Source organism: Cellulomonas sp. ES6 (genome assembly GCF_030053835.1).
In the GTDB taxonomy this organism is placed as follows: domain Bacteria; phylum Actinomycetota; class Actinomycetes; order Actinomycetales; family Cellulomonadaceae; genus Cellulomonas.
Genome location: NZ_CP125655.1, coordinates 2388823 through 2848682, shown reverse-complemented (window position 1 = coordinate 2848682; position 459860 = coordinate 2388823). Strand labels below are relative to the sequence as shown.

Genomic DNA, 459860 nt, shown 5'->3' with positions numbered 1-459860 from the left:
ACCGCCCGCCAGGTTGATGCTGATCGGTTCGACCGCCTGGACGGTGCCGAGCTCGACCTCCGTGGGCTCGGTCTCCGATGCTGCACCGGGCCGGAGCAGGAACCAGCCGGCCCCGGCCGCGACGACGAGTGCTGCGACGACCACCAGCCCGCGCCTGCCTCGCTTCTTCGGTGCAGGCGTGGGCTCCGGCTCTGTGTGGGTCGACGACGAGCGCTGGCCGCCGATCTTGCTGCTGGACCCGATGATCCGTTGTTCGGGCATCCGCCCCTCCTCGCTGCTTCGCACCTGGTGCTGTGCAGCGACTGGATCGTCCGGCGTGCGGCTCTCGGTGAGGGGCCGGCTGATGAAGATCCGGCTAAGCCGGGCTCGAGGTCACGGCTCGCGGTGCTCGTGCTGGTCGTTCGACGCCCCGAGGTTCCGCCGCCGCAGACGCAGAGCCACGACGACGAGCGCGCCGACCGCTGCGGCGATCGCGATGAGCACCCCGATCGACGTCGGTCCCCACTGCCACGTGACCTGCTCCTCCTGGGACTCGCCCGGCGCCGCGGCCGAGTCGACGGTCTCTTCGGTGCTCGGAGCGGTGGTCTCCTCGGTCGGCTCCGGCTCCGGGTGGGTCGACCCACCGGCCGACTCCGCCGTCCCGGTGTCGGACGCGGCCGTGAACGTGAGCTCGCCGGACAGCGGGTGGCCGTCCGCGGACGTCACCCGCCACTGGATGACGTAGGAGCCGGCCGGCCGTGTCGCGGCGAGGGGCTGGGTGACGGTGGTGTCGGCGACCGTCGTGGCCCCCTCGCTCACGGTCGTCCCGTCGGGGCCGACGACCGCGACCTCCGTGCCGAGTGCCTGCGGGGGCTCGTTGAAGGTCAGGGTGACCGTGTCGGGCGCGACGTCGACGGTGGCGCCGTCCGCGGGGTCCGACCCGGTCATGCCGGAGTGCGCCGAAGCCGGGGCCACGGACACGGCCAGCGCACCGACGGCCAGCAGGGGGACCAGGACCAGGCGGTGCAGCGGGGACCGGCGCCGGCTCGGCGCGGGCGTGGGGGCGTGGGGCATGTCGGACCTCTCGGGTGGTGCGGGTGCTGGTGGACGTGGTTCGGAACGGAGACCCGTCGGGACGGGTGGCGTCAGGTGGTGCGGCGGTCGCGGTCGGCGAGCCCGGCCAGGTAGGCGTTGTAGGCGTCGAGCTCGGCATCGCCGTCCCGGTCGGCGCGGCGGTCGCGCAGGGCGGTGCTGACCGTCTCCTCGCGGTGCCAGCGGGACAGCACGATCAGCAGCACGATGAGGGTCGGCAGCTCGCCGTAGGACCAGGCCAGGGCTCCGGCGGTCTGCTGGTCGCCGACCAGGTCGACCTCCCAGCCCGCGGGCGGATGCGCGAACGCGGACACGACGGGGGTGGTCGCCATCATGAGGACGACGCCGAAGAACGCGTGCAACGGCATCTCGACGGCCACATCCAGCGCGCGACCCGCGTGCCCCTGACGTCTCGGCAGCGGGTCGCGCGAGAGCACGGGTGCCGCGAACAGCACGCCCGCCACGAGCAGGGCGACCTCGATCGCGGTGTGCCCGGTCCACGAGGACAGGACCACCCCTGCGGCGTCGGTCAGGTACAGGCCGTAGAACGCGAGCAAGAACAGCGGCACAGTGACGGCCGGGTGCAGTGCTGCGGCCGCGACCGGTGACCGCAGCGCGTGGCGCGCCCCGACCAGGAGCACCCGCCCCGGTCCTCGGTGCGGGGCCGTGTGCAGCAACAGGGTGCCGGGGCGGCCGAGCACCAGCAGGGGAGCGACGAACATCATGAGCGTGAGCTGCTGGAACATGAACACGGAGAACATCTCGTAGCCGTACCCCTCGACTCCGGCCCCGGTGACGATCAGCAGCACGACGCATCCGCTCAGGAACGCCAGCGTCCGGCTGACCGGCCATCGCCGGCCCCGCCGGTGACGCCGGGCGACGCCCAGTAGATAGGTGGCGCCGAGCAGGACGGCGACCGTCGGAAGCACCGGGATCGGCTGGATCCACGGCGCGAGGTAGGTCGCCAGGCTCGGGGGCGCGGTCGGGATCAGGGCCGGGCCCGAGAAGTCCGCACCGAGCATCACGCGTCGCCTGTCGCGTTCACGGCCCACCGGCCTCGTCGAGGACGTCAGCGACCACGGCGTCGAGGGTGGAGTCCTCCGCGAGCCCGACGATGCGGGCGGCGACTCGTCCCTGGCGGTCGAGGACGACGGTGGTCGGGACGGCCTGCAAGGGGACAGTGCCCGACAGTGCGCTCACCGCCGTGCCGGCCGAGTCGTCGATCGAGGGGTATGGGATGTCGAAGGTGTGCTCGAACGCCAGTGCCGCTCCGGCGGCGTCTTCGACGTTGATCCCCAGCAGCCGTACTCCCTCGTCCGCCCGATCTCGAGCGAGCGCGGCGAGGGTGGGCGCCTCAGCGCGGCACGGGGGGCATGCGGCATACCAGGTGTTGAGCACGACGACGTCGCCGATCCAGTCCGCGGTGTCGACCGAGTCGCCTTGGTAGGTCGTGCCGGCGACGGACACGGGCTCGCCGCGCTCGTCGAGCTCCCACGTCTGGACGCTGCCGTCGCCGGAGACGTACCCCTGGTCGGGGACGCTCGCACCCGTGGTCGGCGACGGGCTGCAGGCGGCAAGGGTCAGCACCACCGTCGCGACGAGCCCCGCCGCACGCCAGGTGCCGCGCACGCCGTTCACCTGCCCAGCAACGGTGCCGGGTCGACGGTGGAGCCGTTGACGTAGACCTCGAAGTGCAGGTGGCACGCCCCCGAGAGGCCGGTGTTGCCGGAGTAGCCGATGAGGTCGCCCTGGCGGACCTGCTGGCCGGCCGACACGGTGGACCGGGTCATGTGGTTGGAGCTGCTCATCATGGGCTGCCCGTTCACGGTGCCGTAGTTGAGCATGACCTGGTTGCCGAACCCGTTGCGCCACTGGGCCCACTGCACGGTGGCGTCGCGGGGTGCGTAGAGCGGGGTGTTGCAGTACGTCCGCAGGTCGATCCCGGCGTGCAGGCGGGTGTACCCAAGGATCGGGTGCAGCCGCATGCCGTAGTTCGACGTGACGTACATCGGGTTGATCGAGGTGGGGTTGGCGAAGATCGCCCCGGAGCCTGTCGAGGGTGGCGGCGGAGCGGCGGGACCGGGCGCTGCGGGCTGGTTCGCCGCCGCGGCGGCCTCGGCCTGCCGGCGCTGCTCGGCGATGATCCCTGCGAGCTCGGTCTCGAGCGCGCCGCGTTCACGCTCCACCTGTGCCTGCTCGGCCTCGGCCTGGGACTTCATGCCGGCCAACCTCTGCTGGGACGCCCGCTGCTCGGTGATCAGCTGCTCGATCTCCTGCTCGCGGGTGGCCGCTGCTGCTCTGGCCTGATCCGCGACGGCGACCTCTTCGTCCGCCTCGACCTTCAGGTCAGCGATGCGGTCGGTGACCGCGACGAGCCGGGCCTCGGCCTGGCGGGATTCCGCCGCCAGTTGCGCGAGCTCGTCGACCATCTCCGACTGAGCCCGTTGAGCGGCGGTGGCGGCCTGGTAGCGGCGGTTGAAGTCTTCGAGGTCCTGGGCGTCCAGGACCACCGCGAGCGGGGACACCTCGCCGCCGTTCTGGTACGCCTGGCGTGCCAGCTGGCCGACGCTGGCCCGGACCTCCTCGCCGCGGGTGGCGGACTCGGTGACCTCGGCGGTGATGCGCTCCTGCTGATCGGTGGCGTCCGTGAGCCGGGCCTGGACCAGTGCCGCCCGGCGTTCGGCACCGGCCAGCTCGTCCTGCGCAGCCTTCAGCTCCGCCTGCGCGGCCGGAAGCCGGGCCTCGGTGGCCGCGAGGTCGCTGACTGCCTGCGCGAGCTCGGTGGAGAGCCCCTCGACCGAAGCCTGCAGGTCCTCGGAACGCTGCTGCGCAGCGTCTGCGCGTTCCTGCGCGGCCCTGCGGCGATCGTCGAGGTCGTCGGCGGACCCGGTGACAGGGGCGAGCGCGACCAGCACGGCGGCGGCGACCAGCGTGGCGGTCAGGCGGCGCCAGGCGCAGACGGGACGGGGGGCGGGACGCATGCGGGAGTTCCTGTCGTGGGGCTCGAGGGCGCCACCACGGTAGGTCGGGGTGCTGCCGAGCGACCGGGGCTCAGCCGCGCCTTCAGCGTTCCTTCATCTGGCGCCGACTGCGGCGCTCCGGCTCCGCCGGATCGGCAGGCGGAGCGTGAACGTCGCCCCCTGCCCGGCACCCGGGCTCACGGCGTCGAGCGACCCGTCGTGGGCCTCGGCGAACGCTCTGCTGACGGTCAGTCCGATCCCGGACCCGCCGTGATCGCGGTCGCGGGCGGTGTCGGCGCGGTAGAACCGGTCGAACACGTACGACAGGTGTTCCGGGGCGATGCCGTCCCCGGTGTCGTGCACCGCGATGGCCACGGCGTCGCGCTCGGTGCGTACGCGTACGACGACAGCGGCCCCGGCGTCGCTGTGCCGCAGCGCGTTGTCGAGCAGGTTGGCCAGAACCTGCCCGATCCGGTCGCGGTCGACGCTCACGGCCGGGGCGCGGACCGCGGCGTCGACCTGCAGGTAGACGCCCTTGGCCGCGAAGGCGGGGTTGGCCGCCGCGGCCGCGGCACGCACGAGGTCCTCCGGGGCGGCGTCGGCGAGCCGCAGAGGCAGGCGTCGCTCCTCGGCCAGGGAGACCGCCGAGACGTCCTCGGCGAGTCGACTCAGCCGGTCCACCTGGTCGCGCAGCACCTGCAACGTCTTGGCGTCGGGCTCGCGCAGCCCGTCCTCGATCGAGTCGACGTACACGGTCAGGGTCGCCAGGGGTGTGCGCATCTCGTGCGCCAGGTCCGCCAGGAGACGGCGGCGGGTGCCGTCGACGTGTTCGAGACGTTCGGACATCGCGTTCATCGCGGTCGCGACGTCGTCGAACTCGGCGCCCAGCCCTGGGACCGGGACCCGGCGGTCGTACACCCCGCGGGCGACACTCCCGGCCGCGGTGACGATCGGCTGCAGGGAGCGGGTCACCCGGCCGGCGATCCAGATGCTCAGGGCCGACGATACGAGCAGAGCGAGCAGCAGGGCCGCGGCGAGCGAGACGCTGCCGGCCGTGCCGAACGCGGCCTCGGCGTGCTCGGTCGCGTCGTCGGAGGCGTCCTCGTTGTGCTGGAGCAGGTTCTCGTGGAAGATCCCCGGCCCGATCACCCACGCGACAGCGCCGGCGGTCGCGACGGTGACCACGATGACCGCCCAGAGCGCGACGCTCAGCCGGAGGGCGACGCCCCACCGGTGCCAGGGCGGGCGGCTCACCCGTCGCCCAGCTGGTAGCCGATGCCGCGCACGGTCCGCACGAAGCGTTGGGTGGCGGCGTCGTCGCCGAGCTTGCGGCGCAGGTGCAGCACGTGCACGTCGATCAGGCTCTCGTCGCCGAACCAGTTCTCCCCGCGCAGCGCCTCGATCAGCGCGCGCCGAGTCATCGCGGTCCCGGTGTTCTCGAGCAGGCACGCCAGCAGGTCGAACTCGGTCGGCGTCAGGTCGACCGGTGAACCGTCGAGGGCGACCTCGCGACTGCGCAGGTCCACGGTCAGTGCGCCGACCTCGCGGGTGGGCGGCGCCAGCGGTCCGGGGGTGCGGGCGCGACGCAGCAGGGTGCGGACTCGCGCGAGGAGCTCGCGCGGCCGGAACGGCTTGGTCATGTAGTCGTCCGCGCCGGAACGCAGACCTTGCAGCACCTCGGCCTCGTCGGCGCGGGCGGTGAGCATCACGACGTAGGCGTCGGAGAACTCCCGCAACCGCCGGCAGACCTCGATGCCGTCGACCGTGGGCAGCCCGAGGTCGAGGACGACCACGTGCGGGGCGGTCGACCGGGCCGCCTCCAGCGCGTGGGCACCGTCCCCGACCACGGCCACGTCGTAACCGTCGGCGCGCAGGTAGTCGCCGATGACCGCGGCGAGCACGCTCTCGTCCTCGACGACCAGGACCCGCACGCGATCTGTCTCAGTGGGCACGGTCCACCGTCGCACGCGCCGGCGCCCGACCCGCGCCGAGGGAGGCGGGGTACGACGCCGCCTTCATCGGATCTTCATCGCGCGGGCGGCCGCGGCGACCCCGCGCACCGAGCGGGCGTCGACCCAGCGCGGCACCTCGGCGCGGTACCGCGCGTACGGCTCCCCGAACCGCGCGCCGAGCGCCTCCTCCTCCGCCGCGATCTGCCCGGCCGTCAGCACCCCGACGAACCCGGCGACCGGCACGAGCGCGACGGTCGACCGCCGGGCCACGGCGTGCGCGAGCAGCGCGGCGGCCATCCCGAGGTACATCGGGTTCCGGCTGACCCGGTTGGCGCCGGTGACCACGAGGGCGTCGGCGCGGGTCGGCGCTACCGGGTCGACGGTCGTCCCGGCGCGCCGGAACCGGACCAGCGCGTCGCCGAGCAGCCAGGCCGCCGCGGCAGCCGGGAGTGCGGCCGCGGCGAGCGAGGCGGACGTGGCCCGGGCGCGCCGGGTGACCGCCAGCTGGAGCGCGCCCGCGGCCGCGGCGACAGCCACTGGCGGGACGGCCGTAGCGGCGCGCCGGCTCATGCGTGCCCCAGGTGCTCGTGCGTGCGGTGAGAGGCGGGCTCGATCTGGAACGTCGAGTGCTCGACCGAGATCGGGAAGTGCGTGGCCAGGCACGACTGGAGCTGGTCGAGGATGCGGGCGGTGTGCCCGTCTGCGAAGCACTCGTCGTCGACCGTGATGTGCGCGGTGAGCACCGGCAGGCCGGTCGCGACGAGGGTCGCGTGCAGGTCGTGCACGGCGCGCACGTGCTCGACGCCGAGCAGGTGCTCGCGCACCGCGTCCAGGTCGAGGCCGGGCGGGGTGGACTCCAGCAGGACCGCGCTGGTCTCGCGCAGCAGCCGGATGGCGCGCGGGACGATCAGCGCGCCGATCAGGAGGCCGGCGACGGCGTCGGCCTGGTACCAGCCGGTGGTGGCGATGACGATCGCCGCGACGATCACGCCGACCGAGCCGAGCGCGTCGTTCAGCACCTCCAGGAACGCCGCGCGGAGGTTGAAGTTCGCCTTCCGCTCGCCCGCCAGCACCGCGATCGCGATTACGTTCGCCACCAGGCCGATGACGCCGAACACGATGAGCTCGGTCGACGGCACCTCCGGGGGCTCGAACAGCCGCCGGATCCCCTCGATCAGCACGTACCCGCCGACGGCCAGCAGCACCGCGGACTGCGCGAGCGCGCCGAGCACCTCGGCGCGCCGGTAGCCCCAGGTCCGCCGCGAGGTCGCCGGCTTCAGGGACAGGTGCGCGGCGCCCAGCGCCATCGCCAGGCCGGCGGCGTCGGTGAGCATGTGCGCGGTGTCCACGAGCAGCGCGAGGCTGCCGGTGAGCACCGCGCCGACCGCCTGGGCGAGCAGGACGGTGGACGTCAGGCCGAAGGCGATCGCGAGCCGCCGCCGGTGGTCGGCCGGCGCGCCGGCGCCCGCGGGCGCGTGGTCGTGGCCGTGGCTCACCGGTCGCCGCCCGTCAGGTGCGCGCACGCGTCGGGGCTCGAGCCGCCGTGCAGGAGGTCCTCCGCCGCGCCGACCAGCGTCGCAAGCCGGCCGGGGTCGGCGATCGCGTAGATCGAGGCCCGCCCCCGCTGCCGCACCGTGACCAGCCCGCAGTCCCGCAGACAGGCCAGGTGCACGCTCACCGTGCTCTGCGCCAGGCCAAGGTGGTCGGTCAGCTCCCGCACCGAGTGCTCGCCGGTGAACAGGTGCCGCAGCATCGTCAACCGCGCAGGCTCCCCCAGCGCCCGGAACAGCGCGGCGGTCGGCGCGGTGAGCGCGGCATCGTCGACGGAACGGACGTCGTTCTCATTATCGACCACGGAGGATGTCATCGTCACGCGACGATACTAAGCGTCCTCGGCGGTCGCTCACCAGGACCATCGGGAGTCTTCATCGAATCTCAATCTCCGTCGGCGAACGGGCCCTGCGGACTCGCTTAGCGTGCGATGCCATGAGGACCGACGCCGCCGCCGCGAACGCCCCGACACCGCTGAGCCCGCGCATGCGCAGCGCGCTGATCGCGGGCGCGCTGGTGGTGGTCGCGATCACCGGTGTGCTGATCTACGCGCTCGCCACCGGACCCCGCGGGCTGGCGCCGCAGCAGCAGGACGGCGCGCTGCCCGCGGCTCGCACCGACTCGCACGTCCTCGACAACGCCGGCCCGGACGCACCGACACTCGTCGAGTTCATGGACTTCGAGTGCGAGGCGTGCGGCGCCTTCTACCCCGTCGTGGAGCAGATCCGCGAGCAGTACGCCGGGCAGATCAACTACGTCATCCGCTACTTCCCGATCGCGAGCCACGCCAACGCGATGAACGCGGCACTGGCCGTCGAGGCAGCGGCGCAGCAGGGGCAGGTCGAGGACATGTACCACCGGATGTTCGAGACCCAGGCCGAGTGGGGCGAGCAGCAGACCTCGCAGGCCGACCTGTTCCGCTCGTTCGCCGAGGACCTCGGGCTCGACCTGGCTGCCTACGACGCCGCGGTCGCGGACCCCGCGACCCAGGAGCGCGTCCAGCAGGACCTCGACGACGGCCAGTCGCTCGGCGTGCAGGGCACCCCGACCTTCTTCCTCGACGGCGAGCGACTCGAGCTGCGCAGCGTCCAGGACCTGACCGACGCCCTGGACCGCGCCCTCGACGCGTCGGGCAGCGCGTGACCGCGGTCGCCGCGACGCCCGACACGGTGCTGTTCGAGCCCCGGACCGCCGAGCGCCGGCGGGCGGTCGCGCTGACCGCCCTGGCTGCCATCGGACTCGCCGCGGCGGTCGCGCTCCTCCTCGAGCGGTTCGCGATCCTCGAGGACCCCACCCACGTCCCGAGCTGCACGCTGAACCCGATCCTGTCCTGCACCTCGGTGATGGCATCGGACCAGGCGTCGGTGTTCGGGTTCCCCAACCCGCTGATCGGCGTCGTCGGCTTCACCGTGGTCTTGACCGCGGGCATGAGCATGCTCAGCGGCGCCCGGCTCGGCGAGTGGTTCTGGCTCAGCGTTCAGGCCGGCGTCACCTTCGGCGTGGTGTTCGTGCACTGGCTGGCGTTCCAGAGCCTGTACCGGATCGGCGCTCTCTGCCCGTACTGCCTGGTCGTGTGGGCCGTGATGATCCCGGTGTTCCTGTCGGTCACGCTGCGCAATCTCCAGCGCTGGCAGCTGTCCCTGCCGGGGCCGGCGCGCGCGGTGCTCGCCCGGGCGGTCGACTACCGCTCGACGATCCTTACCGTCTGGTACTTGGCCATCGCCCTGCTCGCGGTGCAGCGGTTCTGGTCGTACTGGTCGACCCTGCTGCCGTGACCGCGCCGGCCGCGCCTTCCTTCGATACAGCCGCAACTGTACTGTTCAGCCCATGCTGACCATTGCGACGCGCATCGACGCGCTCACCCGCCTCGGCCGCGCGATGGCCGATCCCAGCCGTGCGCGGATTCTCGCCGCCCTGACCGCCGGCCCGGTCTACCCCGCCGAGCTCGCGGACCGCCTGGGGATGACGCGGTCGAACGTCTCGAACCACCTGGCGTGCCTGCGGGGCTGTGGACTGGTGGTCGCCGGCGCGGAGGGGCGACGCACGCGGTACGCGATCACGGACCCGCACCTCGCACACGCGCTCAGCTCGCTCGTCGACGTCGTCCTCGCAGTGGACGAGGGCGAGCCGTGCACGAACGACACATGCGACGTCCCGGGGTGCTGCGCTGACTGCGACGCCGAGTCCCGCGCGCGTGTGTCCGACGGCGAGCGGGTCGAGGTGCTCGCATGAGCCGGGAGTGCTGCGGCCCGGAGGACGACGCGCCGCGCCCGACCCTGTCCATCGGTGTCCGCCCGGCGGGCAGCACCCCTCCGCGCCCCGAGCCGGACGACTGCTGCGACCATGACGCCCCGCCGCGCGATGCGGACGAGGACGCGTTCGTCGCCTGGTGGCGCGACCCCGCCCTGCGGCTGCCGGCTGCCTCCGGCGTGCTGCTGCTGATCGGGTACGCCCTCGACTGGTCGGGCGCCGACCCGGTGGCCAGCACCCTGGCGTTCGTGCTCGGTCTGGCCGCGGGTGCCTGGACGTTCGTGCCCGGCGCCCTGCGCCGGCTTCGGCGCCGGCGTCTCGGGGTCGGCCTGCTGATGACCATCGCCGCTGCGGGCGCCGTGGTCCTGGGGCACGTCGCCGAGGCGGCGGCACTGGCGTTCCTGTTCTCCATCGCCGAGGCCCTCGAGGACCGGGCCATGGACCGCGCCAAGCACGGCCTGCGGGCCCTGCTGACGCTCATGCCGGAGACCGCGCGCCTGTCCCGCCTGGCCGGCGAGGTCGTCGTCCCCGCCCGGGACGTCCGCGAGCTCGACGTGCTGGTGGTCCGCCCGGGCGAGCGGGTCGCGACCGACGCCGTGGTCGTGACCGGGCGCAGCTCCCTCGACGCCTCGGCCGTCACCGGCGAGTCCATCCCCGTGGAGGTCGGGCCCGGGGACGCCGTCCCGGCCGGCGCAGTCAACGGCACCGGAGCGCTGGAGCTCGAGGCGACCGCGGACGGCCGGGACAACTCGCTCACGACGATCGTGCGGCTGGTCGAGGAGGCGCACGCCAGGAAGGGCGAGCGGGCGCGGCTGGCGGACCGCATCGCTCGACCCCTCGTGCCGGCGGTCCTCGTGGTCGCCGCTGGCGTGGCGGTGCTCGGATCGCTTCTCGGTGACCCGTCGGTCTGGATCGACCGGGCGCTGGTCGTGCTCGTCGCGGCCTCTCCGTGTGCGCTGGCCATCGCCGTGCCCGTCACGGTCATCTCCGCGATCGGCTCGGCGAGCAGGTTCGGCGTCGCGATCAAGTCCGGCGAGGCGTTCGAGCGGCTGGGAACCCTGAAAAAGGTCGCGCTGGACAAGACCGGCACCCTGACCGTGAACCGCCCCGAGGTGGTGGACGCCCGGGCCGTCGAGGGCACCACTGCCGAGCAGGTGCTGGCCTGGGCGGCCGCAGTCGAGGCGCGCAGTGCGCACCCGCTGGCCCGTGCCCTGCTCACCTCCTCGCCCGGCGCAGGGACGGCCGAGGACGTGGTCGAGCACCCCGGGCACGGCGTTTCCGGGACGGTCGACGGCGTGCTTGTGGAGGTCGGCTCCACCCGCTGGCTCGACGCCGGGCCGCTCACCAGTGCGCTGGATGCCATGGAGTCCGCCGGCATGACCACCGTCGTGGTGCGCGCCGAGGGACGCACCGTCGGGGTCATCGGGATCCGCGACGAGCTGCGCCCCGAAGCGGCGGAGGCCGTCGCCGCGCTGCACGCCGCCGGGCTGCGCACGACCATGCTCACCGGCGACAACAGACGCACCGCGCACGCCCTCGCCGCAGCCGCGGGCATCTCCGACGTGCGCGCCGAGCAGCGACCCGAGGACAAGGCCACCGCGGTCGTCGACCTCGGCCCTGGCACGGCCATGGTCGGCGACGGCGTGAACGACGCCCCGGCGCTGGCCGCCGCAGACGTCGGCATCGCGATGGGCGCCACCGGAACCGCCGCCGCCGTCGAGTCTGCCGACGTCGCCTTCACGGGCAACGACCTGCGACTGCTGCCCCGCGCGATCGCTCACGCCCGCCGCGGGCGGCGCATCATGACCGGCAACATCGGCCTCGCGCTGCTCATCATCGTCGCGCTGTTCCCCTTGGCCCTCACCGGAACGCTGGGCCTGGCGGGAGTCGTCCTGGTGCACGAGGTCGCCGAGGTCGTGGTCATCCTCAACGGCATCCGGGCCGCTCGCGTCACCACCCCGGGGCCGCGCGCCGGCGTCGAGCGCTCGCCCGCCGCCCCAGCACCCACCCCGGCGGCCGCGTGACGACTCCCGCCACGGTGGCGGCCGCCGCCGACGTCGGGTCCGCGTTCGCGACCACCGCGTTCTCCGGCCCGCTGCTTCTCGCCCTGCTCGTCTCGCTGGTCGCCGGCGCGGTCTCGTTCGCCTCGCCGTGTGTCCTACCGCTCGTCCCCGGCTACCTCGGGTTCCTCAGCGGGCTGACCGCGCAGACGGTGCAGCCGGTCGGTGCGGTCGCGGTGCGGGACCCGGCTCCGGCGCCTCGGCGCGGCAGGCTCACCCTCGGGGTCGCGCTGTTCGTCCTCGGGTTCGCTCTGGTGTTCGTCGCACTGGGCGCCCTCGCGGGGTCGCTCGGCGCGGCGCTGCTGCGCTGGCAGGACCCGATGACCCGGGCGCTCGGCGTGGTCGTGATCGTCATGGGGGTTGCGTTCCTCGGTGGCGTGCCGTTCCTGCAGCGTGAGGTCCGGGTGCACCGCCGCCCTCCGGCGACGTTGTGGGGGGCTCCCGTGCTCGGCGTGACGTTCGGGCTCGGCTGGACCCCATGCATCGGCCCGACGCTGGCGGCGGTGATGGCGTTGTCCCTCGACGGCGGGTCGCCCACCCGGGGTGCCCTGCTGTCGACCGCCTACGCCGTGGGTCTGGGCCTTCCGTTCGTGCTGCTCGCGGTGGGCCTCCAGCACAGCACCCGGCTCCTGGCCGTGGTGCGGCGTAGGCGCCGCGTGATCTCCATCGTTGGTGGCAGCATGCTCGTCCTGATCGGGATCGCACTAGTCACCGGCTTGTGGGGGCGGTGGGCGCAGAGCCTGCAAGGGCTGATCCTGATCTTCCAGCCCGTCGTGTGATGGCGTGCGCCCGCGCGCGCGCCGGAGGCGGCCCGCCCGGCACCTCATGAGCAACCTTCAGCAGACCTTCATCGGCGAAAGGGTGCTTCGCGCGCCGATCTTCCCCGAGCGGCGGCGATGGTTCGAGGGCACTGCCGCGGCGAGCCTGGAAGCGCCTGGAGGTCGTGTGAGCTCGGTCATCTTCGCTGGCGCAGGTACCAGATCCGCGTCGCGGTGGAGCAGATGAACAGCACGACGACCCCGCCGGTCGTCGACGCGAGGCTGCCCGTCACGACGCCGGCCACCGTCAGGGCGCCGCCCACGACGATCGCTACGACGACCCAGATGATCGCGGGACGATCGTCCTGCCGCGGGCGGGCTTGATCAGGCACGGCAGGGGTCTACTTCCGGGCGCATGCGTCAGATGCCCGAGTACGAGTGCTTGCCGTTGATGAACAGGTTCACCACCGTGAAGTTTGCGATCACGACGGCATATCCGACGTACACCAGGTAGGCCGCGCGACGCCCCTGCCAGCCTCGCGTGGTGCGCGCATGCAGGTACGCCGCGTACACGACCCACGCGACAAAGGTCGCGACCTCCTTGGGGTCCCAGCCCCAGTACCGGCCCCACGCCTGCTCGGCCCAGATCGCCCCGCCGATCAGCGTGAGGGTCCACAGCACGAACGCGATCGCATTCAGCCGGAAGGACAGCGCCTCGAGCCTCACCGCGGTCGGCACGGTCCTCAGCCAGGACCACGTGGGACCGGTGATACGCCACCGCCGCAGCGAGCGGCGCAGCTCGTACCCTGCGCGCCATGGCTGGTCGAGTCGCGAGTGCCCGGACTCCCGGCCGTCCTGGAGGACCTGCAGCACCGACGTCGTGAAGGCGACCGTGAAGATTCCCGTGGCCACGATGGCGATGCTGACGTGGATGACCAGCCAGTAGCTCTGCAACGCGGGCTGCACAGCGTCCGCCCGCAGGTAGAACGAGTTCAGCGCCACGATCAGCGCCAGCACGGCGATGCCGGTCACCAGCACCCCAACGAAAGGCAGCATGCGGGTGCGTCGCATCCCCAGGAACACCAGCGCGGCGACGAGGATCCCGAAGATCGTAAACTCGTACATGTTGGCAGTCGGCCATCTGCCGGCTGCCACCCCGCGTAGCGCGACTCCGCCCAGCAGCAGCGCTGTCGCCACGGTGGCCGTCGACCGAGCGATGCCGGCCGCGCGCCCGACGGGCGCGAGCGGTGCCGAGTCCTGCGAGGCAGGCGCTTCGACGCCTGCGGGCCGGGCGCCGACCGCTGCGAGACGACGTTGCGGACGGGCCGAGGCGTCGGCGACGCGCGCGAGGTCAACGGAGTACGCCACCAATGCGATGGTGAACGCCGTCACCGCCCCCCATACGAGCAGTGTGCTGAGGTCACCGACGGACACGTCGGTCAGCCGATCCGGATGAACAACGGGTCCGACTGCCAGATCTCGCGGATCTGCACCGACTTGCCTGGGACCGGGGCGTCGACCTGAAAGTTCCCGCCGGCGTAGATCGCGATGTGGCCCGGCGACCAGATCAGGTCACCGGGCTGCGCCTGGTCCCGGGACACGACCGTGCCGGCGTCCCGCTGCGCGGTCGAGGTCCGCGGGATCGAGATCCCGACCTGGGCGTACGCGTACGACGTGAACCCAGAGCAGTCGAACCCGGCCGGGGTCGTCCCGCCGTACACGTACGGCACGCCGACCAGCGCGGACGCGACCTCGACGACGACGCTGCCGTTCGCGGACGCGGGGGGCGGTGCACCGATCGGCGCGGGCTCGTTCGGCTCGGCGGCCTCGGTGCGCGAGGTGCTGCGCGAGGCGACACCGTCGGGGGGCTGAGCGGGCGACTCCTCGACCACAAGCGGCGGAGGCGGAGGCGGGAGGATCGCGGTCGCGGCCGGGACGTCGAACGACCACGTGGCCGCCGCAGGTGCGACCGCTGACGGGGCGGCGGCGGCCAGGGCCCTCGCCTCATCCAGGACGCTTAAGTCGATCGTGCCGGTGGAGCCGTTCGACGAGGCCGCAGCCGAGGCGGGGTGAGCCGCGAGGGAGACCGCAAGTCCTGACGTGGCCACGACGGCACTAGCGCGCCGGCTGACCGCTGCAGCGCTCACCAGCGCGTTGGTGACGGCGTCGGTGAGCGGGGTGCGGACACGGCCGGGGTTGCGATGGCGCGAGGGGGCACGCAGGTGGGCAGGCATGGTGGCTCCTGGCGCTTGCGAGGTGAGCTGTCGGGTTCGGACGGAGCGTCCGGCCGGCCTCATGGACCGGCTTCACCCCGAGGGCGCCTGCGCTCCCGTGGAACCTCGGTCCCCCGCTCCTGCCATCCGACATCGAAGGGCCGGACGGTGGCAGGACTCGGCATCCGCGCGGCTCCCGGACGAGCGTCCGGATTCTCCGACCGTAGGCGTCGCGTCGCCCGATCGGAGCCGGTGCCGCCGCGTCTTCAGCGAACCTTCATCACCCGCGACAGCGGTCGCCTCGCGAGGTCGCACGGGCGCCGTCCGCGGACCCCGACACCGGTCCTGGGCCTCACGGGCCCGCGGGGGGGCAAGACCTGGTCCGCATGCATCTCTGGTCGAACACCTGGCGGCGTCCTGTATTCGCCACCGACGAAGTTCCCCGTGTGGTGGCACGCGAGGCGCCGGCAATCACATGGGCAGGCGGCCCGTGATCGCGGCTCCGGCGACGTCGACGAGGACGTCGCGACCTGCGGCGAGCAGACCGTCGCGTGCCGCCTTGAGCCGGCTCTGCTTCGGAGACCCGTCCGCGGTGGTGTCGATCAGGGCATCGAGCGCTGCGACGAGACGATCCGCGGCCGTGTCGGGGCTGGGCCACTGCCCGACGGCTTCCAGGCCGGCGGGCATGATGCCGACCACGTAGTTGTCGCGCACCGCCTCGCTGCTGGCGTCACGGACGTCGAGGTGACGATGGCCGAGGTTCGCGAGAGCCGCGACGACCTCCTGGTGCTCGAGGCCGGTGGCTTCGACGAGGTCCTGCGACATCAGCGGCCGCGGCCGCTCCCTGAGCCGGCGCGCGGCCGCCACGAGGACGGGGTAGTCCCGCGCGCTCCACAGGTCGTCCAGACGTTCCAGCGACTCCATGCCGCGAGGCTAGTCGGCCGGCCCGGCGAGGCGGTCGAGACGTCACGACGCTTCGCCTCTGCATCGAGATGTGTCAACATAGAGACATGTCGAATCAGACCACGCCGGTGACTGCCCCGGACGCGACGAGGGGGCGGTTGTCGACGCTCGACCGGTGGCTGCCGGCGTGGATCGGGCTGGCGATGGTCGCGGGCATCGGCCTCGGCCGGTTCGTCCCCGCTCTTGGGGACGCGCTGGCCGAGCTGGAGGTGGGCGGCATCTCGCTGCCGATCGCGCTGGGCCTGCTGGTGATGATGTACCCGGTGTTGGCGAAGGTCCGCTACGACCGGGTCGCTGCGGTGACCGGGGACAAGCGGCTGCTGGTGAGCTCCCTCGCGCTGAACTGGGTCGTGGGCCCGGCGCTGATGTTCGCCCTGGCGTGGGTGTTCCTGCCCGACCTGCCCGAGTACCGCACCGGCCTGATCATCGTCGGCTTGGCGCGGTGCATCGCGATGGTGGTGATCTGGAACGACCTCGCCTGCGGCGACCGTGAGGCGGCCGCGGTGCTGGTCGCGATCAACTCGGTGTTCCAGGTGGTGGCGTTCTCGCTGCTGGGCTGGTTCTACCTGTCCGTGCTGCCTGGATGGCTGGGCCTGGACTCGCAGGGCCTGGACGTGTCCGTCGGGCAGATCGCGGTCAACGTCCTGGTGTTCCTCGGCGTCCCGCTCGCCGCCGGGTTCGCCTCGCGGTGGATCGGTGAGCGCACGCGCGGTCGGGACTGGTACGAGGAGCGGCTCGTCCCGCGGGTGGGTCCGTGGGCGCTGTACGGGTTGCTGTTCACGATCGTGCTGCTGTTCGCGCTGCAGGGTGAGGCCGTGACGTCGCGGCCGCTGGACGTCGCGCGGATCGCACTGCCTCTGCTGGCGTACTTCGCGGTGATGTGGGCCGTGGGCCTGGCCACCGGGCGGGGCCTGGGGCTGGGGTACGCGCGGTCGACGACGCTGGCGTTCACCGCGGCAGGCAACAACTTCGAGCTGGCGATCGCGGTGGCGATCGGGACGTTCGGTGCGACCTCGGGGCAGGCGCTGGCCGGTGTGGTCGGCCCGCTCATCGAGGTCCCGGTCCTGGTCGCCCTGGTCTACGTCAGCCTCTGGGCCAGGGACCGCTGGTTCCGCACGTCTTCGACCTCCCCCGCCACCGCCGAGCTGCAGGAGGCACGCTCATGACCACCATCGCCCCCGACGCGACCACGACCGCCGCCGGCGGCTGCACCCCGCAGCCCTCGCCGGCGGACCACGCGATGGGCGCCGACGCCGCGGCGCACGTCGCCGGCACCCTGAAGGCCCTGGGTGACCCGCTGCGGCTGCGGATGCTGTCGCTGATCGCGACCTCTCCGACCGGCGAGGCGTGCGTGTGCGACCTGGCCACGGTCGCGGAGGTCTCCCAGCCCACCGTCTCGCACCACCTGAAGCTGCTCAAGGACGTCGGGCTGCTGACCTCCGAGCGGCGCGGGACCTGGGTCTACTACCGGGTGCAGCCGGCGCTGCGCGGCGCGGTCACCACCCTGCTGGACTCCTTCGCCCCCGCAGCCGCGGACGCCGCGAACGCGGTCCCGCTGGCCGGGCTCGTCGACGCCGAGGCCGCCCTGGCGCGGATCGCCGACCGGCTCGCCGCGGCGTTCCCCGACCGCGACCCCGGCGCGGTGCTCAGCGTCGTCCGGGAGTCCTACACCGGTCTGGCCCGGTCCTCGGCGATCCGCTCGCACCTGGTCGTCAACGCCGAGCGGTTCGCCCGCCAGCGCCTGACCGACACCGCCCGCGCGATGGACGCCGCGGACACCCGCCCGCAGGTGCTGTTCGTGTGCGTCGCGAACGCCGGCCGCTCCCAGCTCGCCGCCGCCCTGCTGCACCACTACGCCGGGGACGCGATCACCGTCCGGTCCGCGGGGTCCGCGCCGGCCGCGGACGTGCACGCCGCGGTCCGGCCGCTGCTCGCCGAGCTCGGCGCCGACGGCGAGGCGTTCCCCAAGCCGCTGACCGACGACGCGGTCCGCGCCGCGGACGTCGTCATCACGATGGGCTGCGGCGACACCTGCCCGATCCTGCCCGGCAAGCGGTACGAGGACTGGGTCGTCGGCGACCCGGCCCTGGCCTCCGACACCGGGGTGCGGGCGATCCGCGACGAGATCGACCGCCGCGTGCGCGCCCTGCTGACCGACCTCACCCTGCCGACCGCCTGACCCCCGTGGAGAACCTGATGACCGAGAACAAGCCGTCCGCCCTGTTCGTCTGCGTGCACAACGCCGGCCGCTCCCAGATGGCCGCCGGCTACCTGCGGCACCTGTCCGGCGGCGCCGTCGAGGTCCGCTCCGCCGGGTCGATGCCCGCCGAGCAGATCAACCCGGTCGCCGTCGAGGCGATGCTCGAAGAGGGCATCGACATCCGCGCCGAGCGCCCCAAGGTCCTGACCACCGACGCGGTCCAGGCCTCCGACGTGGTGATCACGATGGGCTGCGGCGACGCCTGCCCGATCTTCCCCGGCAAGCGGTACGAGGACTGGGCGCTGGACGACCCGGCCGGGCAGGGCATCGAGTCCGTCCGCCCGATCCGCGACGCGATCCGCGCCCGGGTAGTCGCCCTGCTCGCCGAGCTCGGGGTCGAGCCCGTCACCGCCTGAACCCGCGACACCACGAGGGCCGCACCCACGCACGCCTGAGATGCCGGCCACCCGCCGATCGGAGCGGTGGGCATTGAGGACCGGCGTGTTCAGGCGGTAGTCGGGGGTGGCGAGACCTCGTCTGGATGCATGTCAGGTCGTCCACCTGGCGCAGCCCCGTATTCGTCACCGACTAAGTTCCGCGCCGGGGCCCGCGGGCCCCGTCCGCTAGAGAGGCCACGGCTCCGGGCGTCCCATCGCCCGAGCACGGGTGTTGCCCGCACCGGCCGCGAGCTCGATCGCCACGGAGGGTGAACCTCAGACGGCGCCTTCGCACTTCACGATTCGCCTCGCCCATCCCTGGCGGCGGGGCCACGACCTCGTCGATGGGCCCGTCTGGACGGACACCTGGCGGCGCGCCGCATCGGTCATCGCCGAAGTTCCAGGTGGCGTGCGTGCGTGGCGGAAAGGGCGACCAGCGAACGCCACAGGGGGCGGCCGGCCCGTGCCGTCGGTCCCCGCGATGTCGGGCCCGACCGCCCCCTCAACCCTCCTCTTACGTTAGGGTTGAGACCAGACGGGTCCTGCTGCGCCCTGCGCGCGCGGACTCGCCGCCGACTTCGCGCATCGCTGCGCATGCCAGCGACCTCGCGCGGTCCCATCGATCGAGGTCACCCCTCAATCGGAACGGACTCCTCGTGACGTCACCCCACGCTGCCCCTGTCCACCCGACCGTGCCCGAGGCCGACGTGCAGCACTCGGTGCTGGCCGCGCTGCGGTCGCCGCGGCGTCTGCGGACCGAGGTCCTTGCCGGCCTGGTCGTTGCCCTGGCGCTGATCCCCGAGGCGATCTCGTTCTCGATCCTGGCCGGCGTCGACCCGCGGGTCGGACTGTTCAGCTCGTTCGTGATGGCGGTGTCGATCGCGTTCCTCGGCGGACGTCCGGCGATGATCTCAGCTGCGACCGGCGCGATCGCCCTCGTGATCGCCCCGGTCGCCCGAGACCACGGGCTCGACTACCTTCTGGCCACCGTGATCCTGGGCGGCCTGATCCAGGTGGTCCTCGGCGTCGTCGGTGTCGCGCGGCTGATGCGGTTCATCCCCCGGTCGGTCATGGTCGGATTCGTCAACGCCTTGGCGATCCTGATCTTCCTGGCGCAGGTCCCGCACCTGGTCGACGTGCCGTGGGTGGTCTACCCGCTCGTGGCTATCGGCATCGCGATCATCGTCCTGCTCCCTAAGGTCACCACCGTGGTGCCCGCTCCGCTCGTCGCGATCGTCGTCCTGACCGTGGTGACGGTCGCGTTCTCGGTGCAGGTGCCGCAGGTCCGCGACGAGGGCGCCTTGCCCGACAGCCTCCCGGCGCTGCTGTTCCCGGACGTGCCGCTGAACGTGGAGACGCTGCGCATCATCGCTCCCTATGCGCTGGCGATGGCGCTGGTCGGCCTGCTCGAATCGCTGATGACGGCCAAGCTCGTCGACGACGTGACCGACACCCACTCGAACAAGACCCGCGAGGCGTGGGGCCAGGGCACGGCGAACGTGCTGTCCGGGTTCTTCGGCGGCATGGGCGGCTGCGCGATGATCGGCCAGACGATGATCAACGTGAAGGCATCCGGGGCGCGCACTCGGATCTCCACGTTCCTGGCTGGGGTGTTCCTGCTGGTGCTGGTGGTCGGTCTCGGCGACGTAGTCGGGATCATCCCGATGGCGGCGCTGGTCGCGGTCATGGTCATCGTGTCGGTGGCAACCTTCGACTGGCACTCGATCAAGCCCGCCACCCTGCGGCGCATGCCGCTCAGCGAGACCGTCGTGATGGTGCTGACGGTGGCCGTAGTCGTCGCTACCCACAACCTCGCCTACGGCGTCGTCGTCGGCGTGGTCGCCGCGATGGTGCTGTTCGCCCGCCGCGTCGCGCACCTGACCACGGTGACGCGGCTGGACTCCTCGGACGACGACGGCGAGCGGGTCTACGCGGTTTCCGGCGAGCTGTTCTTCGCCTCGTCCAACGACCTCGTCTACCAGTTCGACTACACCGGCGACCCCGAGCGCGTGGTGATCGACCTGTCCGACGCGCACGTCTGGGACGCGTCCACCGTCGCGACGCTCGACGCGATCACGACCAAGTACGCCGCGAAGGGCAAGCAGGCCACGATCATCGGCTTGAACGAGGACAGCGCCCGCCGGCACGGCCGCCTCGCCGGTCAGCTCGGCGGCGGTCACTGACCGCTCGGCCGTCGCCGGCTGCGATCAGGCGCGGTCGGCGGCGGCCCGCCCGGACTGCTCGTACATGAAGCGACGGAAGTCCTCGGCGACGTCGAGCTTCTTGCGCAGCGCGCGGGCGCGTTCGTCGGCAGCCGCGCGGTAGGTGCGCAGCCGGTCGAGCAGGCTCTCGCGGGTCTCGCCGGCGACGCCGTCCGCCTGGAGCCCGTCGAGGATCTCAAGCAGGTCGCCCATCTCCTCCAGGGAGAAGTCCAGCGGCTTCATCCGCATGATGAGCTTCAGGCGCTCGACGTCCGGTTCGGTGTAGAGCCGGAAACCCCCCTGGCTGCGGGCCGACGGCTCCGCCAGCCCGACCTCGCCGTAATAGCGGATGGTGCGCAGCGACAGGCCCGTGCGCTCGGCCACCTCGCCGATCTGCATGTGCCGCGTGTCCACCACGCTCTCCCTTCCGCCAGCGACGCCCGAGCATAGCCACTCCGGGCCGGGCCGAAGCCCGCGCCAAGCTGCTTCGCGTCCCCAGTCAGGATGCGGAGATTCACCCGCCCGAGGGCACGGCCAACGGGTGACGGCGACGACACATACTCTCACCTCACGTTAGAGTCGAGTCGAGCGATTCGCCCGATTTGCCTGGTTTGGTGGCGCGCGCTGACGGCAACGCCAGGAGAGGCCCTCTGTGACCACACCGAGCACCAGCACCGCCCGCCGCACCAGCGGTGACGACCGCACACCCCCGACCCCCGGGCCCCGCACGCTGCGGGACTTCCTGTCCGCGGTCCGGGAGGACCACCGGATCAACTCCGAAGGCTTGTGGACCCCGGGGTTCTATGCCGCCGCCACGCACCGCTGGGGCACCTGGATCGACTCCCCGGGCTTCCCGCGCGCCCTACGTCCGGTCGCGTCCGCAGCCCAGCAGCTGGCGTACGTCGTGGTGCGCAACGTCGCCGGCATCCAGATCCCGCACACCGTGCAGCTGGGCAGGCGCGTGCGCATCGCGCACCAGCACGGCATCGTCATCCACCCGCACGCCGAGATCGGCGACGACTGCGTCATCCGCCAGGGCGTCACCCTCGGCGCCGGCTCGGGCGACCCCGCCACCTTCCACGCCCAGGCCCCCCGGATCGGGCGCGGCGTCTCGCTCGGCGCCGGGTGCGTCCTGGTGGGGCGGGTGGTCGTCGGTGACGGCGCCACCATCGGCCCCAACGCCGTGGTGATGACCCACGTGCCCGCCGGCGCCACGGTGCTCGCACCACCCCCGCGCGTCATCCCCGCCCGCCCCCGACCCGGAGACGCGTGATGAAGACGTACCTCGACCAGGCGCTCGCCCACCACACGACCGGCGACGCACCCGCAGCCCTGCACGCCCTCGCCCGCCTTGCCCGAACCGAGCCCGACTTCACCACCTGGGCGACCGCCGACCGGCTGCTCGGCCGGATGCGCGCCACCGACGCCCTGCACACGTGGGCCCGGCGCACCGTCCGGCTCGCCCTGGCATCCAGCCACACCAGCGGTCAGCTCGCCGCGGCGCTGCGCGTGGCGGCGCTGGCCCACGGCATCGCGCTGGAGACCTACGAGTCCGGCTACCGCGCCTACGAGCCGACGATCCTCGACCCGACCTCCGAGCTCTACGCCTTCGCGCCCGACGTCGTCCTGCTGGTCATCGACCAGCGCGACATGCGCCTGCCCGAGGTGTCCACCGACCCCGAGGGTGACGTCACCGCCGAGGCGGGGCGCTGGCGCGGGATGTGGGCCACGCTCGCCGAGCGCACCGGCGCCACGATCGTGCAGACGACGTTCGTGCCGACGCCCGATGACGCCCTCGGCGACCTCGGTGCCGTCCACCCCGGTGGCCGCCGCCGCCTGGTGCGTGCGGTCAACGACGCACTGGCCGACGCCCTGCCGGCCGATGTGTACCTGGTCGACGCCGAGTTGGTGGCCGCCGAGGTCGGTATCCCGGTCTGGTCCGACGAGCGCTTCTGGTTCGCGTCCAAGCACGCGGTCGGCCTCGGCGCCGTCGGGCCGCTCGCCGTGCGGGCGATGGACGCGGTGGCCGCCGCGCGCGGGTTGTCCCGCAAGGTCGTCGTGCTGGACCTGGACAACACCCTGTGGGGTGGCGTGATCGGCGAGGACGGCCTGGCCGGCATCGCCCTGGGCGGCGGGCCCGCCGGCGAGGCGTTCGTCGCGTTCCAGCGGTACGTCTCCTCGCTGCGCCGTCGCGGTCTGGTGCTGGCGGTCTCGTCCAAGAACAACCCCGACGACGCGCGGCTACCGTTCACCGAACACCCGGAGATGGTGCTCTCTTTGGAGGATTTCGTCGCGTTCGAGGCGTCGTGGGACGACAAGCCCTCGGCCCTGCGCGCGATCGCTGCCGACCTCGACCTGGGGATGGACGCCCTGGTGTTCGTCGACGACAACCCGCTCGAGCGCGAGCGCGTCCATCACGAACTGCCCGAGGTCGCGGTCGTCGACCTCCCCACCGACCCGTCCGGGTACGTGCGTGCCCTGCGCCGGTTCCCCGGGCTACAGACCGTCGCGCTCAGCGAGGAGGACTCCCGGCGCACCGAGCAGTACCGCGCCCGTCGGCGGGCGCGCGATCACGCCGCCGGCGCCGGCACCGCGGAGGAGTTCCTCGCCGGCCTCGAGATGACCGCGACGATCGAGACCCTCGCCGCCACCAACCTGGCCCGGATCGTGCAGCTGATCGGCAAGACCAACCAGCTCAACCTGACCGGCCGCCGACACACCACCGCCGCCGTCGAAGCACTCGCCGCCGCCCCGGGAGCGGTGGTCTGGGGCATGCGGGTCCGCGACCGGTTCGACGACCACGGCCTGGTCGCCGCCCTCATCGCCGTCCCAGACGGCGATGACCTCGTCATCGACACATTCGTCATGTCCTGCCGCGTCCTGGGCCGGACCGCTGAGAACGCCCTGCTCGCCGCACTGGCCGACCACGCACGCGACCGCGGTCACGCCCGGGTCGTCGCCCACTACGTCCCCTCGGGACGCAATGCCCCGGCCGCCCCGATCCTGCCCGGGACCGGGTTCTCCCCCGTGGACGACCCTGGCGCACGTGATGAGCACGGCCACGGGCCCACCCAGACCTGGGAGCTGACGGCGGGCCACGCCCCCCGCCGACCCGGCTACATCACCGTGGTCCTTCCCGACGCCGCTCCCCAGACCACCACAGCCTGACCGGAGGAACACGCACGTGCCCACCACCGAGGACCAGGTCCACGACGTCATCCGCGACGTCCTCCTCCAGCCCGACCTGCAGCTCACCGACACCACCACCGCCGGAGACGTGGAGGGCTGGGACTCCCTCGCGCACATCAGCATCCTGTTCTCCCTGGAGTCCGCGTTCGGGATCCGGTTCGCCGACGCCGAGATGGGCTCCATCCAGAACGTCGGCGAGCTGGTCACCCTGATCCAGGCCAAGACCGGGACCTGAGCCGCGCAGTCGACGGGAGGCCCGACATGCCGACGATGCGCCTGGACGTCTCCGTCGTGATCGCTGCTCGCGACGCGGCCGCCACCCTGCCCGCCCAGCTCAGGGCCCTCGCCCGCCAGGACTTCGCCGGCGACTGGGAGGTCCTGGTCGCCGACAACGGCTCGCGCGACGCCACTGCGCAGGTCGTCGGGCAGGCCCCGCGGCGGCTTCCGGCGCTCCGGGAGCTCAGGTACGTCGACGCCTCGGCGCAGCGCGGTGCCGGACCCGCGCGCAACGCTGCGGCCTCGGTCGCACGAGGCGACGTGCTCGCCTTCTGCGACGCGGACGACGTCGTCGCTGACGACTGGCTGCGCACCCTGCTGGCGGCCGTGCACCGCACCGACGCGCTCGTCGGTGGACGGCTGGAATGGCAGCGGCTGAACGCCGCATCGACCCTCAGCGCGCGTGCACTTCCCCAGACCGACGGACTGCAGCACAGCGGCCCGGTCTGGTGGCTACCCTCAGCCAGCTCCAGCAACCTCGCAGTGCCAGCGGATGCCTTCCGCCGCGTCGGTGGCTTCGACCCCGCTGCCCGCTACCTCGAAGACACCGACCTGTGCTGGCGCGCGCAGCTCGAGGGTGCGTCGCTGCACTACGAGCACGACGCCGTCGTCCACATGCGGCTACGAGAGAACGCACGAGGCGCCTTCGCCCAAGGCCGTGGGAACGCGTCGGGGCAACGCTGGCTGCAGAGCCGCTACGCACCCGTGGCGGGGCAGCACCGCTTGGCCGGCGGTCCGGACGAGTGCTCGGCCGCGCCTCGTCATGCGCCGGCGAGCAAAGCCGCCAGGCTGGTGCGTCGCGTGCGCGCGGAGGCCGCGGCGATCGCTCGGGTACGTGCACGCGGTGACGTGCACGCACTGGCATGGAACTGGGGGTTCGCCTACGGGTACCGGCTCCCCACGGGTCCCACGCCGAACCCCATCACCCCGGGCGGCGACCGCGACCTCATCGACCGAAGTGCTTGATCCGGCCTCTCAACTGGGCGCTCGGCCGCGCAACCCCAGCCGTGCCAGTGGCGTCCCGGACATGCCCAGCCCGTCGATGCGGCGGTGCTCAACCCCGAACAGGTCGCTGAACAACGACGCGGGGAGATCGCTGGCCATGGAGATCAGTGCAGCGTTGCGCGTGCGACGCACTGTCCAGCTGGGCGTCGGGGGGACGTTCAGCGCGACAGCGTCTGGTCGCGCCGACGGCCTCGCCCGACGCACGTTGCATCGACGTGTGCCAACATAGAGACATGTCGAACCAAGCCGCCCTCAGGGACATCGTCATCGTCGGTTCCGGACCCGCCGGGTACACCGCCGCGATCTACGCGGCGCGCGCGGGCCTGTCCCCCTACGTGGTGGCGGGCTCCGTCACCGCGGGCGGTGCGCTGATGAACACCACCGACGTCGAGAACTTCCCCGGCTTCCCCGACGGGATCCTGGGCCCGGACCTCATGGACAACCTGCAGAAGCAGGCCGAGCGGTTCGGCGCCGAGGTGCTGTGGGACGACGCCGTCTCCCTCGACCTGGCCGGCCCGGTCAAGACCGTCGTGACCGGCGGCGGCGAGACCATCCGCGCCCGCGCGGTGATCCTGTCCACCGGCTCCGCCTACCGCGAGCTGGGTCTGGAGGACGAGAAGCGGCTCTCGGGCCGGGGCGTGTCCTGGTGCGCGACCTGCGACGGCTTCTTCTTCAAGGACCAGGACATCATCGTGGTCGGCGGTGGCGACTCCGCGGTCGAGGAGGCCACGTTCCTGACCCGGTTCGGCAAGTCCGTGACGATGGTGCACCGCCGCGACGAGCTGCGGGCCTCGAAGATCATGGCGGACCGCGCCAAGAACGACCCGAAGATCCAGTTCGCCTGGAACTCCGAGGTCGTCGGCATCCACGGCCAGGACAAGGTCACCGGCGTGACGCTGCGCGACACGATCACCGGCGAGACCCGCGAGCACGACGCGACCGGCATCTTCGTGGCGATCGGCCACGTCCCGCGCACCGAGCTGCTGGTCGGGCAGGTCGACCTGGACGAGAACGGCTACATCGTCGTCGAGGGCCGGTCCACCCGGACCAACCTGCCGGGCGTGTTCGCGGCCGGGGACGCCGTCGACCACACCTACCGCCAGGCGATCACCGCGGCCGGCTCCGGCTGCGCCGCCGCGCTCGACGCCCAGCACTACCTCGCCGCGCTCGGCGACGTCGACCCCGCCTCCCCCGCGGAGATCCCCTCCGCCGTCGAGGCCGCCACCGTCGACGCCGCCGACGCCGTGAGCGCCCCGGGCGCCGACACGGCCGCCGCGGCGGTGGCCCGATGAGCGCGCAGACCCCCGACCTGACCGCGACGCGCGGTCGGCTGTCCACGCTCGACCGGTGGCTGCCGGTGTGGATCGGTCTCGCGATGGTCGCCGGCCTCGCGCTGGGCCGGTTCGTCCCCGTTCTGGGCGAGGCGCTGGCCGAGCTGGAGGTCGGCGGGATCTCCCTGCCGATCGCGCTCGGCCTGCTCGTGATGATGTACCCGGTGCTGGCCAAGGTGCGCTACGACCGGGTCGCCGCGGTGACCGGCGACAAGCGGCTGCTGGTCAGCTCCCTCGCGCTGAACTGGGTCGTCGGCCCCGCGCTGATGTTCGCGCTCGCCTGGGTGTTCCTGCCCGACCTGCCGGAGTACCGGACCGGGCTGATCATCGTCGGCCTGGCCCGGTGCATCGCGATGGTCGTCATCTGGAACGACCTCGCCTGCGGTGACCGCGAAGCGGCGGCCGTGCTGGTGGCGATCAACTCGGTATTCCAGGTCGTGGCGTTCTCGCTGCTCGGCTGGTTCTACCTCACCGTGCTGCCCGGCTGGCTGGGCCTGGACCCCGCGGGGCTCGACGTGTCGATCGGGCAGATCGCGGTCAACGTCCTGGTGTTCCTCGGCGTCCCGCTCGCCGCCGGGTTCGCGTCCCGGTGGATCGGCGAGCGCACCCGCGGACGCGACTGGTACGAGGAGCGGTTCATCCCGCGCATCGGCCCCTGGGCGCTGTACGGGCTGCTGTTCACCATCGTGCTCCTCTTCGCCCTGCAGGGCGACGCGGTCACCTCGCGCCCGCTCGACGTGGCGCGGATCGCACTGCCCCTGCTCGTCTACTTCGCGGTCATGTGGGGCGTCGGCATGCTGACCGGCCGGGGCCTCGGACTCGGGTACGCACGCTCCACCACGCTGGCGTTCACCGCCGCGGGCAACAACTTCGAGCTCGCCATCGCCGTCGCCATCGGCACGTTCGGCGCCACCTCCGGGCAGGCGCTCGCCGGCGTCGTCGGCCCGCTGATCGAGGTCCCGGTCCTCGTCGGGCTGGTCTACGTCTCGTTGTGGGCCGGCCGACGCTGGTTCACCGACACCGCTCCTCCCGTTCCCGCCGCCGCACCGCAGGAGGTCCGCTCATGACCGCCACGACTCCCACCGCCCCGCCCGTCGACGAGGCGTGCCAGCCCTCCCCCGCCGACCACGCGATGGGCCTGGACGCCGCCACCCAGGTTGCCGGCACGCTCAAGGCCCTGGGCGACCCGCTGCGGCTGCGGATGCTCTCGCTCATCGCGACGTCGCCGTCCGGCGAGGCGTGCGTGTGCGACCTGGCCACGGTCGCCGAGGTCTCCCAGCCGACGGTCTCCCACCACCTCAAGCTGCTCAAAGACGTCGGCCTGCTCACCTCCGAGCGGCGCGGCACCTGGGTCTACTACCGGGTGCAGCCCGCCCTGCGCGGCGCGGTCACGACCCTGCTGGACTCGTTCGCGCCGGTGGCGGCCGAGGCGGCGCACCTCTCACCCCTCACGGGCCTAACCGACGCCGAGACCGCCCTGGCACGGATCGCCGACCGACTGGCCGCCGCGTTCCCCGACCGCGACCCCGCGGCGGTCCTGACGGTCGTCCGCGAGTCCTACACCGGACTGGCCCGGTCCTCGGCCGTCCGCTCCCACCTCGTGGTGAACACCGAGCGGTTCGCCCGGCAGCGTCTCACGGACGCCGAGCGGGCGATCACGGCAGCCACCGCCCACCGCCCGCAGGTGCTGTTCGTCTGCGTCGCCAACGCCGGCCGCTCCCAGCTCGCCGCCGCCCTGCTGCACCACTACGCCGGCGACCAGGTCGTCGTGCGGTCCGCCGGTTCCGCGCCGGCCGGTGAGGTGCATCCCGGGGTCCGGCCGTTGCTCGAGGAGCTGTCCGCCGACGCCGAGGCGTTCCCCAAGCCCCTCACCGACGACGCCGTCCGCGCAGCGGACGTGGTCATCACCATGGGCTGCGGTGACACCTGCCCGATCCTGCCCGGCAAGCGCTACGAGGACTGGGTCGTCGGCGACCCCGCCCTGGCCTCCGACAGCGGGGTGCGATCGATCCGCGACGAGATCGACCGCCGCGTGCGCGCCCTGCTCGCCGACCTGCTGCCCGACCTGCCCGTCCCCGCCTGACCCCTGAGGAGACCCCGATGAGCGAGACCACGAAGCCCTCCGCCCTGTTCGTCTGCGTGCACAACGCCGGCCGTTCCCAGATGGCCGCCGGCTACCTGCGGCACCTGTCGGGCGGCGCGGTCGAGGTCCGGTCCGCCGGCTCGATGCCTGCGGACCAGATCAACCCGATCGCGGTCGAGGCGATGCTCGAGGAGGGCATCGACATCCGCGCCGAGCGCCCCAAGGTGCTCACCACCGACGCCGTGCAGGCCTCCGACGTGGTCATCACCATGGGCTGCGGCGACGTCTGCCCGATCTTCCCCGGCAAGCGGTACGAGGACTGGGCCCTGGCGGACCCCGCCGGCCAGGGCATCGAGTCCGTGCGCCCGATCCGCGACGAGATCCGCCGCCGCATCGAGGTGCTGCTGGACGAGCTCGGCGTCCAGCAGGTCGCCTGATCCTCAGGACCGGTCCAGAAGGCGCAGGTACGCTCCATGGGTGCCGACCTCCGCAGCAGACGAGCGGCGCACCGACTCCGGTGCGCCGCCGCTGCGCACTGTCCGGTTGGTGCTCGCCCGCGAGGAGGCCGAGCGGACCGCGAGCGTGCTGCGGGCGGTGTCCGACCCCACTCGCCTGCAGCTGCTGAGCATGGTGCACCACAGCCCCGACGGGCGCGCCCGGGTCAAGGACCTGGCGGCGGCGCTCGAGCTGCGGTCTCCGACGATCAGCCACCACGTGTCGATGCTGGTCGAGGCCGGCGTGCTCGCCCGGGAGCCGGTGGGACGCGAGGCGTGGTTCAGTATCGTCCCCGACCGTCTCGCCGCGATCGCGGACCTCTTGCGCTGACCATCGCTCCAACCGACCTCAGGTCGTGGTTGCGGTGACGACTGCCGCTGACCAGGCGCTCGTCCTGGGCGACCCTGACGCGCTCCAGGTCCTCACGCTGGTCATGACCGATGCGCGCGGTGGCGCCGGCCCTGGTGAGCTCGTCGGCCCCGGTGTCTCTTCCCGGACGGTGCAGGCGTGCCTGGACCGTCTGCTGACCGTCGGACTCGTCGAGCAGACCGGTACGGGTGCAGGCGGCCGGTACACCGCCACCGCTGATGCGTACATGCGATTCGGGTCCGTCGTAGAGCCCGCCGCACCGCCCGGGCTCGCGACAGTCCGCACGCACGCCGCGGCGCTCGACCGGGTCGCGGCCGACCTCGCCGGTACCTTCCGTGGGGTCTTCAGCGAGCAGACCGTGGCCCGGTACGTCCACGACAGCTACGACCTGCTCTCGCGCCGGGCGAGGGTGGCGCAGCACCTGCCTGTCCTGGCTGCGCGGTTCGCGAGCGACCGCCTGAGCTCGCTCGCCCGCGGCGAGGGCAGGGTTCCCCGTCGCGGTTCGGAGGTTCTGTTCGTGTGCATCCGCAATGCCGCCAGATCGCAGATCGCGGCGGCTGCGCTGCGCCACCACGCCGGTGAGACCGTCGCCGTGCGCACCGCCGGCTCGGCACCGGCGGCGGCGGTCGACCCGGCGGTCGTGGCGGCGATCACCCGCCGGGGCTGGTCGATGGCCCTGGAGTTCCCCAAGCCGCTGACGGACGACGTGGTGCGAGCGGCGGACTACGTCGTCAGCCTCGGGTGCGGTGACGCGTGCCCGGTCTACCCAGGACGGCACTACCTGGACTGGGACGTCCTCGACCCGGCCGTGGAGGGCGTCGACATCGAGGCGGTGGTGACCGACCTCGAGTGGCGCGTGCTGGGGCTGCTCACGCAGATCGACTCGCGGCCCCCGAGCTGCTGAGCGCGGTCACCTCCAGCCGGTACCCGAGTCCACGCACCGTTCCGATCGCTGCCGGGGCGCCTGCTCGGGCGAAGTGCCGGCGCAGGCGCGCGACCGCGGCTACCAGGTTGCCGTCCTGGTCGGAGGTGGACGGCCACAGGCGCCACAGCTGCTCGCGCGGTACCACCCGGCCCGGGCTCTGCACCAGGGCGAGCAGGAGGTTCATCTCACGGCGGGCCAGCCCCAAGGGGATCCCGCTCCAGGTCGCTTCGTACGCGCCGGGGTCGACGACCAGGTCACCTGCCGACAGTACGGACCCGCCGGGCGGCCGCGCCGGCCACACCTCGCCCAGGCGCGCCAGGACGTCGTCGAGCTCCAGCGGCAGGCGCAGCACGGGCAGCGCACCGGCGAGCACTGCGTCGGCCGGCGGGAGCCCGCCCGCCGGGTCCCACGCCAGCAGCACCGGCAGCGCCAGCTCGGCGCGTAACGCCTGGACCACCGGACCGACCCCCGGCTGGTCGTCGTCCGCGAGCAGCACGGCGACCTGCACCGGCCGCACGGCGAACCGCACGAGCGCGGCGATCGGGTCGGCGCACCGAAGGACCACCAGGTCGACCCCCGCGAGCTCGCGGGTGAGGCCGTCGTCCAGGGCGTGTCCCGGGTCGATCACGCCGACCGTCCCGGCCGCGCCCTCGCGCCGCCAGGCGCGCACGGCGCCCTCGGCTCGGCGGGACTGCGGCGTGCTGAGCCGCCGCGTCGTCGTGGCACTCATGGTCCCCTCCGGGGTCTCAGCCGAACCGGCCGCTGATGTAGTCCTCGGTGCGCTGGTCGGCTGGCTTCTCGAACAGCCGGGCTGTCGTGTCGAACTCGACCAGCACTCCGTGCCGCTCACCGGCATCGTCGACGTCGGCGGTGAAGAAGGCGGTCCGATCGGCGACGCGTGCTGCCTGCTGCATGTTGTGCGTGACGATGACGATCGTGTAGCGCTCGCGCAGCTCTGCCATCAGGGTCTCGATACGCAGCGTCGCGATGGGGTCGAGCGCGGAGCAGGGCTCGTCCATCAGGATCACGTCCGGCTCGACAGCGATCGTGCGGGCGATGCACAGCCGCTGCTGCTGCCCCCCGGACAGCCCGTAGGCGCTCTGCTTGAGCTTGTCCTTGACCTCGTCCCACAGCGCAGCCCGGGTCAGCGCCTCCTCGACGAGGTCGTCCATCGAGGACGGGCGCATTCCGGTGACTCGAGGCCCGTAGGCGACGTTGTCGTAGATGGACTTGGGGAACGGGTTCGGCTTCTGGAACACCATGCCGATGCGGCGACGGACCTCGATCGGGTCCACACCCTTGGCGTAGAGGTCCTGACCGTGGTACCTCACGGAGCCGGCCACTCGCGCGGAGTCGACCAGGTCGTTCATCCGGTTCAGGGACCGCAGGATGGTGGACTTGCCGCACCCGGAGGGGCCGATCAGCGCGGTGATCTCGTTGAGCCCGAACGTCAGGGAGACGTCCCGGACGGCCTGGTACGGGCCGTAGTACACGCTGACGTCCTCGCACTCGAGGACCGGGGAAGGGGTCTCGGGGATCTCCCGGTGCGCCCCGGCGCGCGGCCGGGCGTCCAGGGAGCCGGTGTCGTCCGGGTGCACGTCGCGCCCGGTCGTGGTGCTCGTCATGTCGCAGTCCTCGGGGAGCGGGGTCACCAGCGACGCTGGGACCGGTTGCGGATGATGATCGCCAGCGCGTTCATGGCGAGCAGGATCACCACGAGCAGCACCGACGCGGCGGCAGCCAGCTCGCGGAACCCGGCCTGGGGGCTGTTGGTCCACCCGAAGATCTGGATGGGCATGGTGGTGAAGCCGCTAAGAAGCCCGTTTGGGTCGAAGGAGATGAACACCAGCGCGCCGAGCAGTAGGAGCGGTGCGGCCTCGCCCAGGGCCCGCGACAGCGCCAGGATCGTCCCGGTGGAGATGCCCGGGACCGCGGCCGGCAGCGTCACGCGCCACGTCGTCTGCAGCTCGGTGGCGCCCAGCGCGAGTGACGCTTGGCGCTGTTCGCGGGGCACGGCACGCAGCGCCTCGCGGGTCGAGATGATGATGACCGGCAGGATCAGCAGGGCCAGCGCGAGCGCTCCGCCGATGACGATGTTCTTGTTCTGCACCCCGATCAGCGACAGGGTCCCGATCGCGAGCATCCCGTAGATGATCGAGGGGATCGCCGACAGGTTCTGGATGTTGAGCTCCAGCAGCCGGTTGAAGCGGCTGTGCCGGTCGGCGAACTCCTCCAGGTGCACGGCGGCGGCGATCCCGAGCGGGACCGCGAGGACCGCCGTGGTGCCGATCACCCACAGCGAGCCCAGGATGGCCGGCCGGGCACCGGCCTCCTCTGGGCGGGACGACGGGTACTCCGTGAGCAAGGTCGAGTCGAGGCGGTCGCCCGCTTCGATGATCGTGCTGACCAGAAGGGTCACCAGCGTCGCGAACGCGACGAGCAGGCTCGCCCAGAGCAGAACGAGGAAGAGAGTCGCGCCAGGGCTGCGTTCCCGGGAGTGCTGCCCGATCGGCAGTGCCTGGGCGCGGGAGGTGGTGGTGGCGGTCATCAGTACTCCTGCCGGAACCGGCGCACGAGGCGGATGCTGATCAGGTTCACGACGAACGTCAGCAGGAACAGCAGCAGCCCGACCGCGAACAAGGTGTCGTACTCGAGGGAACCGACCCGCGAGTCCCCGAGCGCCATGCGGGCGATGAACCCGGTCATGGTGGCGCCCTCCATGGTCGGGTCGGTGACCATCTGGGGCCGGGCGCCGGCGGCGATTGCGACGATCATCGTCTCGCCGATCGCCCGCGAGATGCCCAGGACCACTGCGGCGACGATCCCGGACAGCGCCGCCGGGAAGACGACCCGCAGCGTGGTCTGCATCCGGTTCGATCCCAGCGCCGCAGAGCCTTCACGCAGCGCGTGGGGCACCGCGCTCATCGCGTCCTCGGACAGCGAGGCGACGGTCGGGATGATCATCACCCCCATCACCAGCCCTGCGGCCAGGATGGAGAACGTCCCGACGTCGATGCCGAGCCAGTCGCGCAGCGCCGGGCCGACGAAGCTCAGCGCGAAGAACCCGAAGACGACCGTCGGGACACCTGCGAGGAGCTCAAGGATCGGCTTGAGGATCCGGCGGACCCGAGGGCGGGCGTACTCGGCGAGGTAGGCGGCCGCACCCAGGCCGCACGGGACCGCCACGGCGAGGGCGATCAGCGTGGTCCACGCGGTGGCGGTGATCAGCGGCAGCACTCCGAACGACGGGTCGGCGAACTGCGGGGCCCAGCGGGTCCCGGTCAGGAACTCGACAACCGATACCTGCTGGAAAAATCCGATCGCCGGGACCAGCAGGGAGACGACGATGCCGGCGGTGATGAGCACCGACAGCCCCGCCGCCGCCCGCAGCAGGAGGCGGATCACGGTCTCGCCGTGACGCGAACGCGTCCGGCCCAGGCCCCAGTCGGCGGGCAGGCCGGAACGGCCCTGCTCGGCAGGGCCGCTCCGGAGGTGCTGCGTGGCGGTCACGTCAGTCGACCAGCGCGGCCAGCTCGTCCTGGGCCGTCTGACGCTGCTCGTCGGTCAGCGGGACGAACAGGGCGTCGGTGGCCGCCTGCTCGCTGTTCGCGACGTAGAAGTCCACGAAGTTCCGCAGCGCCTCGTTGTCGGCGTACTTGGCGTTGTTCACGTAGATGAACAGCGGGCGGCCCAGCGGGACGTAGGTGCCGTCCTGCACGGTCTCGGTGGACGGGACCACGCAGCCCTCGCCGCCATCGACGCCGACCAGCTTGATCTGGTCGGCGTACTCCTCCGCGTAGGACAGGCCGAAGAAGCCCGTGCCGCCGGTCGCACCGGTCACGCCCTGCACCGTCAGGTTGTCGTCCTCCGACGGGGAGTAGTCGGCACGGATCGCGCCCTCCTCACCGTTGATCGCCTCAGTGAAGTAGTCGAAGGTGCCCGAGTCGGTCCCGGCGCCGTACAGCTCCAGCGGCTCGTCCGGGAAGGACGGGTCGACCTGCTGCCACGAGGTGACCTCGCCCTCGGACTCCGGGCCCCAGATCGTGGCGAGCTGCTCGACCGTGAGGCAGTCCACCCAGTCGTTCTCCGGGTTCACGACGACCGACAGGCCGTCGTTGGCCACCACGATCTCGGTGTACTCGATGCCGGCGTCGGCGCACGCCTGGACTTCCTCGTCCTTGATCGGGCGGGAGGCGTCGGAGATGTCGGTCTCGTCGGCGCAGAAGCGCTTGAAGCCACCGCCGGTGCCCGAGGTGGCGACCGTGACGTTCACGCCCGGCTGCTCGTCGCGGTACAGGGTGGCGGCGGCGGAGCTCAGCGGCTCGACCGTGGAGGACCCGTCGATGACGACCTCACCGCTCAGGCCGTTGCCGGAGCCGGAGGGCCCGGAGGCGGAACCGGACTGCTGGCCGCCGCACGCGGTCAGCGCGAGGACGAGGGCCGCTGCACCGGCAACGGCGGCAGGGAGCTGGCGCGGGAAGGACACGTCGGATCCTGTCTGATCGAGGGCATGGGTCCCGGGCGGGACGCGATCGATAGAAGACCGTCTACACGAACTCCAGGTGAACCCGAGATGAACGAACGCCGATGAGTAGACGTCTGTCTATCGTTGCGTGCGGACTCGCGCTCCGGCGGCCCGCCACCTGTGGTTCACCGACGTCGTGTTGACTGCCCGCAGGATCCTCAGCCCAGAAGGGAACGTCCATGCACCTGGTCGTCGTCGGCGGTTCGGACGCCGGGATCAGCGCCGCGCTGCGCGCCCGCGAGCTCGACCCGCAGGCCGAGGTGACCGTGGTGGTCGCCGACGCCTACCCGAACTACTCGATCTGCGGGATCCCGTACTACATCTCCGGTGACGTGCCGGACTGGCACGACCTCGCGCATCGCACTCGCGAGCAGCTCGACGCCGCGGGGATCCACTTGCTGCTCGAGACCGTCGCCACCCGGATCGACGCCGAGGGGCAGCGGCTGCAGGTGCGTCACGCCGACGACGGCGAGCGCTGGCTGCCGTACGACGCGCTCGTCGTGGGGACCGGCGCGGTCCCGGTGCGCCCGCCGATCCACGGCCTCGACGGGCTCCGCACCGCCGACGGGGTGCACCTGCTGCACACCATGGGCGACACCTTCGCACTCACCGACTCGCTGGATGAGCGCACCGTGCGCTCGGCGCTGATTGTCGGCGCCGGGTACGTGGGGGTGGAGATGGCCGAAGGGCTGACCGCTCGCGGCGTCCATGTCACGCAGGTCGAGGCGCTGCCCGAGGTGCTGCCGACGGTCGACCCCGAGCTCGGGGCACTGATCCGGGCCGAGCTGGTGCGCAACGGTGTCGACGTCCGCACCGCGACCACCGTCACCCACGTCGAGCGGGGGACGGGCACCGGCGCGCGGCTGCACGTGGCTGCGACCGGCTCGGACGGGGAGATGTCCTGGGACGTCGACCTGGTCCTCGTCGTCGTCGGGGTTCAACCCGACACCGGCCTGCTCGTCGGGGCCGGCGCGACGACCGGGCCGCGAGGTGCGGTGCTGGTCGAACCCGACATGTCCACCGGGCTGCCGCAGGTGTGGGCGGCCGGCGACTGCGTGGTCACCCACCACCGGATTCTCGGCACCAGCTACCTGCCGCTGGGCACCACCGCCCACAAGCAGGGGCGGGTCGCCGGAGAGAACGCCGTGGGCGGCCGGGCACGGTTCGCCGGCAGCGTCGGCACCCAGGTGGTCAAGGTCTTCGACCTCGTCGCCGCCCGCACCGGCTTGCGCGAGCACGAGGCCACCGCCGCCGGCTTCCACCCGGTGACGACCGCCAGCACGCCGGACGACCACAAGCGGTACTACCCCGGCGCGGCGCCGATCAGCATCCGCATCACCGGCGACGCCACCACGGGCCGCCTGCTCGGCGCCCAGCTGGTCGGGACCCGCACCACCCAGACCGCCAAGCGTGTGGACACGTTCGCCGCTGCGCTGTTCCACGAGATGGATGTCGCCAGCATGGCCGACCTGGACCTCGCTTATACCCCGCCGCTCGGGTCGCCCTGGGATGCGGTCCAGGTCGCCGCCCAGGCGTGGGTCGCCGGGCACCGGCTCGAGGCCGAGCGCGCCTCGCTGGGACGCGAGGCCGTCGAGCGGAAGCCCGCGGTGCTGTTCGTCTGCGTCCACAACGCCGGCCGGTCCCAGCTGGCCGCGGGACTGGCCGCGGCCTACGCCGGAGACCGCCTGACCGTGCTGTCGGCCGGCACCGAGCCGGACGACGCGGTGTCTTCAACTGTCCTGGCGTCCCTCGACGAGCTCGGGATCGACCGTCACGACGAGACGCCTCGCCTCATCACCGCCGAGATCGCCGCGCAGGCCGACGTGATCGTCGCGCTCAAGCCGGGGCTGGAACTGCCTGGACATCCGCACGTCGAGATTTGGGCGCTGCCCGACCCCGCCGGGTGGACCCTCGACGGCATCCGCGGTCTGCGAGACCACCTCGACCGGCGCGTCCGCGTCCTGGTCGACGAACTGCTCGCGCCCTGACGCCACAGACGCCCGAAGCGGGGCCATCCGGCCTGGGTGGCCCCGCTTTCCTGCGTGTCCGTTCAGCTCAGGACGGTCAGCCAGGCCACCAGGGCCAGAAGCGTCACAGCGAGGACGGGGAGGGTCAGGACGATCCCGATGCGGAAGTACTGCCCCCAACCGATGTGCATGCCCTTGCGATCGAGGACATGCAACCACAGCAAGGTCGCCAGCGACCCGATCGGCGTGATCTTGGGGCCTAGATCCGCGCCGATCACATTGGCGTAGACCATCGCTTCGTGCGGCACCCCGGTCACCCCTGCCGCGTCAATGCCGAGGGCGCCGACCAGCACCGTGGGCATGTTGTTCATCACGGAGGACAAACCGGCGACCAGAAAGCCGGTGCCGGTCCCGGCCGCGAGGGTGCCGTGACCGGCCATCGCCGCGAAGACCTCACCCAAGGCGTCGGTGAGCCCGGCGTTGCGCAATCCGTAGACCACGATGTACATCCCGAGCGAGAACAGCACAACCTGCCAGGGCGCAGCTCGGATCACCGACCACACCGCGATGGGCCGACTCTCGACGGCGCCGACGCCGGCGCCGCCGCCCGCCGCGTCGTCGACGCCGACATGGCCCGTGAAGGAGGCCATGTCTCCGCTGGTCTGGCGTGGCCCAGTCGCGCTCCCGCCAGTGGCCACGACCTGCTCGTGGGCACGCTCACGCCGTGCGGTCCTCTTGAACAGGAACGCTGGTCGCCTTGCGGCGACCGCGATGATGCTCAAGGCGGCCAGCGACGCCACCACCGAGAGCGGGACGTGGAGCGGTTCAGCGGCGAAGTATCCGATGAGCAGGACACCCAGGACGACCCAGCCCGCCCGGAAAGCCAGGGGGTCGCGGATCGCGTCCTGCGGCAGACCGAGATCCCCGACGTCGTAGCGGCCGGGGATCGACTTGCGGAAGAAGACGCGCAGCACCAGGAGGGTCGCGGCGAGCGAGACCAGCGAAACGGGCACCATCACCAGGGCGTACCGGGCGAACCCAATGCCGAAGAAGTCAGCCGAGACGATGTTCACGAGGTTGGAGACCACAAGGGGCAGGCTGGTGGTGTCGGCTACGAACCCCGTGGCCATGATGAACGCGAACGAGGCGACCGGGCTGAACCTCAGCGCGAGCAGCATCTGGAACACGATCGGCGTCAGGATCAGGGCCGCACCGTCGTTCGCGAACACAGCCGCGATAGCCGCACCCAGTACGACGATCAAGGTAAAGAGCCGGCGACCGTCACCCTTGCCCCAGCGGGCCACGTGCAGCGCCGACCACTCAAACGTGCCTGCCTCATCTAGGACCAGCGAGATGAGAATCACCGCGACGAACGTGAGTGTGGCGTTCCAGACCAGCGACCACACGTCGGGCACGTCGCTGAGGTGTACAGCCCCGGTCGCAAGGGCCGCGCCGGCGCCGGCTAGCGCGCTCCATCCGATTCCGAGGCCGCGCGGTTGCCAGATCACGAACGTGAGCGTGGCTAGGAAGATGATCAGGGCCAGCAGCATCAGGTCTCCAGAAGGACGAGCGGGCGCAGCCGTGGCGCCCGGCTCGGTCAGCCGGGCGCCACGACGGTGGCAAGGGGGCGTCGTTGAGGTCAGGTCAGGTCAGCAACACGGAAAGGCCCTCGACGCTCACCGGGGGCTTGGGAAGCCACGGAAGGACGGCCGGTGGGCGGGCAGAACTGTGCACCGCCACCTCGATCCACCGGTGCTCGGCGTCGGCGCGCCCGCGAAGCACCGGGTGGTGCGTCCCGGAAGCCGCCAAGGTGGCGTTGACCACCCAGGCCCACGGGTGCAGCCCGGCGCGCTGGAGATCCTGTTGCAGGGCGGTGGCCTCGTGCACGGGGACCGCCTCCGGGAGTGTGACCAGCACGATCCTGGTGTGATCGGGGTCAGCGAGCCGGCCCTGTAGCCGAACCGCAGCGTCGCCAACCGCGGCGCCGCCGGGACGCGTGACGGACGATTGCGCTCCGAACGCCTGGGCCGACTGCAGGAGCAGCAACGTGTGCCCCGTCGGTGCTGTGTCAACGACGACCCAGCGGTTTTCGGCCTCGGCGATCGTCTCCGCGAATGCGTGAAACACCGCGACCTCCTCGGTGCACGGAGAGCGCAGGTCCTCAGCCAGGAGGTCGAGACCGGCGTCATCCAGTCGGTCACGGGAAGCGGTCAAGACCCGGTCCTGGTAGGCGGCCGTCACAGCTCCCGGGTCGATCCGGGTGACCCGCAAGTTCGGCGGCGGATCCACCAGGACATCATCGACGTGCGCCGCGGGGTCGGTGGTGGTGAGGGTGACCGGCAGCCCCCGGGCCGCGAGACCGACCGCGACCGCAGCGGCGACGGTGGTCTTGCCCACGCCGCCCTTGCCCATCGTCATCACGATCCCCGGGCCAGCGGCAGCCGCGGACTCGACGAGCTCGGCGAGCGAGCGGAAATCGGTGCTGGCCGCGCCGCGAGCTGTGAGTGCCTCAGGCGCTTCGGCTATCGGTCCGAGCGCGGCCCGCAGCCCATCGATCCCCAGAGGGGCGCGAGTCAGGAGCGGCTGAACGTCGATGCTCCTGACGCTTTCCAGGCTGCGTGGCAAGTCGCTCAAGCTGTCAGCTTCACGGGCGTGGCGGGCGACGGCGACGGGATCGTCACCCGGATCGCCCAGCACGCCGTTCAAGACCAGCCGCTGGTGGGTCATGCCCAGCGCGGCGAGCTCGTGCGCGGCGCGCGCCGCTTCCTCGATCGCGGGCCTTTCAGGGCGTGCGACGAGCACGACAGTCGTCCGCGTGCCGTCGCGCAAGGCTGCCAGGCCGCTCGCGTAGGCGGCGCGAGCCTGGCCGAGCGACGACACCGGACCGACGCACGTGATACCGGTGGTGGTCGTAGTCAGGAACCCATCCCATGCGGCGGGCAGGCTCAGCAGGCGCAGCGTGTGACCGGTCGGCGCGGTGTCGAAGAGCACGTGGTCGTACGCGTCGAGCACATCCGGTCGGGTCAGCAGGGAAACGAACTCGTTGAACGCGGCCACCTCGACGGTGCACGGCCCTGCGAGCTCCTCCTCGATCTGCGCGACCACGTCGGGGGGCAGGACCCCTCGGTAGGGGGCGACGACTGTCTCTCGGTACGTCTCGGCCGCCGCCGTGGGGTCCAGGTCGAGCATGTCCAGACCCGGGACTCCTGCGACGCCGACCGCGGCGGTTGCGACGGCCTCGACGCCGAGGACCTCACGCAGATTGCTCGCGGGGTCGGTGGACACGATCAGGACCCGCCGCCCGGCATCCGCGAGGGCGACCGCGGTCGCGGACGCGGTCGATGTCTTGCCGACGCCGCCCTTGCCGGTGAAGAAGAGGAACGAGGTGGGTGAGGCGAGCAGGCCCCGTAGCGCAGTGGTCGCTCGCGTCTCAATCGTGGCGTTCGACATCGTCAGCAGCACCCGTCTCCAGGGGTGCATGCGCCACCGATCGGCAACACCGTCTGCTGCGCGGACGGAGCGGCGTGGATTCCGGTCCACTCGGCGAGCTCTTCACGCCGTGGGTAGCGGCCCGTCACCCGTACGGCCTGGTCGACGATCACCAGCGGGAGCCCCGCAGTTCCCTGCTCAGTCAGCACGCGGTTGGCGGCGGGGTTCTCGACGAACTTGCCGGGCTCCTGCGACAGGGTTGCTCGACTGACCTTGGCACCGTGGGCGGTGAGCCACTCGAGGTCGCGAGCGAACCGGCTCAGGGCTGGGTCGACATCGGACCCACACACGCCGCTCGAGCAGCACATCGGGGGGTCAAACACCTCGACGACAGGCACGACAACTCCTTGTATCGATGACAGCTGATGTAGCCACCATTGCATCAACTCATGTTGATATCAACTCAGGTTGATGTGTACTCTCGAGCCATGCCCACGACCGCCCACCTGACCGCGACCGAACTGGCAGCGGAGTTCGCGCTACTCAGCGACCCACTTCGCCTGCAGATCGTCCTCGCGCTCGCTCAGGAGCAGCTCTGCACCTGCCACCTGGTGGACATCACGGGCGCGAAGCAGACGACGATCAGCCACCACCTCAAGCAGTTGCGCACCGCAGGAGCGGTCGTCGGCGAGGCCGAAGGGCGATTCACCTGGTATCGACTCGCTCCCGGTGCGTTCGCCGCATCCTCGGGCGTCCTGCCGGGGCTTGCGGCGTTCGAGACGCCCCCCCGACTTCGGCTCGCGTGCAGCGACTGATCGGCACCACCTCACCGACCAAGGAGATCAACATGCAGTGCTTCGAGTGCGCCCGCGAGGGCGTCACGTCCACGTCCGTTGGCGTGTGCAGCCAGTGCGGCGCCGGCTTGTGTGCTCACCACGTCAATGTCTGCTCGGTGCCGGCACCGCGCACCGCGAGCCCGGGTCCAGCGCCGCGAGACCTGCCGCATGGACGATCGCTGTGCTGTTCCACGTGCGAAGCCGCAGGAAAGCGCCCGTCGCTGGTGTAGCGCCCGCCTGTCGCACTCGCGCAACTCCGTCCGGGTCGACGCTCAGCGCCTCGACCCGGACGGACCAGTCACCCCGGTCAGATCAGGCAGCAAATCGTCCAACCTGCGTGCCATTGTCCATCTGCCCACTTCCGGGACCCGCGTGCATGACGGGCTCTGCGCACGAGCACTCCCGGAGGGCAAGTGGTGGCCCTACGCAGCCTCAGAGAAGCGCCACTCGCGTTACCGGAACCGGGCCAGGCTCGGGTCGAGGCGCCTCAGTCCTCATCGGACTTCGGCTTGCGGGCGCGCACCACGGCGCCGTGCATGCCCTCGGCGACGGGGTGGGTGAACTCGATCTCGGCGTCGACGAACCCCGCCGCTGCGAGCCCGTGCAAGTACTCCGTCCGTGACAGCGCCCCGGCGATGCACCCGACGTAGGAGCCGCGCTCGGCGCGCTGCTCGGGGGTCAGGTGGTCCTCGGCGACCACGTCGGAGATCCCGAACCGGCCGCCGGGCACGAGCACCCGGAACGCCTCGGCCAGCACCGCCGGCTTGTCCGGGGACAGGTTCACCACGCAGTTGGAGATCACGACGTCGACCGCGGCGTCGTCCAGGGGCAGGTCCTCGATGGTGCCCTTGCGGAACTCCACGTTGCTCGCACCGGCCTTGGCCGCGTTGGCGCGGGCCAGGTCGAGCATCTCGTCGGTCATGTCGACCCCGTAGGCGAACCCGGACGCCCCGACCCGCCGCGCGGACAGCAGCACGTCGATCCCGCCGCCCGAGCCCAGGTCCAGCACCCGCTCGCCCTCGCGCAGCTCGGCGACCATCAGCGGGTTCCCGCACCCGAGCGAGGCCGCCAGCGCCTCGGCCGGCACCGCCGCCGCGTCGTCCGCCCCGTACAGCCCTGCGCCGAACCGCTCGTCGATCACCAGGTCCGTCGGCCCGCACCCACCGGCGGAGTCCCCGCCGCAACAACCCGCGTCCCCGGCGCCCTGCACGGCCGCCAGGGCGCAGCGGGCCCTCACCTGCTCTCGGATGTCCTGTGCCATCACTCCTCCTTCGCATCGATACCCGTCGATACTCACGAGCGTGGACCAAGACATCGATGGTTGTCAACATCGACATGCGTCAATGGCTGTTGCATGATGGAGGCATGGCTCTCGACTTGCTCCCGGTGACCTCGACGGCGTCGACGGGCTGCTGCAGCCCCGTGACCGGCTCGACGATGAGCGCCGAGGACGCCGAGCGCACCGCCCGCACCCTCAAGGCGCTTGCCGACCCCGCCCGTCTGCGGCTGCTGTCGATCATCGCCGCGCACGACGGCGGGGAGGCGTGCGTCTGCGACCTCACCGAGCCCGTCGGGCTCTCCCAGCCGACCGTGTCGCACCACCTCAAGGTGCTCACCGAGGCCGGCTTCGTCACCCGCGAGAAGCGCGGCGTGTGGGCGTACTACACGCTCGTCCCGGACGCGGTGCGGGCGCTGACCGCGCACCTCGGAGACCACCTCCTCGATCGGCCGGCCGCGTGACCACCGCGCTCACCGGGGTCGCCGTCGCCCCGATGCAGCCCGAGCACGCCCAGGCGGTGCTGGGGATCCACGCATCGGGGATCGCGACCGGCACGGCGACGTTCCAGTCCAACCCGCCGACGTGGGACGAGTTCGATGCCGGCCACCTGGCCGAGCACCGCTTCGTCGCCCTGGACGGCGACACCGTTCTCGGCTGGGTCGCCGTCTCCCCGGTCTCGGGGCGCTGCGTCTACGCCGGCGTCGTCGAGCACTCGGCCTACGTGGCACCCGAAGCCCGCGGCCGCGGCGTGGGCAGAGCGCTGCTCGACCACCTGCTCGAGTCCGCCGGCGCAGCCGGCATCTGGACCGTCCAGTCCGGTGTCTTCCCGCAGAACATCGCCAGCCTCGCCCTCCACGAGGCGGCCGGGTTCCGCGTCGTCGGCACGCGCGAGCGGCTCGGACTGATTTGTCGCGGACCTCACGCCGGCACCTGGCTCGACGTCGTGCTGCTGGAGAAGCGGCTGTAGGAGAACGCCGGCCAACGGCTTGAGCTCCGGCCGCCCGTTGCATCAAGTACAACATCGCTGCGCGCGCACCAAACGTGCTGGCCAACGGTCAATGGGAGCCGTGGCCGGCGCCGAGGACCGGCGTGTTCAGGCGGTAGTCGGCGGTGGCGAAACCTCGTCTGGATGCATATCGGGACGTACACTTGGCGGCGTCCCATATTGATGACCGTCGGTACTCCGGCACCGAGGGCGCCGACTTGGCTCGGCTCTTGTCAACGTGGCCGCAGATCCAGTCGACGCAGGAGCTGAGCGTTCAGGGCGACGACGATCGTGGACACGGACATGAGGATGGCCCCGACGGACATCGGCATGACGAAACCGATGGGTGCGAGCACGCCGGCGGCAAGCGGCACAGCGATGAGGTTGTAGCCAGCGGCCCACCACAGGTTCTGCTTCATCTTGCGGTAGCTGGCAGTGGACAGATCGATGACCGAGACGACGGATCGAGGGTCGTCGCTGGCGAGGATCACGCCGGCGGAGGCGATCGCGACATCGGTGCCGGCGCCGATGGCGATGCCGACATCGGCCTGCGCGAGGGCGGGGGCGTCGTTGACGCCGTCGCCGACCATCGCCACGGTGCCTCCCTCGCGCTGGAGCTCGGCGACCTTGGCGGACTTGTCCTCGGGCCGGACACCGGCGAAGACCCGGTCGATGCCGATCTCGGCGGCGACGGTGCGGGCGACGGCCTCCGCGTCGCCAGTGATCATCACGACGTCGACGTCGCGGTCGTGGAGCTGCCGGATCGCGGCCCGGGACTCCTCGCGGATCTCGTCGGCGAGCTTCAGAGCCCCGGCCGGGCGGCCGTCGACGAGCACATGCAGAATGATCGCTCCTTCGCTGCGCCATTGGTCGATGCCATCGAGCTCGTCGACACCGCTCTGGTGCAGCAGGCTGGGGCCTCCGACCTCGACGGTCCGGCCGCCGACGCGGGCGCGGACGCCGACCGCTGGGGACGAGGTGAACTCGGCGGCGGCCGGCACGTGCAGGTCGCTCGCGGCCGAGACGATCGCCTGCGCGAGCGGGTGCTCGCTGTCGGCCTCGGCGGCCGCGGCCAGCGCCAGAACCTCGTCGCGGTCGAAACCGGGGGTGGGCCGCACGTCGGTCACGGTCGGCTGGCCCTTGGTCAGGGTGCCGGTCTTGTCGAACACCACGGTGCTGACCGTGCGCATGCTCTCCAGGGCCAGGCGGTCCTTGACGAGGATGCCGCCGCGGGCGGCGCGCTCGGTGGCGATGGACACCACGAGGGGGATCGCCAGGCCGAGGGCGTGGGGGCAGGCGATCACCAGGACGGTGATGGTGCGGATCACGGCAGCGTCGGGCTGGCCGGCGATCGACCAGACGACGGCGGTGACGGCGGCCGCACCGAGGGCGAACCAGAACAGCAGCGCGGCTGCCGTGTCCGCCAGTCGCTGCGCGCGCGAGGTCGAGTTCTGCGCTTCGAGCACGAGCCTGCGGATGCCGGCCAGCGCGGTGTCGTCTCCGACGGCGGTCACCCGCAGCCGTAGGGCGGAGTCGGTGGCGACGGTGCCGGCGACAACCCGGTCCCCGGCGGAGCGCCGCACGGTGCGGGACTCACCGGTGACCATCGACTCGTCCATCTCGGCGGCGCCGTCGATGATCGCGCCGTCTGCGGGAACCCTGGCTCCGGGTCGCACGAGCACCACGTCGTCGACCGCGAGGTCGGACGGGGCGACCCGGACCACGTCGTTGCCCTCGACGCGCTCGGCCTCGTCGGGCAGCAGAGCGGCCAGGGAGTCGAGAGCGGAGGTCGTCTGAGCGAGCGAGCGCATCTCGATCCAGTGCCCGAGCAGCATGATCACGATGAGAAGCGCGAGCTCCCACCAGAAGTCGAGTCCGTGGGCGACGACACCCAGGGTCGCGAGCCACGACGCGACGAACGCCACGGTGATCGCCAACGCGACGAGCAGCATCATCCCGGGGCGCTTGGCGCGCAGCTCCTGGGCGGCACCGGTCAGGAACGGCGCGCCGCCCCAAGTGAACATGACCGTGCCGAGCACGGGCGAGACCCACGCCACCCAGGTTGCGTCGGGCAGCTCGTAGCCCAGGAGCATCGCGAACATGGCGCTGGCGGCGACGACCGGGACCGCGAGCACGAGCATGACCCAGAACAGGCGGCGGAACCGGTCGACGTGACCGGCATGGCTGCCGTGGCCTGTATGCCCCTCGTGGCCACCGTGCGCGTCCTGGTGGTCAGGCGGCACCGCTGCAGTCACGGTCGCGGGGTGCCCATGGTGCTCCTGCGTCGTCTGCCCGTCGGGCGTGTGCCCTCCATGTCCGTGGTGGGCCGTACTCGGTGCATCGACGGGCCCGTGCCCGGTGTGGTCCTCGAGGCTCATCGCGGTGGTCCTCTCTCGTGATCCGACCCGGAGTGGGGCTTCGCCCGCTCAAACGGCATACCCCCCGAGGGTATTCCGACTCCACGATGCATGTGTCTCGTCCTTGCGGTTCGCGGTCTGCGGTCTGCGGGATCGTCGGGTGACGAACCGCGCTCCAGGCACGCTCTCGGGTGTCAGGCGCGAAGCAGGCGGGCGATCGCCTGCGATACCTCGTCGACACGCTCGTCCTGCACGTCTGCGGACGCCTGCGCGGCTTGCGAGAGGCAGTGACGGATGTGGTCGTCGAGGAGTTGACGCGCGACTGCCTGGAGGGCACCGGATGCGGCGGCGATCTGCGTGAGCACGTCGATGCAGTACGAACCGCTCTCGATCATGGTCGCGACGCCGCGCACTTGCCCTTCAAGGCGGCGCAGGCGCCGGAGAACGGCCTCGTCTTCAGCCGTGGTCCTCATGGCGGCCTCCCGTCGGGGTATCGCCCGGCGCACACTGTGCGCCGGCGCGGGGGTCTCGTCCGCGCGTGTGCACGGCAACTCCTCCGCTGCGCGCGGGGGAACCGACTCGGCAGCAACGCTATGAGCTGGCCGTCGAGGCGCGCTCACGATGCGGTCAAGGTCTGATGAACGCGGTCGGGCGCGGGCTACCGCAGGAGCTCGACGTTGAGCTGCTGGCGGACCGCGAGCAAGGCGAGCAGCAGTGTCGTGATCAGCCCCGCAGCGGCACGCGCAGGCCGGCGGTCGGCGAGGTCGAGCCCGAGCCATCTGCTGGTCGCGGTGCCGGCGCACCACCGCAGCACAGCCAGCGCGGCCCCGGTCATCAGGATCGGGCCGAGCGGGTTGTATTTCCATGCTGCTGCGAGATCGCCCATCGCGGCGAGCCGCACGGACCGCGTTCCGCCGCACAGGGGGTCCATGACAGAAAACCAGCGGTGCAGCGGCCCGTGAAGGTCCACCGGCGGCAGGCCCAGCCAGGCCATCAGCCCTGCGGCCACTAGACCGAGCGCTGCGACGGGCGCGAGCGCCGGCCACCGGTCTCGCTCGTCGAGGCTGACGGTGATCCACGAGCGCGACGCCGGCGGGGTGGCGACGTGGGTCGGGCCGGGTGGCTGCCGCGGCGGGCGCCGGTCGCGCCGTCTCATGTCGCCGTGATGCTGGTCATCATCCCGGCGTCCTCGTGATCGAGGATGTGGCAGTGGACCATCCAGGTCCCGGGCTGCTCGAAGGTCACGGCGACGTCGACGTAGCTGTCCGGTGGCACCGCCACGGTGTCCTTCCACACTTCCCGCTCGAGGGCCTGGCCGTCGGTGGATAGCACCCGGAAGTGCGCGCCGTGCACGTGCATCGGGTGGTCCATTCGGTGCTGCCCGGCGTTGCGGAAACGCACGAGGTAGGTGCGCCCGACCTGCACGTCGAACGTCTCAGCGTCGGGGAAGACGTCGCCGTTGATCGTCCAGGCCATGCCCATGCCTGCGGACATCGTCATCGCGTCGGCGAGCACCATCTCGATGTCCGGTTCGCGGCTCAGCAGGTCGGGGTCGAGGTCGCTGGGTGCGGGCGGGATGAAGGGCGAGACGGCCGCGGGAGCGTCCGAGGCGGTGTAGTGGACGGGGATGGTCATTCCGTTGTCGCGCTCGTTGGTGATCGACAAGCCCGACCCCAGGTGGCCGACCGGGGCGACCTCGACGTCGTAGCGCTCGCCTGGGGCGATGCTGAGCCGGCGGGTGTTGTAGGGCTCGACGAGGGGTGCGCCGTCGGTGTGGGTGACGCGCACGTCGAGTGGGAACGTCAGGTCCTGGGTCTTGGCGGTCGAGGCGTTCACCAGCCGGAGCTTGGCGATCTGCCCGCCGGTGATGCTGATCGGCTCGATGTCCTGGCCGGTGCGGCCGTTGACGGTGTCGACGTCGCCGACGACCTCCATGTGACCGGTGGTGCGATCCACGACCCAGTCGTCGAGCACGAGGACCTGGTCGAGGTCGTAGCGCGCGTCCGCGGGTTCGCGGACGATGAACGGTGCATACATGCCGCGATCGACCTGGTCGCGCACCGGTCGTTCGTGTGAGTGGTACCAGTACGTTCCTGGGCGGGCAGCGGTGAACTCGTACCGGTGCTCTCGTCCGGGTTCGATCAGGATGCCTGGACCGTCCTGGTCGGCGGGCACGCTCATCCCGTGCCAGTGGATGTTGGTCGCGGTGTCGGTCGAGTTCGTGACGTCGATCTGCAGCCGCTGCCCTACGTCGACGACGATCGGCACCCCGGCCCCGTGGACGACTTCGCTTGCAGCGTCCGCGTAGAGATACCGTTCGACGGACCGACCACCCAGCGTCATCTCTGCGGTGGTGATGTCGAGGTCGACGACCCCCTGCGTGGTCGCTCCGGTGATGTCGTACCGGTCGACCGCGGGGAGATCGATGCTCTCCTGGACCGCGGTGTCTGCGGCGGGAGCCAGCGCACGGCTGACCGCGAACGCAGCACCGCCCGCGGCCAGGACGACGGCGGTCGTTGCGACGACGACAGGACGACGGCGGATCATGCTCGGGGTGCTCCTCAGGCGATCGATCCGGGGTCTGGGGACCCCTCGGCTCCCGTCTAGCGTCGCTTGTGTAGATCAAGCCGCTTCAGCGGCTTCCATGAAGTTTCGCTGAAGTTCCCGACGAGGCGGTGCGTGCGTCCACGACACACCGTGCGCGAGACGAACGCTCGCGACCAGCGACTTCGCCCGCCCTGCGGGGCGCCGTGCGGCGGTCTCGAGACCTGTTCGCACGCCAGGATTGCGCCGGTGGGCGATGACAGCACCGCATGGGCTGCCTAGCATCGTCGCGACCCAGGCGCCGACTGGGTGGGTCGAGCAGAACGCCGAGTCCTGCCGCTGCTCGACGACCCGCAGACCGCACGGGCAGGAGCGGGGGAACCAGGATGGACGGGCACGTCGTGCCCTTGGGGTGAAGCCGGTCTCGATGGACCGGCCGGGCTGCTCCGGCCCGAACCCGACAGCTCACCTCGCAGGCGGCAGGAGTCGTCGATGCCCGCACGCCCCTTCGCCCGAGCGCGCCACCGCGCGGCCGGGCGCAGCCGAACGCCCCTGACCGACGCACAGGCCGTGGCCGCCTCCGGTCTGTCTGCCGCCGGGCGCCGCACCGGAGCTGCCGTGGCGACGTCGGGCATGGTCGTCTCCCTGGTGGCAGCCCCGGCGTCCGCGGCGGTGCCCTCCCATCACGAGAGCCGGATCGCGCTGCTGGACACTGCACGACTCACGTCGGCGGCCAGAGCGGTGATCGAGTCCGGGCCGGTCGTCGCGACTCCGGCCGAGGCGACCTGGACGTTCGACAATCCCGTTGCTACGGCGGTAACGCCACCGCCGGCCCCCGAGCCGGAGCCGGAGCCGCAGCCCGAGCAGGCCCCGGCTGCGACTCGCAGCACGGCCCGGGACGAGACGCCTGCACCGTCGCCCGGGATCGGGGCGCCCGCGCCGGCCAGCGCGAACGGCAGCGCGATCGTCGAGGCAGCATCGAGCCTCGTGGGGGTGCCCTACGTGTGGGGCGGCACCACGCCCAGCGGCTTCGACTGCTCGGGGTTCACCTCGTACGTGTACGCGCAGGTCGGGGTGACGCTGCCGCGGACGTCCGCGCAGCAGCGGTACGCGGGGGTCGAGGTGCCGCGGGACCAGGCTCAGCCCGGCGACCTGATCTGGTCGCCGGGGCACATCTCGATCTACGCCGGCGGGAACCTGCAGGTCGATGCGCCGGTTCCGGGCAAGGCCGTGCAGATCCGCGAGATCTGGCAGACCTCGCCGGTGTTCATCCGGGTCGGCTGACGCCAGCGCTGTGCGGCGTCGCGGTCGCGCCGTACAGCGCTGTGCCGACGGGCGGCGTGGAGGTGCACCGTCGGGAGCTTCAGCTGTCGGCGGGATGGTGCCCTTCGTGCACGTCGCTGCTGGGGACCGTCGGCTCCTCACCGCTGATGAGCGGCCCGAGGACGAAGGTGGAGAACGCGAAGGCGATCGCGAAGAGCACGAGAGCGCCGGCTGGCAGCCAGAGCGACCCGCTGCGCCTGTGCAGCTTGACCAGCATGGGGACGGTGGCGGCCAGCCCGAGCACGCCGAAGAGGGCGGTCCCGCCGGAACCCGCGACAATCGCAGTACCGACCAACGGGCCGACGTGGTGCAGGACGTGCGGTGCCAGTCCCACCACCGCACCGAGCGCGCTGCTCGCTGCGGACCACAGCGCTCGGGTGCGGGATCGGGGGTTCGTCGCGTCCGCGAGCTGGGCAGGCGTGTCGACCGGTTCCGGTGGCATGGCCACCAGGCTCGACCCGGTGTGCTGAATGTTCCGTTCAGGGTTCATGAAGGTCCGACGAAGTCCCGGGCTGTGACTTTCTCCGGTACGTGGCGGCGATCTTCCGTCGCTCGGAGGCGGTGCCTAGTTGACGCCGATAACGAGGGTGCTGGCGGCCGCTTCAACGACGTCGCTAGTGATGGTCTGCAACTCGTTGATCTTCAGGACGCGTTCGATCTGGGGGAAGAGTCGCTCGAGGAGGCGGAAGTTGCCGCGGGTGATGCGGCTGATCGCGGCGATGGCCTGGGCGTCGGTGAAGTCGTCGGGGTTGACCGTCTTGCCGAGGGTGCGCCAGTGGCGTTGGAGGACGAAGAGCAGCTCGTCGTTGCTCAGGGGCCGGTACTGATGGGCGAAGCCGACGCGACTGTAGAACTGGGGGTAGTGGGTGAACTGCTTCTCGAGCCCAGGCATGCCGATGAGCATCAGGGCGATCTGGTCGCGGTCGTAGCGGTCCCGTAGGAGCTCGAGGGCGGTGGAGCTCAGGCGTTCGGACTCGTCGACGATGACGAGCTGGACGTAGTTGGTGGTGCGCCGGGTGCCCCACCGGTCCACGGGGATGCGGCCGGGGACCTCGAGGTGCTGCTGGATGCAGATGCTGGTGCGCGTGATGATCCGGTCCAGGTCTTCGCGCAGCAGCCGCGGGGTGGTCAGGACCCCGGGTGTGTACAGGGCGGTGCGATTCTTGGCCAGCGCAGCATAGATCTTGGCGTCGTCGTCGCTGCGTGGGCCCCAGTCGGTCAGCAGCTCGTGGGCTTGGTCCCAGTGGGCGTAGCGGCGTGCGGAGACGGTCTTACCGACCCCGGCCGGTCCGAAGCACATCCCGATGGTGCGCCCGCGCCGGACGGAGTCGGCGAACTCGGTGAACCGGCGGTGCTCCTTGGTCACGATGAAGCGTTCGCTCACCTGAGGTCCTCCCTGTAGACCTTGAGCCGCGCCACGCTCGGCATCCGCGGCGGCACTGGCCTGGCAGGGGCGTCGAGGGTGTGGGCGGCGACGACGGCGATCCGCTCATTGATGCCTCGGCGCACGGCGCGGCGACGGGCGTTGCGGGCGGCTTGGACGTCCTTGAGGCTGATCTGCTGCGCGTGGTGGTCCTGGTCGACGGCGGTGCACAGGAACTGGTCGTGGTCGAAGACGCGGATCTCGGTGATGTCTCTGGGGTCATAGCGGATGACCACGGGGCGCCCGACGAAGCCGGCGAGGGTCGGTGCCACGTAGCGCAGGCCCTGGAAGTGGATGCCGTCGCGACGCACCGTCCTGGATCGGGCTACGGTCAGCAGCAGCCCGTCCAGCGCCTGGAGGCTGTCGGGAAGGCGTGGCAGCCACCCGTCGGCGATCCACGCCGCCCGCGGCGAGACACCCAGTTCGCTGTGGGCCCGGTCGTTGTAGTCCAGGACGAACGCCCCGACCGCGGCGTCGAGGTCGGCCAAGGACAGGGCTGGCGCTGGCCAGCGCTCCGCGCCACTGCGGGGCAGGGTCGTGAGCAGCTCGGTGTTGACCGTGCCGAAGAAGCGTTCGACCTTGCCCCGGCCTTGGGGTCGCGCGACGGCGGAGTGGATCAGGCGGACGTGCAGGTCGACCGCGGTACGGGCCAGGTGGTCGCTGGTGAAGTCCCACCCGTGATCGACGTACAGCACCTCGGGGATACCGCACATCGGCCATCGCGGGTCGGTCTTGGGCCAGATCGCCTGCCGCCACGCCAGTGCGGTGTACATCGCCGACGGCGCACCGAAGAAGACCGTGTAGCCGCAGATCGCGCGGGAGCAGTCGTCCATCACCACGGTCAACCACGGCCGGGCCGGCTTGCCGTCCGTGCCGACGAGCACGATGTCCAGCAAAGTGTGGTCCGCCTGCCACATCGCGTTGGGCCGGTCCGCGGTCCGCCGTAGCGCGAGCTCGTACTTGTCCCGGTAGGAACTCGGTCCCTCGAGGGCGAGGGTGACCATGCCGGGGTCCAGGGCGGTGATGATCGATCGGACGACGCCGTAGGACGGGACCGGCCACCCGGTGCCGGCGCAGACCTTCACCACCGTTCGGTGGATTGCGGCGATTGGTGGGCGGGGTCGGGTCAGTCCGAGCCCTTCGATCAGGGCGATGAGTTCCGCCGGTAGGCGATGCCCCCCGGCGTCCGCCCGCGGCAGTCGTCCCAGGGCCGGCAGGCCGCCGGCGCGGTAGCGGGCATGCCAGCGTTCCAGCGTGCGCACGCCCAGGCCGTGGTGACGGGCCAGCGCGGCGAGCGGGACCTGGTCCTCGACATGTAGCCGCAGGATCCGCCACCGCCCGTCCGCGTCCACGACCGGCCTACACGGCGCTCGTGGCTCGTGACGGCGCCGCACCGGCGGGTGGGCGATTCAAGGCCCGGTAGATCGTGGTGCGGGAGACGCCGAGCACCTGACCGATCTGGGCGACGGTCATGTCCTTCTGCTCGTACATCCGCCGGGCAGCCCGGACCTGGTCCGCGGACAGCGCCGACGGCCGCCCACCGGTGCGGCCCCGTGCGCGAGCGGCCGCCAGGCCGGCGTTGGTCCGTTCTCGGATCAGGTCACGCTCGAACTCGGCCAGGGCCGCGAAGACGTGGAACACCAGCCGTCCGCCCGGGGAGGTGGTGTCGATCGTCTCCTGCAAGGACCGGAACCCCACGCCCCGGTCGGCCAGGACCCGCAGCTGGTCGATCAGGTGGCGTATCGACCGGCCGAGCCGGTCCAGCCGCCACACCACCAGCGTGTCCCCCGGGCGCAGCTGGTCCAGCAGCTTGTCCAGCTCGGGCCGGCGCTGCAGCGACCCGGAGCCGGTGTCCACGAACACCCGGTAACACCCGGCCTTCGTCAACGCGTCGATCTGGAGCGAGGCGTCCTGGTCGGTCGTCGACACGCGCGCGTAGCCCAAAATGTGGATCGCATCGCTTGGTGGCGTGCTTCTGGTAGCGGTCAGTGGCCGATGAGGAGGGCTTCTCTGGCGGCGTCGACGAGCTCTGGGGTGAGGATGTGGAGGTCGTTGATGGTCTGGACGCGTTCGATCTGGGTGATCAGGCGATCGAGGAGTCGGAAGTTGCCGGCGGTGATGCGGGCGATGGTGGCCAGGGCGGTGGCGTGGGCGATCGGGTCGTGGTCGGTGTGGTGCTGCGGGGGTAGGCGCGCTGTGAGGACAGCGGTGAGCTCGTCGGTGCCGAGGGGCCGGTACTCGTGGGCGAAGCCGATGCGGCTGTAGAGCTGGGGGTAGCGAGCGAGGCGCTTCTCGATGCCGGGCATGCCGATGAGAATGACGCCCATGTGGTGGCGGTCGTAGTAGTCGCGGACTTGCTCGAGGCCGGTGCTCTTGAGCCGGTCGGCTTCGTCGATGATCAGGAGCTCGGTGCGCCCGGAGGAGCGTGAGGCGTCGTAGAGGTAGGGGTCGACGAGGCCGAGCTCGGCGTAGTCGATGGCGTAGGAGATCGCTTGGCAGGCTCGGGGCAGGCCCTGGTCGATCTGCTTGATGGTCGCGGCCACCGTGGGGGTGTAGAACGCGGTGCGTGCTTCTAGGACGCGCGGCGGTACGGGTCCGACGGTGTCGGCGACCACGGACTGCCATTGCTCCCAGTCGTCGACGCCGGCGTATTTGCGGGCTGAGAGTGTCTTGCCTATCCCGGGTGGGCCCCAGCACAGTCCGATGTAGCGGTGGGTGCGCACGGTGTCGGCGAACTCGATGAACCGCCGGTGCTCGCGGGTGCTGTGGAAGGACGGGACGGGGTGAGGGTGCGGGGCGGCGGAGTTGACCTCGTCGAAGGTGCCGGTGAGGAACCGCCGGCCGTCGTCGTCTTTGCCGAGCACGGAGAGCTTCTTAGTCGGTGGCATACAGACGCAGTCCATGTCGTGGTCGGGGCTCAGGAGCCGGTGGCGGTGCTGTGTCGTCGGTGCTGCCTGCTGGTGGGATGTAGCGGGTGTCGCCGGGCAGGGCACTGGCGAGGGTGCGGTGTTGGCGGAGCTGGTCCTTGAGGTCGCGGCGGCGTTGGCGGCGGGCGGCTTGGAGCTGGTCGAGGGAGACTGACTCGGCGGACAGCTCGGGGGCGATCGCCCGGCACAAGAAATCGTCGTTGAAGTACACGCGGATCTCCCCGACGTCGCGCGGGTTGAAGCGAACGGTGACCTGCTCCCCGACGTAGGCGGCCAAGACTGTGGAGAGGTAGCGGGTCGAGGCGAACTGGATACCGTCGCGCTGGACCTTGCGGGTGGTGGCCGCAGTGAGCAGGAGCAGGTCGAGATCCTCGGGGTGGGCGGGGCTGCGCGGGATGAACCCACCCGCGCCCCACCGGACGGTCGGCCCCTGGTGGGTCTGCGAATGGGAGCGGGTGTTGTACTCGGCAACGACGTACTGCTCAAGGATGGCGTCGAGATCTTCGAGCGTCAGCGCCGGGGCCGTGACCGGGACGCCGTTCGTACCGTGCGGGATGTACCCGGGCAGATGCGGCAGGAGCTCAGTGGTGACGGTCCGGTAGAACCGTTCGATCTTCCCTCGACCCTGGGGCACCCCGACCCGGGAGTGGATCAGCCGGATGTGGGTGTCCAGGCAGACCTGCTCGAGGCGAGCGGAGGTGAAGTCCGAACCGTGGTCGCTGTAGAGGATCTCGGGCAGCCCGCAGACAGGCCAGCCCGGGTTCGCCTTGGCGTTGACGGCCTGGTGCAGGGCGAGCGCGGTCTGCTCGGCCGAAGGCGCTCCGAGGAAGAGGGTGTACCCGGCCACGGCACGGGAGTAGTCGTCTAGGACCACCGTCAGCCAGGGGCGCACCTGGGTTCCCTTGGCGTCGAGGATCGCCACGTCCAGGAGAGTGTGGTCGACCTGCCACTGCTCGTTGGGTCGCTCGGCCGAGCGCCGCAGCACCAGCTCGAACCTGTCCCGGTATCCCGCGTCCCCGTGCTCGGCCAGAGCGCGCAGCCCAGGATCGATCCCGGCGACCAGGCCCCGGACGCTGGAGTAGCTGGGGGCCGCCAAGCCGCGGTCGCGGGCGATGCCGGCCACGCGGCGGTGGATGAACGCCACTGTCGGAGCCGGCATTGCCAGGGCAAGAGCTTCGACTACCTCGATCAGCTCTGCCGGGATGCGACGCCGGCCATGATCGCTGCGTTGGCGCCGAGCGAGGCTGTGCGAGGTGGGGTCAGACCGGTAGGCGCGCGCCCAGCGCGAGAGGGTGCGCAGCGGGACACCCGCCTCGGCTGCCAGCCGCGTCCAAGGGACACCGTCGTCTTCGTGGCGACGCAGGAGAGCGATCTTGTCTGAGACCTCCCACCGCGCCGGCACGTCCCCTCACCTCACATCGGCAGTGCGTCTTGGGCGAGGTGGCGGTAGATCGTGCCGCGCGAGACGCCGAACGTCTCAGCGATCTGCTGGACCGTGTAGGACTTCTCGTCGTACATCGCCCGTGCCTGGCGCGCCTTGGTCGCCGTCATCTTGAACCGGCCCCCGCCCTTGCGACCTCGGGCCCGGGCGGCGGCAAGACCATCCTGGGTGCGCTCGACGATCAGGTCGTGCTCGAACTCGGCGATGGCGGCGAGCATGTGGAAGAACAGGCGGCCACCCGGTGTCGTGGTGTCGATGCCCTGAGACAGTGCCTTCAGACCGATGTCTCGCTGCTGGAGGCTCTCGACGACTTCCTTGAGGTTGCGCACCGACCGCCCGAGCCGGTCGAGCTTGGTCACCACGAGCGTGTCACCCGCGCGCAGGTAGTCCAAGGCATCGTCGAGCGCGGGCCGCTTGGCCAGCACACCCGAGGCGTGCTCGACGAACACCTTCTCGCACCCGGCTGCGGCGAGCAGGTCCGTCTGTCCGTCCGGATTCTGCTCCCGGGTCGAGACGCGCGCGTATCCGATCGAAGCCATGACCCGAATGTACCGCCAACGTTCCTCGCGGTACATAGGTCTCGGACACGGGCCGTGAGACACGACGCGCCGATCCCGAGCCCGGCCGGCCATGGTGTCTCATGGACGGTCGTTCCTGAGACGGCCGTGACATTCACTCAATTGTCGACGAGCGCGTGTTGGCCCGATGTGATCGATCAGTTGCCCTGCATGGCCGCACAGACGCTGCCGCGCGTCAGGCGCCGATGTGCGCTGTGCGCAGGGCGGAGACGGCCGCTTCGATCGCGTTGGGGTCATCGCCGATGTCGGGCGCGTGGGCGCGCGTGGAAGGGTCGAGTCGCCCTCCTAGGTGTGCGAGCTCGACCAGGAGCGGCATCGTCGCCAGTCCGAGTTCGGTGAGCGAGTACCTGCCCTGCTTGCCGCGGGCGGTCTCGGCCTTCGTCAGGAGGCGCTGGTCGACGAGGTCGGCCAGGCGGCGTGACAAGACAGGTGCGCTGATGCCCTCCTGACTGCCGGTGAGCAGCTCACGGAAGGACCGCCGGTCGTGCAAGGCGATGTCACGCAGGATCAGCAGGCGCGCTTCCCCTGGTACCTGAAGCTGTGGGGTGGGCACCAGGGCGCTCGTTCGCTGCACTTCATCGGCATGGTCCTGATGAGCATTTTCATCGTGATGCACATCGGTCTGGTGTTCTTGGTCCACCCCGAGTACAACCTGCCGCACATGGTCTTCGGTGTCACCGACACCGCCCGATACGCGCAGGCCTTCACCATCGCGATCGCCACGATCGTCGTCGTTATCGGCTTGTGGATCGCTCTGAGCTACCTCACGCTGGCCGACCGCCCGCGCTCCCAGCGCGTGCTCGTGGCGCTGACTGAGCCGATCCGCAAGGTCACCCTGAACTGGATGAAGCCCCGCATGGGACGCCAGAGTACTTACACCGAGAAGGACATCTCGGAGTTCCACTGGACCAACGGGCTCCCGCCGACCAAGGACGAGTCCACGGAGTGGCTCGCCCACCGGGACAGCGGCTTCCGTGACTGGCGCCTCGAGCACGGTGGTGAGCTGAGCGGTAAGACGCTGCAGCTGAGCCTGGGGGACTTGCGTCAGCTCCCGAAGACCGAGTACATCGCGGTCCACACCTGCATGCAGGGCTGGTCGGCCACCTCCAAATGGGCCGGCGTCCGGCTCCGTGACCTCCTCGAGGTCCTCGGACCTCCCCCGGAGGGTGCCAACTACGTGATGATCACCTCCCACGGCCTGGCCCAGGAGATGTGGGACCACCGGCCGCGGGAACCGTCCTACGCGGTGCTGGACCTCGACACGGTCGCCGAGGACGACACGATCCTGGCGTACGAGCGCAACGGGCACCCGTTGGAGGTGCATCTGGGCGCGCCGCTGCGGCTGCGGGTGGAGTCGAACCATGGGTACAAGATGGTCAAGTGGATCAAGTCCATCGAGTGGATCACCGACTACGCCGCGTACGGTGACGGTCGTGGCGGCACCCGTGAGGACGCCGCGATGCAGGCGTTCAACGGCCGGATCTGACAGGAGCAGGGCATGATCAGCACTATCTACACCGTCGCCGGCATGACCACAGCCGAGGATGCGCGGGCCATCAAGGACAGGCTCTATCTCGTGGCAGGTATCGGTGCCGTCGCCACCGAGATCATTCCCGACGGCGAAGCGCGCATCATCCTCAAGCACAAGGACGACGTCGAGCTGAACCGCTCGGCCATCGAGGCAGCCGTGCAGGAGGCGGGCGAATACACGCTCGCCTGACCATTACGGCTACCAATAATGAGACGAAGCACGTGCTTATTCGTCTCGGCGCATCTAGCATCACTTTCAGGAGGCAATCGTGAGCAGCGAACCCGGCTCCGCCGCATCGCACGGTGCATCCTCCCCGGTCAATTCGGCTACCGGCGCACCTGGCCGACGACGAGTCCCGCTGCGCTCAACCTGCGCCCAGCCCCATCACTGTCCATTGCCGGTACGCATGAAGGTTCTCGGCCAGGTGCCGCTCTTCGCCGGTCTGTCCCACGAGGATCTTGTCGGTATCGACCACCGCATGGTCTCGCTGTCCTGGGCTGAGGACGACCCGCTCTACACAGCCGGCGACGTGGCCGAACATCTCTACGTCATGGCAGCCGGGCGCGCCAAGGTCTCCCGCCCGACCCCGAACGGCCAGGACGTCGTCGTCGATCTCCTGGCCCCTGGCGACCTCTTCGGAGGCATGCACACCCTGGGCCAGCCCACCTACCCCGAAACCGTTCGCGCCCTGACCACCACCTGCGCGTTACGCATCGACACACGCGCTTTCCGCGATGTCATGACGCAACACCCCGAGGTCGCCCTACGGGTGGTGGACGACGTCACCGCGCTGCTAGCGCAAGCGCGTGCGGACGTCACCGCGCAATCCACCGCCACCGTCGCCCAGCGGGTAGCGACCACGCTGTTGCGCCTAGCCGAGAAGTTCGGCCAGGACAGCTCCTCCGGTGCCACATTGATCCAGTTGCCGCTGTCTCGCACTGACCTGGCCGGCATGACCGGCTCGACACCGGAGTCCGTCTCCCGGGTAATGAGCCAGCTCCGCAAGGACGGCATCATCGACTCCGGCCGCAGATGGACCGCCATCCTGGACGGCGACCGTCTGCTCGCCACCGTGGCCGCCAGTGCCTGAGGGGCGAGGACTCTCTCACGTCTGCTGCGGTTGATTGATGCACGTCATGGTTCGGTTCCTGGCCCGCTCGTAACGTCGTAGTCAGCACCCAAGAAGGGTGAGACCTCGTCAGAGAAGGAAGGAACACACCATGAGCACCACCGCTCCCGCCACCACCCACACGACCCTGCGCGCCGAAGGCTTCTCCTGCCCCTCCTGCGTGGCGAAGATCGAGAAGCGTGTCGGACGCCTGGACGGCGTCAGCGCCGTGAAGGTCCAGTTCGCCTCGGCACGCATCGAGGTCGACCACGACCCGGCCAAGGCCAGCGTCGAGGACCTGATCGCCGCTGTGGGCAGGGCCGGGTACGTCGCCAAGCCTGCCGCGTTCTGACGCCCGCCGCGCCAAGGAGAAGGACAGTGAGCGTCATGGCACAGGCGGCGCACCTGCAGCTGCGCCTGGGCGAGTTTTTCTGCCCCTCGTGCGCCACCGACATCAACCGGCACCTGAAGCGTCTTCCGGGGTGCAGGCCGTGCACATCGATCTGCACTCGCACCGGGTTGACGTCGACTACGACCCCCGACGCTTGGACGTCGAGGACATCCTGGTGACCGTCGGCGGTGCCGGCGTTACCGCAAGCGTTATCTCGGAGGACAGCTAGGACCCGCCTCCACTAGGGCGACCAGGGACGTCGACCGGTGCCCAGACCAAGCGCGAGCGCACTGCCCGGGCGTCATCCCGCCACCCATCAGGGCCGCACCGGGCCGCCGGGCCCGTCAATGATCAGCGGAAGCCTGCCCGCTGCATTCTCACGTGTGAACCGCTGGTAGACCCACGTCCCAAGAACTCAGGAGAGATTGCTATGAGCGTCAAGCTTCACCATGTCCCGCCGCGCCTGGCGAGCGGGGCCTTCATATTGAACACCGGAATCACTAAGCGGTCATTGCACGTCGACGGGGCAACGGGGCTGCGGGACCAGGCCGCCAACGCGTTCCCGTTCTTGAAGAAGATGGACCCGGTCCGCTTCGGGAAGGCGTTGTCGACCTTCGAGATCGCTCTGGGCACGGCGCTACTAGCCCCGATGGTACCCACCCGGGTGGCCGCGGCCGGCCTAAGTGGATTCTCGGCCGCATTGATGGCCGTGTACCTCAAGACGCCAGGGTTCACCCGTGATGACGGAATCCGTCCAGCGCCGGCTGGCATGGGGATCGCTCGGGACGTCTTCATGCTCGGTAGCGGTCTGGGCCTGATGGTGGAGGAACTGGCAACCAGGCGAACCTGACGGGGCCGTCCCGCCATGCGCGTGACACCCGGCCCCACGGGCCCCGCGGACTGGGGTGTGGTCATGGGCGCCCGCGGGCCGAGGCTACGTGGCTCGTCCGGTCGCATTCTGAGCCGGACCAGCTAAGCGTCACCGCCGATCAACTCGGCGGTGACGCTCTTCATTGCGCCAGCACGCTAGAGCAGCCCCGGCGGCGGTGCACGGATGGGTGTGCGGTTGATTGACGCCGGTCATGGTTGCCCGGTGCCGATCTTCATAACGTCGTTGTCAGCACCCCGAACTGGGGTTGGACAGCTACAGGAAGGTCGAACAGCTATGAACAAGCTGCAGCAGTGGTGGTACGGCAGGTGGGCGATCCCAGTGGTCTCCGGGGCGCTGATCCTCATCTCGTTCTTCGTGGCCCGCGGCCTCGGTTCCGATGCGTGGAGCAACGCCTTCATGGTGGCCGCCGCCGTGGTCGCGGGTACCCCGATCGTGACCAAGGCAGCCCGGGCGCTCATGGCCCGGGTCATCGGCATCGACCTGCTGGTCTCGGTGGCCGCGATCGGCGCGGTGATCATCGGGGAGTACTGGGAGGCCGCCGCGGTGACCTTCCTCTTCGCCATCGGGCACGCCCTGGAGTCCGCAACGCTGAACAAGACCCGCTCGGCACTGGCCGAGCTGGTGGCCGTGGCCCCAGACGTGGCCGTGGTCATGCGCGACGGCGTGCAGGTGGAGGTGCCCGCTGCGAGCGTGGCCATGGGCGAGATCGTCCTGGTCAAGAACGGCGCTAAGGTCCCGGTGGACGGCGAGGTCGTGGCCGGCACCGGCGCCCTGGACGAGGCCTCCATCACCGGGGAGTCCATCCCCGTGGAGAAGTCCAAGGGCGACCACGTCTTCGCCGGAACCGTCGCCAAGGGTGGGTTCCTCCAGGTGCTCGCCACCGGCATCGGCGCCGACACCACGCTGGCCCGCATCATCCACCGCGTCGAAGACGCCCAGGACGCCAAGGCCAAGACCGCCCAGTTCATGGACCGGTTCTCCGCCTGGTACACCCCGGCCATCATGGTCCTGGCCCTCGTGGTCGGACTCATCACCGGTGACGTCGTGCTCGGGCTGACCCTGCTGGTCATCGGCTGCCCCGGCGCGCTGGTCATCTCCATCCCGGTCTCCATCGTCGCCGGCATCGGCCGGGCCGCCAAGGACGGCATCCTCATCAAGGGTGGGGAGTACCTGGAGACCTCCGGCAAGATCACCGCCGTCGCGGTGGACAAGACCGGCACCCTGACCAAGGGCCGCCCGCACCTGACCGACGTCGTCGTCCTGGCCCCAGCCATGGATCGCGCCCAGGTGCTGACCTGGGCAGCCCGGGCCGAGGCCGGCTCCGAGCACCCGCTCGCCCGACCCATCCTGGAGGCAGCAGCCGCGGAGGGGCTGGCCACGTCGGGGCTGCCCGAGGTCACCGAGCCCGTGCCTGGCAAGGGCATCACTGCCACCATCGGCGGGCGCCGGGTCCTCATCGGCAACGTGGCGCTGCTGGAGCAGTACGGCGTCGCGGACACTGTTGGCGCCGGGCAGGCCGCTGAGGAGCTCGCCGCAGCGGGCAGGACGGCGATGATCGTGGCCGTGGAGGATGCGGTGGCTGGTGTGGTCGCGGTGGCTGATGAGGTCCGTCCCGACGCGGCGCAGATGGTCGCCCGTCTGCACGACGCCGGGGTGAAGAAGGTGGTCATGCTCACCGGTGACGCCCCGCTGGTGGCGAAGGCAGTTGGTGCGGCGACCGGGGTCGATGAGGTCCGCGCCGGCCTGCTGCCCGAGGACAAGCTCGACGCGGTCGCGGACCTGCAGCGTCAAGGTCACGTGGTGGCCATGGTCGGCGACGGCGTCAACGACGCCCCCGCCCTGGCAACGGCCAACATCGGCGTGGCCATGGGCGCCGCCGGCTCTGCCGTCGCCGTGGAGACTGCGGACATCGCCCTCATGGGCGACAACCTGCTCAAGCTCCCCGAGGCCGTCGGCCTGGCCCGGCGCACCGTGAACAACATGCGCCAGAACATCACCATCGCCCTGGTCACCGTGGCCGCCCTGCTGGCCGGCGTCCTCCTGGGCGGGGTGACTATGGCCATCGGGATGCTCGTCCACGAAGCTTCGGTCCTGGTCGTCATTATCAACGCCATGCGCCTGCTGCGCCGCCACCAGGACACCACCAGCGCCGTGGCGACAGCGCCGGCGCAGAGCACCACCACCGAGGCACAGGCAATGGCCCGCCGCCCGTAAGCAGCACCGGACCAGGACACCTCAACGCCAGCCGTCCCGGCCCGCCGCTGGAAATCAGCACTACCTCAGGAGGAAACACCAGGTGAGCACCGAAGAACACTTCACCATCGAAGGCAACATCGAGCACTTCACCATCGCCGACGTCGCCCAGGACAACCCCGACTTCCGCCGGGTGCTATGGACCGGTCAGCACGCCCAGATCGTCATCATGACCATTCCCCCGGGTAGTGAGATCGGTGATGAGGTCCACCAGAACACCGACCAGATCCTCACCTTCATCAGCGGAACCGGTCAGGCAGACCTCAACGGCCATACCCACCCGATCGAGGCCGGTGACCAGTGCGCCATCCCAGCCGGCACCCGGCACAACTTCCGCAACACCGGTGCTGAGCCGCTCGTGCTCTACACCGTTTATGCCCCGCCCGAGCACGCCGCCGACGGTGCCTACCCGACCAAGAACGAGGCCGACGCCGCCGAGGCAGCCGGGCAGGACGAGCCCCCCACCGCCTGACGAGCACACCAACCACCGGCTGAAGCGGCCGGCCAGGTCAGGGACCACACTCGGCTCGTTCAGCGACCAACAAGAAGGAAGAAGCAACCCCATGTCCAAGGTGTACGTATTCAATGACTTCGGTGGCCCGGAGAACCAGCAGCTGGTCGACCGCCCGGCCCCCCCGCCGGGCCCGGGCGAGCTGGCGGTCAAGGTCCGCGCCGCCGGCGTCAACCCAATCGACCACAAGATCCGCTCCGGAGTTCTGGGCACCGACCTACCGCTGCCGGCCCCCATGGGTCAGGAGGTCGCCGGCGTCGTCACCACCATCGGCGACGGCGTGGAAGGCTTCGCGGTGGGCGATGCGATCCTCGGTCCGGTCGCCCCCGGATACGGGGCCTTTGCCCAGGACACCATCGTGCGGGCCACCGAGGCGGTGGCCAAGCCCGAGGAGATCTCCTTCGCCGACGCCGCCACCATCCCCGTCGCAGCAGCCACCGCCTACGACGCCACCCACCAGATCGAGCTCGAAGCCGGCCAGACGCTCCTGATCCTCGGCGCCGGCGGCGGCGTCGGGCTCATGGCCGCCCAGATCGGCCGGGTCCACCAGTTCACCGTCATCGGCATCGCCTCGGAGACCAAGCGCCAAATCGTCGAGTCCACCGGGGCCACCTTCGTCCCCTCCGGGAAGGGCGTGGCCGACCGTGTGCGCGAGGTCGCCCCCGAGGGATTGGACCTTATCGTCGACCTGGTCGGCGGGGATGCCCTGCGCCAGGTCGCCGCACTGGCCACCAGCCCCTCGCGCATCATCTCCGCCGCCGACCCCGCGACGGCCACCGAGATCGGCGGCTCCGCCCTCGAGCGCACCAGCGAGGCCATGGCCAAGATCACCGGGGTCATCGAGTACGGCCTCGTCGACCCCCACGTCACCGCCCGCTACCCCCTCGAACAAGCCGGCGAGGCCATCGTCGCAGTCGAGACTGGCCACACCACCGGCAAGACCGTCATCGAGCCCTACAGCGCCTGACGCGGGCCGACCGGTAGCACCTGTGAAGCAGCCTTGCGCTACTGGCCCGTTGAAAGGTGTGCGCCTCGCCTCTACAGCCGCAACCCGCCTCGATATGGGTCACCAGGCTGCGGCGCGGCTGCTATTGACGGGAGAATCGCACCTACACGTCCCGCAGGACGGTGCGCCTGACGATGAAGGTTTGATGAGGTTTCTGTGGCGCGCCGCGTCAATGACTGAGCAGGTAAGGGACGCTACGGAAGGAAACTCGACCGCTGCGGTGGGGAGTTTCCGCATAGGGGTCGGGATGTACGGCGAGACAGGTATCTCTGAGGGGGTACAGGCGATCGGAGGAGACGGCGATGAGCACCATGCCGCATGGCGGGATGCACGGCCAGCACCACGAGGACACCCATACCGAACTGGGCCTGGATGCCCACACCGACGATCGCCTCGGCGGAGAAAGCCACACCCATGACCACGGCGCGGGCGGCTCTGATGGGCATCCCGGTCACGGCGCCGGCCACGATGTCCCCGGGGGCCACGGCGCCCACGGAGGGCACGGCGGTCATGGTGATCATGTGGCCCAGTTCCGTCGCCTGTTCTGGGTCATGCTCATCCTGGCCATCCCGACGGTGCTGCTCAGCGGATCCTTCGCCATGCTGCTGGGCTACCAGCTGCCTCAGGTTCCCGGCCTGGGCGCGGTTGCGCCGGTGCTCGGGACGGTCATCTACCTCTGGGGTGGTCGGCCGTTCCTGACCGGCGCCGTGGCGGACGTCCGCCGCCGCCAGCCCGGGATGATGTTACTGATCGGGCTGGCGATCACCGTCGCGTTCCTCGCCTCCTGGGGCGCCGCGCTGGGCGTGCTCGAGGCCGCGCTGGAGTTCTGGTGGGAGCTGGCGCTGCTGGTGGTGATCATGCTGCTGGGCCACTGGATCGAGATGCGCTCCCTGGCGCAGACCGCCTCCGCGCTGGACTTCCTGGCCGCGCTGCTGCCCGACGAGGCCGAACGGGTTCAGGACGGTGAAGTGGTGACCGTGGCACCGGCCGAGCTCGCCGTCGGTGACGTCGTCCTGGTCCGTCCCGGGGGTCGGGTGCCGGCGGATGGCGAGGTGATCGAGGGGTCCGCCGACGTCGATGAGTCGATGATCACCGGCGAGTCGGCTCCCGTTCGGCGGGGTGTGGGGGACCGGGTGGTTGCCGGCACAGTCGCGACGGACTCCGGTCTGCGGGTGCGGGTCAGCGCCGTGGGCCAGGACACCGCCCTGGCCGGGATCGAGCGGCTGGTTACCGAGGCCCAGGGCTCGGCCAGCCGGGCCCAGCGGCTCGCCGACCGGGCCGCGGGCTGGCTCTTTTGGTTCGCCGTCGGCGCCGCAGTCCTCACCGCGGTGGCTTGGACGGTGCTCGGCACCCCGGAGTTCGCCGTCGTGCGGGTGATCACCGTGCTGGTTATCGCCTGTCCGCACGCCCTGGGGCTGGCGATCCCGCTGGTCGTCTCGATCGCCACCGAACGCGCCGCCCGCGGCGGCGTGCTGATCAAGGACCGGCTGGCGCTGGAGCGGATGCGCACCGTGGACGCGGTCTTGTTCGACAAGACCGGCACCCTGACCAAGGGCGAGCCGGCGGTGGTCGCCGTCACCGCCGTCGACGGGCGCACCGAGGACGAGGTCCTTGCGCTGGCCGCGGCCGTGGAGGCCGACAGTGAGCACCCGCTGGCCCGGGCGATCGTCCGGGCCGCCCAGGAGCGCGGCTTGCACCTGCCCACGACCACCGGCTTCCAAGCAGCCACCGCGGTCGGGGTCAGCGCGGACGTCGACGGGGCTGCGGTCGCCGTCGGTGGCCCCGCGCTACTCGACGAACGCGGCGCCCAGCCGCTGGACGTGACCCACGACTGGTCGGAGCACGGCCGCACGGTCCTGCACCTCCTGGAGTACGACCGCATCATCGGAGCGATCGCCCTGGCCGATGAGATCCGCCCCGAATCCCGCCAGGCCGTTGACGCCCTGCACGAGCTGGGGATGACGGTGGTGATGATCACCGGGGACGCCGAGCCCGTGGCCCGCGCGGTGGCCACCGAGCTGGGCATCGACGACGTCTACGCCGGGGTGCGCCCGGAGCACAAGAACCACCAGGTGGCCCAGCTGCAGCAGCAGGGCCGCACCGTGGCCATGGTCGGAGACGGCGTCAACGACGCTCCCGCCCTGGCCCAGGCCGACGTCGGTATCGCCATCGGCGCCGGGACGGACGTGGCCATCGGCTCGGCCGGGGTCATCCTGGCCAGCGACGACCCCCGCTCGGTGCTCTCGGTGCTCCACCTGTCCCGGGCCAGCTACCGCAAGATGACCCAGAACCTGTGGTGGGCGGCCGGGTACAACCTCCTCGCCGTCCCCCTCGCCGCCGGCGTCCTGGCTTCGATCGGGTTCGTCATGCCCATGGCCGTCGGGGCCATCCTGATGTCACTGTCCACCGTCGTCGTCGCGCTCAACGCCCAGCTCCTGCGACGCCTCGACCTGGACCCCGGGGCTAGCATCGCCGCCCTGCACCCCAGCGACGAACCCGGGCCTACCCAGCAGCGAGAGCCCGAGCCAACGCGCCACTGAGCGCAACAGGCCTCGGGGTGATAGGCCTCGCCCCCGGTGGGGCCGAGGGCGCCCTCACTGTCGCATCACCCGCCGCTTTGTGGGAAGAAGCATGGCCGAGCCGTGCGGTCGGCGTAGGACAGTCGTACGTGCTCGGCCACGTACTCCGGCAGGGGTGCGGTGCGATTGCAGAGCCCCGGCGTGTGGGGGGATCGGACACCCTTGCTGTCGCTGAGCATCGCTACCAGGAGTCGGCGCAACTGTGGTCCGCTCCTCCGGCGGCGCGCCCGTCCCACACGCCCCCGCCAAGATTACCGGGCAGCTGCCTTCCACCGCTGCCCGACGCATCGAGCCGTGCTAACACCGTCCGGCTGGTAGCACCGCGAGCACCCTCGTCATCGGCGTCAGTTGATCCGGCCGCCACACAGCTCTGATAGAACCCCGCCACATAACGGCGCAACCCACACGTTCCTCTCGATAAGTAGCGGTGGTGTCCGGTGAGGGTTCCCCTTACGGGCATGCGATCTGGGCTGACGCCTGTGACCGAGTGTTCAGTGCGCGCTGTATAGTTCAGTCCATGCTGACTATTGCTTCGCGTCTCGACGTGATGAACCGCCTGGGTCGTGCACTGGCCGACCCCACTCGATCCCGGATCATCTTGACCCTGCTCGACCATCCCGCTTACCCGGCGGAACTGGCCCGAGATCTGGACCTGACACGCCCGAACGTGTCCAACCACCTGGCATGCCTGCGCGATTGCGGGATCGTCGTCTCCGAGCCCGAGGGTCGTCGGACACGATATGAGATCGCCGATTCGCACCTGGCGCAGGCGCTGACGGCACTGGTCGATGCCACCCTGGCAGTGGACGAAGACGCCCCGTGCATCGATCCCGCCTGCTCGCTTCCCGGATGCGACGCAGCTGGGGAGGGCGCATGATCCTCACCTCGGTCTTGCAGGCGATGGGCCTGTTCGCAGCGACCAACATCGACGACATCATCGTGCTCTCCCTCTTCTTCGCGCGAGGGGCAGGCCAGCGCGGCACTACCGCCCGCATTCTGGCCGGCCAGTACCTCGGATTCGCCGGCATCCTCGGTGCCGCGGTCCTGGTGACTATCGGTGCCGGAGCATTCCTGCCCTCGGCAGCCATCCCGTACTTCGGTCTCATCCCTCTGGGCCTCGGCCTCTGGGCCGCATGGCAGGCCTGGCGCGGAGACGATGACGACGATGACGACGAGGTCAAGGTTGCCGGCAAGAAGGTCGGCGTGTGGACAGTCGCAGGCGTCACCCTTGCCAACGGCGGCGACAACATCGGCGTCTACACCCCTGTCTTCCTCAGCGTGGAACCTCTCGCAGTAGTCGCCTACTGCATCATCTTCCTCGCGCTCGTCGCGGTCCTGGTGGCCCTGGCAAAGTTCGTCGCCACCCGCCCCCCGATCGCCGAAGTGCTCGAACGCTGGGAGCACATCCTCTTCCCCATCGTTCTCATCGGCCTCGGCATCGTGATCCTCGTCAGCGGCGGAGCCTTCGGACTCTGACGTAGCGGCAGCGATCCAAAGGGCCCCGACCGGGCGCACCCCTCTCGGTTCAGACCGCGACACCTACCTGCAGCCAGTCCTGCGTGATCGCGGCAACAAGACCGCCACGGAGCGCTGCAAAAACCCCGCCACCAAGCGAACGAAGCCACAGCCCGCGCCACTGAGCTCTGGCGGGTGTACCGGAAACGTTCGTATGCGGGATCCGCCGAGGAGCCGGCGACGCAAGGCGCTGTCCACGCTCTTGAACCTCCTTGCGTCGCCGGACGTCAGGCGCAGCAGCTGGTGGGCAGGTTCGAGCGAAACAGCCCGGCGGCGATGCGCAGTGCCTCGCTCATGGTGAGGTAGGGCGCCCAGGTGTCGGCGAGGTCGTCGACGGTAAGGCCGAACTTGATCGCGTACGTCGCGGCTAGCATCACGTCGCCGGCTCCGTCCAGGGCGGCGTGGACCCCGAGGACTTCGCGGGTCTTCGCGTCGATGACGAGCTTGAGGGTTCCGCGGGGATCCTGGTTGACCAGTGCTCGGGGAATGTCTTGGGCGCTTAGGACCCGACATTCGCAGGAGTGCCCCAGCTCCGTGGCGCGATGCTCGGTGAGTCCCGCGCTGGCGATCTGAGGGGTGGTGAAGGTGACACCGGGCAGGCCGCGGTAGTCCACCGTGGATGGCTCGCCCAGGGCGCCGGCGGCGGCGACGTGTCCGGTCTGCGCGGCCACGTAGACGTACTGCGGTCCGCCGGCGACGTCACCGGCGGCGAACACCCGCGGGTTGGTGGTGCGTTGGTTCTGGTCGACGACGATGAACCCGCGCTCGTCGGTCTGCACATCTGCGGCGTCCAGGCCCAGGTTGCGTGTGTCGGCGAAGCGGCCGGTCGCGACCAGGAGCCGCTGACCCTGCGCTCGGGTGCCGGCTGTCGTGGTGACCACGACCCCGTTCTCGGTGCGCGCGACCGTGACCGCGCGCTCCTCGACCACCGTGATGCCTTCGTCGTTGAACACGTCGCGGAGTACGTCAGCAACCTCGGGCTCTGTGTGCGGGGCGAAGCGCCCGACGAGGGTGACCTCTACGCCCAGGTGCGCCCACAGCTGGGCCTGCTCCAGCCCGACGTACCCGCCGCCGACCACGACCATGGATGCGGGCAGGTCTCGCTGCTCCATTGCGGTGGTGGAGGTGAGGTAGTCGACGTCGGCCATGCCAGGCAGGTCGGGGACGTGCGGCGCGGCCCCGGTGGCCACGACGTAGGCCCGGGCCCGTAGTTGGTGGTCGTCGACCTGCACGGTGTGCGCGTCGAGGAACCGGGCGTGCCCGTAGACGACGCGGAGGCCGTGGGCGGCCGCTACCTCGGCGTACTTGACCTCGCGAAGATGGTCGATGAGAGCTTGCTTCTGCGCGAGCAGCGCGTCCATGACGACCCCACCGGTGCTCGTTGCCACGCCGCGGAAACGGTTCACCGCGGCGCGGTGGCGCTGGTCTGCTGCGGCCAGCAGGTTCTTGCTCGGCACGCAGCCGATGTTCAGGCAGGTTCCGCCGAGGGCGTTGTGCTCGACGAGCAGGACGCTTGCCGCGCGGGAGCGGGCCTCGATCCCGGCGGCCATCGCTGCGCCTCCGGTGCCGATCACGATCAGGTCGTACTCGTCCACGGGTGCTCCTAGCGCGTCACCGACCGTGCCCACCTTCTAAGGGGGCCGACGGTAGACGTTCCACTGCGCGGGAAGGTCAAGGCGTAGGGTCAGCAGATGCGTATCGGTCAGCTGGCCGCAGCGAGCGGCGTGACGACCAAGGCCATCCGGTTCTACGAAAAGGCCGGAGTGCTGCCTGCGCCTGCGCGGCAAGCGTCGGGTTATCGGCAGTACGACCACGGCGCCATCGAGCGGCTCGCGTTCGTCAGGGCAGCGCAGGCGGCGGGCCTGACACTCCGGCAGATCACCGACGTCGTCTCTGCCCGGGAGAACAGCGGGCCGCCCTGTCAGCACGTCGTCGACCTGCTGGAGCAGCACGCCGGCAGTCTCGAGCGACGGATCGCCGAGCTGACCGCTCTCCTCGCACAGGTGCGGCGACTGGGCCACCGCGCGACCACCTTGGACCCTGCCCAGTGCCACCCGTCGCAGGTGTGTCACGTCATCCCGCTCTCCGATGGAGGAGCGCCGAGCTCCTGACCCGAGCAGGTCAGGCCCGACCCTCTCAGCCGCCCCTGGCCCGCATCCGGTGCGCTGCCCCAGCGCGTGGCATGGCAGCGGACGTACGGGCCCGGCCCCGCCGTTCCGGGATGGGTTCGGGCGGTGTCGGTCGAGGTACTCACTTTGGCGCCGGTCTCCCATCGCGCCGGGACAAGGGCGTCGAGGACCGCCGCGGTCGTGGGCTGCCAGAAGATCGAGGGTTGTGGCGGTCCGCGCTCCCGGAAACCGCGCCGGCGTTGATCGTCGACTCTGGGCGGAGATCGACCAGCGCGCAAGCCGGAAGGGCTAGAGCCCGAAGGCGCCGCCTTCGACGAGGATGACGATGCCCAGGCCGATAAGGACCAGCGGGAACAGCACGTGTTCCCAGCGCTCGAGGACCTCGGCGATGGGGCGTCGAGTTGCGACGTAGCGGGCGGCGAGGACGAGGACCGCGACAAGTGCGAGGAACACGACCGCGTAGGCCGCGATCGCGGCGGGGCCGACGGTGAGGAAGACGGGGACGTAGACGCCGATGTTGTCCCCGCCGTTGGCGAAGGTGACGGCGGCGACGGTCCAGACGGCGACGGCCTTGCCGGGGTCGTCGTCATCGTCGTCGCCCCGGTTGCGCCAGGCCTGCCAGGCGGCGTGGAGGCCGAGAAGCAGAGGGATGAGCCCGAAGTAGGGGATCGCGTCCTCAGGCAGGAAGGCGCTGGCGCCGATCGCGACGAGGACGGACGCGATGAGGATGCCGCCGAAGCCGATGTACTGCCCGGCAATGATCTTGGTGGTGGTGCCTGGAGCGCCGGCGCCGCGGGCGAAGAACAGCGACAAGACGATGATGTCGTCGATGTTGGTCACCAGGAACAACCCGACCGCTTGGAGGGCGGCAACTGCCAGGTCCATGGACACGCCTTTCGTTTACTGGGGTGGAGCAGCGCAGAGGTCGGTCTTGTCAGCGGCCGCTAGGGGCGCAGGCGTCCGATCCAGGGGAGGAACCGCCCCACGCGGGCGGCGTAGTGCGCATAGGCCTGCCCGTGCGCGGCGAGCAGGTGGGGTTCCTCGACGGCGCGGACCTGCATCTGGATGCCCGTGAAGACCACGACCAGGCCGGACAGGGCCACGACGTTCGCGGTGGTGAGGGCGAGCCCGTTGAAGGCGATGAGCGCTGCGGTGAAGATGGGGTTGCGCACGAGTGCGAACGGCCCCGAGGTGACCAGGTCGGTGCGTTCGGTCGGATCGACACCGATCCGCCAGGCGGTGCCCATGGCGAGCTGGGCCAGGTAGGTGGCCACGACGCCTGCGGCGGCCACGACGGCCGCTGCGCTCCGCAGGGACGGGGCGCTCAGGGCGGGGGCGACCTGGCCAAGGCCGAGGAGGTCGGCGACCGGTGCGGCGACGCCGACGAGGACCGACCCGGCGGCGCTGATCCGGTTGGCCCACCACTGCCGGCTGCCCACGGTGGCGGCGGCGAAGCGGAATCCGCTGTCCCCGGTGCGCCGGCGCTGCAGGGCCATGCGCCCGACCCCGGCGAGCAGAGCCCACGTGGCGAACAGGGCCAGGGCGACGATGGCGTAGCTGCTCACCGCGGCCCAGGCCCCGCGGTCGACGGTTTGACCGCGACGCCGGTGACGAAGTCGCCGAAGAACCGCGTGACGGCCGGTCGCGGCAGCGTGAAACCGATCCGTGCGAGCTCGGCGAGGAACCCCTCGGCGCTGAACCGGTCGTGCTCGGGGTGCTCGAGGAAGGTGCGGTAGGACCACCGCTGCAGTGCGTGGCGGGTCACCTCCTCGAAGACGAACTGGCCGCCCGGGCGCAGCACCCGCGCGACCTCGGCGACCGCGTCGCGCCAGGCCGGCACGTGGTGGATGACCCCGAAGTCGACCACCGCGTCGACAGCGGCGTCGGCGAGCGGGAGCTCGCACGCGTCGTCGAGCTGGACGTCGACCCGGGTCGCGTACCGGGCCAGGCGACGCTGGGCGCGCTGCACCATCGCCGGGGCCAGGTCCAGCGCGGTCACGTGTGCGGCACCCATCCGCCGCAGGAGCAGCTCGGTCCCGACCCCGCGCCCGCACCCGATCTCGACCACGTCGGCCCCATCGAGCCCGGCGCCGAGCCGCTGAAGGAGGGGAACCTCGTAGGCTCGCTGCAGCCAGGCCCGGGCCGGGTTGTTCATCAGCAGCGTCTCTGCCCGGTTCATCAGCACCGCACACCCTCCTCCCACGACATCGATCAGCGCGACGTTGTATCATCAGCACATGCAGATGATTGCCGCAAGTACTGATGTCGCGGGGCGCGCGGCGTTGGCGCCTGCCGTGGCGCTGTTCCGGGGCCTGAGCGACCCGACCCGGTTGGCGCTGGTGCGCCGGCTGGCTCTGGGCGAGGCGCGGGTGGTGGACCTGTGCGCCGCGCTCGGGCTTGGCCAGTCAACGGTCTCCAACCACCTCGCCTGCCTGCGCGAGTGCGGCCTGGTCGACTTCCGCCCGCAGGGCCGCGCGTCGGTGTACCACCTGACGCGCCCGGAGCTGATGGACCTGCTGGCCGCGGCCGAGGGGCTGCTGGCAGCCACAGGGAACGCCGTCGCGCTGTGCCCCACCTACGCAACCCTGCCGGTCGACGAGCACGACTCGACCCCGGCAACGAAGGAGAGGGCACGATGAGCGACGCGTGCGGCTGCAGCGACGACGAGACCACCCCCGCGGGCAAGGAGGCCGAGGAGCACGAGGCCGAGCGGCTGTGGGAGGTCAGCGAGCTGCGCTTCGCCGCGGTCGCCGGCGTCCTGCTCCTGGCAGCCCTGATCGTGGGGTCCGTGGAGCAGCCCACGGTCGCCCTCGCCTTGAACTGGGCCGCCCTGCTGGTCGGGGCGTGGACCTTCGTGCCGAGCACGCTGCGCCGGCTGGGCAAGGGCAAGATCGGCGTCGGGACGCTGATGACGATCGCCGCGATCGGCGCGGTCCTGCTGGGCGAGGTCGCGGAGGCGGCCGCGTTGGCGTTCTTGTTCTCGATCAGCGAGGGCCTGGAGGAGTACTCCCTGGCCCGCACCCGACGCGGCCTTCGGGCGCTGCTGAGCCTGGTGCCGGCGCAGGCCACCGTGCTGCGCGACGGCTCGCAGACGAGCGTGTCCCCCGGGGAGCTGCGGATCGGGGACGTGATGCTGGTCAAGCCCGGTGAGCGGGTCGCCACCGACGGGCTGATCCGCACGGGCCGGACCGCGCTGGACGTCTCGGCCATCACCGGTGAGTCCGTGCCGGTGGAGGCCGGGCCCGGGCAGACGGTGTACGCCGGGTCGATCAACGGCTCCGGTGCGCTGGAGGTGGAGGTCACCACCACGGCCGAGGACAACTCCCTGGCGCGGATCGTGCGCATCGTCGAGGCCGAGCAGTCCCGCAAGGGTCAGGCCCAGCGGCTCGCCGACCGCATCGCCAAGCCGCTGGTGCCCGGCGTGATGATCGCCGCCACCCTCATCGCCGTCGCCGGCAGCCTCCTGGGCGACCCCGGCACGTGGATCGAACGGGCGCTGGTCGTCCTGGTCGCGGCCTCACCGTGCGCCCTGGCGATCTCCGTGCCGGTGTCCGTCGTCGCCGCCGTCGGCGCCGCATCCAAGCAAGGCGTGCTGATCAAGGGCGGTGCGGCGCTCGAGGCCCTCGGCGCGATCCGCGGGGTCGCGCTGGACAAGACCGGGACCCTCACCCGCAACGCGCCCGCCGTGGTGGCCGTCGTCGCGGCCCCCGGACACACCGAGGACCGCGTGCTGGAGGTCGCTGCGGCCCTCGAGGCCCGCAGCGAGCACCCCCTGGCGCGCGCGATCCTGGCCGCCGTGCCGGCGCTCACCCCGGCGACCGACGTCGAAGCCGTGCCCGGCGCCGGCCTGACCGGCACCTTCGAGGGTCGACCGGTCCGGCTCGGCCGTCCCGGCTGGGTGCAGTCCGGCGTCCTGGCCGACGAGGTGGAGCGGATGCAGCAGGCCGGTGCCACCGCCGTCTTGATCGAGGAGGACGGGCAGCTGCTCGGCGCGGTGGCGGTGCGCGACGAGCTGCGGCCCGAGGCAGCGCGGGTCGTGGCCCAGCTGCGCCGCGACGGCTACCACGTCGCCATGCTCACCGGCGACAACACCCTGACCGCCACCGCCCTGGCCCGGGAGGTTGGCATCGACCAGGTGCACGCCGATCTGCGCCCGGAGGACAAGGCCGCACTGGTCGCCCAGCTGCGGACCCAGCGCCGCACCGCCATGGTCGGCGACGGCGTCAACGACGCCCCCGCCCTGGCGACCGCGGACCTGGGCATCGCGATGGGCGCCATGGGCACCGACGTCGCGATCGAGACCGCCGACGTCGCGCTGATGGGCGAGGACCTGCGCCACCTACCCCAGGCGTTCACCCACGCCCGCAGGGCCCGGCGCATCATGCTGCAGAACGTCGGCCTGTCCCTGGCGATCATCGTCGTGCTCATGCCCCTGGCCCTGACCGGGGCCCTGGGGCTGGCCGCGGTGGTGCTCGTCCACGAGGTCGCCGAGGTCGTCGTGATCGCCAACGGTGTCCGCGCCGGGCGCACCCGCCCCCTCCCGCACGCCACCGCGACCGGGTCGCCCGTGGCCCTCGAGCGTCCGGCACCGGTCGCCCGATGACCGCGACGACGACAAGCGCACGCCAGACCGGTGCGGGGGCCCCGGCGGGGCGCCGCGTCGCAGCAGGCCTGGGTGCCGCGCTGGTCGCCGCCGTCGACCTGAGCGCCAAGGCGTGGGCGGTGACAGCGCTGCAGGGCGACCGTGTCGTCCCGGCCGGCCCGGTCGATCTGCGGCTGGCCTACAACCCTGGGGTCGCCTTCTCCGTCGGGGCCGGCGCCCCGACCTGGCTCGTGCTCACCGTCACCGCCCTCGTCACGGCCGCGGTCGCCGTGGTCGCCTGGCGGACCGCCGCCGCCCCCACGCGAGGGCGACTGGCCGCCTTCGCCCTGGTCCTGGGCGGTGCCGTCGCGAACCTCGTGGACCGGGCCGGGGACGGCGTCGTCACGGACTACCTGCACAGCGGGTGGTTCCCGACCTTCAACCTCGCCGACACCGCCATCGTCACCGGCGCCGCCCTGCTGCTGCTGACCGCACTCCGCCGCCGTGCGCCCGACGATCGTGAGCCCAGTACAGCGGAACGCTCCCAAGAAGAGTGGTCAACATGAGAGTCGAGGAGGTGCCGGCGGGTCGGCGACACACGGTGCGCCCCACCCCCGGCAGGGCCCGCCGCACGGCGGTCCGGGGCCTGCTCTTCGGGACGATCGCCGCGATCTCCCTTGCCGGCTGCACGTCGGCGGTGACGGGGGGGTGGACGGAGGACGGCACCGAGGCCGGGTACGTCTCCGGGGATGGCACGGTGGCGATGTGGGATGCCGCGGATCGCGGGGAGCCCGTGCGCCTGGTCGGCACGGACTTCGCGGGCGCCGACGTGGACACCGGTGCATGGGCTGGTGACGTCGTGGTGATCAACACCTGGTACGCGGCCTGCCCACCGTGCCGGGCCGAGGCGCCCGACCTTGTCGCCGCCGCCACGGACTACGCCGACGAAGGAGTCCACTTCATCGGGATCAACGGGACCGACGACGCCGGCGCTGCGCAGCCGTTCGAACGCAACTTCCAGATCCCCTACCCCAGCATCCACGACGCCGACGGGACCGCGATCGCCGCGCTCCAGGGACGGGTGCCGGTCGAGGCCGTCCCGACGACCGTGGTGCTGGACCGGCAAGCCCGGGTAATGGGACGCATCATCGGGCGCCTGGACCCCACCACCCTGCGCGAGCTGATCGACACAGCACTGGCCGAGACGCCGTGAGCGGTGGGTTCTGGCAGGACCTGGCCAGCACGTTCCAGGAGACCGCCTTCTCCGGGCCGATGCTCTTGGCGGTCCCCGTGGCGACCATCGCCGGAGTCGTCTCGTTCGCCTCACCCTGCGTCATCCCGCTGCTGCCCGGGTACTTCGCCTTCGTCACCGGAATGAGCGGCGCCTCCACAGGCCAACGGTCCAGAGCCGTCCTACTGACCGGCGTCGCCCTGTTCGTCCTGGGCTTCTCCGCGGTCTTCGTCCTGCTCGGGGTCGCCTTCGGCTCCCTCGGCGTCGCGATACGGCCCTGGCTCTCGGTCGTCATGCCCGTCATGGGTGCCCTGGTCGTGCTCATGGGCCTGTCGTTCCTCGGGTGGATCCCCGGCCTACAACGCGAACGGCGCCTCCACCTCGCCCCCCGCCAGGGACTGCTCGGCGCACCCATCCTCGGCATCGTCTTCGGCCTCGGATGGGCGCCCTGCATCGGGCCCACCTTGGCCACCGTCCTGTCGTTGTCCCTGAACGAGGCCAGCGCCCTACGTGGCGCGCTCCTGGCCGCGGCCTACGCCGCCGGACTCGGCATCCCGTTCGTGTTGATCGCCCTAGGCGCGCACCGCTCCACCGCCGCGGTGACGTTCCTCCGTCACCACCGCGTCGCGATCATGCGGATCGGCGGGGGAATGCTGGTCCTGATCGGCGTCGCCCTGATGACCGGGCTGTGGACCGCATGGACCCAAAGCCTCCAAGGACTCATCGGAGGCTTCGTGACCGTCATCTGAGCTCTACCCCAGCTGCCAGCACCCGCCGAACGAACGGACACCTGCCATGCCCGCTGCCTGGAGGACGCGCCGAGCGCGCCCTACCACCCTCGCTGTCGCTGCCGTCGTGCTGGCCCTGGCCGGCTGCTCCACCCCCGCTACGGAGCAATCCGACAGCGCCGCACAACCTCCGAGCGTGCAGGGCCTGCCCAGCGACCATGTGCACGGTGTCGCGTTAAACCCGGCCGACGACAAGGTCTACCTGGCTACTCACGATGGCCTGTTCCGCTACGACGACACCGGTCCCGTCCGGGTCGGTCCGGTCATCGACCTGATGGGCTTCACCGTGGCCGGCCCCGACCACTTCTACGCCTCAGGGCACCCCGGGCCCGGCGTGGACATGCCCAACCCCGTCGGACTGATCGAATCCACCGACGCCGGCGAGACATGGTCGACCCTCTCGCGCGAAGGACAGACCGACTTCCACACCCTCACAGCCTCCGCGGCCGGGGTCACGGGCTTCGACGGAACCGCGGTCCTGAACACCACCGACGGACAGACCTGGACGACCCTGTCACCCCCCGTGTCCCCCTACTCCCTCGCAGCCTCGCCCGACGGGACCACCGTGCTCGCCACGAGCCAGTCCGGGCCCGCACGCTCCGCGGACGGCGGCCGAACCTGGCACGTGGTGCCCGAAGCGCCGCTGCTGCAGCTCACCTCCTTCGCCGACGACCAGACTGTCGCCGGAGTCGCACCCGACGGCAACGTCTTCCTCAGCACCGACGCGGGAGCGACCTGGGACTCAAGGGGGACAGTCGGCCAGGCACCAGAAGCAGTCACCGCACGCATCCAGCCGGACGGCCGGGCCGAGATCCTCGTCGTCAGCCAAGGTGCGCTGCTCCGCTCCCTCGACAGTGGGCAGACCTTCACGAACTGACGCTAACGCCGTGACGATGACCGACGACGAGCCGCCATCTAGGTCTAGAGAAGGACCGCCAGAAAAGTCGCAAAGCCACAGTCCCGGGCCGAGACGGGTGCACGGGAGGTCGGCGTCGGCGGCTGGTCACCACGCCCGAGCCGACGGCGATCAGTGCCGCGACCGTCGCCACCGCCACCGGGGCGTCCCGTGCGCGGTCCGCTGGTGACAGTGCGGTGCGTAAGGGGATCTGCGCAGTGAGGGTCTCCGCGGTGAACAGCGACGTCCGGAGGTTCATCGTGCCGTCGGGAGCGATCACGGCGCTCACCCCCACCGTGGACGCCTGGATGACGGCGCGCCCGTGCTCCACCGCCCGCAGGCGGGACATGGCGAGCTGCTGGGTCGACTGGGGGCTGCGTCCGAACGAGGCGTTGTTGGTGGGCACCGCGATGAACTGCCCACCTCGGACCACTGCATCACGCACGAGGTTGTCGTAGGCGACCTCGAAGCAGATCGCGGTGGCGGCCGGGATGTCGCGGTGGAGGCGGGGGGCCGGAACGGACAGGACCCCGGGCTTCGTCCCAGGGATCATGTCGATGCTGACGCGGTCCACTTCGGGGGAGAACACGCGGACCAACGCGCGCAGGGGGACGTACTCGCCGAACGCAGCCGGTTGCTGCTTGGAGTAGGACGTCAGGGGCCCCCGCCGGGGATCCCACACGACCATGTCGTTGTAGCGCCCTGCGGGGGTGTCGCGGTCTGTGCCGACCAGGATCGGGGCGTTGATCGCCGCGGCCCCCTCTTGCACCAGTGCTGCAGCCCGCGGGTCCTGACGCGGGTCGATGTCGGTGGCGTTCTCGGGCCAGATCACCAGGTCGACAGGCTCCGCTCCGGGCTGCGTGGCCAACGACTTGGTGCCCTCGACGTGGTTGGTGAGCACTCGCCAGGCCCGGGCGGCCCCGTCCGTGCCTGGTTCGGGCACGTTCCCCTGGACGACACCGACTCGCAGCGTCCCGGCTTGCGCACTCGTGTCCAGCGGCACGGCCGGTCCCACCAGCACCGCCGCCGCGGCCAGGGCCGTCAGCCAGACACCCGTGCGGACCTCGCCCCGGCGCCAGGCTGTCAGCGTCGCGGTCAGCAGGTACGCAATCAGCGCCACGGCGAAGGACACCAACGGCGCGCCGCCGAGCCACGCCAGACCCAGCAGCGGGCCATCGGTCTGCGAGAAGGCCAGCCTGCCCCAGGGGAAGCCGCCGAATGGCCAGACCGCGCGGAGCTGCTCCCCCGCCACCCAGACCGACGCAAAGACGACAGCCTGGACCGTCGTGCGGCTAGTCACCCAGCGCGCCCGCCTGGCCGCCGCCCAGGCTGCTCCCACCGCGGCGACGAGGATCGACTCGACAGTGGCCAGGGCGAACCATGCCACTGCGCCGGCGGCCTGCTGGGCCCAGGAGACGTGGACGAGGAAGAAGCTCAGGCCCCAGACGAACCACCTTGCGGTGACCGCGCGCACCGACTCCACCTCACGGTGCGCGGCAAGCAGCGCGACCCCGACGAGCGCTGCCGGCCACCAGCCAAGATCAGGGAAGGCCGCCGCGGTGATCAGCCCTCCGGCCGCGGCCGCCCCGAGCCAGCGCACTGAGCCTCCTGGACGCAGCGCGCGGGCTCGGGGCACCGGGGACGGGAGGACGGGCGCAGTCGCTGCGGGCATGTGGCGCGGCTGGTCAGGATGCGTAGGCGGCAGGCTCGCCGTCGAAGGTGGTTGCGCACTGCGTCGAGCAGAAGGAGAACGTCTGCTGCCGCCACTGCCGGGTGGCCGCCGCTTCCGCAGGATCGACGGTCATGCCGCACACCGGGTCGACCACGGGTGCCTGGGAGCTGGGGGTCATGGTGGTGTGCCCTTCGTGTTCGGCCGTCACGTGGACGGCTGGTTCGGCGTGCGGTGTGCTGGTGGTGCTGACGGCCAGGGCGCGCGGGGTGAACCGGCGCAGGCGGTTGGCGTTCGCGACGACGGACAGCGACGACAGCGCCATCGCGAGCGCTGCGAGCATGGGGCTCAGGAGCAGTCCGAACGCGGGGTAGAGCACGCCGGCGGCGATCGGGATGCCGATGGCGTTGTACCCGAACGCGAACACCAGGTTCTGGCGGATGTTTCGCATCGTCGCGCGCGACAGGTCGATCGCCGTGACGAGTCCCGTCAGCGATCCGGAGATCAGGGTGATGTCGGAGGACTCGATCGCCACGTCGGTGCCGGTGCCGATCGCGGATCCGACGTCGGCCTGGGCGAGCGCGGGCGCGTCGTTGATCCCGTCGCCGACCATGCCGACCACTCGCCCCTCGGCCTGGAGGCGTCGCACCTCGCTGGCCTTGTGCTCCGGCAGAACCTCCGCGACGACACGTGCGATGCCGACCTGGCGGGCGATGGCACCGGCCGTGACGCGGTTGTCGCCGGTCATCATCACCACGTCGATGCCGCGGGCGGTCAGGGCTGCGACCGCCTGGGCGGAGGTGTCCTTGACCGTGTCCGCGACGGCGATGACCCCGGCGGGCATCCGGTTGATCGCGACGAGCATCGCCGTCTTGCCTTCCGCGGCGAGCCGGCCGGCTTCGCGAAGCAGCGCACCCGCGGCCACCCCGTGGCCGCTGAGCAGACGCTCGTTGCCCACCAGGACCTGGGAGCCGTCGAGCGTGGCGATGATTCCCTGGCCTGTGACGGAGTCGAACTGCTGCGGGCGGCTCAGGCGCAGTCCACGCTCGAGAGCTGCCGCAACGATCGCGGACGCCAGGGGGTGCTCGGAAGCCTGTTCTGCGGAGGCCACACGTGCCAGGAGCTCGTCGGCCTGGAAGTCGGGAGTGGGCAGGACGTCGGTCAGCACGGGCGCGCCGTTGGTGATGGTGCCGGTCTTGTCCAGGACGATCGTGTCCAGCTTGTGCGCGGTCTCGAGGGCCTCGGCGGAGCGGATGAGGATGCCGTTCGTGGCGCCCTTGCCCGTGCCGACCGTGATCGACAGTGGTGTCGCGAGCCCGAGGGCGCACGGGCAGGCGATGATCAAGACGGACACCGCCGCGACGAGGGCGTAGACCACGGACGGCGGTGGCCCCACGAGGTACCAGGCGACGAACGTCCACACGGCTGCCGCCATGACCGCGGGCACGAAGTAGCTCGAGACCTTGTCCACCAGGCGCTGGATGGGTGCCTTCGAGCCCTGTGCCTCACGGACCAGGCGGATGATCTGGGCGAGCATCGTCTCGGCCCCGACCCGGGTCGCGACGTAGCGCAGGGAACCGGTCTGGTTGATCGTCGCGCCGATGACCGTGTCGCCCACCGACTTGGCCACGGGCATCGGCTCACCGGTGACCATGGACTCGTCGACGGCTGAGGCTCCCTCGAGCACCTCGCCGTCGACGGGCAGCTTCTCGCCGGGGCGGATGATCACCACGTCGCCGCGCTGCACGTCTTCGATCTCGACGTCGATCTGCGTCCCGCCGCGCTCGACGCGCGCGGTGCGCGGCTGGAGCCCGATCAGTGCCCGGATCGCCTCGCCGGTGCCCGCCTTCGCGCGTGTCTCCAGGAGCCGCCCGAGCAGGATGAGCGTGATGATCACGCCCACCGCCTCGTAGTAGACCTCCCGGGACTCCGCGGGTAGCAGACCCGGGGTGAAGGTCGCGATCAGGCTGAACCCGAACGCCGCGATGGTGCCCAGGGTGATCAGGGAGTTCATGTCGGCCGCGCGGTGGCGCAACGCGAGCCATCCGGTGCGGTGGATCGGCGCCCCGGTGTACACCATGACCGGCGCGATCAGCAGGAGCTGCACGAGCGGGTCGAGCAAGACCGGCGGCACCCAGGTAGCCCCGAGGAGCGTGGTCGCCATGACCGCGAGCAGGACGGGGGTGGTCAATGCCGTCCCGGCGAGCACGCGGTTGCGCAAGTCCTTGACCTCCGCGGCGCGTTCCCGGGCTTCGGTGTCGATGGCGCCCTGGACCAGGGGGTCGTGTTCGGGCTCCGAACTGCGGCCCGTGCGGTGGTCGGGCTCGACGAGGGTGCTCTCGGGGTCCGTCGGGTCGTCGACCACCCGCAGCGTGCCGTGCAGCATGTTCATCCCGCAGGCGAAGCCGAACTCACCGGACTGGGTCGGTATGAAGTCGATCTCGGTGACACGGTGCGCCGCGAGGGCGGCGTTCACTTTGAACTCGGGCAGGACCAGGCGCGAGGAGCAGTCGCCGGTCTCCTGGCGGTCGAAGCGCAACCGCACGGGCGTTCCGCGGACGACCTCGATGACGTCCGGTGAGTAGCCGCCCTTGACGACGATGGTGGCGACCTGTCTTCCGTCGCGGAGCTCGGCGCGGCTGCTGGTGCGCGGCCCGAAGAAGTACCACCCCAGTCCTGCTGTCAGAACGGCGGCTGTGAAAATCACGATCAACGCGACCATGGCTTGACCCCTTGGAAGATCCCGTAGCGGCCGGCCGCTCATTCCGCCGGCATCGGCCATACCCCCTGGGGGTATGAGTCGACACTAGATCGATGCTCCCTGCGATTCGGTGAGCCCCGGGTTGAGGTTGGGTCAAGAGCTCGCCCTCCCGGTGCCCCTGATCGAATCTTCACCGAGAGCCAACCGAGGCTTGGGCAGTTCTCTTCGACGCTGGTGCGGTGCGAGTTCCCCCCGATGCGGCGCCCTGCAGGTCCACCCGGTGACGGCTCGGCACGCCGGCATGGCGCGTCACCGCGCAGCTCCGCAGTCGGCGGCCGCGGAGGTCGATCCGGACACGCGTCCACAGGCTGCGGACCGCCCACCAGCTCGAGGGCGACACGCTCTGCCGAGCGATGCTGCCGACGACGCACTGAAGGCGGAGTCGTCAGCTCCTGGAGCGCCCGCGGCAGGGGTCCGCCGACCGCGGGACGTCGTATCGCGTTCCGCCCGCCGCGAGCAGGAGCGCGCCCGGCGCCGACGCGGAGCGGCCAAGGCCGCTGTCGCCGCCGCCGTCGCGCTCGGCGTGGCCGGGTTCGCCACCGCCTCCCTGGGTGGGGTGCAACAGGGCGTGGCCGGGACGATCGAGCCCATGCCCACACCGGCGGCCTCGGCGCCGGGCGGGCCGGGTTTCCCCCCGGCCCGCGTCGTAGAGGATCGGCAGGCGGCGGTGATCGAGGCCAGCGGCACGCTGCGCGCGGCGCAGGCCGTCAAGACGGCGGCCGTTGCGGCCTCGGTCCCCGCCGAGGCGACGTGGCAGCTCGACGAGGCGATCGGCGACCTGCGGGCCGCTATCACGGTGACTCAGGCGGCCCAACCCGCGGTCCTGGCGCTTCAGCCACCTGTGGCCCCCTCCCCGGTGCGGCCCCTGGATGCAGTGATCTCGACGCCCGGTGAGCAGGCAGAACCCGCGCCCACCACAACGGCGACCGCCCTGTCGCAGTCCCTGCCGGAGGCCTCCGACGCCGTGGTGGCCGCGCCTGTCCGCTCCGATGGTGGATCCGGGGCGAGCGTGGACGCAGCCGTGTCGCTGCTCCTGGCTCGGACCGACCGGGTCGCGGCGTTGACGGCCGAGCTCCAGGTCGTGACCGCGCAGGCGCAGGAGGCCGCGGTAGCGGCCGCTGCCGCGCGGGTGGCTGAGCAGGAGGCGGCAGCGCGCAAGCAGGCGCAGCGGACCTCGCTCGACCAGTACGCCAACGGCGAGATCCCGCTGAGCGCCTTGTGTGAGCTGGACTTCGCGCCCGGCCATCAGCAGCGTTGTGATGCCACGGAGGCGCTCGAGGGGCTGAACGCGGCGTTCGAGTGGGTGTTCTCGAGCGACCTGGTGGTGACCGACTCCTACCGGTCCTACGCGGCGCAGGTCGCCTGCCGGCGGAACAAGGGCAGTCTGTGCGCCACGCCCGGGACCTCGAACCACGGGACCGGGGTCGCGGTCGACTTCGGGGGCGGGGCGTCGTCGTTCGGGACGAGCGAGCACGAGTGGTTGCTCGAGCACGCCGGCGAGTACGGGTGGACCTTGCCGAGCTGGGCGCGCGCCTCGGGCTCGAAGCCGGAGCCGTGGCACTGGGAGTACGTCGGCTGAGCGCAGCCGGGGATACTGCCGGACGCGTCACTCAGGTGCCGAGCAGGACGAACGGCGCCGCGCGACCGTGGCGCGGCGCCGTTTTCCCTGCCGGCTGGGCGTCCTTCAGGGGATCCGCTCGTGGTCCTCGCGGGTCAGCCCACCGCCGGCGGGCGGCGTGGTTTCGTGGTCGTGGTCGTGGTCGTGGTCGTGGTCGTGGCTGGTGGGTCCGTCGTGCGGGCCGTGGACGTGCCCGTTGCCGCGGCCCATGAAGAACATCATCGCCACCATGCCCAGCGGGCACGCCAGCAGCAGCGCGTAGGGCAGTGCCCGGGACAGGTCCACTCCGAAGGCCAGGAGCAGCGCCAGGACGAGGGCCGCCCCGATCGCCATGTGCTTGAGGTGGTGCTTGATCACGTCGTGCTCCGATTCGCTCGCTGGTGCGGGACTGGGTCGTTCCCCATCGTGATCACCGGGGGTGAAGGTCAGGCCGCGGGTGCGGTCAAGGCTCGATCAAGGATCTGTCCCGGACGCAGAGACAGCGGCGCCACCGGCACGGGGGTGCACCGGTGGCGCCGCGATCGCGGGGCGGCTCACATGTCCGCGAGCAGTGCCTTCATCTCGGCGATCTCGGTGGTCTGGTCGGCGATGATCGTGTCGGCGAGCTCGAGGGCGTCCTCGTTCTGGCCGCGGTTGCGGTAGTCCTCGGACATGGTGATCGCGCCGGTGTGGTGGTCGATCATCATCTCCAGGAACATCCGGTCGAAGTCGGCGCCGGCGTCTTGGAGCTGCTGCATCTGGCCGTCGTCGGCCATGCCGGTGTGCTCACCGGAGTGGTCCATGCCACCCATGGAGTCGTCGGCCTCGGCCGGCTGCTCGCCCCAGGTCTGCAGCCAGGAGGTCATGAGGTCGATCTCGGGCTGCTGGGCGAACTGGATCCGCGCGGCGAGGTCCTGCACCGGTTCGCTCTGGGCGCGGCCCTCGGCGAGCACGGCCATGTCGAGTGCGCCCTGGTGGTGCAGGATCATCATCTGGGCGAACTCCACGTCGGCGTCGTTGTGCTCGACGGACGTTGCCGCCTTGCTGGTCGCGCCGGAGGGGCTCTGCTGGTCGGTCGAGGTCTGCTCGCCGGTCGAGCAGGCGCTGAGCAGGAGCCCGAGCGTGAGGGTCGCTGCCACGGCGGCGACGGCTCGGGGGATCTTCGGGGACATGAGGGTGCTCCTCGGTCGGCTGAGGGCTCGTCGCGTGCCGGGGGTCAGGCGACGGGCGTGGTCGTGCTGTTGGGCGTGGTGTGCTCGTCGGCGGTGGCGCCGCTGCAGCGGGTCCCCCCGCAGCACTCGTGGGTCGGTGCGGTCGTCTCGGCGGGGCTGGACTGGCAGCAGCTGTCGCTCATGAGGTCTCCTGTGGTCGGTGGGTGGTCAGCCAGGCAGCCGGGCCTGGACTTCCTTGAGCAGGTCCTGGGGCGCGAGCCACATGGACGGGTAGTTGCCGGACCACGCGCGTTCGCCGTCGGCGTCGACCAGGACGAAGCTGTGTCCGGGCAGCCCCTCGTGCATGCCGGTGCCGAGCGTCCCGTACTCCTCGGAGACGGTCCCGTCGTCCAGCAGGAACGGGGTGGTGACGCCGTAGGTGTCCATGTCGGCGCTGATCTGCTCGGCGGTGTTCATCACGATGGGCAGCACCGTGATGCCAGCCTCCGCGAAGGCGGGGTCCTTCTCGATCTCTCCCATCTGCTGCAGGCAGGACCCGCAGCCGGCGCCCTCGTTGAAGTACAGGACGACCGGCGAACCGCGGAACTCCGAGAGGGTGACACTCGACCCGTCGCTGGCCTGCAGCGTGAAGTCCGGTGCCGGCCCGAGGTCGCTGGAGGTCGTCTCACGTGCGCTGAGCAGGGCTGCGGTCACCACCGCGACCATCAGGACGACGATCAGCGCCGACGCGCCGGTCATGACGAGCTTGCGGCGCCGGTCGTGCCGGCGCTGGTCCTCGCGGACCTGCGCGAGTGCGACGGCCCGTCGTTCCCGGGCAACCTTGGCGGACGTCATCGTGCGGCTCCTTCGTGGTCGCCGTGGCAGCTGTTCTCGCCCGCGGCGTGCGGCTCGTGGGTGTCCTCGGGGGTGTTCTCGGCCGCGGGCGAGCTCGTGGTCCTGGAGCGTCGCCGCTCGGACAGGGTGCCCCAGACGAACAGCGCGGCCAGTGCCACCAGCCCGAGTCCGAGGACCGGCTCGGGAATGGGTGAGCTCCAGTCCTCGAACCGGGAGAACACCGTGGTCAGGCCCCGGCCGATCGCCGCCTGCGCCTCGGTCCCCCGGGTCATGTCGGGGCTGCCGGCGAGCAGGATGACGGCGACTCCCATGACGGTGAACCCGACCGCGACGGCGATGTTCAGCGAGTTCGTGACGAGGGTCCATCCGGCCAGACGCACACGCACGAGCTTGGGGCTCATCCACCGCCGGTCGCGCAGGCGGGCCTTGTCCCAGATCAACGCCATGACGAACAGCGGGAACACCATCCCGAACACGTACGCCAGCCCCAGGAGCAGCCCGCCGGCCGGCGACCCGGACAGGGCCGACAGCGTCATCACCCCGGCGAGGACCGGCGCGCAGCAGCTGGACGCGATGCCGGAGAACACCCCGAGCGCGTAGAAGCTGCCGGTGTCGCCGCGGCGCGTGTCCGGGGTGCGCAACGCGCTCGGCAGCGACCACATCCGCCCCGACAGGGCTAGGGCGGCCAGGGCGAGCATGAGGGCCCCGCCGGCGTAGTACAGGGGTGCGTGGTACTTGGCGATCGCCCCGGCGACCATGCTGACGCCGAGGGTGATGGGCAGCAGCACCGTGGCCAGCCCGGCCGCGAACACGAAGGTCAGGGGCAGCAGGCGCCAGCGACGGTTCTTCACCGCCCCGGCGAGGTAGCTGGGCGCCAGGAACACGATGCAGCAGGGAGCGAACAGGGCGACGCCGCCGGCGAAGAACGCGGCCAGGACGCTGCCCGTGGTCAGCAGCTGGGACCCCATCAGCGCACCGCCGCGAGGTGGACGTCGCTGCCGCGCTCGCGCAGCAGGTCCAGCAGGCGGCCAGAACGCAGCTTGCCCGAGCTCACGAACGCGCCGTCGAGGAGGACGAGCGGGCTCATCGCAGGCCGGTGCTGAGCGACGAGCCGCGCACCCTCCTCGGAATTGATCTCGAGGACCTCGAGGTCCAGGGGGACGACCTCGCGCAGCCGCCCGAGGGTCTGCAGCGCGGCGTCGCACAGGTGGCACGCGGGTGAACGGACCACCGTGACACGCGGGGTGGGCGCACCTGGGCAGGCCCCGGAGAACTCGAGCATGCCTCAACGGTGCCGTGCGGTTCTTGCGCGGCGGTCAGGGGTGCATTGATTTCCGATGAAGCCTCGAGGGTGCTGCTCACTAGGGGGTGGTGTTCCGGGGTGCGGCGGGAAGCCGGACGATGAACGTCGAGCCGTGGCCGGTGCCGTCGGATGTGGCGCGGATCGAGCCGTGGTGGGCGTGCACCAGCGCGCGGCAGATCGCCAGACCGACGCCGGATCCACCGCGGCCGCGATCGCGCGCGCTGTCCACCCGGTAGAACCGCTCGAAGACGTGCTCCAGGTGTTCGGCGGGGATCCCCTCTCCGGTGTCGGCGACCGTCAGCTCGACGGTGTCCGGCGCGCTCGGTGCGGCGCGCAAGGTGATCGTCCCGCCGGCTGGTGTGTGCCGCACCGCGTTGACGACCAGGTTGTCGAGGACCTGGGCGAGCCGGACCCGGTCGACCCGGACCGTCCCGGCGCCGGGGGCTGCCTGCACCTCGATGCTCACGCCGGCGGTGTCGGCGCGTTCGCGTCCGGCCAGCGCCGCGGCGTCAAGGAGGTCGGAGGCCGGGACGTCGGCCAGCTGCAGGTCCAGCTCGCCGCTCTCGGCGCGGGTCACCGCCGCGAGGTCGCGCGCCAGGCGGTTGAGCCGTTGAGCCTGGTCGTGCAGGACGGCGACGGTCTCGGTGTCGAGCACGCGCACCCCGTCCTCGATCGCCTCGATGTACGCGGCGATGGTCGCCGCCGGGGTCCGCAGCTCGTGCGCGACGTCGGCGATCAGCCGTTCGCGCAGTCGCGCGTCATCCTCTAGGTGCGCGGCCATGGTGTTGAACGCGGCGGCCAGCGTGTCGAACTCGGTGCCGATCCCGGGCAGCGGGACGCGCGCGTCGAAGCGTCCGGCACCAATCTGCGCGGCGGCGCGGGACATCTGCGCCACGGAGCGTCCGATGCGGCGGGTGAGCAGCACACTGACCGCCAGCGCGGTCACGCCGGCGACCACGATCGCCAGGGCGAGGGCGATGGTGCTGGCTGACTGGAACGCCTCCTCGATGTGCAGGTCGGCGAGCTCGTGGTCCTGGACGCCCGCTTGCAGCAGGTGCTCGTGGAACAGCGCGGGCCCGACGAGGGTCGCCACGATCCAGGCGGTGACCGCGGCAGCGAGGAGCACCAGGGCGATCGAGACCAAGAGGCGACGGCCGAGAGTGCCGGGGCCGATCGCGTCGCGGGTGTTCATCCGGGGCCCATCCTGTAGCCGACACCGCGCACGGTGCGCACGAACCGCTGTTCCTGTGCGGTGTCCCCGAGCTTGCGGCGCACGTGCAGGACGTGGACGTCGACCAGGTGCTCGTCGCCGACCCAGCCTTCACCCCAGACCGCACGGATCAGGGCAGGTCGCGAGAACACGATGCCCGGACGTGAGGCGAGGGCCGCGAGCACGTCGAACTCCAGGCGGGTGAGAAGGGCGCGTTCGCCGTCGACGTCGACCTCGCGGGCATCGAGGTTCAGCCGCAGTCCCCCGATCGAGATGACGCGCGCGTCCGAGGCGGGCACGGCGTCCGGTGCGGGTGGTGCCGGGTGCCGGGGTCGGCGCAGCATAACGCGGATCCGCGCGACCAGCTCGCGCGGGCTGAACGGCTTGCTCATGTAGTCGTCGGCGCCGACCGACAGACCAATGAGGGTGTCGACCTCCTCGCTACGCGCGGTCAGCATGACGACGTAGCAGTCGGAGAAGGTCCGCAGCTGCCTGCACACCTCGATACCGTCCAGGCCCGGGAGCCCGAGGTCGAGGACCACGACGTCCGGGTCAACCTCGCGCAGCAGGGCGACGGCCTCGGTCCCGTCATGGCAGAGCGTGACCTCGAAGCCCTCGCGCTCGAGGTAGCCGCCGATCACGGCGGCGAGCGGCTTCTCGTCATCGACGACCACGGCACGCAGGGCGACAGGAGGGTTCATGCGGGCCATTGTGTCGCCGGCTTCGAGCGAGAGCGTCGCACCGGTCGGTGGCTTCATCGAACCTTGATCGAACGTTCGAGCCGGTCACGGCCTGCTTGATCCAACGTCAACCGACTTCGCGGGGTGCTCTCAACCTGACCGCGAGACCGTGGCCGGGCCGGCTCCCCTGTCGGCGAATCCCGACGACAGGAAGACCCGACGTGCGCCCCGTCCTGTTCAGCATCTTCGGCCTCGACATCCAGACCTACGGCGTGAGCAAGGCCGCGGCCGCGCTGATCGCCGCCTATCTGCTGGGACGGGGGTTCACCCGGTTGGGGCTCAAGCGTGACAGCGCGCACTCCCTGGTGTTCTGGGCCACGATCTGGGGGTTCGTGGGCGCGAAGGTCTACTTCCTGCTGGAGAACGTCGACGACCTGAGCTGGCACCATCTGGGCGGCATGGGGTTCACCTGGTACGGGGGGCTCATCGCCGGCGTGGCGTCCGCGCTCGTCGTGATCCGCCGGCACCGTCTGCCGCTCGGGCAGGTCGCGGGGGCGGCGGCGATCCCGCTCACGGTCGCGTACGGCGTGGGTCGTCTGGGTTGCTTCCTCGCCGGTGACGGAACCTACGGCAGGCCGAGCGACCTGCCCTGGGCGATGGCCTTCCCGCACGGCGCGGTTCCCAGCACCGTGCCCGTCCACCCGACCCCGCTGTACGAGACGATCGCCGCCTTCGTGATCGCCGGGGTGCTGTGGTCGGCTCGCCGATGGCTCCCGGGTGCCGGGTTGTTCGGGGGGTACCTGGTGCTCAGCGGTCTGTCCCGGTTCGCCGTGGAGTACCTGCGGGTCAACACCCCCGTGGTCGCAGGGCTCACGCAGCCGCAGCTGTGGTCGGTGCTCAGCGTGGCAGCGGGCGCCGTGATCGTGCTGCTCTCGCGCCGCTCGAACCCGCCGCGGCCGATCGAGTCGAGCGACGACAGCGACGACGCGGCGCCTGCGGTCGTGCGCTAGTAGCGCAGCGGAAGCCCCGGTGCGCTGAGCCGCCCCACCGCTCTCACATCGCGTGGCTGTGGCCGTGGCTGAGGCTGTGTCGGGGAACGGTTGCGCCGGTCGCTGTCACGACCACGACGGCGATGGCCGTCGTGAGCGGGATCGCCAGGACGAGCCCGACGGAGGACACCGCGGTGCGCACGATCTCGGCGGCGAACTGCCCGCTGGTCAGGGTCGAGAGCAGCGGCAGCTGGTAGATGAGCAGCAGCAGCAGGACCGGCAGCGATGCGCCGGTGTACGCGAACGCGATGGTGTAGACCGTGGAGGCGATGTGGTCGCGCCCGATCCGCATCCCGCCGCGGAACAGCTCGAGCCGCGTGGCGTGCGGGGACGCGGCGCGCAGCTCCCAGACCGCCGAGGCCTGCGTGATGGTGACGTCGTTGAGCACGCCGAGGCCTGCGAGGACGAGCCCGGCGAGGAACAGGCTTCGCAGGGAGACAGCGCCGACGTCGCCGAGTAGCTGCGCCAGCCGGTAGTCGTCCTCGCTGGTCACCCCGGACAGGTGCGCCCATCGCGCCCCGAGGGCGCCGAGCCCTGTGGTCAGGGCCAGGCCGGCCAGCGTCCCGATCAGCGCGGTGGAGGTGCGCAGCGAGAGCCCGTGCGCCAGGTACAGCACGGCGGTCATGATGACGGTCGAGGCCGCCAGCGCCACGACGACCGCGTTCTCGCCGGCGAGCAGCGCTGGCAGGACGTAGACGCCGATCACGGCGAACGCGGCGATGAGGCCCAGCAGCGCCCTGGCTCCTCGGTAGCCGGCGACGAGCACGATGGAGATCGCGAAGAGAGCCAGGAGCGCACCGAGCGGCAGGCTGCGCTGGAAGTCGTGCCACGCCCACACCTCGTCGTCGGTCTGGGTCGCGGGATACCACTCCACCACGATGCGGGTGCCCGCGCCCACGTCGTCCGGGGTCAACGTGGCGGTGGCCCAGATCTGAATGCTCCGTCCGGCCTGCGGGCCGCTGGTCACGTCGGCACTGACGCGCAGGCAGGTGACCGTCTCCGGGATGCTGCCGTCCGGTCGCTGGTCCTCGACGGTCCCCTGGCAGCTCTCCTGGGCGGTCCCGGTGACCACGGCCGTCGGGTACTGCACCTCGACGGGCTCGATGACCCGCGCGGTCTGGCGTCGTTCACCGGGCCAGGTCGCGGCCATGGCTGCCACGGCCAGCACCAGCAGCGGGATGAGCACGGCGCTGACGACGACCGTCAGCCGGTTCCGAGGGCGACTCACAACTTGACCCCATCCAGCCCCGGGTCAGGCGCCCGGCGGCGGGCACACGGTAGGGAGCCGCACCCGGTCACCGGCCGTGCCGTTGGTCCCGGAACCGGCCATCTTGATCAGACCTTCATGCCGCGACCGCGAAGACTTGACCGCGCGCCGAGAGGCTTGAGGGCATGCGGAGCAGGAGTCGACCGGTGAGGAGCGCGGGGGGATGTGGTGGTGCCAGATGAGTGCCCTCGGATGGGTCGTCATGGGCTGCGTGTGGGTCGCGGTCGTCGCGTTGGCGGTGTGGGCTGTCTCGCGGTTGTTCCCGTCCCGCGCTGCGAGCACGCCGCGTGCCGCGCTCGATGAGTGGCTGGCTTCGAGTGAGATCGACATCGACCTGTACCGGCGCCTGCGGGCGGATCTCGACGCAGCCGCCTCGAATGCCCCGGTGAACCGATGGTGATGGTCGCTCGAGAGCCCACCTGCAGGGCAGCATCTGGCGCCCGGCGCACTCGCCAGCGCAGGTTCGCGCCCGCCGGGTTCGCCGCGGCCGCGGTGCTCACGCTCACCGCGGCTCTCGCGCCCGTCGACAGCGCGGCCGGGGACACCCTCGACGACAAGCAGCGCGCCGCTCAGCAGCGCGCCGACGCCGCAGAGCGCCAGTACGAGCTGCTGCAGGAGTCGGTCGAGGAGCTCTCGGCGGATCTCGCTCAGGCGGTGCTCACCCTTGAGGAGACGAAGGCGCGGCTTCCCGCCGCGCAGGCGGCACTCGACGCCGCGACCGTCCAGGCCGATTCCGCCCAACGCACGGCCACTCTCGCGCAGAGCAGACTCGAGGACACCGTGGGTCTGCGCGAGACGCTCCAGGACGAACTGGACACCGACGCCGCGCGCCGCGCGGAAGTCCGCTCGACGATCGCACAGCTCGCCAGGAGCGCCTACCAGGGCTCGGGATCGACCGCGGCGCTCGAGGTCGTCGTCGGCGCGGCGAGCCTGGAGGACTTCGTCGACCGCGCGGAGACGGTCGCGACCGCACAGCGACTGCAGAGTCGTGCGCTCGAGGAGCTCGTCGTGCTCGAAGCGAACGCCCGCACAGGTCAGGCCCGGCTGGCTGCCGTCGTCGGCACCCTGACCGAGATGGAGGCGGCGGCCGAGGCGCAGGCGGAGGCTGCTGAAGCTGCACGAGCCGAGCAGCAGACCCAGACCATCGCACTGCAGCAGGCGGTCGCAGACCAGAGTGCCGCAGCGCAACGCATCGAGGGCATGCGCGGCCAGGCGCAGGCGGAGCAGGCTGCGGCCGACTCGATCCGCGCGGCCGCCGAGGCCGAGATCGCGCAGATCGCCGCGCAGGAGGAGGCGGCGGCGCGGCAGCAAGCGCCCGCAGCACCGGTCCACCCCGCTCCGAATCCCGCCCCCGGGCAGGCGGCACAGCCGGTCGCACCGCCCGCGTCCAGCGGCGTCTTGTTCTCCAACCCGACCTCGATCGACCCTATGTACGTCACGTCGAACTACGGCATGCGCCTGCACCCGATCCTCGGGTACTACCGGCTGCACGCCGGCATCGACCTGCGCACCTACTGCAACACCCCGCTCTACGCCCCGCGCGACGGCACGGTCCAGTGGTCGGAATGGCGCAACGGCTTCGGGAACCAGGTCATGCTCAACTACGGCACCGTGAACGGGCAGTCGCTGATGAGCAGCTCGAACCACCTGACCCGATCTGTCGTGTCCTCGGGCCAGCAGGTTAGCCGGGGCCAGCTCATCGGCTACTCCGGGAACACCGGGCTGTCCGGGGCGTGTCATCTCCACTTCGAGGTGTACGTCGGCGGCAAGACCGTCGACCCCGCCCCGCTCCTGGGCCTGCGTTGACCACATGAACCGCCCGTCGATCCGACCCAGCCCGAGGAGTCCCGTGTCCACCACGCCGTCTGACCTGCCCGTCATCACCGTCGTGCAGGCCCCCGCGTGCCACTTCTGCGACGACGCGAAGCACGCCCTGACCGCCATGTCCCAGCAGACCCCGCTCGTGATCCGCGTCGTCGACATCGACAGTGACGAGGGGCGCGCACTCATCGCCGGGCACCGGCCGGCGATGAACCCGCTGGTCCTGCTCGACGGGCAGTACTTCTCCTCCGGCCGTCTGCCCCGCAAGAAGCTGGCGAAGGCGCTCCGGGACCGGACCGGGTCACCGACCGCCTGACGCGTTGAACGGACTCCTGACGGCCGGACCTCCTCGTTGGCTCTGGCTCTTCTTGACGATGCCCACATACCCGGTCCAGTCACGCCCGGCCCGGCGAGCCCATCTCACCGAGGCGGCGATGCTGAGTCCAAACAGGTCGTGGAGCACGGGTGCGGGCAGGTCGGCGGCGAGCCCGATGAGGGCTGCGTTGCGGGACTGTCGCACCGAGATCCCGTGGCGCCGCAGGCGCTCAGCGAGGCCTGTGTAGGTGACGTGGCCGCCGGCGCCCCTGCCGGGGAACAGCCACTCCGGACCGCCCGCCCTCGACTCGATCAGGGGTGTCCCCCTCGACGCCACGTCGGCAGGCAGCTGCGCGAGCATGCGCCCGAGCCTTGGCGGGACCTCGATCAGGTGGCCGCCCGCGGTCTGGCGGAACCCGTCGACGGAGCCCGTGCGGGGGTCGGAGTTGAGGTTCGACTTCGTGAGCTCGGCGATGCGGATGAGGGGCAGTCCGTAGAGGAGCAACATCGCGCCCGCCGTCGCGACGTCGACGGGGATCGTCCGGTCGGTGAGGCACCGTCGCAGTTCAGCCCATCGCTCGTCGTCGGTCAGCACGATGGTCGGCTCACGTGCCTCGGGATAGGTGACCGCCAGTTGGCGTGGGGCGAGGCGACGCCGGCCGGCCCAACGCAGGAAGTCCCCGGTCGCGCTGCGCTGGTCGCTCGTGACGTCGTCGAGCCAGCGGTCCAGCGTGGCTTGCTCCAGGGCGTCCAGCTCGGCGCCGTTCTCGTCGAGCCAGACGAGGAAGGCGGTCACCGCCATCAGGCGCGCCCAGACGTTCCGGAACTGGCTGTAGGTGAACCTGCCAGTCTGCTCGTAGCGCCGCCGCGCGCGTCGTAGGTGCCACCACGATGCGTACGCACGCACGAGCGCCCTGGTGCTCGGCGCGGACGTTGCCGTCACCTTCTCCAGCACGACGTCGAGCCGAGCGATGGGGTCGTGCCGTTCGGGAAGGACTTCGAGGTCAACGAGCATTCGACGCAGCGACCACACTTCGCGTTCGTCGAAGGTGTCGAGCGAGTCGTGACTGACCTCGATGCCCTCGTCGAGCAGGCTTCGCAGCACACGGGCGCCCCCGCGCGGGTTCGTGAGCCAGCGCATGACTGAGCGAGGTCGGCGGCACGCGCGAAGTGCGTGAGTGAGCGCCGCGACCGGCGTCCCGGGCGTCGCTGGTCCGAACATCGTCGTGAGCTGGTCGCTGACGGCGCAGCGCACGCAGAGCAGGTTCTTGTACGGCTCCTCGGAGCCACCACAGCGTGGGCATGCGTAGGAGTAGCGGGCGCTGCCCGAGCAGGGGCCACAGAGCGTGGGGCTCAGCAGGCTGACCGATGGGGCATCGGGGTGTCCGACGAGCACGCGGACCTGCGAGCAGGAGTCGCATGGAGCCGCGTTGCGGCGGGCGTGCGAGTAGCACGGGTGGCAGACGGGGCCGACGGGCCAGCGGGCTGCGGACAGGCGGAGTTGACCGCACACAGGACAGTGGACCGGCGTCCGCACGCATGGCTTCGTGGCTGCTGACGCGGAGCCCATCAGCCGAGGTCAGGTCGACGAATCCGTGTCCGTTGGACGGCGGGTCCCGGCCCGACCGGTCCCGACGACCGGGTGCCGGTCTTGGCGACCTGCTCGTCGACGGCCACCACCTTGATGAGGTCGTTGGGTTGACATCCGAGGATGTCGCAGAGCGCCGCCAGAACGTCCATGCTGAGTCGTTGCGGGGTCGACGTGACGAGCCGGTAGACCTGCTCGCGGGATAGATGGACACCGCGCTCGGCGAGCAGCGGAACGAGGTCCGTCGTCGCGAACAGTCCGCGCTCGGCCATGCGCAGCCGCAGCTCCCAGGCCACGCCCATCTTCTTGATCACGAGTTTCCTTCCTCGGGGTCGAGCCACAGGTCGGGCTGGTGGGCGTCGATCGCCCGGCGCAGCAGGGTGTTTCGGTAGGCGTCCGAGACGCCGGTGTAGATCGCCGTGGTGGCGGCGTACGCGTGGCCGACCTGCTCCTGGACGAAGCGCTCGGGGTAGTCGAACTCGACGAGGTGCGTGACGTACGAGTGCCGCAGGCAGTGAAGGTCGAGCTCCTTGTCCAACCCGGCGGCATCGCGGGCCTCGGCGAAGGCGTCGTTGATCCCTCGCCAGTCGAGGCGGCTGCGACGTTCGGTGGCCCACAGCGCCGCGTGCTGCCCGGGATCGAACCTCGGCCGCACCTCCTCCAGCCACTGGTCCAGGACTGGCACTATCCAGTCCATCTCGGGGACGAGCATCACGGTGCGCCGCCGCGGCGTGCCTCCGCGCTTCGCCTTGCCCCAGCGCACGTAGAGAGCTCCGAACTGGCCGAAGGCGGGCACCTTGGGGTTGCGTCGCAGGTCACTCAGATCCAGCCCCCACGCCTCACGGCGCCGGAGCCCGTAGGCGTAGACCGTCTTGAGGATCGCCGCGTCCCGTTGGGCTGCCAGCGCGCCCTTCCGCTTGCGTGCGCGGACTGCCTCGACGATGTCGTCGGCCGCGTCGAACAGGCGTTGGACCTCTTGGTACGTCAGGGGTCTGCGTCCCGGGGCGCCTTCGTACGCGCTGGTGTGGGTGACGGAGTTCCACTCGTCGATCACCTGCTGCGGGGCCTCACCGAAGCGCTCCAGGCAGACCGGCACCCACCCGTAGCGCGGGTCGGTCAGGTACTCGAGGAACATGCGCAGGTCCGCCGTGTACGCACGGATGGTCGAGGCCGCGGTGGCGCCGGACTGACCGACGACGAACGCTTCGACCTCGGGAGCGGTCCACTGCCAGGGGTACAGATTCGAGAATTCGATCATGCGCCGGACCATTCGGACTCGGTGCGAGACGGTGCTCGCTTTGAGGAACCGCACGCGCTGCTGTCGCGCCCAGCCGTCGAGCATCGCGTCGGTGACCGAGGTCTCGGGGTGAAGGAGGCCGACGCCTTCGACGAGCACGAGGCGCGCGGCGCCTGCGGGGGCTCCAGCAGTCGCGTCGCTCACGGTTGCATCTAACACAACATTGAGTCACCAACACAAGGGGCGCTTGTCACGGCGCCGGCCGCGGCTCAGACTGCGGAGCTGATCTACTGATCTACCCGTTGGCCGAGGGTGGGGAAACCTCACCCGGATGCAAGTCTGGACGTTCACGGACGTAGCGCAGCGGGTGACGAAAAGACCGCCCCGACCACGCGACGTCCGCGGAGACCTCGACGACGACGGGCTGCACGCGGGTGAGCGTGACGGGTTCCCGGTTGGCACCGAACCCGTTCACCGTGGCGGAGGACACCACCTCCGGCCACGGGTGGTCGTCCGGGTCGCCGGCGGTCAGCACGCGTGCGAGCTCGCGCGCGGCGAGCGGGGACAGCGGGACGGTGCGCCCCACGATCTTCAGGGCGCCGTCGATCGGTAGTCCGGCCACGACGACCGACGGCCGCGCGAGCGGGCCGACCACCGCGGCGCACACGACGTCCAGGACGCTGCGCTGCTTGACCTTGAGCCAGTCGCGCTGCCCGCCGCGGTAGAGCTGGTTCGCGCCCTTGGCGACCAGGCCCTCGATGCCGGCGACGGCCAGGTCCCGGAACCATGTCGCGGCGACCGCCTGGTCCTGGGTGATGGGCGACAGCGTGAGCGGCGGCCGCCAGGTGCTGCCGAGCTGCTCGAGGCGCGCCCGCCGCTGCGCGAACGGTTCGCCGCGCAGGTCGACGTCGCCGGCGGCGAGCACGTCGAAGGCGACGAGGTTGGCCGGCTGCTCGCGGGCGAGGCGGCCGGCCGCGCGTGGGCTGGCCACCCGGCGCTGCAGCGCGGCGAAGTGCAGCCGCTCCCCCGCCCACACGACCACCTCGCCGTCGAGGACGGTTCCGGCGGGGACCTGCTCGGCGACCGCCGCAGCGACGTCGGGGAACGCTGCGGTCAGGTCGGTTCCTCGGCGTGACCACAGCGTCGGGCCTCGGTCGGCATCGACCGCGGCCAGGATCCGGTACCCGTCCCACTTGGGTTCCCAGGACGTGCCGCCGGGCAGCGATGTGGTCTCGTCGAGCGACTCCACCGCGCGCGCCAGCACGACGTCGACGGGCGCTCGCACGGCGCCGCCTCGGCCTCGCGAGATGTCGGGTGTCATCCGGGCAGCATGCCCGCCGCGGGTCGTGAACGCACCGCAGCCGGGTAGCCCGATGGAGCCACCCGGCTGCGCCCGGCGATCGCTTCTACCGGCTGAGCGACTTGTCCTGCTGGCGGCCCTGCGGCCGCGCCCGCCGGGCCTTCGGAGCGCTCTTGCCGCGCACGACCGCCTCGTTCGCCGGCACCGCCTGGGAGGCGTCGGAGATCAGCCGGGCCTCCTTGGCCTCGGCGCCGACGCCGGCGGCGTCAAGCCGGGCGGCGAGCTGCTGGCGGCGCTCGGCGGAGTCGTACAGCACGTCTGCGTCACGCTCGAGCTCGACGCGGGCCGCGGCTCCCTCAAGCGGCTCGGCGAGCACTGCACCCGCCGTCAGCTCGTCGACGCGGGCGGCCGCCCGGGCCGCGTCGCCGTCTACCGTCGCGCCGGTGCGCGCACGCCAGGTCTCCACGAACCGCTCGCGCGTGCGAGCGTCTTCGCGCGCGTCGTCCGAACCCATCAGAGCCCGGTCGTGGCCGGCGAGCAGAGCAGGGTCGTGCTCCTGCGCCCACTCGCGCGCGCGGTCGTACTCGGACCGCCGCTCGGCCGCCGCGCGCACCTCGGAGACCCGGTCGGCGCGCACCTGCTCGGCGAGCTGTCCCGCGTCGACGCCGTGACGCTCTCGCACCTGGTGCTCGATGAGCTGCGCGGCTCGGTCGATGTCGGGATCCTGCTCGCGCCAGGCCTGCGCCGTCTCCCAGACCCGGGCGATCTTCTCCGGCGTGGCGGTCTCCCACCACTCCTGCCGGTCGACCACGGCGACGTGCGCGCGCGCCGCGGCGCGCTCGGCGTCGTACCGGGCCTGCAGCGCTCGCGCCTGCTCGTGGCTGGCGTGCGCAGACTCCTTCGCGCGGTCCGCGATCGCCTGCGCGATCTGCTGGCCGGCGTACCCGGCCGCGGTGATGGCGGTCCGCATGCTGCCGCGGATGGCCTCGTCGATCCCGTCGCTCTCGCTCATGTCCTTCTCCCTCGTGATGGCTCCTGGTCCCCCGACTGGTAGCCCTCGAGGCCGGCCGCGGCCGCCGGCGTGCGCCTACCCGCGCGTCACCGCTCGATCCCCTCGTCCCGCTGCGCGGCGGTGGTGCGAGGTCGCGGCTGCAGCGGGTTCGGCAGGGGCGAGCGCAGCCGCACCGCGGCGCCGCCGGTCGCCTGCTCGACCGACAGCGCGCCCGGGACCGCTCCGGGCCGCCCGCCCGCCGGCGACGCCACACGCGTGGCGACGACAGCGAGCCGCTGGCGCACCGCCCACTCGGTCGCCGCGGCGGCCTGGGCGTGGCGCATCGCCTGCTGCATCTGGAACAGCACGTGCAGCGTGTTCGCCAGCTGCCGGACCATGTACGCCTGCGAGGTGCGCGACTGGCCCCCGTCGGCGGCCACGAGCAGCACCCGCGACAGGCCGAGGATCGCCGGCGTGGTGACCTGCTTGCTCGCAGCCGCCCCCGCGCGGACCTGGGCGTAGCGCGCGAGCGCGTCGGACGCATCGGCCAGCGGCCCGGGCTCAGGCTCGGTGCGCAGCGACCAGGCCGCGAACGCCCCCGAGGTCTCCCGCGCCACCTGCGTCCACGTCGCCGTGTCGTCGGGCGCGACGCCGCGCAGTCGCTCGTTCAGCTCGCCGATCTGCTCGGCGTACTGCTCCCACAGCTGCGGGTCGGGCGCGTCGACCTCGACGCCGGGGCGCACCGGTCGCTGCCCGCGGCCGGCCGCGGTCCACTCGGCGACCGCGTCGGTGGCCGCCTGCGGACTGTCCGACCACGTCGACCGAAGGCGCGGCAGGGTGAGGTCCTTGGCCAGCGTGCCGCCGCCGAACCACACGGGGCTCTCCCCCGCCGGCGGTCGCAGCGCGACCGAGTACCCGAGCACGACGTCGTCCCGGCCCGCGGCGTACCGCGGCCGCGCGAGCAGCCCCTCACGCCGCAGCCGCCGCACGAACTCCGCCTCGTCCCGGCTCGCCGTCGCCGAGGCCCGAACGCGCCGCGCGACGGTCGTGCGCTGCGTGTCGCGGACGCTGCCGGACGCGGCGCGACCGAGCTCCGCCGGCCGCACGCCGCGGCTGCCGAGCCCGAGGTCGCGGGACTCGAGGACCTGCAGCCCGTACGCCTTCTCCAGCCGCCCGGAGATCTCCTGCGCGCGCCGGAAGTCGTTCCACGTCGGCGCCTTCGTGCCGTCCTCGCGGACCAGGTTGACCGCGATGTGCACGTGGTCGTTGCCCGCCTGCGAGACGCCGTGGCGGATCGCGACCCACCGGCACGGCGCCTTGCCCGAGGCGTCGGTGAACCCCATCTGGCGCACGAAGTCCTCGGCGATCTGCGACCAGGTGGTGTCGGGCAGCACGCCCTCCTCGGCGCGCAGCGACAGCGAGCAGTGCCACACGTGCGCATCGCCGTAGCCGACCTTCACGCGCTGCTGACGCTGCTCGCTCCACTCGTACAGCGGTGCGTTGACCTCGGTACCGAACACCCGGCTGGGCGCGTCGAGGTGCTTCGCGATCGCCAGCGCCGACGCGCGGTCCAGCTGCTCGTCGGCGTGCCACGCCATGAGCGCGGGATCACCCGCGACGACGTGCTGCTCCCGGTGCTCGTTGTGCCGGCCGTCCCCCGCCAGGTACACCAGCAGGCCGGGCATCCGCCCGCCCCGGGTGACGTTCGGCATCACTGCGCGACCACCTCGTCGACCGCGCGCTCGATGCGCGGGCCGAGGACCTCACGCACGTACCGCAGCGTCGCCTCGAGGTCCTCGTGCAGCTCGCCGGTCGCGTTCGTCGCCCGCGCCATCTGGTTGACGTTGTTCGCGACCGTGCCGAGCAGCCGGCTGATGCCGAACAGCTCCGCGGCAGCCTGCCGCCGCTCGGTGATCGTCAACGGCGCGTCGTCAGCCGGCCCGGCGTGCGCCGCCAGCGTCGACTCCACCAGCAGCCGCGGAACGCTCACCCCGTGCTGCGCCGCCAGCGTCCGAAGCCGCAGCTCCTCCTCCGGCGTCGACTTCACCACGAAGCGGCCGCGCCGGCCTCCCTCGACGTTCTCCCGACGCGCACGACCGAGCACGCGAGCACGCCCGACACCGCGGTGCTCCCCCTCGCTCATGCGTCCTCCCAAGCCAGCGCAGCGACCCCGCACCCGCGGGGACCACACGAAGTGTGCAGCCTCCGACCGCGAAAGGTCGAGAGGCCAAGCCACTTAGGGCACCTAAGTGTATAGCTTGCTCCGTCTGGGGCTCCGCTGGGTGGGTGACGCGCGGCTGCGCGGCACGGCCAGCAGAGTGACGCGAAGCGTCGCCGCCACCGCGCCCTGGCGGGCGCGGCTACGCTCGCCAGCATGGCGAGCCTCAGCACCGACACCCAGACCTACCGCGACAAGCTGCGCGCGTCGATCGACGCGCGCATGTCCCTCGTCGAGGGCCTCGCGGCCGCAGCCGCGAGCCGCGACGCCGCCCGCGTCGCACTTGACGCGGCCGAGGCGGACTACGCGCGCGAGTACCGCGGCGCGATCAGCGCCGGGTGGACCGAGCGCGAGCTGCGCGACGCCGGCCTCGCCGCGCCGACGGCCGCACGCGCCACCGGCACCCGCCGCGCCGGACGTTCGCGCGGCGCGAGCGCGACGCCGGCCGCCGTCCCGCAGGGCGGCACCGGCGAGGTGGGCGAGCCGCTCGCCTCCTGAGCCCCTCGCCCACCTGTGGACGGCCCGAGCTCCACCGCTTCGCGGCTCCGCCCGCCCACAGGTGGACGACGGGACCCACAGTGCGCCCGCACACAACCGCGACCGTCACCACGAGCTGAACGGTCACGCTCCGCAAGTCGCGGATGTGCACGGGCTTCCGGTCGCCGCACGCGGCGACCCGTTCGGACCAGTCGGGGGACCGGGAGCCGAACAACGAAAGGCAGCAGGAGGACCACCATGCCCATCAGCGACGAGGAGCGCGCGCAACGCGCCGCCGACGCCGCCCGCATCCGACACTCCAGCGAGATGGAGCGCGGCGGCACCGACCCCGCGGTCCGCGCCCTGCAGGACCGCTACGTCGCCGGCGAGATCACCGCCGACGAGCTCGCCTCGCTCACCCGCGACCTGGTCGTGCGGCAGGCCCACGAGTGACTCACCCGTGGCAGACCGGCGACGAGCGAGAGCGGTGGCACGGCTACCTCATGCCCGACGGCCGGACGCTGCGCAACCTCGTCGGTGCACGCACGCCGGCCGAGCTGCGCTACATCGAAAACGCTCTCGTCGAAGCCCGCGCGCTCGGGCTTCGCGAGCACGCGCTGCCGGCGACCTACGACCTCGACGGCCTGCGCTCGATCCACCGCCACCTGTTCCAGGACATCTACGCCTGGGCCGGCGACGTCCGCACCGTCGAGATCCGCAAGGGCGATGCGTTCTTCGCACGCGTGGACCGCATCGAGCCCGCGTTGCGCGACGTCGCTGACTTCCTCGCCGCCACCGACCACCTGCGCGACGTCGCGCCGGCCGACGTGCCCGGCACGCTCGCCGACGTCTACGCCGTCGTCAACCAGGCGCACCCGTTCCGCGAGGGCAACGGTCGCACCCAGCGCGAGTACCTGACCGCGCTCGCCCGCGAGTCCGGACACCACATCGACTGGCTCGCCGTCAGCGGCGACCAGAACGACTACGCCAGCCACGCCGCCCGCACCGGCGACCGCGCCCCGATGCGCGAGCTGTTCGAACGCGTCGTGTCACGCGCCGGCGCACGGGACTTCGACCCGCACGCCGCCGAGGCACTGCGCCTGGCGAACCTCAGCCGCATGCCGACTCAGCTCCGAGAGCGTCCGACGACCGTCGCGCGATCAGCGCCTTTGACACAGCCCGCGCCGGCGCTCGAGAGATGAGCGCGCTCACTCCGCCGGCAGAACGGTGTATCCGAAGTACACGTAGCCGTCGGACGCTCCGTCGAACCGATGGTGCGGGCGGTCCGCGTAGAGACGGATCGACACGTAGGTGGACTCGCCAACATCCTGCTCCGCCGCGGTCCAGGCGAATGTGACGTCCTCACCCTCGGACTCGTCCGAGAACGAGCGAGTGCCGAACGTCCAGCGGAGACGCGCGCCCTCAGGGTCGGTTGCTCGGCAGTTGAACGTCACCGTGTCTCCCACCCGGATCGTCGTTTCGGGCCCCGACCACTGCCCCGACCCCTGGCGCGTCGAACCGAATGAGTCGGTGACAGACTCCAGCGTCGGCCAGTACCGAGCGGCCTCGTTCATCTCGCTCCTGTAGATCGCGATCCGGTTCCTCAGGTACCCGCCGATCCCTGCAGCCAGGTGCTCCTCGAAGGGCAGCAGGGTTCGAGTGTGCGCGACAGCGTTCCGAATCGCGCCGAGTCGCTCCAGGTCACGCTCGAGGTGGCTGCGCTTGGGCCCGATCACTGCGCTGAACCCCTGATCCCAGTTGCGGTAGATCACCCGCGCCAGTTGGGTCAGCTCGGTGTAGTCGAGCAGGTCGCCCCCAGGCCTCACGCCTCGTCGACGGGCGCGGTCCTCGTCGCGTCGCTGCTCGATCCTCTGGACCGTCTCGGCGTCGAGCTGAGCCCCCCACCCGTCCCCAAGGATCAGGCGAACCAGGTCACGCAGCGCCACCTCAGTGCGTGCGATCTCGGTGTAGGCGTCGGGCATCTCAACGCTCCATCTCCGGTCGGCCCGGCGCGGCACCCGAACCGCGCCGGCCGCGCCCGCGGTCGGCAAGACGCGCCGCGTGCGCCGCGGCGACGTCCACCAGGGCGCCGTTGGACCCGCGCGCGAGCGCGGACTCCAGCTGCGGGGCCTGCGTGGGGTCGGCGACCCGGTACACCTCGAGCCGGCCCACCGCGGGGCACTGCTCGGCGAGAGCGCGAGCGACGCCCTCGCACACCGACTTGCCTGCGAGCTCGGGCGGGAACAGCGCGCGGGTGTACTCGCTGGGGACCCACCGGCCGCCGAGGCCGGTGGCGCGCTCGTCGGCGAGGAACTCGCGGGTGACGTTGCGCCACCGCTGCTCGACGCGGGCCGCGGAGATCTCGTAGGTCGTCTCGACGTCGACGACGCGCACGCGGTAGCCGGCCGCCTCGAGGTCGGCGGCGAGCGAGAGCGCCGCGCGCTCGCTCGACAGGACGGTGTCGACCACGATGTTCAGCCCGTCGGCGATCGCCTCCGCGCGCAGCTGGCGCGCCAGAAGCGAGGACTCCTCGTGCACGAGGGACGCCAGCTCGAGCGGCGCGAACCGTTCGCCGGCGGCCTCGAGCTCACGGACGCGGTCCGGGACGAGGAAGTCCCGGTACGACCCATCCTCGAGCGCGGTGCGCAGCAGCGCGTGCTTGAACTCGTCGGCGTCGACGACCAGCCACTCCCCCGACCGCTCACCCAGGATCGCCCGCTGCACGGTGGACTTGCCCGCCCCCGGTGGGCCGGCCAGCACGATGGCCTGCTTGTCGGCCAGCACGCCGGCGAAGCGTTCGCGGTGCGCGTCGACGAGGCGGTCGTGCAGCTCGCCGCGCGCACCGCGCGGCTGGTTCGGCGTCCGGAACCAGGCCGGGTTGTTCACCGTGGCGTTCGGCCCGTCAGCGGCCAGAGGCCCGCCCGGACGTGACAGCTCGCGGACCAGGTCGCGGTGCCGGGTGACGGTGAGGTCGTCGGGCCGGCTCAACGCTCCAGCTCGTCCTGACGGGCCAGCACCGCGTCGTAGGTCGCGGTGTCGAGCAGCCCGTCACGGCGCGCACGCACGACGTCCTCGAACGTGCCCGGGTCGTACGTCAGCCAGTCCACGCCGTCGCCGGCGTCGCGCGGCGTGTAGGGCCACCGGGCGAGCTCGTCGACGAGCACCTCGCGCGAGATCTCCCCCGCGGCGTACCGCTCGGCGATCTCGTACGGACTCCCGCCGTGGAACCCCTCGGGGACCGGCGGCGTCGAGGACGCCGCGCTCATCGACTTGCTGATGGCCGGCTGCGTGACACGCAGCTCGCGCGCGATCTCCGTCTGAGAGACCCCGAGCTCGCGAGCCTCGGCCAGGTCACGCAGGTAGTCCAGCTGCGCCAGGTGCACACGAAGCCGCGACCGGCGCGCCCGGTCGACCACCTCGCGGTGCGGAACCGTCGTGCTCATCTCGCCCACCTCCTATAACCAAGGTTATACCCGTTGGTCGTTGTCGCGCAGCGCTTCTCGTTCCCCCGTTCGCGACCCCCGCACATTTACCTGATGCGACGACTGACCCGCCGGAAGCGACCGGCACGGTGCGCCGCGATCGCCGATCGGCGGCGGTCAGAACTGGAGGAACGATGAGCACCCAGCGGCCGCGACGGAACCGGCACCACGACCACGACCTGATCCCCGACGGTCCCGAGCTGTGGTGGTGCGCCGACTGCTGGGTGCACGTGCGCCGGCCCCGGCCGATGTCGGCGCCGGCGCCTACGCTGCGCCGGTGATCATCCTCGAGGCCATGGCCGAGACACTCCCGCCGGACCACACCGGGGCCGACCCCGACCGGCGCACGCTCGAGCTCGAGGCACGGGGCGAGACGTACGAGGCCGCCCGGGCTGCGCTGGATGCGCAGGTCCCGGGCGGCCATCGTCTCGTGTGGCTGCGCAGCCGCTAGGCGGCCAGCCCTTGGGTCACCAGCGCACGGCGCCGCGGCGCCGGTCGCGGGTGCCGCGCGGGTGCGGCCGGACGGCCGGCACGCAGGCCGTCGCGGGGACGCGGACGACGCGCGCGCCGGACCGCTGAACCGGGCCGGCGGGCCGGCGGGTGGTGGTGGTTGTGGTCGACGTGTTCACAGGGCGTGCTCCTCGGGGTCGGCGGCGCGGTGATCGGTGACCTCGTGCCAGGGGGCGGTGTCGGTCCAGGCGCCGAGCTGGCTGGGGACGGTGACGGTCTTGGCGTTGGCGCGCACGACGGCGTACCAGCGGCCGCGGATCCGCACGCGGTCGCCTGGCGCGACGTTGTGCCGGCCGTAGTCGCGGGTGGCACCGACAGCGACCTGGTCGACGCGCACCGTGCGCCAGTGCTCGAGCTCCTGGGTCAGGACGGTGACCTGGTCGACGAGCGCGCGCCGCACGGCGCCCTGCGCAGGCGGGACGGCGGTCCCGTCGAGCGGGCTGGTGTGCCCGTCGAGCTCGCGCTGCAGGCGGCGCAGCTCGGCCTCCTGCCGGGCGATGCGCCGAGCGACCGTGCGCGGGCTGTACCTGCTGCCCGCGGCGGCCGCGGCGACGCCGGCGTGGGTGTTCGCCGCCGCGGCGGCCTGCTCGGCGGCGATCGCCGTGCGGGTCGCGGTCTCGGCCCGCTCGAGCGCGCGGCGGTGGCGACCCTCGGAGTGGTGCCCGACGAGGATCGGTTGCCCCAGAGGCGGCAGCTTCGCGTCCGCCTCGTCGCCGGCCGTCCACGCGGCCGCGGCGCGCACGTCGGCACGCTCGGCCCGCTCGGCGAGCGTGGCCGCGCGCTCCCCCATCCGTTCGAGCCGGTCGGCCTCCACGGTGGCGAACTCGCGGCGCCGGTCGTCGACGTCGACGTCGACCACGTGGCCGGCGCGCTCCAGGTCGACGCGGGTCGCCTCGATCAGCTCGCGGCGGGCATCCTTGTCCCGGGATCGGGGCACGTACCAGGTGCCCCGATCCCGCCACCAGCGCCAGCCGCGGGCCGTCAGGATGCCGGCCGTGCCGTCGCCCTTCGCGGTGCCGGCGATCAGGGTCCCGTCGGCGTGGCTGTGGGTGATGGTCAGCGCGCTCATGCCCGGACCTCCCCGCGGGCGTCCGCGACGATGACGTCCTGCCAGCACTGCCCGCATCCGACGCCGCCGACGACCTTGCGGGTGTCGCGGTGCGTGCAGGTCTCCCGCACGAGGCGGGCCATCGGGTGGGACTTCGTGAACCAGGCCGGGCGGGCCGGCGCCCTGGTGGCCACGGTTCCGGATCCGGTGGTGGCGGTCTGGCGTGCGAGCTCGACCGCCGCGGCGGCTGTCAGCGTGCCGCCTGCGACCATGTCCTGCACCTCGCTGGGCGTGTCCAGCAGCTGCAGCCGCTCGCGCACGGTGCTCAGCGACCGGCCGGTGCGCCGGGCGATGTCGGTGAACTTCACGCCGTCGGCACGCAGGTCGCGCATGACCTGGGCTTCCTCGAGCGGGGTGAGCCGCTCCCCCAGACCGGCGGCGAGGATCAGCAGCAGCTGGTCGGTGCGGGTGGCGGCCTTCGCGGCCACGCAGGGGACAGCCTGCCGGCCGGCGAGGTCGGCGGCCGCGTAGCGGCGCCGGCCGTCGATGATCGTGAGGCCGCCGCGCTGGCGAGGCGTGACGATCAGCGGCTGGAGGACCCCGTAGAGCTTGATCGACTCGGCGAGGTCCTCGATGCCGCGCAGCCGCGACGGCGGGTTGTCGGGGTTCGGGTACAGGGCGTTCATCGGCACCATGCGCGCGTTCATCGGATCACCTCGACCGCGCCGGTGCGGTGCAGCTGGCGGTGCCGAGCGGCGGCCTCCTCGACGTCGGTCTTCACGCTGTTCGCGTAGGTGTCGGTGCAGTGCGCGCACCACATCGCGTAGCGGCCCGCGTTGCCGGGGACGGGCTGGACGCGCACGCGCGGCCGCTCGACGATCCGCTCGAGGCGCGCCTTGGTCTCGACGTCCAGGTCCTCCCAGAGCGCGACACGCTCGACGTGCCACTCGGCTGCCTCGTGGCCTGAGGGGCGTAGGCACCTGCGCCGGGTGGAGCCGCAGGAGGGGCAGACCGGCCACGGGCCGGGTGCTGTGTGGGTGGTCATGGTGGTTCCCTTCATCGCAGTGCGGCGGCGAGGTTCGCCGCGCGCAGGTTGGTGAGCTGCTCGAGCAGCTGCTCGGTGGTGGCGGTGCTGTGCGCGTCGAGTGCGGCCAGGTGCGGCAGCACACCCAGGACGGCGCGGGCGTGGCGCAGCAGGCCCGGGTCCGGCAGGCCGGCACGCTGGGCCTGGTAGCTCTCGGCCGAGCTGCGGTACGGGTCGACGGGCTCGGGCCCCTTCCTCGCTCCGGAGCGCTCGGAGCGGATCCAGTCCTGGTGCGCGGCCTGTGCGGCGTCGACGTCGGCCGCGCGGTCCTGGATCCACTCCCAGATCGCCGTGAGGCGCTCGGGGCCGGCGACGGGGGCGCCGGGGCAGTTGAGGTCGTGGTCCCAGACGAGCGCCGCGAGGGCCGGCCTCAGGACGCGGCCGCCGAACGGCCACCACGGGGCGACCGTCCGCAGGGTCGCCGCATCCTGGGCCGACCACAGGGCCCGGTTGACGAGCAGGTCGACGACGTCGGCCTCGGCCGCCGCCTGCAGGTCGCTCATGCCCTGCTCGCGTTCGGCAGGTCGCGGGCGGCGGCAGCGATCCGGTCGGGCCGGTACCCGGACCAGTGCGTGTCGGCGTCGATCACGACGACCGGGGCCTGCAGGTGCCCGAGGCTCATCACGTAGTCGCGCGCGTCGGCGTCCTCGGTCAGGTCGACCAGCTCGTAGGTGACGCCGGCCTTGTCGAGCGCCCTGCAGGTCGCGGTGCACTGCGGGCAGCCCGGCTTGGAGTAGACGGTGGGCACCACGGTGGCCGGCTCGGCCTCAGCGAGGTGCGCGGTGTGCTGCGCGCCGATCTCGACGCGGCCGCTGTGGTCATACCGGTGGCCGCACCCGCACTCCCAGCGGTAGTCGGTGAAGGCGTTGAAGCGGCCCGTGCCGTCGACCTGGCCGCCGGCCCAGATCGGTTCGGGGCTGCACTGGCGGTTGGTGGTGGTGGTCATGGTGTCCTCCTGGTGTCTGCGAGCTGCGCGCCCGGTTGGTGATGGCTGGTGCTCGGTGCGGCTGGCCATCGCTTCGATAGCCGGAGGCCCATGTCGCAGAGCTGTGGGGGTCAAGGGCCCGTCAGACCAGGGCTTGGACCTTGGTGCGGAGCACCGTCCCCGACCGGCTACGTCAGGCGATCGGCCCTTGACGCCCGCGGCGGCGCGACAACGATCAACCGGCTCGGATCGATGGACCCCGCTGGTGACCCGCCCGCTGGCCGGACCACGGCCGGCCCTGATGCGTTCGTCGCCGGGGTGCGGGGCCGGGGCCCCGCGGTGGGGTGCGCCGCCCGCGGCGGCCGCCGGCCCACCGCACGCCCTGGGTGCTCTCGGTGAGCCCGTGCACGCCCTCGCCGGCGAGAAGGCGGGCCGCTGTGCTCGAGGTGAGGGGCGCGGGGGTGTGCGGGCGCCTGCTGGGTCCCGTCGTCCACCTGTGTGCGCCAGCGAGCCGCGCAGCGAGGGAGCTCGCGGCGTGCCCAGGTGGTCGAAGGGCCGCCCACACCCTGCCCAGTACGCGACCTACGGGCCGGGGTCCGGGGCGGGGCCCCGGGCGGGTGGCCGGCGCTCGATGCGCCCGGTCACCCGCGCACCGCCCGGAGACGGGCGGTGCACGGGCGCTGCGGTCAGTCCTCGCCGGGCAGCATGATGGTGAAGACTGGCTCGCCATGGTCGCCGGGGCCGATGTGCAGCACCAGGTCGGCGTGCCGCGGCTGCGTGGCGTGGGGCTGGTTCGGCACGCGCAGCACACGGAACGGCACGCGGTCGGTGTCGCTGGCCCGCTGGGCGTAGAAGCGGGCCATGGTGAGCACGTCCCAGAGGCGCCCGGACTCGTCTTGGTGGGCGCCGTGCTCGGCGTTCCATTCGACGGCGTCGCCCCAGGCGCCGGCGGTCAGCGCGACCGGGCAGCGGAAGCCGGCTTCGGCCGCGTCGGTGGTGACGTCGTGCAGGACGTCGTCGGCGATCGCCCGGGCGCGCGTGTAGACGTGGATCAGGGGGCCGAACAGGTCGGTCAGGTCGCACACCGGTGCGGCGCCGGGCGTGGCGCTGGTGAAGGTGCGCTGGGCGACCCATGCCGCGAGAGCGGTCACGTCGTCGGTGTCGAGCCGTTCGGCCGCGTCGCGGCCCTCGGCGTAGTCGCTCGGGTCGGTGTACCGGCACACGGTCCACTCGGCGTCGGCGAGACCGTCGGACACGACGATCAGGCCGGCGGCGGCCGGGACCTCGATGGCGAGGTACGTCGGCGTGTGCTGCACGCCTGCGGCGGTCAGCGCCCGGCATGCCCGGGTCAGCGGGTCGACGTCGATCTCGGCCGGGCCGGTGGGGTTCTGCATGGTGGGGCTCCTGTCTGTTCGGTGGCCCTGGGCGGGCCGGTGAGCGCCCCGTTCTTGGGGCCTCACCGGCGTCTGCTACCGGCCTGGGTGGGTCGCGATGGCCAGCAGCCCGGGCGCGAGCTCGCGCGCCTGGCCAGCACTGCGCGCCGTAGGCGCGGCCGGTCAGCGTCGCCGGGGTGCGGGGCCGGGGCCCCGTGGTGGTGTGCGGCGCTCGATGCGCCCGCACTCCGCCGGGGGGCTGGCCCCCTGGTGCCCGGCCGGGGGGAAGTCGGCCGGGCACGCGGGTGGTCAGGCGGCCGCGTCGACGTCGACGGGGCCGGTGGTGATGGCGTCGGCGATGGTGTGGGCGGCGCGCAGGACGTTCGCGGCGGTCGACCGGATGAGGTCGGTGTCGGCGTCAGCCCATCCGGCGACGTAGCCGATGGTGTAGGCGCCGGTGTCCAGGCCGAGCAGGCCGGCGACGACGTAGGCGACGGACTCGGCCTCGGTCTCGTAGGTGCCGCGGTGCTGCTGGTACTCCCCCGGCTCCAGGTCGCCGTGCAGGAGTGCGTGGGCCGCCTCGTGCAGGGCGGTCTTGGCGGCCTGCGCGGGCTCAAGGTCGGCGGCGATGACCACGCGCCGGCTCTCGTAGTGGGTGTACCCGCGCAGCCCGGTGGGCAGGGTCTCGTGCTCGACGGTCCAACCGTCGGCGGTGAGGTAGTCGCTCACGGCGGCGAAGACGCCGAGGTCGTCGGCACCGGTGAGGGTCTGGGTCAGGGCGGCGCCGTCGGCGGCGTCGGGGTCGACGGGGTCGGTCTGGGCGATGTCGAACACCGACAGGATGGGGAAGTAGACGCGGCGGCGCTGCCCGGTCTCGTCGGCCTCGGTGAGGTCCTCGGGGGCGTCGGTGTCGTCGGTGATCTTCTTGGTGGCGTACCCGAAGATCCGGATGGCCTTCTCTCCCTTGCGGACCTGGCGGCCGCGGGCCTGCCACTGGCGGAACCCGGCGACGCGGGTCGCGGCGGGGTACTGCGACCAGATGAGGATGAGGTTGTTCAGGGAGTAGCGGTGGAAGCCGCGGGTCAGGTCGAGGAACGCGCGCCACTGGTCGGTGTCGCGCAGGGTGTCGACCTTCTCGGCGATGCTGGCCTGCAGGGCGGCGGCCTGCTCGCGGCGCTGCTCGGCGGTCGTGGTGGTGGTGACCTTGCGGGTCATGGTCTGCCTCCCGGGGGTTCGAGTCGTTGGGCCGGTGAGCGCTGGGCTTGCCCGGCCTCACCGGCTCGCGCGAGGTGCCGCGCCGCCCGCGTCGGGGCCCCGCGCGGGGCCGGGCGGGTGTGTGGGATCGCATGCCGGCGCGCAGCGGCGGTGTGGGATCGCTCACGCCCGAACGGCATCGGGTGGGGTGCGGGCGGGGTGGTACCGGCCCTTGGTGAGCCGCGACGGCCACGAGCTCGCGCCGAGCTGCGCGCGGGTCGGGTGCTGCGCGCCGTAGGCGCGGCCGGTCAGCGTCGCCGGGGTGCGGGGCCGGGGCCCCGGGCGGGTGCCGGCGCTCGATGCGCCCGGCACCCGCGGCTGGCCCGGCCGGGACGGCCGGGCTGTGGTGGCCCGGCCGGGACGGCCGGGCTGTGGTGGCCCGGCCGTCGCGGTGGTGGTTACTCGTTCCAGCCGTCGTACAGCTCGCAGGCGCGGCCGTGGCGGCCGGCGCCGTCGGGCATGCACGTGCACTCCTGGTCGTCCTGGGTCGCGGCGACGGTCAGCGGGTCGTGGGCGGCCTGCATGAGGGCGGTGACGGCGTCGCTGAGGCCGTCCACGCGGTGCTCGGTGTACGGCTCGATGTGGTCTGCGTCGTCGTAGGCGCGCACGAGGAACGTCGGGGTGGGCCGCGGCGGCACGTCGACGGCGACGGTGTAGCGGGGGCGACCGGAAGGCCAGTTCCAGCGGGCCTGCGCCTGCTGCTCGGCGGTGGCGCGGACCTGCCCGCCGGCCAGACCCCGGGCGTCGGCGTTGCGGGCGATCTGGGAGCCCCACCACGCAGCGACGTTCTCCGCACAGCGGGCCTGGACCCAGTTCACCGCGGCGGCCAGCGAGACGAAGCGGTGCACCTGGGAGTCCTCGACGTCGACCGACCCGGCCCACTGGTCGGCGGTGTACTCCACGACCTGGGTCGTCTCGCCGTCCTGGGTCAGGCCCAGGACGCCGTCGCCGGGCAGGTGGACGGTGGCGACCATGGTCATGCCGCCGGTCTGCTCGATGGTGACCGCGATGCCGCGCACCGCGAGGGCGGTGGTGATGGCGGTGATGCCCTGGGTGTCGGCGGCCTGCTGGCAGTCGGTGTCGTAGGTGGTGGTCATGGTGTCCTCCTGGTTGGTCGGCCGGTGAGCGCCCGGTTCCTCCGGGCCTCACCGGTAGGCGCGAGGTATCGGGCCCCGGCCAGGGGTCCCCGCGCGGGGCCGGAGGGTTGTGACGTGGCGCATGCCGAGCGCAGCGAGGTGTGGGGCAGGTCAGGGCCCGCAGGCATCGGGTGGGGTGCCGGGGTCTGATACCGGCCGAGGCGGGCCGCGATGGCCACCAGCTCGAGCGCGAGCTCGCGCGCCCGATCAGCACTGCGCGCCGTAGGCGCGGCCGGTCAGCGTCGCCGGGGTGCGGGGCCGGGGCCCCGTGGCGGGTGCCGGCGCTCGATGCGCCCGGCACCCGCCGCACGCCGGCGCCGGTTCGGGCCTCGCGCCGGGGTCGTGGCCAGTAGGTTCGCGGGTGGGCCGCTTCACCCTGCGGTCGCGGTCCACCCCCTGGCCCCGGCCCTGGCTGCTTCGTTCAGCCAGGGCCGGGGTGGTGTGGGTGCTAGTCCTGGTCCTCGTACTCGGCCAGGTCGAGGGCGTCGGTCGCCCCGTCGGCGTCCTCGGTGTCGGGCTCGTCGTCGCTGCCCGGTTCGGCCTCGGCGGCGGGCTGGGTCTCGTCCGGCTCTCCGGTGGGGGCCTCGCCGGTGGGGGTCTCGTCGGTGGGGGTCTCGTCGGGCTGGGTGCGGCCGTGGATGGCCTCGCGCTCGACGTCGGCCAGGGTGTAGCCCCAGGACTCGATGGCGGTGAGGTACCGGGCGACGTGCGCGACCGGGGACCGCCACGTGTGGTCGTCGGTGGCGTCCTCGATGGCGGCCAGGGCCACGGTCAGGGCGATGATCTGCTGCCGCCCGGGGGCGGCGGCGTCGAGCGCGTCGCTGATGGACTGCCGCCCGCTGTAGTGGTCGGCGTGGATGCCGAGCAGGTCGCGGGCCATCTTGTGCCCCTCGCGGGCGGCTCGGACCAGGTCGTCGCCGCGGTGGGTGATGACGTACCCGAGCATCGCGGCCGCGCCCTTGGGGGCGGACTTGCGGGCGGCGAACGTGGCCAGCCACTCGCGCCGGACGGTGGTCGCGGACCGCCAGGCCTTGTTGCCGTCGATCACGCGGCGGCGCTCGGCCTTCTGCTCGGCGGTCATGCCGCCGTCGGTGGCGGCGACGGGCAGGTCGTAGGACGGCACCTTGTGGCCGTGGGCGGGGAAGTCGGTGCACACGTAGTAGGTCACCGGGTCATCGGACCAGCCCCGGGTGCCGACGTAGGCGGCGTGCCCGGGGCACGCGGTGTGCTCGGCCGGGGCGATCGGGGTGCGCCCGTCGTCCTGGCGGAGCCGGGACAACTCGCGGACCTGCGGGTCGTCGTAGCCGGGTGCGGCGTCCAGGACGGTGATGCCGGTGGCGGTCAGGTCCTCGATAATCCGGGCACGCTCGCGCGCGGTCGCGAGGTCGTCGCGCTCCGCCTGCGCCTCGTGGGCCAGGCCGTCGGGGTCGTTCAGCGCGACCTCGGTGAGGCGGGCGACGATCTCGGGGTGGTCCTCGAAGGCCGCGATGGTCGCAGCCTGGTCGATGGTGAGCCCGGCGGCCAGCACCTCGCGGGCGCGGTCGCTCTTCGCGACGCGCAGGGCGGTGGTGACCTCACGCTTGGTACGCCCGAGGCGTCCGGCGATCTGCCCGGCGCTCATGCCGAACTCGAGCGCCATCTGCTCGTAGCCCGCGACGCGCTCGGCCTCGGTGAAGTCCTTGCGCTGGTCGTTCTCGATGATCTGCTGGACCAGGCGCTCCGCGCCGGGTCCGGCGTCGATGATGCGAGCGGGGATGGTGGGCGCGTTGGCGGCGACCGCGCCGAGGGTGCGGCGCTTGCCCGCGCGCACGTGCAGCGCGCCGTCGCCGTGGCGGACCACGAGGATCGGCATGAGCACGCCGTGCTGGCGGATCGAGCCGACGAATCCGGGGGTCAGGTCCACGGACGCGTCGTCGCGGACGTTGGTCTCGATGATCAGGGCGCGCGGGTCGAGGTGCGCGAACTCGGTGCCCGGGGTGACGTCCTGGGTGAGGTCGTGGTGCTCGCTGTGGGCGATGACGGTGAGCGTGCCGTCGTGGTTGGTGGTGGCGATGGTGCTGCCCTTCGTCATGGTGTGCCTCTCGCTTGGTGGTGGCCGTGCCCGGTTGGGTCGGCCGGTGAGCGCCGGGCTTGCCCGGCCTCACCGGCAGGCGCGAGGTATCAGGCCGGGAGCTTCGGGGCCCCGCGCGAGGGTGGGCGGGTGTGACGTCGCGCATGCCCGAGCGCAGCGAGGGCGTGGGCTACGTCATGCCCGAGCGGCATCGGGTGGGGGGCGGAGGTCTGATACCGGCCGGGATGGGCCGCGTGGTCGACCGGGTGGGGGCCCTGCTGGGCGCTGGTGGGGGCAGTGCGCCGTAGGCGCTCGCCTGACACCGCGGCGCACGGAGTGCGCCGCGGTGGGCTGTGCGCACCCGGGGCATGGGCTGCGGGTGGTGAGGCGAGCAGCTAGGAGCCCCGCGGGCGACTCGCTGCGAGGGACGCTCGGGGCGGCAGGCGCGACGTCGCGTCGATCACTCACCAGGTGCCGGTCTACGGCCGCGCCGTCGCGGGAAGACTGGATCGCCGACTTATCGAACCGCTCGCAAATATTCGATCAGAGGTTATTTACCCCTAGAACTAGTCCCACATATCTCTCAAGAGACTTAACATGCTAGGAGTCTTGAGAGATATATGGGACTACCGGTCACAACTGACCGGTAGTCATATTTATATGTGCGAAGTGCTCATAACTTAGTTGTCCTGCATAATCGTCCCGGCGGGCGTTTGCCCTGGTCAGAGGCTTGCGGCTGCGGTGGGACCGCACCTTGCGTCCTCGGCCGGCGCCCTGCGAGTCAGGCGCCGGTCGGCCTCGGCGAACTTCGCTGGAGGAAATCGCCCAGATCAGTTGCCAAGAACAGCCTCGGACCTCTACGGTGAACGACGAAGGCCACGGCGGATCCGGGGCTTTCATCGGACCCGTCGTGGCGATTCGAAGTGCTTGGTAGGCGCCTCGATCGTACTGCCATCCCGCCTGGGAGCGGTAGAGCCGGTGGGACGGTCGAGGAGAGGAGCTGGGCATGACCGCGATGGTCACCTGGAGGGGCTGAGCGGCCCTAGGCCGCTCGTGGTTGACGAGGGGGCCACCCGCAGGGTGGCCCCCTCGTCGCTCCCGGGTGCGGTCGGCCGCCGGCGTGTCCGGGGCACGGTCGCGGCCTGGGCGGCCGGCGCCCCCAGGGGCGCCGGCAGGGGCCGGCCCGCGGCCGGCCCCTGAGGGTCGGCGCGGGTCAGCGCACCGGGTGGGTTGGCGCCTCGCGCGTCAGCGCGTCCGCATGGGCTCGTCGGGGCGGCCAGCGGCCGACCGGGAGAGTTGTGGCGCGTAGCGCCGCCGGTGGGCGGGGCGCGTGGTCACGATCGCGTCCGGTTTGGGTCGTTGGTGTTGTCCACAGATCGCGGGTCGGGGGTGGTGCGTGGGCGGCGTCGTGGGTCAGAGTGAGTTGCCATGGACGTACACGCGCAGGTGGTGGAGCTGCTGAGCACGACTGGGGTTCTGGACTCTCGGTGGAGGGACCCGGAGCTTCGGGTGCCGCTGGATCGCGATGACGCGGTGGCGGTCGCGGATCTCCTGGCACGTGAGGGGATCCTTGGCGAGAGGTGGCCTCCGCTGGCGGACTCGCGCGCGTAGGGCAACCCGGGTCGGGGTGACCCCCCGATCAGGTCGACCAGAGCGCCCGGGACGCGCCGTCGCACCCCCGAGATCCCGCATCGCGCTGCTCCGCTGGAGCAGAAGGTCCCCGCGCTTCTCCAGGGGGGCGGCCGCGCGCTCGAGGCGCGCCCGGCTGCTTCGGCGATAAACCGCGCGGAGAGGTCTTTGTCGTCGGTTTATCGAGGGAGCGTGTCGTGAAGAGGGAGCGGACGTATCTGCCCCCCAATCCGGGAGGCTCTTGCGGCGCTGGGTGCGCTGATCGCGGCCGCGCGGCGTGAGCTCGGGTGGACCGCGACTGACCTTGCGGGGCGTCTCGGTGTGCAGCCGGCGGTTGTCTCCCGCATTGAGAAGGGCGTGCCGGGTACCGCGGTCGGGACGGTCCTGGAGGCCGCGGTCGTCTGCGGGGTCCCGCAAGGTCTCCAAGTCGGAGAACCGGCCTTCGACGACTACGGACGCGCCGGGTTCGTCTAGGTGTGGGCCTCGGCGGTGACACGCCGGTGGACCTCGCACAGACCGTCGCGGGCGGGGTGTCGCGCATCGCGGCCGCTGTCCCACTACTGAACCACCGACCCCGTGCCGGCGGCGTGCACCACGACGTCGACCGCCCATCCCGGTGTCGGTGGTATGCGCTGAGCGACCGGAGACGAGTTTCTCGACACGCTCGCGCGCGAATGGGCCCAGGTCCTGGTGCGCGTTCGGGTGATCGGCCTTCGATTGATGACGGGACCCGCGTGGTTGCCAGAATGCGACGTGGTCCGTCGCTTACACCTCGGAGCCGGCCGATAGCGGACTCAGTAATCGAACGGGTTGGGTAACTGGTCGACCTCAAGCCTCACGCCGGTCGGTAGGTATCGGCAGACCTCGCTGAAGAGATCGGCGATGCCTGCGTGCCTGAGCTCACCCTCGAGTTCGGCCAGCAACGGGATCAAGTACGCGACGTCGCGTGCGGCGTACGTCACCTGCTCCTCGCTCAGCCGCTCCGCGCCCCAGTCGCTCGTTCGGACGGCTCCCTTCTCCATTTCGACATCGAGGTATCGCTCGACCAGAGAAGAAAGGCTGTGCTCCTTGCGGGGCGCTTGCGGGTACAGCAACTTGTGCGCCGTCTTCGTGCACCGCACGTTGCGGACAACCGCTCCCCATGTCTTGTACAGAAAGCGCAGATCGAACGGTGCGAAGTGGAACACCTTTGTGACACGGTCGTCCCGAAGGACGCGAATGAGGTTCTGGGGAGCTTCGGCCCCGGGGCGGATCAGGATCGATCCTGTCCGCAGCGAGTGAACCTGGCACAACTGCAGCGAGTCGTCGGCCCAGTCGAGGCCGGACGTCTCGGTGTCGACCGCGATGATGGGCGAGCTCAGGAGGAGCTCGGCTAGTTCGAGCGAGAGGTCGCCAGCGCAGATGACGCTGGAGTTTCCAGTTGGCTGCGGCACGCAGGGTCACCCCTCGGTGACAGCAGGGTCCCAGGCGTGGCCGGGATCGAAACGGAACTCGTCGTCAACGGACGCTTCGAGCGCCACGACCAGACGCAGGTGAGGTGGCGCGTCCGGTCCGTTTACCCGAAGCACTCGCACGTGAGCCGCGTCGCCCAGGCGCCCGACGGCGGCGGTCAGCACCTCCGGTACGTATCCGACTGGAACGTCGTTCGCGGTGATGAGGATAGCATCCGGGGAGGCGGGATTGCCTGGCTCCGGAAGCAGACCGAGCACCGACCCAGCCTGCAGATCAGCAAGAGCGGACTCCTGCTGTGCCCCGCTTACCGTGATCGGCCCGGCAGCCACGTGAAGTTCTTTTTGCGAAACCCAGCGCACCCCGTGGGCGAGGAAGGTCGCAGTGGCGACTCCAGCGTCAACGCAGGGCATAGGTAGGAACTGCAGAGTGTCACCTTCTCGGACACCACCGGAGCGAACGATCTGCTCCCAAGGGCTCGATTCGTTCGGGGTCAGACCCAGACGGGACAGGTATCGCTCGTAGCCAGGCCGCGACGGATCCATTACCCGCTGAGCGAATAGAGGAAAGAGAAAGTCCGAGCGATAGAAGCGAGATGTGTCCCGCAACCCGGGAAGCGGCCGGAAATCCACCACCTCAGCCGACCGACGGGTGTAGCAGAACTTGTAAACATCACCATCGAAAGAAAGCCGACCGACGGCGTCGATTGCACGGCTCTCGGGGTTCTGCCAGAGCACCAGCAGGTCTCGACGCGACAGCGTCCGGGCGGGCTGCGTCAGCACCTCAGATGCGGTGATCGAGCTCATCGCGCAGCCTCCTCAGGTTCATGTCGAGCAACTTCGTAGCCATCGTACGGGCGGGGTCCGACAACGCATCGCAGGCCGCATCCATCACCGCTGCGCACACGTCGCTCAGGTCGAGCTCCATCACCCGATCGCGCCAGTAGGCCTGCGCAGTGGGAGTCGCGAGCGACAGGCCGTGGGCAGCGGCCGCGACCAGCGTGATCGGCTTTGTGTCCTTGCTGTGCTCGAACCGGTGCGCCGTACCCTTCACGGCGAACCGCTCGAGTGCTCCGGGGTCGGCTGCCTTGGCACGGCGGGCGTCATCAGTGAGGTTGTAGCCGAGGCCGGAACCGTGATCGAAGGACGGCGCGAGCATCGTGGGCTCATCGCCCGCAAGAGCCGGTTCGAGCACCGCCCAGTTCTGCTCGTGCCGGTCTCGGTTCGCGATGAGCGCGTCCAAGCACAGGTATCCGGCGAAGGTATCGTAACCGTCGAGCCCCGCGAGGTGCTCGGCACCAGGCGGCTTGGAGACGCCGCGTAGCGAGTCCCGGATCTTCTCCAGGCTGTGCCCTGGGCGCTTCACCGACTCCCCCGACCTCCTGGGGCGGTACTCCTCGAGGCCGAGCTGGTCGGGCACCCAGATCAGGCCCTCACGGATGTCGTACCGCTTGGGGATCACGGTCCGCGAGATCGAGCCCTCACCTCGGGGGCCGCAGCACAGCCGGACTTCCGCACATGGCACGCCCAGCACCGCGGAGACCATCGTGGCGATCAGTTCCGCCCAGTCCTCCCCGTCGCGCCTGCCGTCGTCCTGTACGCCGGCGGCCTTGTAGAGCCAGCGGATCCTGTTTGGGTCGCGTAGCCACACGGCGTCTTCCGAGGACTGGGTCTCGTCGGTGAGAACGTCCCAGCCGGAGCAGTCGACCCGCTCCCACCAATCGAAGTTCACGCTGCTCCCGATGCTCGACCCTGCCCCTGATCTGCACGCTCGACGGCAATCTAGACGGTCGGCGGGGATGCCGGGTGGGAGGTTCCCCCGTGCGGCGGGTATCGGCGGCGCGTCGGTCCGCGCTTGCCCGCGCTCAAGCGGACCGGCCGCGGGTCGCCCGGCCTGCTCGAGCGGGGCGGCTAACTCCGGCCAGGCGTGGAGCGCCTGAAGCCGGAGTCGCGGGCTCGTCGATGCCGAGACCCAGCGGCCGTCTCCCGTGGGTTCGCCCGGCCCGGCGGCGCGCGTCTCTAGTGCGCCCCGTTTGCGACCGCATCTCGGACCACCGCCCAGGTTCATCTGCTCGGCGCTGAAATGGCCGCGTGACGCCGGTCCGAAGGGTAGCGGTGGAAGCCGCGGGTCAGGTCGAGGAACGCCCGCCACTGTTCGGTGTTCCTCAGGGTGTCGACCTTCACGACGATGCTGGCCTGCAGGGCGGCGGCCCGCCCGCGGCGGCGCTCGGCGGTCGTAGTGTGGTGGAGATCTTGCGGGTCATGGCGGTCCTCGTCGCCTCGGGCGGGGTGGTACCGACCCCTGGTGGGCCGTGACGGCCGCCGAGCTCGGCGCCGAGCTGCGCCGGGGATCGGGCTAGGCGCCGGGCGGCGTCGTGGGTGTTGGCGGACAGTTCGAACACCACGACGACGCACTGCTTGGCGCCGGTGGCGGTGGCCAGCCCGAAAGGCGTCGGGCGGGTGCGGCGTCCGGGCGTCGGCGGCGGCCTCGCGCTTCGCCTCACCGATCGCGGCGGCCGCGGCGCGGGGGCTGGTCTCCGTCCGCTGTACGTAGGGCTCGGTGTGCTCGTGGTGGGGGCATGCAGACGGCGAAGCACACCGGCGAACTCATCGAATGTCCACCGCGCCGGGCAGAGCCCTGGGGCCTCTCAGCGGACGAGGACTCAACAGGCCGACCAGCTTCGTGGGGCCGTCACGCGCAGCACGGTGCAAGGGTCGGCGTTGAACCTGTAGCACCGTCGTGGGTCGCACGTCTTGCCGTCGAGGCTCTTGTGGACGGCGTTGAACGCCCGGATCCGGTGTGCCTTGGCGATCGGCAGGCCCTCGTTTGGTCAAGGGGTGATGCGTGATTGGTCAGTCTCCCGGATCGCCCCGAGAACCGGGCCGCTCCGCCGGGATCGTCGGGAGCGACGCTTCCTTGAAGGAGCCCCGCCGGCACCGCCGTCTGACATGCGGCCCTCGTCACCACCAGGAGCTCCAAGGCCCAGCGCCGCAACTCACACGCACACCGCCACGGCAGCGCTAGCATTCGACTGCTCGCAGAGGAGGACGCTTGTGCATTCCGTGATCGAATACGTTCGGATCGAGAATTTTCGTTCCATCCGGACTTTAGCCATGACCGGACTCGCCGACTATAACGCCATCGTAGGCCTGAACAGCGCAGGAAAATCCAACGTACTGCGAGCCCTGAACCTGTTCTTCAACAACTTCGTCGACGAGTCGGAGGAGCCGCTTGATTTCAGCGAAGACTACAGCTCCTTTGCCCCCTCGGGCAAGAAAAAGCGCGTTGCGGTTACCGTTGGAATCTCGCTTGGCCCCAATTTCAAGGTGCCCCGCCAAAAAGAATTCGAGACTCGTCACCGCCTAGAGTCGGTCGTCTACATTGAGCGAGTCTGGAATTTGGCGCGCGACACCCAGGCCAATGAGGAATCATTCCAATTTGGCCCCGACCTCACGTCCATGATCGACGCGCAGCCAGAAGATCTGTCGGCCATCCTGGCCTATATTCGAGCGGTGCGGTTCGTGTACATCCCGAACCACACGCGCCCCGCTGATCTGATTCGCCAGGAGTTGGAGCCGCTACGCAGCACGCTCGTCGCCCGCCTGAGGTCGACGGTCGCGTACAAAGACTCGAACGTCAACGATGTTCTCGCGGAACTCGGGCGTCTGGGCGACCGAATGTTTGGCGACGTCTCGAGGCGGCTACAAGCCGGCCTCCCTGACACGTCCATCTCGGCGACTCTGCCAGACGATTTCGCAGACCTTCTATTCGACGTAGGTGTAAGTGCAATTTCCAGCGGGAGAGCCCGAGCGCCCGAGTACGAGGGCTCCGGCGCCCAGTCCTTTATGCTTCTCCATATCCTGGATCTAGCCGACCGGACCCGCAGGTCTGGCGGTTTTGGCTGGGTGCAGGCCAGCGTCTGGGCGATAGAGGAGCCCGAGAGCTTCCTTCACGCCGGACTGCGAGCACAGTTCTCCACCGACCTCTTTGAGTACGCCGGGGACCCGCGACGACAGGTCTTCGTCACGACTCACCAGGATGAGCTCGTCCGGGTTGCCCGCCACGCGTGGACCGCAGCGAAGCGCCCCGACGGCGACACCGGCCTTACCAAGGCGAGTGCAAAGGATGCGCTTCGCGACGCAACGAGGCGTGAAATTACATCATTTCGGCACCCCCTGTTTACGTCGACCGATCGCCCGATCGTGATCGTCGAAGGGCGCTACGATGCCATCTACATAAAGGCCGCAATTGAGTCCTTGGAATTGCGGCCGCGCTGGCGACTACTGTCCCCTCAAGATGCTTTCGGTGACGAGGTCGGCGGCGACTCTGTCCTCCCGTACATACAATGGAACTCGGCAGTCGTAGAATCTCGTCCCGAGATTGCACCAATCATCGTCCTGCGGGATTGGGAGGCGAAGGACGTGACCAAGTACGACAAGCATCTCAGCGGCCACCCTTACTCCCGGGCGCTGATCTGCGATGCTTCTCTAGTCAACCCAGACCTCGACGAATCATGGGTGGGAATCGAACGCTACCTTACCTCCGACAGTATTAGGGCAACGATTCCTTCGACCCGAATCGGCCTGGAGTCGTCTGATCCCGAGTCGCGACTGACAATCAAACGGGCCGCACTCGAAGAGTTCAAGTCCGCCCTCGCCAGGCGCGTTGCGGAGGGGGAGGACCCTGGCGACCACTTGCGGTCACTGACCCGCTGGCTGGACGAGCAAGTCGAGTCGATTGTGAATGAGATTCCGTCCCGGGCTTTTGTTGACTCATGATCCAAGACCTGAGCATCGACGACCCGCCGTGTCCGGTTCCGCGGCCGGATCAGGCTGCGGCCAGTCCCGGAGCGGACTTAGGTGAAGCCCCGGTCTGGGGCGAATCCCTTCTCTCTGAGGGGCTCCGCGTAGTGGACGTGAACCTGCGTCTCGGCTGCGTGCGACGCCGGGAGGATGCGAATCACGTCCTACCGCGGATCAGGGGTCGCGGGATGGGCAGGCGAGAGCCGGGTCCAGGCGGCGACCGGCCTCGGGCCGAGTCGCGTCCGTGCCCGGTTGCGCACCCTGCGTGTTAGCAGCTGTGGCCCCCGTCCGCGGTCAGGAGGGAGCCGATGGCGTTGCCATGATGACTGGCTCGGATCCGCGCGCCGTTCCCGCTGGAGATCATCGAGGCCCTGCCCGAGGTGGTCCAGAACGACCCGGACATCCGGATCGACCCGGAGCTCAAGCTGGGGCCGATCGTCTACCCGGACCGGGTATGCCGGTCTGTGTGGCAAGAGCAACGCGGGCCTGCAGGTGTCCTGGGGCAACGTGCTGGCGAACCCCGCGATCCGCGCCAAGTCGATGGCCCTGGCCATCCCGAACACCGTGAGCTGGCACAGCGCCTGAACGGGTCGCCGGGGTGTGCGTGCGAGCGTGGCCGCACCGCCCCGGTGGGCACGGTGAGCGCGGGCTAGCCTGGATGAACGCGGACCTGGACCAAGGGGGCACGGTGAAGCGCTGGATCGGCTGGGCGGCGGCTGTGGCGGTGATCGCCGGGCTGTGGGTGGTGTTCATGTTCGCCTCGCAGCTGCAGCAGTGGGTCGCGCTCGTGTGGGCGATCGGGCTGCCGACCGCGGGGATCGTGACCTTCGTACTCGCGAGGCGCCGTCGCAAGCGGGTCGCGGAGACGCTGCGGCCCTATGGCCCGGACTTCATCACCTTGCAGGACGAGTTCCTCGGCCGCCCGCACACCGCCGGCACCGCGTGGCCGGACGACCGGCCGGCCCCGACCCTCATCGAGGATCCGCACGCGAACCCGCGGCCCTCTCCTGGGCGCCGGTCCGAGGGGCGGCCGTGAGGGCCTCGATCTCGACCTGGACCCGCGCGAGGGCAGCCTCGGATCGCCGCAGGTGCGTTTGGAGCCTGGCCTCGAGCAGCTCGACGATGAACGTCCAGCTCGGGACGGAGTCCTCGCGGAGGTACACGTGGCCGGTGGGCGCGCGCACGGCGCCGGGTAGAAGGTCGTCCTCGGCGAGCCGGCGCAGGATGTCCGCCTGGACGCCGCACCGGCGGGCGACCTCCGAGAGCTTGAGGGTGGCGACCTCGTCCACGATCATCTAGCGAGGCTACGGCGCCGGCGTGCCAGAGGGCGGGGATTCACCCCCTCGTGCACCCCCTGACAGCACGTTTGGCGGGAGTCGAACAGGTGTTCGATTCTTGCTCCATGGTGGACCGGGTCCCGATGCGGGACATGGCGCGGCAGGTGCCGGCGGGGGCGATCGCCGGCGACCGGGTCACGCGACCCGATCAGGCGCCGCGGGTGCGGGCGTGGATCGTCGACGGCCGGGGCAGGGACGTCGAGGTCGACGGTGAGGCCGTGGCTTGGACGCCGCGGGTCGTGCATGTGCACTACCTCGACGATCACGGCCGCGAGGGCTGGGTGTGGGTCTGGGCCTCGGCCGTGACGAGGCGACCGTGAGCGATGGCTACCCCGCCGTCACTTCCCGAGCTCCGGCGACGTGGGCAGAGCGGCCACACCGGAGTCACGCGTCAACGCGGCCGCTTACGCGCGAGAACGCCGTTCCGGTGGTCGCACGAGCCGCGGGGTCCGTCGATGCTCGGTACAGACGTGCGGAGCCCCGAGGCTCGTGCTGCTGGACTGACGTACGCCGTGCGCGCGGCCTGACGGTCGCCTCGCGCCGTGCGATTCGTGTCCGGCAGCCGACCCGCACGGCGGTCTCAGGATGGCCGCCGCCAGTGCCGCCCCCCGCGTCGACTCCCACCGCTCGGTGCAGCACGGCTGCGGGCGGAGGTCTGCAGCGCCGGTTACGCCGAGCCGGTCGGCGGGGGCAGATGCACTATGGAGTCGGGGGCCGGCTGATCGCGGAACGCAGCGCCCGGTCGATGAGGTCAACCATGGTCTCGTCGTGCTCGGAAAGGTAGCGGTCCACGTCGTCGCGCAGGGTGATCTCGAGCTTTGACGAGAACGGTTCCATGCGGCGTCGTCCGCGCGGCCGGCCCGGCCCGCGACGGGGCGCGACCGGTGAGGAGACCGGTTCCGGGCTTGTCGGCGTGCGCGTTGCGGTGAGCTCGGCGACGAGGTCGCCTGCCTTTGCTGCTTTGGTCAGGACGCCCCGACGGCCCTGCTGCTCCCCGTTCACGCCGCCTCCTCACGGATCCAGCGTGCGTGCTCGCTGTAGAGCAGACGCATGACGGCCGCTCCGGCACCCTTCAGGCCGGTGATGGGTGTGTGGGTGCTGTTCGAGTCGGTGACGGCCGCGCGGTGTGGGAGCAGCGGTGCTCGTACCGCGGTACCGAAGGCGTCGTGCAGTTCGGTGATGCGTCGGCTGTGCTCGTTCGTCCTGGGGTTGCTGACCTGGTTGATGAGGATGCCTGCGAGTCGGAGCCCGGGGTTGAGCTGGGGGTTCTTCCGGACGGCCTGGACGGTCTGCAGGTACTGGCCGACGGCTGCGACGGAGAACGACTCGGCTTCGGTGACGACGATGACCTGGTGGGCGTAGATCAGGGCGTTGAGGGTGAGGCGGCCGAGGGCGGGCGGGGTGTCGATGAGGACGTGGTCGTAGCCCTCGAGCTCAGCCGCGCCCCATGCAGCAGTCTTGAGGCGCAACTCGGGGGCGATCATCGACTCCGCTTCGATCCGTGCGAGCTGGGTGCTGCCGGGGACCGCGTCGATGCCCGTCCAGGACGTCGGGACGATGGCCTGACCCAGGGTGCCGGGCTCACTGGCGCTCAGGACGTCGAACATGTCATATTCCCCCGCGGCTTCGAGCGTGAGGGTGAGGTTGGCCTGCGGGTCGAGGTCGAGGACCAGAACGCGCTGGTCGGCGGCTGCGAGGGCGTCGGCGATGCCGAGTGTGGTGGCGGTCTTGCCGACACCGCCCTTCTGGTTGCCAACGGCGGTGATCGTGGGTGTCATTTCGGTGCTTCTTTCTGTCTTGACGGAAATATGGATGGTCGGGCGTCCGGGTGTACGGCTGTCCGGGGTGATGAATGGACGGGCGGTCATCTGTCCACCTACTCATTCGGCTGCGTCGGCAGCATTGGGATGGCCGGATGGAGGGACATCAGCGCGGCCTGGCGGATGTCTTTACGTCTTGACGGATTGACCGCCGGATCTAGAACAGGAACACCGGGACGCCGTCGTGCACGGTCCAGACGTACTCGCCTCTGATGACGGGCTCTGCGGCGTCGAGTGCGATCGCGGCGAGGAACGCGCGGGCGGCGGCGACGCTCGCTGCCGTCGCGGCGCCCTCGTCGAGCGAGGTGTCGTGGGTCCTCGCCAGCTGGATCGCGACGACGGAGGGCAGCAGGGCATTGCCAGGTCGGAACATCGGCTCGACGTGCGCGTCCACGAGGTCGGCGAGGTCGGCCGGGCCGTACTTGTCGCAGATCGTGATCGAGACGATCGGCGCGGCGGCGTCACGTGCGGCGTGGGTGATGGCTTGGGCGACGTCGAGGGCCGTGAGGAGGTCGGTGGCGCTGCTCATGGTCGTTCTCCATGGTCGAGCCGGCGGGTTCGGCGTGTTGGTGGATGTGGCGGCTCAGGCGGTCCGTCGGGTGGGGCTAATCGGTTGAGATTGGACGTCCCAGGCGGCGACTCCGGGCAGGAGGCCGCGCCGGCACAAGGCGCATCGGTGCTGACCCCGGGGCTCGCCGTGCGGGCACGTCTGCGGTTCGAGAGCGGCGAGGGCGTCGTGAGCTCGTCGGGCGTCGCCGCACTTGGCGCACGGCGGCGGGATGGCGACGCGCTGGTGCTCTGCGCAGCGATCGAGCCGGGCCCTCGGGGGCGGCTGGTTGTGGATAACCGCTGGTGAGGTTCCCGACGGGGGTGACCCCTGGTTCTTCTTGGGTGGTTCTAGGGGTGGTTTGTCTGAAGACAGCTTCACCCCAGACGTGCGCTGTCGTTCACCCCAGGCCGGCGCCTGAGGTGAAACGTGCTTCACCCCAGGATCGGGCTTTTCCACAGGCTGGGGTGAAGCGGCGTTCACCCCAGGGCTAGGGTTATCCACAGGTTCGGTCTTCTGGGGTGAAGCAGGGTTCACCCCAGAGCCCGAGTTATCCACAGCAACGGCCTCGACGGGGCCGGTCTTGGGGTGAAGGAATTTCACCCCAGCCTGACCTGCGGTTTCGTTGCCGAGCGGGTCGCTCGCGGCACAGCCGGGGGTGTCGTCGGGGTTCATGACGAGGTCGTAGACGACGGGACGGCGGTTCGCCGGCAGGTGGTCGACGAGCTGCTGGTCGCCCGGTCGCATGAGTCCGTGCTCGAGGAGCAGCCGGAGCTTGGTGTGCACGGTGCGGGGGGTGCAGCGCGCGTAGCTGGCGACGGTGGCGACCGAGGGCCAGGCGGCGGTGCCATCGTCGTTGGCGTGGTCGGCGTAGGCGATAAGCACGAGGTGCGCGACCGGGTCGTTGGGGGGCACAGGTGCCTTCTTCAGCGCCCACACCATCGTGAGGATGGTCATGACGCACCACACGGCCCCTGTGCCCGAACATCCGGTGCTTTGGCGGCCAGATAGATGATCACCACCCCACCGTTGCACATTGCACCATCGATGTCCACACCGCAGTGGGCGCGTCGCGCACCTTGACGGACCGAGGGCACGTCGGGGATCATCGGTGCATGAGCATGGAGCACGTGCCCGCACAGACGGGCAGCATTCCGCCCCTCACCCTCGGGTGGCGCCTCCAGATGTCGCTGCGCCAGGCCGGGATCTCGGTCCAGGAGATGGCCGACGAGCTTGGTATGGCTCGCAACAGCCTCAGCCGATGGATGGCCGACCGAGGCACCCCGCCTCGCGCCGCGTTCGTGAAGCAGTGGGCGCTCCGCACCGGCGTGCCCTACGTCTGGCTCGCGACCGGGGAAGCAGAGAACCCCCGCCCGGTGGACCCGGACGGGGGTTCGACTGCTGATGACGTGCTGTGCGCCCGGAGGGACTCGAACCCCCAACCTTCTGATCCGTAGTCAGATGCTCTATCCATTGAGCTACGGGCGCCTGGCCCGAGGGCCGCAGACGAGGATACAGGTCCCCCGCCCCTGGCCCAAACCGGCGCCCGGACCCCACCGCCGGCCACCCCGGCGACGGCGGTCCCACCCCCACCGCCCGGTCACACAGCGGGCGCAGATTCAACACCCGGAACGCGCCCGCCGCCACCTGAGTGCCGCCTATGGTGTCCGTGCAGGTCGTGGCAGGCGTACGCCGCGGCCACTGGACGCCTGGCCCCGGCCGGCTCCGGTCACCGCTCCGACACCAGGGGGACACGATGACCCGACCGACTCGCACGCGCCTCGCGCTCGTGACCGTGAGCGCCGCGGCTCTGCTGCTGGCGGGCTGCTCCGGCGGCGGCAACGGCGGCAAGGGCGGCGGGTCGTCGGCCTTCGAGTGGGAGGCGGGGCCGCTGGACGAGTACCAGTCGCGCATCTACGGCTACTCGCTGGACGCCGACGAGCAGAGCCAGGAGGAGCTGCAGGCGGAGTCCGACAAGCAGAACCGCCGCGTCGAGGAGCTCGTGGCGTCCTGCATGCAGGAGCAGGGCTTCGACTACCAGCCGAACGTCGGCAACACGGGCACCGTCTACACCGGCGACGACCTGGACGTCGAGTGGGGTACGCGCGAGTTCGCGGAGCAGTACGGCTACGGCATCAGCACCGACCCGTGGGGCAACGAGGACGTCCCGGTCGAGGACGGCGCGGAGTACGTCGACCCGAACCAGGAGTACGTCGAGTCGATGTCGGAGTCGGAGGCCGAGGCGTACAACGAGGCGCTGTGGGGCCCGCCGCAGGACTACGTGGAGGGCGAGGAGCCGCAGGAGTACGACTGGACGCAGGGCGGGTGCTACGGCGCCGCGCAGCACGAGGTGTACGAGGGCGGCGTCGAGCTGGACGAGTTCAGCGCGATCGAGGACGAGATCGGGACGTTCTACGAGTCGGTGCAGGCGGACCCGCGGATGGCGGACCTGCACGCCAAGTGGGGCTCGTGCATGGCGGACGCCGGCTACGACGGCATGACGAACGCCTACGAGTCGCAGCAGCCGCTGTACGACGAGTGGAACGAGCTGCAGGGCTGGGAGGACCCGGAGTACCAGGAGCAGGTGGAGTCCTGGGACTGGGAGGCGGACCCGGACGGCCCGCCCGCGCCGGAGCCCGACGAGGCCGCGGTGAAGGCGTTCACGGAGAAGGAGATCGCCATGGCGGTCGCCGACTTCGACTGCCAGGACAAGACGAACTTCCAGGAGGAGGCGATGAAGATCGACCACGACCTCCAGCAGCAGTTCGTCGACGAGCACGCGGACGAGCTCGAGGCGTGGGCCGAGGCCGCGACCGCGGCCCGGGACGCCTGACGTGACGGCGGGGCAGCCGGGCACGGACGTCGCGGTGCCGCCGTTCCCCGAGCCTCCGGGCGACGGCGGTGCGGGTGCCGGCGACGGCGCGGCCGGGTCGGGACGCGGCGGCGCGTTCGGGCGGTGGTGGCGCGGCGGCAACCGCACGCTGCCGGTGCTGGGGGCCGTCGCGGTCGTGAGCCTGGCCGCGGGCCTGGGGCTCAGCCGTCTCATCATCAACCCGGCCGACGCGGCCGCCCGCACGGCGCCGCCGCCCGCGGGGCCCATCACGGTCCCGGTGGAGAGCCGCGAGCTGAGCAACGACGTGACGATCCGCGGCGACGTGGTGTTCGACGACGCCGCGGACGTGCGCGTCGAGACGTCGGACCTCGGCGAGCGCGCGGTCGTCACCGGGCAGGTGCCGGAGGTCGGCGCGACGTTCGACGCCGGCTCCGTCGCCCTGGAGATCGCGGGCCGACCCGTCATCGTGCTGCCGGGTGGCCTGCCGACGTACCGGACGCTGCGGGTCGGCGTCTCCGGGCCGGACGTGGTGCAGCTCAAGCAGGCGCTCGGCCAGCTGGGCATCGACGCCGGCGACCCCGCCTCGGACGCGTACGACGCGGCGACGGCGCGCGGCGTCGAGGCGCTCTACCAGCGCGCCGGCTACGCGGCCCCGGCGCCGTCGGACGAGGAGGCGGAGGCGCTCAGCGCCGCCGAGCAGGGCGTCCGCTCCGCGCAGGCGGAGGTCACCGCCGCGGAGACCGCGCTGGCGACGGCCGGCCGGGGCGGGAGCGCGGCGGGCGACGTCGCGCAGGCCGACGCGGACGTCCGGCAGGCGGAGCGGGCGCGGGACGTGGCGCGCGCGACGCTCGCGGACCGGGAGGCCGCCTGCGGGGCGCCGACGCCCTCGCCGGAGGTCGACTGCAGCTCCGCCGGGCTGCTGCAGGCCCGCAACGCCGTCGCGGACGCGGAGGACGCGGTCGGCGTGGCCGCCGCACGCCGGGCGCAGCTCGACGCCGCGCCCGACACGTCCGGGGAGCAGGCCTCCCTGACGTCGGCGCGGCAGTCGCTGACCGACGCGCAGAAGGCGCTGACCGAGGCGCAGGAGGCCGTGATCACGGTCCTGCCCGCCAGCGAGGTCGTCTACCTGGAGACCCTCCCCCGCCGCGTGGACGCCGTGTCCGTGCAGCGCGGCGGGACGGTCGACGGCACGGTCATGAGCGTGTCCGGCGCCAAGCTGGAGGTCGTCGCGAGCGCCGCGAAGGCGGACGCCGCGCTGCTGGAGGTCGGCGCGACCGGCACGGTGGTGGCGGGCGACCTGGAGGTGCCGGTCACCGTGACCGAGCTGCGCACCGACGACTCCTCCGGCGGGTCGGGCGGGTCCGGCGACGACCAGGGCGGCGGCGACGGCGGGTCGGGCAGCGGGAGCAGCGCGGGCCGCACGACGGTCGTGCTCACCCCCGGCGACCTCACCCCGGAGCAGGTGGCCGAGCTGCAGGGCAGCAACGTGCGGGTGACCATCCCGGTGTCGTCCACGGGTGGCGCGGTGCTGGCGGTGCCGCTCGCGGCGCTGACCGCCGGCCCGGGCGGGGAGTCCCGCGTCGAGCTGATGGGCGACGACGACGCGACCGAGCTCGTCGAGGTCGAGACCGGCCTGGCCGCCGGCGGCTACGTCGAGGTCACCGGGGTCGACCGCGACCTCGCCGAGGGCGACCTCGTGGTCATCGGGTCGTCGGGCGAGCAGGACGACCCGACGGCGGACCCGACCGCCGGGTCGGACGGGTGACGGCCCTCGACGTCCGGGCCCCCGGCGCGGACGAGGCGCCGGCGCGGCCGGTGGTCGAGCTGCGGCAGGTGGCCCGCGTGTTCCCGGGCGAGCCGCCGGTGCACGCGCTGCACCCCAGCGACCTGCGGATCGACGCGGGCGACTACGTGTCGATCGTCGGCCCGTCCGGGTCCGGCAAGTCCACCCTGCTCAACCTGCTGGGCCTGCTGGACCGCCCGACGTCCGGCGAGTACCTGCTGGACGGCGTCTCCACCCGCACCGCGTCGGAGGCGCAGCGGTCGGCGCTGCGCGGCGGGCGCATCGGGTTCGTGTTCCAGGCGTTCCACCTGCTGCCGCACCGCACGGTGCTCGACAACGTCCTGCTCGCCACCCTGTACAGCGGGGTCCCGCGGGCCGAGCGGCGGCAGCGGGCGCTGGCGGCGCTCGACCGCGTGCACCTCGGGCACCGGCTCGGGTTCCGGCCGCCGGTGCTGTCCGGCGGCGAGCGCCAGCGCGTCGCCGTGGCCCGGGCCGTCGTGACGTCGCCACACGTGCTGCTGGCCGACGAGCCGACCGGCAACCTCGACACCCAGAACTCCGCGGGCGTGCTCGACCTGTTCGACGAGCTGCACGCCGACGGGCTCACCCTGGTGGTCATCACGCACGACGCCGCGGTGTCCGCCCGCGCGCAGCGCCGCGTGCGGATCGCCGACGGCCGGCTGAGCGAGATCGCCTGATGGCCCGCCCCCGCCTCCGCCGCCACGCCGCGACGCCCCCGGCCACCCCCGGGGACGGCTCCGCGGCGGGTCCCGCCGCGGGCGCCGGCGGCGCGGCCACCGACCTGCTGCTGCTCGACGCCGACGCCCGGCCGGACGGCGACGAACCCACCGGCGTCCCGGCGGGCCGCACCCGCCCGCCGCGCTCCGACCGGTTCGGGATCCGCGACCTCGTCACCGAGGCGGCCGCGGGCATCGACGCCCGGCCGGGGCGCCTGTTCCTCACGATCCTCGGCACGGTGCTCGGCATCGCGTCGGTGGTCGTGACGATCGGCCTCGCGCAGACCGCCGCGGGGCAGATCGCCAAGCAGTTCGACGCCGTCGCCGCGACGCAGGCCATGGCCACCGCGAGCACGACCCGCACCGCCGACGGGTCGCAGCGGGCCAACGCGGCGCTGCCCTGGGACAGCGACGCGCGTGCCGAGCGTCTCAACGGCGTGACGGCGGCCGGTCTCGTCGCGTCCGTCGACACCGGGGACGCCACCGTGACCGCGGTCCCCGTCAACGACCCCAGCCAGCCCGAGCCGGTGTCACCTCCCGTGCTCGCCGCCTCCGGCGGGCTGCTGGACGCGATCCGCGGCGAGGTCGTGACCGGCCGGTTCTTCGACGCGGGCCACGACGCCCGCGCCGACCGGGTGGTCGTGCTGGGGTCCCGCGCCGCCCAGCGGCTCGGCGTCTCCCGGGTGGACCGCCAGCCGTCGGTGTTCATCGGGGACCGCTCGTACACGGTGATCGGCATCGTCGACGGCGTGAAGCGCCGCAGCGACCTGCTGGAGGCCGTGGTGCTGCCGCTCGGCACCGCCCGCGCGGACTTCGGGCTCCGGGCGCCGGAGGAGCTGCACCTGCGGATCGCGGTCGGTGCCGGGCCGGTGGTCGGCGAGCAGGTGCCCGTCGCGCTCAACCCGAACGCCCCCGAGGCCGTCAGCATGCAGGTGCCGTCCGGCGGCTCCCGGGTGCGCGAGTCGGTGCAGGCCGACGTCAACACGATCTTCCTGGCGCTCGGCGGGGTCGCGCTGCTGATCGGCGGCCTCGGGATCGCCAACGTGACGCTGCTGTCCGTCATGGAGCGCGTCGGGGAGATCGGGCTGCGCCGGGCGCTCGGCGCGCGGCGGCGGGACATCGGCCTGCAGTTCATGCTCGAGTCGGTCGCGGTCGGCCTGCTGGGCGGGCTCATCGGGGCGGCGCTCGGCGTGGCCGTCGTCGTCGTGGTGTCCGCCGCGCAGTCGTGGACGCCGATCCTCGACACCGCGGTGGTGCTCGCGTCCGCGGCCGGCGGCGGCGTCATCGGACTCGTCGCGGGCATCTACCCCGCGCTGAAGGCCGCGTCCGTCGAGCCCGTGACGGCGCTGCGCGGCGGGGTCTGACCCACCCCGACCGCGCCGCCCACGGCGGCACCGCGACGTCCCGGACGGCACACCCCCCGCCGTCACGTCCTGGGCCGTCACGCCGGGGCGGTGAGCTCCCCGCGCAGGATGCTGTCCCCCGAGTGCGCCGGGTCGCCGTCGTCCGGCTCCGCGGAGACGTCCACCACCGGGTACCGCGAGAGGTCGAGCCCGGCCGGGATCGCGAACCGTCCCTCGTCGCCGTCGAGCAGCCCCAGGCTGACCAGCCCGGTCACGTCGCGGTCGAGCAGCCACACCTCGCGGAACCCGTCGGCCTCGCCCCCCTCGAGCCGCACGACCAGGGTGCGCCGCCCCTCGGCGTCCTCCTCGACGACCGCGTCGCCGCTGGCCGCCCAGCCGGGCAGGGCGTCGAGCACCGTGCTGGCGACGACCTGCTCCTGGTCGCCGCGCTGCAGGCCCGCCACGACGAGCCCGCCCGCGGTCCCGCCGACGACCAGCCCGACGGCGGCCACGGCCAGCAGGGCGCGGCGGGTGCGACGGCGGGGCAGCGGGACGACGGCGGCGCCGGGCGCCGGCTCGGCGTGCGGTCCGACGGCGGCTGCGGGTCCCGCGTCGGCGCCACGCCCGGCGCCGGCCACCGCGTCCAGCTCCGGGTCGAGCCCCAGCTCCTCGCGCACGTGCTCCCACACGCCGGCCGGTGCGGGCACGGGCGCGTCGTCGCGGGCGGAGCGTCCGACGGCGGCGGCCGCCGACAGCGCGGCGAGCTCGCGCGCGCAGTCCGGGCACTCGCCGAGGTGCGCGCGGTCGGCGGCGTCCAGCGGCTCGCCGAGGGCGGCGAGGGCCAGCAGGTCGGGGTCAGTGTGCCGCACCGTCCACCTCCAACCGGTCGCGCAGCCGCAGCAGGCTACGCCTGATGTGGCTCTTCACCGTGCCCAGCGGCAGGTCGAGCCGCCGGGCGATCTGGTCGTGCGTGAGGTCCTGGTAGAACGCCAGCGCGAGGATCGTGCGCTGGGGCTCGCCGAGGCGGTGCAGCTCGTCCGCGACCACGATGCGGTCGGCGACGGCGGCGACGTCGGGTGCCGTGCCGCGGTCGGCGGTCGCGGCCACCGCGCGCAGGTCCCGGACGTCGCGGCTGCGCCGGCCCAGGGCGTCGGCGACGGCGTTGCGGGTGATCCCGGTGAGCCACGCCCGCAGCGGACCGCGCCGCGGGTCGAAGCCGCCGCGACCCCGCCAGGCGGAGACGAAGACGTGCTGCGTGACGTCCTCGGCGTCGGCCGTCGACCCCAGCGCGCGGAGCGCGAGCGTGTGGACGAGGGCCGACCAGCGACGGTACGCCTCGGCCAGGGCACGCTCGTCGCCTGCGACGAAGGCACGGCCGACGTCGTCGTCGTCCCAGTCGGACGGCGGGTGCACCGGCGGCGCCGGGGAGCTGGTCAGGGCGGGCCTCCTCGCCTTCCGCTGGACGGCGTCGTCGGGGGTCGTCACGGACATCATGCGCCGACGGGCGTCGCGACGACCAGCACGTTGTCGGTGTAGGACCGCGCGGCGCGGTCGAACGACCCGCCGCACGTGACGAGGGCGAGCCGGGCCGGGCCCTCGCGGGTGAAGACGTCCGGCCAGCGGGCCTCGGTCTTCGGGAACCGGGTCACCGCGTCCACGGCGTACGCCCGGGTGCTGCCGTCCGCGAGCGTGACCTCCACGCGGTCGCCCGGCCGCACGTCGACGAGCCGCACGAACGGCCCGGTGCCGCCGGACGCCACCGAGTCCACGTGCGCCGCGACGACGGTCGTGCCGGCGGGGTCCCCGGGGTCCGCCCCGAACCGGTACCAGCCGCCCCTCTCGGCGAGCGGCGGGATCTCCATCCGCCCGTCGGCGGCCACCCCGACCGGGTCCACCGGGACGTCGATCCGCTGCGCCGGGACGACGACCCGCACCGGCGCGGTCGGGGACGCGGCCGCCACGGGCGGGGGCGTGGCCGCCACCAGCGGGACGGCACCGGCGGCGGAGGTGCCGGGCCGGTCGCCGGGCCGGTCGCCGCCCACCCCGTCCGCCGCCGCAGCGGACGGGGTGGGGGCCGCCTCCGGCGCAGGTGGCGCGTCCGGGCGCGTGGCGGGCGGTGCCGCTCCCCACGCCGCCGCGACCGCCAGCCCGGCCGTGAGCAGCGCCAGGACGACCGCCACGAGCCCGGCCATGCCGCGGGGGCTGCGGCGTGGCCGGGGGTCACCCGGCCGGGGGTCGGGGTGCCCGGCCACGGGCTGCTGGGACACGGGTCTGCTCCGGGGGATCGGGCGTGCGCCCCCGGCGACCGGGGCGCACGACGGCGGTGGGACGGGCCGGGGCGCGGCGCGGGGACGGTCGCCGCGCCCCGACCCCCTCAGCGGCGGCGCTGCTCGGCCGGCCGGCGGGTGGTCAGCAGCACGGCGCCGAGCGCGGCGACGAGTGCCGCGCCGCCGAGCCACAGGCCGGTCGACGGCCCGTCGGCGGCGAGACCGAGCTCGCCGGACGGCACGCCGCCGGGTGCGGAGTGCAGGCCGTCGATGGTCTGGACGGCGAGCTGCAGGTTGCCGGCCTCGAGCGAGCCCCACGCGTACACGATGGTGCTGACGCCCTCGGTGACGTCGAGGTCGGTCGGGCCGATCACCGGGTCGGTGGTGCCGGTGGCGGCGACGGCGGCCGAGACGGTGCCGGCGGGCACGGTGACGGTCTGCTCGTCGGGGTTGCTGAGGTCGGTGATCACCGGGCTGCCCCCCGCGAGCACGTCCACGGCGGGCGCCGCGGCGGTGTGCCGCACGGTGAGCCGGCCCTCGCCGGCCGCGACGGGCGAGATGTCGTTGGTGAACAGCGTCGCGGTCGGGTCGCCCGCCTCGTCGAGGTGCGCCACGGCGGTGTAGCTGGCACCGGCGTCGAGCGTGAGGTCGACCGGGCCGATGGCGGGCGAGCTGTCGTCGGCCGCGTCGGAGGCGGTGATCGCGACCGTGTGCGCGCCGGCCGGCAGGTCGAGCGGCCCGGCGAGCGTCCCGGGCGTGAAGTCGTCGAGCGTGCGCTCGCCGTCGACCCAGACGTCGACGGTGAGGTCGGGGACCCCGTGCAGGACCGCCAGGGAGGCGGTGCCCGTGGTGGCCGCCGAGGCGGGCAGGGCGGCCGCGGCGACGGCCACGGCGGTGACGGCGATGCCGGCTGCTCCGGCGGCGAACGGACGGTGACGCATGGTGGTGCTCCTCGGTCCGTGCCCCCGTCGTCGGGGGCTGCGTGTGCTGACACCTCCTCTACGGCGCGGGCCGGCCCGCCGGATGCACCCGGGCGCGACGACTTCCCGCCGCGGGCGCCGGGCGCCCCGGTCCTGCCGCCGCGGTCAGCGGCCGCGCACCGCCTGCGCGGCCTCCGCCGCCCCCGCCGCCCCCGCAGCCTGCGCCGCCTCCGCAGCCAGCGCGGACCGGCGCCACTGCGACGGCGTCTGGCCGCGCACGGCCCGGAACGTCCGCGTGAAGTGCGAGTGGTCCGCGAACCCGAGCCGGTGCGCCACCGTCGCGATCCCCACCCGCGCGGCCCCGGGCCGCGCGAGCAGGTCGGCGGCGGCGTCCACGCGCTCCCGGCGGATCCAGTCGCCCAGCGACACGCCGGAGTCCCGGGCCAGCGCGTAGACGTAGCGCTCGGAGATCCCCATCGCCGCGGCGATCATCGGGGCGCCGAGGCCCGGGTCCGCGAGGTGCAGGCGCGCGAACTCGAAGAGCCGGGTCCGCAGCGACTCGGCCTGGGCGTCCCGGGCGAGGTCCACCCGGCCCGCGTGGCTCGCGAGCAGCAGCCGCACCAGGTCGACCGTCGGGCGCTCGAGGGCCGCGCGGCTGTCCGGCGTGAGCGCCGCGGCGGTGCGGGCGACCCGCGCCAGGTGGCCGACGACGACCTCGGCGACCGCGGGTTCCGCCTCGATCGGGGTCGCGGTCAGCGCGCGCACCAGGCCCTCGGGGAGCTGCAACGCCGCGAGCGGCAGCTGGAACGAGACCCGCAGGGTCCGGTGCGGGAACGTCGCCCAGTAGGGCGCGGACGTCCGGTGGAGCACCAGCGCGCCGGGCCGTAGCCGCGCGGTCCGCCCGTCCTGGTGGTCGCAGGTGCGGCCGGCGGCCAGCAGGGTCAGGACGGCCCGCGGCTCGGTGCCGTCCCGGGCGAGCCGCTCCGAGCGGACCACGGTGGCGCCGGTGCCGAGGCTGGTGAGCACGTGCACCCGGCCGAGGTCCGCGACCCGCGACCGCGCCCGCAGCTCCACCCCCGGGTACGGGCGCAGCTCCAGCGGCACGGGCGCGCGCAGCATGTGCTCGCGCAGCAGCTCGACCCGGTCGGTGACCGGCAGGTCCTCGATGGCGATCAGGGCGGACACGCAGACCCCCTTCTGCGGATGAGCCGACCCTAGGCGTGCGCGATCGGGCCAGTACAGTGCCGGGCCGTCCAAGACCGTCCGCCACGGCGACCGGATCCTGGGTCTGCGGGAGGCCCGCCGAGGACCACAGGAGGAGCCATGGGCACCATCACCACGACCGACGGCGTCGAGATCTTCTACAAGGACTGGGGGTCCGGTCAGCCGATCGTGTTCAGCCACGGCTGGCCGCTGTCGGCCGACGACTGGGACGCGCAGCTGCTGTTCTTCCTCCAGCACGGCTACCGGGTGGTCGCGCACGACCGGCGCGGCCACGGCCGGTCGTCGCAGGTCGCCGACGGGCACGACATGGACCACTACGCGGACGACCTCGCGGCGCTCACCGCGCACCTGGACCTGCACGACGCGATCCACGTCGGGCACTCCACGGGCGGCGGGGAGGTCGTGCACTACATCGCCCGGCACGGCCAGGACCGGGTGGCGCGCGCGGTGCTGATCAGCGCGGTGCCGCCGATCATGGTGCGGACGGAGGCGAACCCCGGCGGCCTGCCGAAGGAGTTCTTCGACGGCCTGCAGGTGCAGGTCGCGGAGCACCGCTCGGAGTTCTACCGCGCGCTGGCGTCGGAGCAGTTCTACGGGTTCAACCGCCCGGGCGCGGAGCCGTCGGAGGCCATCATCGAGAACTGGTGGCGCCAGGGGATGATGGGCGGCGCGAAGGCCCACTACGACGGCATCGTCGCGTTCTCCCAGACCGACTTCACCGAGGACCTGAAGCAGATCACGGTGCCCGTCCTGGTCATGCACGGCGACGACGACCAGGTGGTGCCGTACGCCGACTCCGGGCCGCTGAGCGCGGAGCTGCTGCCGAACGGCACGCTCAAGACGTACGCGGGCTTCCCGCACGGCATGCCGACCACGCAGGCCGCGGTCATCAACGCCGACATCCTGGAGTGGCTGACGAGCTGACGTGCGCGCCGGGGGTCGCCACGACGGGCGCCGGTGACCCCCGGCCGCCACATCCTCGTCGACCAGGTGCCCAGCGCGCTCGGGGAGCGGGACGCGTCCACGCACCGGGACCCGGCAGCTCCCCGGCCCTGGGACGACAGCAGCCCGGCCCTCGCGGGTCCGGGCTGGTCGTCGGCGCCCCGAGGGCGCCACACGGCGGAGACGGTGGGATTTGAACCCACGGAAGGGTTGCCCCTTCACGACCTTAGCAGGGTCGCGCACTAGACCTGACTATGCGACGTCTCCAGGTCGGACCAGGGTACCGGGCGCCGGCGGCAGGCGGCAAAGCGCCCGTCAGTGCTCGAACGCCCACTCCCGGTCCGTGAGCATGCGGGCCACCGCGAGGCCCACCGCGAGCGCCACCACGACCAGCCCGGCCTGCACGCCGTACGCGAGCGCCTCGGTGGTGTCGCCGTTCGACAGGTAGAACACCGCCCGGTACGCGGAGACGCCCGGGACCATGATGACGACCGCGGGCACGGAGACCGTGATGCGCGGGACGCCGAGCCGCGGGGCGATCGCCGCGGCGAGCAGCCCGACCAGCAGCGCGGCGCCCGCGGCGGCGGCCTGCGCGGCCACGCCGGTGTCCGCGAGGTACAGCCGGCCCGTGTTCGCGACCATGCCGACAGCGGCCGCGCCGAGCGCCATCCGCCACGGGCTGTTGAACATGAGCGCGAACCCGAGCACGCCGACGAAGCTCGCGACCGTCCGCAGGGCGAGCTGCACCTCCGGTGCGAGCGCCGGCCCGGCCTCCGGGTCGGGCGACAGGCCCACGGCGATCGACACGCCCCAGACCGCGAGCGCGGCGGACGTGAGGATCATCAGCGCGTACGTGAGCCGGGCGACGCCGGCGGAGAAGTCGAGCTTCGCCAGGTCCAGGCCGCCGGTCACCAGCGGGAACCCGGGCACGAGGAACAGGACCGCGGAGACGTAGCCCGCCGCGTGGCGGACCTCCGTCGCCCCCAGGCCGTGCAGCACGGAGACCAGCCCCAGGTACGCCAGGCACGCGACCGCCGCCGCCAGCATCGTCACGCCGAACTGGTTGAACCCGCGGTGCAGCAGCAGCCGTCGCGTGAGCTGCCCGAGCCACGCGGCGACGAACGCCCCGCCCATCTCGACCGGGCCGCCGTGGTTGAGGAATGCGAACGCCGCGCACGCGACCGCCGCCCAGAGCGCGTTGACGACGTCCGGGTACAGGGGCGGCTTGCGCTCGATGCGGTCGAGCTCGGCGCTGACCTGCTCGACGGTCGCGCGGCGGGGCGAGGCGGCGAGCGTCCCGGCGAGGCGCTCGAGCTCGGCGAGCCGGTCGGCGTTGATCCCGACGGACCGCACCTCGGCGACCTCCGTGCGGAAGCTCGCGCCCCGGTGCGAGGTCGTCGTGATCTCGGTGAGCGTCACGTGCGCCTCGTGCCGGTCGACCCCGATGGCACGGGCGACGCGGGCCATCGACGACTTCACGCGGTACGAGCCGGTGCCGGCGGACAGGCTCAGCCGGCCGACGCGCAGGGCGACGCCGGACTGGCGGATGAGCTCGAGCTCGTCGTCGGTGGGCTGGGTCGGCACGCGCACCATGATGACGGGCCGCGACCCGCGATGCCGGGACGTCCGTCGCACCGGTCGTCCGTCCGTGCGAGCCCGCCCCGGGATACTGGACCGGTGCCCGCCCCCGACCGCTGCCCCTGCCTGAGCGGCGAGACCTACGACGCCTGCTGCGGCCCGCTGCACCGGGGTGACGCCACCGCCCCGACCGCCGAGCAGCTCATGCGCTCCCGCTACAGCGCGTTCGCCGTCGGCGACGTCGCGTACCTGCGTGCCACCTGGCACCCGCGCACCCGCCCGCGCGACCTCGAGCTCGACCCGGACGTGCGGTGGTGCCGGCTGGACGTCCTCGCGACCACCGCCGGCGGGCCGTTCGACACCGCGGGCACGGTCGAGTTCCGGGCGCACCACCGCGGACCGGACGGGCGCGGCAGCCTGCACGAGGTCAGCCGGTTCGTCCGGGAGGGCGGGGCGTGGTCCTACCTCGACGGCGACGTCGCGGACGACTGACCCGCCCCCCTGCAACGTTCCGCGGACATCCGGGCGGCACCACCAGCGACGAGGTGGACGAGGCTGACTGGCACCTGACCGCGCTCGGCTGCGAGGGTCGTCCGGAGCACGACGAAGCCCCGGCCGTGTGATCGACCACCGAGGTGGTTACAGGGACGGTTCCGGGGCGTTGGGACCAGTCTACGGGTAGGGCACGATGCAGTCCACGTTCCACGCGAGGCACCTCGGTGCCGCACGCATCGCCGGCTACCTGCTCGAGTGCGGCGACGACCTCGACCGCGCGAACAGCCTGTACGTGTGGAACGCGAAGGTGGCCGGAGCGCTCGGGACCGACCTCGGACACCTCGAGGTGGCGGTCCGGAACGCCCTGGACGAGCGGATGACGGCGCGCCACGCGCGGCTCGAGCGTTCCGGCGACTGGATCGACGACCCGACCGGCGAGCTGGGGCGCGACCGGCTGGGCGTCGGCAGGCACGCCCAGCCGTACCGGGACCTCGCGTCCGCGAAGGGGCGCGTGAGGAGCAACCGCAAGTCCCTGTCGCACGGGCAGGTGATCTCCGAGACGACGTTCGGCCTCTGGCACCAGCTCGTGTCGCGGAGGTGGAGCACCCGCCTCTGGCCGGACCTCGCGGCGGCGTTCCCGCACGCGCCGAATCGCACCCGTGAGACGGTCGCCGACCCCGTCGAGGCGCTTCGTGACCTCCGGAACCGGATGAGCCACCACCACCGCATCTGGCCGCGCGCCCTCGAGCAGGACCGGGCCGCGATCCTCACCGTCGCCGGGTACATCGACCCCGACCTCGCGTCGTGGATCGAGGGGCAGTCCGACGTCGCCGCACTGCTGGCGAGGCGTCCGGCGTGACGACCGCACGTCGCCTCACCACCGCTCGGCGGAGGGCAAGGGATTCGAACCCTTGAGTACGGGGTCACCGCACTAACGGTTTTCAAGACCGTCGCTTTCGGCCGCTCAGCCAGCCCTCCCGGATCCTGGAGCGCGCCGGATCCTGCGGCACGCTACCAGGACCCGTTCCCTGCTCAGCGGGTGAGCCGGGCGACCCCGTCGACCGAGGTGACCTCCGCTCCGTGGCCCAGCCGCGCCCGGAAGGCCGACGCGGGCGTGGCGGTCACGGTGACCGTGCCGCCGTCGTCCACCACGTCGAACGTCACCTGCGCGTCCGACGCCGGGTCGGTCACCGCCGCGGTGCGCCGCGCCGGACCGCCCGGGTACACGGTCACCAGGGGGTCGACGGTGTGGTCGTGGTCGGGGCGGTCGTCGCGGTCGGTCGTGACGAGCACCGCGCCCTCGCGCACCCACAGCGGCAGGCTCAGCACGTCGTGCACCTCGTCGCGCCAGCCGCCGGTGGCCTCCTCCCCCGTCAGCAGGTGGGTCCACCGGCCCTCCGGCAGGTAGTACCGCACGCGCCCGCCGGGCTGCAGGACGGGGGCCACCAGCAGGTCGTCGCCGATCAGGTACTGGCGGTCGAGGTGCTCGACGGCGGGGTCGTCGGGGAACGCCAGCACCATCGGCCGCGTGAAGGGCAGGCCCTCCTCGTGGACGGTCCGGCCGACGTGCAGCAGGTACGGCATGAGCCGCATCTTCAGCCGCGTGAAGAACGCCGCGACCTCGACGGCCGACTCGCCCTCGGGGGTGCCGTCCTCGTCGAACGCCCACGGCACGCGGTAGCTCGACGACCCGTGCAGCCGGCTGTGCGAGGACAGCAGCCCGAACGCCAGCCAGCGCATGAACACCTCGCGGTCCGGCATGCCCTCGAACCCGCCGATGTCGTGGCTCCAGAACCCGTAGCCGCTCAGCGACAGCGACAGCCCGCCGCGCAGCGTCTCGGCCATCGACTCGAACGACGAGGAGTTGTCGCCACCCCAGTGCACGGGCATCGTCTGCCCGCCGGCCGTGCCCGACCGCGCGAACACGACGGCCTCGCCGGTGCCGCGCTCGGACTCCAGGACGTCGAACACCGCGCGGTTGTACAGGTGCGCGTAGAGGTTGTGCATGGCCTCCGGGTCGGAGCCGTCGTGCCAGACCACGTCGGTGGGGATGCGCTCGCCGAAGTCGGTCTTGACCGCGTCGACGCCCTGGCGCAGCAGCCGCCGGACGTAGCCCTGGTACCAGGCGGTCGCGGCGGGGTTCGTGAAGTCGACCAGGCCCATGCCGGCCTGCCACATGTCCCACTGCCACACGGAGCCGTCGGGCCGCCGCACCAGGTACCCGGCCTCCCGCGCCTCGTCGAACAGCGGCGACGCCTGCGCGATGTACGGGTTGACCCAGGCGCTGACGCGCAGCCCGCGGTCGTGCAGGCGCGCCAGCATGCCCTCGGGGTCGGGGAAGACGCGCGGGTCCCACTCGAAGTCGGTCCACTGGAACTCGCGCATCCAGAAGCAGTCGAAGTGGAACACCGACAGCGGGATGCCGCGCTCGGCCATGCCGTCGACGAACGACGTCACGGTCTGCTCGTCGTAGTCCGTGGTGAACGACGTCGACAGCCACAGCCCGTAGGACCACGCCGGCACGACCGGCGGGCGCCCGGTGAGCGCGGTGTACCGGCGCAGCACGTCCGCGGGGGTCGGCCCGGCGACGACCAGGTACTCCAGCACCTCGCCGCGCACCGCGAACTGCACCTGCCCGACCGACTCGCTGCCGACCTCGAACGACACGTGCCCGGGGTGGTTGACGAGCACGCCGTAGCCGCGGTTCGTCAGGTAGAACGGCACGTTCTTGTACGCCTGCTCGCTGGCGGTGCCGCCGTCGGCGTTCCAGGTGTCGACGCTCTGGCCGTTCCTGGTCAGCGGCCCGAACCGCTCCCCCAGCCCGTAGACCAGCTCGCCGACGCCCAGCCCGAGCCGGCCCACCAGGTAGGTCCCGGCGGGCGCGCGCCCGTCGGGGCTGACCCCGGTCTCGCCCACCGGCTCGACGGCGACGGCCGCGTGCGCGTCGAGCCGCACGCGCGCCACCCCGTCGGGGCCGGTGCGCGTGAGCGGGGTGCCGTCCTCGGCCGTGAACGCGATGCCGAACGGCGCACCCCGGTGCACGTGGGCCGTCAGCGGGCCGGACGTGAGCGTCGCCCCGTCGGCGTCGGTACCCGTGACGCCCACCGACCCGCGAGAACCCGGCAGCCCGAACCCGGGCGCGGGGGCGCCCCCGCGGTGGTTCTCGACGCGGACCCGCACGACGCCCTCGAGCGGGGAGTCGAGCGTCACCGTCAGCGCCGGCCGGTTCAGCGTGTCGCCGCGCCGCCCGATCTCCTTGGTCGGTGCGAGGACGCGCAGCGCGTCGCCGCGGTCGTCGATCGCGTACGCCTCGCGCGCGAGGAGCCGCTCCACGCCCGGGCGGGCCTGCCAGAAACCGTCGGTGAACTTCATCGCCTGCTGTCCGTGTCGTCTACGTCGTCTGCGTGCATGGGGGTGGGGCGCGGCGCCGTCACATCTTCACGGCACCTGCCGAGAGACCCGACTTCCAGAACCGCTGCAGGCTCAGGAACACCGCGATGATCGGGACCACGGACAGCAGCGCGCCGACGACGACGAGCGTCTGCAGGCCCGGCACCGTGATGGCCGCCTGGCTCCAGCCGGACAGGCCGACCGTGACCGGCTGCAGCCGCGTGTCGCTGAGCACCAGCAGCGGGAGCATGAAGTTGTTCCAGCTCGCGATGAAGGCGAACAGCAGGATCGTGACGCCGCCCGTGGAGAGCATCCGCAGCCCGATCGAGAAGAACGTCCGCACCTCGCCCGCACCGTCCAGGCGCGCGGCCTCGACGATCTCCTGCGGCACCGACGCCTGGGCGTAGGTGAACGCGAGCAGCACGCCGAACGGGTAGGCGATGGTCGGCAGCAGGACGCCGAGCATGGTGTTGTTCAGGCCGATCTCGACGAGCAGCTGGTAGATCGGCTGCGCGAGGACGGTCTGCGGCACGAGCATCGAGCCCAGCACGAGCGCGATGACGAACGCCCGCCCGCGGAACCGGTAGATCGCCAGCGCGTACCCCGACGCCAGGCTCACGAGCGTCATGAGGACCGAGCCGAGGCCGGAGTACACCAGGGAGTTGAGCATCCAGCGCCAGAAGATGCCGCCGTCGTAGGTCGACAGGTCCACGAGGTTCTGGCCGAGCTGCAGGTCCGCGAACCAGAACCCGGGCGTCCCGAACAGGTCGGCGGTCGACTTGGTCGCGGCGACCACCAGCCAGTAGATCGGCACGAGGAAGTACAGCGCGACCAGGACCATGACGACCCCGGCCAGCACCCGCGAGCGCACCGAGGGGCGTTCGCCCTCCTGCGTGGTGCGCGGGCGGCGACGCGCCGCGGTGGTCGGGCGCGCGGTGGTGGCGACGCTCATCGGTCAGCTCCGTTCCGGCGCCGCGAGACGCCCTGCACGACCAGCGACAGCACGAAGATGACGAGCCCCAGCACGACCGCCATGGCCGACCCGAGGTTGACGTCGCCGCCGAGCGTGGTCGCCTGGAAGATCGCCATGTTGGGCGTGTAGTCGCCGCTGATGTTGGACGTGACGGCCCGCATCGTCATCGGCTCGTTGAACAGCTGCATCGTCCCGATGATCGAGAACAGGAACGTCAGCGTGAGCGACGGCATGATCATCGGGATCTTGATGGACAGCGCGGTGCGCAGCTCGCTCGCGCCGTCGATGCGCGCGGCCTCGTAGATCTCCCGCGGCACGGACTGCAGCGCCGAGAACAGGATGACCATGTTGACGCCGGTCACCGACCAGACGGCCACGTTCGCCAGCGACCACAGCACGACGTCGGGCGACAGGAAGCTGACGTCCCACCCCACGGAGCGCAGGCCCTCGACGATCGGGCTGACCCGCGGCTGGTAGAGGAAGCCCCAGATGAGGGCGGCGACGACGGACGGCACCGCGTAGGGCATGAAGACGCTGAGCTGGAAGAACGGCTTCCAGCGCACGAGCGCGGTGTCGAAGAGCAGGGCCAGCACGAGCGCCAGGCCGAGCATCACGGGGACCTGCACGACGCCGTACCCGAGCATCCGCCCGAAGCCGGCGACGAACCCGTCGTTCGACAGCGCCCGCACGTAGTTGTCGAGGCCGGCGAACACGACCTCGCCCTCGCCGCCGAAGCCCAGCCCGCTGCGCCTCGTCTGGAAGAAGCTCGAGTACACGGCGAGGACGATGGGCGCCATCGTGAACACGGCGAACAGCACCAGGAACGGTGCGAGGAACAGGTACGGGGCCCGGCGCTGCCCCCCGCCGGCGCGCGGGCGCCGGCGGGGGGTGCGACGGACGGCCGTGGCCGTCGCGGTCGTCACTTGACGTTCAGCCCCTGCTGCTCGAGCTGGGTCCGGGCGTACTCGGCCGCGGCGTCGAGCGCCTGCTCGAACGTCTGCGCGCCGTTGCCGACCTTGGCGAACTGGTCCTTGATGTTGTCCTGCACCAGGTCGTAGACCGGGCCGTCGACCCAGGAGGCCGGCACGTTCTCCGCGGCCTCCGCGAAGACGTCGTTGACGACCTGGCCGCCGAAGTACTCGTTCGGCTGGTGCAGCGCGTCGCTCTGCAGGCCGGACAGGGCCGCCGGGAACATGCTGTTCTCGCCGACCAGGATGTCGAGCGACTCGTCGGACGTGTTGAGCCAGGTGAGGAACTGCGCGGCCTGCGCCACGTCCTCGGTGCCGGTCGGGATGACGTCGACGGAGGAGTCACCCGCGCCCGCGGCCGTCGAGCCGGCCTCGGACACCGGGCTCGGCGCCACCGACCAGGAGCCGGCCAGGTCGGCCGCGTTGGCCTCGAGCATCGCCGGGAACCAGGCGGCGTAGTTGATCGTCGCGATGGTGCCGGCGTTGATCTCCGCCCAGTACTCGGGGGTCCACATGTCGACGACCTTGACCAGGTCCTCGTCCAGCAGGGTCTGCCACCGCTCGGCGACCTCCTTGCTGGCCTCGTCGTTCACGTCGACCGTCCAGGCGTCGCCGTCGATGCCGAACCAGGAGCCCTCGTTCTGCCAAACGTCGGCGATCCAGTAGCCCGTCTCGTTGGGCGACATCTGGGCGATGTAGAGGTTCGGGTCGGCCGCCTTCAGCGCGCGGGCGGTCTCGAGGTACTCGTCCCACGTGGTCGGGACCGTCAGGCCGTGCTGCTCGAAGATGTCGCTGCGGTACATCAGGGCGTTCGGCCCGAAGTCCTGCGGCACCGCGTAGGTGCTGCCGTCGAACGTCACGTTGGCCCAGGACGCCTCGGTGAAGTCGTCCTCCAGGTCGCCGACGTACTCGGTGAGGTCGGTCAGCCGGTTGGCGATGACGTGCGACGGGATCGAGTGCACGGACATCTGCACGACGTCCGGCGCCGTGCCGTTGTCGATCGCCGCGGGGATCTTGTCGCCGTCGTCGCCGGTCATCCGGAAGAAGTCGACCTGGATGTCGGGGTTCTCCTCGTTCCAGAGGGCGACCGCGTCCTCCAGGCCGGTGGCCCAGCCCCAGAACTCCAGGGTGACGGGTCCCGCGGCACCGGTGTCGCCACCGGAGTCGTCGGACGAGGACGAGCACGCGGTGAGCGCGAGGGCTGCTCCCACCACGACCGAGGTCGCGGCGAGCAGGCGGGAGGAACGTGCCATCGTTGGCTTCCTTTCAGGGGGTCGGCTGGACGGGGTCGACCGGCCGGGCTGGGAGGGGCGTGCGCGCGGTCTCCCGCAGCACGAGGTGCGCGCCGGGGGCGAGGACGACCTCGCCGGCGACGGGACGGTCGGCGATCAGGTCGTGCCCGTCGACCGTGAGCGCACGCGGGACCTCGTCGTGGTTGACGGCGAGGAGGTAGGTGCCGGGTCCGGCGTGGCGCCGCACGACCTCGAGGCCGTCACCCGCCGCGGGGTGGTCGCGCGTGACGCCGGCGCGCGCGACGACGTCGGCCAGCAGCCGGCGCAGGGCCCCCGGCTCCAGGCGGGTGCCGACGTGGTACGCCGCACCGGCGCCGACGTCGTGGCGGGTGATCGCGGGGACCCCGTCGAGCACGCCCCCGGTCACGTGGGCGAGCGCCTCGGCGCCGCGCAGCTGCACGAGCTGCGACCAGCAGTCGCCGGTGGACCCGTCGTCGAGCGTGACGGTCTCCCCGGGGGCGAGCGGGTGGAGCTCCTCCACCCGGATGCCCAGCAGGTCGGCGAACGCCCCGCTGAAGGAGCCCTGGCGCACGCGCAGGTGCTCGTCGGTGGAGCCCGCGAAGTACCAGACGACGGCCGTGCCGCCCTGCTCGACGAAGCGGCGCAGCGCCTGCGCCTCGTCGTCGCTCACGGCGAGCTTGCTCGGCACCAGCACGACGTCGTACGCGCTCAGGTCGTCGCCCAGGCGGACGGCGTCGCAGCCGATGCCCTCCCACCACAGCGCGCGGTGGGCGGCCCGCACGGCGTCCAGGAAGCTCAGGTCGTCTGTCGGCATGGCGCGCGTCTCGGAGGACCACCAGGCCGTCGAGTCCCACACGAACGCGACGCGGTTCCGGTTGACCGGCCCGCCGTCCGCGGGCGGGGCCGCGAGCTCGCCGAGCCGGCCGAGCGTGGCGCCGAGGTCGCAGATCTCGCGGAACACCCGGGAGTCGGGCCCGGTGTGCGGCACCATCGGCGAGTGGAACATCTCGGCGCCGCCGCGCCCGTTGCGCCACTGGAAGAACAGGCTGCCGGTCGCCCCGCGGGCCAGGTACTGCATCGTGTTCCGCTCGAGGCGGCCGGGCTCCTTGGCGAAGATGCGGCCGGCCGCGTAGTCGTAGACCGTGCTCGTGGCCTGCTCCATGAGCGTCCACGGGCGGCCGCCGTTGAACGAGCGCGCCAGGTCCGCGCCGAACGCGGCGTGCACCTCGCCCTCCACGTCCCGCGCGGCCGGGTAGTGGTCGATCGACACCGTGTCGATCTCGGCGGCGAGGTCCCACTCGTCGTAGTGGTGCCACGACGGGAGCATGAAGTTGGTGGTGACCGGCACGTCGGGCGTGACGGCGCGGACCACCTCCACCTGGTCGCGCAGGCAGTCGCGCAGCAGGTCGGCCGAGAACCGCTTGAAGTCGAGCACGTGCGCCGGGTTCGGCAGGTACTGCGTGGCGCGCGGGGTGAGGATCTCCTCCCAGGCGCCGTAGCCCTGCGACCAGAACGCCGTCCACCACGCCGCGTTCAGCGCCTCGAGCGTGCCGTACCGCGCGCGCAGCCAGACCCGGAACGCCTCGTCGCTCACCGGCCCGTGCGAGACGGTGCCGTACTCGTTGTGCAGGTGCCACATCCGCAGCGCCGGGTGCTGCCCGTACCGCTCGGCGAGCATGCGCGTGATCCGCACGGCGGCCTCGCGGTACGCCGGCGCGGCGGGGTTGTAGGTGTCCCGGCTGCCGTGCACCAGGCGCACGCCGTCGGGGCGGACGGGCAGCGCCTCGGGGTGCGCGAGCGAGAACCACGGCGGCGGTGACGCGGTGGGGGTGGCGAGCACGACCCCGATGCCGGCGTCCGCCAGCTTGTCCATGATCGTGTCGAGCCACTCGACCTCGTACTCGCCCTCGCGCGGCTCGAGGCTCGACCAGGAGAAGACGCCGAGGGTCACCCGGTTCACGTGGGCCTGGCGCATGAGGCGGATGTCCTCGTCCCAGGTCTCCCGCGGCCACTGGTCGGGGTTGTAGTCCCCGCCGTAGACCAGCTCGTTGTCCTCGGTCACCGTTCCCCTCTCTGCGCGCGTCGTTCCCGAAGCGCTTCGCATCGACGCCGTGCGGCGCCCCGACGTGGTGCTCATGGGTGCTAGGCGGCGTCCGGCGCCGCGACCGAGCCGCGCTCGACGTAGGTCGGGGCGAGCCGCTCGACGACCGGCTCGCTCGCCCCCTCGATGCGGTCGACCAGCAGCTGCACGGCGCGCGCGCCCATGGTCGCCGCCGGCAGCGGCACGGTGTCCAGCGGGACGTCGTCGTCGCTGGTGTCGAAGCTCGCGCCCGCGACGACGAGCGACAGGTCGCCCGGGATGCGCAGCCCGGCCTCGAGGCAGGACCGCACGAACCGGTGCGTCGTCAGCTCGCTCGCGTTGAGCACGACCGCGCTGACGTCCGGCAGGAGCCGGCGCAGCCGGGGCAGCGCGGCGTCCGCGCCGAGGCGTCCCGGCTCGGGCGTCACGACCTCGCACCGCAGCCCGGTCGCCGCCGCGTGCGCCACGAAGGCGTCACGGAAGACCCGCGCGTAGTTCGTCCCGCGCTCGTACGTGACCTCCGGCTGACCCACCAGGCCCACCGCGCGGTGCCCCAGGCCGGCCAGCCGGTCCAGGCACAGGCGCGCGGCCGCCGCGAAGTCCAGGTCGACGCACCGCAGGCCCGTCGGGTCGTCCGGGACGCCGAGGAACACCGCGGGGTACCGGCCGGACCGCAGCTGGTCGGCCCGGCGGTCGCGCGCGTCGACGTCCATGACGACGATGCCGTCGGCGAGCGCGCTCGCGCTGACCCGCTCGATGCCGGCCGCCGCCTCGTCCTCGACCAGCAGCAGCGTGTCGTAGCCGTGCGCCCGGGCGGCCGTCGTGACGGCGAGCACGAAGCGCATGTGCGCGGGGGTCGAGGTGTCGGCGTGCAGCGGGGCCGACAGGGCGAGCATCTGGGCGCGCGTCCCCGCGAGCATCCGGGCACCGGCGTTGGGGTGGTAGCCCATCGTGCGGGCCACGGCCTCGATGCGGCTGCGGGTGTCGCTGGCCACGTGCCGCTTGCCGCTCAGCGCCGCCGAGACGGTGCTGATCGACACCCCGGCGACCCGGGCGACGTCGCTGATCGTGGCCACTGCTGTCCTCATCCTCGAAGCGCTTCGGGACGAGAGTACGGGTCCGGGGCTGCGGGAGACAAACGCCCACGTCAGGCGGGCGGGGCGACGCCCGACCGGGCGTCCGAGCGCTGCGACGGGGGCGCCGGGGTCAGGCGGTCAGGCGGTCGGGCGGTCAGGCGGTCAGGGCCACGCGGTCAGGGCAGGATCGCGTCGACGTAGCCGCCGTCCACGCGCAGCGCCCCGCCGGTGGTCGCGGACGCGAGCGGCGACGCCAGGTACACGACGAGGTTCGCGATCTCCTCCGGCTCGATGAGGCGCTGGATCAGCGACTGCGGCCGGTACCGCCGCATGAACTCCCGCTGGGCGTCGTCCCACGGCAGGTCGCGGTCCACCAGGGAGTACACGAAGTCCTCGACGCCGCCGGTGCGGGTCGGGCCGGCGATGACGGAGTTGACGGTGACGCCGGCGCCCGCGGCCTCCTTGGCGAAGCCGCGGGTGACGGCGAGCAGCGCCGTCTTCGACGTGCCGTAGTGGATCATCTCGGCGGGGATCACGACGGCGGAGTCGGACGCGATGCTCAGCACCCGGCCCCAGCCGGCGGCGGTCATGCCCGGCAGGTAGGTGCGGATCAGCCGCACGGCGGACAGCACGTTGACCTCGAAGTACCGGCGCCACTCGTCGTCGTCGATCTCGAGCGCCGGCCGGGCCTCGAAGACGCCGAGGTTGTTGACCAGGACGTCGACGTGCGGGACGACGGCGCGGACCGCGTCGACCCCCTCCTGCGTCGTGACGTCCCCGGGCGCGGCGACGAGCTGCCCGGCGCCCTCGGCGGCGAGGCGGTCGACGGCGGCGGCGACGGACGCCCCGGAGCGGCCGTTGACGGCGACCCGGGCGCCGGCGCGCGCCAGGCCCGCGGCGATCGCCGCGCCGATGCCCTGGGTGGATCCGGTCACGAGCGCCGTGCGCCCGGTCAGGTCGAGCGTGGTCATGCCCCGACCGTAGGCGCTCGGCCCGCCCGCCGGCACCCGCAGCCGGTCGCGGTCGTCAGACCCACCACTGCGGCGGCAGCCCGGGCGACACGATCTCCAGCCCGTGGATCGCCGCGACCGCGACCAGCCGGCGGTCGTACGACGCGAACGCGGTCACGTCCGGGTGGGTGGCCGCGACCCCCAGGTGCAGCGCCGCGAACGGCGTCAGGACGCCCGTGGTCATCGAGGCCAGCCTGAGCGCCTGGTCGTGGTACCGGACCACCTCGAGGCCCTCGGCGACGTCGTGCGCGAGCGCGCGGACGTCCGCCGGTGCCTCGGCGACCGCGGCGCGCAGCTCGCTCAGGGACAGCGACGTGACGAGGAGATCGGGCCCGCGCCGGTCCGCCCACCTCAGCCAGTCCTCGTGGTGCTCCGATCCCGGGAGGTAGCGGACGAGCGCCGACCCGTCGGCGTAGACCCGCACGCCTGGCACCCTATCGGGCGGTGCCGGGCTCGCGGAGGCCCCCGACCTGCGGCGTCACGCGCCCCGGAGCCGCTCCATCGCGAGCTGCACCAGGGCGATGAGGGTCTGCTTCGTGGCCGTCCGCGAGCGGGCGTCCGTGTAGAGCACCGGCACGTGCGCCGGGATGGCGAGCGCCTCGCGGACGTCCTCCAGCCGGTGCTTGGCGATGCCGTCGAAGCAGTTGACCCCCACGACGAACGGGATGCCGCGGGACTCGAAGTAGTCGACCGCCGGGAAGCACTGGTCGAGCCGGTCCGTGTCGACCAGCACGACGGCGCCGATCGCACCCCGCACCAGGTCGTCCCACATGAACAGGAACCGGTCCTGCCCGGGCGTGCCGAACAGGTACAGCCAGAGCGACCCGGGCAGGGCGATGCGGCCGAAGTCCATGGCCACGGTCGTCGACGTCTTGCGGTCGGACACGCCTCCGGCGTCGTCCACGCCGACGGAGTGCTCGGTCATCGCGGCCTCGGTGTTGAGCGGCTCGATGTCCGAGATGGACCCGATGAACGTGGTCTTGCCGACCGCGAACCCGCCGGCCACGACGATCTTCACGACGGTGGGCGCGGCCCCGAGCGTGCCGGCGGCACCGGCCTGCCGGGCGGTCGGCACCGTGGACGACAGCGCCGGGGCGGCGTCAGAGGGCGGAAATGCCATTGAGAACACTCTCCAGGACGCTGAGGGACAGGGCGGGCGACTGCCCGGTGCGGACCTCGACCGGGTCGGAGGCGTGGACACGGACGTAGCCGGCGTCGACCAGGTCGGACACCACCACGCGGATCACGCCGATCGGCAGGTGCAGCAGCGCGGACAGCTCCGCGACCGAGATGTAGCCGTGGGAGGCGTGCTGGAGGATCGCGCGCTTCTCCGGCGTCAGGCCCTGCCCGGCCACCCCGTCGGGGAGCAGCTCGACCAGCGCCTCGAGGGGGTAGTCGGACCGGTCGGAGCGCACCCGGCCGCCGGTGAGGGCGTACGGGCGCACCGTCCGGGTCTCGAACTCGCTCTCGCTCATCCGGCGCTCACACGGTCGGAGCGCGGGTCGCGCCGTCGACGGGCAGGCTGCCGCGCATCTCGGAGATGAGCTGCGGCGTGAGCGTCGCCTCGGTGCGCGACACGAGCATGGCCATCTCGTACCCGATCAGGCCGACGTCGCACGTGGCGTCCGCCACGACGGCGAGCACGGAGCCGTTCGAGACGCTCATGAGGAACAGGAACAGGTTGTCCATCTCGACGATGGCCTGCCGGACGTCCCCGGCGCGGAGCTGGCGGGCGGCGCCGCGGGTCAGGCTGGACATGCCGGCGACGATCGCGGCGAGCTGGTCGCCGCTGGTGCGGTCGAGCTGCTCGGACATCGCCATGAGCAGGCCGTCCGCCGACACCACGAGCGTGTGCTGGGTGCCGGGCACGGTCCGGACGAAGTTGTCCAGCAGCCAGCCGAAGTTGGCGGCCTCGGTGCTGAGGGTGGTCACGCATCCTCCTGACGTGGTGCAGGCCCGCGGTGTGCGGCTGCGGGAACGGGTGTCACCATGACGGCGACGGCGGGACGGGCTGCTGGTCGGTGGCGGCGGACGGCGACGGCTCGCCGTCCGCGTCAGGAGCCGCGAGGGCACGACGGCCCCGGCGGGTCCCGGACTGGAAGCTCGACAGGCGGTCACGCAGCCCGTCGGCGTCCCGCGCGGCCGCCCGGCCCGGCTCGGGCGCGGACAGCTCGGGGGCTGCCGGGATCGAGGTCGGCACGCGGCGCGTCAGCGACTCCGCGGCCGGCCGCGCGTCGATCTTCGGCCGGTACGCGGACAGCTGGCTCAGCTCGCTCAACGCCTGCTCCTGGATGTCGGCTCGCAGGGCGAGCATCGCGGCGGCCTCCGGGTCCATGCCGCCCGGCTGGCGGGCGCCCTCGGCGCCGGCAGCCGGCTCGGACGCCGTCGCCTGCGCGGGGGCCGGCCAGGACGTGGCCTGCGGGCCGCCCGGGCCCTGCGGCGACCAGGCCGACGCCCAGGTGCTGATGTCCCGCGGCGGGCGGCGCTCGCCGGCGGGTGCCGCGGCCGGCTCGGGGGCGGGCGGCGGGACCGCGCCGGGAGTCCGGCGCCGGAGCGGTCCGGCGTCGTCGGCCGGGGGGGCGACCGACCACGCGGCCTCGCCGTCGGCGTCGGACTGCGCCACGGCGGGCGCCAGGGCGGACAGCGGCGGGACGAGGTCGGCGGAGCCGGCGGACAGGTCGGGCGCCGGCACGGGCCCGGCCGGGGCGAACGGCTCGGGCACCCCCGGGGCGGGCAGCACCGCGTCGTGCCCGTCGGCGACGGGCGCCGGCGGGGCGAGGAACGGGTCGACGGGGAACGCACCGACGGGCGCCGCGGCGTCCGGGGCCGGCGTGTCGAGCGGGTGCCAGCCCGCGGCGGGCAGCCACGCGGCGCCACCCGGGGCGGGTGCTGCGCCGGGCGCGGCCCCCGTGGGGTCGCCGGGCTGCGGTGCCGGGGGGTGCGGTGCCGGGAGCTGCGGGGCGGGGAGCTGCGCGGCGGTGGGCTCCGGGGCGGTGGGCTCCGGGGCGGCGTGCGCGCCGCGGGCGGACCGCCGGGCGAGGGCCGCCGGGGACGCGGCCGGTGCGGAGAGCGCCGGCGCTGCCGGCGCCGGCACGGCCGGGGACGCGGCAGGGGCGGGCGCGGCAGCAGCGGGCGCGGCCGGGGCGGCGGGGGTGCCTCCCGCCGGCGGCGCAGCGAGAAGAACGAGCGCCGGGCGCGCTGCCGGCGCGGCCGCTCGGCGGGCGGGGCCGGGTCGTCGCCGCGCACGAGCTCCGCGAAGTCGGGGAGGGCAGGCGGCGCGGCGGGCGGCTCGGCGGGCGGCTCGGCGGCGGGCACCGGCCCGGCCGCAGGGGCGCCGCCGTCCGGGACGAACGCACCCGGCAGGAACGCACCCGGCACCGCGCCGTCCACCGCGGGCTCGCCCGGCGGGAGGGCAACCGGCGCGAACGGGCTCGGCGCGAACGGGCTCGGCGCGACCGCGTCCGGCGCGACCGCGTCCGGCGCGACCGCGTCCGACGCCACCGGGTCCGGCGTGGTCGGCGGGAACGGCTCCGGCGCGACCGGCCCCGGCACGCCGGGACCCGCTCCGGGGGCCACGGCGTCCCCGGGCTCCCCCGACCGCCAGGCGGTCTCGACGTCCCACGCGGCGCCGGGCACGTCGCCCTCGCCCGACGCCCACGCGGCGCCGGGCACGTCGTCCCGGGCCGGCGTCGTCGCGGGGGTGGTGCCCTGCGGCGGGAGGACCTGCGTCTCGTCGGACCAGCGCGACGGGTCCGGCGGCGCGAACGCCGTCCCGGCCCAGACCTGCGACTCGAGCGCGGGGTCGTCGGGCACGAGGCCGGGGACCACGAGCGGCTCCGGCTCCGGGGGGGCGGCGGCAGCGGGCTCGTCCGCCACCGCGGGGGTGTCGGGCAGCGGCCACGCGGACGCCGCACCGTCGCCCTCCGGCACGTCCGTGAGCCACCCGGGGACCGGGGCCTCCCGGAGGGACGGCTCCTCGGCGGGCGCCGCGGTCGCGCCGGGCAGGGGTCCGTCCGGGCCGGGACCGGCGGCGACCGGCGCACCGCCGGCGGCGAGCGCGTCGCGTCCGCGGAAGCCGGCGAACAGGCCGCCGCGCGGGGCCGCGGGCGTCCGCTCCGCGGCCGTCGGGTCCTCGCCGGCGCCGGGGGTCTCGGTGGCCCCCGCGGGGCCGCGGGTCGGCAGCGCCGCACCGCGGCTGGGGAGCGCGGCCGGCCCCCCGCCCGGTGCGACCATCGGCGTCCAGCCGCCCGCCTCGGCGGCCACCTCGGGGGACAGGGTCGCCTCGGCGGGCGCGGGCAGCACCACGTCCTGCTCGGCCGGCGCCCCGTCGGGCGACGCCCCGGGCGTGCGGCGGCGCGGCAGTCCCGTCGGCGTGGCGCCGTCCGTCAGCGCGGCGAGGTCGACGGGCACGGCGACGGGCGGTTCGGCGGCGGGCAGCGCGCCCGTCCCGGGGCCGGAGGCGCGCTGCGGCCCGGCGAGCCCGCCGGCGAGCGCCGGGTCGTGGGCCGTGAACAGCGCGACGGGGAACTCGACGACGGCGAGGGTGCCGGACGACGCGGTCGACCGGGCCCGCTCCAGCCGGACGCGCGCGCCGAGGCGCTGCGACAGCCGGGCGACCACGTACAGGCCGAGCCGCTGGGCGCCGAGCGCCTCGGTGGGCGACGTCGACCGGATGGTGGCGTTCGCCGCGGACAGCTCGTCGGGGGCCATGCCGAGGCCCTGGTCGGCGATGCGCACCACCACGTGGTCGTCCTCGACGGCCGTGGCGACCTGCACCGGCGTGCCGGGCTCCGAGAACAGGGTGGCGTTCTCGAGCAGCTCCGCGAGCAGGTGCGCGGCGGCCAGGGCGTTGAAGCCGTGCATCAGGGGGTCGGCGCCGAGGTCGAGCTGCACGCGGTCGTACTGCTCGATCTCGGACGACGCGGTGCGGACCACGTCCGACAGCGGCATCGCCTCGCGCAGGCGGCGGCCGGAGTCGATGCCGGCGAGCACGAGCAGCGACTCGGCGTTGCGGCGCATGCGGGTGGCGAGGTGGTCGAGCCGGAACAGGTTCGCCAGCGTCGCCGGGTCCTCCTCCGAGCGCTCGAGGGAGTCGATGAACGCGAGCTGGCGACCGAGCAGCACCTGGTCGCGGCGGGCGACGTTGACGAACATCTCCGCGATCGACCCGCGCAGCGCCGCCTGCTCGCGGGCGACCTCGATGGTGGTGGCGTTGACGTCGTTGAAGGCCTGCGCGAGCCGCCCGACCTCGTCCCGCGACTCCACGGGCAGGTTCGCCAGCGTCAGGTCGGGGGTCTCACCGGGCACCGCCACCTGCTCGACGAGGCGCGGCAGCTCCTCGCGGACCTGACCGGCCGCGACGGTGAGGCGCCGCAGCGGGACGACGATGCCGCGGGAGACGACGAGCGCGATGAGGATGGACAGCGCCGCCGCGACGGCCGCGACGCCGCCGGTGATGAGGGCCTGCTCCTGGGCCTGCGTCGCGATGGTGTCGGCGCGGTCGCCCGCGGCGGCCAGCACGTCCGACGCCACGGGGCGCAGCACCGCGAGCTCGGCGTTCACCAGCGAGTTCCACCGGGTGGGGTCGACCTCGGCGATCGTCTCGGGGTTGCCGGACTCCAGGGCGAGCTGCATCGCCGTGAGGTCGGCGTCGCGCGAGGCGAGCTGCAGGCCGGGCAGGCGCAGGGTGTTCGTGATCGACCGCGCCTCGTCGCGCGCCTGGTCCTGCACGGCGAACAGGGAGGCGAGCTCGCGCACCTGTGCGCCGTCGGCGCCGTCGGTCGCGATCACGTCGGCGGCGACCGGCTGGGCGCGCAGCACCTGCTCGATCGTGTCGGCGACCGCGCCGAACGCCGACATGCGGCTCGCCAGGGACCGCTCGGAGAGCGTCTCCGCCACCGTGACGGGCACCTGGTTGTCCGCCCGGACGATGTCGGTGTAGTTGCTGTCGACCAGCGACGGCGGGATGGAGCCGGCGTCCACGCGGTCGCGGATCTCGATGAGGCGGGTGTGCTGGTTGCTGGCGTTCGTCACCGCGTCGGCCACGCGGGCGTCCAGCGCCGACAGGTCGACCGACCGCAGCGCGACGCCCAGGGCCGCGATCGCGTCGTCCGTCGCGGAGCGCGACACGGTGAGGTTGCCGCCGAGCGCGCTGTCGCTGGCCTCCTGCACGGACAGGGTGCGCTCCTGCTGCAGCGCCTGGGCCGCGCGGGAGTACTGCGGCAGGGTGGCCACGATGTCGCGGACGGTCGCCGCGGTGCGGGCCTCGTCGACGGACTGCGCGGCGATGTACCCCGCGGCGAGCAGCAGGACGAGCACGGGCACCGCGAGGACCGCCAGCACCTTGGCGCGGATGCCGAGCCTGCGCAGCATGTCGACCTGCCTCCCGAGTCCCTGGTCGCCCGCGGGGGCCCGTGGCGGCGCCCCCCGTCCGACATGCATCGGCGCGCCGGGGCCCGGACATGAGCGCTCCGCGTGGATTCTTCCCGGCCGGGGGCTCGGGAGGCGTGCCCGGGTCGTCCGGACGGGTGACCGGTGCCGCCGACCGCGGCGGTCACCCGGCCCGTGCGTAGCCTGGGCGGGTGCGCGTCGTCGAGGTCGTCCGTCCGGGTGGTCCGGAGCAGCTCGCGGTCGCGGACCGCCCCGACCCGGTGCCCGGCCCGGGCGAGGTGCTGGTCCGCACCGCCGCCGCGGGCGTGAACCGCGCGGACGTCCTGCAGCGGCAGGGGCACTACCCGCCGCCCGCCGGCGCGCCCGACTGGCCGGGGCTCGAGATCTCCGGCGAGGTCGCCGGTCACGGCCCGGGCGTCGACGCCGCCGCCTGGCCGCTCGGCGCCCGGGTCGCCGCCCTGCTGCCCGGTGGCGGGTACGCCACGGCCGCGGCGGTGAACGCCGGCCTGCTGCTGCCCGTGCCGGACGGGATCGACCTCGTCGACGCCGCCGGGCTGCCGGAGGCGGTGTGCACCGCCTGGTCGAACCTCGTGGACGCGGGGCGGCTGCGCGCCGGCGACACGCTGCTGGTGCAGGGCGGCTCCGGGGGCGTCGGGTCGGTGGCGGTCCAGCTCGGGGCGGCGCTCGGGGCGCACGTCGTGGCCACGGCGGGCGGGCCCGGGCGCGCGGCCCGCTGCCGGGAGCTCGGCGCCCGCACGGTCGTCGACCACCGCACCGCCGACGTCGCCGCCGCGGTCCGGGAGGCCACGGACGGCCACGGCGCGGACGTCGTGCTGGACGTGCTCGGCGCCGGCGGCCTCGCGACGAACCTCGCGGCGCTCGCGACGGGCGGGCGCCTGGTCGTCATCGGCACGCAGCGCGGGACGCGCGGGGAGATCGACCTGGGGCTGCTCCTCGCCCGGCGGGCCAGCGTCATCGGCACGACGCTGCGGTCCCGCCCGCTCGCCGAGCGGACCCGGATCGTCGCGGACGTCCGCGCGCACGCCTGGCCCCTGCTCGCGGACGGCCGGCTCCGGCCGGTGGTCCACGCCCGGCTGCCGCTGGAGCGGGCCGGGGACGCGCACCGGCTGCTCGACTCGGGCGAGGTCTTCGGCAAGGTCGTGCTCACGACCTGACGCCCCGGGCCGTCGCGTCCGGCCCCGGCCCGCCCGAGCGGGCCGGGGCAGGTGCCGCTCCGGGCCGCGCGCGAGAGGATGGTGGCATGAGCGAGCCCAGCACCCCCGGCCGGAACCCGCGCATCGTCGTGCTCGGCGGCGACGACCCCGGCACGGAGCGGGCACCCGGCGCGCCCGACGGCCCGTCCGGCGCGCCGCAGGACGCCGCCGAGGACCCGGCCGCCGTCGTCGGCGAGCCCGCGAAGGTGATGCGGATCGGCACGATGATCAAGCAGCTGCTCGAGGAGGTGCGCAGCGCCCCGCTCGACGAGGCGGCCCGCGCGCGCCTCGCCGAGGTGCACGAGCGGTCCCTGCACGAGCTGGAGGACGGCCTGTCCCCCGAGCTCATCGACGAGCTGCACCGCATCACGCTGCCGTTCGCCGACGAGCAGACCCCGAGCGACGCGGAGCTGCGGATCGCGCAGGCGCAGCTCGTGGGCTGGCTCGAGGGCCTGTTCCACGGCATCCAGACGGCGCTGGTCGCCCAGCAGATGGCCGCGCAGGCGCAGCTCACGCAGATGCGCCGCGCCCTGCCCGGGGGTCATGGCACGGGGGTGCCGGGTGCGCCCGGCGCCGCCGCGGGCCCGGGCGAGCAGGGACCCGGGCAGTACCTCTGACGCCCCCGCCGGTCGGGCGGCCTCGGTCGGTCACGCGGCGTCGGCCGGTCCGGGCTCCGGGGCGCGCCTGCGCGCGGTGAGCACGATCGCGACCGACACGCACGCCAGCCCGACGACCTCCCACCCGTGCGGCCACTGCCGCAGCGCGACCGCCCCGACCACGGCCGCCGTCGCCGGCAGCATCGCCAGCAGGACCGCGAACGTCGCGGCGGTGACCCGGCGCAGCACCACCTGCTCGATCGCGTAGGGCACGACGGACGACAGCACCGCGATCCCGAGCACCGCGAGCGCGAGGCGCGCGTCGTGCAGGACGGGCGCCGCCGGTGCGGCGAGGAACGGGGCGCCGACCAGCGCACCCGTGGTCATGCCGACGGCCAGCGAGGTGATCCCGTCGGGCCGCGCGGGCGCGGTGCCGGCGTCCCCGTCCGCCAGGGACCGCCGCCGGCGCGCACTGCCCTGCGCCACGCGCCGCCCGAGCAGGATGTACCCGGCCCAGCACGCCGCGGCCAGGCCGATGGCGACGAGCCCGCGCAGGCTGTCCTCCCCGCCGCCGCGCAGCTCCACGCCGGCGAGCGCCACGACACCGGCCGCGGCCACGACGATGCCGAGCCGCTCCCGCCACGTCCGCCCGGTGACGGCCGCGACCGCGACCGGGCCGATGAACTCGATCGCCACGGCGGTGCCCAGCGGCAGCACGTCGATCGCCACGTAGAACGTCACGTTCATGGCCGCGAGCACCACCCCGAACAGCGCGGCCGCACCGAGGTCCCCGCGGGTCCAGCGGGCGCGCCACGGCCGGCGCCACGCGAGCAGCACGAGCGCCGCGACCGCGATCCGCAGCCACGCCACCGTCGGGGACGGGACGACGGCGAACAGCGCCACCGCCAGGGCGGCGCCGCCGTACTGCGCGAGGCCGGAGACGAGGAACAGCGCGGGCGCCGGGACCCGCGCGAGCGCCCCGCCGCCACCACCGCCCGCGCCGGCGCCACCGCCCGGTCCGCCGTCCGCCCGCGACCCCGGCGCGGCCGGCTCCCCGGGTGCCGAGGGCGTCCCCTCCGTCGTCGCGCGCATCGACGTCGCACTCTACGCACCGCGCGGGCAGCACGACGCCCCGGTGCCACGTGCGCACCGGGGCGTCGGCCGGTCAGCCCTTCACGGACCCCGCGAGCAGGCCGCGCACGAAGTACCGCTGCAGCGAGATGAACACGATCAGCGGCACGACCATCGAGATGAACGCGCCGGCCGTGAGCACGTGCCAGTCGCCGCCGCGGGTGCCCGCCATCTCGGCGACCGCCACGGTCAGCGGCCGCGACGTCGGGTTGGCGAACGTCAGACCGACCAGCAGGTCGTTCCACACCCACAGGAACTGGAAGATGCCGAACGCCGCGATGGCCGGCACCAGGAGCGGCAGGAGCACCCGGAAGAAGATCTTCACGTGGCCCGCGCCGTCGACCCGCGCCGCCTCGACGAGCGACGACGGGATCTCCTTCATGAAGTTGTGGAGCAGGAAGATCGCCAGGGGCAGCGCGAAGATCGAGTGCGACAGCCACACCGTCCAGAACGACCCCTCGACGCCGACGCTCACGTAGTCCCGCAGCAGCGGCACCAGCGCCACCTGGAGCGGGACGATCTGGAGCGCGAAGACGGCGACGAACAGGAACTCGCGGCCCTTGAAGTCGATCCACGCGAACGCGTACGCCGCGAGCAGCGCGATGGTGATCGGGATGACCACCGCGGGGATCGTGATGACGAACGAGTTGACGAAGTACGTCGCCAGGTTCGCGCCGGAGCCGAACAGCGCCTGGTCGTAGTTGTCGAGCGTGAACTCGGACTCGCCGCTGAACAGCCCGCCGAACACCGTCCACCAGCCGGAGCGGCGGATGTCGAGCTCGGGCCGGAACGACGTGACGAGCAGGCCGATCGAGGGGATCGTCCACAGGATCGCGATGAGGATCGCCGCGAACGAGGCCCAGGGGGACGACAGCTTGCCCTTGGTGGCGATGGCCCGGCGCTCGAGGCGGCTGAGCCGGCGCGCGCCGACGGACGTCGAGCCGGTCCCGGAGGCCGCCTCGTCGAGCGCGGCGGCCGTCGGGACCACGGGGGGCGGGGGTGTGGACGTCATCGGATCTCCTCCGCCTTCCGCAGCTGCCGCACGTTGTAGATCACGATCGGGATCACCAGGATGAACAGGATCACCGCGAGCGCGGCACCCAGGCCCTGGTTGTTCTGCCGGAAGGACTGCGTGTAGAACTCGTTCGCGATGACCTGCGTGTTGAACTGCCCGCCGGTCATGGTGCGGACGATGTCGAAGACCTTGAGCGTGCCGATGGCGATGGTGGTCAGCACGACGACCATCGCGGGTCGGATGGACGGCACCGTGATGTAGCGGAACATCCGCATGCCGCCGAGCCCGTCGAGGCGCGCGGCCTCGACGATGTCGTCCGGGATCGCCTTGATGGCCGCGGAGAGCACGGTCATCGCGAAACCGGTCTGGATCCACACCATCACGACGATGAGGAACATGGTGTTCCACGGCGAGTTGATGAGGAACTGCTGGGGTTCGAGGCCGATCCACACCAGCACCTGGTTGAGCAGACCCGTCTGCTTGACCCCGGGCTGGTTCGGCTTGAACTCGTAGACGAACTTCCAGATGATCGACGCGCCCACCATCGAGATCGCCATCGGCACGAACACGAGCGCCTTGGCGAGCTTCTCGAACCGCGTCCGGTCCACCAGCACCGCGTACACCAGGCCGATGCCGGTGGACAGCAGCGGCACCAGGACCACCCACATCGCGGTGTTGACCAGGACGCTCTGGAACTGCCCCTCGGTCAGGGCGCGCTGGTAGTTGTCGAGCCCGATGAACTCGTTGCCGCGCTTGTCGAAGAACGAGTTCCAGAACGTGATGAGCGCCGGCCGCACCAGCCCGAAGGCCAGCAGCAGCAGCGCCGGGCCTGCGAACGCCGTGGCCACCACCCAGCGCGGGATCCTCTTGGGGCGGTCCACCAGGAAGAGGATCGCCCCCATCACGACGACGAACAGGACGATGGCGAACCCCATGAGGGCGAACTTCTCGCCAGGCGTCGATGCTTGCGTCAGCCAGTCCATGTGCCCCTCCGAGCCACGTCGGCCTGCCCGGCCGGCGGGGGCGTACCCCCGGCCGGCCGAGCAGGCCGCTTGCCGATCAGGTGATGTCGACCGTGCAGGTCAGGACGACGGCCAGGAGGCCTCGATCGCGTCCGTGACCTCCTCGGTGGAGGAGCCCGTCAGCCAGTTGACGATGCCGGTCCAGAAGGTGCCGGCACCGACCTCGCCGGGCATCAGGTCGGACGCGTCGAACCGGATGACGGCGTCGGGGTCGGAGAGGATCTCGGCCGACAGCTTGTCGAAGTCGGTGGCGAGGTTCTCGGTGTCGAGCCCGTTGTTCGCGCTGACCCAGCCGCCCATCGGGGTGGCCTTGGCCTTGGCGTTGGCCCAGTCCGCGGAGGACAGGTAGGTCTGGAACGCCTGGACCTCGGGACGGTCGTTGAAGGCCGCCACGAACTCGCCGCCGCCGAGCACCGGCTTGATGTCGGTCTGGTTGGTCGGCAGGTAGAACGCGTAGACGTCACCGTCCGGCGCGACCTCGGTGCCCTCCGGCCACTGCGTGGCGTAGAAGTTCGCCGCGCGGTGCATCCAGCAGGTGCCGTCGAGGATCGGGAAGCCCGCGTCCGTCCACGGGGTGGTGGCGATGGAGTCCACGCCGCCGAGGCCCGCGTTCACGTAGTCTGGGTTCTTGAGGATCTCGCCGACCGTGTCGAAGGCCTCGTTGACCTGCGGGTCGTTGAACGGGATCTCGTGGGTGTACCACTGGTCGTAGACGTCGGGGCCCGCGGTGCGGAGCATGACGTCCTCGACCCAGTCGGTGCCCGGCCAGCCGGTGGCGTCGCCGGACTCCACGCCCGCGCACCACGGCATGGCGCCGTCGTCGACGATCTGCTGGGACAGGTCCATCATGTCGTCCCAGGTCTCCGGGATGTCGTACCCGGCGTCCTCGAACATCGCCGGCGAGTACCAGACGAACGACTTCGCGTTGGCGCCGAGCGGGGCGGCGTAGAACGTGCCGTCGACCGACCCGTAGTCCTTCCACGACTCGGAGAAGAACTCGTCCACGTTGGCCGCGGTCGCGTCGGGCGCCGGGACGATCGCGTCCGGGAAGTCCTGGACGATCGTCTTCAGCAGGCCGGGCTGCGGCAGGTACGCGATGTCCGGGGCGTTGCCGGCCTGGATGCGGACGAGCAGCTGGGCCTCGAACTCGCGGGAGCCCTCGTACTCCACCGTGACGCCGGTGCACTCCTCGAACGGGGTGTACGAGTCCTCCTGGGTCTTCTGCTCGGGCTCGACGATCGACGTGTAGACGGTCACCGTGGTGCCGTCGAGGTCGCCGAACTCGTCGTAGGCGGAGCAGTCGATCTCGGACGACGCGCCGGTGTCCCCGCCGCCGCCCCCCGTGCTCTCGTCGCCCGAGTCACCCCCGGAACATGCCGTCAGCGCGAGCGCGAACCCGAGCCCGCCGGCGACGACGACGCCTGCCCGGCGTCGACGAATCCTGGTCATGCTGTGCCTCCACCTCGTCGTGGTTGCCGACCGCGGCGGGTACGCCCGGTCCGTGCCCCCTATGCAAGCGTTTACATGGCTGGCGCACAACCGGTTCCGGGCTACGGACCGGTCACGATTTGGTCACGCACCCGGGCGGTGGACCCGCGCTCCACCAGCGTCGTCGGGAACAGCACCTCCCGCGGCACCGGCGCGCCGGTGATCATCTCGAGCAGCATCGAGGCCGCGGTGACGCCCTGGTCGTGCGCGTTCTGCGCCATCGTCGTCAGGTCGAGGTGCTCGGCCATCTCGTGCCCGTCGACCCCGACCACCGACACGTCGCCGGGCACCCGCAGGCCCCGGTCGCGCAGCGCGAGGATCGCGCCCATCGCCATCTCGTCCGACGCCGCGAACACCGCCGTGACGTCCGGGCGGCGGTCGAGCAGGGCGTGCATCGACGCCCGCCCGCCCGCCACGTCGAAGTGCCCGTGCACCTCCAGCCCCTCGACCGGGAGGCCGCGGGCGGCCATCTCGGCGCGCCAGCCGGCCGCGCGCCGCACCGCCGGGGACCAGGGCAGGCAGTCGTCGGGCTCGCCCGACAGGTGCGCGATCGTCCGGTGCCCGAGGTCCGCCAGGTGCGCGACCGCCGTGCGCGCGGTCGCCACGTCGTCCAGCCCGACCGTGACGCGGCCCGGCGCGCCCGCGCCCACGAACACCAGCGGGTAGCCGAGGCCCTCGAGCGCCGCGACCTCCTCGGCCTCGAGGGGCAGGCCGACCACGAGCACCCCGTCCACCCGCCGCCGCAGCACGTCCGGGTCAACGCGCAGCCGCCGCACGTCGCGGCTCAGCTCGAACGTGTACAGCAGGGCGTCGAAGTCCTCGACCCGCAGCGCCCGCTCCGCGCCCTCGATGACGTGGGCGAAGAACCAGTGCGCGACCCAGGGCGTGATCAGGCCGATGGTGCGGGTGCGGCCCGACGCGAGCGACGAGGCCGACGGCGACGGCACGTAGCCGAGCTCGTCGGCGGCCCGGCGGACCCGCTCGCGCGTGGCGGCGGTGACGTTCGGCAGGCCCCGCAGGGCGCGCGACACGGTCGCGGTGGACACCCCGGCTGCCCGGGCCACGTCGACGATGCCGTGCGCCATGGCGGGGATTGTGCTCCGCGCGGCTGGGCCGGGTCCACCGGGGGAGCCCGTGGGAGCGCTACCGCTTTTCGCGGCCCCCGGGACGGCGCGCACGCCTCCCGCGGGCACCGGCCGCCGCCGTCAGCGGCCGATGCTGCGCAGCACCGCGACGACGCCGTCGTCCGCGATCGTGCCGGTGACCTCGTCCGCCGCCTGCCGCACCGCGTCGGGCGCGTGACCCATGGCCACCCCGCGCGCCGCCCAGCGCAGCATCTCGACGTCGTTGCCGCCGTCGCCCACCGCGACCGTCGCGAACGGCTCCACGCCGAGCCGCCGCCGCAGCTCCTCCAGCGTGCTGCCCTTGGACACCCCGCCCGGCGTCAGGTCCAGCCACGCGCTCCAGCCGACCGCGTAGGACACCTGGTGCAGGCCGACCCGCTCCACGAGCGCGTGGAACTCCTCGGGCGTGCTGCCGGGGTCGCGGATGACCACGCGCGTCGCCGGGCTCGCGCACAGCTCCTCGAACGTCGACACGCGCTGCTCCCCCGTCAGCTCGCCGTCCGGGAACGGCCGGGACACCAGGAACCCGCGGCCCAGGTCCTCCACCGCGAAGAACGCGTCGGGCAGCTCCATCTGCAGCACCCGCAGCACCGGCTCGGGGTCGAACGTCGTGAGCTCGACGACCTCGTAGCCCTCCGGCCGCTCCGGGGCGACCCGCGCCAGCACCGCGCCGTTCGAGCACACCAGCCAGCCGTCGTCGATGCCGAGGTCGCGCGCCACCGGCACGGTCGCCAGGACCGCGCGGCCCGTCGCGAGCACCACGTGGGCGCCCGCCTCGCGCAGCGACGCCACGCACGCGCGCACCTCGTCCGAGACCACGCCGTCGTAGGTCATGAGCGTGCCGTCGACGTCGAGGGCGACCAGGGTCCCGGCCACGGTGCGCGGGTGGCTCATCGCGATCCGCCCCCCGCCGCCGCGGCGGCCCGCACCGGCTCCAGGACCTCCAGGCCCCCGAGGTACGGGCGCAGCCCCTCCGGCACCCGGACCGAGCCGTCCGCCTGCTGGTGGTTCTCGAGGATCGCGACGATCCACCGCGTGGTCGCGAGCGTGCCGTTGAGCGTCGCGACGGGGCGGACCTCGCCGTCCGCCGTGCGCTCCCGCACGCCCAGCCGGCGGGCCTGGAACGTCGTGCAGTTGGACGTGCTCGTCAGCTCCAGGTAGCGCTCCTGGCTCGGCAGCCACGCCTCGCAGTCGAACTTGCGCGCGGCGCTCGACCCGAGGTCGCCCGCGGCGGTGTCGATGACCCGGTACGGCAGCTCGGCGAGCGCGAGCATCTCCTCCTCCCAGCCGAGGATGCGCCGGTGCTCGGCCGCCGCGTCCTCGACCGTCGTGTAGGAGAACGCCTCCACCTTGTGGAACTGGTGCACGCGGATGATGCCGCGGGTGTCCTTGCCGTACGAGCCGGCCTCGCGGCGGTAGCACGCCGACCAGCCGGCGTAGCGGCGCGGCCCCGCCGACAGGTCGAGGATCTCGCCCGAGTGGTAGCCCGCGAGCGCCACCTCGCTGGTGCCCACCAGGTACAGGTCGTCGGCCTCGAGGCGGTAGATCTCGTCCGCGTGCGCCCCGAGGAACCCGGTCCCGGCCATGATCTCCGGCTTGACCAGGGTCGGCGTGATGACCGGGGTGAAGCCCACGGCCAGCGCCCGGTCCACGGCGGCGTTCAGCAGCGCGAGCTCCAGGCGGGCGCCGATCCCCGTGAGGTAGTAGAACCGCGCGCCGGAGACCTTCGCGCCGCGCTCGGTGTCGATCGCGGCGAGCCCCTCGCCCAGCTCCAGGTGGTCGCGGACCGCGAAGTCCGGCCCGTACTCCGCGGCGAAGTCGCGCGGGGTGCCCTCGTGCCGCAGCACCACGTAGTCGTCCTCGCCGCCGGCGGGCACGCCCTCCTCGACGACGTTGCCGATCCGCCGCGCGAGCTCCGTGGCGAGCGCGTCGGCCGCCTCCGCGTCCGCCTGCAGGGCCTTGACCTGCTCCGCGAGCGTCTTCGCGCGGGCGAGCAGCGCCTGCTTCTCGTCGCCCTGCGCGGAGGCGACCTGCTTGCCGAGGGACTTCTGCTCGGCCCGCAGCGTCTCGAAGTCGGTGAGCGCGGCACGGCGGCGGGCGTCGGCGTCGAGCACCTGGTCGACCAGACCGGGGTCGTCGCCGCGGGTCACCTGGCTCGCACGCACGACGTCCGGGTCCTGGCGCAGCAGCTTCAGATCGATCACACGGCGAGCCTACCGACCGCCGGCGCACGCGGGACCGGACCGGTCGACGCCCGCCGTGGGCAGGACCGGCCGCCGAGCCGTAGATTCCTCGCATGACCTGGGAAGCCTGGCTGTCCGTCACCGCCCTCGTGCTGTCGGTGGTGGCCGCCGGGGTCGCGGTCGCCGCGTGGCGGGGCGCCGCCGCGCGCGGTGCGGGGCGCGCGGCCACGGCGCCCGGCGCCGCGGGGCCGGCCGGGCCGGGGAGCCGGCGGCCGCTGGTCGCGTTCGTCGCCAACCCGTCCAAGCCCGGCGTGCCCGACCTGCGCGCGACCGTGCGCCGGGTGTGCGCGGAGCAGTACCTGCCGGAGCCGCTCTGGCTCGAGACCACCCCGGAGGACCCGGGCATCGGCCAGACCCGGGACGCCGTCGCCCGCGGCGCGGACGTCGTGGTGGCCCTGGGCGGCGACGGCACCGTGCGCGCGGTCGCCGAGGCGCTCGTCGGGACCGGCGTCCCGATGGGCCTGGTGCCCGTCGGCACCGGCAACCTGCTCGCCCGCAACCTGGACATCCCGATCGGCGACCCGCTGGCGGCCCTGCAGATCGCGCTCGAGGGCACGGACCGGACGATCGACGTCGGCTGGCTCCGCGTCATCCGGTACGAGTCCCAGGTGGACGACGACATCGCGGAGGCCGCCGACGACCTGCCGGCGGACACCGACGTCCCCCGCGACCACATCTTCCTGGTCATCGCCGGGGTCGGCTTCGACGCGGCGATGGTCGCCGACGCGGACGACGAGCTGAAGGCGAAGGTCGGCTGGATCGCGTACTTCGTCGCCGGCATCAAGCACCTGCACGGCCGCCGGCTGCGCACCGTGCTCCGGCTCGACGACGCCCCGCCGGCCAACGCCCGCGTCCGCTCCCTGCTGATCGGCAACTGCGGGCGCCTGCCCGGCGGCATCACGCTGCTCCCGGACGCCGAGCTCGACGACGGCTGGCTCGACGTCGCCGCCATCGACACCCGCGGCGGCGTCGCCGGCTGGGCGCAGCTGTTCGGCGAGGTGGTGCTGCAGGGCGTCGGCGTGCGCAGCCAGCTCCCCGCCAAGATCGGCCGCATCGACCACACCCGCGCCCGTGAGGTGCACCTCACGGTGGCCGGCGGCGAGTACGTGCAGGTGGACGGCGACGTGCTCGGCCACGTCACCGAGCTGTCCGCTCGGGTCGACCCGGGTGCGCTCGTCGTGCGGGTCGCCCGGGCCTGACCCCGCAGGGGTCAGACGCTCGTGCCGTCCCGCACCGACCGCAGCCACTCCCGGGCCCCGCGGAAGTCGGCGTCCGCCGTGCCGAGGTGCACGTCCGCCGCCTGCCCGTCCGCCCGCGGGTAGGAGCCGAGGTACCGCACCTGCGGGCACACCCGGTGCAGGCCCATGAACGCCTCGCCCATCCGCTCCTCGGCGATGTGGCCCTCCGCGTCGATGGAGAACGAGTACCGCCCCAGCGAGTCGCCGATCGGGCGGGACTCGATGCGGGACAGGTTCACGCCGCGCGCGGCGAACTGCTCCAGCATCGTCAGCAGCGCGCCGGCCTCGTTGGACGGCAGGTGCACGACGAGGGTCGTCTTGTCCGCGCCGGTCGGCGCCGGCACCTCACCGGGCGCGCCGACGACCACGAACCGCGTCGCGGCGTGCGGGTTGTCCGCGACGCCGTCCGCGAGCACGGGCAGCCCGTAGTGCGCGGGGGCGGCCGGCGGCACGAGCGCGGCGTCGAAGCCGAGCGCGTCGCCGTCGCCCGCCTGCGCGAGCAGCGCCGCCGGCGCCGTGTTCGACGTCGCGGGCACGTGGACGACCCCCGGCAGGTGCGCCGCGAGCCACCGGCGGCACTGCACCCACGCGTGCGGGTGGGCCGCGACGCGCCGCACGTCCGCCAGGGAGGTGCCGGGCCGCGCGACGAGCGAGAAGCCGACCTGGACGAGCACCTCGCGCTGCAGCACCAGCGGGCTCCCCACCGCGAGCGCGTCGAGCGTCGCCGTGACCCCGCCCTCGACCGTGCTCTCGATCGCGACCACCGCGTGGTCGGCGTCCCCGGAGCGCACCGCCTCGATGGCCGAGACGACGTCGGGCTGCGGGAGGTAGACGGCCTCCTGCGGGCTCGCGACCTGCCGCAGCGCCACCTCGGTGAAGGTGCCCGCGGGGCCCAGGTAGGCGTAGCGGGGACGACCGGGCATGGGGACCTCCGGGTCGGGCGGTGGCGGTGCGGCGGGACGGACGGGACGAGCGGTCGCGCGGGGCGCGTGAGGACGGCGTGAGCACGCTGTGGGGCGCGCGTGCACGTGCCGTCCGGGCACGCCCGGGCGACCCGGCCGAGCGTAGTGCGCCCGTACGCTGGGCCGGTGCCGCCGTCCACACCCGTTCCCGCACCGCCCGCCGCCCGGACGTCCCGGCGGACGCGCGGCGCACGGGTGGCGGCGCTGCTCGCCGCGCTGCTGGTCCTGACCCTCGGGTGGTCCGCGACCCCGGCGGCGGCCGGCACCGCCGCGACGGCCGCCGCCGTCCCCGACGAGGTCGACGGCCCCGTCGTCCTCGTCGGCGCGACCGGCCTGCGGTGGGACGACCTCGGCTCGCTGACGACGCCCGCGCTGTGGCAGCTCTCCCGGGAGGGGTCGCTCGGCACGACCGTCGTGCGGTCCGTGTGGTCGTACACCTGCCCGAGCGCGGGGTGGCTCGCCGTGTCCGCGGGCGGCCGCGCGGACGACCTCCGCGTGCCCGACGGCACGTGCCGGACCCTGCGCGACCCGCTGGCGAACGGCGCCGTCCCGGGGTGGGCGGACTACGTCGCCGCGACGGACGCGTCCTCGTACTCCTCGCGCCTCGGGCTGCTGGGGGACACGCTCGCGGACGCCGGGGTCCCGGCCGTCGGCATCGGCCCCGGCGCGGCGATCGCCCTGGCCGGGTCGGACGGCACGCCGGTGGGGACGCACGTGCGCAAGCCGGCGGACGCCCAGGCGCTCGAGGCCGCCGTCGCCGTCGCGCTGGCCGACGCCCGGCTGGTCGTCGTGGACGTGGGGACGGTCCGCGACCCGGGCTACCAGACCCGCGGCCGCGTCGAGTCCGACGGCACCGCCGACCCGGACGCCGAGCAGGAGGTCCCGGACCTCTCGGGGACGGACGTCGTCACGGCACCGACCCGCGCCGAGCAGGTGCAGGAGATCGACGCCCGCGTCGGCGCCGTCCTGGCGGCGGCCCGGCGCGCGGACCCGGACGCGACCGTGCTCGTGGCGTCCGTCGCGGACTCCAGCCGGCGGGCGCACCTGCAGCTCGCGGCCGCCACCGGGCCGGGCTACGACGGCGGGACGATCGGCGCGCCGTCCACGCGGCAGACCGGGTACCTGCAGACGACCGACATCACGCCGACGCTGCTCGACGCGCTCGGGATCCGCGACCGGGCGCCGTCGGGCGCGCTCGTCGGGTCGACCATCCGGCAGACGCCCGACGACGCGCCGGCCGGGGAGCGCGTCGCGTACCTCATCGACCAGAACCGGCACGCGCAGGCCGCCAAGCCGCTCGTCGGCGGGTTCTACGTGTTCTGGGTCGGGATGAACCTCGCCCTGTACCTGCTCGTGATGGTCGGCCTGAACCACCGGGTGCGCACCGCCTGGTCCCGGCTGCTCCACCGGCTGTGGCCGCGCTGGGTCGCCGGCTCGGCCCACCCCGCGCGCGTGCTGCACGGCCTGCGCGTGGGCGCCGTCGTCGTGGCGGCGGTCCCGGTCTCGACGTTCCTGGCGAACCTGCTGCCCTGGTGGCGCTCGGCGACCCCCGGGTGGGCGCTGGCCGGTGCCGTCGCGCTGTTCGCCGCCGCCGTGACCGCCCTGGCGCTGCTGCCCCCGTGGTGGGGCGGGCGGCTGCTCGGCCCGCTCGGCGTGGTCAGCGGCGTGACGGCCGCGGTGCTGGCCCTCGACGTCGCGACCGGCGCGCGCCTCGCCCTGGACTCGATGATGGGGCCGGGGTCGCTCGTCGCCGGGCGGTTCTACGGCTTCGGCAACCCGGCGTTCGCCCTGTTCGCGACGGCGATGATCCTGACGGCGGTGGCGCTCGCGGACCCGCTGCTGCGCGCGGGCCGCCGGGGCCTGGCCGTCGGCGTGGTCGCCGCCACGGGCCTGGTCGCGACCGTCGTCAACGGCCTGCCGTCCCTCGGGGCCGACTTCGGCGGGCCGCCGGCGCTGGTCCCGGGCTTCCTGATCCTGGGGCTGCTCACCGCGGGCCTGCGGCTCAGCTGGCGCCGGGTGGTGGCGGTGCTCGGCGCGGGCGCCGTGACGGTCGTCGGCATCGCGGTGGTGGACTGGATGCGGCCCCCGGACGACCGGACCCACCTCGGGCGGTTCATCGAGACCGTGCTCGACGGCGGGCTGACCACGGTGCTGGCCCGCAAGGCCGAGACCAACCTGCGCATCCTGTTCGGCAGCGAGCAGACCCTGCTGGCGATCGGCGGCCTGCTGCTCGTCGTGCTGCTGGTCGGCCGCCCCGCGCGCTCGGCGGTGCGCGCGGACGACGGGGGCCCGTACGCCTGGCTGTCCGCGGGCGCCCCGCTGCGGCGGCTGGCCACGGACGCGCCGGTGCTGCTCAAGGGCCTCACGGCGCTGGCCGTCACGCTCGGCATCGGCTTCGCCCTGAACGACTCCGGCGTGGTGGTGCCGGCCACCGGCATCGGCCTGGCCGTCCCGCTGCTGGCCGCGACGTGCGCGACGTGGATGCTCTCGCTGCAGCCGCCCGCCGCCGGGCGCGCGGGCGGCGACGCCGCGGGTCAGAGGCCGCCCGGCACCCCGGCAACGGCGTCCGCGGCGCCCTCGGCGGCGAGCGCCGCCGCGGGGACCGGCTCGTCGACGGCGGCCGGCGGCCGCACCGCGTCGGCGAACGTGCAGGGACGCCCGAACAGGTAGCCCTGCACGAGGTCGCAGCCGAGCTCCCGCAGCGCGACGTGCTGGGTGCGGTCCTCGACGCCCTCGGCGATGACGTCGGCGCCGAGCGACCGGCCGAGCGCGACCACCGCCTCCACCACGCCCGCCGCGCGGGGCCCGACCGGCCCGGAGCCGCCGAGGCCGTGCACGAACGACTGGTCGATCTTCAGCAGGGTGACCGGGTAGTCGTGCAGGCGGGACAGGGAGGAGTACCCGGTCCCGAAGTCGTCGACGGCCACCCCGACGCCGAGCTCGCGCAGCGCGCGCAGCATCGGCACCACGCGCGTGTCGTCGGCCAGCGCGCCCTCGGTCACCTCGATGCCGAGCCACGCCGCGGGGGCGTCGTGCGCCGCGAGCAGGTCGACGACGAGCGTGACCAGGTCCGGGCGGTCCTTCTGGCCGACGAACTGCCGCGGGGAGACGTTGACCCACACCCGCAGGTCCGCGCCGGTGCCGCGGTTGTGCGCGACGACCTCGCCGAGCGCGCGGTCCAGCGCCCACGCGCCGAGCTCGCCGATCAGGCCGGTCTCCTCCGCCACCGGGATGAACTCCGCCGGGGGCACGGGACCGCGGGACCGGCTGGTCCACCGCATGAGCGCCTCGACGCCCTCGACCCGGCCGTGCACGAGGTTGACCTCCGCCTGGTACACGAGGGCCATCTCCCCCTCCGCGACCGCGCGGCGCAGGTCGGCCGCCATGGTGAGCCGCTGCCGCGCGCGGTCGGCGGCCTGCTCCTCGTACCACTCGTGGCAGCCGCCGCCGGCGGCCTTCGCCCGGTACATCGCCACGTCCGCGCACCGCAGCAGCTCGTCCCAGGGCATGGTCCCCGGCGGGGCGTGGACGACGCCGACGCTGCACCCGACGGCGAACTCCTCGTCGTGCAGCGCGAACGGCTCGTCGAACGCGGCGACGATGCGCGACGCCACGGCGTCCGCGACCCCGGGCGTGGCGTCCGGCAGCAGCACCACGAACTCGTCGCCACCGACCCGGGCGGGCGTGGCGCGGTGCGGCAGGCCCGCGGCGACCCGGGCGGCCGCGCGGCGCAGCAGCTCGTCGCCCACCACGTGCCCGTAGGAGTCGTTGACGAGCTTGAACCGGTCCAGGTCCAGCAGCAGCAGAGCGGTGCCGACGCGCGACGTGGCGAGCGCCGCCACGGCCCGCTCGCGGGCGACGTCCCGGTTCGCCAGCCCGGTGAGCGGGTCGTGGGTGGCGGCGTGCGTGAGCCGGTCCTGGGCGTCGCGGAACCGGGTGACGTCGCGCGCGACGACCAGCACCGAGTCGACGGTCCCCGCCGGCCCGCGCTCCGGGACGGCGCGGATCTCGTACCAGCTGCCCTGGTGCTCCGCGGACATGCTGATGAGGCGGCGGGGGTCGTGCTCGACGTCGGCGCCCGGGTCGGAGGCGATCGCGAGCATGTGGTTCGCGAGCGCGCGCACGGCGTCCATCACCGGGGAGCGGGACGCGAGCTCGGCCGCCCGCAGCCCGATGTCGTCCTCCGTGAGCTGCGCGGCCCGGCGCATGGCCACGTTCGCGAACCGCAGCCGGGCCTCGACGTCCACGCGGGCGATCGCGTCCGGGGTGTTGCGGGTGATCGACTCCAGGTCGCGCGTCCGGTCCGCGAGCGCCCGCGTCCGCTCGGCGGCGAGCTCGACGGCGCGGTTCTCCGCCGCGGCGCGCGACGTCAGCAGCCCCACGACGAGGGCGGTGAGCACCGTCCCGGCGAGCAGCGGGAACCACGTCAGCGGCCCGGGCACGTCGGACTGCGCCGCGACCAGCGTCCAGGTGCGGCCGGCGACGGGCACGTCCCGCGTGCGCACCACCGGGGCCCGGACCGCGGCGGCGCCCGCACCGGCGGGCAGCGCCCCCAGCAGCTGGTCGCCGTCCAGCACCGCGGTGGGGTCCTCCGGCTCGTCGAGGAGGGCGAGGAGGGGGTCGAACCGCACGGTCGTCACCGTCCACCCGAGCAGGCGACGGACCCGCTCCCCGCGCGACCGGGGAGCGTCCGGGCCGTCGAACACCGGCGCGACGGCAGCCGTCTCCATGCCCCCGACGGCCCCGGCGCGGGCGACCAGCCCCGCGTCCGCCCCGTCGTAGGCGGCGCCGACGTCGGCGGTGTACGGCTCGGACACGACGACGTCCCCGAGGTCGCGGGACGCGACGAGCGCCTCCTCGAGGGCGCGCACGGCGACGGGGTCCGCGGTGCGCCCGGCCACGAGCTCGTCGACCAGCGAGGCCGGCCCGAGGCGCACGACCTGGGCGGCCGCCACCGCTCCGGGCGGCAGCTCCGTCCCGCCGCCGACGAGGTCGACGAGCCCCGCGCGGTCCGCCGGGTCCGCAGGGGCCGGGATCCAGGCGACCCCGCCGATCGTCTCGGTCCTGCCGGTCGGGCCGACGAACACCCGCAGGTGCGACTCCCAGGCGTCGGCGGTCGCCGTCCACGCGTCGTCGGGGCCGGGCGTGAGCATCAGCGCCGACGTCCGCGCGAGGCGCAGCTGCATGTCCCACCGCGCCACCAGCGCCTCGGCGGTGACGGCCAGCCGGGCGCGGGCCTCGTCCGCCGCGTGGTCGCGCCGCTGGTGCCCGTCGAACGCCGAGACCGCGAGGGACAGCACCAGCCCGACCGGCACGGCCACCGCGACGATCACGCGCACGCGGGTGCGGGCACGTCGGCGCTCGTCGAGCGGCATGCCCACCTCCTTCGCGTCCTGCGTCCCCCTCCCATCGGCCGGCACGCACCCCCGCGCGACCACGGCGCAGCAGATTCACCCGATGCGCGGCGGTTCGTCCCGCCCCGCGAGCCGCGCCACGGCGGCGCGCGCCTCTCACCTACACTCGCCAGCGTGATCTTCAAGTCGGTGGGCGAGGGCAGGCCCTATCCCGACCACGGGCTCGTGACGCCCAAGCAGTGGGCGGACGTGCCGCCGCGGCAGGTGCGGCTCGACGAGCTGGTCACGACCAAGCGCACCCTGAACCTCGACAACCTGCTGTCCGAGGACTCCACGTTCTACGGCGACCTGTTCGCCCACGTCGTGCAGTGGCGCGGCGTGCTCTACCTGGAGGACGGCCTGCACCGGGCGGTGCGCGCCGCGCTGCAGCAGCGGCCCGTGCTGCACGCGCGCGTCCTGGTGATCGAGACCGATGAGCACTGACCGCACCCCCGACGCCGCCCGGCAGCGACGCCGCCGGCACACCCGTGAGCGCCAGGCCGTCGTGTTCGGCGTGCTGCTGGCCGGCCTCGGCGTCGCCGCCGCCGGCGCGGGCGCCGTCTACACGGGCAACCTCGAGCTGCCGTTCCTGACGCGGGACTTCTCGTCCCCGGAGCCGACCGGCCTGGCCGTCGCGGACTCGCCCTGCCCGCCGGAGGGCGCCACGCCGGTGCCCTACGGGCAGATCACCGTGAACGTGTACAACAGCACGAACCGCGTCGGGCTGGCCGGCGACACCGGCGACGCGCTCGAGTCCCGCGGCTTCGTCATCGGCGCCGAGGCGAACGCCCGCGGCGCCGGCTACGCCACGTACCCGGACACGGCGCTCATCCAGTTCGGGTCGCAGGGCGTCGCCGCCGCCTACACCGTGGCCGCGCAGTTCGACTCCCCGCAGCTGGTGCTCGACACCCGCGAGGACGCCACGGTCGACGTGGTGGTCGGCGCCGCGTTCAACAACCTGGTCGCCGCCGCGGACGTCGTCCTGACGCCGGACCAGCCGTTTGCCGTGCCGGAGGGCTGCATCGCCCTGGACCAGGTCACGGCGCGGCCGCAGCCGACGCCGACCGCCCCGGCGACCACCGCGCCGCCCGCGGGCTGACCCCGCCGGCGCGGCGCGCGGCGGGAGCCCCCACGGGCCCGCGCCGCGCGCCGGTGGTCAGCGCGTCCGGCCCTCGAGCTCCGTGCCGCCCGGGACGGAGGCCGGCGACGCGGGCTCCTGGCTCGTGCCGCGCCACCGGGCCACGGCCCGCATGACGTGGTAGACGCCGATCGCCGCGGCCGTGCCCAGCGCGATGCCGGCGAACTGCAGGTCGCCCGCCGTCCAGGTGAAGTTCGCGATGCCGATGACCAGCGCGACGGCGGCGGTCGTGAGGTTCACCGGGTCGGAGAAGTCGACCTTGTTCTGCACCCAGATCCGGGCGCCGAGCACGCCGATCATGCCGTAGAGGACCGTCGTGGCCCCGCCGAGCACCCCGGGCGGGATGGTGTTGATGAGCTCGCCGAACTTGGGCGACAGGCTGAGGACCAGCGCGGTGGCGGCGGCCACCCAGTACGCGGCCGTCGAGTACACCTTGGTGGCCGCCATGACGCCGATGTTCTCGGCGTACGTGGTGGTGCCCGAGCCGCCGCCGAGGCCCGCGAACGTGGTGGCCAGGCCGTCGGCGAACAGGGCGCGGCCGGTCAGGTGGTCGAGGTTGCGGTCCGTCATCGCGGCGACCGACTTCACGTGCCCGACGTTCTCGGCGATCAGCACGAAGACGACCGGGAGGAACAGGCCGAGCAGGTGCGGCTCGAACGTCGGCGTCACGAAGTCCGGCAGGCCGAACCAGGCGGCGTCACCCACGGCGGCGAAGTCGACCTCGCCGCGCACCCAGGCGACGACGTACCCGACGACCACGCCGACGAGGATGGACAGCCGGCCGAGGATGCCCCGGAACAGCACGGCCGCGAGGACGATCGCGCCGAGGGTCGCGAGCGCCGTCACGGGGGCGGCGCGGAACCCGCTGCACACGCCCTCCGCGTCGCACGACCCCCACGCCGTGGGGGCGAGGTTGAAGCCGATGAGCGCGACGACGGTGCCGGTGACCACCGGGGGCATCACGACGTCGATCCACCGGGACCCCGCGAGGTGCACCACCAGGCCGACCGCCGCGAGCAGCACGCCGGTCACGAGGATGCCGCCGACCGCGGCGGACTGGCCGCCCGAGGCGGTCGCCGCGACGATCGGGCCGATGAACGCGAAGCTCGACCCGAGGTAGGACGGCAGCCGGTTGCCCGTGACCAGCAGGAACGTCACGGTGCCGATCGCCGAGAACAGCAGCGTCGTCGCCGGCGAGAAGCCGGTCAGCAGCGGCACCAGGAACGTCGCGCCGAACATCGCGACGACGTGCTGCATGCCGATCCCGATGGTCCGGGGCCAGCTCAACCGCTCCTCCGGGGCGACGACCGCCCCCGGGGCGACGCTCCTGCCGTCGCCGTGCACCCGCCACCCGAACGCGCTCACGCGGTCCCGCCTCCTCGCTGCCCGGCCCGGTCCGTCCGGGCGCGCCGGACCGCAGGCTAGCGGCTCGGTCCCCGGGCCCGTCGGGACGGTCCGCCGCGTAGGGTGTCCCGCGCCCGGACTCACACGCGGAGGTGCGCCATCGACCGCCTGCTGCGCTCCCGCGCTGCGCTGTGGACCGCGTTCGTCGCGGTGCACGCCTGGATCGGGTACGTCGGGACCGTCCTCATCCCGACAAAGGCGTTCTGGGACGTCGACCTGTACCGCTGGTGGATGTGGCAGGGGCTGCACGAGGGCGTGTGGCCGGTGCTGAGCGGCGACTGGGTGTACCCGGCCGGCGCGGTGCTGCCGATGCTCGCGCCGGCGCTGGTGGTCGACGCCGTCGACACCCGCGCGTACGCCGTCGCGTGGACGGTGCTGATCGCGGCCGCCAACGCCGCGGCCGTCGGGGTGCTGCTGCGCGGGACGCGCGTGCCGGCCCGGGACGCGCGGCCGGGGGCGGACGGCGGCGTCGTCGGGGTGGTCACCGGCCCGCCGGGGCACGACCCCGCGGCGGGCGCGTGGTGGTGGCTGGCGTTCGTCCTGCTGCTCGGCCCCGTGGCGGTGGGCCGCCTCGACGCGGTGGTCGCGCCGGTGGTGGTCGTCGCGCTCACGCTCGCGCTGCGCCGGCCGGCGGTCGCCTCGGCCCTGCTGACGGCCGGCGCGTGGATCAAGGTCGCCCCCGGCGCCCTGCTGCTGCCGCTGGTGCTCGTGGTGCGGCGGCCGTGGCGCGACCTCGTGCTGCCGGCCGCGCTGGTGTGCGTCGCCGTGGCGACGGCCGTCGTCGCGGGCGGCGGGGCCGCGCACCTGACGTCGTTCCTCACCGAGCAGGGCGATCGGGGGCTCCAGGTCGAGGCGGTCGCGGCCACGCCGTGGGTGCTGGCCGGACTCGGGTCGCCGGACGTGCGCGTGGTGCTCAACCAGGCGATCACCACGTGGGAGATCACCGGCCCCGGCACGGCCGCCGTGGCCGGGGCGCTCGGCCTGCTGCTGCCGCTGGCCCTCGCGGCCGTCACCGCGCTGCTCGCGTGGGTGCGGCTGCGCGCCGGGGACCGGCTGGACACCGCGGGGTTCCTCGCCCGCGGTGCGCTGCTGGTGGCCGTGACGCTGATCGTGGCGAACAAGGTCGGGTCGCCGCAGTTCGTGGGGTGGCTGGCCGGTCCCGTGGTCGTCGGCCTGGCCCGGCCCGGCGCGGCGGGCGCGCGCGCCTGGCGGCTGCCCGCGGCGCTGGTGCTCGTCGTGGCGGCCCTCACCCAGTGGGTGTTCCCCGTGACCTACGACGGGATCACGGCGCAGCAGGCCGGGCCGTCGCTCCTGCTGGTGCTGCGCAACGTGCTGCTGGTGGTCCTCGCGGTCGTGGTGGCGCGGGACGTCGTCCGCACGGGACGGGCCCCGGCCACCACGACCGCGCGGGTCAGCGCACCTGCGGCATGACCTGCGAGGCCACCAGCTCCAGGTGGTCCAGGTCGTGCAGGTCGAGCACCTGGAGGTAGACCCGGCTCACGCCCAGGTCCGCGAGCGCGCCGAGCCGGTCGACGACCGCGGTGGGCGTGCCGGCGACGCCGACCTCGCGGAGCTCCTTCGGGTCGCGCCCGATCGCGGCGGCCCGGCGGTCCACCTCCGCGTCGTCCCGGCCGACCGCCACCACGAGCGCGGCCGACATCGTCAGCGACTGCGGGTCGCGGCCGATCGCCCGGCAGGCCTCGCGCACGGTCTCGAGCCTCTCGCCCACCTGGTCCAGCGGCGGGAAGGACAGGTTGAACTCGCTCGCGAACCGGGCCGCGAGCGCCGGCGTCCGCTTCGGGCCCAGGCCGCCGACGATCACCGGCACGCCCGCGCGCGACGGGTCGAGGGGCGAGCGCTGGACCGGCTTCGGCAGCGCCGGGCTGTCCGTCAGCGTGTAGTGCTCGCCGGCGTAGGAGAACCGCTCCCCCACGGGCGTCCCCCACAGGCCGGTCACGACCTCGAGCTGCTCGGTGAACGGGCCGAAGCGCCTGGCCGGGAACGGGATGCCGTACGCGGCGTGCTCCTGCGCGAACCACCCGGCGCCCAGGCCGAGCTCCACGCGGCCGCCCGACATCTGGTCGACCTGCGCCACCTGGATCGCCAGCACGCCCGGGTGCCGGAACGTCGCGGAGGTCACGAGCGTGCCGAGCCGGATGCGGCTGGTCTCGCGCGCCAGGCCGGCGAGCGTGGTCCACGCGTCCGTGGGGCCGGGCAGCCCGTCGCCGCCCATGCTCAGGTAGTGGTCGGAGCGGAAGAAGGCGTCGAAGCCCAGCTCCTCGGTGGCGCGCGCGACGGCGAGGATGTCGTCGTAGGAGGCGCCCTGCTGCGGTTCGGTGAAGATCCTCAGGTCCATGCCGCCGAGCCTTTCACGTCGTCCCGGGGGGCCGCGCGCGGGTGGGCACGGGCCGGCGCGGCTGGGCGCGGGTACCGTCGAGGGGTGCTGCGCGGCGTCCGGTGGTCGAGCCTCGCCGTCGTCCTCGGGGGCGCGGCGCTGGCCCTGGTCTGCGCCGGGATCGCGCTGCGCGGGTCGCCCTGGGCCTGGCTGGTCGCGGCGGTCTGCGCCGCCACGGCCGTCCGGGAGGTCCGGGCGCTGCGACGTCTGGATGCCGCTGCCCGCCGGCGCGTGAGACGGTGAGGACATGGTGACGCAGCTCGGTCTCGCCCTCGACGCGCTGGCGGTCGCCGACTGGCGGCGGCGCACCGCGCAGACCTACGCGGACGTCCGCCGGATCGCCGCGGACGACCCGGCCGCCGCGCACGCCGAGTGGGTGGCGCGCCGCGACGAGCTGTTCGCCGAGCACGCCGCGTCGCCCCTGCGCCCGGCCGCCAAGGCGGTGTTCCGCGGCCTGGACGTCGCGCCGTACGACCCGGCCTACCGGTTCGAGGTCCGGGTGCGCGCGACGTCGGCCCAGCGGCTCGAGGTCGCGACCGGGACCGACGGCGTCGTGCCGTTCGACCGCGTCGGGCGGGTCGAGCTCGAGGGGCTCGGCGGGCTGTCGGTGTGGGCGCTGCGCACGTACGGCGGCGGCATCTTCGTCCCCGTGAAGGACCGCACGTCGGGCCGCGGGAGCTACGGCGGCGGCCGGTACGTGCTGGACACCGTCAAGGGCGCCGACCTGGGGCGCGCGGCGGACGGCGGCCTGGTGGTCGACCTGAACTTCGCCTACAACCCGTCGTGCGCGTACGACCCCGCGTGGGCGTGCCCGCTGGCCACGCGGGGCAACGTGCTCGACGCGGAGGTGCCCGTCGGCGAGCGGCAGCCCGACCCGATGCTGGTGATCGACGCGGAGGACGAGGCCGGCTGACCGCGGGCGCGGGCCCCGCCGCCTAGGCTGGCGCGGTGCCCGACCAGCCCCTGGAGCCCGACGTCGCCGTGCCCGCCCGCACCACCCGCGCCGGCGGCCTCGTGGTCGAGACCCGCACCGCCGCCGACGTCACCGCCGCCGAGCTGTACCCGCTGCTGCGGCTGCGCGTCGACGTGTTCGTGGTCGAGCAGGCGTGCCCGTACCCGGACCTGGACGGCCGTGACCTGCTGCCGGACACCCTGCAGGTCTGGGCGCACGACGGCGGCGACGTGCTGGGCTGCCTGCGGGTGCTGCGGGCCGGCAGCGCCTCCCCCGCGATCGGCCGGGTCGTCACGGCGCCGGCCGCGCGCGGTCGCGGGGTGGCGGCGGCCCTCCTCGAGCACGCCGTGGGCCTGTGCGGACCGGACGCGGCGATCGACCTGCACGCGCAGGCGCACCTCGAGGGCTGGTACGCCCGCTTCGGGTTCGAGCGGGCGGGCGACGGCTACGACGAGGACGGGATCCCGCACGTGCCGATGGTCCGGCGCCCGGCCTGAGCCCGCCGCCGACCGGCCGGCCCGGCGGTCAGCGCTGGCAGGTGGGGCACCAGTACAGCCGCCGGCCGGCCATCTCCTCGACGGCGACCGGCGTGCCGCACGTCCGGCACGGCTCCCCCGCCCGGCCGTAGACCCAGTGCCGCTCGGCGGGGTCCGCCAGCGCCGCGGCCCGGCCCGCCTCGTCGAGGTCCTCGCGGGTGAGCATGACGCCGGTGCGGATGCCGTCCGCCAGCAGCAGCGCCCAGTCGTCCCACAGCGCCCGGGCGGTCTCGCGCGGCACCCGCGTCCCCGGGGTGTGCGGGTCGAGCCGCGCGCGGTACAGCAGCTCCGCGCGGTAGATGTTGCCGATGCCGGCGACGACGGCCTGGTCCATGAGGAGCTGGCCGACGGGCGTGCGGCGCGCGGTGAGGCGCTGCACCACGACGTCGCCGGCCCCGGGCCCGGCCGCCTCCGACGGCGTCCCGGTGACCCGGGCGCGGACGTCGTCCTCGACCGCCGGGTCGGGCCCGAGCCGGTCGATCGCGGCGGCGGTCGCGGCCGGGTCGAGCACCTCGCACGCCGTCGGGCCGCGCAGGTCGGCCACCGTCGCCTCCGTGGCGATCCGGACGCGCACCTGCCCGACCGGTGCCGGCGGGAACTCCTCGACCTCGGCCCCGACGTCGCCCTCCCGCTCCCCCTCGCCCATCCGCAGCCGGCGCCGGACCCGGGGGGCGCCGAGGCTGGCGACCGCGGCGACGCCGTCCTCCAGGGGCGAGACGACGCCGGCGAAGTCCCAGGCGCCGTACAGCCCCAGGTGCACCCGCAGCACGTGCCCGCCCTCGAAGCCGAGGAACAGCTGCTTGCCGACGGCCGCCGAGGTCAGCAGCTCCCGGCCGTCGAGCAGCGCGGCACCGGCGGCGAACCGTCCCTGCGGGGACGACACCGCCGGTCGGTGGCCGACGAGGTCCCGGGCGAACTGGCGGGCGATGCGGTGGACGGTGTGACCCTCGGGCATGCGCCCAGGCTAGGTGCGGGGTCCGACGTCAGTCGTCCCAGAACGCCGTCCACGCGCCCAGCACGAGCGCGACGGCGACCAGGCCGAGCGCCGGGCCGACGACGGTCCACGACCACTGCGCGGCGAGCTCCGTCACCGCTCCGCCGCCGGCGACCACGCGCTCGACGAGGGCGGAGGCGAGCCGGAGCACGATCTCCACCAGCGCGTCGGTCGACCCGCTCAGCACGCGGACCACCGGTGCTGGAGGACGTCCGTGCTGGTCATGACGCCCATCCTGTCATCCTCAGCCCGCTCCCAGGAAGTCCTCGGGCGCGTGTCGGCGGGGTCCTGCGCGACCACCGGGCCCGAGGGGGGAGGATGGTGCCCTCCCGACCCGACCCGCAGGACCCGCATGCCCCCCACGACGCCCGCCCCCGACCCGGCCGCCGCGACACCGGCGCCGCCGATGCCGTCGACGCCGCCCGCGTCGCCGGTGACCGGCGAGCGCGGCCGCCGCGCGACGGCGCTCGTCGCGCTGCTCGTCCTCGCGCTCGCCGTCGGCGGCGGCGCGTGGCTGCTGCGCCACCAGCAGCAGGTCGCCCGGGAGGAGCGGGTGCTCGCCGCGGCGCAGCAGGAGCTCGCCGCGGCGGTCGCGGACCTGGACGACGCGGCCTCCGCCGGGGAGCAGGTGCTGCTCAGCACGGCCGGCCGGGTCGAGTCCGACGCGACGCGCGACGCGCTCGCCGAGGCGCTCGAGGAGGCGGCCGCCCTGGGGCCCGCTCCGGACGCGACCGGGTCCCGCCCGGAGCGCGCCGCCGCCGCGCGGGAGCACGCCCGGGCGGCAGGACGCAGCGCCGCCGAGGTCCGCGCGGCGTCCGCGGACGCGGCCGAGTCCTCGGCCGCCTGGGAGCTGAGCCGGGCGACCTCGGCGCTCGCGTCCGCCCGGGACGCGCTGCGGAGCGCGACGGGACCCGCGGCCTCCGCGCTGGCGGAGGGACGCGGGACGCCCGAGCAGCGCGCGGTGCTCGGCGAGGCGCTGGCCGGGGCGGAGGCCGTCCTCGCGGCGCCGGTCGACCGCACCGACGTCGACGCCGTGCTCGCCGCGACGCGCGAGGCGGACGGGGCCCGCGAGGCGGTCGAGCAGGCCACGGGCCCGCTGCGGGGCTGACGGCCGCCCGCCCTCTGACGGCCCCGGAGGTTGTCGGGGGCCTGTGGCACGATCGCCCGGTGCCCGAGCCCCCCGTCCCACCCGAGCCGTGGCACGCCGTGCTCGACGGGCTGCTCGCGTGGGGAGGCACCGAGGACGCGGCGCGCTCCGGCCGGGCCGCGCTCCAGCTGGAGGTCCGCGAGCTGACGCCCCGGACGCGGGACCGCTGGAACGGCCCGACCTCGCGCGCCGCCGGGCGCCGGACCCCGGCGGACGGCGCCCCCGGCAGCGGCGAGCTTCGCCTCGGCGCACGCCCGGTGGTCCGCACCGCGCGCGGCTGGGCACGCGCCGGCCTCACGTGGTCGAACCTGCCGCACCTGCAGGAGCGGCTCGACCTGGACGACGCCCAGCACCGCTGGCTGTGCCAGCTCGGGGCGCTGCACCGGGCGGGCCGGCCTCCCCGGCCCGGGGACGACCCGGGCTGGCTGTTCCTCGACGACTTCGTCAACCCCGTGCTGTGGGAGCTGCTGGCCCAGGCGGACGGCCTCGGGCTGCCCCTCGTCGGGGCGTCCGCGCGGGCTGAGGTCCGCGTCGCGGCGGCAGCCGCGGTGGGCATCGACGCCACCCGGGTCGACGGCGGCATCCGGCTCGGCGCCCGGGTCACCGTCGACGACGCGGCGGTGCCCGTCCGCCACGCGCACCCGGTCGGGACGCACGGCGTGTGGGTGGCCGACCCGGCGCGGCCCCGCGACGTCGTGCTCGCGCCGGTCGCGGAGCCGCTGACGCCGCAGCACCTCGCGCTGCTCGGGGCGGCCGGCGGCCGGACGGTGGGCCACGCGCTGGGGGCCGGCGTCGTGGTGCCCGACGCCGAGGCGCCCGCGTTCCTCGCTGAGCACCTGCCGGCGCTGCGGGCCGGGATGGAGGTCACGAGCGCCGACGGGACCGTGGACCTCCCGCCGCCCGCACCCCCGACGCTCGTCCTGACCGCGACGCACTCCCCCGGCCACGTGCTCGACCTGGCCTGGCGCTGGGACGCCGGCCGCGCCGCGGCGCCCACGCCGGACCCGCGGGCGCTGCTCGGTGGCGCGCTGCCCGCGGGGTGGTGGCCGGACGACGCGGCCGGGGACGCCGCACCGGGCGGCGAGCTGCCGCGGCGGCTGACCCTGCGCGACGTGGAGGCCGCGGAGGCCGCCACGACCGTGCTGCCGCGCCTCGCGGGCCTGCCGGGCGTGCGGGTGGACACGGTCGGCGACGCCCCGGCGTACCGCGAGCTGCGGGGCACGCCCGTGCTCACCGTGACCGCGCAGCCCACCGAGCAGAACGACTGGTTCGACCTCGGCGTGACCGTGACCCTGGAGGGCCGGACGGTGCCGTTCGTGCCGCTGTTCACGGCCCTCGCGAAGGGCCGGCGCAAGCTCCTGCTGGTCGACCACACCTACCTGTCCCTGGACCACCCCGCGCTCCAGCCCCTGGTCGAGCTCATCGCGGAGGCCCGCGACCTCACCGAGTGGGAGACGGGCCTGCGGATCAGCCGGCACCAGACGGCCCTGTGGCAGGAGCTGGCCGAGCTGGCGGACGAGGCCGAGGCCGCCCCCGCGTGGCAGGCGCTCCTGGCCGAGGCGCAGGACCCGGCCGGCGGGACGGTGCCGCTGCCCGCCGGCCTGCGGGCGGAGCTGCGCCCGTACCAGGCCGAGGGGTTCCGGTGGCTCGCGTTCCTGTGGCGGCACCGGGTCGGGGGCGTGCTGGCGGACGACATGGGCCTCGGCAAGACGGTGCAGACGCTCGCGCTCGTGCAGCACGCCGTCGAGCAGCGCGGGCCGGCGGAGCCGCACCGGCCGTTCCTCGTGGTCGCGCCGACCTCCGTCGTCCCGAACTGGGTCGCCGAGGCGGCCCGCTTCACCCCCGGCCTGACGGTCCGCCGGGTGGCGGGCACCGAGGCGACCGCGCCGACGCCCCTCGCTCAGGTCGCCCGCGGGGCGGACGTCGTCGTCACCAGCTACGCGCTGCTGCGGCTGGACGCGGACGCGTACGCCCGCGTCGCCGCCGCCGGCGACGGCTGGGCCGGGGTCGTCCTGGACGAGGCGCAGCAGGTGAAGAACGCCGCGTCGCGGGGGCACCGGGCCGTCCGCGACCTCGGCGTCCCGTTCACGCTGGCGGTCACCGGGACGCCCGTCGAGAACTCGCTGACCGAGCTGCACGCGCTGCTCGCCCTCACGACGCCGGGCCTACTGCCGTCCGCGCGCCGGTTCGCCGACCACTACGTGCGTCCCATCGAGGGCGTGCACGCGGGCATCAGCACCGGGCCCGGCGCGGGTGACCTGCCCGCGAGCGCCGAGCGCCTGCGGTCCGTGCGGCTCGACCGGCTGCGGCGGCGCGTCCGGCCGTTCCTGCTGCGCCGCACCAAGGACCTGGTCGCCGCGGACCTGCCCGACCGGCAGGAGCAGACGCTCGCCGTCGAGCTCTCCCCGGAGCACCGCGCGGTGTACGACCGGTACCTCCAGCTCGAGCGGCAGAAGGTCCTCGGGCTCGTCGACGACCTGGACCGGCAGCGGTTCATCGTCTACCGCTCGCTCACGCTGCTGCGGATGCTCGCGCTCGACGCCTCCCTCATCGACCCGGCCCTGGCCGGCGTGCCGTCGGCGAAGACCGAGGCGCTGGTGGAGCAGATCGCCGACGTCGTCGCCGAGGGCCACCGGGCGCTCGTGTTCAGCCAGTTCACGTCCTACCTGCGGCTCGTCGCGGAGCGGCTGACCGCCGCCGGCGTCGAGCACGCGTACCTCGACGGCTCGACGACCCGCCGCGAGGAGGTCGTGGACGGGTTCCGCCGCGGCGACGCCCCGGTGTTCCTGCTCAGCCTGCGGGCCGGCGGCACGGGCCTGAACCTCACCGAGGCCGACTACGTGTTCCTGCTGGACCCCTGGTGGAACCCGGCCGTCGAGCAGCAGGCCGTCGACCGCGCGCACCGCATCGGTCAGCACCGCACCGTGATGGTCTACCGGCTGCTCGCGGCGGGCACGATCGAGGAGAAGGTCGTGGCGCTGCAGCGGCGCAAGGCCGCGCTCGTCGACGCCGTGGTCGACGACGGGGACCTGTTCTCGGCCGCCGTCACCGCGGCGGAGGTGCGCGAGCTGCTGGCCTGAGCGCCCGTCGTCACACCTCGACCCGCGGGAGCACCCGGTCGAGGCGCGGGGGCAGCCACCAGCTCCAGCGGCCCATGAGCGCCATGACCGCGGGGCCGAGCACGCAGCGCACCAGCGTGGCGTCGACGAGCACCGCGACCGCGAGCCCGACGCCGAACACCTTGATGGTGGGGTCGTCCACCCGCACGAACGACCCGAACACCGCGAGCATGATGGCCGCCGCAGCCGTGATCACGCGCCCCGTGGAGGCGACGCCCCGGCGCACCGCCAGGGTGGCGTCACCCGTCGCCCGCCAGTGCTCGCGCACCGAGGACAGCAGGAACACCTCGTAGTCCATCGACAGGCCGAAGAGCACGGCGAACAGCATCATCGGCACGTAGGCGTCCACCGACACCGGGCCGTCCAGGCCGAGCAGCCCGACGCCCCAGCCCCACTCGAACACCGCGGTCACCACCCCGTACGCCGCGGCCACCGACACCAGGTCCATCGCGGCGGCCTTCAGCGGCACCGCGATCGACCGGAACGCGAGGACCAGCAGCAGCGCCGCCACGGCGACCGTCGCCAGCACGAGCCACGGCAGGCGCTCGGCGATCCGGTCGGACAGGTCGAGCCGCGCCGCCGTCTGCCCGCCGACGTGGACCTCGGCCTCGGCCGGGTCGAGCGCCCGCAGCCGCGCCACGAGGTCGGCCGTCGCCGGGTCCGCCGGGTCGGTGGTCGGCGTGACGCGCAGCGTGAGGGCGGAGCCGTCGGCGGCGAGCTGCGGCGCCGCCACCGCGGCCACGCCCTCGACCGCCGCCACGTCCGCGCGGAGGCCGGCCGCGCGGGGGTCGTCGGGACCGGACGCCGCCGGGTCGAGCGTCGCCGCGACGACGAGCGTCGCGTTCGCGCCGGCCCCGAGGTGCTCGGCCGTCAGGTCGTAGGCCGTCCGTCGCTCCGTGCCGAGCGGCCGGTCCCCGTCGCTGCCCTGGCCGAGCGTCATCGAGGCGGCCGGCAGGGCCATCGCCCCCAGGACGAGCGAGCTGACCGCGACGGACACCCACGGCCGGCGGGTCACGAGCCGCGCGAAGCCGGCCCAGCGGGTGGCGTCGAGCGCCGCCGCGGGGTCGGACGGCGCCGCCGGGTCGGACGCCGCCGCGCGACCCCGGCCCCACCGGCGCCGCGGCCGCGCGAGCCGGGGCGCGAGCGTCGCGAGCAGCGCCGGCGTGAACGTGAGCGCCGCGAGCAGCACCACCAGCACGACGACCGCCGTGCCGAACCCCAGCCACGAGACGAAGTCGACCCCCGTCACCGCGAGCGCGGAGATCGCCACCGCGACCGTGACGCCCGCGAACGCGACCGCCGAGCCCGACGTCGCGGCGGTGACCGCCGCCGCCTCCACCCGGTCGGGGGTCGCCCGCAGGCTCTCGGTGTGGCGGGCCACCTGGAACAGCGCGTAGTCGATGCCGACGCCCAGGCCGATCATCGTCGCCAGCGTCGGGACCACCGTCGGGATGGTGACCGCGTGCCCGAGCAGCTGCAGCGCCGACAGGCCGCCCACCTCGCCGACCAGCGCGGTCGCGATCGGGACCGTCATCGCGACCGCCGAGCCGAGCGCCACGAGCAGCACCAGCACGGCGGCGGCCAGCCCGACGACCTCGCTGACGCGGGAGTCGGCCGCGGGCTCCAGGTCGCGGACCAGCGGCTGGCCGACGCCGACGTCCAGGCCGTCGTCCCGCGCCCCGGAGACCGCCGCGCGCAGGGCGGGGGCGTCGACGTCGTCCTGCGCGGCGACGCGCAGCGTGACGGCCCTGCCGTCGGGGCTGACGCCGGCCGGCCGGTCGCCCGGCGCGGCGTCGGCCAGGGGGTCGGTCACCCCGGTGACGCCGTCCACCGCGGCGAGGGACGCGGCCAGGGCGGCGACGTCCGCGGCACGGTCGGTGACCGGGCCGTCGGACGCCACGAGCACGCTGGACGTCGCCACCTCGTCCGCTGCACCGTCGGAGCCTCCGACGGTGCCGAGGACCTCGGCCGCCGCGGCGCTGTCGCTGCCGGGGACGGACAGGTCGTCGTCCAGCGCCGAGCCCAGGGCGCGGCTCCCCGCGAGCAGGGCGACGGCCAGCAGCACCCAGCCGGCCAGGACGAGGCGCCGGTGGCGGGCGCTGAACCGGGCGAGGGCGATCACAGGACGGGGCACGGGAGGACCTCTCAGGAGCAGGGACGGGCGGACCGGGTCGGGCGGGACGGGCAGGTCGGGCGGGGCGGCGCGTCCGGTCTGCGGGCGGCGGGACGACGACGTGGGGGTCGAGGGGCGGACGGGGCTACGGGGCGGACGCCGCCGCACCCGGACCCGGCAGCACGTCGCCGGGGACGGCGACGGACACCGCCACCCCCTGCTCGGTCACCGAGGCGGAGCGCAGCTCGGCGCCGTCGAACCGCTCCGGGACCAGCGCGCCGACGTCGACGCGCCGGGGCGCGAGCAGGTCCGCCAGACCGCCGGGGAGCAGGCCGGCGGCCCGGTCCACCGGGAGCGTGACGCCCGAGACCGTCACCGTGCGCGGCGTGAGGACGAGGTCCCCGTCGGCGGCGGCGACCTCGGAGGCCACCGCGACCGGCAGCGAGAGGGACCGGCGCGTCAGCTCGCCGCGGGCGACCAGCAGCCCGTCCTCGCCGGACCAGCTCAGCCCGTCCAGCGACCCGGCGGCGCCGGAGCCGCCCGCGGGCGGGGTGCGTCCGCCGTCCTCCCCGTCGCCCTGCCCCTCGGTGCCGGACCCGTCGGAGCCCTGCGACAGCCCGGACGCGTCCAGCGCCTCGAACGGCACGACCGCCGAGACGACGACCCCGTCGAGGTCACCGCCCAGCAGCTGGGGCAGCACCAGGACGCCGTCGAGGTGCACGCCGACGTCCCGGAGGCCGCGGTCGGCGAGCTCGGTGCCGAGCCGGTCGGCGGCGCGGCCCTCCGCCCACCACCGGGTGGCGAGGTCGGCCCCGACGAGGACGACGAGCAGCCCGGCGACGACGGCGCCCAGGACGACGGTCCGCCGCCGGGGCCGGCGCAGGCCCGGGCGCGGCGCCGGGGGCCGGGGCTGCCGGGCGGGGGTGCGGGCGGGGCGGGGGTGTCGGGGCACGTCGCGCAGCAGACCAGGGCAGGCTGCACGACGGCTCCCGCGGACCTGACCGGAGGCTGACGTCCCGCCCCCGGGTCCCTGGGAGCCGGTCAGGGCAGCAGCGGCAGCTCCACCGTCACGGTCGTCCCCTCATCCGCGCCGGACCGCAGCGTGACGGTCCCGCCGTGCGCCCGGACGAGGGCGTCCACGATCGCCAGGCCGAGCCCGGAGCCCTCCCGTCGGGGGCCGCCCGCCGCTCCCTGCGGCCCGGTCGCGGGCACCGCGCGCGACCGCACGAACCGGTCGAACGCCCGGGGCACGAGCTCGGGCGGCACGCCCGGTCCGTCGTCGTGGACGACCAGGCGGGCGCGGCCGTCGGCTGCGGACCCGTCGAGCGTCACGGTGAGGCGCACCGACGCCGGGGTGTGCCGCAGGACGTTGCCGACGAGGTTCTGCACCACCTGCACCAGGCGGTCCCGGTCGCCCGCGACGACCACCGGCTCCGCGGGCGGCCGCCACACGACCGGGCGTCCCGGGGCGAGGACGCCCAGGTCCGCCACGACGTCCGCCACGACGCCCCGGAGGTCGACCGCCTCGGCGCGCAGCGGCACGTCCGCGTCGAGCCGCGCGAGGAGCGCCAGCTCCTCGACGAGGTGCCGCATCCGCGTGGTCTCGCGCCCGATGCGCTCCATCGCCCGGTCCAGACCGTCCTCGTCGAGCGCCCCCTGCAGGTACAGGTCCGCCCAGCCGTGCACGCTCGTCAGGGGGGTCCGCAGCTCGTGCGCGGCGTCGGCCACGAAGTCCCGCACCCGCTGCTCGGCGACCGCCCGCTGGTCGAGGGCCTCGTCCAGCGCCGTCGCCAGCAGCCGCGTCTCGGTGGGCTGCGCGGCGGGGTCGTGGATCCGCACCGACCGGTCGCCGGCCGCGATGCGCTCCGCGGAGGCCGCCATCCGCCGCAGCGGGCGCAGGCCGGCACCCGCCGCCCACCAGGCCAGCACGACACCGACCACCGTGGCCCCCGCGCCCGCGGCCACCTCGATCCGCGCGAGGCTCGCGACCGTCCGCCGGTCCTCCGACACGTCGGCGACGAGCACGACCTCGTCCACTGCGGTCTCGGCGTCCCCGTCCGCCACCGTCAGGCCGGGCGTCTCCACGGTGAGCGCCCGCAGCGGGCGGTCACCGGGCAGCCACCCGGGCCCGTCGCGCAGGGCGTCGGCGTCGGCGACGTCGACCGGGGCGGGCACCGCGCCGGACGCGGCGACGGTCTCCACGACGCGGTCCCCGGCGACCAGGTGCACCGCGAGGTCCGCCGTGGACGCCTCGAGCAGCACCCGGACCCGGGCGTCGCGGACGAGCAGGCCGTCGTCACCGGCGGCCCCGAGCGCCTGCCGGACCGTCCCCGCGCCGTCGCGCAGCCGGTCGTCGGTCCGCGCGAGCAGCGACGCGCGCAGCGCGACGACGCTGAGCAGCCCGGCGACGAGCAGCGCGAGGACCACGGCGCCCGCGACGCCGGCGACGACCCGGCCGCGGATCGACCGGGGCGGACGCGGCCGGCGCACGGGGGCCCACACCATCAGCCGCCGCCCCCGGCGCGCAGCGCGTACCCGAACCCCCGCACGGTCCGCACCAGCGGCTCCTCGTCCGGCGGGTCCACCTTGCGCCGCAGGCGGGACACCAGCTTCTCGACCACGGAGGTGTCGCCGCCGAAGTCGTACGCCCACACGCGGTCGAGCAGCTGCGCCTTCGACAGCACGCGCTCCGGGCTCGCGGCCAGCGCGGCGAGCAGGCGGAACTCGGCCGGGGACAGCTCCAGGTCCCGCCCGCCGCGGTGCGCCAGCATCCGCGCGGTGTCGACGCGCAGGTCGCGGTAGGCCAGCACCTCGTCCGCCGCCGACGCCCCCTCCGGCCCCGCACCGACCGCGCCGCCGTCCCGCGTGCGCCGCAGCACCGCCTCCAGGCGGGCCACCACCTCGCTGAGGTCGAACGGCTTGGTCACGTAGTCGTCGCCGCCCACCGCCAGCCCCGCGACCCGGTCGGCCACGGCGTCGCGCGCGCTGAGCAGCACCACCGGCGTCCGGTCCCCCGACCGCCGCACCACCCGCAGCATGTCGACGCCGTCCGCGTCGGGCAGCATCACGTCGAGCACCACGACGTCCGGCCGCTGCTCCCGCAGCGCCGTCAGCGCCGACGCGACCGTGCCGACGGCCGTCACCGCGAACCCGCAGAACGCGAGCCCCGCGGTGAGCAGCTCCCGGATGCCCGGGTCGTCGTCGACGACCAGGACGTGCGGACGGTCGGCAGGCACGGCCCGATCCTGCCAGGCCTTGCGCGGACCGGTCAGGCCCGGCGGCCCCGGCGACGTGCGACGACCGTGAGCACGAGCCCACCGACGACCAGGTACGACGCCGCCAGGAGCGTGGTCCCGAGCACGGCGCCGGTCTCCGCGAGCGAGGGCCCGGCCGCGGGCGCCGCGCCGAGCGTCACGGCCGCCGCGCCACCGGCCGCCGACAGTGCGACCGTCCCGGAGACCACCGCGCCGTCCTGCGACAGCACGCGGTACTCCCCCGGCGGCAGGCCGTCGGCCAGCACCCGGCCGCCGACCGCCGTCACCGGGACCTGCAGGTCGTCGTCGGTGCCGAAGACGCCGTCCGGGCCGGCCCACCAGAGCAGCACCGTGCCGTCGACGGGCGTGCCCGCCGGCGTCGTCACGCGCAGGTCCGCGCGGGCGTCGCCGGCCAGCCCGACCTGCGCCTGCGCCTCACCGCGCTCCGGAACGAGGACGAGTGCCGACGCGTCGGCCGCGCCCTCCGAGTCCCACGTCACCGCGAGCGACTCCGGGTACAGGACGCGCACCGAGTACGAGCCCGGCGCGACGGACGAGAACGCGAACTCCCCCGACGCCGACGTCGTCACCCGCGCCACCAGGGTGCCGGCGACCGCCGGGGCCGCGGCGGACGTGACGCGGCCCGCGCCACCGCCGCCCGCGAGCTCGACGTGGTACAGCTCCACGGCGACCGCCGCGAGGCCCGGCTCGGCCGGGAGGCTCTGCGCCCCGTCGCGGTCACGGTCCAGCCACACGGTGCCCGTGATCCGCTGGTCACCCGTCACCGGGGCCGACGGCGCGGGGACCGACGGGGTCGGCTTCGGGGTCGGCGTGGGCGTGGGCGTGGGCGACGGTGACGGTTGCGGGGTGCTCGGGGTCGGCGCACCGCCGCCGGACCCCGGGTCGGGATCCGTGGACGGGTCGGGATCGGTCGACGGGTCCGGGTCAGTGCTCGGGTCCGGATCCGTGCTCGGGTCCGGATCGGTGCTCGGGTCCGGATCGGTGCTCGGGTCCGGATCGGTGCTCGGGTCCGGATCGGTGCTCGGGTCCGGATCGGTGCTCGGGTCCGGGTCGGTGCTCGGGTCCGGGTCCGGGTCCGGATCCGTGGACGGGTCTGGGTCAGTCGACGGGTCCGGGTCAGTACTCGGGTCCGGATCCGTGCTCGGGTCCGGGTCGGTCGACGGGTCCGGATCCGTGCTCGGGTCCGGGTCCGTGCTCGGGTCCGGGTCGGTCGACGGGTCGGGATCCGTCGAGGGGTCCGTGCTCGGCGGGGTCGTGCCGGTCGCCGCCTGGTCCTCCGCGGTCAGCGTCGAGTCGGTGCCGGTGTACACGAACGCGGCGAGCTCCGTCGTCGTGGGATCACCCGCGGCGCCCTGCTCCTGGAGGTCGGCGATGATCTCGTCGCGCGGCACGCCGGCCTCGCGCTGGACGTCGTAGAACTCCTGCGCGGCCATCCCCCGGCAGGTCGGGGACGCGGGGAGAGGGCCCGTGGTGTTGAGGCCCTTGTAGTTGCCGAAGGGCGGGATGATGTCGCCCCAGCTCTTGGCGTGCGTCGTGTAGTAGCCGGGCGTGGCGTCGAACACGGGCCCGCTGTGCCCGCCGTGCCCGCTGGCGTTGCCGGAGCCGGCGCCGTTGTTGCCCGTGACGGCGGACTGCGACACCGTGATGAGCCGGTAGGGGTTGGTGACCGAACGCGTCCGGTGGCACATGGTCACCGACGTGGTGCTCCCGGCCGGAGCGGCGAGCGCCGGGGCGACCGTCATCCCCACCAGCACCGCGGTGACGGCGGCCGCAGCCGCCGTGCGTCGTGCGCCCATCCTGGATCCCTCCCCCTGTGGACCTCCCGGTGGGGTCCCGCCGGGTGTTCATCGGCTCCGCAGCGGGGTTCGGTAGCCGGGCGGGCGGGTGAGGTCCGGGCCCGGGGGTGGTAGCACCTGGGGCGGCGACCCGGCGCGGGGCGGGGCGTCCGATCGGGCGAACCGGGCGTCCGCGGTGTGACCCGGCGAGCAGAACCGGCTGTGACCTGCTGGGATGTCGCCATGACGTTCCCTGTGCACCACCTGTCCCGTCCCGCCGCCGTCCTCGCGGGCGCCGCAGCGCTCGTCCTGTCCGTCTCCGCCTGCGGCGTGCTGGGCGGCGCCGACGACGCCAAGCGCGACTCCGCGTCCGGTGAGATCACCGAGTCCGCCGAGGCCAGCGTCTTCTCGCTCGAGGTGAAGGACTGCCTCGTCATGCCGTCCGCGGGCGAGACGATGGTCGAGTCCCTCCAGGCGCTGCCGTGCGACCAGCCGCACGACGGCCAGATCTACGCCGAGCAGACGCTCACCGAGCTGCCGGAGCAGACCGAGCTGGACGCGATGGCCCAGGAGTTCTGCCTCGCGGAGTTCGAGCCGTTCGTCGGTGCGGCGTACGAGAGCTCGGTGCTCGAGGTGACGTTCCTGTACCCGACCGAGCAGAGCTGGGACCAGGGCGACGACGCGCTGCAGTGCGTGGCGCAGCACCCGTCCGAGATGGTGACGCAGTCGTTCGAGGGCTCCGCGCTCTGACGTCGCGCGACCGCCTGCGCCGAGGCCCCCTGCCGGACACCCGGCGGGGGGCCTCGGTCCGTCAGCGCCCGAGCATCGTCGCGAGCGCCTGCGACCGCCGCGCCACCAGCTCGGCGTAGGTGCCGTCGCGCTCCGCCCAGCGGTGCATCCGCACGCCCTGCACCAGGACCTCGTCGGGCGTCGGCGTCCGCCCGAGCAGGTCCAGCACCTCGTCGAGGAACGCGTCGAGCGGCAGCGCCGCGGGGTTCACGGTCTCCTGCCCGGCGGTCGCGACGGCGGGCGGCACCAGCTCGGTGACCTCGACCCCCGTGCCGGCGAGCTGCACGCGCAGCGCCTCGGTGTAGGCGTGGACGCCGGCCTTCGACGCCGCGTAGGTCGGCATCGCCGGGAACGGCAGGAACGCGATGCCGGAGGTCACCGTGACGAACGCCCCGGCGCCCCGGGCGACGAGGTGCGGCGTGAACGCGTCGAGCACGCGGATGGTGCCGAGCAGGTTGGTGGCGACCGTCGACTCGGCGGCGGCGATGTGCGCGGGGTCCAGCAGGTCCTCGACGAGCATCACGCCGGACATCGTCACCACGAGGTCCAGGTCCGGGTGGGCGGCGAGCACCTCGTCCCGGGCGCGCAGCACCGAGGCGGGGTCGGTGACGTCGACCTGCACCGACTCCAGGCCGTCGACGGGCTCGGGCCGGCGGCCCCCGACGACGACGGTGCTGCCCAGGCGTGCCAGCCGGTGGGCGAGGCCGAGCCCGATGCCGGACGTGCCGCCGACGATCAGGGCGGTGCGGTGCGAGAGGTCCATGGTCGTTCCTTCTTTCCGTGCGGGGACCTCCAGGTTCGGCCCGGCGGCGCCGACGCGGGTCGGCCCCGTGGTTCCTGGGAGTGACGGGACCACCCCGCGGACGGGGCCGCGCGCCTACCGTGGTCCGGTGAGCGCGGACGACGGCACCCGGCGGCTCGGCGCGTACCTGCGTGCCCGCCGCGCGCTCGTCACGCCCGAGCAGGCCGGCATCCCCGGCGGCGCGAACCGGCGGGTCGCCGGGCTGCGCCGCGAGGAGGTCGCGCTGCTCGCCGGCATCAGCGCCGACTACTACCTGCGGCTCGAGCAGGGCCGCGACCGCAACCCGTCCGCCCAGGTGCTCGACGCGCTGGCCCGGGTGCTGCGGCTCGACGACGTCGAGGCCGCGTACCTGCGGGACCTCGCCGTGCCGCAGCCCCGTTCCCGTCCCCGCCGCCGGCCGCCCGAGCGGGTGCCGGAGCGGCTGCACCACCTGCTCGCGGCGCTCGACGTGCCGGCGTTCGTCGAGGGCCGCGCGTTCGACGTCCTGGCCGCCAACTCGCTCGCCGCCGCGTTCTCGCCTCGGCTGCGACCGGGCGAGAACCGGCTCCGGTCCCTGCTGCTCGACCCCGAGGAGCGGGCCTTCCACGCCGACTGGGACGCCGCCGTCGCCGGGTTCCTGGGCGCGTTCCGCCAGAGCGTCGGGGACGACGCCGACGACCCGCGCATCATCGAGCTCGTCGGCGAGCTCTCGCTGGCGAGCGCCCGGTTCCGCTCCCTGTGGGCGCGCCAGGACGTGCGCCCGCTCACCGGCGGCACGACGGTCGTGCACCACCCCGTGGTCGGCGAGCTGACGCTGCACCGCGACAAGCTGCCGGTCGAGGGCGTGGTCCTGGTCGTCTACTACGCCGACGCGGGCAGCCCCAGCGCGGAGCGGCTGCGGCTGCTGGGGGCGCTCGCGGCGCAGGACTCCGGGGAGGTGGTGTCCGGGTGACGGCGCCCCGCGACGCCCCCACCGCGTCCGTCGCCCTGCTGCGCCGCTACCGGTGGTGGCCGGCGCTGTGGGCGGTCGTCGTCGGCAACGCGCTGCTCGGCTCCGCCCTGACGCTGCTCGCCGTCGCCCTGCTGGTGGCCTCGCCCGGCACCTGGTCTCCGGCGACCTGCGTGGTCGTCGCCGGGGCGGGACTGCTGTGGGTCGGCGGCGGCGCGATCGGGTTCCACCGGATGTACCTGCGCCGACCGCCCCTCGACGGCCGGCGCGTGGCGGTCGAGACGCTCCCCGACGGGAGCCGCGCGACGGTGCTCACGTGGTCCACGACCCTGCTCACCGTGCCTGCGGCGACGACCGGCGGCCTCGTCGTCGTGCTGCTCGCGGCGGCCTCGCTCCAGCTCGGCGATCCCGCGCCGATCACGTGGGTGATGGTCGGCGCCGCCGTGCTGCTCGCCCTGCCGCTCCCCGACAGCCTGCTGCGCCTGCGCCGCCGTCCGCACCGCCTCGTCCTGGACGCCCGCGGCGTCACCGTGCACGGCTGGGACGGCGACGGCCACCTCGCCTGGGACGACCTCGCGGACGTCCGGCTCGGCGACACCGGCTCCTGGCCTGTGCTCCACCTGCTCGCGAGGCCGGGCGCCCGCTCGGCCTCCTGGCGGCGGCGCGGTCGGTTCCTGAGCGCCCCCGTGCCCGGGGGGCTGGGCTCGCCCCAGGGCGCGGTGCTCGGCGTGCCGACGCCGGTGCTCGACATCGACCCGCTGTTCCTCGCCGGGACGCTGCTCTTCTACGCCGCCACCCCGGGCGCCCGGCACGAGCTCGGCGACGGCACGGCCCGGACCCGCCTGGTCGACCGCGTCCGTCCCGTGGTCTGACGGCCGGTGCGCCGGGGGCCCCGCCGCCGGGTCCGGCCCGACGTCAGCCCGGGCCGTCGCTGGTGGCCGCGAGGAGCGTCGCGAGGGTGTCGCCGATCGGCGTCGGGACGCCGTGCACCCGGCCGAGGCGGGAGACCACGCCGTTGCGGATGTCCCACTCGAGCGGTCGCCCGGCCTCCCGGTCGGTGAGGATCGAGGTGCTCATGTCGGCCGGGGCGGCCTGGAAGCCGCCGAGGACGGCCTCGGGGGTGTCGTCGCCGAGCGTCGCACCCTCCGCGCGCGCGACGGCGAGGCACTCCCGCAGGTACGCGCGAGTCAGGTCGGCCACGTCCGGGCGCGTGAAGACGCCGGCGCGCCGGCCCGTGAGCGCCATGATCCCGGCGGCGGCGTTCTGCAGGAGCTTGCGCCAGGCCAGGTCGGCGAAGTCGGCCGCGAGGTCCACCCGGCAGCGCGTGCCGCGCAGGGCGGCTGCGACGCGCTGGGCCCCCGGCCCCTCCGGGAGCGTCAGCCGGGGCTCGCCCCGCAGCCGGACCGTGCCGTCGGCCTGCGCCTGCGCGGGGAACCAGACGACCGCGGGCACCACCTCGACGCCCGGCGGGACGTGCGGGCGCACGGCGGCGACCTGCTCGACGCCGTTCTGCAGCACGCCCACCACCGTCCCGGGTCCGCACAGGCGCCGCAGCCACGGCGCCGCCGCGGCCGTCTGGGTCGCCTTGACCGCCAGGAGCAGCACGTCGACCGTCTCCGCCGGGGCGCCGGGGTCGGTGTGGACGGGTCCGGGGACGACCACGCGCCGCTCGCCGTCCACCAGGGTGAGGTCCGCCCGGGGCGTGCGTCCGCAGAGCACCGGCGTCCGCCCCGCCTCGTGCAGCACGGCGGCCACCGCCGTCCCGATCGCCCCCGGCCCGACGACGGCGACCCGCTCGACCGCCTGCCCGCTGTCTGCGCCCATGCCGCGATGTTATCGTGTGACGCGTGATGCAGCGCGACGGTAACGGCATTTCCGGCCAGGGCGACCCGCTGCGGCGCTGGCTCGGCTCGGTGCAGGCACGGACCGCCGGTCTGGCGGCGAGCGAGGCCAAGGTCGTCGAGCTGCTCCTCACGGACCCGCTGTTCGTCGGGCGGAGCACCGCCGCGCAGGTCGCGGGCCGCGCGGGGGTGTCCGCGCCGAGCGTGGTGCGCGCGGCCCGCGCCGTCGGCTTCGCCGGGTTCGCCGAGCTGAAGCTGGAGATCGCCCGCGCGCGGGGCACCACCGAGTTCTTCGCCCCGCCCCGCACGCTCACCAGCGCCGACACCACCCGCACCATCATCGACGCGAGCGTGCGCACCGGCGTCGAGGCGCTCACCGCCCTCGGCGGGGCCCTCGACCCCGCCGCGCTCGACGAGGCCGTCTCCGCGGTCCTGCGCGCCGGCCAGCTCGTGGCGTACGGCGCGGGCCCGTCGGCGACGGTCGCGGCCGACGTCGTGTTCCGGCTGCGCGCGCTCAGTGTGCGCACCGCGGGGATCACCGACCACGAGTCCGCGATGATCGCGGCCCGCCTGCTGGACGCCGGGGACGTCGCCGTCGCCGTCAGCTCGACGGGCCGCACCGAGACGACGGTCGCCGTCGCCGACGCCGCCGCGACCGCGGGCGCCACCGTCGTCGCGGTGACCAACCAGTACGGGACCCCGCTGACCGACGTCGCCGACATCGCGCTCGTCGTCGGCGGCGCCCCGCTCACCACCCAGATGGCGGCCGCCGGCAGCCGCCTCGCCCAGCTCGCCGCCGTCGACGCCCTCGCCACCGCGCTCGCGCTGCGCGACCCCGACCGGGTCGCGCGCACCGAGCGGGCCGGCGTCGACCTGCCCGACCTCACCTGATGCCGCCCGCCACCCTCGCGACCGTCCTCGTCGCGGCGGTGGCGCACGCCACCTGGAACCTCGCCTCGACGGCCAAGCGGGGCGACACGGTCCTGTTCGTCGCCGCGTACACGGCGGGCTCCGCGGTCCTCTGCCTCCCGCTCGCGGCCCTGGCGGCGACGACCGGCTCGCAGCCGGTCACCTGGCCGCTGCTCGGCGCGGCCGCCGTCTCGGCCACCCTCCACCTGGCCTACTCGCTCACCCTCCAGGCCGGCTACGACCGCGCGGACCTCGGCGTCGTGTACCCGGTGGCCCGCGGCACCGGCCCGCTGCTGACCACCGTGCTCGCCGTCGCCGTGCTCGGGGAGCGCCCCACGCGCCTGGCCGTCGTCGGCGCCCTCGGGATCCTCGCCGGCATCGCCGTCGTCACCGGCAACCCCCTACGCCGCACCGGTGCCGACCCGGTCCCCGGCCTCGCGTGGGGCGCCGCGACCGGCACCACGATCGCCGCGTACACCCTCTGGGACGCCTACACGGTGACGGCGCTCGGCCTCGCCCCGGTCAGCTACTACGCCGGGACCCTGCTGCTCCAGACCGTCGCGCTGGCACCCGGCGTCATCCGGCGCCGGCGCGCCCTGCCGCACACGCTCCGCGTCGACCGCGCGCCCGTCGCCGCCGTCGCGGTCCTGTCACCCCTCGCCTACGTCCTCGTCCTCACCGCGATGCAGACCTCCCCCGTCGCGCTCGTCGCCCCGCTGCGCGAGTCGTCGATCGTCATCGGCGCGCTGGTCGCGTGGCTGCTCACGCGCGACGGCGGGCTCGTGCGCCGCCTGCTCGGGGCCGCGGTGGTGCTCGCCGGCATCGTCGCGATCAGCGCGTGAACCGGGACGCTCACCGACGCCCGAGGCGTCCACGCTCCGGACGGTGCGCGCACGCTCCCCCCGGCTGACCTGCACGGCTGCACGAGAAACCGCGGGCGTCCTTGACACGTCCCCCGGGCCTGCTCAGACTCGTCGCCATGTCCGCCGTCCGGCACGCCCACGCGACCCCGCTCACCGCGGGGTCCGTCGCCGTGCCGACGGTGCGGTGCCGCTGTCGAATGTGTCGCTGACGTCCCAGCGGCCCCCCCGCCCGCGCCTGAGGCGCGCCCCGGGCCGGGCCCGCGTCATCCCGCAGCAGCCGCGCTCCGCCCCGCCCCGGTCCACCCGGTCCCGGCGCGTGAGTGCACCCGCACCGCACGACCCGCCGGACCCCAGGAGCCTGAAGTGCCGCAGCACACCCGCGTCGACGTCCTCCCCATCCAGGAGGTCGTCGCCTCCGCCTCGCCCAGCGCCTGGCGCGACGGCCTCGTCGTCGAGCAGGGCGAGGCCCAGGTGACGGTCGCCCTGCTCGACGGCGGGCTGCACGCGCTCACGACGCGCGCGACGCCGCAGCCCGGGGAGCCGGTGGCGGTGCACCCGGTCGCCGGGCTGCTCGCGGTGGGCGGCGTCTGGTACGCCGCCCGCCCGTCGGTCTAGCGGTCCCCGCCGCGCGTCAGGCCATCGAGGACATCATCGAGCCGCACGCGTCGACCATCGCCCGGCAGGCCTGCGCGCAGATCCGGCAGTGCTCCGACATGGACGCGTGCATCTCGCACTCCGCCGCGCACGCCTCGCCCATCGCGACGCAGGCCTGCATCATCGCCGACATCACGGTCATGTCGTAGCCCGCCGGCCGCATCATCATCCGCATCGTCGTGGTCGCCACGTCCGCGGTGCTGGCGCACATGGACGCACACCGGCCCATGCTCTCCCCGGCGTCGGCGTCGGCACACATCGTCGCCGCCATCGCGGCGGCCGAGCACGCCTCGATGCACGGCTGCATCGCGGTCATGTCCATCCCCGTCGTGCCCGCCGGCATCGACTTCATCATGTCCATCATCATGCTCACGGCAGTGCCACCTCTCGTGCGATCGGCTGGTGCTTCCGGCACGCACGACGCTACGTCGCAGGGCCCGGGGCCACCAGAGGCGCACGAGCGGCTGCTCGGGTCGCGGCAGCGGCTCCGCCCGGACGCACGAGAGCCCCGCCGGACACCGGCGGGGCTCTCGTCACGCGGTAGCGGTGGGATTTGAACCCACGGTGGACTTTCACCCACACACGCTTTCGAGGCGTGCTCCTTAGGCCGCTCGGACACGCTACCTCGGCAGGAGAGACTACCGGATGCCGGGACGAACTCCCGCATCGGCGGACGTAGCGTGGACCCGTGACGTCCCCGGACCCCGTGCCCCACACCCCCGCGCTGCCCCTCCCGCCCGTGACGCCGGCGCCGCCGGTGCGTCTGCCGGTGCCGGCGCACGACGACGCGCGGCCGAAACCGGGGACGGTGGACGACGTGGTGGCGCTGCTGCGGGGCAGCCGGGTGACGGCGCTGACGGGCGCAGGGTTGTCGACGGACTCGGGGATCCCGGACTACCGGTCGCCGGACTCGCCGCCGCGCAACCCGATGACGTACCAGCAGTTCGTGGGGGACGCGGCGTTCCGGCGGCACTACTGGGCGCGCAACCACGTGGGCTGGCGGTACGTGCACCGGACGCACCCGAACGCGGGGCACCGCGCGCTGGCGTCGATGGAGGCGCACGGCGTGGTGCTGGGGGTGATCACGCAGAACGTGGACCTGCTGCACGAGCAGGCGGGGTCGCGGCGGGTGATCGACCTGCACGGCCGGTACGACCGGGTGGTGTGCCTGCGGTGCGGGCGCACGGTGTCGCGCGCGGAGCTGGCGGAGCGGCTCGAGGCGGCGAACCCGGGGTTCGCGGAGTCGGTCGGGGCCGTGGGGGACGTGGAGATCGCCCCGGACGCGGACGCGGTGATCGAGCGGACCGCGCACTTCCGGGTCGTGGACTGCTGGTTGCCGGACCCGGACGGGGGCGACGGGCCGTGCGGCGGGATGCTGAAGCCGGACATCGTGTACTTCGGGGAGACGGTGCCGGCGCCGCGGGTGGCCGAGGCGTACGCGCTGGTGGACGAGGCGGACGCGCTGCTGGTGGCGGGGTCGTCGCTGACGGTGCAGTCGGGGCTGCGGTTCGTGCGGCACGCGGCGGCCGCGGGCAAGCCGGTGGTGATCCTCAACCGGGGGGCGACGCGGGGCGACCCGCTGGCGACGCTGACGCTGGACGAGGGCGCGTCGGAAGCGCTGACGGAGCTCGCGGCGCGGCTCTGACGCCGGGGTCCGGGGCGCGGTGGCCGCTCCGGTCGTGGGGTCCCGCGCTTCGTGCGACGCTGCCCCCGACAGCGCCCGTGAGGTAGCCCGCGGGCTCCGGCCGGTGTCTTGCGGCAGCACCCCCTGCGCCCTATAGTCGCGGCATGTGGCATCGTTGCCACATCGCCGGGCAACGGAGCAGGGGCAGGCCTCGACCGGCGATATCGGTCGACTGGAGGCCCCGATGACGCAGCTCAGAGCCGACGCCGCCCCGGTGGTCGCGCGCTCGCCCCGGGCCCCGCGCAAGCGGCGGGACAAGGTGCCCTACAACAAGCGCGAGGCCCTGGCCGGCTACCTGTTCATCTCGCCGTGGATCGTCGGGTTCCTGATCTTCACGGCCGGGGCGATGGTCTACAGCCTCGTGATCTCGTTCAGCCACTACAACCTGGCCACCAACACGGCCCGCCCGGCGGGCTTCGAGAACTACGCGCAGCTGTTCACCGACCCGCGCGTGGCCACGGCGCTCGGCAACACGCTGTTCTACGCGGTGCTCGCCGTGCCGCTGGAGATCCTGGTGGCGCTGGGCCTCGCCTCGCTGCTCAACCAGGCCGGTCGCGGCGCCGGGTTCTTCCGCACCGTGTACTACCTGCCCAAGATGACGCCCGCCGTGGCGACCGCCGCCGTGTTCTTCCTGCTGCTGAACGGCAACACCGGGGCGCTGAACCAGTTCCTGCGGATCTTCGGCATCGAGGGGCCGCAGTGGCTCGTCGACCCGGCGTGGATCAAGCCGTCCATCGTGCTCATGACGCTGTGGGGCGTGTCGGGGACGATGGTGATCTTCCTGGCCGCCCTGAAGAACGTCCCCCGCGAGCTCTACGAGGTCGCGGAGCTCGACGGCGCCGGCGTCTGGCAGCGGTTCCGCAACATCACGCTGCCGATGATCTCGAGCGCCATCTTCTTCAACGTGATCGTGCTGTCGATCGCCGCGTTCCAGGTGTTCGACCAGGCGTACCTGCTGTTCTGGCGCGACCAGTCAAACGCCTCCCCTGAGGCCTCGCTGTTCTACGCGATCTACCTGTTCCAGCAGGCGTTCCGGCAGTTCAACTTCGGGTTCGCCGCCGCGATGGCCTGGCTGCTCTTCGTGATCATCATGGCGATCACGGCCATCCAGATGAAGTTCGGCAACCGGTTCGTCTACTACGAGGGGGGCAAGGACTGATGGCCAGCACCGGCACCACGAACACGCCCGTCCGCCAGGTCCCCGGCCTCCCCGAGGACGCCGCCGGGCAGGGCGACCGCCCCATCGACCCGACCGGGCCCGCACCCAGCGAGGTCCGCGGCGGCGGCCGCACCGGCCGCCGGATCAAGCGCGGCGTGGTCCTCGCGGCGCTCGCGGTCATCTCCCTGGTGTTCCTGTACCCGTTCGCGTGGCTGCTCGCCGCCAGCCTCAAGGGCCGCGGGCAGGTGTTCGACAACTCGCTGTGGCCCACGACGTTCCACTGGGACAACTACGTCCGCGTCTTCGACGAGCTGCCGCTGGGCAGCTGGATGGTCAACAGCATCGGCATCGCGGTGCTGGCGGCCGTCAGCGTCGCCGTGTCGTCCTCGCTGGTCGCGTGGGGGTTCGCGCACTTCCGGTTCCCGCTGCGCGGCCCGCTGTTCGGCCTCGTGCTCGCCACGATGATGCTGCCCGGCGCCGTCACGATGATCCCGATCTACCTGATCTGGAAGGAGCTCGGGTTCCTCGGCACGTGGGTCCCGCTGTTCGGCGCGAACCTGTTCGGGTCGGCGTTCTACATCTTCCTGCAGCGGCAGTTCTACCTGGGCCTGCCGCGGGAGCTGTTCGAGGCCGCGCGCATCGACGGCGCGAACCAGTGGCGCACCTACTGGCGGATCGCGTTCCCGCTGTCCGTGCCGTCGTTCATCATCGTGCTGCTGTTCGAGTTCCAGGCGTCGTGGAACAACCTGCAGGCCGCGCTGATCTACCTCAACGCCGGCAGCCCGGACGAGTTCACGGCGCCGCTCGGCATCGCGTACGCGATGACGAAGTACTCGCCGACCGCCGGCGGGCAGGGCGACTACCAGTACGTGATGGTGGCGTCGCTGCTGGTCACGCTGCCGATGCTGGCGCTGTTCGCCTTCGGGCAGCGCTACTTCATCGAGGGCGTGGCGACGCAGGGCCGCAAGGGCTGACACCCGCCGCACCGACGACGAGGGCCGGGCCGCGCACACGGCGACCCGGCCCTCGCATCGTGCGCGCGGCTGCTCAGACCGGGTCGGGCAGCAGCCCCGGGCGCGCCAGCACCTGCTCGCACGCCAGCAGCAGCACCCCGGTCGTCCAGGCGTGCGACAGCGTGAGCAGCATGCCCTTCGGCTGGAAGCACGCAGTCTGGTAGTACCGCTCGGACGTCATGCCGCGGTAGGCGTTCATGTCGCCGTCGAACCGCGCGACCATCTGCCGGAAGCACGCGAGCGTCTCGGCGGCGCGCTCGGCGTACCAGGGGTCCCCGAGCGCCCCGGACAGCTCCGCGAGCTCGGCCGTGCACACCAGCCCGTACGCGTGCAGGTGCTGGTTGGACGGCGAGGCGTTGTCGGCGCCGCGGGTCGCGAAGCCGTAGCGCTCCAGCATCGTGCCCGCCGGGAACCGCGTGTTGTACGAGTACCGGAACGTCAGCATCCAGTCGGCCGCGCGGCGCGCGAGGTCGAGCCAGCGCGGGTCACCGGTGCGGCGGTGCAGCGCGACGTACGCCATGACGGCCACGTACCCGTCCTCGGACGTCGGCGCGAGGTCGACGTCCTCCGGTGCGCCGTGCAGGAACTCCCGGTCGACGAACTGCGCGTAGTACTCCCCTGCGCGCACCGCGGCCGCGAGGTACGCGCCGTCGCCGCCACCGGGGCCGTCCCAGCGGCCGGCCTCCGCGAGCGCCCCGACCCACGCCAGGCCCGCGGCGCCCTCCCAGGACAGCACCTCCCCGGTCTGCGCGTGGTGGGCGGAGCCGAGGTTGCCGTCGGCGCGCTGCCGGCGCACCACCGCGTCGAGGTTCGACAGCAGCGCCGCCTCCCACCGCGGGTGCGCGGCGCGCACGTCCGCCCCGAGCTCGAGCGCGCGCGCCAGGAACTGCGCCGCCTCGGCCAGCGTCCGGGAGTGCAGGGCTCCCCTGGTGTGCGACCACGACTGCGACCAGCCGTGCTCGGCGTACCAGACGCCCCAGAACGTGCCGCAGGGCGCGAGGTTCTCGCAGATGAAGTCGATGACGCGGGCGGCCGCGGCGCCGGCGTCCGGGCGGCCGCGGCGGCGGGCGTGCGCGAGCAGGGCGTGCGCCCACGGGATGCCGCTGACCCAGCCGACGTGCATGGCCTGCCGGTCCACCGTCAGGCCGTCGCGGCCGCTGACCTCGCGGTCGAACCCGACGGTCTCCAGCAGGACGCCCGGCTCGGCGTAGTGCCAGCGGTGCAGGCCCTCGGCGGCGAGGTCGGCCGCCTCGTCGACGCCCACCCACGGCGCGAGCGGCGAGCCGGCGCGGGTCCGCTCGTGCTCCTCCCGCAGGACGGCCGCGTACGCGTGGCGGTCCGGGCCGGTGGGGTGCACGGCGAACCGCAGCGACACCCGCTCGCCGGGCGTCCAGCGGTGCGTCGTGACCTCCGCCGGGGCGGGCGTGGCCGACCCCGTGTACGACACCGGCCCCTCCCGGAACGGGAACGTGAGGTGGATGCTGCCGACGCCCGTCGCCGCGTCGTGCGCCAGGCCGAGCCCGGTCATGCCGAGCGGCGTCGTCTCGGGCGCGAGCAGCGCGACGCCCCCCGGGCCGGCCCACGCGAGCACCGCGGGGGTCGCGGCGCGGTCCGCCCGGAGCTCCCAGTGGTCGCTCACCATGCCGGCCGGGTCGTCGGCGCCGACCTCGAACCGCGGGAACGCCCGCTCGCAGCCGACCGGCCGGTTCTCGCCGTAGAACGCGCCCGGGACCAGCCACCACGGCGGGTGCGGGGCGGCGGGCAGCAGCACGCGGACGCGCAGGCACGCGTCCCGCTCGACCGCGCCGCGGTGCTCGACGTCGAGCCGCACGTCCACGCGACCGGTGGCACTCGGCGGCGACCACCACGCCGTGGCGCGGAACCCCGCCGCCTCGCCGGCGACCGCCCCCGGGCCGGGGGACGACGTCGGGGGCACCGGGGTGACGGTGCCGTCCGGGGCCACGACCTCGACGACGTGCGGGACGGAGCCCACGACGGGCGCGTCGCCGCCCGGCCACCGGGTCCCCGCGGGTCGCAGCAGGACACCCTCGTCCACGGCGCGGTTCCTCTCGTCTCGGGGGACGCGGTCAGGCGGTGGGCGCCTCGTCGGCGGCCCAGGCGTCCACCATCTCGCTGATGACGTGCAGCACCAAGGTGTGCATCTCCTGGATGCGCGGGGTGGTGGCCGACGGGACGAGCAGCAGGTGGTCGGCATGTTCCCGCGCCGGACCGCCGTCGCCGCCGGCCAGCAGCAGGGTGGTCGCGCCGTTCGCCCGCGCCGCCGCCAGCCCGCCGACGACGTTCGGGGACCGGCCGCTGGTCGTGAACGCCACCACCAGGTCCCCCGGCCGCGCGAGCGCCTGCACCTGGCGGGCGAACACGTCGTCGTAGGCGTAGTCGTTCGCGATGCAGGTCATGGACGTCGGGTCCGTGCTCAGCGTCACCGCGGGCAGCGGACGGCGGTCGCGCTTGTAGTGGCCGACCAGCTCCCCGGTGAGGTGCTGGGCGTCCGCGGCGCTGCCGCCGTTGCCGAACGTGTACAGGGTGCCGCCGGCGGCGAACGTGTCGCGCACCAGCTCGCCCGCCGCGCGGATCTGCTCCGCGAGGCCCGACATCGCGTGGGCGACGTCGGTGTGCGCGGTCAGGTGGGCGTGCAGCCAGTCAGACACGAGCGGCCTCCGGGGCGGTGGGGGGCGGGGGGCCGGCGGACGGGTGCCCGGCGGAGGTGGGCGGGGCGGTCGTGGGCGCGGCGGCATCGCCGACGGCACCGGCAGCGGGCGGCGCGGCGGCCGGCAGCACGTCGAGCGCGATCGCCCCGGCGCCCACCACGCACACCACGTCCCCGAGCGCCGCGAGCGTCACGGTCGCGGCGCGGGCGGCCGGCGGCATCGCCTCACGGGCGACCAGGTCCCGCACCGGGTCCAGCAGCATCGCACCGGAGCGGGTGACGCCGCCGCCCAGCACGACGAGCTCGGGCTCCAGCACGTTCACGAGGTCGGCGACGGCGCAGCCGAGCAGGTCGGTCGTCTCGTCCCACAGGCTCCGGGCGAGCGGGTCCCCCGCCGCGGCGGCCGCGCTGACGTCGGCGGCGGTGACCGCGGGCAGCCCGGCCAGCGTCGAGCCCGGGTCCGCGGCCAGGGCCTCCCCGGCGCGCTGCGCGATCGACGTCCCGGAGGCGTAGGCCTCGATGCAGCCGGCGCGGCCGCAGGAGCACGCGCGCCCGCCCCGCCGCACGGTGATGTGGCCGAGCTCGCCGCCGTTGCCCGCGGCACCGCGGTGCAGCCGCCCGTCGAGGATCACGCCGCCGCCGATGCCCGTCGACACCGTCAGGTACACCAGGGAGCGCAGCCCACGGCCCGCGCCGTAGCGGTGCTCCGCGACCGCGGCGGCCGTCGCGTCGTTCTCGAGCGCGAACGGGACGCCGAACTCCTGCGACGCCAGCGGGCCGATCGGGATGTCGTCCCAGCCCGGCAGGTGCGGCGGAGACTGCAGCAGGCCGGCGGGGGCGTCGAGCGGGCCGCCGCACGCGATGCCGACCGCGCCGACGGGACCGAGCCCGGCCTCGGCGACCGCCTCGTGGCCCATGTCGAACAGCCGGCGGATGACGGCCTGCGGGCCCTCCTCGCGCCGGGTGGGCCGGATGCGCAGGCCGTGCACGGCGCCGTCGACGGTGACGACCGCGACCGCGAGCTTGGTGCCGCCGATGTCGAGCGCCAGGACGGGCTCGGCGCCGGCCGCGCGCGAGGCCCCCGGCGCGGGTGCCGCGGCAGCCGCTGGGCCTGGTGCCGCGTCGCGGGCGACCTGCGCCGTGCGGGCAGGCGCGAGCGGTCGATCCGTCGTCATGCACGTCCTCCAGACCCCCGACGGGGCGCGACGCGGCAGGCGTCGAGCGCGGGACCCCGGCGGTGGCTCGGCGGCTCCTGTGCAGCCGATCCGGCCTGGGATCGATTCCAGAACGAGCATAGGAGGACGCCTGATCGACCGTCAAGCCACGGGGCGGCGATGCGGACAGGGAGGCGGTCCGGCATGCGACGTCAGCATGGGAACGAGTCCAGCCGGCACCGCCTCCTCACCCTCCGCCCGTTCGGAGGCTCCCAACGTGCTGGGAGGTGTCCGCGCGCCATCGGAGGGGTCCGGGGAGGTCTCCGATGACACGCGGGAGTCTCCGTTCGCGTTCGGAGCCTCCGACGGGGGTTCGGAGGTTCCCCACGTGGTGGGAGGTGTCCGCGCGGGATCGGAGGGGTCCGGGGAGGTCTCCGATCCCGCGCGGGAGTCTCCGATCGCGTTCGGAGCCTCCGACGGGATGGGTGGCACCTCTGGGCGTCAGCCTCCCGCACGCCCGGGCCTCGCGCCGCCCGCGCACGGGCCCCGCACCGCCCGGGCACGGGTCCTGTGGCGCCCGGGGGCGGGCCCCGCACCGCCCGGGGGCGGGTCCTGTGCCGCCCGGGGGCGGGACCGGCTCAGACGGTGGCGGGCGGGGCCGTCGAGCCGCGCTCGGCGACGGCGGCGGAGAGCATCACGGTCCGCACGGGCGAATCGGGGCTCTGGATGCGGTCGAGCATCTGCGCCACCGCGGCCTCGCCGAGCGCGACCGCGTCCTGCGCGACGGCCGTGACGCCGGGCCGGACCATCGTCATCCAGGGGGCGTCGTCGAACGACACCAGGCTGAGGTCCTCGGGGATGCGCAGCCCGAGGCCCTGGGCGGCACGCCACACGCCCTCGGCGAGCACGTTGTTGGCGGCGAACACCGCGGTGGGCCGGTCGGGTGAGCCGAGCAGCTCACGCGCGACGCCCTGCGCGGCGCCGACGTCCCAGCCGCCGCGGACCACGAGCTGGTCGTCCAGCGGGATGCCGGCCGCGAGGAACGCGGAGCGGTACCCGACCAGGCGGTCGCGGCCCGTCGTCCAGTCCATCTCGTCGATGAGCAGGGCGACGCGGCGGTGGCCCTGCGCGAGCAGACCGGCGGTGACGCGCTCGGCGGCGGACTTGTTGTCGACCACCACGGCGTCGCAGGCGCCCTCGGCGAACTGCCGGTCGACCTCGATGACGGGGATGCGGTGGCGGGCGAGGTACTCGGTGACCTCGACGGACAGCGGCGTGAGGATGACGCCGGCGACGCGCAGCGCCACGAACGTCTCGGCGGCCTCGAGCTCGGCCTCGACCGACCCGTTGTCGTCGGCGAGCATCATCGCGTAGCCGCGGCGGCGGGACTGCTGGCTGACGCCGGCGGCGAGGTCGGCGTAGAACGAGTTGCGCAGGTCGGACACCAGGACGCCGATGGAGCGGCTGACCTGCTGGCGGAGGTTGCGGGCCATCGCGTCGGGCACGTAGCCGAGCGTCTGCGCGGCGCGGCGCACGCGGTCCCGCACGGCCGGGGCGACGTAGCCGCGGCCGGTGAGCGCGCGCGACGCCGTGGAGCGCGAGACGTCGGCCGCCTCGGCCACGTCCTTGATCGTCGCGCGACGCCCGGCGGTCACCGGGCCCCGCGTCCCCTGCGCGACGGCGTCCATGCGTGCTCCTCGAGCGTCGTCCTCAGTCCCCCGTCACGTCCACGAGAGCCTCGGCGTGCTGACCCAGCCGGAGGTCCCCGATGCTGACGTCGACGGCGAGCCGACGGCGCCGTGCCCCGGGGCCCGTGGGCACCACCTCGAGGTCCACATCGGCCGTCCCGGCGGGCGGGAGGGCGACGACGACCTCGTCGGGGTGCGCGCGCCAGCCTAGCGGCAGCACCGGCCGCACCGTGGCCTTGCTGTCCGCGCGGGTCGGGTTGCGGACGGTCACGGTGAACCGTGCCGGCTCGCCGGCGCGCGCCTGCGACAGGTACGGCGCGATGTGCGCCAGGCGGTCGTCGGCGCCCAGGTCGTACTCGTCGAGCGGCAGCAGGTCGTAGTGGATCTGCACGAGCTCGTCGCCCTCCTGGGCGAGCATGTCGAGGTACGCCTCGTCGACCCAGCGCGGCTCCCAGTGCCCGGAGACCATGACGCCGGGGGCGATCCGCCGGTACAGCGCCGCGGAGTCCCGGTAGTCGGTGATGCGGAACAGGTTCCGGTACTGGTAGTTGAGGATCTCGCGGCGGTGGCCGGGGATGCCGAGGCCGTCCTGCTGGTCGCCGGTGACGAGGACCCGCACGCCGTCGACCTCGACCTCGAACGCCGCGGCGTACAGCGTGTGCCCGGGCAGCTCGTGCACCGTGATCTCGTACTCGTGCCACCGGAACGTCTCCCCCAGCGGCAGCACGCGGTCCACCGGGATCGGGTCGTACCACTGGCAGGGCAGGTCGTGCCGCAGCGGCTCCTCGAGCACCGGCGCGACGTTCTCCGGCGCCCAGATCTGCGTGCCCTCGACCTCGCGCAGCAGGTTCATGCCCGCAACGTGGTCGTCGTGGTAGTGCGTGGGCAGCACCACCTCGACGTCCGTGACGCCGTGGTCCCGGCGCAGCGCGGGCAGGGACGCGAGCCAGGGCCGGCGCGACGCGCGGTCGGTGCCCGTCGGCAGCCCCGTCGTCATGTCGTAGCCGTAGTCCATGAGCAGCGCGGCGCCGTCGCGCGACACCAGCACGTAGGAGCAGGCGTTGGACGACACGTTGAGCAGGAAGTGCTCGGTGATGCGCTGGAACGGCTCGGTCAGGCGGGTGCGCAGGTCCCACGGCTGCGGGCGGCGGGAGTCGACGTAGCCGCGCATGCGGGAGGCGAGCAGCCCGAGCGCGTGCTGCGGGTCGTCCATGGGGGCGCCGTGCGAGGGCAGCAGCAGGTCGAGCCGCTCGTCCATGAGCAGGTAGCAGGACAGGACCGTCATCGCCGGCCCCTCGTTCTCCGTGTACGACCACTGCGTCGCGGCGAGCGACCACACCTTGCCGGGTGCGTAGACGAGGTCCCCCGTGAACGCCAGGCGCCGGCCCGCGCGCTCGACGACGTACGTCACCGAGCCGGTGGTGTGGCCGGGGGTCGGCACCACCTGGACGGCCACCCCGCCGTACTCGCGCACCCGGTACTCCGGGACGACGTCGGCGACGGGCACGGGCTCCAGCAGCGAGAACCGGTCCTGGCGCAGGTTGTAGTCGTTGACCACGGGCCGGGTGCGCCACATCTCGTCGACGTGCTCGAACAGGTCGCGCTCCACCGGCGGGACGTGCACGGCGATGCCGGCGGCGACGGCGCGCGGCAGCCCCTGGCCCTGGTCCCGGTGGTGGTGGGTCATGAGCACGTCGGTGATGCGGTCGACGCCCATCTCGGCGAGGTGGTCGAGCGCGGTGCCGGACCCGAAGTCGACGGCCACCGCGGTGCGCGTGCCGTCGGGGGCGGACTGCTCGGCGCGCACGACGTAGACCTGGCACGTGTCCGCGATGCGGAACACCCCGGGAGCGACCTCGGTGACGGGGGGCATGCGGTTATGGTATCGATTCCAGACGAGGCGGGACAAGAGAAGCGCTGCTCAGGGGCGGTTTCACCCGATCCGCGCCGGTCGTCCGGATCGTCCCGGTCGCCGGGATAGCCGGGGTTGTCCCGGTCCGGGCGGTCGGTACAGTGCCTGACGTGTCGTCGAGCCCGAGCGACCCGCCGCCCGCGAGCCGCCCCGCGCCGGCCGGCTCCGCACCCGCTCGCGCGGCCCTGACCCCGTCCCGCGCGGGCACCGCCGCGCTCGCGACGCTGTTCGCCGTCGTCGTCGCGCAGGCCGCCACCGCCGCCGCCCTGCCCGCCACGTCCCGGCTGCTCGGGCTCGCGGACTGGCAGGCGGGCGTCGTCACGTCCGCCTCCGCGGCGGTCGTGGTGCTCACCAGCCCCTGGTGGGGGCGCCGCGCGGACGCCGCGGGACCCCGGCCGGTGCTGCTGGCCGCGGCGGTGGCCGGCGCCCTCGGCACGCTCGGCGTCGCCGCCGTGCTCACGGTCACCGGGACGCTCGGGCCGGCTCCCGGCTGGGTGGCGCTCCTGGTGGCCCGCGGCCTGGTGTTCGGCACCGCGGTCGCGGCGGCCGGGCCGGCGACGCAGGTGCGGCTGGTGGCGGACTCCGGGTCGGAGCGGGAGCGCGTCGGCTGGATCGCGCGGGCCGGCGCCGTCCGCGGGCTCGGCACGATGGCCGGCGCCGGGCTCGCGGCGGCCCTCGGGGCGGCGGGGGCGGCGGTGCCCGTGGTCGCCGCGCCGCGGCGGTGGTCGCCGCCGGGGTGTGGGTCGCGGCGCGGCGGGACGACGGCGGCGTCGCGTCCGGATCGGGCGACGCGACGGGCGGCGAGCCGGGCGACGGGCCCGCGCCGCCCGGCTCGTCAGCGCCCGCCACGGCCGCGCCCGCCGCGGGTCCGGGCGCGTCCTCGTCGCGCGGCGCCGCCGCCCTGCGCGGCGGTCTCGCGCACCCGGCCGTGCGCGCGGCCGTCGCCGCCTCGGCGGGCGTCTTCCTCGCGATGGCGCTGGTGCAGGGCAGCATCGGGTTCCTGGTGCAGGACCGCTACGGGCTGGCGGCGTCGCGGGCGACCGCCCTGACCGGGACCCTGCTGCTCGTCGCCGGTCTCGGCTCGATGCTGTCCCAGGGGCTGCTGGTGCCGCGGCTCGGCTGGCGGCCGTGGCGGCTGGTGCGCGCGGGTGGCGCCGTGCTGGTCGTGGCGCTCGGGGTCTACGTCGTGCCGCTGCCCGTCCCCGCGCTCGTGGCGGTCGCCCTGGTGTTCGGTGCGGGCGTCGGCGCCGCGGCGGCGGGCTGCACGTCCGCCGCCTCCACGGCGGTGGGGGCGCGGGAGCAGGGCGACGTCGCGGGGCAGGTGAACGCCGCCAACGCGCTGACGTTCGTCGTCGGCCCGACGCTGGCCGCCGCCGCGCACGGCCGGCACCCCGCGCTGCCCGCCGCCCTGGCGCTCGCCTCCGGCCTGCTGGCCCTCCTGGCCGCCCGCGGCCGGCGCTGAGCGGGCCGGTCAGGGCAGCGCCAGCACCTGCCCGGCCGCCCGCAGCTCGTCCTGGAGCGACGCCACGTCCACCGCCTGCACCGCCCGCCCGGACGCGACCGCGCGCGCCGCGGCGAGGCCGGCGACGTGCCCGAGCATCTGGTACTGCGGCTCCATGCGGATCGACGAGAACGCGACGTGCGACGCCGAGACGCACACCGGGACGACGAGGTTGGTGCAGTCCTCCCACCGCGGCACGAGCGCCCGGTACGGGATCGGGTACGGCGGCACCGGCACCGACAGGTAGCCCTCCGTGACGACCATCGCGACCGGTCGCGGGTGCTCGTGCACCCAGCGCCACGTCCGCTGCACCTCGCGCACGTCCAGGTGGTACGAGCCCATCGCGACCACGTCGTGCCAGCGGGCCGGGCGACGCAGGTCGTGCTCGGTCAGCACCACCTCGCCGTGCATCCGGCGCGCCTCGCGCACGTAGAGCTGGTGCGGCAGGTGGCCGGTGTCCGCGAACTCGTCCCGCGGCAGGCCCCAGCGCGCGAGCTCGCGGCGCACGGGCACCGGCACGGCGGGGTCGTGCGTGAGGAACCACAGCAGGTCCTGCGCGTGGTGCCGGTGGTGCCGGCGGATCTCCTCGCGCCGCTGCCTGCCGGCGGTCGGGTACTCCCACGCGGTGCCGTCCAGGACGCTCAGCGAGAACGGGCCGAGCGAGTTGCCGTCGGCCTTGCCGCCGGGCAGGTTCGGCTCGAGCCCCAGCAGGGCGCCCGCCGGCGGCTCGTACCCCTCGGCCGCCCAGTGCCGGAACAGCCGCCGCCCGAGCTCCCAGTGCGCCTCGTCGTAGCCCGGCCGGCGCTCGACGGGCACGCGGTCGGGGGCCGTCGTCAGGCACAGCCGGTAGCCGTAGGACATGACGCCGCCGTCGCCCGATCCCACCGGCGCCATCGGCACGTCGCGCACCTGCGGCAGCACCGCGCCGGCCGTCTCGCCGCCCGGGTCGTCGGTGAACGGCGACACCCACGCCGGGAACGCGTGCCGCCCCGGGACGGGTTCGCGGCGCCCGGCGAAGGTCTCGCCGTGCAGCGACCGGTCCTCCCGCCCGACCGACGACGGCACGCCCGCGAGCGCCAGCAGGTCGCCCTCGTAGGTGGCGTCGACGAACGCCCCACCGGTCCACGTCCGTCCGTCGCGGGTGCGCACGCCCGCGATCGTCGCGTCCCGCACCTCGGCGGCCTCGAGCTCCGCGTCGTGCACCACCTCGATGCGCGGGTGGTCGAGCCAGCGCCGGAAGACCTCCTCCGCGACGTGCGGCTCCGGCCCGGCGTACGTCCCGACCGGCACGCCGTAGTGCGCGGCGACCTCGGCGCGGAACCGGGCCGCCGCGCCGCCGAGCACCCGGACGTCCCCGACGTCGGTGTAGCCGAGCCCGCCCGAGGTCATGCCGCCGACGTGCCGCCCGGGCTCGAGCAGCACCACCGACGCGCCGGCCTCCGCGGCGGCGACCGCGGCGCACACGCCCGCTGACGTGGCGCCGGCGACGACGACGTCGGCGGACGTCACGCGCGCACCCGGGCGCGGTCGGGCGCCGCGAGGCCGGCGCGGTACTCCCGCCACGCCCCGGCGACGAGGGCCAGGTCGTCCGCGCCGAGCTCCTCGCCGCTGCGGTCGATGCGCTCCGCGTAGTACAGCGCCGGCACGCCGCCCTCGGACTGCGCCGCCACGTACGCCCGCCACTGCGCCGCGTCGAGCATCGGCCACTGGTCGGTGTCCACCAGGTGCCCGGGCAGCGCGGCCGTCGCGATGGCCCGCCGCACCCGCATCTGGTCGGCGAGCGGCACGACGCGGTGCGCGGTGTCCCGCTCCAGCACGTCGTTGAGCCGGACCATGTCGCAGACGTCCGCGAACGCCGGGTGCGGCGTGTGCGTGACGACGAGCGCGTCGGGCTTCGCGGCCTTCGCGGCGGCGTACAGGTCGGCCAGCAGGGCGTGCAGCGCGGCGACGCCCCACGGCGCGTCCGGGTCCGCGCCGGCGTGCGGGTGCACCGTGTGGCCCGCGGGCGCGCGCTGCGTGAAGTCGACCTTGAACCCGTCGGCGTCCACCCCGTCCGGCCCGAGCAGCGCGGCGACCGCGCGGCGGACCCGCGCCCGGTAGGCGGGGCTCGCCGGGTCGACGGCCACGGGCCGGCCTGCGGCGTCGACCAGGCACTCCTCGACGGGCAGCCCCTCGGGGTCCCACGCCTTCCACCACAGCAGCACCCGCTGGCCCGCGGCGTGCCGGGCCGCGACCCACGCGCGCAGGTCCGGCCACCGCCGCGGGTCCGGCTCGCCGGTGCCGTACACGGCCTGCCACTTGTCGTCGACGACCACTGTCCCCGGCACGACGTCGTGCGCGGCGAGGCGGGCGAGCAGCTCGTCGTACACGTCCTGCCGGGCGAGGTCGGGCGCGACCGGCAGCCCCGCGGGGACCACGGCGGGGCCGAGGTCCTGGAGGCGGTACGGGTGCGACGCGGGCTCCCCCGGCAGCGGCGCGCGGGCGCACTGCGCGCCCCATCCGCAGAACAGCGGCTCGGCCCACCAGCCCGCGGCGGGGGCGACGGGACCGGCGGGCGCGCCGGCCCGCACCAGGTCCTCCCGGTGGTCCGCGAGCGCCCGCCACGGGTCGGCGGCCGGCCGCAGCACCAGGGCGGGGCTGGTCCAGCGCCCGGCGACGTGGGTGTGGGCGTCGTGGTCGAGCTCCAGCAGGAACCCCCCGTCGAGCGGCTGGTAGCGCAGCTCGGTGAACCGCAGGTCCGCGACGGGCCCGACCACGCCGATCCCGAGCCAGTCGCCCGCGGGCACGTCGAGCGCCGACGCGGCCTGCTCGCGGCCGAGCACCAGGCACAGCGGCGGCGGGGAGAACACCGCGTGCAGCCGGCCCGGCGACGCGTCACCGACCACGCCGAGGGTCGCCGCCGACGCGGCCGGGCGCACCAGGTCCACCGGCTCCGTCGGCGTCGGGACGAACACCGACCGGTGCTCCGCGGACGACCGGAACGTCCCGCCGGCGCCGTTCGGCAGCACCGCCCGGCCGCCCAGCAGCCGCACGTCCGTCAGCACGCCGTCGCCCTCGACCTCCACGACCAGCTCCAGCCGGTCCGGCAGGCACCGCAGCGTGACGCGCCGGCGCGCCCAGGCCGTGCTCGCGCACTCCAGCCGCACCTCGGCCGCGTCGGTCTCGACCGGGTCCGAGCCGACCGGGGTGCCGTCGGCGGCGTGCACCGTGGGGGCGCCGACGTCGAGCGACTCGTCCGCGACGCCCACCCGGTCCACCGACGCCAGCAGGGACAGGTGCGACCAGATGAGGCCGTCCGGGGCGGCCAGCACGGCGCGCGGCGGGTCGGACCGCACCTCCAGCAGGTAGGCGTCGGCGGCGACCGTGCGGGTGCCGGGTCCGGCGGTGATGCGCATGGGGTCCTCGGGGATCTCGGGGGTCGGGGCGGGGGCGTCGGGGGCGTCGGGGCGGGGGCGTCGGGGGCGTCGGGGCGGGGGGCGGAGCCGGGGCGGGTCAGCCGAACGGCGGGATCTCGAGCGGGGCGTCGGGCAGCGTGCCGGTGCGGGCGATCCCCGCGTAGACCCGGCCCGAGTCCTTCACGGTCCGCCTGCCGGTCGCGTAGTCGACGTGCACCAGCCCGAACCGCGGCCGGTACCCGAGCGACCACTCGAAGTTGTCGAGCAGCGACCAGTGCAGGTATCCGACCACCGGGGCGCCGCCCTCGATCGCCTCGTGCACCGCCCGCAGGTGCCCGAGCAGCAGCTCGGTGCGCCGGACGTCGTGCACGCGGCCGTCGCGCGTGGGGCCGTCGCCGAACACGCCGCCGTTCTCGGTGACCATCAGCGGCGTGCCGGGGTGCTCGCGGTGCAGCCGCAGCAGCAGGTCCCGCAGGGCGTCCGGCACGATCTCCCAGCCCTCGTCGGTGCGGGCCACGTCGCCGGGCGGCCCCACCACCCGCCACGGGAAGGGTCGGCCCGGTCCGGTTCCGGCCGCCGCCACGACGCGGCGGGTGTAGTAGTTGACGCCGATCCAGTCCTGCCGGCCGCCGATCTGCTCCTCGTCCCCGGGGAGGATCACGTCGTCCAGCGACCGCCCGAGCGCCCGCTCGTAGTGCGCGCGCACGTCCGCGGGGTAGCCGCGACCGGCCAGGGGGTCGAGGTACCAGCGGTTCACGTAGCCGTCCGAGCCCCACGCAGCCGCGGCGTCCTCGTCCGAGCCCGTCGCCGGGTCGCACGGGAACAGGCTGAGGGCGCAGCCGGTGCGGGCCGCGGGCGCGTGGGCGTGGATCGCGTCGGCGGCGGCGCCGTGGCCGAGCAGCACGTGGTGCCCGGCGGCGACCGAGGCGCCCAGGTCGGCGACGCCCGGGGCGTGCAGGCCGAGCTGGTAGCCGAGGAGCTGCACGATCCACGGCTCGTTCTGCGTGACCCACCACGTCACGCGGTCGCCGAGGCGGGCGGCCACCGCGTCGGCGTACTCCGCGAAGGCGGCCACGCTCGACCGCCCCGCCCAGCCGCCGTCCGCCATGAGCGCCTGCGGCATGTCCCAGTGGTTGAGCGTCAGCACCGGCTCGACGCCGCGCTCCAGCAGCGCGTCGACGAACCGCTCGTAGTGGTCCAGGCCGCGCTGCTCGATCCGGCCGCGACCCTCCGGGACCACCCGGGACCAGGCCACGGAGAACCGGTACGCGCCCAGGCCCAGCCCGTCCACCAGGTCCACGTCCTCGCGCCACCGTCGGTACGAGTCGCACGCGCGCGACCCGTCGCCGCCGCCCTCGACGGCGCCGGGCCGGGACGCGAACTCCTCCCACACGGACCGGCCGCGGCCGTCGGCGTCGAGGCTGCCCTCGACCTGGTAGGCGGACGTCGCGGCGCCCCACAGGAAGCCGGAAGGGAAGGTGACGGTCACGGCAGGGGCTCCACGGTGGTCGGGGCGGGGGCGGTCGGGGCGGACGTCGTCGGGTCGAGCGTGGTCGGGGTGAGGTTCCACGCCTCGAGGGTCAGCGGTCGGCGTGGCGGGACGCCGCCCGCCGCCGCGCCGTCCGGCCGGTCGCCGCGCCAGCGCGCCCGCAGCCGCCGGGTCGCGCCGGGCAGCAGCGGCCGGGGGTCGCCCTCGAGCACGGCCCACCCGGGCGCGCCGGCAGGCCGGGCGTCGAGCAGGGCGAGGCCGACCACCGCCGGCCCCGCGCGGTGGGTGACGGTCACGACGACGGCGTCCTCCTCGGACGGGTCGGCACGGTCACGCGGGTCGCCAGGGTCGGACGGGTCGCGCGCGATCCCGACGTCGACCGTCGCGGGTGGGAGGTCCAGCAGCGGCGACAGGTCGGCGGCGGACGTCGCGACGACGACCTCGTGGTCCAGCGGCGTGCCGTCGGGCGCGGCCCACTCGACCTCCCACAGCAGCACCTCCGCCTCCGGCAGCACCGCCGCCGGGCAGCGCAGCTCCCCGACCGGGCGCGGCTCGGCCACCGGCTCCGGGACGTGCCAGCGGCGCTCGGCGAGCACGGCGCCGTCGGTCGCACGACGCAGCCGGGCCGCGACGCGCGACCCCCGCTGGACGCCGGCGTCCGACCACAGCCACACCTGCGCGACGGCGTGCGACCGGCCGGCCCAGGCGCTGGTCGCGGTGCGCAGCGTCGCGCGGTCCGGGGCGAACGCCCGCGCGACCGCGTGGTACGCCGGCTTCGGGTCGCCCAGGTGGTCCACGACGGCCGTGCACCAGGTGTTCGGGTACGACTCGGCGAGCTGCCACGGCAGCACCAGCGAGCAGCGCGGCCACCGCCGCCGGTCCGCCTCGACCGCGTACGCCAGGCCGGTCGCCTGCAGGTGCTGGCTCGCGCGGCGGTACCCCTCGACGTCCGCGAGCCGCCCGCCGAAGCACTCCTGCACGAGCGGGGCGTTGTCCCACCACTCCCCCAGGTGGCGGTGCACGGGGTTCGACCGGTCGAGCGGCCAGACGTCCGCCGCCGGCACCAGGTGGTCCAGCAGCCGGCGGTTCGCCATGCCCTCGACGCCGAACTCGCTGTGCGCCAGGCACGTGCCCGCGTCCGCGAGCGCGTGCTGCCCCGTCAGCCCCTGGTGCTCCCACGGCCCGTGGACGTCGTGCTGGTCGTCGGGGGCGGCGGCGATGACGTCGGCGCGGTGGTGGAACGCCGGGCCGGTCGGGGACGTCGGCAGCCAGGACCGGCCCGGGTCCAGGCGGGCGACCTCGTCACGCAGCGCCGCGAGCGCCGGCGAGCGGTCCTCGTCCAGCGGGACGCCGCCCTCGTCGAGCTCGTTGCCGCCGCCCCACAGCAGCAGGCTCGGGTGGTGCGTGCGGGCCGGGACCAGGGCGGCGGCCTCGCGCCGCAGCAGGTCCACGAACGCGGCGTCGGCGGCGGGCGCGCTCTGCATGCCCGACGACGACTGCGAGAACTCCTGCCACACCAGCAGGCCCGCGCGGTCGCACGCGTCGTAGAGCTCCTCGGTCTCGACCAGGCCGCCGCCCCACACCCGCAGCAGCGCCGCGCCGGACCGGGCGGCCAGGTCCACCAGGTGCCGCACCCGCGTGGGCGGCACGGCGCCGTACTGCGCGTCGGCGGGCGCCCAGTTCCACCCGACCAGCGGCAGGCGGACGCCGTTGACCTCGGCGGTGTAGCCGCGGGCGCCGGCCGGCGCGCCCGCGTTCGGGACGAGACGAGCCGTGCGGAACCCGACGGTGCCCGACCACAGCGTGCGACCCGCGGCGCGGAGCCGGACGGTGTACGTCGCGGGGACGCCGAGCCGGGCCGGCCACCAGCGCGCGGGGCGGTCGACGGGGACGGTCACGGCGAGCGCGCGCCCGGCACCGGGGCCGGGGAGGTCGACGGCGGCGCTCGCCACGACGCGGCCGGCGCCGTCCAGCACCTCAGCGACCACCCGCGCCGGGCCGTCGTCGGCGACCTCGACGGTGCCGGTGACGCGGACGAGCCCGTCGGCGTCGGGGAGCAGGTCCGCGCGCACGGCGGCCGACGCCAGGTGCACCCGGTCCACCACGACGCGGGCGCTGCGCCACAGCCCCTGGTGCGGCAGCCTCGGGCAGAAGTCCCAGCCCTCGGTCATCCGCGGCCGGTGGGTGCGGACCCGCTCGGTGCGCCCGACCTGCGGCTCCGACCGCGGCAGCGGGTCCACGACGACGGCGAGCCGGTGAGGCCCCGGCACCGTGCGGGCCTCCGGGACCTCGGCGCGCAGCCGGTGGTAGAGCCCGTCGACGCGGCCGATCGCCTCCCCGTCCCAGAACAGCGTCCCGGACGGGTCGACGCCGTCGAGCTCCACGACGACGCGGTGCCCGGCAGGGACGGGCGGCAGGTCCACGACGCGCCGGTGCACCCAGGACCGCGCGCCGGTCCACTCGGCGGCGCGGCTGCTGCGCCCCCGGTACGGGTCCGGCAGCTCGCCCGCGGCGGCCAGCGCGGTGACGACCGAGCCCGGGACGGTCGCCGGCCACCAGCCCGGGGTCGTGGCGGCGGCACGGGCGGCGTCGGCCGCGTTGTTGAGGCCGTGCGCGCCGCCGTCGACGTACCACTGCCAGGTGTCGCCGAGCGCCTCGCGCAGGAACCAGCCGTCGCCGTCCAGGTCGAGCACCCGCCCGGCGTCGGGGTCGGCGTCCGGCGAGGTCAGGGGATCTGGCATCGATGCCATATGAGAACGAAACCACACGCTCCGGAGGCGGGGCAAGGGCGGTGACGGCGTCAGCCCGCGAGCGCCGCCAGGTCCGCCAGGTCCGCCACCGAGGCGAACCGCCGCTCCCCCTCCGGCCCGCCCGCGACGTCGACCACGAACCCCTGCCTCCCCGGTGTCACGTCGACCGTGAGCACCGCCGCGGCACCGGCGTCGCCACGCCACGCCAGCTCGAGCCGACCCTCGCCGAGCTCCCGCGCCGTGAACTCCCCCGCGAACGCCGGGTGGGCCGTCCGCAGCGCCACCAGGCCGAGCTGGGCGCGGGTGACCTCCCCCGTGAGCGCCTCGGCGAGCTCGCCGGGCGTGTAGACGTGGCGGTTGACCTCCCGCCCCTGGCCCGTCGCGGCGTACCGCGGCATGTCGTTGGTGCCGGCGAGCAGCCCGACGTAGTAGATCTGCGGCCGGCCGGGGACGAACAGCTGCACGCACCGGGCCAGCAGGTACGCGGTCGCGTCCTCGCCCAGCACCGACCAGAACGTCGAGTTGACCTGGTGCGGCAGCGCGGCCCACGCGACCCGCGCCGACGCCTGCGCCGACTCGCCGCCCGTGCGCCGCTCGGCCTCCGCGAAGACGGCGGCCATCTCCTCCGCGCTGAGGATCCCCGGCCGCTCGCCGGACGGCCCCGCGTCGATGACCCCGATGCCGTCGTGCGTGTCCAGCACCGTGACGGCGTTCGCCGGGCGGATCGCGAACCAGTGCGCGAGGCGGTCCGTGGCGCCCGTCGCCAGCGCGTGCAGCAGCAGCGGCGGCAGGGCGAAGTCGTACACCAGGTCCACCAGGGGCGCGATCGCCGCCTGCTGCGTGTGGTGGGCGTGCACCTCCACCAGCACCTGCACGCCCTCGGCGTGCGCGAGGGCGGTGATCTCCTCGACGAAGCCCAGGGTGTGCTCCGTCATGAACGAGTCCGTGCCCGGCGTCTTGACGGCGTACCCCACGGCGTCGAGCCGCACCGTCGACACGCCGCCCTCGCGCAGGGTCCGCAGGATGCGCCGCAGGTAGTCGCGCGCCGCCGGGTGGTGGACGTCCAGGTCCACCTGCGTCGGCATGAACGTCGTCCACACCAGGCGCCGGGTGCCGTCGGCCCGCTGGTACGGCGTGAACGGCAGCCCCAGCCGCGGGCGGTAGAACGCCGTGATCGCCGCCTCGTCCGCGCCGTGCGGGAACACCGTGTCGAACGTGAGGAACATGCCGTCCGACGGGGACCGCGGCCCGCGCGCCAGCCAGTCGCGGAACTCCGCCGAGTCGGCCGAGACGTGGTTGACGATGAGGTCCGCGGTGACGTTCACGCCCGCGTCGGCGAGCGCCCGCACGTCGTCCCAGGTGCCGAGCCGCGGGTCGACCGTCCCGTGGTCCACCGGGTCGAACCCCGCGTCGTCGCCGTCGAACGGCACGAAGAACGGCAGCAGGTGGACGCCGCTGAACACCGCGAGCGGGCCGCCCGCGAGCAGCGCCCGCACGCCGGCCAGGTCGGGCGTCGGCCCGCCGAGCCGCTCGGTGTACGCCAGCAGGTGCACGCCGTGGTCGTCCACGTCCGTCCTCCTCACCGTTCGCCGGGCACGCGCCCGGTGGTCGTCGCGAGCGCCCGGACGAGCGCCGCCACCCCGCCGGCGGGCGAGGTCAGCACCGGCACCGCCGGCTCCGCGAGTGCGGCGGCCCCGGCCATCGACGCCTGCGCCAGCACCACCACGTCGGCCCCGCGTGCGGCGTCGGCCACCGCCTCCGCGACCAGCCGGTCCGCGCGCTCGCCGTCGCCGGCGTCCCGCGCGGCGGCGGCCCCGTCCACCACGCCGGCCTCGACGTCGACGTCCGCCCCCGCGTCCGCCGCGGCGCGCTGCACCAGCCGGCCGGTCGGCCCCAGGGTCGACGCCAGGGTCGCCAGGACCGCCACCCGGCCGCGCGCGCCCGGGGCGGACGCGAGGGTCACGGCCTCGCGGGCCATGGACGCGTCGACGCGCAGCACCGGGACGTCCACCGTCGCCGCCGCGGCCTCGGCGGCCTCACCGATCGACGAGCACGTCACCAGGACCGCCGTCGCACCCGCGTCCACCAGGTGCCGCACGTGCGCCGCGACGGCGGCCTCGACCTGCGGCGTGACGCCCTGCGCCACCGCCGTCGCCAGCAGCCAGCCGTCCACCACGTGCAGCCGGCGCAGCAGCGGCGCCGCGGCGTCCACGTCGGCGTCGAACCGCTGCGCCAGGGCGGGGACCGTGTGCAGCAGGCCGACGGTCCCGGCGGACCCGGGCGCGGGCGACGCGGGCACTGGCGACGCGGGCACTGGCGACGCGGGCGCGGACGGCCCCGGCCCGGTGGTCACGCCGCGCTCCACGGCCGCGCCTCGGCGTCCACCAGGTCGACCAGCGCGCGCAGCCGCGGCACCGAGACCTCCGCGAGCGCCGCGGGGACGTCCGGCCGCCCGACGACGTCGCTCCACAGCGCCCGGCCCGCGAGGAACCCGCTCGCCCCGCCGCGGCACGCCGCCCGCACCGCCCCGGCGAAGTCCTCCCGGTCCACGCCCTGCGACAGCACCACCCACGGCCCGGTGATCGACGCGCCCAGGGCCGCGCAGGCCCGCTCCAGCTCGGCGGCCGGCGCGCGACCGCCCAGCGGCACCTGCACCTTGTACAGGCTCGGGCCGAGCGGCGAGAGCTCCCGGGCGGCCTCGGCGATCGCCGCCTCCTGGTCCCACGTGCCGGCCGCCAGCTCCTCCGGGGTGGCCCGCACGACGGGCTCCAGGACCGACAGCACGCCGCGCGAGGCCGCCACCTCGATGAACCGGCGCGCCAGCTCGACGCGCTGCTCCCGCCGGGCGTCGCGCCGCCAGATCACCAGCAGCTTGAGCGCGACCGCGCCGTGCAGGTCGGACTCCGGGGCCACGACGACGTCGTCCAGCCCGGTCTCCTCGACCGGGCCTCCGGGCTCCTGCTCGAGCGCGTCCGCCGCGAGGATCAGCCCGCAGGACGCGGGCAGCAGGGGCGCCGCCCGCTCGACGCCCATCTCCCGGTCGATGAGGAAGCCCGACGCCAGCGGCGACAGCGCGCGGGCGACGGCGAGCTTGAAGTCGACGAGCGTCGCGTGGTCGGGACGGCCGGCACCCGCCTGGTCGAACATCGTGCGCAGGCTCTCGCGCTGGTCCATCGCCACCATCGCGAGCGCCCCGGACGGGCGGGCGATGGCGTCGAGCGTGGGCGCGGCGGCGGTCGGGTGGGTCACGGGCGGGCCTCCAGGCGGTGCGGTGCGGGGGGTGCGCGACGGGGCGCGGGCTCGGGGGTCGGGGCGCCGGGCGCGGGTGGCCCCGGGGTGTCGGTGCCGGGCGCGTCGGTGCCCAGCGGGGCGGAGGCGGGCGCGTCGGTGCCGGGCGCATCGGGGCCCGGCCTCTCGGTGCCCGGCCCGTCCGCCCCCAACGCAGCCCGGACGAAGCGGTCGAGCGCCGCCCCGGCGCGGGGGTCGGGGTCCGGGACGGGGCTGCCGTCGGGCAGGCCGGGGAGCAGCGGCAGCGTCGGCGCCTCGCCCGTGCCGAGCAGCCCGGCGCGGTGCAGGGCGAGCAGGGCGGCCCCCGCGGCGACGGGCTCGGCGCCGTCCACGAGCCGCACGGGCACGGGCCCCGCGAGCGCCTTGGCGCGCATCCACGCGGTGTTCCGCCCCGCCGGACCGCCGAGCACCCGCACCTGCCGGGGCCGGTGGTCGGGACCCGCGAGTCCGGCCTGGACCTCGAGCATCCACCGGGCGTGCAGCGCCAGCCCGTCGACCATGGCGGACGCCAGCGCCACCGGCCCGTGGCTGCCGCGGTGCAGGACGGCCGGGCGGGCGCCGGGGTCGGGCTCCGGCGTCTGCCGCCCGCTCACGTAGGGCAGCACCACCACGTCGTGCGGGCGCTCGTCCGCCGGCAGGGCCGCGACGGCCGCGAACAGCGCGTCGGCCGACCAGCCCGGGGCCTCGTGCTCCAGCCACCACCGGACCATCGCCCCGGCGCTCGACGACCCGGCCAGCAGGGCGGGCAGGCCCGCGACGGTCCGGACCAGGCTCATCCCCGCGCGGGCCACGTCCGCGCGGACGGGGTCGGCGGCGAGCACGGTGCACACGGCCTCCGCGGTCCCGATCGAGTCGGCGACGTCCCCCGGCGCCCGGACGCCGGCGGCCCACGCACCCACCGCGTGGTCGTGACCGGCTACGGTGACGGGCGTGCCCCTGCGCACACCGGCCGCGGCCCAGGCCGGGGCGCTCACGGTCCCGGCGACCGCGTCGGGCGGCGCGACCCTGGGCAGGTGCTCCGGGCGCAGGCCGACCTCGGCGAGCAGGTCGGCGTCGAACCCGTCGGGCAGCGGCACGCCGGTGGCCGGCAGCCGGTACGCCATGGTCCGCCCGGCGAGCGTGTGGTCGGTGACGAGCTCGCCGGTGAGCCGCAGGGCCGCGAGGTCGGCGACGCCGGCCCACCGGTGCAGCGCGGCGCGCGTCGCCGGCTCGTGGGCGCCGAGCCAGGCGAGCGTCGCGAGCGGCACCTTCGCGCTCGGGCGCACCCCGGTCGCCTCGAACAGGGCGGTCGCGCCGAGCCGGTCCGCGAGCGCGGCGGCCTCGGCGGCGGCCCGGTGGCCGTCCCAGCGGAGCCACGGTCCGAGCGGCCGGTCGTCCGCGTCGAGCGGGACGCCGGTCTCGGCCATCGAGGCCAGGCCGACGGCCTCGGGCACGACGGCGGACCCGGTGCGGCGCGCGGCCGCGGCGAGCGCCCGGACGGCGAGCTCGCGCAGCGTCCGGTCGAGGGCCGCGGGGCCGGGCGTCGGGGCCGACGCGACCGCGAGCAGCACGGGCGCGTCCGCGCCGTCCTCGGGCACGTCGACCACCGCCACCTTGACGTTGGTGGTCCCGACGTCGATGCCGAGGCCCACCCGGCGGCGCTGACGACTCACCCGCACAGTGTGTTCGTTATCGAACACTTCGGTCAACCATGTCCGACGATTGACAACCCACGACCGGCCCCGTTGGATGACGTCCGTGCGCTACTCCGCCGCCCCCCGCCGCCGCGACGAGCTGCTGCGCCGCCTCGAGGAGACCGGCTACGTGTCGTCCAGCACGGCGGCCGCGGAGCTCGGCGTGTCCGAGATGACCATCCGCCGGGACCTCGGCCAGCTCGCCGCCGAGGGGCTCGTCCGCCGCGTCGTCGGCGGCGCGAGCCTGGTGGACGGCAGCGCGGCGCCGTCGTTCGAGCTGCGCCGCACCGAGGCCGCGCGGGAGAAGGACGCGGTCGCGCGCGCCGCGCTGCCGCTGCTCGCCGACGCCGGCGTGGTCGCGCTGGACGCCGGCACCACCGTGGCGGCCCTCGCGCGCCGGCTGCCCGGCGGGCTGACGGTCGTCACCCACTCGGTGCCGGTCATCACCACCTGCACCGCGCGCGACGACCTGGAGGTGGTCGCGCTCGGCGGCACCTACCACCGGCTGACGCGGTCGTTCGCCGGGCCGAGCACGCGCGCCGGCCTCGCCGACCTCGCCGTCGACGTCGCCGTCCTGTCCGCGACCGCCGCCGGCCCGGCCGGGGTGTTCTCGGCCGACCAGTGGGACGCCGACACCAAGCGCGCCATGGCAGCCATCGCCGAGCGCGTCGTGCTGCTGCTCGACCACCGCAAGCTCGACGCCCGCGCGCCCATGCGGGTGCTGGGCCTCGAGCAGGCGCACGCCGTCGTGGTCGACGACGCGGCCACCCCCGAGCAGCTCGCCCTGCTGCGCGAGCGGTGCGAGCGGGTCGTGGTCGCGGCGACGGCCGGGCCGGGCGACACGGGCGGTGCGGCGGACGACGACACCCGGGACGCCGCCCGCGCCGGAGGCGGGACGGACCACGCACCCGCCGGCACGGCGCTGGCACCGGCGTGACGGGAGGACCGGCAGCCCCCGGCGCGACGGGGCCGCACCTCGGCGTCGTCGCGGACGACGTGACCGGGGCCTGCGACCTCGCGGACGCGGTGCGCGACGCCGGCGGGTCGGCGGTCGTCGTCCTCGGGGTGCCCGGGGCGGGGCTCGAGCTGCCGCCGTGCGACTGCGCCGTCGTCGCGCTCCGCACCCGCACGGCACCGCGTGCGCAGGCGGTCGCCGAGTCCGTCGCGTCCGCCCGCTGGCTGCTCGACCACGGCGCCCGGGCGCTCTACCAGAAGTACTGCTCGACCTTCGACTCCACCGACGAGGGCATGATCGGCCCGGTCGCCGACGCGCTGCTCGACCTGCTCGGGCCGGCCTCCGTCGCCGTCGGCACGCCCGCGACCCCCCGCGCCGGACGGACGCAGTACCAGGGCCACCTGTTCGTCGGGGACCGGCTGCTGTCCGAGTCGCCGCTGCGCGACCACCCGCTCACCCCGATGCGCGACCCGGACCTGGTGCGCGTGCTCGGGCGGCAGACACCGCGCCCCGTCGCGCTCCTGGACCGCCAGGCGCTCCTGTCCGGTGAGGCGGCGGTGGCGCTGGAGCGGCTGGCCGGCGACGGCGCGCGGCACGTGCTCGCCGACGCGCTGACCGACGCCGACCTCGACGCCCTCGCCGCGGCCGTGCCGCTCCCCTCCCGGCCCGTGCTGCTCGGCGGAGCGGCCGGCCTCGCGGCCGCGCTGGCACGGCGGGGGTCCCGCGACACGCGCCCGTCGCCCCTCGCCCCGCCTGCCCCGGAGTCCCGCGCCCCCGGTGCCCGCGACGACCGTCCCGCCCTCGTCGTCTCCGGCTCCTGCTCCGCCCGCACGCTCGAGCAGATCGGCCACTTCGTCGGTCCGCGGATCACGCTCGACGCGGTCGCCCTCGACGCCGACCGCGAGGGCACGCTCGACGGGGTGCTGCGAGCGCTCGCGGACGCCTACGCGGCCGGCCCCGGCCCGGTGCTGGTCGCGTCCTCGGCCGAGCCCGCCGCCGTCCGCGCCACGCAGGAGCGTCTCGGAGCCCGGCGGGCCGCTGCGCTGCTGGAGGACGCGGCCGGGGAGGTGGCGTCGCGGGCGGTGCGGGACCTGGGGGTCGGGCGGCTGCTCGTCGCCGGCGGCGAGACGTCCGGCGCGGTGGCCGCCGCGCTCGGCCTGCGGGTCCTGCACGTCGGCCCGGCGGCCGCTCCGGGCGTGCCGTGGATGGTGCCCGCCGAACGTCCCGGGCTGTCCGTGCTGCTCAAGTCCGGCAACTTCGGCGGTCCCGACCTGTTCCGCACCGCCTGGGAGGCCTGCCCGTGACCACCGCCGACTCCGCCCGCGAGGCCGTCGTCGCCGCGTGCCGCCACCTCGCCGCGCGCGGCCTGTCACCGGGAGGCTCGGGCAACGTGAGCGTCCGGGTCGGCGACCACCTGCTCGTCACGCCCACCGGCTCGAGCCTCTCCCGCGTGCGACCGGAGGACCTCGCGCTGGTCCCGGTCGCCCCCGGCCCAGGCGACGACGCCCCCACCGACGCGACACCCGGCACCGGGACGGCTGTCGTGGACGGACCACGGCCGTCGAAGGAGCTGCCCCTGCACCGCGCCGTGTACGCGGCCCGGCCCGACGCCCGCGCCGTCGTGCACCTGCACTCCCCGGCCGCCGTCGCGGCGTCGTGCCTCGAGCCCGCCGCGCTCCCGCCCGGGACCGCCACCGGCCCGCTCCCCGCCACCACCCCGTACCAGGTGATGCGCCTGGGTGAGCTCCCGGTCGCGCCGTTCGCCCTGCCGGGCAGCGCCGAGCTCGCGGCGGGCGTCGCCGACCTCGCGGGTGCGGCGCCGGTGCTGCTGCTCGCGAACCACGGCTCCGTCGTCGCGGGGACGCACCTCGACGCGGCGGTCGACCTCGCCGAGGAGCTCGAGGCCGCGGCCCAGGTGGTCCTGCTCCTCCACGGCGTCCCCCACCGCCGCCTCACCCCGGCGCAGGTCCGCTCGCTCCGCCCCCGCTGACCGCCCCCACCGCCCGCGTCCCCGCGCGAGGTCGTCACCTGCGCACGAGGTCGTCCGTCCCACCTGACGACCTCGCCCCGACCTGACGACCTCCCCGCCCATCGCACCAACGCCGCCCCGCCCCCGCCCCACGTCCCGCGAGGTCGGCACTTCGGTGACGAGGTCGGCAGCTCCAGGTGCCGAACTCGACCGGGACTGCCGAACTCGCGGGCAGGGCTTGCGCGGGGCGGAGGGTCAGGGGGGCGGGGGTGGGAGGCGGAGGCGGCCGCCGAACTCGCGGCAGTGCCGCGCGACGCCCTCAAGGGTCGCGCGGCCGGCCTCGTCGGTGACGCGCACGCCGGTGGCGTCGACGGTGAGCTCCTCGCCGCTGGCCGCGAGCAGGCAGTGCAGCGCCTCCCGGAGCGCGGACGCCGTGTGCACGTCGAGCTCACCGCGCACGGCGATCACCGACTCGTGCTCGGGTCGTCCCAGGTCGATCGTCACGTCCACGGCGCGCCTCCCCTGCCGCCGGTCCGGCCGTCCTGCCACAGCCCGCCGTGGCGAGGGTAGGAGCGGTTCCCCCGTGGCGCGAGGGGAAGCGTCTCTCCGCTAGGAGCGACCGCACTGCGAGACACCGACGCCGGATCCCTGGTGTGCGAAGTCGCACATTCGCTAGTGTGGCAACGTTCCTACATTCCGTCCGGCGCCGCACGGGACCCCGCCCGGGAACCCGCGCGCGCGACCCGACCGAGGAGAGCCGTGCACCGCACCCTGACCGACCTCACCGCCCGCATCGACCGCACCCTCAAAGAGCGGATCCAGCCCTGGGTGCACACCCGGCGGACCCCGCTCGAGGTGACGGTCGCCCACCTGCCCGGCGAGCCCGTGCCGTTCGCGGAGGCGGTGCGGCTGCCGTTCGCCCCCACCGCCGTCGGCGAGCCGTGGGGTCGCGCCTGGGCGACGTCGTGGTTCCGGCTGCGCGGCGTGGTGCCGCCCGGCATGGCCGGCCGTCGCGTGGAGGTGCTGGTCGACCTGGGGTTCCGCACGGGCGGCCCGGGGTTCGAGGCCGAGGGTCTCGTGTACACCCCGGACGGCACCCCGCTGAAGGGCATCGAGCCCCGCAACCTCTACGTCCCGGTGACGGACGCCGCGACCGGCGGCGAGGTGGTCGACCTCTACGTCGAGGCCGCGGCCAACCCGTCGATCGGGGGCGAGCCCGTCACCGCGCTCGGCGACCTCGACACCGTGCCGGACACGCTGCTGTACCGGCTGGCCCGCGCCGAGGTGGCGGTCCTGGAGGAGGAGGTCCAGGCGCTGGCGCTCGACGTGCAGGTGCTGCACGAGCTGGCGCTGCAGCTGCCGGACAACGACCCCCGCCGCGAGTCCGTCCGCGCCGGGCTGGAGCGGCTGGTCGACTCCCTCGACGTCCGCGACGTCCCGGGCAGCGCCGCCCGTGCCCGCGCGCAGGTCGCGGACCTCCTGGCCCGGCCCGCCGCACCGAGCGCGCACCGGGTGTCGGCGGTCGGCCACGCGCACATCGACTCCGCCTGGATGTGGCCGGTGCGCGAGACGATCCGCAAGTGCGCGCGCACGTTCTCCAACGTGGTGTCGCTCGCCGACCGGTACCCGGACCTGCGCTTCGCGTGCTCGTCCGCGCAGCAGTACGCGTGGACGAAGGAGCACCACCCGCGCGTCTTCGACCGGATCCGGGAGAAGGTCGCGTCCGGCCAGTTCGTGCCGGTCGGCGGGATGTGGGTGGAGTCCGACACGAACCTGCCGGGCGGCGAGGCGCTGGTGCGGCAGTTCGTGCAGGGCAAGCGGTTCTTCGACGCGGAGTTCGGCGTCGAGCCCCGCGAGGTGTGGCTGCCGGACTCGTTCGGCTACTCCGGTGCCCTGCCGCAGCTGGCACGGCTGGCCGGGTTCCGGTGGTTCCTGTCGCAGAAGATGTCGTGGAACACCACCAACCCGTTCCCGCACCACACGTTCTGGTGGGAGGGCATCGACGGCAGTCGCGTGTTCACGCACTTCCCGCCGGCCGACACGTACGGCGCCAAGCTGTCCGGCGAGCAGCTCGCCTACGGCGTGGCGAACTTCGCCGACGCCGGCCCGGCGAACCGCAGCCTGCTGCCGTTCGGGTACGGCGACGGCGGCGGCGGCCCGACGCGCGAGATGATGGAGACCGCACACCGCGTCGCGGACCTCGAGGGGTCGCCGCGCGTGGTCGTCGAGACGCCGGCGGAGTTCTTCGCCGGCGCCGAGGCGGAGTACCCGCAGGCGCCGGTGTGGTCCGGGGAGATGTACCTGGAGTTCCACCGCGGCACGTACACCAGCCAGCTCGCGATGAAGCAGGGCAACCGCCGCACCGAGCACCTGCTGCGGGAAGCCGAGCTCTGGGCGGCGACCGCCGCGGTGCGCACCGGCGCGGACTACCCGTACGAGCAGCTCGACCGGATCTGGCAGGAGATGCTCCTGCTGCAGTTCCACGACATCCTGCCGGGCAGCAGCATCGCCTGGGTGCACCGCGAGGCGCGGGCGACCTACGCGCGGCTGCGCGAGGAGCTCGAGGCGCTGGTGGGCGACGCGCTGCACCGTGCGGCCGGGGAAGGCGACGTCGAGGTGGTCGCGAACGCCGCGCCGCACGCCCGCGCCGGCGTGCCGGGGCTGGGGGCCGCACCCGCCGCGGCGTCACCGGCACCGGTGGAGGTCCGCCGCGACGGCGACGCCGTCCTGCTCGACAACGGGCTGCTGCGGGTCCGGGTCGACGCCGACGGCACGATCGGCGCCGTGCGGGACCTGGTGGCCGACCGCGAGGTCCTCGCGCCAGGCACGTCCGCGAACGTGCTGCAGCTGCACCCGGACCAGCCGGTGCGGTTCGACGCGTGGGACGTCGACGAGTTCTACCGGCACTCCGTCCGCGAGGTCCGCACCGTCGAGGAGCTGGTGGTCGACGACGCCGACCCGGCCCGCCCGCAGGTCCGCGTGACGCGTCGCGACGGGGCGTCGACGTACGTCCAGACGATCGCGCTCGAGGCGGGCGCGCGGCGCGTGGACCTGGCGCTGGACGTCGACTGGCACGAGCGCGAGACGCTCTGCAAGGCCGCCTTCCCGCTGGCCGTCCACGCCGAGCGGTCGGCGAGCGAGACGCAGTTCGGCCACGTGCACCGGGCCACGCACACCAACACGTCGTGGGACGCCGCGCGGTTCGAGATCTGCGCGCACCGCTGGGTGCACGTCGCCGAGCCCGGCTACGGCGTGGCCGTGGTCAACGACTCCACGTACGGGCACGACGTGACCCGCCCCGGGCCGGGCGACGCCCGCGGGGCCGGGGCGACGACGGTCCGGCTGTCGCTGGTCCGGGCGCCCCGCTACCCCGACCCGGAGACCGACCAGGGCCGCCACACGATGCGGTACGCGCTGGTGTGCGGCGCCGAGGTCGACGACGCGGTGCGCGAGGGCTACCGGATCAACCTGCCGGAGCGCCGCGTCCGAGGCGCGGCTGCGGTCGCCCCGCTGGTCGAGGTCACCGGCGGCGGCGCGGTGGTCGAGGCCGTGAAGCTGGCCGACGACCGGTCCGGCGACGTGGTGGTGCGGCTGTACGAGTCGCGCGGCGGCCGCGGGCGTGCCGTGGTCCGGCCCGGGTTCGCGACGTCGGGCGCGTCGGTGCGGGACCTGCTGGAGCGCCAGGACCCGGACGTCGCCGCGCTCGCACCGCTGACGGACGCGGGCGGCGGGGCGGTGGCGCTGGACCTCGCGCCGTTCCAGGTGGTGACGCTCCGGTTCACGCGGGCCTGACGACCGCGTCCCCGGCGGCCCGTGCGGGCCACCGGGGACGGCGTGGTCGGACCGCCGGAGCGGGCGCGGACCGGCTCAGCGCCCGGCGTCGCCGCCGTCCGGCGCCCCGCCCACCAGCCGGTCGAGCGCCGCGTCGAGCAGCGACCACCCGGCGTCGGTCAGCAGCCAGCGCGCCGCGCCGTCGCCGGTGAGGAACGCGACCGTGCGGGCGGCCGGGGCCGGCGTGCCGTCGGCCAGCGGGGTGCCCGCCGCGACCTCGACCAGCACCGGCCGCGGCTCCGGCTCCGGCGCCCGGGCGACCACGTGCGCGCCGGCCACGGGCTCGCACCACGTGAGCCGCCCGGCCCCGCGGTGCACGACCACCTCGTCGTCGCCGGCACGCACGCGGTCGCGGTCCAGCAGCACACCCGACTCCCGCCCGATCCCCAGGGTCACGAGCCGGCCGGTCGCCAGCACGGGCACGGCCGCCGCCGCGACGGCCCGGGCGGCGGGCAGCGGGGCGTCCGGGGTCACCACCACGAGGTCCGCCGCGTCCCCGGGCGCCCACGTCGGGCGGAGCTGCACCGCGAAGCCCCTCCGCCGCAGCCACTGCGCCGTCGCGAGGTCACCGGCCCCCGGGTCCGGGCCCGTGACGAGCACCGCCTGCCGCCCACCGGCGACCTCCTCCTCCGCGACGGCGCCGGCCGCAGCGAGCGCCCGCCGCACGAACCCGGCGACGTCCGCCCGCAGGACGTCCGGGAAGTCGGTCTCGACCCGGTCGAGCGCCTCCCGCGCGGCCGCGAGCTGCGCGGCCGTCGGGGCGCCGGGGCGGTCCAGCAGGTCGCACGCCGCCAGCCCGGCGGCCCCGGTGTGCGCCGCGGCGTCGAGCCACGGGGCGAGCGCGGTCAGCAGCGCGTGGCCGGTCGGGGCCACGCCCGGGCGCTCCCGCGCGGGGCCGGCACCGCCCACGCCGGCCCCGTCCCCGCCGGCCTCGCCGTCCCCGCCCGCACCGTCCAAGCGGCCGCCGTCCCCCGCGCACCCGGCCAGCTCCCGCATCCGCCCCCGGACCGCCGCGACGGCGACCGCATCCCCGGCCAGCGCCCCCTCCAGGAGCGCGGTCAGCCCCGGGTCCCGCGGCGCCGACGGTGGCCAGGACGCGCAGGCCCGCACCAGCGGGGCGACCTGCGCCGCCCGGTCCCCGGCCACGGCCCGCAGCGCCGCGGCGCCCGCCCGCGCCGGGTCGTACGCGGCGGGGTCCCGCGCCCAGGCGCCGACGGTCGCGAGCGGCAGCCGGGACGGCAGCGCCTCGATCATCGCGTTCGCGACCACGCCGTCGAGCGGCAGGCCGGTGACGTCGGCGGGGCGCCCGGTCAGCGGTCCCAGGAACAGCCGCGTGCGGTCGAAGTCGTTGACGGGGTAGTTGTCCCACAGCACCAGGCGGCGCCCGAACGCGGCGGCCGCGGCGAGGACGTCCTCGCGGGTGACCTCCCCGACGACGATGTCCCGCCCCGTCCAGAGCACGCGCGCGTCGGCGGGCAGCGTCTCCGCGAGCCCGGCGCGGTAGGGCGAGGGCCCGCACCCGGCGTAGTCGGTGGGGCAGACGGTCATCGGGTGGTCGAGGCCGTGCGGCAGCAGGAACGCCTCCCGGAACCGCGCGGCCGCCTCCCCGTGCGCGCGGCCGGCGCCGTGGGGCCCGTCGCCGTACCGGTCGGCGTCCGCGGGGTCGGTCAGCCGGTCGGGCACGTCGTCGAACAGCAGCCAGACGTCGCGCACGCCGGCCGCCCGCACCTGCTCGGCCTTCGCGACGAGCGCGGCGTGGTCGGCGTCGTCCGCGTACCGCATGGACAGGCCGGGGGCGACGGACCAGACGAACGCCACCCCGGCGTCCCGCGCCGCGGCGGCGAGCTCCCCGAGGCGCGCGAGGGCGTCCGGCGGGTACGGCTCGCGCCAGCGCTCGCGGTGCCACGGGTCGTCCTTGGGCGCGTACAGGGAGGTGTCGAGCCCGAGGGACGGGGCGGCGGCGAGCAGGTCGAGCCGCTCCTGGTGGCTCCACGGCGGGCCGTAGAACCCCTCGACGACACCGGCCTGCAGACGTCCTCCGCGACGTGACATGGCGACCATGCAACCGGCCGCCGTCCACGGGTGTCAATCGCCGCACACGTGTGCGTCGTCGCACACTCGGCGCACCCCGACGTGCGGCGACGCCGCGGGTTGACACCGCCCGGTCGCTCGATATGGGATCGATTGCAGCGTACGATCGTGCGCACAGGACCGGACCCGCGCGACGACGCACGAGGAGCGACATGAGCAGGCCCCGCCACACCACCGGCGCACCGGTGTCGAACGCACCCGCCGGTGCCCAGCCCCGGGACCTGCCGGCGGTGCCCCGCCCGCACGCGACGCCGGACCGGACCATCCACATGATCGGCAACTCGCACATCGACCCCGTGTGGCTGTGGCCGTGGCAGGAGGGCTACCAGGAGGCGCGCGCGACGTTCTGGTCCGCGATCCACCGCATGGACGAGTACCCGGACTTCGTCTTCACGTGCGACCAGGTGGTGCTGCTGTCCTGGGTCGAGGAGTCCGACCCCGAGCTGTTCGCCCGCATCGCCGAGCGCGTCGCCGAGGGCCGTTGGGTCAACGTCGGCGGCTGGTGGGTGGAGCCGGACTGCAACATGCCCATGGGCGAGTCGTTCGCCCGGCAGGGCCTGTACGGGCAGCGGTACCTGATCTCGCGGTTCGGGCAGCCCGCGACCGTCGGCATGAACGCCGACCCGTTCGGCCACAGCGCCGGCCTGCCGGCCGTGCTGCGCGGGCAGGGCATGGACTCGTACCTGTTCCTGCGGCCCGGCCCGCACGAGAGCGAGCTCGACGACACCCTGTTCCGGTGGCGCGCGCCCGACGGGTCCGAGGTGCTCGGCTACCGCATCCCGTTCGAGTACTGCTCCCCGCCCGGCTCCGTCGACGGCCAGGTCGACAAGGCCCTCGGGACCCTCGACCGCTCGCTCGGCGACGTCATGGTGCTGTACGGGGTCGGCAACCACGGCGGCGGCCCGACCATCGCGAACATCGAGTCCATCCACCGCTACGACCGCATGGGGTCCTTCGGCCGCCTGCGCATGTCGTCGCCGCGCGAGTACCTCGACGGGGTCCACGCGCGCGGCCCGGAGTTCCGGGAGGGCCTGACCGTGTGGACCGACGACCTGCAGCACCACGCGCCCGGCTGCTACTCCGCGCACTCCGGCATCAAGGCGTGGCAGCGGCGCGCGCAGTACGCGCTGCTCTCCGCGGAGCGCTGGGCCGCCGTCACCGCCGTGCACGACGGCACGCCCTACCCCCGGGAGAACCTGGAGCGCGCCTGGAAGCAGGTGCTGTTCAACCAGTTCCACGACATCCTGCCGGGGTCCGCGATCGAGCACGCCTACGACGACGCCCGCGACCAGCTCGGCGAGGCCGTCGCGATCGCGAAGCGCATCATCACGCGCGCCCACAACACGATCGCCCGGCAGGTCGACGTGCCGCTGGAGGAGGGCAGCCAGCCGGTCCTCGTGTTCAACCCGCACCCGTGGCCGGTCTCGACCGACGTCGAGCTGCACTACGGCTCCCACCCCGGCGCCGTGCACGTGGTGGACGACGAGGGCCGCGTGGTCGTCGCGCAGCCCACCCAGTCCCGCGCGACCACCAACCAGACCGGCCGCGGCGCGCTCGTGCTGCGGGCCGACGTGCCGCCGCTCGGCTACCGGCTGTACCGCGTGCGGATGGCCGCCGAGCCCGCGCGTCCGGAGTGGAGCGAGGGGGCGCCCGGCAGCCTGACCGTCTCGGGCACGGTGCCCGGCACGGTGCTGGAGAACGACCTCGTGCGCATCGAGCTCGACCCGGCGACGGGCTGGGTCACGTCGTACCTCGACAAGCGGACGGGCCTCGACGTCATGCGGGGCGTCGACGGCGCGCAGCACACCCAGGTCTGCGACGACCCGACGGACACCTGGGGCCACCGCGTGGTGTCGTACGCGTGGCCGGGCGACACCATGGCGACGGCGCGGATCGTCGTGCGGGAGACAGGCCCGCTGCGGGCGCGGGTCCGCGTGGAGCGGGAGTGGGGCGCCTCGACGATGATCGAGGAGCTGCTGCTCGACCACGACTCCGCCGTCCTGCGGGTGGACGTCACGCTGGACTGGCGGGAGCCCGCGCACCTGCTCAAGCTCCGGTTCCCCACCGCGCTGACCGACCCGCGCGCCACCTACCAGATCCCGTACGCGGAGCTGGAGCGGCCCGTCGACGGCGCCGAGGAGCCCGGGCAGGGCTGGGTGGACCTCACCGGCACGCTCGACGGCCGCCCCGCGGGCCTGACGGTGGTCGTGACGAACAAGCACGGCTACGACGTCTCCCCCGGGGAGCAGCCGAGCATCGGCGTGACGGCCGTCCGCAGCCCCGTGTACGCGTGGCACGACCCGCGCCTGCTGGACGGCGACGACGTGTACGCCTACCAGGACATGGGCATCCAGCGGTTCTCCTACGAGCTCGTCGTGCACGACGGGGACCGGCACGCCGCCGACCCGGGGCGCCGCGCCGCGCTGCTCGGCTCGCCGGTGCGGGCCATGCTCGAGTCGTTCCACGCCGGCACGCTGCCCCGGACCGGGTCCTTCGCGTCCGACCAGGCCGGCCCGGTGGCCATCACGGCGCTCAAGGGCACCGAGGACGCGACCGACGGGCCCGGGGGCGCCGACCTGGTGGTGCGGGCGGTCGAGACCCGCGGCAGCGCGGCGACCGCCCGGCTGGAGCTGCCCCTCGTAGGGCGCACCGTGGAGGCAGAGTTCGGGCCGTACCAGCTGCGCACGTTCGTCGTCCCGGCGGACCCGGACGCGCCCGTGCGGGAGGTCGACCTCGTCGAGCGGCCGCTCGGGGCGGACGGCGCCGGCGCGTCGGCCGTCCGCAGCGACCGCGCGACCCCCGAGGTGCCGGCGGCCGGCACGACGGACCACCCGGAGGACCCGGCCGCGGCCGCGCCCGGCTCGGGCCTGACGCCGACGCAGGAGTCCGCCCCGGGCGCGACGGGCCGGCCGCGCCCGTCGCAGGCCCCCTCGGCGGACGACCCCGCCTGAGACGCGCGAGGCCGGGTCCCGGGTCGTCGCGACCCGGGACCCGGCCTCGTCCACGCCCGAGGGGCGCCCGGTCGTGCCCGCCCGAGAGCGGCCCCGGTCAGCCCTCCGGGTGGTGCAGCACCACGTCGGCCACCCCGTGGCCGCCCAGCGACACCCGGCCCCCGCCGGCCACGCCCGGCCCGTCCCACGTGACGGTCGCCTCGACGGGCTCGTCGCCCGGGTTCCGCAGCCGCACCCGCACGCCGCCACCCGGCCCCGGCAGCGGCCGCACCTCGGCCAGCACCCGCTCCGCGGGCTCCACCCGCAGACCCGACCGGCCGGTGAACGCCACCGGGCCGTCGTACGCGCGGGCCTGGAGCGGCTCGGCGAGGTCCCGCCCGAGCACGCGCACGGCCTCGCGCGTCACGGCGTCGGCGGCGGCGAACCGGTAGCGGTAGGTGCGGGTGCCCTCCTGCCGGGCCTGGAAGTTCGTGAAGTGCAGGTTGTTCATGAGCCACGACGACAGGTAGCCGCTCGCGGGTCGCAGGGTGCGTGCCCACTCTCCCGTGTGCAGCCCGCCGACCTGCACCAGCGGCGCGTCGACGGTGCCCCACAGCACGCCCGGCCCGCCCGCCGCGCCGTGCACCCCGACGGCGTGCTGCACCGAGTACCAGTCCTTGCTGGTGTCGGGCAGCTGCTCGGTCTCGGCGGCGTACACCGCGCCCGCGGTCTCCAGCAGGAACTCCGGGGGGCCGTCCACGCGGAACGGGAACGCCACGTGGATGCTCTCCGGCCCGAACGACTCGGGCTTCACCAGCGCGACGGCCAGGTCCACCACGTCGACGTCCCGGTACAGCGTCAGCGTGGTCGTCGCGGCCGGCAGGCCCGGTGGGGTGGTCCGCCACGAGATCCGCGCCCAGCCGTCGCCCTCGGTGACGACCGGCTCCTCGTCGCCGGTCGCGTGCCGGCGGTCGAAGTCCGGGCCGGGGAAGTCGGGGTGGAAGTCCTTCGGGTCCCGCACCACCATCGGGTGGGTGCTGCCCGGGACGACGGTCTCGGCGACGACCGCGCCCAGCCCGTGCCCGGCGCCGCCGTCCACCAGCTCGCGGCCCGAGGGCAGGTGCACCAGCGACACGACGCCGCCGCGCGCCGGGTCCACCGCCACCCGGTACGCGCCCCAGGTCAGCTCCCGTGCCGTCCGTGACGCGCCGGGCGCCGCGGGCAGCGGCACCACCGCGACGCCGAAGGGCGGGACCGTCGCCACGGTGCGGGCCCGGGTGCGGCCGGCGACCTCGACGTCGACGGGCTCGGTGCGGGTGCGCTCGGTCGGGTTGACCACGAGCACCCGGGTCCCGCCGGCGCCCTCCGCGCCGCCGGCCGCCGCGCCGGGCCCGCTGGCCGCGAACCGGAACAGCCCCTCGACGGCGAGGTCCCGCGCCAGGTCGAACGCCCCGTAGGCGAAGCCGGCCTTCGCGTTCCAGTGCGAGTGCGAGAACGTGGAGTACGGCTTGGAGTAGGTCTCCCAGGAGCCCCAGGTGTGCTCGCCGAACAGCAGCAGCTCGTGGTCGACGCGCTCCAGGTCCCGCGCCACCTCGGCGTCCGACCGCACGCGCACGGGCCCGCGGCGGTAGCCGATGACGTCCGCGAGCGCCGGCTCGCCGTCGCCCCGCAGCCGCGTGAGGCCGAGCGTGGTCTGCGCCGCCCGCGCGAGGCTGCGGGCCTCCCGGTAGACGGCGACCTCCCGCGCCGTCGAGCCGTGCCCGTGCGCCCACCAGTCCGACCACTCGCCGCGGGCCACGGGCACGTCGGCGGCCTCGGCCTGCGGCTGCAGCACGTCCAGCGCCTCGTCGACCGTCGCCGTGCGCATGGGCAGCTCCGGGTGGCGGGCGTTCCAGTGCCGCACGACGTCCAGCCACAGCGCCGTCGGCCACCGGTTGTCGTTGGCGGCGTGCACGACGGCGGTGTCGTACGGGTAGTCGTCGCGCGCCTCGAGCTGCGCGACGAACGCCGCGACGTGGGCCTCCGCGGCGGTGACGTCCCCGTCGACGATCCCCCACTCCTCGCCCACCCCGTAGTGCGTGGACAGCCACACGAACACCCGCCCGCCCGACGGCCCCTCCCACCAGAAGCCGGTCGGCTGGGTGTAGGGCGGTCGGCCGTGGTCGGGGTTGAGCGCCATCACGAGCCGCGAGACGCCGGCGCGGCGCATGCCGTCGACCGTGCCCCACGCGGTGCCGTTGACGTCGCCGTGCTGCTCGGTGCGCACGGGGAGCCCGGCGTCCCGCAGCCGGTCCAGCAGGTCGTACGCGGTCCCGAGCTCCGCGTCGGAGGGCAGCTGGGTCATGTTGAGGTAGCCGCCGGTCACGGCGACCCGCCCCTCGGCGACCCGGCGGCGCAGCCGCTCCACGTCGGCGGCGGAGGCCCGCTCCAGGAACCGCAGCACGGGCCGGGCCACCTCGAAGGTCCACCGGAACGCGTCCGGCCCGTCGCCGTCCTCCGTGTCGCACAGGTCCAGGACCCGCCGTACGGTCTCAGCGTGCAGGTCGTCGACCAGGCGCGGGCTGTTCGTGTAGCCGACGTCGTGGTGGGTGTGGCCCACCAGCAGGACCTGCCGCAGCCGCGGTCCCGGCACGGGGCGGGCGGCAGCGGGGCCGTCGGGGAGCGGGGGGCCGGAGCCGTCGTGGTCCAGGCGGTCGTCTCGGGACTCTTCACGCGCGGAGGGCATCGCCAAATCCTCGTCTTTGTGGCATCGTTGCCATATGAGCCTAGTCACAGACTGGGTGTCGAGTCCATGGTCAGCACGCGTCGGACAGGCGTGATCACACCGTGATCCGCCCGCTCTTGCCGCCGCAGAGGGCCCTGAACTAGCGTCCGATGTGGGAAGGTTTTCATCCATCTCGGCACCGATGCCGAGGGTTCTCCCGTGGGCCCGCGACGACGCGGACCCAGTGGCCGAGGAAGGGAACACGTCAATGACCAAGAGGAGCCGTCGCGCAGCGATCGCCCTGCTGCCCCTCACCGCGCTCGCCCTCGCGGCGTGCAGCTCCGGCGGTGGGGAGGAGGAGGGCGGCGGATCCAGCGACTTCAGCACCGAGGCCACCGGCACGCTCAACGCCTGGGGCTTCGAGAACGCCGACGACGTGGGCCAGTCGCGGCTCGACTACGCCGCCGAGCAGCTCTCCGACGTGGACATCGAGCTCGACGCCACCGCGTTCGACGCCCAGAAGTTCACCACCCGCCTCGCCAGCGGCGACGTCCCCGACGTCGTGCAGATGGACCGCCGGTACGTCACGACGTACGCGGCGCAGGACCTGATCATGCCGCTGGACGCCTGCTACGCCGCGCACGACGTCGTGCCGGAGGAGCAGTACTACCCGTCGGTCGTCGACGACGTGCGGTACGAGGACCAGGTGTGGGCGGTGCCGCAGTTCTACCAGCCGCCGGCCATCATCCTGAACAAGCGGGTCATGGACGCCGCGGGCGTCACCAACGACCAGATCGACACCTCGAAGCCGGACGTCCTCATCCCGGCCATCGAGAAGATGTACGCCGAGAGCGGCGGCGTCCCGACGACGCTCGGCCTCGACCCCGTGGCCACCGGCCAGGGCGGCCTGTGGATCCTCGGGCAGGGCGGGCAGCTCACCGACGCGGACGGCAAGCCGACCCTCGACGACCCGTCCAACGTCGCCGGCATCGAGCTGCTCAAGCAGATCACCGACGCCCAGGGCGGCTTCGCCAAGGTCAAGTCGTTCACCGACTCGTTCGACACCTTCGGCGACAACAACCAGTACGTCGCCGACCAGGTCGGCGCGCAGGTCAACGCCCAGTGGTACCCGAACGTGCTCGGGGCCTACGTCGGCCAGATCGAGATCGAGGCCGTGCCGTTCCTCGACCAGGACGGCAACCCGTTCTCCGTCGCCTCCGGCACCGCCTTCGTCATCCCCGCCGGGGCGCAGAACAAGGACGCCGCCTGCTCCTGGATGCTCAACCTCACGTCCTACGACGCGTGGATGGCGGCCGGCGAGGCCCGGGCCGACACGATCGCCACGGACGGCGGGATCAACACCGGCCTGTTCACCGGCTCGCCCGAGGCGGACAAGGCGATCCGCGACGAGTACGTCACGGAGACCGGCGACGCCGGCTTCGACCAGGTGATCTCCACCTACTACGACGTCGTGGACTACGGGCAGACCTTCGGGTCCTCCCCCGCCGGCCAGGACATCCAGAACGAGCTGAACAACGCCATCACCGCGGCGCTGCTCGGCGACAAGTCCCCCGAGGACGCGCTGGCGGACGCCCAGCCCGCGGCCATGCGGGCGTACGACAACATCACGGGCGGCTGACCCGCCGTCCGCCCCCTGCGACGAGGGCCCCCGCCGGTGCACCGGCGGGGGCCCTCGTCCGTGCGGCGCGGAGCGGGACCGACGTCCCGGGCCTGCCGGGACCCCACGGGGCCGTCGCGCCGGTCCCCCGCTGTCAGGCCCCGCCGCGGTGCGGCGCGAAGAACTCGCGCAGCAACACCCCGCACTCCTCCTCGCGGACGCCGCCGACCACCTCGACGCGGTGGTTCGACCGCGAGTCGCGCACCACGTCCCACTGCGACCCGCACGCGCCGGCCTTCGGGTCCCAGGCACCGAGCACCAGCCGCGGCACACGGGCCAGGACCGTCGCGCCCGCGCACATCAGGCACGGCTCGAGCGTCACGACGAGCGTGCAGTCGTCGAGCCGCCACCGGCCCAGGGCCGCCGACGCCGCCCGCAGCGCCAGGACCTCCGCGTGCGCGGTCGGGTCGCCGTCCGCCTCCCGCCGGTTGCGGCCCGCGCCGACGACCGCGCCGTCCGGGCCGATCACGACCGCCCCCACGGGGACGTCCCCCGACGCCGCGCAGCCGGCGGCCTCGGTGAGGGCCAGGCCCATCGCGGTCAGGTCGTCGGGGCGCGCGAACATGCGGCCCATCCTCGCGCACCACGCGCGGCGGGACCGGGCACCGCGGCGGGGGGGTGGCGGGGGTGGCCGAGAGGGACGGCGGACCACCGGAACGGACGCGCGACGGTGCGCGTGCGGCACGGGAGTTGGGTGCGCGGCGGCGACGACGCAGGCAGGGGGTCCTCGTCGTCGCCGCGCGCTCCCGCTAGCGTCGCGCCCGCGCGGGCCCCGCGCCCGGGACGTTGGACCCACCCGGCGGTCGCCGGTCGCACGCACCGGCCGGACGCGGGCCCGTGCCGGTGCCGTGGCGCCCGGCGGAGCCGCCGGGGCGGGGCGGGGCGCCGCCCGCGCACGGTAGGTTGAGCCCATGCGCCTGCACGTCGCCGACCACCCGCTCGTCGCCCACAAGCTGTCGGTGCTCCGCAACAAGGACACGTCGTCCCCGACGTTCCGCAAGCTCGTCGACGAGCTCGTGACCCTGCTCGCCTACGAGGCGACGCGCGACGTGCGCACCGAGCCGGTCGAGATCGAGACGCCCGTCGCCCGCACCACCGGCGTCAAGATCGCCGAGCCGCTGCCGCTCGTGGTCCCGATCCTGCGCGCCGGCCTCGGCATGCTCGACGGCATGACCCGGCTGATGCCGACCGCGGAGGTCGGGTTCCTCGGCATGCAGCGCGACGAGACCACGCTCGAGGCCATCACCTACGCCAACCGGCTGCCGGAGGACCTCACCGGCCGCCAGTGCTTCCTCATCGACCCGATGCTGGCCACCGGCGGCACGCTGGTCGCCGCGATCGAGTACCTGTTCGACCGCGGTGCGCGCGACGTCACGGCGGTCTGCCTGCTCGCCGCACCCGAGGGCCTCAAGGTCGTCGAGGACGCCGTCGGCGACCGGGTCGACGTCACGGTGGTCGTCGCCGCCGTGGACGAGCGCCTCAACGAGAAGGCCTACATCGTCCCGGGCCTGGGCGACGCCGGCGACCGCCTCTACGGCGTCGTCTGACCCCGCCCGCCGCCCCGCCGGGCGGCGCCTCCCGTCATCCGGTCTCGGCCGCTGAGACCGGACCGGGCATTGCCGTGGACAGCACCGGCCCCGTGCGTCACGCTCGTGCCGTGACGCACCGCCGACGCCCGACCGACGCCACCCCGGCGTCCGTCGGCGTACGCCCCGGAGCGCACCGCACGCGCTGTCGGTCCTGACGCCCCGCGTCCCCCGACCACACCCGGCCGCCCGCCCCGCGCGGCCCCGCGCACCCCTCCGGAGCACCCCGTGCCACGTCCACGCACCCCCGCGCCGCCCGCCGTGCCGGGCCCGCCGACCGCCCCCCGCCGCCCGCCGCGCGACCTCCAGCCCGCGCGCGCCGGCTTCGTCCTGTACGTCGGCCTGCAGGGCGACCCGCCGGACCTCGACGCCGGTCACGTCACCGAGCTGGCCGAGGTCGCGGAGGCGCTGCGCGACCTGGCCCGGGACCTGCTGCCCACGGCGGAGACGTTCACCGCGCTCTCGGTCGTGCCCGGCGCGTCCGGCCCCGACGACGTGCGCGACCTCCGCGCCCGGCTCGCCGCGCTGCGGCCGCTGGAGCGGGAGGCGGCGCCCCGTCCGGCGGGGGCGTGACGCGGGCGCACCCGGGGCCTGGTCACGTCCGCACCCCTACGCAGTCGCTGCGCGGCGCGCCGGCGAGGCCGGTCGCGCCCCTCAGTCCGACCTGGTCCACCACCTGGTTCCGCCTTCGTGCGCTACTCATCGGTCTCCGTGAGGCCCGGCGCTGCCTAGCCTGGCCGTGCGCCGCCACCCCGCACGCGCCGGCACACCCGCGCCGGCACGCGCGGCACGCGGCGCCGACGCCCGGCACCGTCACCCCCTTCGGCGACGGGCGTCACGCCCCGGGCCGTGGCACCCCTCCGCGGCCCGGGGCACCCTGCGCTCGGCCGGGGGGACCGGCGGGCGGCACGGGCCGTCCCCACCCGCCGCCGGCCGTCGCCACCCGCCGCCGGCCGTCGCCACCCGCCGCCTGCCTGCACGGCCGCGACCCTGTGGCGGGCCCGCCCGGACGCTCCTACCGTGGACGGATGCGCATCGTCATCGCCGGGGGCCACGGGAAGATCGCCCGACGCCTGAGCCGGCTGCTCGCCGAGCGGGGTGACACGCCGGTCGCCGTCGTCCGGAACCCCGCGCACGTCGCGGACGTCGAGGCCGACGGCGCGACCGCGGTGCTCCTCGACCTCGAGCAGGCCGGCGTCGGCGACCTCGCGCCGCACCTCGACGGCGCCGACGCCGTCGTCTTCGCGGCCGGGGCCGGCCCCGGCAGCGGGACGGCCCGCAAGGACTCGGTCGACCGCGGCGCCGCGGTGCTGCTCGCCGACGCCGCCACCACGGCCGGCGTCCGGCGCTACCTGCTCGTCTCGTCCGTCGGGGCGGGGGCCGAGCCGCCGCCGGGCACCGACGAGGTGTTCGCGGCGTACCTGCGCGCGAAGACGGCAGCCGAGGAGGCGCTGCGCGAGCGCGACCTCGACACCACGATCCTGCGCCCCGGGTCGCTCACGGACGAGCCCGGCACGGGCCGGGTCCGCCTCGGCCCGGACATCCCGCGGGGGTCGGTGCCGCGCGACGACGTCGCCGCCGTGCTGGTGGCCCTGCTCGACGAGCCGCGCACCGCGGGCCTCACCCTGGAGCTGTCCGAGGGCGCCGTGCCGGTGGCGGCCGCTGTAGCCGCCGCCACCGAGCGGGAGGACTGACCTCCCGCCCGGCGCGCGGGTCGGGCGTGGACCGGGCGCGGATCAGGCCGGGGCGTACGTCAGGCAGTCCGCCAGGTCGTGGCCCGCGCCGATGCGGACCGCGTCGGCGGCGCACGTCAGGTGCTCGTTGTGGGAGCAGTCCGCGCGCTGGCAGGCGCCGACGTGCGAGACGACGCGGTCGAGCCCGCCCTTGACGCTCAGCGGGATGAACGTGGAGCACTGCGCGTCGCCGGTCGTGCTGCCGCCGACGGTGATCGCGGCCGCGCTGCACGCGTGGTCGTGGTTGTACGAGCAGCCGTCGACCGAGCACTCGGAGACGGGCGGCTGGTCCATCAGCGTGCTCATGGGAACCTCCGCGGGGGTGGGGGCGTGCCTGCTGTCCCGTTCGACGCTAGGCCCGGCCGGGCGGGGCGTCTAGAAAGGAAGGCCTGGCTCACCCGCCGCCGGCGGCCGTCCGCGACTCCTCGCCGGGTTCCGCCCGCACCCCGGGGAGCATCTGCTCCGGCAGCTGCTCGACGGGCACCACCACCACGTCCTGGATCTTCCAGTCGAGAGCCGCCACACCCCGCCGCAGCTCCGTCAGGTCCTCCGGGCCGGGGGCGCTCCCGTCGCGGGGCACGACGAACGACTCCACGTGGAAGACGTGGCCCTGGTCCCTCACCCGTGACCGCGCGGCGGCCACCCACGGCACCGCGCGCAGGTACTCGTCGACGCGTCCCACCAGCGGGTGGACGTCCGTGCCGTCGACGGTCGTCGCCCGGGCGTCCATCAGGGCCGCCGCCGCGACCCGCAGGTTCGTGGCGCCGTCGCGCAGGATGCTGCCCGCGATGAACAGCGCCGCCGCCGCGTCCGCCCACCACAGGCCCGCGCCGATGCCGAGCACGCCGACGACCGTGCCGAGCGCCGTCATCCAGTCGGCCTTGTTCATGTCGGCGTCGGCGTACAGGACGCGGTCGTGCAGCGTCCGGGCCAGCGGCAGCTTCGCCCGGCCGAGCAGCACCGGCGGCACGCCGGTCACCACCATCGCGGCGATCATCGGCCACCCCGCCCAGAAGACGTGACCGCCCAGGTGCATCACCCCGACCGGGGGGTGCTCGGCCTTCAGCAGGCCGCTGCCGGAGTCGACGACCAGGAACGTCCCCATCGCCAGCAGCGCCGTGGCCGCCACCAGGTGCCCGATGCCGACCGACCGGTGGTAGCCGTAGGGGTGCTCGGGCGTCGGCCGGCGCCGGGCGAACCGCACGGCCACCAGGAAGCTGATCGGCGGGATGAACGACAGCAGGTCCTCCGTCCACGCCGCCTTCATGGCCTGCGAGCTGCCCATCACCAGGTACACGAGCGTCACGCCGACGACGAGGAACCCGATCGTCCCCCAGGCGAGGCGCACCGCCCGGCGCAGCGCCTGCGACTGCTCCGGCGGCAGCTCCGTGTGCCCGAACGTCACGCTCACGGCAGCACGTCCTCCCGGTTCTCCAGCAGGTACGTCTCGAGGCGCACCAGGAACGCGTTCTCGCCGAGCGGCGCGGCCATCACGTGGGGCTCCGGCTCACCCCGTGGCCCGGGCACCGTCGTGTACGGCGTGGTGAGCGCCGCCTGGTCCGCCCACGGGGAGCGACCCGTGAGGCCACCGACCACGAGGTCGAGGCGGGACTCCGCCAGGTCCGCCACCAGCGACTCCTCGCCACCGGTCGTCCACTCCACGCGGGCGTCGAGCGTGCGGGCGAACTCCGAGACGATCTCCACCTCCAGCCCCGACGGCTCGCCACCGGGCCCCACCTCGGTCCACGGCGGGTTCGGGGACACGCCCACCCGCAGCACGTCGCCGGTGACCCGCTCGAGCGTGCCGTCCGGGTCGGCCGGGAAGGACCCGCCGCACCCGGCGAGCAGCAGGACCGCGAGCGCCGTGGCCGCTGTACGCCTCATGCCGCCGAGTGAACCCCCCGGCGCTCCGGAGCGCACGCGGAGGCGGTCGCGGGCGGAGCGGTCGCGCGCGGGATGGCCCGGACGGCGCGTCAGCCGGTGCCGGACCGCGCCGGACGGGCCCGGGCTCCCGGCGCGGGACCCTCGGCGGCGGGCTCCGCGCCTCCCGCGTCCTCCGGGCTGCCGGACCGGCGACCGCGCTCCGCGTCCTCCTCACGGCCGCCGTGCTCCGCGTCGATCTCGGCGACCAGGACGCCCCCGGCGAGCACCGCGATGCTGCACAGCCACAGCCACAGGGCCCCGGCGAGCACGAGCCCGAGCATCTGCGCCGCCGCCTGCACGACGGCCGCGCTGTCCGGGGAGGCGCCGGGGGTGTCCGGCACCGCGACCCGCACGTACGACAGGTACCCCGCGGAGACCAGCAGCACGCCGGCGGTCCCCACCACCGCCCCGGGGAGGCAGCGCCGCCAGGTGGAGCCGGCGCTCGGGGCGTACCGGTACAGGAGCGTGAGGAACGCGGTGGTCACCGCCAGCACCGCGGGCCAGCGCAGCAGGTCCCAGGCCGTCCGGAACGCGTCGCCGAGCCCGAGGCGGTCCGCCAGGCTCGCACCGCCGCCGAGCAGCGGACCGACGACGGCCAGCAGCAGCACCGTCACGACGGTGACCAGCGCGCCGACGGTGAACGCCAGGCCCAGGGCGTACTGCGCCACCACCCCGCGTCGCCTGCGCACCTGGTAGGCGTCGTCGAGCGCCCGCACCGCGGCCCGGAACACGCGGCTGGCGAGGTACAGCGTCACCAGCAGGGCACCGACGGCGAACCCGCCGCGCTGCTCGTCCAGCAGCCCGTCGACCAGCGGGACCAGCACGTCGCCGGCCACCTGCTGCGCGAACACGGCCGCCAGCGTGTCCACGACGCCGGACCGGAGCTGCTCCACCTGGGCGTCCCCGAGCACCGGCCGCAGGTACCCGAGGCTGGCGCCCAGGGCCGTCGTGATCGGTACCAGCGAGATGAGGGCGTAGTACGTCATCTCGGCGGCGAGCCCGGTGACGCGCACGTCGCCCGCCCGCAGCGCTGCCCGCACCGTCGTGCCCACGACGTCGTGGCCCGCGACGCGCACGGGGTGCCGCCGGGCGAACGCCTCCGTCCGCTCCCGCAGCGTCGGCTGCCCCTCGCGCCGGCGCCGGCGGCGCGCGAGCGGCCCGCGCAGCCGGCCGGTGACCCACGCGGCCGCACCGACGGCCGCGGCGCCCGACGCGGCGGCGAGCGCACCTCCGGCCACGGCCCGCCACCCCGCGGGGAGGTCGGCCACCGCGAGCGCGCTGCCGGCGGCCGCCAGCCACGCGGCGGTCGTGGACGCGGGCACCGGGAGCCGGTGGCGGACCCACGGCACGCGGCGGGCCAGGACGGCCACGAGGAGGGCGACGACGAGCACGGTGGCAGGCACGGGGCCTCCTTCTCCGGGCGGGCGGCACCCTCGGTCGAGTGAAGCCGAGATGCGCGGGCGGCGCGCGACGGGCCCCGGCCGGCTCGGGCCCCGCGCGGAGCCGGATCAGCCGGGGCCCGGCACCCCGCGCGGCTCCGACGCGCGGCGCGCGGCGGCCCGGCGTCCCCGGACGACCAGCAGCGCACCGCCCACCGCCAGCACGACCAGCAGCCCCGTCGCGGCGGCCGCCCGGGCGGGCGCGGAGGCCAGCGTGGCGGACGCCCGCTCGGCCGCGGCCGTGGCCTGCGCGTACCGGCCGGCGTCGAGCGCCGCGCGCGCCGCCTCCAGGTCGCCGTCCACGCCGCCGGCGAGCATGCCGAGCCGCGTCACCGGGTCGGCGTCCTCCCGTTCACGCGTGGCGGCCACGAGGGCCGCGGCGGCCTCCCCGGCCTCCGTGACGGCGGCGGCGGCCTCCGGCACGGACGTCGCGTTCTCCACCTGCTCCTGCAGCGCGCCCGGGACGTCCGCGCCGATGCCGGCGAGGGCGGCGACCAGGGCGTCGCGGTCCTCCAGCAGCGCCAGCACCTCGGGCGCCGCGGCGGTCGCGTCGTCGAACCGCCAGTCCGCCATCGCGTCGCGGACCGCCGCCGGCGGCGCCCACCCGTCGCCCGCGTCGAGCAGCCCCTGGTACTCGTCGCGCGCGGCGTCCCGGGCGTCGAGCACCGGGAGCTCGTCCTGCCGCACGACCACGTCGCGGAACACCTGCGCGGCCCGTTCGGAGCCTCCCACCTGCTCGAGCAGGTCGAGCAGGCGCTGCCACCCGGTCGGGCCCCGCACGCCCGTGTCGTCGGTCGGCGCGGGGTAGGCGTCCTCGCCGGACACCGCCGCCCCGACGGCCGCCGACAGCGCCTCCGGGCCGATCTCCGCGGCGATCTCGTGCGCCACCCACCAGGACGCGGCGTAGCCGTACTCGTCGTGCGCGCCGCCCTCGGGCCCGTCCGCGCGGGCGTCCTCCCAGTCGACCAGGCGGACCGCGTCCGGACGCGCGAGGTCCAGCGGCGCGGGCGTCGGGCGCTCCTGGCCGAGCGTCTCCATCGCGATCGCGGAGTACTCGTCGGCGAGCGCCTCGCCGATCCACCGGCCCTCGAACGTGGTCCCGTTGAACCAGGCGTGGGCGAGCTCGTGGAGCGTCACGTGCGCGTCGAGCATGTCGCCGATCTCGATCGAGCCACGGTCGTGGTCGTACCAGCCGGCGTACCCGTGCGCGCTCGGCGTGGCCGCCTCGAGGATCGTCAGCCCGCCCGTGACCGTCCACGGCTGCCCGACCAGCTCCTCCAGCACGGGCAGGCCGCGTCCGGCCAGGTCGGTGGTGAACGCCAGCCACTCCGCGTCGTCCGGCCACCCGAGCACCTGCACGCCGTCGCCGTAGTCCACGTCGGCCGGCACCAGGGCGTCGTCGTCCCGCACCACGACCTGGGCCTGCCACGCGGCCGGGTCGGCCACCGCGTCCGCGCTCCACGTCGTGCCGTCGCCGGTGGGCGCCGGGGTCATCGGGCCGCCCACCACCTCGACGTCCGGGCCGCCGGGCACCACGACGCGCGCGGAGGCCAGGCCGGGGTCGCCGTCCAGCACCACGGGGAACGTCGCGAACGCCGGGTTCACCTGGGCGTACGTGGCGACACGGGGCGGCTGCGCCGGCAGGTCGTACGTCACCCGCAGCGTCCGGGTGTCGCCGTAGGTCAGCACCGGCCGGAGCGCGACGACGACGGCCGGCAGGTACTCGTCCGTCCCCGGCTCCAGGGTGAACGCGAGCGGCGTCCCGTCGTCCCACGTAGCGGTCACGCCCGTCCCGCCCGGCAGGAACGGCACCGCGTACTCCTCGAACGTGTAGTACCAGGCGCCCGTCGACGGGGTCTGGTGCGTGAGGGTCGCGACGTGCTCCACGTGCACGACGCTCGCCGCCAGGTCGACCGTGTACGTCGCGGACGTCTCGACGCGCAGGCCCTCGGTGCGGTCCTCGGCGGCCGCCAGCGGCCCGGGCGCGGTGACGGCCGCGACGGCGGCAGGGGGCGCGGGGCGCGCGGCGGCCACCGGCACCGCGGCGGAGACCCCGGCGGGCGCGAGCAGGGGAAGCAGCACGGCGGCACCGGCGGCACCGGCGGCCGCGAGCAGGCGGCGGGGCGAGGGCATGCGGGCATCCTGGCAGCGCAGGCTCCCGCCGTGGTCGACGTCGCGCACGGCGGGTGTCAGGTCACCCGGACGCGCGGCGCCGCGGGTGGGCGGGGTGTGGTCCGTCAGGGCACGGCGGGTGGCGCGACGACGAGCTGCGCCGGGGCCGACGACCCGGCCGCCGTGGTCGTCGCCGTGGTCCCCGTCGGGGTGAACTGCGCGACGACGTCGTACGTCCCGGCGTCGAGGGTCGGGAGCGCGACCGTCGCCCTGCCGCCCGCGGTGGACGCGGTGGACGCGATCGTGGCCGTCGTGGTCGTCCCTCCGGCGGTGACGGTGACCGTCCCTGTCGGCCTGGTCACGCCCGGGACCACGACCGCCACCCCGGCCGTGACCGTCGTCCCGGCGGGCGCGGTCGACGGCGTGAGCGTCACGGTCACCGCCGGCGCGGCCTTGACGACCGCCGCGGTCGCGAGGCTGGTGGCGGTGGCGGTCGTGTAGCCGCTCTTCCTGGCGGTCACACGGACGGACAGCGGCTTGCCGACGTCCGCCGCGGTCGGCGTGTAGGTCGACGCGGTGGCGCCCGTGATCGCCGAGCCGCTGCGCAGCCACTGGTAGCCGTACGTCAGCCCCGTCGTCGCCCAGGTGCCCGGCGTCGCGGTCAGGCGGGACGCCACGGCCGCGGTGCCGGTGACGGTCGGCCGTGCCGTGCTCGTCAGGGTGCCGCGGGCCACCGCCGCCGTCGACGCGCTCGTCGCCGAGGCCGACGTGTAGCCGGACCTCACCGCGGTGACCCTCACCGACAGCCGCTGCCCGAGGTCCGCGGCGGTCACGGTGTACGTCGCCTTCGTGGCGCCCGGGACCGGCTTGCCCGCGCGCAGCCACTGGTGCCGGAGCGTCACCCCGGACGCCGACCACGTCCCCGGCTTCGCGGTGAGCTGCGCGCCGACCTTCGCCGAGCCCGCCGCGGTCGGCTTCGTCCGGACGGCGATCGTCCCCTTGGCGACCGGCGCCGTCGCCGCGCTGGTGGAGCTCGCGGCCTTGTAGCCGGTGCGGCGGACCGTGACCTTGACCGCGAGCTTCCTGCCCACGTCGGAGGCGGTGACCCGGTACGAGGCGGACGTGGCTCCGCTGATCGCCGCGCCGTCGCGCAGCCACTGGTAGGTGGTCGTCAGCCCGGAGACGGACCAGGAACCGGGCCTGGCGGTCAGCGTCGCGCCGACCTTCGCCGTGCCCGACGTCGTCGGCCTGCTCGTGCTGGTGACGACGAGCAGCGGCACGGTGGCGGTCGCGGCGCTCGTCGCCTGCGCGGACTGGTAGCCGGACCGCGACGCGGTCACCCGGACGGACAGCTTCTGGCCGGCGTCCGCGGTCGTGACGGTGTACGTCGACGTCGTGGCGCCGCTGATCGCCGTCGTGCCGCGCAGCCACTGGTACGTGTAGGTGAGCCCCGCGACCGACCAGGCGCCGGGCTTGGCGGTGAGCCTCGCGCCGACCTTCGCGGCGCCGAGGACCATCGGCCTCGTCGTGTTCGTGGGCGTGAGCGGCGTCGCCGTGGCCGTGGGCCGCAGGACCAGGCCGGTCGCGCCGGGCGCGACCCGCGAGGCGTCGCTCTTCTGGTGGCCCAGCGGCTGCGTGTCCGAGACGTAGTACCCCGGGAAGACCTTGTCCGACCCGGTGATCGACAGGTCGTACGTCTCCCACGACGACAGGCCCGCGATGGTGAACGTCGTGGAGGACCCCGTCAGCGTCGTGCTGCCCTGGAACGGCTCGTCCCACCAGGACAGGCCGAAGGCCTGCACCGTCAGCCCGGCGAGCGACGTCACCCCCGGCGGGAGCTCGACCCGGCCGGAGATCGACATCGGGTGGTGGGGCCTGAGCACGATGCCCTCGGAGCCCGGGTCGACCCACGTGCCGGCGGGCGCGCCGGAGTCCGCGTCGGTGACCGGTCCGAGCGTGCCGTCGTCGCTGCGGTAGCAGCCCGCGGTCGTCGACGCGGAGGCCTCCAGGCAGACCCGGTAGCCCAACGTGGGGTGCAGCCCCGTGAGGGTGAACGCCGAGCCGGTGACGACAGCGGTGCGCACCGCGTCCTCCCCCTCGTAGTCGGCGGACCCGACGGTGGCGACGACGCGCGTCCCGTCGACCGACGCGACCTCGGGCGGCAGCGTCAGCGTGCCGGAGATGCTCGTCGGTGACGCCTTCTTCAGCGCCTCGACCACGAGGTCCGTCGTCCCGCCACGGACCGCGACGGCCGCCGCCACCGCCCGCACGGGCGGGACGCCCGGACCCGCCCAGAGCCCGTCGGCCAGCTCGTCGTGCCAGAACGAGAGGGACACGACGTAGTCCTGGTCGGCACGCAGCCCCGGGATCGAGAACGAGGTCCCCGAGCCCGACGTGCTGCCGTACGTCCACGGCTCCTGGCCGTCCACGGTCCACGCCTGGATGTCGAAGCCCTCGGAGTACCCCTCCTGGAGCCCCTCGGGGAACACGATGGTCCCCGAGATCGACGCCGTCGCCGCCGGGTCCGTCCCGTCGCCGTCCGCGGCCCCCGCCGCCGGCGCTCCGGCGAGCGCCAGCACGGCCGCCGTCACCACCGCGACCAGCCCGTCCCGCCACCAGGTCCTCGTGCTCATGGGCCGTCCCTCGTCTCTCACGCCGTCAGCAGAGCGGAGCGTGACGACGGACGCGGGTGAGGCGGACGGCGGTCGCCCTCCGTCACGCCGGTCACCCACGGTCCGGCTCGCGCCGCGGCCGCGTCGGGACGCCGGGCACGGCAGCTCACCGCGCCGTCGTGGGCGTCCGCGTCGGTCTGGCGGTGAGGCTAGTGACCTGTGCGGCCGGAACGGCCGGGCGCAGGCGTGCGGGACCGTTCGGAGATCTGACGGCGACGGACGGTCAGCCCTCCGGCAGCAGCGAGCGCACGACGCGCGCGGGGTTCCCCGCCACGACCACGTCCGGCGGCACGTCCTTCGTCACGACGGACCCTGCGCCGACCACCGACCGGGCGCCGATCGTCACGCCCGGGCAGACCACGACGCTGCCGCCCAGCCAGACGCCGTCCTCGATGGTGATGGACGAGACCCGCTCCCACCCCTGCGGGCGCAGCTCGGGGTCCAGGACGTGCGTCGGCGTGTACAGGCGCACGCTCGGGCCGATCAGCACGTCCGCGCCGATCCGGATCTCACCGCCGCCGAGGGTCAGGAGGTCCGCGTTGACGAACGTCCGGTCGCCGAGGTGCAGGCGGTGCCCGTAGTCCAGGTAGAACGGCGGCCGGAAGTCGACGCCCTCGCCCACGGTGCCCAGCAGCTCGCGGAACAGCTTCTCGGCCGCGGGCCGGTCCTCGTCGTACAGGGCGGTGATCCGGCGGCACGTGCGCTGCGTGCTGGTCGTCATGTCCGCCAGCTCGGGCCCGAACCGGTAGCGGTACCAGTCGCCGGCCACCATCTTGTCGTACTCCGTGCGGCCGTCCGCGAGCGCCGTCGCCAGGTCGAGCTCCACCCTCGGGTCCTCCTTCGTCGTGTGGGGCGAGTCTCCCAGACCACGCAGGCGGGCAGCCGGGACCACAGGTCCGCGGGCCGGCGACCCCGGTAGATTGCCTCCCGATCTAGTCAGCCATACGATCTAGACGTGACCGACGAACGCGAGTGGCCGGGCGAGTGGCTCCGCGGGGTGCTGCCGCAGGCAGTGCTGCGCGTGCTCGCCGACGGCCCGACGTACGGGTACGCCATCGCCACCCGCCTCGCCGGGGCCGGGATCGGCGACATCAAGGGCGGCACCCTCTACCCCCTGCTCGGTCGCCTCGAAGCCGCCGGGCACGTGACCGTCGAGTGGCGCGCCGGCGAGGGCGGTCCGGGTCGCAAGTACTACGAGATCACCCCGGAGGGGCGCCACCACCTGCTCGACCTGGTGGCGCGCTGGACGCGCTTCGCCGCGGTCGTCGACGCCCACCTGGCCGCACCCGCCCCCGGAGGAGAGGACCCCCGTGCCTGACACCCGCCGCCCGACCGGCGCCCAGCAGATCGCGCCCGCCGTCGACCCGGGCTGGGTCGACGCGTTCGTCCTCGAGGCCCGGCTGCGCGACGTCCCGGGTGAGCGCATCGGCGACGCGCTCGCCGAGATCGACGTCCACTGCCGGGACAGCGGCGAGCCCGAGCACGTCGCCTTCGGAGACCCCGTCGCCTACGCCCGGACGGTCGCCGAGACGTTGCCCGCCCCGCGCACGCGGTGGTGGCCGCACCTCGCGCCGCTCGCCGCCGAGATCCTCGGCATGGTCACCGTCATCACGGCGGTCGGCGAGACCGCCCGGGGCGGCGACGTCACGCTCAGCTGGGGCCTCGTGGCGATGCTGGCGGTCGTGGCCGCCGGGTGCGGGCTCCTCGTCCGGCACGCGGACCGCGTGCTGGGGCTGATCGTCCGCAGGCCGGTCGTCGCCGCGGTCACCGTCGGCGCCGGCGTCACCGCCGCGCTCGTCCCGGCGGCGCTGCTGCTGCGCATCGAGGCACCGATCGCGCAGCTGCCCGCACCCGCGGCCCTGGTCGCCGGCCTCCTGCTGCTCGCCACCGGCATCGGGGCGGAGGTGGTCCTCGGGCGTCGCGGCCGGACCGCCGACCCCGTGGTCGGCCCGCGCGAGGAGGCGGCCCCGCGACGCGTGAGCATGCTGATGCCGTGGACGGTGCTGGCGTGGACCGCGATCGGGTCCGTGGTCGTCGCCGTCATCGGGGCCGGGTCCGGAAGCTGAGGCCCCGGACGAGCCGTCCGGCGGACACCAGCCGGCTCCCCGGCAAGCGCTCCGGGACGCACGACGCCCCGGACCCACCAGGGTCCGGGGCGTCGTCGTCGGTGCGCGGGTCAGGCCGGGATCAGAAGTCCCAGTCCTCGTCCTCGGTGTTCACGGCCTTGCCGATGACGTACGACGAGCCCGACCCGGAGAAGAAGTCGTGGTTCTCGTCGGCGTTCGGTGACAGGGCGGCGAGGATCGCGGCGTTGACGTCCGTCTCGTCGCGCGGGAACAGCGCCTCGTAGCCCAGGTTCATGAGGGCCTTGTTGGCGTTGTAGCGCAGGAACTTCTTGACGTCCTCGGTGAGGCCCAGGGGGTCGTACAGGTCCTGGGTGTACTCCACCTCGTTGTCGTACAGCTCGAACAGCAGCTCGAACGTGTAGTCCTTGAGCTCCTGGCGCTCCGCCGCGGTGAGCTTCTCCAGGCCCTTCTGGAACTTGTAGCCGATGTAGTACCCGTGCACCGCCTCGTCGCGGATGATCAGGCGGATCAGGTCGGCCGTGTTGGTGAGCTTGGCCCGCGAGGACCAGTACATCGGCGCGTAGAAGCCGGAGTAGAACAGGAACGACTCGAGCATCGTCGAGGCGACCTTGCGCTTCAGCGGGTCGTCGCCCCGGTAGTAGTTGAGGACGATCTCGGCCTTGCGCTGCAGGTTCGGGTTCTCCTCCGACCACCGGAACGCCTCGTCGATCTCCCGCGTGGAGATGAGCGTCGAGAAGATCGAGGAGTAGGAGCGGGCGTGCACCGACTCCATGAACGCGATGTTGGTGTACACCGCCTCCTCGTGGGGGGTCAGGGCGTCGGGGATCAGCGAGACCGCGCCGACCGTGCCCTGGATGGTGTCGAGGAGCGTCAGGCCCGTGAACACCCGGGTGGTCATCTGCTTCTCGGTCTCGGTGAGCGTCGCCCACGACTGGATGTCGTTGGACAGCGGCACCTTCTCGGGCAGCCAGAAGTTGCCCGTGAGCCGGTCCCAGACCTCGAGGTCCTTGTCGTCCTCGAGCCGGTTCCAGTTGATCGCCTGCACGCGGTCGATCAACTTCAGCTTCTCCGCCATCACTGCTCCATCGTCGTGTCGTGGTTCGCCGCGCCGACCGCGGCTGCGGGCCGGGGCCCGCGACGTCCTGCTCCCCATCCTGCACCCGGGGACCGACGCGCCGGCCGGGCCCGCAGGCCCGGCCGGCGCCGGTCGCTCAGAGCATGCAGGACACGCAGCCCTCGACCTCGGTGCCCTCGAGCGCCATCTGCCGCAGGCGGATGTAGTAGAGCGTCTTGATGCCCTTGCGCCAGGCGTAGATCTGGGCCCGGTTGATGTCGCGCGTGGTGGCGGTGTCCTTGAAGAACAGCGTCAGCGACAGGCCCTGGTCCACGTGCTGCGTGGCCTCGGCGTACGTGTCGATGATCTTCTCGTAGCCGATCTCGTACGCGTCCTGGTAGTAGTCCAGGTTCTCGTTGGTCATGAACGGCGCGGGGTAGTAGACCCGGCCGATCTTGCCCTCCTTGCGGATCTCGATCTTCGACACGATCGGGTGGATCGAGGAGGTCGAGTTGTTGATGTACGAGATGGAGCCCGTCGGCGGGACCGCCTGGAGGTTCTGGTTGTAGAGCCCGTGCTCGCGCACCGACTCCGCCAGCGCCCGCCAGTCGTCCTGCGTCGGGATGTGCACGCCGGCCGTCGCGAACAGCTCCCTCACCCGGGCGGTGCGCGGCTCCCACGTGCCCTCGACGTACTTGGCGAAGTACTCGCCGGACGCGTACGTCGAGTCCTCGAAGCCGAGGAACGCCTGGCCGCGCTCCTTCGCCAGCAGGTTCGACGCCCGGATCGCGTGGTACGCCACCGTGTAGAAGTAGATGTTCGTGAAGTCCAGGCCCTCGTCGGAGCCGTAGTAGACGTGCTCACGCGCCAGGTAGCCGTGCAGGTTCATCTGCCCGAGGCCGATGGCGTGGCCGCCGCGGTTCGCCTTCTTCACGGACGGCACCGACTCGATGTCCGTCTGGTCCGACACCGCGGTCAGCGCGCGGATCGCCGTCTCGACCGAGCGGCCGAAGTCCGGGGAGTCCATCGCCAGCGCGATGTTCATCGAGCCGAGGTTGCAGGAGATGTCGCGGCCGACCTCGGCGTAGGACAGGTCCTCGTTGAACGTCGACGGCGTCGAGACCTGCAGGATCTCGGAGCACAGGTTCGAGTGCGTGATCTTGCCCTTGATCGGGTTCGCGCGGTTCGCCGTGTCCTCGAACAGGATGTACGGGTAGCCGGACTCGAACTGCAGCTCGGCGAGCGTCTGGAAGAAGTCGCGGGCGTTGATCTTCTTCTTGCGGATCTCGCCGTTGTCGACCATCTCGCGGTACTTCTCGGAGACGTTGACGTCCGCGAACGGCACCCCGTAGACGCGCTCGACGTCGTACGGCGAGAACAGGTACATGTCCTCGTTGTTCTTGGCCAGCTCGAACGTGATGTCCGGGATGACGACGCCCAGCGACAGGGTCTTGATGCGGATCTTCTCGTCCGCGTTCTCCCGCTTGGTGTCGAGGAACCGCATGATGTCGGGGTGGTGCGCGTGCAGGTACACCGCGCCGGCGCCCTGGCGCGCGCCGAGCTGGTTCGCGTACGAGAACGAGTCCTCGAGCAGCTTCATCACGGGGATGACGCCGGAGCTCTGGTTCTCGATGTGCTTGATCGGCGCGCCGTGCTCGCGGATGTTCGACAGCAGCAGCGCCACGCCGCCGCCGCGCTTCGACAGCTGCAGGGCGGAGTTGATGCCGCGCGCGATCGACTCCATGTTGTCCTCGATGCGCAGCAGGAAGCAGGACACGGGCTCGCCGCGCTGCGCCTTGCCGAGGTTGAGGAACGTCGGCGTGGCCGGCTGGAACCGGCCGGAGATGATCTCGTCGACGAGCTGCAGGGCGAACGTCTCGTCGCCGGCCGCCAGCGTCAGCGACACCATCGCGACGCGGTCCTCGAACCGCTCCAGGTACCGCTTGCCGTCGAACGTCTTCAGCGTGTACGAGGTGTAGTACTTGAACGCGCCGAGGAACGTCTGGAACCGGAACTTCTTCGAGTACGCGTGCTTGAAGAGCCGCTTGATGAACTCGTGGTCGTACTGGGCCAGGACCTCGGCCTCGTAGTACTTGTTCGTGACCAGGTAGTCCAGCTTCTCCTCGAGGTCGTGGAAGAAGACGGTGTTCTGGTTGACGTGCTGCAGGAAGTACTGCCGCGCCGCCTCCCGGTCCTTGTCGAACTGGATCTCGCCGTTCGGCCCGTACAGGTTCAGCATCGCGTTGAGCGAGTGGTAGTCCATCTCGGGCGTGATGGTGACGACCTGCGTGCCGTCGGTCAGGCCGGCATCCGTGACTGTCGCTGCCAAAATCGTCCCCATCCCTCTCGGACGCGCGTGACGTCCTCGGTCGTTCCCATGAGCTCGAAGGCGTACAGGTACGGGACCTGGCACTTCGCGGCGATGATGTCCCCGGCGATGCAGTAGGCAGCGCCGAAGTTGGTGTTCCCCGCCGCGATGACGCCGCGGATGAGGGAACGGTTCGATGCGTCGTTGAGGAACTTCACGACCTGCCGCGGCACCGCGCCGCCCTCGTTGCCGCCGCCGTACGTCGGGACCACCAGCACGTAGGGGTCGGTGACGCGGAGGAACGGCTCGGAGGGGCGGAGCGGGATGCGCGCGGCGTCGATGTCCAGCTTGTCGACGAATCGGCGTGTGTTCTCCGAGACGCTGGAGAAGTAGACCAGTGAGCTCATCGCTCGTCGATCCCCCTCGCCCCGGTCGGATCGTGGATCGTGCAGGGTCGCGGCCGGGCCGCCCGGGTCAGCGGGCGGCGGGCGGCGACGTCAGGCGACGGAGACCGCGGCGCGGTCGGCGATCGCCTTGATCTGGTCGGGGCGGTAGCCCGACCAGTGGTGGCCGTCCGCCACGACGACGGGCGCCTGCAGGTGGCCGAGCGACATGACGTAGTCACGCGCGTCGGCGTCCTCGGTGATGTCGACGACCTCGTACTCCAGCCCGGCCTTGTCCAGGGCGCGGTACGTCGCGTTGCACTGGACGCACGACGGCTTGCTGTAGACGGTGATGGTCATCGTGTCTCCCCGGTGTGAAAGGCCTCGCTGGTACGTGCGCCCCCGCGCCCGCCCCGCACTGCTGGTGGTGCTCGTCCTGGGCCGCGTCGGCGGGTCTCCCGGTGGCCGGGGCCCCGCGTCGAGCGGCGAGTCAGAACACTACACCTAGTGGTGCGTCCGGCAAGGGACCACAAGTGCTGGTGTTACACGCGTGTCGTTCTCCACAGGCTGTGCACGGAGTCGTGGTGTCCGGCTTCATCCACAGGCTACGACCGACCACTGACACACAGCCCGCCCGACGGCGACCCGCGGGACCTGCTGCGTCGTCCACAGCGAGCCCCTCGTCGTCCCCAGGTCACCCACACCCGGGTCCACCTGTGGACGACGACGCGCACGCCCGCCGCGGACGTGATCCGGGTCCGGCGTGTCGCGCCCGTCGGCGTGTCGCGGACCGGACGCGCGCGTGCCCCGACCCCCTCCCCCCACCCCCTGGCCGCGTTCGGATCCGTTCGCACGGACACGCCCGGCGCGCCCGCACGAACGGATCCGAACACCCCCGGCCGACCGGCGGCGGGGCGGTCAGATCCGCGGAGTGTCGGGGGCGGGCGGCGCGGCGGGGTCGGTGCCCGGCGACGCACCGCGGCGGTCGGCGTCCGCGACACCCCCGCCGCCCGCCCGGTCAGCCGCCACCCCGTCGTCCGCCTGGTCGGCCGCGCGGTCGGCCGCGCGTGCACCGGCACCGGGCGCGGAGGCTCCCGCAGCCGCGACGGGCACCCGCCGCCCCACGACCGCCGTGCCCGGCAGGCCGTCGCCGCCGCGCCGGTGCGGCAGGCCGGGCAGCGCCCGCGAGGCCGACAGCCCCAGCAGCACCCCGAGCGCGATGCCGAGCATCGTGGACGCCGTCGACACGAGGGTGGACAGGGCCCCGCTGCCGCCGTCGAGCAGGGTCGCGACGCCCACGAGGCCCAGCGCACCGGGGACGAGCATCCAGAACGCCGGCAGGAACGACACGAGCGGCGACGGGCCGGACGGGAACCGCGCGACCGCGAGCGCCACCGGCGTCATGACGAGCGCACCCACGAACGCGGACAGCACCCCGCCGAGCAGCGTCCCGCCGACCACCTGCGCGCCGTAGGCGACCGCGAGCACCAGGACGACCCAGCCGGTGGTCCGCGGCCGGGCGCACCGGAAGACGACGGTCCCGACGCCGAACAGCACGACCCCCGCCCACGGCGCGAGCGGGCCGAGCGGCTGGGACGACGCGGTGAGGTCGAGCTCGGGGATGCCGACGAGGGCGCCGGCCCCGACGATGCCGCCGGCCAGCAGCGCGAGCTGCATGGTGCCCGCCGCGAGCCGCCCGCCGCCGGACAGCATCTGGCCCGCCGCGAGCTCGATCACCCCGGTGGTGAGCAGGCCGCCCGGCAGGAACAGCGCGAGCGGCGCGACGACGGACGGCAGCACGCCGAGGCCGGGCACCACGCGGGCGAGCAGCAGCACCGCGAGCGCCACCCCGAACGCCGCGGCGATGGTCAGCGCCACCTGGGGGCCGCTGGACAGCGGCGGCACGGCGAGCTGCACCGCGCCGACGGCCACGCCCAGCCCGCCGGCGACGAGCAGGTCCACCCAGGACCCGCCGAGCAGCGCGGCGAGGCCGACGGACAGCAGCAGGTAGCCCGCGAGCCGGGCCACGGGCCCGAACGGCCGCGGCGCGGCGCGCAGGTCCGCGATCCGGCCGATCAGCGACCCCGGCGTCGGGCGGGGGCCGGCGTCCGCGGGCGCGGCGGCGTCGCGCAGCACGTCCGCCAGGTCGTCCACCTGGTACAGGTCGAGCGGGCGACGCCCCGTCGACACCACGGCGGTGGCGACGGCGGACCCCTGCGGCACCGACACGAGCAGCGCCGTGGGCAGCACGACGACCTCGGCGCCGCGGACGTCGTGCGCGACGGCGATGTCGTCGAGGGCCTCCGCGACGGAGGAGACGGTGTGGCCGGCGTCGATCATCGCCTCGCCGGCGGTGACCATGAGGCGCAGCACCTCCTCCGGCCCCGGGGGGTCGGCGGCCGCGCTCCCGCCTCCCGCCGCGTCCGGGTCCGCCGCGGGCCCGTGCGGTGCCGCGGCGGCAGCGGCGGCGGCCGCAGCCGCCCGACGGCGCGCGGAGACCAGGACGACCGCGACGGCACCCGCGAGGACGACCGCCAGCGCGCCCAGCAGCTGCCCCCACGGCGTCGTCGCGGTCGTGACCGCGGGCGGTGTGGCGGGGCGCCGGCCGGGCGCGGGCCGGTCGTCGTCCGTCCCGGACCCGCCGGGTGCCACGGACGTCGGCGTCGGAGCGGGCGACGGCGTCCCCGGCGCGACGGGGGTCGGCTCCGGCACGGGGGTCGGCGTGGTCGTCGGGCGCGGCTCCGGCTGCGGCGCGCGCGACGGCGTGGGGTCGGGCGTCGGCACGGGCGCGGTGGTCGGCACCGGTGTCGGTGTCGGCGTCGGGGTGGGGACGGGCTGCTCGGGCGCCGCGGCGTCAGCGCCGGACCCCCCGCCGTCCGCCGCCGGACCGCCGCCGTCCACGGTCGTCGCCGCGGCCGGCCGGGCGGCGACCACCGCGGCGTCGCGGGGGGCGCCGGGCCCGCCGGGGCTCCCGGCCGCCGGCCCGGACCCGAGCAGCGTCAGGACCGCCGCCAGCAGCAGCGCGGCGCCCGCCGCCGGGGTCCTGCCTCGCATCGTGCCCGCCTCGTCCGTCCGGCCCGTCGCCTGCCACGGTAGGCGACGTCGCCCGGCGCGCGCCGGGCGACGTCGCGCGTCAGCGCCCGGAGGGCCGCCAGAGCACGATCGCCCCGCGCGCGCCGGCGGCTCGCGGGTCCTCCGCGGCGGGCTCGGCGGACCGGCGCTGGCTGCGCCCGAGCGGCCCCATCGCCACGACGTCGCCCGAGGGGTGGGCGGTGAACACGCGCCGACCGGGCTCGGCGAACGCCCGCAGGTACTCGACCTGCCGGCGCAGCCGCTCGACCTGGGACTCGAGCTCCAGGATGCGCTTGATGCCGGCGAGGTTGACGCCCTCCTCCTGGGAGAGCCGCTGCACCTCGCGCAGCGTGGCGATGTCCCGCAGGGAGTACCGCCGCCCGCGGCCGCGCGTGCGGCCGGGCTGCACGAGGCCGAGCCGGTCGTACTGCCGGAGCGTCTGCGGGTGCATGCCGGCGAGCTCGGCGGCGACCGAGATCACGTAGACCTGCGCGTCCTCCGAGACCATCCCCACCACCTCCTGCCGTCGTGCGCCGGGCGACCGGGACCGTCAGGCCCCGGTCGCCCGGCGGTGCCTCACTCCTGGGCGCGCGCCAGCAGCTCGGCGCGCGGGTCCTCGCCGGACGTCGCGATGCCGAACGCCTGCACGGCCTCCTTCGCCGCGGCGCTGAGCCGCTGCGGGACGACCACCTGCACGGTGACCAGCAGGTCCCCCGTGCCGGACGACGTCGTGACGCCGCGGCCCTTGACCCGCAGCGTCCGCCCGGACGGCGTGCCGGCCGGGATCTTCAGCCGCACGGTGCCGCCGTCGAGCGTCGGCACGGGCACCTCGGCGCCGAGCGCGGCCTCGTCGAACGCGACCGGCAGCGTCACCCGCAGGTTGTTGCCGTCGAGCGCGAACACCGGGTGCGGCGTGACCCGCACGGTGACCTCGAGGTCGCCGGGGGGCGCCCCGTGCTCGCCGGGCCGGCCCTTGCCGCGCAGCCGGATCTTCTGGCCGTCGCGGACGCCGGCGGGGATGCGCGCCTTGACGGTGCGTCCCTCGACGCCGAGCGCCACGGTCGAGCCCTCGACGGCCTGCCGGAACGGCAGCGTGGTGACCGCCGACAGGTCCGCGCCGCGGCGCGCCGTGCGGGCCTGGCCGAACCCGCCGCCGCCGAACAGCCCGCCGAGCAGGTCCTCGAACCCGCCGGCACCGCCCGCGCCGCCGCCCGCCGCACCGCCGCCGCCCTGCGGGAACCGCACGCGCGACCCACCGCCGCCGGTGAACACGCCGCCGAACAGGTCCTCGAACCCGCCCGCCTGCGCGCCACCCGGGCCACCGGCACCCGCGCGGAACCGCGCACCGCCGGCCATGGCCCGCAGCTGGTCGTACTGCTGCCGCTGCTCGGGGTCGGACAGCACGGCGTACGCCTCGCCGACCTCCTTGAACTTGGCCTCCGCGACCGCGTCCCCGGGGTTGTGGTCCGGGTGCATGGTGCGGGCGAGCTTGCGGTACGCCTTCTTGATCGCGGCCGCGTCGGCGTCCTTGGGGACGCCCAGCACGGCGTAGAAGTCCTTCTCCAGCCAGTCCTGCCCGCTCACGACGCCTCCCTCCGCTCTGCTCCACCGGTCCGGGCCCGCGTCAGGGCCCGGGCCGGGCGGGACCCGGCCGCGCGGTCACGCGGCCGGGCCCTCATCCTGCTCGTCACGCCTCCGGGTCGACGACCGCCACCCGGGCGGCGCGGATGATGCGCTCGCCCATGCGGTAGCCCGGCTGCAGCACCTGCTGCACGGTCGGCTCGGAGACGTCGGCCGAGTGCCCGTGCATGAGCGCCTCGTGCACCGTCGGGTCGAACGGCTCGCCGGCCGCGCCGTAGCGCTCGATCCCGAACCGCCCGAGGGTGCCCTCGAGCTTCTCCGCGATCGACGCGAACGGGCCGACCAGGTCGCCGTGCTGGCGCGCCAGCTCGATGTCGTCGAGCACGCTGATGAGCGCCTCGGCGACGGCGGCCACGCCCTGGTCCCGGGCCGCGAGGGCCTCGGACTTCGACCGCTTCACGTACGCCGAGTACTGCTGCTCGAGGTTGTAGTAGTCGGCATTCCGGCGCTGGAGCTCGTCCAGCCGCTCGGCCGCCAGCTTCTGCGCCTCGACCAGCCCCTCCAGCACCACGGCCTCCTCGGCGGCGGTCGCGGCCTCCTCGGCCTCGGCCAGGACCGCCTCCTCGGGCGTCGGCTCGCGCAGCTCGCCCGTCTCCGGGTCGATGCGGCGCTTGTCGGTCACGCGCGGGGCGTCCTCCGGGTCACGCCCCTGCGGGGTCGGCTCGTCGGTCACTTCTTGTCACCCTCGTCGTCGACGATCTCGGCGTCCACCACGTCGTCGTCCTGCGCCGACGCGCCGGAGTCGGCCGCGCCGTCCGCCGGGGCGTCGCCCGCGGGGGCCTGCTGGTTCGCGGAGTACAGCGCCTCGCCGATCTTCTGGCTGGCGGTCACCAGGGCGGCCTGCTTCGCCTGGACCTCCGCGACGTCCTCGCCCTCGAGCGCCTTCTTCAGGTCGTCGACGGCCGACTTCACCTCGGTCTTCACGTCGTCGGACAGCTTGTCGTCGTTGTCGGCGAGCAGCTTCTCCGTGGAGTAGACGAGCTGCTCCGCGGAGTTGCGGGTCTCGGCCTCCTCACGACGCTTCTTGTCCTCGGCGGCGTGCGCCTCGGCCTCCTTGACCATGCGGTCGATCTCGTCCTTCGGCAGGCCGGAGCCGCCGGAGATCGTCATCGACTGCTCCTTGCCGGTGCCGCGGTCCTTGGCGGACACGTGCACGATGCCGTTCGCGTCGATGTCGAAGGTGACCTCGATCTGCGGGACGCCGCGCGGGGCCGGCGCGATGCCGGTCAGCTCGAACGTGCCGAGCGGCTTGTTGTCCCGCGCGAACTCACGCTCGCCCTGGAACACCTGGATCAGCACGGACGGCTGGTTGTCCTCGGCGGTCGAGAAGATCTCGCTGCGCTTGGTCGGGATGGCCGTGTTGCGCTCGATGAGCTTGGTCATCACGCCGCCCTTGGTCTCGATGCCGAGGGACAGCGGGGTCACGTCGATCAGCAGGACGTCCTTGCGGTCGCCCTTGATGACGCCGGCCTGCAGCGCGGCGCCGACGGCCACGACCTCGTCCGGGTTGACGCCCTTGTTGGGCTCCTTGCCGCCGGTCAGCTCGCGCACGACGTCGGCCACGGCCGGCATGCGGGTGGAGCCGCCGACGAGCACCACGTGGTCGATGTCCGAGACCTTGATGCCCGCGTCGCGGATGACCGCGTGGAACGGCGCCTTGGTCCGCTCGAGCAGGTCGGCCGTCATCTGCTGGAACTGCGCCCGGGTGAGCTTCTCGTCCAGGTGGATGGGGCCGTTCTCGCTCATCGAGAGGTACTGCAGGCTGATGTTGGTGCTGGTCGCGGACGACAGCTCCTTCTTGGCCTGCTCGGCCGCCTCGCGCAGGCGCTGGACGGCGATCTTGTCCTTCGCCAGGTCGACGCCGGTCGAGTTCTTCACCTGGCCGACCAGCCAGTCGACGATCCGGCTGTCCCAGTCGTCGCCGCCGAGGCGGTTGTCGCCGGAGGTCGCCCGGACCTCGATGGTCGAGAAGTCGTCGTCCTTGCCCACCTCGAGCAGGGAGACGTCGAACGTGCCGCCGCCGAGGTCGAAGACGAGGATCAGCTCGTCCTCCTTGCCCTTCTCCAGGCCGTAGGCCAGGGCCGCCGCGGTCGGCTCGTTGACGATGCGCAGGACGTTGAGGCCGGCGATCTGGCCCGCGTCCTTCGTCGCCTGGCGCTCGGCGTCGTTGAAGTACGCCGGGACGGTGATGACCGCGTCGGTCACGGGCTCGCCCAGGTACTCCTCGGCGTCGCGCTTGAGCTTGCCGAGCACGCGGGCGGAGATCTCCTGCGCGGTGTACTTCTTGTCGTCGATCTCGGTCGTCCAGTCCGTGCCCATGTGGCGCTTGACGGACGCGATGGTGCGGTCGACGTTCGTGACGGCCTGCCGCTTGGCGACCTCACCGACGAGGACCTCGCCGGTCTTCGAGAACGCGACCACCGACGGGGTCGTGCGGGCGCCCTCCGCGTTGGCGATGACCGTGGGCTCCCCGCCCTCGAGGACGGCGACCACGGAGTTGGTGGTGCCCAGGTCGATGCCGACTGCTCGTGCCATGTCTGTCGCTCCTTCGTCGTGCTGCGTGGGTCCGGCGCCGCGCACCCCGGAGCGGGGCCGGTCGCCTTGAGCCTGCTGCACTCAAGTCTGCGCCGGCCCGGGCGCTGTGGCAACTCGGGGCGGGCGGACTTGAGTCCACCTGGCTCAACCCTGGGGAGCGGCCGAGCATTCCCGGCGCCCGCCCTCTGCCAACTTTCCTCGCGCCTCGTAGGTACTGTAAAAGTGTTACAGTAGATTCATGTACGCCGCCGAAGTCGACCAAGCCCTGGCGCAGCCCGTCGAAGAAGCGGTCGATCTCCTGCTCGCGCTGCCAGAAGGTCAGTGGTTCGAGCGCAAGTCGGGGCGAATCTCGCCGCGGGACCTGGCCGTCCCTCTCGTTGCATTCGCCAACGCGGAGGGCGGCTGCATCGTCGTGGGCCTCCACTCAGGATCGGTGGACGGTGTCGCAGCTGCCCGCCTCAACGACCTACGCCAAGCGGCCCAGGACTTCACCCAGCCTGTTGTTCGCGTCCGGGCGGATCAGCTCAGCACACCCGAAGGGAAGACCCTGCTCGTGCTCCGGGTGGACCCGGGCGACCGCGTCCACGAGACGACGAGCGGCGACTGCTACCTGCGCGTCGGAGACGAGTCTCGGAAGCTGGGCTTCGCGCAGCGTCAGGAGCTGGAGTACGACCGCGGTGGCGCGCCCTTCGATGGAACAGCCGTCGACGCCCGGACCGAGGACCTCGACGCTGCTGAGGTGGCGGCGTACCAGGAGGCGATCGGCTCGTCGTCCCCGGAGTCGATGCTCCGTGCCCGAGGGCTGCTCACCCGCGATGATCGCCTGACCGTTGCTGCGTATCTCCTCTTCGCGAACCACCCCCAGGACCTGTTCCCGAACGCACACGTCCGCATCCTCCGCTATCGCGGCGTCGAGCGAGGGGCAGGCTCTGGCCTGACACTCGAGGACGCGGCCGACATCCGCTGCGAAGGGTCGATCCCGCGACAGATCACGGACGCCGCGCAGATCATCGAGACGATGATCCCGGACCGTCGCGCCCTGGGGACCAGCGGGAGGTTCGAAGCAGTCCCTGTGGTGCCGCGAGATGCATGGCTCGAAGGGCTCGTCAACGCGGTACTGCACCGCTCCTACAGCATGGCCGGTGATCACGTCCGGGTGGAGATCTTCCCCAATCGGCTCGAGATCGCGAGTCCTGGCCGCTTCCCCGGGCTCGTGGACCCCACCCGGCCACTCGACATCAACCGGTATGCGCGTAATCCCCGGCTCGCGCGAGTGTGCTCGGACCTTGGGATCGCCCAAGAGCTCGGAGAGGGGATCAGACGCATCTTCGGAGAGATGCGCGCCCGGGGGCTGACCGACCCCCTGTACACGCAGACCGCCGCATCCGTGCAGCTGACCCTCTTCTTCTCCGATGCTCTCGCGCCGGAGATCCGCAGCGCGCTGCCGTCGGGCGCGCTGAAGATCCTCGACCTGATGCGCCGCGCGGGGCGGCCGCTGGGCACAGGTCAGGTGGCCGACGCCGTGGGCGTCACGAGGCCGACCGCATCTCGGAACCTTCAGCGTCTGCAGGACGCCGGCCTCGTGACGTGGGAAGGTCAGTCACCCAAAGACCCCCGCGCAGCGTGGCGACTGACGTGACACGCCACTGCAACACCTACTGCGACACGTGTTTTGCAGTAGGTGTTGCAGTACCAGCCCACTCGCCGCCTCCACGAACAAACAGCCCCAGATGGCGCCCACGGCTCTCGCCGCAGAGCCGTCCGAGAGCGTGAGGCAGGCCTGTCGCCCGCGAGCCTCAGAGCCACCACTCTGCGAGCCCGCCCGGATCCCACTGACGCGCGCTCACCCCCGCAGCCGCGCCGCGACCTCCGCCACCACGTCCGTGTCCCCGACGATCTCCAGGTGCATCTCGTCGGGCCGGTCGGCGTAGTCGCCGCCCCACGCGACCGCGGGCGCGACGTCCGCGAGGATCGACCGGATCGCCGCGACCTGCTCGTCCGTGAACGTGCCGCGCACGCCCATCGGGTGGAGCGGGGCGTTGAGGTCGATCGCCGTGGCGGAGGCGTGGTTGGACAGGACCTCCCGGCCGCGGACCGGGCGGTGGGCCCAGCCCCACGAGGCGTCGGCGTCGACGGGCTCCACCTCGGCGTCGAACCGCTCGGCGACGTACCCGAGGACGGTGGCGACGTCGCCGCCCAGGACCCGGCCCGTCACCCAGGGGAGGCGCACGAGTCGGGGGTCGTCGCCGGACGTGATCTCGGGCCAGCCGTTCTGCGAGGTGCCGGCGCCGCGCCCGCCACCCGGCCCGAACCCCTGCAGCGCGAGCCCCGCGGCGACGACCACCGCGAGGGCGGCGAGGGCGAGCGTGGCCGCGTGCCGCCGCGTGCTCGAGCGGTGGGTGGGGACGCTGTCGCTGGTCAGGCTCGTCATGCCCTCGACGCTAGGAAGCGGCGGCACCCCGGGGCATCGGCTCCCGGGCCGGTCCTCCCACCCGCCCGGCACCACCGAAGGGTCCGGTCGGCGTCACCCCGCGGGAGGAGCCGGCCTCCGGGTCACCAACGCCACCGCGCGCTCCACCTCGGCGATGTCGTGCGGCTCGGTGTCCAGCGCGCGGTGGATGGACAGCCCCTCGATGAGCGCGTCCAGCAGCCGGGCGGTCGGCGGGTCGAAGTGCCGCTCGAGCGCGGCGCGGCTGCGGGCCATCCAGGCGTGGGTGAGGCGCCGGTACCGCGGGTCGCGGGAGGCCAGCGTGTACAGCTCATGGGTCAGCACGAGCTCGCGGGGGTCCGTGAGCACGTCCGAGGCGATGAGCCGGACGACGGCGGCGCGCGCCTCGTCGAGGGTCGCGGCGCCGGACATGGCCGCCTCGAAGCGGTCGCTGACGCGCGTCGCGAACCGCTCGAACGCCTCGTGCAGCAGCGCGTCCACGTCGGCGAAGTGGTAGGTGATCGAGCCGAGCGGGACGTCCGCGGCGGCCGCGATCCGGCGGGCCGAGGTGCCCGCGACGCCCTCCGCGCCGATGACCTCGAGGCACGCCTCGACGATGCGGTCGCGCCGGTCGGGGTCGTGCCGGCGCCTGCGGGGCTCCCCGGCGGCGGCCACCTCAGACCTGCTCACGGGGCTCGTCGAGGCGGCGCACCACGCGCGCCGGGTTCCCGACGGCCACGACGCCCGCCGGCAGGTCCCGCGTGACGACAGCGCCGGCCCCGACCACCGTGTCGTCGCCGATGGTGACGCCCGGGCAGACGATGACGCCGCCGCCCAGCCACACGTTGTCCCCGAGGGTGATCGGCTCGGCGGCCTCGAGCTTGTCGCGCCGCGGCTGCGGGTCGAGGGGGTGCGTGGGGGTCAGGAGCTGCACGTTCGGCCCGATCTGGCAGTCCTCGCCGATGGTGATCGTCGCGACGTCGAGCGCCGTGAGGCCGGAGTTCACGAACGTCCGGGCGCCCACGTGGAGGTTCTCCCCGTAGTCGACGGCGAGCGGCGGCTTGATGAACGCGCCCTCGCCGAGCGAGCCGAGCAGGTCCGTCAGCACGCGGCGGGCGCGGGCGTCGTCGGCCGCGATCACGGCGAGCCGGTACTCCTCGACCAGGACGGTCGCCCGGCGCGCGATGCGCTCGCTCTCCGGGTCGTCCGCGATGTACAGGTCCCCGGCGAGCATCCGCTCGCGGTTGGTGCGCGGGTCGCCGGCGAAGTAGTCGCGATCGCTCATGTGTACGAGCGTACACATCGTGTGTACGCTCGACGACGCACCCCGACCGCGGGCGCCGACGCCGGCACCCGGACCCACCGCCGGAGCCCCATGCCCGCCTCCCCCGCAGCACCCTCAGCAGCCGTCGTGACGCCGGTCGCCCGGCGCGCCCGCGTCGCCGTCTCGATGGTGTTCCTGGTCAACGCCGTGCTGTACGCGAACCTCGTGCCGCGGCTGCCCGAGGTGAAGGCCGACCTCGGGCTGAGCAACGCCGCGCTCGGCACCGCGATCGCCGCGATGCCGCTCGGCGCCCTGCTGGCCGGGCTGCTCGCGCCGCTGCTGATCCAGCGCCTCGGGTCGGCCGCCGTCGCGTCGTCCGGCCTGGTCACGCTCGCGGTCGCCGTGGCGCTCGTGCCGCTCGCCGGGAGCTGGGCCGCGCTGGCCGGGCTGCTCCTGCTCGCGGGCGCCCTCGACGCCGTGATCGACGTCGCGCAGAACGCGCACGGGTTCCGCGTGCAGCGGCTCTACGGGCGCTCCATCGTCAACGCGTTCCACGGCCTGTGGAGCGTCGGCGCGGTGCTCGGCGGGCTGGTCGGGTCCGCCGCCGCCGGGCTCGACGTGCCGCTGCCCGCGCACATCGCCACCACGTCCGCGGTGTTCGCGGTCGTCGCCGTCGTCGCGCACCGGTTCCTGCTGCGCGGGCCCGAGGACGCCGAGCGGGCCACGGCCGGCGCCGCAGCCGACGCGTCCGCAGCCGACGCCCCCGCGGCCGACGCCCCCGCACCGGCGCCCCGGGGGCGCGTCGCGGGCCACGCCGTCCTCCTGCTCGCCGCGCTCGGCGTGCTCGCCGCCTGCGGCGCGTTCGTCGAGGACGCCGGGTCCTCGTGGGGCGCCCTGTACCTGCGCACGGAGGTCGGCACCGGCGCGGCCGCCGCCGGGCTGGCGTTCGTCGCCCTCCAGGTCGCGATGACCGTCGGCCGGCTCACCGGAGACCGGGTCGTCGACCGGTTCGGGCAGCGGCGCGTCGCGCGCGTCGGCGGCCTCGCGATCGCGGTCGGGGCCGGCGGGATGCTCGCCGTGCCGTCACTGGCGACGACGCTCGCGGGGTTCGCGCTCGCGGGTCTCGGCGTCGCGACGCTCGTGCCCGCCGTCATGCACACCGCGGACGAGCTGCCCGGCCTGCCCGCCGGCGTCGGCCTGACCGTCGTCAGCTGGCTGCTGCGCGTCGGGTTCCTGGTGTCGCCGACCGTGGTGGGCGTGGTCGCGGACGCCTCGAGCCTGCGGGTCGCGCTGCTGAGCGTCGTCGTGTCGGGCCTCGTCGTCGCCGGGGTGGGCCGGGTGCTGCTGACGCGCGCGGCCGCGGCCGAGCCGGACGAGGAGCCCGTGACCGCCTCGGGTGGGCCGGCGGCGTCGCCCGGCGCCTGACCGCGCACGACGAGGCCGGACCGGCGCGACCGCGCCCCGTCCGGACCAGCCGTCAGGCCGGGTCGGCGTCGGTGCGGCGCGCTGCGAGCGCGTCCAGGTCCCGCAGCGCGAACCGCAGGTGCGACCACTCCTCGTCGAGGATCGTGTGCAGGCAGGACAGCACCGTCTCGAGGTGGTCGGGGCCCCACGGGTTCGGCCGCGTGCCGGCCAGGTCCTCCGGGGTGACGGAGGCGAGCTGGTCGCGGACCATCGCCTGGCGCTCGGCCCGCACGGCCAGCACCCGCTCGAACGTCGGCGACGCCTCGGAGAACACGGCAGGGTCGTGGCCGTCGGTGGCGTACTCGACGTTCGGCTGCCCGACGGGGTGGTACGGCCGCTCGATCCCGAGCACCGCGCCGCGCAACCACGTGTCGGTCGCCATCACCAGGTGCCGCAGGGTCTGGGAGAACGACCACTCGCCGTCCACCTGCAGGTCCACGGTGCCGGGCGGCATCGCGGCGGCACGCTCGACGGCCCCGTCCCACGCCCGCTCGACCGCCGCCCAGGCGGCACGCAGCCCCTCGGGGTCCTCGGCCTGGCGCAGCGCCCGGCCGGGGAACCGCCGGTCCAGCTCGGCCTCCACCAGCGGCGCCACGTCCACGCCGTTGACGAGGAACGTCCCCTCGCCGAGCCACGGCGCGTCGAGGTCGGCCCCGTCCACGTCCACCCCGCGCAGCACCGCCCCGGACAGCGTGCTCCGGACGAACCGCGCCCCCCGCAGGTCCTCGTCCACGAACTCGGTCACCACCGCGTCCCCCTCCGCTCGCGCACGGTCGCGCCCCTCGCCGGCCGCTACCCGATGTCTACACCCGGCCACCGACACCGTCCACGGCCACCCACCCCGCCGTCCAACGATCGAATGCTATCGTTTGTCGATAGCCTGGCACGCGCGTCGGGCACCGAGAGGAGTCGCCATGCCCCAGCTCGTCCGACGCCTCCTGCGGGTGGTGATCGTCCTGCTGCTCGCCGGGATGCTGTTCTTCCAGGCCGTGCTCATCCCGTTGCTCGGCGTCGACATCGCCGAGGGCGGCCCGGACGTCGTGCACCTGCGCTGGCCGGTGGTCGTCATCGGCGTGCTCGGCGTCGCCACGGTGGAGGTCGTGCTCGTCTGCCTGTGGCGGCTGCTGACCATGGTCCGCACCGGGACCGTGTTCAGCCGCTCGGCGTTCCGCTGGGTCGACGCCGTCATCGGCGCCCTGGCCGTCGCCGCCGGCCTCGTGGTGCTGCTCGGCGTCCTGCTCGCACCGGGCGAGGCCGTGCCCCCCGGGATCGTGCTGGCCCTCGGCGTCGTCGCGATCGGCATCGGCGGCGGCGCGCTGGTCGTCCTCGTCATGCGCGCGCTGCTGGCGCAGGCCGTCGCGCTCGACACCACCGCCACCACGCTGCGCGCCGAGCTCGACGAGGTCATCTGATGCCGATCGTGGTCGACGTCGACGTCATGCTCGCCCGCCGCAAGATGTCCGTCGGGGAGCTGGCCGACCGGGTGGGCATCACGCCGGCGAACCTCGCCGTGCTCAAGAACGGCCGCGCCCGGGCCGTGCGGTTCAGCACCCTGGACGCGCTCTGCGCGGTGCTCGACTGCCAGCCGGGCGACCTGCTGCGCCACGTGCCCGAGGAGGTCACCGCCCCGGCGGGCCGGTGACCTCCGACCGGTCAGAGCAGGTCGACCCGGTCCGCCTGGGGGCCCCGGTCGCTCTGGCGCACCTGGTACCGCACCCGGTCGCCCTCGTAGAGCTCCTCGCCGTCCCGCACGACCGACACGTGCACGAACAGGTCCGGCCCGCCGTCGTCCGGCGTGATGAACCCGAAGCCGCGCTCCGCGTCGTAGCGCGCGACGACGCCCTGGCCGCCGCGCTGCGGGCCGCGGGCCGGCGCCGGGCCCCGGCCGGGGTCGCGCCGGTCCGACCCGCCGCGGCCGCCTCGGGACGGGCCGCCGACCAGCCGGACGCCCTGGGCCTGCAGGCCCTTCTCGCCCTCCGAGGCGCGGTAGCTCACCCGGTCGCCCTCGACGAGCTCGGTCAGGTCGCCGTGCAGCGAGCGCGCGTGCACGAACACGTCCTGCTCCCCGGAGTCGGGGGTGATGAAGCCGAAGCCCTTCCCCGCGTCGTACCAGGTCACGGTGCCGTCGGCGCCGTCGTCCGTCGCCACGGCGCGGCCCGGTCCCGCGGCCGCGTCCGCGCCGAGCGGCAGCAGGTGGTCGGCCTGCGGCCCCTTCTCCCCCTCGACGACGAGGAACGCGACGCGCTGGCCCTCCGCGATCACGCCGCCCCCGACGATCGCCGAGCTGTGCACGAAGATCTGCGCGTCGCCGCCGTCGGGCGTGAGGAACCCGTAGCCCTTCGCGGGCTCGTACCAGGCCACCGTGCCCAGCACCCCGAGCGCCACGTCGGCCGCGACGTCGCCGGTCACCCGCACCTGCCGGGCCTGCGGACCGCGGTCGCCCTCGCCGACCTCGAACTCCACGGCCTGGCCCTCGCGGAGCGAGCGGGTGCCGTCCTGGCCGACGATCTCGGACGCGTGGACGAAGAGGTCCTCGGCGTCGTCGCCGAGGGCGAGGAAACCGAACCCTCGCTCGGCGTCGAACCAGCGGACGGTTCCCTGGGGCACGGTGACTCCTCGTGGTGCTGCGGTGGTGCTGCGCTGACGGTTGCTGCCTCCCAGTGTCCCCCGTCCCGGGGGCGGCGCGTCACGCCGGTCCCCGGCCGGTGCCCGCGATGTCGGGACCCCGGCGGCACGACGGCCCCGTCTGGGTGCCGGCAGCGCGCGCCGCGTACGATCCTCCGGGCCCCCGCGCGACCGCGGCGCCCTTCCCCCACCCGAGGACGGACGGCGCTATGAGCGCGCAGACGACCACGCCCCCGCAGCACCCGGACGCACCCGGCGACGGCACGGACCCCGCCGCGGACGTGCCCGGCGTCGACCCCGCGGAGTTCGCGACGTTCCTGCGGGTGGCCGACCAGGTCGCCGCCCTCCCGCAGACGCACCCGCAGCACGCCGCCGCCCGGCGCGCCGCGTCCGCCATGTTCAAGGCCGCGAAGAAGCACCGCCGCGGGGAGAAGCGCCGCCTGGTCGCGGAGGCCGACGCCGCCGTGGTCGCCGCCACCGCGACCGGCAGCCCGGGCCGCATCGACGACGAGACCGCCGGCATCCCGATCACGTCGTCGGCCACCGGCGCGATCGCCGGGACGCTGCTGCGGCCGCGCGCCTGCTACGTCTGCAAGCAGGACTACACGGTGGTCGACGCGTTCTACCACCAGCTCTGCCCGGAGTGCGCCGCGCTGCACCACGCCAAGCGGGGCGCGCGCACGGACCTCACCGGCCGCCGCGCGCTGCTGACGGGCGGCCGGGCCAAGATCGGCATGTACATCGCGCTGCGGCTGCTGCGTGACGGCGCGGACCTGACGATCACCACCCGGTTCCCCCAGGACGCCGTCCGCCGGTTCCGCGCGATGGACGACTCCGCCGACTGGATCGACCGCCTGCACGTCGTGGGCATCGACCTGCGCGACCCGGCGCAGGTGGTCGCGCTCGCCGACCACGTCGCCGCCCAGGGGGCTCTGGACGTCCTCATCAACAACGCCGCGCAGACGGTGCGGCGGTCGCCGGGGGCGTACGCGCGGATCGCCGAGGCCGAGGACGCCCCGCTGGACGCCGACGCCGCGCGGATGATCACGACGTTCGGCCGGACCAGCGACGCCCACCCGCGCGCGCTGGCGGGGTCGGTCAGCGAGCTGAGCAGCCCGGCCCTGGCGATCGAGCGGGCCGGGCGCGCCGCCGCGGAGGCGCTGACCGCGCAGTCCCTCACCGCGGAGGCGGCGAGCCTCGAGCGGCTGGTGGCGGGGACGTCGATCGACGCCGGCGGCCTGATCCCCGACGTCGCGGAGACGAACTCCTGGGTCGCGACGGTCGAGGACGTCGACCCGATGGAGCTGCTCGAGGTGCAGCTGTGCAACCAGACGGCGCCGTTCATCCTCATCAGCCGGCTGCGGCCCGCCCTCGCGGCGTCGCCGGCGCGCCGGACGTACGTCGTCAACGTCTCCGCGATGGAGGGCGTGTTCGCCCGGGGCTACAAGGGCCCGGGCCACCCGCACACCAACATGAGCAAGGCCGCGCTCAACATGCTGACGCGCACGAGCGCGGGCGAGATGCTCGCCGACGGCATCCTCATGACCGCCGTCGACACCGGGTGGATCACCGACGAGCGGCCGCACCCCACGAAGGTGCGGCTGGCCGAGGAGGGGTTCCACGCGCCGCTCGACCTGGTGGACGGTGCGGCGCGGGTGTACGACCCGATCGTGCGGGGCGAGGCCGGCGAGGACCTGTACGGCTGCTTCCTCAAGGACTACGCCCGCTCGGCCTGGTGAGGGCCCGGGGCGCGGCGGCGGTCAGGCGCCGGGTTCCCACCGGGAGGGCACGAGGTCCGCGAGCAGCGCGCCGTGGGCCCAGCGCGCCCACGCGAGCGCGCTCCAGCCGCCGCGGCGCACCAGCGCGTTCCACGGCTCGGGGCCGAGCAGCAGCGTGAGCAGGTCGACGGCGTGCAGCGGCTCCAGCCCGGGGCGCAGCGACCCGTCGGCCACCAGCGCGTCGACCAGCAGGCCGTGCACCGCCCGCCGCCGCGTCTCGTCGCGCTCCCACGCGTCCCGCAGCACCGCGTCGCCCGGGGCGGCGGAGCGCACGAGGTCCTGCACGCCCGCGGCCCTGCCGAGCAGCTCGGCGAACCCGCGCACGTGCAGGAACACGCGCCGCGCCGGGTCTGCCTCGGCGACGACCGCGCGGACCCAGGCCTGGTCGGCCAGGTCGCGCTGCGCGTCCCGGCGGTCCGCGCCGTCCACCGCGTGGTCGAGGCAGCCGACCAGGATGTCCGCCTTGGTGGGGTACGAGTAGTAGACGGTCTGGACGCCGACCCCGGCGGCACGCCCGACGGCCGTGATGGTGGTGGGGCCGTAGCCGTCGGCGAGGAACAGCCGCGTCGCGGCCTGCGTGACGCGCGCCCGGGTCGCCACGGCCCGCAGGGTCCGCCCGTCGCCGCTGGTCACGCCGCTCATGGTAGCGCCGCTACGGATAGATTCCCGTACCGCCGCTCCGAAAATCTCGCCGCGCCCGGCGTCCGCGGCACCCGCCCGGGGCCCGTCCGCCCCTCCGACCGGGTCCGCGGGGTCGGTCGGGAACGGCGACGTCGCCGCGTCGCCGCAGGTCGCGCGCGGTTCCGGGAGTCGCGCTCCGACTACTCAGGCCCCCGTCGCCAGCAGCACCAGCAGGGCGAGGTTCAGCGCCACCACCAGGGCCACGACGACGACCAGCACCGCCTGCAGCCGCGGCCCGTTGGCGTGCGCGCCCAGCAGCCCCCGGTCCCGGTTGAGCCGCACCAGCGGCACCGCGGCGAACGGGATGCCGAACGACAGCACCACCTGGCTCACCACCAGCGTCCACGTCGGGTCGGCCCCGAGCGCCAGCAGCACCAGCGCCGGGACCAGCGTGATCGCGCGCCGGAGCAGCAGCGGCACCCGGCGGTGGACGAGGCCCTCCATGACGGCCGCACCCGCGTAGCAGCCCACGGACGTCGAGGCGAGGCCCGAGGCGAGCAGCCCGACCGCGAACACCACGCCGACCCCGCCGCCGAGCGCGCCGCTGATCGCCGCGTGCGCGCCCTCGATCGTGTCCGTGCCCTCGACGCCGCGCAGGTTGGCCGCCGCCAGCAGGAGCAGCCCGATGTTGACCGTCCCGGCGACGCCGAGCGCCGTGCCCACGTCCCAGCGCGTGGCGCGCAGCAGCCCGGCGCGCAGCTCGGGCGCCGGCGTCCGGCCGAACCGGTCCCGGCTCAGCGCCGAGTGCACGTAGATCGCGTGCGGCATCACCGTGGCGCCCAGCATCGACGCCGCCAGGAGCACCGAGTCGGTGCCTGCGAACCGCGGGGCGAGGCCGGCGAGCATGCCCGCGGGGTCGGGCGGCCCCAGCAGCAGGCCGCCGAGGAACCCGACGACGATGACCACCAGCAGCGCGACGACGAGCCGCTCGAACCGCCGCTGGCCGTACCGGTCCTGCGTGGCCAGCAGCAGCATCGACACCACGCCGACGACGAGCCCGCCCGCGACGAGCGGGAGGCCGAACAGCAGGTGCAGCGCGATGGCGCCGCCCACGACCTCGGCGATGTCCGTCGCGGCGGCCACGACCTCCGCCTGCGCCCAGAACGCCAGCCGGGGGCCGCGTCGCATCCGCCGGCCGAGCAGCCCCGGCAGCGACTCCCCGGTGACGATGCCGAGCTTCGCCGACTGGTACTGCACCAGCACGGCCATGGCGTTCGCGGCGACCAGCACCCACAGCAGGAGGTAGCCGTACCGGGCGCCGGCCGTGAGGTTCGCGGCGACGTTCCCCGGGTCGACGTACGCGATCGCGGCGACGAACGCCGGGCCCAGCAGCGGCAGCACGCGCCCGCGCGACACCGCGGCGCGATCCTGTGTGGCGGTCACCGTACCTCCAAGTTCGGACGTCCGAACTCATCCTAGGCACACGCCGCCCCGACCGCCGCCCACCCCCTCCCGCGAGGTCGGCAGTTCGTGTGCGAGGTCGGCACCTGGAGCTGCCGACCTCGCCTGGGACTGCCGACCTCGGCGGACGGGACCGGACGGGGCCGGACGGGATGGGGCGGGGCGGGGCGGGCGGGGTCAGGGGGTGGCGGGGGCGACCTCGCGGCGCCAGCGGCCCGCCTCCTGGGTGAAGCCGACGCGGCGGAGGTAGTCGCCGGAGTCCTGCGCGTCGTCGACGACCACCAGGGAGCGCAGGCCAGCGCCCGCGAACGCCCCGCTGCGGCGGTACACGAACTCGCCGGGCGCGAAGTCGCGGAACCGGGGCGTCACGTAGTCGAGCTGCACCTCGCCGACCCCCTCGCCGGCGTCACGCACGACGACGACGCCGACCGTCTCGTCGCCGTGCAGCACGAGGTACGCCCACCGCGCGCCCGGGTCGTCGAGCGCGAACGACGGGTAGTACCGGGCGATGTCGGCGGCGTGCACGCCGAGCACGTGCCGCAGGTAGTCGTCGCGCGGGCCGACGGGCACCACCTGGTAGACGTCCGCGTCGTGCCGCTCGCGGGTGAGCCGCCACAGCCAGTAGGCGTCGATGACCGCGATGACGCCGTTCATGGCGGCGAACGGCCAGATCCCGACCACGGCGTTGTAGCCGGCGGCGACCACGGAGCCGGCGAAGTTCATCCACCGGAACCGCAGCACGCGGGCCTGCATGAGGGACACGACGACGAGGACCGACCCGGTCCACCCGATGATCTCCAGCCACGGCATGGCGTGACGCTACCGCCCGGTAGCGCCGCCGCACGATTCCGTAGCGGGACTACAGGAAATCCCGGCGCCACCACGGGCGCCACCACGCGTCCGGGACCGGTGCACGTCAGCCGCCGAGCACCGCCACCGACCCCTCGTCGGCCGCCACCCGCACGCGCGCGCCGTCCGCGGGTGCGGGGCCGTGCGCCGGCGTCGCGGCCACCGCCACGCCCTCCGGCTCGATGACCGCGACGAGCTCCAGGCGACCGCGGCGGGAGCGGCGCCCGGTGACCCGCGCGTCCCGCACCGGAGCGCCCTCCCCCGCGGACTCCCCCGGGGCCAGCACGCGCCAGCCGCCCGGCGCCACGGCGAGCGTCCCCGCCAGCAGCGGGCCGTCGGCCGGCGGGGCCGCCGAGCCCCAGTCCGCGGCGGCGAGGAACGTCCGGTACCCCAGGAACTCCGCGACCTCCCGCCCGGCGGGCCGGTGCCACAGCTCCTCCGGCGGCGCGACCTGCAGCAGCCGGCCGGCCGCCATCACCGCGACCCGGTCCGCCACGGCGAACGCCTCGTCCTGGTCGTGCGTGACGAACAGCGCGGTCGTCCCGGTGGTCACCAGCACCCGCCGCAGGTCGTCGGCGAGCCGCTCGCGCAGCGACCGGTCGAGGGCCGAGAGCGGCTCGTCCAGCAGGAGCAGCCGGGGGCGCGGGGCCAGCGACCGCGCGAGGGCGACCCGCTGCCGCTCCCCGCCGGAGAGCGTCGCCACCGGCCGCGGGCCGTAGCCGGGCAGGCCCACGAGGTCCAGCAGCTCCGCCACCCGGGCGGTGCGCTCGGCGCGGCCGACGTCCCGCAGCCCGTACCCGACGTTGCCGGCGACGTCGCGGTGCGGGAACAGCTGACCGTCCTGGAACACCAGGCCGAACCCCCGCCGGTGCACCGGCACGGACGCCAGGTCCTGCCCGTCCCACAGCACCCGGCCGGCCGTCGGCGGCTCGAGCCCGGCCACGGCGCGCAGCAGCGACGACTTCCCGCAGCCCGACGGGCCCAGCAGGGCGAGCACCTGCCCCTGCGGCACGTCCAGGTCGACCCCCGCGACCGCCGTCACCCCGGCCGCGCCCCGCGTCGCCCCCGGGTACCGCACCTCGAGGTCCCGTACCGCCAGCCCGTCCGTCACAGCTCTCCTCCCACCGGCCCGCGCAGCCGCTCCGCGGCCGCCATCACCCCCGCCGTCAGCAGGGCCAGCACGACCCCGGCCGCCAGCGCCATGCCGTAGTTGTCCGCACCCGGCTGGCCGATCAGCCGGAAGACCACGACGGGCAGCGTCGGGCGGTCCGGTCGCGCCAGGAACGACGTCGCCCCGAACTCCCCGAGCGACACCGCGAACGCGAACCCCACCGCGAGGCCGACGGAGCGCGCCGCGAGCGCCCCGTCCACCGTCGCCAGCACGCGGCCGGGCCCGGCGCCCAGCGTCCGGGCCGCCTCCTGGAGCCGCGGGTCGACGGCGCGGAGCACGGGCAGCACCGTCCGGACGACGAGCGGCACCGCGACGACCGCCTGCGCGACGGGCACCAGCACGCCGGTGGCGCGCAGGTCGGTCGCGATGCCGAAGGGGTGCCCGAGCGTGAGCAGCGCGCCGAAGCCGACCGTCACCGCGGAGACGCCCAGCGGCAGCATGAACACGCCGTCCAGCACCCCCACGGCCCGCCGCGCGGCCGGCCGCCGGGGGCGCCGCGACACCAGCAGGGCGACCAGGCAGCCCACCACCAGGGCCAGCACCGTCGCGTCGACGGCCACCCGCAGCGAGTTGCCGAGCGCCTCCCAGACCGTGACCGTCAGCGCGTTCCGGCCGCCGGTGGTGCCCAGCGCGCGGTAGTGGTCCAGCCCCCAGCCGTCGCCGGTGCGCAACGACCCGAGCACCAGAGCGGCGAGCGGCAGGGCGAGCAGCACCAGCACCACCGCCGTGACGACCGCCGGCAGGGGGTGCGGGCGGCCGACCGCCCGGACGGGCGTGTCGACGAGCGACAGCGCGCGCTCCCGCCGGGCCCGCGCGCGGCCGGCCACGGCGAGCGCGGCGACGACCACCACCACCTGCACCACCGACAGCACCGAGGCGGCCCGCAGGTCCAGGAACTGGGTGGTCTGGATCCAGATCTCCGTCTCGACGGTGCCGAACCGCATCCCGCCCAGCACCAGCACCGTCCCGAACGCCGTCGCGCAGAACAGGAACACCAGCGACGCGGCGGACGTGAGGGCGGGGGTCAGCGCGGGCAGCGTCACGGTGAGGAACGCGCGCGCGGGCGACGCGCCGAGCGACCGGGCGGCCTGCTCGGGCCGCGGGTCCAGGCGCTCCCACAGGCCCCCGACGGTCCGCACGACCACCGCGTAGTTGAAGAACACCAGCGCCGCGACGATCGCGGCGAACGTCCCGTCGAGGTGCAGGAACCCGAGCGGCCCGTTGTCGCGCAGCAGCGCCCGGAACGCCACCCCCACCACGACGGTCGGCAGCACGAACGGCACGGTGACGAGCGCGCGCAGCACCCCCCGCCCCGGGAACCGGCTGCGGTACAGCACCGCCGCACCTGGCACGCCCAGCAGCACCGAGATCACCGTGCCGAGGGTCGCCTGCGCCAGCGTCAGCCCGACGATCCGCCAGGTCCGCGGCCGCCCGAGCACCTCCGCGAACCCGGACAGGTCCAGCGACCCGTCGGCGACGAGGCCGCGCCCGACGAGCGTCAGCACGGGCCACGCGAAGAACACCCCGAGGAACAGCAGCGGCACCGCGGCCGCCACCGCCCACGCCGTCCCGCGCGCGACCGCCCAGCCGCGTCCGGGGGCGGTGGGCGCGGTGGGCGCGGCCGGGGGCGGCGCGGGGACCTCCGGAGGGGTCGCGCGCGCCCCCGTCCCCGGCCGGCCGGAGCCGGTCGGGGACGGGTGCGTCAGCGGGCGGGTCACGACGTCAGCCCGTCACCAGGTCCGTCCACTCACGGACCCACGTCTCCCGGTTCGCCGCGATCTCGTCGAGCGGCACGGTGTACGGCTCGTCGGCCAGCGGCGCCCACTGCGCCCAGTCCTCCGGCAGGTCCACCGCCGAGCTCACCGGGTACATGTACATCGACCCGGGGATGTCGGCCTGCACCGCGTCCGACAGCAGCCAGTCCACCAGCCGGCGCGCGCCCTCGGGGTTCTGCGCGCCCGCGAGGACGCCGGCGTACTCGACCTGCCGGAAGCAGGTGCCGAGCAGCGCGCCGGTGGTCGGCTCGCCGCCGCCCTCGGGGATCGTCTCGGGCGGCGACGACGCGTAGGACAGCGCGATCGGCCGGGAGCCGCCGCCGCCCCCGCCGGAGAAGTCGGTGTAGTACGCGTCCGACCAGCCCTCCGCGACCTTCAGGCCGTTCGCCGTGAGGTCACGCCAGTACTGCTGCCAGCCGTCCTCGCCGAACGCCCCGACGGTCGCCAGCAGGAACGCCAGCCCGGGACTGGACGTCGCGGCGTTCGTCACGACGGTCAGGTCCCGGTACGCGGGGTCCGTCAGGTCCGCGAGCGTCGCCGGCTCCGGGACGTCCCGGTCGGCGAACCAGGCGTGGTCCACGTTGAGGCACACGTCGCCGAGGTCGACGGCGGTCAGCGACCCCGAGTCGTCGGGGGCGTACGGCTCCGCGTCGGCTGCCGCCGGCACCTGCGACGTGTAGGGCTCCAGCACGCCCTCGTCGATCGCCCGCGACGCGAACGTGTTGTCGATCCCGTAGACGACGTCGCCCAGCGGGGCGTCCTTGGTCAAGATGAGCTGGTTCACCAGCGCCCCGCCGTCACCGGGCGCGACCTGCGTGACGGTCAGCCCGGTGTCCGCCTCGAACTGCTCGAGCAGCCCGTCGCTGACGTGGAACGAGTCGTGGGTGACCAGCGTGACCGACCCGCCCGCCGTGCCGTCCCCGCCCGCGGACCCGCCGGACGGCGACCCGCCGGTGGCCGAGCAGGCCGTGAGGGCCAGGGCCGCGACCCCCAGGGCCGCGGTGTGCCGGATGGTCCGGCGTGCTGCGCGCGTGCGCGCCATGCGTCCTCCTCGATGTGCAACCGAGGGGGTCGCCGCGCGTCGTCCGCCCGCGCGCGCTGCCGCACCCGTGCCGACGACACGAGGCGACTGAGATCCCGACTCCCTACGCCGGTGCTAACCGGATCAGGTGCGAGGGTCTGCGGTTCCGTCCGCACTCTCAGCGTCGGTCGGGCGCCACCTCGCGGCGGCGGTCCGGGACGCTCCCCTGTCGTTCGGGGCCGACCCTACACCGCCGTCCCCGACGCCCCCAGCCGCCGCCCCCGCGCGACTGCGTGCGCCCGGGTGACCTGCGGTGCGGCACCCGCGGGGCTAGCGTGGGGCGCAGCACGCACGCGCCCGCACGACACCGCACCGACGCAGCAGGAGGAACCGTGGCCGACGAGGAGACCCAGTCCACGTTCGCGAAGATCACCGGCCTGGTGGTGGCGGGCGCGGTCGCGTGGCTCGCCGGGAAGGCCGTGGACGCCGCCTGGAAGGCCGCCGTCGGCCACAAGCCGCCGAAGCCGGAGGACGACGCCGACGACATCCGCATCGGCGAGGTGGTCGCGGCCTCCGTGATCACCGCCGGCGCCGTGACGCTGGCGCGGGTGTTCGCCACGCGCGGGACCAAGAAGTTCGTGCAGCGCGTCGACAGGAACCGGCACCTGCCGCACGCCTGACCAGGCACGGAGGTCCCCCTCCGGCCGACCTGCGCCCCGCTAGGCTCGAGCGTCCCGCTCGCCGACGAATGCGCAGGTCAGCCCGCCATGCCCGCGACGCCAGCCCGGCCCGCACGCCGCTGTGTCCAGACCGTCGACGACGTGCTCGACCTCATGGACCACCTGTTCGCCGAGCAGGCCGACCGGTGGTCGGACCGGGGCGGCGCGGACTTCTGGGACCGGTTCTACGCCGACCGCGGCCGGGGCGTGCCGTTCTTCCGCTGGGCCCCGGACGAGAGCCTGGTGGCGTGGCACGCCGACGGCCGGCTGCCCCTCGGTCCGGGCACCCGGGTGCTGGAGCTCGGCTGCGGGCCCGGCCGCAACGCCGTCTGGCTCGCGCAGCAGGGCTGCACCGTCGACGCGCTCGATCTCTCGCAGGCGGCGCTGGACTGGGGACGGGAGCGGGCCGACGAGGCCGGCGTCGACGTCCGGTTCGCCCGCGCCGACGTCCTCACGTGGCAGCCGCCGGCGGAGCAGTACGACCTGGTCTACGACTCCGGCTGCTTCCACCACCTGCCGCCGCACCGCCGGCTGACGTACCGCGGGCTGCTGGAGCGGACGGTGCGCCCCGGCGGGCGGTTCGGCCTGGCCTGCTTCGCGACCGGGCACGACGGGCGCGGCGGCACCGAGGCGGACGACGCCGACCTGTACCGCGAGGGCGGGCTCGGCGGTGGGCTCGCCTACGGCGCCGACGACCTGCGGCGCGCGTTCGGCTGGCTGGACGAGGTGGAGCTGCGCCGCATGCGGTCCGGCGACCCGGCGACGTTCGGCGAGGACTTCCTCTGGGCGGCGCTGTTCCGCCGGTGACGGCACACCGCCGGGGCGGGCACCGGACGCCCGCCGCCGGGGTCAGCCCCGGCGGCCGGACGCGCCCGGGGCACCGTGCGCGTCGTCGTGGTCGTCGTCCTCGTCCCCGTCCTGCGTCCCCTCGCGCTCCGACGCGCGCTCCTGCGCCTCGGTGAGCTCGTCGACGACGAGCAGGTCGCGGCGCACCTTGCCCGTGCGGTAGCCCGCCCGCCCGACCAGGTGGGCCGCGACGGGCGCCGTGAGCATCTGGAACAGCGCCACCAGGATCAGCGCCCACACCGCGCCGCCGGACCGCAGCCGCAGCGACAGCCCGATGAGCACCAGCACGAGCCCGAGCACCTGCGGCTTGGTGCCGGCGTGCATCCGGGACAGCAGGTCGGGGAACCGCAGCACGCCGACGCCGGCCGCGAGCGCCAGCAGCGCACCGCCGATCAGGCAGACCGCCGCCACGACGTCCGCGACGGTGTCCGCGCTCATCGTCCGCTCCCCTGGCGCTCGTCGTCGGCGTGGTCCTCGTGCCCGTGCGCCGCCTCGTCGTGCACCACCTGCGCGTCCGCCTCCTGGGCGCGGCGCCGGCGGCGCTGCTCCTCGGCCTCCTCCTCGGCGCGGATGCGCTCGGCCTCCTCCTGCGCGATCTCCTCGCGGCTGCGCACGCGCCCCTCGCCCTCGGGCTCCACGGACGCGAACCGCGAGATGGTCACCGAGCCGACGAACCCGACGAGGGACAGCACGACGAGCACGGGCACCACGTCGGTGCGCCGGTCGATCGACGCGTAGAGCGCGACGGCCGCGACCACGACGGTCACCACGATGTCGAGCGCGACCGTGCGGTCCAGCATCGACGGGCCGCGCTCCGCGCGGATCAGGGCCAGGGCGCCGGCGACGGTCAGCAGCGCGGCGCACAGCAGGTACACGACGGTCACGCGCCCACCTCCGTCCGGGGTGCCGGGCGCCGGGTCGTCCGGCGCGGGTGCGGGTCGAGGCCGGCGTCGCGCAGCTCGGAGTCCGACGCGAACGCCCGCAGCACGCGCTCCTCCTGGTCCAGCACCGCCTGCCGCGCCGCCTCCACGCCGCCGGACTGCTCGACGTCGAGCACGTGCAGGTACAGCATGCCGGTGAGCCGGTGCGCCTCCACGACGAGCGACCCCGGCACCAGCGAGCACAGCTCGGCCGTCATCGTGAGGTACAGGTCGGAGTGGCTGCGCAGCTGCACGCCGATCACCGCGCCGCGCGGCGTGTGCCGCGGGCGCAGCGCGAGCCACGACACCTCGACCGACGCGACCAGCAGGTCCCCGGCGAACCGCGCGACGAGGACGACCAGCCCCCACGGACGGAGCCGGCCGTGGAAGTCGATCGGGGTCATCCGCAGCGCGCCGGTCACGGCGACGGCCACGACGGCGCCGGCGAGGACGTTCGCGACGGTCAGGTCGCCCCACAGCAGCACCCAGACGACGACCAGCCAGAGCATCGTGGGCCACTGCGCGGCGAGCCGCCGCCGGCGCGGGTGCAGGCTCATCCGTCCGCCTCCGCCCGGGCGGCGTCCGCCGACTCGCCCTCACCCCGGCCACCGTCGGGCAGCACGGACTGCACGTACACGTCGCGGTCGGCCAGCGCCGCGGCGGCCCGCTCGGCGTACCCGTACAGCGGGCCGGCGAACACCGTCAGCCCGAGGCCGAGCGCGACGAGGGCGGCCGCGGGGCCGACCATGCCCTTCGGGAGGGTGGCGTCGGGCAGGGGCTCCGGCGGGGTCTGCCAGAACGCCTTGTTCCACGCCTTGATGAGGGCGTAGAGCGTCAGCAGCGACGTCAGCACGCCCCCGACCACCAGCGCGAGCGCGAGCGGGCGGGCGTCCTGCACGCCGGCCTGCAGCAGCCCGACCTTCCCGAGGAACCCCGACAGCGGCGGGATGCCCCCCAGGTTCATCGCGGGGATGAAGAACAGCACCGCGAGCACGGGCGCGATCTTGGCGAGGCCGCCGAGCGACTCGAGCGACGTCGTGCCGCCGCGGCGCTCGATGAGCCCGGCCACCAGGAACAGGCCGGTCTGCACGGTGATGTGGTGGGCGACGTAGTAGATCGACGCGGCCCACCCCGCCTGCGACGACAGGGCGATCCCGAAGATCATGTAGCCGATGTGGCTGACGAGCGTGAACGACAGCAGACGCTTGAGGTCGTCCTGCGCGACGGCGCCGAGGATGCCCACGACCATCGTCGCGAGCGCCGCCCACAGCAGCACGTCGTCCATGCGGCCCTCGGGGAACAGCAGCGTCTGCGTGCGGATGATCGCGTAGACGCCGACCTTGGTGAGCAGGCCCGCGAACACGGCGGTGACGGGCGCGGGCGCGGTCGGGTAGGAGTCGGGCAGCCACGCCGACAGCGGGAAGATCGCCGCCTTGATGCCGAACGCGAGCAGCAGCAGCACCTGCAGCAGCAGCCGGACGTCCGGGTCGATCTCCGGGAGCCGCTCGGCGAGCTGGGCCAGGTTCACGGTGCCGGTCGCGGCGTAGGTCAGCGCGATGGCGATGAGGAACAGCAGCGACGACAGCAGCGCGACGACCACGTAGATGCTGCCCGCGCGGATCCGCTCGCCCGTGCCGCCCAGCGTGAGCAGCACGTACGAGGCGGCCAGCAGGATCTCGAAGCCGACGTAGATGTTGAACAGGTCGCCGGACAGGAACGCGTTCGCGACGCCGGCGGCCAGGATCAGGTAGGTCGGGTGGTAGATCGACACCGGCGCGGCCTCGTCGCCGTCGGCCTCACCCTGCGCGAGCGAGTACAGCTGGACGCACAGGGTGACCGCCGCGGAGACGGTGAGCATGAGCGCCGACAGCCGGTCCGCCACCAGGTCGATGCCGACCGGTGCCGCCCAGTTGCCGATGTCGACGACGAGCGGGCCGTCGTCGACGAGGACCAGCAGCGACGCGGCGGCCACCAGCACGATGCTGAGCGCGACGACGCTGATGATCCGCTGCGCCTGGGGCTTGCGGTAGAGCGCGAGCGCGAGACCCGCGCCGAACAGCGGCACGACGACGGGCAGCGGGACCAGCCAGGTGTACTCCGTCACGCGCCCTCCCGCTGACCGGTGGCCGGCTCGGCGCCGGTGCCCGCGGGCACCGGACCGCCCTCGTCGGTCTCGTCGCGGGTCTCCGCGGCCTCCTCGTCGAGCGACGTGATGGTGTCCTCCGTGTCGGCGTCCTCGAACGCGCGCTCGTCCCGTGCCGCGAGCCGCGCGATGCGGCGGTCCTCGACGTCGTCCTGCACCTCGTCGTGCCGGTGCAGCTGCCACGACCGGTACGCCATCGCGAGCAGGAACGCCGTCATGCCCAGCGTGATGACGATCGCGGTCAGCACCATGGCCTGCGGCAGCGGGTCGCTCATGCGGCCCTCCGGCTCCAGGCCCACGATCGGCGGGCGGCCCGCGGCCCCGCCGGCCACCAGGAACAGCAGGTTCGCGCCGTTGCCGATGAGGATGATGCCGATGAGGACGCGGGACAGGCTGCGCTCGAGCAGCAGGTAGACGCCGGCGGTCACCAGCACGACGATCACCGCGACCAGCGCGAGGTTCGGGCTCATGTCGATCATCGCGACCCCCCGGACGTCGTCGGTGCGGCGGGGCCGCCGGGTCCGCCGGGGCCGCCGGGTCCGCCGGGTCCGCCCGTGCCGTCCGGGCCGTGCGCGGCGGCATGGCCCACGAGGCCCGCCGCGGCGGCGTCCACACGGATCTCCTCGCCCGGCTCGGCGTCCCCGCCGACCGGCTCGGCGTCGCCCTCGGCCTCGGCCTGCCGGTCGATCTCCGCCCCGAGCGAGCGCAGGATGTCGAGCACCAGCCCGACCACCACGAGGTACACGCCGACGTCGAAGAACAGGGACGTCACGAGCTTCACGTGGCCGAGCAGCGGCAGGTCCGCCTCGAGGATCCAGGACTGCAGCACCGTGCCGCCGAACACCAGCGCGCCGAGCCCGACGCCGGCGGACAGGAACAGCCCGCTGCCCAGCAGCAGGCCCGGCTGCACGGGCGCCGCCTCGCCGAGCTCGTACCGTCCCCCGGCCAGGTACCGGACGATCAGCGCGATGCCGGTCACGAGGCCCGCCGCGAACCCGCCGCCGGGCGCGTTGTGGCCGGAGAACAGCAGGTACAGCGAGTACACGATCATCGTGTGGAACAGCAGCCGGACCACGACCTCGAACACCACGGACCGGCGCCGCGGGGCGAGGGTCCGCCCGGCGCGCAGCCACTCGCGCGGCTGGTACGCGCTGCGGGCCTCGACCGGCCGGCGCACCACGGCGAGCGGGTCGTCGCCGCCGCCCCAGACCTGGCGCTGCTCGGGCGCCTCGCCGGCCCGGAAGATCGCGCCGGAGCGCCGCCGGAGGAACACCAGGGAGGCGACGCCGGTCGCGGCCACCAGGACGACCGAGATCTCGCCCATGGTGTCCCAGGCGCGGATGTCCACGAGCGTGACGTTGACGATGTTCTTGCCGCCGCCGTACGCGTAGGCCTCCTCGGCGAAGTCCACCGACACGGGCGGGTGCACGCGGGCGCCCGGCACGACGAGGGCCAGGCCGCCGACCGTGAGCCCCACGGACAGCGCGATCGCGAGCCGCACCCAGCGCGAGCCCACCAGCGGGCGGTCCGAGAAGTACGGCGGCAGCCGGCGCATCACCAGCACGAACACCACGAGGGTGACGGTCTCGACGAGCACCTGCGTGAGGGCGAGGTCCGGTGCGCCGTGCAGCAGGAACAGGGCCGCGACCCCGTAGCCCGAGACGCCCATGAGGATCACGGCCTTCAGGCGCCGGCGGGCGCGCGCGACGAGCACCGCCGCCACGGCCACGAACGCCCCGACGACGGCCTGCGCCGGGCGGTCCCACGGCCGGGTCTCGGCGGGGAGCCGCGTGTACGTCAGCAGCGGGACGCCCACGGCGACCACGAACACCACGAGGATCCCGCCCAGGTACACCGGCAGGGAGCCGCGCTGGGTCACGGCGGTGACGTCCGCCGCCACGTCGTCCAGGCGGCGCATGAACTTGCGGTAGACCCGGTCGGCCTCCGGCACGTGCGGCACCGCGGCCTGCGCCTGCTCGACGGGGCCGCGCACGACGAACAGCAGCACACCGGCCGCCAGCACGGCGACGGTGATGGCGAGCGTCGGCGTCAGGCCGCCCCACAGCAGGAGGTGGCCGGCCTCGCCCACCGGGTAGGCGTCCGCCTGCGGCGCGAGGAGCTGCTCCCCGAGGCCGGGCAGCAGCGCGACCGCGAGGCCGAGCACGGCCAGCACCATCGCCGGCCACACCAGCAGCAGGGACGGGCGCCCGACGGGGGCGGGCTCGGCGCGGTCGTCCTCCGGACCGGGCTCCGGGGACTCGCGCGGCACCGGCTCCTTGGCCGTCGCGTCCTTGGCCGCCGCGAGCTCGCGGACCGCGGCCGGGGACAGCACCGGCTTGGACCAGAACGCTCCCCACCACAGCCGGATGCCGTACGCGACGGTCAGCGCGGAACCCACCGCGACGAGCACCAGGACCGCCGGCCCGAGCGGGTCGCCGTCGTGGCCGAGCGCCTCGAGGGCGGCCTCCTTGGCGACGTAGCCGGCGAACGGCGGGGCGCCGATCATCGACAGGGTGGCCAGGGCGCCGGCCGTGGCGGTGATCGGGAGCGCCCGTCCCACCCCCGACAGCCGCCGCAGGTCGCGGGTGCCGGTCGCGGCGTCCACCACGCCGACCACGAGGAACAGCGCCGCCTTGAACATGGCGTGCGCCCCGATCATCGCGAGCCCCGCCAGGGCGGTCGCCCGGGTGCCGAAGCCGATGAGCAGGATGATGAGGCCGAGCTGGCTCACGGTGCCGAACGCCAGGATGAGCTTGAGGTCGTGCTGGCGCAGGGCGCGGTAGCCGCCGAGCAGCAGCGTCCCGCCGCCGAGCACGACCACCAGCCACCGCCAGGCGCTCAGCTCGGAGTACGCCGGCGCGAACCGGGCGACCAGGTACACGCCGGCCTTCACCATCGCCGCCGCGTGCAGGTACGCGCTGACCGGCGTCGGCGCGGCCATCGCGGCGGGCAGCCAGAAGTGCAGGGGGATCAGGGCGGACTTGCTCGCGGCACCGACCAGCAGGCACACCACGCCGGCCGTGACCATGGCGCCGTGCGGCGGGTCGGCGAGGATCTCCGACAGGCGGTACGTGCCGGCCGCCTCGCCGAGCAGCACGACGCCGACCAGCATCGTCAGGCCGCCGGCCGTCGTGACGACGATGGCCTGCATGGCGGCGCGCCGGCTGGCCTTGCGCTCGTGGTAGTGCCCGATGAGCAGGTAGGAGAAGACCGTGGTCAGCTCCCAGAACACGAACAGCAGCAGCGTGTCGTCGGCCGTGACGAGGCCGAACATCGCGCCGGCGAACGCCACCAGCACGCCGCCGAACCGCCCGAGCCCGCTGGCGTGCTCCTTGAAGTAGGCCGAGCAGTAGATCAGCACGACCGCCCCGACGCCGCCGACCAGCAGCGTCATCAGCCACGACAGCGTGTCGAGACGGAACGACAGCTCCAGCCCCAGCCCGGGGATCCACTCGACCCGCTGCGTGGGACCGCGACCGTCCACCACCTCGCCGGTCAGGGTCAGCGCCCACACGGTCACCGAGGCGGGCGCGAGCGCGAGCACCCAGAACGCCTTGCGGCCGATCCACGCCACCAGGGCAGGGGCGACCAGGGCAGCCAGCAGGTGCACCGCGAGGAGCTGCAGCACGTCCGCTCCGTCCTGTCGTGGGCGGGTGGTCGGTCGGTCGGTGGCGCCGTCGTGGCCCGCGCCGGGGCGGCACGGACGGCGGTCGGCGGTCGTGTGGTGTTGTCAGCGGGCAGGTACAGGGACGCACGGCGACGCCACGCACGCAAGGGCGCGGGCGCCGACCGAGGTCGAGGGATTGCCACAACTGTATCAAGCGGTCACCACGCACCGCCCTGGATGTGCAGGACGCCACACTCCCGGGGGACCTCGGGTCCGGGAGCGTCGCGACGGCGGGCGGCTAGCGTGTGCGCGTGGACGCGCTCCGGGTGACCTGCCTCGTCGTGGTGCTCGCGGCCACCGTCCTGGGCGTCGCGGTCTTCGCCCGCGGCGCCGTCCGGCTCACGCGCACGATCCGCTCGGGCCGCCCCGCGCCGGGGAGGCTGCGTCCCGCCGGGCGGCGGACCTGGCTGGTCGTGCGGGAGATGATCGGCCACGGGCGGTTCCAGCACCGACCGGTGGTGCGCGTCGCCCACTGGTCGGTGATGGTGTCGTTCCCGGTCCTGTTCCTCACGCTCGTCACCGGGTACGTGCAGGTGGTGGACCCGGGCTTCGTGCTGCCGGTGCTCGGCGGGTTCGCGCCCTGGTCGTGGCTCACCGAGGGCATCGCGTGGCTGTCGCTCGCGGGGATCCTCGCCCTGGTCGCCGTCCGCGTCCGCACCACGCCGCGCGGCGCCCCGGCGACGCCCGCGCGGGCCGTCGCGGCCGCCGGGGCGGGCGTCGGCGACGGCAGCGGGCCCGCACCCACCGAGCCCGCGCGGCGGTCCCGGTTCTTCGGCTCCCACACCGGGCAGGCCGCCGTGGTCGAGGCCACGGTGCTGCTGGTCGTGCTGGCCGTGCTGCTGCTGCGCGGCCTCGAGCACGAGCTGGCCGCCCGCGACGGGTCGTCCCCGGCGAGCGCGTGGCACTTCCCGACGACCGCGTGGATCGGCGACCTGTGGGCCGGGGCGTCGACCGGGGCGCTCGAGTCCGCCGTCGTGGTGTGCGCGACCGTCAAGATCCTCGTGTCGATGGCGTGGTTCGTCGTGGTCGGCCTCCAGCCCACGATGGGCGTCGCGTGGCACCGGTTCCTCGCCGTGGTGAACGTCTACGCGCGGCGCTCCGCCGACGGCGACGTCGCGCTCGGCCCGCTCCAGCCGGTCCGTGTCGACGGGCGGGAGCTCGACGTCGCCGCCCTCGAGGACCTGCCGGACGACGCCCGCCTCGGCGCGCGCGCCGTCGAGGACCTCACCTGGAAACAGCTCCTCGACGTCACGACCTGCACCGAGTGCGGCCGCTGCCAGGAGCAGTGCCCCGCGTGGGCGACCGGCAAGCCGCTGTCCCCCAAGCTCCTGACGCTCGCGCTGCGCGACCACGCCGCCGCCACCGCCCCGTACCTGCGTGCCGCCCGCGCCGGCGCCGACGTCGAGCCCGGGCACGTCGACGTCGACCTCGTCGCGTCGGGCGTCATCGACGCCGACGCCCTGTGGGCGTGCACCACCTGCGGCGCGTGCGTCCAGCAGTGCCCGGTCGACATCGAGCACGTCGACACGATCGTCGACATCCGCCGCTACCAGACGCTCATGGAGTCGGCGTTCCCCGCCGAGCTCGGCGGGACGTTCACGAAGATGGAGCGCCGGGGCAACCCGTGGGGGCTGCCCGCGCGCCAGCGGCTCGACTGGGCGAAGAACCTGCCGTTCGACGTCCCCGTGGTCGGCGCCGACGTCGGGTCCGCCGCGGACGTCGACTACCTGTTCTGGGTCGGCTGCGCCGGCGCGTACGAGGAGAAGGCCAGGCGCACCACCCGCGCCGTGGCCGAGCTGCTCCACACCGCCGGCGTGACGTTCGCCGTGCTCGGCGACGGCGAGGGCTGCACCGGCGACCCCGCCCGCCGCGCCGGCAACGAGGTGCTCTACCAGATGCTCGCCGCCTCGAACGTCGAGACGCTCGGCGCCGCCGGCGCCCGCACGGTCGTCGTCACCTGCGCCCACTGCTTCAACACCCTGTCCCGGGAGTACCCGCAGCTCGGCGGGCACTACGACGTCGTGCACCACACCGAGCTGCTCGACCGGCTCGTCGCCGAGGGCCGCCTGACGCCCGTCGACCCGGGCGACGGCCCGCAGCGCGTGACCTACCACGACCCCTGCTACCTCGGCCGGCACAACGACGTCTACGAGCCGCCGCGCGAGCTGCTCGCCGCACTGCCGGGCGTCGAGGCCGTCGAGATGCCCCGGACGCGTGAGCGCTCGTTCTGCTGCGGCGCCGGCGGGGCGCGCATGTGGATGGAGGAGTCGATCGGTACCCGCATCGGCACGGCCCGCGCCGCCGAGGCCGTCGCCACCGGCGCGGACGTCATCGCGACGGCGTGCCCGTACTGCACGGTGATGCTGACCGACGGGGTGGCGGCGGCGACCGCCCCGGCGGCGAGCGGCCCGGCAGCCACCGGCTCGGCGGCCACCGGCCCGGCCGCGTCCGGGGCCTCCGCGAGCGTCGGCGCGGCGAGCGGTGCGCCGCTCGACCGCGCGGCGGTCGGCGTCCCGGAGGTCACCGACATCGCCCTGCTGCTGCTCGACCGCGTCCGCGCCGGCGCCGTCGGAGGCTCCGAACGCTGACGGAGACCCCGGCGCGCCGTCGGAGGTGTCCGCGGTGACCTCCGATCCCGCGCGCACCCCTCCCTCGCCGTTGGGAGCCTCCGAACGGGCCCGGCCTGGCCCGGTGGAGCGCGGCAGGGGCGGGGCCCGCGGCGGGTCAGGGCACGGACGGCCTTCTCGGGCACGGACGAAGGACTCTGCCGGGCGGCGTGCCGCCACGGGAGGGTGGCGGCGACGGGCGCGCGCCACCCCGCCCGTCCGCGCCGGCCACCGCACGCCGGCCCCGGCACCGCGACGGGGGGTCCGTGTCCACCGAGCCACGTCCGGTCGGCGCCGCGCACCGGAGCCCCGCGCCGGCGCCCGCCAGGACCCGCGCCCGGCCCGCGCGCCCGCTGCCGGCGTTCACCGCGGCGACGGCCGGCGCCGGGCTGCTGCTCGCCGCGGCCGCCGGCCTGGGGGTGCCGCGGCTCGACGCCGGGGTGGCGGCGGTCCTGCTGACGGCCACCGCTGCGGTCGCCGGCGTCGCCTGCCTGGTGACGGGCGTCCTCGCCCTGCGGCGCGCGCTGGGCCGGTGGGCGCTGGTGGCCGCCCCGCTGTGGCTGGTCGGGCTGCTCGCGGCGGCCGGGTGCCTGGCCGTGGCGCTCGCGGCCACCCACCCGCCCCACCCGGCGGCGCAGCGCCCACCGCGAGAGGCCGAGACCGTGACGATGACCGCGGCGGACGGCGTGGTGCTGGCGGGCTGGTACCTGCCGTCCACCAGCGGCGCGGCGGTCGTCCTGCGGCACGGCTCCGGGTCGACCAGCGCCGCCGTCGTCGCGCACGCGCAGGCGCTGCACGCCGCCGGCTACGGCGTGCTGGCGACGGACGCCCGCGGGCACGGCGCCAGCGGAGGCCGGGGCATGGACCTGGGGTGGTCCGGCGAGCTCGACATCCGCGCCGCCGTGGACCTGCTGGTGCACCGGCCCGACGTCGACCCCGGCCGCATCGGCGTCGTCGGCCTGTCGATGGGCGGGGAGGAGTCACTCGGCGCCGCCGGCGAGGACGCGCGGATCCGCGCGGTGGTCGCCGAGGGCGCGACCGGCCGGACCCGCGGGGACAAGACGTGGCTCGCCGACGAGTACGGCCTCGCCGGCCGGGCGCAGGGCGTGCTCGACGCGGTCACCTACGGTCTGGTGGACGTGCTGACGCCGGGCGCGCCGCCGCGGACGCTGGCGGAGTCCGTGCGCCGCGCCGACGGCACACCCGTGCTGCTGCTCGCCGCGGGCACCGAGCCGGACGAGCAGTCCGTGGCCGGGCGGCTCGCGGCCACGGCACCGGAGCGGGTCGAGGTGTGGACGGTCGACGGCGCGCCGCACACGGGCGCCCTGGCGGCGGACCCGGCCGGGTGGCGCGAGCACGTCGTCGGCTTCCTGGACAGGGCGCTGGCGGCACCCGGCTGACCGGGGAACCGCTGACGGCGGGCCCGGAGCCGGGCGGTGTCAGGCCGTCGCGCGGCGCAGTGCCACGAACGAGACGGCTGCGGCGCCGACCGCCACGAGCGCCCCGACGGCGGCGGCGTGCTGCGTGCCCGCGTCGAACGCCAGCCGGGCGGACTCCAGCAGGGCACCGGCCGCGTCCGGGCCGAGCCCGTCCGCCACGCCGACCGCGCCGCCGAGCGTCTCCCCGGCGGCGTGCGCCTGGTCCGCGGTCAGGCCGTCCGGCACGGCGACGCGGGCCCGGTAGGTCGCGTTGAGCACCGAGCCCAGCAGGGCCACGCCCAGGGTGGTGCCGAGCTCGTAGGCGGTCTCGGAGATCGCGGACGCCGCCCCGGCCTTCTCCGGCGGCACCGCCGTCGTGATCTGGTCGTTCGTGAGGGTCTCCGCGAGCCCGACGCCGGTCCCCATGATCACGAAGGTCACGCCGACGGTGACCGGGGTGGGGACGTCCCCGACGAGGGTCAGCACGCCGTACCCGGCGGCGGCGAGCAGGAACGACGACCCGATCAGCGTCGACGGGCGCACGTGCCGCACCAGGCGCACCGCCAGGAGCCCGGCGGCCACGGACGCCGCGAGACCCGGCACCAGCACCAGCCCGGCGTCCATCGGACTCAGCCCCGCGGCGAGCTGCAGGAACTGCGACACCACGACGAGCAGCCCGGAGAACCCGAGCACGGACAGCAGGTTGGCCGCGACCGCGCCGGAGAACGCCGGCCGGGTGAACAGGCGGACGTCGAGCATGGGCGACGCGAGCCGGCGCTGTCGGTGCACGAACGCCGCGCCCGCCGCGAGGCCGACGACCGCACCCGCGACGGTGCCCGCCGTGACCCCGTGCTCCCCGACCGCGATGATCGCGTGCACCAGCGGCAGCATGGTGGCGAGCGACAGCACGACGCTCCACGGGTCGAGCGGCCCGGGCGCCGGGTCCTTCGACTCCGGCACCAGCAGCAGCGCCAGCGGCAGCAGGAGCAGCAGCACCGGCACGTTCAGCAGGAACACCGAGCCCCACCAGAAGTGGCTCAGCAGCGCACCGCCGACGACCGGTCCCAGAGCCGCCCCGCCGGCGAACCCGGACGCCCACACCGCGATCGCGAGGCGGCGCTGCGCCCGGTCCAGGAACACGTTCCGGATGAGCGAGAGCGTGGACGGCATCAGCGTCGCGCCGAACACGCCGAGCAGCGCCCGCGACGCGATCAGCATCTGCGGGGAGGTCGACCACGCCGCGAGCAGGGACACCGCCGCGAAGCCGGTCGCCCCGACGAGCAGCAGCCGGCGCCGGCCGACGCGGTCCCCGAGGGAGCCCATCGGCACGAGCAGGCCGGCGAGCATGAGCGGGTACGCGTCCACGATCCACAGCAGCTGCGAGCCGGACGCGCCGAGCGCCGCGGTGATCGAGGGCAGCGCGAACGACAGCACCGTGTTGTCCACGGAGATCAGCAGGACGGGCAGCATGAGGACCGCGAGCACGGCCCACGGCCGGACCGGCCGGCCGCGGTGCAGCAGGACGGACGCGGTGTCGGGGGCAGCCGTCGAGGGGCGGGCAGCGGGACGGGTGGCGGGACGGCCGGTGGCGGCCGGGGCGGACATGGCAGAGACCTCGTTCGGTGGGCGGACCGGACGACTGTACCGTCCGGACGGTACGGTCGTCGAGACCGGTACGGTCGTCGCCATGTCCGCCACCCGCGACCGGCTGCTCGACGCGTTCGAGAGCCTGCTCATCGAGCACGGGGCCCGCGCCGCCACGCTCGACGCGGTCGCGGCGGCCGCGGGCGTGTCCAAGGGCGGCCTGCTCTACCACTTCCCCAGCAAGGCGGCCCTGGCCCAGGGTCAGCGCGAGCGCCTGGCCGCGCTCGGGGACGCCGACGTCGAGGCGATGCGCGCCGCGCCCGAGGGACCGGTCGAGTACTACCTGCGCAGCTCCACGGAGTCCGGCGGCCCGCTCGACCGGGCGCTCGTCGCCGCGATCCGGCTCGCGGAGGAGTCCGACGGCGACGCGTCGTCCGTCCTGGACCGCATGCGCGCGGCCTGGTACGACGCCCTCGTCGAGGAGCTCGAGGACCCCGCCCTCGCGCACGTCGTCGAGCTGATCGGCGACGGGATGTACCACCACGCCGTCACGGGCGTGAAGGACGACTCGGCGCTCGCGGACGCCCGCGAGGTCATCGGCCGGCTCCGCTCGCGGTGACCTCGGGCGGCGCGGCGCGCACCCGCCCGCGGACCCCCGGACGCACGAGGACCCCGCGGCCGGACGGCCACGGGGTCCCGCGGTGGTCGCGTCAGATCCGCACGCGCCGTGGGTTGCTCACCGACGTCCACGCGATCTCGTCGCGCTGCGCGTCGGCGCTCTGCTGGTCCTGCGAGGTCATGTCCATCGTCGCCCCCCTCGTCGTGGTCCCGGGGCAGCAGTCTGCGGGCGCGCGACGGGCGGCGCACCCCCTGCGGGTGAACTCCACGTAAAACCTCGCGGGCCGCCGCACCCGGCCCGCGCCGCACGCGGTCGTGGGACCCCCGACCCACGGCCCCGGGGCACCCGCGTGCGAGACGCGCGCGCGACGGGCGCCGCGTCGTCCCCAGGCCGGGGACCGGGGGCTCGATCCGGCAGGGGCGGCGTGTCACGATGGCGTGGACGCCGACGACCAGGTGGTGACATGACGACCTCCGCACCCGCGACGCCCTCACCCGCGCCCCCGGACGGGGCCGCGGGGCCGCGACCCTACGCCGAGCCCGCGGACGAGGTCCTCGCCGCCCTGGGTGCGACCCCGGACGGCCTCGGTGAGGCGGAGGCGGGACGCCGGCTCGCGGAGCGGGGGCCGAACCGTCTGCCGGCGCCACCGCGGCCCAGCGCCCTGCGGCGCCTGCTCGGCCACTTCGACGACATCCTCATCTACATCCTGCTGGCCTCGGCGGTCCTCAAGGCGATCCTGGGTGACTGGATCGACTTCAGCGTCATCCTGGCCGTCGCCGTCATCAACGCCGCCGTGGGCTTCCTCCAGGAGGGTCAGGCCGAGCGCGCGCTGGACGGCATCCGGACCATGCTGTCGCTCGACGCGCAGGCCCGCCGCGACGGCGAGTGGCAGGTCGTCGACGCCGAGACGCTCGTCCCGGGCGACGTCGTGCGGGTCCGCTCCGGGGACCGCGTGCCCGCGGACCTGCGGCTGCTCGAGGCGACGAACCTGCAGGTGGAGGAGGCCGCGCTCACCGGCGAGTCGGTACCCGCCGCCAAGGACGTCACGCCGGTCGGCGCGGACGCCGGGCTCGGCGACCGGGCCTCGATGCTGTACTCCGGCACGATCGTCGCCGTCGGCACCGGCACCGGTGTCGTCACCGCGACGGGCGCGGACACCGAGATCGGCCGCATCCAGTCGATGATCGCGGAGGTCGACCACCTCGACACCCCGCTGTCCCGCCAGCTCGCGGCGTTCGGCAAGACGCTGTCCCTCGGCATCCTCGGCATGGCCGCGCTCATGCTCGTCATCGGGCGCGTCATCCACGACTTCGACCTGCCCGACCTCGTCTCGGCGGCCATCGGCTTCGCGGTCGCCGCCGTCCCCGAGGGCCTCCCGGCGCTGGTGACCGTGACGCTCGCGCTCGGCGTGCAGCAGATGGCCCGGCGCAACGCCATCACCCGCAAGCTGACCGCGGTGGAGGCGCTCGGCTCGGTCACGACGATCTGCTCGGACAAGACCGGCACCCTCACGAAGAACGAGATGACCGCGCGGACGGTCGTGACCCCCGCAGCGACCTACGACGTCGAGGGCCTGGGGTACGCGCCGGAGGGTCGCGTGACGCTCGACGGCCGCCCGGCGCCGCTCGACGCCCACGGCGACCTGCGCGCCCTGCTCACCGCCGCGGCCGCCTGCAACGACGCCCGCGTCGTCCCGGACGGCAGCGGGTGGCGCGTCGTCGGGCAGCCGACCGAGGGCGCGGTGGCGGCGCTCGCGCTCAAGGCCGGGGTGGACGTGTCGGACGTGCGACGGCACGCCGTGCTGCCGTTCGAGTCCGCGACGAAGTTCATGGCCACGCTCGACGAGGTGCCCGGTGCCGGGCGGCGGGTGCGCGTCGTCGGCGCGCCCGACCGGCTGCTGGACCGGTGCACCCACCAGCGCGGGGCGGACGGCGCCCCGGAGCCGCTGGACCGGCAGCGGTGGGAGGCCGTCATCGACCGGATCGGGGGCCAGGGCCTGCGGACGCTGGCCGCCGCCGAGCGCCCCGCGGCCGACGACGCCGACACGCTGAGCCCCGAGGACGTCGAGGACGGACTGGTGTTCCTCGGGGTCCTCGGCATCGTCGACCCGCCACGCCCGGAGGCCGTGCAGGCGATCGCGGACTGCCACCGCGCCGGCATCCGGGTCAAGATGATCACCGGCGACCACGTGGGCACCGCGACCGCCATCGCCCGCGAGCTCGGGATCGTGTCCGCCGGCGGCGACGTCCGCGCGCTGACCGGCGCCGACCTCGAGGCCATGACGCAGGAGCAGCTGCGCACCTGCGTGCGCGACGTCGACGTCTACGCGCGCACCAGCCCGGAGCACAAGATCCGCATCGTGCGCGCGCTCCAGTCGCACGGGGAGGTCGTCGCCATGACCGGCGACGGCGTCAACGACGCCCCGGCCCTCACCCGCGCGGACGTCGGCATCGCGATGGGCATCAAGGGCACGGAGGCCACCAAGGAGGCCGCCGAGATCGTCCTCGCGGACGACAACTTCGCGTCCATCGAGCGGGCCGTGGAGGAGGGGCGGCGGATCTACGACAACATCCGCAAGTCCGTCGTCTTCCTGCTGCCCACCAACGGTGCGCAGTCGCTCGTGATCCTCGTGGCCGTGCTGTTCGGACTCACCCTGCCGCTCGCCCCGGTGCAGATCCTCTGGGTCAACCTCGTCACCGCCGTGACGCTGTCGCTCGCCCTCGCGTACGAGCCCGCGGAGCCGGGCGTCATGTCGCGCCCGCCGCGCAAGCCCGGCGGGTCGGTGATCTCCCGCGACTCGCTGCGGCACGTCGTCGTCGCGTCGCTGCTCATCGGAGGCGCCACGCTCGCCGTGTTCAGCATCGAGCGCGCCCGCGGCACGGCGACCGACGTCGCCCAGACCACGGCCGTCACGATGCTGGCCCTCGGGCAGCTCGCCTACCTGTTCAACTGCCGGTTCCTGGGCGAGTCGAGCATCACCACGCGCGTGCTGCGCGGCAACCCGGTGGTGTGGATCGCGACCGGGGCGCTGCTGGTGCTGCAGGTCGTGTTCACCTACGTGCCGTTCATGAACGCCTGGTTCGACTCGGCGCCGATCGGCCCGCGCGAGTGGGGCCTCACGCTCGGGTTCGCGATCATCGTGTTCCTGCTGGTCGAGGCGATGAAGGCGATCACCCGGACGCGTGACCGGGCCCGCACCACCGGCGCCGCACGGACGACCGCGGGGACCGCCGCGGCCGGCACCGCCGGGGGCCACGCCGCGACGGGCACCGCCGACGGCGTGCACGTCGACGAGGCCGCTGCACGCCTGCCCGACCTGGTCGCCGCCGCCGAGCAGGGCGACGAGATCGCCCTGGTCCGCGACGGGCGCACCGTCGCCCGGCTCGTGCCCGCCCGCGACGGCGCCCGCCGGGCCAGCGGACGCCGTGGCGGGGTCGATGCACCCGCCGCCGCCACCACGGCGATCCAGCTGACGCCGCCTCCCGCCGAGGCGGGCGCGCAGGACGCCGGAGGCTCGCCCGGCACGGCAGAGGCGGACGGCTCGGGCGACACCGCTGTCACGGAGCCCACGACCGCGCCGGACGACACCGTCGTGCTCGCCCCCGTCGCCGGCGCGGACGACACGGTCGTCCTCGCCCCCGTCGACGACGCGGCGACCCCGGACGACACGCCCCCGCCCCGGCGCCGCAGCAGGCGGGACGTCGACCCCGGCGCGGCTCCCTGAGCCCGACCGTCCCCGCGCCGGGTCGAGCGCGCCTCAGATCGTCGCGACGGAGCCCGCGTCCACGCGGTAGTTCGACCCCGTGACGAAGCTCGCGCGCTCCGACACGAGGAACCCGATCACCGCCGCGACCTCCTCGGGCTCGCCCCGGCGGCCGCTCACCATCCCGGGTCGCTCCTCCTCGAGGAACGACGCGATCGCCTCCGCGCGGTCCGTCCCCCGCTGCTCCGCGCGCGCGTCCATCATCGCGTCGGTCATCGGGGTCGCGATGAACGCCGGCGACACCGCGTTCACGAGCACGCCCTCGGCCCCGTACGCCTTGGACAGCCCCTTCGCGAGCGACAGCACCCCGGCCTTCGACGCGCAGTACGGCAGCTCGTCGACGTAGGGCTGGACGCCGTCCTCGGACGCGAGCAGCACGATGCGCCCCCGGCCGGCCGCCCGCATGCCCCCGATCACCGCGCGCACCACCCGGACGGTCGCGAGCAGGTCCACCTCGAGCGTCCGCGCCCAGCCGGCGTCGTCGATCTCGTGGAACGGGCCCTGCGCGCCGGTCACCCCGGCCGAGTGCACGAGGATCTCCGGGTCGCCGAACGCGGCGCGCGCCCGGTCGAGCAGCCCGGTCACGTCGTCGGGCACGGTGAGGTCGGCGACGACGGGCAGGAGCCGGTCCTCGGCCGCCCCGAGCTCCGCGGCCGCGGCGGCCAACCGGTCCGGCACCTGGTCGGTGAGGACGACGCGCGCGCCCTCGGCCAGCAGCAGCCGGGCGGTCGCCAGCCCGATGCCGGAGTCCCCGCCGGTGACGAGTGCGATGCGGTCGGTGATACCCAGGTCCATGGGGTCCTCCTCGGTGTGGTCCGCGGACCCGGACGGTCCCGCGGGTGACGGTCGGTGCCGGTCGGTGACGGTCGGTGACGGTCGGTGACGGTCGGTGCCGGTCGGGTGACGGCCGGCCACGGCCGCCGGTGGGCGGTGCCGGTCAGCCGTCGGCGTGCCCGAGCGCCGGCGCGAGCGTCAGCGCCGCCTGCACGAGCGCCAGGTGGCTCAGCGCCTGCGGGACGTTGCCCAGGAAGTCGCCGGTGCCGGCCTCGACCATCTCCGGCCACACGCCGACGTCGTTGGCCAGGGCCAGCAGCTCGTCCATCCAGTCGCGCGCCTCCTCGGCGCGGCCCACGAGCGCCAGCGCCGCCACGCCCCAGAACGCGCAGGCCACGAAGGCGCCCTCCTCGCCGGCCATGCCGGAGTAGCGGTGCAGCAGCGGCCCGGCGCCGAGCTCGGCCCGCAGGGCGTCGACGGTGCCGCTCATCCGCTCGCCGGTGTCGAACCCGCTGCGGGCGTGCAGCAGCACCGACGCGTCGAGGGCGTCCGACCCGGGGTACATCACGTAGGCCCCGCGCTGCGGCGACCAGCACCGGTCCTCGACCCAGGTGCGGATGCGCCCGGCCTCCGACCGCCAGCGGTCGGCGTCCCCGGGGATCTGCCCGAGCTCCGCGAGGTGCACGGCGCAGCGCAGCGCCTGCCAGCACCCGAGCTTCGAGGACGCGTAGTGCCGCTCCTCGGGCAGCTCCCACATGCCGGCGTCGGGCCGGTGCCAGGCGTCGGCGGCCTCGTCGGCCACGGCGGCGAGCAGCCGCCCGGTGTCCGCGTCCAGCAGGTTCCCCGCGTCGACGTAGCCGCGCACGACGGCGAGCAGGTCGCCGTACACGCCGAGCTGGAGCTGGCCGTCGGCGCGGTTCCCCGCCACCACGGGCCCGATGCCGCGCCAGCCGGGGACGTCCCGGGTGACGCGCCCGGGCGGCAGGCCGCCGTCCAGGGTGAAGAAGACCCGGGTGCCGTGCCGGCGCAGCGTGCGCAGCACCCAGGAGATCGCCGCGTGCACCTCCTCGCGCAGGCCGAAGCCGATCCACGCGTCGAGGGTGTACGCGGCGTCGCGCACCCAGGCGTACCGGTAGTCCCAGTTCTTGCCGCCCGCCCGGCTCTCCGGGAGCGAGGTGGTGCCCGCGGCGGCGATGGCTCCCGTGGGCTCGTGCAGCAGCAGCTTGAGGGCCAGCGCGCTGCGCTGCACGGCCTTGCCCCACGGCCCGTCGTAGTGGAACTCGCGCGTCCACGCCCGCCAGTTCTCGATCGTCCGGTCGACGCCGCGGTCGACGTCCTCCGGGTCCGGGACGGGCACCGGCTCGCTCTGCGTGCCGACCACCGCCACGAGGTGCCGTGAGCGCGCGGTCGCCGTGAACACCCCGGAGCACGCCTGGTCCTCGGTCACGACCGTCATGTCGCCGAGCGTCCGGACGGCGAGCGTGACGCCGTCGTCGCGCAGGACGGCCCCGTGCACGGTGTCCTGCACCCACGGCGACGCGGTCCCGAGCACCGTCCCCGGCGCGACCCGCCACGCCATCGGGACGGTCCCGGACAGGCCGTCGACCCGCCGCGCGAGCTCGCTCCACGGGAGCCGGCCGGCGACGCCGGTGTTCATCGCCTCGGTCACCCGCACCGAGCCGCCGTCGGTGACGTACGTCGTCTCGAGCACGTTCGTGCCGACCACGTACTGCCGGCGCAGGCGGTGGGGCACGGTCGGCGCGAGGTCGAACGAGCCGCCGCCCTCCGCGTCGAGCAGCGCGGCGAACACCGGCGGGGTGTCGAGGTCCGGCACCGGGAACCAGTCCACCTGGCCGTCGTCCGCCACCAGGGCCACGGTCCGCCCGTCGCCGAGCACCGCGTAGGCGCGCAGGTCCGCGTACCCCCCGGTGCGCGGGGTGGGCGCGCGCAGCTCGTCGGCGGCCGCGTGCCCGGACCCCTCGGTCGCGTGGCCGGCGTCGCCGTCGAGGTTCTCCAGCCCCTGCTGCTCGGTCACGCGCGTCCCCCGCCCGGCGCGGGCGTCACGGGGTCGGCATCCCGCCGTTGACGTTGAGGGTCTCCCCGCTGACGTAGCTCGACTCCGGCGACGCGAGGAACACGTACGCCGGGGCGAGCTCGGCCGGCTGGCCCGCCCGGCCGAACGGCGTCTGCGACCCGAAGTCCGGCAGGGCCTCGGGCGGCTGGCCGCCGGCGGTCTGCAGCGGCGTCCAGATCGGCCCGGGCGCGACGACGTTGACGCGGATGCCCTTCGGTGCGAGCTGCTGCGCCAGCGCCTTCGACATCGTGTTGATCGCGGCCTTGGTGGTCGCGTAGTCCACGAGGATCGGCGACGGCTCGTACGCCTGGATCGACGAGGTGGTGATGATGCTCGCGCCGCGCGGCAGGTGCGGCAGCGCCTCCTGCACCAGCCAGAACAGCGCGTGGACGTTGGTCCGGAAGGTCTGGTCGAACGACGCGGACGTCAGGTCCGCGAGGTCCTCGACGTGCTGCTGCCGCCCCGCGACCACGGCGAGCACGTCCAGGCCGCCGAGCTCGTCGAGCGCGGTGCGCACCAGCGACCGGCTGTACGCCTCGTCGGACACGTCGCCCGGCGCGAGCACGACGGTCCGGCCGGCCTCGCGCGCCACGGCGGCGACGTGCTCGGCGTCCTCCTGCTCCTCCGGCAGGTACGACAGCACGAGGTCGGCGCCCTCGCGGGCGAACGCGATCGCGACCGCGCGGCCGATGCCGGAGTCCCCGCCGGTGACGACGGCCTTGCGGCCCGTCAGCCGGCCGGTGCCGCGGTACGTGTCCTCGCCGTGGTCGGCGTGCGGCCGCAGGTCCGCGTCGAGCCCCGGCCCGTCCTGGCTCTGCGCGGGCGGCGCGGGCATCTCGTACTGCGCGATCGGGTCCTGGAACGTGTACTGGTCGGCCATGTCGGGTCCTGCTCTCCGTGCGGCTGCGGGTTCCGGGTACGCCGACGCCCGCCGTCCGGAGGGCGGCGGGCGTCGGCCTTCCGCCATCGTCGGACGGCCCCGGGGGGCCCGCAACAGGAGCGCGGACCCGCCCTACAGGTCGACGGGGTCGACCAGGAACCCGGACTGGTCGGCGATCTCCCCGCCCACGTCGGCGTGGACCTCCCGCGCCACGGACCGCACCACCCGGGCGGCCCGCCCGCGCGCGACCCGGTGCGCCAGCGAGGGGCGCTCGGCCTCCAGCTGCTCCACGTCCGGCGCCTCCCAGCGGACCCGGTACGCCACGACCTCGCCCTGCGCCCAGGGCAGCCCCGCCAGCACGACCGGCACGTCCCGCTCCGCGGAGACCTCCACCGCGACGATCCCGTCGACGCCGAGGTCCACCTGCAGCCCGAACGCCTCGGCGGCGGGCGGGTGCGCGCGCATCCAGGCGTCGAACGCGTCCGCCTCGGCGTGCAGGCGCCGCCGCTCGGCCTCGTCCGCGACGCCCGCGCCGACCTGCTCGCGGGCGGCGAGCACGGCGCCGGTGTCCTGCGGCGAGGGCCGGGGGACGCCGGGGGCGGCGGCGCCCGCCCCGTCGAGCCGGGCCTGCGGGGCGACCCGCCGCGCGGCGGCCAGCACCGTCCCGGGCTCGACCCACCGGTCGGTCAGCACCACCAGGTCGAGCGCGGCGTCCATGTCCGGCTCCAGCACGACCCCGGAGTCGACCCGCACCGCGCCGCCCAGCCGCCGCGCGACCGCCACCAGCCACTGCGCGACGCGCAGCTCCTCCCGGACCGGGCCCGCGGCCCCGAACGCCCGCCGCAGGCCGTCCCGGTCGCCGCCGAACGCCGGCGCCTCCTGGCGCTCGCGCGGGCAGTCGACGACCCACGCCACGCGGCTGTCCGTGGGGAGCCCCCACGCCGCCACGCGCGCCGGCTCCAGGGCGTACGGCCCGGTCAGCGTCGAGAGGCGGCCGACCCGCAGCACGCCGGGCGTGGCGGACGGCGCCGGCGCGCGCGTGGCGCCCGTGGAGCGGCGGCCCGACGGGATGCGCGGCGGGCGCTCCCAGCGGGCGGCCGGGAACCGGCTCGTCGCGAGCACCTCGACCTCGTCCGTCGCCACGCCGTCCGGCAGCACGAGCAGGTGCCGGCCGGGGGGCGGCGCGACACCGGCGCGGTCGGGACCGGTGCCGGCGGGCAGGGCGGGGAGCAGCGTCATGCGGGCAGGGCCCTCAGACGTCCGTCCGGTGGAAGCTCTGCCACGACCGGGACGCCGTCGGGCCGCGCTGCCCCTGGTACCGCGACCCGGCGGCGCCCTGGCCGTACGGCCGCAGCGCCGGGGACGACAGCCGGAAGAAGCAGAGCTGGCCGATCTTCATGCCCGGCCACAGCGTGATCGGCAGCGTCGCGACGTTCGACAGCTCGAGGGTCACGTGACCGGAGAACCCGGGGTCGATGAAGCCCGCCGTGGAGTGCGTGAGCAGGCCGAGCCGGCCGAGCGACGACTTGCCCTCGAGGCGCGCGGCGATGTCGTCCGGCAGCGTGACCTGCTCGTACGTGGAGCCGAGCACGAACTCCCCGGGGTGCAGGACGAAGGGCTCGTCCCCCTCGACCTCGACGAGCCGCGTGAGGTCCGGCTGCTCCGCCGCGGGGTCGATGACCGGGTACTTGTGGTTGTCGAACAGCCGGAAGTAGCGGTCGAGCCGGACGTCGACGCTGGACGGCTGGACCATCGCCGGGTCGTACGGGTCGAGCAGGACCCGTCCGGAGTCGAGCTCGGCGGAGATGTCGCGGTCGGAGAGCAGCACGGGGACACGGTACCGACCCTCGCCGTGCGGCCGCGGGCCGGGCCGCCGGAGGTGCCCGCCGGGACCGCGTGCGGCGGGCGCTCGCCCGGGACCTGGGGCGCCGGGGGCCCTCCACGGCGGACGCTATGCTGACCGTCGGCGGCGCGTGGGAGCGCTCCCGCGCGGCACGATCACCAGACACCGAGAGGCGCAACGATGCGGTACGGCCACTTCGACGACGCGGCACGCGAGTACGTCATCACGACTCCGCACACGCCGTACCCGTGGATCAACTACCTCGGCTCCGAGGAGTTCTTCTCCCTGCTGTCGCACACCGGCGGCGGGTACTCGTTCTACCGCGACGCCAAGATGCGGCGCCTGACCCGGTACCGCTACAACAACATCCCCGCCGACGAGGGCGGCCGCTACTTCTACGTCAACGACGGCGGCGACGTCTGGACGCCGGGCTGGCTGCCGGTCAAGGCCGACCTCGACCACTTCGAGACCCGGCACGGCCTCGGCTACTCCCGCATCACCGGCGAGCGCGGCGGCCTGCGCGTCGAGACGCTGTTCTTCGTCCCGGTCGGCGAGACCGCCGAGGTCCAGCACGTCACGCTGACCAACACCTCGGACGCCGAGAAGACCGTCTCGCTGTTCTCGTTCGTCGAGTTCTGCCTGTGGAACGCCCAGGACGACCAGACGAACTACCAGCGCAACCTGTCGCTCGCCGAGGTCGAGGTCGAGCTCGACGGCCCGTCCGGCTCCGCGATCTACCACAAGACCGAGTACCGCGAGCGCCGCGACCACTACGCCGTCTACGGCGTCAACACCCGCGCCGCCGGGTTCGACACCGACCGCGACACCTTCGTCGGCCCGTGGAACGGGCTCGGCGAGGCGGCCGTCCCGCGCGCCGGCAGGGCCACCGGGTCGATCGCGTCCGGCTGGTACCCGATCGGCTCGCACCAGGTCGACGTCACGCTCGCCCCCGGCGAGAGCCGGTCGCTGACCTACGTGCTCGGCTACGTCGAGAACCCGCACGAGGAGAAGTGGGCGCCCGCCGCCGACGGCGAGCTGCCGATGCAGCGCATCAACCGCGAGCGCGCCCACGCCCTGCTGTCCCGGTTCGCCACCACCGAGCAGACCCTCGCCGCCTTCGAGGCGCTGCGGACGTACTGGACCGACCTGCTGTCGACCTACTCGGTCACCTCGTCGGACGAGCGCCTGGACCGGATGGTCAACATCTGGAACCAGTACCAGTGCATGGTCACGTTCAACATGTCCCGGTCGGCGTCGTACTTCGAGACCGGCATCGGCCGCGGCATGGGGTTCCGCGACTCCAACCAGGACCTGCTGGGCTTCGTGCACCTCATCCCCGAGCGGGCGCGGGAGCGCATCATCGACATCGCGTCGACGCAGTTCCCCGACGGGTCGGCGTACCACCAGTACCAGCCGCTCACGAAGCGCGGGAACAACGACATCGGCTCCGGCTTCAACGACGACCCGCTGTGGCTGATCCTCGGCGTCGCCGCCTACATCAAGGAGACCGGCGACTGGTCGATCCTCGACGAGGCCGTGCCGTTCGACAACGAGCCCGGCTCCGAGGTCCCGCTGTTCGAGCACCTGACGCGCTCGTTCCAGTTCACGGTGCAGAACCGCGGCCCGCACGGCCTGCCGCTCATCGGCCGCGCCGACTGGAACGACTGCCTCAACCTCAACTGCTTCTCCACCGAGCCCGGCGAGTCGTTCCAGACGACCGAGAACCAGGCCGGCGGCGTCGCGGAGTCCGTGTTCATCGCCGCGATGTTCGTGTTCATCGGCCCGGAGTACGCCGAGCTCGCCGAGCGCCGCGGGCTGACCGACGTCGCCGCGCAGGCCCGCGCCGCCATCGAGGAGATGCGCGCCGCGGTGCTCGAGCACGGCTGGGACGGCGAGTGGTTCCTGCGGGCGTACGACTTCTACGGCAACCCCGTCGGCACCGACGCCAAGCCGGAGGGCAAGATCTGGATCGAGCCGCAGGGCTTCGCCGTCATGGCGGGCATCGGCGTCGACTCCACCGACCCCACCACGCCCGAGGCCGCCGCCAGCCCCGCGCTGCGCGCCCTGAACTCCACCCGCGAGCACCTCGCGACCCCGCACGGCATGGTCCTGCAGTCGCCGGCGTACACGAGCTACCAGATCGAGCTCGGCGAGGTCTCCACGTACCCCCCGGGCTACAAGGAGAACGGCGGCATCTTCTGCCACAACAACCCGTGGGTCATCATCGGCGAGACCGTCGTGGGCCGCGGCGAGCAGGCGTTCGACTACTACCGGCGCATCACCCCCGCGTACCGCGAGGAGATCTCCGACGTGCACCGGCTCGAGCCGTACGTGTACGCGCAGATGATCGCCGGCAAGGAGGCCGTCCGGCACGGCGAGGCCAAGAACTCCTGGCTGACCGGCACCGCGGCGTGGAACTTCGTCGCCGCGTCGCAGTACCTGCTCGGCGTGCGGCCCGGCTACGACGGCCTGGTCGTCGACCCGCAGCTCGGCCCGGACGTCCCGACGTTCACCGTCACCCGCGTGGCCCGCGGCGCGCGGTACGAGATCACCGTCACCAACTCCGGCCGGCCGGGCGCCCGCGCGGCGCTCGTCGTGGACGGCACGCCCGTCGACGGCCGCACCGTGCCCTACGCGCCGGCCGGGTCGACCGTGCGGGTCGAGGTCACCGTCTGACACCCGCGGCGGCTCCGGGCGACCCGACCGGGCGTCCGGAGCCGCTATGCTGGGTGCGCGCTCCCGCAGGCGGGGGCGCTGCGCGGGTGTAGTTCAATGGTAGAACTTCAGCTTCCCAAGCTGACAGCGCGGGTTCGATTCCCGTCACCCGCTCTCGGTATACCGCCTGGTCGGACCCCTAGCAGGGGTCTTGTCCTTCCCCCTGAATAGTGTCCTCGTTCGTAGTCGTGCCACTACGACACCACCGAGGACACGATGGCGACCAGGAAGACGAAGACCCACTGCGACGCGTGGGGCAGCGTCCGGCAGCTGAAGTCGGGGCGCTGGCAGGTCCGGTTCCCCGCGCCGGACGGCACCAGGCGGTCCGCCGGGACGTTCCGACGCGAGGCCGAGGCACAGCGGCCGCGCCGGGGAGACGGTTTGTGCGGTTGGCGCAGTCTCCTACGCGGGCGCGCGCGAGCGGCCATGCGGGTGACCTTCCAGATCAGGGGCCCACCCGCCCGGTAGCCTGCAACGCGGTGTCCGTCAACGGAGGGGGTCCCATGAACTCAGGGCCAAGCCCATGGATGGTGACCGCCGTCAGCGACTTCGGCGCCGTCTGCCGCGACAAGCTCGCCGGCCTTGGTGACCGCGAGGCGGCGATCCGGGCCCCGCTGGAGGGACTGCTGCGCGCGGGGGGCAAGGCCCTTGGCGTCCCCGCCGAGTTCCACGACGAGATCCGCGACACCGACCGGCAAGTCCGACCCGACTACGGGGTCAGCGTCAAGGGCGCGATCACGGGGTACATCGAGGTCAAGGCGCCCGGCAAGAACATCGACCCCTCGTCCTTCACCGGACACGACCGGCGGCAGTGGGAGCGCCAGCGCGACCTGCCGAACCTGATCTACACGAACGGCACGGACTGGCGGCTATACCGCGACGGGGAACGGGTGGGGCAGCCGGTCACCTTCATCGGCACCCTGGAGTCGGCAGGATCCGCCCTGACCGCGCCACCGGAGTTCGAGAACCTCCTCATAGACTTCCTCCGCTGGAAGCCTGCACCGATCACGAGCGTGGGTGCCCTCGTCCGCGCGGTGGCACCCCTCACGCGCCTGCTCCGCGGCGAAGTTCTCGACCAGCTCAACCTCGAGCGGCGTGCCGTCGCCCAGGGCGCCGAGGAGTACCTACAGCCGTTCCTCGGGCTGGCCCGCGACTGGCGCACCCTCCTGTTCCCCCATGCCGAGGACGAGACGTTCGCGGACGGGTACGCCCAGGCGGTGACCTTCGCCCTGCTGCTCGCCCGCACCGAGGGCATCGATGTCGCCGGCGAATCCCTGCACGAGGTCGGCGCGCAACTAGGCGACGAGCACTCCCTGATGGGGCGAGCCCTTCAACTCCTCACGGACGCCGTCGCCAAGGACTTCAAGGTCACGCTTGACCTGCTGGTCCGGGTAATCGGGGCGGTGGACTGGCCGCGAGTCCGGAAGGGGCGCCGGGACACCTACCTGCACCTTTACGAAGACTTCCTCGAGCAGTACGACAACGACCTGCGCAAGCAGTCCGGCTCGTACTACACCCCGCGCGAGGTCGTCGAGCACATGGTGCGGCTGACCGAGGAAGCACTCGTCACCCGCCTCGGCCTCACCGACGGGTTCCGCGACCCCGACGTCCTGACCGTCGATCCCGCGATGGGCACGGGCACGTATCTGCACACAATCCTCGAACGCGTCGCCGACCAGGCCGAGCAGACTGACGGACCAGGAGCAGTCGCCGGCGTCCTGACACAGGTGGCCGAACGCCTCGTGGGCTTCGAGTTGCAGATGGGGCCCTACGCGGTGGCTGAGTTGCGCACCACCGACCTGCTCGCCGCCCACGGAGCCAGCGCCCCGCCAGGCGGCATGCACCTCTACGTCACCGACACCTTGGATGACCCTCATGCCGCGGAGGCCCAGATCGGGTCGGGCCTTCAGCTCATCGCTCAGTCCCGCAAGAAGGCGAACAAAGTCAAGGCCAAGGCCAACGTCACGGTGGTCATCGGGAACCCCCCGTACAAAGAGCTCGCGGTGGGCGACGGCGGGTGGGTCGAGTCCGGCAGCGCGGCGCACGGCAAGAGGGCGCGCGCGATCCTCGAGGACTTCTTCGAGCCGGGCACCGGCCGGTTCAAGGCCAAGCTGAAAAACCTGTACGTCTACTTCTGGCGGTGGGCGACCTGGAAGGTATGGGAGTCGACGAACCAGGACGTCGACGGGGACGCCGGCGTGGTGTGCTTCATCTCCACGTCCGGGTACCTCACCGGACCGGGGTTCGCCGGGATGCGCCGGTACCTCCGCTCGTACGCGAGCGAGGGCTGGATCATCGACCTCACCCCGGAAGGGCAGACACCCGACGTCCCGACACGGATCTTCCCCGGGGTTCGTCAGCCGCTCGCCATCGGACTGTTCATCAGGCGTCCCGATGCCGACAGGGCGCAGCCCGCTACGATCCGGCACCGCGCGGTGACGGGCCGCCAGGGCGAGAAGTTCGCCGCCCTGGCCGGCATGACTCTCGATGACCCGGACTGGCAGGAAGTGCGGTCCGAGTGGACCGCTCCGCTCACGCCGGCCGCCGCGGGCGGGTGGGACGACTACCCGGCAGTTGCCGACGTCATGCCCTGGTACTCGCCCGGCGTGTTTCCGACGCGTCGATGGGTCTACGCCCCCAGCCGCGTGATCCTCGAGAAGCGCTGGCTGCAGCTGCTGACCGAGACCGAGCCGGCGTTGAAGTCCGAGTTGTTCAAGGAGGGCCGCGACGCCAACCTCGCCAAGGGCAAGGCGCCCCTCCCCGGGGCGGACACGCACCAGTTCACCGCCACGCCCCTGGCCGTGGAGAACATCAGCCGCCCGGAACCCGTGCGCGTCGGCTACCGCGCCCTCGATCGCCAGTGGGTGATCCCCGACCACCGCGTCATGGATATGCCGCGCAGGGACCTCTGGGAGGCGAGGATTCGGGACCAGGTCTACGTCGTCGAGCAGCACTCGGCCGACGTCCACGATGGACCGGGGCTCGTCTTCTCGGCCCTTATCCCGGACTTCGACCACTTCAACCATCGCGGCGGGCGGGCCCTGCCGCTGCTGCATCCGGACGGCAGTCCCAACCTCGCGCCTGGACTCCTGGCTGCACTGAGCACGTTGCTCGGCGCCCCGGTGACGCACCAGGACGTCCTCGCCTACACGGCTGCTGTCGTCGCGCACCCGCACTTCACCCGTACCTTCGCGGCCGAACTCGCCACCCCTGGTATTCGCCTCGCGCTCACGGCCGACCCGAACCTGTGGTCGCGCGCCGTCGGGCTGGGGCAGGAGATCCTCTGGCTCCACACCTACGGCGAGCGGTTCACGGGCCCAGGGCGGCCGGAGGGCGCGGTGCGGTTCCCGAGGGGCGACCCACGGCAGCCGCTGGCGGTCATGCCGATCGCCGCCATGCCCGACGAGATGACCTACGAGACCTCGACGCGGACGCTCGCGCTCGGCTCCGGAGCCGACGCGGGGACCTTCCGGCCGGTCGAACCCGCCGTCTGGGAGTTCGCCGTCGGCGGCAAGAACGTCCTCAAGTCCTGGTTCAACTACCGGAAGGCCATCCCCGGTGGGAAGAAGACCTCGCCGCTAGACCTGGTGCACGTCGACACGTGGGACCCCAGCTGGACCACCGAACTGATCGACCTGCTCACCGTCCTGACCCGCCTCGTCGAGCTTGAACCAGCCCAGGCGGACCTCCTCGACGCGATCCTCGCCGGACCGGTCCTGACCGTCGCCGCCCTGCAGGCGGCTGGCGTCCGCTGGCCGACCACCGCGAAGGACCGCCGGCCTCGCCGTGGCCTTCCGGCGACGCAAGAAGACGGGAGCCTCGGTCTCGGCATCTAGGGCGTACTGGGGCGGGCCGTCGCCGACCTGGCCGTTCTCCGGCCGGCCGATGCGCCCTACGGATCAGGCGACGGGTTGTCCGGTCGCTCAGGCGCCGCCTGCGCCAGACGGGTGAGGTGGTCCGCGCCACGTTGCACCCCGCTCGTGGTGCGGGGTAGCGTCGTCAGCAATCCACCCCGTCGTCCGGACCACGTCCGCACGGCGGGGCTTTTCTTTGGGGGCCGACGATGACCAAGCGCGTGTACGTGTTCCTCGACTGGCAGAACGTCTATATGCGCGCGCGCGAGGCGTTCCACAGCCTCAGCGACCCGGTGGTGAAAGGCCAGGTCGACCCCGTCGATCTTGGCCACGTCCTCACGGCGGACTACGCGCGGCGGCACCCCGACGACGACTTCGAGCTGGAGCGCATCTGCATCTACCGCGGTGCACCCACCCAGCAGCATGACGCCAAGGGTTACGCGGCGGTGCGCCGCCAGTCCGCGGCGTGGCGGACGAACCGGAAGGTCGACCTCCACCTCAGCGACCTCCGGTACCCCTTGGACTGGGGCTCGGAGGGCTGTGTGGACAAGCCCCGCGAGAAGGGCGTCGACGTGGCGCTCGCGCTTGACGTCGTCACCCTCGGGCTGGAGGGCATGTACGACGTGGGGATCGTCATGTCCGCCGACTACGACCTGAAACCCGCCCTCGACTACATGGTGAGGCGCCGGATCAGCCGGGGCGAGCCGGACATCGAGGTTGCCGCCTGGAAGGGCGACGACGGGTCCAAGCCGTTGCGTATACGCCTCGACAACAGGCCCTTGTACTGCATCTGGCTGGACCGCCAGGCGTACTGGGGCGTGATGGACGAACGCGACTACAACGTGGCGGCGACCAAGGACGGCCTGCGGGCGACGGTCCCGCGCCCCGGGTCCTGGCTCCCCCGGTGAACCGGTGGAAGTGCCACTACGTGCCACTAGCGGGTGTCACTTGGTGTCGCTCCGCGAGCGCTAAGCCCCAGGTCACGAGCACGGGCGCGGCGATCCGTGCGGGCCGGGAGCACCTGGCTATCAGCTTCCCAAGCTGACAGCGTGTTCGATTCCCGCCACCCGCTCCATCGTCGTCGTAGGTCAGGGCCGTGTCGGCCCCTCATGCACCGTGCGCCGACTTCCCTCGGGCCGCTGGCAAGCCGCTGCACGGGACCCGACGGCGCCCAGCGCACGCTGGATGCCGTCCCGACCAAGGCCGAGGTCGACCAGGCCCTTGCGCACGAGGTCTCGCGGCTGGACAGCGACCCGCGCGCGGATCTCGCGTCGAGCACGCGGGCGCTGTACCGGCGGCTGCTCGGGCGGCGGATCGACGCCCGCGTCGCCTCCATCCGCCGTCCCTGGCTGGCATCCGCGCACCCCCAAACCGTCAACTCCCACGGCCGCAGACCGTTAACCAGTGGAGCTGCAGAGTGTAAAGTCGACGTTCCACCTCTCGGGAGGATCCATGGACTACCTGCCACGCATCGCCGACGGGCTGCTCGCCGATCGGCTCGCGTCCGCAGGCGCCGTCCTCATCGAGGGACCGCGCGCCTGCGGGAAGACCCGGACCGCGGAGCAGGCCGCCCGCAGCGCCGTCTACCTCGACCGGGACGAGACGGCACTGACCGCCCTCCAGGTGGACCCGTCTCTCGTCCTCGGTGGCGAGCCGCCGCAGCTGGTCGACGAGTGGCAGCTCGACGCGACCCGCGTCTGGAACCAGGTTCGCGCCCAGGTCGACACACGCCAGGCGACCGGTCAGTTCGTCCTCACCGGGTCGTCGGTCCCTGACGACGACGCGCGCCGACACTCCGGCGCCGGCCGGTTCGCGCGCCTGATGATGCGACCGATGAGTCTGTTCGAATCGGGGGACTCGACGGGGTCGATGTCTCTCCGGGCCCTGCTCGCCGGTGAGCGGCCCTCGGTGCCGTCCGTCGACGTCGACATCCACCGCACCGCCGAGCTCGTCGTCCGCGGCGGTTGGCCGCTGAACCTCGCGATGACCCCGACGCAGGCCGCCGCAGCGAACCGCGACTACCTGCGCACCATCGCCGAGGTCGACCTCGCGCGCGTCGCCGGGTCACGTCGTGACCCCGTCCGGGTCGGCCGCTTCCTCCAGGCGCTCGCGCGCAACACCGCGATGGAGCACGTCGTCGAGCGCCTCGTCGGCGAGACGATCTCCGACGCGCCGGACGACGCCGGCTCGCTCACCAAGCCGACGGCCTACCGGTACCAGGACGCCCTCACCCGTCTGATGGCGCTGGAGCTGCAGCCCGCGTGGTCGACGCACCTCCGTTCGCGATCGCGGCTGCGGGACAAGCCCAGGACACACCTCGTCGACCCCTCGCTCGCGGCGGCGGCTCTGGATGCGAGTCCCGCCAAGCTCGTGCGAGACCTCAACACCCTCGGCCTCCTCTTCGAGTCGCTCGTCGTCCGGGACATGCGCGTCTACGCCGACGCGATCGACGCCACGGTGAGCCACTACCGGGACTCCGACAACCTCGAGGTCGACATCGTCGTCGAGGCCCGCGACGGCACCTGGGGCGCCTTCGAGGTCAAGCTCGGCACAGGCCAGATCGACGCGGCCGCCGCGTCGCTGCTGAAGTTCGCCGCCAAGGTCGACACCGACAAGGTCGGCGCACCCGCCGTGCTCGGCGTGATCACCGCGAGCGGCTACGGCCTCACGCGGCCCGACGGAGTCGTCACCGTCCCGATCGGGGCGCTCGGCCCCTGAACCACCAGCGGGCCTGCGCCCACGACTGTGCACGAGGATCGCCGAGCACGCAGCGCAGCGGACCCACCCGCCCCGGACGGTCGTGGTCGACGGCTCGGCCGCTCGCGGTGGCGGCGACGCGTCGAGCGGCATCGACCTCCTCGTCGTGAGGACGGCTGGCACCGACGAGGACGACCCCTCAGTGGCAGCAGAACCCGTCGGGTCGGTCGCCGTCGTACCGGCTCCTCGGGAGGCACCCCTCGGGAGGCACCCCTCGGGAGGCATGACGTGGGCGCCGAGCCGCTGGCGGGCGAGACGCATGGTGGGAGCCGCTCGCGACGTGACGCGGTCCTGACCGACCCCCGCCCCTCAGTCGGCGGCGCGAGACCCCCAGTCGGTCGGTGGGGGCACCACTCAGTGGCCACTGGGTGCCGCTCGGCGGCGGTTAGCGTGCGACCTCCTGAGCAGGGGGAGGCACCACATGGAACGCCAGATCGCGTCGATCGACCTGCAGCTGCCGGAGCGCTGGCGCGTCTGGCGACCGGGCGACGGTCCCCGTGCCGCCCGGCGCGCGGCGGACGAGCTGGCGAGCGGGCCCGTCGCGGGCGCGCGGCTGCGGGCTGCGGTCGAGGCGGTCGACAGGGCGGTGCTCGACCTGCACACCCGGCACGTCCGCGCCGGCGTGTGGGTGCCGGAGCCGACCGGGGACGTGGCCGCGTCCCTGGCGTGCGAGCTGCTCGCGGAGTCGCCCGAGGGGCCGGACGCGGCGGACACGTACCTGGGACGGGTGCGGCGCAAGATCTACCGGTCACGGCGGACGACCACGCGGATCGCGCACCATGCCGCGAGCCGGTCGCAGGTGCCCGCCGGTGCGGCCGTCGTCGCGCTGCGCAGCGAGGGCGCCGCACGGCACGAGGTGGTGTGGACGGTGTTCCCGCCGGACGCGCGTCAGGCCGTGCAGCTCCGGTTCGACACCCGTGGCAGCCAGCGGTACCCCGAGCTGCTCCGGCACGCCGAGTCGATCGCGACGGGGATGCGCGTCCGGTTCACGGCGCCCGCACAGGCCTCTGCCGTCGCCGGGCCGGAGCGCTGACCCCGGTCCGTGCACACGGGGTCCACAGCCGGCGGACGGGTGTCCACAGGCCGCGGGTCCGGATCGCGCCTGACCTGGGACCCGGTGCACAACCTGGGGACAGAACCTGTGGAAACAACCGGACATATCGCTCGAACGGGTGTCGATACGCGGCGATACGGGGGACGACAGGCTGTGGACAACAACCAGGCGGTTGTGGACAAGTGCGCCCGGGCACGGAGAAGGGCCCCTCGGAGTAAGCGTCCGAGGGGCCCTTCCCGTGGCCGTCGACCGGGCTCCCCCGACGAGTCGGGGACCGGCGGCCGCTCTGACGGTGCGGCTCCGTCCCGGCACCCGGTGGGCACCCCCGAGAGGGCACCTCCCGCGGGCGGGACGGCGGCGACCAGGCCGTCGGGGTCCTACGAGGACTCTGCGTCGTCATCCGCAGCCCTGCCGGTCTCCCGGCCGGGACGTCCCGTCGTTCTCCCTCTGGCCCGACCTCTCCGGTCCCGCTCCGAGGGCGTCCGGCGAACCGGTCGTCCTGCGGTGACGGGGTGTCCGTCGAGGTCGATGGAGCAGTTCTAGTCCTGCCCGGGAACGCGCCGCAAGGGCCTGGAGCAGGCAATTCTCATCCACCGCTGCATGCACATGTTGTCCACATGTTCACCTGCGTGATCGCGCGGAGCTCACAGGGCTGTGCACAGAATCTGTGGATGACGGGCGCCCCGGCGCGCCTCCCACGCAGCACGAGCGGGGCGCCGTAGCGTCGTCCACGGATCGAGGCCCCTCGGAGTAAGCGTCCGAGGGGCCTCGCCGCGTCTGCGGAGCCGGGCGCGCGGTGCCTGGCGAGCGGTGCCGGGCGTTCAGGCCCCGACGTCGTGCAGGTGGTGCACCACGTCGTGCAGGAAGTACTGGCCGAGCGTGGTCACGGTGAACGCGGAGCCGTTCGAGCGGAGCCCGGTGCGCTCCCACTGGTCGGCGCGCACGGTCTGGAACCGGGCGGCGAGCGCCGCGGCGGCGTCGGCCAGCTCGTCGGCGACGCGCCCTGGGTCCTGGAGGTCGTAGCGGTCCTCGACGGCGGTCGCGTCCTGGTCCCAGTTGGGGAACTGCGGGCCGTCCTCCTCGAGCATGAGCCGCAGCCGCTCGTCGAACACCCGGTGGACGTCGCGCACGTGCGCGCCGTACTCCAGCGGGGACCAGACGGCCGGGTCGGGGCGGTCGCGGACGTCGATCCGGCCGAGCGCCGCCCGCCAGCGCGGGACGAGGTCGTGGATGGTGCCGGCCACCTGCGGGCCGGCGACGTCGGTCCCGGCGAACCCGCACTCCGGGCACCGCTCGCGCAGCACCCACGTCCAGTCCTTCGCGTCGGGCGTGGCGGGGGCGTAGGCCGGGGCGGGGTCGCCGGCGGTGGGCCTGCCGGGTTCGTCGGGCTCGTCGGGGTCGGTCGGCGCGGGTGCGGCGTCAGCTGTCACGTCCTGCACGGTAACCCGGTGGCCGCCCGCGCGGTCGTCATCTGCGCCCGGTTCGCCGGTCCGGCGGCACGGTCTCCGCGCGACCCGTCGACCTCGCCGTCGCCGACGGCGACCGTGGCGCCCAGGGTAGGCAAACCTAACTTCGTCGGGTACGTTTGCTGACGCGGCGTCAGGACGACGCCGCGCCACCACGTCCGGGAGCCGCGATGACCGCCACGCACGACCTGCCCGCCGCCGCGCCCCGCCCCGACGAGGGCGACGCCCGCACGCCCCTGTCGACGATGCTGCGCGAGGGGACCCGCGCCGAGCACGAGGCCGCGGAGGGCTCGGCGTTCGTGGACGACCTGCTCGCCGGCCGCCTCACCGTGGCCGCCTACGCGGACCTCGCCCTGCAGCTCCACACCGTGTACTGCGCCCTGGAGGAGGTCGGCGACGCGGTCCGGGCCACCCCCGCCGGGTCGGGCGTGGTCTTCGACGAGCTGCGACGCGTCCCCGCCCTCGAGTCCGACCTGGCGCACCTGCTCGGCCCGGCGTGGCGGGAGGCCGCCGACCCGCTGCCGGCGACCGCCGCGTACGCCGCGGAGATCCGGGCGGGCGGCGCGGACGCCGGGGCGTACGTCGCGCACGCGTACACGCGCTACCTCGGCGACCTGTCCGGCGGGCAGGTCATCGGCCGGATGGTGCAGCGCCACTACGGCGTGCCGGACGCCGGCGTCGGGTTCTACGCGTTCCCGGCGGTGCCGAAGCCCAAGCCGTTCAAGGACCTGTACCGCGCCCGGGTCGACGCCCTGCCCCTCTCCGACGCCGAGCGGGACGCCGTGGTCGAGCGGGCCCGTGCCGCGTTCCGGCACAACAGGGCGCTGTTCGCGGCGCTGGCCGGGCGGCACCGGCCGGCCTGACGGGCCGCGGCGCGACGTGCTGACACCTCGTGCGAGAATGTCAGCATGCCCAAGATCATCGGCGGCTCGCTGCACGAGCACCGCGAGCAGACCCGGCTGCGGCTGTTCGGCGCGCTGTCCCGGCTGATGGGCGAGCGCGGCTTCGACGCCATCACGCTCGCCGACATCGCCCAGGCCGCCGGCGTCGGACGCACCGCGGTGTACAACCACTTCGCGGACAAGGAGTCGATGCTCGTCGGCTTCATCCTGCACGAGACCGAGCAGTACGTGGCCGCCCTGGAGGCGGAGCTGGCCGGCGTCGACGACCCGACGGCCCAGCTGCGCGCCTACGTGCGGGCGCAGTGCGAGCTCAAGCGCGACTACCACCTGGCGCCCGGGCCGGACCTGCGCTCGGTGCTCTCCCGCGGCACCCAGCAGCGCGTCCGCGAGCACGTCGTGCTGGTCGAGTCGCTGCTGCGCCGCATCCTCGCCGCGGGCATCGAGTCCGGGGAGTTCCCGGAGCAGGACCTCGGCACCACCGTCTCCCTGGTCAACGCCTGCCTGAGCGGCCGGGGGCTCCCGGACGACCCCGAGGCCCGCGAGCGCGCCGTGGAGTCCACCGTGATGTTCGTGCTGCGCGCCGTCGGCGCCGGTGAGCGCGCCGGGCTCGAGGCGGAGCCGGTCCCGGCCTGACGCCGCCCGGATCACCCGCTCGGGCGCGCCGTCGCCGCCCCGAACCCGTGTGGCGGCGGCGCGCGTCGGCGATGATGGGCCCGTGACCGACGCACCGACGCCGGCCCGGGAGGCCGCGCCCCGGGGTGACGGGGACGACGCCCGGCAGCTCGCCCTGCTCGCGCACCGCCTCGGCGGGCTGCTGACGCTGGCCGACGCGTACGACGCCGCGGCCGCCGCCACGCGTGACGTGCTGCGCGCCGGGGTCGCCGCCGTGGCCAGGCGCGAGCTGGACCAGTGGCAGGTGCTCGCCGCCGACCCCGCGGACGAGGCCGCCGCGGTGCTGGACGCCGTCCGCGACGGCGAGGCCGCCCGGGCGCTCGACCACCGTCAGGAGACGTGGCGCAACGGTCCCGGGGAGGACGCGGGCCGCTCCCGCCCCGCGCTGGTGGCGCCCGTCGTGGTGAACGGCGAGCTCTGGGGCGCGTTGTGCGCCGTCCGGGACGCGCCCGCGCTGCCGTTCACCCGCGACGACGCCGCGCGCGGGGAGGTGCTGGGCACCCTGCTGGGCGCCCACATCGCGCGCCTCGACCTGGCGGAGCAGGTGCGCCACCTGGTGTCCGACGACGCGCTCACCGGCCTGAGCACCCGCCGCGTCGCCGACGAGGCGGCGCAGGCCGCGATCGACTCCGGCGACGAGACGTGCATCGTGATGTGCGACGTCGACGGACTCAAGCGGGTGAACGACGAGCTCGGGCACGACGCCGGCGACGACCTGCTCCGCGCCGTCGCGGCCGTGCTCCGGCGCGCGAGCAGCGGGCTGCCCGGGTCCACCGCCGCGCGGATCGGCGGGGACGAGTTCTGCATCGTCACGTGCGGCATCCCGCGGACCACCGTGGTGCAGGTGATGGACGCGACCGTCGGCGACGCCACGCTGCCGCACGGGTCGTCGCTGTCCTACGGCATCGCCTCGTCGGCCCGCGGCTCCCTGGGTGCCGCCCCGACGCCCCGCTCGCTGTTCCGGCGCGCGGACGCCGCGCAGTACCACGCGAAGCGGAGCCACGCCGCGGCCCGCGCCCGTCAGTACCGTGCGGACGACCCCGGCGCCGTCCTCGGCCGGGCGGTCGCCGCGGGCGTCACCGCGCTCGCCGCGACCGCGCCCGCGCCGCTGTCACGCCTGTGCGCACTCGCCGCGGCGCTGACGGAGGCGATGGGCGGCTCGGGGTGGACGGTGTCCCGGGACGCCGGAGCGTCCGGCGACGGACCTGTCGTGGTCGCGCGGGGTGGCACGTCCTCGCTGCACGTCAGCGGCATGCGGCAGGTCGAGCTCGCGAGCGCCCCGTGGACCGTGCAGCTCGAGTCCACGCTGTCGTCGACGGACCGCACCGTCGGCACGACCCTGCAGACGCTCGTGTCGCTGGCGGTGCTCGGCGCGTCCTGATCGCGGCGCCGCGGCACCGTCGGCCGCCGCCTCAGCCGCGCCGCGGCACGCGTCCGGGACGTCAGCCGTGCAGCGGCAGGGTCAGCGCAGCCGGGGCACCCGGGACGACGCGCACCGGGACGCCCCAGTCCTGCGAGCTCAGGTGGCACGCCGGGAACTCGATCGCCGGGTCGTCGTCGCAGGACGCCGCGCGGGCGGTCACGTGCAGCACGCCGTCCGCGACCTCGGGGTTGATCCGCAGCGTCCGCGTCAGCGGCACGTCGTCCCCGGCGCCGTCGAGCAGCAGCTCCGGCGGGGTCGAGGACACGCGCAGCAGCGTGGACGGTCCGTAGCGGTCGTCGTACTTCTGGCCCGCCGCGGGGGTGAAGACCACGTCGAGGGCCAGCCCGCCCGGCGCGATCTCGGTGACCGGCCGCTGCGTGCGGTGGGCGCCCGCGTCCAGCACCTCCCCCGCGAGCGTCGCCGGCAGGGCGAGACGCGTCAGCCGGTGCGCGGCCGACTCCACGACGACCAGCGTCACGCCGCCCGCCTCGGGGTCGACCTGCACGACCACGCCGCTCGGCTCGGCCAGGCCGGTCGCGAGCGTCGACACCTCGCCCGCGCCGCCGTCCCCGCCCGGGGCCCAGCGCCGCACCGCGCCGTTGTAGGTGTCGGCGACGACGACCGACCCGTCCGGCAGGGCCGCCACGCCGAGCGGGTGCTGCAGCAGCGCCTGGTCCGCGGCGCCGTCGCGGTGACCGAAGTCGAACAGCCCCGCCCCCACGGCGGTCCCGACCGTGGCGGCGGTCCAGGCGTCCGCGGGGCCGGCGCCCGGGGTGCCGGGGACCTCGCCCGGGTCGATCCAGCGCAGCGCCGAGACCTCCGAGTCGGCCAGCCACAGGCGCCCGCCGGCGCCGAGCGCCACGCCGGACGTCTGCGCGAACCACGCCTCGCGCGGGTCGCCGTCGACCAGGCCCTCGTTCATCGTGCCCGCGACGGGCTCGACCGCGCCGGACAGCGGGTCGAACGCCCAGAGCTGGTGGTCCCCCGCCATGGCGACCAGCGCGGTGCCCGTCTGCGGCGACCACGCGACGTCCCACGGCGAGGACAGCGGCACGGAGGTCCCCGCGCGCGGCACGCCGTCGGTGCGCCAGAGGTCCGGCCGGCCCGGCAGCGGCGACGGCACGGTCGGCTGCCCGACGAGGTACTGCTCCCCCGTGCCGGCGACCGTCGTGACGTGGCCGTCCGCCAGCCGCACGCCGCGCAGCGCGTGGTTCACCGTGTCGGCCACCAGCACGTCGTAGCCGACCGCCGCCGCCACGTCCTCGGGCAGCAGCGCCAGGCCGTTGGGCTCGCTGAACCGGGCCTCGTCGGGGCCGCCGTCGGCCAGGCCGCGCTCGCCGGACCCGATCCGGCGCAGCAGCGTCTCCCCGTCGGCGGCCAGCTCCGCCAGGCCGTGGTGCCCGGCGTCCGCGACCAGCAGCGAACCGCCGGGCAGCTCGACCGCCTTCGCGGGGAACCGCAGCGTCCCCGCCGTCGGCTCCGGCGGCACGTACGGGCCGGAGCCCCGGTGCAGCGTGCCCTTGGCGTCGTGCTCCTCGACGAGGTCGGCCACCAGCCGCGCCACGTTGGCCCGGTGCCCCTCGCCGGCCATCTGCGCGACGACGTAGCCCTCGGGGTCCACCACGACGAGCGTCGGCCACGCCCGCGCGGTGTACGCGGACCACGTGACCAGCTCGGGGTCGTCCAGCACGGGGTGGTGCACCTCGTACCGCTCGACGGCGGCCGCGAGCGCGACCGGGTCGGCCTCGTGCACGAACTTCGGGGAGTGGACGCCGACGATCACCAGGACGTCCCGGTACTGCTCCTCGAGCTCGCGCAGCTCGTCCAGGACGTGCAGGCAGTTGATGCAGCAGAACGTCCAGAAGTCGAGCAGGACGATCTTGCCGCGCAGGTCCGCGAGCGAGACGTCCCGGCCGCCGGTGTTGAGCCAGCCGCGGCCGACGAGCTCGGACGCGCGGACCTTCGGGAGACGGGTGGGGCTGGTGGTCACAGGAGTAGTGAACACGACCGGGCCCGGCGGTCGTCCCGCGGTGTCCGGGTGCTGGTCGTCCTCGACCGGTCACCGGCCGGCGCGTCGCAGGACGCGCCGGCCGGGAGCGGGCGGTGCGGTCGCGCGCCGCACCGCCCGCCGGGTCAGGCAGTCACGCCGCGGGGGGCGGCGTGCGGTCCTCGTAGCGCTCCACGACCTCGCGGTGCGAGGTGTTCGCGCGCTGGTTGGTGAGGACCAGCGCGAGGATCAGCGCGAGCACGCCCGCACCCATGCAGATGTAGCCGATGACCGTCAGGTCCACGCCGGAGATGTTGTCGCTCACGCCGAACGTGAGGATCGCCCCGATGACGATCAGCGCGATGCCGCCGCCGATGCCCATGGTCGCCACTCCTTCCACCGGCCCGGGCGCGGGGTGCCCCGGGTCTGGGAACCGAGTGTGGTGCGGGTCGGGCCGGCGCGCGCGTCGAGAACGGCGCTCGGAGGCCTGGAACGGAGCGAACCCCACGGTTGCGCAACCGCTGGGTTGCGCAACCGTGGGGTGTCCGACGTGTCCCGGCGGGCGTTCGCCTAGCCGAACACCTCCGGCAGCGGCGGCAGGTCGTCCCCGGCCAGGCCCAGGACGTGCTCGGCCAGGAACGCCTCCACCACCTGGTACCAGACCTTGGCGTGCTGCGGCGTCAGCACCCAGTGGTTCTCGTCCGGGAAGTAGAGGAACCGGTGCGGCGTGCGTCCCTCGTCGTCCGCCGCGAGCGCCGAGCGGGACAGCAGCTCGTACCACAGGCGCAGCCCCTCGCCGATCGGGACCCGGTAGTCCTTGTCGCCGTGCACCACCAGCATCGGGGTGACGATCTTCTCGACCGACAGATGCGGCGAGTTCGCGAGTGCCATCTCGGCGGTCATCTCGCGCTCCCAGTAGTACGAGCTGTCCGTCGTGGGCCCGAACTGGTCCAGCGCCCACAGGCTCGCGTGGGTGACGATCGCGCGGAACCGGTCGGTGTGCCCGGCGACCCAGTTGGCCATGTAGCCGCCGAACGAGCCGCCCATCGCGGCCGTGCGGGTCTCGTCGACGTCCGCGCGGGCGACGGCCGCGTCGGTGACCGCCATGAGGTCGGTGAACGGCGCCGCCCCCCACGCGCCCCAGCCGCGCTGCACGAAGTCCTGCCCGTACCCGGTCGACAGCGCCGGGTCGGGCAGCAGCACCGCGTAGCCGCGGGCGGCCAGGATCCACGGGTTCCAGCGCCAGGACCAGGCGTTCCAGGAGCCGAGCGGACCGCCATGGATCCACAGCGCGAGCGGCGCCGGCGCGGCGGCGGACGCGCCCTCCGGCAGCACGAGCCACGCCCGCACGGCCGCGCCGTCCTCGGCGGTCGCCGTGACCTCCGTCAGCGTGCCGGGCAGGGCGGGCAGCGGCGTCGGACCGGGCAGGGCGACCGCCTCGACCGGTGCGCCCGAGCCGAGCGCCGCGGCGAGGTCGACCCGTACCGGGTGCGGCGGGGCGGCGTACGAGCTGCGCAGCGCGTACAGCGCGGTGCCGTCCGGGCTGACGAGCAGGTCCGTGAACGCGGCGTCGTCGGCCGTCACGCGGGTGACCGCGCCGGTGCCGGGGTCGACGTGGAAGACGGGGCTGCGCCCGCCGTCGTCGGCGGCCACGAGCAGGCCGGAGCCGTCGCGGGTCCACACGACCTGGCCGGGCCAGCGGTCCCAGTCGGGGGCGACCCGCTGCGGCGCGGGGCCGTCCGCGTCCAGCCCGACGACCCACAGCTCCTCGCGGGGCGCCGTCGTCGGCGTCGTGATCGTCTCGCGCACGTAGGCGACGCGGCGCGAGTCCGGCGAGATCACGGGGCCGTACACGTCGGCGCCCGGGTCGTCGACCAGCACGCGGCGGCTGCCCGTCGCGACGTCCACCGCGACCAGCCGGTGCCGCTCGACGCCGCGCGCGGCCGGCCGCGTCCACGTCGTCACGAGCGTCCGGCCGTCCGGCGACAGCACGGCGTCCTGGTGCCGCAGGCCCGTGCCGGGGTCGGGCGTGACGTCGCGGAGCGCCAGGCGCGTCTGGGGCTCACCGGCTGCGGCCGGTGCGGCGACGGCGGACAGGTCCGCGGCGAACAGGTGCGTCACGGCCGGCCCGAGGTCGTGGTCCCAGTAGCGCACCGGGTAGGAGCTGTGCAGCACGGCGGACACCTTCGCGTCCTTGCGCAGCCCGATGAGGCGCTCGTCGGACTCCTCGTCGGTCGCCCGCGGCAGGACGTCCGACGGCACGACCACCACCGGGGCGTGCTCGGCGACGGCCACGCCGTCGATCCCGGCCTTGCGGGCGGCGACCACGCGCGCCTCGGCGCCGTCGGCGGGCAGCATCCAGAGCGCGGCGGGTGTCTCGTCGTCCGGGGACTCGGCGTCGGCGTCCGGGCGGGCCGACGTGAAGAGCAGGTCGCCCGTCGACGCGAACCGGGCGGAGGACTCGCCCTTCGCCGACCGGGTGAGACGGCGCGCGGGGCGCTCGCCGGCGGGGTCGACCTCCCACAGGGCGCTGACGTAGCGGGTGCGCTTGGCGTCGAGCGTGGCGACCGCCGTGACGAGGCGGGTGCCGTCCGGCGACAGCGTCAGCCCGGACAGCCGCGGCAGGGCGACGTAGGCGTCGAGGTCGTGGAACGGGGTCGGCGGGGTCGCGCCGGACGGGGAGTCGGCGGTGCCGGGGACGGGCGTGGTGTCAGAGGCGTCGGTCACCCCGCCGTCCTATCACGCGTCCGCGCGGTCGCCCTCGGATTTCCCGCCGCCGGCGCCGCCGTCCCGGGCCGCGAGGCGGGCGAGCATGGCGTTGTACTCGTCCATCTCGGTGTCGCCGTCGCGGTCGACGCGGCGGTCCCGGCGGCGCGCCGTCCGCTCGTCGTCCCGCGCCCAGGCGATCGCGACGCCCACCGCCAGCGCGAGGGTCGGGAGCTCGCCGATCCCCCAGGCGACGCCGCCGCCGCGCTGCTGGTCGACGATGGCGGACGGCCCCCACTCGCGGCCCATGAGCCCGAACCAGTCCGGGACCAGCAGCACGTCGCCGGTGGTGAGCGCGACGCCGAAGAACGCGTGGAACGCCATGGTCGCGAACAGCAGCAGCAGCCGCTGCGGGTAGCCGGGCCGGGTCGGGCCGGGGTCGATGCCGACGAGCGCGTTGACGAACAGGTACCCGGCGAGCGAGAAGTGCACGACCATCGCGTAGTGGCCGAGCTCGGAGGTCAGCGCCCAGCGGAAGACGTCGGTGTAGTAGAAGACCACCATCGAGCCGGCGAAGTTCACGGCGGCGACGACGGGGTGGGCGAAGAACCGGCCCCACCGGCTGTGGACGAGGGCGAGCAGCCACTCCCGGGGACCGCGGGAGGCGTCGGGCGCGCCGCGCCGGGCGGCGGACGACCGCGCCGGCAGGGCGCGCAGGGCGAGCGTCACGGGCGCCGACAGGGCGAGCAGCACCGGCACGACCATCGCGAGGATCATGTGCTCGACCATGTGCGCGCTGAAGAGCACGTGCCCGTACATCGCCGGGCCCCCGGACGTCGTCCAGAAGAACAGCACCATGCCGGCCACCCACGACGCGGTGCGGGCCCACGGCCACGCGTCGCCGCGGCGGCGCAGGCGCAGCACCCAGCGCAGGTAGACGACGAGCCCCGCGACGGCCGCGGACGCGAGCAGCACGTCCCAGCGCCACTGCGTGATCCACGCGAGCGTGTCCGGCTCGGGCGGCAGCGCGTGCCCGGTGACGATCTCCGCGGGCGTCGGGTCGGTGATCGGGTCGTCGGGCACCGGCGGCGGGGAGGCGCCCAGCGCGACGGCGACCCCGGACACTGCCCCCATCACGGCGAGCTCCACGAGCACGAGGCGCCAGAACAGCCACGTCGCGGGTGCGCGCTCGGCGCCGGCCAGGCGGGACACGACGCGCCGGCGGTGCGCGAGGCCGATCAGCCCGAGCACGCCGAACAGGGCGACCTTGACGAGGAGGAGCACCCCGTACCGGGTCCCCAGGTCGGACCACGTGCCGAGCCGGACCACGGAGTTGACGACACCGGACACCGCGACGGCGGTGAGCGACCAGCCGGCGACGACCGAGAACCGCGCCACCGCCGGGGCCAGGTCCGCGCCCAGCCGGTGCGCCAGCGGTGAGAGCGCGACGAGGGTGCCGATCCACAGGGCGGCACCCACCAGGTGCAGGAACATCGACGAGGTCGCCAGGTCGTGGCTCGCCGCCCCCGCCGCGTGGCCCGTCTGCGCGGCCTGCCACAGCGCGGTCAGGACGAGCACGGAGATCCCCGCGGCACCGAGCGGCGACGTCGTCATGAGGGCGAGCGCCGTGACCACCGCGGCGGCGACGGCCACGAACAGCAGCACGCGCCCGAGCTCGAACTGCGTGACGAACTGCCCCAGCTCGCCGCCGAACGCCGGGTCGTCGAGCCGCAGACCCGCCACGTTCGCGTAGGTGAGGACGAGCTCCACCACGGCGGCGAGCGTCCACACCGCGGCGGAGGCCGCCGTGACGCCCGAGGCCGCGCGCACGACGGAGCCGCCGTCCGGCCGGCGCACGAGGACGGTGACGAGCAGCACCAGACCACCCAGCGTCGCGGACGCCGCGAGCTCCGAGACCGTCGAGGCCACCGGCAGGCCCCAGCGCACCAGGGCGCCGGGGTCGCGCAGCGCGGTCGGCACGGCGGCACCCGTGAACGCGAGCCCTGCGACGACCGCGGCCACCGCCGAGACGCCCAGGGCCGTCAGCCGCAGGACGCGCGCGGTGGTGCCGGTCCCGTCGGGGACCGGTCCCGAGGGCGCCGCCCGCGGCGGGCGAGCGGTCGCGGTACCGGGCATCAGCGCCCCGCCCGGCCGTCCCGGTCGTCGCCGTCGTCCCGGTCGTCACCGTCGCCGTCGTCACCCGCGCCGGACGCCGCCCGGCCCGCGGCGGAGCGGCGTCGCTCCCGCACCACGAACACCGCGACCGCGCCGGCGGCCAGCACGGCCACCACCACGACCGCCACCACGCCGGCCTCGAGACCGGCGTCCTCATCCTCCACGACCTCCTGCTGCGGCGAGAGCTCCGCCGAGGTCGCGCCCGACGGACCGGCTGTCGCGGAGCCCGCGGTCGTGCTGGTGGGCTCCGGCGCGACGGGCGGCGCCGACGAGGAGGGCGCCTCCGGCTCGGCGGCCTGCGGCGGGGTGGGCGCGGACGCCGTGAACGTCAGCTCCCCGGACAGCGGGTGCCCGTCCGCCGAGGTGACGCGCCACTGCACGGTGTACGCGCCCGCCGGCAGGTCGTCCGCGAGCGCCTGGGCGACCGTGCTGTCGACGAGCTCCGGCGTCCCGGTGCTCACAGTGCCGCCGTCCGGTCCGAGCACCACCACCTCGGTGCCGATCGCCTGCGCGGGCTGGTCGAACGTCAGCGTGACCCGGGCCGGCGGCGTGGCGACGGTGGCGCCGTCCTCCGGGTCCGTCCCGAGCAGGGAGTTGTGCGCGGCGGCCCGCGGCGCGGTCGCCAGCAGGGCGACGAGCGCGAGCAGCAGCGCGGCCAGCACCGGGCCGGCGGTGCGAGGCAGGGAGGGGCGGCGCAGGGTGGCCACGGGAGCGGTGGAGGTCACGCCCCCATCATCACCCGCCCGGCGCCGCCGTGCCGCCGACCTGGGGACGACGACCCGTCCGGACGCACGAGCAGCCGGGCCTGTGGACAACCGGGGTGCGGCACCGTCCGGCCCCTAGCGTGGAGGACGTGACGCCCCTGATGCTCGCCGACCTCGAGCCCGACCAGCGCCCGCGGGAGCGCATGCTGCGCCTCGGCGCCGACGCGCTGTCCGACGTGGAGCTGGTGGCGCTGCTGCTCGGGTCGGGCCGGCGCGGGTCGAGCGCCCTGCAGACCGCCCGCGACCTCATCGCGTCACGTGGCGGGCTCGCGGGCCTCGCGCGCTGCGGGTCCACCGACCTGCTCACCGTGCCCGGCGTCGGACCGGCCAAGGCGACCCGCGTCGTCGCGGCGCTCGCCCTCGCCCGGCGGTTCGGCAGCTCCGCCGACCGCCGCGAGACGGTCCGCACACCCGCGGACGTGGCGCGGGTCGCGGCGCCGCTGCTCGCGGGTCCGGTGGACGGCCGCCTCGTCGTCGTCGCGGGCGACCGGGCCTCACGGGTGCTGGGCGCCGTGGTGGTGCCGGGCGTGGACGCGCACGCGGAGCCGTTCGACGCCCGCGACGTCCTCGCCGAGACCCTGCGGCGCGGCGGGGTGACGCTCGCGCTCGCGCACCGGCACGCCCCGGAGGACGCGGCGCCGCACGCGGCGGACCGGGCGGCGGCGGCCGCCGTCGCGGCAGGCGCCGCGCACTGCGGCATCCGCCTGCTCGACCACCTGGTGCTCGCGGGCGACACGTGGACCAGCGTGGCGCCGGACCGGACCGCGGGGGCAGGATGACCGACCGTGTCCTCCTGCGAGCCCTCTGCCGAGCACCCGCCCGTGATCCGCGTCGCCGCTGCCGTCATCACCGACGCGCACGGCCGGTGGCTGCTGGTCCGCAAGCGCGGCACCACCCGGTTCATGCAGGCGGGCGGGAAGATCGACCCCGGCGAGGACCCGGCCGGGGCCCTGGTGCGCGAGCTCGGCGAGGAGCTGGCCGTCGTCGTCGACCGTGCCCGGCTCCGGGACGCCGGGCGCCGCGAGACCGCCGCAGCGAACGAGCCCGGCCACCACCTGGTCGCGCACGTCTTCGTGGTCGACGGCATCACGGACGCGGTGCCGACGGCCGAGATCGAGGAGGCCGTCTGGGTCACGCCCGAGGACGCCGCGCGGCTGCCGCTCGCCCCGCTCACCGCGGACCTGCTCGCGGAGGCGGCGGAGCGCACGCCCGGCGCGTAGCGGCACGACGGGTCGCCGGCGTCCCGCTGCCGCGGTCGGACCGGCCCCGGCGCCCGGCGCCCGGCGCAGCCCGGCCGGCGTCAGACCCGTCCGCGCGAGGCGCGCCGCGCGACGGCGACCGCGCCGACGCCGGCGAGCAGCAGCGCGACCGCGACCAGCCCGGCCGTCCTGCTCTCCGTCCCCGACCGCGCGAGCGACCCCGCGGCAGGCCCACCGCCCGCCGGCGTCCCACCCGGCTGCGGAGCCTCCTGCGGGGGCGTCGGCGTCTCGGCCGGCACGGCGACGACCACGAAGGTCGCGGACGCCACGCCGGAAGCCGCGGTGGCGGCGACCGTGACCGTCCCGGGGGCGGTGCCCGCGGGGACCGTGAAGGAGAGGTCCGCCGCCCCGTCCGTGCCGGCGACCGCCCGGCCGACGAGCACGCCGCCCGGCGCCAGCGTGAAGGTCACCTCCTCGCCCGGCGCGAACCCGGTCGCGCGGGCCACCTGCACCGCGCCGGCGGACAGGCGCGGCCGGTCGAGCCGGAGCGCGGGCGCCGCCACCTCCTCGATCGTCCAGGTGAACGTCGCGGTGTCCGTCAGCCCGTGCGCCGTCGCCGTGACCACGACGTCGAAGCGGCCCGCGGTGGTCGGCGTCCCCGCGATCCTCCCCGTGGCCGGGTCCAGCACGAGGCCGTCGGGCAGCCCGGTCGCCGCGAGCACGACCGGCACCTCGGGTGTCACGGAGGCCGACAGGGTCAGCGAGGTGGGTCTGCCGACGGTGCCGGTGCGGTCGCCCGGGGGCTGCACCACCACGGACTGCCGGACGACGCGAGCGAGGTGCGGCGCCGGCGTGCCCTGGAACGTCGTGAAGACGCCCGCCGCGAGGAACGCCCCGTCCGTCCCGGGCACCAGGTCGACGACGGCGGACGAGAAGCCGGCGCCGAGGTCGGCCGCGAACGCCGTGTCCAGCGTCAGGTCGGGGCGCAGCCGGGCGAGCGCCGGTGTCGTCTGCCCCTGGTACGCCGTGAAGGCGCCGCCCACGAGGTACCCGCCGTCGTCCTGCGGCACGACCGCGGTCGCGGCGTCGTCGAACCCCGTGCCGAGGGCGGCGGTGAACGCGGCGTCGAGCGTGAGGTCCGCGGTGAGGCGGAGCAGGTGCCGGGCGGGCGTCCCCTGGTACTGCGAGAAGTCACCGGCGACGACGTACCCGTCGCCGGTCGGCACCGCGTCGTACACCCCGAAGTTGAAGCCGGTGCCCAGCAGCGCGGCGAACGCGGTGTCGAGCGAGAGGTCGGCCGACAGGTGGGCGAGGTTGGGCGCCGGCTCACCCTGGTACTGCGAGAAGTCGCCGCCGACGAGCCACCCGCCGTCGGCCACCGGGGCCACGGTGCGGACGACGCCGTCGAAGCCGGCCCCGACCGCGGAGACGAACCCGGTGTCGAGCGTCAGATCGGGCCCGAGGCGCACCAGCGCGGGCACCGGCGTCCCCTGGTACTGCGTGAAGTCGCCCCCCACCACGTAGCCGCCGTCCGCGGTGGGGACGACGGCCCACACGCTGCCCGCGAAGCCCGCGCCGAGCGCCGCGGCGAACCCGGCGTCGAGGGTGAGGTCGGCGTCGAGCCGGACCAGCGTCGCCACGGGTGCGCCCTGGTACTGCGAGAACGTGCCCCCCACCAGGTACCCGCCGTCGGCGGTGGGTTCCACCACCCACACGTCGCCGTCGAACCCGGTGCCGAGGGCCGCCGACACCGCCGGGTCGAGCACCAGCGAGCCGGTCGCGGCGCGCGCCGGAGCCGGAGCCACGACGGCGCCGACGACGAGCGCCAGGACGAGCACCAGGCGGTGCAGGACCGCCCGTCGGCCCGGCAGGCTGCGCGCGGGGGCGCCGGGGGCCCGGACCTGGGCGGGGACGGTCGTCGTGCGCGTGGACACGGTTCACCTCGGACGGGTACGACCGTCGGGCGGTCCTCTGCCGCGCCGGTGCTGCGCGGCGCGTCCACCGCCGGCGGGCGGGGCCCTCCACGCTAGCCCTCGCCGAGAGCACCGCGGAAGCGACCTGCCACATCGGTGCGACGTCCCGCCCGGGCGCCCTCCGCGGCGGGCGCGCGCGCCGCGGCCTAGGGTCGACCCATGGCCCGATCCATCGCGACCACCCGCACCGTCGACCTGCCCGAGCTGCTCGACTTCGTCCGCCCGCGCCACCACCTGCTGCTGGTGACGGCCCGCCGCGACGGCCGCCCGCAGGTGTCCCCGGTGAGCGGCGGCGTCGACGGGTCCGGCCGCATCGTCGTGTCGACCTACCCGGGCCGGGCGAAGACGGTCAACGCCGAGCGGGACCCCCGCGTCTCGGTGCTCGTGCTGTCCGACGACTGGGACGGCCCCTGGGTGCAGGTCGACGGCGACGCCGAGGTGCTGCACATGCCGGAGGCCGAGGACGCGCTCGTCGACTACTACCGCTGCATCGCCGGCGAGCACCCGGACTGGGACGAGTACCGCGCCGCGATGCGCGTGCAGGGCAAGTCGCTGATCCGCGTCACGCCGACCCGCTGGGGCCCGGTCGCGACGGGCGGCTTCCCGGCGGACGTCGCCGCCCGCCTGGACGGCTGAGCGACCGGGCCGCCCGCCGCCCTCAGCCCCAGACCAGCGCCTGCGCCGGGTCCGCCAGCACCGCGGCGACGTCGGCGAGCACCCGCGACCCGAGCTCCCCGTCCACCAGGCGGTGGTCGACGGACAGCGCGAGCTGCGTGACGTGGCGGATCTTGATCTTGCCCTTGTGCACCCACGGCTGCTCGCGGATGGCGCCGAAGGCCAGGATCGCGGCCTCGCCGGGGTTGAGGATCGGGGTGCCGGTGTCGATGCCGAACACGCCGACGTTCGTGATGGTGATGGTGCCGTCGGACATGTCCCGCGGGGTCGTCTTGCCGGCGCGGGCGGTCGACGTGAGGTCCGCGAGCCCGAGCGCCAGGTCGCGCAGGCCGAGCCGGTGCGCGTCCTTGATGTTCGGCACGACGAGCCCGCGGGGGGTCGCGGCGGCGATGCCGAGGTTCACGTAGTGCTTGTAGACGATCTCCTGCGCGGCCTCGTCCCAGGACGCGTTGACGTCCGGGTGGCGGCGGACGGCGAGCAGCAGGGCCTTGGCGGCGATGAGCAGCGGCGTCACGCGGACGTCGCGGAACTCGCGGTCCTCCCGCAGGCGGGCGACGAGGCGCATCGTGCGGGTGACGTCGACGGTGTGGAACACGGTGACGTGCGGCGCGGTGAACGCGGACGTGACCATGGCCTCCGCGGTGCGCTTGCGGACGGACTTCACGGGGACGCGGGTCTGCCGGCCGTCGGGCGAGACCGTGCCGGACGCGAGCCACGGCTGGTCGTCGCCGGGGTAGGTGGCGAGCTGGCGGGCCTCGGCGGAGGCCTGGTGCGCGAGCACGTCCTCGCGGGTGACGATGCCCCCGGGGCCGGTGGGCTGCACGGAGTCGAGGTCGACGCCGAGGTCGCGGGCGAGCTTGCGGACCGGCGGCTTGGCGAGGGCGCGGCCCCCTGCGCGGGTGTCCGGCTCGGTCGCGGACGGCGCCGCGGCGGGGACGGCGACCGGGGCCGCGGACGCCGCGCCGGTCCGGGACGCGCCGGGCCCGGCGGTCGCGGGGCGCACGTCGGCGTCGGCGGGGGCGGCCGACGTCGCGCCGGCGGCCGGGTCGCCCTCGGCCGAGGTGAACCGCGCCCGGCGTCGCGTGGGAGCGGCGGCCGTGCCGTAGCCGACGAGCACGGCGCCGCCGGCCTCCTCGGCCTCCGGCGCGGGCTCCGCCGCCGCAGCAGCCGCCACCGGCTCCGCGTCCGACGTCGGGTCCTGCACCGCCACCTCCGGCCCCACGCCGGTGGCGCCGGGCGCGCCGCCCTCGGGCGCGGACCCGGTCGGGTCGGTGTCGATCTCGATGATCGGGGTGCCGACCTCGACCGTCTCGCCCTCGGCGACCAGCAGCCGCGTGACCACGCCCGCGTACGGGGACGGGAGGTCGACCAGCGACTTCGCGGTCTCGATCTCGACGATGGTCTGGTTGATCGCGACGGTGTCCCCGACGGCGACGTGCCAGGCGGCGATCTCGGCCTCGGTGAGGCCCTCGCCCGCGTCGGGGAGGCGGAACTGCTGGTAGGACGGCACGGGTGCTGCTCCCTGGGTGGGGGGTGGGACGTCGGGCGGTGTCAGTGCGCGAGCACGCGGTCGACGGCGTCGAGGACGCGGTCGAGGCCGGGCAGGTACTCGTGCTCCAGCTTGGCGACGGGGTACGGGGTGTGGAACCCGCCGACGCGGAGCACCGGCGCCTCGAGGTGGTAGAAGCACTCCTCCGTGACCCGGGCCGCGACCTCCGCCCCGGTGCCGTACAGCACGGGCGCCTCGTGCACGACCACGCAGCGGCCGGTGCGGCGCACGGACTCCACGACGGTGCCCACGTCCAGCGGGGAGATCGCGCGCAGGTCGACGACCTCGACCGACCGCCCCTCGGCGGCGGCCGCGTCCGCGACCTTGAGCGCGGTGGCGACGGTCGGGCCGTGGGCGACGAGCGTGACGTCGGTGCCGGGTCGCAGCACGCGCGCCCCGTCGAGCGTCGAGGGCGCCGCGACGGCGTCGGCGTCCGTGTCGACGTCGCCCTTCTCCCAGTAGCGGCCCTTCGGCTCGAAGAACAGCACCGGGTCCGGCGAGGCGATCGCCTGCTGGATCATCGTGTACGCGTCCTGCGGGTCCGACGGGCTGACCACGCGGAGGCCGGCGGTGTGCGCGAACAGCACCTCGGGCGACTCCGAGTGGTGCTCGACCGCCCCGATGCCGCCGCCGTACGGCACCCGGATCACGACGGGCAGGGTGAGCCGCCCGCGCGACCGGTAGTGCATCTTCGACAGCTGCGTCGTGATCTGGTCGAACGCCGGGAAGATGAACCCGTCGAACTGGATCTCGCAGACCGGCCGGTAGCCGCGCAGCGCGAGGCCGATGGCGGTGCCGACGATGCCGGACTCCGCGAGCGGGGTGTCGACGACGCGGTCGGTGCCGAAGTCCTTCGCCAGCCCGTCGGTCACGCGGAACACGCCACCGAGGGTGCCGATGTCCTCGCCCATGAGCATGACCTTCGGGTCGCGCTCGAGGGCCTTGCGCAGGCCCGTGTTGATCGCCTTGGCGAACGTCATCCGCTGGCTCACCGGTCACCCCCGTGAACGACGCCTCGTAGTCCTCGAACCAGGCACGCTCCGCGTCGACCACCGCGTGCGGCGTCGCGTACACGTGCTCGAACATCGTGCTGGTCTCCGGCCGGCCGAGCGCGCGGGCCGTGGTCCGGACGCGCTCGCCGAGGGCGTCGGCCTCGGCCGCCACCTCGGCCCGGAACGCGTCGGACAGCTCACCGGTCGCGGTGAGGTGCGCGTCGAGCCGGTCGATCGGGTCGCGCTGGCGCCAGTAGTCCTCCTCGGCCGCCGAGCGGTAGCGCGACGGGTCGTCGGAGGTGGTGTGGGCGCCCATCCGGTAGGTGAACGCCTCGATGAGGGTGGGGCCGCCGCCGGACCGCGCGCGCTCGGCGGCCTCGGCCGTGACGGCGTAGCAGGCGAGGACGTCGTTGCCGTCGACGCGCACGCTCGGCACGCCGAAGCCCGGGCCGCGCGCGGCGAGCGGGACGCGCGCCTGGCGGGTGGTGGGCTCGGAGATCGCCCACTGGTTGTTCTGGCAGAACAGCACGAGGGGCGCGTTGTTCACGGCGGCGAACACCAGGGCCTCGTTGACGTCGCCCTGCGAGGTCGCCCCGTCGCCGAAGTACGTGACGACGGCGGTGTCCCGCTCGGGGTCGCCGGTGCCGACCGCGCCGTCGCGCTGCACGCCCATCGCGTAGCCCGTGGCGTGCAGCGTGTGCGAGCCGATGACCAGCGTGTACAGGTGGAACCGCAGGGCGTCGGAGTCCCAGCCGCCGTGGTCGACGCCGCGGAACAGCGGCAGGATCTGCGTGAGGTCGAGGCCGCGGGTGTGCGCGACGCCGTGCTCGCGGTAGGACGGGAACACGTAGTCCTGCGGGGCGAGCGCCCGGCCGGAGCCGACCTGCGCGGCCTCCTGCCCGAGGCTCTGCGCCCACAGGCCCAGCTCCCCCTGGCGCTGCAGGGCGGTCGCCTCGGTGTCGAACCGCCGGACCAGCACCATGTCGCGGTACAGGCCGCGCAGCGCGTCGGCGTCGAGGTGGGCGACCCGGGGTGCGTAACCGGGGTGGTCCACGCGCTCGCCCGTGGGCGTCAGCAGCTGGACCAGGCCGTCGTCGGTGAGCGGACCGCTGGGGCTCACGCGGTACTCCTTCGCCTGGGGGCGCCCTCGGAGGACCGGGGGCCTGTCGTAACCTACGCCAGCGTAGGCTACGCAACCGTAGGTCCGAGGGCCCGGGGCGCGTCAAGACGGGCGGCCCCCGTTGTGGGGTCCCGACAACCCCGGACGGACGGCAGCTCAGCGCAGGTAGCCGCCGCCCCCGACGCGGGCGCGCAGCTCGTCGACCTCGCGCTGCACCGGCCACCGGGAGTACGCGAAGACGAGGAACATCACCACGTTCACGACCGGCACGAGGCCGATGAGGATCCACCAGCCCGAGTAGCCGGCCTTCTGGATGATCCGGATGTAGGCGATCAGGAAGATCAGCCAGACGGCCACCGCGACGACGAGCCCGACGCCACCGGTCAGCCACGCGACGACCTCGTTGTCCTGCCAGTCCGTGGTGTCCATGACGCCCAGCATGCTCGCCCGCGGGCGTGCGGGCGAGGGGTCGGGCGCCGGAGGTGTCAGCGCTGCGGCAGGCGCACGACCTCGACGAAGAACTCGTCGATCTGGCGGACGACCTCGATGAAGCGGTCGAAGTCCACCGGCTTGGTGACGTACGCGTTGGCGTGCAGCGCGTAGGACCGCACGACGTCCTCCTCGGCCTCCGAGGTGGTCAGGACGACCACCGGGATGCTGCGCAGCTCCGCGTCGTTCTTCATCGCCTCGAGCACCTCGCGCCCGTCCATGCGGGGAGGTTGAGGTCCAGCAGCACCAGGTCGGGCGTGCGGGCGTCGGCGTGCTCGCCCTCCTTGCGCAGGTACGCCAGCGCGCTCGCGCCGTCGGACACCACGGCGAGCCGGTTGGCGACCTTGTTGTCCTCGAACGCCTCGCGCGTCATGAGGACGTCACCCGGGTCGTCCTCGACGAGCAGGACGTCGATGACCTTGCCGGTGCGTGCCACGCTCACTCCGTTCCGTCGGTGGGCCCCGGTGCGGACGCCTCGGCGGCCGGCAGCGTCCAGCGGACGCTGGTGCCGGGACCGTCGGGCTCACCGAGCCAGATGCGACCGCCGTGGTACTCGACGATCTTCTTGCACAGGGCCAGGCCGATGCCCGTCCCCTCGTACAGGTCCTTGGGGTGCAGCCGCTGGAAGATCACGAAGACGCGGTCCGCGTACTGCGGGTCGATGCCGATCCCGTTGTCCCGGCACTCGACCTCCCAGAAGTCTCCCACCCGCTCGGCGGTGATCCGGACCACCGGCGGACGCCCGGGGTCGCGGAACTTGATCGCGTTGCCGACGAGGTTCTGCAGCAGCTGCACGAGCAGCGGCCGCTCGCCGCGGACGACGGGCAGGTCCGCGTGCTCGACCACGGCGCCGGTGTCCGCCACCAGCTCCGCGAGGTTGTCCAGCGCGTCCGCGAGCGCGCCCTCGAGCGGCACGTCCGCGAGCTCGCCGCCGAGCCGCCCGACCCGGGAGAACCCCAGCAGGTCCTGGATGAGCTGCTGCATCCGCTTCGCGCCGTCGACCGCGAACGCGATGTACTGGTCGGCGCGGTCGTCGAGCTGGCCGCCGTAGCGCTTCTGCAGCAGCTGCGTGAACGAGGAGATCTTGCGCAGCGGCTCCTGCAGGTCGTGCGACGCGACGTACGCGAACTGCTCGAGGTCGCGGTTCGACCGCCGCAGCTCCTCCGCCTGCTCGCTGAGCCGGTCGTGCGCCTCGCTGATCTCCGCGCGGGACGCCTCGACCTCCTGCACCTGCGCCACCAGGTGCAGCCGCATCCGCTCGACGGCCTCCGCGAGCTCCGCGATCTCGCCCGGCCCGGTGGTCCGCACCTCGTGGTGCAGGTCGCCGCCGCTCACGACGCGCGCGTCGGACGCGAGCGCGTCGAGCGGGGCGGTGACCCACCGGCGCAGCGTGCCCCACAGCGCGAACCCCGCGACGGCACCCGCGACGACGAGCGCGAACAGCGAGCCGATGACGATGCGCGTCCAGGCGGCCAGGTCGGAGGCGGCCTCGTCGCGACCCTCCCGCAGCACGTCCAGGTACGCCTCGACCGCGGCGCGCGTGCCGTCGAAGAGCACGCGGCCCTGCTCGACCTCCTCCGGCGTCACCGCCGACGGCCCGTCCGCCGCGACGGCCTCGATCGTCGGGGCGGCGAACTCCGCGTCCCAGCGCTCGGCGGCCGCGACCGCTGCCTCCGCCGCCTCCCGCACGGCCCGGTCGTCGCGCGCGTCCGACCGCAGCGCCGCGGTGGCACCCGACGCCCGCTCGTACGGCTCCAGCGTGCCGTCGAACCCCGTCAGCGCGTAGCCGCGCACGGCCGTCTCCGCGTCGACGAGGCGCGTGTACGCCGACTCCGCGTCGGTGATCGCGACGAAGTAGCCGTCGGTCACCAGGTCCTGGCTGTCCAGCATCCGCCACAGCGCGACCGCGGCGCCGACCGCCACCAGCCCGAGCACCACGGAGCCGGCGACCAGCGCGCGGCCGAGCCGCCGCCGGAGCGTCGCGTTCGTCCGCACCGGCGCCTGCGGGCGCTCACGCGGGCGCCCCCGACCAGCCGAGGACGACGATCGCGGTGTCGTCCACCAGCTCCCCGCCGTGCCGGCGCCGCACCTCGTGCAGCACCTCGTGCACCACCTGGTGGCGCGGGGCCGTCCGGACCGCGTCGTCGACCACGTCCAGCAGCCCCTCCTTGCCGATGCGCTCGTGGGAGCCGCCCACCGTGGCCTCCAGGACGCCGTCCGTGTACATCATGAGGCGCCACGACGGGCCGAGGTCGAGCCGCCGCGGCGACCACGTGCCGTCGACGGGGATGCCCAGCGCGCGCCCCCGCAGGTCCGTCGGCAGCAGCTCGGACGGCCGGGACGCCCCGTCCCCGACGACGATCGGCACCGGGTGCCCCGCCAGGTACAGGTCCACCGAGCCGCGGTCCGGCGCGACCTCGACCATCGACATCGTCGTGAACACCTCGGCGCGGGTCCGCTCCGAGACGAGCACCCGCTCCAGCAGCGGCAGCAGCCCGCCCGTCGGGACGTCCGCGAGCACCAGCGTCCGCCAGGCGGTGCGCAGCACGGCACCGAGCGCCGCCTCGTCCGGGCCGTGGCCGCACACGTCGCCCACGATGGCCAGCACGGTGCCGTCCGGTCGCTCCACGACGTCGTAGAAGTCCCCGCCGAGCACGCCGTCGCGGCCCGCGCGGTAGCCCACGAGCACCTCGAGCGCGTCGTCCCGCACGGCCGGGCGCGGCAGCAGGGCGCTCTCGAACCGCACCGTCTCCTCCGCGCGCACCATGCTGCGGTACAGCGCGCGGTCGACCGCCTGCAGCCGCCGGCGCTGGACGGCGTAGCGGACGGACCGGCTGAGCAGCTCCCCGTCGACCTCGCCCTTGACGAGGTAGTCCTGGGCGCCCGCGGCCACCGCCTGCAGGCCCGTCTCGGTGTCGGTCCGCCCGGTCAGCACGACGACCGCCGGCGCGCCGGCCGCGAGCAGCCGCTCGAGGGCTCCGAGCCCCACGGCGTCCGGGAGGCCGAGGTCCAGCAGCACGCAGTCGACGTCCAGCAGGTCCGTCGCCTCGTCCAGCGAGCGGGCCCGTGCCAGCCGCACGTCGAGCCCGGCGTCCGCCAGGTGCTCCTCGACGAGCAGCGCGTCGCCGTCGTCGTCCTCGACCAGCAGGACGGCGATCGGACCGCCGATCGCCGGGTCGGCCGGGTCGGGCGCGGCGCCGGGCCACCCCGACGGGGTCGCCCCGTCGGCGGTCGTGCTGTCCGTCACCGGGCCCCCTTCGTCGAGCTGGTCGCAGCATAGGCGAGCCCTGGCGGACCGCAACGGCAGGTCAGCGGCGGAACTCCCCGCGACCTCGAGCACCACGTCCGTCTCGGGCTCCCCGACGCTGATCCGGACGCCGTCACCCACGAACGGCCGCACGAGCACGCCGGCGCGCGTCGCCTCGGCCGCGAAGCGCGCCGCGTCGTCGCCCAGCCCCAGCCACACGAAGTTCGCCTGGCTGTCCGGGACGTCCCAGCCGTGCGCGCGCAGACCCGCGAGCATCCGGGTGCGCTCCCGCACGATGCCGTCCACGCGGTCGAGCAGCTCACCGGACGCACGCAGCGACGCCACCGCGGCGAGCTGCGCCAGGTGGGACACCCCGAACGGCGTCGACGCGGAGCGGATGCCCGCGGCCAGGCGCGCGTCGGCGACCGCGTACCCGACCCGCAGGCCCGCGAGCCCGTAGGCCTTGGAGAACGTGCGCAGCAGCACCACGTTCGGGTGCGCCGCCAGCACCGCCAGCCCGTCCGGGGACGCCGCGTCGCGGACGAACTCCGCGTACGCCTCGTCCAGCACCACGAGGACGTCCCGCGGGACCGCCGCGAGGAACGCGTCGAGCTCGTCCGCGTGCACCGCCGGGCCCGTCGGGTTGTTGGGCGTGCAGACCAGCACCACCCGGGTGCGGTCCGTGACGGCCGCGGCCATCGCGGGCAGGTCGAGCCGCCCGTCCGCGGAGACGGGCACCGGCACGCCGGTCGCCCCGGCCAGCGTGACCATGATCGGGTAGGCCTCGAACGAGCGCCACGGGTGCACGACCTCGTCGCCCGCGTCGCAGAAGGCCGCCAGGACGTGCCCGAGCACCGCGACCGACCCGCACCCCGCGACGACCTGGTCCGCGCCGACGCCCAGGTGGCCCGCCAGGGCCTCCGTCAGCTCCGTGGCGTACATGTCCGGGTAGCGGTTGACGTCCACCGCGCCGTCCGCGATCGCCGCCACCACCGACGGCAGCGGCGGGTACGGGTTCTCGTTGGAGGACAGCTTGTAGGCCGCCGCACCGACCGGCACCCGCGCGCCCGGGACGTACGGGGGCAGCGTGGCGAGGGCGGGACGCAGGGGGACGCGCTTCACGCCGCCAGGATGCCACCGGACGCCCGCCGCCCGGCCGGGCGGGTCACTGGGCGGGACGCCCGCGGGCCGGATCCCCTGCCGCGCGCCCCGCGCGGGATGGCACGATCGACCCATGAGCTTCCTCCTGCGCGTCCTGATCAGCGGCGTCGCCCTGTGGCTCGCCGAGGTGCTGCTGCCGGGCATCTCGATCGTCGGGGCGGACACCACCGGCGGTGAGATCGGCGTGCTGCTCGCGGTCGCGCTGGTCTTCGGCATCGTCAACGCGATCGTCAAGCCGATCGTCCACGTGCTGTCGATCCCGCTGTACATCCTCACGCTCGGCCTGTTCACGCTCGTGGTCAACGCGCTGATGCTCATGCTCACCGCGTGGATCACCGAGCAGACGTCCTGGGGCCTGCGGATCGACGACTTCGGCGACGCGTTCGTCGGGGCGCTGATCGTGTCGGTGGTGTCGTTCGCGCTGAGCGTCGCCATCCCGCGCAGCCGCCGGGACTGACCGCGGGCCCACGGCCCCCGCCGTGGCGTCCCCCGCGGGCCCGGACGTACGCGCAGGCCAGGCCCGCGGCGTCACCCGACCGGACCAACCTCCTGTTGCCGCCCCCCACGGGCGTGCTTAGCGTCGATGTGGTCCGGGCCACACCGATGACGGTGCGGCCCACGCCGGAGGCTTCGGGGGGAGTCGCCATGTCGACGCGACCGCGCAGTGCACCGCAGGTGCGCTCCGTCGCGTCCCGGTGGCTCCGCCGCGGGCTGCTCGCCGCGGGCGGGCTGACGCTCGCCGGCACGGCGATGATCGCCCTCGCGCCCGCCGCCTCCGCCGAGGAGGCCCCGCCGGCCGGCCCGGTCGGGTCGCTGCTCGGCGGCGTCGGCGGCCTCGTCGGCGCGGTCGTGGAGCCTGTCACGGAGCAGGTGCTGGCGCCGGTCGTCGAGGCCGTGACGCCGGCCGCACCCGCCCCGGCGCCCGCCGCACCCGCCCCGGCACCCGCTCCCGCCCCGGCACCGGCGGCGCCGCCGGCCGCCGAGCCGCCGCCCGCACCCGCGCAGGCCGCCGGCGCCGCGCCCGTGGCACCGGGCCCGAGCCACGGCGGCCTGCCCGCCGCCGTGACGGCTCCCGTCGGGGAGCACGTCGTCGCGCCCGTCACCGAGGCCCTCGCGCCCGTGACCGAGGCGCTCGCGGACGAGGTCGTCGCGCCGGTGGCCACCGCCACCGAGCCGCTGGCTCCGGTGGTCGACCCGCTGGTCGAGCGCGTGGTCCGGCCGGCGACCCAGGGCCTCGTCGGCCCGCTGCTCGGCGCGCTCGCGCCGGCCGTCACGCCCGTGCTCGACGGGATCGCACCCGCGCTGCTGCCGGTCACCGGCCCGGTCGCGGGCGTGCTGGACCCGGTGCTCGGCGCGGTGGACGGCACGCCCGTCGGATCCGTCGTCGACCCCGTCGTCGAGCTGCTCGACCCCGTCACCGGCGGCGTGCTGCCCACCGCGCCCGTCCCCGGCTCCCCCGTCGACCCCGGCCTGCCCGCGTCCCCCGGCACGCCGTCCCCGCACGCGCGGGGCGCGTCCGGGGTCCTCGACGCGACCGCGGGGGCCGCGGTCACCCGCACCTCCGGGCCCGCGGACGCGAGCTCGCGGACCGGGTCCGGCTCCGTCACGGTCGCCGGCGCGGCCGCGGGCGGCGGCGACGCGGGCCTCGCCGGTGTCGCCCCCGCGGACCTCGTCGCCCCGCTCGGCGGCCCCGACGGCGGACCGACCGCGCCCCTCCCGGGCGCACCGGCCCCGTCCGGCACGGGCCTGTCGGGCAGCCAGACCCGCGGCTCCGCCGGCACGGACACGGCGGCCGTCCTCGTCGGCGGCGTCCTCGCCCCGACCGCCTCCCGTCTTCTCGCCGTGGCCCGCGGCCACGTCACGCTCCCCCTGCGCCTCCGCGAGGTCCCCGTCTCCCCTGCCTGAGTCCGGCCCGGCGCCGGCGACGTCCCGTCGTCCGCGCCCCGAGGCCCCGCGCCGCACGGCGCACCCCGACTCACCGCAAGGAGCAGGACCATGCACGCACCCGTACGCCGAGCGCTCCAGACAGCGCTCCTCACCGGCGGCCTCGTCGTCGCCGGAGCGGCCGCGGCCCACGCGGCCGACGACGACGGCCTCCTGGCCGGCCTGGGGGTCGACGCCCCCGTCGACGTCTCCGTGGACGTGAGCGGCCTCGCGGCCGGCGTCCTCGGCGACGCCACCGTGGAGCAGGCCGCCGCACCCGGGGCGACCGCCACGACCGCACCGGCGCCCACCGCCACCACGACGGGCGGCGACTCCGACGGCCTGGCCTCCGGTGCCGACGTCGCGGCGCCCGTCCAGGTGCCGGTCGACGTCTCCGCCGTGGCGGTCGGCGTCCTCGGCGACGCCTCGGTCGACCAGGCCGCCGCACCCGCGGCGACCACCGCCGAGCCCGCCGCCCCGACCGCGACGGTCGAGCAGGGCGACAGCGAGGGCGCCGCGTCCGGCGCGGCCGTGGCGGCCCCGGTCCACGTGCCCGTCACGGTCGACGACGTCGCGCTCGGCCTGCTCGGCGACGCGGCGGTGACCGACGGCGCCGGCACCACCGGCGCCGGCACCACCGACGCCCCGGACGCCACCGTCGACGGCGGCGACTCCGACGGCATCGCGTCCGGCGCCGGAGTGGCCGCACCCGTGTCGATCCCCGTCACCATCGGGGACGTCTCCCTCGGGCTGCTCGGCGACTCCACCGTGACCGGCGGGTCGGGCACCGAGAACACCGGCACCGACGCCCCCAGCGCCGAGGTCGGCTCCGGCGACAGCGACGGCGCCCTGGCAGGCACCGGCGTGGCCGCACCCGTCTCCGTCCCCGTCACCATCGGGGACGTCTCCCTCGGGCTGCTCGGCGACTCCACGGTCACCGGCGGGTCCGGCACCGAGAGCACCGGCACCGACGCCCCCAGCGCCGAGGTCGGCTCCGGCGACAGCGACGGCGCCCCGGCGGGCACCGGCGTGGCCGCACCCGTCTCGATCCCCGTCACCATCGGGGACCTCGCGCTCGGCCTCGTCGGCGACGCCACGGTCACCGGGGGCACCGGCACGGCCGGGAGCTCCGACGCACCGGACGCCGCTGTCGGCGGCGGTGACTCCGACGGGCTGCTGGCCGACCTCGGGGTCGCCCTGCCGGTCTCCGTCCCGGTGACCGTCGGCGACCTCGCGCTCGGCCTGATCGGCGACGCGACCGTCACCGGCGCCACGCAGCCGGGCACCACCGACCCGGGCACCGACCCCGGCACGGACCCGGGCACCACGGACCCGGGCACCACGGACCCCGGCACCACGGACCCCGGCACCACCGACCCGGGCACCACGGGCCCCGAGGCCGTGTCCCCGGAGTCCCTCGTGTCGTCCGACGTGCTCGTGGCCGCCGGCGTGGTCACGGCGGTGGAGGCCGCGACCACCGGCGCCCGTACCGCCGTGCTCCCGGCGGCGCTGGCGCCGACCGGCGCACCGGCCGGGCTCCCGGCGCTGCTCGCGGTGGGGCTCCTGGCCCTCGGCGTGCTGCTGCGCCGGCTCCCCCGGGTGGTCCTCGGCTGACCACCCGCTGACGCCGCCGGCCGGCGACGGGTGCGGGACCGTCGCCGGCCGGGGGTCACGCTGACACCTGTCCCGACCTCCCGCAGCGGCCGGCACCACCGGTCCACCCCCCGAGGAGGGCACGAGCACCACCGGCCGGTGACGGGTGCGGGCCCGTCGCCGGTCGGTGGCCGTGCGCCCGCGGCTACGACGCCCGGAAGGACCGGGCCATCTCCCGCTGCTCGTCCAGCACCTCGCCGATCCGGGCCTGGACCTCGTCCATGCGCCGGATCGTCGTGCTGACGGAGTCGATGCCCCGGGACACCGCCGCGGTGTTGGCCTGGATGTCGGCGACCTGCTGCTCCACGCGGGAGGTCGCCGCGGACGTGCCGCCGGCGAGGTCCTTCACCTCGGTGGCGACGACGGCGAACCCCCGGCCCGCCTGCCCGGCGCGGGCGGCCTCGATCGTGGCGTTGAGGGCGAGCAGGTTGGTCTGGTCCGCGATCGAGGAGATGACGCGGATGACGTCCCCGACCGCGGACGACGACGCCTCGAGCGTGCGGACCTCGTCCGCCATGGCCGCCGTCTGCGCGACGGCCTCCTCGGCGACCCGCACCGCCTCGGACGCGCTCTCGGAGAGCCGGGCGACGCTGCCGAGCAGCGCCTCGGACGCGGCGCGGTCCCGGGCGGCGGCCCGCAGGATGTCCAGGCGCTGGGAGACCAGGCGGGCGACGTTGCGCAGCGAGCCGCGACGGCTGTCGGACAGCTCGATGCTCTCGCTGGTGAAGAAGTCCATCGTGCCGAGCACCTCGTCGCCGACGACCACCGGCAGGCAGACGCCCGAGCGGACCCCCGCGCGCTGGGCCGCGGGCGCCCGGACGCAGTCGGTCAGCTCGCCCAGGTCCCGCACGAACACCAGGTCACGCGCCCGCCACGCCCGACCGGCCAGGCCGACGCCCTCGGCGAAGCTCGCGGCGAGCGTGACCTGCCGGAACTCCTCGCCCGCGGTGCCGGACTCCACCTGGAACCGCAGCACCCGCGCCTCGGGGTCGACCGCCCAGTACGAGCCGTACTCCCAGCCGAACTCCTCGCGCACGGTGTCGAGCGCGGTCCGCAGGGCGTCCTCCTCGTCGGTGCACGCACCGACCCGGGCGACGGACGTCGTGACGGCCTGCTGGTCGCGGGCGACCTCGGCGATCGCCTCCGCGCCGCGCCGCGCCTCCAGGACCTGGGACACGGTGCGCGCGAGCACGTCGAGCACCAGCACCTGCTCCGGGCCGTCGTCGCGGACGTCGCGGGACAGGAAGTCGAGCACCGCGACCACGGTGCCGTCCCGCCACAGCGGCAGCGACATCGCGCCGCGGGCGCCCGCCCGCAGGAACGCCTCGCCGCGCTCGCAGTTGGTGGCGTGCTCGCGCAGGTCCGCGACCGGCACCACGCCGTCGCGCTGCCATGCCACCCCGCACAGCCCGACGCCCTGCGGCATCCGGTAGCCCGGCGACATGCGCGTCAGCTCCGCCGACAGCTCGCCCCGCTGCGCGACGAACGCCAGGTCGCGGTGCCCGGGGTCGACGCGCCACGCGGACGCGTAGTCGAAGCCGAGGCCCGAGCGGACCACCTCGAGCACCTCCGCGAGGCCCCCGTCCGCCGGACCGTGCCCGGAGCCGGTGCCCGGCGCGCGCAGCGCCCCGAGCGCCCGGACGACCTCGTCCAGCACCTGGAGCTCGCGGCCGACGTCCGCCCCGCCCCGTCCCGCGTCCTCGGCCGCACGGCTGCGCCGCCCCCACGATGCACCCATCGGTCGTCCCCCTGCTCGCCCACCTCCGCCGCGCGTCTGCTCCGCGCGGCCACCCCCTCAGGTGGTCTCCCGATCGGCGCCGCCGGGGAACGGCTGAGGAGTCGGCCGCCACCGGTTGCCCGGGGCGACGGGCGACCGGCCCGGGGCGGGGCGTCCGTGGGAGGATGCGGCCCATGCCCGCGCCCGACCGCACCCCGTCCGCCGCGTCCACCGCCGTGCAGGCCGCACGCGTGCCCCTCGCGCAGATCGAGCCGCCGCTCGCGCTCGGGCCGCTGGACGGCCGCTACCGCCGGACCGTGGCCCCGCTGGTCGACCACCTGTCGGAGGCGGCGCTGAACCGCGAGCGCGTGCACGTCGAGGTCGAGTGGCTGATCCACCTCACCTCCCACGGCGTCGTGCCGGGCGCCCCCGTGCTGTCCGACGCGGAGCGGGCGTACCTGCGCGCGGTGGTGACCGGGTTCGGGGCGGCGGAGGTCGCGCGGCTCGCCGAGATCGAGCGCACGACGGTGCACGACGTGAAGGCCGTCGAGTACCTGATCAAGGAGCGCATCGCCGCGGCGCCCGACGTCCTGGGCCCCGGCACCGTGCTGCCGGCCGTGTCGGAGCTCGTCCACTTCTGCTGCACCAGCGAGGACGTCAACAACCTGTCGTACGCGCTCATGGTGCGCGGCGCGGTGCAGGACGTCTGGCTGCCGGCCGCGACGGGCCTGGTCGACGACCTCGCGGCGATGGCGCGGGACCTGGCCGAGGTCCCGATGCTGGCGCTGACGCACGGGCAGCCCGCCACGCCGACCACGCTCGGCAAGGAGCTCGCCGTCCTCGCCCACCGGCTGCGCCGCCAGCTCCGCCGGGTCGCCGGCGCGGAGTTCCTCGGCAAGCTCAACGGCGCGACCGGCACCTACGGCGCGCACGTCGTCGCCGTGCCGGGTGCCGACTGGCCGGAGGTCAGCCGCACGTTCGTCGAGCACCTCGGGCTGACGTGGAACCCGCTGACCACGCAGATCGAGTCGCACGACTGGCAGGCGGAGCTGTACGCGGACGTCGCGCGCTTCAACCGGGTGCTGCACAACCTCGCGACCGACGTGTGGACGTACATCTCGCGGGGCGTCTTCGTGCAGATCCCCGTCGCGGGCGCGACCGGGTCGTCGACGATGCCCCACAAGGTGAACCCCATCCGGTTCGAGAACGCCGAGGCCAACCTCGAGCTCTCGTGCGCGCTGCTCGACACGCTGGGCGCGACGCTCGTCACCAGCCGGCTGCAGCGGGACCTCACCGACTCGACCACGCAGCGCAACATCGGCCCGGCGTTCGGCCACTCGCTGCTCGCGGTCGACAACGTGCGCCGGGGGCTCGCGGCCCTGTCGGTGGACCGCGAGCTGCTCGCGCGCGAGCTCGACCAGAACTGGGAGGTGCTGGGCGAGCCCGTGCAGTCCGCGATGCGCGCGGCGGCGGTCGCCGGCGTCACCGGGATGGAGAACCCGTACGAGCGGCTCAAGGAGCTGACGCGCGGCCGCCGGCTCACCGCGGACGACATGCGGGAGTTCATCGCGGGGCTCGGCCTCCCGCAGGACGTGGCGGCGCGGCTGTCCGCGCTCACCCCCGGCGGCTACACGGGGCTCGCGGGCGAGCTCGTCCGGTACCTGGAGGACTGACCGGGGCGGGCGGCACCGGCCCGTCGCGGGCGCCGGCTCAGGCCGGGGCGGGTGCGAGGTCGCCGGCGGGCACCGTGACGGCCGCGAGGTCCGCGAGCGCCGCGGCGTACCGCGCGGCGTCCCCGTCGGCGGCGGCGGACCGTGCCCGCACCGTCGGGCCGTGCAGCGCGGACCGCACCCGGCGCCGCAGCGCGCGGGCACGCCGCTCGTCCAGGCCCTCGACGGCCGCGGCGAGCTCCTCGAGCACGCGGCGGCGCTCGGCGACGACCGGCGGGTTCCACTCGCGGGTGCGCCGCGTGCGCTCGAACGCCTCGGCCTGCTCCGCGACGAGCGCGCGTGCCTCCGCCACCGTCGCGGAGTGCCCGTCCGGGGCGTGCTCGGCGACGGTCGTCAGGCTGACCAGGCGGACGCCGGGCAGCTCGCCGACGGCCGGGTCGACGTCGTGCTGGAGCGCCAGGTCGACCACCGCGAGCGGCCGCGCCCCCACGGACGCCTCGGCGGAGCGCGAGCGGATCAGCGCGTCGACGTCGAGGACCGCGCCGGCCGCGCCGCTGCACGCCACGACCAGGTCGACTCCCGCGAGGCTGGCCGCAAGGTCGGCGGTCGCCGCGGTGACCCCGCGCTGCGCCGCGAACTGCCCGGCGCGCCCGCTCGCGGAGTAGACCAGCACCTCGCCGCACCCGCGGGCCTTGAGCGCCGCCAGGCTCGCCCCGGCGTACGAGCCGGTCCCGATGAGCAGGCAGCGCACGTCGTGCCAGTCCGGCAGGTCGCCGGCGACGAGGTCGAGCGCGACGCCGACGACGGAGCGACCCGCGCCGCCCAGGCCCGTGCGGCCCTCGACCGCGCGCGACGCCCGGGACGCCGCCTGGAACAGCGCCTCGAGGCCGGAGGTCGTGGTGCCGTCCCGGCGGGCCGCGGTCAGCGCCCGGCGCACCTGGCCGGCGATCTCCCGCTCCCCCACGACCATCGACTCCAGGCCGGAGGCGACGGCGAACAGGTGCTCGACCACGCGCCGGCCGGTCGCGGGCGTCAGCGACGCGGCGACGCGGGAGGCGGGGTACCCGGAGCGGGCGGCCACGGCGTCGGCGACGGCGGCACGGGCCGCGTCGGCGTCCGCCGCGTCGGCGACGTCCAGGTACAGCTCGAAGCGGTTGCAGGTCGCGAGCACGACCGCCCCCGCGACGGGGTCGCAGCCGGTCACGATCTCCCGTCCGACAGCGTGCGTGTCGGCGGACAACCGCTCCAGCACGGACAGGTCGAGGTCGTGATGACTGGCCACCAACGACAGCATCACCACGCCCACGATTGAATCACTCCAGGGAAGACGGGGCACAATCACGGGTGATGTCGACTTCGTCACGCCCCGACCCCGCCCCCGCGACCGCGCTCGCCTCGCTGCCCGACGGGACCGGCCTGCCCGCCGACCACCCGCTGGTGGACGGCCGCACCGCCGACGCCCCGCTGCTGGCCGCCTACCGCGGCCGGACGCCCGCGCGCAGGCCCGTCTGGTTCATGCGCCAGGCCGGCCGCTCGCTGCCCGAGTACCGCGCCGCCCGCGCGGGCACCGCGATGCTCGACGCGTGCCTGGTGCCGGAGCTGGCGTCCGAGATCACGCTGCAGCCGGTGCGGCGCCACGGCGTCGACGCGGCGATCTTCTTCTCCGACATCGTGGTGCCGCTGCGGCTCGCCGGCGTCGACGTGGACATCCACCCGGGCGTGGGGCCGGTGCTCGGCTCCCCGGTCCGCACCGCCGACGACGTCGCGCGCCTGCGGGACGCCTCTCCCGCCGAGGCGCTGACCCCCGAGGTGCTCGCCCCCGTGACCGAGGCCGTCCGGCTGACGACGGCGGCCCTGGGCGCCACGCCGCTCATCGGGTTCGCCGGTGCGCCCTTCACGCTGGCCGCCTACCTCGTGGAGGGCAGGCCGTCCCGCGACCACCTGGCGGCCCGCACGCTCATGCACGCCGACCCGGCGACGTGGCGGGCGCTCACGGAGTGGGCCGCCGACGTCACGGGCACGTTCCTGCGGGCGCAGGTGCTCGCGGGCGCCGGCGCGGCCCAGCTGTTCGACTCGTGGGCCGGGTCGCTGTCCCTGGCCGACTACACGGCGCACGTCGCCCCCGCGTCCACGCGGGCGCTGTCCCACGTCGCGGACCTCGGCGTGCCGCGCGTGCACTTCGGCACCGGCACGGGCGAGCTGCTGGCCGCGATGCGGGACGTGGGCGCGGACGTCGTCGGCGTCGACCACCGCATCCCGCTGGACGAGGCGGTGCGGCGGCTCGACGGGCGCGTGCCCGTGCAGGGCAACATCGACCCCGCCCTGCTGGCCGCGCCCTGGCCGGTGTTGGAGGCGCACGTGCGCGACGTCGTCGCCCGCGGCGCCGTCGCCCCGGGGCACGTGGTCAACCTCGGCCACGGCGTCCCGCCCGAGACGGACCCCGACGTGCTGACCCGCGTCGTGGAGCTCGTCCACTCCCTGTGACCGCGGCCGGGGGTCCCACGCGCGGCGGGCCCCCGACCGGCACAGTGGTGCCCGACCGACGCGCGACGACGAGCCGAGGAGCAGCCACGAGCGACCAGGACACCCGACCCGCGGGCCGGGACACGCAGGGGACGGCGCCCGACGCCGTGGTGGTCGGCGGTGGCGTCGCGGGGCTGGTCGCCGCCCGGGAGCTCGCGATCGCCGGGCTGAGGCCGCTCGTGCTGGAGGCGTGGACCTCGCCGGGCGGTGTCGTCGGCCGGCACGAGGTCGACGGGCTGCGGCTGGACGCCGGCGCGGAGTCGTTCGCGACGCGTGGCGGCTCCGTGGCCGCCCTGGCGGACGAGCTGGGGCTCACGGACCGGGTCGTCGCCCCGGAGCCGCACGGCGCGTGGGTGCGGCTGCCGCACGGCGCCGGGCCGCTGCCGCGCACCGGCCTGCTCGGCATCCCGGCCGACCCCTGGGCGCCCGACGTCCGCCGGACCCTCGGGACCGCCGGCGCGCTGCGGGCGTCGCTCGACCGCGTGCTGCCGGCGTCGGCCGGCCTGCGGGCGGGCGGCGGCCCGGGCCCGACGCTCGGCGGTCTGGTCCGGACCCGGATGGGCCGCCGGGTGCTCGACCGGCTGGTGCGGCCCGTCGTCGCGGGCGTGCACGCCGCGGAGCCGGACGACACCGCGGTGGACGCCGTCGCGCCCGGCCTGTCCGACGCCGTGCGCCGCGCGGGCTCCCTCGCCGGCGGCGTCGCGGCCCTGCGGGCGCTGGCGCCGGCGGGGTCGGCGGTCGCCGGGTTCCGCGGGGGCCTGCACGTGCTGGTCGACGCCCTGGTCGCCGACGTCACCGCACGCGGCGGGGACGTCCGCACCGGTGTGCGGGCGGTCGCCGTGGCGCGCGACGCCGGAGGGTTCCGCGTCACCGTGTCCGGGCCCGGCGGCGAGCACCAGGTCGACGCGCCCCGCCTGGTGGTCGCGACCCCCCGCGCCACCGAGCTGCTCGCCGGCGTCGCCCCCGGCCTGGCCGGGCTGCACACCGACCCCGGCGCGGACATCGTGCTGGTCACGCTCGTGCTGGACGCCCCGGAGCTCGACTCCGCGCCGCGGGGCACCGGCGTCCTGGTGGCGCGCGCCGTCCCGGGCGTGCGCGCGAAGGCGCTGACGCACGCGACCGCCAAGTGGGGGTGGCTGGCCGACGCCGCCGGGCCGGGACGGCACGTCGTGCGGCTGTCGTACGGCCGGGCGGGGGACGTCCCCGGGGCGGACCCGCTGCCGGGCGACCTGCCCGGGCTGACGGCGCTGGCGCTGCGCGACGCCTCCGCCGTGCTCGGGGTGCCGCTGCGGGCGGAGCAGGTGCGGGCCTCGGCCCGCGTCGGCTGGCGACAGGGCCTGCCGGTGCCGACCGCGGCCCACCGCAGCACGGTCCGCGAGGTCCGCGAGGCGGTCGCGGCGGTGCCGGGGCTCGCCGTCGTGGGCGCGTGGGTGTCCGGCAACGGGCTCGCCTCCGTGGTGCCGGACGCCCGCGCGACGGCGTCCGCGCTGGCTGCGGCGCCGACGGCGTGACGGCCCCGGCGGACGGCCCGCGACCGGTTTCGACAACCCCTCCGGAGGTGGCCGAGACTGGGGGCATGTCCCCCCTCGTCCGCGTCGGCACCCGCGCGAGCGCGCTCGCGCTCACCCAGACCGGGCACGTGGCGGACGCCCTCACGGCGCTCGGCGCGGGCGACCACGAGCTGGTGCGGGTGCGGACCGACGGCGACCGGCTGACCGGTTCGCTCGCCACGCTCGGCGGCACCGGCGTCTTCGTCACGGCCCTGCGCGACGCGCTGCTCGACGGCCGGTGCGACGTCGCCGTGCACTCGTTCAAGGACCTGCCGACCGCGCCGGCGCCGGGGCTGGTGGTCGCGGCGGTCCCGGTGCGCGAGGACCCGCGCGACGCGCTGTGCGCCCGCGACGGCCGCACGCTCGCCACCCTCCCGGAGGGCGCCTCGGTCGGCACCGGCTCCCCGCGGCGCGCCGCCCAGCTCCGCGCCGCCCGCCCCGACCTGGTGGTCGTGGACATCCGCGGCAACGTCGACACGCGGCTGCGGCGCATCGAGGACGACCTGGACGCCGTGGTGCTCGCACGGGCGGGCCTCGCGCGGCTGGGACGCCTCGACGCCGTGACCGAGGCGCTGCCGCTCGACGTCATGACCCCCGCCCCGGCGCAGGGCGCACTCGCCGTCGAGGTGCGGACCGCCGACGCCGCGGACGGCGAGGCGCTGGCGCGGGCGCTCGCCGCGCTCGACCACCGGCCCACCCACCTGGCCGTGCTGGCCGAGCGGGCGCTGCTCAACCGGCTGGAGGCCGGCTGCGCGGCCCCCGTCGGCGCGCACGCAGGCCTCGGGCCGGACGGCGTCCTGCACCTGGAGGCGGTGGTGCTCCGCCCGGACGGCACGGCGTCCCTGCGGCGGGCCGCCTCGACCCCCCTGACCGCCGCGCCCGCCGACGACCCGGCGGGGACCGCGCTCGCCGCCGCGGCGCTCGGCACGCGGCTCGCGGAGGAGCTGCTCGGGGCGGGCGCCGCCGCGCTCGCGGGGCTGGCCGCGTGACCGGCCTGGCCGGCCTGCGGGTGCTGGTCCCCCGGGAGACCGCCGGGCCGGACCCGCTCGTCATCGCCCTGCGCGCGGCCGGCGCGGAGCCCGTCGTCGTGCCCCTGATCCAGACCGTCCCGCCGCACGACCCCACCGAGCTCGACGACGCCCTGCTGGCGCTCGAGGTCGGCTACTACGGCTGGGTGGCCGTGACCAGCGCGGCCGCGGTGCCGGTGCTGGTGGACCGCGCGGAGGAGACCGGCCACACGCTCGCCGGGCTGCTCGAGGACGTCCGGGTCGCAGCGGTCGGCGGCTCCACCGCCCGCGCCCTGCGCGACGCCGGCATCCGGGTGGACCTGGTGCCCGCCGGCCGGTCCTCGGCGGTGGCGCTGCTCGCGGCCTGGCCCCCGGCCGGCGCCGAGCCGCAGCGCGTGCTGCTGCCGCTCGGCGACCTCGCCGCCCCGACGCTCGCCGACGGCCTGGCCGCGCGCGGCTGGCCGGTCGACGTGGTGACGACGTACCGCACGGTGCCCGGGCCCGCGCCGGAGCCGCCGGTCCGCGACGCCTGGGCGACGGGCGGAGTGGACGCCGTCCTGCTGACCTCCGGCAGCACCGCGCGCAACCTGCTGACCATGCTCGGAGCCCCGCCCGCCGGGACGCTCGTGTGCTGCATCGGCGAGTCGACCGCGGCCGAGGCGCGCCGCGTCGGCCTGTCCGTCGCCGCCGTGGCCGGGCACCAGACGCCGGGCGACCTGGTCGCGGCGCTGGCGGCCGCGGTCGACGACCGGTCGCCCGGAGACCCCGCGTCGCCGCCGACGCCGACCGCACCCCCGGACCCCGCCCCGCCGACGGACCCCGCCCACCCGGCGGGTACGTCCCCGGGGCCCCGCACCGCCGCCGCACCCCGGGCGGCCGACCCCGACGGAGGGCAGGCATGACGAGCCTCGACGACCACGGCGGCAGCACGCCCGGCAGCACCGGCACGGCCGGCACGTCCGGCACGCCCGGCAGCGCCGGCACGACGGGCGCGACGCCCCCCGGCACCGTCCCCGCGGGTGCCCCCGAGGCCGTCGTCGCGGCGGCCCGGCCCGGCCGCGTCCGGCCCCGGCGGCTGCGCGCGACGACGGCGATGCGCCGCTCGGTGTCCCAGACCCGCCTGCACCCCGCCGAGCTGGTCCTGCCGCTCTTCGTCAAGGAGGGCCTCGCCGAGCCGCAGCCGATCGCGTCGATGCCGGGCGTCGTCCAGCACACGCGCGACTCCCTGCGCCGCGCGGTGGTCGAGGCCGCGGCCGCGGGCGTCGGCGGCGTCAACCTGTTCGGCGTGCCGCTGGCCCGCGACGCCGTCGGGTCGGGCGCCACCGACCCCGACGGCATCCTCAACGTGGCGCTGGCGGACGTCCGCGCCGAGGTGGGGGACGCCCTGGTGATCCAGGCCGACCTGTGCCTCGACGAGTTCACCGACCACGGGCACTGCGGCGTGCTGACGCCCGACGGCGTGGTCGACAACGACGCCACGCTGGTGCGGTACGCCGAGATGGCCCTCGCGCAGGCCGACGCGGGCGCCCACATGGTCGCGCCCAGCGGCATGATGGACGGCCAGGTCGGCGTGATCCGGGACGTCCTCGACGCCGCCGGGCGGACCGACGTCGCCGTGCTGGCCTACGCCGCGAAGTACGCGAGCGTGCTGTACGGGCCGTTCCGCGACGCCGTGGAGTCGACGCTCGACGGCGACCGCCGGACCTACCAGATGGACCCCGGCAACCGCCGCGAGGCGCTGCACGAGGTGGCGCTCGACATCGCGGAGGGCGCCGACGTCGTCATGGTGAAGCCCGCCGGGGCGTACCTGGACGTGCTCGCCGACGTGGCCACCGCGAGCACGGTGCCCGTCGCGGCGTACCAGGTGTCCGGCGAGTACGCGATGGTCGAGGCCGCCGCGGCCCAGGGCTGGCTGGACCGCCGGCGGGCGATCACCGAGTCGGTGCTGGGCATCCGCCGCGCCGGCGCGGACCAGGTGCTGACGTACTGGGCCGTGGAGCTGGCCCACTGGCTGCGGGAGGAGTGGCGATGACCTCGTCGGAGGAGCTGTTCGAGCGGGCGCAGGGCGTCATCCCGGGCGGGGTGAGCTCGCCGGTGCGCGCGTTCGGCTCGGTCGGCGGGGCGCCGCGGTTCGTGGCCTCGGCGCGCGGCGCCTACGTCACCGACGTGGACGGCCGCGAGTACGTCGACCTCGTCGGGTCGTGGGGGCCGGCGATCCTCGGCCACGCGCACCCGGAGGTCGTCGAGGCCGTGCGCGAGGCGGCGGGGCGCGGGCTGTCGTTCGGCGCGCCCACCCTCGCGGAGGTCGAGCTCGCGGAGGCCGTGCGGGCCCGCGTGCCCGTCGTCGAGCGGCTCCGCCTGGTGTCGACCGGCACCGAGGCGACGATGACGGCGATCCGGCTCGCGCGCGGCGTGACCGGCCGGGACCGCGTCGTGAAGTTCGCCGGCTGCTACCACGGGCACTCGGACGGCCTGCTGGCGGCGGCCGGGTCGGGCGTCGCCACGCTGGCCCTGCCCGGCTCCGCCGGCGTGCCCGCGTCGGTCGCGGCCGAGACGATCGTGCTGCCGTACCACGACCTGCCGGCCGTCGAGGCGGCGTTCGCGGAGCACGGCCCGACCATCGCGGCGATCATCACCGAGGCCGCGCCCGCGAACATGGGCGTCGTCCCGCCGGAGCCCGGCTTCAACGCCGCGCTCGCCCGGATCGCCCACGCGCACGGCGCCCTGCTGATCCAGGACGAGGTCCTGACCGGCTTCCGCGTCGGCCCGGCCGGCTGGTGGGGCCTGGAGGCGCAGCGCGAGGGCTGGAGCCCCGACCTGCTGACGTTCGGCAAGGTCGTCGGCGGCGGCATGCCCGTCGCGGCGCTCGGCGGCCCGGCGGCCGTCATGGACGCGCTGGCGCCGACCGGACCCGTCTACCAGGCGGGCACGCTGTCCGGGAACCCCGTCGCGACGGCCGCGGGCCTGGCGACGCTGCGGCTCGCGGACGACGCGGTGTACGCCCGCGTGGACCGCGCCGCCGCCCTGCTGCGCGGGGCCGTCGACGAGGCGCTGACGGCCGCGGGGGTGGCGCACGCGGTGCAGCACGCGAGCAACCTGTTCTCCACGGTGCTCGGCACGGACGCGGGTGCGCGGGACTACGCGCAGGTGCTCGCGTCGGAGGCGTGGCGCTACCCGGCGTTCTTCCACAGCCTGCTGCGCGACGGGGTGTACGCGCCGCCGTCGGCGTTCGAGGCGTGGTTCGTGTCCGCCGCCCACGACGACGCGGCTCTCGACCGCATCGTGTCCGCGCTGCCCGCCGCGGCCCGCGCCGCCGCGCAGGCCACCCCGCCCACCGCCTGACCGACCCGCGCCCACCCGACCCGCCCCCGCTCGCCTCACGCGACCCGCGCCTCGCCTCGTCGAGGTTGCAGCAGATGCCGGCTTCGCGCGCCTGAACCCCGCATCTGCTGCAACCTCGTCGGCTGGTCGGGGCGGGCGCGGGCGGACGGGGCGAGGCGGGCGCGGGCGGGCGGGCGCGCGGCGGGGCGGGTCGCAGGTCGGACGGCCTCGGGCCGGGTTCGGTCCGCTGACCTGCACCGTGACCGGAACGCAATCCCGCCGTTACACGCGGATGCCCTGTGAGCGCGCACACTGTGCTAGTCCTATGTCCCACGTTGCGGGCACCTGTGCCCGGCAAGCGAGACAGACACCGCCGCTCTGACGGCGGGCAGGGGCTCCATCCAGGGAAGAGGTACACGCATGACTGCGGTTCCCCACGGCCGCCGACGCGGCCTGGCGGCCGGCGCCGGCCTGGTCGCCACCGCACTCGTCCTCGCCGCGTGCAGCGGCGGCTCGGGCGGCGACGACGAGACGGACGGCGGCGGCGACAGCGCCGGCGGCGCGCTGCTGATCGGCACGACGGACAAGATCACGACGATCGACCCGGCCGGCTCGTACGACAACGGGTCGTTCGCGGTGATGAACCAGGTCTACCCGTTCCTCATGAACACCCCGTTCGGCAGCCCGGACGTGGAGCCGGACATCGCCGAGTCGGCCGAGTTCACCTCCCCGACCGAGTACACGGTCACCCTCAAGCCGGGCCTGACCTTCGCGAACGGCAACGACCTGACGTCGTCCGACGTGAAGTTCACCTTCGACCGGCAGCTCGCGATCTTCGAGTCCGGCGCGGACGGCGGCAACGGCCCCGGCTCGCTGCTGTACAACCTCGACAGCGTCGACGCCCCGGACGACACCACCGTCGTCTTCCACCTGAAGTCCGAGGACGACCAGGTGTTCCCGCAGATCCTGTCGAGCCCCGCGGGCCCGATCGTGGACGAGGACGTGTTCGCCGCCGACGCGCTGACGCCGGACGACGACATCGTCGCGGGCGAGGCGTTCGCCGGCCCGTACACGATCACGGACTACAGCGTGAACGACCTCGTGGTGTACCAGGCCAACCCGGACTACCAGGGCCTGCTCGGCGCGCCGAAGAACGAGGAGGTGACGGTCCAGTACTACACCGACGCCTCGAACCTGAAGCTCGACGTGCAGCAGGGCAACGTGGACGTCGCGTTCCGCAGCCTGTCGGCCACCGACATCGAGGACCTGCGTGGCGACGACAACGTCAAGGTCGTGGACGGCCCCGGCGGCGAGATCCGCTACATCGTCTTCAACTTCGACACCCAGCCGTACGGCGCCACCACGCCGGAGGCCGACGAGGACAAGGCGCTGGCCGTCCGCCAGGCGGTCGCGGACCTGATCGACCGCGAGGAGATCGCCGACCAGGTCTACAAGGGCACCTACACGCCGCTGTACTCGTTCGTCCCCGAGGGCCTGACGGGCGCCACCGAGTCGCTCAAGCCGCTGTACGGCGACGGCGACGGCGGCCCGGACGCCGACAAGGCGGCCGAGCGCCTCGAGGCCGCGGGCGTCGAGACCCCGGTGCAGCTGTCGCTGCAGTACAGCAACGACCACTACGGCCCGTCCTCCGGCGAGGAGTACGCGCTGATCAAGGACCAGCTCGAGGCCACCGGGCTGTTCTCGGTCGACCTGCAGACCACCGAGTGGGTGCAGTACGCCAAGGACCGCACGTCCGACGTCTACCCGGCCTACCAGCTCGGCTGGTTCCCGGACTACTCCGACGCGGACAACTACCTCACGCCGTTCTTCCTCACGGAGAACTTCCTGGGCAACCACTACGACAACCAGGAGGTCAACGACCTGATCCTGGAGCAGGCCGTCACCCCGGACGCCGACGAGCGCACCGCGCTCATCGAGCAGATCCAGGACGCGGTGGCGCAGGACCTCTCGACGGTCCCGTACCTCCAGGGCGCGCAGGTGGCCGTGGTCGGCACCGACGTGACCGGCGCCGAGGACACCCTCGACGCGTCCTTCAAGTTCCGCTACGGCGCGCTGGCCATCGGCTGACGCACCGCCCCCACCCGACGCCCGGTGCGGGTCGCTCCTCGCGAGCGGCCCGCGCCGGGCGTCACGGGCGATCAGAGCGAGAGACATGACCTCCACCTCCGTGACCGGACCGCAGCAGCCCACCGGCCTGCCGTCCGCCGACGGCGACACGCCGTCCACCCCGCGGGCCAGGCAGCGCTCCGGCGGGGGCGGCCTCGGCCGCTACCTGCTGGTCCGCTTCCTGCTCATCATCCCGACGGTCTTCATCCTCGTGACCGTCGTCTTCCTGCTCATGCGGGCCACCGGCGACCCGATCACCGCGGCGCAGGGCGGCCGGCTCCCGGCGGCCCAGCTCGCCGAGCGGATCCACCAGGCCGGCTACGACCGCCCCGTGCTCGTGCAGTACGTCGAGTACCTCGGGGACCTGCTGCGCGGCGACTTCGGCACCACGCTGAGCGACGCGCGCCCGGTCACGGAGGTGCTGACGACGTTCGGCACCGCGACCCTCGAGCTCGCGTTCTACGCCCTGATCGTGGCGTTCGTCGTCGGCATCCCGCTGGGCCTCGCCGCCGCGTACTTCCGCGACCGCGTGCCGGACGCGCTGCTGCGGGTGTTCGCGATCGCCTGCTACGCCACGCCGGTGTTCTTCGCCGGCCTGCTGCTCAAGCTGATCTTCTCCGTGCAGCTCGACTGGCTGCCCGTCGCGGGGCGGGCCTCGACCCGCTCGGAGATCGCGATGCGGCGCCTCGACGACCCGACGGGCATCTACCTGATCGACGCGATCCGCACCGGCAACCCGGACGTCGTCGTCGACGTCCTCCAGCACGCGATCCTGCCGGCGGTCACGCTCGGCCTGCTGACCGCCGGGGTGTTCCTGCGCCTGGTGCGCACCAACGTCATCGGCACGCTCGGCTCGGGCTACGTGGACGCGGCGCGGTCGCGCGGCGTGCGGGAGTCCCGGCTGCTGCGCAAGCACGCCTACCGCCCCGCGCTGATCCCGATCGTCACCGTCATCGGCATGCAGATCGCCATGCTGCTGGTGGGAGCCGTGCTCACGGAGACGACGTTCGAGTGGCGCGGCCTCGGCTTCCAGATCTCGGAGTACCTCCAGGCCCGCGACTTCGTGGCGGTGCAGGGCATCGTCGTCATGCTCGCCGTGATCGTGGCCGTGACGAACTTCCTGGTCGACGTGATCGCCGCGCTCATCGACCCGAGGGTGAGGTACTGACATGGCGACCGTCACCACCGAGGGCGGGCGGGCCCGGCGCACCTGGCGCTCGCTGCCCGTCGTCCACCAGCTGCGGCAGAGCGTCGGCCTGCAGCGCGGGATGCTCGTCACGGGCCTCGTGCTGACCGGCCTGCTGCTGCTCACCGCGCTCCTGGCGCCGCTGCTCGCGCCCTACGGGTTCGCGCAGCTCCGCGACGCCGACGGGCCGTTCGGCGCGCAGCAGCCGCCGTCCGCCGAGCACCTGCTCGGCACCACCGTGGGCGGCTACGACGTGCTGTCCCGCGTCATCTGGGGCTCGCGGACCGCGGTGCTCGTCATCGTCATCGCCATCGCGGCCTCGCTGTTCCTCGGCGTGCTGCTCGGCCTGGTGTCCGGCTACTTCGGCGGCTGGCTCGACCGGGTGCTCGTGGTGGTCGCGGACGCGATCTACGCGTTCCCGTCCCTGCTGCTCGCGATCGTGCTGGCCATCGTCATCAGCGGCGGCCAGGCCGACATGATCGGCGGCGTGCTCGCGGCGGCGCTGTCGATCATGGTGGTCTTCACACCGCAGTACCTGCGGGTGGTGCGCGCCGAGACCATCCGCATCAAGTCCGAGGCGTTCGTGGAGTCCGCGCGCGTCATCGGGGCGAGCAACGGCCGGATCATGTTCGTGCACGTGCTGCGCAACGCGACCCGCACGCTGCCGCTCATCATCACGCTGAACGCGTCGGAGGCCATCCTCACGCTCGCCGGGCTCGGTTTCCTGGGCTTCGGCATCGAGCCGACGCAGGCAGCGGAGTGGGGCTACGACCTGAACCGCGCGATCGCGGACGTCACGTCCGGCATCTGGTGGACCTCCGTGTTCCCGGGCGTCGCGATCGTGCTGTCCGTGCTGGGCATCACCCTGGTCGGCGAGTCCCTCAACGACCTGGCCGACCCGCGGCTGCGCACCCGCCGCGCCGCGGCCGACGTCGGCGGCGACGTGGCGGCGACCTCGGTCGTCCCCGGCGGCGCGCTGACCGCACCGGGCGGGGTGGCGGGCCTGGAGCCCGGGACGGAGGACGCCCGATGACCGCGGCACCGCAGACCGGCGCACCCCGCGGCGACGCCGCGCCGGTCGTCGAGATCACCGACCTGTCCGTGTCCTTCGCGACCGACGCGGGCGACGTCCGCGCGGTCGACGGGGTGTCGCTGACCGTCCACGCCGGCGAGGTGCTGGCCGTGGTCGGGGAGTCCGGCAGCGGCAAGTCGGTCACCGCCAAGACGATCCTCGGCCTGCTGCCGTCGACCGCCACCGCCCGCGGGGCCGTCGTGCTGTCCTCCCGGGACGGCGCGACCCGCTCGGACGTGAACGCGCTGAGCGGCGCGGCGCTGCGGCAGGTCCGCGGCCGGGACGCCGCCATGGTGTTCCAGGAGCCGTCGACCGCGCTGAACCCGGTCTACCCGGTGGGCTGGCAGATCATCGAGGGCCTGCGCGCCCACGGGCGGATCAGCCGGGCCGACGCCCGGGCGAAGGCCGTCGAGATCCTGCGCAAGGTCGGCATCCCCGACCCCGAGCACCGGATCGACCACTACCCGCACCAGTTCTCCGGCGGGCAGAAGCAGCGCATCGTCATCGCGCAGGCCCTGGTGCTCGACCCGGGCGTGATCATCGCCGACGAGCCGACCACGGCGCTCGACGTGACGGTGCAGGCCGAGATCCTGGACCTGATCCGGCGCTGCCGGGACGAGTTCGGCGCCGCGGTCGTGCTCATCACGCACAACATGGGCGTCGTCGCGGACCTCGCCGACACGGTCGCCGTGATGTACCAGGGCGAGATCGTGGAGCAGGCGCCCGTGCGGCAGCTGTTCTCCGCGCCGGCACACCCGTACACGCGGGCGCTGCTCGACGCGGTGCCGCGGATCGGGCAGGGCGGCGCGCACGCCCGGGCCCGCGCCGAGGCCCGCCCCGAGGGCTGGGCGTCCTCGACCCCCGTGGTCGAGGCGCGCGACCTGGAGATCACCTACCCGGGCCGGCTCCGGCAGCCCGGGTTCCGGGCCGTCGACGGCGTCTCCCTGGCGATCCGCCCGGGCGAGGTGCTCGGCCTGGTCGGCGAGTCGGGCTCCGGCAAGACCACGATCGGCCGGGCCATCGCCGGGCTGACGCGGGTCACCGGCGGGTCGCTGCAGGTGCTGGGCGTCGAGATGAACGGCGTCAAGGAGCGCGCGCTGCGCCCGATCCGGCCGCGCATCGGGTTCGTGTTCCAGGACCCGGCGACGTCGTTCAACCCGCTGCTCACCATCGCCGAGTGCGTGGCCGAGCCGCTGGTGGTGCACGGCCGGGCGGACGACGCCCGCGCGGCGCGCTCCCGCGTGGACGAGCTGCTGGAGTCGGTGCAGCTGCCCCGCGCGTACGGCGACCGGTTCCCGCACGAGCTGTCCGGCGGGCAGCGCCAGCGCGCGTCGCTCGCCCGGGCGCTCGCGCTGGACCCGGAGCTGCTCATCGCCGACGAGCCGACGTCCGCCCTGGACGTGTCGGTGCAGGCGCGGGTGCTCGAGCTGTTCGCGGAGCTGCAGGAGAGCCTCGGGTTCGCGTGCCTGTTCATCAGCCACGACCTGGCCGTGGTCGACCTGCTCGCCGACCGGATCGCGGTGCTGCACCGCGGCCGGCTGGTCGAGGAGGGCACCGGCGAGCAGGTGCTCGGCAGCCCGCGCGAGGAGTACACCCGGCGGCTGCTGGCGTCCCTGCCGGTGCCGGACCCGGACGAGCAGGCCGCACGGCGCGAGGCCTGGCGCGCCCTGGCCTGACGCACCCGCCGCACCGCACGCGAGCGCGTCCTCCCCGTCGGGAGGGCGCGCTCGCTGCCGTACGGGGCCCGGTCGCCGGTGTCGGGAATACCCCAGGGGGGTATACGGTTGGGTGCTGACGGAGGGGCCCGCACGCGACCCCCCGCGACGACAGGGAGCAGCGCGATGCACGGCTACACCAGCGACAAGGACGACTACCTCAAGCGCCTCAAGCGCATCGAGGGCCAGGTGCGCGGCATCGCCCGCATGGTCGACGAGGACGTGTACTGCATCGACGTCCTCACCCAGGTCGCCGCCGTCACCAAGGCGCTCCAGGCGGTGAGCATCGGGCTGGTCGAGGACCACCTGGGCCACTGCGTCGTGGACGCCGCCCGCCAGTCGCCCGAGGCCGGGGCCGAGAAGGTCCGCGAGGCCTCCGAGGCGATCGCCCGGCTCGTCCGGTCCTGACACCCGCACACCGAGAGGAACACCCCCATGAGCCAGACCACCACGTTCTCCGTCGACGGCATGACCTGCGGCAACTGCGTGCGGCACGTCACCGAGGAGCTCACCGCGATCCCGGGGGTCACGGACGTGCAGGTGCAGCTCGTCGCCGGCGGCTCGTCGCCCGTGACCGTGACCTCCGACGCCCCGCTGTCCGACGCCGCGGTCGCCGCCGCCGTCGACGAGGCCGGCTACGCCGTCACCCCGCGGGGGTCGCTGCTGTGACAGCCGACGGCACCCGCTCCCCCGCCGGCGTCAGCGCCGGCCTGCCAGTCGCGCCCGCCGGCACCGTCGACCTCGCCGTCGAGGGCATGACCTGCGCCTCCTGCGTCGCCCGCGTCGAGAAGCGGCTCAACCGCGTCCCCGGCGCCCGCGCGACCGTGAACCTCGCGCTCGAGTCCGCGCACGTGGAGCTCGAGCCCGCCGAGGACGGCACCGTCCCGGACACCGACGCGCTCGTCGCAGCCGTCCGCGCCGCCGGGTACGACGCCCGCGTGACGTCGCACCGCCCCGCGCGCGACACCTCGCACGACGCCGGGCACGACACCGCGCACAGCGCCGGGCACGGCACCGGGCACGACACCTCGCACGACACCGGGCACGCCGGCATGGACCCGCGCGAGCACGCCCTGTCCGGGCACACCATGGCGCCGGGTCACGACATGGACCCCGACGAGGACACCTCCGCCCCGACCGACGCCCGCGGCACGGACCTGCGCCGCCGGCTGCGGGTCGCCACCGTCCTGACGGTGCCCGTGCTACTGCTCTCGATGGTCCCCGCGTGGCAGTTCCGTGGCTGGCAGTGGCTGGTCGCGGTGCTCGCGCTGCCGGTCGCCACCTGGGCGGCCTGGCCGTTCCACCGCGCCGCCGTCCGCGCGGCCCGCCACGGCGCGTCGACGATGGACACCCTGGTGTCGATCGGCATCGTCGCGGCGACCGGCTGGTCGCTGTGGGCGCTGCTGCTCGGCGGCGCCGGGACGCTCGGCATGACCATGACGCCGACCCTCTGGCCGGCCGCCGACGACGGCATGGGCGCGCACATGCCCGAGCTGTACTTCGAGGTCGCGGCCGTCGTCACCACGTTCCTGCTCGCCGGCCGGTACGCCGAGCACCGCTCCCGCCGCCGCGCCGGCGACGCCCTGCGGGCCCTGCTGGACCTGGGCGCGAAGGACGTCGCGCTGCTGGTCACCGGCCCCGACGGCCGGCGCACGGAGCAGCGCGTGCCCGTCGACCGGCTGCGGGCCGGCGACGAGTTCGCCGTCCGCCCCGGGGAGAAGCTCGCCACGGACGGCGTCGTCGTGTCCGGCACCAGCGCCGTCGACACGAGCCTGCTGACCGGCGAGCCCGTGCCCGTCGACGTCGGCCCGGGCGACGAGGTGGTCGGCGCGACGATCAACACCGGCGGCCACCTGGTGGTCCGCGCGACGCGCGTCGGCGACGAGACCCGCCTGGCGCAGATCGGCCGCCTGGTCGCGGCCGCGCAGACGGGCAAGGCGCCCGTGCAGCGGCTGGCCGACCGGATCTCGGCGGTGTTCGTCCCCGTGGTGCTGGTGATCGCCGTCGTCACGCTGGGCGTGTGGCTCGCGAGCGGGGCGTCCGCGCAGGCCGCCTTCACCGCGGCCGTGGCCGTGCTGATCATCGCCTGCCCCTGCGCCCTCGGGCTCGCCACGCCGACCGCGCTGCTGGTCGGCACCGGCCGCGGCGCGCAGCTCGGCGTCCTCATCAAGGGCCCCGAGACGCTCGAGCAGACCCGCACGGTCGACACGGTGGTGCTCGACAAGACCGGCACCGTGACCGAGGGCCGCATGGCGCTGGTCGACGTGCTGCCGGCCGCCGGCGAGGACCGCGCGGAGGTGCTCCGGCTCGCCGGCGCGGTCGAGGCGCTCGCCGAGCACCCGATCGCCCGGGCCGTGGCGGAGGCCGCGGCGGGGTCGCACACGGGGTCGGCCACGGGGGTCGGCGCCGACGGCGTCACCATCGGGTCGGACCAGGTGCACGAGTTCCGGGCCGAGGCCGGCCACGGCGTCAGCGGCGTGGTCCGCGCGGCGCACGCCGGCGTGGGCCTGTCCCGCCGCGTGCTGGTCGGCAGGCCGCGCTGGCTGGCCGCCCAGGGCGTGACCCTGGACGACGACCTGACCGCCCGGTTCGAGGCGTCGGAGGCCGACGGCGCGACCGCCGTGGTCGCCGCCTGGGACGGGGCCGCGCGCGGCGTGCTCGTGCTGCGGGACCCGGTCAAGGCCACCTCGCGGCAGGCCGTCGCCGAGCTGCGGGACCTCGGCCTGCGGCCCGTCCTGCTCACGGGCGACAACGCGGGTGCGGCCCGTGCCGTCGCCCGGGAGGTCGGCATCGCGGAGGCCGACGTGGTCGCCGAGGTGCTGCCGGCCGACAAGGTCGACGTCGTGGCGCGGCTGCAGTCCGAGGGCCGCCGGGTCGCGATGGTCGGCGACGGCGTCAACGACGCGGCCGCCCTCGCCACCGCCGACCTCGGGCTCGCCATGGGCACCGGCACGGACGTGGCCATCGAGGCCGCCGACGTGACGCTCGTCCGCGGCGACCTGCGGTCCGCCCCGCAGGCCGTCCGGCTGTCGCGCCGCACGCTGCGGATCATCAAGCAGAACCTGTTCTGGGCGTTCGCCTACAACGTCGCGGCCATCCCGCTCGCGGCGCTCGGTCTGCTGAACCCGATGATCGCGGGCGCCGCGATGGCGTTCTCCTCGGTGCTGGTCGTGGGCAACTCGCTCCGGCTGCGCCGCTTCGCCTGACACGCCCCGGCCTGCCGTACCGCCGTCGAGATTGCCGCAGATGCGGGGTTCGAGCCCGCGAGGGCAGCATCCACCGCAATCTCGACGGCGGGGGCGCTAGCGTTCCCGGCATGGCACCGCAGACCGCCCGTCGCACCGCGCTCGAGATCGCCGTGCAGGACCTCGCGGGCTACCGCGTCGCCGCCGGCGCCGGTGCCGCACGGACCGAGCTGTGCGTCGCGCTCGCCGCGACCGGCGGGCTGACCCCCAGCGCCGGCCTGCTCGCCGCGCTGGTCGCCGAGCGGGACGCCCGCTCCGCGCGCGGCGCGCACGCCACCGGGATCCACGTGCTGGTCCGCCCGCGGCCCGGCTCGTTCGTGTACGACGCCGCCGAGGTGGACGTGCAAGTGCGGGACGTCCGGGCGGCGGTGGCCGCCGGGGCGGACGGCGTCGTCGTCGGGGTGCTGACGCGCGACGGCCGGGTCGACACCGGGGCGCTGTCCGCGCTCGTCGAGGCGGCGGCCGGCCGCGAGGTCACGTTCCACCGGGCGGTCGACGCCGTGGACGACCCGGCCCCGGTGCTCGACGCCCTGGCCGCGGCGGGCGTCACGCGCGTGCTGTCCTCGGGCGGCGCCGCCCGCAGCATCGACGGCGTGCGCCGGCTGGCCGCGATGGTCGAGCACGCCCGCGGCGCGGTGCAGGTGATGGCCGGGGGCGGGGTGCGGCCCGTCGACATCGGGGCGCTCGTCGCCGCCGGGGTCGACGCCGTGCACCTGTCCGCGAGCCGCCCCGTCGCGGGGGACGGCGGCCCGGGCGGCGGCGGCGCGGCGGGCCACACGGTCACCGACCCGGACGTCGTCGCGGAGGCCGTCGCGGCGCTCGCGCGCGCCTGACCGGCCCGGCGCGGCCGCTCCGGCCGCAACCGGGCCCCGCGTACGCGATCATGGTCCGGTGCCCGTGACGATGCGTGACGTCGCTGCCCGCGCCGGGGTGTCGGTGAAGACCGTCTCCAACGTGCTCAACGGCTACAAGTACCTGCGGCCGGAGACCCAGGCCCGCGTCGAGGCGGCGATCGCCGAGCTCGGGTACCGCATGAACATGTCGGCCCGGCAGCTCCGCAAGGGGCACACCGGCATGATCGGCCTGGCGCTGCCGGAGCTGTCGCTGGCGTACTGGGGCGAGTTCGCCGACATGGTGATCGCCGCCGCGGAGGACCACGGGCTGCGGGTGCTCATCCAGCCGACCGGCGCGACGCGCGCGGGGGCGCTGGCGGTGCTGGACGGCTCGCAGCGCCGCATCACGGACGGCCTGCTGTTCTCCCCGCTCGGCCTCGACCCGGAGGACGTCGACCTGCTCGACGTCGACTTCCCGCTCGTCCTGCTCGGCGAGCGCATCTTCGGTGCACCGGTGGACCACGTGACCATGGCGAACGTCGAGGCCGCCAAGGCGGCGACCCTGCACCTCGTGGAGCAGGGCTGCACCCGGATCGTCGCGCTCGGGGCCCGCCTCGAGGAGACGATGGGCTCCGCCACGCTGCGGTACCGGGGGTACCTCGAGGCGCTGGAGGAGGCGGGCATCGAGCCCGACCTGCGGCTGGTCGTGCGCGCCAGCCCGTGGACCCGCTCGGGCGGCGCCGAGGCGATGGCGCAGGCGCTCGACGCGGGACCGGTGGACGGGGTGTTCGCGATGAACGACGCCCTGGCGTTCGGCGCGGTCCACCTGCTGCACGAACGGGGTCTGTCCGTGCCGCGGGACGTCGCGGTCATCGGGTTCGACGACGTCGCGGACGACGCGTACTACGAGCCGCCGCTGTCGTCGATCGCGCCGGGGCAGGAGCAGATCGCCCGGGAGGCGGTGCGGCTCCTGGCCGGCCGGATCGCCGGCGACGACGCCCCGCCCCGCCTGGTGGTGGCGGACTTCTCCCTGCAGGCGCGCCGCTCGAGCGTGCGGCGCTAGGTCACAGCCCGGTCACGATCCGCTCACAGCGGGTCCGTGCTCCTGGACGGCGCTAGTACATCGATGTACGTTCCGGGTACCGCCCTGGCGACGACGCCCTGGCGGGGGTCGTGGTCGAGGAGGATCACCGTCACATGAAGCGGCTGTTGTACTCGCAGCGCCTGGCGCCCTACTTCTTCATCCTGCCGTTCCTGCTCACGCTGCTCGCCTTCTGGCTCGTGCCCGTCGGCCGCTCCGTGCTCATGAGCTTCCAGGAGGTCCTGTACGGGCAGGCGACGTTCATCGGGACCGACAACTACGAGCGGCTGTGGCGCGACCGCGTGTTCTGGCAGGCCGTCTTCAACTCGGTCCGCTACATGGTCCTGACCCTCGTCCTGCTCATCCCGATCCCGATGATCCTGGCGTCCATCGTCAACGCGAAGGTCGGCAGCTCCCGGGTCAAGGGGTTCTTCAAGGCGTCGCTGTTCGTGCCCGCGCTGACGTCCGTCGTCGTCGCCGGCATCGTGTTCCGGCTGATGTTCTCCGAGACCGAGTCCGGGCTCATGAACCAGGTCGTCGGGTTCTTCGGCTTCGGCCCCGTGCGCTGGCTGCGTGAGGACCTCACCGGCCTCGCGGCGCTGCTGCTGCTCGCCCTGTGGCGGTGGACCGGCGTCAACACGATGTACTTCCTCGCCGGCATCCAGGCCATCCCGTCCGACTACTACGAGGCCGCGGCGCTGGACGGCGCGAACAAGGTGCAGCGCTTCCGGCACGTCACGGTGCCGGGGCTCAAGCCGACCATCGTCTACGTCACCACCATCAGCGTGTACGGCGGCCTGGCGATGTTCCTCGAGAGCTTCATGCTCTACGCCGGCAACGCCTCGCCCAACAACCAGGGCCTCACGATCGTGGGCTACCTGTACCGCAAGGGGATCCAGGAGAACGACCTCGGGTTCGCGTCCGCCGTGGGCGTCGTGCTCCTCGTGCTGGTCCTGACCATCAACCTCACCCAGCTCATTGCGACGGGCACGCTCAAGAGGGAGTCGGTGCGATGACGCTCCAGCAGGAACGGCCCGTGCAGCGGCCGGTCGAGCAGACCGGGGCCGCGCCCCGCATGTCCCGCCGCACGGCCGGGATCATCCAGGGCGCCCTCCTCGTCGCCATCGCCCTCGTCTCGCTGGTGCCGCTCGCGGCCATCACCATCGGGACGTTCCAGGACGGCAACGAGATCATGCGCAACGGCATCTCGCTGACGCCCGACCTGTCGTCGCTGAGCCTCGACAACTACGTCATGCTCTTCACCGACTCCGGGCTGTACTTCCAGTGGTTCTGGAACAGCCTCGTGCTGACGGTCGTGCAGGTCGCCGGCACCCTGCTCATCAGCTCGTTCGTGGCCTACGGGTTCGCCATGTACGACTTCAAGGGCAAGAGCATCGGCTTCGTGATGGTGCTCATCATCATGACGGTGCCGTTCGAGATGCTGATGCTGCCGCTGTACATCCAGGTCAACAACATCGGCGCGGCCGACCAGTACTGGATCGTCGTCCTGCCGTTCCTCGCGCAGGCCGTGACGATCTTCTTCTTCCGGCAGTACTTCCTGGGCGTGCCCAAGGAGATCCTCGAGGCCGGCCGCATGGACGGCGTCACGGAGTTCGGCATCTTCTTCAAGCTCGTGGTGCCGATCGCGAAGCCGGCGTTCGCGGCCATGGCGATCCTCAACGGCATGATGACGTGGAACAACTTCCTCTGGCCGCTGCTGGTGCTGCGCTCGGCCGAGAAGTTCACGCTCCCCATCGGCCTCAACACGCTGCTGACGCCCTACGGCAACAACTACGAGCTGCTGATCATCGGCGCGTTCTTCTCGCTCATCCCGCTGCTGATCCTGTTCCTCGCGTTCCAGCGGTTCTTCATCGAGGGCATGACCGCCGGCGCGGTCAAGGGCTGAGCGTCCCGTCCCCACCCCACCGACCGGTGACCGGTCGGCCCTGCAGTTCCCGACACAGAGGAGTACAACGATGCACTTCCGACGGAGTCTGGCCTTCGGCGTGGCGGGCCTCGCCGTCGCCGCGCTCGCCGCCTGCAGCGGTGGCGGCGGTGGAGGCGGCGGTGACGCCGAGGGCGGCGAGGTCCTCGCCGGCCAGGAGGCGCCCGAGGGCGCCACGAAGCTCAACATGTGGGTGTTCGCCGAGCTCCACGCGGCGTTCTACGACCAGATGGCGGCCTCGTGGAACGAGGAGAACCCCGACAGGACCATCGACCTCGACGTCACCGTCTACCCGTACCAGGACATGCACGACAAGCTGTCCCTCGCGGTGAACTCCGGCCAGGGGCTCCCGGACCTGGTGGACATCGAGGTCAACAAGTTCTCGAACTTCGTCAAGGGCGACAACCCGCCGCTGGTGGACCTCACCGACGCGGCGCAGCCGTACGTCGACGACATCGTCCAGGCGCGGCTCGACCTCTACAGCCGTGACGGGAAGATCTACGGCTTCCCGACCCACGTCGGCGCGTTCGTCGCGTTCTACAACACCGAGCTGCTCGAGGGCGCCGGCATCGACTACACGACCATCACGACCTGGGACGACTTCGCCGAGGCCGGCGCGACGTACAACGCCGCCACCGGCAAGGCGTTCGGCACGGCGAACACCGGCGTGATGTTCACCGAGCCGCTCATGATCGCCCAGCTCGGCGGGCAGCTCTTCGAGGACGACGGCGCCGGCGCCGTGGCCGTCGACAGCCCCGAGGTCGTCGAGGCGCTCGAGAACTTCCGTGCCATGCAGGAGTCCGGGGCGATCTCCACGATCCCCGGCGGCAGCCCGGACTCCGAGGAGGCGTACGGCGCCATCAACAACGGCGACTACGCGGCGATCGTCTACCCCGCCTGGTACACCTCGCGGTTCGTCGACTACATGCCCGACCTGGCCGGCAAGGTCGCGATCGCGCCCGCGCCGCAGGTCGAGGGCTCCGACACGCTGACGATCGGCGGCGGCGGCACCGGCACCGCGGTCCCCGCGGCCTCCGAGAACAAGGACCTCGCGTCCGAGTTCGTCGCCTACGCCAAGCTGTCGCCCGAGGCCAACGTCGCCGTCTGGCAGGTGCTCGGCTTCGACCCGGTCAACATGTCCGTGTGGGAGGACGAGGCCGTCACGCACGACCCCGAGAACAAGTTCAACGAGTACTTCGAGACGAACCTGTTCGACGTCCTCAACTCGGTCAAGGACGGCATCGGCCACTTCCAGTCGTTCTCCAACCCGGACCTGCCGGCCGTGGACAACTGGTTCCGCACCGTCACGCTGAACGAGATCTACGAGAACGGCACGCCCGTGCCCGACGCGCTCCAGCAGGCGCAGGCCGACCTGCAGAACGAGCTCGGCCAGTAGCACCCCCGCGGGCTCCCGCCCGCACGCAGGACCCTCGCACGGGGCGGTCCGGCCGGCACCACCGGCCGGGCCGCCCCGTCGACGTGCGCCGGGCCGTGCGCAGATCCGGCCGCCCTGCGCCGAGCACGCGCTAGCGTCGGCACTCCGTCCCGGGCCCGAGCGAGGAGGCACCGTGCCCACGTCCGAGGCGACTGCGCCGGCGCGGCCTCGGCCACGAAGGCCCGTCGGGCCGTTCCTCCGTGAGATCGCGATCATCCTCGTCAGCGCGGTGGTGCTGTCCTGGGTGGTCAAGACGTTCCTGGTGCAGGCGTTCTTCATCCCCAGCGCGTCCATGCACGACACGCTGCTCGAGGGCGACCGCGTGCTGGTGAACAAGCTCGCGCCCGGCCCGTTCGACCTGCACCGCGGCGACATCGTGGTGTTCGCCGACCCCGGCGGCTGGCTGACCGACCAGGACGTCCCCGAGACCAACGCCCTGCAGGACGTGCTCATCGTCATCGGCCTCATGCCGCAGCAGTCCGAGGACCACCTCATCAAGCGCGTCATCGGCCTGCCCGGCGACCGCGTGGCCTCCGCGGGCGACGGCTCGCCGGTCACCGTCAACGGCGTCGCGGTCGACGAGTCCGCCTACCTCGCCCCCGGCGCCAGCCCCAGCGAGATCGCCTTCGACGTGACCGTCCCCGAGGGCTCGCTGTGGGTGATGGGCGACAACCGCCAGCACTCGCACGACTCGCGGTCGCTCGACCTCGATCGCGACGGCAGCGGCTTCGTTCCCGTCGATCGCGTGGTCGGCTCCGCGTTCGTGCGGCTGTGGCCGGCCGACCGGGTCGGCCTGCTGCGCAACCCCGGTCACGCGTTCGCGGACGTGCCGGTACCAGCCCGGCTCCGCTGAGCCCGAGCGACCCCGGGGGGCGAGCCGCCACGTGCTCACCTGTCACGACCGCGCGGACCTCGCTCGACCCCCGGACCTGAGCCCACGGTCGGAGAGTCCGGTGGGGATCTGCTCGCCGTCCGTGCTCGTGACGCCGGGCTGCGCGGGCGACGCCGTCGCCTCGAGTCGATCCGGAAGGGGTCGCGGCGTCGGTCAGCGGAACCGGCGACCCTCGTCGCGGCGATAGGCGCCCACCGCGAGCACGGCGAACACCGCGGTCCACGACAGGAGCACCGGCAGTGCCGCCGGCGAGCCCTCCGCGCCGGTGGTCACCTGCACCACCAGGTCGCGCGCGGCCCTCGAGGGCAGGCCCTGCGAGATCAGGTCGAGCCACCGCGGGAAGATCTCCGGCGGCATGAAGAGGCCGCCCGCGAACGCGAGCGGGAACAGCACCGCCTGCACCACGGCGATCGCCGCCTTCGACGACAGCGCGTACCCGATCGCCAGCCCGAGCAGCGTGAACGGCACCGCGACGACCGGCACCATGGCGAGCCCGCCGAGCGCGCGGCCGGGCGAGGTCGACGCCGACGTCAGCAGCACCGCGATGAGCACCACCGGCACCTGCGCCAGCAGGCAGAACAGGACGGCGTTCGCGATCCGGCCCGCGAGCCGCGGTCCGGCGCCGGCCGGCAGGGTCCGCACGTAGGGGTCGAACGCGAGCTGCCGGTCCTCGGCCACGCCTGCCCCGAGCGTGAACAGGCACGCGGACATCACCGCGAACGTCCCGAGCTGGGCCACCGCGCCGACCGACGCGAGCGGGTCGTCCGCGACCGCCCGCTGCGGCACCACGAAGAACAGCAGTGCCAGCCCCGGGAACAGCATGTTGCCGATCAGGGCGATCGGGACGCGCACGGTCTCCAGCACCTGGAACCGGGTGTGCAGCCAGGCGAGCCGGAGCCACGGGCGGGTCGCGGCGACGGGCGGGGTCATCGCGCCTCCTCCGGGGTCGTCCGAGCGCCGTCCGGCCCGTCGGCGGTGAGCGCGAGGAACGCCTCCTCCAGGGACGCGCCGCGCACCTCGAGGTCGCGGAACGCCACCTCGGCGCGCACGAGGTCCCGCACGACGGCGTCCGCGTCGGACGCGAGCAGCACGGTCCGCCGGCCCTCGCGCCGGACGTCCAGCACCCCCGGCAGCGCGGCGACCCGCGCCTCGTCGGCGGGCGGCAGCTCGATGAGCACCCGGCGCGCCGCCGCCATCGCCAGCACCGCCGGCAGCGTGTCGTCCACCAGCACCCGCCCGGACCCGATGACGACCACCCGGCGCGCGAGGGCCTCGATCTCCTCGAGGTAGTGGCTGGTCACGACCACCGTGGCGCCGCCCGCCTGGTAGTCGCGCAGCGCCTGCCACAGCACGTGCCGCGCCTCGACGTCCAGGCCGGTCGTCGGCTCGTCCAGCAGCACCACGCGCGGCCGCCCCACGAGCGAGAGCGCGACCGCGAGCCTCCGCCGCTGCCCGCCCGAGAGGCCGCCGGTCTGCCGTCGGGCGAGGCCCGTCAGATCGAACCGCTCCAGCACCTCGTCGCGCGGCATCGGGTCCGGGTAGTGCCCGGCCACCAGGTCCACGACCTCACCCACACGCAGCGTCGACGGCAGGCCCGTCTCCTGCGGCGTGGTCCCCAGGCCGGTGCGCGACGCGGGGTCCCGCGGGTCGCCGCCGAGCAGCCGCACCGTGCCGGAGTCCGGCCGGCGCAGCCCGCCCAGCAGCGACAGCAGCGTCGACTTGCCCGCGCCGTTCGGGCCGAGCAGCCCGACGAGCTCCCCCTCGCCGACCGTCAGGGACACGTCGTCCAGCGCGGTCACGGGGCCGTAGCGGCGTGTGACGTGGTCGACCTCGATCACGGATGTCACGGGGGACGAACCTACGGACGTCGGAGGCGCCGGCACAACCGGCACCACCACGACGGGGTCCCGCCGCGACCACGAACCGGGAGCGAAGGGCGCGGTGTCGTCAGCACCTCCGACGGACACCTGATCCAGATCCCGCCCGGAGACGAGTGCGACGCCGCGCTGGAGGCGCAGGGCACGTAGCCGGCGACGTCAGCTCCCCGTGCGACCGCACTCAGCGTGCTCGCCCCACCCGGAGGCGGTCGGGAGCCGGCAGGGCGGTTGACGCCCCTGGCAGCCACGCCCCCCAGCGTCTCCCCAGCGGACGTCCAGCCGCGCCCCCTACCCTGCCCGGGTGACCTCCGACCCGTCGCCCCGGCTGCCCGCACCGGCCGAGCCCGCCGAGCCCGCCGAGCCCGCCGTCGCCGTACCCGGCACCCCGCCGGTGTCCGACCGCGCGTGGCGACGCCGGCTCACGGCGGAGGTGTGGATCGTCCTGGGCCTGTCGCTCGGCAAGTCGGGCGTGTACGCGCTCGTGAACATCGTGGCGCGGCTGACGGCCGACACGCCGCTGGCGCAGCAGCAGGCGACGCTCAACGCGAGCCGCTCGGAGCGGCCGTACCTCGACCTCGTCTACCAGCTGCTGTCGATCGGGTTCGCGCTGGTCCCCGTCGCGCTGGCGCTGTACCTGCTGTCGGCGAACGGTCGCAGCGCGGTGCGGCGGATCGGGCTCGACCGGGCGCGGCCGGGGCGGGACGTCGCCGTCGGGGTCGGCCTCGCGGCGCTGATCGGGCTGCCCGGCCTGGGGCTGTACGTCGCGGGGCGGGCGCTGGGGATCACCGTCGAGGTGCAGGCCGAGGCGCTGAACGCGGCGTGGTGGACGGTCCCGGTGCTGGTCCTGGCGGCGCTGCAGAACGCCCTGCTGGAGGAGGTCGTCGTGGTCGGCTACCTCATGGAGCGGCTGCGGGAGCTGCGCTGGCGCACGCCGGCGATCCTCGTCGCGAGCGCGCTGCTGCGGGGCTCGTACCACCTGTACCAGGGCATCGGGCCGTTCATCGGCAACGTCGTGATGGGCCTGGTGTTCGCGGAGTACTACCGGCGGCGACGGCGGACGTTCCCGCTGGTGGTCGCGCACACGGTGCTCGACGTGGTGGCGTTCGTCGGGTACGCGCTGGTGCCCGCGGAGTGGCGCGAGGCGCTCGGGATCCGCTGACGCGCCGCTCTCGCCGCCCGCGCCGCCCTCAGGCGGGCGTCGTGGGCCCTGCGGCGCCCGGACCGCTCCGCCCCGCGGCGGCGAGCTGCCGCCCGAACGACCGGGTGGCCAGGCCGGCGACGACCATCACCACGCCGGCGACGAACGCGAACAGCCCGTACACGGTGACGATCACGTCGACCGTGCCCTGCGGGCGGATCGCGAGCAGCAGCCCGAACAGGAACGCGATGAGCCCGAACACCAGCGTCCCGGCCCACGCCAGGTCCCGGGCCCGGAACTGCGTGACCGCGACGACGACGGCGGTGACGCCGAGCACGATCAGCCAGAGCGCCAGCAGGTAGAACAGCACGAGCGCCGTCGCACCGGGCCACAGCATGATGAGCGCGCCGAACCCGATGCCGACGAGCCCCTCGGCGACGAGCCACCCGAACCCGGGCCGCCCGCGCGCGAGCAGGGCCTGGAGCAGGACCACCGCGCCGTCCACGACGGCGAACACGCCGAACACCCAGATCAGCGCGACGAGCGTGCCGAGCGGCTCGACCAGCAGCAGCAGGCCGAGCACCACCAGCAGCACGCCGCGCAGCACGGGCAGCCACCACACGGACCGCAGCACCGCCGCGAGCCGGCCCTCCACGTCGTCCGCCACGTGCGCCTCCCGAGCTCGCGTCCCCGGCGCGCCGGCCGTCGTCGGGCGCCTGCCGGTCACGCTAGCCCCCGGGTGTCATCCCCGCGACGGAGACACGGGGTCGCGGCACTCATCCTCGAGGACGGAATCGCACCCCAGGGGCCCGGACAGGCCGGTGCGGCGGGTGGCCGCTGCCTACACTCCAGAGCATGTCCGACGCCTCGACCAGCGCGCCGGCGGCGCCCGGTCGACCCGACGGACCCGCCGGCGGGCCCGCGCCCGCAACCGGGCCGGTGACCCCGGGCCGGGGGCTCGAGCGGCCCCTCGTCGTCGACAGCCCCGAGGTGCGCGTCCACCACCCCGGCGACCTGCTGGGCGTCGTCGCCAGCGTGCTCGGCGCGGTCGCGGTCATGGTGCTCGCGACGTACGCGCACAACACGACCTCCGGCGTCGCCGAGGACGTGCAGGGCTTCTCCGCCCTGCTGCGGCAGATCCTCATCGTCCCGGTCGCGCTGCTGGAGACCGTCGTGACGTTCGTCGTCCCGGTCGCGGTGCTGGCGGAGCTCGCGCTGCGCCGGCTGGGCCGGCAGATGATCGAGGCGTCCGTCGCGGCGATCCTCGCCGTGCTGGTGACCTCGGCGAGCGCGTGGCTGATCGAGAACCTCGGCTCCGACCAGCTGGTCAACGGGCTGTCGGTCCGGCTGCGGGGCGAGCTGACGCTCACCGTGCCCGGCTACATCGCGCTGATCGCGGGGCTGCTGACGGCGACCGGCCCCCGGACCCGGCGCCGCACGGTCGCGTGGTCGTGGAACCTCGTGTGGGTCGCCGTCGGGATCATGGTGATCACGGCGGGCGTGTCGCTGCCGGGCGTCGCGGTGGCCCTGCTCATCGGCCGGGCGAGCGGCCTCGCGGTGCGGTACGTGTCCGGCGCCCGGTCCGAGCGCGCGTACGGCGCGAGCCTGGTGGCGGGCGTCCGCCGCGCGGGCTGGCAGCCGCGGCAGCTCGTCCGGGTCCCGGCCGAGGACGGTGCGCCCGCGGGCGACGGGCCGCTGCCCGGGACGCCGGCGGCGCGCGCGCTGGTGCGGAACGCCGACCACCGGGTGTACGAGATGACGACGACCGACGGGCGCCTGCTCGACGTCGTCGTGCTGGACGGCGACCGGCAGGTCGTGGGCTTCCTCAGCCGGCTGTGGCGCTCGCTGCGGCTGCGCGGCATCGACGGGCGCTCCGTGGTCTCGCTGCGGCAGGCGGCGGAGCGCGCGGCGCTGCTGTCCTACAGCGCGACCGCGGCCGGCGTGCGGACGCCCCGGCTCCGTGGGGTCGCCGAGGCCGAGTCGTCGATGATCCTGGTGCAGGACCGGGTGGCCGCGGCGACGCCGCTCGCGGACCTGGACCCCGAGCGCATCACGGACGACGTGCTGGAGGAGATCTGGGCGCAGCTCGGCACGGCCCACGAGGCCGGTCTCGCGCACCGCGCCCTGACCAGCGACGTGGTGCTCGTCGACGACCGCGGCGAGGAGCCCCGGGTGTGGCTGGTGGGCTGGGAGCTGGGCGACGTCGCGTCGTCCGAGCTCGCGCAGCGCCTCGACCGCACGCAGATGGTCGCGCTCCTGGCGCTGCGCGTGGGCCCGGCTCGCGCGCTGGAGTCGGCGGTGGCGGTGCTGCCCGAGGCCGACATCGCCGTGATCGGCCCGCTGCTGCAGACCGTCACGCTGCCCCGCCGCACGCGCGAGGAGCTGCGGGCCCACAAGGAGGTGCTGGCCGAGCTGCGGTCGGCGCTGGTGGCGCGCCTGCCCGAGGCCGACGTCGAGCCGGTCCAGCTCATCCGGTTCGGCGCGCGCACCGTGCTGACCATCCTGCTGACCACGGCCGCCGTCATCATCGTCCTGACGTCGATCAACCTGCAGACGATCCTCGACGCGCTGCGCACCACCGACTGGCGGCTCAGCGTGCTGGCGTTCGCGCTCGGCATGACGACGCTGTTCGGGGCGGCGCTGAGCCTCGTGGCGTTCTCCCCCGTCAAGCTGTCGCTGTGGCGCGCGTCGGTGGCGCAGTCGGCGGCCACGTTCGTCGCGCTGGCGGCGCCGGCGGGCATCGGTCCCGCCGCGCTGAACCTGCGGCTGCTGACCCGGCGGGGCACGTCGGCGTCGCTCGCGACCGCGACGGTCGCGCTGGTGCAGGTCGCGCAGTTCCTCGTGACGATGCTGCTGCTGCTCGGCCTGTCGGTCGCGTCGGGCACGAACCAGCTCGAGCGGTTCACCGTGTCGCCGACGGTCATCATCGCGATCGGCGTGCTCGCGGCCCTCGTGGCGAGCGCGCTGCTGGTGCCCCGGGTCCGGCAGTGGGTCGCCGCCAAGACGCTGCCGACGCTCCAGCAGACGTGGCCCCGGCTCATCGAGGTGGTCGGGCAGCCGTCCCGGCTCGCGCTCGGGCTGGCCGGCAACGTGCTGACGACGTTCGGCTACGTCCTGGCGTTCGAGGTCTGCCTGCGCGCGTTCGGTCAGGAGCTCTCGCTGGTGCAGGCCGCCATCGTGTTCCTCGCCGGCAACACGGCCGGGTCGGTCGCGCCCACGCCGGGCGGTATCGGCACCACCGAGATCGCGCTGGCCGCCTCGCTGACGGTCGTCGGGGTCAACCCCGGTGTGGCGACGTCCGTGGCCGTGCTGTTCCGGGTGCTGACCTACTGGCTGCGCATCCCCGTCGGCTGGGCGTCGATGCGCTACCTGCAGCGGGTCGGCGAGCTGTAGCCCCGCTCAGGAGGCGGAGGTGCACTCCCGCTGGGCGGGGACCCGGTCCCCGGCGGCGGCGAGCGTCGCGGCGAGACGGGTCCAGGCGGAGAGGCGGGACGCGGTGCGCGCCCCGTCCGCGAGGAGGTCGGCACCGCTGCGGTCGCGCTCGGCCGGCTCGTAGAAGCCGCGCTGGTCCATGGCGAAGTCCTTCGTTCGGCAGCCCGGCTGACCTGCGGGGGTCCCGTGGCTTTGCGTCCCCTCCTCGCGGAGGGTTTGCCCTTGTCGCTGACGTCATCGACTGTAGGACGCCCGCCCGCACGGGGGAAGGCCCCGCGGGTGAATCCCGGGGTGAAGTCTCACATTTCACCCACTCGGGTCAAAACGGGCATTCCACCCGGGCCGGACGGGGGATCCCGGGCGCGCCGCCCCGCCGGCCCGGACGCGTCGCGGGACGCCCTCAGCCCTGCGGCACCGCGCGCAGGAAGTCCTCCAGCAGCGGCCCGGAGGTGGTGGACCCGAAGTCGCCCGTCTCCACGAACACCGCCACGGCCAGGTCGCCGTACCCGGCGATCATCCAGGCGTGGTTCTGCAGCGCGTCGGCGGCGCCGTACTGCGCGGTGCCCGACTTCGCGATCACCTCGGCACCGGGGACGTCCTGGAGGAAGTCGCCGCCGCCCTCCGTGACGACCGCGCGCATCATGGCGCGCAGCGCGTCCGCCTCGCCGGAGGTCAGCGGCTGGTCGGGCTCCGCGGACGGCGCCGGTGTGCCGTCCTCGCGCACCAGCCAGGGCGTCACGCGGTGCCCGGCCACCACCGACGCGGCCACCGTCGCCATGCCCAGCGGGGTCGCCTGCACCCGGGCCTGCCCGATCATCGACGCCGCGTGGTCGGTGCCGCCGGTGTCGTCCGCGGGGACGGAGCCGAGCGCCGCCGCGAACCCCAGGTCGGCGTCGTCGACCAGCCCGAGGGAGGACGCCGCGGCGGCGAGCGCCTGCTGGGGGGCCAGGTCGGCGGCGGTCAGGAACGCGGTGTTGCAGGACTCGGCGACGGCGGTGCGCAGCGGGATGTCCCCCAGGGCGTCCGCCGGGTAGCCCGGGTAGTTCTGGAACTCGCGGCCGTCCACGGACGCCGTCGGCGGGCACGTCACCGTGCTGTCGGGCGTGAGCCCCGCCCGGAGCAGCGCCAGCGAGCTGACCACCTTGAACGTGGACCCCGGCGCGTAGAGGCCGAGCGTCGCGGTCGAGGTCCCGTCGCCGCCCGGCCCGCTCGCGGCCGCGAGCAGCTCGCCGGTCGAGGGCCGGATCGCGACCACCGCGGCCGCGCTGTCGGTGACGCGGGCCACCACGTCCTCCGCCGCCTGCTGCACGGCCGGGTCCAGCGTCAGGCGCAGGGGCTCCCCCGGCTGCGGTTCCACGTGGAACAGCTGCCGCTCCTGCGCGCCGCCCGACGTCGCGACGACGGTGAGACCGGGCAGGCCCCGCAGCTGCGCGTCGAACTGCTTCTGCAGCCCGCTCAGCCCGGCGAGGTCGCCGGGCCGCACCGCGCCGTCGGACTCCTCGACGACCTCGGCGGTCGCGTCGCCGACGGTGCCGAGCACCGGCCGGGCGAACGCGCGGGTCGGGGCGAGCGGCAGGGTCGTGCTGATCGCGTTGACGCCGGGCAGCCCGGAGAGCGCCGCGACGTCGTACGCCGGGTCGTCCGCCCGGACCACGATGGCCTCGACGTAGGCCTTCTCCCCGGCGGCGGCCACCTGCGCGGCGTACGCCTCCGCGTCCATGCCCAGGGCCGCCGCCAGCCCGCGCGCCGCGCCGTCGGCCTCCTGCGCGGTCACCCGCGTCTTGTCGATGCCGATCCGGTACACCGGGCGGGCCTCCACGAGCACCGCGTCGCCGGCACCCAGCACGTCGGCCCGCTCCGCCTGCTCCCGGTGCACCGCCAGCACCTCGGCCGTGGTGAGGTCCGGCGCGAGCGTCATCGTGCTCCACCGGGCGCGCCACTCGTCGTCGACGCGGACCAGGGACGCGTGCGTCGAGTACGTCCAGTCGTCGTCGCTGCTGTCGACGTCCCAGGTGAACGCGAGCTCGACCGTCGCCGCGTCCTCGTCGTCGGCCGCCGGCTGGACGTCGCCCGCGGTGACGGCCGGCACCCACGGGTCGAGCCCCTCGTACGCGCTCGCGCGCTGCTCGCCGGCCTCCGCGGCGGTCGCGCCGTCCAGCGGCACGTCCGCGAAGTCACCGGAGGCGATCGCGGCGGCGAGGGCGTCGGCGGTGTCCTGGCCGTCGTCCGAGCCGCCGGAGCACGCCCCGAGCGTCACCACCAGGCCCGCCACGGCCACGACGGCGCCGGTGCGCGACCGGCGGCGCGCGCCGGACGTGCGCCGTCCCGGCACCTCACCGCGCCCCGGAACCTCGCCGCGCCCCGTCCGGACGTCCGCCCGTCCCGTCGCCCCTGCCACCGCTCCCCTGCGCCGCACCGGTCCCACGCTCGTCCCTCCGTCGCCGCCCCGCCGTGGGGCACCGCCAGCCTAGGCAGCCTGACCAGCGCCGACAGGCGGTTCCGGACCCGCGTGCGCGGGGGTGCTGTGCCGATCCTGTGCACGACGCCGCGAACCGCCGTCCCCGGTTGACGGCGGGACCCGCGCTGTCTGGAATGGGTGCATGTCACCTCCCGACCAGCCCTGCAGTCCCGTGCGGCGAGCCCGCATCCCGCGCACCACCGGCCCGCGCACGACCGGTGAGGGGGCTCGCCGCTGATGGACTCCGCGACCTGGGGCAGCATCGGCCTCGTCCTGCTCTTCATCCTGATCGGCGGCGTCTTCGCCGGCACGGAGATCGCCCTGGTCTCCCTGCGCGAGAGCCAGATCAACCGCCTCGAACGCCAGAGCGCGCGGGGCGCGCGCGTGGCCTCCGTGGCCCGCGACCCGAACCGGTTCCTCGCCGCCGTGCAGATCGGCGTCACCGTCGCCGGGTTCTTCTCGGCCGCGTACGGGGCCTCGACCATCGCCCCGTCCTTCGCCCCCGCGCTGGAGGCGCTCGGGCTGTCCGAGGCGCTCGCGGGTTCGGTCGCCCTGGTCGTGCTGACGCTCGTCATCGCGTACCTGTCCCTCGTGCTCGGGGAGCTGGTGCCCAAGCGCATCGCCCTGCAGCGCTCCGCGAAGGTCGCGCTGGCCGTCGCCCCGCCGCTCGACCGGTTCGCCACGCTCATGCGGCCCGTGATCTGGCTGCTGTCGGCGTCGACGAACCTGCTCGTGCGGCTGTTCGGCGGCGACCCGCACGCCACCAGCGAGGAGATGTCCGAGGCCGAGCTGCGGGACCTCGTCATCGCGCACCAGGGGCTGCCCGAGGACGAGCGCCGCATCCTCGGCGACGTGTTCGAGGCGACCGACCGGTCCGTGGCCGAGGTCATGCGCCCGCGCGGCGAGGTGCGGTTCCTCGAGGCCGACCTGCTGCTGACGGACGCCCTGGACCGGGTGCGCGACCAGCCGTGGTCCCGCTACCCGGTGACGGGCGAGGACTTCGACGACGTGCTCGGGTTCCTGCACATCCGCGAGCTGCTCGACACCCCGGCCCGCCCGGACGTGCGGGTGCGCGACGTGATGCGGGAGATCGTCGTGCTGCCGGGGACCAACAAGCTGCTGCCGTCGCTGTCCCGGATGCGCCGCGAGGGCGTGCACATCGCCGTGGTGGTCGACGAGTACGGCGGCACCGACGGCATCGTCACGCTGGAGGACCTGGTCGAGGAGCTCGTCGGGGACATCCGCGACGAGTACGACATGCCCGGGTCGTCCGGCCCCGAGGCCCGCGAGGGCGGCTCCCCCGGCTCGTACGACGCCGGCATCACCATCGAGGAGTTCACCGAGCTGACCGGCGTGCTGCTGGCCGACGGCCCCTACGAGACGGTCGCCGGCTTCGTCGTCGCGCGGCTCGGCCGGCTCGGCGTGGTGGGCGACGCCGTGGAGGTGGACGGCCACCGCATCGAGGTCACGGCCGTCGACGGCCGGCGCATCGCCCGGGTCCGCGTGGTGCCGCCCCCGGACGAGGCCGTCGTCGCGGCCTCCGGCGGGACCGGGTCCGGCGGGGAGCGCGACGGCGAGGCGCCCGACGCCACCCGCCGGGCGGACCCGGACGGCACGGCGGGCTGACGCGACGGTGCCCGGCCCGGATGCGCGGCCGGGCACCGTGGCGCACGCTGGAGCCCACGCCGCCCGCACGACCGGGCGGACCGGGACGGCAGCGGGAGGAGGGGCACGGTGACCGACGTCCACCACCTGCTGCTGGATCCCGCCCCCCGCTCGGTCGCGACCGGCCGGCACTGGGCGGTGCGCGAGGCGGCCCTCGCCCACGCGACCCCGGAGGCCGCCCGCACCGTCGAGCTGCTGACCAGCGAGGTCCTCACCAACGCGGTGGTGCACACCCGCCCGCGTCGCCGGATCGCCGTGACCGCCGAGTGCCGGGACGGCTGCGTCCGCGTCGCGGTGACCGACCCCGACCCGACGCTGCCGCTGGTGCGGCCGCGCCGGGCGGACCGCTCCGGGGGGAACGGCATGCGGATCGTCGCGCAGCTCGCGAGCCGGTGGGGCATCGACCTGCACCCCGGCGGGGGAAAGACCGTGTGGTTCGAGACGCCCGTCGGGCGCGGGCTCCGGCCGGCCTGAGCCGCGCGACCCCGGCCCCGGTCCGCCCGGGGGCGGAATGCCCGCCGGGGGTCCGTCGTTCGCACCGGGTATGAAGGCTGTCGCGTACGAGACGTTCGGTGGTGCCGAGGTGCTGCGGGTGGTGGACCGCCCGGAGCCGCACGTCGGCCCCGACTCGGTCCTGGTCAAGGTCGTCGCCGTGGGGCTGAACCCCGTCGACTACAAGATCCGCGAGGGGTACCTGCAGGGGCTGATCGACACGTACCTGCCCGCCGTCCCCGCGTGGGACGTGGCCGGCGTGGTCGTGAAGCCCGGGCTGGACACCCCGGAGCTGGTCGCGGGCGACGAGGTGCTGGCCTACGCGCGCAAGGACGTCGTGTCCGACGGCACGCTCGCCGAGTACGTCTCCGTCCCGGTGCGCACGGCGGCGAAGAAGCCCGCCGGCCTGTCGTTCGAGCAGGCCGCGGCGCTGCCCCTCGCGGGCCTGACCGCGCTGCAGACCGTCCGGCGCTCCGGGCTCGGCGCCGGGTCCACGGTGCTGGTGCACGCCGCCGCCGGCGGTGTCGGGTCGATCGCGGTGCAGCTCGCGGTGCACGCCGGCGCCCGCGTGGTCGGCACCGCGTCGCCCGGCAACCACGACTACCTGCGCGGACTCGGCGCGGAGCCGGTCGCGTACGGCGACGGCCTGGTCGCCGCCGCCCGCGAGCTCGCGCCCGGGGGCTTCGACGTGATCCTCGACTACGTCGGCGGCGCGGCGATCGACACGGCACCCGACCTGCTCGCCCCGGGCGGCACGGTCGTGTCGATCACCGACGCCCGCGCCCGCGACGAGCTCGGCGGCCAGTACGTGTGGGTGCGGCCGGACACGACCGACCTCGCCGACCTCGCGGACCTGGCGGCCCGCGGCGTGGTGACGGTCGAGATCGCGGAGACGTTCGACCTGGAGCACGCGGCCGACGCGTACCGCGCGCTGGAGACCGGGCACACCCGCGGGAAGATCGTCGTCACGGTCTGACCCGCACCGGCCCGGGCGGCGTCACACCGCCCGGGCCGCCAGCAGGTCCCGGGTCACCGGGTGCCGCGGGGCGTCGAAGACGTCCGCGACGGCGCCCTCCTCGACGACCCGGCCCCCGCTCATCACGAGCACCCGGTCGCACACGCGGCGCACCACGGCGAGGTCGTGGGAGACCAGCACCATCGCGACGCCGGACGCGCGGCGCAGGTCGACGAGCAGGTCGAGCACCGCCGCCTGCACCTGGACGTCGAGCGCCGACACCGGCTCGTCCAGCAGCAGCACCCGCGGGCGCGAGGCCAGCGCGCGGGCGATCGCGACGCGCTGCCGCTGGCCCCCCGACAGCGTCCGGGGCCGCCGGTCGAGCACGTCCCCCGGCAGCCGCACGGCGTCGAGCAGCCGCGCGCACCCGGCGTCGTCGTCGTCGCGCGGGCCCGGGGCCGTCGCGAGCGCGTCCCGCAGCACCGCCCGGACCGTGAGCCGCGGGTCGACCGCCCCCAGCGGGTCCTGCGGCACCAGCCGGACGCCGGGGCGCAGGGGCCGGCGCTCCCGCTCGGGCAGCGCCGACCACGGCCGCCCGTCGAGCAGGACCTCCCCGGCGTCGGGGCGGTCGGCCGCGAGCAGCAGCCGGGCGAGCGTCGTCTTGCCCGAGCCCGACTCGCCGACCAGCCCGAGGGCCTCCCCGGCCCGCACCTCGACGTCGACGTCCGCCACCGCGTCCACGCGCCCGCCGCCCGGCAGCGGGAAGGACCGGCGCAGCGACCGGCCGCTGAGCAGCACCGGCCCGGGCGGCGGCACCAGCCCCGGCCCGTCGCCCAGCCGCGCCGCGGCGAGCAGCTCCCGGGTGTACGGCTCACGCGGCTCCGCCAGCACGCGCGCGACGGGCCCGGACTCGACGACGCGACCCTCGTGCAGCACGACGACGCGGTCGGCGACCCGCGCGACCGCCCCGAGGTCGTGCGTGACGAGGACGACCGCCGTGCCGCGGTCCCGCAGCTCCCCCAGCAGGTCGAGCACCCGCGCCGCGACCGTCGCGTCGAGGGCGGTGGTGGGCTCGTCCGCGACCAGCAGCGGCGGCCGGGCGACCAGGGCGGACGCGATCAGCGCGCGCTGGCGCATGCCGCCCGAGAGCTCCGGCGGGCGCTGGCGGACGCGCACCTCCGGCTGCGGCAGGCCGACCTCCGCCAGCGCCGCCAGCACGCGCCGGGTCCGCTCCGGCCGCGGGGCACGGGGGCGGCGCACCGCGAGCGCCTCCCCGACCTCGGCCCCGACCGTCCGCAGCGGGTCGAGCGAGCCCAGCGCGTCCTGGAGCACCAGGCCCACGTCCCGCCCCCGGACGGCCCGCCAGGCACGGGACCCGGGCGCGGGGGCGTCCCGGCCGAGCAGCGTGAAGCGGTCGGACCGCACACGCGCCGGGCCGCCCTCCCCCGCCAGCCCGACGAGGGTGCGCGCCAGCACGGACTTGCCCGCGCCGGACCCGCCGACCACGGCGACGCACTCGCCGGCCGCCACCCGCAGGTCCACGCCGTGCAGCACGTCGGTCGCGCCGAAGCCCACCCGCAGCCCGGCGACGTCGAGCACCACGGCGCCCGCGCCCCGCGGGACCTCCGGCGCGCTCACGCCCCCACCGTCCCGAGGCGCCGGCCCAGCACCGTCAGCGCCGCCGCCGTCACCGTGATCGCGAGTCCCGGGAACACCGTCAGCCACCACGCCGTGCCGATGTAGACCCGCCCGGCGTTGAGCATCGCCCCCCACTCCGGCGACGGCGGCAGCGTGCCGAGGCCCAGGAAGCTCAGCGCGCACACCCACACCACGGCCTGCCCGATCCCGAGCGTGGCCACCGACACCAGCGGCCAGAGCGTGTTGGGCAGCACGTGGCGCGTCAGCACCCGCAGCGGCCCGTGCCCCTCGAGCCGGGCCGCCTCGACGTAGCCGCTCGCCGTCACGGCGCGCACGCGGCCCCGGAGCATGCGGGCGTACCCGGGGGCGGTCGCGGCGCCGACCGCGAGCACCGACGCCTCGACGCCGGCGCCCAGCACCGCGACGAGCAGCAGCGCGAGCACCAGCGTCGGCAGCGCGAACAGCACCTCGAGCACCCGGCCGATCGCGGCGTCGAGCCACCGCGGGCCCAGACCGGCGGCGAAGCCGAGCACCAGCCCGGCACCCACGCCGATGGCGGTGGCCGCGGCGCCGATGCCGAGCGAGGCGCCGGCGCCGTGCACGACGCGGGTCCAGACGTCGCGCCCGGACTCGTCCGTGCCGAGCCAGTGCCCCGGGCCGGGGGGCGTGAACGCGGCGCGGGCGTCGATGGCGGTCGGGTCGCCGGGGGCGAGCAGGCCCGGGCGGACGACGGCGACCGCCATGACCAGCACGGCGACCGCCGCGAGGACGCCGGGGGCGCCCAGCGTGCGCACCGCCGCGCGCACGCCGCGGCCGGTGGGACCCCGGGTCGGGCGCGCGGCGCGGGGACGGCCGGGGGCTGCGGCGCTCACCCGAGCACCGCCGGCTCCCGGGAGGTCGCGGGCGCCCCGGCCCCCACGACCTCCGCGGCCGGGCGCAGCCGCGGGTCGAGCAGCCGCTCCACGACGTCCACCAGCAGCATGACCACGACGTACGCGACCGCGACGACGACCACCGCGCCGATCACCACGGGGACGTCCCGCTGCATCGTCGCGTCGAGCAGCAGGCGCCCGAGACCGGGCCTACCGAACAGGGTCTCCACCACCACCGCGCCGCTGAGCAGCGACCCGAACGCCCAGCCGGACAGCGCGACCGCGGGCAGCACGCCGTGGCGCAGCGTGTGGCGCCACAGCACCCGCCCGGGCGAGGCCCCGCGGGCGCGGGCCGAGGTCGCGAACGGCGCCGCGACGGCCTCGTCCAGCGAGTCGCGCATGACCTGCCCGAGGAACCCGGCCACCGGCACGGCGAGCGTCACGGTCGGCAGCACGAGACCGGCGGGGTCGGTGCCGGAGCTGGTCGCCGGGAGCCACCCGAGCGTCGAGGAGAACACCACGATGAGCACCGCGCCGAGCCAGAAGTGCGGCAGCACGGCGGCGACCACCTCGGCGCCGCGCAGCGCCGCCGCGCACGCGCGCCCGACCGGCCCGGAGGCCCGGGCGGCGGCCGTCGCCACCGCGAGCGCGAGCACCCACGCCAGCGCGAGCGACGCGACCGCGAGCAGCAGCGTGCCGGGCAGCTGCTCCGCCAGCAGGTCGGCGACGGGCACGGTCCGGGCGTACGACTCCCCGAGGTCGAGGGTCAGCACCCGCCACACCTGCACCGCGTACTGCACGAGCAGCGGCTGGTCGAGCCCGTACCGGGCGCGCGCCGCGGCGACCGCCTCGGGGCCGGCCTGCGACCCGGGACCGCCGAGGATCGCCTCCGTGGGGTCGCCGCCGGCAGCGCGCAGCGCGAAGAACACCACGGTCGCCACCACCCAGGCGACGAGCACGACGGACCCGGCGCGGCGGAGCAGCCAGAGCAGCACCCGCCGCGCCCGCGCCGGCGGCCGCGCCGCCCGCCCCGGGCCCACGGCCGTCAGGACGCCAGGCGCGCGTCGAGGAACGTCGGCGTCGCCACGGTGTCGAGCGTCCGCACCCCCGTGACGCCGCGGGTGAGGAAGTGGTTCTGCTGGTCGTACAGCGGCAGGATGTAGTACCCCTCGAGCACGCGCTGCTGCGCCTGCTGGTAGAGGTCGGCGCGCTGGTCCGCGTCGGCCGTCGCGGACGCCTCGTCGAGCAGCGCGTCGAGCTCCGGGTCGGTGACGCCCGCGTGGTTGGCGAAGTAGCCGCTGGGCGCGGGGACGGTGCCGTCGGAGTGGTAGAGGATCCGCAGCACGTCCGGCCCGACCTTCGTGTACGGCGCGGACACGGCCTCGTACTCGTGGGCGCCCAGCGCGCCGTACCAGGCGGACAGGTCGAGCGGCGTGAGCACCACGTCGAACCCGACCGTCTTCGCGTTGGCCTGGATCTGCTCGAACAGCGACTGCTCGGCGGCCACCGACTGGTTGGTGCTCACCGGGAACCGCACGGTCAGGCGCTCCCCGTCCCGGGTGCGGTACCCGTCGGCGTCCCGCTCCGTCCAGCCGGCCTCGTCCAGCAGCTCGGCGGCGCGGTCGGTGTCGGTGCCGAACAGGTCCGGGTCGGAGTACGCGACCGGCTCCACGCTCGACAGCGGGGAGTACGAGCGGGTGGCGGTGCCGGCGAACAGCGTCTCGATGCCCGGGTCGACGTCGGCCGCCCGGACGAACGCCTCGCGCACCCGGACGTCGTCGAACGGCGGCTGGGCGCTGTTGAGCTCGATCCGGTTCACCGAGCCGGGCCGGGGGGCGTCGAGGTGCGCGATGTCGCCGCCGGCGTCGGCCTGCGCGATGGTGTCGGGCTGCGGGTTGTCGATCACCTGGACCTCGCCGGAGCGCAGCGCGGCGTAGCGGGTGGCGGCGTCGGGGATGAACCGCCAGACGATGCGCTCCAGGTACGCGGTGCCCTCGTGCTCGGCCTGCGGGTCGTGCGGCACGTAGTCCTCGTTGCGGACGAGCTCGACCTGCTGCTGCGGCGTCCACGACTCGACGACGAACGGGCCGGTGCCGACCGGCGCGGCGCAGTTGGCGTCGGTGCCGCGGGCGATCCCGGCGGGCGACTGCATCGCGGTCCACTGCTGGCTGAGCGACTCGAGCAGCGCCGAGTCCGGGGCGGACAGGTGAAACCGGGCGTGGGTGGCGTCGACGACCTCGACCTGCTCGACCTTCTGCACGGCGAGGTAGCCGGTGGAGGACCCCGTGTCGGGGTCCTGCAGGTGCTCGATGTTCGCCTTGACCGCCTCGGCGTCGAACGGGGTTCCGTCGGTGAAGGTGACGTCGTCCGCGAGGGTGAAGTCCCAGGTCAGGCCGTCGTCGGACGTCGTCCACTGCGTGGCGAGCCACGGCAGGATCGTGCCGTCCGCGTCCCGGCCGACGAGCGGCTCGAGGTACTGCGTGCTGATCAGCGCCTGCGGGTAGTTGCCGCCGACGTGCGGGTCGAGGCAGGTCGGCTCGGCGTCGCCCGTCGCGTAGACCAGCGTGCCGCCCGTGCGCGGGGTGGCGTCGTCCTGCGCGTCCCCGCCGCCGCCCGAGCAGGCGGCCAGCGCGAGGGCGAGCACCGCGGCGGGCGCGGCGGCGCGCGCGGTGCGGCGCAGGCGACGGGGTCGGGAAGCGGCGTCGGGCACGGGTCCACCTTCGCTCGGCAGGTTGTTGAACGGAGTCCAACAATAGGTCGCGGCGACGGGTGCGGCGCCCCTCGGCCGGTGTGACGCTCGTCCTACGATGGCGGCCGTGCCCCCGTCCCCGCCGCCCGGCAGCCCGGCCCCGCCCGAGCCGTCGCCGCCGCGGCGCTCGGGGCGCCCGCCCGCCGCGTCGCGGGCGATGCTCGAGGAGGCCGCCGGCGAGCTGTTCCTCGAGCGCGGGTACGCCGCCACCTCCGTCGCCGACATCACCCGCCGCGCCGGCGTCTCGCGGAGCACGTTCTTCAACTACTTCCCCGGCAAGGCCGACCTGCTGTGGGCCGCGTTCGACGAGCGGGCCGACCGGCTCCGCACCACCCTGGCGGGCGCCGACCCCGCCGCGCCGCCCGGCACGGTGCTCGCCGCCGCCCTGCACGAGCTGGCGGCGGACCTGCCGGCCGAGCACGTGGCCCTCGCCTTCACGCAGGCGGACGCCATGGGCCTCGGCGAGGACCTCCGCCTGGCCGCCGCCCGGCGGACCGCCGACCTGGGGGCGACGCTCGCCGCCTACGCCGCCGCGCGCGGCGTCGACCCGCTGCGCGCCCGGGTGGCGGGCACCGCGTGGGCGGGGGCCCTGGCCGCGGCGGTCGAGGCGTGGGCGCACGCGGGGGCCGACCGCACGCGCCTGCCGGACCTGCTGGACCGGGCGCTGGCGCCGGTGCGCACGGCCCTGCCCTGACCCGCGGAACCCGCCCTGGGGACCACGGTCGACGACCCCGGATCGCGGCCTACGGTGCCGTCCATGCACACCGGACCCTCACCACGACGCTCTCGCTCCTGCCCACCCACCGCCAAGCAAGGTAACTTGTGTCCCGGGACCCGCTCTGCGCCGTGCACGCCATGCGCCCCGTCCGTGACAAGTTCCTCGGGAGGAGCTGACCGTGCCCCGATCGCTCGACGACATCCTCGCCCGCTCCGAGCAGCTGGCCGACGAGTTCGAGGCCTACGAGCCCGGCCCCGGCGACCGCGGACGGGTCTCGCCCGTGACCGCGGTGCGGCTCGCGGCGCTGCGCCGGGACGAGGCCGAGCGCGAGCTCGCCGACGCCATCGCCGCGGCCCGCCGCGACGAGGGGACGTCGTGGGCCCGGATCGGCGCGCTGGTCGGCACGTCCGGCGAGGCCGCGCGGCAGCGGTACGGCCGGCACGCGGCCCGCTGACGACGCCACCCGGAGCGCTCGCCCTGCGGCGCCGCCGCCGACCTTCCTAGGATCGGGACATGAGCGACTCCGGACTCCGGCAGGCCCAGGACACGATGACCGCGGCGGGCGTCGACCCCACCGCCATCGAGGTGTTCACCCACTACTACCGCGAGCTCGAGGCGGGGGCCACGGGCCTCATCCCCGAGGACACCATCGAGCCGCTGCTGGACCCGCCGGCGCTCGCCGACGTCACGGTCGACCCGGAGGCCGCGCGGGAGGCGCTCGCCCGCACCGTGGTCATCAAGCTCAACGGCGGCCTCGGCACCTCGATGGGCATGGACAAGGCCAAGTCGCTGCTGCCGGTGCGCGACGGGAAGTCGTTCCTCGACCTCATCGTCGAGCAGGTGCGCCGCGCCCGGGCCGCCCACGACGTCCGGCTGCCGCTGGTCCTCATGAACTCGTTCCGCACGCGCGAGGACTCGCTGGCCGCCCTGGCCCGGCACGACGACGTCGCCGTGGACGGGCTGCCGCTGGACTTCCTCCAGAACCAGGAGCCGAAGCTCCGCACGGACGACCTGACGCCCGTGCGCTGGCCGGCCGACCCGACGCTCGAGTGGTGCCCGCCCGGCCACGGCGACCTGTACACGGCGCTGCTCGCGTCCGGCGTGCTGCGGACGCTGCTCGACGCCGGGTTCCGGTACGCGTCCGTCTCCAACTCCGACAACCTCGGCGCCGCCCCCGACCCGGTGATCGCCGGCTGGTTCGCGGCGTCCGGCGCCCCCTACGCCGCCGAGGTCTGCCGGCGCACCGCCGCGGACCGCAAGGGCGGCCACCTGGCGGTCCGGAAGTCCGACGGCCGGCTGATCCTGCGCGACACCGCGCAGACGCCGCCCGACGAGATGGACTACTTCACCGACGAGCACCGCCACCCGTACTTCCACACGAACAACCTGTGGTTCGACCTGGAGCAGCTCGCGGCGGCGCTGGAGTCCCGCGGCCCGGTGCTGGGCCTGCCGCTGATCCGCAACGTCAAGACGGTCGACCCGACCGACCCGGACTCCCCCGAGGTGTTCCAGATCGAGACCGCCATGGGCGCCGCGATCGAGGTGTTCGAGGGCGCGACCGCGATCGCGGTCGGCCGCGAGCGGTTCCTGCCCGTGAAGACCACGAACGACCTGCTGCTGCTCCGGTCGGACGCCTACGAGCTGGCCGACGACGCCACGCTGCGGCTCGCCGTGGACCGGGCGCCGCTGGTCGACCTCGACCCGGGCGTCTACAAGACGGTCGGCCGGTTCGAGGAGCGGTTCGCCCACGGCGCGCCGTCCCTGCGCGGCGCACGCTCGCTCACCGTGCGCGGCGACTGGACGTTCGGCGCGGGCGTCGTCGCGACCGGCGAGGCGGAGGTCACGCCGGACGGCGCGCCCGGCGAGATCCCGGACGGCACCGTCCTCGGGACGCCTGCCGCGGGGCGCTGAGGGCTCACAGCAGCACCTCGGCCAGGCGGGACCGGCTGCGCAGCCCCAGCTTGCCGAGCACCCGGTGGACGTGGTTCTCCACGGTGCGGGTGCTCAGGTGCAGCCGCACCGCGATCTCCCGGTTGGTCATGCCCTGCGCCGCGAGCACCGCGATCTCGTGCTCCCGGTCGGACAGCAGGTCCGCGGACCGGTGCACCGGCGGCGCGCTGCGGATCGCCTCGGCGATCTGCTCGCCGAGCAGGTCGTCGACCTCCGGGTCGGCGAGCGGCGGCAGCCCCCTGGACTCCCGCAGCCGGTTCACCGCCTCGAGCACCCGGGGCGCCAGGCCCGGGACCATCTCCAGCCGCGCCGCGCGCGCCGCGCGGTCCAGCTCCGCGAGGTCGTCGCCCAGCAGGGCCGCGTGCAGGTCGACCAGCGGCGCGAACAGCGGCAGCGGCACGCGGTCCGACAGCTCGCGCATCTGCCGCACCTGCTCCGGCGTCGAGGGCTCGACACGCAGCGCCCAGTACTCCAGGGCGAGCATCGGCCGCCCCGCCAGCCGGCAGCGGTCGCCGAACCGCCACATCAGCGCGTCGGCCTCCGCGGTCCGTCCCTCGTCGAGCAGCAGGTACGCCTCCGCCACGCCCTGCACGGAGTCGACCACCGGCTCGTGCAGGGGCGGCGCGTGCCGCAGCTCGGTCGCGAGCATCCGCGCGACGTCGCTGTTCCGCATGAGCGCGGCCAGCATGGCCGACAGCGTGAGGCTGCGCCGGTAGAACGCGCCGCCGAGCGGCCCCGGGGGGCCGAGCCGCAGCGCCGTGCTCAGCACGCGCCAGGCGGCGGTCCACTGCCCCCGCACGGTCAGGGCGTGCGCGAGCGAGAGGCTGTGGATGCGGATCCCGGCGGCGTCCAGGCGGTCGTAGGCCGCCTCCAGCAGGGCACGGGACCGTGCCTCCGCCTCCACCACCCGGTCGAGCAGGAGCAGCGCCATGCCCCGCAGGCCCGCCACCGCGTGGTCCACCTCCCCGGGCATCCACGGCGCCGCCCGCACACCGGTGGTCAGCCGCAGCACCGCCCCGGGCCGACCCGCCTCGAGCAGCACCGACGCCGCCGAGAGGACGGCCAGCGACCGTCCCGGCTCCGGGGCGTCCGGCCCGGGCAGCGCGAGCCGGCTCAGCAGCGCCTCGTCGTCACCACCGCCCGCGACCGCCGCGGCGACCAGGGACCGCAGCCCCGGCGCCGCCGCGCCGCCCGCGCCCCGCGGCTGCACAGCGACACCCGGGTCGACCGCCGGGTCGACGTCCTCGCTGCGCTGCCACACCCGCCACCGACGGCAGAGGTCGTCGAAGGTCGCCGCCCTCTGCGGGTCCTCCCCCGGGTCGCGCACCGTCCCGTCGACGACGTCGCGCACCCGGTCGGTCGCGGGACGCCGCAGCAGCGCCATCAGGTACGGGAGCGCCGTCGCCACCTCGGGCCGTTCCTCCCACGCGCCGCGGGCGGCGGCCTCGGTGACGACCGACCGCTCGTGCACCAGGCCCGTCAGCTCCGCCGCCCAGCGCCAGTACGAATCCGCCGGGTCGCCGGCGGCGGACACGATCATGTCCGTCAGCCCGGTGCGGACGGACGGCAGCGGCAGCTCGTGGCCGGCCTCGGGGACGAGCAGCCGCGCGACGTCCAGGCGGCGCGGCCCGCTCAGCCGGTCCCGGACGGCGCGCGCCAGCGCCGGCGGCGACACCGCCAGCAGCCCGCTGTCCCCGCCGTAGGACACCACCCGCCCGCGCGCGACCAGCACCGACAGGTCGGCGTCGGGCACGAGCCGGTGCACGACCTCCGACGGTGCCGGGCCGAGCACCGCCAGCACGTCGAGGGCGTCCTGCGCGCCCGGTGGCAGCCCCGCGGTCATGAGGTGGGCGACGGCGTCGAGCGGCACGTCGTCGAGGTCGCCCACCGCGGTCCAGACGTCGTCGCGCCGGCCGACGGTCCCCGCGAACTGCGCCGCGTCCACCATGGCGGCGGCGACGGCCGGGTTCCCCGCCGACCACGCGGTCACGGAGGAGGTCAGCGCCGCGTCGACCGGGCCGTCCAGCCGGTCGGCGACCATCCGCGCCATCGCCTGGAAGCCCAGCGGGGGCACCCGGACCTCCGCGGGCGCCCGCGCCGCGACCAGCCTCGACAGCGACGGCCGGCCGAGGCGGGTGAGGTCGCGCGTGGCGGTCGCCACGAACCGCGCGCGGCTGCGACGGAGCACCCGTCCCAGCACCTCCAGCGTGGCGTCGTCCAGCTCGTCGACGTCGTCGACGAGGAGCACGCCGCGGGCACCGAGGTCCGCGACCAGGTCGGCCGCCACGTCGTCGTCCGACCGCCCCGCCGGCGTCAGGGGCCGGGCGCCCGCGGACGGCACGCGACCGGCGAGGTCGTGCCAGTCGGCCACGACGACACCCAGGTGCTGACGCTCCCCCTGCCGGGCGACCACGCCGAGCACCGTCGACCGGCCGGAGCCGGTGTCCCCGCGGACCACCACGTCGCGGCCGAGCGCCAGCCAGCGCAGCGCAGCAGCGGCGACCGAGTTCAGCGCGTCCAGCACCATGCCTCCTGGTCTCCCGCGTCACCCGGCCGGGCGCCGCGTCCGAGCACCGCCACGGTCAGGCGGCCAGCTCCGGGTCGGTCGTGAGCTCGACGGTCGCCCACACGTCCAGCGGGACCCCGACCAGGCCGTCGAGGACGGCGCGCCGCACCCCGTCCTCCTGGTCCACGTCCCACCGCCCCGGCTCGACCACGAAGTCGACCTCGAGGTAGAGCCGGCCGCCGAGCTTCGTGGCGCGCACGAGCGGCTCCGGCAGCCCGAACCTCTCCCGGGCCGCCGCGACCGCACGGCCCACCTCCCGCGCGACGTCCGCGGGCGGCTCCCCCTCCAGCAGCTCGTGCATGCCGTCGCGGATCAGGCGCAGCGGCAGCGTCCCGACCAGGGCGACGGCCAGCAGCAGGAGCGCGGGGTCGACGTACGGCACCACCGCGTCGCGCCCCGTCCGCTCGAGCACGACGGCGGCCACGCCCCCGAGGGCCACGACCAGGCTCAGCCACGCGCCCGCACGCCAGGACACGACCTCGGCGTGGGCGAGCTCCGAGTCCGGCGCCGCGCGCCGCAGCCGGAACGCGACGCCCGCGCTCACGACGGCGGACAGCGCGCCGTACGCGACGAGCGACCCCGGGTCGCTGTCGGAGCCCCCCGCCAGCAGCGTGCCCACCGCGTCGGCGACGCCGTACACCAGGGTGGCGAGCAGCGCCGCCCCCTGCATCGCCACGGCGAGCGGCGTGGCGCCGTGGCGTCCGAACGGGTAGCGCCCGCCGGGTTCCGACGCCGCGGCGCGCGACGCCAGCGCGGACACCCCGACCAGCGCGGTCCCCGCGGCGGTGTAGATGCCGTCGAACAGGATCACGCCGGACCCCGCGACGACGCCCCACACGGCGGCCCCGGTGCCGACCACCGCCGCCGCGACCGCCGACACGGTCAGCGCCGACCGCTCGCGCCGGAGCCGCGGGGCGGCCGGGTCGGGGCTCTCCGGTCCGTCCACGGCGCCTCCCGGTGCCGGTCGCGCGGCGCGCGGCTCAGGTTCGCAGTGTCGCCCCTCCGGCGCCCCGGCGTCGAGGTCACGCGGCGCCACCCCGGCCTCGCGGTCACGCGGCGCCATCCCGGCCTCGCGGTCACGCGGTGCAGCCCCGGTGCGGCGGACCGCCCGGCCCGTGCGGCGGACCGCCCTCCCGCGCGACGCCGAGCGGTCAGCCACGCGCCCCGGCGGCGGCGCGGTGCCGTCCCCGGTCGCGGGGGGCGGAGCCGCCACCGGCCCGCTGACCGGGTGCCCCGTCCGCCGGGGGCACCGCGAACGTGAGGACGACGGCCGCCACGAGCACGCCCCCCATCACGACGACGCCGCGGCCCGACTGGAGCGTGCGGACGACGTAGCCGCCGCCGGGCAGGGTGGCGACGTGACGCCGCACCTCGCCGACCACGTAGGGCATCGGGTCGTCCGTCTCGTTGGCGTCCCCGCGGAGCACCAGCTCCCGCACCCCGGGGTCCGCGCCGTCGGGGGTGCGGACCTCCACCACGCGGTGGGTGACGAGGTCCGTGGTGCCCTCGCGGCGCGGCACGGTGACCACGTCCCCCACCTCCACCTGGTCCGCGGGCACCGTCCGGCCGGCGATGAGCGAGCCGACGGGGATGCCCGGCTCCATGGACCCCGACACCACGACCAGCGGGCGGACGTCCAGCACGAGCCCCGCCACGACGGCGCCGATGCTGGCGGCGCCGAGCACGGCCGTCGTGGTCAGCAGGACGCTCCGGACGAGCCGCAGCACCCGCCAGGCGATCCGGTAGCCGGTGCCGGTCACCGTGAGCTGCCCGTGAACACGAGGGCCAGGGCCGACCGGCCGCCGTTGAACGCCTCGGTCGCCGGCGTGTCCGGGTAGGCGACGGTCACCCGCAGCACCCGGTGGTCCCCCGGGGCCGCGGGGTCGGCGGTCCAGGGCGCGCCGTCGGCGACGGCCGGCAGCGTGCGCCCCGCGAGGTGCAGCCCGCCGACGGCCGCGCCCACCTGCGCGGTCGTGACGGTGCTGGTGAGCGGGGTGGCGGGCGTGCCCGCCAGCACGGCGCCGGTCTGCGCGTCGGCCACCGACCACCGGTAGAGCGCCACGGGGTCGGAACCCGGGCCGCTCGGCGCTGTCTCGGCGTACCGGTCGGCGACCGCGAGCACGACGTCGGCGTCGTACGGGCCGTTGTTGGCGACGGGCACGTCGAACGTCACCGTGTGCCCGGGCAGGAGCGACCCGGCACCGTCGACCTGCCACGCGACACCGTCGCCCTCCGCCTGCCGCAGCACGCCGTCCTGCACCAGGCCGATGTCGAACCGCTCGCCGCTGCCCACGGTCGCGTCGAGCCCGGCGACGTCCCGCAGCGCGGCGCCCGTCGGGGCGACGGTCGCACCGACGGCCCCGAGACCGCCGACGGCCAGGGCGAGCGCGGCGACCAGGAGGGTCGCGGCGCGAGGGCGGCGCGGGGCCGGACGGGCGCGCCGTCCGGCCCGGGCCCGGCTCACGGTGCCACCGCCAGCACCGACAGGTCGTGGCTGACCACGCGGTTCTGGCTGATCGCGACGCTGGTCGGCAGCCCGATCGCCCCGCGCGGGTTGTAGCCGCGGCCGGAGAACACGCCGTCGGCCGTCTGCCAGATCATGAAGCCCTGGCCGACACCGAACTGCGTGACCCCGGTGGCCAGGCGCGTCGGCGTGGTCGGGCAGCGGGCGTAGTCGTCGCCGGCGCCGTAGCACCACAGCTCGCCGTTCGACTTGAGGAACGCGGCGCCCGTGAAGCCGAACGCCATCGCGACCACGCCGGTGCCGAGCCCGGTGACCACGGCGGGCGTCTGCCACGAGCTCCCGGGCGCGGACCGGCCGGTGCGGTCGGCGGAGAACGTGGACCACGACAGCACGGACCCGTCCGACAGCAGCGCGCCGCCCATCTGGATGCCACCCGAGACGCTGACGACGTGCGGGCGGGAGGCTCCGACCGTCCGCAGCAGCCAGGGCTGCAGGGCGGTGACGGGGCGCGCGGAGAGCGACGCGCCGGTCGGCACCTGGTCGGCGGCCACGGCCGGGTTGCCGTTCACGGTGGTGTTCAGCGGCGTGCGACCGCCGAGGTAGTACACGTCGCCGTTCTCCAGGGTGATCCAGAACGTGTCGTAGCCGCCGACGACGCTCGTCGGGCAGGCGCCTGCGACCCGCGTCGGGTCCGGGAGGCCCTTGACCTTGCTCGCCCCGAGCTGGGCCAGGCCGTTGCCGCCGTAGCCGTACTGGTACGTGGCGTCGCCCCAGTGGCCGCCCCAGTGCCAGACCGTGCAGTCGTCCCGCAGCGCCGCGCCGGCGTACTCGGTGGACGCGATGGCCGTCACCCGGTCCAGCAGCGGAGCCGAGGTCGTCGACGCGCGGGCACCGATGCGCACCTGGCGGGGCGGCGCCGCCGGCGAGCCGAACGCGCCCACCGAGCAGCCGTAGTCGGTGAACGTGGTGGACAGGTCCGTGCCCGCGGCGCGCGAGCAGTCGCCCCAGCCCCACACCGTGCCGTCGGCGCCGAGCGCGTTGAGCGAGTAGATGCCGGTGGCGACCTGGACCACCCTCGGCAGGCCGGCCACCACGGTCGGCCCGATGTTCAGGTCGGCGCTCGAGGTCCCGTTGATGCCGTACATGCCGAGGCCCCACACGACGACCTGGCCGGCGGGGGTGACGCCAACCCCCGTGTCCACCATGCGCGAGCCGAGCGTCAGCCCCGTCCGCTGCTCGGGCGGCTCCCCGCCCAGCGCGGCCGGGAGCGGCCCGGTGCGGGCGGCGGTCGTGTCGACGTAGGCCGCCGTGGCGGTGCCGGCCAGGGTCGCCGCGAGAGCGGTCGCGACGACGGCGGCCACCGCGGCGAGGACCCGTCGGCGACGGGACGGGGGGCGGGACGTGGTGGTCATCGTGTCTCCTGCGGGGTCCGGCCGGTGCGGGGCTCCTGGGACGTGGTCGTGCGGGACGACCGGGTGGTCGCGGCGCGCCGGCTCGCGAGGGCCGTCCCGCCTGCGCCGAGCAGCGCGACCGCGGCGAGCGCGAGACCGGCAGGGCCGGCACCCGTCCGGGCCAGCACGCCGCTCGCGGCCGACGGGGACGCGGGGGCCTGCGCCGTGACGGCCAGCCGGACGGACCCGCTCGCTCCGCGGTACGCCTCCGACGCCTCGGCCGGGAGCTCCACACGCGCGGTGAACGTGGTGCGACCCGCCAGGTCGGGCAGGGCGACCTGGCGCCCGAGCAGCGACGAGACGTCCGACGACGCGAGCAGCACGGTGCCGTCCTCGTCCGTCACCGTGAGGGTCAGCGGGTGGTCACCCCGGAGCAGCGGACCGTCCACACCGCTCACCGCGAGCCAGACGGGCAGCGGGTCGTCCCCCGCCCCGGCGGCCGGCGTCACCGTCGTGGTCCACGTCGCGGCGTGACCCGGCAGCGGGGCGACGACGTCCACGGTCGCGGGCGAGACCACGACGAGCTCCTCGTCCGCGACCGACGCGCGGACCACGGTGCCGCGGCCGTCGACCGTGGCACCCGGCGACAGCGGGGCCGCGACCGCGGACGTGACGCCCGCGGGGACGAGCAGCAGGACGCCTGCCGCCACGGCGGCGGCCGGGACGCGCGCCACCGACCGGGTCACCCGCCTCACGAGCTCACCCCGCTGAAGCGCAGCCCGGCCGCGGTGGTCCGGCCGTCGTACAGGCGCCAGGTGCCCTCGGCGACGACGGCGCGGACCGCGACGGTGCGGGACCCGCCCGCGGGCACGTCGAGCACGAGCGCGGCGACCGCGACCTGCGCGGCGGTCGCGTCGGTGGCCAGCGTCACGGGACGGCCGGCGTCGGTGACGTCGAGCACCGTGAACCGCAGCGTCGAGAACAGGTCCGGGTACCGGTTCGCGCCGACGACGACGTCCGCGGGGTCCGGGTCGAACAGCGAGAGCCCGACCCGGCCGGCGGCGTCGGGGGCGTGCACCGTCGCCCGCCACTCCACGGGCGTGTGCGTCGTGTAGGCCGCCCCGCCGGTGGTGCGCACGACGAGCGGCTCCGGGTCGCCCTCGACGGGGCCGGCGGGCGACCCGTCGGGCGCGGTGCCGGAGACCTCGAGGGCGAACGTGCCGGAGACCTCCACGACCGCGGTCGTCGTGTCGTGGTAGCCCGCGTGCACGTCGCGGGCGGAGGTCGCGAGGACGGCGGCGCCGGCCGCGACGCAGACGAGCCCCAGGGCGCCGGCGAGCACCGCGGGGCGGGGCCGGCCGGTCCGGTTCCGGGGACGGGGAGGCTGCACGGTCGTCGTCCTCTCAGACGCTCTCGGAGACCAGGTCGACCTGGATGTCGGTGACGGCGCCCTGCCAGGCGTCGGTGAGCTCCTCGGGCACCGTCACGGTGATGTCGACGAGCCGGACCTCGCCGGGCTGCCACACGCCGCCCCAGCGGGCGGACCGCGACTCGGCGGTGCTCCCGGGGCCCGCGTCCACGAGGACCTCGCCCGTGGCGGCGTCGACGACGAGGAGGTGGAGCTGGTCGAACAGCTCCAGGCGGGAGCCGGTCCGCGGGTCGGTCCGGGCACCCCGGTCGTCCGGGTCGGTCACCGCCAGCCGCACCTCGGACGGCGCGTCGTGGGCGCCGTGCCGAGCCGCCACCCGCAGCTCCAGGACGCCGCCGGGGCCGAGCTCGCGGGCGGCGGGGTCCAGCCCGATGCGGTAGGCCTCCGGGCGGCCCTGCTCCCAGTCCGCGGACGAGGGCACCCACCCGGGTCGGGTCGAGCCGGCGACCACGAGGTCGTGCCCGGCGCCCGGCCAGAAGCGCACGTCCTGCTCGCCTCCGCCGGTGAGCGCCGCGGCGGTGGTCAGCGCGGCGACGCCGGCCAGGGCGCACCACGACAGCATGATCCGCCGGTGCATCGGCTCTCCTCCAGGGGTGTCGGGGGTGCCGCGGGCCCGCGGGCGGTGACCGCCCGCGGGCCCGCGTCGGTCACTCGGCGGTCGAGACCGCGTCCCAGTGCAGCTGGACGTACGCCACGCCGCCGTTGAGCACGTCGTTGGTCAGGCCGTCCGCGTCGCCGCTGTCGTTGTCGGCGTCGTAGTCCGCCAGGGAGACCTGGACCGTGATCGAGTCCTCCGCGCCGGCGGCGAGCTCGGCGTTCGCGAGGGCGTCGGTCAGGCTGATCTTCTCCGCCGAGGTGCTCGCGTCGAGCTCGTCGAACGTCACGTCGCTGACGAGCGTGGCGCCGGTGCCGTCCAGGATGGTGAAGCGCAGCGCGTCGAGGTACGCCGGGGTCGACGTGCGGCCCGGGACCTCCTTGAGCCACAGGTCGATGTCCGCGCCGAGCGAGGTGGAGGCGTTGCGGTACGGGAGGTCGACCTCGATGGTCGTGCCGGGCGTGATCGAGTCGGCGCCCGGGACGGCGATGTCGACGCCCTCGGGCAGGTTCGCCTCCTGCCAGGTGCCGGGGACCGGCATGCCGGCGCCGTCGGTCCCGACGACCTGGATGTTGAAGCGGCCGGAGCCGATGCCGCCGCCGTCGGTGCCGTCGCCGAGGTTCAGGTTCGCGAAGTCCGTGAACGTCGCGGCCGTCACGAGGGCGCCGACGCCGGCCACGGCGCCGATCGACAGGACGAGGCGGGTACGGGCAGAAGCCATCAGAGGTGCTCCTTCCAGAGCGTCAGCAGGAGTGGTGAGCGCGGCGCGCCGGGGGGCGGACCTCGCTGCGGCTGTCACACGATCAGGGACCTCCGACCTGCTCACCGGGCCCGCTGGGTACCTACCCGGGCGACCCCTAGCGCGCTGACCTGCGGCTACGCCGGATGATCGGCTCCCGTCGGCGTGGAGAACGCGTAGCCCCCGGCGCGGTCGCGCCCGCCCTAGGTGGCCGGCGAGGGGACCGGTGAGTACACGCGGCGGGCACACTGGTCCCATGCGCGAGCGGCAGCAGGCCACCCACCCGGCGTCCCTGGTGCGACGGCTCGGCACGGGGGACGCCGTCGTCATCGGGCTCGGGTCGATGGTCGGCGCGGGGGTGTTCGCCGCGTTCGCCCCGGCGGCCGCCGCCGCGGGCACCGGGCTGCTGGTGGGCCTCGGCGTCGCCGCCGTGGTCGCGTACGCCAACGCGACGTCCTCCGCGCAGCTCGCGGCGCAGTACCCGACGTCCGGCGGGACCTACGTCTACGGCCGCGAGCGCCTCGGACCGTGGTGGGGGTTCCTCGCCGGGTGGTCGTTCGTCATCGGGAAGACGGCCTCGTGCGCCGCGATGGCGCTGACGTTCGCCGCGTACGCCGTGCCGGTGGCGTGGCAGCGGCCCGCGGCCGTGCTGGCGGTGCTCGCGCTCACGGCGGTGAACCTGCGGGGCGTGACGCGCACGGCCCGGCTGACGCGCGTGGTGGTGGCCGTCGCGCTGACCGCGCTCGCGGTGGTGGTCGTGGGCGGGCTCGCCGGCGGGGACCCGTCGTGGGACCGGGCGTGGACGGGCGGCCCGGACGTCGGCGCCGGCGGCGTGCTCGGCTCGGCCGGCCTGCTGTTCTTCGCGTTCGCGGGGTACGCCCGCATCGCGACGATGGGCGAGGAGGTCCGGGACCCGGCCCGGACCGTCCCGCGGGCGATCCAGGGGGCGCTCGGGCTCGCGGTGCTCGTGTACGCCGCCGTCGCCGTCGCGCTGCTGACCGTGCTCGGGCCGGAGGCGACGGCGGCGTCGCGCGCACCGCTGGCGGCGCTCGCCGACGCGAGCGGGCTGCCCGGGGCCGGGGCCGTGGTCCGCGTGGGGGCGACCGCGGCCGCGCTGGGGGCCCTGCTCGCGCTCGTCGCCGGGGTCAGCCGGACCGCCCTCGCGATGGCGCGGGAGGGCGACCTGCCGCGGACGCTCGCCGCCGTGCACCCCGGGACGCGCGTCCCGCACCACGCCGAGGTGGTGCTCGGCCTCGTGGTCGCGGTGCTGGTGGCGACCGTCGACCTGCGCGGGGCCATCGGGTTCTCGTCGTTCGGGGTCCTGCTCTACTACCTGGTCGCGAACCTGGCCGCGCTCACGCAGGACCGCCCGCACCGGCGGTTCCCGCGGGCGGTCCAGGTGCTCGGGGCGGCGGGGTGCGTGGCGCTGGCCGTCACGCTGCCGCCCGCGTCGGTGCTCGGGGGGCTCGCGGTGGTCGCCGTCGGCGTGCTGGGGAGGGTCGTCACGCAGCGGCTCCGGCGGCGGCGCGGCGCCTGAGCGCGGGAGCCCGCCTCCGCCGTCGGCGGCCCGGCCCGGCGGGTCAGTCGAGCGGCGCCGGCTGCCGGGGCGCCATGCCCGCCGCGCGGTACGCCGCGTCGACGGTCCGCATCGCCTCGACCGCCCGGGCCGTGCCGGACACCGGGTCGGCGCCGCGCAGCACCGCGTCCGCGAACGTCCGCAGCATGCACACGTACGACGGCGCGGGGTCCGCGGCCTCCTCGACCGTGCCGCCGTCACGCTCCACCACGATCCGGCCGCCGTGCTGCGGGGCGTACGGCGCGTGCACGACGAGCGTGCCGGCGGTGCCCTCGATGCGCGCCCGGACGCTCGGCTCCTGCGCGACCATGCTCGCGCGCACCGTGCCCTCCACGCGGCCGGGGAGGTCGAGCAGCACCTCGATGGACGCGTCGACGCCGTCGACGTCGTCCGCCGTCGCGGACCGCACCTGCGGGGTCCCGAACAGCACGGTGAGCATCCGCAGCGGGTACACGCCCAGGTCCATGAGCGCGCCGCCGCCCATCGACTCCTGCCAGCGGATGTCGGAGCGGTCGGGGATGCTCACGCAGAAGTCGGCCTCCGCCCGGCGCACCTGGCCGATCGCACCGTCGTCGAGCAGCGCCCGCACCCGGGGCCACAGCGGGTGGTGCTGGGAGTGGAACGCCTCCATGACCACCAGGCCGGTGCCGTCCGCGAGCGCGGCGACGTCCTCCGCCTCGGCCGCGTCCGCCGTGAACGGCTTCTCGCACAGCACGTGCTTGCCCGCCTCGATCGCGCGGCGCACCCACACGCCGTGCAGCGCGGCGGGGGTGGGCACGTAGACCGCGTCGACGTCGGGGTCGGCGAGCAGCTCGTCGTACGAGCCGAGCACGCGCGGGATGCCCTCGCGCCGCGCGGTCGCCTCCGCCCGGTCGCGGTCGCGCGCGGCGATCGCCACCACCTCGACCTCCGGGACGGCGGCGGCCGGGGCCGCCACCGCGTCGTGCAGGATGCGGGCCGCACCGAGGACCCCGAGACGCACCGTCGACATGGCGGCACCCTAGCCCGGCGCCACCGCCGCCGTCGTAGCGTGGGCGGCATGCCCACGCGCCGCTTCAGCCAGGTCGACGTCTTCACCACCGAGCCGCTGCTCGGGAACCCGGTGGCCGTGGTGCACAACGCCGACGGGCTCACGGACGCGCAGATGGCGGCGTTCGCCCGCTGGACCAACCTGTCGGAGACCACGTTCCTGCTGGCGCCGACGCTTCCGGGTGCGGACTACCGGCTGCGGATCTTCACGCCGGGCGGCGAGCTGCCGTTCGCCGGGCACCCGACGCTGGGGTCGTGCCACGCCTGGCTCGCGGCGGGCGGCAGGCCGGCGGGGGCGGACGTCGTGCAGGAGTGCGGGGTGGGGCGGGTGCTGCTGCGCCGCGGGGAGGACGGCCTGCGGTTCGCGGCGCCGGAGCCGCTCGCGGACACGCCGGTGCCGCCCGACGTGCTGCGGCGCGCCGTCGCCGCGCTGGACCTGCCGGACGGCGCGGTCGTCGACCACCGGTTCGTGGACAACGGGCCCCGCTGGAACATCCTGCTGCTGGACTCCGCGGAGCGGGTGCTGGCGCTGCGGCCGGACGGGGCGGCCCTGGGCGGGGCGCACGTCGGCGTCGTGGGTCCGTACCCGCCGGGGGCGGAGGCGGCGTTCGAGGTGCGGGCGTTCGTCGGGGACCTCGGCATCGGCGAGGACCCGGTCACCGGCTCGCTCAACGCGGTCGTGGCGCAGTGGCTGACGGGCACGGGCCGGGCCCCCGCCTCGTACGTCGCCGCGCAGGGCACCGTGCTGGGACGCGCCGGCCGGGTGCACGTGGAGCGCGACGCGTCCGGGACGGTCTGGGTGGGCGGCGGCACCGTGACGTGCGTCGAGGGCACCGTGCACCTCTGAGGCCCCCGCGGCCCGGCGCGGGCCCGCGGACGTCCCACCCCTCGGACCCCTGTCGCACCGAGGTGAGGGCAGGCTAACCTTCCCCTGCCGTCGGACGGGCCGACGGCCGGAACGAAGGTTGCCCGATGGTCGCCAACTACCTGATCGGCCTGCGCGAGGGCCTCGAGGCCGCGCTCGTCGTGAGCATCCTCGTGGCGTACCTGGTGCGCACCGACCGACGGCACCTGCTGCCCGCCCTCTGGACCGGCGTGGGCGTCGCCGTCGCGGTGTCGCTCGGGTTCGGCGCCCTGCTCACGTTCGGGCCGCGCGGCCTGTCGTTCGAGGCGCAGGAGGCGATCGGCGGCACCCTCTCGATCGTCGCCGTCGGCCTCATCACCTGGATGATCTTCTGGATGGCGCGCACCGCCCGCCACCTCAAGGCCGACCTGCACCACCGGCTCGACGACGCGGTGGCCGCCGGGCGCGGGGCCGTGGTCGTCGTCGCCCTGCTCGCCGTGGGCCGCGAGGGGCTGGAGACGGCGCTGTTCCTCTGGGCCGGCGCCCAGGCGACCTCCGACGGCACGGCCGCACCGCTGCTCGGCGCCGGGCTCGGCATCCTCACCGCCGTCGCCCTCGCGTGGCTGACGTACCGCGGGGCCGTCCGCCTGGACCTGCGGCGGTTCTTCGCGTGGACCGGGCTGTTCCTGGTGCTGGTCGCCGCCGGCGTGCTCGCGTACGGCGTCCACGACCTGCAGGAGGCCGGGATCCTGCCCGGCCTGAACGACCTCGCGTTCGACGTCTCGGCGGCCGTCCCGCCGAGCAGCTGGTACGGGACGCTGCTCAAGGGCGTCCTCAACTTCACGCCCGCCACCACCTGGCTGCAGCTCGTCGCGTGGGTGGCGTACGTCGTCCCCGTGCTGACGGTCTTCGTCCGCACCACCTGGGGCCACCGGCCCGCGCCGCCCGCCGTGCCGCGCGCCGCCGAGCCCGCCGCCGCGTCCTGAGGCCGGGCGGCCCGCCGCCCCACGACGCACCCGTCGGCTCCCGGCCGGCCGCTCCGCGCGCCGCCACGAGCCCCTCCCACCGACCCGTCCTGCCACCCACGAGGAGTCCCATGTCCCGCACCACCGTCGGCGCGCTCGCGCTCGCCGCCCTCGTCCTGCCGCTCGCCGCCTGCGTCGACAACGACGCCCCGGAGGCCGGGGCGTCCGCGGGGGCGCTCACCGTGAGCAGCACCGCGGACGCCTGCGAGGTCTCCGCCGCCACGGCACCGAGCGGCACGCTGACGTTCCAGGTCACCAACGACGGCTCGGACGTGACCGAGTTCTACCTGCTGGGCGACGACGGCCTGCGCGTGGTGTCCGAGGTGGAGAACATCGGGCCCGGCATCACCCGCGACCTCGTGGTGCAGGTGCGCCCCGGCACGTACTACACCGCCTGCAAGCCGGGCATGGTCGGCGACGGCATCCGGTCCGAGTTCACGGTCACCGACTCCGGCGCGCAGGTCGGGCCGACGGGCGACGTGGCCGCCCAGCTCGCGGACGCCGAGGCCCAGTACGTGGCGTACGTGAAGGACCAGGTCGGCGCGCTCATCGCGGGGACGCAGGAGTTCGCCGCCGCGTACACCGCCGGTGACGACGACACGGCCCGCGCGCTGTACGCGGCGACGCGGGTGCACTGGGAGCGCGTCGAGCCGGTCGCGGAGTCGTTCGGCGACCTCGACCCGCTGACCGACGCCCGCGAGGCCGACCTCGAGGAGGGGCAGGTCTGGAGCGGCTGGCACTACCTCGAGAAGGACCTGTGGCCGCCGGCCCCCGCCGACAACGGGGGCGTGACCTACGTGCCGCTGACCCCCGAGGAGCGGGCGTCGGCCGCGGAGGACCTGGTGGGCTGGACGCAGGACCTCGTGGACCAGGTGAACGACCCGGACTTCACGTTCGAGGCGTTCCAGATCGCCAACGGCGCCAAGGAGCTGCTGGACGAGGTCGCGACCGGCAAGGTCACCGGCGAGGAGGAGATCTGGTCGCACACCGACCTGTGGGACTTCCAGGCGAACGTGGACGGCGCGCGCGTGGCGTACGAGGTGCTGGCGGACGTCGTCGAGGAGGAGGACCCGGACCTGGCGGCCGCGCTCACCGAGCAGCTCGCCGCCCTGGACGGCCTGCTGGCGCAGTACGGCTCCGTGGACACGGGCTTCGTGGGCTACGACACGCTGACGGACCAGCAGGTCAAGGAGCTCGCGACCGGCGTCGACGCGCTGTCGGAGCCGCTGTCCCGGCTGACCGCCGTCGTCACCGGCGCCTGACGCCCGCCGCGCAGGAAGGACGCCGCCCGTGCCCGACCCCACCGACCACCGGCCCGGCTCCCCCGTGCCCGGCGACGCGACCGACCCCGCGGCGGCGGAGCCGGCGCCCACGACGGGTGCCGGCACCCCGCCGCCCCGTCGGGGGCTGTCCCGGCGCGCCCTGCTGGGCGGCGGGCTGCTGGGCGGCGCGGCGCTCGGGGCCGTGGCGGGCGGCGTGGCCGGGTACGGCGCGGGCCGGGCGGCGGCGACCCCGGCGCCGGGTACCGGTGCGGCCGCGACGACCTACCCGTTCACCGGCGCGCACCAGGCGGGCATCGTCACGCCCGCCCAGGACCGCCTCTACCTGGCGGCGTTCGACGTCACGACCACGGACCGCGCCGAGCTGGTGGCCCTGCTCCAGCGCTGGACGACGATCGCGGCCCGCCTGACGCAGGGCCTGTCCGCCGGACCGTACGGACCGGCGTCCGGCCCGTACGACGCGCCGCCGGACGACACGGGCGAGGCCGCCGACCTGCCGGCCGCGGGGCTGACGATCACGTTCGGGTTCGGGCGGTCCCTGTTCGTGGGGGCGGACGCGGGCACCGACCGGTTCGGGCTGGCCGCGCACCTGCCGGACGCGCTGGTCGAGCTGCCGCACTTCCCGGGCGACCGGCTCGACCCGGCGCGCTCCGACGGCGACCTGGTGGTGCAGGCCTGCGCGGACGACCCGCAGGTGGCGGTGCACGCCATCCGCAACCTGTCCCGCGCGGCGTTCGGCGCCGCCACCATCCGCTGGACGCAGCTCGGCTACGGCCGCACGTCGTCCACCTCGTCGGCGCAGGCCACCCCCCGCAACCTGTTCGGGTTCAAGGACGGCACCGCCAACCTCAAGTCCGAGGAGGAGTCCGACGTCGAGGCGCACGTCTGGGTGCCCGCGAGCGCGACCACCCCCGCGACGGCGTGGATGACCGGCGGCAGCTACCTGGTGGCGCGTCGCATCCGGATGACCATCGAGACCTGGGACCGCACGTCGCTGCGCGAGCAGGAGGCCGTCGTGGGCCGCACCAAGGGCGAGGGCGCGCCGCTGTCCGGCGGCACCGAGTTCACCGAGCCGGACTTCGCGGTCACCGGCCGCGAGGGCCGGCCGCTCATCCCGGTGGACAGCCACGTGTTCCTGGCGCACCCGACGCAGAACGCGGGGGTGCGGATGCTGCGGCGCGGCTACAACTTCACGGACGGCAACGACTCGCTGGGCCGGCTGGACGCGGGGCTGTTCTTCCTGGCGTTCGTCACGGACCCGCGCACCCACTACATCCCGATGCAGAACCGGCTGTCGCGCGACGACGGGCTGATGGAGTACCTGCAGCACACCGCGTCGGGGCTGTACGCGGTGCCGCCCGGGCTGCCGGACGGGTCGCTCGTCACGGGGTCGGACGGCACCCCGGTCACGACGGCGTCGAGCCCGTTCGTCGGTCAGGACCTGTTCGCGGGCTGACCGGCGTCGGCGGCCGGCGGGCGGCAGCGCAGGACCTCGAGCGCGGCGACGGCGCCCGGCTCGACGCGCAGCGGCCCGGCCGACCACGGGACGAGCACCGTCGAGCCCGCCGACACCGGGGTGCGGGCGCCGTCGGCCGCGACCAGCGCGCCGCTGCCCGCGACCACCACGGCGACGGCGAACCCGGCGTCCCACGCACCCCCGCCGCGCAGCCGCTCGACGCGGAAGAACGGGGCGGCGTCCGGCAGCAGGTCACCCTCGTCGCCGGCCCGGGCCCCGCGCAGGGCGGCGACCTCGGCGGCCGTCCGGCCACGGCGGTCGACCGCCGCGAGCGCCACGTCGAACCCGAGGCCCAGGTGCCCGGCGGTCGCGCCGTCGATCGCGTACCCGTCCCACTCGACGAGGACCGACAGGTCGGTGGGCTCCTGCAGCTCGACGACGAACGCTCCCGCGCCGATCGCGTGCGGAACCCCCGCGGGCACCAGCACGGCGTCGCCCGGCTCCAGGTCCAGCACGTGCATCGCGTCGAGCATCCCGGCGGTGTCCTGGCGGTCCACCCACTCCCGCAGCTCGGCGGCACCCACGTCGCGCCGGAACCCGAGGTGCACCGGCGCGGCGGTGAGCGCCACCCACGCCTCCGTCTTGCCGTGCGCGAGGCCGAGGTGCCGTGCCGCGAACGCGACGTCGGGGTGGGCGTGCACCGGCAGCCGCTCGCCCGCGTCGAGCAGCTTGACCAGCAGCCCGACGTCGGCGCCGTACCGCGCGACGTGCTCGGGCCCGAGCCAGGCGGCCGGGTCCGCGGCGACGGCCTCGGCGAGCAGCCGGCCGTCGGGCAGCCGCGTGCGGCCGAGCTCGGGCTCGCCGAACAGCGTCGTGGTCGACCCCACCCAGTCCTCCGGCACGTGGTCGCCCGGCGCCGGGTCGCCGCCGGGCCCGCGGAACGCCGCGATGCGGGCGCCGCCGGCGTAGAAGCGGTCGGCCGGCTGGTGGGCGGGCAGGGGGACGGGGCGGGTCACGGCTGCTCCTCGGGGCGGGGACCGGGCCGGGGATCGGGGCGCGGGTCGGGGCGGGGAGCGGGGTGGGCGCCGGCGGCCGGCGCGGCACGGCCCGGCGCCGCGGCAGGCCCGGCACCCGGAGGCAGGACCTCGACGACGACGCCCGTCCGCCACGACTTCCCCGGGCCGAGCAGCGGCGCACCGGCGTGCGGGCCGTCGCGCTCCGGCCCGAACAGCGGCGCGTTCGCCGGCTCGACGCCGAGCACCCACGCGCCGCGGGCGGGCCACGCCCACGTGCACAGCCGCGGCAGGGTCGCGGCCGTCCAGTCGACGGCCACCTCGGCGGCACCGCCGGTGAGGACCGCCCGCGCGCGTCCGTCCGTGACCGCCAGGTCCCGGTGCTCCGCCACGACCGCGGCGGCGCCGGGCGACGGCTCCGGCATCGTCAGGGCCGCGCGCCCCGGCGGCAGCGGCTCGCGCAGGCGCGTCCGGCCGGCCTCCACGCGCAGCCGGCCGCCGGGCACCAGCAGCGGCGCGCCGAGGTTGACGTGGTAGAGCAGCGGCACGCCGACGGGGACGTCCCCGTCGTTGCGCACCACGTCGCGGACCTCGACGCGCGGCCGGCCGGTGGTGGCGACGATCTCGCGCTCGACGACGAGGCGCGTGCCGTACAGCGTCGAGAACCCCACGGCCCCGCGGACGTGCACGGCGACCCCGGACGGCGTCACCTCGCGCCACCACCGGACCTCCGTGGCGGGCGTGAGGTGGTGGCTCCCGTGCTGCCCGGCCGTCGCCGTGGGCGGTCCGATGTTCTCCGGCCCGCACGTCACCACGAGCCCGCCGAGGAACCGCTCCTCCCACCCGGCGCCCGGGCCGGGGTCGGCGCGGTGCGGCGACCGCCACGCGAGCGGCACGTCCCCCCACCACACGGGACCGAGGTCGAGGCCGCGGTCGGGCCGCACGTCGAACGACAGCCCGCCGGCCAGGCGAACCACCAGCAGCCGCTCCCCGCCCGCCTGCACCACGTCGAGCACCTGGGCGACGGCCTCGGGGAGCGCGACCAGGCCCTCGGCCAGCAGCTCCCCGGCCCCGCGGGCGGTCACGCGGTCGCCAGGGCGGCCAGGAACCCGCCCACGAAGGTGTCCCCCAGCCCGATCGTGGTCGGCCGCGGCACGTCCAGCACGTACGCGGGCTCGCAGGCGACGTCGGCCGCGAGCGCCTCGACCTCCCCCGCGAACCGCGTCCCCGCGGCACCGGGCGTGCGCGCGGCCGTCGCCGCGTAGTCGTCCGGCGTGAAGGAGTCGCCGTGCACGTAGCGCGTGCTCGCCATGTCGATGCCGCCGCGCAGCGCCGCCCGCAGCCCGGACGCCCCCGCACCGGCGGCGAGCGCCCAGTGCTGGGTGTGGACCACCAGCGTGCGGGCGGGGACGGCCGCGTGCAGCTCCCCGAGGGCCTTCGCGACGTCGGCGGCGTCCAGCAGGTCGACGGCGCGGCCGGTCCACTCCTGGAGCTCGTCCTCGTTCACCGCCCAGACGTCGACCCGCGGGGCGAGGACGTCCCGCACCGGCCCCCGCAGCGCGGGCAGGTGGTAGCCGGCGTCCTCGAAGTACACGAACCCGCCGGGCGGCACCCGGTCCAGGTCCGCCGCGAGGGTCGCGAGCCGCGCGTCCAGCGTCTCGCGCTCCTGGATGACGTTGAACCCGGAGACCAGCACCACGTCGGCGGTCGCGCACGCGTCGCCCAGCGCCGGGTGCAGCACCAGCTCGCGGTTCGGCGGGTCGTTGACGTAGATCAGGCGGTTCGGGCGCGACGCGACCACCTCGACGCCGGCGACCCGCACGGCGGACCCCGCCGGGTACTGCACGATGAGGTGCGGGTCCGTGGTGTCGCGGTCGGCCGAGCACAGGTAGGTGGTGCTCGCGGGCAGCAGCCGCCGCACGTCGTCGTCGATGCTCACCAGGTGCACCAGGGCCGGCAGGCCGCGCACCCGGTCCATGGCGATCGCCGCGCGCACGCACGTCCCGCCCAGCGTCACCCGCAGCGGGAACCGCCGGGCGAACGCCTCGACGATCTCGGACGACGCCACGAACCGCTCGCCGCCCACCCCGTCCCGGACGAAGCCGAGCAGCGAGCGCAGCAGGTCCCGCTCGCTGAGCACCGGGGTGCGGGCGTCCAGCTCGTCCGCGCGCAGCCCCCACTGCGCGGCCAGCCGCTCGAGGGTGCCCGGGTCCCAGTCGATCTCGTAGTCGACGGTCCCGCCGAGTCCCAGGACGTAGCGCGTGCTCATGGGCGGTGCCGGCCTCCTCGCCGTGGTCGTGCGGTGCTCGTCGTGCGGTGGTGCGGGGTGGTGCGGCCGCCGCCGGCCGGGGGGCAGGCCGGCGGCGGCCGGGTCGGTGCCCCGCCGGGCGGGGCGCGGTCTCAGTACAGGTCGGCCTTGCCCGCCGCGTCGAACAGCTCGATCTTCTGCGCGGCGACCACGTTCATCGCCTCGATCGCCGGCGGCTGGATCGTGTTCGGCTCGCGCAGCGTGAGGTCGGCCAGCACCTCCCGCATCCGGTCGTGGTACGCGACCTTGATGTCCGAGGAGATGTTGATCTTGTTCACGCCGAGCTTCACGGCCCGGCCGATCTCGTCGTCCGGGTTGCCCGAGCCGCCGTGCAGCACCAGCGGGATCGGCAGGCGCGCCTTGATCTCGGTCAGCAGGTCGAGCCGGAGCTCGGGCTTCAGGCCCTTCGGGTACAGGCCGTGCGCCGTGCCGATCGCGACGGCCAGGCTGTCGACGCCGGTGCGCTGCACGAAGTCGACGGCCTGCTCCGGGTCGGTGTGGATGATGTTCGACACCGCCACGCCCGCCTCGGCCTGCTCGTCGAGCTTGCCGATGGTGCCCAGCTCGCCCTCGACCGACAGCCCCACCGCGTGCGCGGCCTCGACGACACGGGCCGTGATCGCGACGTTCTCCTCGTACGGGAGCATCGAGCCGTCGATCATCACGGACGTGAAGCCGATCTGGATCGCCGTCAGCACCTGCTCGTAGCTGCCGCCGTGGTCCCAGTGGATCGCCACCGGCACCGACGCCTTGTGCGCGCGCTGGATCAGCGCCGGCATGACGTCGTGCCCGAGGTGGCTGACCTCGTCCGGGTGGATCGCGACCATCAGCGGGGCGCGACGCTCCTCGGAGATCGCGACGATCCCGTTGAACATGGCGTAGTCGCTGATGTTGAACGCCGGCACCGCGAAGCTGTGCTCGTTCGCGACGGCCAGCAGGTCCGCGCCGTTCATCAACATGGGGTGACTCCTTGTCGTGTCGTGGTCGTGCTGCGTGTGCTGCGTCGTGCTGCCGGGAGCCCCGGTCAGACCTTCACGGCGCCTGCCGTCATCCCACCGATGAAGTACCGCTGGAAGAACAGGAAGAGAATGAGGACGGGAATGCATCCCAGAATGCTCATCGCCATCATCTCGTTCCATTCGTACGAGTGCTGGCCCATGAGCAGCTGGATGCCGATCGGGACGGTGCGCATGTCCTCGGTGCGGGTGAGCGTGAGCGCGAACAGGAACTCGTTCCACGCGATCATGAACGTGTACACGCCCACCGAGACCAGGCCCGGCACGGAGATGGGGACGAGAATGCGCCACAGAGCGGTCAGGGGCCCCGCGCCGTCGACCTTGACGGCCTCGTCCAGCTCCCGCGGGAGGGTGTTGAAGTACCCGGTCATCATGATGATCGCGTAGGGCAGCGTGAACACCATGTACGTGAGGATCAGGCCGGGGTAGGTGTTGTAGAGCCCGAGCGCGACCATCAGGCCGAAGTAGGGGATCAGCAGCGTGATGGGCGGGACCGCCTGCACGCTGACGATGACGACGTTGATGACCTTCTTGCCGGGGAACTCGTAGCGGCTGAACGCGTACGCCGCGAGCACCGCCACCAGCAGCGTCAGCAGCGTGACGCTGCCGGCCACCAGGTACGAGTTGCCGAAGAACCGCAGCTTCACGGGGTCCGTGAGGATCGTCGTGTACGCGTCGAACGAGAAGCCCTCGGTGAGCAGCCGGGGCGGCGAGGCGAAGATCTCCGGGTTCGCCTTGAACGAGCTGGACAGCATCCACAGCACGGGCAGGCCGGCGAACAGCGCGCCGATCACCAGGGCCGTCAGGACGAGCGTCTTCTGCCCGGTCCGGCGGGGCGGGGTGCGCAGGGCGGGTGCCCCGGGCCGGGCCGTGGGGGTGGTGGTGAGGGTCGCCATGATCAGTCCCGTGCCTTCTGGTGCCGGACGTAGAAGAATGCGAGGACCATCGACGCGAGCAGCACCACGACCGCGGACGCGGACGCCACGGAGAACTCGTACCGGCTGAACGCCAGCTTGTACGTGAAGGTGCTGAGCATCTCGGTCGCGTTGATCGGCCCGCCGCCGGTCGTCATCCAGATCAGCGCGAACTGCTGCGTGGTCCAGATGAAGTCCAGCAGCGCCATCGAGATGATGATCGGGCGCAGCTGCGGGACGGTGACGTTGCGGAACTGCTGGAAGGGCGTCGCGCCGTCGACGCGGGCCGCCTCGTACAGGTCCCGCGGGATGCCCTGCAGGCCGGCGAGCAGCGAGATCATGAAGAACGGGTAGCCGGCCCAGACGTTGATGAACGTGACGGCCGCGAGGGCCGTGCTGGGGTTCGCGAGCCACTCCGTCTGGCCGTCGGTCAGCCCGACCGTGCCCAGCAGGTAGTTCACGACGCCGTTCGGGTTGAGCAGCAGCCGCCACAGCACCGCGATGATCGCGACCGTGAACAGCCACGGCAGCACGTAGATCACGCGGAAGAACGCCTTGACGCGGTGGCTGAGCAGCGGGGTGTTCAGCAGCATCGCGAAGCCGAGGCCGATCGCGAAGTGCGCCACCACGCTCACCGTCGTGAACACCAGGGTGTTGCGCGCCGCCGTCCAGAACACCGGGTCGGTGAGGACCTCGGTGTAGTTGGCGAAGCCCACGAACGCCGAGTTCCTGGTGGTGATGACGCCGTCGAGCAGCGAGTACCAGATCACCATGACGATCGGCGTCAGCATGAGGATCGCCAGCAGGACGCCGGTCGGGCTCAGGAACCCGTACGGGGTGAGGCGGCGCTTGAGCCGCTCCCACGCCGGCCGGGTGGCCGGCGGGGCCGGGGCGGGCGGGCCCCCGGTGCCGGGCGCGCCGTCGGTGCGGGCGGCGCCCGTGGCGCGGGACGCCCCGGCCGTGGCCGGTGTCCGCTGCGCGTGCGAGGTGAACACGGTCGGTCCTCCTTGACCGAGGACCGCGCCGGACGGGTCAGGGTCCCGCCCGGCGCGGTCGCTCTCGGGGTGGGTCAGAACTCGCTCTCCCACGACTTCTGGGCGGCGGTCAGGGCGTCGTCGACGCTCTGGTCCCCGTTCAGGGTCTTCTGGAGCTGCTCGCCGAGCTGGCGCATGAGCTCCTCGGCGACGGGCAGGCCGGTGAACTCGTTCGCCGGGTAGCCGTCCTGGTAGATCTCGAACGCGGTGGCGAACAGCTCGTTGTCCTCGACGAAGTCCGGCACGGACTCCGTGTTGCCGGGGAACGCGTTGGCGATGGACGACAGCTCGGCGTTCGTCTCCTCGCTCATGAGGAACTCGACGAGCTTCATCGCCTCGGCCTTGTGCTCCGAGTTCTCGGCGACGCCGATGCCCCAGGAGGCGTACGGGATGCCGCGCTCACCGGTGTACCCGTCCTCGGCCGGGATGGCGGAGATCGAGAAGCTGAGGTCGGGGTTCGACTCCTGGATCGTCGTGACGTGCGCCAGGGAGTCGATCATCATGCCGACGCGGCCGTTGGTGAACTCCTCGACCTTGTCCTGCTCCTTCATCGTGAAGGAGCCGGGGGCCACGACGCCCGCGTCCCAGAGGTCGGCGACGAACTGGATGCCGCTCTCGACGTCCGGGTTGTCCGTCAGCGCCGGCTGGCCGTCCTCCAGCATGGAGCCGCCGGACGCCCACACCCACGACATGACGTCGTTCTGCACGCCGTTGGGGGCCTCGAGCGAGAGCGGGAGGACCCAGCCGTAGGTGTTGTCGCCGAGCGCCGTGACCGCCTCCGCGGCGTCCGCGAACTCGCTGCGGGTGCTCGGCGGGGTGTCGACGCCGGCCTGGGACAGCAGGTCGTCGTTGCTGAACATCGGGTACACGAAGTTGACGACCGGGATCATGTACGTGCTGCCGTCCACCTGGACCTGGCTGACGAGCTGGCTGTCGTCGAACCCGTCCTCGGACATCAGCGCCGAGAGGTCCGCGATGGACCCCTGCTTCGCGAAGTCGTTGACCCAGGCGCCGTCGAGGCCGACGACGTCGGACATCGTGCCCGCGGCCGCGCCGGCGAGCACCTGCTCCTTGGTCGAGGCGTACGGGCCGCTCAGCAGCTCGACGGTGATGCCGGGGTTCTCCGACTCGAACTGGTCCATCAGCTCGCGGAACGCGCCGTCGGGGAGCTCGGGCTCCCACCACTGCGCGAACTCGATGGTGACGTCGCCCCCGGACGATCCCCCCTCTGCGGCGTCGCCGCCGCCGCTGCCGCACGCGGTGAGCAGCAGCGCCGCCGCGCCGACCACCGCCGTGCCGCCCAGGTACCGCATCCGAGCTCCGTTGCTCATGACTCTCCCTCCAGGGTTGCCGCTTCTTGCGGCTGAGTGCGCATCTCTGCGTGTTTGAGCACGGTAGTGCGGGGTTGTGCGGCCGTCAAGGGGTTCCGGCCCCGCATGGGGACGCACGCACGGCGGACCGCGGATGGGAGCGCGACCGCAGGCGGAGCGGGACCGATCCCCTCTCCGGCGGCCCGTCGGAGGCTCCGACGGGGTGCTGCACGGCCTGCGGTGCTGTGCGCGGCGAGCTGCGTTCTTCCTCCGGGCTGCGCGTTTTTGTGCTAGATATTTCGTATGTCGTCCTCCGACAGCACCCCCCGCCGCCTCCCCGCCGGGCGCAAGGCCGAGCTCGCCGCCTTCGTCGCCGACGCGGGCGAGGTCACGGTCGCGCAGCTCGCCGAGCGCTTCGAGGTGTCGGCGGACACGATCCGCCGGGACCTCGACCAGCTCGACGCCGACGGCGTGCTGGTCCGCACCCACGGCGGCGCGGTCGGGCTGTCCGCCGCCCCCCGCCCGAACACCGAGCTCGACGTGCGCATGCGCCTGCAGACCCAGGCCAAGGAGCAGATCGGCGCCCGCGCGGCCGAGCTCGTCCGCGACGGGCAGGCGGTGATCGTCAACGCCGGGACCACGACGCTCGCGCTCGTGCGCGCCCTGGCCGACCACCGCGACCTGACCGTGGCCACCAACAGCCTGCGCGGCGCCACCGAGCTCGACCCCAAGGTCTACCGCGACCTGTACGTGTTCGGGGGCAGCGTGCGCCTCATGGACCAGGCGACGCTCGGCCCCGTCCGGCTGCCCGCGTGGACGCACCAGCCGGAGGTCGACATCCGCTGCGACATCGCGCTGATCGGCGTCGGCGCGGTCTCCCCCGACGTCGGGTTCTCCACCAGCAACCTCGTGGAGGCCTCGATGATGGGCGAGATGATGGACCGCGCCGACAAGGTGGCGGTGCTCGCCGACTCCTCCAAGTTCAGCCGCCGGCTGTTCGCGCAGATCGCCGAGCTCGCCCGCGCCGACTACCTGGTCACGGACGCCCCGCCGCCCCCCGACCTCGCGCGGGCGCTCGCGGAGGCCGGCGTCGAGGTGCTCCTGCCGCGCTGAGCCCGCGCGCCGGGTGCAGGATCGGTGCCGTGCGAGGAACCCGCGACACCCCGGACCGCCCGTGACCGCCGCCGCGCGCACCAGCGCCGGCCTGCTGCTGCACCGCCGGGGGCCGGACGACGCGCTCCAGGTGCTCGTCGGGCACATGGGCGGGCCGTTCTGGGCGCGACGGCCCCGGTCCTGGACCGTGCCGAAGGGCGAGCCGCTGCCCGGCGAGGACCCGCTCGCGACCGCCCTGCGCGAGTTCGCGGAGGAGGTCGGCGTCCCCGCACCCCCGGGGGTGGACGTCGACCTCGGGGAGGTCCGCCAGCGCGCGGGCAAGGTCGTGCACCTGTGGGCGCGCGCCACGGGCCTGGACCTCGCCGCCTCCCGCGGGCCGGTCAGTCAGGTCACGGTGGAGTGGCCGCCCCGCAGCGGGCGGGAGGTCACGTTCCCGGAGCTGGACGAGCTGCGCTGGTACGGCCTCGACGAGGCGCGCGGGCTGCTGGTGGAGGCGCAGACCGCGTTCCTCGACCGCCTCGTCGACGTGGTCGCCGGGGGCTGACCGCCGGGCCGCCCCGCCCGTCCGGGGCGTGTCGGTGGTCGGTCGTACGGTGCTCGGCATGAGCAGCCGGCCGATCGACCACGACCGCCTGACCGAGGTCAGCGCGCGCTACTTCGCCGCGCGGCCGCCCCGCACCGCGGCGGAGCGGGTCGAGCACCAGCGGCTCGAGGTCGAGATGATCGAGGCGATGGGCCTGACCCGCGACGAGTTCGACCGGATGACGGCCGTCTACCGGGCGCGGCGCCGCGCGAGCTGACCGGTCACCAGGTCGGCGGTCGCCGATCCGGCCAGCGGAGCCGCTCCTCGAGCTGCGCCGCGAGCGCCAGCAGCACGTGCTCGCTCCCGGGGCGCCCCGCGAGCTGCACCCCCATCGGCAGCCCCGCCGGCGCGGCGTCGTCGGCGTCCGTCCACCGCACCGGCACCGTGATCGCGGGCAGCCCCGCGACGTTGAGCATCGAGGTGTACGGCGTGTACGCGCACTGCTGCGCGAAGCTCCGCTCCGGGTCCTCCGCGTCGTACCACCCGAGCGGCCGCGGGGTCATCGCCATCGCCGGCAGCAGCACCGCGTCGTAGCGCCCGACGCGCGTCACCATCGTGCGCTCGAACCGCGCGAGGTCCGCCAGCGCCTCCGCGAGCGCCCGCGCCGGCAGCGCGCGGCCCTGCTCCACCAGCCAGCGGCTGAGGGGCTCCAGCAGCGCGAGCCGCTCCGGGTCGTCGAGCGGCACCGCGGACGCGCCGGCCATCCACAGCGCGCGGAACGCGGGCGCGTAGCGCGGGTCGGGGTCCCAGCGCCCGGTGTCCTGGACGTCGTGCCCGAGCGCGCCCAGCGCGGCGACCGCGTCGTCCAGCGCGGCCACCGCCTCGGGCCCCGGCGCCACGTCGTACGCGTCCTGCCAGGCGCTGAACGTGCTGACGCCCACCCGGAACGCCGACCGCCCGTCCGGCGTCGCGCCGTGCAGCGCCGCCGCGAGGTACGACCCGGCCGGCCCGGCGGCGGTCCGCAGCGTGCGCGGGTGCGGCACCGCCCCGTCGGCGTCCCGCGGCAGCAGGCCCTCCAGCAGCAGCGCCGCGTCCGCCGTGGTCCGGGCGATCGGCCCGTGCACCACCAGACCGCCGAGCGACTCCACCCCGCCGCCGGCCGGCAGCAGGCCACGCGTCGGCTTCAGCCCCACCAGCCCGCACGCCGCCGCGGGGATCCGGATGGACCCGCCGCCGTCCGAGCCCGGCGCCACGGGCAGCAGGCCCGCCGCGACCGCCACCGCCGCGCCGCCGCTGGACCCGCCGGCGCTGCGCCCCGGGTCCCACGGGTTCCGGGCGGGCGGCCCGGTCAGCGGCTCGGTGGTCGCCGGGAACCCGAGCTCCGGCGCCGCGGTCTTCCCGAGCGACACCGCGCCGGCGGCGTCCAGCACCTGCGCGACGTCGCCGCTCACCTCGGGGACGTACCGGTGCGCACCGGCCCACGCCCGGGACCCGAACCCCGTCGGCACCCCCGCGCGGTCCCCCAGGTCCTTGTCCGCCAGCGGCAGCCCCCACAGCACCGCACCCGCCACCGGGCCGGCCGCCGCGAGCGCCGACGCCCGTGCCCGCGCGGCCTCCGGCGTGGTCGTCGCGAACGCGCCCAGGTCGCTCGCCGCCGCCCGCGCCAGGAAGTGGTCGGCGACCGCCACCGGGTCGAGGTCGCCGGCGCGCAGGCCGTCACGCAGGTCGAGGGCGGTCCGGTCGTGCAGCGCGGTCACCCGGCCAGCGTAGGCGGGGGCCGCGCCGTGGGCGGGCCCGGGGTGCCGTCCACGCGGATCGGCGGCCTCCTGGGTGTCTGACCTCGGACGTCACCGCCGCACCGATATCGTTCTCCCGTCCATGACGTCGTCGATGACGGGAGTGCCGTGTACCTGGACCTGGCCGAGCCGCAGCTGTGGGAGCACGTGTCCGCGCTGGTGGACCCGGAGGACTTCGACGCGTTCTGGGCGGGCACGCTCACCGAGAGCCGCGGGCGCGGCGCCGCGACGACGGTGGAGCCGGTGGCGACGCCGCTGACGACGGTCGAGCTGCACGACGTCACGTTCCCGGGCTTCGCGGGCGACCCCGTGCGCGCGTGGTACCGCCGCCCCGCCGGGGTGGACGGCCCGCTCCCGGTGGTCGTGCAGTACGTCGGCTACGGCGGCGGCCGCGGCGAGGTCACGGAGAACCTGCTGTGGGCCTCCGCGGGCTTCGCGCACCTGTACGTCGACAGCCGCGGCCAGGGCGCCGGCTGGAGCCGCGGCGCGACGCCGGACCCCTGGGGCACCGGCCCGCAGGTGCCGGGCGTGATGACGCGCGGCATCGAGGACCCGGCCACGTACTACTACCGCCGGCTGTTGACCGACGCGGTGCTCGCCGTGGACGCCGCCCGCGCCCTGCCGGGCGTCGACCCCGACCGGGTCGCGGTGGTGGGCGGCAGCCAGGGCGGCGCGATGGCGCTCGCGGCGGGCGCGCTGGCGGACGGCGTGGGCGCCGTCGTCGCGAACGTGCCGTTCCTGTGCGACATCGCGCGGGCGATCGGCATCACCGACGCCAAGCCGTTCTCGGAGGTCGTCGAGTACCTCGCGATCCACCGGGACGCCGCCGAGCAGGTGCTGCGCACGCTGTCCTACGTGGACGGCGTCGCGATGGCCCGCCGCGGCACCGCCCCCGCGCGGTTCTCGGTGGGCCTCATGGACCCCGTGGTGCCGCCGTCGACGGTCGTGGCGGCCCACCGCGAGTGGCAGGGCCCGAAGGAGCTGCGGGTCTGGCGCTACAACGGGCACGAGTCCGGCGGCCCGCAGGAGGACCTGGAGGCCGTCGAGTTCGTGCGGACCACGCTGGGCTGAGACACGAGGCGCGGCGCCCCGACCGGGACGCCGCGCCTCGTCGTCGTGCGGCAGCCGCTACCGCGGGTGGTCGAGCAGCACCTCGCGGACCCGCACCACCGACGTCGTCGGCCGGCCGCCGCTCGTCGCGTGCACCCCGAGCCACACGCCGAGGAACCCGCCGGTGGTCACCGAGTCGAGCCAGCGGGCGTCGGCGTGCCCGACGAGCACCGGCTCGGCGTCCCCGATCCCGGCGTGCAGGGCGTACTGCGTGCCGCGGGCGCGCAGCAGCAGCGTGACCGGGGCGCCCTCCGGCCCGGTGAGGGTCACCGAGCCCAGCTCGGTCTCGTCGTCGTCCGCACGGCGCACGAGCACGGCCCGCCGGGTGCCGTCCGGCTGCGCGGCGCCGACCGACAGCCGGACGTGGTGCCGCTCGGACTGCCGTGCCGCGAGGCCGGCCTCCTCGCCCTCGGCCAGGTCGGCCTCGAGCGTCACGCGCAGGTCGAGGTCGGTGCGCTGCTGGCGCAGGCCCAGGAACGCCGGCACCTCCACGTCGCCCAGACCCGCGGGGCGCACGGGCAGCAGCCACGCGTCACCGTCGGCGGTGGCGACCTCGGACGGCAGCGCGCGCACCGCGGTCCACCGGAGGTCACCGGCCGGGACGGGCCCGGGAGCGGCGGCCTGGACGACCCCGGGGGGCCAGGCGCCGGCGCCCGCCACCTCGACGTGGTCCGGCACGCGACCCAGGCCCGGCGCGAACACCGGCCAGCCGTCCTCCCACGTCACGGGCACGAGGAACGTCTCCCGCCCGAGCGGGTAGTGGTAGCCGCCGTAGGTCCGCATCGCGAGCGCGACCGCCCACCACGTGCCGTCGGCCGCCTCCAGCAGGTCCGCGTGCCCGACGCCCACGACGCCCGACCCGCGGCCCAGGTGCCGGTGCGTGAGGACCGGGTTGCCCCGGTTCCCGGTGTACGGGCCGGTGACGCGGTCGGCGCGCGCGACGCTGACGGCGTGGTGGAACTCGGTGCCGCCCTCCGCCGCGAGCAGGTAGTAGCCGTCGCCCACCCGGTACAGGTGCGGCCCCTCCGCCCAGACCGCGCCGCGGACGGCGCCGGACCACACGACGTGCTCCGGGCCGGTCAGGCGCAGCGTCTCCGTGTCGAGCTCGCGCACCCAGACCTCGGTCTGGTCGTGCCACTCGGGCTGCCGAGCCGGCCGGGTGCCGTGCACCCAGACGCGGCCGTCGTCGTCGAACAGGATCGACGGGTCGATGCCGTCCTCGTCCAGCCACACCGGGTCGGACCACGGGCCGGCCGGGTCGGTGGCGGTCACGAGGAAGTTGCCGCGGCCCGGCTCGCGGGTGGCCGCCGCCTGGTCCACGAGCGTGCAGATGACCCAGAACCGGCCGTCGTGGTGCCGGATCGTCGGGGCGTACAGGCCGGACGAGGACGCCAGGCCGGTGTAGTCGAGCTGCCCGGGGCGGTCGACGACGTGCCCGATCTGCTCCCAGCTCGCGAGGTCGCGGCTGTGGAACACCGGCAGCCCGGGCAGGTACTCGAACGTCGAGGTGACGAGGTAGTAGTCGTCCCCGACCCGGCAGACCGACGGGTCGGGGTAGCAGCCGGGCAGCAGCGGGTTGGGGACCGTCGTCACGGCGCGGTGACCTTGACCTCGACCACGCGCTGGTCGGCGCCGGTGATCTCGTGCACCCCGCCGGTGACGACGACCGTGCGCCGCGGCGTGGCGGTGCCCGGCAGCGCGCGCTCCTCGCGGCCGCGGCTGTTGCTGATCGCCCCGCCCGTCGTGTCGCCCAGCGCGTCCGGCGCGGACGCCTGGGAGTGGGACGCGACCCACACCTCGACGTCGCCGGGCTCGACCACCCGCACCATCCGGCGGTCCGTGAACGCCAGGCGCGTGGTCGGGACGCGGAACGTGATCCGGCGCGACTCGCCGGGCTCCAGGTCCACCCGCCCGTAGCCGAGCAGCTGCGCGACGGGCCGGACCAGCGAGGCGTGCACGTCGCGCCCGTAGAGCTGGACGGTCTCCGTGCCCGCGACGTCCCCGGTGTTGGTCACCGTGACCGCGGCCTCGAACGACGCGGCCGAGTCCACCGTGGCGTCGACGGCCAGGTCCGAGTAGGCGAAGGTCGTGTACGCCAGGCCGAACCCGAACGGCCGCACCGGCGTCGGGTCGGTCGACGTGACGTCGGACGGCCCGCCGAGCACCGGGTGCAGGTAGCGGTACGGCTGGGCGCCGGCCGCGCGCGGCAGCGACACGGGCAGCCGGCCGGACGGGTTCACGGCGCCGGTGAGCACGTCGGCGATCGCGTCGCCGCCGCCCTCGCCGGGGAAGAACGCCTGCACGACCGCCGCGGGACGCGGGCCGATGCCGTCGAGGGCCCAGCCGATCGCGTACGGCCGGCCGGTGAGCAGCACCATGACGACGGGCGTGCCGGTGGCGACCAGGTCGGCCACGAGGGCGCGCTGCACGCCGGGCAGCTCGAGCGACTCGACGTCGTTGCCCTCGCCGACCGTGCCGCGCCCGAACAGGCCCGCCTGGTCGCCGACGACGACCACGGCCACGTCCGCGTCCGCCACCGCGGCGACCGCCTCCGCGAAGCCGGACCGGTCGTCGCCCTCGACGGTGCAGCCCTCGGCGGTGACGACCGAGGTGCCCTCCGGGAGCGCGGCCAGCAGCGCCTCCTGGACGCTGCGGATCTCGAAGCCGACCGGCAGGCCCGGGTGGTGCGCGAGCACGTGGTTGGCGAACGAGTAGCAGCCCATGAGCGCCTCGGGCCGGGCCGCGTTCGGGCCCACGACGGCGACGCGCGCCGGCCGGGCCAGCGGCAGCACGCCGTCGTTGGCGAGCAGCACCACGGACTCCTCGGCGAGGCGTCGCGCCAGCTCGCGCTGCCGCGGGGAGTCCAGGTCGATCTCGGCCGGCGGCTCGTCCTCGAACGCCTCGGGGTCGAGCAGCCCGAGCTCCTCCTTCTGGGCGAGCGCGCGCAGCACGGCGCGGTCCACGAGCGCCTCGTCCACCTCGCCGGAGCGGATCCGGTCCGCGAGCTCGAGGAACGCGTCCCCGGTGGGCAGCTCGATGTCGAGGCCGGCCTCGAGCGCCAGCGCGGCCGCCTCGCCGCGGTCGGCGGCGATCCGGTGCATGACCTCGAGGAACGCCACGGCGAAGTAGTCGGCGACGACGACGCCGTCGAAGCCCCACTCCTCGCGCAGCACCTGCGTCAGGTACTCGGTGCTCGCCGCGAGCGGGACGCCGTCGATGTCGACGTACGCGTTCATCACCGAGCGCGCGCCGCCGTCGCGGACCGCCATCTCGAACGGCGGCAGGTAGACGTCCGCGATCTCGCGGGGGCCGGCCTCGACCGGCGCGTGGTTGCGCCCCGCCGTGGAGGCGGAGTAGCCCACGAAGTGCTTGAGCGTCGCGTGCACGCCGGCCTCCTGGAGGCCGCGGACGTACGCGGTGCCGACGGTGCCGACCAGGTACGGGTCCTCGCCGATGCACTCGTCGACGCGGCCCCAGCGCGGGTCGCCGACGACGTCGAGCACGGGGGCGAGGCCCTGGTGGATACCGAGCTCGCGCATCGAGTCGCCGATCGCGCGGGCGGCCTCCTGCACCAGGTCCGGGTCGAACGACGCGCCCCAGGCGAGCGGCGTCGGGTAGGTGGCGGCCTTCCACGCCGCGAGGCCCGTGAGGCACTCCTCGTGGACCAGCGCGGGGATGCCGAGCCGGGTCTCGCGCTTGAGGCGACGCTGCTCGGCCCACAGCCAGGCCGCGCGCTCCGCCGGCTCCACCGGGCGGGTGCCGTACACGCGGGTGTAGTGCCCCAGGCCGTGGCGGGTGATCTCGGGGAGCTGGCCGGAGTCCTTCTGGCCGGCGGCCATCTCGGACTGCATCGGCGCGACGGTGCCGTTCTGGTCGAGCCAGTAGCCCACCAGCTGGGCGAGCTTCTCCTCCAGCGTCATCCGGGCGTGCAGGTCGCGCACGCGGTCCGAGACGACGGGCCAGGCGGGCAGGGCGGGGAGCGACGGGGCCACGCGTCCTGCGGGGCGGTCGGCGATGTGGTCGGACACGCGGAGGTGCTCCTAGAGAGAAGGACGTGCGAGGGGGGCGGGCCCGGTGCCCCGGCAGCCGCGCGGCCGCCGGGGCACCGGTGGCCTCAGCCCTTGACGGCGCCGGTGAGCCCGCCGACGATCCGCCGCTCGAACAGCGAGAAGAAGATCAGCGCGGGGATCATGGACAGCGACGTGAACGCCAGCACCCGGGCGGTGTCGACGGAGTACTGCGAGGCGAACGACTGCACACCCAGCGGCAGGGTGTACATGGACTCGTCGTTCAGGATGAACAGCGGCAGCATGTAGCTGTTCCAGCTCGCGATGAACGCGAGGATGCCGACGGTGACGACGCCCGGCACGGACAGCGGCACCACCATCCGGAAGAAGAACCCGAGCCGGCTCGCGCCGTCGATGGCGGCGGCCTCCTCCAGCTCCTTCGGGATGGCCCGCAGGAACGGCACCAGGATGATGATCGTCGTCGGCAGCGCGAAGGCGATCTGCGGCAGGATGATGCCGGCCAGGCTGTTCATGAGGCCGAGGCTCTTGATCATGATGTACAGCGGCGTGATGGCCACCGTCATCGGGAACATGAGGCCCGCGGCGAACAGGGAGTACATCGCGCCGCGCCCGAGGAAGTCGTACCGGGCGAGCACGAAGCTGGCCATCACCCCGAGCACGACCACGCCGATGGTGGTCGCGATCGCCGTGATCGCGGAGTTGCCGGCCTGCTGCCAGAACAGCGAGCTGCCCAGCACGTCGACGTAGTTGCCGAACTCCCACGTCGAGGGGAAGCCCGACGGGTCCTGCGTGATCTGCGAGTTCGTCCGCAGGCCGCCCAGGATGATGTACAGCACCGGGGCGATGCACACCCCGACCAGGGCCCACGCGACGACGTAGACCATCGGGTTGACGCGGTCCAGCGACTTCCCGCGGCGCCGCGGGGCGGGGCCGGGAGCGGCGACGGGCGACGCCTGCACGGCGGTGGCGGCCATCACTTCTTCCTCTCCGTGAGCGCGCCCTCGGTGTCACGCCGGAGCACGAAGCGCTGGTAGGTCAGCGCGATGACCAGCGAGATGAGGAACAGCACGACCGCGACCGCGTTGCCGAAGCCGTAGTTCCCGGCGTTCCGGCCGTTGAGCACCATGTACGTGGCCATCGTCGACGTCCCCGCCGTGGCGGACACGTACTGGCCCCAGATGATGTAGACGAGGTCGAACAGCTGCAGCGAGCCGATGATCGACAGGAACGCCCAGATCCGGATGGTCGGGCCGAGCAGCGGGAGCGTGATGCTGCGCTGCGCCTGCCAGTAGGACGCGCCGTCGATGGCGGCGGCCTCGTGGAGCTCCTCGGGGATCGACTGCAGGCCGGCGAGGAACAGGATCACCGCGAAGCCGATGTACTTCCAGGTGATGATGATCATCAGCGACCAGATGGCGATCTTCGGGTCGGACAGCCAGTCGACGGCCCAGCCCGAGAGGCCGATCTTGCCGAGCAGGTCGTTCACGGCGCCGCTGGTCTGGAGCATGAGGCTCCAGCCGGTGCCGACGATGACCTCGGAGATCACGTACGGGACGAAGATCAGCACGCGGATCAGCGACCGCCCGCGGATCTTGCGGTTGAGCAGCAGCGCCAGGATGACGGCTGCGGGACCCTGCATGACGAGCGACATGACGACGATGAAGCCGTTGTGCCGCAGGGCGTCGATGAAGGTCGGGTCCTGGAAGATCGTGAGGTAGTTCTGCAGCCCGACGAAGTCGGTCGGAGGGCCGTAGCCCTTCCACTTGAAGAACCCGTAGTAGGCGGCCATGACGACCGGGAAGATCACGAACGCCAGGAAGATCAGGATGGCGGGGCCGGTCAGGAGGGTGACCTCGAGCCGCTGACGCCAGCTCCCCCTCTTCCGGCGCCGCGGCCGGGGGGCCGGGGACGGCGCCGTGACGGCACCGTCCCCGACACCCGAGCGACCCTCGGGCGACGTCGTGACCAGCGGGCCCACGCCCTGCGAGTCGCTCATGATCCAGCTACTCCTTGGCCGCCGCGGCGTTGACCGTCTCGACGATCGCGTCGGGGCTGCCGTTGCCCGCCAGCATGTCGACGACGCTGGTGTTCAGCGCGTTGCCGACGTTCTGGCCGAACAGGGTGTCGAGCCACACCGACACGTAGGCCGCGTCGTTGTAGGCCGCGAGGACGTCCTGCAGGGCCGGGTCGGTGACGACGCCCTGCGCCTCCTTGCTCGCCGGCAGGGTGACGAACGCCTTGGCGTAGTTCTCCTGGTACTCCTTCTGAGCGGCGAAGTTCAGGAAGTCCGCGCACTCGGCCGGGGCGTCCACGTAGCAGCTGAAGCCGTCGACGCCACCCATCATGGCGCTCGGGTCGCCCTTGCCGCCGTCGACCGCCGGGAAGGGGAACCAGCCGAGGTCGGCCAGCGGCTTCTGGTCCGGGGTCAGCGAGGCGATGACGCCCGGGTCCCAGGCGCCCATGAGCTCCATGGCGGCCTGGTGGTTGGCGACGAGACCGGCCGACGAGCCGGCGCCCTGCTGCGCGGAGGTGGTGAGGAAGCCGTTGTTGAACGGCTCGGTGCCCGCGAAGTCCTGCAGGTCCTGACCGGCCTTGGTCCAGCACTCGTCGTCGAAGCTCATGTCCGCGGCGGCCTGGGCCATCGTGTCCGCGGAGCACTCGCGCAGCGCGAAGAAGTAGTACCAGTGAGCGGCGGGCCACGCGTCCTTGGCGCCCAGCGCGATCGGCTGGATGCCGGCGGCCTTGAGCTTGTCGACGGCGTCGTTCAGCTCGTCCATCGTGGTCGGCGTCTCGGTGATGCCGGCCTGCTCGAACAGGTCCTTGCTGTAGTACAGGCCGCCGGGGAGGACGGCCGTCGGGACGCCGTAGGTCTTGCCGTCGATCGAGAACGCCGACAGCGACGCCTCGCCGAGCGCCGACTTGGTCTCGTCGGTGAGCTTGTCGGTGAGGTCCATGGCCTGGCCCGCCTCGACCACGTCGGCGAGCTTGCCGCCGCCGCGCGCCATGAAGATGTCCGGCGCGTCGCCGGAGTTCAGGGCGGTCTGGAGCTTGCCGTCCATGTCCTCGTTCTGGATGGACTGGATCGTGATCGTGACGTTCGGGTTGGCCTCCTCGAACGCGGCGACCGTGTCCTCCCAGTACGCCTTGCCGTCACCGGTCGTGGAGTTGTGCCAGAAGGTCAGCTCGACCTTCCCGTCACCGCCCCCGTCGTTGGACCCGGAGTCGTCACCACCGCCACAGGCGGCCAGGCCCATGGCTCCCACGACCACCGCGGCCGCGACCGCGAGTGTCTTGCGTGCCTTCATGAGATCTGTCCTCTTCGTTGAGTTGACCGGAGGTCCTCCCCGGTGGGTCGGACCCGATGTGCCGCCAGGCGTCAGCCCACCGGCTGCTTCCCTTCGGCCTCGCCGACGCCGACTGGTGCGCCAGTGCTCACGTCGGGCCTCCCTCGTCATCGCTGACCGGACTGCACGAGGGACTCTCGCAGGCGGCAAACCACCGTGTCAACCGTTGTCGATAACGTTTTAGCAACCGTAGGATGTCGGCCATGGCACGCCGGGTGACGATCACGGACGTCGCCCACGAGGCCGGTGTCTCCGTGGCGACCGTCTCCAAGGTGATCAACGGGAGGGACGGGATCGCGCTGGCGACGGCGACCCACGTCCAGGAGGTCGTGGACCGCCTCGGGTACGAGTCGAGCCTCGTCGCGCGCGGCATGCGGTCGCACCGCACGTTCGCCGTCGGGGTGCTCGTCGCGGAGTTCGAGCCGTTCTCCACCGAGATCCTCAAGGGCGTCGGCGCGGCGCTCGCCCACACCGACTACGCGCTGCTCGCCTACACCGGCGGGGGCGCCGGACGGGCCGGCTGGGAGCGCCGCTACCTCTCGCGGCTGAGCGGCACGCTGATCGACGGCGCCATCCTCGTGACGCCCACCGTGGTCGACCCGGACGCGCCGGTCCCGGTGGTCGCCGTCGACCCGCACGCCGGCCCGGGCGCGATGCCGACGGTCGACTCCGACAACCTCGAGGGCGCGATGCTCGCCGTGCGCCACCTGCTCGGGCTGGGGCACCGGCGGATCGGGTTCCTCGGCGGCCGCCGCGACCTGGAGTCGTCCGCGCTGCGCGAGGCCGGCTACGTCCAGGCGCTCATGGACGCCGGCGTGACGCCCGACGCCGACCTCATGCACGTCGCGGAGTACCGGCGCGGCGCCGCGTACGAGGCGACGGCCGCGATGCTCGCCCTGCCCGACCCGCCCACGGCCGTGTTCGCCGCCAACGACGTCTCCGCGATGGGCATCCTCGACGCCGCCGCCCGGCTCGGCGTCCGGGTGCCGGACCAGCTGTCGGTCGTGGGGTTCGACGACATCCCGGAGTCGGCCTCGACCACGCCGCCGCTGACGACGGTCCGGCAGGAGATCCAGCAGCTCGGCTCCACGGCCGTGCAGCTGCTGCTCGCCGCGCTGCCCGGCGGTGCCGGGGCGCAGGACGAGCCGGGCGGGACGCAGCCCGGTGCGCGCGGGCGCGCCGTGCACGAGCGGCTGCCCACCTCGCTGGTGGTGCGCGGCACGACGGCGCCGCGGCGCTGACCCGCCGACCTGCGCCCCCGGCGCGGGGAGCGCAAGATGGCTGTGTGATACAGCAACATGTTCGCCGCACCGTCCTGACCTCCACCGCGCTGGCCGCCGGGCTCGTGACCCTGCTCGCCGGCTGCGGGTCCTCCGGCGACACCGCCGCGCCCACCGCGCCGCCGCCCGCCACCACCACGACGCCCGGCACGCCGGCCCCCGGCGACGACGCCACGACGCCCGGCGCGGGCGCGACCGGTGGTGCGGACGCCGGCGGCGGGACGGCCGGCGAGGGCCCCGGCGGCTCGTCCGGCGACGAGGGCGCGGGCGACGGGCTGGAGCTCGCGCGCTGCGCGACCGGCGACCTCGAGCTGTCCGTCGCCGACCAGGACGCCGCCGCCGGCAGCCGGCACGTCGACCTCGTCCTCACCAACACCGGGGACGACGCCTGCTGGCTCCAGGGCTGGCCGGGCGTGTCGTTCGTCGGCGGCGGGGACGGCGAGCAGGTCGGCGCGTCCGCGACGCTCGACCGGTCGAGCGTCCACGACACGGTGACGCTGGACCCCGGCGGCACCGCGCACGCTCCCCTGACCGTCTCCGTCGCGCAGAACTACCCCGCCGAGTCGTGCTCGCCGGTGCAGCCCGACGGGTTCCGCGTCTACCCGCCCGGGTCCACCGAGTCGCTCTACGTCCCCGACGCCGGCCTCGAGGCCTGCGCGAGCACCGACGTGACGCTGCTGACCGTCCAGGCGCTGCAGCCCGGCAGCTGACGACGACGCCCGGCCAGGACGCGGTGCGCGTCGCCGGCCGGGCGCGGGGCGGGTGCGGGTGAGACCGGGGCGGGCGCGGGTGGCTCAGCCGGGGTCAGGCCCGCGCCGCCGGGGTCGCGCCCCGCACGCCCCGCACGGCCGCGGCGACGGGCACGACCACCCCGATCGCCACCACGGCGACGGCCAGCCCCGCGAGCACGCCGACGTCCAGCACGGGCAGCGGGCTGCCGAGCAGGCCCTGGCCGACGCCCACCAGGGCGGGCAGCACGCACGCCACGCCGACCGCGAGCGCCGTGAGCGTGGTCAGGCCGGACTCCACGGTCACCATGCCGAGCAGCTGCCGGCGGGTGGCCCCCGTGCGGCGCAGCAGCGCCAGCTCGGGCGCCCGGGACCGCACGAGCAGCACCAGCGTGTTCGCCGCCGCGACCGCCACGAACGCCAGCAGCGCGAGCAGCAGCCAGGTGGACAGGCCCTGCTCCCCCGCGGCGGCGTTCCGCACCTGGGCCGCGTAGCCGGCGGCGTCCGTGACCGCGAGGCCCGCGGCCCCCAGCTCGGCGCGCACCGCCGGTGCCGCGCCGGGAGCGGTGAGACGCACGAGCACCGCCCCGCCGGCCGTCTCGGTTCCGGTCGCCGCGGCGTCCGCCGCGACCCGCTCGCCCACCAGGTAGTCGCCGAGGCCGAGTCCCCGGTCGTACAGCGCGACCACCGTGAGCTGCCGTTCCTGCCCGCCGATCCGGACCAGCACCTGCCCGCCCACCCCGGGGCCGCCGACGGCCGCCTCGCGGCTCAGCGCGATCGTGCCGTCGTCCGCCAGGCCGGCCAGGTCGCCCGCCCGGACGTCCGGGTCGAGCAGGCCGGCCTGCGCCGGGACGGTGCGCAGGGTGGTCGGCTCCCAGCCCAGCGCGTCCAGGAACGGCAGGTCCTCGTCGGGCTCGTCGACCATGACCTGCGCGGGCACGAGCGTCGTCGCCGCGGCGTCGGCCACGCCCGGGAGGGCGGCGACGCGGGCGGCGGCGTCGGCCACGTCCGGCCGGTCGGGCACCACGAGGTCCGCGGTGACGCCCTCGCGCACCTGCCGCTCCGCCGCCTCGACGACGCCCGCGTTGACGCCGGACTGCACGGTGCCGAGCGCCAGCAGCAGCGCGAGCGGCACGATCGCCCCGGTGAGGCGCCGCGAGAAGCCCCGGGCGTTCGCCAGCGCCAGCGTGGTCACGGCGCCGCGCCGCCCCAGCGCGAGGCCGCGGCGGGCCGCCCAGCCCACCAGCAGCGGGCCCGCCAGCGCGGCGGACGTGATGAGCAGGAACGCGGACGTCGTCGCCGCCGCGCTGCCCATCAGCCCGGGCAGCACGAACGGCACGCCGGCGGCGGCCAGCCCCACCGCCGCGAGCACGAGGGCCGTCAGACGGCGCCCCCGCGACAGCCCCGACCGCTCCACCGCCGAGCGCTGCAGCGCGGTCGCCGGGCTGAGGCGCGCGCTCTCCCGGGCGGCGACCCGGGCCGCGAGCAGCGCCGTCGGCACCAGCAGGGCGAGCGTCGCGAGCACGGGCCACGGCGACAGGGTCATGGCGAAGCCCTCGGGCACCACGCCCCCGGCCCGCAGCACCCCGGTCAGCCGCGGCGCGAGGAGCAGGCCCGGCACCGTGCCGAGCGGCGCCGCGACCGCGAACACCAGCAGCACCTCGGCGGTGATCGACGACCGGACCTGGGCGGTCGTGGCGCCGATGGCGCGCAGCAGCGCGAACTCGCGGGACCGCGGCCGCAGCGCGCCCGCGAACGTCGACGCGACCACCAGCAGGGCGATCAGCACGGCGGTGCCCGCGAAGGAGGACGCCACCGCCAGCAGCATCGCGGCCGACGGGTCGGCCTGCGCGCCGGGTGACGCCGACAGCCGGAGGCCCGCCTCGACCCACGCCCCGGTCGCGGTCAGCAGGGCCGCGGCCAGGACGACGACGAGCGCGCTGCCGGCGAGGCCCGCACGGTGGACCCGCACGGCGGACAGGGCGGAGGACCACATGCCGCTCACCGCCCGAGCCCGAGCATGCGGTCGGTGACCTGCTCGACCGTGGGCTCGTCCAGGTGGCCGACCACGAGGCCGTCGGCCAGGAACAGCACCCGGTCCGCCGTGGCGGCCACGCGGGCGTCGTGCGTCACCAGGACGAGGGTCTGGTGCAGCGTGGCCGCCGTCGTGCGCAGCACGTCGAGCACCTGGGCGCCCGTGTGCGAGTCGAGCGCCCCGGTGGGCTCGTCCGCGAAGACCACCGCCGGCCGCGTGATGAGCGCCCGGGCGATCGCGACGCGCTGCGCCTGACCGCCGGACAGCTCGCCCGGCAGGCGGTCCTCCATCCCCTCCAGCCCGACGGCCGCCATGAGGTAGCGGCGCAGGTGCGGGTCCGGCGCGCGCCCGCCGAGCTGCAGCGGCAGCGCGACGTTCTCGGCGACCGTGAGGTGCCCGACCAGGTTGTACGACTGGAACACGAACCCGATGCGCTCCCGGCGCAGCCGCGTGACGGCGTCCGGGGACAGGGCGGTCAGGTCGTCGCCGCCGACCAGCACCTGCCCGCTGGTCGGGCGGTCCAGACCGGCTGCGCAGTTCAGCAGCGTGGACTTGCCGGACCCGGACGGCCCCATGATCGCGGTGGCCGACCCGGGCGGCAGCGCCAGGGAGACGCCCGCGAGCGCCTCGACGGTGCCGCGGCCGCTGGGGTAGGACCGGCGCACCTGCACCAGCCGGACGGCCGGTTCGGTGCCCGCGACGGGCTGCTCGGTGGTGGGTGCGGGGAGCGTCACGGTGTCCTCCGGGGGTCGACGCGAGGGGTCCTTCTTCTCGCTCGCCACGCTAGGAACCGGCCACCGTCGCCCTCCAGACGCGCAGGACGCAACTGCGCCGCCTGCATCCTCCGATGCAGGCCGTGCCCCCCGGGGCGGACCCCCTTACGGGCCCGGCACCGCCACGACGCGGTTCTGGTACGCCCACACCACGGCCTGCAGCCGCGAGCGCACGCCCAGCTTCGGCATCATCCGCGCCAGGTGCGACTTCACCGTCGACACCTCGACGACCAGCGTCGCGGCGATCTCCTCGTTCGACATGCCCTGCGCCAGCAGCTGGAGGATCTCCCGCTCCCGCGCCGTCAGCACGTCGGCCCCGCGCTCCACGGTCACCGGCTGCAGCCGCCGGCGCCCGGCGAACTCCCGCAGCACGCGGTGCGTCAGCGCCTGGTCGAGCGTCCCGAGCCCCGCCGCGACCTGCCGCACCGCGTGCACGATCGTCTCCGGCTCCGCGTCCTTCAGCAGGAACCCCGACGCGCCGGCCTCCAGCGCCCCGAAGACGTACTCGTCGAGATCGAACGTCGTCAGCACGAGCACCGGCACCGGGTGCTCGGCGTCCGGGCCGCACAGCTCCCGCGCGACGGAGATCCCGTCCCGCCCCGGCATCCGCACGTCCAGGCACACGACGTCCGGGGCGGTGCTGCGGGCCAGCGCCAGGGCCTCGACGCCGTCAGCGGCCGCGCCCACGACCTCGAGGTCCGGCTCGGCGTCGATCAGGGCGGTGAGGCCGGCTCGGACGAGGGGCTGGTCGTCGGCGACGAGGACGCGGGTCATGGGGCGGCTCCGGTGGCGGGCGGGACGGTGCGGGGGGTGGGCGCGGCGGTGCCGCTCCCGGGGTCGGGTGCGGGGTCGGGTGCGGGGTCGGGTGCCCGGCCGGGGGGCGGCGCTCCCGTGGGCGAAGCACCGACGGGCTCCGTGCCGGGCCGCTCGCGGGGCTCCCGGGGCAGCGTCAGCCGCACCTCCCACCCTCCGTCCGGCGTCGGACCGCGCCGCAGGGTCGCCCCGACCAGGTCGGCCCGCTCCCGCATCCCCCGCAGCCCGTGCCCGCGGTCGGCCCGCTCGGCCGGCGCCGGCACGAGCGCGGGGGGGTCGTTGCGGACCGCGACCACCACGGCGGCGGCCCCGCGGTCGTCGACCGTCACCCGGCAGGCCGCCCCGGGCGCGTGGGAGCGGGCGTTCGCCAGCGCCTCCTGGACCATCCGGTACGCGGTGAGCTGCCCGAGCGGACCGACGCCCTCGCCCAGCTCCCCGTCGGCGCCCTCGGGGCGGAGCACCTCGACCGTCGTCGGCGCCCCGGCCACCGCGCCCGCAGCCGCGACCAGCCCCGGGACGGCCGCCAGGGACGCCGCCTCGGTCTCCGCGGGGTCGTCCGCGCGCAGCAGCCCGACCAGCCGCCGCAGGTCCTGCAGCACCACGCGGCTCTGGTCCCGGACCGCCCGCACCCCCTCGTGGGCCGCGGCGGGGTCGGTGTCGATCTGCCGGTCGATCGCCGAGGCCATGAGCGCGATGCCGGACAGGTGGTGCGCCGCGATGTCGTGCAGCTCGCGGGCCATCGCCGTCCGCTCGGTGGCGACCGCCGTGCGCACCAGGGCGTCGCGCTCGCGGGCCAGCGCGCGGAGCTCACCGGCCTGCGCCTCGCGGACGGCCCGCCGGGACGCCACGACCAGCGCGGTCCCGAGCGGCAGCGCCACCAGGAGCACGGCCTGTCCGAGGGCCGCCGCCAGCAGCAGGGGGACGCTGCCCGTGACGCCGGTGCCCCGGAGCGCCCCGTCGGCGGTGAGCAGCGCGAGCACGACGGGCAGCACCCCGCGCAGCCGCGCGAACGGCACCGCGACAGCCGCCCGGTACACCGCGACCAGCACCGCCAGGCCCGTCAGCCCGCCGGCCCCGGCACCCGCCGCGAGCGCCGCCACCACCGCCGCTGCCGACACCGCGAGCAGGACCGCGCGCGGCCGGGACCGCACCCACGCCAGCGCGACCGCCTGCCCGGCGAGCGCGAGGAGCACCAGCCACCAGCCGACCGATCCCGCCGGCACGTCCGCCGGCACTGCCGCGTCCGCGGCGGGGTCGGTGTCGAGCCGCGCCAGCAGCGGCAGCGCCAGCAGCCCCGCGACCGCGACCGCCCCGGTGACCGCCGCGGCCACGACGTCGCCGCGCGACGGCCGCCGCCCGGCGGCGTGCGGCGGCGTCCGCCCGACGGCGCCCGGCGCGGGCGAGGTCACCATCCCGGCATCGTGCCACGCGGCGAGGCCGCCTCCCCGGGGGCGCAGCGACCCACCTCAGCCGGGTGCCGCCACGGGCACAGCGACCTCCAGCACGACGCCGGGAGCGCCCGTGCCCCACGCCGGCAGGTAGAGCTCCCGGTTGTCCCCGCACGGCGCCGGGTCCCCGGCCGCCCCGGTCGACAGGTGGTCGTGCACCGCGACGAGCAGCTGCTGGTCGTCCGCCTGCCGCTGGTCGAGGCCCACCACGGCCTCGCGGTGGGCGGGGTCGACCTCGAGCGCCGTGCCGGCGGGCGGCCGCAGGGGCGCCGGCACGGGCACGCAGACCACCAGGTCCGCGGGGAACGTCTCCGTGGCCCGGGAGCGGATCCGCACGTGGACCGGGCCCGCGAGGGGGACGCCGGCCTCGGTCAGGTGCGCGAACAGCCTCCCGGTGGCGGCGGGCAGCACCTCCGCCATCTCGGGGAGCGTGGCGGACGCAGCCAGGGTGAGCAGCAGGCGCTCCGGTACGTCGCGGTACGACACCGGCGCCGGCAGCTCCCGGGGCGCCCCCGCCAGCACGGAGCGCGTGTACTCCGCGGCGCCCGCCTCCCGCGCCCCGGCCCGCCGTCGCTCGCTCCACAGCGCGTCGAACGCGGCCACCGGATCGGCCGCCCCCAGCACGGCCGCCACGTCGGCGAGCGGCACCCCGAGCCCGCGCAGCAACGCGATCCGGCGCACCGCCTCCACCTGGTCCTCGGCGAACACCCGCGCACCGTTGCCCGGGTCCCGGTCCGCGCGCAGCAGCCCGCGGTCCGCGTACAGCCGCACCGCCTTCTCCGACACCGCCGCGGCGCGGGCCAGGTCACCGGTCGTCCTCGTCGTCATGGCCGCGACGCTAGGGGCTGCCCCAGGGGCAGGGGCAAACGCCCGGCGACAGGGGCCGTCGGACCCCTCCCGCCACGGACGGCACCGGCCTACCGTCGGGGCATGAGCCGTTCCCACACCCGCTGGTCGGACCTCCCCACGTCCCGCCGGGTCGGCGCCGTCGTCGCCGGCCTCGCCCAGGTCACCCTCACCGCCGCGGCGTACCGCGACCTCGCGCGCCGCCCGGCGTCCGAGGTGAACGGGACGAAGCTCGCGTGGGGGCTGGCGATCCTCGTCAACTGGGTCGGGCCCCTGGCGTACTTCGCGAAGGGACGCCGCACGGCGGGCTGACGCCGGGGCGCCCGCCCGAGCCTGCGAGGATCCACCGGTGACCCCGCGACGCACCCCGCCCGGCCCGCTCGACATCGACGCGGCGGAGGTGCTCTGGACCGCCTACGTCGCCGCCCACCCGGAGGCCGTCGCCGCCGGTGACGAGCACGTCGTCGACCGGTTCGGCGACTCGGTGGAGCTGAGCGACGAGCTGCTCGGCCTCGTCCGCTCCGGCGCCAAGCGCGCCACCGCGGAGCTGGTCACCGAGTTCGCGCACCGCGGCGAGCCGCTGCCCCGCATCGGCGCGCACTGGGTCGCGTGCGACGGGCGCGGCGCCCCCGCGCTCGTGCTGCGCACCGTCGAGCTGCGGGTCGCGACGTTCCGCGAGGTCGACGCGGACTTCGCGTTCGACGAGGGCGAGGACGACCGCAGCCTGCGGAGCTGGCGCGAGCAGCACCGGGTCTACTGGGAGCGCACCTGCGCGGCCCGCGGCGCCCGGTGGAGCGAGTCGGACGAGATCGTGCTGGAGCGGTTCCGGGTGGTGTGGCCGCCGGAGCACGCGGACTGAGGCTCTGCTGAGGTCTTCCTGACGGTCCGGGCGTGGCGGTTCCCCCGGGTGCCGGACCGGGTGATCCTGGCTCGCGGCCCCTCCTCCGAGGGGCACGGGGACCGCGTCCCCGGCCGCGCACCAGCCAGAGGCAGGCCCGTGAAGCGACGCAGCACGCCGCCGGAGATCACCTCCGCCGACGACCACCCCGCGCCGCGGACCCGCCGCGGCCCGAGCCGCCGCACGCTGCTTCGGACCGCCGGCATCGGCGCCGTGGGCGTCGGCCTCGGGGCGGCGGCCGGGCCGGCGTGGCGGGCCGTGACGTCCTCCGCCGAGCCGGCGCGGGTCCCGTTCCCGTCGGCCGACGAGCTGCGCGTCGACGGCGTGACGGTGGTCGACCCGCTCGACGGCAGCGCCACCGAGGGCCGGTCGGTACTGCTGCGCGGCGGGCGGGTCGTGACCGTCGGGGCCGTCGGCGAGGTGACGTCGAGCCCCGGGGCCACCGTGCTCGACGGCGACGGGCGCTGGGCCGTCCCGGGCTACACGAACATGCACTCCCACGCGCTCCAGGCCGAGCACCCGGAGCTGCTGCTCGCCACGATGCTCGCCGAGGGCACCACCGGGTTCCGGCAGATGCTCGGGACGGACGACATGCTGCGGTACCGCGCGGAGGACCGGCTGCCGCTGACCCCGCACGCGCCGGCCCTGCTGTCGATGCCGGGGCGTCTGGTGCTGCCGTTCACCGCCGGCTCACCCCAGGAGGCCCGCGACGAGGTCGCGCGGCAGTGGGACCGCGGCGCGGACTTCATCAAGATGGTCATGGTGGAGCGCGAGACGTTCTTCGCGGCGGTCGACGCCGCGCACGAGCGGGGCATGCGGATCGCCGGGCACCTGCCCCCGTCGGTGGGCGTCGCCGAGGCCGCGGAGGCCGGGTTCGACTGCATCGAGCACCTCGGCACCGGCAACGCGGTCTTCATCGCCTGCGCGACCGACGAGGACGACCTGTGGGCGCAGCACGACAAGACGATGCCGATCCCCGGCTGGGTGACCGGCCTGCCGTTCGTCGACAAGGTCTTCTCGGCGATGACGGACAAGCAGCTCATCAACCCGGCCGCGTTCGGGGACCCGGCCGGCGTCGCGCTGCTGCAGCGGGCGCTCGACGGGTTCGACGAGAACAAGGCGCGGGCGCTCGCCCGGACCCTCGTCGCGCACGGCACCTGGCAGTCACCCACGCTCGTGCGGCTGCGCACCCAGTACCTCGCCGACTCCCCCGAGTACGCCTCCGACCCGTGGCTGCGCCGGATGTCGGCGGGTGCCCGGGCGGACTACGAGGACGTGCTGGCGACGTTCCGGGCGCTCCCCGTCGAGATGCGCGCCACCTACCGCGAGGCGTACGCGCGGTCGGCGGACGTCGTGCGGATCATGCACGCCGAGGGCGTGCCGGTCGTGGCGGCGACGGACGGCCAGGGGCGCGTGCCGGGGCAGTGGCTCCAGCTCGAGCTCCAGGAGCTCGCGGCCGCCGGCCTGTCGCCGCTCGAGGTCCTGCGCTCGGCGACGGTGGCCCCCGCCCGGTACCTGGGCCGGTCCGACCGGTCGGGCCGCCTCGTACCCGGGGCGGATGCCGACCTGCTGCTCCTGGACGCCGACCCGCTGGCCGACGCCGCGCACCTGGGCAGCATCTCCGTGCTCGTGCGGGGCGGGCACCCGTTCACGGCGGACGAGCTCGCCGCGACGGTCGACCGGCTGGACGCCGAGGGCCCGAGCGCGGCGGCGACCGCGGCGCTGGCCGGGGCGCGACGCAGCCCGGACCTGTGCTGCCGGCTGTGACCGGTGGGCCGGCGGCCGGCGCTCCGGCTCGGGTCGGGGTTCGCGCAGCTAGGCCGCACGGCGCCGAGCCCGCGCCTCGCGGTGCATGGCGACGGGCGTCGTGTCGAGGACCTGGTTGACCATCGTCGCGAGGAACACCGCGGGGGACAGCTCCGGTGGGGTCCGGGCGTGGTCGACTCGGACCCGAGGGAGCATCCCGAGGGGCAGATCGAGCTCGACATCGCTGAGGTCGATCGGCGCCTCCTCGTCCCCCGGCTCCACATCCGGGCCTGCGGGGACGATCCCGTCCTCGTCGGCGACACCAGCGTCAGCGGGAGGGGGGACGTCTGCGCCGTACTCCATCAAGATCACGCAGGTGCCGTGGTACGCGTCGTCCTCTCGACCGAGCTTGCCGAGCAGGTCAAAGAGCCACTCGGCGACGTCCTTCTCCTTCTCGAACACGTCGTTGCGCAGGCCGAAGGCGAAACCGAGGGCAGCGAGGGGGTGCCGGAGTCGGAGGTTCTTGGCGTCGCCGTAGGACTCCTCCACCCGGTTCGGGGCGTTCTTCCCATACGACGAGTCCATGCGCTTCGTCGAGATCATGAGCTCAGGTCCGGTCGACCAGTCGGCCATGATGACGTCGACCTGCTTGCTGTAGTTCTTGCCCAGGATGTTCGCGCTCGCGGCTGTGACGCCACGGACGTTGCCGTTCTTCGTCAGGCGCTCACGGAGCGCGTGAGCCTGCGCTCGCGGCAGGGCGTCGAGCAGAGCCACGATCGGACCGGGCAGGATCCTGGGGTGTGTCGCCCTGGGCCACACGCTGTCGGGCGAGAAGCCGGCGCGACGCAGCTCGTACGCCAGCCAGACGTCGAGAGCGAGAGCGGGTACGCCGGTCGTCGTCGCGGCCTGCAGGTACAGCGGGACCCCGAGCAACCGCTCCAGAGTCCCGTAGTCCGGCGCGTACCGGAGTGCGCCGGACTCCTCACGGACCCACGGGTTGGTGTACTCCCCCGTGCCGTCGAGGCCTTCCGCCACGATCCGGTCGAACATCGGCCACGCCAGCGCCTTCGCCGACGCGGGCCTGACCTTTGCCTCATCGGACACCCTGCGACCTCACCTTCCGCCTCCGTGCCAGCTCGTCGCGCGCTCGGCGCACACCGTCCAGCTCAGTCCTCGTGAGCCGCTCGGACTGGAGGAGCAGCGTCTCGTCCACGATCTGCACCGCATCGAGAAGCCTGCCCGCCTCGAGGAGCTCCGCCACGCGCCCCCGGACAGCCCGCAGCTCGTCCGCCGCCGCACCGACAAGCGTCGCCGACGGCATCGCCCAGTCGTCCGCCTCGCGCGGTTCGATCTTGAGGATCCCACCGCCGTAAGCGCGACCGACCATCTCCGCGCTCAGCAGCGTCAGGGAGTTCAGGCTTGCGAGCGGCAGCAGCTCGGCCGCCAGGTCACGGTGCCGGCCGTCGAGGTAGACGCCATGCACCGAGTTGAGGTGATGCGCGCGGGCAGTGTTCGTCGTCAACCTCGGCGTATCCGCGTTCATGCAGGTCAGGAGCAAGTCCGCCGGTCGCACCAGCGGCACCCGGTACCAGGGCTTGCGGACCCGGCACTTGTACGCCTTGTCGACTCCCGTCCTGTGGCCGGCGTCGACGTACGCCTGCGCCTGGGGCGACAGCGTGTCCCCCGGGTAGAACAGGTAGGTGGCCTTGCCCTCGTCACCGAGCCTCGCGAGCATGCCCGGTGACAGCACGAGCCCGCGCAGGTGCGCGCTCCCCGGAGGGGAGAGCTGCAGCAGCTCCTCGCGAGGCAGATCCAGCTCCCTCACCTGGGCAGGCGTCAGGGTGAAGTAGTGGTTGCTCCCCGTCACCATGCCCAGCGTCGTCTCGCCCCACTCCTGCAGCCTCGTGAACAGCCCGAGCTCGGTCAGACGCGAGAGCGGCTTGGTGGCAGTGGGCGACACCAGCGATCCGGTCCACTTCCCGGCCGGGTCGTCCGGGGACCAGCGCTGCCCGTCGGCGAGCCGGATCAGGTCCCGGGTGTTCCGAGCCTGGTGGATCACCGCGTGGTCGGTGGGCCCCCGACGGAAACCGTCGGCAAGCAGCAGGACGACGTCGGTGTCCGCGTCGGGGAAGACCTGCTCGTCGAACAGCACGAGCTCGACGTGCGAGAAGTGCGCGAAGAGGAACCGCCGGACCGGGGCAGCATAGTTCACGCTGAGCAGCTCGGCGGGGAGCACGAGCCCGAGTCGTCCTCCGTCGCGAAGGAACTGCGCCCCGTGCACCGTGAACGCAGCCCAGGACGACGCGAGGCCCGTGAGCGAGACCCCAGCGCGAAGCGCCGCTGCACGCGACTTCGCCCGCGCCTCACCGGTCCAGCCGTGGTACCGCACGTACGGCGGGTTCCCGATCACTGCTGCATACGCGGGGGCAGGCTCGGCGTCGAAGAAGTCCTGCACGCGGATGCACGCCCGGCCTCCGGCCCGGTGCACGCGATCCCGGCCGACAGTCGCGGAGTGCTCGTGAATCTCCACACCGTGAACCTCGGGCACCGCGTCGGGCTCGGACGACAGCCGTCGGAGGCGCTCGACGGCCGCCACGAGGAAAGCAGCGTCCCCTGCGGACGGCTCCAGCACGCGATCGTGTGCAGAACGGATCGCCCACTGAGCGATGAACGCCGTGATGTCGTCGGGCGTGAAGAACGCGCCCCGAGCCTTGCGCAGGTCGGGCGTGTCGTCTGCCGACAAGTCGACCGCGGAGGATGTCACGGACGCCATCTTCGCCCATGCCACCCACACGCGGTCGTGCCGACATGCTGGCCCGTGGCCGTGGACCCGATCGCGTGGCTGCGCTCGGCTGGCCGAGCGGCGCGCGGTGAGTCGCACCCGCGGTCAGCGCCCGCCCGTGGTCAGCGCCGGCAGCTCGACCGTGAACGCCGTGCCGGCCTCCGGCGAGCTGGTCACCGAGACCCGGCCGCCGTGGGCCTCGACCAGCGACTGAGCGATCGCGGTTCCCAGCCCGGAGCCGGCCGACCCCGCGGTCCGGGGGCGGCCGGGGTCGCCGCGCCAGAACCGCTCGAACACGTGCGGGAGCTGGTCGGCCGGGATGCCGGGCCCCGTGTCGGCGACGACGACCTGGTGCCGGGACCCGCCCGGGAGCACCCGGACGGTCACCACGGCGTCCGGCGGGGTGTGCTGGACGGCGTTCCCGACGAGGTTCCGCAGCACCTGCGCCAGGCGCGCGCCGTCGCCGAGCACCACCGCGGGCCGGTCGGCGTCCAGGCGGACCTCCCGCAGCGGCGCGACGACCCGGGTGTCGGCCACCACGTCACCGGCCAGCGCCGCGAGGTCCACCGGCTCGCTGTCCAGGGGCCGGCCGGAGTCCGTCCGCGCGAGCAGCGCGAGGTCCTCCACCAGCAGCCGCATGCGCACCAGCTGGCCCTCGACCCGCTCCATCGCGGCGGCCTGCCGGTCGGGGTCGGTCAGCCCTCCCCGCAGGTACAGGTCGACCCAGCCGGTGGCGGCCGTGAGCGGGGACCGCAGCTCGTGCGACGCGTCCGCGACGAACGCCCGCGTGCGCTGCTCGGCGTCCTGCTGGGCGTCGAACGCGGAGTTGACCATGCGCGCGACGTCCGCGACCGCCGGGTCGCCGCGGTCGTCGACCGGCAGCCGCACGCTGCGGTCCCCGTCGGCGATGCGCGCGGCCCGCTGCGCCATGGCGGTCAGGGGCCGCAGCCCGCGGTCGACGATCGCCACGGCGACCGCGATGAGCAGCGCGATCGTCACGGCCGCCCCGACCGCGAGCGCCCCCACGATCGTCGCGAGCGTGGCGCGGCGCTGCCCGCCGTCGGAGACCAGCACCACCCGGTCGACCTCGACGGGACTGCCGTCCACCGCGTAGGTGAGGAGGCCCGCGGTGTCGACCGCGGCCGCGATGTCCCCGGAGGCGACCTCGACGGGCTCGGAGGACTCGACGGCGGCGACCGTCGCCGGGTCGGCACCCAGCGGCGGCACCGAGGTGAGGACGTCCCCGGAGGCGTCGACGAGCACGACGCCGAGCTGGTGGCCGACGGCGTCGCCCAGCCGGTCGCGGGTCAGGTCCGCCCCGCCGGCGGCGCGCAGGCTGCCGAGCACGCGCGCGGCGGCGTCCTCGAGCGAGCGCCGGTCGCGCTGGTCGAGCTGGTGGGAGGCCAGCGAGAACCCGATGACCGCCGACAGGACGATCGCGAGCGACGTGACGAGGGACAGCGTCAGCGTCAGCCGCGCCCGGATCGAGCGGACCCTCATGCGGCCGAGGGGTCGCGCACCGCGTAGCCGAAGCCGCGGACGGTCCGGATGAGGGGGGCGTGCCCGTCGTCGACCTTGCGCCGCAGGTTCGACACGAAGCGCTCCACGACGTTGCCGTCGCCCCCGAAGTCGTACTGCCAGACGGCGGCCATGATCTGGCCCTTCGACAGCACCCGGCCGCGCTGCTCCAGCAGCAGCTCGAGCAGCCGGAACTCGGTCGGCGAGAGGTCGACCGTCTCGCCGGCGCGGCGCACGAGGTGGTGGGCGCGGTCGAGCTCCAGGTCGGCGCACCGCAGCACGTCGTCGTCGGGCTGCACCACGGACCCCCGGCGCAGCAGCGCGTCCAGCCGGGCGACCACCTCGACCGCGCTGAACGGCTTCGTCACGTAGTCGTCGGCGCCCAGCCGCAGGCCCCGCACGCGGTCGTCGACGGTGTCCCGGGCGGACAGGAACAGCACGGGCAGCCCGGCGTCGCGCCGCCGGACGAGCTGGACGAGCTCGAACCCGTCGGTGCCGGGCATGGACACGTCCAGCACCAGCACGTCCGGCCGCTGCGCGCGCAGGGCCGCGAGCGCCTCCGTGGCGCCCGCCGCGACGTCGACCACGAACCCGGCGAAGTCCAGGGTCGACGCGAGCATCTCCCGGATCTCGGGGTCGTCGTCCACGACCAGCACGCGGGGGGCCATGGCGTCAGCCTCGCACGCCCGTCAGGCCGCGGGCGTGAGGACGGGCGGCCGCGGAGCGGGCACGGCGGGGACCACGGGCACCGGGACGAGGCGCTGCCGGCGGATGCCCGCGGCAGCGAGCGCGAGGCCGGCCGCACCCCACGCCACCAGCACGGCCAGGTCGGTGCCGAGGGCGACGCCGGACCCGCCGGCACCGCCGGTGGCGAGCGCGGCGGCCGCGTCGGCGAACGCGCCCAGGGGCAGCAGCCCGTGCAGCGCGGCGAGCGGGGCCGGGGCGGTCTCCAGGGGTACCAGGCCGCCCACCGCGGCGATCTCCAGCACGGTGAGGACGGCGAGCGCCGGCACGCCCGCCCGCGGGAGCGCGGTCACCGCGCCCGAGGCGAGCAGCGTGAACGCGAGGCCGCCCAGCAGCGCCAGGCCGGCGAAGGGCAGCGGCTCCGCGACGGACGCGCCGCCGACCGCGAGGGTCGCGGTGCACGCCAGCGTCGCGACCGCCGCCACCAGCGCCCGGGGCGCGAGCACGCGGCGGACCAGGCGCCGGGTCCGCACCGGGGCGTCGAGCTCCCGTCGGCCCGGGCGCCGTCCGACCAGCGCCACCGTGACGGCCCCCAGCCAGAGCACCACCGCGGTGACCGTCGCGGCGAGCCACCCGTCCGCCTCGGACCCGGCGATCTCGCTCACCGCCACGGGCTCGGTCACGACGTCGGCGAGCCGCTCGGCGTCGTCCCCTCCGACGGCGGGCACCTGGGCGGCCCCGGACGCGAGACCGTCGGCGAGCGACCGGGAGGACGTCGCCGCGGTGGCCGCCCCGGCGGCGACCTCGTCCGCGCCGGAGGCCAGGTCCGCGGCGCCGGACCCGAGCTGCGCCGCGCCCCCGGCCGCCTCGGACGCACCCGTGGCGAGGTCCGCCGCCCCGGACGCCAGGCCGGCCGCCCCGGACGCCACCTGGCCGGCCGCGTCGTCGACGCCCGCCGCACCCGCGGACAGCCCCGCGGTGCCCGCCGCGAGGTCCGCGCCCCCGGAGGCGACCGTGGCCGCGGCCCGGGCCGTCGCGTCGAGCTGGGCGCAGAACGGCTCCGACCCGGGCACGGGCGGGCACGCCTCCGACAGCGCCGCGAGCGACGACGCCAGGCTCTGGCTGCCCGTCGCGAGCGACCCGGCGGCGGAGTCGACCGAGGCCGCGGCCGCCGCGAGGTCCCCGGTGCCGGCGGCCAGGGACGCGGCTCCCCCGGACAGGTCCTGCGCGCCGCCGGCGAGCGACGCCGCCCCCGCGCTCACCGAGGCGGTACCGGTGCCGAGCGTGCCGGCACCCTCCGCGAGGGACGACGCGCCCTGCGCGACCGAGTCGGCCCCGCTGCTCAGCGCGTCGAGGCCGTCCGTCAGGTCGGACGCGCCCGCCGTCGCCTCGGTCAGCGCGCCGGACAGGTCGTCCATCCCCGCGTAGACCTGCGTGAGGTACGCCTCGGTGACCTGGTCGCCCAGGCTCTGCGCCGCACCGTCGGCGACGGCACGGCTCGCGACCGCGCCGACCGTGGAGGACGCGGGGTCGGTCTCGAGCACGAGCTGCGCCGTCCGGGGGTCGTCGCCGCCGGACGACAGCACGTCGGCCGAGAAGCTCTCCTGGATGGTGAGCACGGCGTCGTAGGTGCCGTCGGCGAGGCCCTGCTCCGCGTCCTCGGCGGAGGTCAGGCGCCAGTCGAGGGAGGTCGTGCCGTCCTCCGGGTGGATGAGCGCGGACGACAGCGCCCGGCCCGCCGCCATGGGGGTGTCGCCGCGGACGATCTCGTCCTCGTTCACGATCGCGGCGGGGATCCGGTCCACGGCGTCCGCGCGGTCGGCGAAGCTCCAGATCAGGACGGCGGTCGCCAGGACGGGCAGCAGCACGGCGGCGAGCGCGGCGAGCGCCACCGCCCGCGTGCGGGTGGTGCGGGTCATCGGACGGTCTCCAGCTCCTGGGTGACGGGGGCGGCGGCGAGGTCGAGGCGGACGACGGTGGCGCCGTGGCGCAGCAGCGTCGCGGCGAGCCCGGCGGGCGCGTCGGTGAGCACCAGCAGGCGGGCGCCGCCCGCGAGCGCCACGGTGGCGGCCAGCCGCAGCCGGGCGGCGGGGTCCAGGGCGTCGGTCGGTGCGCCGAGGTCGCCGAGCACGGCACGCACCCGGTCGACCCGGGCACGGCGGACGCGGCGGGACCCGGGGCTCAGGGCGAGGGTCCTGCGCGCGTACTCCTCGGCGGTCGTGCCGCCGGGGACGTCCGCGGCCGTGGGGGCGGCGACCAGGCACCGCGCCTCCTCGGCCTGCTCGGGGAGGATGCGGCCCGCCACGGCCAGCTCGCCGGAGACGGTCCGGGCCCGCGCCGTCAGGGCCAGGGACACCGCGCGGGCGGCCGCCAGGTCCCCCACACGGAGCGCGACGACGTCGCCGGCGTCCGCCCACACGTCCAGCGGGGCGTCCCCCTCCCGCACCACCAGCCCGCGGGCCACCAGCAGCGGCGGTCCGGCGCGGCCCGATCGGCTGCCGGCGGCCACGTGCCGCTCCACCGCCTGGCCCTCCACGTCGACGACGGGCAGGACGCGGGCCAGCCGGCGCGGCAGCCACCACGCCCGGTCGCCCAGCAGCACGAGCACCGCCGGCACGAGCGTCATCCGGACCAGGAACGCGTCGACCAGCACGCCCACGGCGAGGCCGAGGGCGATCGGCTTCAGCGTGGCCGCGCCCGAGGGCACGAACGCGGAGAACACCGCGACCATGATGACCGCCGCCGCCGCGACGACCGGCGCCGAGTGCCGGAACCCGTCCAGCACCGCCTCGCGGGCCGGCTGCCCGTGCGCGTACTGCTCCCGCATCCGGCTGACCAGGAACATCTCGTAGTCCATCGCGAGCCCGAACAGCACGCCCATGACGATGATCGGCAGGAAGCTGACGACCGGCCCCGGGCTCTGCCCGAACAGCAGCACCGGGAACCAGCCCCACTGGAACACCGCGACGATCGCCCCGAACGACGCGCCCACGGACAGCACGTACCCGACGGTGGCCTTGAGCGGCACCGCGACCGACCGGAACACCAGCAGCAGGAGCACGAACGACAGGCCCACCACCGTCAGCCCGAACGGCAGCAGCGCGTCGGCGAGCTGCTCGGAGATGTCGATGTTGACCGCGGTGGTCCCGGTGACCCGCAGGTCGGAGACGCCGGTCGCCTCCTCGATCGCCGGCGCCCGCTCCCGCAGCTCGTGCACCAGGTCCACCGTGGCGGGGTCGGACTGCGCGCCCTCCGGGACGATGCGCAGCAGCGCGGTGTCGCCGCCCGGGTTCGGGGTCGCGGTGTCCACGGCGACGACGCCCGGGACGGCCGCGACGGCGTCCGCCAGCTCGTCGACCGTCGCGACCGGGACGGTGCTCGCGAGGACGTCCGCCGTGATCAGCAGGGGCGCGTTCCACCCCGGCCCGAAGGTCTCGCTCACCGCGTCGAAGTGGTCGCGCTCCGGCGTGCCGACCTCCTGCGTGCTCGGGTCCGGCAGGGCCAGGGAGATGCGGAACGCGGGCAGCGCGAGCACGGCCAGCACCGCCACGACCACGCCGATCGTGAGCGCCGGCACCCGGGTGACGAGGCGGACCCAGCGCTGCGACAGCGAGGGCCGGCCGGCCGCGGCACCGCGGCGGCTCGCGCCACGCCGCGGGCGGGGACGCAGGCGGTCGCCGGCCAGGAGGGCCAGCGCCGGCACCAGCGTCAGCGCCACGAGCACCGCGGTCGCCACCGCGAACGCCCCGGCCATGCCCATGCCCGTCAGCAGCGGGATCCCCACCACCGCGAGCCCGGCCAGCGAGATGACGACCGTCAGCCCCGCGAACACCACGGCGCTGCCCGACGTCCCCAGCGCCCGCGCCATCGACTCCCGCGGCGGCACGCCCTCGGCGAGCTGGTGCCGGTGCCGCGACAGGATGAACAGCGCGTAGTCGATCCCGACGGCGAGCCCCAGCATCGACGCGAAGCTCGGGGACGTCGTCGACACGGCCGCGACCTGCGAGACCAGCCCCAGCACCCCCGTCGTCAGCAGCACGCCCACGCCGGCGGTGAGGATCGGCATGCCCGCGGCCAGCAGCGAGCCGAACGTCAGCACCAGCACCACCAGCGCGACCCCCACGCCGATGACCTCCGCGGTGTGGTCGAGCTCCGCCACGCCGTTGCCGAACGCCGAGCCCCCCACCGTCGAGGTCACGCCGTCCTCGTCGACCGTCGCGGCGTCCTGCGCCGCCTCGAGCACCGCGTCGTCCGGCTCCGCGTCCTCGAACTGGATCGTCGCGAGGGCCGCATCGCCCTCCTCGTCGACCCGCAGGTCCTCCGCGGCGGTCACGCTCGCGACGCCCGGCACCGCCCCGATCGCGTCGAGGCTCGCCGCCACGACGTCCGCCGCCGGCGCCGCCGCCACGTCGTGCCCGTCCGCGACGCGGTACAGCACCTGCCCGCTGGCGCCGGACGCCGCGTCCCCGAACCGCTGCTCCAGCACGTCCTGCCCCTGCTGGGACTCCGTGCCGGGGATCGTGTAGTCGTCCTGGTACGCCGACCCCACCGCGCGCGACCCGGCGACCACGCCGAGCGCGACGACGACCCAGAGCACGAGGACCAGCAGGCGGTGCCGGCCGATCAGGTGGCCGAGGCGGTACAGGGCGAGCGACATGGGGATCCCGTCGGGGTGGGGGGAGCACGACGGGGACGAGTCAACGGGGGCGACCTGCCGGGGGGCGGCGGGCGGACCTGACGGTCGGCTGACGGTGCCGGGGCGGGGCCGCTGCCGGGCCCGGGGGCGACGCGGGCGGGGTGCGCGCGACGGCGCCCCGACGCGGTCAGGCCGCGGAGCGGACCGCCGCGACGGCGGTGTCGTACAGCGCGGCGAGGTCGCCGGTGCCGCCGCTGCGCGTCCACTGCTCCCCCGCGACGTCCAGGCAGGCGATGGCGCTGGCGACGATCGCGGTCGCCGCGACGGCCGCGCCGGCGGCGTCGTGGCCGGCGTGCTCGAGCCGCGCCCGGACGTCCGGCACGAGGAGCTCCTGCCAGTGCAGGTGCTTCTCGATGCTGCGGGACCGCAGCGACGGCGTCTCGTACATCATCGTCGCGACCCGCAGCATCGTCTCGCGGTCCCCCGTCAGCGCGTCGACCGCCGCGAGCGCCTCGCGCAACGCCTCCCAGGGCCCGGTCGTGACCGGCACGGCCTCCAGCGCCTCGCGCACGCGCTCCCCGTCGCGGGCGAGGTCGCCAAGCACGACGTCCTCCTTGGTCCCGAAGTACCGGAAGAACGACCGGCGGGAGATCCCGGCGGTCGCGGCGATCTGGTCGATCGTCGTCTGCTCGAACCCCTGGTCGAGGAACAGCCGCATCGCGACGGCGGTGATCTCGGCGTACGCGGCCTGGCGCGACCGTTCCCAGAGTGACGCGCTGTCCGGCATGACCCAACGGTACAGGAGGGACTGGTTGACACTCAGTGCCAACCAGGCATAACGTGCAGAGCGCCGCACCCCCGCGGCCCGCAACCCCTGGAGCAGCCGTGCCCCTCGCCTCCTCCGCCGACCGGACCGTCCTCGTCACCGGGGCCTCGTCCGGCATCGGCGCCGCCTTCGCCCGGGCCCTCGCTGCCCGCGGTGCCGACGTCGTCCTCGTGGCCCGCCGCCTGGACCGGCTCCGGTCGCTCGCCGCCGAGATCGAGGCCGCCCACCCCGTCACCGCGACGCCGCTCGCCGCCGACCTCGCCTCCCCGACCGCCGGCGCGGACCTGCGCGCCCAGGTCACGTCACGCGGCCTGCGCGTGACCGGCCTGGTCAACAACGCCGGCTTCGGCACGTTCGGCCCGTTCGTCGACGAGGACCCGGAGCGCCTGCTCGAGGAGATCGCCGTCGACGTCACCGCGCCCGTGCAGCTCACCGCCGCGTTCCTGCCCGGCATGGTCGCCGCCGGGAACGGCTTCGTCATCAACGTCGCCAGCATCGCCGGGTACAACCCCACGCCGCGGATGGCCGTGTACGGCGCCACCAAGGCGTTCGTCCTCAGCTTCAGCGAGGCGCTCTGGGCCGAGACCCGTGGCACCGGGGTGACCGTCTTCGCGCTCTCCCCGGGCGCCACCAGCACCGAGTTCAACGCCGTCGTCGGCACCGACGACGCGACCGCGGGCGCCCGGATGCGCACCCCCGACGACGTCGTCGCGACCGCGCTCGCGCACCTCGGGCGTCGCGACCCCGGGCCGAGCGTCATCGACGGCCGAGGGAACCGGGCCGCGTCGGTGGCCGTCCGGTTCATGACGCGGCGCGCCGTCGCGCGGACGACGCACTGGATCACGGACCCCGCGCGGCGACGGCGCGGCGCGGAGGCTCCCGCCGGTCGGTGAGCGGCGGTCCGGCGGACGCGGCCCCGACGGCGGCGGCAGGTCAGCTGATCGACGCCGTCGACACCGAGCCGGCGCCGCTGCGCCTCGTCCTCGGGTCCGACGCCTGGGCCGGTGGCACGGCGGCCCTGGAGGCGCGGCTGGAGCAGGTCCGCGGGCAGGAGGCGAGCGCGCGGCGGGGGGACGGCTGAGCGGGCGGGGCGACGGGGCCCGGCGACGACGAGCCCCGCGCGCCCCCCCGGCCGATCACACGGCTGCCGCGAGCAGCACCGTCGCGATCGAACCCACCACCAGCACGGCGAGGAGCGGGAGCACCCACCGCACGTAGCGCCCGTACGGCACCTTCGCGAGTGACAGGCCGCCCATCACGATCGCCGAGGTCGGCGTCACGAGCGCCACCGTCCCGACGGCGCACTGGAACGCCGTCACGACGAGGTCGCGCCCGACACCGGCGAAGTCGGCCAGGGGCGCCAGGACGGGCATCGCCAGGGTCGCGAGTCCCGACGAGCTGGGCACGAGGAACGACATCGGCACGTTCACCAGGTAGACCAGGACGCCGAACGCCCCGCCCCCCGCGCCGGACACCACGCCCTCGAGCGCGTGCAGCACGGTGTCCGTCATGAGCGCGTTGTGCATCACGACGGTGATGCCGCGCGCCAGGACGATGACGAGCGCGGCGCCGAGGAACTCCGACGCCCCCGCGAGCACCGACCCGACGAGCGCCTCGCCCCGCATCCGGCCGACGAGACCGATCATGACGGCCATCACGAGGAACAGCGCCGTGAGCTCGGGGAAGTACCAGTCCAGCTGCCAGCCGTACGATGCGGCGGCCGGGCCGTGGAGGACCTGCGCCCAGGGCACGAGGGCGAACACCATGAACACGAACGTCGCTGCGAACAGGGTGATGACCGCCTTCTGGCGGCCGGTCATCACCAGCGACCCGGCGTCCACGCCCGCCGCGAGCTCGGCGTCGTCCGTGGTGAACCCGACCGCCGACCGGGAGGGGTCGCGGCGGACCCGCACGGAGTACCGCACCACGTACGCGATCGCCAGGCCGCTGAACACCACCAGCAGCAGCGCGCGCAGGCCGATGCCCTGCCCGATCGGGATGCCGGCGGCGTCGGACGCCGCGCCGGTCATGAAGGGGTTCACCGTCGAGGCCATGTTGCCGACGACCGAGCCGACCAGGACGACACCGACGGCGGTCATGCGGTCGAAGCCGAGGCTGAGCAGCAGCGGGATGAGGATGGCGTAGAAGCCGAGCGTCTCCTCGCCGAGCCCGAACGTCGACCCGCCGAGGGTGATGAGCACCATGAGGGCGACGATCACCGCCGCGCCTCGGGTGCGGAACCGGGCGGCCACGCGACCGATCCCGGCGTCGATCGCTCCGGTGCGGGTCGTGGTCACGATGAAGGCGCCGATCGCCAGCACGAACAGGAACACGCCGGCGGCTCCGGTGAGGCTGCCCGACTCATACGGACCCACGAACCCCGAGCCGGGGTCCTCGACGCCGTACAGGCCGTTCACCGGGGCCTGGAACAGGTCCATCACCCGCTCGCCGAACGAGGCGTCGAGGTCGACATGGTGGTACGAGCCGGGGACGGGGGACCCGTCGACGACGTCGTACTGGCCGGCGGGCACCAGGAACCCCAGCGCCCACACCACGGCGGTGAGCGCGAGCAGGATCGCGTAGGTGTTCGGCAGGGCGAAGCGGCGTCGGCGACGCACGGGGGGCGTCGGGGCCGCGGCGCTGGTGGTGGTCGGGGACGGGGAGGGCTGCGTCATCGCAGTGCCTTTCGTGGGGAGAGGGAGGTGCGGTCGAGGGCGGTGCGCGCCAGGGCGAGCGCACCGGCGACGGGCGGTGCGTCGAGCAGGTCGACGGGCAGGGGCAGGTGCCGGGCGCGGAGGCCGGCGCGCAGGGCGTCGCGGAGCGCCGGCTGGGACACCACCACGCCGCCTGCGGCGACGACCCGGGTGGCGCGCGCTCCACGCGAGACGACCCGGTGCACCAGGTCGGCGAGCGCCTCGCCGGCCTCGACCACGAGCTGCTCCGCGACGGCCGAGCCGGCGGCCGCGGCGTCGAAGACGAGGGCTGCGTGCGTGCTCCACGTCGCGGGGTCCTGCGCCACGAGCCGTCCGGGCAGGTCGAGGGGGTGCTCGACCGCGAGCGCCCGGCAGAGCTGCTCCGGCAGGGGGTCGCGACGGCCGTCCTCGACGGCGCGCAGGGACGCACGCACCGCCTCCCGCACGATCCCGGCGGCGCCGCCCTCGTCCCCGACGACCCAGCCCCAGCCACCGGCGTGGACCCGGCGCCCGTCGGGGGTGCGGCCGACCGCGACCGAGCCGGTCCCGGCGATCAGACCCACCGCCTCCGGGGACCCGGCCGCGGGGGCGACCAGCTCGGCGTCGTTCACCACGACGCACAGGACGCCGGGCAGCCGCTCCTCGAGCCGCGAGCGCAGCTCCTCGCTCTCCTCCTCGAGGTCGCAGCCGTGGGCTCCGACGGCGACCGCTGCCAGGCCCGTCGCCGTCCGAGGCTCGGCGAGCGCGGACAGCCGCTGGGCGATCAGCTCGGCCTTCACCTCGAAGGACGTGCCGCGCCAGCCGGTGGTGGGGGCGGTCGCGTCCGCGACCTCGTGCCCGTCGGCCGTCTCCACCCGCACGCGGGTCTTGGTCCCGCCGACGTCGACGCCGGCCACGAGGTGGCTCACCGGTCGGCCCCGCCGACCACGTCGGTGGTCACCTTGGTGTCGACCCGGGTCAGCACCCCGGCGTCCACGTCCGTTCCGAGCACCGACCCGAGCTCCAGGGCGAGCAGCTGCAGCACGGCCACCTCGGTGACCACCGCGGCGAGCGGCGGCAGGGTGGGCAACCGCACCGCGCCGACACCCGCCGGCACCGCCACGTCCTCGTCGGTGACCAGGAGCACCGGGACGTCGTGCTCGGCCAGCTGAGCACCCAGCGCCGCCTCCCGACCGCCGCCGACCAGTACGTGCGCCACGCGGCCGACCGCGTCGGTCATGCCGTGCAGGTAGGTGCGCGTCGTGGCGCCGAGGGAGGGCACCTTCGGGCCCTCACGGAGCAGCAGGGCGCCCTGCTCGGCAGCACCGGCGCTCGCGGCCCGACCGACCACGTCGACGCAGCCGAGCCCGGCCGCCCGGGAGGCGAACCCGGCGAGCGCGCGTGCCGTCGCCGCGTCGTCCAGCACGGCGTGCAACGCGTCGGGCAGCCGCTGCCACGTCTCGGAGACGGCGCCGTCCACGCGGTGCTCGACCAGCATGCCGAGCGCCACCGCTGTCGCGGCGACCGCGACCGACGACATCCCGGAGTCCACCAGGCCCCCGAGGAACAGGACGTCGTCGGTGGCGCTCGCCAGGGGGGACGCCGGCTGGTTGACCACCGCGAGGCTGCGCGGCCCGCGGGTGGCCGCGTCCAGCGTCTCGGGGCTGCGCCCCGACTGGGAGACGGCGACCGTGAGGTCGGCCGGCACCGGCGAGCCCGGCGGCAGGTCGTCACCGGTCGACCGGAACGCGGGGACGCCGCCGCGGCGCAGCTCGCGCACCGGCGCCGCGAGGACGGCGTGCGAGGCGCCGATCCCCGCGAGGAGGACTCCCGCCGGGCGGGGCGTGGACGCGCGCTCCGCGAGCCAGTCAGTGGTCCGGCCGACCGTGGCCCGGACCGCGTCGGGTTGCGCCCTGACGCCGTCGCGGAAGGGGATGAGGACCTCGTGCGGCGTCATCGCTGATCGCACCTCTCGGGTTCGTTAGGCAAGTGCCCTTACGAGCGGCGACGCTAGGATCGAGAGCGAGAGACAGCCTGTCATGGTCAAGGTGCGATGCCATGGTCAAGCAACAGGCGTGCAGTCCACCGATCCCGGGGCGGCGGACGCTTGACCGCACCGACCGACCTTGACCAAGGAGCAGGGCATGCGACGGGACTGGGCGGACGTGGTGCTTGCGGGCGAGGCCGACCCGGCGGTGCTCAGCCGGGCGGTGCGGCGCGGCACCCTGATCCGGCTCGCCCGCGGGGTGTACTCGGGTCGGACCGCCCAGGATCCGCAGGACGTCGTCCGCGCGTGCTGGGTGCGCGTCGTCGGCGGTCTGCTGCCCGGTGCCACCGTCGTCGGCCCGGCCGCGGGGACGCTGGCGCAGCGGGTGGCCTCCGGTCTGCCCGTCGAGCCGCTCCCCGCAGAGATCGCCGAGCTCGACCTGCGCCACGACCGTCGCACCACGGTGCAGCTCCCCGGCCTGCTCGTCCGGTCCGCGCCCGGCCCGCGTCCCGGTCGGACGTTCGCCCTACCCGGCGGGATCTCCGTCGAGCGGGTCGCCGGGGACGCGGCCGCGACGCCGGGCCGCCCGGCCGACGCCCGCCGCGCCGTTCCCGTGCGGTCGGCCGTGGCGCTGCCCCACCTCTCCGCGACCGCCCAGGTGATCGGCATGCAGCTCGTCGACGGCGGCCCGGCCACCCGGCCCGAGCTCAGCGCACGTCTGCGGCTGTCGAAGCCCACGGTCTCGCTCGCCGTCGCCGAGCTCGAGCGCGCGGGGCTGGTCGTGCCTCGAGCACCACGATCGGGTGCGGCAGGACGGTCCCCGGCGGTCTACGCCGTGTCCCCCGCGGCCGGCTGGACCCTGGGCATCGACCTGGGCAACGGCCAGGTCCGGCTCGCTGCCCGCGGCGTCAGCGGCGAGAGGCTCGGTGAACGGCACGCCACGCTCCGGCAAGCGGGGTCCGTGGAACGGCTGCTCGAGGTCGCGGCGGAGGCGCTCGCCGGGCTGCGGTCCGGCCTGGCGGCTGCCGGCCCGCTGCGCGTGGTCGCGGTGGCGCTGCCCAAGCCGGTGCGGGCCGACCACCGGCTCACCGGACGCGAGGGTCCGTCGCTGGGCGGCCTGGCCGCGGAGGAGGTGCTGGCCCGCCTCGGGCTGCCCGCCGGCGTCCCGGTGCTCGCGGAGAACAACGTCAACTGCGCCGTGCTGGCCGAGACCGCGCAGGGCGTCGCCGCCGGACGGAAGGACGCGGTCTTCCTGCAGGTGGGCGAGCGGATCGGCGCCGGCGTCGTGGTCGGCGGCACCCTCGTGCACGGCGCGCGCGGCGGCGCCGGAGAGGTCGCCGACCTGCCCTTCCCCTGGGCACCTGACCGGGCACCCCAAGAGCTCGGAGCGGAGCGCCACCTCGGCGCCGCCGCGCTCGTCGCGCGCGTTCGCGGCCGCCCGGCGTCGGGCGACCTGCGGGCACAGATCGATGCCCTGCTCGCCCGGGCCGAGACCGGCGATCCCGCAGCGGTCGCCGCGCTGCGCGAGCACGCGCGCGAGGTGGCGCGGGTGGTCACGGCCCTCGTCGCCGTGCTCGACCCGGAGGTGGTGGTGCTCGGCGGGCCCGTCGGCGAGCACCCGCTGGTCGTGCGCTGGGTCCGCAGCGAGCTCGCGGGGTTGTCCGGCCACACCGAGGTGCTGCCGAGCGCGCTGGGGGGCGCCGCCACGGTGGAGGGTGCCGCCGCGCTGGCCCGGCGGCACCTGGTCGCGGAGCTGTTCCCGGCCGTCCGCTGACCGTCGGGTGACGCCGGGCGGGGGGTCCGCGTGCCCCCGAGGCGAAGCCCCGCGACCGGCTCGTCCACGCGGATGAATCTCCGCCCGCCGGGTCAAGTGCCGTCAGGCGGTGCCGATGGCGCGGTGCATGGGGAGGCGACGCGGCCGGGGGCACCTCGCGCTGAGTGCGGGTGCGGGCGCGATCGCGCTTCACGCCGTGCTGCCCGACGGCCCGCCCCGTGACGTGGTGTTCGTCGTCGTGGCGGTCGGTGCCGCGGTCGCCGTGCTCCGGGCCCAGCGGCAGATGACCGGGGCGCCGCGGCGGGCCTGGGCGCTGCTGCTGCTGGGTGTCGGCGCGTGGGTGCTGGGCGATGCGGTGTGGACGGTCCTGGAGCTGGGGACCGACGTCCCGCCGTACCCGTCGGTCGCGGACCTCGCCTACCTCACCAGCTACCCCCTCCTGGCGGCGGGGCTGATCCGGGCCTTCCCTGCCCCACCGGGTCGTCGTCCCGTCTGGTGGCTGGACGCGTTCCTCATGGTCGGCGGCCTCCTGCTCGCGCTGTGGCTGCTGGTGCTGGTCCCCGCGGTGCGCGTGTGGCAGGCGGACCCCGCAGCAGGTCTGGTCGGCGCGGTCTACCCGATCGGTGACGCCCTGCTGATCGTCACGCTCGCGCGCAGCAGCAGCGCCGTCGGTCGACGCCGCAGCGCCTACCGGCTCACGCTCGTGGCCGTCGCGGTGATCCTGGTGGCCGACGTGCTCTTCCAGGTCGGGCAGACGCAGCCGGTCATCGCCGGCCGGCTGCACCTCGTGGACTCGCTGTGGCTGATCGGGTACGTCACGCTCGCCGGCGCCGCTCGACGGCAGGCCACGGGCGGCGGTGACGCGCCCGGACCCAGCAGTGAGCTCAGCGGGATGCACTTCGTGCTCATGGCCCTGTCCGCGAGCGTCGTGCCGATCACCTTGATCGCGGCCGACGTCACCGGCAGGTCGATCCCGGTCGTCGAGGTCAGCACGATCGGCGTCCTCATGGTCGCGGCGATGATGACGCGCTTCTGGGGCGTCCTGGCCGACCTCCGGGAGAAGAACGTCCGCCTCGCGCGCGACGCGGTCACCGACCCGCTCACCGGACTGGCCAACGTCGCCGGCCTGCGGAACCACATCGAGTCGCGCCGGGCCCACGACCCGGCCCGCGGGCGGCCGGCGCTCCTGCTGATCGGTCTGGACGGGTACCGGGACGTCGTCGAGACGCTCGGGCACGAGCCGGCGGACGACATGCTGCGGGCCGTCGCACGCGAGCTGGAGGAGGTGGCTCCCCCGCACGCCCTCGCCGTCCGGGTCAGCCGGGACCTGTTCGCGCTCTCGACCAGCGTGGCGGACGAGACCGCGGCGGACGCCCAGGCCGAGCAGGTCCTCGCCCGGCTCGGGGGGACCGTCGCCGTGAACGGCATGGACCTGACCACCGGTGCCGCTGTCGGGATCGCCGTCGCCCCCGGGGTCCCCGTGACCCTGCCGGAGCTCGCCCGGCGTGCCGACGTCGCCCTGTGGTCCGCCCGGCGACGCAGCGGACGCGTCGCACGGGACGAGCCGGCCCCGGCGGGGCGCACCGGCGCGGGTGCGACCGGCACCGAGCTGCTGCGCGACCTGGTGGCAGCCGTGCAGCGCGGCGAGCTCGTCGTGGAGTTCCAGCCGGTGACGGCGCTCGCCACGGGCGAGACCCTGGGGGCCGAGGCGCTCGTGCGCTGGCAGCACCCCGTCCACGGGCTGCTCGGGCCCGCCGCCTTCGTACCCGCCGCGGAGAGGACCGGGCTCATCCGGCCGGTCACGCTCGCCGTGATGGACGCCGCTCTGCGGTGGTGCGCGACCTGGCGCGCGACCGTTCCCGGGTTCGTCGTCGCGGTGAACGTCTCCGCGCACGACGTGGACGACCCGCGGCTCGTGACCGACGTCCGCGCCGCGCTCGACCGGCACGGGCTGCCGGCCTCCGCCCTCGCGCTCGAGGTGACCGAGACCATGGCGATGCGCGACGTCCCCCGGGGCGAGCAGACGCTGCGCGCACTGGCGGCGCTGGGCGTCCAGCTCGCGGTGGACGACTACGGCGTGGGGTACGGGTCCCTGGACTACCTGCGCCGCCTGCCGTTCACCGTCCTGAAGGTGGATCGCGCGTTCGTGGCCCCCGCCGTGTCGGACCCCGTGTGCGCGGCGATCCTGCGGTCGACGGTGGACCTCGGGCACGCCCTCGGCATGCACGTCGTGGCCGAGGGCGTGGAGGACGTCGCCACCCTCGACCTGCTGACGGAGCTCGGCTGCGACTCCGCCCAGGGCTGGGCGCTCGGACGTCCCGCGCCACCCGAGCAGTTCACCCTCGACCTCCTCGGCGGATCGAGGGGCCCGCGAGCGGCCTCGCCGCCCCAGCACCCGGGCGCACTGCCCGGAGCCCGAGTGGCCCGCGACGCGTCGACCGGCGTCCCGGTCAGCGGTCCCTGAGGGGCGGGCGCGTCGGCGCCGTTCACGCGGGAGGTGGTGCCACACCTGCAGCTCAGCGCTGGTCCCGGTCGGGAGGCCGACACCGGCGGACGCCCACATCACCTCGAGCAGCCAGTGGGGTCCCGTGTCCGCGACATCGGCCGTGTCGCGCGCGAGGGTCCGTCGTGCGGGCCGGCGAGGGGGGAGGGCCGGCCCGCACGACGGGGCTCCGGGTCAGACCGTGAACCGCCCCACGACGTCGCGCAGGTCGCTCGACATGCGGGCCAGCTCCTGGACCGCGCTCTCGGCCTGGTCCACCGCCCCGGAGGTGACGTCCGCGGCACCGGCCACCTCCGCGATGTTCTGGGCGATCTCGCCGGAGCCGCTCGCGGCCTGGGCGACGTTGCGGTTCATCTCGTTGGTGGTCGCGGTCTGCTCCTCCACCGCGGCGGCGATCGTCTCCTGGAAGCCGTTGATGGTGAAGATGACGTCGGAGACCTCGCCGATCGCCCGGACCGCGGACTCGGTGTCGCCCTGGATCGCCTCGACCCGCCGGGCGATGTCCTCCGTGGCCTTCGCGGTCTCCTGCGCCAGCTCCTTGACCTCGCCCGCCACGACCGCGAAGCCCTTGCCCGCCTCCCCGGCACGCGCGGCCTCGATCGTCGCGTTCAGCGCCAGCAGGTTCGTCTGCTCCGCGATGGCCGTGATCACCTTCACCACGTTCCCGATCTCCCGGCTGGAGTCACCGAGGCGCGTCACGGTGGTGTTGGCCTCGTGGGCCGAGTCCACGGCCTGCGTGGCGACCTTGGCCGCCTGCGAGGCGCTCTGCGCGATCTCCCGGATGGAGGCGCCCATCTGCTCGGACCCCGCCGCCACCGTCTGGATGTTGCGGCTGATCTGGTCCGCGGCGACCGAGACGGTGCCCGCCTGGTGGGACGTCTGCTGCGCGGAGGCCGTGATCTGGCCGGTCGTCGCGCTGAACTCCTCGACGGCCCCCGCGAGCGACACCGCCGAGGAGTCGACCGCCGACAGCACCGCACGCAGGTTGTCCACCGCGCTGTCGAGGGCCGCGCCCATGCGCCCCACCTCGTCGCGGGAGGTCAGGTCCGCCCGCACGGTGAGGTCCGCCCGCTGCAGGGCGGCGCACACGTCGCCCACCCGGCGCAGTGCCCGCACGATCGAGCGCGCGACCACCACCGCGACGCCGAGCGCGAGGACGAGACCCACGACGAGCGCCACCACCACGAGCGTGCGGTTGGTCTCGAAGGCCGACGTCGCAGCCGCGGCCGCAGCTGCGCCCACCGAGTTCTGCTCCTCGACGACCGTGGCCAGGTCAGCCATCATCGCGTCGATGATCGGCTGAGCCTCCGTGGCGCGGACGTCCATCCACGCCACGTAGTCGTTCTGCCGCCCGAGCGGCAGCAGACGCTCGTCCCGGACCGTGGCGTAGGCGTCCAGGTTGCTCAGGAAGGCCTGCAGAGCCGTGCGCTGGGACGCGACGAGCGGGAGCTCGCCGAGGCGCGCGGCGGCATCACGGACCGCCTGCTCGTCCCCGGCGACCGCCTCCTCGTACGTGTTCATGAGGTCGTCGGTCTGCGCGATCGCCTGGCTGGCGACGTCGGTGCGCATCTGGATGGTGGCCGAACGCATGTCCGAGACGTGCTGGAGCCCGGTGAACCCGTGCTCGTACAGCTCGTCGGCGGCCGTGTTGGCTCGGCTCAGGCCCACCAGCCCGAGCGCACCGACGAGCAGGGCCACCACGGCGGCGATGGCCACCGCACTGAGCACCTTGACGTTGATGCCGAGGTCGCCCGGGGTCCACCGCTTGCCGCGCACACCATGTTCCACGATGTCCTCCGCCATCCTCTTCACCCCTCGGGTCGCTCAGATCGTGTCGACGGACGTGTGCCCGACGACTGCACTGGGCCGCTCATCGACATCGCGCCCGGCGGCTTGAGATCCAGGACGAGGAATCACCCACGCCCATGTGCCGAAATGCGGGTGAACCGGTGACCTGATGCGACACGGAATTTGCTCCAGCGTCTGGACAATTCGGCGGACGGCGGTCGCGGACGGCCCACAACTCTTCCGCGGACGGGCGCCTCGGCGCTGTTTCCGCACACGAAGGGCCCGGGCGGTGCACGCTGTGTGCATGGGCGAGGAGAACCCCGAGGCCGCGCGGCTCAGTGCTGAGGACGCGCAGCGGTTCGCCATGTTGGCCGACCTCGTGGTCGCGACGGTCGCGCAGGTCAAGACGGTGGGCCAGACGGTCGTGATGGAGCGCGATCTCGCCGATCCGGCGCGTCTCGCCGGCGGACGCGGGTACTGGGACTCGTTGAGTGCGCACTTCAGCGAGCTCGCCCGGCTCCAGCGACTGCTCGCCGACAC

Annotated in this window: 406 protein-coding genes, 5 tRNA genes, 4 pseudogenes and 4 riboswitches (2 of these 419 only partly in view); of the genes and pseudogenes, 172 read left to right on the top strand and 243 right to left on the bottom strand. The window is 74.5% G+C overall.

Annotated features, from left to right (window positions below; translation table 11 throughout):
• From P9841_RS13255 to P9841_RS13210, 10 genes are all read right to left on the bottom strand, one after another.
• Positions 1-261 carry the 5' portion of a flagellar basal body-associated FliL family protein gene (locus P9841_RS13255; RefSeq protein WP_283319117.1) on the bottom strand. 231 nt of this gene lie to the left of the window's left edge, so only the first 261 of its 492 coding nucleotides appear in the window; it begins with the start codon at positions 259-261; its stop codon lies off the left edge, out of view.
• Between the two features lie 111 nt (positions 262-372).
• Positions 373-1053 carry a copper resistance CopC family protein gene (locus tag P9841_RS13250; protein WP_283319116.1) on the bottom strand — a complete coding sequence of 227 codons (681 nt, stop codon included), beginning with the start codon at positions 1051-1053 and terminating at the stop codon, positions 373-375.
• A 71-nt stretch (positions 1054-1124) separates the two neighbouring features.
• Entirely contained in the window at positions 1125-2093 is a 969-nt protein-coding gene (locus P9841_RS13245; RefSeq protein ID WP_283321956.1) for a cytochrome c oxidase assembly protein, read from the bottom strand.
• Between the two features lie 19 nt (positions 2094-2112).
• Complete coding sequence (locus P9841_RS13240) at positions 2113-2700, bottom strand: TlpA family protein disulfide reductase (protein WP_283319115.1); 588 nt, start codon at positions 2698-2700, stop codon at positions 2113-2115.
• Positions 2701-2705: 5 nt separating this feature from the next.
• Entirely contained in the window at positions 2706-4052 is a 1347-nt protein-coding gene (locus P9841_RS13235) for a peptidoglycan DD-metalloendopeptidase family protein (RefSeq protein ID WP_283319114.1), read from the bottom strand.
• A 93-nt stretch (positions 4053-4145) separates the two neighbouring features.
• Entirely contained in the window at positions 4146-5285 is a 1140-nt protein-coding gene (locus P9841_RS13230; RefSeq protein ID WP_283319113.1) for a sensor histidine kinase, read from the bottom strand.
• Positions 5282-5983 carry a response regulator gene (locus tag P9841_RS13225; protein WP_283319112.1) on the bottom strand — a complete coding sequence of 234 codons (702 nt, stop codon included), beginning with the start codon at positions 5981-5983 and terminating at the stop codon, positions 5282-5284. Before P9841_RS13225 ends, P9841_RS13230 begins: the two co-directional genes overlap by 4 nt.
• 63 nt (positions 5984-6046) lie before the next feature.
• On the bottom strand, positions 6047-6520 hold the full coding sequence (locus tag P9841_RS13220; RefSeq protein ID WP_283319111.1) for a methyltransferase family protein: 474 nt from the start codon (positions 6518-6520) through the stop codon (positions 6047-6049).
• A 29-nt stretch (positions 6521-6549) separates the two neighbouring features.
• Positions 6550-7479, bottom strand: coding sequence for a cation diffusion facilitator family transporter (locus tag P9841_RS13215; protein ID WP_283319110.1), 930 nt, complete (start codon positions 7477-7479; stop codon positions 6550-6552).
• The gene (locus P9841_RS13210) at positions 7476-7850 is read right to left on the bottom strand and encodes an ArsR/SmtB family transcription factor (protein WP_283321955.1); all 375 of its coding nucleotides are present in this window, start codon (positions 7848-7850) and stop codon (positions 7476-7478) included. The genes P9841_RS13215 and P9841_RS13210 overlap by 4 nt, the downstream gene beginning before the upstream one ends.
• A gap of 119 nt (positions 7851-7969) precedes the next feature.
• Here P9841_RS13210 and P9841_RS13205 point away from each other — a divergent pair, with 119 nt between their 5' ends.
• Genes P9841_RS13205 through P9841_RS13185 form a run of 5 tightly spaced genes read left to right on the top strand, consistent with a single transcriptional unit; the run spans position 7970 to position 12623 of the window.
• Complete coding sequence (locus P9841_RS13205) at positions 7970-8677, top strand: DsbA family protein (protein ID WP_283319109.1); 708 nt, start codon at positions 7970-7972, stop codon at positions 8675-8677.
• Entirely contained in the window at positions 8674-9309 is a 636-nt protein-coding gene (locus tag P9841_RS13200) for a vitamin K epoxide reductase family protein (RefSeq protein ID WP_283319108.1), read from the top strand. Before P9841_RS13205 ends, P9841_RS13200 begins: the two co-directional genes overlap by 4 nt.
• A 52-nt stretch (positions 9310-9361) precedes the next feature.
• Complete coding sequence (gene cmtR, locus P9841_RS13195; RefSeq protein WP_283319107.1) at positions 9362-9766, top strand: Cd(II)/Pb(II)-sensing metalloregulatory transcriptional regulator CmtR; 405 nt, start codon at positions 9362-9364, stop codon at positions 9764-9766.
• A complete protein-coding gene (locus tag P9841_RS13190) occupies positions 9763-11808 on the top strand; it encodes a heavy metal translocating P-type ATPase (RefSeq protein ID WP_283319106.1) in 2046 nt (681 codons plus the stop codon). The genes cmtR (P9841_RS13195) and P9841_RS13190 overlap by 4 nt, the downstream gene beginning before the upstream one ends.
• A complete protein-coding gene (locus tag P9841_RS13185) occupies positions 11805-12623 on the top strand; it encodes a cytochrome c biogenesis CcdA family protein (protein WP_283319105.1) in 819 nt (272 codons plus the stop codon). Before P9841_RS13190 ends, P9841_RS13185 begins: the two co-directional genes overlap by 4 nt.
• Before the next feature lie 176 nt (positions 12624-12799).
• Here the strand turns inward: P9841_RS13185 and P9841_RS13180 are convergent, their stop codons facing one another.
• From P9841_RS13180 to P9841_RS13165, 4 genes are all read right to left on the bottom strand, one after another.
• Positions 12800-12994 carry a hypothetical protein gene (locus P9841_RS13180; protein ID WP_283319104.1) on the bottom strand — a complete coding sequence of 65 codons (195 nt, stop codon included), beginning with the start codon at positions 12992-12994 and terminating at the stop codon, positions 12800-12802.
• A 28-nt stretch (positions 12995-13022) separates the two neighbouring features.
• Positions 13023-14036, bottom strand: coding sequence for a c-type cytochrome biogenesis protein CcsB (gene ccsB / locus P9841_RS13175; protein ID WP_283319103.1), 1014 nt, complete (start codon positions 14034-14036; stop codon positions 13023-13025).
• 5 nt (positions 14037-14041) lie between these two features.
• Positions 14042-14710 (bottom strand): C40 family peptidase, encoded by a 669-nt coding sequence (locus P9841_RS13170; protein ID WP_283319102.1) that lies wholly within the window; start codon positions 14708-14710, stop codon positions 14042-14044.
• 140 nt (positions 14711-14850) lie between these two features.
• Positions 14851-14974, bottom strand: a riboswitch (cyclic di-AMP (ydaO/yuaA leader).
• 312 nt (positions 14975-15286) lie between these two features.
• Positions 15287-15739 (bottom strand): hypothetical protein, encoded by a 453-nt coding sequence (locus P9841_RS13165; RefSeq protein WP_283319101.1) that lies wholly within the window; start codon positions 15737-15739, stop codon positions 15287-15289.
• An 86-nt stretch (positions 15740-15825) separates the two neighbouring features.
• Between P9841_RS13165 and arsB (P9841_RS13160) the strand changes: the two genes are divergently transcribed.
• The 4 genes from arsB (P9841_RS13160) to P9841_RS13145 all read left to right on the top strand — a co-directional run bounded on the left by arsB (P9841_RS13160) (position 15826) and on the right by P9841_RS13145 (position 20598).
• Positions 15826-16944 (top strand): ACR3 family arsenite efflux transporter, encoded by a 1119-nt coding sequence (gene arsB, locus P9841_RS13160; RefSeq protein WP_283319100.1) that lies wholly within the window; start codon positions 15826-15828, stop codon positions 16942-16944.
• Positions 16941-17957: a metalloregulator ArsR/SmtB family transcription factor gene (locus tag P9841_RS13155; protein ID WP_146840456.1), complete on the top strand. Its 1017-nt coding sequence runs from the start codon at positions 16941-16943 to the stop codon at positions 17955-17957. Before arsB (P9841_RS13160) ends, P9841_RS13155 begins: the two co-directional genes overlap by 4 nt.
• 17 nt (positions 17958-17974) lie before the next feature.
• Positions 17975-18394, top strand: a complete 420-nt coding sequence (locus P9841_RS13150) for an arsenate reductase ArsC (RefSeq protein ID WP_283319099.1) — start codon at positions 17975-17977, stop codon at positions 18392-18394.
• Positions 18395-19071: 677 nt separating this feature from the next.
• Positions 19072-20598, top strand: coding sequence for a SulP family inorganic anion transporter (locus tag P9841_RS13145; RefSeq protein ID WP_146840454.1), 1527 nt, complete (start codon positions 19072-19074; stop codon positions 20596-20598).
• 24 nt (positions 20599-20622) lie between these two features.
• Here the strand turns inward: P9841_RS13145 and P9841_RS13140 are convergent, their stop codons facing one another.
• Positions 20623-21030: a MerR family transcriptional regulator gene (locus P9841_RS13140; RefSeq protein WP_502847643.1), complete on the bottom strand. Its 408-nt coding sequence runs from the start codon at positions 21028-21030 to the stop codon at positions 20623-20625.
• Positions 21031-21268: 238 nt separating this feature from the next.
• Here P9841_RS13140 and P9841_RS13135 point away from each other — a divergent pair, with 238 nt between their 5' ends.
• The 10 genes from P9841_RS13135 (at position 21269) to P9841_RS13090 (ending at position 30268) form a co-directional block, all read left to right on the top strand.
• Positions 21269-21889, top strand: a complete 621-nt coding sequence (locus tag P9841_RS13135; protein ID WP_283319098.1) for a serine O-acetyltransferase — start codon at positions 21269-21271, stop codon at positions 21887-21889.
• Complete coding sequence (locus tag P9841_RS13130) at positions 21889-23784, top strand: HAD-IIIC family phosphatase (protein WP_283319097.1); 1896 nt, start codon at positions 21889-21891, stop codon at positions 23782-23784. The genes P9841_RS13135 and P9841_RS13130 overlap by 1 nt, the downstream gene beginning before the upstream one ends.
• 16 nt (positions 23785-23800) lie before the next feature.
• The gene (locus P9841_RS13125; protein WP_146840451.1) at positions 23801-24040 is read left to right on the top strand and encodes an acyl carrier protein; all 240 of its coding nucleotides are present in this window, start codon (positions 23801-23803) and stop codon (positions 24038-24040) included.
• Between the two features lie 26 nt (positions 24041-24066).
• Complete coding sequence (locus P9841_RS13120) at positions 24067-25047, top strand: glycosyltransferase family 2 protein (RefSeq protein WP_283319096.1); 981 nt, start codon at positions 24067-24069, stop codon at positions 25045-25047.
• A 272-nt stretch (positions 25048-25319) separates the two neighbouring features.
• A complete protein-coding gene (gene trxB / locus P9841_RS13115) occupies positions 25320-26378 on the top strand; it encodes a thioredoxin-disulfide reductase (RefSeq protein ID WP_283319095.1) in 1059 nt (352 codons plus the stop codon).
• Positions 26375-27484 (top strand): ACR3 family arsenite efflux transporter, encoded by a 1110-nt coding sequence (gene arsB / locus P9841_RS13110; protein ID WP_283319094.1) that lies wholly within the window; start codon positions 26375-26377, stop codon positions 27482-27484. Before trxB ends, arsB (P9841_RS13110) begins: the two co-directional genes overlap by 4 nt.
• On the top strand, positions 27481-28500 hold the full coding sequence (locus P9841_RS13105; RefSeq protein WP_283319093.1) for a metalloregulator ArsR/SmtB family transcription factor: 1020 nt from the start codon (positions 27481-27483) through the stop codon (positions 28498-28500). The genes arsB (P9841_RS13110) and P9841_RS13105 overlap by 4 nt, the downstream gene beginning before the upstream one ends.
• 17 nt (positions 28501-28517) lie before the next feature.
• Positions 28518-28937, top strand: coding sequence for an arsenate reductase ArsC (locus P9841_RS13100; RefSeq protein WP_283319092.1), 420 nt, complete (start codon positions 28518-28520; stop codon positions 28935-28937).
• A gap of 40 nt (positions 28938-28977) precedes the next feature.
• On the top strand, positions 28978-29325 hold the full coding sequence (locus P9841_RS13095; RefSeq protein ID WP_283319091.1) for an ArsR/SmtB family transcription factor: 348 nt from the start codon (positions 28978-28980) through the stop codon (positions 29323-29325).
• Positions 29326-29359: 34 nt separating this feature from the next.
• On the top strand, positions 29360-30268 hold the full coding sequence (locus P9841_RS13090) for an arsenate reductase/protein-tyrosine-phosphatase family protein (RefSeq protein WP_283319090.1): 909 nt from the start codon (positions 29360-29362) through the stop codon (positions 30266-30268).
• Here the strand turns inward: P9841_RS13090 and P9841_RS13085 are convergent.
• The 5 genes from P9841_RS13085 to P9841_RS13065 form a co-directional block, all read right to left on the bottom strand.
• The gene (locus P9841_RS13085; protein WP_283319089.1) at positions 30234-31019 is read right to left on the bottom strand and encodes a winged helix-turn-helix transcriptional regulator; all 786 of its coding nucleotides are present in this window, start codon (positions 31017-31019) and stop codon (positions 30234-30236) included. The genes P9841_RS13090 and P9841_RS13085 overlap by 35 nt on opposite strands.
• Before the next feature lie 16 nt (positions 31020-31035).
• Entirely contained in the window at positions 31036-31827 is a 792-nt protein-coding gene (pstB, locus tag P9841_RS13080) for a phosphate ABC transporter ATP-binding protein PstB (RefSeq protein WP_283321953.1), read from the bottom strand.
• A gap of 110 nt (positions 31828-31937) precedes the next feature.
• The gene (gene pstA / locus P9841_RS13075) at positions 31938-32837 is read right to left on the bottom strand and encodes a phosphate ABC transporter permease PstA (RefSeq protein WP_283319088.1); all 900 of its coding nucleotides are present in this window, start codon (positions 32835-32837) and stop codon (positions 31938-31940) included.
• Positions 32837-33799: a phosphate ABC transporter permease subunit PstC gene (gene pstC, locus P9841_RS13070; RefSeq protein ID WP_283319087.1), complete on the bottom strand. Its 963-nt coding sequence runs from the start codon at positions 33797-33799 to the stop codon at positions 32837-32839. Before pstC ends, pstA begins: the two co-directional genes overlap by 1 nt.
• Position 33800: 1 nt before the next feature.
• Positions 33801-34775 (bottom strand): PstS family phosphate ABC transporter substrate-binding protein, encoded by a 975-nt coding sequence (locus P9841_RS13065; protein ID WP_283319086.1) that lies wholly within the window; start codon positions 34773-34775, stop codon positions 33801-33803.
• Between the two features lie 218 nt (positions 34776-34993).
• On the opposite strand from P9841_RS13065, the gene P9841_RS13060 reads away from it, so the two are divergent.
• On the top strand, positions 34994-36802 hold the full coding sequence (locus P9841_RS13060; RefSeq protein WP_349306896.1) for an FAD-dependent oxidoreductase: 1809 nt from the start codon (positions 34994-34996) through the stop codon (positions 36800-36802).
• A 62-nt stretch (positions 36803-36864) separates the two neighbouring features.
• On the opposite strand, the gene P9841_RS13050 is transcribed toward P9841_RS13060, so the two are convergent.
• The 3 genes from P9841_RS13050 to arsD all read right to left on the bottom strand — a co-directional run bounded on the left by P9841_RS13050 (position 36865) and on the right by arsD (position 40608).
• Positions 36865-38331, bottom strand: a complete 1467-nt coding sequence (locus P9841_RS13050) for an arsenic transporter (RefSeq protein ID WP_283319085.1) — start codon at positions 38329-38331, stop codon at positions 36865-36867.
• 94 nt (positions 38332-38425) lie between these two features.
• Entirely contained in the window at positions 38426-40243 is a 1818-nt protein-coding gene (gene arsA, locus P9841_RS13045; RefSeq protein WP_283319084.1) for an arsenical pump-driving ATPase, read from the bottom strand.
• Positions 40234-40608, bottom strand: a complete 375-nt coding sequence (gene arsD / locus P9841_RS13040) for an arsenite efflux transporter metallochaperone ArsD (protein ID WP_283319083.1) — start codon at positions 40606-40608, stop codon at positions 40234-40236. Before arsD ends, arsA begins: the two co-directional genes overlap by 10 nt.
• 90 nt (positions 40609-40698) lie before the next feature.
• On the opposite strand from arsD, the gene P9841_RS13035 reads away from it, so the two are divergent.
• Positions 40699-41025 carry an ArsR/SmtB family transcription factor gene (locus P9841_RS13035; RefSeq protein ID WP_283319082.1) on the top strand — a complete coding sequence of 109 codons (327 nt, stop codon included), beginning with the start codon at positions 40699-40701 and terminating at the stop codon, positions 41023-41025.
• Between the two features lie 32 nt (positions 41026-41057).
• Positions 41058-41276, top strand: coding sequence for a DUF2180 family protein (locus P9841_RS19185; protein ID WP_502848915.1), 219 nt, complete (start codon positions 41058-41060; stop codon positions 41274-41276).
• A gap of 257 nt (positions 41277-41533) precedes the next feature.
• Here the strand turns inward: P9841_RS19185 and arsM are convergent, their stop codons facing one another.
• Positions 41534-42307, bottom strand: a complete 774-nt coding sequence (gene arsM, locus P9841_RS13030) for an arsenite methyltransferase (protein WP_283319081.1) — start codon at positions 42305-42307, stop codon at positions 41534-41536.
• A 104-nt stretch (positions 42308-42411) separates the two neighbouring features.
• Here arsM and P9841_RS13025 point away from each other — a divergent pair, with 104 nt between their 5' ends.
• Complete coding sequence (locus tag P9841_RS13025; RefSeq protein WP_283319080.1) at positions 42412-42786, top strand: ArsR/SmtB family transcription factor; 375 nt, start codon at positions 42412-42414, stop codon at positions 42784-42786.
• 32 nt (positions 42787-42818) lie between these two features.
• Positions 42819-43292 carry a GNAT family N-acetyltransferase gene (locus tag P9841_RS13020; protein WP_283321951.1) on the top strand — a complete coding sequence of 158 codons (474 nt, stop codon included), beginning with the start codon at positions 42819-42821 and terminating at the stop codon, positions 43290-43292.
• Positions 43293-43543: 251 nt separating this feature from the next.
• Here P9841_RS13020 and P9841_RS13015 read toward each other — a convergent pair whose 3' ends face one another.
• The 4 genes from P9841_RS13015 to P9841_RS13000 all read right to left on the bottom strand — a co-directional run bounded on the left by P9841_RS13015 (position 43544) and on the right by P9841_RS13000 (position 48214).
• Entirely contained in the window at positions 43544-45688 is a 2145-nt protein-coding gene (locus P9841_RS13015; RefSeq protein WP_283319079.1) for a heavy metal translocating P-type ATPase, read from the bottom strand.
• Between the two features lie 173 nt (positions 45689-45861).
• Positions 45862-46140 (bottom strand): metal-sensitive transcriptional regulator, encoded by a 279-nt coding sequence (locus P9841_RS13010; RefSeq protein WP_168631493.1) that lies wholly within the window; start codon positions 46138-46140, stop codon positions 45862-45864.
• A 185-nt stretch (positions 46141-46325) separates the two neighbouring features.
• Positions 46326-46823 (bottom strand): DUF2752 domain-containing protein, encoded by a 498-nt coding sequence (locus tag P9841_RS13005; RefSeq protein WP_168631494.1) that lies wholly within the window; start codon positions 46821-46823, stop codon positions 46326-46328.
• Complete coding sequence (locus P9841_RS13000) at positions 46820-48214, bottom strand: multicopper oxidase family protein (RefSeq protein ID WP_283319078.1); 1395 nt, start codon at positions 48212-48214, stop codon at positions 46820-46822. Before P9841_RS13000 ends, P9841_RS13005 begins: the two co-directional genes overlap by 4 nt.
• A 311-nt stretch (positions 48215-48525) precedes the next feature.
• Positions 48526-48705, top strand: a riboswitch (cyclic di-AMP (ydaO/yuaA leader).
• Between the two features lie 124 nt (positions 48706-48829).
• On the opposite strand from P9841_RS13000, the gene P9841_RS12995 reads away from it, so the two are divergent.
• Complete coding sequence (locus P9841_RS12995) at positions 48830-49495, top strand: C40 family peptidase (RefSeq protein ID WP_283319077.1); 666 nt, start codon at positions 48830-48832, stop codon at positions 49493-49495.
• Between the two features lie 79 nt (positions 49496-49574).
• Here the strand turns inward: P9841_RS12995 and P9841_RS12990 are convergent, their stop codons facing one another.
• From P9841_RS12990 to P9841_RS12955, 8 genes are all read right to left on the bottom strand, one after another.
• Positions 49575-50024: a hypothetical protein gene (locus P9841_RS12990; RefSeq protein WP_283319076.1), complete on the bottom strand. Its 450-nt coding sequence runs from the start codon at positions 50022-50024 to the stop codon at positions 49575-49577.
• A gap of 75 nt (positions 50025-50099) precedes the next feature.
• The gene (locus tag P9841_RS12985) at positions 50100-50918 is read right to left on the bottom strand and encodes an AAA family ATPase (protein WP_283319075.1); all 819 of its coding nucleotides are present in this window, start codon (positions 50916-50918) and stop codon (positions 50100-50102) included.
• Positions 50915-52309: a TnsB C-terminal domain-containing protein gene (locus P9841_RS12980; protein ID WP_283319074.1), complete on the bottom strand. Its 1395-nt coding sequence runs from the start codon at positions 52307-52309 to the stop codon at positions 50915-50917. The genes P9841_RS12985 and P9841_RS12980 overlap by 4 nt, the downstream gene beginning before the upstream one ends.
• Before the next feature lie 7 nt (positions 52310-52316).
• Positions 52317-52910 carry a recombinase family protein gene (locus P9841_RS12975; RefSeq protein WP_283321950.1) on the bottom strand — a complete coding sequence of 198 codons (594 nt, stop codon included), beginning with the start codon at positions 52908-52910 and terminating at the stop codon, positions 52317-52319.
• Positions 52911-52942: 32 nt separating this feature from the next.
• Positions 52943-53821 (bottom strand): AAA family ATPase, encoded by an 879-nt coding sequence (locus tag P9841_RS12970; RefSeq protein WP_283319073.1) that lies wholly within the window; start codon positions 53819-53821, stop codon positions 52943-52945.
• Between the two features lie 10 nt (positions 53822-53831).
• The gene (locus P9841_RS12965; RefSeq protein ID WP_283319072.1) at positions 53832-55286 is read right to left on the bottom strand and encodes a TnsB C-terminal domain-containing protein; all 1455 of its coding nucleotides are present in this window, start codon (positions 55284-55286) and stop codon (positions 53832-53834) included.
• 11 nt (positions 55287-55297) lie between these two features.
• On the bottom strand, positions 55298-55864 hold the full coding sequence (locus tag P9841_RS12960) for a recombinase family protein (RefSeq protein WP_283319071.1): 567 nt from the start codon (positions 55862-55864) through the stop codon (positions 55298-55300).
• A gap of 214 nt (positions 55865-56078) precedes the next feature.
• On the bottom strand, positions 56079-56543 hold the full coding sequence (locus P9841_RS12955) for a winged helix-turn-helix transcriptional regulator (RefSeq protein WP_283319070.1): 465 nt from the start codon (positions 56541-56543) through the stop codon (positions 56079-56081).
• On the opposite strand from P9841_RS12955, the gene P9841_RS12950 reads away from it, so the two are divergent.
• The 11 genes from P9841_RS12950 to P9841_RS12900 all read left to right on the top strand — a co-directional run bounded on the left by P9841_RS12950 (position 56529) and on the right by P9841_RS12900 (position 67650).
• Entirely contained in the window at positions 56529-57389 is an 861-nt protein-coding gene (locus tag P9841_RS12950; RefSeq protein ID WP_349306895.1) for a molybdopterin-dependent oxidoreductase, read from the top strand. The two genes, P9841_RS12955 and P9841_RS12950, sit on opposite strands and share 15 nt — an antisense overlap.
• Before the next feature lie 12 nt (positions 57390-57401).
• Entirely contained in the window at positions 57402-57623 is a 222-nt protein-coding gene (locus P9841_RS12945; protein WP_168631482.1) for a hypothetical protein, read from the top strand.
• Between the two features lie 79 nt (positions 57624-57702).
• Positions 57703-58524, top strand: a complete 822-nt coding sequence (locus P9841_RS12940) for a Crp/Fnr family transcriptional regulator (RefSeq protein ID WP_225563477.1) — start codon at positions 57703-57705, stop codon at positions 58522-58524.
• 130 nt (positions 58525-58654) lie between these two features.
• Positions 58655-58894, top strand: a complete 240-nt coding sequence (locus tag P9841_RS12935) for a heavy-metal-associated domain-containing protein (RefSeq protein ID WP_168631481.1) — start codon at positions 58655-58657, stop codon at positions 58892-58894.
• Positions 58895-59363: 469 nt separating this feature from the next.
• Entirely contained in the window at positions 59364-59783 is a 420-nt protein-coding gene (locus P9841_RS12930) for a hypothetical protein (protein ID WP_283319069.1), read from the top strand.
• A 315-nt stretch (positions 59784-60098) separates the two neighbouring features.
• Positions 60099-62039, top strand: a complete 1941-nt coding sequence (locus tag P9841_RS12925; RefSeq protein WP_013882305.1) for a heavy metal translocating P-type ATPase — start codon at positions 60099-60101, stop codon at positions 62037-62039.
• 82 nt (positions 62040-62121) lie between these two features.
• Complete coding sequence (locus tag P9841_RS12920) at positions 62122-62550, top strand: cupin domain-containing protein (RefSeq protein WP_013882304.1); 429 nt, start codon at positions 62122-62124, stop codon at positions 62548-62550.
• Positions 62551-62641: 91 nt separating this feature from the next.
• Positions 62642-63556, top strand: a complete 915-nt coding sequence (locus tag P9841_RS12915; protein ID WP_283319068.1) for an NADP-dependent oxidoreductase — start codon at positions 62642-62644, stop codon at positions 63554-63556.
• A gap of 341 nt (positions 63557-63897) precedes the next feature.
• Positions 63898-66135 (top strand): heavy metal translocating P-type ATPase, encoded by a 2238-nt coding sequence (locus P9841_RS12910; protein ID WP_283319067.1) that lies wholly within the window; start codon positions 63898-63900, stop codon positions 66133-66135.
• A 556-nt stretch (positions 66136-66691) separates the two neighbouring features.
• Positions 66692-67051 carry a Cd(II)/Pb(II)-sensing metalloregulatory transcriptional regulator CmtR gene (gene cmtR, locus P9841_RS12905; protein WP_006590980.1) on the top strand — a complete coding sequence of 120 codons (360 nt, stop codon included), beginning with the start codon at positions 66692-66694 and terminating at the stop codon, positions 67049-67051.
• Positions 67048-67650: a cadmium resistance transporter gene (locus P9841_RS12900; RefSeq protein WP_048695616.1), complete on the top strand. Its 603-nt coding sequence runs from the start codon at positions 67048-67050 to the stop codon at positions 67648-67650. The genes cmtR (P9841_RS12905) and P9841_RS12900 overlap by 4 nt, the downstream gene beginning before the upstream one ends.
• 266 nt (positions 67651-67916) lie before the next feature.
• Here the strand turns inward: P9841_RS12900 and merA are convergent, their stop codons facing one another.
• Positions 67917-69284, bottom strand: coding sequence for a mercury(II) reductase (gene merA, locus P9841_RS12895; RefSeq protein ID WP_283319066.1), 1368 nt, complete (start codon positions 69282-69284; stop codon positions 67917-67919).
• A 96-nt stretch (positions 69285-69380) separates the two neighbouring features.
• Between merA and P9841_RS12890 the strand changes: the two genes are divergently transcribed.
• On the top strand, positions 69381-69800 hold the full coding sequence (locus P9841_RS12890; RefSeq protein WP_283319065.1) for a heavy metal-responsive transcriptional regulator: 420 nt from the start codon (positions 69381-69383) through the stop codon (positions 69798-69800).
• Between the two features lie 306 nt (positions 69801-70106).
• Here P9841_RS12890 and P9841_RS12885 read toward each other — a convergent pair whose 3' ends face one another.
• Genes P9841_RS12885 through P9841_RS12875 form a run of 3 tightly spaced genes read right to left on the bottom strand, consistent with a single transcriptional unit; the run spans position 70107 to position 71997 of the window.
• Positions 70107-70703 (bottom strand): cadmium resistance transporter, encoded by a 597-nt coding sequence (locus tag P9841_RS12885; protein ID WP_283321948.1) that lies wholly within the window; start codon positions 70701-70703, stop codon positions 70107-70109.
• Between the two features lie 59 nt (positions 70704-70762).
• Complete coding sequence (locus P9841_RS12880) at positions 70763-71383, bottom strand: methyltransferase family protein (protein ID WP_283319064.1); 621 nt, start codon at positions 71381-71383, stop codon at positions 70763-70765.
• Positions 71380-71997, bottom strand: coding sequence for a class I SAM-dependent methyltransferase (locus tag P9841_RS12875; protein ID WP_283319063.1), 618 nt, complete (start codon positions 71995-71997; stop codon positions 71380-71382). The genes P9841_RS12880 and P9841_RS12875 overlap by 4 nt, the downstream gene beginning before the upstream one ends.
• Before the next feature lie 58 nt (positions 71998-72055).
• Here P9841_RS12875 and P9841_RS12870 point away from each other — a divergent pair, with 58 nt between their 5' ends.
• The 6 genes from P9841_RS12870 to P9841_RS12845 all read left to right on the top strand — a co-directional run bounded on the left by P9841_RS12870 (position 72056) and on the right by P9841_RS12845 (position 77296).
• Positions 72056-72457 carry an ArsR/SmtB family transcription factor gene (locus P9841_RS12870; RefSeq protein WP_283319062.1) on the top strand — a complete coding sequence of 134 codons (402 nt, stop codon included), beginning with the start codon at positions 72056-72058 and terminating at the stop codon, positions 72455-72457.
• Positions 72454-74421, top strand: coding sequence for a heavy metal translocating P-type ATPase (locus tag P9841_RS12865; RefSeq protein WP_283319061.1), 1968 nt, complete (start codon positions 72454-72456; stop codon positions 74419-74421). Before P9841_RS12870 ends, P9841_RS12865 begins: the two co-directional genes overlap by 4 nt.
• Complete coding sequence (lspA, locus tag P9841_RS12860) at positions 74418-74966, top strand: signal peptidase II (RefSeq protein ID WP_283319060.1); 549 nt, start codon at positions 74418-74420, stop codon at positions 74964-74966. Before P9841_RS12865 ends, lspA begins: the two co-directional genes overlap by 4 nt.
• Positions 74963-75613 carry a TlpA family protein disulfide reductase gene (locus P9841_RS12855; protein WP_283319059.1) on the top strand — a complete coding sequence of 217 codons (651 nt, stop codon included), beginning with the start codon at positions 74963-74965 and terminating at the stop codon, positions 75611-75613. Before lspA ends, P9841_RS12855 begins: the two co-directional genes overlap by 4 nt.
• Entirely contained in the window at positions 75610-76380 is a 771-nt protein-coding gene (locus P9841_RS12850; RefSeq protein ID WP_283319058.1) for a cytochrome c biogenesis CcdA family protein, read from the top strand. The genes P9841_RS12855 and P9841_RS12850 overlap by 4 nt, the downstream gene beginning before the upstream one ends.
• A gap of 175 nt (positions 76381-76555) precedes the next feature.
• Positions 76556-77296: a F510_1955 family glycosylhydrolase gene (locus P9841_RS12845; protein ID WP_283319057.1), complete on the top strand. Its 741-nt coding sequence runs from the start codon at positions 76556-76558 to the stop codon at positions 77294-77296.
• On the opposite strand, the gene lnt is transcribed toward P9841_RS12845, so the two are convergent.
• The gene (gene lnt, locus P9841_RS12840) at positions 77286-78914 is read right to left on the bottom strand and encodes an apolipoprotein N-acyltransferase (protein WP_283319056.1); all 1629 of its coding nucleotides are present in this window, start codon (positions 78912-78914) and stop codon (positions 77286-77288) included. The genes P9841_RS12845 and lnt overlap by 11 nt on opposite strands.
• An 85-nt stretch (positions 78915-78999) precedes the next feature.
• Positions 79000-81705 (bottom strand): heavy metal translocating P-type ATPase, encoded by a 2706-nt coding sequence (locus tag P9841_RS12835; RefSeq protein ID WP_283319055.1) that lies wholly within the window; start codon positions 81703-81705, stop codon positions 79000-79002.
• 607 nt (positions 81706-82312) lie between these two features.
• Here P9841_RS12835 and P9841_RS12830 point away from each other — a divergent pair.
• The gene (locus P9841_RS12830) at positions 82313-83323 is read left to right on the top strand and encodes a M15 family metallopeptidase (protein WP_283319054.1); all 1011 of its coding nucleotides are present in this window, start codon (positions 82313-82315) and stop codon (positions 83321-83323) included.
• Between the two features lie 105 nt (positions 83324-83428).
• On the opposite strand, the gene P9841_RS12825 is transcribed toward P9841_RS12830, so the two are convergent.
• The 8 genes from P9841_RS12825 to P9841_RS12790 form a co-directional block, all read right to left on the bottom strand.
• Positions 83429-83719, bottom strand: coding sequence for a DUF2933 domain-containing protein (locus tag P9841_RS12825; RefSeq protein WP_283319053.1), 291 nt, complete (start codon positions 83717-83719; stop codon positions 83429-83431).
• A 176-nt stretch (positions 83720-83895) separates the two neighbouring features.
• Positions 83896-84513, bottom strand: coding sequence for a DUF305 domain-containing protein (locus P9841_RS12820; protein WP_283319052.1), 618 nt, complete (start codon positions 84511-84513; stop codon positions 83896-83898).
• Positions 84514-84557: 44 nt separating this feature from the next.
• Positions 84558-84695, bottom strand: coding sequence for a hypothetical protein (locus tag P9841_RS12815; protein ID WP_283319051.1), 138 nt, complete (start codon positions 84693-84695; stop codon positions 84558-84560).
• Positions 84696-84720: 25 nt separating this feature from the next.
• Entirely contained in the window at positions 84721-85347 is a 627-nt protein-coding gene (locus P9841_RS12810; RefSeq protein ID WP_283319050.1) for a peroxiredoxin family protein, read from the bottom strand.
• Positions 85344-86315 carry a cytochrome c biogenesis CcdA family protein gene (locus tag P9841_RS12805; protein WP_283319049.1) on the bottom strand — a complete coding sequence of 324 codons (972 nt, stop codon included), beginning with the start codon at positions 86313-86315 and terminating at the stop codon, positions 85344-85346. Before P9841_RS12805 ends, P9841_RS12810 begins: the two co-directional genes overlap by 4 nt.
• Entirely contained in the window at positions 86315-86629 is a 315-nt protein-coding gene (locus P9841_RS12800; protein ID WP_203767597.1) for a glutaredoxin, read from the bottom strand. The genes P9841_RS12805 and P9841_RS12800 overlap by 1 nt, the downstream gene beginning before the upstream one ends.
• A 79-nt stretch (positions 86630-86708) precedes the next feature.
• Positions 86709-87842 carry a sensor histidine kinase gene (locus P9841_RS12795; protein ID WP_168631504.1) on the bottom strand — a complete coding sequence of 378 codons (1134 nt, stop codon included), beginning with the start codon at positions 87840-87842 and terminating at the stop codon, positions 86709-86711.
• Entirely contained in the window at positions 87839-88570 is a 732-nt protein-coding gene (locus tag P9841_RS12790; RefSeq protein WP_168631530.1) for a response regulator, read from the bottom strand. The genes P9841_RS12795 and P9841_RS12790 overlap by 4 nt, the downstream gene beginning before the upstream one ends.
• Positions 88571-88761: 191 nt before the next feature.
• Here P9841_RS12790 and P9841_RS12785 point away from each other — a divergent pair, with 191 nt between their 5' ends.
• The gene (locus P9841_RS12785) at positions 88762-89550 is read left to right on the top strand and encodes a prolipoprotein diacylglyceryl transferase (protein WP_168631505.1); all 789 of its coding nucleotides are present in this window, start codon (positions 88762-88764) and stop codon (positions 89548-89550) included.
• Positions 89551-89593: 43 nt separating this feature from the next.
• On the opposite strand, the gene P9841_RS12780 is transcribed toward P9841_RS12785, so the two are convergent.
• Entirely contained in the window at positions 89594-90817 is a 1224-nt protein-coding gene (locus P9841_RS12780; RefSeq protein WP_255596436.1) for a YibE/F family protein, read from the bottom strand.
• Between the two features lie 217 nt (positions 90818-91034).
• Between P9841_RS12780 and P9841_RS12775 the strand changes: the two genes are divergently transcribed.
• The 3 genes from P9841_RS12775 (at position 91035) to P9841_RS12765 (ending at position 92993) form a co-directional block, all read left to right on the top strand.
• Entirely contained in the window at positions 91035-91256 is a 222-nt protein-coding gene (locus P9841_RS12775; RefSeq protein ID WP_283319048.1) for a hypothetical protein, read from the top strand.
• Between the two features lie 92 nt (positions 91257-91348).
• A complete protein-coding gene (locus P9841_RS12770) occupies positions 91349-92662 on the top strand; it encodes a peptidoglycan DD-metalloendopeptidase family protein (protein ID WP_283319047.1) in 1314 nt (437 codons plus the stop codon).
• Positions 92663-92705: 43 nt separating this feature from the next.
• Positions 92706-92993, top strand: a complete 288-nt coding sequence (locus P9841_RS12765) for a glutaredoxin family protein (RefSeq protein WP_239073687.1) — start codon at positions 92706-92708, stop codon at positions 92991-92993.
• On the opposite strand, the gene P9841_RS12760 is transcribed toward P9841_RS12765, so the two are convergent.
• The 7 genes from P9841_RS12760 to P9841_RS12730 all read right to left on the bottom strand — a co-directional run bounded on the left by P9841_RS12760 (position 92979) and on the right by P9841_RS12730 (position 100251).
• Positions 92979-94133 (bottom strand): hypothetical protein, encoded by a 1155-nt coding sequence (locus tag P9841_RS12760; protein WP_283319046.1) that lies wholly within the window; start codon positions 94131-94133, stop codon positions 92979-92981. The two genes, P9841_RS12765 and P9841_RS12760, sit on opposite strands and share 15 nt — an antisense overlap.
• A 428-nt stretch (positions 94134-94561) precedes the next feature.
• Entirely contained in the window at positions 94562-94894 is a 333-nt protein-coding gene (locus P9841_RS12755; RefSeq protein WP_283319045.1) for a helix-turn-helix domain-containing protein, read from the bottom strand.
• Complete coding sequence (locus P9841_RS12750; RefSeq protein WP_283319044.1) at positions 94891-96021, bottom strand: tyrosine-type recombinase/integrase; 1131 nt, start codon at positions 96019-96021, stop codon at positions 94891-94893. Before P9841_RS12750 ends, P9841_RS12755 begins: the two co-directional genes overlap by 4 nt.
• 91 nt (positions 96022-96112) lie before the next feature.
• A complete protein-coding gene (locus tag P9841_RS12745) occupies positions 96113-97102 on the bottom strand; it encodes an ATP-dependent DNA ligase (protein ID WP_283319043.1) in 990 nt (329 codons plus the stop codon).
• Positions 97103-97223: 121 nt separating this feature from the next.
• Positions 97224-98129, bottom strand: a complete 906-nt coding sequence (locus P9841_RS12740) for a hypothetical protein (RefSeq protein WP_283319042.1) — start codon at positions 98127-98129, stop codon at positions 97224-97226.
• Between the two features lie 86 nt (positions 98130-98215).
• Entirely contained in the window at positions 98216-99820 is a 1605-nt protein-coding gene (locus P9841_RS12735; RefSeq protein ID WP_283319041.1) for a relaxase/mobilization nuclease domain-containing protein, read from the bottom strand.
• Positions 99820-100251: a MobC family plasmid mobilization relaxosome protein gene (locus P9841_RS12730; RefSeq protein ID WP_283319040.1), complete on the bottom strand. Its 432-nt coding sequence runs from the start codon at positions 100249-100251 to the stop codon at positions 99820-99822. Before P9841_RS12730 ends, P9841_RS12735 begins: the two co-directional genes overlap by 1 nt.
• Before the next feature lie 231 nt (positions 100252-100482).
• On the opposite strand from P9841_RS12730, the gene P9841_RS12725 reads away from it, so the two are divergent.
• The 3 genes from P9841_RS12725 (at position 100483) to P9841_RS12715 (ending at position 102005) form a co-directional block, all read left to right on the top strand.
• Positions 100483-100824: a hypothetical protein gene (locus P9841_RS12725; RefSeq protein ID WP_283319039.1), complete on the top strand. Its 342-nt coding sequence runs from the start codon at positions 100483-100485 to the stop codon at positions 100822-100824.
• Positions 100825-101061: 237 nt separating this feature from the next.
• On the top strand, positions 101062-101256 hold the full coding sequence (locus tag P9841_RS12720; protein ID WP_283319038.1) for an antitoxin VbhA family protein: 195 nt from the start codon (positions 101062-101064) through the stop codon (positions 101254-101256).
• A gap of 50 nt (positions 101257-101306) precedes the next feature.
• The gene (locus P9841_RS12715) at positions 101307-102005 is read left to right on the top strand and encodes a Fic/DOC family protein (RefSeq protein ID WP_283319037.1); all 699 of its coding nucleotides are present in this window, start codon (positions 101307-101309) and stop codon (positions 102003-102005) included.
• A gap of 6 nt (positions 102006-102011) precedes the next feature.
• Here P9841_RS12715 and P9841_RS12710 read toward each other — a convergent pair whose 3' ends face one another.
• The 3 genes from P9841_RS12710 to P9841_RS12700 are packed head-to-tail and all read right to left on the bottom strand — an operon-like array spanning position 102012 to position 104246.
• Positions 102012-102785 carry a hypothetical protein gene (locus P9841_RS12710; RefSeq protein WP_283319036.1) on the bottom strand — a complete coding sequence of 258 codons (774 nt, stop codon included), beginning with the start codon at positions 102783-102785 and terminating at the stop codon, positions 102012-102014.
• A gap of 1 nt (position 102786) precedes the next feature.
• Complete coding sequence (locus P9841_RS12705; protein ID WP_283319035.1) at positions 102787-103791, bottom strand: zeta toxin family protein; 1005 nt, start codon at positions 103789-103791, stop codon at positions 102787-102789.
• Entirely contained in the window at positions 103788-104246 is a 459-nt protein-coding gene (locus P9841_RS12700) for a hypothetical protein (protein WP_283319034.1), read from the bottom strand. The genes P9841_RS12705 and P9841_RS12700 overlap by 4 nt, the downstream gene beginning before the upstream one ends.
• 173 nt (positions 104247-104419) lie before the next feature.
• Here P9841_RS12700 and P9841_RS12695 point away from each other — a divergent pair, with 173 nt between their 5' ends.
• A complete protein-coding gene (locus tag P9841_RS12695) occupies positions 104420-104566 on the top strand; it encodes a hypothetical protein (RefSeq protein ID WP_283319033.1) in 147 nt (48 codons plus the stop codon).
• Positions 104563-104736, top strand: a complete 174-nt coding sequence (locus tag P9841_RS12690) for a hypothetical protein (protein ID WP_283319032.1) — start codon at positions 104563-104565, stop codon at positions 104734-104736. Before P9841_RS12695 ends, P9841_RS12690 begins: the two co-directional genes overlap by 4 nt.
• A 174-nt stretch (positions 104737-104910) precedes the next feature.
• Here the strand turns inward: P9841_RS12690 and P9841_RS12685 are convergent, their stop codons facing one another.
• The 9 genes from P9841_RS12685 to P9841_RS12645 form a co-directional block, all read right to left on the bottom strand.
• Positions 104911-105864, bottom strand: coding sequence for a DUF3560 domain-containing protein (locus P9841_RS12685; protein WP_283319031.1), 954 nt, complete (start codon positions 105862-105864; stop codon positions 104911-104913).
• Positions 105861-106550 (bottom strand): ParB/RepB/Spo0J family partition protein, encoded by a 690-nt coding sequence (locus P9841_RS12680; protein WP_283319030.1) that lies wholly within the window; start codon positions 106548-106550, stop codon positions 105861-105863. Before P9841_RS12680 ends, P9841_RS12685 begins: the two co-directional genes overlap by 4 nt.
• Complete coding sequence (locus tag P9841_RS12675; protein ID WP_283319029.1) at positions 106547-106888, bottom strand: hypothetical protein; 342 nt, start codon at positions 106886-106888, stop codon at positions 106547-106549. The genes P9841_RS12680 and P9841_RS12675 overlap by 4 nt, the downstream gene beginning before the upstream one ends.
• An 11-nt stretch (positions 106889-106899) precedes the next feature.
• On the bottom strand, positions 106900-107430 hold the full coding sequence (locus tag P9841_RS12670; RefSeq protein ID WP_283319028.1) for a hypothetical protein: 531 nt from the start codon (positions 107428-107430) through the stop codon (positions 106900-106902).
• Positions 107427-107678: a glutaredoxin-like protein NrdH gene (nrdH, locus tag P9841_RS12665; RefSeq protein ID WP_283321947.1), complete on the bottom strand. Its 252-nt coding sequence runs from the start codon at positions 107676-107678 to the stop codon at positions 107427-107429. The genes P9841_RS12670 and nrdH (P9841_RS12665) overlap by 4 nt, the downstream gene beginning before the upstream one ends.
• A gap of 860 nt (positions 107679-108538) precedes the next feature.
• Positions 108539-109246 carry a DUF6573 family protein gene (locus P9841_RS12660; RefSeq protein ID WP_283319027.1) on the bottom strand — a complete coding sequence of 236 codons (708 nt, stop codon included), beginning with the start codon at positions 109244-109246 and terminating at the stop codon, positions 108539-108541.
• A gap of 288 nt (positions 109247-109534) precedes the next feature.
• A complete protein-coding gene (locus P9841_RS12655) occupies positions 109535-110440 on the bottom strand; it encodes an ArdC-like ssDNA-binding domain-containing protein (protein WP_283319026.1) in 906 nt (301 codons plus the stop codon).
• Positions 110441-110877: 437 nt separating this feature from the next.
• Positions 110878-111576, bottom strand: a complete 699-nt coding sequence (locus P9841_RS12650; RefSeq protein WP_283319025.1) for a hypothetical protein — start codon at positions 111574-111576, stop codon at positions 110878-110880.
• Positions 111577-112063: 487 nt separating this feature from the next.
• The gene (locus P9841_RS12645) at positions 112064-113686 is read right to left on the bottom strand and encodes a ParB/RepB/Spo0J family partition protein (RefSeq protein ID WP_283319024.1); all 1623 of its coding nucleotides are present in this window, start codon (positions 113684-113686) and stop codon (positions 112064-112066) included.
• 1824 nt (positions 113687-115510) lie between these two features.
• On the opposite strand from P9841_RS12645, the gene P9841_RS19180 reads away from it, so the two are divergent.
• Positions 115511-115768 (top strand): helix-turn-helix domain-containing protein, encoded by a 258-nt coding sequence (locus tag P9841_RS19180; RefSeq protein ID WP_502848911.1) that lies wholly within the window; start codon positions 115511-115513, stop codon positions 115766-115768.
• A 320-nt stretch (positions 115769-116088) separates the two neighbouring features.
• Here the strand turns inward: P9841_RS19180 and P9841_RS12640 are convergent, their stop codons facing one another.
• From P9841_RS12640 to P9841_RS12630, 3 genes are read right to left on the bottom strand one after another with little or no spacing between them, the layout of a single operon-like run.
• The gene (locus P9841_RS12640) at positions 116089-116727 is read right to left on the bottom strand and encodes a ribonuclease D (RefSeq protein WP_283319023.1); all 639 of its coding nucleotides are present in this window, start codon (positions 116725-116727) and stop codon (positions 116089-116091) included.
• A 6-nt stretch (positions 116728-116733) separates the two neighbouring features.
• A complete protein-coding gene (locus P9841_RS12635; RefSeq protein WP_283319022.1) occupies positions 116734-117549 on the bottom strand; it encodes an HIRAN domain-containing protein in 816 nt (271 codons plus the stop codon).
• The gene (locus tag P9841_RS12630; RefSeq protein ID WP_283319021.1) at positions 117527-118474 is read right to left on the bottom strand and encodes a hypothetical protein; all 948 of its coding nucleotides are present in this window, start codon (positions 118472-118474) and stop codon (positions 117527-117529) included. Before P9841_RS12630 ends, P9841_RS12635 begins: the two co-directional genes overlap by 23 nt.
• 1331 nt (positions 118475-119805) lie before the next feature.
• Between P9841_RS12630 and P9841_RS12625 the strand changes: the two genes are divergently transcribed.
• Both P9841_RS12625 and P9841_RS12620 read left to right on the top strand, forming a co-directional pair.
• Positions 119806-121521, top strand: a complete 1716-nt coding sequence (locus P9841_RS12625) for an ATP-dependent nuclease (RefSeq protein ID WP_283319020.1) — start codon at positions 119806-119808, stop codon at positions 121519-121521.
• A gap of 712 nt (positions 121522-122233) precedes the next feature.
• Positions 122234-122581 carry a hypothetical protein gene (locus P9841_RS12620; RefSeq protein ID WP_283319019.1) on the top strand — a complete coding sequence of 116 codons (348 nt, stop codon included), beginning with the start codon at positions 122234-122236 and terminating at the stop codon, positions 122579-122581.
• Here P9841_RS12620 and P9841_RS12615 read toward each other — a convergent pair.
• Positions 122517-122840, bottom strand: a complete 324-nt coding sequence (locus P9841_RS12615) for a hypothetical protein (RefSeq protein WP_283319018.1) — start codon at positions 122838-122840, stop codon at positions 122517-122519. The genes P9841_RS12620 and P9841_RS12615 overlap by 65 nt on opposite strands.
• Positions 122841-122947: 107 nt before the next feature.
• On the opposite strand from P9841_RS12615, the gene P9841_RS12610 reads away from it, so the two are divergent.
• Positions 122948-123202 carry a hypothetical protein gene (locus P9841_RS12610; protein WP_283319017.1) on the top strand — a complete coding sequence of 85 codons (255 nt, stop codon included), beginning with the start codon at positions 122948-122950 and terminating at the stop codon, positions 123200-123202.
• Positions 123203-123581: 379 nt separating this feature from the next.
• On the opposite strand, the gene P9841_RS12605 is transcribed toward P9841_RS12610, so the two are convergent.
• The 4 genes from P9841_RS12605 to P9841_RS12590 all read right to left on the bottom strand — a co-directional run bounded on the left by P9841_RS12605 (position 123582) and on the right by P9841_RS12590 (position 126206).
• On the bottom strand, positions 123582-123884 hold the full coding sequence (locus P9841_RS12605; protein WP_283319016.1) for a hypothetical protein: 303 nt from the start codon (positions 123882-123884) through the stop codon (positions 123582-123584).
• Positions 123881-124660, bottom strand: a complete 780-nt coding sequence (locus P9841_RS12600) for a ParA family protein (protein WP_283319015.1) — start codon at positions 124658-124660, stop codon at positions 123881-123883. The genes P9841_RS12605 and P9841_RS12600 overlap by 4 nt, the downstream gene beginning before the upstream one ends.
• 199 nt (positions 124661-124859) lie before the next feature.
• Positions 124860-125231 carry a hypothetical protein gene (locus P9841_RS12595; RefSeq protein WP_283319014.1) on the bottom strand — a complete coding sequence of 124 codons (372 nt, stop codon included), beginning with the start codon at positions 125229-125231 and terminating at the stop codon, positions 124860-124862.
• 54 nt (positions 125232-125285) lie between these two features.
• Positions 125286-126206, bottom strand: a complete 921-nt coding sequence (locus P9841_RS12590; protein ID WP_283319013.1) for a helix-turn-helix domain-containing protein — start codon at positions 126204-126206, stop codon at positions 125286-125288.
• A 158-nt stretch (positions 126207-126364) separates the two neighbouring features.
• On the opposite strand from P9841_RS12590, the gene P9841_RS19175 reads away from it, so the two are divergent.
• Positions 126365-126706 (top strand): helix-turn-helix domain-containing protein, encoded by a 342-nt coding sequence (locus tag P9841_RS19175; RefSeq protein ID WP_502848909.1) that lies wholly within the window; start codon positions 126365-126367, stop codon positions 126704-126706.
• Here the strand turns inward: P9841_RS19175 and P9841_RS12585 are convergent.
• Positions 126665-126737: transfer RNA gene (locus P9841_RS12585), tRNA-Arg, on the bottom strand. The genes P9841_RS19175 and P9841_RS12585 overlap by 42 nt on opposite strands.
• A 268-nt stretch (positions 126738-127005) precedes the next feature.
• Between P9841_RS12585 and P9841_RS12580 the strand changes: the two genes are divergently transcribed.
• The 4 genes from P9841_RS12580 to P9841_RS12565 are packed head-to-tail and all read left to right on the top strand — an operon-like array spanning position 127006 to position 131966.
• Positions 127006-128082, top strand: coding sequence for a hypothetical protein (locus tag P9841_RS12580; RefSeq protein WP_283319012.1), 1077 nt, complete (start codon positions 127006-127008; stop codon positions 128080-128082).
• A gap of 1 nt (position 128083) precedes the next feature.
• Positions 128084-129847 carry a hypothetical protein gene (locus P9841_RS12575; RefSeq protein WP_283319011.1) on the top strand — a complete coding sequence of 588 codons (1764 nt, stop codon included), beginning with the start codon at positions 128084-128086 and terminating at the stop codon, positions 129845-129847.
• Positions 129844-130563 carry an ABC transporter ATP-binding protein gene (locus P9841_RS12570; RefSeq protein WP_283319010.1) on the top strand — a complete coding sequence of 240 codons (720 nt, stop codon included), beginning with the start codon at positions 129844-129846 and terminating at the stop codon, positions 130561-130563. Before P9841_RS12575 ends, P9841_RS12570 begins: the two co-directional genes overlap by 4 nt.
• Positions 130563-131966 (top strand): ABC transporter permease, encoded by a 1404-nt coding sequence (locus P9841_RS12565; RefSeq protein WP_283319009.1) that lies wholly within the window; start codon positions 130563-130565, stop codon positions 131964-131966. The genes P9841_RS12570 and P9841_RS12565 overlap by 1 nt, the downstream gene beginning before the upstream one ends.
• 77 nt (positions 131967-132043) lie before the next feature.
• On the opposite strand, the gene P9841_RS12560 is transcribed toward P9841_RS12565, so the two are convergent.
• The 5 genes from P9841_RS12560 to P9841_RS12540 all read right to left on the bottom strand — a co-directional run bounded on the left by P9841_RS12560 (position 132044) and on the right by P9841_RS12540 (position 136317).
• Entirely contained in the window at positions 132044-132814 is a 771-nt protein-coding gene (locus P9841_RS12560; protein WP_283319008.1) for an anti-sigma factor, read from the bottom strand.
• Complete coding sequence (locus P9841_RS12555) at positions 132801-133439, bottom strand: sigma-70 family RNA polymerase sigma factor (RefSeq protein WP_459349047.1); 639 nt, start codon at positions 133437-133439, stop codon at positions 132801-132803. The genes P9841_RS12560 and P9841_RS12555 overlap by 14 nt, the downstream gene beginning before the upstream one ends.
• A complete protein-coding gene (locus P9841_RS12550) occupies positions 133436-134212 on the bottom strand; it encodes a class F sortase (protein WP_283319007.1) in 777 nt (258 codons plus the stop codon). The genes P9841_RS12555 and P9841_RS12550 overlap by 4 nt, the downstream gene beginning before the upstream one ends.
• Positions 134213-134319: 107 nt before the next feature.
• Positions 134320-135153, bottom strand: a complete 834-nt coding sequence (locus P9841_RS12545) for a DUF4397 domain-containing protein (protein ID WP_283319006.1) — start codon at positions 135151-135153, stop codon at positions 134320-134322.
• A 144-nt stretch (positions 135154-135297) separates the two neighbouring features.
• On the bottom strand, positions 135298-136317 hold the full coding sequence (locus P9841_RS12540) for a helix-turn-helix domain-containing protein (protein WP_283319005.1): 1020 nt from the start codon (positions 136315-136317) through the stop codon (positions 135298-135300).
• A gap of 138 nt (positions 136318-136455) precedes the next feature.
• Here P9841_RS12540 and P9841_RS12535 point away from each other — a divergent pair, with 138 nt between their 5' ends.
• Positions 136456-137280 (top strand): alpha/beta fold hydrolase, encoded by an 825-nt coding sequence (locus tag P9841_RS12535; RefSeq protein ID WP_283319004.1) that lies wholly within the window; start codon positions 136456-136458, stop codon positions 137278-137280.
• Positions 137281-137476: 196 nt separating this feature from the next.
• On the opposite strand, the gene P9841_RS12530 is transcribed toward P9841_RS12535, so the two are convergent.
• Positions 137477-137565 (bottom strand) — tRNA-Ser (locus tag P9841_RS12530).
• A 48-nt stretch (positions 137566-137613) separates the two neighbouring features.
• Complete coding sequence (locus P9841_RS12525; RefSeq protein ID WP_283319003.1) at positions 137614-138882, bottom strand: threonine/serine exporter family protein; 1269 nt, start codon at positions 138880-138882, stop codon at positions 137614-137616.
• 93 nt (positions 138883-138975) lie between these two features.
• Here P9841_RS12525 and P9841_RS12520 point away from each other — a divergent pair, with 93 nt between their 5' ends.
• Positions 138976-139368 (top strand): YchJ family protein, encoded by a 393-nt coding sequence (locus tag P9841_RS12520; RefSeq protein ID WP_283319002.1) that lies wholly within the window; start codon positions 138976-138978, stop codon positions 139366-139368.
• A 196-nt stretch (positions 139369-139564) separates the two neighbouring features.
• Positions 139565-140230, top strand: coding sequence for a hypothetical protein (locus P9841_RS12515; RefSeq protein WP_283319001.1), 666 nt, complete (start codon positions 139565-139567; stop codon positions 140228-140230).
• Positions 140231-140259: 29 nt separating this feature from the next.
• Here P9841_RS12515 and P9841_RS12510 read toward each other — a convergent pair.
• The 14 genes from P9841_RS12510 to P9841_RS12445 all read right to left on the bottom strand — a co-directional run bounded on the left by P9841_RS12510 (position 140260) and on the right by P9841_RS12445 (position 156493).
• Positions 140260-140349 (bottom strand) — tRNA-Ser (locus P9841_RS12510).
• A gap of 54 nt (positions 140350-140403) precedes the next feature.
• Positions 140404-142743: an alpha-xylosidase gene (gene yicI, locus P9841_RS12505; protein ID WP_283319000.1), complete on the bottom strand. Its 2340-nt coding sequence runs from the start codon at positions 142741-142743 to the stop codon at positions 140404-140406.
• Positions 142744-142801: 58 nt separating this feature from the next.
• Complete coding sequence (locus P9841_RS12500) at positions 142802-143713, bottom strand: carbohydrate ABC transporter permease (protein ID WP_283318999.1); 912 nt, start codon at positions 143711-143713, stop codon at positions 142802-142804.
• Entirely contained in the window at positions 143710-144657 is a 948-nt protein-coding gene (locus P9841_RS12495; RefSeq protein WP_283318998.1) for a carbohydrate ABC transporter permease, read from the bottom strand. Before P9841_RS12495 ends, P9841_RS12500 begins: the two co-directional genes overlap by 4 nt.
• Entirely contained in the window at positions 144654-145955 is a 1302-nt protein-coding gene (locus P9841_RS12490) for an ABC transporter substrate-binding protein (RefSeq protein WP_283318997.1), read from the bottom strand. The genes P9841_RS12495 and P9841_RS12490 overlap by 4 nt, the downstream gene beginning before the upstream one ends.
• 13 nt (positions 145956-145968) lie before the next feature.
• Entirely contained in the window at positions 145969-148017 is a 2049-nt protein-coding gene (locus tag P9841_RS12485; RefSeq protein ID WP_283318996.1) for a beta-galactosidase, read from the bottom strand.
• Between the two features lie 80 nt (positions 148018-148097).
• Positions 148098-149123: a LacI family DNA-binding transcriptional regulator gene (locus P9841_RS12480; RefSeq protein WP_283318995.1), complete on the bottom strand. Its 1026-nt coding sequence runs from the start codon at positions 149121-149123 to the stop codon at positions 148098-148100.
• 164 nt (positions 149124-149287) lie between these two features.
• Positions 149288-150082, bottom strand: a complete 795-nt coding sequence (locus P9841_RS12475) for an SDR family NAD(P)-dependent oxidoreductase (RefSeq protein ID WP_283318994.1) — start codon at positions 150080-150082, stop codon at positions 149288-149290.
• Between the two features lie 55 nt (positions 150083-150137).
• Complete coding sequence (locus P9841_RS12470) at positions 150138-150545, bottom strand: PIN domain-containing protein (RefSeq protein ID WP_283318993.1); 408 nt, start codon at positions 150543-150545, stop codon at positions 150138-150140.
• 54 nt (positions 150546-150599) lie between these two features.
• Positions 150600-151241, bottom strand: coding sequence for a GTP-binding protein (locus P9841_RS12465; RefSeq protein ID WP_255595830.1), 642 nt, complete (start codon positions 151239-151241; stop codon positions 150600-150602).
• Positions 151222-151596 (bottom strand): DUF742 domain-containing protein, encoded by a 375-nt coding sequence (locus tag P9841_RS12460; RefSeq protein ID WP_283318992.1) that lies wholly within the window; start codon positions 151594-151596, stop codon positions 151222-151224. The genes P9841_RS12465 and P9841_RS12460 overlap by 20 nt, the downstream gene beginning before the upstream one ends.
• 7 nt (positions 151597-151603) lie before the next feature.
• On the bottom strand, positions 151604-152053 hold the full coding sequence (locus tag P9841_RS12455) for a roadblock/LC7 domain-containing protein (protein WP_222170662.1): 450 nt from the start codon (positions 152051-152053) through the stop codon (positions 151604-151606).
• Between the two features lie 52 nt (positions 152054-152105).
• On the bottom strand, positions 152106-152435 hold the full coding sequence (locus P9841_RS12450; protein WP_283318991.1) for a hypothetical protein: 330 nt from the start codon (positions 152433-152435) through the stop codon (positions 152106-152108).
• On the bottom strand, positions 152396-156493 hold the full coding sequence (locus P9841_RS12445) for a sensor histidine kinase (RefSeq protein WP_283318990.1): 4098 nt from the start codon (positions 156491-156493) through the stop codon (positions 152396-152398). Before P9841_RS12445 ends, P9841_RS12450 begins: the two co-directional genes overlap by 40 nt.
• 209 nt (positions 156494-156702) lie before the next feature.
• Between P9841_RS12445 and P9841_RS12440 the strand changes: the two genes are divergently transcribed.
• Positions 156703-157686 carry an NAD(P)H-quinone oxidoreductase gene (locus P9841_RS12440; RefSeq protein ID WP_283318989.1) on the top strand — a complete coding sequence of 328 codons (984 nt, stop codon included), beginning with the start codon at positions 156703-156705 and terminating at the stop codon, positions 157684-157686.
• Between the two features lie 86 nt (positions 157687-157772).
• Complete coding sequence (locus P9841_RS12435) at positions 157773-158342, top strand: bacterial proteasome activator family protein (RefSeq protein WP_283318988.1); 570 nt, start codon at positions 157773-157775, stop codon at positions 158340-158342.
• 30 nt (positions 158343-158372) lie between these two features.
• Here P9841_RS12435 and P9841_RS12430 read toward each other — a convergent pair whose 3' ends face one another.
• The 7 genes from P9841_RS12430 to serS form a co-directional block, all read right to left on the bottom strand.
• On the bottom strand, positions 158373-159413 hold the full coding sequence (locus tag P9841_RS12430) for an EamA family transporter (RefSeq protein ID WP_283318987.1): 1041 nt from the start codon (positions 159411-159413) through the stop codon (positions 158373-158375).
• Positions 159414-159486: 73 nt separating this feature from the next.
• Positions 159487-160464: a carbohydrate ABC transporter permease gene (locus P9841_RS12425; protein WP_283318986.1), complete on the bottom strand. Its 978-nt coding sequence runs from the start codon at positions 160462-160464 to the stop codon at positions 159487-159489.
• Positions 160461-161450 (bottom strand): carbohydrate ABC transporter permease, encoded by a 990-nt coding sequence (locus tag P9841_RS12420; protein ID WP_283318985.1) that lies wholly within the window; start codon positions 161448-161450, stop codon positions 160461-160463. The genes P9841_RS12425 and P9841_RS12420 overlap by 4 nt, the downstream gene beginning before the upstream one ends.
• A gap of 99 nt (positions 161451-161549) precedes the next feature.
• Positions 161550-162938 carry an ABC transporter substrate-binding protein gene (locus tag P9841_RS12415; protein WP_283318984.1) on the bottom strand — a complete coding sequence of 463 codons (1389 nt, stop codon included), beginning with the start codon at positions 162936-162938 and terminating at the stop codon, positions 161550-161552.
• Between the two features lie 101 nt (positions 162939-163039).
• Entirely contained in the window at positions 163040-164062 is a 1023-nt protein-coding gene (locus tag P9841_RS12410) for a LacI family DNA-binding transcriptional regulator (RefSeq protein WP_283318983.1), read from the bottom strand.
• A 120-nt stretch (positions 164063-164182) separates the two neighbouring features.
• Complete coding sequence (locus P9841_RS12405) at positions 164183-164995, bottom strand: HAD family hydrolase (RefSeq protein ID WP_283318982.1); 813 nt, start codon at positions 164993-164995, stop codon at positions 164183-164185.
• Positions 164992-166305 carry a serine--tRNA ligase gene (gene serS, locus P9841_RS12400; RefSeq protein ID WP_283318981.1) on the bottom strand — a complete coding sequence of 438 codons (1314 nt, stop codon included), beginning with the start codon at positions 166303-166305 and terminating at the stop codon, positions 164992-164994. Before serS ends, P9841_RS12405 begins: the two co-directional genes overlap by 4 nt.
• A 92-nt stretch (positions 166306-166397) precedes the next feature.
• On the opposite strand from serS, the gene P9841_RS12395 reads away from it, so the two are divergent.
• Positions 166398-167543, top strand: coding sequence for a diacylglycerol/lipid kinase family protein (locus P9841_RS12395; protein ID WP_283318980.1), 1146 nt, complete (start codon positions 166398-166400; stop codon positions 167541-167543).
• Between the two features lie 11 nt (positions 167544-167554).
• Here the strand turns inward: P9841_RS12395 and pheA are convergent, their stop codons facing one another.
• Positions 167555-168505, bottom strand: a complete 951-nt coding sequence (pheA, locus tag P9841_RS12390; protein WP_283318979.1) for a prephenate dehydratase — start codon at positions 168503-168505, stop codon at positions 167555-167557.
• A 2573-nt stretch (positions 168506-171078) separates the two neighbouring features.
• Positions 171079-173919, bottom strand: a complete 2841-nt coding sequence (locus P9841_RS12385) for a putative bifunctional diguanylate cyclase/phosphodiesterase (RefSeq protein WP_283318978.1) — start codon at positions 173917-173919, stop codon at positions 171079-171081.
• A gap of 153 nt (positions 173920-174072) precedes the next feature.
• Between P9841_RS12385 and P9841_RS12380 the strand changes: the two genes are divergently transcribed.
• Both P9841_RS12380 and P9841_RS12375 read left to right on the top strand, forming a co-directional pair.
• Positions 174073-174381, top strand: coding sequence for a type II toxin-antitoxin system VapB family antitoxin (locus P9841_RS12380; protein ID WP_222170677.1), 309 nt, complete (start codon positions 174073-174075; stop codon positions 174379-174381).
• Entirely contained in the window at positions 174371-175036 is a 666-nt protein-coding gene (locus P9841_RS12375) for a LytR C-terminal domain-containing protein (protein ID WP_283318977.1), read from the top strand. Before P9841_RS12380 ends, P9841_RS12375 begins: the two co-directional genes overlap by 11 nt.
• Before the next feature lie 57 nt (positions 175037-175093).
• Here P9841_RS12375 and P9841_RS12370 read toward each other — a convergent pair whose 3' ends face one another.
• Positions 175094-176440 carry a uracil-xanthine permease family protein gene (locus tag P9841_RS12370; protein WP_283318976.1) on the bottom strand — a complete coding sequence of 449 codons (1347 nt, stop codon included), beginning with the start codon at positions 176438-176440 and terminating at the stop codon, positions 175094-175096.
• Between the two features lie 189 nt (positions 176441-176629).
• Here P9841_RS12370 and P9841_RS12365 point away from each other — a divergent pair, with 189 nt between their 5' ends.
• Positions 176630-177910, top strand: a complete 1281-nt coding sequence (locus P9841_RS12365; protein WP_283318975.1) for a glycosyltransferase 87 family protein — start codon at positions 176630-176632, stop codon at positions 177908-177910.
• Here the strand turns inward: P9841_RS12365 and P9841_RS12360 are convergent.
• Positions 177891-178835, bottom strand: coding sequence for an LLM class F420-dependent oxidoreductase (locus tag P9841_RS12360; RefSeq protein WP_283318974.1), 945 nt, complete (start codon positions 178833-178835; stop codon positions 177891-177893). The genes P9841_RS12365 and P9841_RS12360 overlap by 20 nt on opposite strands.
• Positions 178836-178919: 84 nt before the next feature.
• Here P9841_RS12360 and P9841_RS12355 point away from each other — a divergent pair, with 84 nt between their 5' ends.
• The 3 genes from P9841_RS12355 to P9841_RS12345 all read left to right on the top strand — a co-directional run bounded on the left by P9841_RS12355 (position 178920) and on the right by P9841_RS12345 (position 180323).
• Positions 178920-179117, top strand: coding sequence for a hypothetical protein (locus P9841_RS12355; RefSeq protein WP_283318973.1), 198 nt, complete (start codon positions 178920-178922; stop codon positions 179115-179117).
• Between the two features lie 4 nt (positions 179118-179121).
• A complete protein-coding gene (locus P9841_RS12350) occupies positions 179122-179787 on the top strand; it encodes a DUF1684 domain-containing protein (RefSeq protein ID WP_283318972.1) in 666 nt (221 codons plus the stop codon).
• 101 nt (positions 179788-179888) lie between these two features.
• Positions 179889-180323: a GNAT family N-acetyltransferase gene (locus P9841_RS12345; RefSeq protein WP_283321945.1), complete on the top strand. Its 435-nt coding sequence runs from the start codon at positions 179889-179891 to the stop codon at positions 180321-180323.
• Positions 180324-180351: 28 nt separating this feature from the next.
• Here P9841_RS12345 and P9841_RS12340 read toward each other — a convergent pair whose 3' ends face one another.
• Both P9841_RS12340 and P9841_RS12335 read right to left on the bottom strand, forming a co-directional pair.
• Complete coding sequence (locus P9841_RS12340; RefSeq protein ID WP_283318971.1) at positions 180352-181317, bottom strand: Fpg/Nei family DNA glycosylase; 966 nt, start codon at positions 181315-181317, stop codon at positions 180352-180354.
• Positions 181318-181345: 28 nt separating this feature from the next.
• Positions 181346-181543: a hypothetical protein gene (locus P9841_RS12335; protein ID WP_283318970.1), complete on the bottom strand. Its 198-nt coding sequence runs from the start codon at positions 181541-181543 to the stop codon at positions 181346-181348.
• A 165-nt stretch (positions 181544-181708) separates the two neighbouring features.
• Between P9841_RS12335 and P9841_RS12330 the strand changes: the two genes are divergently transcribed.
• Both P9841_RS12330 and P9841_RS12325 read left to right on the top strand, forming a co-directional pair.
• Complete coding sequence (locus tag P9841_RS12330) at positions 181709-182464, top strand: hypothetical protein (RefSeq protein ID WP_283318969.1); 756 nt, start codon at positions 181709-181711, stop codon at positions 182462-182464.
• 59 nt (positions 182465-182523) lie between these two features.
• Positions 182524-185583 (top strand): DEAD/DEAH box helicase, encoded by a 3060-nt coding sequence (locus P9841_RS12325; protein ID WP_283318968.1) that lies wholly within the window; start codon positions 182524-182526, stop codon positions 185581-185583.
• 10 nt (positions 185584-185593) lie between these two features.
• Here P9841_RS12325 and P9841_RS12320 read toward each other — a convergent pair whose 3' ends face one another.
• The 5 genes from P9841_RS12320 to P9841_RS19170 all read right to left on the bottom strand — a co-directional run bounded on the left by P9841_RS12320 (position 185594) and on the right by P9841_RS19170 (position 191744).
• The gene (locus P9841_RS12320) at positions 185594-187756 is read right to left on the bottom strand and encodes an MMPL family transporter (protein WP_283318966.1); all 2163 of its coding nucleotides are present in this window, start codon (positions 187754-187756) and stop codon (positions 185594-185596) included.
• A gap of 124 nt (positions 187757-187880) precedes the next feature.
• Positions 187881-188687, bottom strand: a complete 807-nt coding sequence (locus P9841_RS12315) for a hypothetical protein (protein ID WP_283318965.1) — start codon at positions 188685-188687, stop codon at positions 187881-187883.
• Positions 188688-188776: 89 nt separating this feature from the next.
• Positions 188777-190225, bottom strand: coding sequence for a sensor histidine kinase (locus P9841_RS12310; RefSeq protein WP_283318964.1), 1449 nt, complete (start codon positions 190223-190225; stop codon positions 188777-188779).
• 14 nt (positions 190226-190239) lie between these two features.
• On the bottom strand, positions 190240-190971 hold the full coding sequence (locus tag P9841_RS12305; protein WP_283318963.1) for a response regulator transcription factor: 732 nt from the start codon (positions 190969-190971) through the stop codon (positions 190240-190242).
• A gap of 32 nt (positions 190972-191003) precedes the next feature.
• On the bottom strand, positions 191004-191744 hold the full coding sequence (locus P9841_RS19170) for an SdrD B-like domain-containing protein (RefSeq protein ID WP_502848907.1): 741 nt from the start codon (positions 191742-191744) through the stop codon (positions 191004-191006).
• 105 nt (positions 191745-191849) lie between these two features.
• On the opposite strand from P9841_RS19170, the gene P9841_RS19165 reads away from it, so the two are divergent.
• Complete coding sequence (locus tag P9841_RS19165) at positions 191850-192920, top strand: hypothetical protein (protein ID WP_502848905.1); 1071 nt, start codon at positions 191850-191852, stop codon at positions 192918-192920.
• Between the two features lie 108 nt (positions 192921-193028).
• Entirely contained in the window at positions 193029-193535 is a 507-nt protein-coding gene (locus P9841_RS12295; RefSeq protein WP_283318960.1) for a septum formation family protein, read from the top strand.
• 61 nt (positions 193536-193596) lie between these two features.
• Here the strand turns inward: P9841_RS12295 and P9841_RS12290 are convergent, their stop codons facing one another.
• The gene (locus P9841_RS12290; RefSeq protein WP_283318959.1) at positions 193597-194337 is read right to left on the bottom strand and encodes an SDR family oxidoreductase; all 741 of its coding nucleotides are present in this window, start codon (positions 194335-194337) and stop codon (positions 193597-193599) included.
• A gap of 127 nt (positions 194338-194464) precedes the next feature.
• On the opposite strand from P9841_RS12290, the gene P9841_RS12285 reads away from it, so the two are divergent.
• Together P9841_RS12285 and P9841_RS12280 are read left to right on the top strand one after the other, a co-directional pair.
• Positions 194465-195307 carry a helix-turn-helix domain-containing protein gene (locus P9841_RS12285; protein ID WP_283318958.1) on the top strand — a complete coding sequence of 281 codons (843 nt, stop codon included), beginning with the start codon at positions 194465-194467 and terminating at the stop codon, positions 195305-195307.
• Entirely contained in the window at positions 195304-196176 is an 873-nt protein-coding gene (locus tag P9841_RS12280) for a hypothetical protein (RefSeq protein WP_283318957.1), read from the top strand. The genes P9841_RS12285 and P9841_RS12280 overlap by 4 nt, the downstream gene beginning before the upstream one ends.
• Positions 196177-196219: 43 nt before the next feature.
• On the opposite strand, the gene P9841_RS12275 is transcribed toward P9841_RS12280, so the two are convergent.
• Positions 196220-197128, bottom strand: a complete 909-nt coding sequence (locus P9841_RS12275; RefSeq protein ID WP_283318956.1) for an oxidoreductase — start codon at positions 197126-197128, stop codon at positions 196220-196222.
• A gap of 26 nt (positions 197129-197154) precedes the next feature.
• Between P9841_RS12275 and P9841_RS12270 the strand changes: the two genes are divergently transcribed.
• The 3 genes from P9841_RS12270 to P9841_RS12260 all read left to right on the top strand — a co-directional run bounded on the left by P9841_RS12270 (position 197155) and on the right by P9841_RS12260 (position 199532).
• Positions 197155-198036 carry a MurR/RpiR family transcriptional regulator gene (locus P9841_RS12270; protein WP_283321944.1) on the top strand — a complete coding sequence of 294 codons (882 nt, stop codon included), beginning with the start codon at positions 197155-197157 and terminating at the stop codon, positions 198034-198036.
• The gene (locus P9841_RS12265; RefSeq protein ID WP_283318955.1) at positions 198036-198896 is read left to right on the top strand and encodes an EamA family transporter; all 861 of its coding nucleotides are present in this window, start codon (positions 198036-198038) and stop codon (positions 198894-198896) included. Before P9841_RS12270 ends, P9841_RS12265 begins: the two co-directional genes overlap by 1 nt.
• A 384-nt stretch (positions 198897-199280) precedes the next feature.
• Positions 199281-199532: a nuclease gene (locus P9841_RS12260; protein WP_283318954.1), complete on the top strand. Its 252-nt coding sequence runs from the start codon at positions 199281-199283 to the stop codon at positions 199530-199532.
• A gap of 16 nt (positions 199533-199548) precedes the next feature.
• Here the strand turns inward: P9841_RS12260 and P9841_RS12255 are convergent, their stop codons facing one another.
• On the bottom strand, positions 199549-199938 hold the full coding sequence (locus P9841_RS12255; RefSeq protein ID WP_283321943.1) for a four-helix bundle copper-binding protein: 390 nt from the start codon (positions 199936-199938) through the stop codon (positions 199549-199551).
• A 171-nt stretch (positions 199939-200109) separates the two neighbouring features.
• A tRNA-Ser gene (locus P9841_RS12250) sits at positions 200110-200196 on the bottom strand.
• Positions 200197-200340: 144 nt separating this feature from the next.
• Between P9841_RS12250 and P9841_RS12245 the strand changes: the two genes are divergently transcribed.
• The 3 genes from P9841_RS12245 (at position 200341) to P9841_RS12235 (ending at position 203388) form a co-directional block, all read left to right on the top strand.
• Complete coding sequence (locus P9841_RS12245; RefSeq protein ID WP_502848902.1) at positions 200341-201216, top strand: Sir2 family NAD-dependent protein deacetylase; 876 nt, start codon at positions 200341-200343, stop codon at positions 201214-201216.
• A 223-nt stretch (positions 201217-201439) separates the two neighbouring features.
• Positions 201440-202414, top strand: coding sequence for a carbohydrate ABC transporter permease (locus tag P9841_RS12240; protein ID WP_283318953.1), 975 nt, complete (start codon positions 201440-201442; stop codon positions 202412-202414).
• Positions 202414-203388 (top strand): carbohydrate ABC transporter permease, encoded by a 975-nt coding sequence (locus tag P9841_RS12235; RefSeq protein WP_283318952.1) that lies wholly within the window; start codon positions 202414-202416, stop codon positions 203386-203388. Before P9841_RS12240 ends, P9841_RS12235 begins: the two co-directional genes overlap by 1 nt.
• A gap of 73 nt (positions 203389-203461) precedes the next feature.
• Here the strand turns inward: P9841_RS12235 and P9841_RS12230 are convergent, their stop codons facing one another.
• The 5 genes from P9841_RS12230 to P9841_RS12210 all read right to left on the bottom strand — a co-directional run bounded on the left by P9841_RS12230 (position 203462) and on the right by P9841_RS12210 (position 210810).
• The gene (locus P9841_RS12230; protein ID WP_283318951.1) at positions 203462-205483 is read right to left on the bottom strand and encodes a YyaL domain-containing protein; all 2022 of its coding nucleotides are present in this window, start codon (positions 205481-205483) and stop codon (positions 203462-203464) included.
• 31 nt (positions 205484-205514) lie between these two features.
• Positions 205515-206096: a D-sedoheptulose-7-phosphate isomerase gene (locus P9841_RS12225; RefSeq protein WP_255595836.1), complete on the bottom strand. Its 582-nt coding sequence runs from the start codon at positions 206094-206096 to the stop codon at positions 205515-205517.
• A complete protein-coding gene (locus tag P9841_RS12220) occupies positions 206089-207270 on the bottom strand; it encodes an ROK family protein (protein WP_283318950.1) in 1182 nt (393 codons plus the stop codon). Before P9841_RS12220 ends, P9841_RS12225 begins: the two co-directional genes overlap by 8 nt.
• 617 nt (positions 207271-207887) lie before the next feature.
• Positions 207888-208937 carry a LacI family DNA-binding transcriptional regulator gene (locus P9841_RS12215; protein ID WP_283318949.1) on the bottom strand — a complete coding sequence of 350 codons (1050 nt, stop codon included), beginning with the start codon at positions 208935-208937 and terminating at the stop codon, positions 207888-207890.
• Positions 208938-208959: 22 nt separating this feature from the next.
• Positions 208960-210810 carry an MBL fold metallo-hydrolase gene (locus P9841_RS12210; RefSeq protein WP_283318948.1) on the bottom strand — a complete coding sequence of 617 codons (1851 nt, stop codon included), beginning with the start codon at positions 210808-210810 and terminating at the stop codon, positions 208960-208962.
• A 760-nt stretch (positions 210811-211570) separates the two neighbouring features.
• Between P9841_RS12210 and P9841_RS12205 the strand changes: the two genes are divergently transcribed.
• A complete protein-coding gene (locus tag P9841_RS12205) occupies positions 211571-212311 on the top strand; it encodes an MFS transporter (protein WP_283318947.1) in 741 nt (246 codons plus the stop codon).
• 9 nt (positions 212312-212320) lie between these two features.
• Here the strand turns inward: P9841_RS12205 and P9841_RS12200 are convergent, their stop codons facing one another.
• The 8 genes from P9841_RS12200 to P9841_RS12165 form a co-directional block, all read right to left on the bottom strand.
• A complete protein-coding gene (locus P9841_RS12200) occupies positions 212321-213859 on the bottom strand; it encodes an FAD-dependent oxidoreductase (protein WP_283318946.1) in 1539 nt (512 codons plus the stop codon).
• Complete coding sequence (locus P9841_RS12195) at positions 213856-215745, bottom strand: hypothetical protein (protein ID WP_283318945.1); 1890 nt, start codon at positions 215743-215745, stop codon at positions 213856-213858. Before P9841_RS12195 ends, P9841_RS12200 begins: the two co-directional genes overlap by 4 nt.
• A gap of 97 nt (positions 215746-215842) precedes the next feature.
• The gene (locus P9841_RS12190) at positions 215843-217234 is read right to left on the bottom strand and encodes a GH1 family beta-glucosidase (RefSeq protein WP_283318944.1); all 1392 of its coding nucleotides are present in this window, start codon (positions 217232-217234) and stop codon (positions 215843-215845) included.
• A complete protein-coding gene (locus P9841_RS12185) occupies positions 217231-219975 on the bottom strand; it encodes a glycosyl hydrolase 2 galactose-binding domain-containing protein (protein WP_283318943.1) in 2745 nt (914 codons plus the stop codon). The genes P9841_RS12190 and P9841_RS12185 overlap by 4 nt, the downstream gene beginning before the upstream one ends.
• A 59-nt stretch (positions 219976-220034) precedes the next feature.
• The gene (locus P9841_RS12180; protein ID WP_283318942.1) at positions 220035-221552 is read right to left on the bottom strand and encodes an alpha-amylase family glycosyl hydrolase; all 1518 of its coding nucleotides are present in this window, start codon (positions 221550-221552) and stop codon (positions 220035-220037) included.
• Positions 221553-221563: 11 nt separating this feature from the next.
• Positions 221564-222337 (bottom strand): aspartate/glutamate racemase family protein, encoded by a 774-nt coding sequence (locus tag P9841_RS12175; RefSeq protein WP_283318941.1) that lies wholly within the window; start codon positions 222335-222337, stop codon positions 221564-221566.
• Entirely contained in the window at positions 222334-223233 is a 900-nt protein-coding gene (locus P9841_RS12170; RefSeq protein ID WP_283318940.1) for a hypothetical protein, read from the bottom strand. Before P9841_RS12170 ends, P9841_RS12175 begins: the two co-directional genes overlap by 4 nt.
• The gene (locus tag P9841_RS12165; RefSeq protein ID WP_283318939.1) at positions 223230-224924 is read right to left on the bottom strand and encodes an FGGY-family carbohydrate kinase; all 1695 of its coding nucleotides are present in this window, start codon (positions 224922-224924) and stop codon (positions 223230-223232) included. The genes P9841_RS12170 and P9841_RS12165 overlap by 4 nt, the downstream gene beginning before the upstream one ends.
• A gap of 76 nt (positions 224925-225000) precedes the next feature.
• Between P9841_RS12165 and P9841_RS12160 the strand changes: the two genes are divergently transcribed.
• From P9841_RS12160 to P9841_RS12150, 3 genes are read left to right on the top strand one after another with little or no spacing between them, the layout of a single operon-like run.
• On the top strand, positions 225001-225882 hold the full coding sequence (locus tag P9841_RS12160) for a DeoR/GlpR family DNA-binding transcription regulator (RefSeq protein WP_283318938.1): 882 nt from the start codon (positions 225001-225003) through the stop codon (positions 225880-225882).
• Positions 225879-227204: a 3-oxo-tetronate kinase gene (gene otnK / locus P9841_RS12155; protein WP_283318937.1), complete on the top strand. Its 1326-nt coding sequence runs from the start codon at positions 225879-225881 to the stop codon at positions 227202-227204. Before P9841_RS12160 ends, otnK begins: the two co-directional genes overlap by 4 nt.
• A complete protein-coding gene (locus P9841_RS12150) occupies positions 227201-227890 on the top strand; it encodes a class II aldolase/adducin family protein (RefSeq protein WP_283318936.1) in 690 nt (229 codons plus the stop codon). Before otnK ends, P9841_RS12150 begins: the two co-directional genes overlap by 4 nt.
• Before the next feature lie 234 nt (positions 227891-228124).
• Here the strand turns inward: P9841_RS12150 and P9841_RS12145 are convergent, their stop codons facing one another.
• Positions 228125-228379, bottom strand: a complete 255-nt coding sequence (locus P9841_RS12145) for an STAS domain-containing protein (RefSeq protein WP_283318935.1) — start codon at positions 228377-228379, stop codon at positions 228125-228127.
• A 249-nt stretch (positions 228380-228628) separates the two neighbouring features.
• On the opposite strand from P9841_RS12145, the gene P9841_RS12140 reads away from it, so the two are divergent.
• Positions 228629-231661, top strand: coding sequence for an alpha-mannosidase (locus P9841_RS12140; protein ID WP_283318933.1), 3033 nt, complete (start codon positions 228629-228631; stop codon positions 231659-231661).
• A gap of 75 nt (positions 231662-231736) precedes the next feature.
• Here the strand turns inward: P9841_RS12140 and P9841_RS12135 are convergent, their stop codons facing one another.
• Positions 231737-233752, bottom strand: a complete 2016-nt coding sequence (locus P9841_RS12135; RefSeq protein ID WP_283318931.1) for a beta-N-acetylglucosaminidase domain-containing protein — start codon at positions 233750-233752, stop codon at positions 231737-231739.
• A 191-nt stretch (positions 233753-233943) separates the two neighbouring features.
• Between P9841_RS12135 and P9841_RS12130 the strand changes: the two genes are divergently transcribed.
• Entirely contained in the window at positions 233944-236742 is a 2799-nt protein-coding gene (locus tag P9841_RS12130) for an alpha-mannosidase (protein WP_283318930.1), read from the top strand.
• 97 nt (positions 236743-236839) lie between these two features.
• On the opposite strand, the gene P9841_RS12125 is transcribed toward P9841_RS12130, so the two are convergent.
• Entirely contained in the window at positions 236840-239446 is a 2607-nt protein-coding gene (locus P9841_RS12125; RefSeq protein ID WP_283318929.1) for a glycoside hydrolase family 38 N-terminal domain-containing protein, read from the bottom strand.
• A 247-nt stretch (positions 239447-239693) separates the two neighbouring features.
• Between P9841_RS12125 and P9841_RS12120 the strand changes: the two genes are divergently transcribed.
• Complete coding sequence (locus P9841_RS12120; RefSeq protein WP_283318928.1) at positions 239694-241064, top strand: type 2 periplasmic-binding domain-containing protein; 1371 nt, start codon at positions 239694-239696, stop codon at positions 241062-241064.
• Positions 241065-241197: 133 nt separating this feature from the next.
• On the opposite strand, the gene P9841_RS12115 is transcribed toward P9841_RS12120, so the two are convergent.
• Positions 241198-241668, bottom strand: coding sequence for a nucleoside deaminase (locus tag P9841_RS12115; protein WP_283318927.1), 471 nt, complete (start codon positions 241666-241668; stop codon positions 241198-241200).
• A gap of 346 nt (positions 241669-242014) precedes the next feature.
• On the opposite strand from P9841_RS12115, the gene upp reads away from it, so the two are divergent.
• The 3 genes from upp to P9841_RS12100 all read left to right on the top strand — a co-directional run bounded on the left by upp (position 242015) and on the right by P9841_RS12100 (position 244383).
• On the top strand, positions 242015-242650 hold the full coding sequence (upp, locus tag P9841_RS12110) for a uracil phosphoribosyltransferase (RefSeq protein ID WP_283318926.1): 636 nt from the start codon (positions 242015-242017) through the stop codon (positions 242648-242650).
• A 267-nt stretch (positions 242651-242917) separates the two neighbouring features.
• Positions 242918-243262 (top strand): hypothetical protein, encoded by a 345-nt coding sequence (locus tag P9841_RS12105; RefSeq protein WP_283318925.1) that lies wholly within the window; start codon positions 242918-242920, stop codon positions 243260-243262.
• 455 nt (positions 243263-243717) lie between these two features.
• Complete coding sequence (locus P9841_RS12100; RefSeq protein WP_283318924.1) at positions 243718-244383, top strand: SDR family oxidoreductase; 666 nt, start codon at positions 243718-243720, stop codon at positions 244381-244383.
• A gap of 42 nt (positions 244384-244425) precedes the next feature.
• Here P9841_RS12100 and P9841_RS12095 read toward each other — a convergent pair whose 3' ends face one another.
• The 7 genes from P9841_RS12095 to P9841_RS12065 all read right to left on the bottom strand — a co-directional run bounded on the left by P9841_RS12095 (position 244426) and on the right by P9841_RS12065 (position 253394).
• Positions 244426-244728: a DUF1540 domain-containing protein gene (locus P9841_RS12095; protein ID WP_283318923.1), complete on the bottom strand. Its 303-nt coding sequence runs from the start codon at positions 244726-244728 to the stop codon at positions 244426-244428.
• Positions 244729-244816: 88 nt separating this feature from the next.
• On the bottom strand, positions 244817-245833 hold the full coding sequence (locus P9841_RS12090) for a cation efflux transmembrane domain-containing protein (protein WP_283318922.1): 1017 nt from the start codon (positions 245831-245833) through the stop codon (positions 244817-244819).
• Positions 245830-246306, bottom strand: coding sequence for a substrate-binding periplasmic protein (locus P9841_RS12085; RefSeq protein ID WP_283318921.1), 477 nt, complete (start codon positions 246304-246306; stop codon positions 245830-245832). Before P9841_RS12085 ends, P9841_RS12090 begins: the two co-directional genes overlap by 4 nt.
• Before the next feature lie 89 nt (positions 246307-246395).
• Complete coding sequence (locus P9841_RS12080; protein ID WP_283318920.1) at positions 246396-247748, bottom strand: YihY/virulence factor BrkB family protein; 1353 nt, start codon at positions 247746-247748, stop codon at positions 246396-246398.
• 105 nt (positions 247749-247853) lie between these two features.
• Positions 247854-249917 (bottom strand): gluzincin family metallopeptidase, encoded by a 2064-nt coding sequence (locus P9841_RS12075; RefSeq protein ID WP_283318919.1) that lies wholly within the window; start codon positions 249915-249917, stop codon positions 247854-247856.
• A gap of 104 nt (positions 249918-250021) precedes the next feature.
• Positions 250022-252529 carry a hypothetical protein gene (locus P9841_RS12070; protein WP_283318918.1) on the bottom strand — a complete coding sequence of 836 codons (2508 nt, stop codon included), beginning with the start codon at positions 252527-252529 and terminating at the stop codon, positions 250022-250024.
• 262 nt (positions 252530-252791) lie between these two features.
• On the bottom strand, positions 252792-253394 hold the full coding sequence (locus P9841_RS12065; protein ID WP_283318917.1) for a sugar O-acetyltransferase: 603 nt from the start codon (positions 253392-253394) through the stop codon (positions 252792-252794).
• Positions 253395-253523: 129 nt separating this feature from the next.
• On the opposite strand from P9841_RS12065, the gene P9841_RS12060 reads away from it, so the two are divergent.
• Together P9841_RS12060 and P9841_RS12055 are read left to right on the top strand one after the other, a co-directional pair.
• Complete coding sequence (locus P9841_RS12060) at positions 253524-253886, top strand: PadR family transcriptional regulator (protein ID WP_283318915.1); 363 nt, start codon at positions 253524-253526, stop codon at positions 253884-253886.
• The gene (locus P9841_RS12055; RefSeq protein WP_283318914.1) at positions 253879-254634 is read left to right on the top strand and encodes a hypothetical protein; all 756 of its coding nucleotides are present in this window, start codon (positions 253879-253881) and stop codon (positions 254632-254634) included. The genes P9841_RS12060 and P9841_RS12055 overlap by 8 nt, the downstream gene beginning before the upstream one ends.
• A gap of 121 nt (positions 254635-254755) precedes the next feature.
• Here the strand turns inward: P9841_RS12055 and nrdF are convergent, their stop codons facing one another.
• The 9 genes from nrdF to dnaK form a co-directional block, all read right to left on the bottom strand.
• The gene (nrdF, locus tag P9841_RS12050) at positions 254756-255730 is read right to left on the bottom strand and encodes a class 1b ribonucleoside-diphosphate reductase subunit beta (protein ID WP_283318912.1); all 975 of its coding nucleotides are present in this window, start codon (positions 255728-255730) and stop codon (positions 254756-254758) included.
• 136 nt (positions 255731-255866) lie between these two features.
• Positions 255867-257972, bottom strand: a complete 2106-nt coding sequence (gene nrdE / locus P9841_RS12045; RefSeq protein ID WP_283321941.1) for a class 1b ribonucleoside-diphosphate reductase subunit alpha — start codon at positions 257970-257972, stop codon at positions 255867-255869.
• A 35-nt stretch (positions 257973-258007) separates the two neighbouring features.
• The gene (gene nrdI, locus P9841_RS12040) at positions 258008-258424 is read right to left on the bottom strand and encodes a class Ib ribonucleoside-diphosphate reductase assembly flavoprotein NrdI (protein ID WP_283318911.1); all 417 of its coding nucleotides are present in this window, start codon (positions 258422-258424) and stop codon (positions 258008-258010) included.
• Between the two features lie 90 nt (positions 258425-258514).
• The gene (gene nrdH / locus P9841_RS12035; RefSeq protein ID WP_222170737.1) at positions 258515-258760 is read right to left on the bottom strand and encodes a glutaredoxin-like protein NrdH; all 246 of its coding nucleotides are present in this window, start codon (positions 258758-258760) and stop codon (positions 258515-258517) included.
• Between the two features lie 558 nt (positions 258761-259318).
• Complete coding sequence (locus P9841_RS12030; protein WP_283318910.1) at positions 259319-261454, bottom strand: threonine/serine exporter family protein; 2136 nt, start codon at positions 261452-261454, stop codon at positions 259319-259321.
• A gap of 79 nt (positions 261455-261533) precedes the next feature.
• A complete protein-coding gene (locus tag P9841_RS12025; protein ID WP_283318909.1) occupies positions 261534-261980 on the bottom strand; it encodes a heat shock protein transcriptional repressor HspR in 447 nt (148 codons plus the stop codon).
• 68 nt (positions 261981-262048) lie between these two features.
• Positions 262049-263056 (bottom strand): DnaJ C-terminal domain-containing protein, encoded by a 1008-nt coding sequence (locus P9841_RS12020; protein WP_283318908.1) that lies wholly within the window; start codon positions 263054-263056, stop codon positions 262049-262051.
• 103 nt (positions 263057-263159) lie between these two features.
• Positions 263160-263786 carry a nucleotide exchange factor GrpE gene (locus P9841_RS12015; protein ID WP_283318907.1) on the bottom strand — a complete coding sequence of 209 codons (627 nt, stop codon included), beginning with the start codon at positions 263784-263786 and terminating at the stop codon, positions 263160-263162.
• Positions 263783-265648, bottom strand: a complete 1866-nt coding sequence (gene dnaK, locus P9841_RS12010; protein ID WP_283318906.1) for a molecular chaperone DnaK — start codon at positions 265646-265648, stop codon at positions 263783-263785. The genes P9841_RS12015 and dnaK overlap by 4 nt, the downstream gene beginning before the upstream one ends.
• A gap of 238 nt (positions 265649-265886) precedes the next feature.
• Here dnaK and P9841_RS12005 point away from each other — a divergent pair, with 238 nt between their 5' ends.
• Entirely contained in the window at positions 265887-267287 is a 1401-nt protein-coding gene (locus P9841_RS12005) for an ATP-binding protein (RefSeq protein ID WP_283318905.1), read from the top strand.
• 204 nt (positions 267288-267491) lie between these two features.
• Here the strand turns inward: P9841_RS12005 and P9841_RS12000 are convergent, their stop codons facing one another.
• The 3 genes from P9841_RS12000 to P9841_RS11990 form a co-directional block, all read right to left on the bottom strand.
• Positions 267492-268079: a M15 family metallopeptidase gene (locus tag P9841_RS12000; protein ID WP_283318904.1), complete on the bottom strand. Its 588-nt coding sequence runs from the start codon at positions 268077-268079 to the stop codon at positions 267492-267494.
• Positions 268080-268172: 93 nt separating this feature from the next.
• Positions 268173-268766 carry a TetR/AcrR family transcriptional regulator gene (locus P9841_RS11995; protein WP_283318903.1) on the bottom strand — a complete coding sequence of 198 codons (594 nt, stop codon included), beginning with the start codon at positions 268764-268766 and terminating at the stop codon, positions 268173-268175.
• A complete protein-coding gene (locus tag P9841_RS11990; protein ID WP_283318902.1) occupies positions 268753-269361 on the bottom strand; it encodes a sugar O-acetyltransferase in 609 nt (202 codons plus the stop codon). Before P9841_RS11990 ends, P9841_RS11995 begins: the two co-directional genes overlap by 14 nt.
• Before the next feature lie 90 nt (positions 269362-269451).
• Between P9841_RS11990 and P9841_RS11985 the strand changes: the two genes are divergently transcribed.
• Positions 269452-270765: an MFS transporter gene (locus tag P9841_RS11985; RefSeq protein WP_283318901.1), complete on the top strand. Its 1314-nt coding sequence runs from the start codon at positions 269452-269454 to the stop codon at positions 270763-270765.
• A gap of 52 nt (positions 270766-270817) precedes the next feature.
• Here the strand turns inward: P9841_RS11985 and P9841_RS11980 are convergent, their stop codons facing one another.
• On the bottom strand, positions 270818-271549 hold the full coding sequence (locus P9841_RS11980; protein WP_283318900.1) for a DinB family protein: 732 nt from the start codon (positions 271547-271549) through the stop codon (positions 270818-270820).
• A gap of 169 nt (positions 271550-271718) precedes the next feature.
• Between P9841_RS11980 and P9841_RS11975 the strand changes: the two genes are divergently transcribed.
• Together P9841_RS11975 and P9841_RS11970 are read left to right on the top strand one after the other, a co-directional pair.
• Positions 271719-272216, top strand: a complete 498-nt coding sequence (locus P9841_RS11975) for a DUF2975 domain-containing protein (protein WP_283318899.1) — start codon at positions 271719-271721, stop codon at positions 272214-272216.
• Positions 272216-272446, top strand: a complete 231-nt coding sequence (locus tag P9841_RS11970; protein ID WP_283318898.1) for a helix-turn-helix domain-containing protein — start codon at positions 272216-272218, stop codon at positions 272444-272446. Before P9841_RS11975 ends, P9841_RS11970 begins: the two co-directional genes overlap by 1 nt.
• A gap of 11 nt (positions 272447-272457) precedes the next feature.
• Here P9841_RS11970 and P9841_RS11965 read toward each other — a convergent pair whose 3' ends face one another.
• A complete protein-coding gene (locus P9841_RS11965) occupies positions 272458-273411 on the bottom strand; it encodes a cold-shock protein (protein ID WP_283318897.1) in 954 nt (317 codons plus the stop codon).
• A gap of 227 nt (positions 273412-273638) precedes the next feature.
• On the opposite strand from P9841_RS11965, the gene P9841_RS11960 reads away from it, so the two are divergent.
• Positions 273639-275168 (top strand): SDR family NAD(P)-dependent oxidoreductase, encoded by a 1530-nt coding sequence (locus P9841_RS11960; RefSeq protein ID WP_283318895.1) that lies wholly within the window; start codon positions 273639-273641, stop codon positions 275166-275168.
• Positions 275169-275189: 21 nt separating this feature from the next.
• Here the strand turns inward: P9841_RS11960 and P9841_RS11955 are convergent, their stop codons facing one another.
• The 6 genes from P9841_RS11955 to P9841_RS11930 all read right to left on the bottom strand — a co-directional run bounded on the left by P9841_RS11955 (position 275190) and on the right by P9841_RS11930 (position 282126).
• Positions 275190-275840: a TetR/AcrR family transcriptional regulator gene (locus P9841_RS11955; RefSeq protein WP_283318894.1), complete on the bottom strand. Its 651-nt coding sequence runs from the start codon at positions 275838-275840 to the stop codon at positions 275190-275192.
• A gap of 192 nt (positions 275841-276032) precedes the next feature.
• Entirely contained in the window at positions 276033-277271 is a 1239-nt protein-coding gene (locus P9841_RS11950) for an Nramp family divalent metal transporter (protein ID WP_283318893.1), read from the bottom strand.
• Between the two features lie 195 nt (positions 277272-277466).
• Positions 277467-278099: a hypothetical protein gene (locus tag P9841_RS11945; RefSeq protein ID WP_283318892.1), complete on the bottom strand. Its 633-nt coding sequence runs from the start codon at positions 278097-278099 to the stop codon at positions 277467-277469.
• A 106-nt stretch (positions 278100-278205) separates the two neighbouring features.
• Complete coding sequence (locus P9841_RS11940; protein ID WP_283318890.1) at positions 278206-279249, bottom strand: ABC transporter ATP-binding protein; 1044 nt, start codon at positions 279247-279249, stop codon at positions 278206-278208.
• Positions 279246-281027, bottom strand: a complete 1782-nt coding sequence (locus P9841_RS11935) for an ABC transporter permease (protein WP_502847563.1) — start codon at positions 281025-281027, stop codon at positions 279246-279248. The genes P9841_RS11940 and P9841_RS11935 overlap by 4 nt, the downstream gene beginning before the upstream one ends.
• 4 nt (positions 281028-281031) lie before the next feature.
• A complete protein-coding gene (locus P9841_RS11930) occupies positions 281032-282126 on the bottom strand; it encodes a thiamine ABC transporter substrate-binding protein (protein ID WP_283318889.1) in 1095 nt (364 codons plus the stop codon).
• Between the two features lie 83 nt (positions 282127-282209).
• A riboswitch (TPP riboswitch) is annotated at positions 282210-282343 on the bottom strand.
• A gap of 154 nt (positions 282344-282497) precedes the next feature.
• Here P9841_RS11930 and P9841_RS11925 point away from each other — a divergent pair.
• Positions 282498-282785: a DUF4235 domain-containing protein gene (locus P9841_RS11925; protein ID WP_283318888.1), complete on the top strand. Its 288-nt coding sequence runs from the start codon at positions 282498-282500 to the stop codon at positions 282783-282785.
• Positions 282786-282872: 87 nt separating this feature from the next.
• Positions 282873-283631 (top strand): SAM-dependent methyltransferase, encoded by a 759-nt coding sequence (locus P9841_RS11920; RefSeq protein ID WP_283318887.1) that lies wholly within the window; start codon positions 282873-282875, stop codon positions 283629-283631.
• Positions 283632-283673: 42 nt separating this feature from the next.
• Here P9841_RS11920 and mnhG read toward each other — a convergent pair whose 3' ends face one another.
• Genes mnhG through P9841_RS11890 form a run of 6 tightly spaced genes read right to left on the bottom strand, consistent with a single transcriptional unit; the run spans position 283674 to position 290361 of the window.
• Positions 283674-284108, bottom strand: a complete 435-nt coding sequence (mnhG, locus tag P9841_RS11915; RefSeq protein ID WP_283318886.1) for a monovalent cation/H(+) antiporter subunit G — start codon at positions 284106-284108, stop codon at positions 283674-283676.
• The gene (locus P9841_RS11910; RefSeq protein ID WP_283318885.1) at positions 284105-284554 is read right to left on the bottom strand and encodes an MrpF/PhaF family protein; all 450 of its coding nucleotides are present in this window, start codon (positions 284552-284554) and stop codon (positions 284105-284107) included. Before P9841_RS11910 ends, mnhG begins: the two co-directional genes overlap by 4 nt.
• Complete coding sequence (locus P9841_RS11905) at positions 284551-285147, bottom strand: Na+/H+ antiporter subunit E (RefSeq protein ID WP_283318884.1); 597 nt, start codon at positions 285145-285147, stop codon at positions 284551-284553. The genes P9841_RS11910 and P9841_RS11905 overlap by 4 nt, the downstream gene beginning before the upstream one ends.
• A complete protein-coding gene (locus tag P9841_RS11900) occupies positions 285144-286694 on the bottom strand; it encodes a Na+/H+ antiporter subunit D (protein ID WP_283318883.1) in 1551 nt (516 codons plus the stop codon). The genes P9841_RS11905 and P9841_RS11900 overlap by 4 nt, the downstream gene beginning before the upstream one ends.
• Entirely contained in the window at positions 286691-287212 is a 522-nt protein-coding gene (locus P9841_RS11895; protein WP_283318882.1) for a Na(+)/H(+) antiporter subunit C, read from the bottom strand. The genes P9841_RS11900 and P9841_RS11895 overlap by 4 nt, the downstream gene beginning before the upstream one ends.
• Complete coding sequence (locus P9841_RS11890; protein ID WP_283318881.1) at positions 287209-290361, bottom strand: Na+/H+ antiporter subunit A; 3153 nt, start codon at positions 290359-290361, stop codon at positions 287209-287211. The genes P9841_RS11895 and P9841_RS11890 overlap by 4 nt, the downstream gene beginning before the upstream one ends.
• Before the next feature lie 290 nt (positions 290362-290651).
• Here P9841_RS11890 and P9841_RS11885 point away from each other — a divergent pair, with 290 nt between their 5' ends.
• Positions 290652-292988 carry a (Fe-S)-binding protein gene (locus P9841_RS11885; RefSeq protein WP_283318880.1) on the top strand — a complete coding sequence of 779 codons (2337 nt, stop codon included), beginning with the start codon at positions 290652-290654 and terminating at the stop codon, positions 292986-292988.
• A gap of 284 nt (positions 292989-293272) precedes the next feature.
• Positions 293273-294406, top strand: coding sequence for an alpha/beta hydrolase (locus P9841_RS11880; RefSeq protein WP_283318878.1), 1134 nt, complete (start codon positions 293273-293275; stop codon positions 294404-294406).
• 39 nt (positions 294407-294445) lie between these two features.
• Here P9841_RS11880 and P9841_RS11875 read toward each other — a convergent pair whose 3' ends face one another.
• On the bottom strand, positions 294446-296029 hold the full coding sequence (locus P9841_RS11875) for an MFS transporter (protein ID WP_283318877.1): 1584 nt from the start codon (positions 296027-296029) through the stop codon (positions 294446-294448).
• 82 nt (positions 296030-296111) lie between these two features.
• Between P9841_RS11875 and P9841_RS11870 the strand changes: the two genes are divergently transcribed.
• Positions 296112-296627: a TetR family transcriptional regulator gene (locus P9841_RS11870; RefSeq protein ID WP_283318876.1), complete on the top strand. Its 516-nt coding sequence runs from the start codon at positions 296112-296114 to the stop codon at positions 296625-296627.
• 463 nt (positions 296628-297090) lie between these two features.
• Positions 297091-299805, top strand: a pseudogene (locus P9841_RS11865) (cation-translocating P-type ATPase); the annotation flags it as partial.
• 579 nt (positions 299806-300384) lie between these two features.
• On the opposite strand, the gene P9841_RS11860 reads toward P9841_RS11865, so the two are convergent.
• From P9841_RS11860 to dcd, 5 genes are all read right to left on the bottom strand, one after another.
• Positions 300385-301185 carry an SDR family NAD(P)-dependent oxidoreductase gene (locus P9841_RS11860; RefSeq protein ID WP_283318875.1) on the bottom strand — a complete coding sequence of 267 codons (801 nt, stop codon included), beginning with the start codon at positions 301183-301185 and terminating at the stop codon, positions 300385-300387.
• Positions 301186-301327: 142 nt separating this feature from the next.
• Entirely contained in the window at positions 301328-303115 is a 1788-nt protein-coding gene (locus tag P9841_RS11855; RefSeq protein WP_283321939.1) for a glycoside hydrolase family 15 protein, read from the bottom strand.
• A gap of 109 nt (positions 303116-303224) precedes the next feature.
• On the bottom strand, positions 303225-304118 hold the full coding sequence (locus P9841_RS11850) for an SDR family oxidoreductase (RefSeq protein WP_283318874.1): 894 nt from the start codon (positions 304116-304118) through the stop codon (positions 303225-303227).
• 132 nt (positions 304119-304250) lie between these two features.
• Positions 304251-305357, bottom strand: coding sequence for a hypothetical protein (locus P9841_RS11845; protein ID WP_283318873.1), 1107 nt, complete (start codon positions 305355-305357; stop codon positions 304251-304253).
• 13 nt (positions 305358-305370) lie between these two features.
• Positions 305371-305946 (bottom strand): dCTP deaminase, encoded by a 576-nt coding sequence (dcd, locus tag P9841_RS11840; protein WP_283318872.1) that lies wholly within the window; start codon positions 305944-305946, stop codon positions 305371-305373.
• Positions 305947-306141: 195 nt separating this feature from the next.
• On the opposite strand from dcd, the gene P9841_RS11835 reads away from it, so the two are divergent.
• The 7 genes from P9841_RS11835 to P9841_RS11810 all read left to right on the top strand — a co-directional run bounded on the left by P9841_RS11835 (position 306142) and on the right by P9841_RS11810 (position 316320).
• Positions 306142-308637 (top strand): glycoside hydrolase family 94 protein, encoded by a 2496-nt coding sequence (locus P9841_RS11835; protein WP_283318871.1) that lies wholly within the window; start codon positions 306142-306144, stop codon positions 308635-308637.
• 82 nt (positions 308638-308719) lie between these two features.
• Positions 308720-308790: transfer RNA gene (locus P9841_RS11830), tRNA-Gly, on the top strand.
• A 102-nt stretch (positions 308791-308892) separates the two neighbouring features.
• Positions 308893-309144, top strand: coding sequence for a hypothetical protein (locus P9841_RS19160; protein ID WP_502847555.1), 252 nt, complete (start codon positions 308893-308895; stop codon positions 309142-309144).
• A 59-nt stretch (positions 309145-309203) separates the two neighbouring features.
• Entirely contained in the window at positions 309204-312512 is a 3309-nt protein-coding gene (locus P9841_RS11825; RefSeq protein WP_283318870.1) for a type ISP restriction/modification enzyme, read from the top strand.
• Between the two features lie 239 nt (positions 312513-312751).
• Positions 312752-313438 (top strand): NYN domain-containing protein, encoded by a 687-nt coding sequence (locus P9841_RS11820; RefSeq protein WP_283318869.1) that lies wholly within the window; start codon positions 312752-312754, stop codon positions 313436-313438.
• Between the two features lie 544 nt (positions 313439-313982).
• Complete coding sequence (locus P9841_RS11815) at positions 313983-315248, top strand: ATP-binding protein (protein WP_283318868.1); 1266 nt, start codon at positions 313983-313985, stop codon at positions 315246-315248.
• Positions 315249-315708: 460 nt separating this feature from the next.
• Positions 315709-316320: a hypothetical protein gene (locus tag P9841_RS11810; RefSeq protein ID WP_283318867.1), complete on the top strand. Its 612-nt coding sequence runs from the start codon at positions 315709-315711 to the stop codon at positions 316318-316320.
• Between the two features lie 842 nt (positions 316321-317162).
• Here P9841_RS11810 and P9841_RS11805 read toward each other — a convergent pair.
• Positions 317163-317645 (bottom strand): DinB family protein, encoded by a 483-nt coding sequence (locus P9841_RS11805; protein WP_283321938.1) that lies wholly within the window; start codon positions 317643-317645, stop codon positions 317163-317165.
• A 332-nt stretch (positions 317646-317977) separates the two neighbouring features.
• On the opposite strand from P9841_RS11805, the gene P9841_RS11800 reads away from it, so the two are divergent.
• From P9841_RS11800 to P9841_RS11790, 3 genes are all read left to right on the top strand, one after another.
• Positions 317978-318670, top strand: coding sequence for a biliverdin-producing heme oxygenase (locus P9841_RS11800; protein WP_283318866.1), 693 nt, complete (start codon positions 317978-317980; stop codon positions 318668-318670).
• A 45-nt stretch (positions 318671-318715) separates the two neighbouring features.
• Complete coding sequence (locus P9841_RS11795; RefSeq protein WP_283318865.1) at positions 318716-319342, top strand: TetR/AcrR family transcriptional regulator; 627 nt, start codon at positions 318716-318718, stop codon at positions 319340-319342.
• Positions 319343-319424: 82 nt separating this feature from the next.
• The gene (locus tag P9841_RS11790; RefSeq protein ID WP_283318864.1) at positions 319425-320762 is read left to right on the top strand and encodes a GGDEF domain-containing protein; all 1338 of its coding nucleotides are present in this window, start codon (positions 319425-319427) and stop codon (positions 320760-320762) included.
• Positions 320763-320823: 61 nt separating this feature from the next.
• Here P9841_RS11790 and P9841_RS11785 read toward each other — a convergent pair whose 3' ends face one another.
• The 5 genes from P9841_RS11785 to P9841_RS11765 form a co-directional block, all read right to left on the bottom strand.
• Entirely contained in the window at positions 320824-322794 is a 1971-nt protein-coding gene (locus P9841_RS11785; RefSeq protein ID WP_283318863.1) for an NHL domain-containing thioredoxin family protein, read from the bottom strand.
• Between the two features lie 151 nt (positions 322795-322945).
• Positions 322946-323173 (bottom strand): DUF6458 family protein, encoded by a 228-nt coding sequence (locus P9841_RS11780; protein WP_283318862.1) that lies wholly within the window; start codon positions 323171-323173, stop codon positions 322946-322948.
• 188 nt (positions 323174-323361) lie between these two features.
• The gene (locus tag P9841_RS11775) at positions 323362-325518 is read right to left on the bottom strand and encodes a S9 family peptidase (protein ID WP_283318861.1); all 2157 of its coding nucleotides are present in this window, start codon (positions 325516-325518) and stop codon (positions 323362-323364) included.
• A 12-nt stretch (positions 325519-325530) separates the two neighbouring features.
• Positions 325531-327633: a bifunctional copper resistance protein CopD/cytochrome c oxidase assembly protein gene (locus P9841_RS11770; RefSeq protein WP_283318860.1), complete on the bottom strand. Its 2103-nt coding sequence runs from the start codon at positions 327631-327633 to the stop codon at positions 325531-325533.
• The gene (locus tag P9841_RS11765; protein ID WP_283318859.1) at positions 327633-328397 is read right to left on the bottom strand and encodes a copper resistance CopC family protein; all 765 of its coding nucleotides are present in this window, start codon (positions 328395-328397) and stop codon (positions 327633-327635) included. Before P9841_RS11765 ends, P9841_RS11770 begins: the two co-directional genes overlap by 1 nt.
• A 128-nt stretch (positions 328398-328525) precedes the next feature.
• Between P9841_RS11765 and P9841_RS11760 the strand changes: the two genes are divergently transcribed.
• Entirely contained in the window at positions 328526-329215 is a 690-nt protein-coding gene (locus P9841_RS11760; protein ID WP_283318858.1) for a UPF0758 domain-containing protein, read from the top strand.
• A gap of 42 nt (positions 329216-329257) precedes the next feature.
• Positions 329258-329656: an NUDIX hydrolase gene (locus P9841_RS11755; RefSeq protein ID WP_283318856.1), complete on the top strand. Its 399-nt coding sequence runs from the start codon at positions 329258-329260 to the stop codon at positions 329654-329656.
• 80 nt (positions 329657-329736) lie between these two features.
• Here P9841_RS11755 and P9841_RS11750 read toward each other — a convergent pair whose 3' ends face one another.
• Entirely contained in the window at positions 329737-331569 is a 1833-nt protein-coding gene (locus P9841_RS11750) for a putative Ig domain-containing protein (RefSeq protein WP_283318855.1), read from the bottom strand.
• 198 nt (positions 331570-331767) lie between these two features.
• Here P9841_RS11750 and P9841_RS11745 point away from each other — a divergent pair, with 198 nt between their 5' ends.
• Positions 331768-332244 (top strand): PPOX class F420-dependent oxidoreductase, encoded by a 477-nt coding sequence (locus tag P9841_RS11745; protein WP_283318854.1) that lies wholly within the window; start codon positions 331768-331770, stop codon positions 332242-332244.
• Between the two features lie 22 nt (positions 332245-332266).
• On the opposite strand, the gene P9841_RS11740 is transcribed toward P9841_RS11745, so the two are convergent.
• The 8 genes and pseudogenes from P9841_RS11740 to hisC all read right to left on the bottom strand — a co-directional run.
• Entirely contained in the window at positions 332267-333793 is a 1527-nt protein-coding gene (locus tag P9841_RS11740; RefSeq protein ID WP_283321937.1) for a dihydrolipoamide acetyltransferase family protein, read from the bottom strand.
• 41 nt (positions 333794-333834) lie between these two features.
• Entirely contained in the window at positions 333835-334812 is a 978-nt protein-coding gene (locus tag P9841_RS11735) for an alpha-ketoacid dehydrogenase subunit beta (protein ID WP_222172894.1), read from the bottom strand.
• 19 nt (positions 334813-334831) lie between these two features.
• Positions 334832-335944 (bottom strand): annotated as a pseudogene (gene pdhA / locus P9841_RS11730) (pyruvate dehydrogenase (acetyl-transferring) E1 component subunit alpha); the annotation flags it as partial.
• Between the two features lie 156 nt (positions 335945-336100).
• Positions 336101-336373 (bottom strand): DUF805 domain-containing protein, encoded by a 273-nt coding sequence (locus P9841_RS11725; protein WP_283318853.1) that lies wholly within the window; start codon positions 336371-336373, stop codon positions 336101-336103.
• Between the two features lie 56 nt (positions 336374-336429).
• Positions 336430-336806, bottom strand: a pseudogene (locus P9841_RS11720) (response regulator).
• Between the two features lie 65 nt (positions 336807-336871).
• Positions 336872-338428 carry a sensor histidine kinase gene (locus P9841_RS11715; protein ID WP_283318852.1) on the bottom strand — a complete coding sequence of 519 codons (1557 nt, stop codon included), beginning with the start codon at positions 338426-338428 and terminating at the stop codon, positions 336872-336874.
• 16 nt (positions 338429-338444) lie between these two features.
• Positions 338445-339680 carry a PP2C family protein-serine/threonine phosphatase gene (locus P9841_RS11710; protein ID WP_283321935.1) on the bottom strand — a complete coding sequence of 412 codons (1236 nt, stop codon included), beginning with the start codon at positions 339678-339680 and terminating at the stop codon, positions 338445-338447.
• 78 nt (positions 339681-339758) lie between these two features.
• Positions 339759-340802, bottom strand: a pseudogene (hisC, locus tag P9841_RS11705) (histidinol-phosphate transaminase); the annotation flags it as partial.
• Positions 340803-340914: 112 nt separating this feature from the next.
• On the opposite strand from hisC, the gene P9841_RS11700 reads away from it, so the two are divergent.
• From P9841_RS11700 to P9841_RS11690, 3 genes are all read left to right on the top strand, one after another.
• Entirely contained in the window at positions 340915-341298 is a 384-nt protein-coding gene (locus tag P9841_RS11700; RefSeq protein WP_222170787.1) for a phage holin family protein, read from the top strand.
• A 188-nt stretch (positions 341299-341486) separates the two neighbouring features.
• Positions 341487-342746 (top strand): hypothetical protein, encoded by a 1260-nt coding sequence (locus P9841_RS11695; RefSeq protein ID WP_283318851.1) that lies wholly within the window; start codon positions 341487-341489, stop codon positions 342744-342746.
• 90 nt (positions 342747-342836) lie between these two features.
• Positions 342837-344378: a chaplin family protein gene (locus P9841_RS11690; protein ID WP_283318850.1), complete on the top strand. Its 1542-nt coding sequence runs from the start codon at positions 342837-342839 to the stop codon at positions 344376-344378.
• A 184-nt stretch (positions 344379-344562) separates the two neighbouring features.
• Here the strand turns inward: P9841_RS11690 and P9841_RS11685 are convergent, their stop codons facing one another.
• Complete coding sequence (locus P9841_RS11685; protein ID WP_283318849.1) at positions 344563-346155, bottom strand: GAF domain-containing protein; 1593 nt, start codon at positions 346153-346155, stop codon at positions 344563-344565.
• 173 nt (positions 346156-346328) lie between these two features.
• Between P9841_RS11685 and purB the strand changes: the two genes are divergently transcribed.
• Positions 346329-347807, top strand: coding sequence for an adenylosuccinate lyase (gene purB / locus P9841_RS11680; protein ID WP_283318848.1), 1479 nt, complete (start codon positions 346329-346331; stop codon positions 347805-347807).
• 37 nt (positions 347808-347844) lie between these two features.
• Here purB and P9841_RS11675 read toward each other — a convergent pair whose 3' ends face one another.
• Positions 347845-349098, bottom strand: a complete 1254-nt coding sequence (locus P9841_RS11675; protein ID WP_283321934.1) for a glutamyl-tRNA reductase — start codon at positions 349096-349098, stop codon at positions 347845-347847.
• Positions 349099-349151: 53 nt separating this feature from the next.
• On the opposite strand from P9841_RS11675, the gene hemE reads away from it, so the two are divergent.
• The 19 genes from hemE (at position 349152) to lepB (ending at position 371697) form a co-directional block, all read left to right on the top strand.
• On the top strand, positions 349152-350288 hold the full coding sequence (gene hemE / locus P9841_RS11670; RefSeq protein WP_283318847.1) for a uroporphyrinogen decarboxylase: 1137 nt from the start codon (positions 349152-349154) through the stop codon (positions 350286-350288).
• A gap of 47 nt (positions 350289-350335) precedes the next feature.
• On the top strand, positions 350336-351838 hold the full coding sequence (locus P9841_RS11665) for a protoporphyrinogen/coproporphyrinogen oxidase (protein WP_349306892.1): 1503 nt from the start codon (positions 350336-350338) through the stop codon (positions 351836-351838).
• A gap of 65 nt (positions 351839-351903) precedes the next feature.
• On the top strand, positions 351904-352866 hold the full coding sequence (hemC, locus tag P9841_RS11660) for a hydroxymethylbilane synthase (protein ID WP_283318846.1): 963 nt from the start codon (positions 351904-351906) through the stop codon (positions 352864-352866).
• The gene (locus P9841_RS11655) at positions 352863-353786 is read left to right on the top strand and encodes a uroporphyrinogen-III synthase (RefSeq protein ID WP_283318845.1); all 924 of its coding nucleotides are present in this window, start codon (positions 352863-352865) and stop codon (positions 353784-353786) included. The genes hemC and P9841_RS11655 overlap by 4 nt, the downstream gene beginning before the upstream one ends.
• Entirely contained in the window at positions 353783-354916 is a 1134-nt protein-coding gene (gene hemB, locus P9841_RS11650; RefSeq protein ID WP_283318843.1) for a porphobilinogen synthase, read from the top strand. The genes P9841_RS11655 and hemB overlap by 4 nt, the downstream gene beginning before the upstream one ends.
• Positions 354913-356226, top strand: coding sequence for a glutamate-1-semialdehyde 2,1-aminomutase (gene hemL, locus P9841_RS11645; protein WP_283318842.1), 1314 nt, complete (start codon positions 354913-354915; stop codon positions 356224-356226). The genes hemB and hemL overlap by 4 nt, the downstream gene beginning before the upstream one ends.
• A 399-nt stretch (positions 356227-356625) precedes the next feature.
• Positions 356626-358293 (top strand): ABC transporter substrate-binding protein, encoded by a 1668-nt coding sequence (locus tag P9841_RS11640; protein ID WP_283318841.1) that lies wholly within the window; start codon positions 356626-356628, stop codon positions 358291-358293.
• An 85-nt stretch (positions 358294-358378) separates the two neighbouring features.
• On the top strand, positions 358379-359500 hold the full coding sequence (locus tag P9841_RS11635; protein ID WP_283318840.1) for an ABC transporter permease: 1122 nt from the start codon (positions 358379-358381) through the stop codon (positions 359498-359500).
• Between the two features lies 1 nt (position 359501).
• Positions 359502-360551 carry an ABC transporter permease gene (locus P9841_RS11630; protein ID WP_283318839.1) on the top strand — a complete coding sequence of 350 codons (1050 nt, stop codon included), beginning with the start codon at positions 359502-359504 and terminating at the stop codon, positions 360549-360551.
• A complete protein-coding gene (locus P9841_RS11625; protein ID WP_283318838.1) occupies positions 360548-362266 on the top strand; it encodes a dipeptide ABC transporter ATP-binding protein in 1719 nt (572 codons plus the stop codon). Before P9841_RS11630 ends, P9841_RS11625 begins: the two co-directional genes overlap by 4 nt.
• 165 nt (positions 362267-362431) lie before the next feature.
• On the top strand, positions 362432-362713 hold the full coding sequence (locus P9841_RS11620; RefSeq protein WP_122150577.1) for a metal-sensitive transcriptional regulator: 282 nt from the start codon (positions 362432-362434) through the stop codon (positions 362711-362713).
• Positions 362714-362740: 27 nt separating this feature from the next.
• Entirely contained in the window at positions 362741-362974 is a 234-nt protein-coding gene (locus tag P9841_RS11615) for a heavy-metal-associated domain-containing protein (RefSeq protein ID WP_222170800.1), read from the top strand.
• Positions 362971-365511 (top strand): heavy metal translocating P-type ATPase, encoded by a 2541-nt coding sequence (locus P9841_RS11610; RefSeq protein WP_502847542.1) that lies wholly within the window; start codon positions 362971-362973, stop codon positions 365509-365511. The genes P9841_RS11615 and P9841_RS11610 overlap by 4 nt, the downstream gene beginning before the upstream one ends.
• Before the next feature lie 110 nt (positions 365512-365621).
• Positions 365622-366383 carry a copper homeostasis protein CutC gene (locus P9841_RS11605; RefSeq protein ID WP_283318837.1) on the top strand — a complete coding sequence of 254 codons (762 nt, stop codon included), beginning with the start codon at positions 365622-365624 and terminating at the stop codon, positions 366381-366383.
• Between the two features lie 70 nt (positions 366384-366453).
• A complete protein-coding gene (locus P9841_RS11600) occupies positions 366454-367446 on the top strand; it encodes a LacI family DNA-binding transcriptional regulator (RefSeq protein WP_283321931.1) in 993 nt (330 codons plus the stop codon).
• A gap of 134 nt (positions 367447-367580) precedes the next feature.
• The gene (locus tag P9841_RS11595; RefSeq protein WP_283318836.1) at positions 367581-368480 is read left to right on the top strand and encodes a carbohydrate ABC transporter permease; all 900 of its coding nucleotides are present in this window, start codon (positions 367581-367583) and stop codon (positions 368478-368480) included.
• Positions 368477-369370, top strand: a complete 894-nt coding sequence (locus P9841_RS11590; RefSeq protein WP_283318835.1) for a carbohydrate ABC transporter permease — start codon at positions 368477-368479, stop codon at positions 369368-369370. The genes P9841_RS11595 and P9841_RS11590 overlap by 4 nt, the downstream gene beginning before the upstream one ends.
• Before the next feature lie 70 nt (positions 369371-369440).
• Positions 369441-370805 carry an ABC transporter substrate-binding protein gene (locus P9841_RS11585; protein WP_283318834.1) on the top strand — a complete coding sequence of 455 codons (1365 nt, stop codon included), beginning with the start codon at positions 369441-369443 and terminating at the stop codon, positions 370803-370805.
• Positions 370806-370977: 172 nt separating this feature from the next.
• On the top strand, positions 370978-371697 hold the full coding sequence (gene lepB, locus P9841_RS11580) for a signal peptidase I (RefSeq protein ID WP_283318833.1): 720 nt from the start codon (positions 370978-370980) through the stop codon (positions 371695-371697).
• A 192-nt stretch (positions 371698-371889) separates the two neighbouring features.
• Here lepB and P9841_RS11575 read toward each other — a convergent pair whose 3' ends face one another.
• Positions 371890-372666, bottom strand: coding sequence for an ABC transporter permease (locus P9841_RS11575; RefSeq protein ID WP_283318832.1), 777 nt, complete (start codon positions 372664-372666; stop codon positions 371890-371892).
• Positions 372663-373583, bottom strand: a complete 921-nt coding sequence (locus P9841_RS11570) for an ABC transporter ATP-binding protein (protein ID WP_283318831.1) — start codon at positions 373581-373583, stop codon at positions 372663-372665. Before P9841_RS11570 ends, P9841_RS11575 begins: the two co-directional genes overlap by 4 nt.
• Positions 373584-373938: 355 nt before the next feature.
• Here P9841_RS11570 and P9841_RS11565 point away from each other — a divergent pair, with 355 nt between their 5' ends.
• Complete coding sequence (locus P9841_RS11565) at positions 373939-374772, top strand: CPBP family intramembrane glutamic endopeptidase (protein WP_502848897.1); 834 nt, start codon at positions 373939-373941, stop codon at positions 374770-374772.
• Between the two features lie 28 nt (positions 374773-374800).
• Here the strand turns inward: P9841_RS11565 and P9841_RS11560 are convergent, their stop codons facing one another.
• The gene (locus P9841_RS11560) at positions 374801-375418 is read right to left on the bottom strand and encodes an HdeD family acid-resistance protein (RefSeq protein WP_283318830.1); all 618 of its coding nucleotides are present in this window, start codon (positions 375416-375418) and stop codon (positions 374801-374803) included.
• Positions 375419-375606: 188 nt separating this feature from the next.
• Here P9841_RS11560 and P9841_RS11555 point away from each other — a divergent pair, with 188 nt between their 5' ends.
• Entirely contained in the window at positions 375607-378144 is a 2538-nt protein-coding gene (locus tag P9841_RS11555) for a flippase-like domain-containing protein (protein WP_283318829.1), read from the top strand.
• 6 nt (positions 378145-378150) lie between these two features.
• Here P9841_RS11555 and P9841_RS11550 read toward each other — a convergent pair whose 3' ends face one another.
• Both P9841_RS11550 and P9841_RS11545 read right to left on the bottom strand, forming a co-directional pair.
• Complete coding sequence (locus P9841_RS11550; RefSeq protein WP_283318828.1) at positions 378151-378324, bottom strand: hypothetical protein; 174 nt, start codon at positions 378322-378324, stop codon at positions 378151-378153.
• Positions 378325-378338: 14 nt separating this feature from the next.
• Positions 378339-378414: riboswitch (cyclic di-GMP riboswitch) on the bottom strand.
• A gap of 169 nt (positions 378415-378583) precedes the next feature.
• Positions 378584-380515 (bottom strand): penicillin-binding transpeptidase domain-containing protein, encoded by a 1932-nt coding sequence (locus tag P9841_RS11545; RefSeq protein ID WP_283318827.1) that lies wholly within the window; start codon positions 380513-380515, stop codon positions 378584-378586.
• A gap of 363 nt (positions 380516-380878) precedes the next feature.
• Here P9841_RS11545 and P9841_RS11540 point away from each other — a divergent pair, with 363 nt between their 5' ends.
• The 3 genes from P9841_RS11540 (at position 380879) to P9841_RS11530 (ending at position 383774) form a co-directional block, all read left to right on the top strand.
• On the top strand, positions 380879-382267 hold the full coding sequence (locus P9841_RS11540) for a hemolysin family protein (RefSeq protein ID WP_283318826.1): 1389 nt from the start codon (positions 380879-380881) through the stop codon (positions 382265-382267).
• A 108-nt stretch (positions 382268-382375) separates the two neighbouring features.
• Positions 382376-382780 carry an ATP-binding protein gene (locus tag P9841_RS11535; RefSeq protein ID WP_283318825.1) on the top strand — a complete coding sequence of 135 codons (405 nt, stop codon included), beginning with the start codon at positions 382376-382378 and terminating at the stop codon, positions 382778-382780.
• Between the two features lie 70 nt (positions 382781-382850).
• On the top strand, positions 382851-383774 hold the full coding sequence (locus tag P9841_RS11530; protein WP_283318824.1) for an NADP-dependent oxidoreductase: 924 nt from the start codon (positions 382851-382853) through the stop codon (positions 383772-383774).
• 21 nt (positions 383775-383795) lie between these two features.
• Here the strand turns inward: P9841_RS11530 and nikE are convergent, their stop codons facing one another.
• Genes nikE through P9841_RS11510 form a run of 4 tightly spaced genes read right to left on the bottom strand, consistent with a single transcriptional unit; the run spans position 383796 to position 388973 of the window.
• Complete coding sequence (nikE, locus tag P9841_RS11525) at positions 383796-385391, bottom strand: nickel ABC transporter ATP-binding protein NikE (RefSeq protein ID WP_283318823.1); 1596 nt, start codon at positions 385389-385391, stop codon at positions 383796-383798.
• Entirely contained in the window at positions 385388-386263 is an 876-nt protein-coding gene (locus P9841_RS11520; protein ID WP_502847536.1) for an ABC transporter permease, read from the bottom strand. Before P9841_RS11520 ends, nikE begins: the two co-directional genes overlap by 4 nt.
• Positions 386260-387303, bottom strand: coding sequence for an ABC transporter permease (locus tag P9841_RS11515; RefSeq protein ID WP_283318822.1), 1044 nt, complete (start codon positions 387301-387303; stop codon positions 386260-386262). The genes P9841_RS11520 and P9841_RS11515 overlap by 4 nt, the downstream gene beginning before the upstream one ends.
• 5 nt (positions 387304-387308) lie before the next feature.
• Positions 387309-388973, bottom strand: coding sequence for an ABC transporter substrate-binding protein (locus P9841_RS11510; protein ID WP_502847534.1), 1665 nt, complete (start codon positions 388971-388973; stop codon positions 387309-387311).
• Positions 388974-389079: 106 nt separating this feature from the next.
• On the opposite strand from P9841_RS11510, the gene P9841_RS11505 reads away from it, so the two are divergent.
• The 3 genes from P9841_RS11505 (at position 389080) to P9841_RS11495 (ending at position 391641) form a co-directional block, all read left to right on the top strand.
• On the top strand, positions 389080-389706 hold the full coding sequence (locus tag P9841_RS11505; protein WP_283318821.1) for a TetR family transcriptional regulator: 627 nt from the start codon (positions 389080-389082) through the stop codon (positions 389704-389706).
• Positions 389707-389908: 202 nt separating this feature from the next.
• Entirely contained in the window at positions 389909-390184 is a 276-nt protein-coding gene (locus tag P9841_RS11500) for a hypothetical protein (RefSeq protein ID WP_283318820.1), read from the top strand.
• A gap of 59 nt (positions 390185-390243) precedes the next feature.
• Positions 390244-391641 carry a UTP--glucose-1-phosphate uridylyltransferase gene (locus P9841_RS11495; protein ID WP_283318819.1) on the top strand — a complete coding sequence of 466 codons (1398 nt, stop codon included), beginning with the start codon at positions 390244-390246 and terminating at the stop codon, positions 391639-391641.
• A 4-nt stretch (positions 391642-391645) separates the two neighbouring features.
• On the opposite strand, the gene P9841_RS11490 is transcribed toward P9841_RS11495, so the two are convergent.
• The 9 genes from P9841_RS11490 to P9841_RS11450 all read right to left on the bottom strand — a co-directional run bounded on the left by P9841_RS11490 (position 391646) and on the right by P9841_RS11450 (position 400846).
• Positions 391646-394207, bottom strand: coding sequence for a LuxR C-terminal-related transcriptional regulator (locus P9841_RS11490; RefSeq protein ID WP_283318818.1), 2562 nt, complete (start codon positions 394205-394207; stop codon positions 391646-391648).
• A 55-nt stretch (positions 394208-394262) separates the two neighbouring features.
• Positions 394263-395192: a cation efflux transmembrane domain-containing protein gene (locus tag P9841_RS11485; RefSeq protein ID WP_283318817.1), complete on the bottom strand. Its 930-nt coding sequence runs from the start codon at positions 395190-395192 to the stop codon at positions 394263-394265.
• 205 nt (positions 395193-395397) lie between these two features.
• On the bottom strand, positions 395398-396006 hold the full coding sequence (locus P9841_RS11480) for a signal peptidase I (RefSeq protein WP_283318816.1): 609 nt from the start codon (positions 396004-396006) through the stop codon (positions 395398-395400).
• Positions 396003-396710, bottom strand: coding sequence for a hypothetical protein (locus P9841_RS11475; protein WP_283318815.1), 708 nt, complete (start codon positions 396708-396710; stop codon positions 396003-396005). Before P9841_RS11475 ends, P9841_RS11480 begins: the two co-directional genes overlap by 4 nt.
• On the bottom strand, positions 396707-398122 hold the full coding sequence (locus P9841_RS11470) for an RCC1 domain-containing protein (RefSeq protein ID WP_283318814.1): 1416 nt from the start codon (positions 398120-398122) through the stop codon (positions 396707-396709). Before P9841_RS11470 ends, P9841_RS11475 begins: the two co-directional genes overlap by 4 nt.
• Complete coding sequence (locus P9841_RS11465) at positions 398119-398856, bottom strand: hypothetical protein (protein WP_283318813.1); 738 nt, start codon at positions 398854-398856, stop codon at positions 398119-398121. The genes P9841_RS11470 and P9841_RS11465 overlap by 4 nt, the downstream gene beginning before the upstream one ends.
• Complete coding sequence (locus P9841_RS11460) at positions 398853-399491, bottom strand: hypothetical protein (RefSeq protein WP_283318812.1); 639 nt, start codon at positions 399489-399491, stop codon at positions 398853-398855. The genes P9841_RS11465 and P9841_RS11460 overlap by 4 nt, the downstream gene beginning before the upstream one ends.
• Before the next feature lie 13 nt (positions 399492-399504).
• Entirely contained in the window at positions 399505-400107 is a 603-nt protein-coding gene (locus tag P9841_RS11455; protein ID WP_283318811.1) for a hypothetical protein, read from the bottom strand.
• A 70-nt stretch (positions 400108-400177) separates the two neighbouring features.
• Positions 400178-400846: a hypothetical protein gene (locus P9841_RS11450; protein ID WP_283318810.1), complete on the bottom strand. Its 669-nt coding sequence runs from the start codon at positions 400844-400846 to the stop codon at positions 400178-400180.
• Between the two features lie 274 nt (positions 400847-401120).
• Between P9841_RS11450 and P9841_RS11445 the strand changes: the two genes are divergently transcribed.
• Complete coding sequence (locus P9841_RS11445; RefSeq protein ID WP_283318809.1) at positions 401121-402401, top strand: APC family permease; 1281 nt, start codon at positions 401121-401123, stop codon at positions 402399-402401.
• Positions 402402-402444: 43 nt separating this feature from the next.
• Here the strand turns inward: P9841_RS11445 and P9841_RS11440 are convergent, their stop codons facing one another.
• A complete protein-coding gene (locus P9841_RS11440; RefSeq protein ID WP_283318808.1) occupies positions 402445-403431 on the bottom strand; it encodes a Gfo/Idh/MocA family protein in 987 nt (328 codons plus the stop codon).
• Between the two features lie 48 nt (positions 403432-403479).
• On the opposite strand from P9841_RS11440, the gene P9841_RS11435 reads away from it, so the two are divergent.
• From P9841_RS11435 to efeB, 4 genes are all read left to right on the top strand, one after another.
• Positions 403480-404316 carry a PhzF family phenazine biosynthesis protein gene (locus P9841_RS11435; RefSeq protein WP_283318807.1) on the top strand — a complete coding sequence of 279 codons (837 nt, stop codon included), beginning with the start codon at positions 403480-403482 and terminating at the stop codon, positions 404314-404316.
• Positions 404317-404441: 125 nt separating this feature from the next.
• Positions 404442-405299, top strand: coding sequence for an iron uptake transporter permease EfeU (gene efeU / locus P9841_RS11430; RefSeq protein WP_283318806.1), 858 nt, complete (start codon positions 404442-404444; stop codon positions 405297-405299).
• A gap of 110 nt (positions 405300-405409) precedes the next feature.
• Complete coding sequence (gene efeO / locus P9841_RS11425; RefSeq protein WP_283318805.1) at positions 405410-406600, top strand: iron uptake system protein EfeO; 1191 nt, start codon at positions 405410-405412, stop codon at positions 406598-406600.
• A 64-nt stretch (positions 406601-406664) separates the two neighbouring features.
• On the top strand, positions 406665-408074 hold the full coding sequence (gene efeB, locus P9841_RS11420) for an iron uptake transporter deferrochelatase/peroxidase subunit (RefSeq protein ID WP_502848895.1): 1410 nt from the start codon (positions 406665-406667) through the stop codon (positions 408072-408074).
• Here efeB and P9841_RS11415 read toward each other — a convergent pair.
• From P9841_RS11415 to P9841_RS11385, 7 genes are all read right to left on the bottom strand, one after another.
• The gene (locus P9841_RS11415) at positions 408053-409090 is read right to left on the bottom strand and encodes a class I mannose-6-phosphate isomerase (RefSeq protein ID WP_283318804.1); all 1038 of its coding nucleotides are present in this window, start codon (positions 409088-409090) and stop codon (positions 408053-408055) included. The two genes, efeB and P9841_RS11415, sit on opposite strands and share 22 nt — an antisense overlap.
• A complete protein-coding gene (locus tag P9841_RS11410) occupies positions 409087-410172 on the bottom strand; it encodes a DUF4432 family protein (protein WP_283318803.1) in 1086 nt (361 codons plus the stop codon). Before P9841_RS11410 ends, P9841_RS11415 begins: the two co-directional genes overlap by 4 nt.
• On the bottom strand, positions 410169-411356 hold the full coding sequence (locus P9841_RS11405) for an ADP-dependent glucokinase/phosphofructokinase (protein ID WP_283318802.1): 1188 nt from the start codon (positions 411354-411356) through the stop codon (positions 410169-410171). The genes P9841_RS11410 and P9841_RS11405 overlap by 4 nt, the downstream gene beginning before the upstream one ends.
• A gap of 131 nt (positions 411357-411487) precedes the next feature.
• The gene (locus tag P9841_RS11400) at positions 411488-412354 is read right to left on the bottom strand and encodes a ketose-bisphosphate aldolase (protein ID WP_283318801.1); all 867 of its coding nucleotides are present in this window, start codon (positions 412352-412354) and stop codon (positions 411488-411490) included.
• A gap of 65 nt (positions 412355-412419) precedes the next feature.
• Positions 412420-413307 carry a carbohydrate ABC transporter permease gene (locus P9841_RS11395; protein ID WP_283318800.1) on the bottom strand — a complete coding sequence of 296 codons (888 nt, stop codon included), beginning with the start codon at positions 413305-413307 and terminating at the stop codon, positions 412420-412422.
• A gap of 2 nt (positions 413308-413309) precedes the next feature.
• A complete protein-coding gene (locus P9841_RS11390; RefSeq protein ID WP_283318799.1) occupies positions 413310-414320 on the bottom strand; it encodes a carbohydrate ABC transporter permease in 1011 nt (336 codons plus the stop codon).
• 74 nt (positions 414321-414394) lie between these two features.
• Positions 414395-415690: an ABC transporter substrate-binding protein gene (locus P9841_RS11385; protein WP_283318798.1), complete on the bottom strand. Its 1296-nt coding sequence runs from the start codon at positions 415688-415690 to the stop codon at positions 414395-414397.
• Between the two features lie 282 nt (positions 415691-415972).
• On the opposite strand from P9841_RS11385, the gene P9841_RS11380 reads away from it, so the two are divergent.
• The 3 genes from P9841_RS11380 (at position 415973) to P9841_RS11370 (ending at position 417582) form a co-directional block, all read left to right on the top strand.
• Entirely contained in the window at positions 415973-416782 is an 810-nt protein-coding gene (locus P9841_RS11380) for a DeoR/GlpR family DNA-binding transcription regulator (RefSeq protein ID WP_283318797.1), read from the top strand.
• Between the two features lie 61 nt (positions 416783-416843).
• Positions 416844-417326 (top strand): NUDIX hydrolase, encoded by a 483-nt coding sequence (locus P9841_RS11375; RefSeq protein WP_283318796.1) that lies wholly within the window; start codon positions 416844-416846, stop codon positions 417324-417326.
• A gap of 58 nt (positions 417327-417384) precedes the next feature.
• Entirely contained in the window at positions 417385-417582 is a 198-nt protein-coding gene (locus P9841_RS11370) for a hypothetical protein (protein WP_283318795.1), read from the top strand.
• 4 nt (positions 417583-417586) lie between these two features.
• On the opposite strand, the gene P9841_RS11365 is transcribed toward P9841_RS11370, so the two are convergent.
• Positions 417587-419062, bottom strand: a complete 1476-nt coding sequence (locus tag P9841_RS11365) for an amidase (RefSeq protein WP_283318794.1) — start codon at positions 419060-419062, stop codon at positions 417587-417589.
• A gap of 147 nt (positions 419063-419209) precedes the next feature.
• On the opposite strand from P9841_RS11365, the gene P9841_RS11360 reads away from it, so the two are divergent.
• Positions 419210-420172: an acetylxylan esterase gene (locus tag P9841_RS11360; RefSeq protein ID WP_283318793.1), complete on the top strand. Its 963-nt coding sequence runs from the start codon at positions 419210-419212 to the stop codon at positions 420170-420172.
• Between the two features lie 57 nt (positions 420173-420229).
• Here P9841_RS11360 and P9841_RS11355 read toward each other — a convergent pair whose 3' ends face one another.
• From P9841_RS11355 to P9841_RS11335, 5 genes are all read right to left on the bottom strand, one after another.
• The gene (locus P9841_RS11355; RefSeq protein ID WP_283318792.1) at positions 420230-421804 is read right to left on the bottom strand and encodes a glycoside hydrolase family 43 protein; all 1575 of its coding nucleotides are present in this window, start codon (positions 421802-421804) and stop codon (positions 420230-420232) included.
• Positions 421801-424239 (bottom strand): beta-xylosidase/alpha-l-arabinosidase, encoded by a 2439-nt coding sequence (locus tag P9841_RS11350; protein WP_502847522.1) that lies wholly within the window; start codon positions 424237-424239, stop codon positions 421801-421803. The genes P9841_RS11355 and P9841_RS11350 overlap by 4 nt, the downstream gene beginning before the upstream one ends.
• A gap of 86 nt (positions 424240-424325) precedes the next feature.
• The gene (locus tag P9841_RS11345; RefSeq protein ID WP_283318791.1) at positions 424326-425213 is read right to left on the bottom strand and encodes a carbohydrate ABC transporter permease; all 888 of its coding nucleotides are present in this window, start codon (positions 425211-425213) and stop codon (positions 424326-424328) included.
• Positions 425213-426235 carry a carbohydrate ABC transporter permease gene (locus tag P9841_RS11340; RefSeq protein WP_283318790.1) on the bottom strand — a complete coding sequence of 341 codons (1023 nt, stop codon included), beginning with the start codon at positions 426233-426235 and terminating at the stop codon, positions 425213-425215. Before P9841_RS11340 ends, P9841_RS11345 begins: the two co-directional genes overlap by 1 nt.
• A gap of 7 nt (positions 426236-426242) precedes the next feature.
• The gene (locus tag P9841_RS11335; protein WP_283318789.1) at positions 426243-427544 is read right to left on the bottom strand and encodes an extracellular solute-binding protein; all 1302 of its coding nucleotides are present in this window, start codon (positions 427542-427544) and stop codon (positions 426243-426245) included.
• Positions 427545-427786: 242 nt separating this feature from the next.
• On the opposite strand from P9841_RS11335, the gene P9841_RS11330 reads away from it, so the two are divergent.
• Both P9841_RS11330 and P9841_RS11325 read left to right on the top strand, forming a co-directional pair.
• Positions 427787-428824, top strand: a complete 1038-nt coding sequence (locus tag P9841_RS11330) for a LacI family DNA-binding transcriptional regulator (protein WP_283318788.1) — start codon at positions 427787-427789, stop codon at positions 428822-428824.
• 44 nt (positions 428825-428868) lie between these two features.
• Positions 428869-429573, top strand: a complete 705-nt coding sequence (locus tag P9841_RS11325; RefSeq protein WP_283318787.1) for a DUF4232 domain-containing protein — start codon at positions 428869-428871, stop codon at positions 429571-429573.
• 94 nt (positions 429574-429667) lie between these two features.
• Here P9841_RS11325 and P9841_RS11320 read toward each other — a convergent pair whose 3' ends face one another.
• The 5 genes from P9841_RS11320 to P9841_RS11300 form a co-directional block, all read right to left on the bottom strand.
• Complete coding sequence (locus P9841_RS11320; RefSeq protein ID WP_283318786.1) at positions 429668-431587, bottom strand: ABC transporter permease; 1920 nt, start codon at positions 431585-431587, stop codon at positions 429668-429670.
• 5 nt (positions 431588-431592) lie between these two features.
• On the bottom strand, positions 431593-432408 hold the full coding sequence (locus P9841_RS11315; protein ID WP_502847518.1) for an ABC transporter ATP-binding protein: 816 nt from the start codon (positions 432406-432408) through the stop codon (positions 431593-431595).
• A gap of 96 nt (positions 432409-432504) precedes the next feature.
• The gene (locus P9841_RS11310) at positions 432505-433173 is read right to left on the bottom strand and encodes a response regulator (protein ID WP_283318785.1); all 669 of its coding nucleotides are present in this window, start codon (positions 433171-433173) and stop codon (positions 432505-432507) included.
• Positions 433170-434624, bottom strand: a complete 1455-nt coding sequence (locus P9841_RS11305; protein ID WP_283318784.1) for a sensor histidine kinase — start codon at positions 434622-434624, stop codon at positions 433170-433172. Before P9841_RS11305 ends, P9841_RS11310 begins: the two co-directional genes overlap by 4 nt.
• Positions 434625-434678: 54 nt before the next feature.
• Positions 434679-435488, bottom strand: a complete 810-nt coding sequence (locus P9841_RS11300; protein WP_283318783.1) for a MerR family transcriptional regulator — start codon at positions 435486-435488, stop codon at positions 434679-434681.
• A 102-nt stretch (positions 435489-435590) separates the two neighbouring features.
• Here P9841_RS11300 and P9841_RS11295 point away from each other — a divergent pair, with 102 nt between their 5' ends.
• The 3 genes from P9841_RS11295 (at position 435591) to P9841_RS11285 (ending at position 438171) form a co-directional block, all read left to right on the top strand.
• Positions 435591-435818: a PLD nuclease N-terminal domain-containing protein gene (locus P9841_RS11295; protein WP_283318782.1), complete on the top strand. Its 228-nt coding sequence runs from the start codon at positions 435591-435593 to the stop codon at positions 435816-435818.
• Between the two features lie 37 nt (positions 435819-435855).
• Positions 435856-436365, top strand: coding sequence for an ASCH domain-containing protein (locus P9841_RS11290; protein ID WP_283318781.1), 510 nt, complete (start codon positions 435856-435858; stop codon positions 436363-436365).
• Between the two features lie 138 nt (positions 436366-436503).
• Positions 436504-438171 carry an amidohydrolase family protein gene (locus P9841_RS11285; RefSeq protein ID WP_283318780.1) on the top strand — a complete coding sequence of 556 codons (1668 nt, stop codon included), beginning with the start codon at positions 436504-436506 and terminating at the stop codon, positions 438169-438171.
• Between the two features lie 48 nt (positions 438172-438219).
• Here P9841_RS11285 and P9841_RS11280 read toward each other — a convergent pair whose 3' ends face one another.
• From P9841_RS11280 to P9841_RS11250, 7 genes are all read right to left on the bottom strand, one after another.
• On the bottom strand, positions 438220-439254 hold the full coding sequence (locus P9841_RS11280; protein ID WP_283318779.1) for a hypothetical protein: 1035 nt from the start codon (positions 439252-439254) through the stop codon (positions 438220-438222).
• Positions 439244-440914, bottom strand: coding sequence for an N-6 DNA methylase (locus tag P9841_RS11275; RefSeq protein WP_283318778.1), 1671 nt, complete (start codon positions 440912-440914; stop codon positions 439244-439246). The genes P9841_RS11280 and P9841_RS11275 overlap by 11 nt, the downstream gene beginning before the upstream one ends.
• Positions 440915-441037: 123 nt before the next feature.
• Positions 441038-442432, bottom strand: a complete 1395-nt coding sequence (locus tag P9841_RS11270; protein ID WP_283318777.1) for a sensor histidine kinase — start codon at positions 442430-442432, stop codon at positions 441038-441040.
• Positions 442429-443118 carry a response regulator transcription factor gene (locus P9841_RS11265; protein ID WP_283318776.1) on the bottom strand — a complete coding sequence of 230 codons (690 nt, stop codon included), beginning with the start codon at positions 443116-443118 and terminating at the stop codon, positions 442429-442431. The genes P9841_RS11270 and P9841_RS11265 overlap by 4 nt, the downstream gene beginning before the upstream one ends.
• Before the next feature lie 21 nt (positions 443119-443139).
• Positions 443140-445053, bottom strand: a complete 1914-nt coding sequence (locus tag P9841_RS11260) for a YhgE/Pip domain-containing protein (protein WP_283318775.1) — start codon at positions 445051-445053, stop codon at positions 443140-443142.
• Positions 445050-447791, bottom strand: a complete 2742-nt coding sequence (locus P9841_RS11255; protein ID WP_283318774.1) for an MMPL family transporter — start codon at positions 447789-447791, stop codon at positions 445050-445052. Before P9841_RS11255 ends, P9841_RS11260 begins: the two co-directional genes overlap by 4 nt.
• A gap of 166 nt (positions 447792-447957) precedes the next feature.
• Positions 447958-448557 carry a TetR/AcrR family transcriptional regulator gene (locus tag P9841_RS11250; RefSeq protein WP_283318773.1) on the bottom strand — a complete coding sequence of 200 codons (600 nt, stop codon included), beginning with the start codon at positions 448555-448557 and terminating at the stop codon, positions 447958-447960.
• Between the two features lie 98 nt (positions 448558-448655).
• Here P9841_RS11250 and P9841_RS11245 point away from each other — a divergent pair, with 98 nt between their 5' ends.
• The gene (locus P9841_RS11245; RefSeq protein ID WP_283318772.1) at positions 448656-449489 is read left to right on the top strand and encodes an SDR family NAD(P)-dependent oxidoreductase; all 834 of its coding nucleotides are present in this window, start codon (positions 448656-448658) and stop codon (positions 449487-449489) included.
• A complete protein-coding gene (locus tag P9841_RS11240; protein WP_283318771.1) occupies positions 449486-449677 on the top strand; it encodes a hypothetical protein in 192 nt (63 codons plus the stop codon). Before P9841_RS11245 ends, P9841_RS11240 begins: the two co-directional genes overlap by 4 nt.
• Positions 449678-449732: 55 nt before the next feature.
• Here P9841_RS11240 and P9841_RS11235 read toward each other — a convergent pair whose 3' ends face one another.
• Genes P9841_RS11235 through P9841_RS11225 form a run of 3 tightly spaced genes read right to left on the bottom strand, consistent with a single transcriptional unit; the run spans position 449733 to position 453225 of the window.
• A complete protein-coding gene (locus P9841_RS11235) occupies positions 449733-451271 on the bottom strand; it encodes a YfcC family protein (RefSeq protein ID WP_283318770.1) in 1539 nt (512 codons plus the stop codon).
• The gene (locus P9841_RS11230; protein WP_283318769.1) at positions 451268-452197 is read right to left on the bottom strand and encodes an N-acetylglucosamine kinase; all 930 of its coding nucleotides are present in this window, start codon (positions 452195-452197) and stop codon (positions 451268-451270) included. Before P9841_RS11230 ends, P9841_RS11235 begins: the two co-directional genes overlap by 4 nt.
• Complete coding sequence (locus tag P9841_RS11225; RefSeq protein ID WP_283318768.1) at positions 452194-453225, bottom strand: SIS domain-containing protein; 1032 nt, start codon at positions 453223-453225, stop codon at positions 452194-452196. The genes P9841_RS11230 and P9841_RS11225 overlap by 4 nt, the downstream gene beginning before the upstream one ends.
• A 187-nt stretch (positions 453226-453412) precedes the next feature.
• Between P9841_RS11225 and P9841_RS11220 the strand changes: the two genes are divergently transcribed.
• On the top strand, positions 453413-455029 hold the full coding sequence (locus tag P9841_RS11220) for an ROK family transcriptional regulator (RefSeq protein WP_283318767.1): 1617 nt from the start codon (positions 453413-453415) through the stop codon (positions 455027-455029).
• A gap of 127 nt (positions 455030-455156) precedes the next feature.
• Positions 455157-457493: a putative bifunctional diguanylate cyclase/phosphodiesterase gene (locus tag P9841_RS11215; RefSeq protein ID WP_283318766.1), complete on the top strand. Its 2337-nt coding sequence runs from the start codon at positions 455157-455159 to the stop codon at positions 457491-457493.
• Between the two features lie 213 nt (positions 457494-457706).
• Here the strand turns inward: P9841_RS11215 and P9841_RS11210 are convergent, their stop codons facing one another.
• Positions 457707-459335: a methyl-accepting chemotaxis protein gene (locus tag P9841_RS11210; RefSeq protein WP_283318765.1), complete on the bottom strand. Its 1629-nt coding sequence runs from the start codon at positions 459333-459335 to the stop codon at positions 457707-457709.
• A gap of 289 nt (positions 459336-459624) precedes the next feature.
• Between P9841_RS11210 and P9841_RS11205 the strand changes: the two genes are divergently transcribed.
• Positions 459625-459860 carry the 5' portion of a hypothetical protein gene (locus P9841_RS11205; protein WP_283318764.1) on the top strand. The gene runs 43 nt beyond the window's last position, so 236 of the gene's 279 nt are visible here — the first part of the coding sequence; it begins with the start codon at positions 459625-459627; the stop codon falls past the right edge of the window.

What these genes read in the sequence shown, in the direction of transcription:
- P9841_RS11530 (WP_283318824.1), top strand. Translation starts at nt 382,851, where the DNA reads ATGAAGGCTGTCGCGTACGAGACGTTCGGTGGTGCCGAGGTGCTGCGG.
- P9841_RS11770 (WP_283318860.1), bottom strand. Translation starts at nt 327,633, where the DNA reads ATGCCCGGTACCGCGACCGCTCGCCCGCCGCGGGCGGCGCCCTCGGGA.
- P9841_RS12915 (WP_283319068.1), top strand. Translation starts at nt 62,642, where the DNA reads ATGTCCAAGGTGTACGTATTCAATGACTTCGGTGGCCCGGAGAACCAG.
- P9841_RS12115 (WP_283318927.1), bottom strand. Translation starts at nt 241,668, where the DNA reads ATGTTCGCGCGCCCCGACGACCTGACCGCGATGGGCCTGGCCCTCACC.
- P9841_RS11795 (WP_283318865.1), top strand. Translation starts at nt 318,716, where the DNA reads ATGCCCAAGATCATCGGCGGCTCGCTGCACGAGCACCGCGAGCAGACC.
- P9841_RS11435 (WP_283318807.1), top strand. Translation starts at nt 403,480, where the DNA reads ATGCCCACGCGCCGCTTCAGCCAGGTCGACGTCTTCACCACCGAGCCG.
- P9841_RS11210 (WP_283318765.1), bottom strand. Translation starts at nt 459,335, where the DNA reads ATGGCGGAGGACATCGTGGAACATGGTGTGCGCGGCAAGCGGTGGACC.
- P9841_RS11440 (WP_283318808.1), bottom strand. Translation starts at nt 403,431, where the DNA reads ATGTCGACGGTGCGTCTCGGGGTCCTCGGTGCGGCCCGCATCCTGCAC.
- P9841_RS11330 (WP_283318788.1), top strand. Translation starts at nt 427,787, where the DNA reads ATGGCACGCCGGGTGACGATCACGGACGTCGCCCACGAGGCCGGTGTC.
- P9841_RS11600 (WP_283321931.1), top strand. Translation starts at nt 366,454, where the DNA reads ATGCGTGACGTCGCTGCCCGCGCCGGGGTGTCGGTGAAGACCGTCTCC.
- P9841_RS12805 (WP_283319049.1), bottom strand. Translation starts at nt 86,315, where the DNA reads ATGGGGTCCCAGCTGCTGACCACGGGCAGCGTCCTGGCCGCGTTCTTC.
- P9841_RS11255 (WP_283318774.1), bottom strand. Translation starts at nt 447,791, where the DNA reads ATGTCGCTCGCCCTGTACCGCCTCGGCCACCTGATCGGCCGGCACCGC.
- P9841_RS12385 (WP_283318978.1), bottom strand. Translation starts at nt 173,919, where the DNA reads ATGCCGCTCGACGAGCGCCGACGTGCCCGCACCCGCGTGCGCGTGATC.
- P9841_RS12135 (WP_283318931.1), bottom strand. Translation starts at nt 233,752, where the DNA reads ATGTCACGTCGCGGAGGACGTCTGCAGGCCGGTGTCGTCGAGGGGTTC.
- P9841_RS12375 (WP_283318977.1), top strand. Translation starts at nt 174,371, where the DNA reads ATGAGCACTGACCGCACCCCCGACGCCGCCCGGCAGCGACGCCGCCGG.
- P9841_RS11260 (WP_283318775.1), bottom strand. Translation starts at nt 445,053, where the DNA reads ATGACCCGCACCACCCGCACGCGGGCGGTGGCGCTCGCCGCGCTCGCC.
- P9841_RS12735 (WP_283319041.1), bottom strand. Translation starts at nt 99,820, where the DNA reads ATGCCGAACGTCACCCGGGGCGGGCGGATGCCCGGCCTGCTGGTGTAC.
- P9841_RS11930 (WP_283318889.1), bottom strand. Translation starts at nt 282,126, where the DNA reads ATGGCGCGCACGCGCGCAGCACGCCGGACCATCCGGCACACCGCGGCC.
- P9841_RS12270 (WP_283321944.1), top strand. Translation starts at nt 197,155, where the DNA reads ATGCAGCGCGACGGTAACGGCATTTCCGGCCAGGGCGACCCGCTGCGG.
- P9841_RS12885 (WP_283321948.1), bottom strand. Translation starts at nt 70,703, where the DNA reads ATGGACCTGGCAGTTGCCGCCCTCCAAGCGGTCGGGTTGTTCCTGGTG.
- P9841_RS12590 (WP_283319013.1), bottom strand. Translation starts at nt 126,206, where the DNA reads ATGACCATCCTCACGATGGTGTGGGCGCTGAAGAAGGCACCTGTGCCC.
- P9841_RS11495 (WP_283318819.1), top strand. Translation starts at nt 390,244, where the DNA reads ATGAGCGACTCCGGACTCCGGCAGGCCCAGGACACGATGACCGCGGCG.
- P9841_RS11550 (WP_283318828.1), bottom strand. Translation starts at nt 378,324, where the DNA reads ATGGACCAGCGCGGCTTCTACGAGCCGGCCGAGCGCGACCGCAGCGGT.
- P9841_RS12650 (WP_283319025.1), bottom strand. Translation starts at nt 111,576, where the DNA reads ATGACCACCACCTACGACACCGACTGCCAGCAGGCCGCCGACACCCAG.
- purB (WP_283318848.1), top strand. Translation starts at nt 346,329, where the DNA reads ATGCCCGCGCCCGACCGCACCCCGTCCGCCGCGTCCACCGCCGTGCAG.
- P9841_RS11385 (WP_283318798.1), bottom strand. Translation starts at nt 415,690, where the DNA reads ATGAGCAACGGAGCTCGGATGCGGTACCTGGGCGGCACGGCGGTGGTC.
- P9841_RS12435 (WP_283318988.1), top strand. Translation starts at nt 157,773, where the DNA reads ATGAGCGAGCCCAGCACCCCCGGCCGGAACCCGCGCATCGTCGTGCTC.
- nrdI (WP_283318911.1), bottom strand. Translation starts at nt 258,424, where the DNA reads ATGAGCTCACTGGTCTACTTCTCCAGCGTCTCGGAGAACACACGCCGA.
- P9841_RS12445 (WP_283318990.1), bottom strand. Translation starts at nt 156,493, where the DNA reads ATGCTGCGCAGGCTCGGCATCCGCGCCAAGGTGCTGGCGGTCCTCGCG.
- P9841_RS13120 (WP_283319096.1), top strand. Translation starts at nt 24,067, where the DNA reads ATGCCGACGATGCGCCTGGACGTCTCCGTCGTGATCGCTGCTCGCGAC.
- P9841_RS12210 (WP_283318948.1), bottom strand. Translation starts at nt 210,810, where the DNA reads ATGCCCCCCGTCACCGAGGTCGCTCCCGGGGTGTTCCGCATCGCGGAC.
- P9841_RS12815 (WP_283319051.1), bottom strand. Translation starts at nt 84,695, where the DNA reads ATGAGCGACAGCTGCTGCCAGTCCAGCCCCGCCGAGACGACCGCACCG.
- P9841_RS13245 (WP_283321956.1), bottom strand. Translation starts at nt 2,093, where the DNA reads ATGCTCGGTGCGGACTTCTCGGGCCCGGCCCTGATCCCGACCGCGCCC.
- pheA (WP_283318979.1), bottom strand. Translation starts at nt 168,505, where the DNA reads ATGCCCGGTCGTCCCCGCTACGCCTACCTGGGCCCCGCGGGCACCTTC.
- nrdF (WP_283318912.1), bottom strand. Translation starts at nt 255,730, where the DNA reads ATGGCGGAGAAGCTGAAGTTGATCGACCGCGTGCAGGCGATCAACTGG.
- P9841_RS12565 (WP_283319009.1), top strand. Translation starts at nt 130,563, where the DNA reads ATGGCCCGCCCCCGCCTCCGCCGCCACGCCGCGACGCCCCCGGCCACC.
- P9841_RS13235 (WP_283319114.1), bottom strand. Translation starts at nt 4,052, where the DNA reads ATGCGTCCCGCCCCCCGTCCCGTCTGCGCCTGGCGCCGCCTGACCGCC.
- P9841_RS12635 (WP_283319022.1), bottom strand. Translation starts at nt 117,549, where the DNA reads ATGAGCTCGATCACCGCATCTGAGGTGCTGACGCAGCCCGCCCGGACG.
- P9841_RS13210 (WP_283321955.1), bottom strand. Translation starts at nt 7,850, where the DNA reads ATGACATCCTCCGTGGTCGATAATGAGAACGACGTCCGTTCCGTCGAC.
- P9841_RS12480 (WP_283318995.1), bottom strand. Translation starts at nt 149,123, where the DNA reads ATGAGGACAGCAGTGGCCACGATCAGCGACGTCGCCCGGGTCGCCGGG.
- P9841_RS13060 (WP_349306896.1), top strand. Translation starts at nt 34,994, where the DNA reads ATGCACCTGGTCGTCGTCGGCGGTTCGGACGCCGGGATCAGCGCCGCG.
- P9841_RS12350 (WP_283318972.1), top strand. Translation starts at nt 179,122, where the DNA reads ATGGTGACGCAGCTCGGTCTCGCCCTCGACGCGCTGGCGGTCGCCGAC.
- P9841_RS12395 (WP_283318980.1), top strand. Translation starts at nt 166,398, where the DNA reads ATGACCTGGGAAGCCTGGCTGTCCGTCACCGCCCTCGTGCTGTCGGTG.
- P9841_RS11620 (WP_122150577.1), top strand. Translation starts at nt 362,432, where the DNA reads ATGCACGGCTACACCAGCGACAAGGACGACTACCTCAAGCGCCTCAAG.
- lspA (WP_283319060.1), top strand. Translation starts at nt 74,418, where the DNA reads ATGACCGCGACGACGACAAGCGCACGCCAGACCGGTGCGGGGGCCCCG.
- P9841_RS12120 (WP_283318928.1), top strand. Translation starts at nt 239,694, where the DNA reads ATGACCAAGAGGAGCCGTCGCGCAGCGATCGCCCTGCTGCCCCTCACC.
- P9841_RS12100 (WP_283318924.1), top strand. Translation starts at nt 243,718, where the DNA reads ATGCGCATCGTCATCGCCGGGGGCCACGGGAAGATCGCCCGACGCCTG.
- P9841_RS12555 (WP_459349047.1), bottom strand. Translation starts at nt 133,439, where the DNA reads ATGATGTCCGTGACGACCCCCGACGACGCCGTCCAGCGGAAGGCGAGG.
- P9841_RS11555 (WP_283318829.1), top strand. Translation starts at nt 375,607, where the DNA reads ATGTCCGACGCCTCGACCAGCGCGCCGGCGGCGCCCGGTCGACCCGAC.
- P9841_RS12800 (WP_203767597.1), bottom strand. Translation starts at nt 86,629, where the DNA reads ATGCTCGAGTTCTCCGGGGCCTGCCCAGGTGCGCCCACCCCGCGTGTC.
- P9841_RS12220 (WP_283318950.1), bottom strand. Translation starts at nt 207,270, where the DNA reads ATGACGACGGATCGACCGCTCGCGCCTGCCCGCACGGCGCAGGTCGCC.
- P9841_RS11945 (WP_283318892.1), bottom strand. Translation starts at nt 278,099, where the DNA reads ATGCCGTGGCTGGAGATCATCGGGTGGACCGGGTCGGTCCTCGTCGTC.
- P9841_RS12515 (WP_283319001.1), top strand. Translation starts at nt 139,565, where the DNA reads ATGCAGTCCACGTTCCACGCGAGGCACCTCGGTGCCGCACGCATCGCC.
- P9841_RS11990 (WP_283318902.1), bottom strand. Translation starts at nt 269,361, where the DNA reads ATGAGCGATCGCGACTACTTCGCCGGCGACCCGCGCACCAACCGCGAG.
- P9841_RS11445 (WP_283318809.1), top strand. Translation starts at nt 401,121, where the DNA reads ATGCGCGAGCGGCAGCAGGCCACCCACCCGGCGTCCCTGGTGCGACGG.
- P9841_RS12500 (WP_283318999.1), bottom strand. Translation starts at nt 143,713, where the DNA reads ATGAGCGTCGCCACCACCGCGCGCCCGACCACCGCGGCGCGTCGCCGC.
- P9841_RS12430 (WP_283318987.1), bottom strand. Translation starts at nt 159,413, where the DNA reads ATGCGCGCGACGACGGAGGGGACGCCCTCGGCACCCGGGGAGCCGGCC.
- P9841_RS11685 (WP_283318849.1), bottom strand. Translation starts at nt 346,155, where the DNA reads ATGGGTGCATCGTGGGGGCGGCGCAGCCGTGCGGCCGAGGACGCGGGA.
- P9841_RS11585 (WP_283318834.1), top strand. Translation starts at nt 369,441, where the DNA reads ATGCACTTCCGACGGAGTCTGGCCTTCGGCGTGGCGGGCCTCGCCGTC.
- P9841_RS13085 (WP_283319089.1), bottom strand. Translation starts at nt 31,019, where the DNA reads ATGAGTGCCACGACGACGCGGCGGCTCAGCACGCCGCAGTCCCGCCGA.
- hemC (WP_283318846.1), top strand. Translation starts at nt 351,904, where the DNA reads ATGTCCCCCCTCGTCCGCGTCGGCACCCGCGCGAGCGCGCTCGCGCTC.
- P9841_RS13005 (WP_168631494.1), bottom strand. Translation starts at nt 46,823, where the DNA reads ATGAGACGGCGCGACCGGCGCCCGCCGCGGCAGCCACCCGGCCCGACC.
- P9841_RS12075 (WP_283318919.1), bottom strand. Translation starts at nt 249,917, where the DNA reads ATGCCCTCGCCCCGCCGCCTGCTCGCGGCCGCCGGTGCCGCCGGTGCC.
- P9841_RS11985 (WP_283318901.1), top strand. Translation starts at nt 269,452, where the DNA reads ATGCCCGCCTCCCCCGCAGCACCCTCAGCAGCCGTCGTGACGCCGGTC.
- P9841_RS11540 (WP_283318826.1), top strand. Translation starts at nt 380,879, where the DNA reads ATGGACTCCGCGACCTGGGGCAGCATCGGCCTCGTCCTGCTCTTCATC.
- P9841_RS12900 (WP_048695616.1), top strand. Translation starts at nt 67,048, where the DNA reads ATGATCCTCACCTCGGTCTTGCAGGCGATGGGCCTGTTCGCAGCGACC.
- P9841_RS11860 (WP_283318875.1), bottom strand. Translation starts at nt 301,185, where the DNA reads ATGGACCTGGGTATCACCGACCGCATCGCACTCGTCACCGGCGGGGAC.
- P9841_RS13130 (WP_283319097.1), top strand. Translation starts at nt 21,889, where the DNA reads ATGAAGACGTACCTCGACCAGGCGCTCGCCCACCACACGACCGGCGAC.
- P9841_RS12160 (WP_283318938.1), top strand. Translation starts at nt 225,001, where the DNA reads ATGACGTCCGTGCGCTACTCCGCCGCCCCCCGCCGCCGCGACGAGCTG.
- trxB (WP_283319095.1), top strand. Translation starts at nt 25,320, where the DNA reads ATGTCGAACCAAGCCGCCCTCAGGGACATCGTCATCGTCGGTTCCGGA.
- P9841_RS12945 (WP_168631482.1), top strand. Translation starts at nt 57,402, where the DNA reads ATGATCAGCACTATCTACACCGTCGCCGGCATGACCACAGCCGAGGAT.
- hemB (WP_283318843.1), top strand. Translation starts at nt 353,783, where the DNA reads ATGACGAGCCTCGACGACCACGGCGGCAGCACGCCCGGCAGCACCGGC.
- P9841_RS11745 (WP_283318854.1), top strand. Translation starts at nt 331,768, where the DNA reads ATGGCCCGATCCATCGCGACCACCCGCACCGTCGACCTGCCCGAGCTG.
- P9841_RS11605 (WP_283318837.1), top strand. Translation starts at nt 365,622, where the DNA reads ATGGCACCGCAGACCGCCCGTCGCACCGCGCTCGAGATCGCCGTGCAG.
- P9841_RS12265 (WP_283318955.1), top strand. Translation starts at nt 198,036, where the DNA reads ATGCCGCCCGCCACCCTCGCGACCGTCCTCGTCGCGGCGGTGGCGCAC.
- P9841_RS12465 (WP_255595830.1), bottom strand. Translation starts at nt 151,241, where the DNA reads ATGGCATTTCCGCCCTCTGACGCCGCCCCGGCGCTGTCGTCCACGGTG.
- P9841_RS12700 (WP_283319034.1), bottom strand. Translation starts at nt 104,246, where the DNA reads ATGAGCACGACGGTTCCGCACCGCGAGGTGGTCGACCGGGCGCGCCGG.
- P9841_RS11810 (WP_283318867.1), top strand. Translation starts at nt 315,709, where the DNA reads ATGGAACGCCAGATCGCGTCGATCGACCTGCAGCTGCCGGAGCGCTGG.
- P9841_RS12595 (WP_283319014.1), bottom strand. Translation starts at nt 125,231, where the DNA reads ATGAGCAGCGCCACCGACCTCCTCACGGCCCTCGACGTCGCCCAAGCC.
- P9841_RS12775 (WP_283319048.1), top strand. Translation starts at nt 91,035, where the DNA reads ATGAGTGCCCTCGGATGGGTCGTCATGGGCTGCGTGTGGGTCGCGGTC.
- P9841_RS12990 (WP_283319076.1), bottom strand. Translation starts at nt 50,024, where the DNA reads ATGAACCCTGAACGGAACATTCAGCACACCGGGTCGAGCCTGGTGGCC.
- P9841_RS13205 (WP_283319109.1), top strand. Translation starts at nt 7,970, where the DNA reads ATGAGGACCGACGCCGCCGCCGCGAACGCCCCGACACCGCTGAGCCCG.
- P9841_RS11235 (WP_283318770.1), bottom strand. Translation starts at nt 451,271, where the DNA reads ATGACGCAGCCCTCCCCGTCCCCGACCACCACCAGCGCCGCGGCCCCG.
- P9841_RS11220 (WP_283318767.1), top strand. Translation starts at nt 453,413, where the DNA reads ATGCGACGGGACTGGGCGGACGTGGTGCTTGCGGGCGAGGCCGACCCG.
- P9841_RS11395 (WP_283318800.1), bottom strand. Translation starts at nt 413,307, where the DNA reads ATGGCGACCCTCACCACCACCCCCACGGCCCGGCCCGGGGCACCCGCC.
- P9841_RS13015 (WP_283319079.1), bottom strand. Translation starts at nt 45,688, where the DNA reads ATGAGCCTCGAGGACCACACCGGGCACGGGCCCGTCGATGCACCGAGT.
- P9841_RS13150 (WP_283319099.1), top strand. Translation starts at nt 17,975, where the DNA reads ATGACCGAGAACAAGCCGTCCGCCCTGTTCGTCTGCGTGCACAACGCC.
- P9841_RS11690 (WP_283318850.1), top strand. Translation starts at nt 342,837, where the DNA reads ATGCACGCACCCGTACGCCGAGCGCTCCAGACAGCGCTCCTCACCGGC.
- P9841_RS12730 (WP_283319040.1), bottom strand. Translation starts at nt 100,251, where the DNA reads ATGAGCGAGGGGGAGCACCGCGGTGTCGGGCGTGCTCGCGTGCTCGGT.
- P9841_RS12960 (WP_283319071.1), bottom strand. Translation starts at nt 55,864, where the DNA reads ATGGCTTCGATCGGATACGCGCGCGTCTCGACCCGGGAGCAGAATCCG.
- P9841_RS13190 (WP_283319106.1), top strand. Translation starts at nt 9,763, where the DNA reads ATGAGCCGGGAGTGCTGCGGCCCGGAGGACGACGCGCCGCGCCCGACC.
- P9841_RS19175 (WP_502848909.1), top strand. Translation starts at nt 126,365, where the DNA reads ATGAGCATGGAGCACGTGCCCGCACAGACGGGCAGCATTCCGCCCCTC.
- P9841_RS11625 (WP_283318838.1), top strand. Translation starts at nt 360,548, where the DNA reads ATGACCGCGGCACCGCAGACCGGCGCACCCCGCGGCGACGCCGCGCCG.
- P9841_RS12725 (WP_283319039.1), top strand. Translation starts at nt 100,483, where the DNA reads ATGGCGAGCCTCAGCACCGACACCCAGACCTACCGCGACAAGCTGCGC.
- P9841_RS12185 (WP_283318943.1), bottom strand. Translation starts at nt 219,975, where the DNA reads ATGCCAGATCCCCTGACCTCGCCGGACGCCGACCCCGACGCCGGGCGG.
- P9841_RS19160 (WP_502847555.1), top strand. Translation starts at nt 308,893, where the DNA reads ATGGCGACCAGGAAGACGAAGACCCACTGCGACGCGTGGGGCAGCGTC.
- P9841_RS11895 (WP_283318882.1), bottom strand. Translation starts at nt 287,212, where the DNA reads ATGATCGACATGAGCCCGAACCTCGCGCTGGTCGCGGTGATCGTCGTG.
- P9841_RS12720 (WP_283319038.1), top strand. Translation starts at nt 101,062, where the DNA reads ATGCCCATCAGCGACGAGGAGCGCGCGCAACGCGCCGCCGACGCCGCC.
- P9841_RS12450 (WP_283318991.1), bottom strand. Translation starts at nt 152,435, where the DNA reads ATGCTCGCCCTGCGAGCCGACATCCAGGAGCAGGCGTTGAGCGAGCTG.
- P9841_RS13165 (WP_283319101.1), bottom strand. Translation starts at nt 15,739, where the DNA reads ATGGAGTCGCTGGAACGTCTGGACGACCTGTGGAGCGCGCGGGACTAC.
- P9841_RS13025 (WP_283319080.1), top strand. Translation starts at nt 42,412, where the DNA reads ATGGCTCTCGACTTGCTCCCGGTGACCTCGACGGCGTCGACGGGCTGC.
- P9841_RS13250 (WP_283319116.1), bottom strand. Translation starts at nt 1,053, where the DNA reads ATGCCCCACGCCCCCACGCCCGCGCCGAGCCGGCGCCGGTCCCCGCTG.
- P9841_RS11250 (WP_283318773.1), bottom strand. Translation starts at nt 448,557, where the DNA reads ATGCCGGACAGCGCGTCACTCTGGGAACGGTCGCGCCAGGCCGCGTAC.
- P9841_RS11265 (WP_283318776.1), bottom strand. Translation starts at nt 443,118, where the DNA reads ATGGCCCCCCGCGTGCTGGTCGTGGACGACGACCCCGAGATCCGGGAG.
- P9841_RS12360 (WP_283318974.1), bottom strand. Translation starts at nt 178,835, where the DNA reads ATGGACCTGAGGATCTTCACCGAACCGCAGCAGGGCGCCTCCTACGAC.
- P9841_RS12330 (WP_283318969.1), top strand. Translation starts at nt 181,709, where the DNA reads ATGCCCCCCACGACGCCCGCCCCCGACCCGGCCGCCGCGACACCGGCG.
- P9841_RS12340 (WP_283318971.1), bottom strand. Translation starts at nt 181,317, where the DNA reads ATGCCCGAGGGTCACACCGTCCACCGCATCGCCCGCCAGTTCGCCCGG.
- P9841_RS12855 (WP_283319059.1), top strand. Translation starts at nt 74,963, where the DNA reads ATGAGAGTCGAGGAGGTGCCGGCGGGTCGGCGACACACGGTGCGCCCC.
- P9841_RS12405 (WP_283318982.1), bottom strand. Translation starts at nt 164,995, where the DNA reads ATGAGCCACCCGCGCACCGTGGCCGGGACCCTGGTCGCCCTCGACGTC.
- P9841_RS11450 (WP_283318810.1), bottom strand. Translation starts at nt 400,846, where the DNA reads ATGGCTTCTGCCCGTACCCGCCTCGTCCTGTCGATCGGCGCCGTGGCC.
- pstA (WP_283319088.1), bottom strand. Translation starts at nt 32,837, where the DNA reads ATGACCGCCACCACCACCTCCCGCGCCCAGGCACTGCCGATCGGGCAG.
- P9841_RS12790 (WP_168631530.1), bottom strand. Translation starts at nt 88,570, where the DNA reads ATGGCCCGCATGAACCCTCCTGTCGCCCTGCGTGCCGTGGTCGTCGAT.
- P9841_RS11340 (WP_283318790.1), bottom strand. Translation starts at nt 426,235, where the DNA reads ATGAGCGACTCGCAGGGCGTGGGCCCGCTGGTCACGACGTCGCCCGAG.
- P9841_RS12130 (WP_283318930.1), top strand. Translation starts at nt 233,944, where the DNA reads ATGAGCAGGCCCCGCCACACCACCGGCGCACCGGTGTCGAACGCACCC.
- P9841_RS12420 (WP_283318985.1), bottom strand. Translation starts at nt 161,450, where the DNA reads ATGGACTGGCTGACGCAAGCATCGACGCCTGGCGAGAAGTTCGCCCTC.
- hemE (WP_283318847.1), top strand. Translation starts at nt 349,152, where the DNA reads ATGTCGACTTCGTCACGCCCCGACCCCGCCCCCGCGACCGCGCTCGCC.
- cmtR (WP_006590980.1), top strand. Translation starts at nt 66,692, where the DNA reads ATGCTGACTATTGCTTCGCGTCTCGACGTGATGAACCGCCTGGGTCGT.
- P9841_RS11640 (WP_283318841.1), top strand. Translation starts at nt 356,626, where the DNA reads ATGACTGCGGTTCCCCACGGCCGCCGACGCGGCCTGGCGGCCGGCGCC.
- P9841_RS11490 (WP_283318818.1), bottom strand. Translation starts at nt 394,207, where the DNA reads ATGGTGCTGGACGCGCTGAACTCGGTCGCCGCTGCTGCGCTGCGCTGG.
- P9841_RS12610 (WP_283319017.1), top strand. Translation starts at nt 122,948, where the DNA reads ATGGTGGACCGGGTCCCGATGCGGGACATGGCGCGGCAGGTGCCGGCG.
- P9841_RS19185 (WP_502848915.1), top strand. Translation starts at nt 41,058, where the DNA reads ATGCAGTGCTTCGAGTGCGCCCGCGAGGGCGTCACGTCCACGTCCGTT.
- P9841_RS12645 (WP_283319024.1), bottom strand. Translation starts at nt 113,686, where the DNA reads ATGACGAAGGGCAGCACCATCGCCACCACCAACCACGACGGCACGCTC.
- P9841_RS12410 (WP_283318983.1), bottom strand. Translation starts at nt 164,062, where the DNA reads ATGGCGCACGGCATCGTCGACGTGGCCCGGGCAGCCGGGGTGTCCACC.
- dnaK (WP_283318906.1), bottom strand. Translation starts at nt 265,648, where the DNA reads ATGGCACGAGCAGTCGGCATCGACCTGGGCACCACCAACTCCGTGGTC.
- P9841_RS11695 (WP_283318851.1), top strand. Translation starts at nt 341,487, where the DNA reads ATGTCGACGCGACCGCGCAGTGCACCGCAGGTGCGCTCCGTCGCGTCC.
- P9841_RS12460 (WP_283318992.1), bottom strand. Translation starts at nt 151,596, where the DNA reads ATGAGCGAGAGCGAGTTCGAGACCCGGACGGTGCGCCCGTACGCCCTC.
- P9841_RS12295 (WP_283318960.1), top strand. Translation starts at nt 193,029, where the DNA reads ATGACGTTCCCTGTGCACCACCTGTCCCGTCCCGCCGCCGTCCTCGCG.
- P9841_RS12935 (WP_168631481.1), top strand. Translation starts at nt 58,655, where the DNA reads ATGAGCACCACCGCTCCCGCCACCACCCACACGACCCTGCGCGCCGAA.
- P9841_RS12910 (WP_283319067.1), top strand. Translation starts at nt 63,898, where the DNA reads ATGAGCACCATGCCGCATGGCGGGATGCACGGCCAGCACCACGAGGAC.
- P9841_RS12425 (WP_283318986.1), bottom strand. Translation starts at nt 160,464, where the DNA reads ATGACGTCCACACCCCCGCCCCCCGTGGTCCCGACGGCCGCCGCGCTC.
- efeO (WP_283318805.1), top strand. Translation starts at nt 405,410, where the DNA reads ATGTCCCGCACCACCGTCGGCGCGCTCGCGCTCGCCGCCCTCGTCCTG.
- P9841_RS11905 (WP_283318884.1), bottom strand. Translation starts at nt 285,147, where the DNA reads ATGAGCCTGCACCCGCGCCGGCGGCGGCTCGCCGCGCAGTGGCCCACG.
- P9841_RS12535 (WP_283319004.1), top strand. Translation starts at nt 136,456, where the DNA reads ATGGGCACCATCACCACGACCGACGGCGTCGAGATCTTCTACAAGGAC.
- P9841_RS12085 (WP_283318921.1), bottom strand. Translation starts at nt 246,306, where the DNA reads ATGAGGCGTACAGCGGCCACGGCGCTCGCGGTCCTGCTGCTCGCCGGG.
- P9841_RS12810 (WP_283319050.1), bottom strand. Translation starts at nt 85,347, where the DNA reads ATGACGTCCGCCAAGGTTGCCCGGGAACGACGGGCCGTCGCACTCGCG.
- P9841_RS12710 (WP_283319036.1), bottom strand. Translation starts at nt 102,785, where the DNA reads ATGCCCGACGCCTACACCGAGATCGCACGCACTGAGGTGGCGCTGCGT.
- P9841_RS13020 (WP_283321951.1), top strand. Translation starts at nt 42,819, where the DNA reads ATGCAGCCCGAGCACGCCCAGGCGGTGCTGGGGATCCACGCATCGGGG.
- P9841_RS12740 (WP_283319042.1), bottom strand. Translation starts at nt 98,129, where the DNA reads ATGAGCGAGAGCGACGGGATCGACGAGGCCATCCGCGGCAGCATGCGG.
- P9841_RS12600 (WP_283319015.1), bottom strand. Translation starts at nt 124,660, where the DNA reads ATGACACCCACGATCACCGCCGTTGGCAACCAGAAGGGCGGTGTCGGC.
- P9841_RS11725 (WP_283318853.1), bottom strand. Translation starts at nt 336,373, where the DNA reads ATGGACACCACGGACTGGCAGGACAACGAGGTCGTCGCGTGGCTGACC.
- P9841_RS12255 (WP_283321943.1), bottom strand. Translation starts at nt 199,938, where the DNA reads ATGATGATGGACATGATGAAGTCGATGCCGGCGGGCACGACGGGGATG.
- nrdH (WP_222170737.1), bottom strand. Translation starts at nt 258,760, where the DNA reads ATGACCATCACCGTCTACAGCAAGCCGTCGTGCGTCCAGTGCAACGCG.
- P9841_RS12795 (WP_168631504.1), bottom strand. Translation starts at nt 87,842, where the DNA reads ATGAACACCCGCGACGCGATCGGCCCCGGCACTCTCGGCCGTCGCCTC.
- P9841_RS13050 (WP_283319085.1), bottom strand. Translation starts at nt 38,331, where the DNA reads ATGCTGCTGGCCCTGATCATCTTCCTAGCCACGCTCACGTTCGTGATC.
- P9841_RS12290 (WP_283318959.1), bottom strand. Translation starts at nt 194,337, where the DNA reads ATGGACCTCTCGCACCGCACCGCCCTGATCGTCGGCGGCACGTCCGGC.
- P9841_RS11595 (WP_283318836.1), top strand. Translation starts at nt 367,581, where the DNA reads ATGAAGCGGCTGTTGTACTCGCAGCGCCTGGCGCCCTACTTCTTCATC.
- P9841_RS12680 (WP_283319030.1), bottom strand. Translation starts at nt 106,550, where the DNA reads ATGAACGCGCGCATGGTGCCGATGAACGCCCTGTACCCGAACCCCGAC.
- P9841_RS12675 (WP_283319029.1), bottom strand. Translation starts at nt 106,888, where the DNA reads ATGACCACCCACACAGCACCCGGCCCGTGGCCGGTCTGCCCCTCCTGC.
- P9841_RS12490 (WP_283318997.1), bottom strand. Translation starts at nt 145,955, where the DNA reads ATGGCACGTTCCTCCCGCCTGCTCGCCGCGACCTCGGTCGTGGTGGGA.
- P9841_RS12005 (WP_283318905.1), top strand. Translation starts at nt 265,887, where the DNA reads ATGTACGCCGCCGAAGTCGACCAAGCCCTGGCGCAGCCCGTCGAAGAA.
- P9841_RS12475 (WP_283318994.1), bottom strand. Translation starts at nt 150,082, where the DNA reads ATGACCACGCTCGACCTGACCGGGCGCACGGCGCTCGTGACCGGATCC.
- P9841_RS12820 (WP_283319052.1), bottom strand. Translation starts at nt 84,513, where the DNA reads ATGTCCCCGAAGATCCCCCGAGCCGTCGCCGCCGTGGCAGCGACCCTC.
- P9841_RS11780 (WP_283318862.1), bottom strand. Translation starts at nt 323,173, where the DNA reads ATGGGCATCGGCGGCGGCATCGCGCTGATCGTCATCGGGGCGATCCTC.
- upp (WP_283318926.1), top strand. Translation starts at nt 242,015, where the DNA reads ATGCGCCTGCACGTCGCCGACCACCCGCTCGTCGCCCACAAGCTGTCG.
- P9841_RS11575 (WP_283318832.1), bottom strand. Translation starts at nt 372,666, where the DNA reads ATGACCCCGCCCGTCGCCGCGACCCGCCCGTGGCTCCGGCTCGCCTGG.
- P9841_RS12580 (WP_283319012.1), top strand. Translation starts at nt 127,006, where the DNA reads ATGACCCGACCGACTCGCACGCGCCTCGCGCTCGTGACCGTGAGCGCC.
- P9841_RS12235 (WP_283318952.1), top strand. Translation starts at nt 202,414, where the DNA reads ATGGCCAGCACCGGCACCACGAACACGCCCGTCCGCCAGGTCCCCGGC.
- P9841_RS12875 (WP_283319063.1), bottom strand. Translation starts at nt 71,997, where the DNA reads ATGAACCGGGCAGAGACGCTGCTGATGAACAACCCGGCCCGGGCCTGG.
- P9841_RS12655 (WP_283319026.1), bottom strand. Translation starts at nt 110,440, where the DNA reads ATGACCCGCAAGGTCACCACCACCACGACCGCCGAGCAGCGCCGCGAG.
- P9841_RS12195 (WP_283318945.1), bottom strand. Translation starts at nt 215,745, where the DNA reads ATGCGCATCACCGCCGGACCCGGCACCCGCACGGTCGCCGCCGACGCC.
- P9841_RS11700 (WP_222170787.1), top strand. Translation starts at nt 340,915, where the DNA reads ATGAGCTTCCTCCTGCGCGTCCTGATCAGCGGCGTCGCCCTGTGGCTC.
- P9841_RS11335 (WP_283318789.1), bottom strand. Translation starts at nt 427,544, where the DNA reads ATGAAGGCACGCAAGACACTCGCGGTCGCGGCCGCGGTGGTCGTGGGA.
- P9841_RS11305 (WP_283318784.1), bottom strand. Translation starts at nt 434,624, where the DNA reads ATGGTGACCTCGCCCGCGCCGGGCGCCGTCGGGCGGACGCCGCCGCAC.
- mnhG (WP_283318886.1), bottom strand. Translation starts at nt 284,108, where the DNA reads ATGAGCGCGGACACCGTCGCGGACGTCGTGGCGGCGGTCTGCCTGATC.
- P9841_RS12695 (WP_283319033.1), top strand. Translation starts at nt 104,420, where the DNA reads ATGAGCACCCAGCGGCCGCGACGGAACCGGCACCACGACCACGACCTG.
- P9841_RS11845 (WP_283318873.1), bottom strand. Translation starts at nt 305,357, where the DNA reads ATGACGCTGCTCCCCGCCCTGCCCGCCGGCACCGGTCCCGACCGCGCC.
- P9841_RS12215 (WP_283318949.1), bottom strand. Translation starts at nt 208,937, where the DNA reads ATGGACGCCGTCGCGCAGGGGACGCGGGGCCCGGTGACCGCCGGGCGT.
- P9841_RS11825 (WP_283318870.1), top strand. Translation starts at nt 309,204, where the DNA reads ATGGTGACCGCCGTCAGCGACTTCGGCGCCGTCTGCCGCGACAAGCTC.
- P9841_RS12095 (WP_283318923.1), bottom strand. Translation starts at nt 244,728, where the DNA reads ATGAGCACGCTGATGGACCAGCCGCCCGTCTCCGAGTGCTCGGTCGAC.
- P9841_RS11380 (WP_283318797.1), top strand. Translation starts at nt 415,973, where the DNA reads ATGTCGTCCTCCGACAGCACCCCCCGCCGCCTCCCCGCCGGGCGCAAG.
- P9841_RS12275 (WP_283318956.1), bottom strand. Translation starts at nt 197,128, where the DNA reads ATGGGCGCAGACAGCGGGCAGGCGGTCGAGCGGGTCGCCGTCGTCGGG.
- P9841_RS11370 (WP_283318795.1), top strand. Translation starts at nt 417,385, where the DNA reads ATGAGCAGCCGGCCGATCGACCACGACCGCCTGACCGAGGTCAGCGCG.
- P9841_RS12000 (WP_283318904.1), bottom strand. Translation starts at nt 268,079, where the DNA reads ATGACGAGCCTGACCAGCGACAGCGTCCCCACCCACCGCTCGAGCACG.
- arsM (WP_283319081.1), bottom strand. Translation starts at nt 42,307, where the DNA reads ATGGCACAGGACATCCGAGAGCAGGTGAGGGCCCGCTGCGCCCTGGCG.
- P9841_RS11675 (WP_283321934.1), bottom strand. Translation starts at nt 349,098, where the DNA reads ATGCTGTCGTTGGTGGCCAGTCATCACGACCTCGACCTGTCCGTGCTG.
- P9841_RS12545 (WP_283319006.1), bottom strand. Translation starts at nt 135,153, where the DNA reads ATGCGTCACCGTCCGTTCGCCGCCGGAGCAGCCGGCATCGCCGTCACC.
- P9841_RS11815 (WP_283318868.1), top strand. Translation starts at nt 313,983, where the DNA reads ATGGACTACCTGCCACGCATCGCCGACGGGCTGCTCGCCGATCGGCTC.
- P9841_RS11850 (WP_283318874.1), bottom strand. Translation starts at nt 304,118, where the DNA reads ATGGCCGACCAGTACACGTTCCAGGACCCGATCGCGCAGTACGAGATG.
- nrdE (WP_283321941.1), bottom strand. Translation starts at nt 257,972, where the DNA reads ATGGACTACCACTCGCTCAACGCGATGCTGAACCTGTACGGGCCGAAC.
- P9841_RS11405 (WP_283318802.1), bottom strand. Translation starts at nt 411,356, where the DNA reads ATGAGCACGCGCTACGTCCTGGGACTCGGCGGGACCGTCGACTACGAG.
- P9841_RS12070 (WP_283318918.1), bottom strand. Translation starts at nt 252,529, where the DNA reads ATGAGCACGAGGACCTGGTGGCGGGACGGGCTGGTCGCGGTGGTGACG.
- P9841_RS11225 (WP_283318768.1), bottom strand. Translation starts at nt 453,225, where the DNA reads ATGACGCCGCACGAGGTCCTCATCCCCTTCCGCGACGGCGTCAGGGCG.
- P9841_RS11310 (WP_283318785.1), bottom strand. Translation starts at nt 433,173, where the DNA reads ATGACCCGCGTCCTCGTCGCCGACGACCAGCCCCTCGTCCGAGCCGGC.
- hemL (WP_283318842.1), top strand. Translation starts at nt 354,913, where the DNA reads ATGACCTCGTCGGAGGAGCTGTTCGAGCGGGCGCAGGGCGTCATCCCG.
- arsB (WP_283319094.1), top strand. Translation starts at nt 26,375, where the DNA reads ATGAGCGCGCAGACCCCCGACCTGACCGCGACGCGCGGTCGGCTGTCC.
- P9841_RS11920 (WP_283318887.1), top strand. Translation starts at nt 282,873, where the DNA reads ATGCCCGCGACGCCAGCCCGGCCCGCACGCCGCTGTGTCCAGACCGTC.
- P9841_RS11345 (WP_283318791.1), bottom strand. Translation starts at nt 425,213, where the DNA reads ATGGCCGCCACCGCCGTGCAGGCGTCGCCCGTCGCCGCTCCCGGCCCC.
- P9841_RS11215 (WP_283318766.1), top strand. Translation starts at nt 455,157, where the DNA reads ATGGGGAGGCGACGCGGCCGGGGGCACCTCGCGCTGAGTGCGGGTGCG.
- arsB (WP_283319100.1), top strand. Translation starts at nt 15,826, where the DNA reads ATGTCGAATCAGACCACGCCGGTGACTGCCCCGGACGCGACGAGGGGG.
- P9841_RS11590 (WP_283318835.1), top strand. Translation starts at nt 368,477, where the DNA reads ATGACGCTCCAGCAGGAACGGCCCGTGCAGCGGCCGGTCGAGCAGACC.
- P9841_RS12030 (WP_283318910.1), bottom strand. Translation starts at nt 261,454, where the DNA reads ATGCGAGGCAGGACCCCGGCGGCGGGCGCCGCGCTGCTGCTGGCGGCG.
- P9841_RS12415 (WP_283318984.1), bottom strand. Translation starts at nt 162,938, where the DNA reads ATGACCAGGATTCGTCGACGCCGGGCAGGCGTCGTCGTCGCCGGCGGG.
- P9841_RS12890 (WP_283319065.1), top strand. Translation starts at nt 69,381, where the DNA reads ATGCGTATCGGTCAGCTGGCCGCAGCGAGCGGCGTGACGACCAAGGCC.
- P9841_RS11455 (WP_283318811.1), bottom strand. Translation starts at nt 400,107, where the DNA reads ATGCACCGGCGGATCATGCTGTCGTGGTGCGCCCTGGCCGGCGTCGCC.
- P9841_RS11875 (WP_283318877.1), bottom strand. Translation starts at nt 296,029, where the DNA reads ATGTCCGCCCCGGCCGCCACCGGCCGTCCCGCCACCCGTCCCGCTGCC.
- P9841_RS13155 (WP_146840456.1), top strand. Translation starts at nt 16,941, where the DNA reads ATGACCACCATCGCCCCCGACGCGACCACGACCGCCGCCGGCGGCTGC.
- P9841_RS12615 (WP_283319018.1), bottom strand. Translation starts at nt 122,840, where the DNA reads ATGATCGTGGACGAGGTCGCCACCCTCAAGCTCTCGGAGGTCGCCCGC.
- P9841_RS11975 (WP_283318899.1), top strand. Translation starts at nt 271,719, where the DNA reads ATGCCCCAGCTCGTCCGACGCCTCCTGCGGGTGGTGATCGTCCTGCTG.
- P9841_RS11970 (WP_283318898.1), top strand. Translation starts at nt 272,216, where the DNA reads ATGCCGATCGTGGTCGACGTCGACGTCATGCTCGCCCGCCGCAAGATG.
- efeU (WP_283318806.1), top strand. Translation starts at nt 404,442, where the DNA reads ATGGTCGCCAACTACCTGATCGGCCTGCGCGAGGGCCTCGAGGCCGCG.
- P9841_RS13105 (WP_283319093.1), top strand. Translation starts at nt 27,481, where the DNA reads ATGACCGCCACGACTCCCACCGCCCCGCCCGTCGACGAGGCGTGCCAG.
- P9841_RS13035 (WP_283319082.1), top strand. Translation starts at nt 40,699, where the DNA reads ATGCCCACGACCGCCCACCTGACCGCGACCGAACTGGCAGCGGAGTTC.
- P9841_RS12835 (WP_283319055.1), bottom strand. Translation starts at nt 81,705, where the DNA reads ATGGTCGCGTTGATCGTGATTTTCACAGCCGCCGTTCTGACAGCAGGA.
- P9841_RS11835 (WP_283318871.1), top strand. Translation starts at nt 306,142, where the DNA reads ATGCGGTACGGCCACTTCGACGACGCGGCACGCGAGTACGTCATCACG.
- P9841_RS11735 (WP_222172894.1), bottom strand. Translation starts at nt 334,812, where the DNA reads ATGACGTTCGCCAAGGCGATCAACACGGGCCTGCGCAAGGCCCTCGAG.
- P9841_RS12670 (WP_283319028.1), bottom strand. Translation starts at nt 107,430, where the DNA reads ATGAGCGACCTGCAGGCGGCGGCCGAGGCCGACGTCGTCGACCTGCTC.
- P9841_RS13100 (WP_283319092.1), top strand. Translation starts at nt 28,518, where the DNA reads ATGAGCGAGACCACGAAGCCCTCCGCCCTGTTCGTCTGCGTGCACAAC.
- P9841_RS11630 (WP_283318839.1), top strand. Translation starts at nt 359,502, where the DNA reads ATGGCGACCGTCACCACCGAGGGCGGGCGGGCCCGGCGCACCTGGCGC.
- P9841_RS11470 (WP_283318814.1), bottom strand. Translation starts at nt 398,122, where the DNA reads ATGACCACCACGTCCCGCCCCCCGTCCCGTCGCCGACGGGTCCTCGCC.
- P9841_RS13000 (WP_283319078.1), bottom strand. Translation starts at nt 48,214, where the DNA reads ATGATCCGCCGTCGTCCTGTCGTCGTCGCAACGACCGCCGTCGTCCTG.
- P9841_RS12760 (WP_283319046.1), bottom strand. Translation starts at nt 94,133, where the DNA reads ATGCGCTGGCTCACGAACCCGCGCGGGGGCGCCCGTGTGCTGCGAAGC.
- P9841_RS12865 (WP_283319061.1), top strand. Translation starts at nt 72,454, where the DNA reads ATGAGCGACGCGTGCGGCTGCAGCGACGACGAGACCACCCCCGCGGGC.
- P9841_RS11635 (WP_283318840.1), top strand. Translation starts at nt 358,379, where the DNA reads ATGACCTCCACCTCCGTGACCGGACCGCAGCAGCCCACCGGCCTGCCG.
- P9841_RS12240 (WP_283318953.1), top strand. Translation starts at nt 201,440, where the DNA reads ATGACGCAGCTCAGAGCCGACGCCGCCCCGGTGGTCGCGCGCTCGCCC.
- P9841_RS11270 (WP_283318777.1), bottom strand. Translation starts at nt 442,432, where the DNA reads ATGAGGGTCCGCTCGATCCGGGCGCGGCTGACGCTGACGCTGTCCCTC.
- P9841_RS12125 (WP_283318929.1), bottom strand. Translation starts at nt 239,446, where the DNA reads ATGCCCTCCGCGCGTGAAGAGTCCCGAGACGACCGCCTGGACCACGAC.
- P9841_RS11400 (WP_283318801.1), bottom strand. Translation starts at nt 412,354, where the DNA reads ATGTTGATGAACGGCGCGGACCTGCTGGCCGTCGCGAACGAGCACAGC.
- P9841_RS12870 (WP_283319062.1), top strand. Translation starts at nt 72,056, where the DNA reads ATGCAGATGATTGCCGCAAGTACTGATGTCGCGGGGCGCGCGGCGTTG.
- P9841_RS11300 (WP_283318783.1), bottom strand. Translation starts at nt 435,488, where the DNA reads ATGACGACGAGGACGACCGGTGACCTGGCCCGCGCCGCGGCGGTGTCG.
- P9841_RS12925 (WP_013882305.1), top strand. Translation starts at nt 60,099, where the DNA reads ATGAACAAGCTGCAGCAGTGGTGGTACGGCAGGTGGGCGATCCCAGTG.
- P9841_RS11320 (WP_283318786.1), bottom strand. Translation starts at nt 431,587, where the DNA reads ATGTGGTCCTCCGCCCTGTCCGCCGTGCGGGTCCACCGTGCGGGCCTC.
- P9841_RS12930 (WP_283319069.1), top strand. Translation starts at nt 59,364, where the DNA reads ATGAGCGTCAAGCTTCACCATGTCCCGCCGCGCCTGGCGAGCGGGGCC.
- P9841_RS11295 (WP_283318782.1), top strand. Translation starts at nt 435,591, where the DNA reads ATGAGCCGTTCCCACACCCGCTGGTCGGACCTCCCCACGTCCCGCCGG.
- P9841_RS12685 (WP_283319031.1), bottom strand. Translation starts at nt 105,864, where the DNA reads ATGAGCGCGCTGACCATCACCCACAGCCACGCCGACGGGACCCTGATC.
- yicI (WP_283319000.1), bottom strand. Translation starts at nt 142,743, where the DNA reads ATGAAGTTCACCGACGGTTTCTGGCAGGCCCGCCCGGGCGTGGAGCGG.
- cmtR (WP_283319107.1), top strand. Translation starts at nt 9,362, where the DNA reads ATGCTGACCATTGCGACGCGCATCGACGCGCTCACCCGCCTCGGCCGC.
- P9841_RS12025 (WP_283318909.1), bottom strand. Translation starts at nt 261,980, where the DNA reads ATGGTCTCGGAGGACGCGCAGGTCTACGTGATCTCGGTCGCCGCCGAG.
- P9841_RS11960 (WP_283318895.1), top strand. Translation starts at nt 273,639, where the DNA reads ATGAGCGCGCAGACGACCACGCCCCCGCAGCACCCGGACGCACCCGGC.
- P9841_RS13010 (WP_168631493.1), bottom strand. Translation starts at nt 46,140, where the DNA reads ATGAGGACCACGGCTGAAGACGAGGCCGTTCTCCGGCGCCTGCGCCGC.
- P9841_RS12660 (WP_283319027.1), bottom strand. Translation starts at nt 109,246, where the DNA reads ATGCAGAACCCCACCGGCCCGGCCGAGATCGACGTCGACCCGCTGACC.
- P9841_RS11800 (WP_283318866.1), top strand. Translation starts at nt 317,978, where the DNA reads ATGACCGCCACGCACGACCTGCCCGCCGCCGCGCCCCGCCCCGACGAG.
- P9841_RS12715 (WP_283319037.1), top strand. Translation starts at nt 101,307, where the DNA reads ATGCCCGACGGCCGGACGCTGCGCAACCTCGTCGGTGCACGCACGCCG.
- P9841_RS11870 (WP_283318876.1), top strand. Translation starts at nt 296,112, where the DNA reads ATGTCCGCCACCCGCGACCGGCTGCTCGACGCGTTCGAGAGCCTGCTC.
- P9841_RS11615 (WP_222170800.1), top strand. Translation starts at nt 362,741, where the DNA reads ATGAGCCAGACCACCACGTTCTCCGTCGACGGCATGACCTGCGGCAAC.